General features: G+C 63.4%; 409 protein-coding genes, 3 tRNA genes, 4 pseudogenes and 2 riboswitches (2 of these 418 only partly in view). Of the genes and pseudogenes, 259 read left to right on the top strand and 157 right to left on the bottom strand.

Annotation, left to right across the window (positions count from 1 at the left end):
* From ACK8CP_RS09675 to ureG, 9 genes are all read left to right on the top strand, one after another.
* On the top strand, positions 1-203 hold the 3' portion of the coding sequence (locus ACK8CP_RS09675; protein WP_261213027.1) for a BrnT family toxin. 91 nt of this gene lie to the left of the window's left edge; the window shows 203 of its 294 coding nt (coding positions 92-294); its start codon lies beyond the left edge, outside the window; it ends in the stop codon at positions 201-203.
* Positions 169-432: a BrnA antitoxin family protein gene (locus ACK8CP_RS09670; RefSeq protein WP_261213025.1), complete on the top strand. Its 264-nt coding sequence runs from the start codon at positions 169-171 to the stop codon at positions 430-432. The genes ACK8CP_RS09675 and ACK8CP_RS09670 overlap by 35 nt, the downstream gene beginning before the upstream one ends.
* Before the next feature lie 49 nt (positions 433-481).
* Positions 482-955, top strand: a complete 474-nt coding sequence (locus ACK8CP_RS09665; protein WP_414834155.1) for a DUF29 domain-containing protein — start codon at positions 482-484, stop codon at positions 953-955.
* Positions 956-961: 6 nt separating this feature from the next.
* Positions 962-1,486 carry a GNAT family N-acetyltransferase gene (locus ACK8CP_RS09660; RefSeq protein ID WP_414834154.1) on the top strand — a complete coding sequence of 175 codons (525 nt, stop codon included), beginning with the start codon at positions 962-964 and terminating at the stop codon, positions 1,484-1,486.
* A 63-nt stretch (positions 1,487-1,549) separates the two neighbouring features.
* Entirely contained in the window at positions 1,550-2,158 is a 609-nt protein-coding gene (locus ACK8CP_RS09655; RefSeq protein ID WP_234630659.1) for a LysE family translocator, read from the top strand.
* Positions 2,155-2,679 carry an urease accessory protein UreE gene (locus ACK8CP_RS09650; RefSeq protein WP_414834153.1) on the top strand — a complete coding sequence of 175 codons (525 nt, stop codon included), beginning with the start codon at positions 2,155-2,157 and terminating at the stop codon, positions 2,677-2,679. Before ACK8CP_RS09655 ends, ACK8CP_RS09650 begins: the two co-directional genes overlap by 4 nt.
* Positions 2,680-2,701: 22 nt before the next feature.
* Positions 2,702-2,983, top strand: a complete 282-nt coding sequence (locus ACK8CP_RS09645) for a YrhK family protein (protein WP_414834152.1) — start codon at positions 2,702-2,704, stop codon at positions 2,981-2,983.
* Entirely contained in the window at positions 2,976-3,650 is a 675-nt protein-coding gene (locus ACK8CP_RS09640; protein WP_414834151.1) for an urease accessory protein UreF, read from the top strand. Before ACK8CP_RS09645 ends, ACK8CP_RS09640 begins: the two co-directional genes overlap by 8 nt.
* Positions 3,651-3,652: 2 nt before the next feature.
* Positions 3,653-4,297 (top strand): urease accessory protein UreG, encoded by a 645-nt coding sequence (gene ureG / locus ACK8CP_RS09635; protein WP_414834230.1) that lies wholly within the window; start codon positions 3,653-3,655, stop codon positions 4,295-4,297.
* Positions 4,298-4,304: 7 nt separating this feature from the next.
* Here the strand turns inward: ureG and ACK8CP_RS09630 are convergent, their stop codons facing one another.
* Positions 4,305-5,255 (bottom strand): LysR substrate-binding domain-containing protein, encoded by a 951-nt coding sequence (locus tag ACK8CP_RS09630; protein WP_414834150.1) that lies wholly within the window; start codon positions 5,253-5,255, stop codon positions 4,305-4,307.
* A gap of 114 nt (positions 5,256-5,369) precedes the next feature.
* Here ACK8CP_RS09630 and ACK8CP_RS09625 point away from each other — a divergent pair, with 114 nt between their 5' ends.
* The 16 genes from ACK8CP_RS09625 to ACK8CP_RS09550 all read left to right on the top strand — a co-directional run bounded on the left by ACK8CP_RS09625 (position 5,370) and on the right by ACK8CP_RS09550 (position 21,809).
* Positions 5,370-6,422 (top strand): class 1 fructose-bisphosphatase, encoded by a 1,053-nt coding sequence (locus tag ACK8CP_RS09625; protein ID WP_234630662.1) that lies wholly within the window; start codon positions 5,370-5,372, stop codon positions 6,420-6,422.
* 9 nt (positions 6,423-6,431) lie between these two features.
* Complete coding sequence (locus tag ACK8CP_RS09620) at positions 6,432-7,307, top strand: phosphoribulokinase (protein WP_234630663.1); 876 nt, start codon at positions 6,432-6,434, stop codon at positions 7,305-7,307.
* 15 nt (positions 7,308-7,322) lie between these two features.
* Positions 7,323-9,365, top strand: coding sequence for a transketolase (gene tkt / locus ACK8CP_RS09615; protein WP_414834149.1), 2,043 nt, complete (start codon positions 7,323-7,325; stop codon positions 9,363-9,365).
* Positions 9,365-10,447, top strand: coding sequence for a class II fructose-bisphosphate aldolase (gene fba, locus ACK8CP_RS09610; protein ID WP_128292747.1), 1,083 nt, complete (start codon positions 9,365-9,367; stop codon positions 10,445-10,447). Before tkt ends, fba begins: the two co-directional genes overlap by 1 nt.
* 35 nt (positions 10,448-10,482) lie before the next feature.
* Positions 10,483-11,940 (top strand): form I ribulose bisphosphate carboxylase large subunit, encoded by a 1,458-nt coding sequence (locus tag ACK8CP_RS09605; protein WP_128292749.1) that lies wholly within the window; start codon positions 10,483-10,485, stop codon positions 11,938-11,940.
* Positions 11,941-11,973: 33 nt separating this feature from the next.
* A complete protein-coding gene (locus ACK8CP_RS09600; protein WP_128292752.1) occupies positions 11,974-12,390 on the top strand; it encodes a ribulose bisphosphate carboxylase small subunit in 417 nt (138 codons plus the stop codon).
* Positions 12,391-12,463: 73 nt separating this feature from the next.
* On the top strand, positions 12,464-13,423 hold the full coding sequence (gene cbbX, locus ACK8CP_RS09595; RefSeq protein WP_234630664.1) for a CbbX protein: 960 nt from the start codon (positions 12,464-12,466) through the stop codon (positions 13,421-13,423).
* Between the two features lie 35 nt (positions 13,424-13,458).
* Complete coding sequence (gene rpe / locus ACK8CP_RS09590) at positions 13,459-14,142, top strand: ribulose-phosphate 3-epimerase (protein WP_414834148.1); 684 nt, start codon at positions 13,459-13,461, stop codon at positions 14,140-14,142.
* Between the two features lie 20 nt (positions 14,143-14,162).
* The gene (locus ACK8CP_RS09585) at positions 14,163-14,714 is read left to right on the top strand and encodes a thioredoxin family protein (protein ID WP_414834147.1); all 552 of its coding nucleotides are present in this window, start codon (positions 14,163-14,165) and stop codon (positions 14,712-14,714) included.
* Complete coding sequence (gph, locus tag ACK8CP_RS09580) at positions 14,714-15,397, top strand: phosphoglycolate phosphatase (RefSeq protein ID WP_414834146.1); 684 nt, start codon at positions 14,714-14,716, stop codon at positions 15,395-15,397. Before ACK8CP_RS09585 ends, gph (ACK8CP_RS09580) begins: the two co-directional genes overlap by 1 nt.
* 173 nt (positions 15,398-15,570) lie before the next feature.
* A complete protein-coding gene (locus ACK8CP_RS09575) occupies positions 15,571-15,882 on the top strand; it encodes an antibiotic biosynthesis monooxygenase family protein (protein ID WP_414834145.1) in 312 nt (103 codons plus the stop codon).
* A gap of 73 nt (positions 15,883-15,955) precedes the next feature.
* Positions 15,956-16,693: an aspartate/glutamate racemase family protein gene (locus tag ACK8CP_RS09570; RefSeq protein ID WP_414834144.1), complete on the top strand. Its 738-nt coding sequence runs from the start codon at positions 15,956-15,958 to the stop codon at positions 16,691-16,693.
* A gap of 129 nt (positions 16,694-16,822) precedes the next feature.
* Positions 16,823-18,148, top strand: a complete 1,326-nt coding sequence (locus ACK8CP_RS09565) for an isochorismate synthase (RefSeq protein ID WP_414834143.1) — start codon at positions 16,823-16,825, stop codon at positions 18,146-18,148.
* A complete protein-coding gene (gene menD, locus ACK8CP_RS09560) occupies positions 18,145-19,839 on the top strand; it encodes a 2-succinyl-5-enolpyruvyl-6-hydroxy-3-cyclohexene-1-carboxylic-acid synthase (RefSeq protein ID WP_414834142.1) in 1,695 nt (564 codons plus the stop codon). The genes ACK8CP_RS09565 and menD overlap by 4 nt, the downstream gene beginning before the upstream one ends.
* A complete protein-coding gene (gene menB / locus ACK8CP_RS09555) occupies positions 19,836-20,672 on the top strand; it encodes a 1,4-dihydroxy-2-naphthoyl-CoA synthase (RefSeq protein WP_128292776.1) in 837 nt (278 codons plus the stop codon). Before menD ends, menB begins: the two co-directional genes overlap by 4 nt.
* A gap of 45 nt (positions 20,673-20,717) precedes the next feature.
* A complete protein-coding gene (locus ACK8CP_RS09550; RefSeq protein ID WP_414834141.1) occupies positions 20,718-21,809 on the top strand; it encodes a mandelate racemase/muconate lactonizing enzyme family protein in 1,092 nt (363 codons plus the stop codon).
* Here ACK8CP_RS09550 and ACK8CP_RS09545 read toward each other — a convergent pair.
* Positions 21,738-23,114, bottom strand: a complete 1,377-nt coding sequence (locus ACK8CP_RS09545) for a class I adenylate-forming enzyme family protein (RefSeq protein ID WP_414834140.1) — start codon at positions 23,112-23,114, stop codon at positions 21,738-21,740. The two genes, ACK8CP_RS09550 and ACK8CP_RS09545, sit on opposite strands and share 72 nt — an antisense overlap.
* Positions 23,115-23,320: 206 nt before the next feature.
* On the opposite strand from ACK8CP_RS09545, the gene ACK8CP_RS09540 reads away from it, so the two are divergent.
* Positions 23,321-25,465: a hypothetical protein gene (locus ACK8CP_RS09540; protein ID WP_414834139.1), complete on the top strand. Its 2,145-nt coding sequence runs from the start codon at positions 23,321-23,323 to the stop codon at positions 25,463-25,465.
* A gap of 102 nt (positions 25,466-25,567) precedes the next feature.
* On the opposite strand, the gene ACK8CP_RS09535 is transcribed toward ACK8CP_RS09540, so the two are convergent.
* From ACK8CP_RS09535 to ACK8CP_RS09520, 4 genes are all read right to left on the bottom strand, one after another.
* Entirely contained in the window at positions 25,568-26,455 is an 888-nt protein-coding gene (locus tag ACK8CP_RS09535; protein ID WP_234630675.1) for an ABC transporter permease, read from the bottom strand.
* Positions 26,456-26,471: 16 nt separating this feature from the next.
* A complete protein-coding gene (locus ACK8CP_RS09530) occupies positions 26,472-27,422 on the bottom strand; it encodes an ABC transporter permease (RefSeq protein WP_128292789.1) in 951 nt (316 codons plus the stop codon).
* Between the two features lie 71 nt (positions 27,423-27,493).
* Positions 27,494-29,152, bottom strand: a complete 1,659-nt coding sequence (locus ACK8CP_RS09525; protein ID WP_234630677.1) for a peptide ABC transporter substrate-binding protein — start codon at positions 29,150-29,152, stop codon at positions 27,494-27,496.
* Between the two features lie 44 nt (positions 29,153-29,196).
* A complete protein-coding gene (locus tag ACK8CP_RS09520; protein ID WP_414834229.1) occupies positions 29,197-30,756 on the bottom strand; it encodes an ABC transporter ATP-binding protein in 1,560 nt (519 codons plus the stop codon).
* Between the two features lie 377 nt (positions 30,757-31,133).
* Between ACK8CP_RS09520 and ACK8CP_RS09515 the strand changes: the two genes are divergently transcribed.
* From ACK8CP_RS09515 to dusA, 5 genes are all read left to right on the top strand, one after another.
* Positions 31,134-31,739, top strand: a complete 606-nt coding sequence (locus ACK8CP_RS09515; protein ID WP_414834138.1) for a helix-turn-helix domain-containing protein — start codon at positions 31,134-31,136, stop codon at positions 31,737-31,739.
* Between the two features lie 23 nt (positions 31,740-31,762).
* Entirely contained in the window at positions 31,763-33,067 is a 1,305-nt protein-coding gene (locus ACK8CP_RS09510; RefSeq protein WP_414834137.1) for an NAD(P)/FAD-dependent oxidoreductase, read from the top strand.
* Between the two features lie 284 nt (positions 33,068-33,351).
* Positions 33,352-34,203: a GNAT family N-acetyltransferase gene (locus ACK8CP_RS09505; protein ID WP_414834136.1), complete on the top strand. Its 852-nt coding sequence runs from the start codon at positions 33,352-33,354 to the stop codon at positions 34,201-34,203.
* 124 nt (positions 34,204-34,327) lie between these two features.
* Positions 34,328-35,791: an aldehyde dehydrogenase family protein gene (locus ACK8CP_RS09500; RefSeq protein WP_414834135.1), complete on the top strand. Its 1,464-nt coding sequence runs from the start codon at positions 34,328-34,330 to the stop codon at positions 35,789-35,791.
* A 349-nt stretch (positions 35,792-36,140) separates the two neighbouring features.
* Positions 36,141-37,103, top strand: coding sequence for a tRNA dihydrouridine(20/20a) synthase DusA (dusA, locus tag ACK8CP_RS09495; RefSeq protein ID WP_414834228.1), 963 nt, complete (start codon positions 36,141-36,143; stop codon positions 37,101-37,103).
* 42 nt (positions 37,104-37,145) lie between these two features.
* Here the strand turns inward: dusA and ACK8CP_RS09490 are convergent, their stop codons facing one another.
* Both ACK8CP_RS09490 and cobS read right to left on the bottom strand, forming a co-directional pair.
* On the bottom strand, positions 37,146-37,796 hold the full coding sequence (locus ACK8CP_RS09490; RefSeq protein ID WP_128292819.1) for a TIGR02281 family clan AA aspartic protease: 651 nt from the start codon (positions 37,794-37,796) through the stop codon (positions 37,146-37,148).
* An 18-nt stretch (positions 37,797-37,814) separates the two neighbouring features.
* Positions 37,815-38,600, bottom strand: a complete 786-nt coding sequence (cobS, locus tag ACK8CP_RS09485) for an adenosylcobinamide-GDP ribazoletransferase (protein ID WP_414834134.1) — start codon at positions 38,598-38,600, stop codon at positions 37,815-37,817.
* 166 nt (positions 38,601-38,766) lie between these two features.
* Between cobS and cobT the strand changes: the two genes are divergently transcribed.
* Complete coding sequence (gene cobT, locus ACK8CP_RS09480) at positions 38,767-39,813, top strand: nicotinate-nucleotide--dimethylbenzimidazole phosphoribosyltransferase (protein WP_414834227.1); 1,047 nt, start codon at positions 38,767-38,769, stop codon at positions 39,811-39,813.
* An 88-nt stretch (positions 39,814-39,901) separates the two neighbouring features.
* On the opposite strand, the gene ACK8CP_RS09475 is transcribed toward cobT, so the two are convergent.
* The gene (locus ACK8CP_RS09475) at positions 39,902-41,461 is read right to left on the bottom strand and encodes a sensor histidine kinase (protein ID WP_414834133.1); all 1,560 of its coding nucleotides are present in this window, start codon (positions 41,459-41,461) and stop codon (positions 39,902-39,904) included.
* A gap of 125 nt (positions 41,462-41,586) precedes the next feature.
* Between ACK8CP_RS09475 and ACK8CP_RS09470 the strand changes: the two genes are divergently transcribed.
* The 3 genes from ACK8CP_RS09470 (at position 41,587) to ACK8CP_RS09460 (ending at position 43,409) form a co-directional block, all read left to right on the top strand.
* Positions 41,587-42,195 carry a glutathione S-transferase family protein gene (locus ACK8CP_RS09470; protein ID WP_414834132.1) on the top strand — a complete coding sequence of 203 codons (609 nt, stop codon included), beginning with the start codon at positions 41,587-41,589 and terminating at the stop codon, positions 42,193-42,195.
* 4 nt (positions 42,196-42,199) lie between these two features.
* Positions 42,200-42,856: a uracil-DNA glycosylase family protein gene (locus ACK8CP_RS09465; RefSeq protein WP_414834131.1), complete on the top strand. Its 657-nt coding sequence runs from the start codon at positions 42,200-42,202 to the stop codon at positions 42,854-42,856.
* 64 nt (positions 42,857-42,920) lie between these two features.
* Positions 42,921-43,409, top strand: coding sequence for an Lrp/AsnC family transcriptional regulator (locus ACK8CP_RS09460; protein ID WP_414834130.1), 489 nt, complete (start codon positions 42,921-42,923; stop codon positions 43,407-43,409).
* A gap of 27 nt (positions 43,410-43,436) precedes the next feature.
* Here ACK8CP_RS09460 and ACK8CP_RS09455 read toward each other — a convergent pair whose 3' ends face one another.
* Positions 43,437-44,309 carry an NAD(P)-dependent oxidoreductase gene (locus ACK8CP_RS09455; protein ID WP_414834129.1) on the bottom strand — a complete coding sequence of 291 codons (873 nt, stop codon included), beginning with the start codon at positions 44,307-44,309 and terminating at the stop codon, positions 43,437-43,439.
* Positions 44,310-44,488: 179 nt separating this feature from the next.
* On the opposite strand from ACK8CP_RS09455, the gene ade reads away from it, so the two are divergent.
* Positions 44,489-46,285 (top strand): adenine deaminase, encoded by a 1,797-nt coding sequence (ade, locus tag ACK8CP_RS09450; protein WP_414834128.1) that lies wholly within the window; start codon positions 44,489-44,491, stop codon positions 46,283-46,285.
* A 12-nt stretch (positions 46,286-46,297) separates the two neighbouring features.
* Here the strand turns inward: ade and ACK8CP_RS09445 are convergent, their stop codons facing one another.
* From ACK8CP_RS09445 to mobA, 5 genes are all read right to left on the bottom strand, one after another.
* The gene (locus ACK8CP_RS09445; protein WP_414834127.1) at positions 46,298-47,197 is read right to left on the bottom strand and encodes an ABC transporter permease; all 900 of its coding nucleotides are present in this window, start codon (positions 47,195-47,197) and stop codon (positions 46,298-46,300) included.
* 2 nt (positions 47,198-47,199) lie between these two features.
* Positions 47,200-47,910 (bottom strand): ABC transporter permease, encoded by a 711-nt coding sequence (locus tag ACK8CP_RS09440; protein ID WP_370642462.1) that lies wholly within the window; start codon positions 47,908-47,910, stop codon positions 47,200-47,202.
* Between the two features lie 68 nt (positions 47,911-47,978).
* Positions 47,979-48,752: an ABC transporter substrate-binding protein gene (locus ACK8CP_RS09435; protein ID WP_414834126.1), complete on the bottom strand. Its 774-nt coding sequence runs from the start codon at positions 48,750-48,752 to the stop codon at positions 47,979-47,981.
* A gap of 195 nt (positions 48,753-48,947) precedes the next feature.
* Positions 48,948-49,463 (bottom strand): molybdopterin-guanine dinucleotide biosynthesis protein B, encoded by a 516-nt coding sequence (gene mobB / locus ACK8CP_RS09430; RefSeq protein WP_414834125.1) that lies wholly within the window; start codon positions 49,461-49,463, stop codon positions 48,948-48,950.
* Positions 49,464-49,474: 11 nt separating this feature from the next.
* The gene (gene mobA / locus ACK8CP_RS09425; RefSeq protein ID WP_414834124.1) at positions 49,475-50,152 is read right to left on the bottom strand and encodes a molybdenum cofactor guanylyltransferase MobA; all 678 of its coding nucleotides are present in this window, start codon (positions 50,150-50,152) and stop codon (positions 49,475-49,477) included.
* 282 nt (positions 50,153-50,434) lie between these two features.
* On the opposite strand from mobA, the gene apbC reads away from it, so the two are divergent.
* Complete coding sequence (apbC, locus tag ACK8CP_RS09420; protein WP_414834123.1) at positions 50,435-51,643, top strand: iron-sulfur cluster carrier protein ApbC; 1,209 nt, start codon at positions 50,435-50,437, stop codon at positions 51,641-51,643.
* A 3-nt stretch (positions 51,644-51,646) separates the two neighbouring features.
* Here apbC and ACK8CP_RS09415 read toward each other — a convergent pair whose 3' ends face one another.
* The 3 genes from ACK8CP_RS09415 to moaA all read right to left on the bottom strand — a co-directional run bounded on the left by ACK8CP_RS09415 (position 51,647) and on the right by moaA (position 54,918).
* Positions 51,647-52,804, bottom strand: a complete 1,158-nt coding sequence (locus ACK8CP_RS09415) for a multidrug effflux MFS transporter (protein ID WP_234630696.1) — start codon at positions 52,802-52,804, stop codon at positions 51,647-51,649.
* A gap of 134 nt (positions 52,805-52,938) precedes the next feature.
* Positions 52,939-53,859, bottom strand: coding sequence for a DMT family transporter (locus tag ACK8CP_RS09410; protein WP_414834122.1), 921 nt, complete (start codon positions 53,857-53,859; stop codon positions 52,939-52,941).
* Positions 53,860-53,928: 69 nt separating this feature from the next.
* Positions 53,929-54,918: a GTP 3',8-cyclase MoaA gene (moaA, locus tag ACK8CP_RS09405; protein ID WP_414834226.1), complete on the bottom strand. Its 990-nt coding sequence runs from the start codon at positions 54,916-54,918 to the stop codon at positions 53,929-53,931.
* 228 nt (positions 54,919-55,146) lie between these two features.
* Here moaA and ACK8CP_RS09400 point away from each other — a divergent pair, with 228 nt between their 5' ends.
* Positions 55,147-55,503 carry a gamma-butyrobetaine hydroxylase-like domain-containing protein gene (locus ACK8CP_RS09400; RefSeq protein WP_128292861.1) on the top strand — a complete coding sequence of 119 codons (357 nt, stop codon included), beginning with the start codon at positions 55,147-55,149 and terminating at the stop codon, positions 55,501-55,503.
* Positions 55,504-55,671: 168 nt separating this feature from the next.
* On the opposite strand, the gene ACK8CP_RS09395 is transcribed toward ACK8CP_RS09400, so the two are convergent.
* A complete protein-coding gene (locus tag ACK8CP_RS09395; RefSeq protein WP_414834121.1) occupies positions 55,672-56,274 on the bottom strand; it encodes a L,D-transpeptidase in 603 nt (200 codons plus the stop codon).
* Between the two features lie 246 nt (positions 56,275-56,520).
* On the opposite strand from ACK8CP_RS09395, the gene purU reads away from it, so the two are divergent.
* A complete protein-coding gene (gene purU, locus ACK8CP_RS09390; RefSeq protein ID WP_414834120.1) occupies positions 56,521-57,378 on the top strand; it encodes a formyltetrahydrofolate deformylase in 858 nt (285 codons plus the stop codon).
* On the opposite strand, the gene ACK8CP_RS09385 is transcribed toward purU, so the two are convergent.
* The 3 genes from ACK8CP_RS09385 to gph (ACK8CP_RS09375) form a co-directional block, all read right to left on the bottom strand.
* Complete coding sequence (locus ACK8CP_RS09385) at positions 57,375-57,995, bottom strand: hypothetical protein (protein ID WP_414834119.1); 621 nt, start codon at positions 57,993-57,995, stop codon at positions 57,375-57,377. The genes purU and ACK8CP_RS09385 overlap by 4 nt on opposite strands.
* Before the next feature lie 171 nt (positions 57,996-58,166).
* Positions 58,167-58,241: transfer RNA gene (locus ACK8CP_RS09380), tRNA-Val, on the bottom strand.
* A gap of 52 nt (positions 58,242-58,293) precedes the next feature.
* Positions 58,294-58,986 (bottom strand): phosphoglycolate phosphatase, encoded by a 693-nt coding sequence (gph, locus tag ACK8CP_RS09375; protein WP_414834118.1) that lies wholly within the window; start codon positions 58,984-58,986, stop codon positions 58,294-58,296.
* A gap of 243 nt (positions 58,987-59,229) precedes the next feature.
* On the opposite strand from gph (ACK8CP_RS09375), the gene rpiA reads away from it, so the two are divergent.
* From rpiA to ACK8CP_RS09355, 4 genes are all read left to right on the top strand, one after another.
* Positions 59,230-59,922, top strand: coding sequence for a ribose-5-phosphate isomerase RpiA (rpiA, locus tag ACK8CP_RS09370; RefSeq protein ID WP_414834117.1), 693 nt, complete (start codon positions 59,230-59,232; stop codon positions 59,920-59,922).
* A gap of 73 nt (positions 59,923-59,995) precedes the next feature.
* A complete protein-coding gene (locus tag ACK8CP_RS09365) occupies positions 59,996-60,559 on the top strand; it encodes a DUF2059 domain-containing protein (protein WP_234630703.1) in 564 nt (187 codons plus the stop codon).
* A gap of 96 nt (positions 60,560-60,655) precedes the next feature.
* Positions 60,656-62,059 carry a glutathione-disulfide reductase gene (gor, locus tag ACK8CP_RS09360; RefSeq protein ID WP_414834116.1) on the top strand — a complete coding sequence of 468 codons (1,404 nt, stop codon included), beginning with the start codon at positions 60,656-60,658 and terminating at the stop codon, positions 62,057-62,059.
* Positions 62,060-62,222: 163 nt separating this feature from the next.
* On the top strand, positions 62,223-62,816 hold the full coding sequence (locus ACK8CP_RS09355) for a tyrosine-protein phosphatase (RefSeq protein ID WP_414834115.1): 594 nt from the start codon (positions 62,223-62,225) through the stop codon (positions 62,814-62,816).
* Positions 62,817-62,881: 65 nt separating this feature from the next.
* Here the strand turns inward: ACK8CP_RS09355 and ACK8CP_RS09350 are convergent, their stop codons facing one another.
* From ACK8CP_RS09350 to ACK8CP_RS09335, 4 genes are all read right to left on the bottom strand, one after another.
* On the bottom strand, positions 62,882-63,511 hold the full coding sequence (locus ACK8CP_RS09350; RefSeq protein WP_414834114.1) for a LysE family translocator: 630 nt from the start codon (positions 63,509-63,511) through the stop codon (positions 62,882-62,884).
* A 153-nt stretch (positions 63,512-63,664) separates the two neighbouring features.
* Positions 63,665-64,879: an MFS transporter gene (locus ACK8CP_RS09345; protein ID WP_414834113.1), complete on the bottom strand. Its 1,215-nt coding sequence runs from the start codon at positions 64,877-64,879 to the stop codon at positions 63,665-63,667.
* A gap of 108 nt (positions 64,880-64,987) precedes the next feature.
* On the bottom strand, positions 64,988-65,320 hold the full coding sequence (locus ACK8CP_RS09340; protein WP_414834112.1) for a type II toxin-antitoxin system HicB family antitoxin: 333 nt from the start codon (positions 65,318-65,320) through the stop codon (positions 64,988-64,990).
* Positions 65,317-65,577: a type II toxin-antitoxin system HicA family toxin gene (locus ACK8CP_RS09335; RefSeq protein ID WP_414834111.1), complete on the bottom strand. Its 261-nt coding sequence runs from the start codon at positions 65,575-65,577 to the stop codon at positions 65,317-65,319. The genes ACK8CP_RS09340 and ACK8CP_RS09335 overlap by 4 nt, the downstream gene beginning before the upstream one ends.
* Before the next feature lie 170 nt (positions 65,578-65,747).
* On the opposite strand from ACK8CP_RS09335, the gene ACK8CP_RS09330 reads away from it, so the two are divergent.
* Together ACK8CP_RS09330 and ACK8CP_RS09325 are read left to right on the top strand one after the other, a co-directional pair.
* Positions 65,748-66,362 (top strand): gamma-glutamylcyclotransferase family protein, encoded by a 615-nt coding sequence (locus ACK8CP_RS09330; RefSeq protein WP_414834110.1) that lies wholly within the window; start codon positions 65,748-65,750, stop codon positions 66,360-66,362.
* 104 nt (positions 66,363-66,466) lie between these two features.
* Positions 66,467-66,814, top strand: coding sequence for a DUF4440 domain-containing protein (locus ACK8CP_RS09325; RefSeq protein WP_234630711.1), 348 nt, complete (start codon positions 66,467-66,469; stop codon positions 66,812-66,814).
* A gap of 142 nt (positions 66,815-66,956) precedes the next feature.
* Here the strand turns inward: ACK8CP_RS09325 and ACK8CP_RS09320 are convergent, their stop codons facing one another.
* Positions 66,957-68,153, bottom strand: coding sequence for a carboxylate-amine ligase (locus ACK8CP_RS09320; RefSeq protein ID WP_414834109.1), 1,197 nt, complete (start codon positions 68,151-68,153; stop codon positions 66,957-66,959).
* Between the two features lie 192 nt (positions 68,154-68,345).
* On the opposite strand from ACK8CP_RS09320, the gene ACK8CP_RS09315 reads away from it, so the two are divergent.
* The 4 genes from ACK8CP_RS09315 to ACK8CP_RS09300 all read left to right on the top strand — a co-directional run bounded on the left by ACK8CP_RS09315 (position 68,346) and on the right by ACK8CP_RS09300 (position 72,387).
* On the top strand, positions 68,346-69,728 hold the full coding sequence (locus tag ACK8CP_RS09315) for a class II 3-deoxy-7-phosphoheptulonate synthase (RefSeq protein ID WP_234630713.1): 1,383 nt from the start codon (positions 68,346-68,348) through the stop codon (positions 69,726-69,728).
* Complete coding sequence (locus ACK8CP_RS09310) at positions 69,729-70,121, top strand: GFA family protein (protein WP_234630714.1); 393 nt, start codon at positions 69,729-69,731, stop codon at positions 70,119-70,121.
* Between the two features lie 34 nt (positions 70,122-70,155).
* Positions 70,156-70,593, top strand: a complete 438-nt coding sequence (locus ACK8CP_RS09305; RefSeq protein WP_414834108.1) for a diacylglycerol kinase — start codon at positions 70,156-70,158, stop codon at positions 70,591-70,593.
* Positions 70,594-70,722: 129 nt separating this feature from the next.
* Entirely contained in the window at positions 70,723-72,387 is a 1,665-nt protein-coding gene (locus ACK8CP_RS09300; protein WP_414834107.1) for an NAD+ synthase, read from the top strand.
* Between the two features lie 14 nt (positions 72,388-72,401).
* Here ACK8CP_RS09300 and ACK8CP_RS09295 read toward each other — a convergent pair whose 3' ends face one another.
* A complete protein-coding gene (locus ACK8CP_RS09295; RefSeq protein ID WP_414834106.1) occupies positions 72,402-72,851 on the bottom strand; it encodes a hypothetical protein in 450 nt (149 codons plus the stop codon).
* Positions 72,852-73,122: 271 nt separating this feature from the next.
* On the opposite strand from ACK8CP_RS09295, the gene ACK8CP_RS09290 reads away from it, so the two are divergent.
* Positions 73,123-73,302 (top strand): hypothetical protein, encoded by a 180-nt coding sequence (locus tag ACK8CP_RS09290; RefSeq protein ID WP_128292923.1) that lies wholly within the window; start codon positions 73,123-73,125, stop codon positions 73,300-73,302.
* Positions 73,303-73,380: 78 nt separating this feature from the next.
* Complete coding sequence (locus ACK8CP_RS09285) at positions 73,381-74,772, top strand: glutamate--tRNA ligase (RefSeq protein ID WP_414834105.1); 1,392 nt, start codon at positions 73,381-73,383, stop codon at positions 74,770-74,772.
* On the opposite strand, the gene ACK8CP_RS09280 is transcribed toward ACK8CP_RS09285, so the two are convergent.
* On the bottom strand, positions 74,672-75,901 hold the full coding sequence (locus ACK8CP_RS09280) for a DUF2865 domain-containing protein (protein WP_414834104.1): 1,230 nt from the start codon (positions 75,899-75,901) through the stop codon (positions 74,672-74,674). The genes ACK8CP_RS09285 and ACK8CP_RS09280 overlap by 101 nt on opposite strands.
* Positions 75,902-76,202: 301 nt before the next feature.
* Between ACK8CP_RS09280 and ACK8CP_RS09275 the strand changes: the two genes are divergently transcribed.
* Both ACK8CP_RS09275 and ACK8CP_RS09270 read left to right on the top strand, forming a co-directional pair.
* Positions 76,203-77,231 (top strand): fumarylacetoacetate hydrolase family protein, encoded by a 1,029-nt coding sequence (locus ACK8CP_RS09275; RefSeq protein WP_414834103.1) that lies wholly within the window; start codon positions 76,203-76,205, stop codon positions 77,229-77,231.
* Complete coding sequence (locus ACK8CP_RS09270) at positions 77,228-77,581, top strand: hypothetical protein (protein WP_128292933.1); 354 nt, start codon at positions 77,228-77,230, stop codon at positions 77,579-77,581. Before ACK8CP_RS09275 ends, ACK8CP_RS09270 begins: the two co-directional genes overlap by 4 nt.
* Positions 77,582-77,632: 51 nt before the next feature.
* On the opposite strand, the gene cimA is transcribed toward ACK8CP_RS09270, so the two are convergent.
* Genes cimA through cysS form a run of 4 tightly spaced genes read right to left on the bottom strand, consistent with a single transcriptional unit; the run spans position 77,633 to position 82,206 of the window.
* Positions 77,633-79,243 carry a citramalate synthase gene (gene cimA / locus ACK8CP_RS09265; protein WP_414834102.1) on the bottom strand — a complete coding sequence of 537 codons (1,611 nt, stop codon included), beginning with the start codon at positions 79,241-79,243 and terminating at the stop codon, positions 77,633-77,635.
* Positions 79,240-79,728, bottom strand: a complete 489-nt coding sequence (locus ACK8CP_RS09260) for a GFA family protein (RefSeq protein WP_414834101.1) — start codon at positions 79,726-79,728, stop codon at positions 79,240-79,242. The genes cimA and ACK8CP_RS09260 overlap by 4 nt, the downstream gene beginning before the upstream one ends.
* Before the next feature lie 31 nt (positions 79,729-79,759).
* Positions 79,760-80,728: a prolyl aminopeptidase gene (gene pip, locus ACK8CP_RS09255; protein ID WP_414834100.1), complete on the bottom strand. Its 969-nt coding sequence runs from the start codon at positions 80,726-80,728 to the stop codon at positions 79,760-79,762.
* Positions 80,725-82,206: a cysteine--tRNA ligase gene (cysS, locus tag ACK8CP_RS09250; protein ID WP_414834099.1), complete on the bottom strand. Its 1,482-nt coding sequence runs from the start codon at positions 82,204-82,206 to the stop codon at positions 80,725-80,727. Before cysS ends, pip begins: the two co-directional genes overlap by 4 nt.
* 246 nt (positions 82,207-82,452) lie before the next feature.
* Here cysS and ACK8CP_RS09245 point away from each other — a divergent pair, with 246 nt between their 5' ends.
* The 4 genes from ACK8CP_RS09245 to ACK8CP_RS09230 all read left to right on the top strand — a co-directional run bounded on the left by ACK8CP_RS09245 (position 82,453) and on the right by ACK8CP_RS09230 (position 84,226).
* Positions 82,453-83,136: a ceramidase domain-containing protein gene (locus tag ACK8CP_RS09245; RefSeq protein WP_414834098.1), complete on the top strand. Its 684-nt coding sequence runs from the start codon at positions 82,453-82,455 to the stop codon at positions 83,134-83,136.
* Positions 83,137-83,207: 71 nt separating this feature from the next.
* On the top strand, positions 83,208-83,345 hold the full coding sequence (locus tag ACK8CP_RS09240) for a hypothetical protein (protein WP_234630727.1): 138 nt from the start codon (positions 83,208-83,210) through the stop codon (positions 83,343-83,345).
* A gap of 71 nt (positions 83,346-83,416) precedes the next feature.
* Positions 83,417-83,722: a DUF1778 domain-containing protein gene (locus ACK8CP_RS09235; protein WP_414834097.1), complete on the top strand. Its 306-nt coding sequence runs from the start codon at positions 83,417-83,419 to the stop codon at positions 83,720-83,722.
* Between the two features lie 99 nt (positions 83,723-83,821).
* Positions 83,822-84,226, top strand: coding sequence for a GNAT family N-acetyltransferase (locus tag ACK8CP_RS09230; protein ID WP_414834096.1), 405 nt, complete (start codon positions 83,822-83,824; stop codon positions 84,224-84,226).
* Positions 84,227-84,253: 27 nt separating this feature from the next.
* Here the strand turns inward: ACK8CP_RS09230 and ACK8CP_RS09225 are convergent, their stop codons facing one another.
* Positions 84,254-84,766: a CreA family protein gene (locus tag ACK8CP_RS09225; RefSeq protein WP_414834095.1), complete on the bottom strand. Its 513-nt coding sequence runs from the start codon at positions 84,764-84,766 to the stop codon at positions 84,254-84,256.
* Between the two features lie 137 nt (positions 84,767-84,903).
* A complete protein-coding gene (locus ACK8CP_RS09220; RefSeq protein WP_234630729.1) occupies positions 84,904-85,515 on the bottom strand; it encodes a TIGR00730 family Rossman fold protein in 612 nt (203 codons plus the stop codon).
* A gap of 255 nt (positions 85,516-85,770) precedes the next feature.
* Between ACK8CP_RS09220 and ACK8CP_RS09215 the strand changes: the two genes are divergently transcribed.
* The 4 genes from ACK8CP_RS09215 (at position 85,771) to pssA (ending at position 90,902) form a co-directional block, all read left to right on the top strand.
* Positions 85,771-87,141, top strand: coding sequence for a LysM peptidoglycan-binding domain-containing protein (locus tag ACK8CP_RS09215; RefSeq protein ID WP_414834094.1), 1,371 nt, complete (start codon positions 85,771-85,773; stop codon positions 87,139-87,141).
* A gap of 159 nt (positions 87,142-87,300) precedes the next feature.
* Positions 87,301-89,214, top strand: coding sequence for an ABCB family ABC transporter ATP-binding protein/permease (locus ACK8CP_RS09210; protein ID WP_414834093.1), 1,914 nt, complete (start codon positions 87,301-87,303; stop codon positions 89,212-89,214).
* Positions 89,215-89,307: 93 nt separating this feature from the next.
* The gene (locus tag ACK8CP_RS09205; RefSeq protein WP_234630732.1) at positions 89,308-90,033 is read left to right on the top strand and encodes a phosphatidylserine decarboxylase; all 726 of its coding nucleotides are present in this window, start codon (positions 89,308-89,310) and stop codon (positions 90,031-90,033) included.
* An 80-nt stretch (positions 90,034-90,113) separates the two neighbouring features.
* On the top strand, positions 90,114-90,902 hold the full coding sequence (pssA, locus tag ACK8CP_RS09200; RefSeq protein WP_234630733.1) for a CDP-diacylglycerol--serine O-phosphatidyltransferase: 789 nt from the start codon (positions 90,114-90,116) through the stop codon (positions 90,900-90,902).
* 135 nt (positions 90,903-91,037) lie between these two features.
* On the opposite strand, the gene ACK8CP_RS09195 is transcribed toward pssA, so the two are convergent.
* The 3 genes from ACK8CP_RS09195 to ACK8CP_RS09185 are packed head-to-tail and all read right to left on the bottom strand — an operon-like array spanning position 91,038 to position 96,260.
* Positions 91,038-94,535: an efflux RND transporter permease subunit gene (locus ACK8CP_RS09195; protein ID WP_414834092.1), complete on the bottom strand. Its 3,498-nt coding sequence runs from the start codon at positions 94,533-94,535 to the stop codon at positions 91,038-91,040.
* A complete protein-coding gene (locus ACK8CP_RS09190; protein ID WP_414834091.1) occupies positions 94,532-95,671 on the bottom strand; it encodes an efflux RND transporter periplasmic adaptor subunit in 1,140 nt (379 codons plus the stop codon). Before ACK8CP_RS09190 ends, ACK8CP_RS09195 begins: the two co-directional genes overlap by 4 nt.
* A gap of 4 nt (positions 95,672-95,675) precedes the next feature.
* Positions 95,676-96,260, bottom strand: coding sequence for a PadR family transcriptional regulator (locus tag ACK8CP_RS09185; RefSeq protein ID WP_414834090.1), 585 nt, complete (start codon positions 96,258-96,260; stop codon positions 95,676-95,678).
* A gap of 529 nt (positions 96,261-96,789) precedes the next feature.
* Here ACK8CP_RS09185 and ACK8CP_RS09180 point away from each other — a divergent pair.
* The 3 genes from ACK8CP_RS09180 (at position 96,790) to ACK8CP_RS09170 (ending at position 99,734) form a co-directional block, all read left to right on the top strand.
* On the top strand, positions 96,790-97,818 hold the full coding sequence (locus ACK8CP_RS09180) for a TRAP transporter substrate-binding protein (protein ID WP_414834089.1): 1,029 nt from the start codon (positions 96,790-96,792) through the stop codon (positions 97,816-97,818).
* A gap of 285 nt (positions 97,819-98,103) precedes the next feature.
* Positions 98,104-98,502: a response regulator gene (locus tag ACK8CP_RS09175; protein WP_414834088.1), complete on the top strand. Its 399-nt coding sequence runs from the start codon at positions 98,104-98,106 to the stop codon at positions 98,500-98,502.
* A 197-nt stretch (positions 98,503-98,699) separates the two neighbouring features.
* A complete protein-coding gene (locus ACK8CP_RS09170) occupies positions 98,700-99,734 on the top strand; it encodes an aldose epimerase family protein (protein WP_414834087.1) in 1,035 nt (344 codons plus the stop codon).
* Positions 99,735-99,741: 7 nt separating this feature from the next.
* Here the strand turns inward: ACK8CP_RS09170 and ACK8CP_RS09165 are convergent, their stop codons facing one another.
* Positions 99,742-100,989: an NAD(P)/FAD-dependent oxidoreductase gene (locus ACK8CP_RS09165; protein WP_414834086.1), complete on the bottom strand. Its 1,248-nt coding sequence runs from the start codon at positions 100,987-100,989 to the stop codon at positions 99,742-99,744.
* Positions 100,990-101,132: 143 nt separating this feature from the next.
* Between ACK8CP_RS09165 and ACK8CP_RS09160 the strand changes: the two genes are divergently transcribed.
* Positions 101,133-101,447 (top strand): polyhydroxyalkanoic acid system family protein, encoded by a 315-nt coding sequence (locus ACK8CP_RS09160; RefSeq protein WP_092809856.1) that lies wholly within the window; start codon positions 101,133-101,135, stop codon positions 101,445-101,447.
* 50 nt (positions 101,448-101,497) lie between these two features.
* On the opposite strand, the gene ACK8CP_RS09155 is transcribed toward ACK8CP_RS09160, so the two are convergent.
* Positions 101,498-102,391, bottom strand: coding sequence for a LysR family transcriptional regulator (locus ACK8CP_RS09155; protein WP_414834085.1), 894 nt, complete (start codon positions 102,389-102,391; stop codon positions 101,498-101,500).
* A 106-nt stretch (positions 102,392-102,497) separates the two neighbouring features.
* Between ACK8CP_RS09155 and ACK8CP_RS09150 the strand changes: the two genes are divergently transcribed.
* The 7 genes from ACK8CP_RS09150 to ACK8CP_RS09120 all read left to right on the top strand — a co-directional run bounded on the left by ACK8CP_RS09150 (position 102,498) and on the right by ACK8CP_RS09120 (position 107,278).
* The gene (locus tag ACK8CP_RS09150; protein ID WP_414834084.1) at positions 102,498-103,238 is read left to right on the top strand and encodes an SDR family oxidoreductase; all 741 of its coding nucleotides are present in this window, start codon (positions 102,498-102,500) and stop codon (positions 103,236-103,238) included.
* 71 nt (positions 103,239-103,309) lie between these two features.
* Positions 103,310-103,525, top strand: a complete 216-nt coding sequence (locus ACK8CP_RS09145; RefSeq protein ID WP_414834083.1) for a tautomerase family protein — start codon at positions 103,310-103,312, stop codon at positions 103,523-103,525.
* Between the two features lie 138 nt (positions 103,526-103,663).
* A complete protein-coding gene (locus tag ACK8CP_RS09140; RefSeq protein ID WP_414834082.1) occupies positions 103,664-104,668 on the top strand; it encodes a 2-hydroxyacid dehydrogenase in 1,005 nt (334 codons plus the stop codon).
* A 161-nt stretch (positions 104,669-104,829) separates the two neighbouring features.
* Complete coding sequence (locus ACK8CP_RS09135) at positions 104,830-105,183, top strand: type II toxin-antitoxin system RelE/ParE family toxin (RefSeq protein WP_414834081.1); 354 nt, start codon at positions 104,830-104,832, stop codon at positions 105,181-105,183.
* Positions 105,184-105,202: 19 nt separating this feature from the next.
* Entirely contained in the window at positions 105,203-105,583 is a 381-nt protein-coding gene (locus ACK8CP_RS09130) for an XRE family transcriptional regulator (protein WP_414834080.1), read from the top strand.
* A gap of 312 nt (positions 105,584-105,895) precedes the next feature.
* The gene (locus ACK8CP_RS09125; protein ID WP_414834079.1) at positions 105,896-106,501 is read left to right on the top strand and encodes a DUF2087 domain-containing protein; all 606 of its coding nucleotides are present in this window, start codon (positions 105,896-105,898) and stop codon (positions 106,499-106,501) included.
* A gap of 105 nt (positions 106,502-106,606) precedes the next feature.
* Positions 106,607-107,278, top strand: coding sequence for an SDR family oxidoreductase (locus ACK8CP_RS09120; RefSeq protein ID WP_414834078.1), 672 nt, complete (start codon positions 106,607-106,609; stop codon positions 107,276-107,278).
* 20 nt (positions 107,279-107,298) lie between these two features.
* Here the strand turns inward: ACK8CP_RS09120 and ACK8CP_RS09115 are convergent, their stop codons facing one another.
* Together ACK8CP_RS09115 and ACK8CP_RS09110 are read right to left on the bottom strand one after the other, a co-directional pair.
* Entirely contained in the window at positions 107,299-108,444 is a 1,146-nt protein-coding gene (locus ACK8CP_RS09115) for an MFS transporter (protein ID WP_414834077.1), read from the bottom strand.
* Between the two features lie 117 nt (positions 108,445-108,561).
* Positions 108,562-108,831: an ArsR/SmtB family transcription factor gene (locus ACK8CP_RS09110; protein ID WP_234630829.1), complete on the bottom strand. Its 270-nt coding sequence runs from the start codon at positions 108,829-108,831 to the stop codon at positions 108,562-108,564.
* A gap of 225 nt (positions 108,832-109,056) precedes the next feature.
* Between ACK8CP_RS09110 and ACK8CP_RS09105 the strand changes: the two genes are divergently transcribed.
* The 11 genes from ACK8CP_RS09105 (at position 109,057) to ACK8CP_RS09055 (ending at position 122,001) form a co-directional block, all read left to right on the top strand.
* Positions 109,057-110,349, top strand: coding sequence for an NAD(P)/FAD-dependent oxidoreductase (locus tag ACK8CP_RS09105; RefSeq protein WP_414834076.1), 1,293 nt, complete (start codon positions 109,057-109,059; stop codon positions 110,347-110,349).
* Between the two features lie 29 nt (positions 110,350-110,378).
* Positions 110,379-110,582 (top strand): DUF2892 domain-containing protein, encoded by a 204-nt coding sequence (locus tag ACK8CP_RS09100; RefSeq protein WP_234630749.1) that lies wholly within the window; start codon positions 110,379-110,381, stop codon positions 110,580-110,582.
* A gap of 64 nt (positions 110,583-110,646) precedes the next feature.
* Positions 110,647-111,726: an efflux RND transporter periplasmic adaptor subunit gene (locus tag ACK8CP_RS09095; RefSeq protein WP_414834075.1), complete on the top strand. Its 1,080-nt coding sequence runs from the start codon at positions 110,647-110,649 to the stop codon at positions 111,724-111,726.
* Positions 111,723-114,959 (top strand): efflux RND transporter permease subunit, encoded by a 3,237-nt coding sequence (locus ACK8CP_RS09090; protein WP_414834074.1) that lies wholly within the window; start codon positions 111,723-111,725, stop codon positions 114,957-114,959. Before ACK8CP_RS09095 ends, ACK8CP_RS09090 begins: the two co-directional genes overlap by 4 nt.
* A gap of 277 nt (positions 114,960-115,236) precedes the next feature.
* Positions 115,237-115,725: a hypothetical protein gene (locus ACK8CP_RS09085; RefSeq protein ID WP_414834073.1), complete on the top strand. Its 489-nt coding sequence runs from the start codon at positions 115,237-115,239 to the stop codon at positions 115,723-115,725.
* Positions 115,726-115,730: 5 nt separating this feature from the next.
* Positions 115,731-116,768 (top strand): MotA/TolQ/ExbB proton channel family protein, encoded by a 1,038-nt coding sequence (locus ACK8CP_RS09080; RefSeq protein ID WP_414834072.1) that lies wholly within the window; start codon positions 115,731-115,733, stop codon positions 116,766-116,768.
* On the top strand, positions 116,758-117,153 hold the full coding sequence (locus tag ACK8CP_RS09075) for an ExbD/TolR family protein (RefSeq protein WP_414834071.1): 396 nt from the start codon (positions 116,758-116,760) through the stop codon (positions 117,151-117,153). The genes ACK8CP_RS09080 and ACK8CP_RS09075 overlap by 11 nt, the downstream gene beginning before the upstream one ends.
* Positions 117,154-117,164: 11 nt before the next feature.
* Positions 117,165-117,566, top strand: a complete 402-nt coding sequence (locus ACK8CP_RS09070; RefSeq protein WP_414834070.1) for an ExbD/TolR family protein — start codon at positions 117,165-117,167, stop codon at positions 117,564-117,566.
* Positions 117,563-118,591: a TonB family protein gene (locus tag ACK8CP_RS09065; RefSeq protein WP_414834069.1), complete on the top strand. Its 1,029-nt coding sequence runs from the start codon at positions 117,563-117,565 to the stop codon at positions 118,589-118,591. Before ACK8CP_RS09070 ends, ACK8CP_RS09065 begins: the two co-directional genes overlap by 4 nt.
* A 226-nt stretch (positions 118,592-118,817) precedes the next feature.
* Complete coding sequence (gene deoC / locus ACK8CP_RS09060; protein WP_414834225.1) at positions 118,818-119,744, top strand: deoxyribose-phosphate aldolase; 927 nt, start codon at positions 118,818-118,820, stop codon at positions 119,742-119,744.
* Positions 119,745-119,754: 10 nt separating this feature from the next.
* Positions 119,755-122,001, top strand: coding sequence for an aldehyde dehydrogenase family protein (locus ACK8CP_RS09055; protein WP_414834068.1), 2,247 nt, complete (start codon positions 119,755-119,757; stop codon positions 121,999-122,001).
* A 76-nt stretch (positions 122,002-122,077) separates the two neighbouring features.
* Here ACK8CP_RS09055 and ACK8CP_RS09050 read toward each other — a convergent pair whose 3' ends face one another.
* The 3 genes from ACK8CP_RS09050 to ACK8CP_RS09040 form a co-directional block, all read right to left on the bottom strand.
* On the bottom strand, positions 122,078-123,178 hold the full coding sequence (locus ACK8CP_RS09050; RefSeq protein ID WP_414834067.1) for a putative zinc-binding metallopeptidase: 1,101 nt from the start codon (positions 123,176-123,178) through the stop codon (positions 122,078-122,080).
* A gap of 150 nt (positions 123,179-123,328) precedes the next feature.
* Entirely contained in the window at positions 123,329-124,873 is a 1,545-nt protein-coding gene (locus ACK8CP_RS09045) for a GH3 auxin-responsive promoter family protein (RefSeq protein WP_414834066.1), read from the bottom strand.
* Between the two features lie 181 nt (positions 124,874-125,054).
* Positions 125,055-125,435 (bottom strand): PRC-barrel domain-containing protein, encoded by a 381-nt coding sequence (locus ACK8CP_RS09040; RefSeq protein ID WP_234630760.1) that lies wholly within the window; start codon positions 125,433-125,435, stop codon positions 125,055-125,057.
* Between the two features lie 279 nt (positions 125,436-125,714).
* Here ACK8CP_RS09040 and ACK8CP_RS09035 point away from each other — a divergent pair, with 279 nt between their 5' ends.
* Positions 125,715-126,887 carry an aminotransferase gene (locus ACK8CP_RS09035; protein ID WP_414834065.1) on the top strand — a complete coding sequence of 391 codons (1,173 nt, stop codon included), beginning with the start codon at positions 125,715-125,717 and terminating at the stop codon, positions 126,885-126,887.
* Between the two features lies 1 nt (position 126,888).
* On the opposite strand, the gene folP is transcribed toward ACK8CP_RS09035, so the two are convergent.
* Positions 126,889-127,788, bottom strand: coding sequence for a dihydropteroate synthase (folP, locus tag ACK8CP_RS09030; RefSeq protein ID WP_414834064.1), 900 nt, complete (start codon positions 127,786-127,788; stop codon positions 126,889-126,891).
* A gap of 114 nt (positions 127,789-127,902) precedes the next feature.
* Positions 127,903-128,991 carry a DUF2793 domain-containing protein gene (locus ACK8CP_RS09025; RefSeq protein WP_414834063.1) on the bottom strand — a complete coding sequence of 363 codons (1,089 nt, stop codon included), beginning with the start codon at positions 128,989-128,991 and terminating at the stop codon, positions 127,903-127,905.
* Positions 128,992-129,110: 119 nt separating this feature from the next.
* Here ACK8CP_RS09025 and ACK8CP_RS09020 point away from each other — a divergent pair, with 119 nt between their 5' ends.
* Positions 129,111-129,971, top strand: a complete 861-nt coding sequence (locus ACK8CP_RS09020) for an urea carboxylase-associated family protein (protein WP_414834062.1) — start codon at positions 129,111-129,113, stop codon at positions 129,969-129,971.
* A 12-nt stretch (positions 129,972-129,983) separates the two neighbouring features.
* Here ACK8CP_RS09020 and ACK8CP_RS09015 read toward each other — a convergent pair whose 3' ends face one another.
* The gene (locus tag ACK8CP_RS09015) at positions 129,984-130,880 is read right to left on the bottom strand and encodes a LysR substrate-binding domain-containing protein (RefSeq protein ID WP_414834061.1); all 897 of its coding nucleotides are present in this window, start codon (positions 130,878-130,880) and stop codon (positions 129,984-129,986) included.
* A gap of 142 nt (positions 130,881-131,022) precedes the next feature.
* Here ACK8CP_RS09015 and ACK8CP_RS09010 point away from each other — a divergent pair, with 142 nt between their 5' ends.
* The 11 genes from ACK8CP_RS09010 to ACK8CP_RS08960 all read left to right on the top strand — a co-directional run bounded on the left by ACK8CP_RS09010 (position 131,023) and on the right by ACK8CP_RS08960 (position 141,146).
* A complete protein-coding gene (locus ACK8CP_RS09010) occupies positions 131,023-131,697 on the top strand; it encodes an RraA family protein (RefSeq protein WP_414834060.1) in 675 nt (224 codons plus the stop codon).
* A gap of 26 nt (positions 131,698-131,723) precedes the next feature.
* A complete protein-coding gene (locus tag ACK8CP_RS09005) occupies positions 131,724-132,680 on the top strand; it encodes a tripartite tricarboxylate transporter substrate binding protein (protein WP_164879665.1) in 957 nt (318 codons plus the stop codon).
* A 22-nt stretch (positions 132,681-132,702) separates the two neighbouring features.
* Positions 132,703-133,164 (top strand): tripartite tricarboxylate transporter TctB family protein, encoded by a 462-nt coding sequence (locus tag ACK8CP_RS09000; protein ID WP_234630767.1) that lies wholly within the window; start codon positions 132,703-132,705, stop codon positions 133,162-133,164.
* Between the two features lie 26 nt (positions 133,165-133,190).
* Positions 133,191-134,687, top strand: a complete 1,497-nt coding sequence (locus ACK8CP_RS08995) for a tripartite tricarboxylate transporter permease (RefSeq protein ID WP_414834059.1) — start codon at positions 133,191-133,193, stop codon at positions 134,685-134,687.
* A gap of 45 nt (positions 134,688-134,732) precedes the next feature.
* Positions 134,733-135,935 (top strand): pyridoxal phosphate-dependent aminotransferase, encoded by a 1,203-nt coding sequence (locus ACK8CP_RS08990; protein WP_414834058.1) that lies wholly within the window; start codon positions 134,733-134,735, stop codon positions 135,933-135,935.
* Between the two features lie 458 nt (positions 135,936-136,393).
* Positions 136,394-137,125, top strand: a complete 732-nt coding sequence (locus tag ACK8CP_RS08985) for a M15 family metallopeptidase (protein WP_414834057.1) — start codon at positions 136,394-136,396, stop codon at positions 137,123-137,125.
* Positions 137,126-137,349: 224 nt separating this feature from the next.
* The gene (locus ACK8CP_RS08980) at positions 137,350-138,171 is read left to right on the top strand and encodes a transporter substrate-binding domain-containing protein (protein ID WP_414834056.1); all 822 of its coding nucleotides are present in this window, start codon (positions 137,350-137,352) and stop codon (positions 138,169-138,171) included.
* Positions 138,172-138,313: 142 nt separating this feature from the next.
* Positions 138,314-138,979 carry an amino acid ABC transporter permease gene (locus tag ACK8CP_RS08975; RefSeq protein ID WP_414834055.1) on the top strand — a complete coding sequence of 222 codons (666 nt, stop codon included), beginning with the start codon at positions 138,314-138,316 and terminating at the stop codon, positions 138,977-138,979.
* Positions 138,979-139,638, top strand: coding sequence for an amino acid ABC transporter permease (locus tag ACK8CP_RS08970; RefSeq protein WP_414834054.1), 660 nt, complete (start codon positions 138,979-138,981; stop codon positions 139,636-139,638). The genes ACK8CP_RS08975 and ACK8CP_RS08970 overlap by 1 nt, the downstream gene beginning before the upstream one ends.
* A 10-nt stretch (positions 139,639-139,648) precedes the next feature.
* The gene (locus ACK8CP_RS08965) at positions 139,649-140,467 is read left to right on the top strand and encodes an amino acid ABC transporter ATP-binding protein (RefSeq protein WP_414834053.1); all 819 of its coding nucleotides are present in this window, start codon (positions 139,649-139,651) and stop codon (positions 140,465-140,467) included.
* 82 nt (positions 140,468-140,549) lie between these two features.
* Complete coding sequence (locus tag ACK8CP_RS08960) at positions 140,550-141,146, top strand: hypothetical protein (RefSeq protein WP_414834052.1); 597 nt, start codon at positions 140,550-140,552, stop codon at positions 141,144-141,146.
* A 70-nt stretch (positions 141,147-141,216) separates the two neighbouring features.
* Here the strand turns inward: ACK8CP_RS08960 and ACK8CP_RS08955 are convergent, their stop codons facing one another.
* The 7 genes and pseudogenes from ACK8CP_RS08955 to ACK8CP_RS08925 all read right to left on the bottom strand — a co-directional run bounded on the left by ACK8CP_RS08955 (position 141,217) and on the right by ACK8CP_RS08925 (position 148,326).
* Positions 141,217-142,284, bottom strand: a complete 1,068-nt coding sequence (locus ACK8CP_RS08955; RefSeq protein WP_414834051.1) for a threonine aldolase family protein — start codon at positions 142,282-142,284, stop codon at positions 141,217-141,219.
* Positions 142,281-143,498: an aminotransferase class V-fold PLP-dependent enzyme gene (locus tag ACK8CP_RS08950; protein WP_414834050.1), complete on the bottom strand. Its 1,218-nt coding sequence runs from the start codon at positions 143,496-143,498 to the stop codon at positions 142,281-142,283. The genes ACK8CP_RS08955 and ACK8CP_RS08950 overlap by 4 nt, the downstream gene beginning before the upstream one ends.
* Before the next feature lie 22 nt (positions 143,499-143,520).
* Positions 143,521-144,258, bottom strand: a pseudogene (locus ACK8CP_RS08945) (amino acid ABC transporter ATP-binding protein); the annotation flags it as partial.
* Positions 144,259-144,260: 2 nt separating this feature from the next.
* Positions 144,261-145,382: an amino acid ABC transporter permease gene (locus tag ACK8CP_RS08940; RefSeq protein WP_414834049.1), complete on the bottom strand. Its 1,122-nt coding sequence runs from the start codon at positions 145,380-145,382 to the stop codon at positions 144,261-144,263.
* Between the two features lie 4 nt (positions 145,383-145,386).
* On the bottom strand, positions 145,387-146,571 hold the full coding sequence (locus tag ACK8CP_RS08935) for an amino acid ABC transporter permease (RefSeq protein WP_234630779.1): 1,185 nt from the start codon (positions 146,569-146,571) through the stop codon (positions 145,387-145,389).
* Positions 146,572-146,602: 31 nt separating this feature from the next.
* Positions 146,603-147,631, bottom strand: a complete 1,029-nt coding sequence (locus tag ACK8CP_RS08930; protein ID WP_370642456.1) for an amino acid ABC transporter substrate-binding protein — start codon at positions 147,629-147,631, stop codon at positions 146,603-146,605.
* Positions 147,628-148,326: a GntR family transcriptional regulator gene (locus tag ACK8CP_RS08925; protein WP_128293043.1), complete on the bottom strand. Its 699-nt coding sequence runs from the start codon at positions 148,324-148,326 to the stop codon at positions 147,628-147,630. Before ACK8CP_RS08925 ends, ACK8CP_RS08930 begins: the two co-directional genes overlap by 4 nt.
* A 362-nt stretch (positions 148,327-148,688) precedes the next feature.
* Here ACK8CP_RS08925 and ilvD point away from each other — a divergent pair, with 362 nt between their 5' ends.
* Entirely contained in the window at positions 148,689-150,524 is a 1,836-nt protein-coding gene (ilvD, locus tag ACK8CP_RS08920) for a dihydroxy-acid dehydratase (protein ID WP_414834048.1), read from the top strand.
* A gap of 75 nt (positions 150,525-150,599) precedes the next feature.
* Here ilvD and ACK8CP_RS08915 read toward each other — a convergent pair whose 3' ends face one another.
* Genes ACK8CP_RS08915 through ACK8CP_RS08900 form a run of 4 tightly spaced genes read right to left on the bottom strand, consistent with a single transcriptional unit; the run spans position 150,600 to position 154,190 of the window.
* Positions 150,600-151,469, bottom strand: a complete 870-nt coding sequence (locus ACK8CP_RS08915) for a metal ABC transporter permease (RefSeq protein WP_414834047.1) — start codon at positions 151,467-151,469, stop codon at positions 150,600-150,602.
* Positions 151,466-152,374, bottom strand: a complete 909-nt coding sequence (locus tag ACK8CP_RS08910; RefSeq protein WP_414834046.1) for a metal ABC transporter permease — start codon at positions 152,372-152,374, stop codon at positions 151,466-151,468. Before ACK8CP_RS08910 ends, ACK8CP_RS08915 begins: the two co-directional genes overlap by 4 nt.
* Entirely contained in the window at positions 152,371-153,276 is a 906-nt protein-coding gene (locus ACK8CP_RS08905) for a manganese/iron ABC transporter ATP-binding protein (protein ID WP_414834224.1), read from the bottom strand. The genes ACK8CP_RS08910 and ACK8CP_RS08905 overlap by 4 nt, the downstream gene beginning before the upstream one ends.
* Positions 153,276-154,190: a metal ABC transporter substrate-binding protein gene (locus tag ACK8CP_RS08900; RefSeq protein WP_414834045.1), complete on the bottom strand. Its 915-nt coding sequence runs from the start codon at positions 154,188-154,190 to the stop codon at positions 153,276-153,278. Before ACK8CP_RS08900 ends, ACK8CP_RS08905 begins: the two co-directional genes overlap by 1 nt.
* A gap of 225 nt (positions 154,191-154,415) precedes the next feature.
* Between ACK8CP_RS08900 and ACK8CP_RS08895 the strand changes: the two genes are divergently transcribed.
* Positions 154,416-154,850, top strand: coding sequence for a Fur family transcriptional regulator (locus ACK8CP_RS08895; RefSeq protein WP_234630785.1), 435 nt, complete (start codon positions 154,416-154,418; stop codon positions 154,848-154,850).
* Between the two features lie 3 nt (positions 154,851-154,853).
* On the opposite strand, the gene ACK8CP_RS08890 is transcribed toward ACK8CP_RS08895, so the two are convergent.
* The 5 genes from ACK8CP_RS08890 to ACK8CP_RS08870 form a co-directional block, all read right to left on the bottom strand.
* Positions 154,854-156,341, bottom strand: coding sequence for an HAL/PAL/TAL family ammonia-lyase (locus tag ACK8CP_RS08890; RefSeq protein ID WP_414834044.1), 1,488 nt, complete (start codon positions 156,339-156,341; stop codon positions 154,854-154,856).
* 17 nt (positions 156,342-156,358) lie between these two features.
* On the bottom strand, positions 156,359-157,138 hold the full coding sequence (locus tag ACK8CP_RS08885) for an ABC transporter ATP-binding protein (protein ID WP_414834043.1): 780 nt from the start codon (positions 157,136-157,138) through the stop codon (positions 156,359-156,361).
* Positions 157,131-157,871 (bottom strand): ABC transporter permease, encoded by a 741-nt coding sequence (locus tag ACK8CP_RS08880; RefSeq protein WP_414834042.1) that lies wholly within the window; start codon positions 157,869-157,871, stop codon positions 157,131-157,133. Before ACK8CP_RS08880 ends, ACK8CP_RS08885 begins: the two co-directional genes overlap by 8 nt.
* Before the next feature lie 4 nt (positions 157,872-157,875).
* Positions 157,876-158,598 (bottom strand): ABC transporter permease, encoded by a 723-nt coding sequence (locus ACK8CP_RS08875; RefSeq protein WP_414834041.1) that lies wholly within the window; start codon positions 158,596-158,598, stop codon positions 157,876-157,878.
* 195 nt (positions 158,599-158,793) lie between these two features.
* On the bottom strand, positions 158,794-159,636 hold the full coding sequence (locus ACK8CP_RS08870) for a transporter substrate-binding domain-containing protein (RefSeq protein ID WP_234630790.1): 843 nt from the start codon (positions 159,634-159,636) through the stop codon (positions 158,794-158,796).
* Between the two features lie 285 nt (positions 159,637-159,921).
* On the opposite strand from ACK8CP_RS08870, the gene hutC reads away from it, so the two are divergent.
* Together hutC and ACK8CP_RS08860 are read left to right on the top strand one after the other, a co-directional pair.
* Positions 159,922-160,665 (top strand): histidine utilization repressor, encoded by a 744-nt coding sequence (gene hutC / locus ACK8CP_RS08865; protein WP_234630791.1) that lies wholly within the window; start codon positions 159,922-159,924, stop codon positions 160,663-160,665.
* 86 nt (positions 160,666-160,751) lie between these two features.
* Positions 160,752-162,080 (top strand): NAD(P)/FAD-dependent oxidoreductase, encoded by a 1,329-nt coding sequence (locus tag ACK8CP_RS08860; RefSeq protein ID WP_414834040.1) that lies wholly within the window; start codon positions 160,752-160,754, stop codon positions 162,078-162,080.
* Positions 162,081-162,221: 141 nt separating this feature from the next.
* Here ACK8CP_RS08860 and ACK8CP_RS08855 read toward each other — a convergent pair whose 3' ends face one another.
* A complete protein-coding gene (locus ACK8CP_RS08855; RefSeq protein ID WP_414834039.1) occupies positions 162,222-163,844 on the bottom strand; it encodes an FAD-binding protein in 1,623 nt (540 codons plus the stop codon).
* Positions 163,845-164,094: 250 nt separating this feature from the next.
* Between ACK8CP_RS08855 and ACK8CP_RS08850 the strand changes: the two genes are divergently transcribed.
* On the top strand, positions 164,095-164,571 hold the full coding sequence (locus ACK8CP_RS08850) for a cytochrome c3 family protein (protein WP_414834038.1): 477 nt from the start codon (positions 164,095-164,097) through the stop codon (positions 164,569-164,571).
* Positions 164,572-164,636: 65 nt separating this feature from the next.
* Here the strand turns inward: ACK8CP_RS08850 and ACK8CP_RS08845 are convergent, their stop codons facing one another.
* The 7 genes from ACK8CP_RS08845 to ACK8CP_RS08815 all read right to left on the bottom strand — a co-directional run bounded on the left by ACK8CP_RS08845 (position 164,637) and on the right by ACK8CP_RS08815 (position 177,165).
* Entirely contained in the window at positions 164,637-167,663 is a 3,027-nt protein-coding gene (locus ACK8CP_RS08845) for an ATP-binding protein (protein ID WP_414834037.1), read from the bottom strand.
* Complete coding sequence (locus ACK8CP_RS08840) at positions 167,657-168,607, bottom strand: response regulator (protein WP_414834036.1); 951 nt, start codon at positions 168,605-168,607, stop codon at positions 167,657-167,659. Before ACK8CP_RS08840 ends, ACK8CP_RS08845 begins: the two co-directional genes overlap by 7 nt.
* A gap of 1 nt (position 168,608) precedes the next feature.
* Positions 168,609-169,964: an HlyD family type I secretion periplasmic adaptor subunit gene (locus ACK8CP_RS08835; protein ID WP_414834035.1), complete on the bottom strand. Its 1,356-nt coding sequence runs from the start codon at positions 169,962-169,964 to the stop codon at positions 168,609-168,611.
* On the bottom strand, positions 169,961-170,767 hold the full coding sequence (locus ACK8CP_RS08830) for an ATP-binding cassette domain-containing protein (RefSeq protein ID WP_414834034.1): 807 nt from the start codon (positions 170,765-170,767) through the stop codon (positions 169,961-169,963). Before ACK8CP_RS08830 ends, ACK8CP_RS08835 begins: the two co-directional genes overlap by 4 nt.
* 87 nt (positions 170,768-170,854) lie before the next feature.
* Positions 170,855-172,105: a hypothetical protein gene (locus ACK8CP_RS08825; RefSeq protein WP_414834033.1), complete on the bottom strand. Its 1,251-nt coding sequence runs from the start codon at positions 172,103-172,105 to the stop codon at positions 170,855-170,857.
* A 146-nt stretch (positions 172,106-172,251) separates the two neighbouring features.
* Positions 172,252-173,880 carry an ABC transporter transmembrane domain-containing protein gene (locus tag ACK8CP_RS08820; RefSeq protein WP_414834032.1) on the bottom strand — a complete coding sequence of 543 codons (1,629 nt, stop codon included), beginning with the start codon at positions 173,878-173,880 and terminating at the stop codon, positions 172,252-172,254.
* A gap of 72 nt (positions 173,881-173,952) precedes the next feature.
* Entirely contained in the window at positions 173,953-177,165 is a 3,213-nt protein-coding gene (locus ACK8CP_RS08815; protein WP_414834031.1) for a hypothetical protein, read from the bottom strand.
* A 370-nt stretch (positions 177,166-177,535) separates the two neighbouring features.
* On the opposite strand from ACK8CP_RS08815, the gene ACK8CP_RS08810 reads away from it, so the two are divergent.
* From ACK8CP_RS08810 to ACK8CP_RS08785, 6 genes are all read left to right on the top strand, one after another.
* Entirely contained in the window at positions 177,536-178,150 is a 615-nt protein-coding gene (locus ACK8CP_RS08810) for a DUF1003 domain-containing protein (protein WP_414834030.1), read from the top strand.
* Between the two features lie 282 nt (positions 178,151-178,432).
* Positions 178,433-180,985 (top strand): bifunctional lysylphosphatidylglycerol flippase/synthetase MprF, encoded by a 2,553-nt coding sequence (gene mprF, locus ACK8CP_RS08805; protein ID WP_414834029.1) that lies wholly within the window; start codon positions 178,433-178,435, stop codon positions 180,983-180,985.
* Entirely contained in the window at positions 180,982-182,337 is a 1,356-nt protein-coding gene (locus ACK8CP_RS08800) for a virulence factor family protein (protein WP_414834028.1), read from the top strand. The genes mprF and ACK8CP_RS08800 overlap by 4 nt, the downstream gene beginning before the upstream one ends.
* Before the next feature lie 456 nt (positions 182,338-182,793).
* Entirely contained in the window at positions 182,794-183,615 is an 822-nt protein-coding gene (locus ACK8CP_RS08795; RefSeq protein ID WP_414834027.1) for a hypothetical protein, read from the top strand.
* Between the two features lie 35 nt (positions 183,616-183,650).
* The gene (locus tag ACK8CP_RS08790; RefSeq protein WP_414834026.1) at positions 183,651-183,794 is read left to right on the top strand and encodes a hypothetical protein; all 144 of its coding nucleotides are present in this window, start codon (positions 183,651-183,653) and stop codon (positions 183,792-183,794) included.
* Positions 183,795-184,243: 449 nt separating this feature from the next.
* Complete coding sequence (locus ACK8CP_RS08785; protein WP_414834025.1) at positions 184,244-184,702, top strand: hypothetical protein; 459 nt, start codon at positions 184,244-184,246, stop codon at positions 184,700-184,702.
* Here the strand turns inward: ACK8CP_RS08785 and ACK8CP_RS08780 are convergent.
* The gene (locus tag ACK8CP_RS08780; protein WP_414834024.1) at positions 184,699-185,724 is read right to left on the bottom strand and encodes a DUF1963 domain-containing protein; all 1,026 of its coding nucleotides are present in this window, start codon (positions 185,722-185,724) and stop codon (positions 184,699-184,701) included. The two genes, ACK8CP_RS08785 and ACK8CP_RS08780, sit on opposite strands and share 4 nt — an antisense overlap.
* A gap of 357 nt (positions 185,725-186,081) precedes the next feature.
* Entirely contained in the window at positions 186,082-186,981 is a 900-nt protein-coding gene (locus ACK8CP_RS08775) for a LysR family transcriptional regulator (RefSeq protein WP_414834023.1), read from the bottom strand.
* A 115-nt stretch (positions 186,982-187,096) separates the two neighbouring features.
* Between ACK8CP_RS08775 and ACK8CP_RS08770 the strand changes: the two genes are divergently transcribed.
* The 6 genes from ACK8CP_RS08770 to ACK8CP_RS08745 all read left to right on the top strand — a co-directional run bounded on the left by ACK8CP_RS08770 (position 187,097) and on the right by ACK8CP_RS08745 (position 192,552).
* A complete protein-coding gene (locus ACK8CP_RS08770; protein ID WP_414834022.1) occupies positions 187,097-187,771 on the top strand; it encodes a cysteine hydrolase family protein in 675 nt (224 codons plus the stop codon).
* The gene (locus ACK8CP_RS08765; RefSeq protein ID WP_414834021.1) at positions 187,768-188,091 is read left to right on the top strand and encodes a GYD domain-containing protein; all 324 of its coding nucleotides are present in this window, start codon (positions 187,768-187,770) and stop codon (positions 188,089-188,091) included. The genes ACK8CP_RS08770 and ACK8CP_RS08765 overlap by 4 nt, the downstream gene beginning before the upstream one ends.
* Positions 188,092-188,107: 16 nt before the next feature.
* The gene (locus ACK8CP_RS08760) at positions 188,108-188,917 is read left to right on the top strand and encodes a transporter substrate-binding domain-containing protein (RefSeq protein WP_414834020.1); all 810 of its coding nucleotides are present in this window, start codon (positions 188,108-188,110) and stop codon (positions 188,915-188,917) included.
* Positions 188,918-188,938: 21 nt separating this feature from the next.
* Positions 188,939-189,610 (top strand): amino acid ABC transporter permease, encoded by a 672-nt coding sequence (locus ACK8CP_RS08755; RefSeq protein WP_414834019.1) that lies wholly within the window; start codon positions 188,939-188,941, stop codon positions 189,608-189,610.
* A gap of 43 nt (positions 189,611-189,653) precedes the next feature.
* The gene (gene speB, locus ACK8CP_RS08750; RefSeq protein ID WP_414834018.1) at positions 189,654-190,712 is read left to right on the top strand and encodes an agmatinase; all 1,059 of its coding nucleotides are present in this window, start codon (positions 189,654-189,656) and stop codon (positions 190,710-190,712) included.
* A gap of 937 nt (positions 190,713-191,649) precedes the next feature.
* A complete protein-coding gene (locus ACK8CP_RS08745; RefSeq protein ID WP_414834017.1) occupies positions 191,650-192,552 on the top strand; it encodes a polysaccharide biosynthesis/export family protein in 903 nt (300 codons plus the stop codon).
* A 9-nt stretch (positions 192,553-192,561) separates the two neighbouring features.
* On the opposite strand, the gene tagF is transcribed toward ACK8CP_RS08745, so the two are convergent.
* From tagF to tssA, 13 genes are all read right to left on the bottom strand, one after another.
* A complete protein-coding gene (tagF, locus tag ACK8CP_RS08740; RefSeq protein ID WP_414834016.1) occupies positions 192,562-194,043 on the bottom strand; it encodes a type VI secretion system-associated protein TagF in 1,482 nt (493 codons plus the stop codon).
* A gap of 70 nt (positions 194,044-194,113) precedes the next feature.
* Positions 194,114-197,635: a type VI secretion system membrane subunit TssM gene (gene tssM / locus ACK8CP_RS08735; RefSeq protein WP_414834015.1), complete on the bottom strand. Its 3,522-nt coding sequence runs from the start codon at positions 197,633-197,635 to the stop codon at positions 194,114-194,116.
* Positions 197,632-199,128, bottom strand: coding sequence for a type VI secretion system protein TssL, long form (gene tssL, locus ACK8CP_RS08730; RefSeq protein ID WP_414834223.1), 1,497 nt, complete (start codon positions 199,126-199,128; stop codon positions 197,632-197,634). Before tssL ends, tssM begins: the two co-directional genes overlap by 4 nt.
* Positions 199,129-199,196: 68 nt before the next feature.
* A complete protein-coding gene (tssK, locus tag ACK8CP_RS08725; protein WP_128293154.1) occupies positions 199,197-200,537 on the bottom strand; it encodes a type VI secretion system baseplate subunit TssK in 1,341 nt (446 codons plus the stop codon).
* Positions 200,534-202,039, bottom strand: a complete 1,506-nt coding sequence (locus ACK8CP_RS08720) for an FHA domain-containing protein (protein WP_414834014.1) — start codon at positions 202,037-202,039, stop codon at positions 200,534-200,536. Before ACK8CP_RS08720 ends, tssK begins: the two co-directional genes overlap by 4 nt.
* A complete protein-coding gene (tssG, locus tag ACK8CP_RS08715) occupies positions 202,029-203,063 on the bottom strand; it encodes a type VI secretion system baseplate subunit TssG (protein ID WP_414834013.1) in 1,035 nt (344 codons plus the stop codon). Before tssG ends, ACK8CP_RS08720 begins: the two co-directional genes overlap by 11 nt.
* Complete coding sequence (tssF, locus tag ACK8CP_RS08710) at positions 203,060-204,835, bottom strand: type VI secretion system baseplate subunit TssF (protein ID WP_414834012.1); 1,776 nt, start codon at positions 204,833-204,835, stop codon at positions 203,060-203,062. The genes tssG and tssF overlap by 4 nt, the downstream gene beginning before the upstream one ends.
* A complete protein-coding gene (gene tssE, locus ACK8CP_RS08705; RefSeq protein ID WP_414834011.1) occupies positions 204,828-205,337 on the bottom strand; it encodes a type VI secretion system baseplate subunit TssE in 510 nt (169 codons plus the stop codon). The genes tssF and tssE overlap by 8 nt, the downstream gene beginning before the upstream one ends.
* A complete protein-coding gene (locus ACK8CP_RS08700) occupies positions 205,330-206,160 on the bottom strand; it encodes a type VI secretion system accessory protein TagJ (protein ID WP_414834010.1) in 831 nt (276 codons plus the stop codon). Before ACK8CP_RS08700 ends, tssE begins: the two co-directional genes overlap by 8 nt.
* Positions 206,157-207,557, bottom strand: coding sequence for a type VI secretion system contractile sheath large subunit (tssC, locus tag ACK8CP_RS08695; protein WP_414834009.1), 1,401 nt, complete (start codon positions 207,555-207,557; stop codon positions 206,157-206,159). Before tssC (ACK8CP_RS08695) ends, ACK8CP_RS08700 begins: the two co-directional genes overlap by 4 nt.
* A gap of 56 nt (positions 207,558-207,613) precedes the next feature.
* Entirely contained in the window at positions 207,614-209,092 is a 1,479-nt protein-coding gene (tssC, locus tag ACK8CP_RS08690; protein ID WP_128293171.1) for a type VI secretion system contractile sheath large subunit, read from the bottom strand.
* Between the two features lie 17 nt (positions 209,093-209,109).
* Positions 209,110-209,637, bottom strand: coding sequence for a type VI secretion system contractile sheath small subunit (gene tssB / locus ACK8CP_RS08685; RefSeq protein WP_414834008.1), 528 nt, complete (start codon positions 209,635-209,637; stop codon positions 209,110-209,112).
* 53 nt (positions 209,638-209,690) lie between these two features.
* Positions 209,691-210,809 (bottom strand): type VI secretion system protein TssA, encoded by a 1,119-nt coding sequence (gene tssA, locus ACK8CP_RS08680; protein WP_414834222.1) that lies wholly within the window; start codon positions 210,807-210,809, stop codon positions 209,691-209,693.
* A 257-nt stretch (positions 210,810-211,066) separates the two neighbouring features.
* Between tssA and tssH the strand changes: the two genes are divergently transcribed.
* The 28 genes and pseudogenes from tssH to tssI (ACK8CP_RS08540) form a co-directional block, all read left to right on the top strand.
* Positions 211,067-213,865, top strand: coding sequence for a type VI secretion system ATPase TssH (gene tssH / locus ACK8CP_RS08675; RefSeq protein ID WP_414834007.1), 2,799 nt, complete (start codon positions 211,067-211,069; stop codon positions 213,863-213,865).
* A gap of 45 nt (positions 213,866-213,910) precedes the next feature.
* Positions 213,911-214,387 (top strand): Hcp family type VI secretion system effector, encoded by a 477-nt coding sequence (locus ACK8CP_RS08670; protein ID WP_092809956.1) that lies wholly within the window; start codon positions 213,911-213,913, stop codon positions 214,385-214,387.
* A gap of 113 nt (positions 214,388-214,500) precedes the next feature.
* Entirely contained in the window at positions 214,501-215,091 is a 591-nt protein-coding gene (locus ACK8CP_RS08665; protein WP_234630856.1) for a hypothetical protein, read from the top strand.
* Positions 215,092-215,167: 76 nt separating this feature from the next.
* Positions 215,168-217,621, top strand: coding sequence for a type VI secretion system Vgr family protein (locus ACK8CP_RS08660; RefSeq protein WP_414834006.1), 2,454 nt, complete (start codon positions 215,168-215,170; stop codon positions 217,619-217,621).
* 3 nt (positions 217,622-217,624) lie between these two features.
* Positions 217,625-218,566: a DUF4123 domain-containing protein gene (locus ACK8CP_RS08655; protein WP_414834005.1), complete on the top strand. Its 942-nt coding sequence runs from the start codon at positions 217,625-217,627 to the stop codon at positions 218,564-218,566.
* On the top strand, positions 218,563-219,294 hold the full coding sequence (locus ACK8CP_RS08650; RefSeq protein WP_414834004.1) for a hypothetical protein: 732 nt from the start codon (positions 218,563-218,565) through the stop codon (positions 219,292-219,294). Before ACK8CP_RS08655 ends, ACK8CP_RS08650 begins: the two co-directional genes overlap by 4 nt.
* The gene (locus ACK8CP_RS08645) at positions 219,291-220,085 is read left to right on the top strand and encodes a hypothetical protein (RefSeq protein WP_414834003.1); all 795 of its coding nucleotides are present in this window, start codon (positions 219,291-219,293) and stop codon (positions 220,083-220,085) included. The genes ACK8CP_RS08650 and ACK8CP_RS08645 overlap by 4 nt, the downstream gene beginning before the upstream one ends.
* Complete coding sequence (locus ACK8CP_RS08640; RefSeq protein ID WP_414834002.1) at positions 220,082-220,345, top strand: hypothetical protein; 264 nt, start codon at positions 220,082-220,084, stop codon at positions 220,343-220,345. The genes ACK8CP_RS08645 and ACK8CP_RS08640 overlap by 4 nt, the downstream gene beginning before the upstream one ends.
* Positions 220,342-221,196 (top strand): polymorphic toxin type 15 domain-containing protein, encoded by an 855-nt coding sequence (locus tag ACK8CP_RS08635; protein WP_414834001.1) that lies wholly within the window; start codon positions 220,342-220,344, stop codon positions 221,194-221,196. The genes ACK8CP_RS08640 and ACK8CP_RS08635 overlap by 4 nt, the downstream gene beginning before the upstream one ends.
* Before the next feature lie 25 nt (positions 221,197-221,221).
* Entirely contained in the window at positions 221,222-221,908 is a 687-nt protein-coding gene (locus ACK8CP_RS08630) for a GAD-like domain-containing protein (protein WP_414834000.1), read from the top strand.
* Between the two features lie 4 nt (positions 221,909-221,912).
* Positions 221,913-222,215, top strand: coding sequence for a PAAR domain-containing protein (locus ACK8CP_RS08625; protein ID WP_414833999.1), 303 nt, complete (start codon positions 221,913-221,915; stop codon positions 222,213-222,215).
* Positions 222,216-222,351: 136 nt separating this feature from the next.
* Entirely contained in the window at positions 222,352-223,293 is a 942-nt protein-coding gene (locus ACK8CP_RS08620) for a DUF4123 domain-containing protein (RefSeq protein WP_414833998.1), read from the top strand.
* Positions 223,290-223,916 carry a hypothetical protein gene (locus ACK8CP_RS08615; RefSeq protein ID WP_414833997.1) on the top strand — a complete coding sequence of 209 codons (627 nt, stop codon included), beginning with the start codon at positions 223,290-223,292 and terminating at the stop codon, positions 223,914-223,916. The genes ACK8CP_RS08620 and ACK8CP_RS08615 overlap by 4 nt, the downstream gene beginning before the upstream one ends.
* Positions 223,917-223,929: 13 nt before the next feature.
* Positions 223,930-224,304 (top strand): hypothetical protein, encoded by a 375-nt coding sequence (locus tag ACK8CP_RS08610; protein WP_414833996.1) that lies wholly within the window; start codon positions 223,930-223,932, stop codon positions 224,302-224,304.
* A 166-nt stretch (positions 224,305-224,470) separates the two neighbouring features.
* A complete protein-coding gene (locus tag ACK8CP_RS08605; RefSeq protein WP_414833995.1) occupies positions 224,471-225,265 on the top strand; it encodes a hypothetical protein in 795 nt (264 codons plus the stop codon).
* A complete protein-coding gene (locus ACK8CP_RS08600; RefSeq protein WP_414833994.1) occupies positions 225,262-225,525 on the top strand; it encodes a hypothetical protein in 264 nt (87 codons plus the stop codon). The genes ACK8CP_RS08605 and ACK8CP_RS08600 overlap by 4 nt, the downstream gene beginning before the upstream one ends.
* The gene (locus ACK8CP_RS08595) at positions 225,522-226,340 is read left to right on the top strand and encodes a polymorphic toxin type 15 domain-containing protein (RefSeq protein WP_414833993.1); all 819 of its coding nucleotides are present in this window, start codon (positions 225,522-225,524) and stop codon (positions 226,338-226,340) included. The genes ACK8CP_RS08600 and ACK8CP_RS08595 overlap by 4 nt, the downstream gene beginning before the upstream one ends.
* 44 nt (positions 226,341-226,384) lie before the next feature.
* Positions 226,385-227,059 carry a GAD-like domain-containing protein gene (locus ACK8CP_RS08590; protein ID WP_414833992.1) on the top strand — a complete coding sequence of 225 codons (675 nt, stop codon included), beginning with the start codon at positions 226,385-226,387 and terminating at the stop codon, positions 227,057-227,059.
* 41 nt (positions 227,060-227,100) lie between these two features.
* Entirely contained in the window at positions 227,101-227,370 is a 270-nt protein-coding gene (locus tag ACK8CP_RS08585) for a PAAR domain-containing protein (protein ID WP_414833991.1), read from the top strand.
* A gap of 68 nt (positions 227,371-227,438) precedes the next feature.
* A complete protein-coding gene (locus ACK8CP_RS08580) occupies positions 227,439-228,440 on the top strand; it encodes a hypothetical protein (RefSeq protein WP_414834317.1) in 1,002 nt (333 codons plus the stop codon).
* On the top strand, positions 228,437-228,889 hold the full coding sequence (locus tag ACK8CP_RS08575) for a polymorphic toxin type 37 domain-containing protein (protein WP_414833990.1): 453 nt from the start codon (positions 228,437-228,439) through the stop codon (positions 228,887-228,889). Before ACK8CP_RS08580 ends, ACK8CP_RS08575 begins: the two co-directional genes overlap by 4 nt.
* Positions 228,889-229,200: a hypothetical protein gene (locus ACK8CP_RS08570; RefSeq protein WP_414833989.1), complete on the top strand. Its 312-nt coding sequence runs from the start codon at positions 228,889-228,891 to the stop codon at positions 229,198-229,200. Before ACK8CP_RS08575 ends, ACK8CP_RS08570 begins: the two co-directional genes overlap by 1 nt.
* A gap of 196 nt (positions 229,201-229,396) precedes the next feature.
* Positions 229,397-230,518, top strand: a pseudogene (gene tssI, locus ACK8CP_RS08565) (type VI secretion system tip protein TssI/VgrG); the annotation flags it as partial.
* A gap of 158 nt (positions 230,519-230,676) precedes the next feature.
* The gene (locus ACK8CP_RS08560) at positions 230,677-230,946 is read left to right on the top strand and encodes a hypothetical protein (RefSeq protein WP_414833988.1); all 270 of its coding nucleotides are present in this window, start codon (positions 230,677-230,679) and stop codon (positions 230,944-230,946) included.
* Positions 230,947-230,954: 8 nt separating this feature from the next.
* Positions 230,955-231,659 carry a hypothetical protein gene (locus ACK8CP_RS08555; RefSeq protein WP_414833987.1) on the top strand — a complete coding sequence of 235 codons (705 nt, stop codon included), beginning with the start codon at positions 230,955-230,957 and terminating at the stop codon, positions 231,657-231,659.
* Positions 231,656-232,180 carry a hypothetical protein gene (locus ACK8CP_RS08550; RefSeq protein WP_414833986.1) on the top strand — a complete coding sequence of 175 codons (525 nt, stop codon included), beginning with the start codon at positions 231,656-231,658 and terminating at the stop codon, positions 232,178-232,180. The genes ACK8CP_RS08555 and ACK8CP_RS08550 overlap by 4 nt, the downstream gene beginning before the upstream one ends.
* Positions 232,181-233,187: 1,007 nt before the next feature.
* On the top strand, positions 233,188-233,487 hold the full coding sequence (locus ACK8CP_RS08545) for a PAAR domain-containing protein (protein ID WP_414833985.1): 300 nt from the start codon (positions 233,188-233,190) through the stop codon (positions 233,485-233,487).
* Positions 233,488-233,533: 46 nt separating this feature from the next.
* Positions 233,534-234,265: pseudogene (tssI, locus tag ACK8CP_RS08540) on the top strand (type VI secretion system tip protein TssI/VgrG); the annotation flags it as partial.
* A 49-nt stretch (positions 234,266-234,314) separates the two neighbouring features.
* Here the strand turns inward: tssI (ACK8CP_RS08540) and ACK8CP_RS08535 are convergent.
* Positions 234,315-234,388: transfer RNA gene (locus ACK8CP_RS08535), tRNA-Gln, on the bottom strand.
* A 340-nt stretch (positions 234,389-234,728) separates the two neighbouring features.
* Between ACK8CP_RS08535 and ACK8CP_RS08530 the strand changes: the two genes are divergently transcribed.
* The 7 genes from ACK8CP_RS08530 to ACK8CP_RS08500 all read left to right on the top strand — a co-directional run bounded on the left by ACK8CP_RS08530 (position 234,729) and on the right by ACK8CP_RS08500 (position 242,042).
* Positions 234,729-236,045: a Ppx/GppA phosphatase family protein gene (locus ACK8CP_RS08530; protein WP_234627438.1), complete on the top strand. Its 1,317-nt coding sequence runs from the start codon at positions 234,729-234,731 to the stop codon at positions 236,043-236,045.
* A 106-nt stretch (positions 236,046-236,151) separates the two neighbouring features.
* A complete protein-coding gene (locus ACK8CP_RS08525; RefSeq protein ID WP_234627439.1) occupies positions 236,152-236,817 on the top strand; it encodes an RlmE family RNA methyltransferase in 666 nt (221 codons plus the stop codon).
* A 54-nt stretch (positions 236,818-236,871) separates the two neighbouring features.
* Positions 236,872-237,582: a YceI family protein gene (locus tag ACK8CP_RS08520; RefSeq protein ID WP_414833984.1), complete on the top strand. Its 711-nt coding sequence runs from the start codon at positions 236,872-236,874 to the stop codon at positions 237,580-237,582.
* A gap of 348 nt (positions 237,583-237,930) precedes the next feature.
* Complete coding sequence (gene guaB, locus ACK8CP_RS08515) at positions 237,931-239,433, top strand: IMP dehydrogenase (RefSeq protein WP_414833983.1); 1,503 nt, start codon at positions 237,931-237,933, stop codon at positions 239,431-239,433.
* A gap of 107 nt (positions 239,434-239,540) precedes the next feature.
* Entirely contained in the window at positions 239,541-240,836 is a 1,296-nt protein-coding gene (locus ACK8CP_RS08510) for an RsmB/NOP family class I SAM-dependent RNA methyltransferase (protein WP_414833982.1), read from the top strand.
* Between the two features lie 98 nt (positions 240,837-240,934).
* A complete protein-coding gene (locus ACK8CP_RS08505) occupies positions 240,935-241,636 on the top strand; it encodes a glutathione binding-like protein (RefSeq protein ID WP_234627443.1) in 702 nt (233 codons plus the stop codon).
* A gap of 313 nt (positions 241,637-241,949) precedes the next feature.
* Positions 241,950-242,042: transfer RNA gene (locus tag ACK8CP_RS08500), tRNA-Ser, on the top strand.
* A 339-nt stretch (positions 242,043-242,381) separates the two neighbouring features.
* On the opposite strand, the gene ACK8CP_RS08495 is transcribed toward ACK8CP_RS08500, so the two are convergent.
* From ACK8CP_RS08495 to ACK8CP_RS08485, 3 genes are all read right to left on the bottom strand, one after another.
* Positions 242,382-243,092, bottom strand: coding sequence for an SAM-dependent methyltransferase (locus ACK8CP_RS08495; protein ID WP_234627466.1), 711 nt, complete (start codon positions 243,090-243,092; stop codon positions 242,382-242,384).
* Positions 243,093-243,287: 195 nt separating this feature from the next.
* Positions 243,288-249,245, bottom strand: a complete 5,958-nt coding sequence (locus ACK8CP_RS08490) for a DUF3320 domain-containing protein (protein WP_414833981.1) — start codon at positions 249,243-249,245, stop codon at positions 243,288-243,290.
* Positions 249,246-249,497: 252 nt separating this feature from the next.
* Positions 249,498-251,381, bottom strand: a complete 1,884-nt coding sequence (locus ACK8CP_RS08485; protein WP_414833980.1) for a DEAD/DEAH box helicase — start codon at positions 251,379-251,381, stop codon at positions 249,498-249,500.
* Positions 251,382-251,647: 266 nt separating this feature from the next.
* Here ACK8CP_RS08485 and ACK8CP_RS08480 point away from each other — a divergent pair, with 266 nt between their 5' ends.
* The 5 genes from ACK8CP_RS08480 (at position 251,648) to ACK8CP_RS08460 (ending at position 255,331) form a co-directional block, all read left to right on the top strand.
* Positions 251,648-252,127 carry a low molecular weight protein-tyrosine-phosphatase gene (locus ACK8CP_RS08480; RefSeq protein ID WP_414834221.1) on the top strand — a complete coding sequence of 160 codons (480 nt, stop codon included), beginning with the start codon at positions 251,648-251,650 and terminating at the stop codon, positions 252,125-252,127.
* On the top strand, positions 252,124-252,930 hold the full coding sequence (locus ACK8CP_RS08475) for a fructosamine kinase family protein (RefSeq protein ID WP_414833979.1): 807 nt from the start codon (positions 252,124-252,126) through the stop codon (positions 252,928-252,930). The genes ACK8CP_RS08480 and ACK8CP_RS08475 overlap by 4 nt, the downstream gene beginning before the upstream one ends.
* A 181-nt stretch (positions 252,931-253,111) precedes the next feature.
* A complete protein-coding gene (locus ACK8CP_RS08470) occupies positions 253,112-253,726 on the top strand; it encodes a CDP-alcohol phosphatidyltransferase family protein (RefSeq protein ID WP_414833978.1) in 615 nt (204 codons plus the stop codon).
* 29 nt (positions 253,727-253,755) lie between these two features.
* Entirely contained in the window at positions 253,756-254,394 is a 639-nt protein-coding gene (locus ACK8CP_RS08465; protein ID WP_414834220.1) for a lysophospholipid acyltransferase family protein, read from the top strand.
* Positions 254,387-255,331 (top strand): phosphatidate cytidylyltransferase, encoded by a 945-nt coding sequence (locus ACK8CP_RS08460; RefSeq protein WP_414833977.1) that lies wholly within the window; start codon positions 254,387-254,389, stop codon positions 255,329-255,331. The genes ACK8CP_RS08465 and ACK8CP_RS08460 overlap by 8 nt, the downstream gene beginning before the upstream one ends.
* A gap of 227 nt (positions 255,332-255,558) precedes the next feature.
* On the opposite strand, the gene ACK8CP_RS08455 is transcribed toward ACK8CP_RS08460, so the two are convergent.
* On the bottom strand, positions 255,559-256,236 hold the full coding sequence (locus ACK8CP_RS08455; protein WP_414833976.1) for a TenA family protein: 678 nt from the start codon (positions 256,234-256,236) through the stop codon (positions 255,559-255,561).
* A gap of 207 nt (positions 256,237-256,443) precedes the next feature.
* Between ACK8CP_RS08455 and ACK8CP_RS08450 the strand changes: the two genes are divergently transcribed.
* Entirely contained in the window at positions 256,444-257,460 is a 1,017-nt protein-coding gene (locus ACK8CP_RS08450) for a TAXI family TRAP transporter solute-binding subunit (protein ID WP_414833975.1), read from the top strand.
* A 99-nt stretch (positions 257,461-257,559) separates the two neighbouring features.
* Positions 257,560-259,617, top strand: a complete 2,058-nt coding sequence (locus ACK8CP_RS08445) for a TRAP transporter permease (RefSeq protein ID WP_414833974.1) — start codon at positions 257,560-257,562, stop codon at positions 259,615-259,617.
* Here the strand turns inward: ACK8CP_RS08445 and modC are convergent.
* The 4 genes from modC to ACK8CP_RS08425 all read right to left on the bottom strand — a co-directional run bounded on the left by modC (position 259,614) and on the right by ACK8CP_RS08425 (position 263,004).
* Positions 259,614-260,744, bottom strand: coding sequence for a molybdenum ABC transporter ATP-binding protein (modC, locus tag ACK8CP_RS08440; protein WP_414833973.1), 1,131 nt, complete (start codon positions 260,742-260,744; stop codon positions 259,614-259,616). The genes ACK8CP_RS08445 and modC overlap by 4 nt on opposite strands.
* A complete protein-coding gene (modB, locus tag ACK8CP_RS08435) occupies positions 260,741-261,358 on the bottom strand; it encodes a molybdate ABC transporter permease subunit (protein ID WP_414834219.1) in 618 nt (205 codons plus the stop codon). Before modB ends, modC begins: the two co-directional genes overlap by 4 nt.
* A 75-nt stretch (positions 261,359-261,433) precedes the next feature.
* Complete coding sequence (gene modA, locus ACK8CP_RS08430) at positions 261,434-262,195, bottom strand: molybdate ABC transporter substrate-binding protein (protein WP_370642279.1); 762 nt, start codon at positions 262,193-262,195, stop codon at positions 261,434-261,436.
* A gap of 17 nt (positions 262,196-262,212) precedes the next feature.
* Positions 262,213-263,004: a TOBE domain-containing protein gene (locus ACK8CP_RS08425; RefSeq protein WP_414833972.1), complete on the bottom strand. Its 792-nt coding sequence runs from the start codon at positions 263,002-263,004 to the stop codon at positions 262,213-262,215.
* 90 nt (positions 263,005-263,094) lie between these two features.
* Between ACK8CP_RS08425 and ACK8CP_RS08420 the strand changes: the two genes are divergently transcribed.
* From ACK8CP_RS08420 to ACK8CP_RS08390, 7 genes are all read left to right on the top strand, one after another.
* Positions 263,095-263,304, top strand: a complete 210-nt coding sequence (locus tag ACK8CP_RS08420) for a TOBE domain-containing protein (protein ID WP_414833971.1) — start codon at positions 263,095-263,097, stop codon at positions 263,302-263,304.
* Position 263,305: 1 nt separating this feature from the next.
* The gene (gene tsaA / locus ACK8CP_RS08415; RefSeq protein ID WP_414833970.1) at positions 263,306-263,824 is read left to right on the top strand and encodes a tRNA (N6-threonylcarbamoyladenosine(37)-N6)-methyltransferase TrmO; all 519 of its coding nucleotides are present in this window, start codon (positions 263,306-263,308) and stop codon (positions 263,822-263,824) included.
* 172 nt (positions 263,825-263,996) lie between these two features.
* The gene (gene mntR / locus ACK8CP_RS08410) at positions 263,997-264,428 is read left to right on the top strand and encodes a manganese-binding transcriptional regulator MntR (RefSeq protein WP_234627481.1); all 432 of its coding nucleotides are present in this window, start codon (positions 263,997-263,999) and stop codon (positions 264,426-264,428) included.
* Between the two features lie 259 nt (positions 264,429-264,687).
* Positions 264,688-265,908: an NAD-dependent epimerase/dehydratase family protein gene (locus ACK8CP_RS08405; RefSeq protein WP_414833969.1), complete on the top strand. Its 1,221-nt coding sequence runs from the start codon at positions 264,688-264,690 to the stop codon at positions 265,906-265,908.
* 23 nt (positions 265,909-265,931) lie between these two features.
* Positions 265,932-266,735: a glycosyltransferase gene (locus ACK8CP_RS08400; protein WP_414833968.1), complete on the top strand. Its 804-nt coding sequence runs from the start codon at positions 265,932-265,934 to the stop codon at positions 266,733-266,735.
* Positions 266,736-266,751: 16 nt separating this feature from the next.
* Entirely contained in the window at positions 266,752-267,750 is a 999-nt protein-coding gene (locus tag ACK8CP_RS08395) for an NAD-dependent epimerase/dehydratase family protein (RefSeq protein WP_414833967.1), read from the top strand.
* Entirely contained in the window at positions 267,728-269,032 is a 1,305-nt protein-coding gene (locus ACK8CP_RS08390) for a DUF3422 family protein (RefSeq protein ID WP_414833966.1), read from the top strand. Before ACK8CP_RS08395 ends, ACK8CP_RS08390 begins: the two co-directional genes overlap by 23 nt.
* Positions 269,033-269,049: 17 nt before the next feature.
* On the opposite strand, the gene ACK8CP_RS08385 is transcribed toward ACK8CP_RS08390, so the two are convergent.
* Positions 269,050-269,562, bottom strand: a complete 513-nt coding sequence (locus ACK8CP_RS08385; RefSeq protein ID WP_234627487.1) for a hypothetical protein — start codon at positions 269,560-269,562, stop codon at positions 269,050-269,052.
* Positions 269,563-269,628: 66 nt separating this feature from the next.
* Positions 269,629-270,045, bottom strand: a complete 417-nt coding sequence (locus ACK8CP_RS08380) for a DoxX family protein (protein ID WP_414833965.1) — start codon at positions 270,043-270,045, stop codon at positions 269,629-269,631.
* Positions 270,046-270,485: 440 nt separating this feature from the next.
* Between ACK8CP_RS08380 and ACK8CP_RS08375 the strand changes: the two genes are divergently transcribed.
* The 11 genes from ACK8CP_RS08375 to ACK8CP_RS08325 all read left to right on the top strand — a co-directional run bounded on the left by ACK8CP_RS08375 (position 270,486) and on the right by ACK8CP_RS08325 (position 278,927).
* Entirely contained in the window at positions 270,486-271,970 is a 1,485-nt protein-coding gene (locus ACK8CP_RS08375) for a xylulokinase (RefSeq protein ID WP_414833964.1), read from the top strand.
* Positions 271,971-272,152: 182 nt separating this feature from the next.
* Positions 272,153-272,926 carry an SDR family NAD(P)-dependent oxidoreductase gene (locus tag ACK8CP_RS08370; protein ID WP_414833963.1) on the top strand — a complete coding sequence of 258 codons (774 nt, stop codon included), beginning with the start codon at positions 272,153-272,155 and terminating at the stop codon, positions 272,924-272,926.
* Positions 272,923-273,864, top strand: a complete 942-nt coding sequence (locus tag ACK8CP_RS08365; RefSeq protein WP_414833962.1) for an ABC transporter permease — start codon at positions 272,923-272,925, stop codon at positions 273,862-273,864. The genes ACK8CP_RS08370 and ACK8CP_RS08365 overlap by 4 nt, the downstream gene beginning before the upstream one ends.
* A gap of 46 nt (positions 273,865-273,910) precedes the next feature.
* Positions 273,911-274,858 (top strand): sugar ABC transporter substrate-binding protein, encoded by a 948-nt coding sequence (locus ACK8CP_RS08360; protein ID WP_414833961.1) that lies wholly within the window; start codon positions 273,911-273,913, stop codon positions 274,856-274,858.
* A gap of 44 nt (positions 274,859-274,902) precedes the next feature.
* Positions 274,903-275,640 (top strand): ATP-binding cassette domain-containing protein, encoded by a 738-nt coding sequence (locus tag ACK8CP_RS08355; RefSeq protein ID WP_414833960.1) that lies wholly within the window; start codon positions 274,903-274,905, stop codon positions 275,638-275,640.
* A gap of 203 nt (positions 275,641-275,843) precedes the next feature.
* The gene (locus ACK8CP_RS08350) at positions 275,844-276,140 is read left to right on the top strand and encodes an ArsR/SmtB family transcription factor (RefSeq protein WP_414833959.1); all 297 of its coding nucleotides are present in this window, start codon (positions 275,844-275,846) and stop codon (positions 276,138-276,140) included.
* On the top strand, positions 276,137-277,213 hold the full coding sequence (locus tag ACK8CP_RS08345; protein ID WP_414833958.1) for a permease: 1,077 nt from the start codon (positions 276,137-276,139) through the stop codon (positions 277,211-277,213). Before ACK8CP_RS08350 ends, ACK8CP_RS08345 begins: the two co-directional genes overlap by 4 nt.
* Positions 277,214-277,232: 19 nt before the next feature.
* On the top strand, positions 277,233-277,469 hold the full coding sequence (locus tag ACK8CP_RS08340; RefSeq protein ID WP_234627496.1) for a thioredoxin family protein: 237 nt from the start codon (positions 277,233-277,235) through the stop codon (positions 277,467-277,469).
* Between the two features lie 50 nt (positions 277,470-277,519).
* Positions 277,520-277,942 carry an arsenate reductase (glutaredoxin) gene (arsC, locus tag ACK8CP_RS08335; protein WP_414833957.1) on the top strand — a complete coding sequence of 141 codons (423 nt, stop codon included), beginning with the start codon at positions 277,520-277,522 and terminating at the stop codon, positions 277,940-277,942.
* Positions 277,943-278,021: 79 nt separating this feature from the next.
* A complete protein-coding gene (locus ACK8CP_RS08330) occupies positions 278,022-278,378 on the top strand; it encodes a hypothetical protein (RefSeq protein WP_414833956.1) in 357 nt (118 codons plus the stop codon).
* Between the two features lie 78 nt (positions 278,379-278,456).
* On the top strand, positions 278,457-278,927 hold the full coding sequence (locus ACK8CP_RS08325; protein WP_414833955.1) for a DUF411 domain-containing protein: 471 nt from the start codon (positions 278,457-278,459) through the stop codon (positions 278,925-278,927).
* Between the two features lie 85 nt (positions 278,928-279,012).
* Here the strand turns inward: ACK8CP_RS08325 and ACK8CP_RS08320 are convergent, their stop codons facing one another.
* The 5 genes from ACK8CP_RS08320 to cobF all read right to left on the bottom strand — a co-directional run bounded on the left by ACK8CP_RS08320 (position 279,013) and on the right by cobF (position 287,812).
* Entirely contained in the window at positions 279,013-280,677 is a 1,665-nt protein-coding gene (locus ACK8CP_RS08320; RefSeq protein WP_414833954.1) for a hypothetical protein, read from the bottom strand.
* A complete protein-coding gene (locus tag ACK8CP_RS08315; protein WP_414833953.1) occupies positions 280,668-281,966 on the bottom strand; it encodes a glycosyl hydrolase family 8 in 1,299 nt (432 codons plus the stop codon). The genes ACK8CP_RS08320 and ACK8CP_RS08315 overlap by 10 nt, the downstream gene beginning before the upstream one ends.
* A complete protein-coding gene (locus ACK8CP_RS08310) occupies positions 281,963-284,371 on the bottom strand; it encodes a cellulose biosynthesis cyclic di-GMP-binding regulatory protein BcsB (RefSeq protein WP_414833952.1) in 2,409 nt (802 codons plus the stop codon). Before ACK8CP_RS08310 ends, ACK8CP_RS08315 begins: the two co-directional genes overlap by 4 nt.
* A complete protein-coding gene (bcsA, locus tag ACK8CP_RS08305; RefSeq protein WP_414833951.1) occupies positions 284,368-286,839 on the bottom strand; it encodes a UDP-forming cellulose synthase catalytic subunit in 2,472 nt (823 codons plus the stop codon). The genes ACK8CP_RS08310 and bcsA overlap by 4 nt, the downstream gene beginning before the upstream one ends.
* 220 nt (positions 286,840-287,059) lie before the next feature.
* On the bottom strand, positions 287,060-287,812 hold the full coding sequence (cobF, locus tag ACK8CP_RS08300) for a precorrin-6A synthase (deacetylating) (RefSeq protein WP_414833950.1): 753 nt from the start codon (positions 287,810-287,812) through the stop codon (positions 287,060-287,062).
* Positions 287,813-288,074: 262 nt separating this feature from the next.
* On the opposite strand from cobF, the gene ACK8CP_RS08295 reads away from it, so the two are divergent.
* The 4 genes from ACK8CP_RS08295 (at position 288,075) to ACK8CP_RS08280 (ending at position 291,990) form a co-directional block, all read left to right on the top strand.
* Positions 288,075-289,187: an ABC transporter substrate-binding protein gene (locus tag ACK8CP_RS08295; RefSeq protein WP_414833949.1), complete on the top strand. Its 1,113-nt coding sequence runs from the start codon at positions 288,075-288,077 to the stop codon at positions 289,185-289,187.
* Positions 289,188-289,278: 91 nt separating this feature from the next.
* Positions 289,279-290,133 (top strand): ABC transporter permease, encoded by an 855-nt coding sequence (locus ACK8CP_RS08290; protein WP_414833948.1) that lies wholly within the window; start codon positions 289,279-289,281, stop codon positions 290,131-290,133.
* A complete protein-coding gene (locus ACK8CP_RS08285) occupies positions 290,130-290,921 on the top strand; it encodes an ABC transporter permease (protein ID WP_414833947.1) in 792 nt (263 codons plus the stop codon). Before ACK8CP_RS08290 ends, ACK8CP_RS08285 begins: the two co-directional genes overlap by 4 nt.
* A 1-nt stretch (position 290,922) precedes the next feature.
* Positions 290,923-291,990, top strand: a complete 1,068-nt coding sequence (locus ACK8CP_RS08280; protein WP_414833946.1) for an ABC transporter ATP-binding protein — start codon at positions 290,923-290,925, stop codon at positions 291,988-291,990.
* Between the two features lie 44 nt (positions 291,991-292,034).
* Here ACK8CP_RS08280 and ACK8CP_RS08275 read toward each other — a convergent pair whose 3' ends face one another.
* Complete coding sequence (locus ACK8CP_RS08275; protein WP_414833945.1) at positions 292,035-293,429, bottom strand: hypothetical protein; 1,395 nt, start codon at positions 293,427-293,429, stop codon at positions 292,035-292,037.
* Positions 293,430-293,651: 222 nt separating this feature from the next.
* Here ACK8CP_RS08275 and ACK8CP_RS08270 point away from each other — a divergent pair, with 222 nt between their 5' ends.
* Entirely contained in the window at positions 293,652-294,611 is a 960-nt protein-coding gene (locus tag ACK8CP_RS08270; protein ID WP_414833944.1) for a complex I NDUFA9 subunit family protein, read from the top strand.
* A gap of 70 nt (positions 294,612-294,681) precedes the next feature.
* Here the strand turns inward: ACK8CP_RS08270 and ACK8CP_RS08265 are convergent, their stop codons facing one another.
* The 6 genes from ACK8CP_RS08265 to ACK8CP_RS08240 all read right to left on the bottom strand — a co-directional run bounded on the left by ACK8CP_RS08265 (position 294,682) and on the right by ACK8CP_RS08240 (position 300,618).
* Positions 294,682-296,127 (bottom strand): aldehyde dehydrogenase family protein, encoded by a 1,446-nt coding sequence (locus ACK8CP_RS08265; RefSeq protein WP_414833943.1) that lies wholly within the window; start codon positions 296,125-296,127, stop codon positions 294,682-294,684.
* A gap of 27 nt (positions 296,128-296,154) precedes the next feature.
* A complete protein-coding gene (locus ACK8CP_RS08260; protein ID WP_414833942.1) occupies positions 296,155-297,324 on the bottom strand; it encodes a M20 aminoacylase family protein in 1,170 nt (389 codons plus the stop codon).
* The gene (locus ACK8CP_RS08255; RefSeq protein ID WP_234629285.1) at positions 297,325-298,137 is read right to left on the bottom strand and encodes an ABC transporter permease; all 813 of its coding nucleotides are present in this window, start codon (positions 298,135-298,137) and stop codon (positions 297,325-297,327) included.
* A gap of 29 nt (positions 298,138-298,166) precedes the next feature.
* Complete coding sequence (locus ACK8CP_RS08250; RefSeq protein WP_414833941.1) at positions 298,167-298,880, bottom strand: ABC transporter permease; 714 nt, start codon at positions 298,878-298,880, stop codon at positions 298,167-298,169.
* 166 nt (positions 298,881-299,046) lie between these two features.
* Positions 299,047-299,820 (bottom strand): transporter substrate-binding domain-containing protein, encoded by a 774-nt coding sequence (locus tag ACK8CP_RS08245; RefSeq protein WP_234627514.1) that lies wholly within the window; start codon positions 299,818-299,820, stop codon positions 299,047-299,049.
* A 60-nt stretch (positions 299,821-299,880) separates the two neighbouring features.
* Positions 299,881-300,618: an ATP-binding cassette domain-containing protein gene (locus tag ACK8CP_RS08240; protein ID WP_234629286.1), complete on the bottom strand. Its 738-nt coding sequence runs from the start codon at positions 300,616-300,618 to the stop codon at positions 299,881-299,883.
* 447 nt (positions 300,619-301,065) lie between these two features.
* Between ACK8CP_RS08240 and ACK8CP_RS08235 the strand changes: the two genes are divergently transcribed.
* From ACK8CP_RS08235 to ACK8CP_RS08225, 3 genes are read left to right on the top strand one after another with little or no spacing between them, the layout of a single operon-like run.
* Complete coding sequence (locus ACK8CP_RS08235; protein ID WP_414834218.1) at positions 301,066-301,695, top strand: TetR family transcriptional regulator C-terminal domain-containing protein; 630 nt, start codon at positions 301,066-301,068, stop codon at positions 301,693-301,695.
* A gap of 44 nt (positions 301,696-301,739) precedes the next feature.
* Positions 301,740-302,939 carry a pyridoxal phosphate-dependent aminotransferase gene (locus ACK8CP_RS08230; RefSeq protein WP_414833940.1) on the top strand — a complete coding sequence of 400 codons (1,200 nt, stop codon included), beginning with the start codon at positions 301,740-301,742 and terminating at the stop codon, positions 302,937-302,939.
* Positions 302,936-304,564: a 5-guanidino-2-oxopentanoate decarboxylase gene (locus ACK8CP_RS08225; RefSeq protein WP_414833939.1), complete on the top strand. Its 1,629-nt coding sequence runs from the start codon at positions 302,936-302,938 to the stop codon at positions 304,562-304,564. The genes ACK8CP_RS08230 and ACK8CP_RS08225 overlap by 4 nt, the downstream gene beginning before the upstream one ends.
* A gap of 57 nt (positions 304,565-304,621) precedes the next feature.
* Here the strand turns inward: ACK8CP_RS08225 and ACK8CP_RS08220 are convergent, their stop codons facing one another.
* The 3 genes from ACK8CP_RS08220 to ACK8CP_RS08210 are packed head-to-tail and all read right to left on the bottom strand — an operon-like array spanning position 304,622 to position 307,744.
* Positions 304,622-305,440: an ABC transporter permease gene (locus tag ACK8CP_RS08220; RefSeq protein ID WP_414833938.1), complete on the bottom strand. Its 819-nt coding sequence runs from the start codon at positions 305,438-305,440 to the stop codon at positions 304,622-304,624.
* The gene (locus ACK8CP_RS08215; RefSeq protein WP_414833937.1) at positions 305,437-306,690 is read right to left on the bottom strand and encodes an ABC transporter permease; all 1,254 of its coding nucleotides are present in this window, start codon (positions 306,688-306,690) and stop codon (positions 305,437-305,439) included. Before ACK8CP_RS08215 ends, ACK8CP_RS08220 begins: the two co-directional genes overlap by 4 nt.
* 7 nt (positions 306,691-306,697) lie before the next feature.
* Positions 306,698-307,744, bottom strand: a complete 1,047-nt coding sequence (locus ACK8CP_RS08210; protein ID WP_414833936.1) for an ABC transporter substrate-binding protein — start codon at positions 307,742-307,744, stop codon at positions 306,698-306,700.
* Positions 307,745-308,061: 317 nt separating this feature from the next.
* Here ACK8CP_RS08210 and ACK8CP_RS08205 point away from each other — a divergent pair, with 317 nt between their 5' ends.
* Entirely contained in the window at positions 308,062-309,843 is a 1,782-nt protein-coding gene (locus tag ACK8CP_RS08205; RefSeq protein WP_414833935.1) for a M10 family metallopeptidase C-terminal domain-containing protein, read from the top strand.
* Positions 309,844-309,949: 106 nt separating this feature from the next.
* Here the strand turns inward: ACK8CP_RS08205 and ACK8CP_RS08200 are convergent, their stop codons facing one another.
* Together ACK8CP_RS08200 and ACK8CP_RS08195 are read right to left on the bottom strand one after the other, a co-directional pair.
* Complete coding sequence (locus ACK8CP_RS08200; RefSeq protein WP_414833934.1) at positions 309,950-312,685, bottom strand: calcium-binding protein; 2,736 nt, start codon at positions 312,683-312,685, stop codon at positions 309,950-309,952.
* A 473-nt stretch (positions 312,686-313,158) separates the two neighbouring features.
* Positions 313,159-315,948, bottom strand: coding sequence for a hypothetical protein (locus tag ACK8CP_RS08195; RefSeq protein ID WP_414833933.1), 2,790 nt, complete (start codon positions 315,946-315,948; stop codon positions 313,159-313,161).
* Between the two features lie 527 nt (positions 315,949-316,475).
* Between ACK8CP_RS08195 and ACK8CP_RS08190 the strand changes: the two genes are divergently transcribed.
* Positions 316,476-316,709 carry a hypothetical protein gene (locus tag ACK8CP_RS08190; protein ID WP_234627522.1) on the top strand — a complete coding sequence of 78 codons (234 nt, stop codon included), beginning with the start codon at positions 316,476-316,478 and terminating at the stop codon, positions 316,707-316,709.
* A gap of 198 nt (positions 316,710-316,907) precedes the next feature.
* On the opposite strand, the gene ald is transcribed toward ACK8CP_RS08190, so the two are convergent.
* The gene (gene ald / locus ACK8CP_RS08185) at positions 316,908-318,023 is read right to left on the bottom strand and encodes an alanine dehydrogenase (protein ID WP_414833932.1); all 1,116 of its coding nucleotides are present in this window, start codon (positions 318,021-318,023) and stop codon (positions 316,908-316,910) included.
* A gap of 131 nt (positions 318,024-318,154) precedes the next feature.
* On the opposite strand from ald, the gene ACK8CP_RS08180 reads away from it, so the two are divergent.
* On the top strand, positions 318,155-318,637 hold the full coding sequence (locus tag ACK8CP_RS08180; RefSeq protein WP_128293591.1) for an Lrp/AsnC family transcriptional regulator: 483 nt from the start codon (positions 318,155-318,157) through the stop codon (positions 318,635-318,637).
* Between the two features lie 32 nt (positions 318,638-318,669).
* Here the strand turns inward: ACK8CP_RS08180 and pncA are convergent, their stop codons facing one another.
* The 5 genes from pncA to ACK8CP_RS08155 all read right to left on the bottom strand — a co-directional run bounded on the left by pncA (position 318,670) and on the right by ACK8CP_RS08155 (position 323,884).
* Positions 318,670-319,302 carry a bifunctional nicotinamidase/pyrazinamidase gene (gene pncA / locus ACK8CP_RS08175; RefSeq protein ID WP_414833931.1) on the bottom strand — a complete coding sequence of 211 codons (633 nt, stop codon included), beginning with the start codon at positions 319,300-319,302 and terminating at the stop codon, positions 318,670-318,672.
* Positions 319,303-319,425: 123 nt separating this feature from the next.
* On the bottom strand, positions 319,426-320,271 hold the full coding sequence (locus ACK8CP_RS08170; RefSeq protein ID WP_092814194.1) for a carbohydrate ABC transporter permease: 846 nt from the start codon (positions 320,269-320,271) through the stop codon (positions 319,426-319,428).
* On the bottom strand, positions 320,268-321,161 hold the full coding sequence (locus ACK8CP_RS08165) for a carbohydrate ABC transporter permease (RefSeq protein WP_092814191.1): 894 nt from the start codon (positions 321,159-321,161) through the stop codon (positions 320,268-320,270). The genes ACK8CP_RS08170 and ACK8CP_RS08165 overlap by 4 nt, the downstream gene beginning before the upstream one ends.
* Before the next feature lie 12 nt (positions 321,162-321,173).
* Positions 321,174-322,427, bottom strand: coding sequence for an extracellular solute-binding protein (locus ACK8CP_RS08160; RefSeq protein WP_414834217.1), 1,254 nt, complete (start codon positions 322,425-322,427; stop codon positions 321,174-321,176).
* Positions 322,428-322,702: 275 nt separating this feature from the next.
* Positions 322,703-323,884: an ROK family transcriptional regulator gene (locus tag ACK8CP_RS08155; protein WP_414833930.1), complete on the bottom strand. Its 1,182-nt coding sequence runs from the start codon at positions 323,882-323,884 to the stop codon at positions 322,703-322,705.
* Between the two features lie 153 nt (positions 323,885-324,037).
* Between ACK8CP_RS08155 and ACK8CP_RS08150 the strand changes: the two genes are divergently transcribed.
* The 5 genes from ACK8CP_RS08150 to ACK8CP_RS08130 all read left to right on the top strand — a co-directional run bounded on the left by ACK8CP_RS08150 (position 324,038) and on the right by ACK8CP_RS08130 (position 330,033).
* Complete coding sequence (locus ACK8CP_RS08150; protein ID WP_414833929.1) at positions 324,038-325,081, top strand: SIS domain-containing protein; 1,044 nt, start codon at positions 324,038-324,040, stop codon at positions 325,079-325,081.
* A complete protein-coding gene (locus tag ACK8CP_RS08145; protein WP_414833928.1) occupies positions 325,078-326,052 on the top strand; it encodes an ROK family protein in 975 nt (324 codons plus the stop codon). The genes ACK8CP_RS08150 and ACK8CP_RS08145 overlap by 4 nt, the downstream gene beginning before the upstream one ends.
* A 14-nt stretch (positions 326,053-326,066) precedes the next feature.
* The gene (locus ACK8CP_RS08140; protein WP_414833927.1) at positions 326,067-327,155 is read left to right on the top strand and encodes an ABC transporter ATP-binding protein; all 1,089 of its coding nucleotides are present in this window, start codon (positions 326,067-326,069) and stop codon (positions 327,153-327,155) included.
* A gap of 433 nt (positions 327,156-327,588) precedes the next feature.
* Positions 327,589-327,801, top strand: a riboswitch (cobalamin riboswitch).
* A gap of 119 nt (positions 327,802-327,920) precedes the next feature.
* Positions 327,921-329,171: a PocR ligand-binding domain-containing protein gene (locus ACK8CP_RS08135; RefSeq protein ID WP_092814174.1), complete on the top strand. Its 1,251-nt coding sequence runs from the start codon at positions 327,921-327,923 to the stop codon at positions 329,169-329,171.
* Entirely contained in the window at positions 329,164-330,033 is an 870-nt protein-coding gene (locus tag ACK8CP_RS08130; RefSeq protein ID WP_234627532.1) for a response regulator, read from the top strand. The genes ACK8CP_RS08135 and ACK8CP_RS08130 overlap by 8 nt, the downstream gene beginning before the upstream one ends.
* A 12-nt stretch (positions 330,034-330,045) precedes the next feature.
* On the opposite strand, the gene eutJ is transcribed toward ACK8CP_RS08130, so the two are convergent.
* The 3 genes from eutJ to ACK8CP_RS08115 form a co-directional block, all read right to left on the bottom strand.
* Positions 330,046-330,894, bottom strand: a complete 849-nt coding sequence (gene eutJ, locus ACK8CP_RS08125; protein WP_414833926.1) for an ethanolamine utilization protein EutJ — start codon at positions 330,892-330,894, stop codon at positions 330,046-330,048.
* A gap of 10 nt (positions 330,895-330,904) precedes the next feature.
* The gene (locus tag ACK8CP_RS08120; RefSeq protein WP_414833925.1) at positions 330,905-332,113 is read right to left on the bottom strand and encodes an acetate/propionate family kinase; all 1,209 of its coding nucleotides are present in this window, start codon (positions 332,111-332,113) and stop codon (positions 330,905-330,907) included.
* Between the two features lie 98 nt (positions 332,114-332,211).
* Positions 332,212-333,333, bottom strand: a complete 1,122-nt coding sequence (locus ACK8CP_RS08115) for a zinc-binding dehydrogenase (protein WP_414833924.1) — start codon at positions 333,331-333,333, stop codon at positions 332,212-332,214.
* A gap of 415 nt (positions 333,334-333,748) precedes the next feature.
* Between ACK8CP_RS08115 and eutS the strand changes: the two genes are divergently transcribed.
* The 16 genes from eutS to ACK8CP_RS08035 all read left to right on the top strand — a co-directional run bounded on the left by eutS (position 333,749) and on the right by ACK8CP_RS08035 (position 347,736).
* A complete protein-coding gene (gene eutS / locus ACK8CP_RS08110) occupies positions 333,749-334,111 on the top strand; it encodes an ethanolamine utilization microcompartment protein EutS (protein ID WP_234627536.1) in 363 nt (120 codons plus the stop codon).
* 17 nt (positions 334,112-334,128) lie between these two features.
* Positions 334,129-334,620, top strand: a complete 492-nt coding sequence (locus ACK8CP_RS08105) for a EutP/PduV family microcompartment system protein (RefSeq protein ID WP_128293630.1) — start codon at positions 334,129-334,131, stop codon at positions 334,618-334,620.
* Positions 334,621-334,626: 6 nt separating this feature from the next.
* Positions 334,627-334,926 (top strand): ethanolamine utilization microcompartment protein EutM, encoded by a 300-nt coding sequence (gene eutM, locus ACK8CP_RS08100; protein ID WP_234627537.1) that lies wholly within the window; start codon positions 334,627-334,629, stop codon positions 334,924-334,926.
* 34 nt (positions 334,927-334,960) lie between these two features.
* On the top strand, positions 334,961-335,758 hold the full coding sequence (gene pduB, locus ACK8CP_RS08095; protein WP_092814152.1) for a propanediol utilization microcompartment protein PduB: 798 nt from the start codon (positions 334,961-334,963) through the stop codon (positions 335,756-335,758).
* 31 nt (positions 335,759-335,789) lie between these two features.
* A complete protein-coding gene (locus ACK8CP_RS08090; RefSeq protein ID WP_414833923.1) occupies positions 335,790-337,457 on the top strand; it encodes a propanediol/glycerol family dehydratase large subunit in 1,668 nt (555 codons plus the stop codon).
* A 24-nt stretch (positions 337,458-337,481) separates the two neighbouring features.
* A complete protein-coding gene (locus ACK8CP_RS08085) occupies positions 337,482-338,162 on the top strand; it encodes a propanediol/glycerol family dehydratase medium subunit (protein WP_414833922.1) in 681 nt (226 codons plus the stop codon).
* 19 nt (positions 338,163-338,181) lie between these two features.
* Positions 338,182-338,697 (top strand): diol dehydratase small subunit, encoded by a 516-nt coding sequence (locus ACK8CP_RS08080; protein ID WP_414833921.1) that lies wholly within the window; start codon positions 338,182-338,184, stop codon positions 338,695-338,697.
* Positions 338,698-338,826: 129 nt separating this feature from the next.
* On the top strand, positions 338,827-340,665 hold the full coding sequence (locus ACK8CP_RS08075; protein WP_234627540.1) for a diol dehydratase reactivase subunit alpha: 1,839 nt from the start codon (positions 338,827-338,829) through the stop codon (positions 340,663-340,665).
* Between the two features lie 3 nt (positions 340,666-340,668).
* The gene (locus ACK8CP_RS08070; protein ID WP_414833920.1) at positions 340,669-341,331 is read left to right on the top strand and encodes a glycerol dehydratase reactivase beta/small subunit family protein; all 663 of its coding nucleotides are present in this window, start codon (positions 340,669-340,671) and stop codon (positions 341,329-341,331) included.
* A complete protein-coding gene (locus ACK8CP_RS08065) occupies positions 341,322-342,014 on the top strand; it encodes a BMC domain-containing protein (protein WP_414833919.1) in 693 nt (230 codons plus the stop codon). The genes ACK8CP_RS08070 and ACK8CP_RS08065 overlap by 10 nt, the downstream gene beginning before the upstream one ends.
* 79 nt (positions 342,015-342,093) lie before the next feature.
* The gene (locus ACK8CP_RS08060; RefSeq protein ID WP_234627543.1) at positions 342,094-342,876 is read left to right on the top strand and encodes a PduL/EutD family phosphate acyltransferase; all 783 of its coding nucleotides are present in this window, start codon (positions 342,094-342,096) and stop codon (positions 342,874-342,876) included.
* A 21-nt stretch (positions 342,877-342,897) separates the two neighbouring features.
* Positions 342,898-343,713, top strand: a complete 816-nt coding sequence (locus ACK8CP_RS08055) for a flavoprotein (protein WP_414833918.1) — start codon at positions 342,898-342,900, stop codon at positions 343,711-343,713.
* Between the two features lie 19 nt (positions 343,714-343,732).
* The gene (locus ACK8CP_RS08050) at positions 343,733-343,981 is read left to right on the top strand and encodes a EutN/CcmL family microcompartment protein (RefSeq protein ID WP_234627545.1); all 249 of its coding nucleotides are present in this window, start codon (positions 343,733-343,735) and stop codon (positions 343,979-343,981) included.
* Positions 343,978-344,958, top strand: a complete 981-nt coding sequence (locus tag ACK8CP_RS08045) for a cob(I)yrinic acid a,c-diamide adenosyltransferase (protein ID WP_414833917.1) — start codon at positions 343,978-343,980, stop codon at positions 344,956-344,958. The genes ACK8CP_RS08050 and ACK8CP_RS08045 overlap by 4 nt, the downstream gene beginning before the upstream one ends.
* Positions 344,959-344,985: 27 nt before the next feature.
* Positions 344,986-346,410: an aldehyde dehydrogenase family protein gene (locus tag ACK8CP_RS08040; RefSeq protein WP_414833916.1), complete on the top strand. Its 1,425-nt coding sequence runs from the start codon at positions 344,986-344,988 to the stop codon at positions 346,408-346,410.
* A 492-nt stretch (positions 346,411-346,902) separates the two neighbouring features.
* Entirely contained in the window at positions 346,903-347,736 is an 834-nt protein-coding gene (locus tag ACK8CP_RS08035) for a permease (protein ID WP_304504487.1), read from the top strand.
* Positions 347,737-348,004: 268 nt separating this feature from the next.
* Here ACK8CP_RS08035 and pflA read toward each other — a convergent pair whose 3' ends face one another.
* Together pflA and pflB are read right to left on the bottom strand one after the other, a co-directional pair.
* Positions 348,005-348,823 carry a pyruvate formate-lyase-activating protein gene (pflA, locus tag ACK8CP_RS08030; protein ID WP_414833915.1) on the bottom strand — a complete coding sequence of 273 codons (819 nt, stop codon included), beginning with the start codon at positions 348,821-348,823 and terminating at the stop codon, positions 348,005-348,007.
* Positions 348,786-351,056: a formate C-acetyltransferase gene (pflB, locus tag ACK8CP_RS08025; protein WP_414834216.1), complete on the bottom strand. Its 2,271-nt coding sequence runs from the start codon at positions 351,054-351,056 to the stop codon at positions 348,786-348,788. The genes pflA and pflB overlap by 38 nt, the downstream gene beginning before the upstream one ends.
* A gap of 344 nt (positions 351,057-351,400) precedes the next feature.
* Here pflB and ACK8CP_RS08020 point away from each other — a divergent pair, with 344 nt between their 5' ends.
* On the top strand, positions 351,401-352,240 hold the full coding sequence (locus ACK8CP_RS08020; RefSeq protein ID WP_414833914.1) for a MurR/RpiR family transcriptional regulator: 840 nt from the start codon (positions 351,401-351,403) through the stop codon (positions 352,238-352,240).
* Positions 352,241-352,273: 33 nt separating this feature from the next.
* Here ACK8CP_RS08020 and ACK8CP_RS08015 read toward each other — a convergent pair whose 3' ends face one another.
* From ACK8CP_RS08015 to ptsP, 5 genes are all read right to left on the bottom strand, one after another.
* Positions 352,274-352,519 carry a hypothetical protein gene (locus ACK8CP_RS08015; protein WP_414833913.1) on the bottom strand — a complete coding sequence of 82 codons (246 nt, stop codon included), beginning with the start codon at positions 352,517-352,519 and terminating at the stop codon, positions 352,274-352,276.
* Between the two features lie 115 nt (positions 352,520-352,634).
* A complete protein-coding gene (gene adhE / locus ACK8CP_RS08010; protein WP_414833912.1) occupies positions 352,635-355,292 on the bottom strand; it encodes a bifunctional acetaldehyde-CoA/alcohol dehydrogenase in 2,658 nt (885 codons plus the stop codon).
* A 346-nt stretch (positions 355,293-355,638) separates the two neighbouring features.
* Positions 355,639-357,393, bottom strand: a complete 1,755-nt coding sequence (locus tag ACK8CP_RS08005) for a PTS fructose transporter subunit IIC (RefSeq protein WP_414833911.1) — start codon at positions 357,391-357,393, stop codon at positions 355,639-355,641.
* Positions 357,394-357,401: 8 nt separating this feature from the next.
* A complete protein-coding gene (gene pfkB, locus ACK8CP_RS08000) occupies positions 357,402-358,391 on the bottom strand; it encodes a 1-phosphofructokinase (RefSeq protein ID WP_414833910.1) in 990 nt (329 codons plus the stop codon).
* Positions 358,388-360,904 (bottom strand): phosphoenolpyruvate--protein phosphotransferase, encoded by a 2,517-nt coding sequence (gene ptsP / locus ACK8CP_RS07995; protein WP_414833909.1) that lies wholly within the window; start codon positions 360,902-360,904, stop codon positions 358,388-358,390. Before ptsP ends, pfkB begins: the two co-directional genes overlap by 4 nt.
* A 161-nt stretch (positions 360,905-361,065) precedes the next feature.
* Here ptsP and ACK8CP_RS07990 point away from each other — a divergent pair, with 161 nt between their 5' ends.
* A complete protein-coding gene (locus ACK8CP_RS07990) occupies positions 361,066-362,109 on the top strand; it encodes a LacI family DNA-binding transcriptional regulator (protein WP_414833908.1) in 1,044 nt (347 codons plus the stop codon).
* A 19-nt stretch (positions 362,110-362,128) separates the two neighbouring features.
* On the opposite strand, the gene ACK8CP_RS07985 is transcribed toward ACK8CP_RS07990, so the two are convergent.
* Together ACK8CP_RS07985 and ACK8CP_RS07980 are read right to left on the bottom strand one after the other, a co-directional pair.
* A complete protein-coding gene (locus ACK8CP_RS07985) occupies positions 362,129-362,725 on the bottom strand; it encodes an SAM-dependent methyltransferase (protein ID WP_414833907.1) in 597 nt (198 codons plus the stop codon).
* A gap of 79 nt (positions 362,726-362,804) precedes the next feature.
* The gene (locus ACK8CP_RS07980) at positions 362,805-363,599 is read right to left on the bottom strand and encodes an IclR family transcriptional regulator (protein ID WP_414833906.1); all 795 of its coding nucleotides are present in this window, start codon (positions 363,597-363,599) and stop codon (positions 362,805-362,807) included.
* Positions 363,600-363,826: 227 nt separating this feature from the next.
* Here ACK8CP_RS07980 and ACK8CP_RS07975 point away from each other — a divergent pair, with 227 nt between their 5' ends.
* From ACK8CP_RS07975 to ACK8CP_RS07935, 9 genes are all read left to right on the top strand, one after another.
* Entirely contained in the window at positions 363,827-365,395 is a 1,569-nt protein-coding gene (locus ACK8CP_RS07975; RefSeq protein WP_414834215.1) for an ABC transporter substrate-binding protein, read from the top strand.
* Between the two features lie 80 nt (positions 365,396-365,475).
* Entirely contained in the window at positions 365,476-366,327 is an 852-nt protein-coding gene (locus ACK8CP_RS07970; RefSeq protein WP_234627560.1) for an alpha/beta hydrolase, read from the top strand.
* The gene (gene ggt / locus ACK8CP_RS07965; RefSeq protein WP_414833905.1) at positions 366,327-367,937 is read left to right on the top strand and encodes a gamma-glutamyltransferase; all 1,611 of its coding nucleotides are present in this window, start codon (positions 366,327-366,329) and stop codon (positions 367,935-367,937) included. The genes ACK8CP_RS07970 and ggt overlap by 1 nt, the downstream gene beginning before the upstream one ends.
* A 17-nt stretch (positions 367,938-367,954) precedes the next feature.
* Positions 367,955-368,929 carry an ABC transporter permease gene (locus ACK8CP_RS07960; RefSeq protein ID WP_234627562.1) on the top strand — a complete coding sequence of 325 codons (975 nt, stop codon included), beginning with the start codon at positions 367,955-367,957 and terminating at the stop codon, positions 368,927-368,929.
* Between the two features lie 4 nt (positions 368,930-368,933).
* Positions 368,934-369,860, top strand: a complete 927-nt coding sequence (locus tag ACK8CP_RS07955; RefSeq protein WP_414833904.1) for an ABC transporter permease — start codon at positions 368,934-368,936, stop codon at positions 369,858-369,860.
* 1 nt (position 369,861) lies between these two features.
* Positions 369,862-370,863: an ABC transporter ATP-binding protein gene (locus ACK8CP_RS07950; RefSeq protein WP_414833903.1), complete on the top strand. Its 1,002-nt coding sequence runs from the start codon at positions 369,862-369,864 to the stop codon at positions 370,861-370,863.
* 17 nt (positions 370,864-370,880) lie between these two features.
* A complete protein-coding gene (locus tag ACK8CP_RS07945; protein WP_414834214.1) occupies positions 370,881-371,900 on the top strand; it encodes an ABC transporter ATP-binding protein in 1,020 nt (339 codons plus the stop codon).
* A gap of 72 nt (positions 371,901-371,972) precedes the next feature.
* Positions 371,973-374,801: a heavy metal translocating P-type ATPase gene (locus ACK8CP_RS07940; RefSeq protein ID WP_414834213.1), complete on the top strand. Its 2,829-nt coding sequence runs from the start codon at positions 371,973-371,975 to the stop codon at positions 374,799-374,801.
* Between the two features lie 180 nt (positions 374,802-374,981).
* The gene (locus ACK8CP_RS07935; protein WP_414833902.1) at positions 374,982-376,217 is read left to right on the top strand and encodes a GTP-binding protein; all 1,236 of its coding nucleotides are present in this window, start codon (positions 374,982-374,984) and stop codon (positions 376,215-376,217) included.
* A gap of 95 nt (positions 376,218-376,312) precedes the next feature.
* On the opposite strand, the gene folE is transcribed toward ACK8CP_RS07935, so the two are convergent.
* Positions 376,313-376,945: a GTP cyclohydrolase I FolE gene (folE, locus tag ACK8CP_RS07930; protein ID WP_414833901.1), complete on the bottom strand. Its 633-nt coding sequence runs from the start codon at positions 376,943-376,945 to the stop codon at positions 376,313-376,315.
* 363 nt (positions 376,946-377,308) lie between these two features.
* Between folE and ACK8CP_RS07925 the strand changes: the two genes are divergently transcribed.
* The 5 genes from ACK8CP_RS07925 (at position 377,309) to ACK8CP_RS07905 (ending at position 382,872) form a co-directional block, all read left to right on the top strand.
* Positions 377,309-378,643: a tlde1 domain-containing protein gene (locus tag ACK8CP_RS07925; protein ID WP_414833900.1), complete on the top strand. Its 1,335-nt coding sequence runs from the start codon at positions 377,309-377,311 to the stop codon at positions 378,641-378,643.
* Positions 378,644-378,827: 184 nt separating this feature from the next.
* Positions 378,828-379,205, top strand: a complete 378-nt coding sequence (locus ACK8CP_RS07920) for a hypothetical protein (RefSeq protein WP_414833899.1) — start codon at positions 378,828-378,830, stop codon at positions 379,203-379,205.
* 305 nt (positions 379,206-379,510) lie between these two features.
* Complete coding sequence (locus tag ACK8CP_RS07915) at positions 379,511-381,409, top strand: methanol/ethanol family PQQ-dependent dehydrogenase (protein ID WP_414833898.1); 1,899 nt, start codon at positions 379,511-379,513, stop codon at positions 381,407-381,409.
* A 78-nt stretch (positions 381,410-381,487) separates the two neighbouring features.
* Positions 381,488-382,012, top strand: a complete 525-nt coding sequence (locus ACK8CP_RS07910) for a c-type cytochrome, methanol metabolism-related (protein ID WP_414833897.1) — start codon at positions 381,488-381,490, stop codon at positions 382,010-382,012.
* Positions 382,009-382,872, top strand: coding sequence for a substrate-binding domain-containing protein (locus ACK8CP_RS07905; protein WP_414833896.1), 864 nt, complete (start codon positions 382,009-382,011; stop codon positions 382,870-382,872). Before ACK8CP_RS07910 ends, ACK8CP_RS07905 begins: the two co-directional genes overlap by 4 nt.
* 103 nt (positions 382,873-382,975) lie before the next feature.
* Here the strand turns inward: ACK8CP_RS07905 and ACK8CP_RS07900 are convergent, their stop codons facing one another.
* From ACK8CP_RS07900 to ACK8CP_RS07885, 4 genes are all read right to left on the bottom strand, one after another.
* A complete protein-coding gene (locus ACK8CP_RS07900) occupies positions 382,976-383,641 on the bottom strand; it encodes a hypothetical protein (RefSeq protein WP_414833895.1) in 666 nt (221 codons plus the stop codon).
* A 74-nt stretch (positions 383,642-383,715) separates the two neighbouring features.
* Positions 383,716-384,150: a hypothetical protein gene (locus ACK8CP_RS07895; RefSeq protein ID WP_261212503.1), complete on the bottom strand. Its 435-nt coding sequence runs from the start codon at positions 384,148-384,150 to the stop codon at positions 383,716-383,718.
* Positions 384,151-384,248: 98 nt separating this feature from the next.
* Positions 384,249-385,256: a YVTN family beta-propeller repeat protein gene (locus tag ACK8CP_RS07890; RefSeq protein ID WP_414833894.1), complete on the bottom strand. Its 1,008-nt coding sequence runs from the start codon at positions 385,254-385,256 to the stop codon at positions 384,249-384,251.
* Positions 385,253-386,470, bottom strand: a complete 1,218-nt coding sequence (locus ACK8CP_RS07885; RefSeq protein ID WP_414833893.1) for an ABC transporter substrate-binding protein — start codon at positions 386,468-386,470, stop codon at positions 385,253-385,255. The genes ACK8CP_RS07890 and ACK8CP_RS07885 overlap by 4 nt, the downstream gene beginning before the upstream one ends.
* Positions 386,471-386,737: 267 nt before the next feature.
* Between ACK8CP_RS07885 and ACK8CP_RS07880 the strand changes: the two genes are divergently transcribed.
* From ACK8CP_RS07880 to ACK8CP_RS07840, 9 genes are all read left to right on the top strand, one after another.
* Entirely contained in the window at positions 386,738-388,420 is a 1,683-nt protein-coding gene (locus ACK8CP_RS07880) for a sensor histidine kinase (RefSeq protein ID WP_414833892.1), read from the top strand.
* Between the two features lie 55 nt (positions 388,421-388,475).
* Positions 388,476-389,225: a response regulator transcription factor gene (locus ACK8CP_RS07875; protein WP_414833891.1), complete on the top strand. Its 750-nt coding sequence runs from the start codon at positions 388,476-388,478 to the stop codon at positions 389,223-389,225.
* The gene (locus ACK8CP_RS07870) at positions 389,222-389,719 is read left to right on the top strand and encodes a DUF3280 domain-containing protein (RefSeq protein WP_414833890.1); all 498 of its coding nucleotides are present in this window, start codon (positions 389,222-389,224) and stop codon (positions 389,717-389,719) included. The genes ACK8CP_RS07875 and ACK8CP_RS07870 overlap by 4 nt, the downstream gene beginning before the upstream one ends.
* A 170-nt stretch (positions 389,720-389,889) precedes the next feature.
* Entirely contained in the window at positions 389,890-390,102 is a 213-nt protein-coding gene (locus ACK8CP_RS07865; RefSeq protein WP_234627578.1) for a hypothetical protein, read from the top strand.
* Positions 390,103-390,105: 3 nt separating this feature from the next.
* Positions 390,106-390,924 (top strand): ATP-binding cassette domain-containing protein, encoded by an 819-nt coding sequence (locus ACK8CP_RS07860; RefSeq protein ID WP_414833889.1) that lies wholly within the window; start codon positions 390,106-390,108, stop codon positions 390,922-390,924.
* Positions 390,925-390,968: 44 nt separating this feature from the next.
* On the top strand, positions 390,969-391,724 hold the full coding sequence (locus tag ACK8CP_RS07855) for an ABC transporter permease (protein ID WP_234629294.1): 756 nt from the start codon (positions 390,969-390,971) through the stop codon (positions 391,722-391,724).
* A gap of 122 nt (positions 391,725-391,846) precedes the next feature.
* Positions 391,847-392,842, top strand: a complete 996-nt coding sequence (locus ACK8CP_RS07850; protein WP_414833888.1) for an ABC transporter substrate-binding protein — start codon at positions 391,847-391,849, stop codon at positions 392,840-392,842.
* On the top strand, positions 392,839-393,678 hold the full coding sequence (locus ACK8CP_RS07845; RefSeq protein WP_414833887.1) for an ABC transporter ATP-binding protein: 840 nt from the start codon (positions 392,839-392,841) through the stop codon (positions 393,676-393,678). The genes ACK8CP_RS07850 and ACK8CP_RS07845 overlap by 4 nt, the downstream gene beginning before the upstream one ends.
* Positions 393,679-393,722: 44 nt before the next feature.
* Positions 393,723-394,487 carry an ABC transporter permease gene (locus tag ACK8CP_RS07840; protein WP_414833886.1) on the top strand — a complete coding sequence of 255 codons (765 nt, stop codon included), beginning with the start codon at positions 393,723-393,725 and terminating at the stop codon, positions 394,485-394,487.
* 66 nt (positions 394,488-394,553) lie between these two features.
* Here the strand turns inward: ACK8CP_RS07840 and ACK8CP_RS07835 are convergent, their stop codons facing one another.
* Positions 394,554-395,444 (bottom strand): LysR family transcriptional regulator, encoded by an 891-nt coding sequence (locus tag ACK8CP_RS07835; RefSeq protein ID WP_234627583.1) that lies wholly within the window; start codon positions 395,442-395,444, stop codon positions 394,554-394,556.
* A gap of 129 nt (positions 395,445-395,573) precedes the next feature.
* On the opposite strand from ACK8CP_RS07835, the gene ACK8CP_RS07830 reads away from it, so the two are divergent.
* The 15 genes and pseudogenes from ACK8CP_RS07830 to ACK8CP_RS07760 all read left to right on the top strand — a co-directional run bounded on the left by ACK8CP_RS07830 (position 395,574) and on the right by ACK8CP_RS07760 (position 413,664).
* Complete coding sequence (locus ACK8CP_RS07830) at positions 395,574-395,885, top strand: (2Fe-2S)-binding protein (RefSeq protein ID WP_234627585.1); 312 nt, start codon at positions 395,574-395,576, stop codon at positions 395,883-395,885.
* Positions 395,882-397,258 carry an FAD-dependent oxidoreductase gene (locus ACK8CP_RS07825; protein ID WP_414833885.1) on the top strand — a complete coding sequence of 459 codons (1,377 nt, stop codon included), beginning with the start codon at positions 395,882-395,884 and terminating at the stop codon, positions 397,256-397,258. Before ACK8CP_RS07830 ends, ACK8CP_RS07825 begins: the two co-directional genes overlap by 4 nt.
* Entirely contained in the window at positions 397,255-398,427 is a 1,173-nt protein-coding gene (locus ACK8CP_RS07820) for an NAD(P)/FAD-dependent oxidoreductase (RefSeq protein ID WP_414833884.1), read from the top strand. The genes ACK8CP_RS07825 and ACK8CP_RS07820 overlap by 4 nt, the downstream gene beginning before the upstream one ends.
* Before the next feature lie 35 nt (positions 398,428-398,462).
* Positions 398,463-400,055: an ABC transporter substrate-binding protein gene (locus ACK8CP_RS07815; RefSeq protein ID WP_414833883.1), complete on the top strand. Its 1,593-nt coding sequence runs from the start codon at positions 398,463-398,465 to the stop codon at positions 400,053-400,055.
* A gap of 14 nt (positions 400,056-400,069) precedes the next feature.
* Complete coding sequence (locus tag ACK8CP_RS07810; protein ID WP_414833882.1) at positions 400,070-401,134, top strand: ABC transporter permease; 1,065 nt, start codon at positions 400,070-400,072, stop codon at positions 401,132-401,134.
* Between the two features lie 9 nt (positions 401,135-401,143).
* Complete coding sequence (locus ACK8CP_RS07805; RefSeq protein WP_234627590.1) at positions 401,144-402,010, top strand: ABC transporter permease; 867 nt, start codon at positions 401,144-401,146, stop codon at positions 402,008-402,010.
* A gap of 4 nt (positions 402,011-402,014) precedes the next feature.
* Positions 402,015-402,989, top strand: coding sequence for an ABC transporter ATP-binding protein (locus ACK8CP_RS07800; RefSeq protein ID WP_234627591.1), 975 nt, complete (start codon positions 402,015-402,017; stop codon positions 402,987-402,989).
* Complete coding sequence (locus ACK8CP_RS07795; RefSeq protein WP_414833881.1) at positions 402,986-404,011, top strand: ABC transporter ATP-binding protein; 1,026 nt, start codon at positions 402,986-402,988, stop codon at positions 404,009-404,011. Before ACK8CP_RS07800 ends, ACK8CP_RS07795 begins: the two co-directional genes overlap by 4 nt.
* Positions 404,008-405,378 (top strand): MmgE/PrpD family protein, encoded by a 1,371-nt coding sequence (locus tag ACK8CP_RS07790; RefSeq protein WP_414833880.1) that lies wholly within the window; start codon positions 404,008-404,010, stop codon positions 405,376-405,378. Before ACK8CP_RS07795 ends, ACK8CP_RS07790 begins: the two co-directional genes overlap by 4 nt.
* A gap of 103 nt (positions 405,379-405,481) precedes the next feature.
* Positions 405,482-407,539: a hydantoinase/oxoprolinase family protein gene (locus ACK8CP_RS07785; protein WP_414833879.1), complete on the top strand. Its 2,058-nt coding sequence runs from the start codon at positions 405,482-405,484 to the stop codon at positions 407,537-407,539.
* Positions 407,540-407,557: 18 nt separating this feature from the next.
* A complete protein-coding gene (locus ACK8CP_RS07780) occupies positions 407,558-409,552 on the top strand; it encodes a hydantoinase B/oxoprolinase family protein (RefSeq protein ID WP_414833878.1) in 1,995 nt (664 codons plus the stop codon).
* The gene (locus ACK8CP_RS07775) at positions 409,549-410,790 is read left to right on the top strand and encodes a multidrug effflux MFS transporter (RefSeq protein ID WP_414833877.1); all 1,242 of its coding nucleotides are present in this window, start codon (positions 409,549-409,551) and stop codon (positions 410,788-410,790) included. Before ACK8CP_RS07780 ends, ACK8CP_RS07775 begins: the two co-directional genes overlap by 4 nt.
* 182 nt (positions 410,791-410,972) lie before the next feature.
* A pseudogene (locus tag ACK8CP_RS07770) lies at positions 410,973-411,131 on the top strand (aldehyde dehydrogenase family protein); the annotation flags it as partial.
* Positions 411,132-411,145: 14 nt separating this feature from the next.
* Complete coding sequence (locus ACK8CP_RS07765) at positions 411,146-412,204, top strand: tartrate dehydrogenase (protein WP_414833876.1); 1,059 nt, start codon at positions 411,146-411,148, stop codon at positions 412,202-412,204.
* Positions 412,204-413,664, top strand: coding sequence for an NAD-dependent succinate-semialdehyde dehydrogenase (locus ACK8CP_RS07760; RefSeq protein ID WP_370642285.1), 1,461 nt, complete (start codon positions 412,204-412,206; stop codon positions 413,662-413,664). The genes ACK8CP_RS07765 and ACK8CP_RS07760 overlap by 1 nt, the downstream gene beginning before the upstream one ends.
* 38 nt (positions 413,665-413,702) lie before the next feature.
* On the opposite strand, the gene ACK8CP_RS07755 is transcribed toward ACK8CP_RS07760, so the two are convergent.
* Both ACK8CP_RS07755 and ACK8CP_RS07750 read right to left on the bottom strand, forming a co-directional pair.
* Positions 413,703-414,980 carry an NAD(P)/FAD-dependent oxidoreductase gene (locus ACK8CP_RS07755; RefSeq protein WP_414833875.1) on the bottom strand — a complete coding sequence of 426 codons (1,278 nt, stop codon included), beginning with the start codon at positions 414,978-414,980 and terminating at the stop codon, positions 413,703-413,705.
* Between the two features lie 23 nt (positions 414,981-415,003).
* Entirely contained in the window at positions 415,004-415,672 is a 669-nt protein-coding gene (locus ACK8CP_RS07750) for a haloacid dehalogenase type II (RefSeq protein ID WP_414833874.1), read from the bottom strand.
* Positions 415,673-415,903: 231 nt separating this feature from the next.
* On the opposite strand from ACK8CP_RS07750, the gene argE reads away from it, so the two are divergent.
* The 9 genes from argE (at position 415,904) to ACK8CP_RS07705 (ending at position 426,575) form a co-directional block, all read left to right on the top strand.
* Positions 415,904-417,052, top strand: coding sequence for an acetylornithine deacetylase (argE, locus tag ACK8CP_RS07745; protein WP_414833873.1), 1,149 nt, complete (start codon positions 415,904-415,906; stop codon positions 417,050-417,052).
* Positions 417,053-417,211: 159 nt separating this feature from the next.
* Positions 417,212-418,048, top strand: coding sequence for a GNAT family N-acetyltransferase (locus ACK8CP_RS07740; protein WP_414833872.1), 837 nt, complete (start codon positions 417,212-417,214; stop codon positions 418,046-418,048).
* A gap of 17 nt (positions 418,049-418,065) precedes the next feature.
* Positions 418,066-419,445: an aspartate aminotransferase family protein gene (locus ACK8CP_RS07735; RefSeq protein ID WP_414833871.1), complete on the top strand. Its 1,380-nt coding sequence runs from the start codon at positions 418,066-418,068 to the stop codon at positions 419,443-419,445.
* A 3-nt stretch (positions 419,446-419,448) separates the two neighbouring features.
* Positions 419,449-420,378, top strand: coding sequence for a 2-hydroxyacid dehydrogenase (locus ACK8CP_RS07730; protein ID WP_414833870.1), 930 nt, complete (start codon positions 419,449-419,451; stop codon positions 420,376-420,378).
* 264 nt (positions 420,379-420,642) lie between these two features.
* Entirely contained in the window at positions 420,643-421,350 is a 708-nt protein-coding gene (locus ACK8CP_RS07725) for an HAD-IA family hydrolase (RefSeq protein ID WP_414833869.1), read from the top strand.
* A 61-nt stretch (positions 421,351-421,411) separates the two neighbouring features.
* On the top strand, positions 421,412-423,040 hold the full coding sequence (locus ACK8CP_RS07720; RefSeq protein ID WP_414833868.1) for an ABC transporter substrate-binding protein: 1,629 nt from the start codon (positions 421,412-421,414) through the stop codon (positions 423,038-423,040).
* A gap of 78 nt (positions 423,041-423,118) precedes the next feature.
* Positions 423,119-424,072: an ABC transporter permease gene (locus tag ACK8CP_RS07715; protein WP_234627606.1), complete on the top strand. Its 954-nt coding sequence runs from the start codon at positions 423,119-423,121 to the stop codon at positions 424,070-424,072.
* A complete protein-coding gene (locus ACK8CP_RS07710) occupies positions 424,069-424,914 on the top strand; it encodes an ABC transporter permease (RefSeq protein WP_234627607.1) in 846 nt (281 codons plus the stop codon). The genes ACK8CP_RS07715 and ACK8CP_RS07710 overlap by 4 nt, the downstream gene beginning before the upstream one ends.
* The gene (locus ACK8CP_RS07705; RefSeq protein WP_414833867.1) at positions 424,914-426,575 is read left to right on the top strand and encodes an ABC transporter ATP-binding protein; all 1,662 of its coding nucleotides are present in this window, start codon (positions 424,914-424,916) and stop codon (positions 426,573-426,575) included. The genes ACK8CP_RS07710 and ACK8CP_RS07705 overlap by 1 nt, the downstream gene beginning before the upstream one ends.
* 25 nt (positions 426,576-426,600) lie before the next feature.
* On the opposite strand, the gene ACK8CP_RS07700 is transcribed toward ACK8CP_RS07705, so the two are convergent.
* Entirely contained in the window at positions 426,601-427,089 is a 489-nt protein-coding gene (locus ACK8CP_RS07700) for an Lrp/AsnC family transcriptional regulator (protein ID WP_234627609.1), read from the bottom strand.
* Between the two features lie 221 nt (positions 427,090-427,310).
* Between ACK8CP_RS07700 and ACK8CP_RS07695 the strand changes: the two genes are divergently transcribed.
* Positions 427,311-428,636: an NAD(P)/FAD-dependent oxidoreductase gene (locus ACK8CP_RS07695; protein WP_414833866.1), complete on the top strand. Its 1,326-nt coding sequence runs from the start codon at positions 427,311-427,313 to the stop codon at positions 428,634-428,636.
* An 81-nt stretch (positions 428,637-428,717) separates the two neighbouring features.
* On the opposite strand, the gene ACK8CP_RS07690 is transcribed toward ACK8CP_RS07695, so the two are convergent.
* A complete protein-coding gene (locus ACK8CP_RS07690; RefSeq protein ID WP_414833865.1) occupies positions 428,718-429,737 on the bottom strand; it encodes an AraC family transcriptional regulator ligand-binding domain-containing protein in 1,020 nt (339 codons plus the stop codon).
* Between the two features lie 113 nt (positions 429,738-429,850).
* Between ACK8CP_RS07690 and ACK8CP_RS07685 the strand changes: the two genes are divergently transcribed.
* The 3 genes from ACK8CP_RS07685 to ACK8CP_RS07675 all read left to right on the top strand — a co-directional run bounded on the left by ACK8CP_RS07685 (position 429,851) and on the right by ACK8CP_RS07675 (position 434,035).
* Positions 429,851-431,293, top strand: coding sequence for an APC family permease (locus ACK8CP_RS07685; protein WP_234627612.1), 1,443 nt, complete (start codon positions 429,851-429,853; stop codon positions 431,291-431,293).
* Positions 431,294-431,441: 148 nt separating this feature from the next.
* The gene (locus ACK8CP_RS07680) at positions 431,442-432,581 is read left to right on the top strand and encodes a tyramine oxidase subunit B (protein ID WP_414833864.1); all 1,140 of its coding nucleotides are present in this window, start codon (positions 431,442-431,444) and stop codon (positions 432,579-432,581) included.
* A 161-nt stretch (positions 432,582-432,742) separates the two neighbouring features.
* The gene (locus ACK8CP_RS07675; protein ID WP_414833863.1) at positions 432,743-434,035 is read left to right on the top strand and encodes an NAD(P)/FAD-dependent oxidoreductase; all 1,293 of its coding nucleotides are present in this window, start codon (positions 432,743-432,745) and stop codon (positions 434,033-434,035) included.
* Between the two features lie 54 nt (positions 434,036-434,089).
* On the opposite strand, the gene ACK8CP_RS07670 is transcribed toward ACK8CP_RS07675, so the two are convergent.
* The 8 genes from ACK8CP_RS07670 to ACK8CP_RS07635 form a co-directional block, all read right to left on the bottom strand.
* Positions 434,090-434,488 (bottom strand): DUF779 domain-containing protein, encoded by a 399-nt coding sequence (locus tag ACK8CP_RS07670; RefSeq protein ID WP_414833862.1) that lies wholly within the window; start codon positions 434,486-434,488, stop codon positions 434,090-434,092.
* Positions 434,489-434,511: 23 nt separating this feature from the next.
* Positions 434,512-435,543 (bottom strand): alcohol dehydrogenase AdhP, encoded by a 1,032-nt coding sequence (adhP, locus tag ACK8CP_RS07665; RefSeq protein WP_414833861.1) that lies wholly within the window; start codon positions 435,541-435,543, stop codon positions 434,512-434,514.
* A gap of 78 nt (positions 435,544-435,621) precedes the next feature.
* A complete protein-coding gene (adh, locus tag ACK8CP_RS07660) occupies positions 435,622-437,142 on the bottom strand; it encodes an aldehyde dehydrogenase (RefSeq protein ID WP_234627617.1) in 1,521 nt (506 codons plus the stop codon).
* 92 nt (positions 437,143-437,234) lie between these two features.
* Positions 437,235-438,257, bottom strand: a complete 1,023-nt coding sequence (locus tag ACK8CP_RS07655; RefSeq protein ID WP_414833860.1) for a GAF domain-containing protein — start codon at positions 438,255-438,257, stop codon at positions 437,235-437,237.
* Between the two features lie 348 nt (positions 438,258-438,605).
* Positions 438,606-439,334 (bottom strand): thiamine ABC transporter ATP-binding protein, encoded by a 729-nt coding sequence (thiQ, locus tag ACK8CP_RS07650; RefSeq protein WP_414833859.1) that lies wholly within the window; start codon positions 439,332-439,334, stop codon positions 438,606-438,608.
* Complete coding sequence (thiP, locus tag ACK8CP_RS07645; RefSeq protein WP_414833858.1) at positions 439,334-440,947, bottom strand: thiamine/thiamine pyrophosphate ABC transporter permease; 1,614 nt, start codon at positions 440,945-440,947, stop codon at positions 439,334-439,336. The genes thiQ and thiP overlap by 1 nt, the downstream gene beginning before the upstream one ends.
* Before the next feature lie 17 nt (positions 440,948-440,964).
* Positions 440,965-441,984, bottom strand: a complete 1,020-nt coding sequence (gene thiB / locus ACK8CP_RS07640) for a thiamine ABC transporter substrate binding subunit (RefSeq protein ID WP_414834212.1) — start codon at positions 441,982-441,984, stop codon at positions 440,965-440,967.
* 53 nt (positions 441,985-442,037) lie between these two features.
* A riboswitch (TPP riboswitch) is annotated at positions 442,038-442,139 on the bottom strand.
* A gap of 355 nt (positions 442,140-442,494) precedes the next feature.
* The gene (locus ACK8CP_RS07635; protein WP_414834211.1) at positions 442,495-442,848 is read right to left on the bottom strand and encodes a sensor histidine kinase; all 354 of its coding nucleotides are present in this window, start codon (positions 442,846-442,848) and stop codon (positions 442,495-442,497) included.
* Between the two features lie 73 nt (positions 442,849-442,921).
* Here ACK8CP_RS07635 and ACK8CP_RS07630 point away from each other — a divergent pair, with 73 nt between their 5' ends.
* On the top strand, positions 442,922-446,746 hold the full coding sequence (locus ACK8CP_RS07630; protein WP_414833857.1) for a PAS domain S-box protein: 3,825 nt from the start codon (positions 442,922-442,924) through the stop codon (positions 446,744-446,746).
* A 460-nt stretch (positions 446,747-447,206) separates the two neighbouring features.
* On the opposite strand, the gene ACK8CP_RS07625 is transcribed toward ACK8CP_RS07630, so the two are convergent.
* The 6 genes in view from ACK8CP_RS07625 to ACK8CP_RS07600 are tightly spaced (at most 2 nt apart) and all read right to left on the bottom strand, a layout consistent with a single transcriptional unit that may run on beyond the window.
* The gene (locus ACK8CP_RS07625; protein WP_414833856.1) at positions 447,207-448,079 is read right to left on the bottom strand and encodes an alpha/beta hydrolase; all 873 of its coding nucleotides are present in this window, start codon (positions 448,077-448,079) and stop codon (positions 447,207-447,209) included.
* Entirely contained in the window at positions 448,076-448,843 is a 768-nt protein-coding gene (locus tag ACK8CP_RS07620; protein ID WP_414833855.1) for a 2,3-dihydro-2,3-dihydroxybenzoate dehydrogenase, read from the bottom strand. The genes ACK8CP_RS07625 and ACK8CP_RS07620 overlap by 4 nt, the downstream gene beginning before the upstream one ends.
* A complete protein-coding gene (locus tag ACK8CP_RS07615) occupies positions 448,840-452,766 on the bottom strand; it encodes an amino acid adenylation domain-containing protein (protein WP_414833854.1) in 3,927 nt (1,308 codons plus the stop codon). Before ACK8CP_RS07615 ends, ACK8CP_RS07620 begins: the two co-directional genes overlap by 4 nt.
* Positions 452,763-453,020, bottom strand: a complete 258-nt coding sequence (locus tag ACK8CP_RS07610; protein WP_414833853.1) for a phosphopantetheine-binding protein — start codon at positions 453,018-453,020, stop codon at positions 452,763-452,765. The genes ACK8CP_RS07615 and ACK8CP_RS07610 overlap by 4 nt, the downstream gene beginning before the upstream one ends.
* Entirely contained in the window at positions 453,017-453,667 is a 651-nt protein-coding gene (locus ACK8CP_RS07605) for an isochorismatase family protein (protein ID WP_414833852.1), read from the bottom strand. The genes ACK8CP_RS07610 and ACK8CP_RS07605 overlap by 4 nt, the downstream gene beginning before the upstream one ends.
* A gap of 2 nt (positions 453,668-453,669) precedes the next feature.
* On the bottom strand, positions 453,670-454,173 hold the 3' portion of the coding sequence (locus ACK8CP_RS07600) for a (2,3-dihydroxybenzoyl)adenylate synthase (protein ID WP_414833851.1). The gene runs 1,131 nt beyond the window's last position; only the last 504 of its 1,635 coding nucleotides appear in the window; the start codon falls outside the window, past its right edge; its stop codon occupies positions 453,670-453,672.

The raw sequence follows: 454,173 nt of genomic DNA, 5'->3' as shown, positions 1-454,173 counted from the left end.
GTCCGGTGCTGACCTATGTCGATCAGCGGTTTGGCTCTGGCGACGTACGAGAAATTGCGATCGGCTGTATCGGAGATACCGTCATTCTGACGGTGATCCATACAGACAGAAACGGCGTAACGCGCATCATCTCAGCTCGTCCGGCATCGCGCGCCGAAAGGAGGCGCTATGAACAAGCGCTACGACAAAGAACTGACACTTGAGGAACTCGCCGCGATTCGTGACGAGGACATCGATTATTCCGACATTCCCGAACTTGGCGAGTGGTTCTGGAAGAATGCGAAAATCGTCTATCCCGACAGCCGGGCGAAGAAGCAGCTGACGCTTCGGCTCGACGCCGACATCGTCGAATTCTTCAAGGCGGAGGGTCGAGGATACCAGACCCGCATGAATGCCGTTCTGCGCAGTTATGTCGATGCCGTGCGAAAATAAGCGACGCAATGCGAATGGCGTCGAAGCCCGCTCCGGCGTAAATTGAAGCATGTCGTCCGAACCGCTCAAGAAACCGGCCGAAGCGGAACCGCTTTACGAAGCGGATTTCTTCCGCTGGACGCAGGAGCAGGCCGAAGCGCTGCGCACGCGACGCCTCGCCGATCTCGACTGGGCGAATCTTGCCGAGGAGATCGAGACCTTGGGCCGATCGGATCGCAGCGAAATCCGCAGCAGACTGACCGTCATCCTGTTGCACCTCCTGAAATGGCGGCACCAGCCAGAGCAGCGAAAGGGCGGTTGGAAAGCGAGCATTTTCGAGCAGCGTGTTCGGATCGCTGACCTTCTTGAAGACAGTCCGAGCCTGCACTCCTATCCGGCCACCGTCCTTGCCAAGGAATACCGCATCGCGCGTCTCAAGGCGGCCGACGAGACTGGTCTGCCCGAGGATCGCTTTCCTGAGACGTGCCCCTTCACCATCGAAGAAATCCTCGACGAGACCTTCCTGCCGAAGGCGGAGGAATAGACCCTGATGGCCTGGATCTGTCGCGAAGCCGATCCGGCCTTCGATCGCTGGGACGAACTTCATCGTCTTTTGATGGATTGCTTCGCCTATATGGCGGCGCGGATCGATCCGCCGTCCTCGCTTCTGCGCATGGGGCCGGCGGAGCTTGCCGAAAAGGCTGGGAGCGAAACGCTTCTTCTGGCTGAAGAGGATGGACGCATCGTCGGCTGCGCTTTTCTCAGGCTCGAGCCGGACTGCCTTTATATCGGCAAGGTCGCCGTCGATCCGGCGTTTCGCGGGGCGGGGCTGGCGCGACAGCTTTTTGCTCTCGCTGAAGAGCGGGCGCGGGCGAACGGGCGCTTGGTCCTCAAGTTGCAGACGCGCGTCGAGCTCTCCGAGAACCACGCCACCTTCGCCCGCCTCGGGTTTGCGAAGGTGGGTGAAACGGCCCATGACGGCTATGACCGTCCGACCAGCATCACCATGACGAAGCCGGTCGACCCTCCACGGCCAGATCGCGCCTTCTCGGCTGCCGTTCCCGAACAAGCCTGACTTCCTTCCGCAGCGCCGCATTTTTCTCTAGGGTTTCATCTGAAACGCCTTGAGAGCTTTGCGATGATCGCCTGGAGCCTTTTCATTCCCGCCTGCTTTGCCGTGAATTGCGCGCCCGGGCCCAACAACATGCTGGCCTTCGCCAATGCGGCGAAGGTCGGGCCGCTCTACGCTCTTCTGGGGGGCCTCGGCCGCATGCCGGCCTTTGCCATTTTGATCGGTGTCACCGTTGCGGGACTTGGCGCGATCCTATCCGCTTCCGCCGAAGCGTTCGTCGTCATCAAGCTCCTGGGCGCCGCCTATCTCATCTATGTCGGCGTCAGGATCCTGCGCCATGCGCGGCATCTCGCACGGGTCGACCCGTCCTCGGTCAACCTGAAGACACTGATGCGCCGCGACTTCACCATCGCCATCACCAATCCGAAGGCGATCGCGGTTTTTACGGCTTTCTTCCCGCAGTTCATCGATCCGGCCTTTCCGGCCTGGTCGCAGCTTGCGCGGCTCGGTGGCGCCTTTCTCGTCATGGAGGTTGTGGCGGTCGCGCTCTATGTCGCCGCCGGCGCCCTCCTCAAAGGTCTGCTGCGCTCGGAGCGCATCTTCGTCTGGCTCAACCGTTTCGTCGGCTCGGCGCTGATCGTCTCGGGTGGTTCGATGGCGGTGTCGAGCCGATGACCAGCGAGCAGATGTCCGGTGATCCGCACACCTGGCCGCGCGCCACCGCCGTCGATGAGGCAGGTCTGCCCTCGGAAGGGATGACCGAAACCGTCTGTCTCACCTCGGATGAGCGCCACCGGCGCCGTCTGGTGATGACGACGGAAACCGGGCTGACCTTTCTGCTCGACCTTCCCGAAGCGCGGCTGCTGCGGGAGGGCGACCGCCTGGTTCTGGAAGACGGACGCCGCATCGACGTGCGGGCAAAGCCTGAGCCGCTGCTGGAGGTGCGCGCGCCCGACCGAACCACGCTTTTGCGGCTCGCCTGGCATCTCGGCAACCGCCACACGCCCGCCGCCCTCCAGGAAGAGCGTCTTCTCATCCGCCGTGACCACGTGCTTGCCGAGATGATCCGCAGGCTCGGCGGAGAAATTTTCGAAGTGGAGGAGGCGTTCGATCCGGAAGGTGGCGCTTATGGCGATCCGCACCATCACGGCCATGGTCATGGCACCGAGCCGCCCCATTCTCATGGGCCAGGATGAACAGTACGGACCGCGAGGCAGAATGGCTTTCTTCGACCCGCAGAACAACACCCAGACCGCGCGTCACCGCAGGCTCTACGCGCTCTACGAAATCGCCTTCACGACCGTGGATGTGAGCGCGGCGGTGCTCTTCGTGGTCGGCTCTGCGCTCTTCTTCTATCCGGAGCTGGAATCGCCGGCGATCTGGTGCTTTCTCATCGGGTCCATCTGTTTTGCCATGAAGCCGACGATCCGCATCGTGCGGGAGCTGCATTATCTCGCGCTCGGAGATTTTGACGATGTCGACAAGGCGGCGCATGGCTGAGGGCGCGACCGAGGTCGAAAGCGGCAGCGAAAATGCGGCCGCTGCTCTGGTCACCCTGCAATATTGGTTGTCTCCTGCCTTTCCCGTTGGGGCGTTCGCCTATTCGCATGGGCTCGAGCGGGCTGTCGGCGCCGGCTGGGTGCATGACCGCGAAAGCCTCAAGGCATGGCTCGACGCTCTTCTCCTCTGCGGTTCGTTTCGCGCCGACGCTCTGCTCTTCGCAGCAGCCTTTCGCGCGCGTTCGGTCGGAGATGAACAGGCGCTCGCCGAGATAGCCGAGCTTGCCGAGGCTCTGGCGCCGTCGCAGGAGAGGCATCTCGAAACGATGGCGCAGGGGCGTGCCTTCGCCGCGGCGACGGGCGGCCCGGAAAGGCCCTGGCCGGTTGCGATCGGGACGGCCGCCGCTGATCTCGATATCGGGCTCGTCACAGCTGTTGCAAGCTTCCTGCAGGCTGCCATCGTCAATCTCTGTTCGGCGGCGCAAAGGAGCGTTCCGATCGGTCAGAAGGATGCGCTGGCGGTTGTCACGGCGCTGCGCGAGGGCGTTCTTGAAACTGCCGCCTGGGCGGCCGCCGCAGATCTCGCCGAGCTTGGCAGCGCGACGTTTTTCTCCGATATCGCTTCGATGCAGCACGAGGTGCAGGAGACGAGGTTGTTCCGCTCATGACGATGACAGCCGAGCCTGCTCCCGCGCGGCAGCGTTCGCCGCACGGCCCCCTTCGCGTCGGCATCGGCGGGCCGGTGGGCTCCGGCAAGACGACGCTTGCCGAAAAGCTCTGCAAGGCGATGCGGGAGCGCCATTCGCTCGCCGTCGTCACCAACGACATCTATACGAAGGAAGACGCGCTCATCCTCAACCGGCTGCAGGCCCTGCCGGAAGACCGCATCGTCGGGGTGGAGACGGGCGGTTGCCCGCATACGGCGATCCGCGAGGATGCATCCATCAACCTAGCCGCCATTGCCGATCTCAACGCCCGCCATCCGGATCTCGATCTCGTCTTCATCGAATCTGGCGGCGACAATCTGGCGGCGACCTTCTCGCCCGATCTCGCCGATTTGACGCTTTACGTGATCAGCGTCGCGGAAGGCGAAAAGATCCCGCGCAAGGGCGGGCCCGCCATCACGCGGTCCGATCTTCTGATCATCAACAAGACCGATCTCGCCCCCTATGTCGGCGCCGACCTCGATGTGATGGCCCGCGATGCGGAGCGGGTGCGCGAGGGAAGACCTTTCGTCTTCACCGATCTTTCCCGCAACGAAGGCGTCGATCGGATCGTCGACTTCCTGGCAAGGACCGGCGGACTGCCGGGCTGACGCCTTGTCACTCGCCGCTTGCCTCTTCGTAGAGCTTTGGAAAATGCGGCAGGAATTGCGTGCCGGAATGCACGACGAATTGCAGGAAGGCGCGTGCGCCCGGAGAGACGGATTTATCGCTGCGGCGCACGACGAACCACTGTCGGCGGATCGGTAGCCCTTCCAGATCGAGTGCCACCAGGCGGCCGGCGGCGATTTCGACAGCGACGGTATGTGCGGACAGGAAGGCGACCCCGAGCCCGGCAATGACGGCCTGCTTGATCGTCTCGTTGCTGCCGAACTCCACGAAATGGATGGATGGGTCGGCGAGAAGATCGCCGAGATAGATTTCCATCGATGTGCGCGTGCCGGAGCCTGGCTCGCGCACGAGCAGGGTCTCGCCGGAGAGCTCGTTGCGGCTGAGATCGATCTGACCGGCCAGCCGGTGGGCGGGCGAGGCGATCATGATGAGGGGATGGTCCCCGAACACCGCCGCCTCCACCGGCACGGTCTTGGGCGGACGGCCCATGATGGCGCAATCGACATCGAAGTCTGTGAGCGCCTGCACCACCTCCTGGCGATTGCCGACGGTCAGCCGCACATCGATCATGGGATGCTCATGCTTGAAGCCGACGACGAGGGCCGGCGCGTAGTATTTCGCCGTCGAGACGACACCCACATGCACGGCGCCGGTGCCGAGTCCCTTGACCTCGTTGATGGTGTCGGAGAGCCGGAAGATCGATCGTTCCACCTCGGCGGCGGTGTTGCGCACAGCCTCGCCAGCGTCAGTCAGTCGCATGCCATGCGCGGTGCGGTCGAAAAGCGGCAGACCCAGCGCGGATTCGATCTGTTTCAGCGTCAGAGTGACGGCTGGACCTGTCAGTCCCAAGGCCTTGGCGGCACTCGCGATTGTTCCGTGTCGTGCAATTTCTGTGACGGCGCGCAGCTGCCGAAGGGTGAGCCAGTCCATGTCGCTCATTAGAATTCCTAACTGTGCGCCTTACAAGAATTAAATTTACTTAGTCACCCCAGGGTGTATCTCACACCCAATCAAGACCGACAGGGAAACCTCGGTCAGGGGGGAGGGCAGCATATGGCCGGCCTGAGCACGCTCGAGGCTTTTCTCAGAGCATATAGCAGCACAGAAGATCCGCAGCGTCTTGCGGTGGTGGAAACGGTCCGGGCTCTCGCCCGCGCCTCGCGACAGATTCGTGATGTCGTATCCCAGGGTCAGCTCGGCGGCGACATTGGCGCCGCGCGCGGTTCCACCAATGCCGATGGCGATCGGCAGCGCTTTCTGGATGTGCGCGCCGACGAGATCGTGCTTGCCGAGATGCGGGAAGCCCCCGTCGCCGCCTATGCGTCGGAAGAGATCGGCTCGCCGATCCTCCTCAACCCCGAAGGCGTTCTCGCGGTCGCGACCGATCCGCTCGACGGCTCATCCAACATCGACACGAACGTCTCGATCGGGACGATCTTTTCCATCCTGCCGCATGTGCCGAATGCGGCCGATGGTGTCGGCACGGATTTCGCCCAGCCGGGGCGCAATCAGCTCGCCGCGGGTTTCTTCATTTACGGCCCGCAGCTCGCCATGGTGCTGACGGTGGGCGAGGGCACGCATGTCTTCGTCTATTCGCACCGCATCGGCGGCTATCAGCAGATCCTCGACGGGGTGCTGATTTCTCCCAACACCAATGAGTTCGCCATCAACATGTCGAACTACCGGCATTGGGACGAAGCCGTGCGCATCTATATCGACGACTGCCTGCAGGGCTCGGCGGGCCCGCGCGCCCGCGATTTCAACATGCGTTGGATCGCGTCGCTCGTCGCCGATACCTACCGGATCATCGCGCGTGGCGGCGTGTTTCTTTACCCCCGCGACAATCGCCGCGGTTATGGCGACGGCAGGCTGCGGCTCGTTTACGAGGCCAATCCGATCGCCATGCTGATCGAGCAGGCCGGCGGCCTTGCCAGCGATGGCGGCTTTCCGATTCTCGATCAGGTCCCCACGGGCCTGCACCAGCGCACGCCTTTGATCTTCGGTTCGAAGAAGGAAGTGGAGCGCATCCTTCGTTACCACGAGGCGCCGAGCCTGATCGGCGAGCGCGCACCTTTGTTTACCCACCGCGGCCTGTTTCGCGTTTGAGGCCAGGACATGTCAGCCAAGCACCCAATCATTTCAGTCACAGGTTCGTCCGGCGCAGGCACCACATCCGTGCGCCGGACCTTCGAGCAGATTTTCCGTCGTGAAGGGGTCAACGCCGTCTTCATCGAAGGCGACGCCTATCACCGCTACAACCGCGTGGAGATGCGCGAAGAGACCGAGCGTCACAAGGCGGATGGTGATTACTCCTTCAGCCATTTCAGCCCGGAAGCGAACCTCCTCTGCGAGCTGGAGGAGATGTTTGAGGAATACGGCCGCAAGGGCACCGGCAAGACCCGGCATTACGTGCACGATGACGACGAGGCCAAATGCTACGGCTGCCCGCCGGGCGAGTTTACCGACTGGGAGCCGTTCCCGGCCGAATCCGATCTTCTCTTCTATGAGGGGCTGCACGGGGCCGTCGTCACGGACGATTGCAACATCGCCCAGTATCCGGACCTGAAGATCGGTGTCGTGCCGGTCATCAATCTGGAGTGGATTCAGAAGATCCACCGCGATCGTTCCACGCGCGGCTACACGACGGAAGCGGTCACCGACACGATCCTGCGCCGTATGCCCGACTACGTGCATTACATCTGCCCGCAGTTCACCGAGACGACCATCAATTTTCAGCGCGTGCCGATCGTCGACACCTCTAACCCCTTCGTGGCACGGTGGATTCCGACAGCAGACGAATCCATGGTGGTGATCCGTTTCGCGGATCCGCGCGGCATCGATTTTTCGTATTTGCTGTCGATGATCCACGATAGCTTCATGTCGCGGGCGAACTCGATCGTGATCCCTGGAGGCAAGCTCGACATCGCCATGCAGCTGATTTTGACGCCGCTGATTTTGCAGCTCATCGAGCGAAAGCGCCGCGTCTCTTAAACGAAAGGTTTCTTGATGGCCCCTTTGCAGACGACCGTACTGGCCGCTTCGACGAACGCTGAGGCCGCTGATCTCAAGCCGATGGCAAATGCCATCCGCGCTCTCTCCATGGATGCGGTGGAGAAGGCGAAGTCGGGACATCCGGGCATGCCCATGGGCATGGCCGATGTGGCGACCGTCCTCTTCAGCAAATTCATGCGCTTCGACCCGCAGGACGCCGCCTGGCCGGACCGCGACCGCTTCGTGCTGTCGACCGGCCACGGCTCGATGCTGCTCTACTCGCTGCTTTACCTGACCGGATATCCGGAAGCGACGATCGACCAGTTGCGGAATTTCCGCCAGCTCGGCGCACGCACCGCGGGTCACCCGGAATACGGGCATCTGGCGGGTGTCGAGGTGACGACCGGCCCGCTTGGTCAGGGCCTCGGTGCCTCGGTCGGCATGGCGATCGCCGAGCGGCTGATGGCGGCGCGCTTCGGTGACGAGATCGTCGACCATTACACCTACGCGATCGCCGGTGACGGCTGCCTCATGGAAGGCGTCAGCCATGAAGCAATCGATCTCGCCGGTCATCTGAAACTGCGAAAGCTGATCGTCCTCTTCGACGACAACCAGATCTCCATCGACGGGCCGACATCGCTTGCGACCTCCGTCGATCAGCTGAAGCGCTTTGAGGCGGCCGGCTGGTCGGTGCGCCGCGTCGACGGCCACGACATGGCGGCGGTCGAGGCCGCCATCGAGGCCGAGCGCCAGACCGATCGTCCGTCGCTGATCGCCTGCCGCACGATCATCGGCTGGGGCGCCCCCAACAAGCAGGGCACCCATGGCGTGCACGGTTCGCCGCTCGGAGCCGAAGAGGTTGCGGCGGTTCGCGAGGCGCTGGGCTGGACGCACGAGCCTTTCGTCATTCCCGACGAGGTTCTGAAGGATTGGCGCGAGACCGGAAAGCGCGGAACCGCGCTGCATGACGATTGGAAGAAGCGCCTGGCGGAGGCTCCGAAAGAGCGGCGCGAGGCGTTCCATGCCGCGCTCGAGCTCGACTTCACGGGCAACGAGTTGCGCGACGCGATCGACAGCATCAAGGAGCGCTTCTCTTCAGAGAAGCCGAAGCTCGCCACGCGGCAATCTTCTCAGAAGGTGCTGGAGGAACTGGTGCCGCTGTTGCCGTCTTTGATCGGCGGTTCGGCCGATCTCACCGGTTCCAACGGCACGCGCGTCGCGGCGCAGCAGCCGGTCACGCCCGACGATTTCAGCGGCAATTACATGCATTACGGCGTGCGCGAGCACGGCATGGCGGCCGCGATGAACGGCATGTCGCTGCATGGCGGTGTCATTCCCTTCGGCGGGACGTTCCTGGTCTTCGCCGATTATTCGCGCCCGGCGATCCGTCTTGCGGCGCTGATGGGCGTGCGCGTCATCCACGTGATGACCCACGATTCCATCGGCCTCGGCGAGGATGGCCCGACGCACCAGCCGGTCGAGCATCTGGAATCTCTGCGCGCCATGCCGAACCTCAACGTCTTCCGTCCGGCCGATGCCGTGGAAGCGGCGGAAGCCTGGCAGTGCGCCATCGAAAACGCCTCGGGTCCTTCGGTTTTGTGCCTGACGCGTCAGGGCCTGCCGACGCTGCGCACCGAGCACGTCTCGGAGAACCTTTCGGCGAAGGGCGCCTACGTGCTCCGTGAACCGGAGGGCGACCGCGACGTGACCCTGATCGCCACCGGCTCGGAAGTGACGATCGCGGTCGAAGCGGCGGAGAAGCTTGCGGCCGACGGCATCGCCGCGGCCGTCGTCTCGGCGCCCTGCTTCGATATCTTCAAGACCCAGGACCGGGCCTATCAGACCAAGGTTCTGGGCACGGCGCCGCGGATCGGCGTCGAAGCTGCGGTGCGCGATGGCTGGGACCGCTGGCTCGGCCCGGACGGCATCTTCATCGGCATGCAGGGCTTCGGCGCGAGCGGGCCCTATCAAGAGCTCTACGAGCATTTCGGCATCACCCCGGACGCCATCGTCGATGCGGCCCGGACCTTCATCAACCTTGGCAAGGAAAGCGAATAATGGCCCGCATCACGCTGCGTCAGCTTTTGGATCACGCTGCCGAGAACGGCTACGGCGTTCCCGCATTCAACATCAACAACATGGAACAGGCTCTGGCGATCCTGGAGGCGGCTTCGTCCGTCGACGCGCCGGTCATCATCCAGGCGAGCCGCGGTGCCCGCGCCTATGCCAACGACATCATGCTCGCGAAGATGATGGAAGCCCTGGTCGAGATCTATCCGAACATCCCGATCTGCATCCATCAGGACCACGGCAACAACGAGGGCACCTGCCTCACGGCCATCCAGCACGGCTTTACCTCCGTGATGATGGACGGCTCGCTCGAGGCCGATGCCAAGACGCCGGCCTCCTATGAGTACAACGTCGCCATCACCAGCCGCGTGGCGCAGATGGCGCATTGGGTCGGCGCCTCGGTGGAAGGCGAACTCGGCGTGCTCGGATCGCTCGAAACGGGCGAAGGCGAGGCCGAGGACGGCCATGGCGCGGAAGGCAAGCTCTCCCAGGAGCAGCTTCTGACCAACCCGGATCAGGCGGTGGAATTCGTCAAGGCGACGAAGGTGGACGCGCTGGCGATCGCCATGGGCACGAGCCACGGCGCTTATAAATTCACCCGCAAGCCGGACGGCGAGATTCTGGCGATGCATGTGATCGAGGAGATCAATCGCCGCCTGCCGAATACACATCTCGTCATGCACGGCTCGTCGTCCGTGCCGCAGGAATTGCAGGACATCATCAACGCCTATGGCGGGGCGATGCCGCAGACCTATGGCGTGCCGGTGGAAGAGATCGAACGCGGCATCCGCCACGGCGTCCGCAAGGTCAACATCGACACGGATTGCCGCATGGCGATGACCGGGCAGTACCGCAAGATCGCGCAGGAAAACCCGGCGGAATTCGATCCGCGCAAATTCAACAAGCCGGCAATGGAGGCCATGCGCGAGCTCTGCCGCGATCGTTTCGAACGGTTCGGCACCGCCGGAAACGCCTCCAAGATCAAGGTCATCCCGCTCGAGGAGATGGCCAAGCGCTACCAGAGCGGCGCGCTTGATCCGAAGACCGACATGGCCCTGGCTGCCGAGTAATCGGCCAGCTTCAACGAGAGAAAGCGAGGAGTGGGATGGATACGGAAGCCAAGACCGTCACCGGCAAGGACCGCTACAAGTCCGGCGTCATGGAATACAAGAAGATGGGCTATTGGGAGCCCGATTACGAGCCGAAGGACACCGACATCATCTGTGTCTTCCGGGTGATCCCGCAGGACGGTGTCGATCCGATCGAAGCTTCCGCAGCCGTTGCCGGTGAGAGCTCGACTGCGACCTGGACCGTGGTGTGGACCGACCGTCTGACGGCGGCGGAAAAGTACCGCGCCAAATGCTATCGCGTCGATCCGGTGCCGGGCGCCGAAGGCCAGTATTTTGCCTACATCGCCTATGATCTCGACCTCTTCGAGGGTGGCTCGATCGCCAACCTGACGGCCTCGATCATCGGCAACGTCTTCGGCTTCAAGCCCTTGAAGGGCCTGCGTCTGGAAGACATGCGGCTGCCGGTCGCCTATGTGAAGACCTTCCAGGGTCCGGCGACGGGCATCGTCGTGGAGCGCGAGCGTCTCGACAAGTTCGGCCGTCCGCTGCTCGGTGCCACCGTGAAGCCGAAGCTCGGCCTCTCCGGCCGCAATTACGGCCGCGTCGTCTACGAGGCGCTGAAAGGCGGTCTCGACTTCACCAAGGACGACGAGAACATCAACTCGCAGCCCTTCATGCATTGGCGTGAGCGCTTCCTCTATTGCATGGAAGCGGTCAACAAGGCGCAGGCGGCGACCGGCGAAGTGAAGGGGACGTACCTCAACATCACCGCCGCCACCATGGAAGACATGTACGAGCGTGCCGAGTTCGCCAAGGATCTCGGCTCCTGCATCGTCATGATCGACCTCGTCATCGGCTATACGGCGATCCAGTCCATGGCCAAATGGGCGCGCAAGAACGACATGATCTTGCACCTCCATCGGGCCGGCCATTCGACCTATACGCGCCAGAAGACGCACGGCGTCTCCTTCCGCGTCATCGCCAAGTGGATGCGCCTTGCCGGCGTCGACCACATCCATGCCGGCACGGTCGTCGGCAAGCTCGAGGGCGATCCGGCGACGACGAAGGGCTATTACGACATCTGCCGCGAGGAGTTTAATCCGCAGGCGCTGCAGAACGGCATCTTCTTCGACCAGGATTGGGCTTCGCTCAACAAGCTGATGCCGGTTGCCTCCGGCGGCATTCATGCCGGCCAGATGCACCAGCTTCTCGACCTTCTCGGCGAGGATTGCGTGATGCAGTTCGGCGGCGGCACGATCGGCCATCCGATGGGTATCGCAGCCGGCGCGACGGCGAACCGCGTGGCGCTCGAAGCCATGGTGCTCGCCCGCAACGAAGGCCGTGACATCGTCAACGAAGGTCCAGAAATCCTGCAGACTGCGGCCAAGACCTGCCAGCCGCTGCAGCAGGCGCTCGAGACCTGGAAGGATGTCACCTTCAACTACGCCTCCACCGACACGCCGGACTTCGTGCCGACGGCGACCGCCGCCTAAAGCCCGAACCGAGACTATTTGGAGAACGCATCCATGCGCATTACCCAGGGCACCTTTTCGTTTCTGCCCGATTTGACCGACGAGCAGATCACCAAGCAGGTGCAGTACTGCATCGACAATGGCTGGGCGGTGAACATCGAGTTCACCGACGACCCGCATCCCCGCAACACCTATTGGGACATGTGGGGCCACCCGATGTTCGACATCGAGGATGCTGCGGCCGTGATGATGGAGCTCAATGACTGCCGCAAGGTCTACGGCGACCGTTACATCCGTCTGTCGGGCTTCGACGCTTCGCACGGTTGGGAATCGGTGAAGATCTCCTTCATCGTCAACCGGCCTGCCGAAGAGCCGGGCTTCCGCCTGGAGCGGCAGGAAGATGCAGGCCGTATGACGCGCTACACGACCAAGGCCTACGCGTCCGACAAGCCGGAAGGCGCGCGCTACTAAGCGATCGCATATCGAGAAATCGGCGTCGCGCCTTGGGCGCGGCGCCAACAGCGGTTTGAGAGCGGATGCTGCGATGAACGATCAGGTGAAACCCGAGAATGCCAATCCCGCTGAGGCGGAGACCGCCGCGCCGGTCACCTCGGTGGATCTGCAGCGCGAATTCGAGGAATCGGGCGTCGGCGACGTTCTGCGCGAGCTCGATGAGACCCTGGTCGGCCTCGCGCCCGTCAAAAAGCGCATTCGCGAAACGGCGGCTCTCCTCCTGGTGGAGCGCGCCCGCAAGCAGCTCGGCCTCGCTTATGAGGCACCGACCCTGCATATGAGCTTCACGGGCAATCCCGGCACCGGCAAGACGACGGTCGCGCTCAAAATGGCAAGCCTCCTTCACCGGCTCGGCTATATCCGCAAGGGCCATCTCGTCTCCGTCACGCGCGACGATCTCGTCGGCCAGTACATCGGCCACACCGCGCCGAAGACGAAGGAAGTGCTGAAAAAGGCGATGGGCGGCGTCCTCTTCATCGACGAAGCCTATTACCTCTACCGGCCCGAGAACGAGCGCGATTACGGTCAGGAATCGATCGAGATCCTCCTCCAGGTGATGGAGAATCAGCGCGAGGATCTGGTTGTCATTCTGGCCGGCTACGCCGACAAGATGGACAAGTTCTTCGAGAGCAATCCGGGCTTCCGCTCGCGCATCGCCCATCACATCGATTTTCCGGATTACAACAACGAGGAGCTCCTCAGGATCGCCGAGATGATGCTGAAGGAGCAAAACTACGAATTGTCGCCGGAGGCGCGCGAAACACTCATCCGCTACATCGACCGGCGCCGTCAGCAGCCGCATTTCGCCAATGCCCGCTCGGTTCGAAACGCGCTCGACCGCGCTCGCCTGCGCCAGGCCAACCGTCTCTTCGAGGCCGCCAATGGCCCGGTGACGGCGGAAGACCTGAAGCTGATTTCGCCCGAAGACATCAATGTCAGCCGGGTGTTTTCCATTCCAACCGATGCCGAACGCGCCGAAGAAAGGGCGTGAGCGAGACAACCCCGCACGGGACAGGGAGAGCCGCCATGAACGACATCCTGATCGCGCCGTCGATCCTTTCCGCCGATTTTGCCAGGCTCGGTGAGGAAGTGGCCGCCGTCGACCGCGCCGGTGCCGACTGGATCCATCTCGACGTGATGGACGGGCATTTCGTGCCCAACATCACCTTTGGCCCGCCCATCATCAAGGCGCTGCGCGGCTCGTCGCAGAAAGTCTTCGACTGCCATTTGATGATCGCGCCCGCCGATCCCTTCCTGCAGGCTTTTGCCGATGCAGGCTGCGATTACATCACCGTGCATCAGGAGGCCGGGCCGCATCTCGACCGCTCGCTGCAGGCGATCCGCGGGCTCGGCAAGAAGGCCGGCGTTTCGCTCAACCCCTCGACGCCGGAAACGACGCTCGAATACGTCCTCGATCGGCTCGACCTAATTCTTCTGATGAGCGTCAATCCAGGCTTCGGCGGCCAGGCCTTCATCCCGGCGATCATCGAGAAGACGCGCCGCGTCAAGGAAATGATCGGCGATCGCGACATCCGCATCGAGATCGACGGCGGCGTGTCGCCGGAGACCGCGCCTGCGCTCGCCGCAGCCGGCGCCGATGTGCTGGTTGCGGGCTCCGCGGTCTTTAAAGGCGGCAGCGAAGAAACATATCGTCAGAATATCGCTGCCATCCGTACGGCAGCGGAAGGGGCGCTGAAGGCGGCCGCCTGAGACGAGACAAGGAGAGCTTCATGGCTGCAACCGCCGCGATCTGCGATTTCGGCTGGAAGGCGAAGGATTTCACCCTCAAGGGGACCGACGGCAAGACCCATTCGCTCGCCGATTGCGCGGGCGAGAACGGGACGCTCGTCGCCTTCATCTGCAATCACTGCCCCTATGTGAAGGCCGTGATCGACCGTTTCGTGCGCGACGCCAGGGAGCTTGAGGCCTACGGCATCAAGACGGTCGCCATCTGCTCCAACGATGCCGAGGCCTATCCCGACGATTCCTTCGAGAACATGCAGGCATTCGCCGAAGAGCACGGCTTTTTCTTTCCCTATCTGCATGACGAAGACCAGTCGGTGGCGCGCGCCTGGGAGGCCGTCTGCACGCCGGATTTCTTCGGCTTCAACAAGAACCTGGAGCTGCAGTTTCGCGGCCGGCTCGACGCATCCCGGAAAGAGGCCGCGCCGGATGCGCCGCGCGAGCTTTTCGAGGCGATGAAAAAGGTGGCCCAGACCGGCGAAGGGCCGAAGGAACAGATTCCCTCGATGGGCTGCTCGATCAAATGGAAGGCCGCCTGATGGCATCGTCCTGGCCGAAGGCCATCATCTTCGATCTCGACGGCACGCTCGTCGATTCCGTTCCCGACCTCACCGATGCCTTGAACGATCTCCTCGTCGAAGAGGGGCTTCCCGCCGTCAACGAGGACAATGTCCGCAAGATGGTGGGCGACGGCGTCGAAAAGCTCGTCGAGCGCGGTTTTGAGGCGCGTGGGCGGACGCTCGACAAGATCGAGCTTGAGAGCCTGGTCGCGCGTTTCCTGGCGCTTTACGAGCCGCGGGCGACCGAGAAGACGGTGCTTTTCCCGACCGCCGTGGAAACGCTGGCGGGGCTTGAGGAAAGCGGCATCGCGCTCGCCGTCGTCACCAACAAGCCCGGCGCGGCGACGCGTCTCATTCTGGAAGGCCTCGGCGTTGCCGAACGTTTCGGCGCCGTCATCGGCGGCGACAGCGGCCTGCCGAAGAAGCCGGAGCCGGCGGTTCTCCTGGCGGCGCTGCAGCAGCTTGGGATCAGCGCCGACGACGCGCTGATGGTCGGCGACAGCCCCGCCGATGTGGGGGCTGCGCGGGCCGCGGGCCTGCCGGTCCTCGTCATGAGCTACGGATACACCAAGCTGCCGCCGGAAGAGCTCGGGGCCGATCAGGTGATCGATTCCCTCTCCGAGATCGTCGAAGCCATTCGCATGATGCGCACGGCCGCCTGAGCGCAAAGGTGTCTCGGCAAGGCTTGCCGACGGAAAGAGAATGGGGACGAAAACCGCCTTGTGATCGGCGCCGCCCCTGGCGCCACAACGGCTTTCCGCTATAAGATGAAAATCGTTCTCATCTTTTCGGTCGAGCCCGATCGGCCGGACCAATCCCATAGGAGCAGCGAAAAATGTACATCGCCATGAACCGCTTCAAGGTGAAGCCGGAAGCGGCCGAGGATTTTGCCGAGGTCTGGCGCAGCCGCGATTCGCAGCTGTCGAAGGTGCCGGGTTTCGTCGAGTTCCATCTCCTCAAGGGGCCGGAGCGGGACGATCACGTGCTTTACGCCTCGCACACGGTCTGGCGCTCTTACGAAGATTTCGAGAACTGGACGAAGTCTGAGCATTTCCGCAATGCCCATGCGGGCGCCGGCGAGCGCAAGCCCCTCTATATCGAGCATCCGCAGTTCGAAGGTTTCGAGGTCCTCGAAGACGTTCGCTGATTGCCGCATCGGGTGGGCGAGCCGCTCGGCCTCTGCTATGGCCTGACGCGACAGGCAAGACGGGGGACGCAGCGTGACGACACGACCGCTCGCTCAAAAGACGATCGGTGTTCTGGGAGGTTCCAGCAACATCGCCACCGGCCATTACTACCGCTTTCTCAATGAGATCGTGAATGCGCGTCTCGGCGGTTGGGACATCGCCGAGACGGTGATCGTCGGCATGAATTTCGGCAATATCGAAGCCTTTCTGCATGCCGACGATTGGGCCTCACTGGAGGCCTATATGGCGAAGAAGGTGGATGCGCTGATCGCTGCGGGCGCCGACGTCATCGTCGGCGTCTCCAACACCCTCCACAAGCCGATGGAGGCGATCCTCGCCTCCCGCGATGTCGATTACATCCACATCGTCGATCCGACGGGCGAGGCGATCCGCAAGGCCGGGCTAAAACGCGTCGCGCTTTTCGGCACCAGGCCGATCATGGAGATGGATTACGCCCGCCGCCGCTACGAGGAAAAATTCGGGCTGGAGATCGTCGTCCCGAATGCGGACGAGCGCGCCGAGATCGATCGCATCATCTTCGACGAACTCGTCAAGGACGTGATCCGCCCGCAATCGAAGGCCCGTTATCTGGAGATTGCCGAAAGGCTCGCGCGTGACGAGGGGGCACAGGGGCTGATCCTCGGCTGCACGGAGATCTTTCTTTTGATCGATCAGAAGGATCGCCCGGACTTTCCGATGTTCAATACGACGCGGCTGCATTGCGAGGCGGCCGTGGACTATGCGCTCACAAACGCGCTAGAGGCGGTGTGAACGGGAGAGGCTGAACAAGGGGGACGGCTGCAGGTCGATCGGCCGGGTCGGCAAGGTTCCGGCAAGGCGGTGCGTCTTTCTTTGCCTCTTCAGCACAAGAGCCCGACAGCGCCTGCGCAATCATCTCTCATGAACGCTAATCTCAATGGCATATCCGGTTTCCTGGAACGGGCGATCGCGGCCTCCGGCGAGACGCTGGCGACGCTTGCGCCGGGCGAACTCGTCAGTCTTGCGATCGCCTTGCCGGAAAGCGCCGAGGCGCGCTGTCAGGGGCTTTCGGGCGATTGTCGCTGGGTGTCTCCGCCGACGGGCAGGGCCTTCTATGCCGCCGGAAAAGCCGTTGAGGGCTCGCGTGACGAACTCGACCGCCTGTTGTCGGAAGAAGGTGTGTGGCGCCGCATCGGCGATGCCTCCGCATTGCCACTCGCTTTCTTCACGCTGCCGCCAGCGACGGCCACGCAGGACCTGTCCTTCTTCGTGCCGCGCGTTCTCTTCCGCCGTGAGGGAGCGGCCTGGAACGTGGTCTTGTCCGCTGCCCATGACGGACGCGCGTTGCAGGAGATCGCCAGCGACTGGCTCGCGCTCGCGGCCGCCATCCTTTCTCAGGCCGAGCCGGTCGGCGAGGCCCGCATCGAACGCTCACAGGCCTCGCCGGACGAGGCGACCTGGAAGACACGTGTCGCCGAAACGAGTGCTGCGATCCGCGACGGCCGCTTCGACAAGGCGGTTCTTGCCCGCCGTCTGGCGCTGAGGCTTGCCGAACCGGTCGATCCCAATCGGCTGGTCGACCGCCTCGCGGCCGCGAATGCGGGATCGAACGTCTTCTCGCTGCCGCATGGCGGCGGCCATGTCGTTGCTGCAAGCCCGGAACGCCTGGCCGTGAAGAAGGGCCGGGACATCTTGAGCGACGGGCTCGCTGGTACGGCCCGCCATGCCGGAGAGGCACCGGCCGATGATGCCGCCGAAGCGGCACTCTTTGCTTCCGCCAAGGAGCGCAGCGAGCACGCCATCGTCGTCGATGCGATTGCCGCCGACCTTGAGGATTTATGCGAGACGCTCGAGCGGCCGGCCGCTCCGGGCTTCATGCAACTGTCGCGCGTCACGCATCTTTGGACGCCCTTGTCGGGGCGGCTGAAGCCGGGCATCAGCCTTCTCGACGTCGCGGAACGGCTTCATCCGACCCCGGCGGTTTCGGGATTTCCTCGCGAAACGGCCATTGCCTGGCTGAAGGAGCTGGGCGAGGAGCGCGACGGGCTTTATTCAGGCGTTGCCGGCTGGGTCGACGCGGACGGAGACGGGGAGGCGGCCGTCGTTTTGCGCACGGCTTTCTTCGCCGGGCGCGAGGCGAGCCTGTGGGCCGGTGCCGGCATCATGGCGCAGTCGGACCCGGCGGCGGAATGGATGGAGACGGAAATGAAGCTTGCCACCATGTTGGACCTCTTCGCAGACAAATGAACGGACCCGCCGAACAGACGTTTCACTGGGCTGCGGCCCTTGCATCCGGGCTTGCTGCGGCCGGCGTGCGCCGGCTTGTCGCCTCTCCGGGCTCACGCTCGACGCCCCTGACGCTTGCGGCCTTGCGCCATCCCGAAATCGGCGTGCGCATGGTGGTCGATGAACGCTCGGCCGCCTTCTTCGCGCTCGGTCTCGCCAAGGCCTCCGGTGAGCCGGTGGCGCTTGCGGCGACATCCGGTTCGGCGATCGCCAATTGGCTGCCGGCTGTCGTCGAGGCCGATATGGCCCGCGTGCCGCTCATCCTTCTCTCCTCCGATCGCCCGCCGGAACTGCAGGATTGCGGTGCCAATCAGACGATGGAGCAGGCTGGGCTCTTCAGCACGCATGTGCGCAAGTTTTTCCAGCTGCCGCCGGCCGAGGCCGAGACCGGCTGGCTCGCCAATTTCGTTGCGCGGATGGTGGCGGCGAGCCGTGGCCCGCTCCCCGGGCCGGTCCACATCAATGTGCCGTTGCGCGAACCGCTGGTCCCGTCAGCCTCCATCGGCCTGGAGGAAACGGCCGGAGCACCGATCCCGCTGACGCTTCCGGCGCATTTGCAGCCGACGGACGAAACCCTCAAGCGTATCTCCGGCATCATCGGCAAGGGGCGCGGGGCCATCGTCTGCGGCAGCGAAGCTCTGAGCGCTGCCGCGCGCCGCTCGATCCTCGACCTGGCGCGGCGGCTCGACGCGCCGGTTTTCGCCGACGTTCTTTCCGGTCTGCGCTTCGGTACGCAGGAACCGGAAATCCTCGCCCATCCCGATCAGGTGGCGCGCTCTGCGCCGATGCCTGATTGGATCCTGCGTTTCGGCGGCACGCCCGTCTCCAAAGCCGTCTCCACCTGGATGGAGAAAGCGCACACGAAACCCCAGATCGTCGTCTCCGAGACGCCGCGGCTTGCAGATCCTGCAGGAACGGCGAGCCACGTCGTCACCGCCGATGTGGCGCTCGTCTGCGCGGGGCTCGACGCGCCCGCCGGACCGCCGGAATGGCGTGCCGACATCGTTGCACTCGACAGCGAGGCCATGCGGGCGGCAGATGCCGTGTGCGACGGCGACCGTGTCTTCGAAGGTGCGCTGATGCGCCGGCTCGTGCGCGCTGTGCCGCCGTCGACCGCGATCTTCCTCGGCAATTCGCTCGCCGTGCGGGCCGCGGACTGGCTTGCCGGCCGCAGCTCCACGAAACTGCGGGTCTACGGCAATCGCGGCGTCAGCGGCATCGACGGCAATCTGTCGACCGCTTTCGGCATTTCCGCCATCTCCGAGAATTGCGTTGCCGTCGTCGGCGATCTCGCCTTTCTGCACGATCTCGGTGCGCTCGCGCTCGGGCGCGACCTGCCACTTGCGATTCTGCTTCTCGACAATGGTGGCGGCGGTATCTTCGACCATCTTGCGCAGGCGGATCTGCCGGAATTCGAGACCGGCTGGCTGACGCCGCAATCGCTCGATCATGTGGCGGCCGCGCGCGCTTTCGGCCTTGCCGCTCAGGATGTCGATGGCCTCGACGAGGCGATGGCCGCCGTCAATGCGGCGCTCGACCGGCCCGGAACGACGGTGATCCGCGCCACCATCGTGCGTGAGAAGAGCCTCGCCCGTTTCAAGACTTTCTTCGCCGCCGCTGCGGCGCCCGTGACCCAAGGACAAACGCGATGAGTGACGCAAAGATCGCCTGGCAGACGGTGCCGGGGCAGGATTTCACCGACATCCTTTTCGACAAGGCCGACGGGATCGCCAAGATCACCATCAACCGTCCGCATGTGCGCAACGCCTTTCGGCCGGAGACGCTGGAAGAGATCATGACGGCGTTGCATCTTGCGCGTCTCGATCAGGAAGTTGGCGTCATCATCCTGTGCGGCGCCGGGCCGGACGCCTTCTGCGCCGGTGGCGACCAGAAAATCCGCGGCGACGATGGCGGCTACAAGGATCAGGCGGGTGTCCACCATCTGAACGCTCTCGACCTGCAGCGCATGATCCGCACCTTGCCGAAGCCCGTGGTTGCCATGGTGGCGGGCTATGCGATCGGCGGCGGCAATGTCCTGCAGCTCGTCTGCGACCTGACGATCGCCGCCGACAATGCCCGCTTCGGCCAGACCGGCCCGCGCGTCGGCTCATTCGATGCGGGTCTCGGCGCCGGGCTGATGGCACGCACGGTGGGGCTGAAGAAGGCCAAGGAAATCTGGTTCCTCTGCCGCCAATACGATGCGCAACAGGCGCTCGATATGGGCATGGTCAACACCGTCGTGCCGCTCGACCGGCTGGAGGAGGAGACCGTCTCCTGGTGCCGCGAAATGCTGCGCCTGTCGCCGACGGCCCTTCGCGTCCTGAAGGCCGGCTTCAACGCCGACACCGACGGGCTGTCGGGCGTGCAGGAGCTGGCCGGCAATGCGACCGCGCTCTTCTATATGACCGATGAAGGCCAGGAGGGCCGCAACGCCTTCAACGAAAAGCGCGCCCCGGACTTTTCGCGCTTTCCGCCGCGTCCCTGAGGCGGCCAGATCGCCACGCTTGAACCTCCCGCCGGACGTGTCCGAATGCGCATCGAGGAAGCCTCGTCTCGGCCTTATGCGCTGAGGCTCGCCCGGCCCTGGGTTGCGGCAAGCGCGACGATGACGACGCGGTATGGCCGCCTCGTAATCCTCGCCTCGGATGGCCTCGTCGGCTTCGGTGATTGCGCGCCGCTGCCGAGTTCGGGCGAGAAGGGCCATGCCGAGACCTTTCGCGCGCTCGACGAGGTTCTGCGGACGCTTCCGTGCCAGGATGTCGATCCGCTCGCCGGCGATCTCGTCGCGCGCATCGCTCAGCCGCAGGTGCGCTGGGCCGTCGAGACCGCCTGTCTCGATCTCTGCGCAAAGAAGCGCGGCCTGCCGCTGCACCGGCTGCTGAGCGAGACTTTTGCGGCTGACGTGCCCGTGAACGCCGCTCTCGGCCGCCTCGACGAAGGCTGCGCCGGTCGCGCGATGAGAGCTGCGGAGGCGGGTTTTGCCGTCGCCAAGATCAAGCTCGGTGTCGATCCCGTAGAGTGTGAACTTACCGCCTTGAAAGAGGTGGTCGAGGCGAGCGGCAAGGCTCTGTCCTTCCGCTTCGACGCCAACCGTGCCTGGGAGAAGGCCGATGCGCGCCGGGTCCTGAATGCGCTCGCGGCGATGGACGGCCTGCGCGTCGATGGCGTCGAGGAGCCGCTTGCACGGCCGACGCCGGAGGCGCTCGCATCCCTGCAGACGGAGCTGCCGTTTCCGCTCGCCGCCGATGAATCCGTGCCGGTGCTGGGGGTGGATGCGCTGTTTGAGGCGCGCGCCGTTCGCCGCCTCGTCGTCAAGCCGGCGCGGATCGGCGGTATCGCCGCAACGCTTGATCTCGCCCGTCGCGCGCAACGGGCCGGCGTGGAGCTCGTTCTGACCTCGGTCGTCGATTCCACCATCGGCGTCATGGCGGCAGCCCATCTCGCCGCGGCTCTGCCGGCGGGGCAGAGACTCGCGCACGGCCTCGGTACGCTCGCCTGGCTTGCCGAAGACGTCGCTGCGCCGCCGCCGATCGAGAAGGGTGTGATCCGGCTACCGGAGCGTCCGGGGCTCGGCCTTACCCCGTTCGACGACCTGCCCGGCGGCGATCCGTTTCAGGGCTGAGCGGTCGGGCTTGCCGCTCGCAAGCAGCGGCAGCGCCTCGACCCGCACGACTGCGCGCGGGCGCAGCGCCCCGTCGATATGATCGCGGCACCAGGCAAGCAGCGCCGCTTCGTCGCCCGGGCCGGCATAGATCACGGTGACGATCTCGCCCCAGACCGGGTCCGGCCGTCCGGTGACGGCCACGGTCTCAATCCCCGGAGTTTTGGCAAGCAGCACTTCCACGCTTTGTGGCATGACCTTCTTGCCGCCGGTGACGATGACGTCGTCGGCGCGCCCAAGGATGGTGATTGCACCCGTTTCGTCGATCTCGGCCAGATCGGCCGTGATGAACCAGTCGCCCGAAAGCCCGTCGCCCGGAGTGAGCGTCGGATTGGCATAGCCCGCCATGACGTTCGGCCCGCGCAGCTTCAAGCGTCCCGAAGGATCGAGCGCGACCTCGGTTTCGCCCAGCGGTTTCCCGACGAAGCCAGCCCGCCAGGGACGCGGCAAAGCGGGGAGGGTGGCAAGCTGCGAGGCCGTCTCGCTCATCCCGTAGGTCGGCTGGATCGGCCAGCCGCGGGAGGCGGCCCGTTCGGCAAGCTCCGGCGACAGTGCCGCCCCGCCGATCAGCACATGCCGCAGGCTTGTCGGTGCATTCTCTTCGTCGGCATCGAGAAGATGCGCGAGCATCGCCGGCACCAATGAGAGATGCGTGACCGGCCTTTCGCGCAAAACGCCAAGGATTGCAGCCACCTCGAATTTTTCTGCAATCAGCGCCTCCGCGTCGGCGAGTGCGGTGCGCACCAGGATGGAAAACCCACCGATATGGAAAAGCGGCAGGCAGGCGAGCCAGAGGTCGCCCTTCTGAAGCGGCGCCATGGTCGCGCCGGCGCGCGCGGCGGCTTCAAGATTGGCGCCCGACAGCATCACGGCCTTCGGCCGGCCCGTGCTGCCGGAGGTGGCGACGAGAAGCGCGATGCCGGAAGGCGCTACCCATCGGCGGGAGGGGGAGGGCGCCGCGATCTGGGAAGCGGCCGGAAAGGCATCTGTCGAAAGACATGCCGTGCCTTCGATCGGCTGTTCCCCGACGACAAGCCCGGCCCCCGATTGGGCGATGAGATCGGCGACGACAGCCTGCGGCAGCGCCGGATCGATCGGAAAGAGCGGCGCCGGCAGATGCGGCGCGGCGAAGGCAAGCCGCGCCAGGATCTCAGCCGAGGCGGTCAGCGCCACGATCGGCCTCCCCGGTTCGGCGCCGACCTCGTTCAGGAGGCGCGCATCGGCGGTTGCGCAGGCCGAAAGCTCTGAGGCGAGAAAGAAGGACATGGCAGCCTTATGACAGCAATCGCGCCGCTGGAAGAAGAGGGATCGCCGGCGCGCATGGACGCAGCGATGCGGTTGCGCCCGCAGCCGCCTCTTTCGCTCGGCCGCGGATACACAGGCAGCTCATCTTTCCGTCTTTCTTTCGTCATCTGCCCCCGCCTAAGATCAAACCGCATCGATGACGTCAGTGGGGCATGAGGATGGGGCTGGTGTGGGAGACGGGAAATGAAACTTCGGTTTCTGCTGCGCTGACATCTTCGGCAGGAGACCTGTCCAAGGGCGCCGTCGATGTCCTGGGCGACGTCGTTCTGCTCAATCGTGCGGTCTACGGAGGAGCCGACGCGCTTCCCGATGAATATCTCGCCGATTACAGCGCCAACCGAGATCCCGATGACGTCGGCTTGCGGTCGGACCTCAATGTCTATGACCGCTATGATCTTTATCTGGCGCAGTTCGGCTTCAAGACGCTGTCCTCCTCAGAACTCGGCTTCGATGCGGGTGACATCGACGCCAGCGAAACGAGCGACGGCTACGACCAGAACTACACCTATGCCGGTGACCTCTATCGCAACAATTACCGCGTGGATGAGGACGGGGATGAAAGCGTCTTCACGCAGGCAGGGGCCGTTGCGCTCGCGGCGATCAAGGAAAACGATGCCGGCAACACGCTCTATCTGACATTCCGCGGCACCGATGCGGACGGCATCTTCGCCGATGGAGAGGCCGGTACCGGCATCGGTCAGGCGCGCTACTACGAGCAGCTGCGGGCGTTCATCGATCAGGCGCTGGAATATGTCGAGGATCCGGCCAACGACGTGACCAAGGTCGTGGTCTCAGGCCACAGCCTCGGCGGCACCGTGGCGGACCTCTTCACCATCTATGACGGGGCGCGCTTTGCCGCCGTCGACGGTGTGGAGCTGGAAGTCGTGGCGCTCGCCTCAGCTGGCGTCGATCCGATTGCGCTCACCTTGATGGGCGATTACGACACGTCGATCGTCGATATCGACGGGGTTTCGGTCTCGTTCAATACGCCGGACTGGTATTCGCAGCTCGACCATTCGGAAGACATTGTGCGCAATCCGGGTGCCTATGATGCGGGTGAGCATCTGCTTCAGGATCCGACCCAGGCGCCGATCACCGCAGCGGCGGTCGCGACCCTCGGCGACCAGATCCACTTCGAGGGCAACCGCGTCCAGTTCGATGCGCCCCTGATCGACCAGTACGCGATCTCGAAATCCTTCGATACGAACTTTCTCGCCGAGCATTATGCGAGTTTCTATGAGCTCGTCGAAGGCGAGTTCGCACTGGTGGCCGGCGTGGCGCCGACGCTCGATTACGACCGCTACATCACCTTGAATGGCACCAACGAACGCCTTGACGGTGTCTCCGACGACAATCAGGTGAACGGCTGGAACGTGCCGATCGACGACGAAGGCAATTATGCCTCCGCCACCGACGATATCTTCATCATGGGACTTGATGGCAGCGACACGATCACGACCGGCAGCGGTGATGATTTTCTCACCGGCGGTGCCGGTGATGATCGCCTCAACGCAGGCTCGGGTGACGATGTCGTCATGGGCGACGTGTCGGGATCGTCCGGCCGCGATATCATCGCCTCGGGCGCCGGCGACGATACGGTCTATGGCGGCGACGCGGACGACGATGTGAACGCCGAGGACGGGCTCGATCTCGTCTTCGGCGGGGGTGGCGACGACATCGTGACGGGTGGCGCGGGCGCCGACACACTCTACGGCGGCACCGGCAGCGATCTCGTCTATGGTGGAACCGCCAATGATCAGCTCGGTGGCGGCGACGGGGACGACACCTTGTGGAGCGGCGGCGGCGACGACACCCTTTTCGGCGGCAGCGGGGCCGACGAGATCGGTGGCGGTACGGGCAGGGATCTCGCCTTCGGCGGCCTCGGCGACGACAGCGTCTATGGCGGCGATGGCGACGACGAGATCTGGGCGGGCGCGGGTTCGGACAAGGCCTATGGTGGCGCCGGCAACGATGTCATCGGTGCGGGCGGGGGCAATGACCAGCTCGACGGGGGTGACGGCAACGACACGCTTTATGCGGGAGAGGGGGCCGACACGCTCACCGGCGGTGCCGGTGCCGATATCCTTTATGGAGGTTCGGGCAGCGACGTCTTCGTTTTTGGGGAGGGTAGCGGCGCCGATATCGTCGTCGACTTCGATCAGGACGAGGGCGACGCAGTCGATCTCGAGGGACAGACGGCGACCGCCTCGGAAAACGACGATGGCGATCTCATCCTCGCCTTGTCGGGCGGCGGCAGCGTCGTCTTTGTCGGCCAGACGATGGAGACGTTCGACCTCGATCTCTACGTCTGAGGTCTCCGCCCATTCAAAAAAGTTCGGCCGCGCGTCGACAGTCCCGCGCGGCCCATGCATCCCGAATCGGGGAAGCTGTGCGGCGGCATGGCCGCCTTCCCGTCATCCCCCCTCGGCACGCACATCCAGTGCGTCGCGCAGCCCATCTCCGATGAAGTTGAAGCCGGTGACGGCCAGCGTGATCGCGATGCCGGGAACGATGGCGAGCCAGGGGGCCGTTTCCAGATATTGCTGTGCGCCGTTCAGCATGTTGCCCCAGCTCGGCAGCGGCGGCTGGATGCCATAACCGAGAAAGCTGACATAAGCCTCCGTCAGGATCGCGCGGGCCACGGTCAGGGTCGCGGCGACGATAATCGGTCCCATGGCATTCGGCAGCACCTCGCGGAACATCATGTGGCTGCCACTGAGGCCGAGCATCTTGCCCGCCAGGACGAACTCGCGTTCCCGGAGCGAGCGCACTTCGGCCTCGACGATGCGCGAGACTTCCATCCAGCTGGTGAGTGCAATGATCACCGTGATCACGGCGGGGCTGGGTTTGAGGACCGCGGCCAGGGCGAGCACGAGGAAGATCGAGGGGAAGGCCAGGAAAGCGTCGACCAGGCGCATGAGCACGGAGCCGATCCACCCACCGCGATAGCCGGCGACCACGCCGACGAGAGCGCCGACGAAGGTGGACAGAAGCATCGCGAACAGGCCCACCAGAAGGGAGATTCGCCCGGCCTCCAGCAGACGCGCCGCAAGATCGCGCCCGAGGGGGTCGGTTCCGAGATAATGATTGCCGCTGAAGGGTGGGGAAAAGCGCGCGCGGATGTCGATCTGCAGCGAATCGTACGGCAGCAGCCAAGGCCCAAGGATGCAGGCCAGCGCGAGCGCCACGATGATCACCGCGCCCACCAGCGCCAGCTTGTGCTGCATGAAGCGCCTGGCGGTCCGGCTTCGCCACCAGCGTTCGCGTCGTCGGGAATGAGGGGGGGCCGAGAGTGCGGTCATGTCGCTCTCCTTTGGGTCAGGCAAGACGGATGCGCGGGTCGACCATCGACACGACGATATCGGCGATCAGATTGCCGAGCAGCGTCAGGATGGCCGACAGCATCAGCAGTCCCATCACGACCGGATAATCGCTGTAGCTCAGGCTATCGAGGAACAGCCGTCCCATTCCGGGCCAGGTGAAGACGGTCTCCGTCACCAGTGCGCCGCTCAGAAGCTGCGGCAGCTGCATTCCGGCGAGCGTGATCATCGGCAGCAGGGCATTGCCGACGACATGCTTCATCAGCACACGTTTTTCGCGGACGCCCTTGGCGCGGGCGGTCTTGACGAAGTCCTGATGGATGACGTCGAGCGTCGCCGTCCGCATGTAGCGGCTCCATACGGCGACATGCACGAGCGACAGGACGAGGCTGGGCAGGACCAGATGATGCAGATAGCCGAGAACCGTCTCGTTGCCGATCGTGTACATGTTCCCGGCGGGAAACCAGCCGAGCTTCAAGGAGAAAATATAGATCGAGACCAGTCCGAACCAGAAGGTCGGGATCGACAGTGCCACCATGGCGCCGACCGTGGCCGTATAGTCGAAGAGGGAATATCGGTGTGTCGCCCCGCGGATCCCGATCCAGGTGCCGATGGCGATGGAAATGGCCATCGACGAACCCATCAGGATGAAGGTCGCGAAGATATGGCGCCCGATCACTTCGGTCACCGGTGCGCCGTCACGGTAGGACGTGCCCCAATCGCCGTGGAGCATCCGCCAGGCCCAGTCCAGATACTGGATCGGAAGCGGCCGGTTCAGTCCCATCTGCTCTTTGAGACGCTCCAGATCGGCAGCGGTCATGCCCGGATCAAGCGCGTACTGCGACAGCGGTCCTCCCGGGATGAGGTTGAGGATCGTGAAGCCGATGATCGACACGATGATCAGGAGAATAAGGCTTTGCCATAGGCGATTGAGCAGAAATGGGAGCATTCAGCGGTCTCGGAAATACGACGTGGGCGTCAAGCCCGTCGCCGCAAAGGCGGCGACGGGCGCCAGAAAGGTCAGCTGACCCAATACCAGCTGGCGGCGTTCCAGGATTCCGTGCGGGTGTTGCCGTTGGGCTCGAAGCCTTCGATCCCGGACTTGCGCCCGTGGATGAAGTTCTCGGCAAAGAGCGGCAGGAACGGCAGCTCGTGACGGACGATCTTTTGCACCTCGTCGTAGATCACCTTGCGCTCGGCCGGGTCGAAGATGCGCGTGCCTTTTTCCAGAAGCTCGTCGATGCGGGCGTTCTTGATCTGCACGTTGTTTGAGCCGGAGCCGCCCTGTGCCGTGATCGCGCTCGAATGGAAGCGGTTGGTGACGTCCGGGTCCGAGCCGATCAGGTAGGTCGTGCCGACGACCGCCGTGTCGAAACGCGACTGCATCCAGAAGTCGCCCCACATGACGGCAGCCGGCATGTTTTCAATCGTCATCTCGACGCCGACCTGTTGCAGCATTTGCTGGACGAATTGCTGCATCTGCTCGCGCAGATGGTTGCCGGACGTGGTGGAGTTCTTGAAGGAAAGCCGCACGCCATCCTTTTCGCGGATACCGCCCGCGCCGCGTTTCCAGCCGGCTTCGTCGAGAAGCGCATTGGCTTTGTCGGGCGAGTATTCGTGCAGCGGCAGGTCCGGATAATAGTAGTAGGAGTTGCGCGGCACATAGCTTTCGACCGGATCATGCACTCCGTAGTAGATCGCGTCGATGATCGCTTGCTTGTCGATGGCCGCGTAAAGGGCCTCGCGCACCGCGAGTTCCTTGAATTGCGGACGCTCCAGGTTGAGCGCGATCGATTCAATCGACGGAGCCGGTTGCAGCACCAGCGTGCGATCGGGGAGGGTCTTGGCTTCTTCGTAATTGTCCGGCGTGATGTACATCCGGCCCAAAAGGTCGATGTCGCCGCTGCGAAACTGCGTGAAGTGAACGGTGATGTCCGGGATATACTTGAACACAAGCCGTTCGAGGTAGGGTCCTTCGCCGTGATAATCGGCATTGGCGAGCAGTTCGACGCGGTCGCCGGCGAGACGACGGTCCCATTTGAACGCGCCGGTGCCGATCGGGCTCTGATTGAAGGGGGCGCTGTTGGGGTCCTCGACGCCTTCGAAGGCATGCTTGGGAACGATGAAGGTTTCCGTCAGGAAGGACAGGTAGGGCGAAAACGGCTCTTCCATCCGCCAGGTCAGCTCCGTCGGGGAGACCACGGTGATGTCACGCAAAAGCGAGTGCCCGGCCGTGCGCCAGGCGCGGAAATCCGGATTCACGATCAGCTCGAGCGTGAATTTCACATCTTCGGCCGTAAAAGGCTCGCCGTCGTGCCATTTCACGTCGTCGCGCAGCTTGATGCGCCACTCGGTGCCATCCTCGGAAATGCCGCCGTTGGCCTGGGTGGGTACCTCGGTTGCGAGATTGGGCACGACCTCGCCTTCAGGCGTGAAGCGGAACAAGGCGTCGAAGACCGAGAAGTGAACGCCGTCGTCGACTTCGATTTTGACCATCAACGGGTTGAAAACGGTGGGTTCCTGCACGAGGCCCACGATCACCCGGCCCTCCGGGGAGCCCTCGGTCTGCGCAAAGGCCGGCTTGCCGAGCAGATTGGGGGCCATCAGCGTGGCGCCGGCGGCGCCCATAAGTCCGAGCGCACCGCGCCGGGTCAAAGTTATATTTTTCTTCTCGGTCATCGACTCTTCCCTCTCGAAATGAACGGGTTGGTGGGTCGGCGGCTTCAGGCGGCCGCCTTTTCCCCTGGAATTGCTGCCACCAGCTCTCGCGTGTAGTCGCTCTGGGGATTGAGAAAGATCTGCGAGGGCGGTCCCATCTCGACGATGCGGCCCTTCTGCATCACGGCAATTTCGTCACTGATCTGCGAGGCGACGCGCAGGTCGTGGGTGATGAACACCATCGAGACGCCGGTCTCCCGCTGGATCCGGTCAAGCAGTTCGAGGATCTGTGCCTGGATGGACACGTCCAGTGCCGAGGCCGATTCATCTGCGACGAGGAGGCGTGGTTTGAACATCAGCGCCCGGGCGATGCCGACACGTTGGCGCTGGCCCCCGGAGAATTCGTGCGGGTAGCGATCGAAAGCTCCAGGATCGAGACCGACCTCGGTGAGCAAGGCGAGCGCCTCGGCCTTTGCATCTGAAAACGACATGCCGTGCGCGCACGGACCGACGGTCAGGATCTGGCCGATGGTCGAGCGCGGGTTGAGGGAGGCGAAGGGATCCTGAAAGATCATCTGGATCCGCGGACGAAGCGGGCGGAACTCGGCCTCGGACATCGGAGCGATATCCGTGCCCTCGAAAAAGATCTCACCGCCGTCGCTTTCGGCCAGTTTGACCAGAAGGCGCCCCATCGAGGACTTGCCCGAACCGCTTTCTCCGACGACGCCAAGCGTGCGCCCCGGCAGCAGGTCGAAGCTCGCGCCCTGCACCGCCTTGACGACGCGCTCGGTGCCGAACATCCGGCTGCCGCTGCGATAGGTCTTGACGAGGTCGCGAACTTTCAGAATGGGCGTGTCGCTGCGGGCGACATGCGGCGTGCGGTCTTGCCCGATGATGTGCGGAACCGCGGCGATCAGGCGCTTGGTATAGGGATGGGAGGGCGTCTTGAGGACCGTATCCGCATCGCCCTGCTCGACGATTTTGCCCTTTTCCATCACCACCACGTTGTCGGCGATCTCGGCCACCACGCCGAAATCGTGGGTGATGAACACGACACTCATATTCTTGCGGTGCTGGATGTCTTTGATAAGCGCCAGGATTTGCGCCTGGGTGGTGACATCGAGGGCGGTCGTCGGTTCGTCCGCGATCAGGATGCCGGGCTCGAGCGCGAGCGCCATGGCGATCATGACGCGTTGCCGCTGACCGCCGGACAGCCGGAACGGGTATTGCCGGTACATCGTCTCCGGGTCGGGCAGTCCGACCTCTTTCAGAAGCGCGACGGCGCGGGATTTGCGTTCGGCCTTGGTGCCGACCCCGTGCGCGGACATGACTTCGACAATCTGATCGCCGACGGTCATCAGAGGATTGAGCGCCGAGAGCGGATCCTGGAAGATCATGGACACCTTCCGCCCGCGCATGTCGCGAAGCGCCGCAGGATTCATGGACTGAATCTCCGTGGTGCCCACGTAGATGCTGCCTTCACCGATGCGAATGCTGAAGGGAAGGAGCCCCATGATGGCGTTCGCGGTGATCGATTTTCCTGACCCCGACTCCCCGATGATGCAGAGAATCTTGCCCGGCACGAGATCAAACGAGATCTGCGAGACCGCGTAGGAGCGCTCCATCCCCTTGGGAAGGTTCAATGTCAGGTTTCTGACCGAAAGCGCGGCGTCCTGGCCGAGCGGGCGCGGGTTAGGCTCGATTGTCACGAAACGCTCCTCCTGCCATGCTTGACGTAGGTGAGCATATATTGAAATTAGCCGCAAGAATTTTGATGGCTATCTACCGACAGATAGAGCCATTTGCGCGCAGGAAAGCTATGCAACAAATTGATTTATATAAGAAAAATGTATTTTGGCTATTTTTCGGGCGTCGGTGGAAATGAGGCATTTCCGATTGAAATTTCAAAATTTTGCGTGCACTGTTCGAGTTGCGAGAACGCCGTCAGGCATTGCTGGACCCGGCCTTCTGCTGACACACGCTTGCCGGAAGGGAGCCGTCTATGGATCAGAAGTCCAGCTTTAGCGTCGAGCATGCCGAAGAGCATGTGGGGGCCACTCTGCGCCTGTTGCGCAAGCAGAAGGGAATGTCTCTGAAGGAGCTCGCCGAGGCGTCGGGCGTTTCCGTAGGCATGATCAGCCAGGTCGAACGCGGCCTCGCCAATCCCTCGGTGCGCTTGCTCACATCTTTGCGGCGGGCGCTGAACGTCTCGTTTCAGGAGCTCTTCGCCAAGCCTGCATCCGAGACGGAGCATGCGGGAGATCCCGACTTTGTCAGGCGCGCAGACAATCGCCCGATCATAGACCTCGGGGATTTGCAGAAGGAATTGCTGACGCCGACGGATAAGCCGCACCTGCAGCTGATGATCATTCACATCGATGCCGGCGCGGAATCGGGCGGGTGGGCGCTCAGTTATCCTGCCGAAAAGGGCGGTCTCGTCCTCGACGGGGAAGTTATCCTGACTGTCGACGGCAAGAACGTCGCTCTTTCACATGGCGATAGTTTCGCCTTCGACGGGATGCTTCCTCACAGCTTGAGCAATGTGAGCTCCGAGCCGGCTGCAGTGCTCTGGATCATCGGCGCCGTTCAGTTCGATCGCCATTTGTAAAACCATCCTTCAGAGATAGGCCAATGTCGAAAACTGCTCAAATTCAGAACAGCCCTTATTGGTGGATCGCCGCTCCCGTGCGGCCGCTGCCTGTGCAGCCCCTGCCGCAAAAGACCGACGTGCTGATCGTCGGGGCCGGCTTTGCGGGGCTGACCGCCGCGGTGATCCTGGCCCGTGCAGGACGATCTGTCGTCGTCGTGGACAAGATGATGCCGGGCGAAGGCGCCTCGTCGCGCAACGGGGGCATTACGAGCGGCAACATTCGGCCGAGCTTCGACGAACTTTCTCGCCGCTTTGGCGGAGAGCGCGCACTTGCCATCGAGGCCGAAGGCAAGACGGCGCGGGAATTTCTCTACGACTTCATTCGCACCGAAAAGCTCGATTGCGATTTTCAGCCGGTGGGCAAGTTTGGTGGCGCCATCGGGAGGGAGCAATACGAAGCCGGTGCGCGCACTGCAGAGACGCTGCACAAGCGGCTGGGGATAGAAACCTTCGCCGTGCCGCAGGCCGAGCAATCCCGCTATATCGGCAGTGATTTCTATCGCGGTGGCCATGTGCGCATGGACATCGGCGGGGTGCACCCGGCGAAACTCGCCGCAGAGATTCTGCGCCTCGCGCTGGAGGCCGGCGCCGCCGTGCATTCCGGGACCGAGGTGAAGGGCGTTCGTCGCGACGGCGCCGAATTCTCCGTCGAAACCTCGGCGGGCACCGTCTCGGCCCGCCAGGTTCTCGTCTGCACCAATGGCTACACCGATGGCTCCGATCCCTGGTTGCGGCGTCGTCTGATCCCGGTTCGTAGCCGGATCATCGTGACAGACCCGTTGCCCACCGAGGTGATGGACCGATTGATGCCGAGCCGGATGATGTACAGCGAAGGGCTGATCCTGGGGCACTATTTCCGGCCGACGCCGGACGGTACGCGCATTCTTCTGGGCGGGCGCGATGCCTCTACGGGCACAGACGAATCCAGACCAACCGAGAATATCCGCCAGGGTTTGGTTCGGATCTTCCCCGAGCTGAAGAGCGTGGGCCTCAGTCACAGCTGGTATGGCCATGTCGCCATGAACTGGGACATGGTTCCGCGCCTTTTCGAGCGCGAAGGCGTGACCTATGCCACCGGTTTCTGTGGCTCTGGTGTCGTTTGGGCGCCCTGGCTTGGGACCCGCGCGGCGCACAAGCTGCTCGGAGACGATCAGGCCCGCACCGCCTTCGAGTTCCGTCCCCCGGCGGCCATACCCTTCTACAACGGCAAGCCTTATTTCCTTCCCGCTCTCATCCAGGGCTATCGTCTGCGTGATCGGCTGGCTCTGGCGCGCGCGACGCGCTGAAACGAGACGGATTTTCCTTCTCGCTCTGTCGAGGTGACGAATTGCGGAACGACTGCCGTCACAAACCTCCGTTCTGGAGGCCGCCGGCAGTCTTTCTGAATTGAAACGATCTCAGCCGATCGCGTGCGAACAACCGCCGAAGCTGTCGAGAGGCATTCGCTCGCACTTCGCAACGGCGCAGATCGCCGGAGGGTGAAGGAGCCGCGCTTCTCATCCTGCGGACTGACCGACGGCCGCGCCGCTCTTGTCGCGCGTGAGGCGTGGTCCGCAACAAGGAGATCCCAATGAATGCCACGGCTGGGGCCAGTGTCGAACTGATCGACCTGACGCCCGAACATATCCCCCACGCACACCGCCTTTCGGTGCAGGAAAACTGGCTGCATCGACCCGAAGACTGGGGGCACCTCCTGGAACTCGGCAAGGGCCGGGGCGCCGTGTTGAACGGGCAATTGGTCGGGACCGCCAACTTCGTTCCCTACGGGGAGGCGGCTGGTACCTGCAACATGATCATCGTCGATCCTTCGGTCCGCGGAATCGGGCTCGGCCGGCGGTTGATGCAGGCGGCGCTCGATGCGGCGGGGCACAGAGAATGTCGTCTGACCGCGACCGAGGCCGGCCGCCCGCTCTATGAAAAGCTGGGCTTCGCCGCGACCGGCATGATCACCCAGTACGGCGGTACGGCCGTGAGGGTGGAGGCGCCCGACAGGGTCGAGAAGGCGGGTTCGGACGATCTGGACGTGCTGGCGGCCTTGGATCTGGAGGCGATCGGAATGAACCGTCGCGCGCTGCTGGCGCTGTTGCTGCGCGATGGGGACATATGGGTGCAGCGTGACGGGAGCGTGCTTCAGGGATATGTGGCGCTCCGCAAGTTTGGGCGCGGCATGCTGATCGGCCCGCTGGTGGCGTGCGACGATGCGACGGCTGAGGGGCTTCTTCGGGCCGGAATCACGCGCACAGCTGGGACTTTTCTGCGTTTCGACCTGACTGCCGCGGGAGACCGTCTGGCTGCGATTGCGGCAGAAGCCGGCCTTGAGCGGGTCTCGACCGGGCTCGCCATGACGCGGCCGGGAGCCGCCCCGACCCGGCAGACCGGTCCTGCCAAGGTCTACGCCCTCGCAAGTCAGGCGCTCTGCTGAGGCTTGATGGCATGCCCGAGCGCACAGTCGACGCCAGAGGCGTGCCGGCGCGGCTCTCGGCCCTGCGCTGCCGCACACCTGATCAACGCCGCCGACCTTCTCTCAGTGAAACAGGAACGACCTCATGACACTCAGCTTCGATCCCGACACCCTCGAGCTGCCCCGGGGCCACTTCATCGACGGCGCCTATCTTCAGGGCCCGGACGCGATCGAGGTTTTTGCCCCCTCTGACGGGCGCAAGCTGGCCTCCGTCCCGCTCGCGGACGCGCAGACCGTGGACCGGGCCGTCGCCTCGGCGAAGGCGGCGCTGGAGCGCTCGGGATGGGCGGGCTGCGCACCGCGTGACCGGGTCCGTATTCTGCATGCCTGGGCGGACTTGATCGAGGCTGAGGCGACGACCCTGGCCCGGCTGGAAGCGGTCGCCTCATCGCGACCGATTGCCGAGGCGACGACGGGCGACGTTGTGGTGGCGGCCGAACAGATCCGCTTCTTCGCCGAATTCGCCGACAAGGAATGCGACGCGCTGGTGCCGACATCGGACGGGCAGATGGGCTTTATCGCATCTGAACCTTATGGCGTCGTCGGCGCCATCACGGCCTGGAATGTGCCGATCGCGCTCGCTGGATGGAAGCTCGGGCCGGCATTGGCGGCGGGCAATGCCGTGGTGCTCAAACCGTCTGAAATGACGCCGTTTTCGACGCTCTATCTGGCAGAGCTGGCGGTTCGGGCCGGGCTTCCGGCCGGGCTCTTCAATGTGGTGGTCGGCGATGGCGCAACCACCGGCGAGGCGCTGGTGGCGCATCCGGACATCGGCAAGGTCTCGTTCACGGGATCGACACGCGCAGGCGTCGCCGTGATGGAAAATGCGGCCCGCAACGGCATCAAGCCGGTGACGCTGGAGCTCGGCGGGAAATCGCCCCAGGTTGTCTTCGCCGATGCCGACATCGAGCTCGCGGCGCAGTGCATCACCCGTACAATCCTGAGCAATGCCGGTCAGGGCTGTGTCGCCGGCTCGCGCGTTCTGGCAGAGGCCTCGGTGGCTCAGGAACTTGGCGAACGCATCGTCTCACTGATGAGCGCCGTTCGCCCCGGCCCGACATGGGACGAGACGACGACCTTCCCGCCGATCATCTCCGAAGGTCAGCTCTCGAGGATCAGCTGGATTCTGGACACCTCTCGCAAAGCCGGCGCGGAGATCGTCTGCGGCGGGGCGCGGTTCGATCGCGCGGGCAGCTTCTTTCAGCCGACCCTGGTGACGGATGCGCCAGAAGAGTCCCCCGTGATGCGCGAGGAGGTGTTCGGGCCGGTCTTGTCGCTGCAGTCTTTCGGCAGCGAAGACGAAGCAGCCGCGATGGCGCGTCACCCGACCTATGGTCTGAGTTCCGGACTTTTCACCCGCGATCTGTCGCGGGCCCTGCGGATGACCCGGCGTCTCGAAGCCGGCACGGTCTGGGTCAACCGCTATGGCCGCTCCCGCGATCACATCCTGTCGACGGGCGGATGGAAGGCCTCCGGCCTCGGCAAGGACCTGGGACGCGAGGCATTCCTCGCCAACCGGCGCACGAAATCGGTCCTGATCGATCTCTGAGCTCCGCGCGCGTCCTTGAGCGTCCCCGTTTCGCGGCGGGGATGCCCGTTCGCACGGAGATGCTCATTCAGCGGCCGCGACGGCGTCCACTCGATCGATGCGCAGCGAACGATCTTTGCCACGACGCAGTCAGATCGGCTGCCGCCTCCCTTGCTGAATCACGCCTTGGCATTGAAGAGAGCCAGAAAATCGTTTCATTGTGCTCTGCGGATGCGCGATCACCCCAGGCGAGGTGATGGTCTCCCAAATCCTTGGATGGCGGCGTTCAGCGCCTGTCCGTCCAATCGCGGCGGGACTCTGTGTTGGAAATTAAGTGACTGAATATCTGCATAAATTCTCCGTTGCGCCGATGATCGACTGGACCGATCGGCACTGCCGCTATTTCCATCGTGGGCTGACGCGGCGGGCGCTCCTCTATACGGAGATGCTGACGGCCGATGCCCTCATTCACGGCGATCGCGACCGGCTGCTCGGTTTCGATGCCGAGGAACATCCCGTCGCCCTGCAGCTCGGCGGCAGCGATGCGGCGAAGCTCGCCGAGGCGGCCCGCATCGGCGCCGATTTCGGCTATGACGAAATCAATCTCAATGTCGGCTGTCCCTCCGACCGCGTGCAATCGGGCACGTTCGGCGCCTGTCTGATGCGCGAGCCGGAGGTCGTGGGGCGCGGCGTCGCGGCGATGAAGGCGGCCGTCGATCTGCCGGTCACCGTGAAATGCCGTCTCGGCGTCGACGATCAGGATATCGAGACGGCGCTCGATGCGCTCGCCGATCTGGCCTTTGCGGCGGGAGCCGACGCGCTCTGGGTGCATGCGCGCAAGGCCTGGCTTCAGGGGCTGTCGCCGAAGGAAAATCGCGACGTGCCGCCGCTCGATTACGACCGCGTCTATCGGTTGAAAACGCGCTGGCCGGATCGTTTCATCGGCATCAACGGCGGCATCACGGACCTTGCGGCGGCAAAGGCGCATCTTGAGACGGTCGACGGCGTCATGCTCGGTCGTGCCGCCTATCAGGATCCGGGCCTTCTTGGCGGCGTCGACCGCGAGATTTATGGGGAGGAGGCGTCAGCGCCCGATCTCATCGCCGTAGCGCGGCGGATGTGCGTCTATGCGGAGGCGCATTGCGCTGCGGGCGGGCGCATGGCGGCGGTGACGAAGCCGATGATCGGTCTCTTTCACGGGCGTCCGGGCGCGCGCATCTGGCGGCGCATCCTGACCGTCGAAGGCGTGAAGGCGGGCGCCGGGCCGGAGGTCATCGAAAAGGCGCTCGCAGGTCTTGCGGAAGCTGGCGGGCTGGAAAGCCTCGCCGCCTGAGCGACGAGCCCGGGCGGAGCCCGATCAGCTCTGAGGCGTGATTCAGCTCTGCGGCGTGATGATGAGTTCGCCGTTCTCCACCCGCCATGAGGCAAAACGGTTGAGCACGTTCATGCCGAGAAGGTTGGAGAAGAGCTGGCCTTCCTGCGCCACCCCGGCCGGAACGTTGTTCAAGGTGAGGGGGCCGATCTTGAGCGTATGGATTTCGGCGCGTGCCTGCAGCGTGATGCCGTTCGCCGTCTCCACCATCCGGTCGAAACGCAGGGCCGTCACGTCGATGCCGGCCCGAGCAGCGTCCTCATAGGTCAGGACGAGGCTCGAAGCGCCTGTATCGACCAGGAAGTCGAGCTCATGACCGTCGACATCCGCGGTGAGCTTGAAATGCCCGTTGGAGCTGCGGCCGACGTTGAGCACCTGTCGCCCGCTGTCGTCGACGCTCACCGTCATGCGCCCGGGCGCCAAAACATCGATCACCGGTCCGGCAAAGCGGGTCAAAGGCTCGCGATAGGCATAGACCACGACCAGCCCGACGACGAGGGCGACCCAGATGAGAGCGTGTTTCGCGGCCGTGCCGAGGCGTCCGCGATAGGCGGCGAGGCCGCCGACGACGAGGATCAGGACGCCAATGAGGTAGACGACGCGGGGCCATTCCGCGTCGCCGGAACCGAGGATGATGAACGATTGGTCGAGCATGGGCCCCAGATGGGGATCTCAGGCCCCGAGTGCCAGAGTTGCAAACAGGATTGTGGCCGCAATCTGTTCCGAGGCGCCGATCGTGTCGCCGGTATGCCCGCCGATCAGCCGCCGCGCCATGGCACTGAAGGCAAGAACGCCGAGTGTCGCGAGAAGGATGGCCAAGAGGCCGGTGAGCGGGAACATAAAGATCAGAATGAGGATCGCGGGTACGCTCAAGAGAACGGCGAAGCCGAGATCGGCGGTCTTGGGCCAGCCGGCCCAGCTGGCGACACCGTCCGTGCGGGCAGGCGGGAGGCTCGTCCAGTGCACATAGGCGAGTGTCCGCGAAAGGGCCGCGACGCAGATGATGGAAAAGGCGCCGACACCGACGCTTTGCGAAATCTCGCCGAGCGCGACAACCTTGATGATGACCGTAAAGACAAGGGCGAGGAGCGCATAAGTGCCGATGCGGCTGTCATGCATGATCTCAAGCCGCTGTTCGCGCGTCTTGCCGCCGCCGAAGCCGTCGGCTGTGTCGCCGAGGCCGTCTTCGTGCAGCCCGCCGGTTATCAGCGCCATCGCGCCGAGTGCGACAGCAGCTGCAAGCACCGTCGAACCGCCGAAGGAGATGACGAGCGACAAGATGACGGCCGGGGTGAGCGCGATGAGCATTCCCGCCAGCGGCAGGCACGCGCAGGAGACGGAAAGCGGCCGTTCTTCGCTCGGCTCTGGCTTTGCCCGGATCGGCAGCCGGGACAGAAAGGCGAGGCAGGCTCGAAGGTCCTGCGGCAGACGAGTGAAATGCTGGGCGAGCGAGCTCATGCGAGCCTCCTGCGCAATGAAACAGCGCTACCATTAGGCTGTCGGCTGCAAGGTTTAAACGGGGCGGGCTGACGCATTGCGCTCCGCCAATCCTCCCTTTAAGCGGCTGTTGTGTGGGAGCTTTTCCCCCCTGTGGCCCCCAAGAGAAGTGAGAATCCCATTGTCCATAAGTGATGCCGGCACGCGCGCCGCGCCGTTCGATGATTTTCGTGACCTCGTGAAGAGCCTTCCGGCTCCGGATGCCGAGGCTCTTGCCGCGGCCCGCGCCCGCCAGGGGCGTCTGACGAAGCCTCCTGGAAGCCTTGGCCGTCTGGAGCAGATCGCGATCTGGCTCGCCGGCTGGCAGGGGCAGGAAAGGCCCCTCATCGAGCGCCCGATGGTTGCCGTTTTCGCCGGCAATCACGGGGTCGCGGCACGCGGCGTCGCGCCGTATCCGGCTGATGTCACGCAGCAGATGGTGGCGAATTTCCGCGCCGGCGGCGCCTCGATCAACCAGCTCTGCACCTCCTTCAATGTCGGCCTCAAGGTCTTCGAGCTCGCGCTGGAACTGCCGACGGGCGATATCGCGGAGAAGGATGCGCTGAGCGAGCGCGACTGCGCGGCAACCATCGCCTACGGCATGGAGGCGATCGAGGGCATCGATCTTCTCTGCCTCGGAGAGATGGGCGTCGGCAACACCACGGTCGCTTCCGCGCTGTTCTGCGCGCTCTTCGGCGGCGAACCCGCGGAATGGGTGGGCTACGGTTCCGGCTCCACGGGCGCGGTTCTGGAAGCGAAGATCGAGGCGGTTCGGCTCGCGTGCGAAAGGGTGAAGGGCGAGACGGATCCGCTCGTTATCCTGAAGCGCGTCGGCGGGCGCGAACTCGCCGCCATGGTGGGCGCCGTCCTGGCGGCGCGCATGCAGCGTATCCCGGTGGTGGTCGACGGCTTCGTCACCAGTGCCGCGGTCGCGGTTGTCCACAAAATGGCGCCGGGCGCCACGGATCACTGCATCTTCGCACATTGCTCGGCGGAGAAGGCGCATCGCCAGGCCGTGGAAGCGATGGGTGGCGCACCAGTATTGGATCTCGGTATGCGCCTCGGCGAGGGGACAGGTGCGGCGATTGCTGCTGCCATCGTCCGTGCTGCCGCCTTTACCCATTCCAACATGGCGACCTTCGACGAGGCCGGCGTGGCGGGTGAGGGTGTCAACGTCGATCGCGTCGGCGGCTGAGCGTCGTCCGTCTGAGATTTGGGAGAATGCATCGCCGCCTTGCGCCGGGAGCGCCCCGTCTGCCGACGGCGATGCATGCGCGCGCCGTTCAGCTCGCCTTGCGCAGCTGAGCTGGTTTGCGCGCCCGCATCAAGGCCCAGGTGCGGTTGTCGTCGGTGAAGGCCGAGACGACCCGCTTGGCCGGCAGGATGGCGATCGCTTCGGTGCCGACGCCCAGCTTGCTGCGCAGGATGAACTGGCCCCCGTGGAGATGAATGAGCGCCTGCACGATCGGGATGCCGAGGCCGGTCCCCTGTTCGGCGTTCTTGATGGAGATCGAGCTCTGGCCGAAGGCTGAGAGCACGATCGGCAGTTCGTCTGCGGGAATGCCCGGACCGTTGTCGCGCACCGAGATATACTGGCCGCCGCCCTCGGTGCGGCCGACCTTGAGGGCCACCTCGCCGCCGGCCGGGGTGAATTTGAGCGCATTGGCAAGAAGGTTGAGCGTCACTTGCCGGATCGCCTGCTCGTCGACGACGATCTTTGGCATATGCTCCTCGAACGCTTCCGCCACCTTGATGTTCTTCTGCCGCGCCTTGAGGTCGAGCAGCCCCTTGGCATCCTGTGCGATGCTGACGAGAGAAAGGAGCTCTTCGCGCAATTCCCGCTTGCCCGCCTCGATGCGGGAGAGGTCTAGGATCTCGTTGATCAGCTTCAAGAGATGCTGGCCGGAATTGTAGATGTCGTTGAGATAGTCCTTGTAGGCATCGTTCTCGATCGGGCCGAGCATCTCGTTGCGCATCACTTCGGAGAAGCCGAGGATGGCGTTGAGCGGCGTCCTGAGCTCATGGCTCATCGTCGCAAGAAACTGCGATTTTGCCATATTGGCCGCTTCGGCCCGCCGCCTGGCCTCGTCGGAGACGGCCTTGCCCTGTTCGAGCTCGGCGAGGACGGCGTCTTTTTCCGCGCGCAGCACCAGGCTCTGCGCGTACTGCTCGTTGAGCTGGCCGGTGAGGTAGAGAAGCATCGCCTCCGCACCGAGCGCGCAGAAGGCCACCATCATGTCGATGAGGCTCGGCGACACCATATGCGCCGCACCGAGGCCGATGGCGATCGGCAGCGTGCTGGCGACGGCGGCGGCGGGCAGGGGCGCCGCGACCAACGCGCTCAAAGACATGAAGACGATGACGGTCGCAAAGCGCACCACGTCGATGCCGATCAAGGTATCGGCAGTGCCCGTCATCGGAAACAGGAAAGGAAATGCCGCCCAGGCGAGGCCGTAGAGCCCCTCAACCACCACGAAACGGTTCTTCCAGTCGACCAGCGAGCGCTGATTGGGCGCTAGCGCTGCATAGCGGCGGCAGACGACGGTCGCTGCGAGATGCAGGACGAGCACGCCCGCGCCCCATGTGGCAGCCCACAACGGATCGCCGATGAAACCCATCATAACGGCAAGGACGAGGATGAGCGCAAGCACGATCGGCGCGAATGAGATGCGGTTCCTGGCGTACTGATCCGCCATCTCCTGTTCGAAGTGGAAAAGCGCCTCGCTCGGTCCGCTGTCGGTCGCAACGTTGCGCACCAGCGCACGGGTGATCATATTGCGGCGTGCGGCACGGGACTCGTCGGGCGAAGTCTGCAATATCGTCGCCTGTGCCACATCCACCATGGGTTCATCCCCAACTCTCTGACCCGCTTTTTTCGTAGTGGAGCGCGGTTAAGATCGGGCGAGCGAAGATGGTTAAGAGGCCGTAAGGCCGGGGTCCGGGCAAACGGGCCGAAGCGGAGGTGAGAGTGAAGTTACTCGATGGCGGACGTGCTCCAAACCCACGCCGGGTGCGGATTTTCCTTGCTGAGAAGGGCGTCGAGGTACCACTCGAACCCGTCGATATTGGCAAGAAGGAGCATTATTCGCTCGATTTTCTTCGCCTCAACCCGATGCGTCGCCTGCCGGTTCTTGTCCTCGACGATGGCACCGCACTTTCGGAAACGATGGCGATCTGCCGCTATTTCGAGGCGCTGCATCCCGAGCCGGCTCTTTTCGGAAAGAGCGCTTTGCAGCAGGCTCAGGTGGAAATGTGGAACCGCCGCATCGAGCTCGATCTCTATGCGCTCGTGGCCGCGATCTTCCGCCATTCGCATCCCGCGATGGCGGAACTCGAGAGCCAGGTGCCAGAATGGGCGGCGGCCTGCCGCGAGCGGCTGCCGGAGCTTTTCACTTTCCTCGACCGCGAGATGCAGACGCGCGAGTTTATCGCGGGTGACAGCTTTTCCGTTGCCGATATCACTGCGCTTGTCACTTTCGACTTCATGAAGCCTGCGAAGGTGGACATTCCGGAAGATTTTGCCGCTGTGCGCGATTGGCATGCGCGTCTCAAGGCCCGCCCGAGCGCTTCTACCTGATCGCGTGGCTGAAACGTCTTCCGAAGAGGTGCCTGAAACGGCGGAGGCGCTCGCCGCGCGCATCCGCTTCTGCCGCATCTGTGTGGAGCGGCCGTTTGCGTCGCCCTTGCCGCACGAGCCGAATCCGATTTTGAGGATTTCCTCCACGGCGCGCTTGTGCATTGCGAGCCAGGCGGCGGGCACGCTCGCGCATGCCACGACGACGCCGTTCAACGATCCCTCCGGCGAGCGCCTGCGCGACTGGCTCGGCGTCACGCGCGACGAATTCTACGACGTCTCGAAGATCGCCATCGTGCCGATGGGCTTCTGCTTTCCGGGTCAGGACGAAAAGGGCGGCGACCTGCCGCCGCGGCGCGAATGTGCGCCCTCCTGGCGCGAAGAAGTCTTCGCTTCGATGCCGCAGCTGGAACTCGTGCTCGCGATCGGCCAGTACGCCATTGCCTGGCATCTCGGCCCGCTCCGCCGCCGCACGCTGACGGAGACCGTCACTGACTGGCGGGAGGTTGTCGCGCAGTCGGGTCCGCCGCCCGTCCTGCCGCTGCCGCACCCCTCCTGGCGCAACAACGCCTGGCTGAAGCGGCATCCGTTCTTTCAAAGAGAGGTTTTGCCGTTTTTGCGGGCGCGTGTGCGCGAGCTTCTTCTGCCGCCGACGGGAGGTTGACGCAGCGCTTGCCTCGTATGCGCCAACAATGGTCTAACCACGCAAAAATCTGCCCGAGGCCTGAATGGACCGCATTGACCGCATGATCCTGACTGTCCTGCAGGAGGATGTGACGCTTCCCGTCGCCGAGATCGCTCGGCGTGTCGGCCTGTCGACGACGCCGGCCTGGCGGCGCATCCAGAAGATGGAAGAAGACGGCGTCATCAGGAAGCGGGTGGCGGTCCTCGACCCGAAATCAGTCAATGCGCATGTCACCGTCTTCGTCTTCGTGACCACCAATCAGCACAACGAGGACTGGCTCCTCCGCTTTGCCAAGATCATCTCGGACATGCCGGAAGTGGTGGAATTTTACCGCATGAGCGGGCAGGTCGATTATCTCATCAAGGTGGTCGTGCCCGACATTGCCGCCTATGACGCCTTCTACAAGCGCCTCGTCTCCAAGATCGACATCACCGACGTCTCCTCCGCCTTTGCGATGGAGAGGATCAAGGACACGACGGCCCTGCCGCTCAACTTCATGCAGCTCGACCCGCCGCAGAAGACGAAGGGGTAGGGGGCGTCGTATCGCCCCCACTGGTGATCAATCGAATTTCTGCAGCCTTTTCATCAGGCTCGACGTATCCCAGCGCTTGCCGCCCATCGCCTGCACCTCGCCGTAAAACTGATCGACGAGCGCCGTCACCGGCAGAAGCGCGCCGTTGGTTTTCGCCTCATCGAGGCAGATGGCGAGGTCTTTGCGCATCCAATCCACCGCGAAACCGTGATCGTAATGATCCTCGGTCATCGTCTTCCAGCGGTTCTCCATCTGCCAGCTCTGTGCCGCGCCCTTGGAGATGACGTCGATCACCTTCTCCACGTCGAGGCCCGCCTTCTGCGCGAAATTGATGCCTTCGGAGAGCCCCTGGACGAGGCCGGCGATGCAGATCTGGTTGACCATCTTGGTGAGCTGACCCGAGCCGACCGGCCCCATCAGTCCGACCATCTTGGCGTAGCATTCGATGACCGGCCGAGCCTTCTCGAAGACTTTGGGCTCGCCGCCGACCATCACTGTCAGCTGACCTTTTTCGGCGCCGGCCTGGCCGCCGGAAACCGGAGCGTCCAGGAAGCAGAAGCGGTGTGCATGCGCTTCATGCGCCAGCTCTCGGGCGATTTCCGCACTCGCCGTCGTGTTGTCGATGAAGATCGCCCCGGGCGCAATTCCCTTGAAAGCGCCGCCGCGGCCGAGCGTAACGGATCTGAGATCCTCGTCGTTGCCGACACAGCAGAAAACGAATTCCGCGCCCTCGGCGGCATGCTCGGGCGTCGGAGCATGCCGGCCACCGTGCTCGGCGACCCACTTCTCCGCTTTGTCCTGCGTGCGGTTGTAGACGGTAACCTTATGGCCTCGATGGGCGAGATGCCCGGCCATCGGGTATCCCATCACGCCGAGGCCGATGAATGCAACTTTCGCCATGTTCCGTTCCCTTTTGCTTTGCGCGGCGATTGCTCATGGTTCTAGACAATCAAAAAGGCCTTGTCAGGGGCAGAGCTTTTCCAACATGCCCTGGTGAGCGGCGTATCCCAAGTCTTTGACCGGGTGTTTGGTCGGGCTTTCGCCGGCTGTCGGCGCCATGCGGCCGTTTGGAGGTGACAATGACTGATCCTTTCCCGTCCTGGCCGAAGGTGGCGCCGCGCCTCGTCGATGTGGCCGCCGGGCGCACGCCGGCCGATCTCGTCATCCGCGGTGGCCGCTGGGTGAACGTGCATTCCGGCGAGATCGTCGAAAACACCGATCTCGCCATCACTGCGGGGCGCTTCGCCTATTGCGGGCCGGATGCCTCCCACACGATCGGCGAGGAGACCGAAGTGGTGGAGGCCAGGGGGCGCTATCTCGTGCCGGGCCTGTGCGATGCTCACATGCATGTCGAAAGCGGCATGGTGACGGTGACGGAATTCGTACGTGCTGTCGTTCCCCACGGCACGACGTCGATGTTCGTCGATCCCCATGAGATCGCCAACGTGCTCGGTCTCGACGGGGTTCGTCTCATGCATGACGAAGCTCTGACGGCGCCGATCAACGTTTTTGTCGAAGTGCCGAGCTGCGTGCCTTCTGCGCCCGGCCTTGAGACGGCAGGCGCCGAGCTCGGGCCGGAGGAGGTCGCCGAGGCGATGTCCTGGCCGGGCATCATCGGCCTTGGCGAGGTGATGAACTTTCCCGGCGTCGCTGCGGGTAACGAGCGGATGCTGGGCGAGATCATTGCGTCGGTGTCGGCCGGCAAGACCGTCGGCGGCCATTATGCGTCCCCCGATCTCGGAGTGGATTTTCATGCCTATGCGGCCGGCGGCCCCGCCGACGACCATGAAGGCACCCGCATGGAGGATGCGATTGCGCGCGTGCGCCAGGGCATGCGCGCCATGCTGCGCCTCGGCTCCGCCTGGTACGATGTCGCGGCTCAGATCAAGGCGGTCACCGAAAAGGGACTTGATCCGCGCTTCTTCGTTCTGTGCACGGATGACTGCCATTCCGGAACGCTCGTGCATGATGGGCATATGAACCGCGTCGTGCGGCACGCCATCGCCCAGGGGCTGAAGCCGGTCACGGCAATCCAGATGGCGACGCTCAACACGGCAGAGCATTTCGGCCTGGAACGCGAGCTCGGCTCCATCGCGCCGGGGCGCCGCGCCGATCTCCTTCTCGTGTCGGACCTGCCATCGCTCAAAATCGATGCCGTCTATGGCCGCGGCCGGCTGCTCGCCGAGAAGGGGGCGCTCGTCGCCGACATCCCGCTCTACGGGTATCCGGAAGAGGCGAAGAACACCGTCCGCCTGGGCCGCGAGCTGACGGCGGACGATTTCGCCGTGCCCGCGCCAAAGGGAAAGGACCGTGTCGGTGTTCGCGTCGTCGGCGTCATCGAGAACCAGGCGCCGACGAAGGCTCTTCAGCGTGAGCTGAGCGTCGTCGATGGGTTGGTGGAAGCCGATATGACCAACGATGTCGCCCACCTTGCCCTGGTGGAGCGCCATCGCGGCACCGGGGCCGTCCAGAACGCTTTCGTCTCGGGCTTTGGCTACAACCGGCGCTGCGCCATCGCCTCCACCGTCGCCCATGACAGCCACCAGATGATCGTCGTCGGCACCGACCGGGCCGATATGGCGATGGCGGCGAACCGCCTGGGCGAAGTCGGCGGCGGCGTCGTGGTGATCTCCGAAGGCGAGGAACTGGCGCTGGTCGAGCTGAGGATCGCGGGTCTGCTTTCGGAGGAGCGCGCGGAAGCTGTTGCCGCCAAGGCCGCACGGATGGGCGCCGCCATGCAAAGCTGCGGCTGCCGTCTCAACAACGCCTTCATGCAGCATTCGCTGCTCGCACTCGTCGTCATCCCGGAACTCAGGATCTCCGACAAGGGCCTGATCGATGTGACGAAGTTCGAAAAGACCGAGCTTTTCGTCTGAGGCTTTGGCGGCTTACGCGCCGATCTGTTCTGCCACCACCTGCTGCCCGGAGCTGTCCTGTGCCGGCTTGAGATGCCGCGTCAGCCGTCGTTCGGCCGCATCCCAGACGCGCCGGAGCGCTTCCACGACGACCAAATAGAGCCCCGCGGCCCAGAGATAGACCTGGAAATCGAAGGAGCGGGAAAAGGCAAGCCGCGTCTCGCCCAGGAGATCATAGACGGTGATGACGGAAGCGATCGCGGAGCCCTTGATCATGAAGATGATCTCGTTGCCGAGTGGCCGCAGAGCCGTGATCAGCGCCTGCGGGGCGACCACCTTGAAGAAGATGACGACAGGCGAGAGCCCGAGCGCGCGGGCTCCTTCCCATTGTCCAAGCGAGACGCCGCGAATGGCGCCAGCATAGATCTCGGCCTGGTAGGCAGCCGTGTTGAGCGTGAAGGTGAGGGCGGCGCAATTGAACGCGTCGCGAAAGAACCACCACATCCCGGCGGCGTCGAAAACCTCCCGGAATTGCCCGGCGCCATAATAGACGAGGAAGGTCTGGGCCAGGAGCGGCGTGCCCCGAAAGAAATACACATAGGCAAAGGCGAGACCGCGCGTCCACCGGTTCTTCGAGAGCCGGCCCGCCGCGACGATGCCGGCCAGAACCGCACCGATCGCGACCGACAGAACGACGAGTTCCACCGTGACGAGGAGGCCGTCGAGGAGCTTTGGCCCGTAGCGCATCAGGAGTGCCGGATTCCAGGCGCTGATGAAGAAGACGATCAGCGCGAGGGCGATCGCGGCCCAAACCGTCATCAGAACAATGCCGGCGATACGTGCCTTGCTCCAATGCCGGACGGAAGCGGGCGGAGGCTCCGCCGGAAGAATCCGGTCGGAGACATAGACCTGATCGGCGCTCGTCTCGCTCATCGTCATTTCGTTGCCTCGCCGCGCCGTGCCCAGCGGTCGATGCCGTTGATGCCGAAAGACGAAATGATGGAAAGCACCAGATAGATCATGCAGGCGACGAAATAGAAGAAGAACGGTTGTTTGGTCACGCCAACGGCGACGTTGGTGTTGCGCAGAAGATCGTTGAGGGCGATGACGGAGACGAGGCTCGTATCCTTCAACAAGATCAGCCAGAGGTTCGAAAGCCCCGGCAAAGCGAGCCGGATGAGCTGTGGCAGGATGACGAGACGCATCGTCGTCGTCGGCCTCAGGCCGAGCGCATACGCCCCCTCATACTGACCCTTCTGAATGCCGCGAAAGGCGGAGAGAAAGACCTCGCTCGCGAAGGATGCGAAGACGAGCGACAGGGCGATCACGCCCGCCGTGAAAGACGAAAACTCGACATAGGTGTCGAAGAGAAGCCGGAAGAGCTTCTGCAGTGCGATCTGTCCGCCGTAATAGATGATGAACAGCGTCAGAAGCTCCGGCAGCCCGCGGAAGATCGTCGTGAAAATCGTCGCCGCCCGGATGAGACCGGGATCGTCGCTGTCCTTGGCGAGCGCCAGCAGAAATCCGAGCACGAGCCCGATCGGCAGCGTCGTCAGCGCCAACGCGACCGTGACCGCAAGCCCGGCCGCAAGATCATCGCCCCAGCCGCCGCCTCCAAACGACAGGAGGTCCAAAAACTCCATCAGCCCGTCATCCCTGGCGCGGCAGAAGGATGGGGCTCAAAAGCCCCATCCGATGCATCATACACCCCGACTTATCCGCCATAGACGTCGAAGTCGAAGTACTTGTCGTTGATTTTCTTGTAGGTGCCGTTCTCGCGGATCGCCTTGATGGCGGCGTTGAGCTTCTCGCGCAGGTCGTCTTCGCCCTTGCGCACCGCGATGCCGATGCCCGGCCCGTAGATCTTCGGATCGCCCGGCAGCGTCGTCAGGATCTTGCAGCAGGAGCCGTCTTCGCTGTCGACCCACTCCGACAGAACGATCACATCGTCGAGGGCTGCATCGAGACGTCCGCTCGACAGATCGAGCTTGTATTCGTCGGCCGAGGGATAGAGGCGGATGTCGGAATCCGGGAAGATCTGTTCCGCATATTGCGCGTGCGTCGTGGAGCTCTGGGCACCGACGCTTCTGTCCGCCATCGATTCGGCGGTCGCTTCCGTGATGTCGGAATCCTTCGGCACGACGATCGCCTGCGGCGTGTCGTAATATTTGTCGGTGAAGTCGACCTTCTCCTTGCGCTCCTCCGTGATCGACATGGAGGCGACGATGGCGTCGTACTTGCCGGCGAGAAGGGCGGGAATGATGCCGTCCCAATCCTGCGCGATGAACTCGCACTTCACCTTCATCTCGTCGCAGAGCGCATTGGCGATGTCGATATCGAAGCCGACGAGCTTACCGTCAGCCGTGATTTCGCTGAACGGGGGGTAGGCGCCCTCCGTGCCGATGCGCAAGGTTTCCTGGGCCTGCGCCGCGCCGGTGGCGAAGACCGCGAGGACCGTTGCAGCCGCCAGTTTTTTGAACAAGCTCATGCTGTCTCCCGAATTTCTTGTTGGATGCGGCCGGGGAAGGCCGCTGGACCTATAATCGGCCCAAACTTTGAGCCTGTGCAACTCTTTAGCAAGCGCCGTGCCTGCGGCAAGGAGACTTGATCACAGGCAATGCAGGTTTGGCCGATTCTGCGCCTCCTGGCATAGCCGGCAGAGGCGCGAAAGGCGCAGACTGCCTCATTTGGCGGCATCGAGCGACAGATGCCCGGCGATGAAATCGGCAATTTTTGCAATTTCGTCGAGATCGAAGACCGGAAGCTCCGCGTTCGCCACCGGGTAATCGGCGGCGATTGCGAGGATCGAGGGATCGCTGTCGCTGAGCGCCTGGCCGGGCCGTCCGTCGCGGCGGCGCACTTCGAGCTTCGGGTGAGACGCCTTCTTGTAGCCTTCGATGAGGATGAGATCGCAGGGCGACAGGCGCGACAGCATCTCCTCGACGGGGGGCTCCGCCTCTTCGCCGAGCTCATGCATCAGCGCCCAACGGTGATCGGACACGAGGAGCACCTCGCGTGCGCCCGCCTCGCGATGTCGGAACGAATCGGTTCCGGGATGATCGATGTCGAAGGCGTGGTGGGCGTGCTTGACCGTGGAGACGATCAGGCCGCGCTCCGAGAACTCGCTGACGAGGCGGGCGACGAGCGTCGTCTTGCCGGAATTCTTCCAGCCGGTGATGCCGAAGACCGGGGGCGCCATCCGCGGGCGGGCTATTCGGCGGCCTGAGTTCGATTGAGCGCTTCGAGCATCGCCCGTGCCTCGGCCGCGTCTTCCGGCGTGTTGACGTTGAAGAACGGATCGATCTGGCGGCCGTCGGCTTCCAGATGGTCGAAGGGCACGTTGAGACGCACGTAATGGTCCGCGAAGTCGAGAACCTTGCTCGATTTCGCCTTCTTCAGCCATTCCTCGAGATCGTCGGCAAGGGCGATCGGCCACAATCCGAAGACGGGATGCACGCCGTTGAACGAGGCTGCGACGGCGATCGTCGTTTCGTCGTGGCCGCAGCCTTCGGACAGCCGCGTGACGAGATCACCGGGAAAGAAGGGCGTGTCGACGGCTGCGCTCGCCATGAAACGCGCCTGCGGACAGAAGACCTGGCTCCAGCGCATCCCGGCGAGAATACCGGCGAGAGGCCCCGGATTGCCGTCGATGCCGTCGGGAACGACAGGGAGAAGAAATTCACTGAAGCGCGACGCGTCGCCATTGGCGTTGATGACGAGTGCGTCGACCTGCGGGCGCAGACCATTCACCACGTAAGAGAGCAGCGGTCGGCCGGCAATCTCCACGAGCGGCTTGTCGTTGCCCATCCGGCGGGACAGGCCGCCAGCAAGAATAACCCCCGTGATGGGGCGCGGGGCAGGACGATCCTGGTCTGTCGTCTCGCTCACGAAACCCCGCAGAAACGCTTCGGCTGCGGACTTTTCCGCGCCGGTATCCCGGTGATGAAGGAGCGTCGTCTCGGCAACGGGCTTTCGGCCATCGGTTCGTTTCCTCTCAACCTATATACCTGTCGTGGCCCGGCAGGTGAAGCCGCCATCCGGCGTCTTCCTCAGCCGATCGCAGCGTGTGGCATTTGAACTTCGGGCGAGGGGGCAATATGTCAACGGCATGCCCGCCGGACGAAACCGCCGGCTCAAAAGCACCACCGCTGACGCGGTTGAAGGATGGCAATGCCCGAGACCACTCCCACGATTACGAAAGATGTCGTCTTCGATGCGCTCCGCCGTGTCAAAGGCCCCGACCTCGAAAGTGATATCGTCACTCAGAAACTCGTTTCCGATCCCGTCATCTCGAACGGCAAGGTGATCGTGTCGATCACGGTGCCGGCGGAGGCCGCATCGCATCTGGAACCTCTGCGGCAGGCGGCCGAAAAGGTGCTCTCGGATCTCCCGGGGGTAGAGCGTGCCATGGTGGCCCTGACCGCCGAGAGACGGCCTGGGCAGGGCATGTCCCAGAATGCGATGCCGCAGAATACGGCCCCCCGCAGCGCTCCGCCACGGCCGCAACCCGCCCCGCAACCATCCGCCCCGCAGCGCGCGCCGGGCCAGGCGCCGCAGCAGCCTCAAAAAGCGGGGGTTCCTGGCGTCAAGGCGATCATCGCTGTCGCGTCCGGCAAGGGTGGCGTCGGCAAATCCACGACCGCCGTCAATCTCGCCCTCGGGCTCAAGGCGAACGGGCTCGAAGTCGGCATCCTCGACGCCGACATCTACGGGCCGTCGTTGCCGCGTTTGATGGGCATCAAGGGACGGCCGGAATCGGTGTCGGAGCGCGTCCTGAAGCCGATGGAAGGCTACGGGCTCAAGGTCATGTCGATGGGCTTCCTCGTGGAGGAAGAGACCCCGATGATCTGGCGCGGACCGATGGTCATGTCCGCCTTGACCCAGATGCTGCGCGAGGTTGCCTGGGGCGAGCTCGACGTGCTCGTCGTCGATATGCCTCCCGGAACCGGCGACGCGCAGCTCACCATGGCTCAGCAGGTGCCGCTCGCCGGTGCCGTCATCGTCTCGACGCCGCAGGATCTCGCCCTCATCGATGCCCGCAAGGGCCTCAACATGTTCAACAAGGTGAACGTGCCGGTCCTCGGCATCGTGGAGAACATGAGCTATTTCCTGTGCCCGCATTGCGGCGAGCGCTCCGACATTTTCGGGCATGGCGGAGCGGAACACGAGGCGGAACGCATCGGCGTTCCCTTCCTCGGCGCTGTGCCGCTCCACATGGATATCCGCGAAACCTCCGATTCAGGCCGGCCGATCGTTGCCTCCGAACCGCAATCGGAGCATGCGCGCATCTATCGCCACATTGCCGATGCCGTCGTGAAGCGTCTCAACGTGGAAAAAGCCGCGGGAGTCCGCCAGGCGCCGAGGGTGGTGGTGGAATAGAGGCTAGCGGACGATCCGAAACAGGATCACGGAGAAGGCGAATGCCGCGACGGCCCCTGTCAGCATGACGGCTGAGAGGGGCAGGGCCGACATGCCGCCGGCGAGCACTGCTCCTGCGATCGCCGAAGAGATCGCGCCCGAGCCGATCTGCGTTGCGCCCTGAAGCCCGGCTGCCGTGCCGGCGATTTCCGGGCGCACGCTGATGGCGCCGGCGATCGTGCTCGGCAGAACGAGGCCGTTGGAAATGCCACCCACGCACATCGGCAGGAAGAGGGCCGGCGCACTCAGATGGCCGCTCGCGATGAGAGCGAGAAGCACGAGCTGGGCGATGAGGAGAAGGCTGGACCCGGCGAGCGTCATCCGCCGGACGCCGACCTTTTCGGCGAAGCGGCCGGAGAGAAAATTGCCGAAAGCATAGCCGATCGACAGGACCGCAAACCAACTGCCATAGGCGATCGGAGACAGCCCGAGGATCGTGCCGGCCACATAGGCGCCGCCGCCCAGAAAGGCGAAGAAGACCGAGGTCGCAAGGCTCGATACGGCGGTGTAGACGAGGAAGGCCGGTTCCTTGAGAAGGTAGCCGAAATCCCGAAACAAGGTGGCAAAGGCGATCCGCTCGGTGCGCGCGTGATGCGTCTCGCTGACGTCGCGCCAGGCAAGGGCCAGGACCAAGGCTCCGAACACCGTCAGCATGACGAACTGCGCCCGCCAGCCGAAATTCTGTTGCAGAAGACCACCGAAGAGCGGTGCCACCATCGGCGCCATGGCGAGCCCCATCGTGACATAGCCGATGACGCTTGCGGCTTTGCGCCGATCGTAGAGGTCGCGCACGATGGCGCGCGCCAGAACGATGCCGGTGCAGCCGCCGGCCGCCTGCAGGACGCGCAGTGCAAGCAGGCTTTCAATGTCGTTCGCAAAACTCGCCAGGGCGCTGGTGGCGGTGAAGATGCTGAGCCCGCAGAGAAGAACGGGCCGGCGCCCGAAACGGTCCGACAGCGGCCCGATCACGATCTGCGAAATCGCAACGGAGGCAAGAAACAGGGACAGGACGAGCTGCACGGTGGCAAAGCTCGCGTGGAAGTCCTTCTCCAGCGCCGGCATCGACGGCACGATGACGTTGATCGCGAACGGGCTGAGCGTCGAAATGACGACGAGGCTCAAGAGACTTGGCCGCCGCCCCTCAGGTGACAGGGCGGGGGCATCGGATATTGAAGACGGCATTGGATCTCGGCGGAGGCGAGGGGAGGGGTGGATGACCCGATAGCATCCAACCGCGCCCGGCAGAAGGGGCGCGATCAGCGTGCCGGCGGTGCCGTCAGCGCTTTGCGGGCCTCCGAGGCTCCCACCTGGCGTTCCCGGTAGAAGGTGTAGATGCCGGTCGCAATCAAGATGCCGGTGCCGATGAAAAGGAGCGGCCCCGGCCACTCGCCGAAGACGAGCACCTGCGCAAGCACGGCCCAGATCATGAAGGAATAGCGAAATGGCGCGACGACGGAGATGTCTCCCGTGCGCATCGCGGCGATGATCAGGGTGTAGCCCGCGACCGTGCACAGTCCGGACGCGAAGATGGTGGCGAGCACGGCCGCATCGGGCATCACGGGCTCTTCGAAGAGCATGAGAAAGCCACCGAAGAGACCGACGGAGATTGCGGCGGCCGTCGTGACGGCGAGCGTCGGCAGGCCTTTCGGCAATTGCTTGGAGGCGAGATCGCGCAGAACGACCGCGAAGACGCTGAGGAGCGCGACGAGCGACCAGATGTTGAAGCCGTCGAGACCTGGCTGGATGACGAGGAGCGCCCCGCTGAAGCCGACCGTGATCGCGGTCCAGCGCCTCCGTCCGACGGTCTCGCCGAGAAAGAGTGCAGCACCCGCCGTGGTGGCGAGCGGCACGACCTGCAGGATCGCCGAAGCGTTGGCGAGCGGCAGGCGGAACAGGGCAGAGAGGTAGAGCCCCGCTGCCACCACCTCGCCCAGGGTGCGCCAGATGAGCGTCTTATGGAAAAGCAGACTGCGATTGGCGAAGGCGCCGCGGCGCACCGCGAGCACGATGACGATCGGCGACACGATCAGACCGCGCAGAAAGATGATCTCGCCGGTCGGCAGATCGGCGCTCGCAACCTTCACCAGCGTATCGTTGACGATGAACGTCACCATCGCTGCGAGCATCAGGAGAATGCCGCGCTGGTTTTCGCTCGGCAGGGCAGGCACAGGCGGCATGGGGAAACGGGCTTCTGGCGGGTTGATCGAAGCTTATGCTTAGGCGGCTTCTTAAGCCGCGACCAGGGCTCAGCCGCCCGTCATGCTCATATGCCGTGCAACCGCCGGACGTCGGTGATGGCGATCGATGACGAAATCGTGCCCCTTCGGCTTGCGGGTGATCGCCTCGTCGATGGCCTGCGCGAGGAGCGCATTGCCTTCAGAGGCGCGCAATGGGGCCCGCAGATCGGCCGCATCTTCCTGCCCGAGACACATGAAGAGCGTGCCCGTGCACGTCACCCGCACGCGATTGCAGCTTTCGCAGAAATTATGCGTGAGTGGGGTGATGAAGCCGAGCCTGCCGCCGGTCTCTTCGACCTCGACGTACCGCGCCGGACCGCCGGTCTTGTAGGGGATATCCGTCATCGTGAAGCGCTCTGAAAGTCGCGCGCGAACGGTGGAAAGCGGCAGATATTGCTCGGTGCGGTCGCCTTCGATCTCGCCGAGCGGCATCGTCTCGATCAGCGTCAGATCCATGCCCTGACCATGGGCAAAGCGGATCATCTCCGGGATTTCGTGTTCGTTCACGTCTTTCAACGCGACGACGTTGAGCTTCACCTGAAGTCCTGCGTCCTGCGCCGCCTTGAGGCCCGCCATCACGCGGCCGAGATCGCCCCAGCGTGTGATGGCCTTGAACTTGTCGTGATCGAGCGTGTCGAGGGAGACGTTGATCCGGCGCACGCCGAGTGCTGCGAGATCGTGCGCGTAACGTTCGAGCTGTGAACCGTTCGTCGTCAGGGTCAGCTCCTCGAGCCGCCCGGTCGTGAGATGGCGCCCGAGCGCCTCGATCAGCCACATGATGTTGCGGCGCACGAGAGGCTCCCCGCCGGTGAGGCGCAGCTTGCGCACGCCTTTGTCGATAAAGGCGGTGCACAGGCGCACCAATTCCTCGAGCGACAGAAGATCCCGCTTGGGCAGGAAGGTCATGTCCTCGGCCATGCAATAGACGCAGCGGAAATCGCAGCGGTCGGTCACTGAGACGCGCAGATAGGAGATCGACCGCCCGAACGGGTCGATCATCGGCGCTGTCTCCGACGCCGTGTCGATCGGCGTGACGGCCGCGATGTCGGATTTCTGCACGATGGAATTCACTGACGCCTCATTGTTCCGTTTGCCTGCCTCCCCTTCGCCTGTGATCGGCAAATGGTGCTGGCAAGCCGTTTCCCGCCCTTATAGGAGAAGAATGTAATGGCGCCGCCGTCCGCGTCAAATGGCAGCGCGGCGCCGCAGCCCCTTGAAGGAGACATGATGGCGGAACCCTGGCCGACCGAAATCCGTCTGAAGAAGGACCGGCACATGCTGGCCGTCAGTTTTGAGAGCGGCGAGACCTTCGAGCTGCCGGCGGAGTATCTGCGGGTCTTTTCACCCTCCGCCGAGGTGCAGGGGCATTCGCCGTCCGAGCGCAAGCTCGTCTCGGGAAAGGCCGATGTGATGGTGATCGAAGTCGAACCGATCGGCAATTACGCCGTCCGTCTGCATTTCGACGATCTGCACAACAGCGGGATCTTCACCTGGTCCTATCTCTACCGGCTCGGACAGGACTTCGGCTCCCTGTGGGCGGGCTATCTGGAAGAGCTGGCCGAAAACGGTCTCTCCCGCCGCTGAAAGGGCAGGTGGGATTTCTCTCAGAGCTTGAAACGACAATGGCCGGCGCAGGCGCCGGCCCATGGAGCTTGAAACGACAACGGCCGGCGCAGGCGCCGGCCCATGGAGCTTGAACGAAAACGGCCGGCGCAAGCGCCGGCCGTCGATAAATCGTGTCGTCGAATCGCTTTAGCGGCGCACGACCACCTTCGTGCCGACATTGACCCGTTCGTAGAGGTCTGTGACGTCGTCGTTGGTCATGCGAATGCAGCCCGAGGAGACCGCCGTGCCGATCGTCCACGGCTCGTTCGAACCGTGGATGCGGTAGTAGGTGTTGCCGATATAGAGCGCGCGGGCACCGAGCGGATTGTTGGGGCCGCCCTCCATATGCGCCGGCAGGCCCGGCTGACGCTTGCGCATCGCCGGCGGCGGCGTCCAGCCCGGCCACTCCGCCTTGCGCGTTACGCGGTGCGTGCCAGCCCACTGGAAACCCTCGCGGCCGACGCCAACGCCGTATTTCAGCGCCTTGCCGTCTTCCATGACGTAGTAGAGGCGGCGCTCGCCGGTATCCACGATGATCGTGTTCGGGCCGTAGGGGCCGGCGTAATCCACGACCTCACGCTGCACCGGCGACTTGCCATGGAGTCGGGAGCCCGGGCCGAAGCTCAGCCATTGCTTGGAAACGGGATCAAAAAATCTTGCCGTCGGCTGCGCCGAGGCGTTGGGAGCAAAAGAAACGGCGCTAACAAGCGCCACAGCGACCGCAGTCGCAAGTAATCCAAACTTTCTCATTACCGTCCCCGGAAAGGCTGGCGAGTTGATGTGTCACTTTAACCTCTGTGTCGAATCGCTCTCAAAAGGCAAGCACCGGGCGGCCCGCGGTGCGGCGCCGTGACGCTTTTGCAACCGTATGTGGCTCGCCTGCCACGCCCGGCCCCGGGCGTCGTCGGCAAGTCCTCCCATCGTGCCGCCGACAGCGCGTCTTGCGCTGCCGCATTTGATTGCTAAAGCAACCTCAGCTGAGCCAACGGACAGGTCATGGCCGATTTCATTCTCACCTTCTCCTGCCCCAATCGTCCGGGCATCGTCGCAGCCGTCGCCACCTCGCTCGTCTCCAGTGGCTACAACATCCTGGAGGCGCAGCAATTCGATGACGCTGAAACCGGTCACTTCTTCATGCGGGTTCTCTTCAATCCGGTGCTGGAAGGGGCCGACATTGAAGTTTTTCGCGAGAAGCTCGCGGAGATCGGCGAGCGCTTCGAAATGGAGCTGACGCTGCGCGACCGCAGCGTGAAGCCGAAGGTCATGCTCCTCGTCTCGAAATTCGATCATTGCCTCGCCGATCTTCTCTACCGCTGGCGGATCGGCGAATTGCCGATGCAGATCACCGCCATCGTCTCCAACCATCCGCGCGAGGCGTTGCAGCTGCCGGAGCTCGATGAGGTGCCGTTTCATCATCTGCCGGTGACGGCCGCGACGAAGCCCGAACAGGAGGCGAAGCTCTGGGATCTCATCGAAGAGACGGAGACGGAGTTCGTCGTTCTCGCCCGCTACATGCAGGTGCTGTCAGACGAGCTGTCGACGAAGCTCGCCGGGCGCTGCATCAACATCCATCATTCGTTCCTGCCGGGCTTCAAGGGTGCTAAACCTTATCATCAGGCGCATGAGCGCGGTGTGAAGCTGATCGGGGCGACGGCGCATTTCGTCACGCCCGACCTCGACGAGGGGCCGATCATCGAGCAGGACGTGGAGCGCATCTCGCATCGCCACACGCCGGCCGATCTCATTGCCAAAGGCCGCGACATCGAACGTCGGGTGCTCGCGCGCGCGCTGCACTATGTGCTCGACGACCGCGTCATCATCTCCGGACGAAAGACGGTGGTCTTCTACGATTAAAGGGAATCTTGCAGCAGTTTTCCGATCTTGCGCCGCTCCCGGCGCGAGCGGATCTGCTCGGAATCGCTGGTCGTCGGGCAGATCTGGATATCTCCGTCCTTGTGCCGGATCTCGAAGGTTCGGCGTGCCCCTGCGAGGAGATCGTCGGCACCGTAGACGATCACGGCGGTCAGCTCGAGAGATTGGACGGACGCGAGCCAGTCCTCGTTCGACCCGTGGCCCTCATTGTCGCCGATCGTCAAGATCAGGTCGTGGAACGTGCCGATATCGAGATATTCGCCGGCTTTCAGCGGCCCCTGCTTCATGCGCGAGCGCGGATCGGCGTCGAGCCCGTCGCCGAGATCGCGGAGATCCGTCAGCTCCTGCCGGTAGGTCCCGTCGTCGGTGGTGACGAAAGCGATGAGGCTCGTCAGGTAGATCGCCTCCGAGCTCATATTGCTGATCAGGCACCGCGCTTCCGTGCCAAGGCCCCCGCCGCGATTGATGAGGATGGTCGAGCGCCAGCGGCGCCTGTAGGCGACGAGCAGGAGCTGCAGGTAAACGAACCAGACGAGCAGCATGAGCAGGCTCGTAATGGCTGAGAAAGCGCCGGAATAGTGCTGGATCCAAGACCACATGCGCGCCGAAACTAGGCGGCACTTGCGACGCGTCTAGAGAGAGACGTCGGTTCTTCGTTTAGGCGCCATACTTTCCGCAGGAATGGGACCTCGGTGAGATCGTGCCCGAGGAGCCTGGGAAAGAAGAGCCTGGGAAAGAAGATCCTGGGAAAAGGTCATGAGCCGGAAAGATGGTGGGCGCGACAGGGATTGAACCTGTGACCCCTGCCGTGTGAAGGCAGTGCTCTCCCGCTGAGCTACGCGCCCGACTCGCAGCAGCGATTTGGCACGGAGCCGCGCCGCGGTCAAGCCGGCGCGCTCATTCCACGGCTGCCGATCCACCGCGCGTTTCAAGAAGCCTTGCGGCGAGCGCGGGTGTGAGCTGCGAATAGCTGTCGATGATGACGTCGGGACGAAGCTCGGCCATCGGTTTCGTCGTGTAGCCGAAAGGCACACCGATGACCGGGACGAAAGCCGCACGTGCCGCGGCGATATCGGCAGCCGAATCGCCGACCATCAAGGCAGCGTCGGGCTCTCCGCCCGCAGCTTCGATGGTTTCAAGAAGATGTGCCGGATCGGGTTTGCGCTTGGCGACCGAATCGGCGCCGAGCACGGCCTGAAATCGATTCAGAAGCCCGAGCTGATCGAGAAGCAGCTTCGACATGCCGACGCGCTTGTTGGTGCAGACGGCGAAACTCCAGCCTTGCGCATCGAGCGTATCGAGCGCGCTCACAAGTCCCGGAAAGGGCCGGCTTTCGACGCAGATATGTTCCTCGTAATGGGCGAGAAAAACCTCCAGCAATCGGTCGAGCTCTTTCGGCGCCACCTTGCGCCCGGAGAGCTTCAGACCCTCTTCGATCATGGCGCGCGCGCCGCGGGAAATGCACGGCATGATGCGCTCGCGCGGCGCCGGCGGCAGCCCGCGATCGCCGAGCACATGGTCGAGCGTGGCGAGAAGATCGGGCGCGGTGTCGACGAGCGTGCCGTCGAGATCGAAGACGATGAGGGACATGGCGCCGGGCTAGCCGAGGCGCGAGGCGGGCGCAAGCCGGAGGTTTGCGCGCCCCGTGCCTTGATTGTGTCGTGGGGGCGTCGAGGCTTGCGCTGCTGTGACGTCCTCGATCCCGGAGCGGATCTATTGATGCGTCGGGTTGTCATCCGTCCCGCTCTGTCGCAAACGGGTTGCACGAAAGCGTATGATGATAGTGCGCGCAACCGGATGTGTTTCGCGGGATCAAGGCAGGCGGGGGCAAGGATGACGGATGATCTGAAACGCCAGGCGGCCGAGGCGGCTCTGGAGTTTGTCGAGGACGGCATGAAGCTCGGCCTCGGCACCGGGTCGACGGCGAGCTGGTTCGTGAAGCTTCTGGGCGAGAAGGTTCGCGCCGGCATGAATGTCGTCGGCGTCCCGACATCGGAGGCGACAGCCAGACTGGCGCAGGACGAGGGGATCGCGCTCACCTCTCTCGACGAGATCGACCGGCTCGATCTCACCGTCGACGGCGCCGACGAGATCGGCCCGGAGCTTGCCCTGATCAAGGGCGGCGGCGGGGCGCTGTTGCGCGAGAAGATCGTGGCGGCGGCTTCTGCGCGCATGCTCGTCATCGCCGATGCCGGCAAGCACGTCGAACATCTCGGGGCTTTTCCTCTGCCGATCGAGGTCGTGCGCTTCGGCAAGAAGGCGAGCGAACGGGCCATCGAAGAGCTGATTTCGAGGCTTGGCCTCAATGCGGAACTCGCCTGGCGCACACGCGGCGGAGAGCTTTTTGCAACCGACGAAGGCCATGTCATCATCGATGCATCTTTTGGCCTCATTCCTGATCCAGAGGCGCTCGCGCGCGGCCTGTCGGAGATCCCCGGCGTCGTGGAGCACGGGCTCTTTCTCAACCTGGCCGAGACGGCGCTGATTGCCACGCCCGAGGGTGTGAAGAGGCTCACCCGCGCTTGATGCGGGCGTGACGTCGCCCGGCTTTTCCGTTATCGACGGCATCCAACGCGCCGTCACACATCAGGAGTTCTTCATGTTTCGGCTTTCCGCGCTTTGCCTGCTGCTGCTCGGGGCGGTGGTCCCGGTTTATCCCGCTGCAGCCCAGGACGCGAACCCGGCCCCGGCGACCGGCGCGCCGGCCGAACCTTCGGATGCGCAGATGGAGCTCGCCCGCAAGGTCCTGTCGGCCTCCGATCTGTCGCGCAGCTTCGATGAGATCCTTCCGGAAGTCGCAGACCAGGCGAAGATGACGCTCATCCGGTCCAATCCGCAGATGCAGCTCGGCATCATCGAGATCGTCGACCAGGTGGCCCTCGACATGGTCGACCGCCGCGCGGAGCTTGAAAAGCGGCTGGCGCGGATCTGGGCGATCAATTTCAGCGAAGGCGAACTCAACGATCTTCTCACCTTCTTTGAGACGGATACGGGTCAGAAATTCACCGGGACGCTCGTCGGCCTTTTGAGCGCGCAGGTTTCGGTGAGTCAGGCCTGGGCCAAGGAGATCGGCGACGAGATGCTGCGCCGTTCGACGCAGAAACTGCAGGAAATCTCCAAGAACGAAGCGAAGAGCCTGCAGGGCGAGACGAATCCGCAGTGAGCGGAGACGCATGAACCGACACGCGTGCGCTGGCACGCGTGAGCGGATGCGGCGGGGGCGCTCGCCGAGCGACCAGGACGACAAACGGGATCTGCGATGACTGAGCGGCGCTACGACTACGACCTTTTCGTGATCGGGGCCGGTTCAGGCGGGGTCCGTGCGGCCCGCCGGGCGTCCGAAGCTGGCGCCCGGGTCGCTGTTGCCGAGGAAAGCCGTGTCGGCGGCACCTGTGTCATCCGGGGCTGCATCCCGAAAAAGTTCCTGGTCTACGCCTCGCAATTCGGCGAGGCCTTCGAAGACGCCGTCGGTTACGGCTGGTCTTACGAGAATGCGCGCTTCGACTGGCCGACGCTGATCGCCAACAAGGACCGCGAAATCGCTCGTCTTGAAGGCGTCTATCGCAGCAATCTCGAGAAATCGGGCGTCGAACTCATCAACGACCGCGCGGTTCTCGCCGGCGGTCATGAGATCGCGCTGAAACGCACCGGCACCACCGTCTCGGCTGAACGGATCTTGATCGCAACGGGCGGCAGGCCCAATCCGCACCGCGCGCTGCACGGGCATGAGCTCTGCATCACCTCCGACGAGGCCTTTGAGCTTGAAAAGCTGCCGGAGAAGGTGGTGATCGCCGGCGGCGGCTACATCGCGGTGGAGTTTGCCGGGATATTTGCCGCCATGGGCGTGGAGACGACGATCCTCTATCGCGGCAAGGAGATCCTGCAGCGTTTCGACATGGATCTCCGGCGCCTCCTGCACGCCGAATACGAGAACAAGGGCATCCATATCCGCTGCCAGGACGTGCTCGGCCGCATCGAGAAAAAGAGCGATGGCTGGCTGCGCGGGACTTTTTTGGGGGGCGATTGTTATGACGCCGAGCAGATCATGCTCGCCGTCGGCCGCCTGCCCAATACCGAAGGGCTCGGACTTGAAAAGCTCGGTATCCGCCAGGACAAGCGCGGCTCGATCTGCGTCGACGAGTATTCGAAGACCAATGTCGATCATGTCTGGGCGATCGGTGATGTGACCGACCGCATGCAATTGACGCCGGTCGCGATCCACGAGGCGATGTGTTTCGTCGATACGGTCTTCTGCGGGCGCCCGACCAAACCCGATTACGGCAGCGTGGCAACGGCCGTCTTCTCGCAGCCGGAGCTCGGCACCGTTGGCATGACGGAAGACCAGGCGCGCTGCGATATCGACAATCTGGCGATTTACAAGTCGGTCTTCAGGCCCCTGAAGAACACGCTGTCGTGCCGCTCCGAACGCATGCTGATGAAGCTCGTCGTCGATGCCGACACCGACAAGGTCCTGGGCGCGCATGTGCTCGGCCCGGATGCCGGCGAGATGGCGCAGCTTCTGGGTGTTTCCGTCAAGATGGGCGTGACGAAATCCGATTTCGACCGCACCATGGCCGTGCATCCGACCGCGGCGGAAGAACTCGTGACGATGTACAAGCCCTCCTACACGGTGCGCAAAGGCGAAGTGGTCGAGGCGGCGTGAGGGCAGGCCGATCCGTCCTATCGCCTCGTTCGCCGTAAGCTCCGCTTCAGGCAAGTGACATAAGACCGCCGTCGACATCGATGGACGGCAGCATGAAGCGGAAGATTGCGAACGGAACTGCTTGCATTGCGGTTGCCAGGGGGACGAAGGCGGGATGATGAGATTGCCGAAACTTCGCCTGAGGGGCGTCTGGGGGCGGCGCCTGGGGGTTTTCTGCCTTGGGCTTTCGGTTCTCCTTTTGGGAGGCGCAGGCAGTTACGCGGGCTACACCTATCTCAACGACAATTTCCACGTGGTGAAGGCCGGAAGCCTTTATCGCTCGGCGCAGCCCACACCGGAGCTGCTGGCCGACTGGAAGCAGCGCTATGGGCTGACGACCGTCGTGAACCTGCGCGGCGCCAATCCCGGCGCGCCGTGGTACGAGGCGGAAAAGGCGGCTGCAGCGCGCCTCGGGCTTCGCCTCATCGATTACAAGCTCTCGGCGAAGCGCGTCCTGTCGGGTGAAGAGACCTCGGGGCTCGTGTCGCTCCTCGCCGGGCTGGACGGACCGACGCTCGTCCATTGCATGAGCGGCGCCGACCGCAGCGGCATCGCCTCCGCCTATTATCTCGCAAGCGTCGCCAAGGCGGGCGAAGAGGAGGCGGAAGGCCAGCTGTCGCTCTGGTACGGCCATGTGCCGCTTTGGCTTTCGCCCTTCTACGCCATGGATATTTCCTTCGAGGCGGCGGAGCCGGGCTTCGGCTATCTCGATTCGTGAAGCTGGCGTCGGCGTATCGAAGAGGGCGCAAACCCAAGCAACTTCTTACTTTGTCAGTCTGCGACCTAGCTGTTCCTGGAGAGGGCGAGGCCAACGCCACTCGCCACAAACAGGCCGCCGGTCGTCTTGCGAATGCGGCTCATCACCTTCCTGGAGAGTTCGAGGCCCCGCACCCATGCTCCAACGCAGCCGTAAAACAGTGCAACGGAAAACGCGATGAACGCAACAACCGCGACCATTCCGCCAAGCTGCGCGAAGCTGTTCCCCTCAAGCGAAAGAAACTGAGGAAACAAGGCTGTGAAGAAGGCGATCGCCTTGGGATTGCTGATGGCCACGGTAAAGCCGCTCATGAAGAGTTTCCGACGTGCCGTTTTGCACCGATCAACGTCGGCGTGAACCTGAAGCCGGCGGGATGCGGTGCGCCAGATCTGAACGCCGACATAGATGAGATAGGCCGCTCCCGCGTATTTGAGAGCGAGGAGGAGGCTGCCCGAGCTCGTAATCAGAAGTCCGAGCCCGACGGAGGCGGCGGTCGCTTGAAGCGTCGACGCCAGGGCGTTGCCGAAAGCCGTCGATATGGAGCGTAGCCACCCATGCGCCGCCCCGTGGGCAAACGCGATAAGTGTGCTCGGCCCGGGAACCAGGGAGACGCCCAGGACCGTAGCGGCGAAGATGATCCAGTAGTGCAAATCCATGGGAACCCCACCGCTCAGGGCTGTCGTCGCGGTCGATCATGCAGCGGGGCTCAATTTCCTTCAACTGGCGCGAAATGTCCTGGGCGCTCGACGAGCATTGAATGCAATCGTTGACGAGGGGAGACATGGCGAGTTGGCCCGCCGGTGATGTCTTCAGCCGCGCAGCCTGAGCCGCACCGCGCTCCATGTGGCCAGGAGGCCTCCGAGGCCGAGAAGCGAGAAGGTGAGGCCCCAGGAGGTCGGCAGGGAGAGCGCCTGGCTGCGCGCCAGATCGAGCACGCTGCCGGCGGCCATCGGCGCAACGGCGCCCGCGCCGAAGCCGAGGAGCGAGCGAACGGCCAGCACCTTTCCGAGAACGCCGGGCGTCGTCGTCTCCGTCAGCGCGACGGTCAGCACCGGGGAATCGGCGATGGACGTCACCGCCTGCATCATGGCGAGCGTGATCAGGATTGCGAGCGGCGCGGCGACGAGCCAGCCGATGGAAAAGGAGAGCGCGGTCGACAGGGCAGCGATGCCGACGAGCACGCTCTTGCGGCCGAGACGGTCCGACAGCCCGCCCATGGAAAAGGTGGCGCCGGAGGCGAGGAGATGCATCGCCGCGATCAGGATGGCGCTCTGTCCGCTGGCGAGCCCGATGCCGTGGCCGGAGAGTGCGAAGGCGGCGGCGAGAAGGGCCGGCATCCACGCCCAGCCGCCGAGAAGCTCCCAGCAATGGAAGACGTAGCCGGCGGTCAAGAGCCTGGTGTCGCGCGCCCGCCAGATGGCGTCGAAGAGGCCTTCACCCTTCGGCCGTTTGTGGATGGTGTTCGACGTTTCTCGGAGAAGCAGGAGAATGAGGACGGCGCCGATCGCCGGCGTCGCGCCGCAGACGATGAAGGCGACCTGCCAGCCGCCGAGCGACAGCGCAGCCCCCGTCAGAGCGAGTGAGAAGGCATAACCGACGGATGTCGACCCGATGAGCCAGCCCATCGCGGTGCCGCGGCGGCGGTCCGTCGCCATCTCCGAAAACACCATGACGAGCGGCGTGTAGATGCCGCCCTGGGCGAGCCCGGTGAGGCCGTAGAGGACGATCGCGCTCGACCAGTCGCGGGCAAAGAGGCCGAAGGCGAGCGAGGTGATGCCGGTCGCGATCGCTGAGACCTGCACCATGCGCTTGGCGCCGAAATAATCGGACGCCCAGGCGAAGAGGAAGAGCGAGACGGAATAGGAGAGCGTGAAAGCGGAGACGACGGCACCGGCGCGGGTCGCGGAGATTCCCCATGCGCTCTGCAGCACAGGGATCGAGGCGGCGCCGGTCATGAAGCTCGCATAGAGGAAGACGCGCGACAGGCAGACGAGGATCGTCCACCGTCCGACGGATTGAGCCATGAGGTGTCCTTCAGCGCCCGAGCGGCGCAGGCGAGCTATCGCTCAAAGACCGTGGGAGGTGGTGGCGTCAAGGGCGACAGGTGAGGTCAAGGTGAAAGCCGCGCTGGTTCACTCCGTGACGGCGCGTTCGAGGACGCTGGTGACGAGCTTGTTGAGGCTGACACCAGCACGCCTTGCCGCCGAAACGAGCTCGCGATGCAGGCGCGGCTCGGCGCGGACGACGAACTGCCCGGAATAGGGGCGTTCAGGCTCTTCCCCGCGCTCCCGGCAGAAGGTGAGGTAATCCTCCACAGACTCTTCGAGCGCCGTCTTGAGTTCATCGACGGAATTGCCCTGGAATGTGATCACGTCGCGCAGATTGACGACCTCGCCATGGAAGGTTTCGGCGTCTTCATCGAAGTTCACGACGGCCTCGTAGCCTTTGTAATGCATCATGTTCATGGCCGAACTCCCGCCTCGCTCAAAAAACGCCGAACCGAACGCAAGGCTCCCTTGTCAGTCTCCTTCTGCGGATGTGGTCTGTGAAAGACCGCACGAACGCCGTTGAGTGCGACCCGCACGCGCGAGCCTTGACCCTCGGTGATCTCCGCTCCGAGGGCGCGCAGGGCTGCTTCGATGTCGCGCCACGCGAGCCCCGCTTGAAGAGGCTCCGAGAAGATTGCCTTGATCGTCACCCGGTGTCTTCGGCTAAGTTTCATATGATATCACATATCGGTATCGTTCAAGATGTTTCAGCGTTGCGGGGTTTTTTGGAATTGGTTGAGGCGGGCGCCAGTCACGCTTTAAAGTTGAGGATTTCCACGCGAAAAGCCAGACGGCAGACGGGATCGGCCCTGCGTCTTTATGCTCCAGCGAGGGCTGGCGGCCCATGCGAGATCACCACCTGGAGGAGAGAACTGTGTTCACCTGTTTCGGCTACGGCTCGCTCGTCAATGCCGCGACGCTGATCCCGGATGTCGTCGCCGTGCCCGGCAAGCTCCGCGGCTGGCGACGGGCCTGGCGCCATTCCGGCGCCTCGAGCTATGGCGGCCGCTGCACGCTGACGGTGGTGCCAGATGCGGGCTGCGAGATCTGGGGTGCGATCGTGGCCTTGCCGCACGAGGAACGCCCGGCGCTCGACCGGCGCGAGGCGCAATATGACGTGGTGGCCCCCTCCGAAGAGGCCGTGACCTGGCTTGCAGGGCGTCCGGAAGGCTGGCCCGACCCGCATCTCTATGTCGGCCATGAAGAGTACGGGCGGCCGGGTGACGCCGACAATCCGATCATGCTGTCTTATCTCGACGTGGTGCTGTCGGGCTTTCACGCTGTCTATGGCGAGGCGGGGATTGCGCATTTTCTGGAGACGACGGCGGATTGGCATGTGCCGATCCTCGATGACCGCGCTGCCCCGCGCTATCCGCGCGCACTCTCTTTGGACGAGCGTCAACACGCGCGCGTCGACGAAGCCATTGCCGCCGCCGGTGCAACGAAGATCTCGCTTTAGTGTTATACACATAGAAGAACTTCTATGTTTGAAGGCTCTTCTGTATAAAAGACGATGCGGAGAGCTGGCCATAAGAGCCGGCCGAAACCTGGGAGGCATAGCCAATGATGGACGATGTGAAAGTATGGTCTGGCGAGAAACGTTTCTGGCTGGAAGGATCTGAGGCTTTCGACGCTCTTATGGACGACGAATGCCTGATGGTGTTTCCGGGTATGGGCGTGATGCCGGCGATGGAAACACGCGATGCGCTGCGCCACGCGCCGCGCTGGTCATCGGTCGACTTTGCTGATTGCAAGATCGCCCGCCCCGACGCCGACACGCTGGTGCTCGCCTACAAGGCGGAGGGCCATCGTGACGGTGACACGCCGTACCGGGCCTATTGCAGCTCCACCTATCGCTGCCACGATCACAGGTGGAAGCTCGTGCAGCATCAGCAGACGCCATTGCGGTGACGGGCTGACACGCGTCGTGAAGGAGAGATCGCTTCCGATGCGAAACCCTCTTGAGGAGGGAAAATCGGAGGCGGTCTGATCAGAGGCCCGGAAGGCAAGAAAATCGGCCAGAGACGGTTGGAAACCGCCTATGCGGGGCCGGTCAGAGATGCGGTCGCGGCATGACCGACATTTCCGCTGTCTTGTCGCCCGGCCGCGCCGGGCGGCAGCCGATGAGTGTTTCGGCAACGAGATGGTCGACGACGGCTTTGAGTGCCTCGTCTTCGCTCGCACCATCTTTCAGAGCTTTTTCGTAGGTGGCGATCTGCTTGTCGGCGCTGGTGCCGCCCGAGGCGATGGCGCGGATGCGCTCCACCTCAGACGTACAGCCGAAATGGTCGGCGTCTTCCGCGATGAGATCGATCAGTTCGCCGACGAGGTCGACGAACGGGACGACGGCGCCGCGGCCGAAATCGATGAGGTTCCCGGCCGCGCCGTGGCGCTGCGCGATCCAGCGGTTTTCCGCAATGAGTGTCATCGGATAATGCCGCCAGCGCTGGTTCTTGCGCCTGAGGCGCCAGAGCATGCGGGCGAGACAGCGGAAAGTGGCGGCGATCGCGATCGCATCGTCGAGACGGGTGCACACATCGGTGATCCGCATCTCGATCGTCGGAAAGCGCACCGAGGGGCGGAGGTCCCACCAGATCTTGGTCGCATCCTCGATGACGCCGGCGCCCGTCAGAACGGAGACGAAGCGCTCGAACTCGCCGAAGGACGAGAAACGCTCCGGCGGGCCGGAACGCGGCAAAGCATCGAAAACGGTAAGACGGAAGGATTTGAGCCCCGCCTTGCGCCCCTGCCAGAACGGCGAGGAGGTGGAGAGACAAAGAAGATGCGGCAGGAAATACGCGAGCTGATTGTGCAGATCCATCCGCAGCTCGTCGTCCTCGACGCCCACATGCACATGCATGCCGCAGATGATGAGCCGCCGGCCGACCACCTGCAGGCTTTCGGCGATTTCCCGATAGCGCGGCTTGTCGGTGGCGCGCTGGTCCCGCCATTTGGCGAAGGGGTGCGTGGAGGCCGCCATCGGGGCGAGGCCGTATTTGTCGGCCTCTTCGGCGATCGTGCCACGAAGCTCGGCGAGGGCGGCTCGTGCAGCCGGAAAATCGGCGCAGACGGGCGTGCCGACTTCGATCTGGCAGCGCAGAAATTCCGGCGCCACCGAATTGCCGTGAGTTTCCTGGCAGGCGGCAAGAAGTTCGGCCGGCGGGTCGACGCACAAATCGCGACTCGTCTTGTCGACGAGGAGGTATTCCTCCTCGATACCGATGGTGAAGCGTGGTTCGTCGCGATCCATCCTTGGATTGTGCGGGCTCGCCGGCCTCGGCGCAAGCACAACCAAACCGTTATACCGCGTATCGGCGTCGCGGGTCGCGATCGCTTGGGTTGACGCTCAAGGCCTAAGGGGCGATAGCGTTGCGGCGAACTGCCGCCGGTCACGAGGACCGGGGTTCCGGCCATATGGGCCGTCTTTTTGAAAGTTGGTGCGATGGAAACGAAGTGGACGCCGTCGAGCTGGAGATCCCGGCCGATCGAGCAGGTGCCGGATTATCCAGATCCTGAGCTTCTCGCCAGTGTCGAGGGCCGCCTTGCCGCCTATCCGCCGCTCGTTTTTGCAGGCGAAGCCCGCAAGCTGAAGCGGCATCTCGGCGAAGTGGCCGAGGGGCGCGCTTTTCTCTTGCAGGGCGGCGATTGCGCCGAGAGCTTTGCCGAGCATGGCGCCGACAACATTCGCGATTTCTTCCGTGTCTTCCTGCAGATGGCCGTGGTTCTGACTTTTGCAGGCCGTTCGCCGGTGGTGAAGGTCGGCCGCATCGCCGGCCAGTTCGCCAAGCCGCGCTCCGCGCCGACGGAAAAGCAGGGCGATCTCGAGCTGCCGACCTATCGCGGCGACATCATCAACGGCATCGAGTTCGAAGATGCCGTGCGCCAGCCGGACCCGATGCGCCTTGAAATGGCGTACCGGCAGTCGGCCGCGACGCTCAATCTTCTGCGCGCCTTCGCCCAGGGTGGCTTCGCCAATCTGGAGCATGTGCACCAATGGATGCTGGGCTTCATCCAGGACAGCCCGCAGGCCTCCCGCTACCAGGCGCTCGCCGATCAGATCAGCGAGACGCTCGGCTTCATGCATGCGATCGGGCTCGACGCGGAATCGACGCCTTCACTGCGCCAGACGGATTTCTTCACCAGCCACGAGGCGCTGCTCTTGGGTTACGAGCAGGCGCTGACGCGCGTCGATTCCACCTCCGGCGACTGGTACGCGACGTCGGGTCATATGCTGTGGATCGGCGATCGCACGCGCCAGCCGGATCATGCGCATATCGAATTTTGCCGGGGCGTGAAGAACCCGATCGGTTTGAAATGCGGTCCCTCGCTCGATGCCGACGGGCTGTTGCGGCTCATCGATATCCTGAACCCGACGAACGAGGCGGGCCGGCTCACCCTCATCACCCGCTTCGGTTCGGAAGAGATCGGCAAGTACCTGCCGAAGCTCATCCGCAAGGTGGAGCGCGAGGGCCGCAAAGTCGTGTGGTCGTGCGACCCGATGCACGGCAACACGGTGAAGGCGGCGAACGGCTACAAGACGCGCCCCTTCAGCTCGATCCTCGGCGAGGTGGAGAGCTTCTTCGCCATCCACGCGGCGGAAGGAAGCCATGCCGGCGGCGTGCATATCGAGATGACCGGCAAGAACGTGACGGAATGCCTGGGTGGCGCGCGTCCGGTGGAGGTGGAGCATCTCTCCGACCGCTACCACACGCATTGCGATCCGCGCCTCAACGCCGATCAGGCGCTGGAGCTGGCTTTCCTGATTGCCGAATTGCTGCGTAAGGACCGGATGAGCCGCGAAGCGCGTCAGCGCGCTTCGGCCTGAATGACCGAACTTTCCGGCAGCTGCCTGTGCGGCGCGGTGCGCTTCTCCGTTTCCGGAGAAGTGCGCCAGGTCGTTTCCTGCCACTGCACCCAGTGCCGCAAGCAATCGGGGCATTTCTGGGCGACGAGTGCGGCCAGGAAGGCCGACATGGAGATCGTCGGCACGGAATATGTGCGCTGGTATCAGGCCACGGCGGAGGCCCGCCGTGGCTTCTGCGAATTGTGCGGATCGCTTCTCTTCTTTGAAGGAAAGGGCCGTGAAGACGTGGCTTTTTCCGCCGGAGCACTCGACGGCGAGACGGGTCTTAAGACCGAAGCGCATGTTTTTGTGGCGGAGAAGGGCGACTATTACCAGATAGCTGCCGGGGAACCGCAGTTCGACGGTCGCGATTAAGCCGAGTAGTCGACATAGCCGAGGTGAGATGCCCGTGAACGAGACGCCGAGACAGGGCCGCGATTCCGTCGCTGGAAACGGCAAACGCCAGGCCGCCCTTCCCGGACAGGGCGGGCTGAAGCGGATCATGTCGGCGTCCTCGAATTCCATGCGCGGCTTGAAGAATGCGATCGGAACCGAAGCGGCCGTGCAGCAGGAGATGGCCGTGCTCGCGATCGGCGTGCCGCTCTCCTTCTTCATTGCCAGCAATCCGTGGATCTGGCTTGCCATGGTCGGCTCGCTCTTCTTCATCCTGACGGTCGAGCTCCTCAACACGGCGATCGAGCGCCTGTGCAACCACGTGACGCCCGAGCATCACGAGGCGATCCGTGTGACCAAGGACATCGCATCCGCTGCCGTGTTTTTTGCACTGTCCCTTGGCGGGCTCATCTGGGCGGTTGCCGTCATCGAGCGCTTTGGCTGGCTGCACTGATCCTGCCGACCTCGGTCACGCTCCCGACCGGCCCCTCGTCTCGCGGGCTCCTGACCGTTCGACCGTTTCAGCCATTGCTGCTGAAGCGCCGCGGGATTAACTGACAGGGGTCAGAGGGAGAGGGGCTTCATGACCACCGACACTCTGCGCATCGCCCTTGCGCAGCTCAACCCGATCGTGGGTGACGTTTCCGGCAACCTGAAGAAGGCGCTGAAGGCGCACGGCGAGGCCGCGAAAGCGGGTGCCGATCTCATCGTCTACAGCGAGCTCTTCCTCTCCGGCTATCCGCCGGAGGATCTGGTGCTTCGCCGGGCCTTCCAGGATGCCTGCCTGGAGGCACTCGATGAACTTGTGGCGGCCACGGCGGATGGTGCCCCCGGAATTCTCATCGGGCTTCCCTATCGCGACAACGGCAACCTTCATAATTCCGTGGCGCTTGCCGATGGCGGCGAATTGATCGGTCTGCGCCATAAGGTCGACCTGCCCAATTACGCCGTCTTCGACGAAAAGCGGGTCTTCGATGCGGGCCCGCTGCCCGGCCCCATCGGCTTTCGCGGCGTGCGCCTTGGCATACCGATCTGCGAGGACATCTGGACCGACGAGGTGACGGAATGTCTGGCCGAGACGGGGGCTGAGCTTCTGATCGTGCCGAACGGGTCGCCCTACGAGCGCATCAAGCCGGACGTGCGCATGCAGGTGGCCCTGGAGCGCGTCGTCGAAACCGGCCTGCCGATGATCTATCTGAACCAGGTCGGCGGTCAGGACGAACTCGTCTTCGATGGTGGTTCGTTCGGCTTCGAGCTCGATCGTCGGCTCGCTTTTCAGATGCCGCAGTTCGAGGAATCCGTGGCGCTCACCCTCTGGGAGCGCAGCGACGCGGGCTGGACATGCCGTGAAGGCCCGATGGCGCGGCTGTCGGACCAGATGACGGCCGACTGGCGCGCCTCCGTTCTGGGCCTCAAGGATTACGTCAGCAAGAACCGCTTTCCGGGCGTGGTGCTGGGGCTTTCCGGCGGCATCGATTCAGCGATCTGTGCCGCGATTGCCGTCGATGCGCTGGGGCCGGAGCGCGTGCATTGCGTGATGATGCCCTACCGCTATACCTCGTCGGAGAGCCTCAAGGACGCCAAGGAATGCGCCGAGGCGCTCGGCGTGCGCTATGACATCGTGCCGATCGCCGAGGCGGTCGAGGGCTTCGACCGGATGCTGGAGGAGCTTTTCGCCGGCCATCCCTCGGACGTGACGGAAGAGAATATCCAGTCACGCGTCCGCGGGACGCTCTTGATGGCGATCTCCAACAAGTTCGGCTCCATGGTCGTGACGACGGGCAATAAGTCGGAAATGTCCGTCGGCTACGCGACCCTCTATGGCGACATGAACGGCGGCTTCAACCCGATCAAGGATCTCTACAAGACTGAGGTCTACCGCCTGTCGCGCTGGCGCAATGACAACCGCCCCGAGGGGCTTCTCGGGCCCGAGGGCGTCGTCATTCCGGAGAACATCATCGACAAGGCTCCGACGGCGGAGTTGCGCGAGGGGCAGAAGGATCAGGATTCGCTTCCCCCTTACGAGATCCTCGACGGCATCCTTCAGGGCCTGGTGGAGCGCGAGGAAAGCGCCGCCGAACTCATCGAAAAGGGCTACGAGGCCGATACGGTGAAGCGGGTGCAGAAGCTTCTTTATATCGCCGAATACAAACGGCGGCAGGCAGCACCCGGCGTGAAAATCTCGTCCAAGAACTTCGGCCGCGACCGGCGCTATCCGATCGTCAACGGCTGGCGCGATGCGGTGTGAGGGCTCGCCTCGGGTCAGCCCGGCGGGTTGATCGTCTTGACGAGAATTTTTCCGTCGCTCTTGTCGAACCAGACTTCGCCATTGCCGATCATCGCGCCCTGATCGCGGATGAAGAGCGCGCCGTAGCTCGCATCTTCGATCGCCGAACGCACGCCGGGCGTGAAGATGTCGTCGAAGGCGGCGAGAAACGCGTCGCGATCGGCATAGGTCTGGGCACCGTCCGGCCCGTAGACATTCAGCGGGTAGCGCATCATGGCGGCGAGCGCGTCATGATCGTCTGAGCGCGTCGCCTCCTGCAAATGGCTCACGAAGTCGCGCGCCTCGGCGGGGTTGTCGATGCCGGCCATGTCGAGACGCTCGTCGACCGGGCAGGGGGCATTCGGGTCGGTGCACGCATCGGCGAAAGCGGACGAAGCGGTCGCGGCGAGGAGGCCTGCGGCAAGATATAGGCTACGGCTCCACATCGTCTGATCTCCTCTCGCTCTCAAATGTCGTCGCGATAATGCTCGCGCACGGAATACAACTCGCGCTATCTTGAATTGTTCAAAATCAAAATGGGGCGTGGATAAAGCAAGATCGCTGTGGTTCCTCAGCGGTTGCTGCAAGCCTCGCGCAAGCTTCCCCGATTAGAGTGCAACGGCAGGATCAGATCTATCTTTTGCCTGCATCGTTTGCTTCGTCATCGCCCTTCCGCCCCAAGCTCGAGGGTCGGGGCGGCGTGACCGGGAGACGGAAATGTCGGGCGACATGAAGGTGACGGCCTCCAGGATCGACCGGGTCGAGCGGATCCGTGCGATGCTGGAGATCCGCGAACGTATGAAAGAGGCGCGCCGCCGCTCGAAGCATGACGACGAGACGGATGAAGACCGCCTCGCGATCGAAGGGCCGAAGCGTTCCTACGAGGACGCGGAATAGTCTTTCACGCCCTTTGCAGGTCAGAACAGCTTTCGTCGCGATTGCGCCTTGGCGGGCGAAAAGCTAAGTCCCCTCGCCATGGCTTCTCCGATCGTTCGTTTCGCGCCGTCGCCGACCGGCCGCATTCATGCCGGCAACGCCCGCACTGCGCTCTACAATTGGTTCTTCGCCCAGAAAGAGGGCGGAAAGTTCATCCTGCGCTTCGACGACACCGACGAGGCGCGCTCGACGCGCGAATTCGCCGATGCGATCGAGGAGGATCTCGCCTGGCTCGGGATTTCGCCGGACCGCATCGAGCGTCAGTCACTCAGGCTGGCATCGTATGAAGAGGCGGCCGAGGCGCTGAAGGCCGCCGGGCTGCTTTATCCCTGTTATGAGACGCCGGAAGAGCTGGAGCGGCAAAGGAAGCGCCGGCTCGGCCGCGGCCTGCCGCCGGTCTACGACCGCCGGGCGCTGAAGCTGACGGACGAAGAGCGGACAGCATTCGAGGCGGAGGGAAGACAGCCGCATTGGCGGTTTCTTTTGCCGAATTTCTCCGACGACCCGTTCGCGACCGTGCGCACCGAGCGGAGCTGGGAAGACGTCTTCCGTGGCCCGCAATCCGTCGATCTTGCGTCTCTGTCCGATCCCGTGCTCGTGCGCGGCGACGGCACGTTTCTCTATACGCTGCCTTCCGTGGTCGATGATCGCGATATGGGCGTCACCCATGTCCTGCGCGGCGACGACCATGTGACCAACACCGGCGTGCAGCTTGCGCTTTTCGAGGCGCTTCAGGCGACGCCGCCGGCCTTCGGTCACCACAACCTGTTGCAGACGGAGGCGGGCGAGGGCTTTTCCAAGCGTTACGAATCTCTGTCTCTGGCGGCGCTCCGTCGCGATGGCATCGAAGCGGTGGCGCTTGCCGCCTATGCGAGCCTCATTGGCACAGGCCAGTCGGTGCAGCCGGTGAACGACCTTGCCGAGCTCGTGGCGCTTTTCGATCCGACGAAGGTGAACCGCGCGCCGGCGCGCTTCTCCGTCGGCGAGTTGAAGAACCTCAACTCACGGATCCTTGCGCATCTGCCCTATGAGGCCGTGTCGGAACGGCTGGAGGAGGCGGGCGTCAAGGGCGGCGAAACCTTCTGGCATGCCGTCCAGGGCAATATTGAAAAGCTCGCCGACGCCGCCTTCTGGTGGCGGGTCGTGCGCGATCCCATCGAGCCGGCGATCGAGCCGGAGGATGCGGACTTCCTGCGGCAAGCGGCTGAACTGCTGCCCGAGGAACCCTTCGACGAGACCTCCTGGGGAACCTGGACGCAGGCCGTGAAAGAGAAGACCGGCCGGCGCGGCAAGGGGCTTTTCCTGCCGCTTCGCCGCGCGCTGACGGGCGCTACTTCTGGACCGGAGCTACGAGAACTCCTTCCTTTTTTGGGCCGCCCCAATACACTGGCCCGACTATGCGCACCTTGCTCCGGGACTGAGACCCCGTAGCCTCGTCGCTCTTGCCGGTTGCGGCCTTGCCGGAGCCTGAGCTGGAGAGGTCTTCGTCCGGTGTGGAAGTGGTCTTCGCAGCCGTCTCCTTCGTATCGCCGTTTTCAGGCTCCGAGCCGCCGCTTCCCGTACCTTCTTCGTTTTCGGATGGCGTCTGCGCCGCCGTATCCGGTCCTGCGGGCGCGGTGTCTTCCGTTGCCGTTGTGGGCGTGTCGTTGCCGTCCTCGGATGGCTCTTCCGCGTTGGGGTTGGACGGGCCGCGCAAGGTCGCGATATCGGGGGCGTCCGGACGTGCCTGTGGCAGGCTCTCGGGCCGCGACATCTGCGGCTGCGCGCCAGGCGCCGCGTCGGGGCGCGGCGTCGCGATGATGGAGAAATTGCTGTCGCCGTTCCGGCACGAACAGGCGGCACTCACTTCCTTGCGATACTCGAACGCATTGGGCAGGGCCGCGTAAGGCTCGCCCGACAAGGACATCATATTGGCCGGATTGTCGTCGCCGCTTGGCTGATAATAGAGCTCCGCATCGCCGCCCGGACACATGGACTGGCAGGCGGCCTCGTCCTGCGCGAAACGCTCGGCCGTCGTGGCGAAGCTGATCGGGAAATAATAGCCGTCGCAGCGGCGCACACACAATGTGCGGTAGCTGCCCCCGAAAGACGGGGCGAAGGTCGGCTCGGGGATGCCCGGCGCGGGCTCTGGATAGACAGGCTCCCGCGCCATGAAGGGTTCAATGCCGCAACCGCGCCGGACGAGAAGCTCGCGCACGCGGTCGGCCCTGCGCAGATCCTGCGGGCGGTCATAGCGCATGGAAAGCGCCTCGAGCCTGTCGAGATTGGCGCGCATCCGTTGCATCTGCCCGATCATGTCGGCGCACTGGCGCGATGCCGGGCCTTCCGCGAAGGGAAATCCGCCACCAAGGCAGCCGGCTGCCGCCGCCCGGTCTTCGGCCTGTTGCAGAACGGCCGCCTGCTCCTGCCAGGCCTCTCGGTATTCCTGCGCACGCGGATCGGGTGTCGCCGCCTGGCTTTCCAGCCGCGCAAGCTCCGCTTCGAGGCCCTCGCAGGTGAGCGCATCGGCAGGTTGCGTCGCTGCGACGAGAACCGCGGCGGCAAAAGACGCCGTGATCAAACTGGCTGCTTTTCGCAATGCCTGTCTCCGACCTACCTGGGTACTTTATAATTCTCAAAGATTGGCCAAACTTAGCAGACGTCACCTGAACTGCGCGTGAATGGCCTAGGTGAGATGCGGGGAAAGGCCTGTTCGCGCCGACATCGGAAGGAAAAGACGGCGAGAACGGGTGGTCGGCATGCCGAGTGAGATCGCGGGGTGAGGACCACCATGTGGCCAAAACGGTTGCGGCGCGAGCATTGACCTTGCGCGGCGATGACCTCGGTATCCGACTTGGCGCAGAGACGGGGGATAGCGCGCGATGAGGCTCGCCACGCTCAACGACGGCAGCCGGGATGGAAGCCTTGTCGTGGTCTCCGCCGACAACCGCCGCTACACGCCTGCTGGTGGCATCGCCGGGACGATGCAGGAAGCTTTCGATCGCTGGCAGGAGGCGGAGCCGCAATTGCGGGCGCTCGCCGTCAGGCTCGATATCGGTCAGAGCGAGGGCCGGCCTCTCGTGGAGGCGAACTGCCTTGCGCCGCTGCCGCGCGCCTATCAATGGGCCGAGGCCTCCGTCTATACGCGCCACCTCGAACTCATGCATGGGGGCCGCGGCGAGGACATGCCGGCAAGCTTCTGGGTCGATCCCTTGATCTCGGAGGGCGCGTCCAGCCGTTTTCTGGCGCCGCGCGAACCGATTATGCTGCCGGAAGAGGCGCTGGAACTCGACGGCGGCTTCGGCCTCGATTTCGAGGCGAGCCTTGCCGTCATCACCGACGATGTGCCGATGGGGGTGAGCGCCTCGGAAGCTCTCCGCCACATCAAGCTGATCGCCCTCGTCAATTGCATCACCCTGCGCCATCTCGTGCCCAGCGAGATTGCCAAAGGCTTTGGCTTCTTCAAATCGAAGCCGGCAGCAAGCTTTGCGCCGATCGCTGTCACCCCCGATGAATTTGGCCGCCAATGGCAGGGGGGCAAGCTGGCCGGCAGGCTTCTCGTCACCATCAACACGCGCCGGTTCGGCGACCTCAATCCGGCTCTCGATATGGCTTTCGACTATGGACAGATCATCGCCCACGCAGCCTGCACGCGGCGCCTTCCGGCCGGCTCCTTGATCAGTGCGGGCGCGGTGTCGAACGGCGATCCCGCGCGGGGACCAGGACGGCCGATTTCCTGGGGCGGCAACGGCTATGCCTGCATCGCCGAGATGCGCATGATGGAAACCGTCGATTATGGCCATCCCGATACGCGGTTTCTGACGGACGGAGATGTGGTCCATATCGAAATGGTGGATCCGCGCGGCCAGTCGTGCTTCGGGGCAATCGAACAGGAGGTGAAGCGGATATGAGTGAAACGGGCGAGCGACCGCCACTGTTTGCGAATGCCGCCCAGTTGTGGCGCGGCTTTCTGATCCTCAATCTTCTGATCGTACCCGCGCTTGCGATCCTCGCGGGTCTCTATGGCGATTTCGCCGGCCCGGGGCTGCAGCTCTTCTTCGCCTATCTCGTCACGCTCGTCGGCGTGATCGGCAATTTCACCATCTGGCTGTCGGCGCGCCGGATGAAGCTCAAGCAGCACTGGCTGATCCTCGTCTGGATCCTGTTGTGCCTGGCGACGGCGATCGTCATGGGAGCGGCCTCGCCCATCACCATGATGCTGCATCTGGTGCTGCCAGGTCCGGCTCCAGCAACGCCTTGATCATAGGGGAGAATGCGTGGCGCGGCGGCATGCCCGCCGCGCCGGCGCTTGTTATTCCGCTGCTGCCTGCATTTCCGGCATGGTCTTCACGAGCTTGAAGACCACGGCGTCGAGAAGCGCTTCGAAAGAGGCGTCGATGATGTTGGGCGAAACGCCGACGGTGAACCAGCGATTGCCTTCCCCGTCTCGGCTTTCGATGAGAACTCGGGTCACGGCCTCCGTGCCGCCATTGAGGATACGCACCTTGAAGTCGACGAGTTCGAGATCCTCGATGGCCGAGGAAAGATCGCCGAGATCCTTGCGAAGCGCCCGGTCGAGCGCGTTCACGGGACCGTTGCCTTCCTCCACCGACATGCGCCGCTCGCCGTTGACCTTCACCTTGACGACGGCTTCCGACACGGTGACGAGATCGCCGACGGCATTGTAGCGGCGCTCCACATCGACCCGAAAACCTTCCACTTCAAAGAAGGCCGGCACATGGCCGAGACGCCGGCGGGCGAGAAGCTCCAGCGAGGCATCGGCCGCCTCATAGGCGTAACCCGCTGCCTCGCGCGCCTTGATGTCGGCGAGGAGACCGTCGAGGCGCGGATCTTTGCGGTCGACCTCGAGGCCGAACCGGGCGAGTTCGGCAAGAAGATTCGAGCGACCGGCCTGATCGGAGACCAGCATGCGGCGGCGATTGCCGATCTCCTCGGGCTTCACATGCTCGTAGGTCTCCGGCTCCTTGACGATCGCCGAGGCATGGATGCCCGCCTTGGTGGCGAAGGCCGACGCGCCGACATAAGGCGCCTGTCGGTCGGGCGTGCGGTTCAGGATTTCATCGAAGGCGTGCGATACGTCGGTCAGCGTGGCGAGCGCCTCGCGCGTCACCCCGATCTCGAAGCGCTCGTGATAGGCGGGCTTCAGCATCAAGGTCGGGATCAAGGTGGTGAGGCTCGCATTGCCGCAGCGCTCGCCGACACCGTTCAGCGTGCCCTGGATCTGGCGAACGCCGGCATCGACGGCCGCAAGCGAATTCGCTACCGCATTGCCGGTGTCGTTGTGGGCATGGATGCCGAGTTTATCGCCCGGCACCACCGAGGTGACGTCCCGGACGATCTCCGAGATTTCGTCAGGCAGCGTGCCGCCGTTGGTGTCGCACAGCACGATCCAGCGCGCGCCGGCATCGAGCGCCGTTTTGGCGCAGGCGAGGGCGTAGTCGCGGTTCGCCTTGAAGCCGTCGAAGAAATGCTCGCAATCGAGCATCGCCTCGCGTCCGGCGGCTTTCGCCGCAGCGATGCTCTCGCGGATGCCTTGCAGGTTTTCCTCGTTGGTCGCGCCGAGCGCGACGCGCACGTGATAGTCCCAGCTCTTGGCGACGAAGCAGATCGCCGCCGAATCCGCCTGCAGGAGAGCCTGTATGCCGGGATCGTTGTCGACCGACCGGCCGGCGCGCTTGGTCATGCCGAAGGCGGTGAAGACCGCACGATGCGTCCGCCGGCGCTGGAAAAACTCCGTATCGGCCGGATTGGCGCCCGGGTAGCCGCCCTCGACATAATCGACGCCGAGCCGATCGAGCATGGCCGCGACGGCCGCCTTTTCCTCAAGGGAAAAATCAATGCCCGGCGTCTGCTGGCCGTCTCGAAGTGTCGTGTCGAAAAGGTAGAGCCGTTCTCTGGTCATTGGTGCGCGCCTCCTTCCGGGGGCCAGCTGTTCGTGTCGTGATCGGGGTGTTGATAGGAAACGATGTCGGCGAGAAAGGCCGGAGCTTCGGGATCGTTTTCGGTGCGATGGCCGGGAAGTTCTGCAAGGTGATCGACGAAAGGAACCTTCGCCTCGAGCCCGAACTGCACTTTGGGCGGAATCTTCGCAGGTTCGTCGAAAGCGCCGATGGCGAGCGCGATACCGTCCGGCGCCTCGTAGGTGAGGGGCGTCCCGCAATCCTTGCAGAACCCGCGCCGCACATGGTTGGAGCTCTGGAAATAGGCCGGCGTGCCGCGCGTCCATTCAAGCGTGTCGGGCTTTACCGCCACCAGCGGAGCATAAAAGGCGCCAAAAGCCTTCTGGCACATGCGGCAATGGCAGATGGAGCCGGCCCCGAGCGGTCCCGTCACGCGAAAACGCACCCTGCCGCACTGGCAGCCGCCGCTCATCGTTTCTCCGGGCATCTCTCTGCCTCCCTTATGGCGAAGTTGCTCATCACCTGAGCTTTCCTGCAAAGCGATCGTTTGCTTCGACGAGATGGTGAAGGATGCCAGGCTCCGAAAAAGCGTGGCCGGCTCCTTCGACGATCTTCAAATCCGCTTCCGGCCAGGCACGATGCAGTTCCCAGGCGGTCTGCACGGGACAGGCCATGTCGTAGCGGCCCTGCACGATGACGCCCGGAATATCCTTGAGCTTGTGCGCATCCCGGATCAGCTGGCCTTCCTCGAACCAGCCGAGATGGCTGAAATAATGGTTCTCGATGCGTGAAAAGGCGAGCGCGTAATCGGCCTGGTCGTGGCGCGAAATGCCGGCTTCGTCCGGCAGGAGCGTGATCGTGGAGCCTTCCCAAACACTCCAGGCCCGCGCCGCTTCGACCCGCACGGCACGATCTTCATGCGTCAGCCGGCGACGATAGGCGGCGACGAAGTCGTCGCGCTCGTCTTCCGGAATGGGCGCAACGAATTTCTCCCAGCGATCGGGAAAGATCAGCGACGCGCCCTTCTGGTAGTACCAGTCGATCTCGCCCTTGCGCATGGTGAAGATGCCGCGCAGCACGAGTTCGGTGACGCGTTCGGGATGCGTCTCCGCATAGGCGAGCGCGAGCGTCGACCCCCAGGAGCCGCCGAAGACAAGCCACTCTTCCACGTCCATCACGGCGCGCAAGCGCTCGATATCCTCCACGAGATGCCAGGTCGTGTTGGCTTCAAGCTCGGCATGGGGACGCGAGCGGCCGCAGCCGCGCTGATCGAAGAGGAGAACGCGGTAACGCTCCGGATCGAAGAGGCGCCGATGCGCCGGCGAGCAGCCTCCGCCCGGTCCGCCATGCAGAAACACGGCCGGCTTGCCTTCGGGATTGCCGGAGATCTCCCAGTAGACGGAATGCCCGTCGCCGACATCGAGCGTGCCCGACGCGTAAGGCGTGATCGGCGGATAGAGTGTTCTGAGCCCGCGCGGATCGTTCATCGCTTGATCTCCCAGCTGGTCACGAGTTCGCCGCTTGCAGGATCGCGCTGATCCTTGAGCTGGATGCCTTTGGCTGCGAGGTCGTCACGGATTTCGTCGGCTTTCGCCCAGTTCTTGTTGGCTCTCGCGGCCGCGCGTGCGGCGATCCGCTCTTCGATCTCGTCCTCGCCGAGCGCCATCGCCTTCGGCCGCCAGCTTTTCCATTCTGTTTCGCTGAGCTGACCGAGCCCGAGAAGATTGAGCGCTGCCTTGAAGCGCGCCTTCTCCTCGCCCTCGTGATCGTCGGCGACACCCTCGCCGATGCGGTGGAGGAGAGCGATCGCCTCCGGCGTGTTGAGGTCGTCTTTGAGAGCGGCGCCGACGGAGCCCTCGCCATCGAGAAGCGTATTGGCGCCGCCGGCATAGGCCTCGATGTCGCCGAGATACCCGTACCAGCGGTCGAGCGTGCGCTTTGCCGCGGAGAGCTTGTCGTGGGTGAAATCGAGCGGCGCGCGGTAATGCGTCGTCAGCATCGCGAGCCGGATCGCTTCGCCCGGCCATTCGCTGACGGCGTCGCGGATGGTGATGAAATTGCCGAGCGATTTCGACATCTTCTCGCCTTCCACCTGCAGATAGCCGTTGTGCATCCAGTAGCGCGCCATCGCCGCGCTGCCATGGGCGCAGCGCGATTGCGCGATCTCGTTCTCATGATGCGGGAAGATGAGGTCGAGACCGCCGCCATGGATGTCGAAGGTCGTGCCGAGATAGCGTGCCGACATGGCCGAGCACTCGATGTGCCAGCCGGGGCGCCCGGGCCGCTCGACACCGCCGGGGGAGGGCCAGGCGGGCTCGCCTTCGTCCGACGGCTTCCACAGAACGAAATCCATCGGGTCGCGCTTATAGGCTTCCACCTCGACGCGGGCACCAGCCCGCATTTCGTCGAGGCGCCGGTTCGACAAGGCGCCGTAATCCGGCATCGAGGAAACGTCGAAGAGGACATGATCCTCGGCCACATAAGCGTGGCCTTTGGCGATGAGCTCGTCGATCATCGTCTTCATCTCTTCGATGTTTTCCGTCGCCCGCGGCTCGTGCGTCGGCGGCAGGGCGCCAAGGGCGGCCGCGTCTTCGTGATACTGGCGCTCGGTGACTTCCGTCACCTTGCGGATCGCCTCGTTCAAGGGAAGCTCGCCATATTCGGCCGCAGCGCGCGCGATGATCTTGTCGTCGACATCGGTGATGTTGCGCACATAGGTGACGTGGTCGGCGCCATAGAGTTGGCGCAGAAGCCGGAACAAGACGTCGAAGACGAGAAGTGGCCGTGCATTGCCGATATGGGCGAAGTCGTAGACCGTCGGTCCGCAGACATAGAGGCGCACATTGTCGGGATCGAGAGGATAGAAATCCTCTTTCCTGCGCGTCAGCGTATTGTGCAGCTTGAGGCCGCGGAAGGCGCTGTCTTGGTTGAGCGTGTCGCCGTCAGCCATGTCGTGTTCAGCCATGAGTATCCCGTCCGGCTGGCCGGGCGTTACTCGTGGCGGAATTTTCAGACGAGAACGGCCTGACCAGCGATTGTCGCTAGTCGATAATAATCCCGCAGATGCAGATGGCGCTGAAGAGCGCGCGGTCGCCGTTCATGGCTGCGCTTATCGCGGAGGCGTGCGTTTTGGTCAAGAGTGGAGGTGTGGAAGGCTTAAGGTGATGCCAAACCCGTTTCGCGTCCGGCGCGGACCGACTAGCTTCGCGCCATGAACTGGACCGAGCCGATCGACATCTATTGCGAGCGCACCGACCCGAGTTTTTGGGCGGAGCCGCTCAATGCGATCTCCAACATCGCGTTTTTGATCGCGGCCCTCTGGGCCTTCCGTCGCTGGCAGCGCGCGGGCGGCGAGGACGGCCCGGCCCTCTCGCTGATTGTGCTCGTCGCGACCATCGGCATTGGCTCTTTTCTCTTCCACACCTTCGCCAATCGCTGGTCGGTGATGGCCGATGTCGTCCCGATCTCGGTCTTCATCTATGTCTATTTCGGTCTCGCTCTCCGCCGCTTTTTCGGGCTCTCCTGGCTGCGGACGATCGTGGCGCTTCTCGCCTTTGTCGCGTTCTCTTTCGCGGTCGAGCCGCTTCTGCGGCCCTTGTTCGGTGGCTCAGCCGGCTATGCGCCGGCGCTTCTGGCCATGCTCGGCGTTGGCCTCCTTCTCTGGCGTGAGGGACACCCGGCTGCGCGCCTGATCCTCGCCGCGGCCGGCGTCTTCGCCCTGTCGCTGTGCCTGCGCATGACCGATCAACCGATCTGCGCGACACTGCCGATCGGCACGCACTATTTCTGGCACGTCTTCAACGCAGTGACGCTCGCCATCCTGGTGGCGGCGGCGATCCGCGTGGGACCGCGACAAGAGCGGGTGCGGTCAGAAACGCTTCATCGATCTGAATAGTGGCTGAACGGCCGGAACAGGCCGGGTTCAAAGCCGCCCTGATACCTCTGGCTTCAACGCTGGAGGCAACGATGACGCGCATTCTTTTCTCACTCGCCTGTGTCGGCCTGATCTCGGCATCCGTGGTGACAGCACAGAGCATGCCTTCGAAGCCCGACCGCTTCGGCGGTGCCGTCGGCATCGTTCTGATCAGCTCGCTGCAGCGCTAGATCTGTGTTGACATTGTCATTACATGGGTGCCAGGTGAGATGATGTTGGGACACGGTTGCGAGTGCGATCCATGGCAGGTTCACAGACAAAAGACGCACAACCCCGCAGGGGCCCCGCCAGCGCGACGATCAATCTGCGCCTGCCGGCGTCTGACAAGAGCTTGATCGACCGCGCCGCAGAGGCAAGCGGCAAGACCCGCACGGAATTCGTTCTCGAAACCGCGCGGGCGCGCGCGATTGACGTCATTCTGGACAAGACCGTTTTTTCGCTCGACGAGAATGCCGTCGAAGCCTTTCGCGCCGTCCTCGACAATCCGCCGCCGCCGAACGCCAAGCTGAAGGCGCTGATGGCGCGCCGTGCCCCCTGGGATGAGTGAGCGGCCTTGGTCGAGGAAAGGCCGTGTGCGCCTAGGCCGATCACGGCAGAGGATGACGCCCAGGAATTCGACTGTCGCCGCCCCGAACTCGATGCTTGGTTGAAGAATGTCGCCCGCCGCGCCGACGGGCGCACCGCCCGGACCTATGTCGTCTGCCTCGAACGCCGGGTCATTGCCTATTATTGCCTTGCGACCGGCGCCGTGACGCGGCCAGATCTGCCCTCCAGGCTCCGGCGCGATGCCCCGAGCTCGATGCCGATGATGGTGCTGGGGCGGCTCGCTGTCGACCGCCGCTTTGCCGGCCGCCAGATCGGCAGCAGCCTCCTGCGTGATGCCATGCGGCGCACGCTGCAGGCCTCCACTATCGTCGGCTGCCGCGGCCTCGTCGTCCATGCAATCGAAGCTTCGGCCGCGGGCTTCTACGCACAATATGGTTTCGTGGAATTTCCGCCTGCGTCGCTTGCGCTTTATCTGCCGACGGAAACGATCCAGGCCGCGCTATAGACAAGCGGATTTGGCGTCAAAGCCGTCTCAATCTTCCAGCCAGTCGCCGCATTTCGGTGCCGGGGAATTGCCCCAGGGCATGATCGGCACGGTGGAGGTGGAGTTCTTCGGGGAACCTTCGACGATCTTGTCGGAATAGACGAGATAGACGAGCACATTGCGCTTGGCGTCGCAGCCGCGGACGATGCGCATCTTTTTGAAGATCAGCGAGCGGCGCTGGCGAAACACTTCATCGCCCTGCTCGAATTTCTCCTTGAACGTGATCGGCCCGACCTGCCGGCAGGCGAGCGACACGTCGGAGAGTTCTTCCACGACATTGAAGAGGCCGCCGATGCCGCCCTTTTCCGGCACGGTGTAATGGCAGGCCACACCCTCCACGACGGGGTCGTCGATGCCGTAGGTCGCAAGCGTATGATCGGGCGTCAAAAGCTTGAAGACGGTCGACTTCCTGAAAATGAGGTCCGGCTCTTCGGCGTTGGCGGCACGGAAGGTCGGGGCCGTCAGAGAGAGGGCGAAAAGGAAGACGAAAAGGGCGCGCATCAAAACCTCCGAAAAGTGGCGGCGATTACATAGGAGCGGCACTTCGTATTTACGAGGCGGTTTTCCCTGCGCCATCTCCCGTTCGGAGCGACGAAGGGACACGCTCGGAGCCCGAGGCGCGTAAGCCCTTGGCGCGGTCACATCCGGCGCACGGTCTCCGCATGGGCGGCCTGCCGGTCGCCGTTTTCCGCTTCGCCGGCGAGCGCCGTGCGCAGGCTTGGCAGAATGTCCTCGACGCTTTCTGCCTCCAGGAAGCGGATGTCGGAGGTTTCCCGAATAAAGCCTTCGTCGCGCATATGGTCCAGAAGGTTGATGAGGGGCTGCCAGAAGCCGCCGAGATTGGCCACGAGGACGGGCTTGTGATGCTGGCCAAGCTGCGCCCAGGTCATCATCTCGACGACCTCTTCGAGCGTCCCGATCCCGCCCGGCAGGGCGACGAAGGCGTCGGCGCGCTCGAACATGGTGCGCTTGCGCTCGTGCATGTCCGTCGTGAGGATGAGCTCGGTGACGTCGGCAAAAAGCTGTTCCCGTTCCTCCAAGAACTGCGGAATGATGCCCGTGACGGCGCCTCCGCAATCGAGGACCGAGCGGGCGAGCGTGCCCATCAGCCCGACCGAACCGCCCCCGTAGACGAGGCGGATGTTCTCTTCCGCCAGGATGCGCCCGAAGGCACGAGCGGCTTCCGCATGGGAAGGTTCGCGGCCGGGGGCCGAGCCGCAGTAAACGCAGACATTTTCGAGTTTGCTCATATGTCCCGCTTTGCACCGGCGGAGGAAACCGTCAAGCGCATCGCGCCGTGGCTTGCGTTTCTGGCAAGACCGTTAGCTTGCAATTGGCGTCAGGGATGTCCGTGATCACGCATCAGAGACGCGCGTGATCGTCGTCGTCCCGGACAAGAAGCCGGCAACGTCTTGTTGACCATAGCTTTCCTCCGTAAGGATAAGCTTCGCCGAAGTGCGCCGCGGGGGGCGGCTGTGCTTTTGTGCGAAGCCGGGAACGCCGCCATGCCGTCACCGCATATCGTCCTTGCTGCCGTGCTCGCCGGCCTCATCGCGCTCGGCGCTGGGGCCTTGTTCGTGCATCAATCGCTTGAAGGCGCGCTCCCAGGCGAGGCGGGGCGGGCGACAGACGTGGCTAGGCAGGACACCAGCGAAGGCGCAGGGCTCCAAAATCCTCCGGGTGACAAGGCGGACAAGGAAAGCGCCGTCGCATCGACCGGCGAAGGGGAGGCCACGTCTCCCTCAGCGGCTTCGCCGCTCGGTTTGACCGGAACCCTCTCGGGCAAAGCCTCCGAGACGCAAGACGGCATTGGCTTCGATGTGGTGCGTGTCGAGCCGACGGGTGAGGCGGTGATCGCCGGCCGTGCGCATCCGAATGCACGTGTCGAAGTTCTTTCCAACGGCAAGGTCGTCGCCTCCGCGAAAGCCAATGCCGCAGGCTCCTTCGTTGCCGTTCCGGAACGGCCGCTTGCACCCGGCAGCCACGATCTCAGCCTCCGCGTGACACAGGAAGAGGGCGGATCCACCGAAGAGGCGGAAGAGCGCGTTGCGATCGTGGTGCCCGAAACGCCGGAGGGCGATGTTCTGGTCGTCGCCGAGGCGCCCGGCCGGGCAAGCGAGGTTCTGGTGGCGCCCCGCCCGACGGCCGGTGGCGAAGCAACAGATGAAGACGAGCAAATCGCGTCCGCCTCTTTGGACGATGCCGACAATCCTGTTGCGCGCGGCTCTTCCGAGACCGGAGATGCGGGCGCCCCAAAAGAGCACGGGCGCGACGAGCAGGGCGCACCCGCCGGGGCGAGGCCTATCGCGCAAGAGGGCGGCGCGGCTGCCGCCACCGGTCAGCAGGAGCTTGCGGTCGAGGCGGTCGAAACCGACTCCGGTACGATGTATGTGGCCGGCGCCGGCGAGCCCGGCACCACGGTGCGTGTCTATGTCGACAATGCGCCGCTCGCTGAGACGCAGGTCAATGAAGGCGGCCGCTGGGTGGTGCAGTCGCCGAAAGAACTGACTGAAGGCGAGGTCGCCGTGCGCGCCGATCAGCTGGCCCCCTCCGGCGCTGATGTGACGGCGCGCTCCGAAGTGGCGTTCACGCGGACCCTCGAAGATGGGGCTTTGGTTCCGGCGGCTGGAACCGCGAGCGGCGGGTCGGTTGCCGTGGACGGCGAACTTGCCGCGCCGCGCTCCATCATCATCCGCCGCGGCGACAATCTATGGACGCTGTCGCGCCGCAATTACGGGCAGGGCATTCGCTACACGACGATCTATGCGGCGAACAAGGACCAGATCCGCAATCCCGATCTCATCTATCCAGGTCAGGTTTTCACTCTCCCGACGCGCGATAAGAGCTGGGACGGAGCGGCAGACGGCGCCGGCTAGTCTCTGGGAAGGACGAGGTCGGCGCACTGCGCGCGCGTAGCTGAGCAATCGCTGCCAAAGACGCGCCCCTGGTTGGACCTCTGCATGATCCGGCCTATATGAGCCGTCCTCAGAACGAACGCCGCCCGCCAATCGGTGGTGGCCCAACCCGATCACACGATGTCCGACGCCAATACGCCTGCCGGCCAGCCGCGCATTTCGGCTGCGCGCGGCCATACCTTTCACACCCTGCGCAATCTCTGGCCCTATATGTGGCCGGCCGACCGCCCCGATCTGAAGAAGCGGGTGCTGTGGGCCGTGCTGGCGCTGCTCGCGGCCAAGGTCATCACCGTCCTCGTGCCCTACGCCTTCAAATGGGTGACGGATGCGTTGGCCGGCGAAGGCGGTGGGCCCGCCTATCTGCCGGCCTTTCTGGTGGCGCCGGTGATGCTCGTCGTCGCCTACAATTTCGGTCGTATCCTGACGGTCGCCTTCAACCAGATGCGCGATGCCTTGTTTGCGCGTGTCGGCCAGCATGCCGTCCGTCAGCTCGCCTGGAAGACCTTCCGGCATCTGCATCAGCTCTCGCTGCGCTTCCATCTGGCGCGTCGCACCGGCGGCCTGTCTCGGGTGATCGAACGCGGCACCAAGGGCATCGAGACGATCGTGCGCTTCACGATCCTGAATTCCGTGCCGACGGTGATCGAGTTCGCGCTGACGGCCGCGGTGATCTGGTACAATTTCTCCTGGGTCTATGTGGTGATCATCGCCGTGACGCTGTGGGCCTATGTGGTCTTCACGGTGCGGGCGAGCGACTGGCGCATCTCCATTCGCCGCGAGATGAACGATTCCGACACGGACGCCAATTCCAAGGCGATCGATTCGCTTCTCAACTTCGAGACCGTCAAATATTTCGGCAATGAAGCCATGGAGACGGAGCGTTTCGACGGCGCCATGAGCCGTTACGAAACGGCCGCGACCAAGACCTGGACGTCGCTCGCCTGGCTCAATTTCGGTCAGACGGTGATCTTTTCGATCGGCATGGCGGTTTCCATGATCCTGTCGGCGCGCGCCGTCATGGCGGGCACGCAGACGGTCGGCGACTTCGTCATGATCAACGCGCTGTTGATGCAGCTTTCCGTGCCGCTCAACTTCATCGGTTTCGTCTACCGCGAGATCAAGCAGGGTCTCGTCGACATCGAAGCGATGTTCCAGCTGCTCGACGTCGATCCGGAGATCCGTGACAAGAAGGACGCGCCGGCTCTTCGTGTGGAGGAGGGCGCGATCGCCTTCGAACACGTCTCCTTCGCCTACGACCCGGAACGCCCGATCCTGAAGAATGTCAGCTTCGAAGTCCCGGCGGGCGGCACGCTCGCGATCGTCGGGCCATCGGGCGCCGGCAAATCGACGATCTCGCGGCTTCTCTTTCGTTTCTACGATGTCACCGGCGGCCGCATCACGATCGACGGGCAGGATCTGCGCGACGTCGAGCAGGACAGCGTGCGCGCCGCGATCGGCATGGTTCCGCAGGACACGGTCCTCTTCAACGACACGATCGGCTACAACATCCGCTGCGGGCGTTACGACGCCACCCGCGACGAGGTGAAGGACGCTGCGCGTATGGCGCAGATTGCCGGCTTCATCGAGAGCCTGCCCGAAGGATACGACACGCCGGTCGGCGAGCGCGGGCTGAAGCTTTCGGGCGGTGAAAAACAGCGTGTGGCGATTGCCCGCACCATCCTGAAAGGACCGCCGATCCTCATTCTCGACGAGGCGACCTCGGCACTCGACACGGCAACCGAGCAGGATATCCAGACGGCGCTCGACCGCGTTTCGCAGAACCGCACGACTTTGGTCATCGCGCACCGCCTGTCGACCGTCGTCTCGGCCGATCAGATTTTGGTGCTGCAGGCGGGCGAAGTGGTGGAGCGCGGCACCCATATCGAGCTCATGGAGCGCGGCGGCGTCTATGCCGATATGTGGGCGCGCCAGCGCGAGGCCGACGAGGCGGCGGAGCGCCTGCGCGAGAGCGGTGTCTCGGAAGAGGACTATCTTCCCAGCCTGCGTACCGATCCAGAGGCCGAGAGCCTGTGAGGTGTGGACAATCGGCCACCGCTACACACGACCGCATGGACAGCTTGCAATGCGGGCTTAACCATCCGGCCCGAATGACGTAAGGGGGTGGCCATGGAAATTTGGCGGACTATCAAGAAGTCGATCCCGGCCGTGAATTCGGCGGGCTATCCGTTTATTGGCAGCGCGCTTGTCATCGCGATCGTTGCCGGCCTGATCTCGAGCTTCCTGTTCTGGGCCTTTCTCGGCCTGACGATCTGGCTGGTGATCTTCTTCCGCGATCCCGAGCGCGTGCCGCCCGACGGGGAGGGCCTCGTCCTGTCCCCCGCCGATGGCCGTATCGAGCCGGTCACGCAGGCCGTCCCGCCGGCCGAGCTCGAAATGGGCACGGTTCCGATGACGCGGGTATCGGTGTTCCTGTCGATCTTCGATTGCCATGTGAACCGCACGCCGGTTTCCGGCAAGATCACGCGCATCGCCTACAAGCCCGGAAAATTCGTCAACGCCGACCTCAACAAGTCGAGCGAAGAGAACGAGCGCAACTCGCTTCTCGTCGATGCCGGTGGCCAGGATGTCGGTGTGGTGCAGATCGCGGGCCTTATCGCCCGGCGCATCGTCTGCTGGACGAACGAAGGCGTGGTGCTCAAGGCGGGTGACCGCATTGGCATGATCCGTTTCGGCTCGCGCCTCGATGTGTACCTGCCGGCCGGTGCAGAGGTTGTCTGCAAGCCGGGTCAGCGGGCCATCGCCGGTGAAACGGTGATTGCGCGCCTCGGCACAGCGATTGCCCGCGCCCCGGTCGAACCGGGTGTCGGCACAACGACGCCGCCGGCGGTATGAGGTTATTCCTGCCGGTCGACCCCGCCCGTCGTAGAAGGCGAAGGCGCCGGCTGAGGGCGCGCCCGGTCCCGTTCCGGGTCATGTTGCCCAGCATTGTCACGCTCCTCGCGCTTTGCGCGGGGTTGACGGCGATCAGGATGGGCGTCGAAGGCCGCTTTGAGCTGGCCATCGGCGCCATCATCCTGGCCGCCATTCTCGATGGGGTGGACGGCCGCGTGGCGCGGCTTTTGCGTTCGCAATCCGATTTCGGCTCGCAGCTCGATTCGCTCGCCGATTTCGTCAATTTCGGCGTCGCCCCGGCCATCATTCTCTATTCCTGGCGTATGGACGAGCTCGGCTCGCTCGGTTGGATCGCCGCACTCATCTTCGCCATCTGCGGAGCGCTGCGTCTGGCGCGCTTCAACGCGGCGCTCGTTGGAGAGCAGCCGCCCGCCTGGCATTCCGAGTTTTTTGTGGGCGTTCCGGCGCCAGCCGGTGCCGTCACGGTGCTCCTGCCTCTCACCTTGTGGAAGATTGGGCTGCCGGTTCCGGACGGCGCCGCCATTCTGGTGGCCATCTACACGGTGGCGATCGGGCTTTTGATGGTGAGCCGCCTGCCGACGCTGTCCGGCAAAAAGATCGGCACGGCGATCCCGCGCGAATCCGTCCTCCCGGTTCTCGTCGTCAGCGTCTTCGTGATCGCCCTCCTGGTGAGCTACACGTGGTCCGTTCTGGCGATCGGCGCGATCCTCTATCTCGCGCATCTGCCCTTCGCCTGGAAACGCTTCGAGCAGCGCCGCCGCGCCTTCAGCGGCCATCACGGCGAGAACGGGTCTGTCGGGGGTGCTGAACGGCCGGCAGCGGGCGAGGGACAAAGCCCGAAAGACTAAAGAAGTCGCCCGTGAGATCGACGGCGAGCGATCTCCTACGAGGCGGTCTGTTCCAGCCCGCCTCTTCAGCGTTTTTGCGGACCGTCGCCCGGGTCCCTCGCAAAATCCTTGCCGTCTCTATCCGTTGTTCATCTCTCACTCTGCCGCATCGGGGAGAGAATAGCTGCCCGTGTCTCCGGGCTTGCGCTTGCGCCTTGGCCGTGCCGGGGCGAGGGGAAGCTCTTCCTGCGCCGCGGGTGATCTCGTCGCCTCCGCCTCATTCCTTTTGAACAAGCGGGCGAGATTGATCGGCAGCGCAAGCAGCACCGGCACCAGGATCAAGGTGAGGACGGTGGAGAAGGCGAGGCCGGAGATGACGGCCGTGGACAATTGCACCCACCAAACCGAGGTGATCGAGCCAACCGCGACGATGCGGTTGAAGAAGTCGAAATTCACCTGCGTCGCCATCGGGATGAGGCCGGCGATGGTGGTGATCGTGGTGAGCAGGATCGGCCTGAGGCGCTGCGCCGCGGTCTTCAGGATGGCCTCCTGTGGCTCGACCCCTTCTGAGCGCATGCGGTTGTAGGTGTCGATCAGGACGATGGCGTTGTTCACCACGATGCCGGCGAGCGCCATGATGCCCGTTCCCGTCATGATGACGGAGAGCTTCTGCCCGGTGATGACCATGCCGATAAGGGCGCCCGCTGCTGCGAGGATGATGGTCAGAAGCGTGATCCCCGTCTGCCAGAACGAATTGAACTGGGTGATCAGGATGAGCGCCATCAGAAACAGCGAAGCGGCAAACGCCTTGCCGAGAAAGGCCTCGGCCTCCGCCTGATCCTCGTCGGCGCCGCGGAAGCGGAAATGCACCCCGTCCGGCCAGGATTGCTTGTCGAGCCAGGCCTGAATCTCTCCGACCTTGCCGTCGACCGTGGCGCCGTCCGTCTTGTCGACCGCGGCCTTCACGCTCATGGCGTAAAGCCCGTCCTTGCGGGTGATGGAGGAGACTTTCGGCTTTGCTTCCCGGGTGACGAAATTGGCGATCGGCACCTGGCCGTTCGTTGTTCTGAGGCGCAGCTGGTCGAGCCGGTCGAGTGAGCGCTGGTCCTCCGGCAGGCGTACGCGGATATCGAGCTCGTCGTCGGCGTCGTCGGGACGGTACTTGCCGATGAGAACGCCGTTGGTGACGAGCTGGATCATCGATCCGACGGAGGCGATGCCGGCGTTGAAACGGCCGGCCTCTTCACGGTCGATCGTCAATTCCCATTCGATGCCGGGAAGCGGCGTGTCGTCCTCCACGTCGAGGAGACCCGGAAACTGGTCGAATTCGGCGCGCACCTGCCGCGTTGTGGCGAGCACCTGGTCGTAATTCGGAGCGGTGATTTGGAGATTGATGTCCTTGCCGGTCGGCGGGCCGCCTTCAATGCGCCGCGGTTCGACCTTGATGCCAGGGATCGACGCTGTGCGCCGGCGCAGCTCCGCCTCCATTTCCTGCCAGGGGCGGCGCTCTGAGAAATCGAGAAGTTCAAGATTGAGCTCCCCGATGAGATCCTCCGGCTTGTCGCTCACCCCGTCGAGGCTCTCGCCGCCGCCGCCACCGTTCGGATAGGCGTTGGTGACGACGCTTTCCACGCCCGGCAGATCGAGCACGACGGCCTCGACCTGCGAGACGAGTGCGAGCGCCTCGTTGGCGGAAAGATTGCCGCGCCCGGAGACGAGAACGGTCGTGACGTCCGGCTCCTCGTCGACAAAGAACTCCACGCCCTGGTTGTGGCGCGCAAAGCCGACGAAGATCGAAACGATCAGCCCGGCCATGACGAGGATGACGGCGACATTGCCGACGAGCGAGCCCGTGAGCCCGTGCAGGAAGCGCACATAGGCGCCCGTGAAACCCGGGACTTTCTCCGGATCGAGATCGGCTTCGGCGGACAGGTGGGCGGCAGTGCTCGGATGGGAATGCGCGCGGCGAAAACGCACGATGCGGCGGGCAAGGCCGCGCGAAGCCCAGAAGACGACACCACCGAGGACGAGCGCGAACAGAAGACCGAGCGCCGTTACGGCCATCTGTGGCATGCCGGAGAGAGCGGCTGCGAGCGGCTGCGATACGAGGAGAAGGGTGATGACGGCGGCGGCGAGGCCCGCGGTGATGGCGAGCAGGCCCGCGGCGCGTGGTGCCATCCAATCGGCGACGCCTGCCACGAAGCCGCCGGTCGCCGGCATGAAAATCATCGCCGTCACCAGCGAGGCGGACAGCACGATGATCACCATGATCGGCAGATAGCTCATGAATTCGCCGGAGACGCCGGGCCACAGAAGCATCGGCAGGAAGGCTGCGAGCGTCGTCGCGGTCGACGAGACGATCGGCCAGAACATGAGCTTGGCGGCCCGGATATAGGCCTCCTGCTTGTCCATGCCCTCTTCGATCTTCCGGTCGGCGTATTCGACGATGATGATCGCCCCGTCGACGAGCATGCCGACGGTGAGGACGAGGCCGAACATCACCATCATGTTCACCGTCATGCCGACGAGGCCGACGATCAGAAAACCGATCATGAAGGAGGTCGGGATGGCGAGGCCGACGAGGAGAGCGGAGCGGAGGCCGAGGGTTGCGAGCACCACGATCATGACGAGAAGGATCGCCGTCATAATGGACGATTGTAGAGAGCCCAGCACCTCGTAGATGAAGCTCGACTGGTCGAGCAGGTAGTGGATCTGGACGCTCTTGGGCCAGTCTTTGGTCGCCGCGGCGACGACCTCGCGGACGCTGTCGTTGTTCTCGATGACGTTGGTGCCGAGACGTTTGACGACGTTGATCGCGATGGCCGGCTCGCCGTCGACGCGGGTGAAATTGGTGGCGTCCTTGAAAGTGCGCTTGATCGTGGCGACGTCGCCCAGCGTGACGACGCCTTCGTCCTTCTGCTTGATCGGAAGCGAATAGACGTCGGCCGCCGATTCGATCAGTCCCGGCACTTTGACGGAGAAGCGGCCACGGCCCGTATCGAGGAAGCCCGCCGGGATCAGCTGGTTGTTGGCGCTGAGCGCGTTGAGAAGCTCTTCCTGCGTGATGTCGTAGGATTGCAGCTTCGCCATGTCGATGACGACCTCGAGCACTTCCTCGCGGTTGCCGTTGATGTCGGCGCGCAGAACCGTCGAGATGCTCTCGATCTCGTCTTGCAGCTTTTCGGCGAGCTTGACGAGCGTTCGCTCCGGCACGTTGCCGGAGATCGCCACGGTGATCGTGGGAACGAGCGCGAAATTGGTCTCGACGATGAGAGGCTCTTCGGCCTCGGAGGGCAGATCCGCCTGCGCCTGATCGACCTTGGCGCGAATATCGGCGAGCGCCCTGTCCTTGTCGAAATCGACGTTGAATTCGAGAACGACGGCGGCATGGCCTTCCGAGGCGATGGCCGTCAGCTCTTTGAGGCCGTCGAGGCCCCGCAATTGCTTTTCGAGCGGGCGCACCAGAAGCCGTTCGGCATCCTCCGGCGAGACGCCCTGCTGCACGACGGACACATAGAAGACCGGGATGTCGATGTCGGGATTGGCATCCTTCGGCACCGCCTGATAGGCGGCGATGCCGGCAAGAAGCGACACGAGCATCAAGGTGATGACCGTGCGCGGCCGCCTCAGGATGCCCTCGAGAAGAGAGATCATCGAAGGGCCCCCGCGGCACTCGCCGTGTCGGATGTCGAGGGTTTCATGGCCGCACTCTTCGGCCCCATCGCCTCCACCTTCTGCCCGCCGACGACATATTCCTGGCCGACCGTGATGATGTCGACCTCGTCGGGAAGGCCGCTCACCCATACGCCTTCATCCGCCGGTGCGATGATTTCCACCGGCAGAAAATGCACGACATTGTCGGCATCGACGGTGCGGACGCCGACTTCGCCGGCATCGTTCAAGGTGAGATAAGACGGCGACAGGAGCTGTGCCCGACCTTCTCCGAGCGGGATCGAGGCACGCGCCGTCAGACCGTCGCGGACCGAGCGATCGGCATTGGCCATCGTTATCTCGATGCGGAAGGTGCGCGTCTCCTCGTCGGCTGACGGTGCAATGTAGCTGACCTTGCCCTCGCGGGTTTCGCCGGAGATGAGCGTGATGTCGGCCCTCTGCCCGACCTTCACATGGCCGATCTCCTGCTCGGCGACCTGGCCGATGACCTTCATCGGATCGGCATCTATGATGGTGGCGCAGGTGCCGCCGAGGGCTACGACATCGCCGACATTGGCGATCGGGTCCTGGATGACACCGCCGATCGGGGCGCGCACTTCCGTGCGTTGCAGCTCCAGTTCGGCCTCTTCGACGCGCGCCTGGGCGGCATCGACGGAGGCCTTGAGGGCCGGAATCTGGTTTTTCGCCGTATAGCCTTTGCCGGCCAGAGCCTGCTGCGCTTCGAGATCGACCTTCGCCTGTTCAAGTTGCGCGCGCGCCTGGGCGAGCTGGGCACGTCTGGCCCCTCGCTCGATGACGCAGAGAAGGTCGCCCGGCTTGACGCTCTTGCCCTTTTCGATGGGGCGCTCTTCGACGATGCCGCCGGTCTGGGCTTTCACCTCGACGAGGTGATCGGCGGATGTGCGCCCGCGAATTTCAAGGCGCGACGTGCGCTCCTGGGCGACGTGCCGTTCCACCTGGACTTTGACGAGTTCGGAAGCGCCCGCCTTTTCCCTCTCGGCGATGCTGTCGGGCGGATCTTTGGGTTCGCCGCCGACGATGATCGTGCCGCTCAGCATGTAGACCGAGATGCCGACGGCGAGCGCGGTGGCGAGGACGTAGGAGAAGCGGATGCGCATTTATCTACTCCGCCGCGATGCGCGCGGCATGCCGCGAGGTGCCGGGCTGCGAGGGATCGGACGCCGTGCCGAGATCGGAACAGTTTTCAAGCTCGTCGCGATGGGCATGCAGATAGGCGAGGGCGTGTTCCATGCAGTCGAGGCCGTAATCGATCGCCCATTGCGGGCCGCCGCTGTGAGTGCCTTGCGCGATCTGCCGCAATTTCGAGATGTCGGCCTCGATCTGCTCGATGCGATTGTCGATTGCGCGGCGCATGACAGGCTTTGGGAGAATGTCGGCGTGCATGACGACGAGGAGAAACTCCGAACGAAAGACGTCGGGCGCAGGAAGGTCGAAGAGGCTGTCGACGAAATGGGCCCGCCCCGCATCCGTAATGGCATAGACCTTTCGTGACGGTTTCCCCGGCTCGTCCTCTTTGCGGCAGGTGACGAAACCTTCGCGCTCCAGCCGGTCGAGAGCAGGGTAGATCGAGCCGAAGCTCGCATCGACGAAATAGGCGTATTCGCCCTCGGTGGAGAGCTTCTTGATTTCGTAGCCTGTGGCTTCCCCGGCGAAGAGAATTGCCAGGCACAAAGTTCTGACGTTCACGCGCGACCTATTCTCGTTCGATACATGCTCGGGCGCGATATAATCGAACGGACGGCTGATACAAGCGCGATTTCGGGGCGGCCGAGATTGGCAAACCGGCGGCGCGGGTCGGGCGACACTCCACCAGGCGTTGCCTTCTGCGCAAAGAGCTTCGGATGTCTGAGCGATGGTGTGGGGAGGCTGGATTGTCCGAAATCTGCTTTCCGGCTGCAGCCAGACATCGGCCAAAAAAATGCCGCCAGGGGGGATCTGGCGGCAAGGGGCTCGGAACAGATCGACGGGAGGAGGGATCGAATAGATCGACGCTACCAACCAAAGATCGATTCTCTTATGCCAAAAAACGGCCAGAATTTCAACAAGGAGTTGTGGCGCGCTTTATCCCGCCCCAATTGGCGGACCTCGTTTTAATTGTGTTTTTCGGCGTTACCCTGTTTTCAGCGGCCAAATCCGGTTGCCATTCAGGGCGCGATGCGATCCTTTCGGCCCCGTCCGGCGTCGCTGGAAGGAAAGAAGAAAACGGGAGGACGACATGCTTCGCGCTGTGTGTTTGGGGCTTGCTGTGGCGCTGGGGTTTTCGGCATCCGCCGCGGCGCAGGAGGTCACCCTCAAGATCCATCAGTTCTTGCCGGCGCAGGCCTCGATCCCGGCCGATTTCATCAAGCCGTGGGCGGACAAGGTGACGAAGGAGTCGGATGGCAGGATCGCCTTTGAGCTTTATCCGTCGATGCAGCTCGGCGGCAAACCTCCCGCCTTGATCGACCAGGCGCGCGACGGTGTCGTCGACATCATCTGGACGCTCTCGGGCTACACGCCCGGCCGCTTTCCGAAGACGGAGGCCTTCGAGCTTCCCTTCCTTCCGGTCGATGGTGAGACGACCTCCCGAGCCTTCTACGATTTCTACGAGAAGCACCTTCAGGACGAGTACAAGGACTTCAAGGTCATCACCGTGCACGTGCACAGCCCGGGCCTCCTGCATCTCAAGGGGAAGGGCGTGCACAAGCTGGAGGACATGCAGGGGCTGAAGCTGCGCGGGTCGACACGCATGGTCACCAAGCTTTTGGAAACGCTGGGTTCCGTTCCGGTCGGCATGCCGGTTCCGGTGGTGCCGGAGGCACTTTCTCGTGGCGTTTTGGACGGCGCGGCGCTCCCCTGGGAGGTCACGGGACCCCTCAAAATCGCCGAGCTCGTCGACAGCCATACGACCTTTGCGGGCGACCGCGCACTCTATACCGCGACCTGCGTCTTCCTCATGAACAAGGCGGCCTATGAGGCCCTGCCGGACGATCTGAAGAAGGTGATCGACGACAATTCCGGACGCGAGGTGGCCGCCTGGGCCGGGCGCGTCATGGACGCTGCCGACGCTCCGGGCCGCAAGGCGGCGGAAGAGGCCGGCAACGAAATCGTCGTCCTCGACGAGGCCGAGACCGAACGCTGGAAGACCAAGGCGAAGGACGTGGAGACGTCGTGGATCGCGGACATGACGCAGAGAGGTTTCGACGGCAAGGCGCTCGTGGAAGACGCGAAGGCGCTCGTCGAAAAATACGCCAGCAAACAATGACGGCCGGTCTTTAGACCGTTCTAGAGCGAGGTCCGGCCACCGAGTCTTGGCGAGTTTTATCGAGTTTTGCCGCAGCGAAGTGAGCTCTGCCTTTGCGTTTTCCGACCTCTGGCAGGACTTCACTTTGGTGTGATTATAAATTCGCGGCCGGTGAAAGCGGCGTTTGCTGCATTTCCCCGGGATCCCGAAAATATTGTCGCGGGCGGCGTTGTTCGAGTACCATGCCTCTCAAGCACCGGTTGTCTCATCGGAGGATGGCCGGATAATCGATAAGGGAGGCCCAGGATGCTGGGCGTGCAGGCAGGCGCGCGGAAACTGCGCGTTCTCGTGCTCGACGATGAGGCGATGATCGCCGGTACGATGAAGCTCTTGTTGGAAGATGCGGGCCACGAAGTCGTCGGTCCCGCCGCCTCGCTCGACGACGCCATGCGCCTCGCCGACACCGAGGCGATCGATGTCGCCATCCTCGACGCGAATGTGGAGCACAGGCTGAGCACCTCGGTCGCAGCCCGGCTGAGCGCCCGCCGCATCCCCTATTGCATCTGCTCCGGTGACGAATTGGACGACGTGCGCAGCGATTTCGGCGAGGTCGATCATCTGTCCAAGCCGTTTGGCGAGAACGATCTTCTGACGATCGTCGAGCATCTGACGTCGACGACACGCCGGTCCGCCATTCCCGCCTGAGCGGACGGACGCCGCAGCATCGTCTCTGTCGGCGGCAACCGGATGCACCCGAGCCCCGCTAGGCGGCGCGTTCGTTCCTCGAGCCTTTAGGACGTGATTGGATCGGGAAAGGGATGCTTCCTCCCGGCACCTTGAACCGATGCTTTCGGACTGTCATAGCCGGCGAGGGAGAAACGCCAGCAGAAAGAAGACGCGCCATGGAAGCCGCCGGGACGAGACGGGTTTTCGGAACGACGCCAGAGGGGCAGACCATCGAGGCGGTGACGATCGCCGCGGGCGAATTGTCGGCCGACATCATCACCTATGGCGCGATCTTGCGCGATCTCAGATTGCTGCACATGCCGCATCCGCTTGTGCTCGGCTTCTGCGACCTCGACGGGTATCTGAACACGAACGCCTTTCTGGGTGCGACGGCGGGGCGCGTCGGCAACCGCATTGCCGGCGGACGTTTCACCCTCGACGGGCGCGAGATCGAGCTCGACGTCAATGATCCGCCCAATCACCTGCATGGCGGCAAGGCGAGTTTTGGACGTCGTCCCTGGCGCATCATGAGCCATGACGAGACGAGCGTCATTCTCGGTCTCGTCTCGCGCGCCGGGGAATCCGGCTATCCGGGGACGGTCGAGGTCACCTGCCGCTTCGAGCTTTTGCCGCCGGCGACGCTGCGCATCACTTATCTCGGCCGCACCGACGAGCCGACGCTTCTGAACCTTCTGCACCATTCTTATTTCAACCTCTCCGGCGCAGACGACATTTTGAATCACGCTCTGATGATCCCGGCCCAAGCCTATCTGCCGGCGAACGAAAACGAGATCCCGACGGGCGAGGTGCGTGGTGTCGAGGGGACGCCCTACGATTTCAGAAAGCGGGCGAAGATCGCCGAGCGGCGCGGTTCGGAGAAGACGGTTTATGATGCCAATTTCTGTCTGGCCGAGCACCGCCACGAGGATCCGCGCCATGCCGCCAGCGTCTGGAACGACAACGGCGAACTGGAGATGCAGGTGTGGACGACAGAGCCGGGCATCCAGCTCTATGACGGCTACAAGCTCGATCTGCCGGTGAAGGGCCTCGAAGGTCGTCCTTACGGCGCGCATGCCGGGCTTTGTCTGGAGCCGCAGCTTTGGCCGGACGCGCCGAACCACGAGGGCTTTCCGAGCGCTGTTTTGCGGCCGGGTGAGACCTATCGCCAGGTCACGGAATTCCACTTCCGCCACGACCCCGTCGCCGAGTGAGCGCGCCTCAGGGCCGGTCGGGCCGGTAAGGCGTGAGGTCGATATTGGGTGCGTGGCCGGTGATGAGATCGGCGATGAGACGCCCGGTCTTCGCCGAGCCCGTCAGGCCGAGATGGTGGTGGCCGAAGGCGGCATAGACGCCGCGCGCGGCCGGAAACTCGCCGATCAAGGGAATGGAATCGGCCGGTGCCGGGCGGTGGCCCATCCACTGCCCGCTCTCGCGCCAGGGGAGATCCGGCAAAGCCACCTTTCCGACCCGGCGGATGAAATCGAAGATCTTTTCGTCCGGCGGTGCCTCGAGCCCGCCGAATTCGACGACGCCCGCAAGCCGGATGCGCCCCGTCATCGGTGTCGCGACGAACTGGCCGGCGGCGATCATCACCGGGCCTTTGAGCGTCTCGTCTGGCGCTTCGATCTCGATGTGGTAGCCGCGCTCGCTCTCCATCGGCACACGCATGCCGAGCGATCTGCCAAGCGGCCCGGACCAGATGCCGGCCGCCAGCACGCAAGCATCGCAGGCGAACATGTCGCCACCGGCGCGCACGCCCGCGACGCGACCGTTTTCGCGCACGATGTCGGTGACGTCCGCCGTGACGATGCGCCCGCCGGAGGCCACAAAATGGGCTGCGAGCGCCTCCACGTAACGGCCGGGATCGCGGATATAGCCGTGGTTCGGAAAGGCGACGCCGAAGGTGATGTCAGGCGCGAGCAGCGTTTCGCGGCGGTGGAGTTCGGCGTTGTCGAGCTCACGCCAGGTGAAACCATGCCTGCGGCGGAGCTCGAAGCCGAAGGCGGAGGCTTCGAAATCACTGCGGCTCTTATAGGCGTAGAGATATTCGCACGGCACGACGAAACCCTCCGCGCCGGTTCCCTCGGCGAGCGCCTGATGCTGCTCCAGGCTGTCGGAAATGATCCCGGCCAGGGCTGCTGCAATCTCTTCGGTCTTCTGCTGCGTGCACATCCGAAGCGTGCGGAGGAAGAAGGGCATGGCCTTCGGCAGATGCGGCCAGCGCAGGAAGACGGGCTTGTCCGGGTTCAAGATCATGCCCGGCATTTTGAGGGGCAGGCCAGGCTCCGTGACGGGCACGACGGCCGACGAGGCGAGGAGACCCGCATTGCCGAAGGAGGCGCCGGCCGCGGGGCCTTCGCGGTCGATGAGGAGGACGTCGAGGCCGCGGCGTTGCAGCCAGATCGCGGCGGCGATGCCCACAACGCCCGCGCCGATGACGATGGCGGTCTTCTTCTCAGACTGCATGCTTCCGTCCTCTATCCCCGCATCCTCTTCCAGGCTCGCCCGAGAGGGGCGGGCTGTGACGATTTCGGCGGTTGCTCGCACGCCAAGTTGTCTTCCAGTCCACGAGCCACCACATCCAGGCGAAATTCCTTCGAGGAGAGAAGATGTCCACGCCCGTCACCGTCAATATTCCGCATAAGCTCGGCCGCGAAGAGGCCAAACGTCGCTTGGAAAAGGGCTTTGATCGTGTGCGCGACGATATGGGGATCGGCCGCGTCTTGCAGTTCGAGGAACGCTGGGAGGGCGAGAGGCTCTATTTCGATGCGGCGACGATGGGTCAGAAGATTTCCGGCCGCGTCGATGTCTTCGAAGAGGTGGTGCGCATCGAGGTCGATCTGCCCTGGTTCCTGGCGGCGATCGCCGACAAGGTGCAGGGCCGGCTGAAGAAGACGGGCACGCTTCTCCTGGAAAAGAAATAGGCCGGTTGTAACCGTCCGCTCGGCGGTCGGCCGCAGGATCCGTGCTCGCTTCAGACGTGGATCTTTGCGAAGGCCTCGCTCACCCAATCGAGAAAGACGCGCAGGCGCGGTGCCATTTGCCGGTTGTGTGGATAGAGCGCGGAGATCGGCGTCGCCGATGGGGGTGTCTCCGCCAGCACCTCCACGAGCCGGCCTGCGGCGAGATCCTCGGCGAAGCGATAGCGTGGCGCTTGAATCAGACCGAGGCCGAGGCGTGCGAGTTCCGCCATCGTATCGGAATTGTTGCAGGTCACGCGGGCCGGCAACGTCTTGTGAACGAGCCGGCCTTCGACCGTGAATTCGAGCGGCAGAATTTCGCGGGTGCGCGACGAGACGAAGCCGATCATGAGATGGCCATCGAGCTGAGCGGGGGAAGTTGGCACGCCATGCCGCTCGAGATATCCGGGACTTGCGACGGTGATCTCGTCGAGCGTGGCGAGACGCCGCGCGATCAGGCCGCTGTCCGGCAATTCGCCTGCTCGGATGGCGCAATCCACCCCCTCACGCACAAGGTCGACCAGTCGGTCGCTTTGTCCAAGATGAATGTCGATCAGCGGATAGCGCGCGAGGAACTCCGGAAGTCCAGGCAGGATGAAGGTCCGCGTGAGCCTTGGATGGGCGTCGATGCGGAGCGTTCCGCGTGGCCTCGTATCGCGCAGGAGCCCCTCGGCTTCCTCGATATCGGCGAGAATGGCGACACAGCGGCGGTAATAATCCTCTCCGTCGAGCGTCGGCGCAACGTGGCGCGTGCTGCGCTCGAGAAGGCGTGCTCCGAGCGCGGCCTCGAGCTGCTTGATGGCTGACGTCGCGGTCGAGCGCGGAATTTCGAGATCCGCCGCTGCGGCGGTGAAGCTCCCACGCTCCACCACGCGGACGAAGAGGCGCATACTGTCGAAGCGGTCCATGCCTATTGTTCGCCATAAATGAATTCTGATGGCAAGATAGAGGCGATTATTCCCGCCGACAGAAAGCTTATCTCCGTCGCTACAATGAAATGCGAAGGAGACAGCAATGACCGACCACAAGCCGCGTGTGGCCATCGTGACCGGTGCCTCGAAAGGAATCGGCGCGGCGATCGCGCAAAGGCTCGCCTCGGACGGCGCAGCCGTGATCGTGAACTACGCCCATAGCCGCGCGTCGGCGGAGCGTCTTGTCGGTGACATCGAGGGGGCCGGAGGCAAGGCCCTTGCCGTGCAGGCGGATGTCGCCTCGGCGGAGGGGCTTCAAAGCCTCTTCGACGCCGCCGAACAGGCATTTGGACAGGCCGATATTCTCGTGAACAACGCCGGCATCATGGAGCTGGCACCGATCGCCGACGTCAGCGATGAAGCCTTCGAACGTCAGATTGCGATCAATCTCGGTGGTGTCGTCAGAGGCATGCGGGAGGGCGCCCGGCGGCTGCGCGATGGCGGCCGGATCATCAGCTTCTCGTCGAGCGTCGTCGGCCTCTATCAGCCGAGCTACGGCATCTACGCGGCGACCAAGGCTGCGACGGAAGCGCTGACCCATATTCTCGCCAAGGAGCTCGGACAGCGGGCCATTACCGTCAATGCGGTGGCGCCGGGCCCCGTCGAGACGGCGCTTTTTACCAGGGGCAAGAGCGACGACCAGATCGCGGCGATCGCGCGGATGAACCCCCTCGGCCGGCTCGGGCGACCTGAGGATATTGCGGACGTTGTTTCCTTCCTCGCAGGGACCGACAGCGGCTGGGTGAACGGCCAGGTGATCCGCGCCAATGGCGGCGTGATCTAGGGCCCGATTTGCCGACGGCGACACCGCTGCCCGCTCCCTCCCACGCAGTCCCGAACACGACGGAGAAAATCATGCCTTTTGCCAATTACAAACTCCCTCAAGCGGCGCTTACCCGCGCGCAGAAGGAAGAGCTTATCCACCGCACGACGGACCTCTTGGCCGAGTATTTCGGCGAAGCCGCTCGTCCCCATACGATGGTGTTGATCGAGGAGGTGCCGGACGGCGGCTACGGCCGTGCCGATGTCGTCTTCATGGTCCCGGAGAAATATCGGGCCAGCACCGACTGACAGCGGAGCCGGGCCGCTATGTCGCAGGCGTGCTCGGCTCCTCATTCGTGCAGAGCAGCCATCGCTTGGAATTGCCCCCGATCCTTCCCAATTGCAGCCTGACACCGACAGGACGAATCCCAAGGAGGTGAAGGGCCCATGAAAGTCGCCGTCTTCAGCACGAAGAACTATGATCGCAGCTTCATCGAGAAGGCCGGCGAGGGCTCCGGCCACGAATTCCACTTCTTCGAACCGCATCTGACGCGCGAGACGGCGCCGCTGGCACGCGGCGCCGATGCCGTCTGCATCTTCGTCAACGACAGCGCCGATGCGGAGACGCTGGCGTCGGTGAAGGAGGAGGGCGTTCGCTTCGTCGCCCTGCGCTGTGCGGGTTTCAACAATGTCGATCTTGCCGCCGCCCACCGGCTCGGCATGTCGGTGGCGCGCGTGCCAGCCTATTCACCACATGCGGTCGCCGAATATACGATCGGGCTCATCCTGGCGCTCAACCGCAAGCTCTGCCGCGCCCATAACCGCGTGCGCGAGGGCAACTTCTCGCTCGAAGGCCTGCTCGGCTTCGACCTGAAGGGCAAGACGGCGGGTGTCGTCGGCACGGGTGCCATCGGCGCCGTGGTCGTGAAGATCCTCCGCGGCTTCGGAATGAACGTCCTCACCTATGATTTGCGCGAGAACCCCGACTGCCTGGCCGACGGAGCGCGTTACGTCTCGCTCGACGAACTCTTTGCCGAAAGCGATGTCATCACGCTGCACTGCCCGTTGACGCCCGGCACGCGCCATCTCGTCGACGCAGACCGCATCGCGTCCTTGAAGCCGGGCTGCATGCTGATCAACACGAGCCGCGGTGCGCTCGTCGATGCGCCTGCTTTGATCGAGGGTCTGAAGAGCGGGCAGATCGGCTCGCTCGGCCTCGACGTCTATGAAGAAGAGGCGGATCTGTTTTTCGAGGATCTCTCAAACTACATGTTGCAGGACGACGTCTTCGCCAGGCTTCTCACCTTCCCGAACGTCCTCATCACCGGCCACCAGGCCTTCTTCACCGAGGAGGCGTTGAGCGCGATCGCCGAAACGACGATCGCCAACCTGACCGGTTTCGAGAAGCAGGGTCGACCCGAATACGAAGTCTCCGTCGAAGCGATCGGGTGAGGGTATAAGCTGTCATCAAACGGTTGGCCTCTAAAAGAACGCTCACGCAGATATGTGCGGGGATCGGGCGTGGCAAAAGGAGGTATTGCCGGATTGCCTTTCCTCCCCGTTGGTGGCGCAAGCTCTGCCGATTTGACGGCGCATAGCCTCGGAGCTATATTTTGGCGTGGACTGTCATCTTCGCGGATGAGTTCGAAAGGGATCTCGAAGACTTTTCGGAAGCCGTCCAGATTGAGGTGTTTGCGGGTGCGAAGCTGATTGCGAACTATGGTCCGCAGCTGGGCCGGCCGCATGTCGACACTTTGAACGGATCGGCCTTCCCGAACATGAAGGAGTTCCGCTTCAGAGCAGAACACGGCGTCTGGCGATTGGCGTTTGCCTTCGATCCTGTGCGCTCAGCGGTGTTGCTGATTGCGGGGAATAAGACAGGTGTTAGCGAAAGACGGTTCTACAAAACGCTGATCGACAAAGCCGACGAACGTTATCGTACGCATCTCAGAAAATTGGGGCTGTAGGGAAAAACGAGGCGAGGTGATGGGCCGTACTCTTGATGAGATCATCGCGACTCTTCCGCGGGAACGCCGCAAGCGGGTCGACGACCGTTTTGCCGAACTGGTGGATGAGGTCGAGAGTCTTGCAAGTTTGCGCCGTGCCGTAGGCAAAGCTCAGGCTGAGATCGCCACTGCGATGAAGATCAAGCAACCCTCGGTCTCGAAGATCGAGAAACAAACCGACATGTATCTGTCCACGCTGAGGAATTATGTCGAAGCGCTCGGCGGCGAGCTAGATCTGGTAGTTCGTTTCCCCTCGCGCGTGCCGGTTCGCGTCGGCGCCCTGAGCGATTTGGCCTCGGCGGATGCAATAGCCTTGGGCGAATCCCCGCGGCAGCAGAAGCAGTGGAAGCGCCCCGGCTAAGGTCGCGGTATAGCGCCGTCGATCGGCAATAATGTCGTGCGCGCCAATGTCGTGCGCGCCGCGCAAGCAGGAATAAGCTCGAGAGCCACGCTGAAGGCCGGTGATACCCCGGCAAGCAGATCCTGGATGCCTCTTGCAAAGCGCGGGTGGCTGGAGCATAGGGTGGCGAGGGTCCGCAGTTCACCCAGGCGTCACCGTCCCGCGAGGGAAGCTAAACCTGCCAGAGAATAAAGCTCGACACCAAGCCTCGTGCCGCGTCGCAAGCCGGTGACCCTCGACCCCATTCTGGAACGGCACGCTTGAGGGTTGGTCATGTCCAGGACTCCCATTCCACTCGCCACGCGCGACATGTCGACGTTTGCGAAGTCGCTCCGCCGACAGCTCGCCGATCATGAGGCTCCACCGAGCCATCTCGAGTTGCTCAATATGCTTGCCCGCTCGGCCGGGCACCGCAACTTTCAACAGTTGCGGGCGAACATGTTGGGCGAGGAGCTGTCCGGCGAGCAGGTCGCGTCTGGCGATCCGTCGGCGGATCATCTTGAAATCGATCGTGCGGCGGACAATCCGCCTGCCGACGAGCGGCGATTGAAGCGGGTGCTGCGCCAGTTCGACCAAAATGCCGTGCTCCTGCGCTGGCCGAAGCGGCAAAGCGACCGCAATCTCTGCCTCTGGCTCATCTGGTCGCTCTTTCCGGCTGGTGAAAGCTTCACCGAAGCGGAGGTGAACGCCTTCCTTGTGGCGCGGCACGCCTTTGGCGACCCTGCGCTCTTGCGCCGTGCGCTTGTCGATCTCGGCCTTGTCTGGCGCACGCGCAGCGGCAGCGAATATCGCCGGGTGGAGCTTGAACCTCCGGCGGAGGCGCTCGACTTGATCCGTCGGCTCCGCGTGCGGCCCGAACCGGCGAGATCGGCGCGGTGAACCTTTGGGTCCGGCTATCGCCCCCGGCGATTGCCGCCTTAGGTTGGGGTGAAGCGCTCCTTGGAGCGCGCCCCTTCCTGACGTCAAATGCTCCGGGAGCAATTCATGAAGACCTTTCTCATCACCGGCGCCTCGACCGGTATCGGCGCGGCGACGGCGCGCGCGGCCGTTGAGGCCGGCTACAACGTGGTGCTCGCCGCGCGCTCCAAGGACAAGCTCGAAGGCCTCGTCGCCGAACTCGGCAAGGAGCGGGCGATTGCGATCTCCTGCGACGTGACGAGCCTGGAGGACCAGCAGGCGATGGTCGACAAGACGCTTGAAGCTTTTGGGCGCATCGACGTCGTCTTCGCCAATGCCGGCGTCGGCTCCAAGGGCTCCGGGACGGAGGGCGGCGACCCGGACAATTTCCGCGAGATGATTTTGACCAACGTTCTGGGCGTGGTGCTCACCGCCAAGGTGACGCTGGCGGAGATCAAGAAGAACCGCGGCCACATCCTCATCACGAGCTCACGCGCCGGGCGCATGACCATGCGCGGATCGGTTTACGGCGCCACCAAATGGGCGGTGACCGGCTACGGCCAGAATCTGCGCGAGGAGCTTGAAGGCACCGGCGCGCGCGTGACTCTGATCGAGCCCGGCATGGTCGACACGCCGTTCTTCGACGAGCGGAAGCCCGATGCCTTGAAGGCGGAGGATGTCGTGGCGGCGGTGATGTACGCGGTCTCGCAGCCGGAACACGTCAATGTCGGCGAGATCCTTGTGACCCCCGTGCGATAGGGCCGCTCCAAGCGCTTTCTTTAATCCGGTTGCGTCGCCCGTCGTGAGCAGGCGGCCACCACCGTGACCATTGCGGCCAGCATTCCGAAGGCGATGGAGAGCCCGAAGGCCTTGCCGACGAAGCCGACGAGGGCGGGGCCGAGAAGCACGCCCGCATAGCCGAACATCGACATGGCGGCGATGGCGAGCCCCGCGGGCATCACCTTCTGGCGGCCGGCCTGGGTGAAAAGCAGCGGCACGATGTTGGCCGCCCCGAGGCCGACGAAGAGGAAGCCGATCAAAGACAAAGGCGCCGGCATCAAAATGATCTTGAGGAGCCCGATCGTGGCGAGCGCAGCGCCGATAAGCAGCATGTTGCGCGCGCCGACGAGCCGCGTGAAGCGGTCGCCGGTGAAGCGGCCGATCGTCATCGCGCCGGCGAAAAGGGCATAACCGATCCCCGCCTGCGAAGCCGGAAAATCCTTGTTCTCGGTGAGGAAGACGGCGCCCCAGTCGAGCATCGCCCCTTCCGTCAGAAACATGACGAAGGCGAGAAGGCCGATCAGAAGCACGATGCCGCGCGGGCGCACGAACAAGGGCGTATGATCCTCGGCCCGCGTGCGCAGCAGCCGAGGCGAGGCAACGACGATCGCAAGGGCCAGAATGACGGCGGCGGCGAGAGACGCGACGGAGGGAGCAAGCCCGGCCGAAAGGGCGCCCGTCATGCCGGCCGCTCCGATCAGGCCGCCGACGCTGTAAAGCCCGTGGAAGTTCGACATGAGGGGTATGCCGGCCGCCTCCTGCACCTCGACGGCATGGACATTGGCGCCGACATCGACAGCGCCGATGGAGGCGCCGAAGGCGAAGAGCACGATGGCGATCGCCGTGCTCGTCGGTGCGACGGCGAGTAGCGGCAGGGTGACGGCAAGTCCGAGTGACCCGGCGAGAACGACGGCGCGCGCCCCGATCCGGCCGGACAGGGCGCCGGCCGCCGGCATGGTCAACACCGAACCGACGCCGAGGCACAAGAGCAGCAGGCCAAGCCCGGCCTCGTCGACGCCGAGGCGGGTTTTCACATAAGGCACGAGCGGGGCCCAGCAGGCCGTGCCGAAGCCGGCAATGAAGAAGGCGAGCCGCGTCGCAAGGCGGGTGCCGGGCGTGTCGCCGGACGGAATGGATATGGTCATCGGGGAACGCTGCCGCAGGGGTGGGGAGCCTCGGCCGTCCTAACTTTCGCCCGACAGGCGGTCAATCGCGCATCGGGCTTTCACGCCATCAACACAAAACGGTGAAGACGGGGCGACCTAGTCCTCCGCCGCCACGGGCGGGGTGCAATAGGCGCCATGCAAGGTCTCGATGACGACGAGAACTTCAGGGCGGGCAATGCGGTAAAAGACGTTCGTGCCCTTGCGCCTGGAGAGCACGAGGCCATCCGCCCTCAGCCGCATAAGGTGTTGTGACATAGGCACTTGGTCGATGCCACCGAGCTCTTTGCGCAGCTGGCTGACCGATTTTTCTTCCCGCCCCAACGCGCACAAAACGAGCAGCCTCTGCGGATGCGAGAGGCTGCGCATGAGGTCGGCTGCGCGCTCCGATGCGGGGATCATGTCCGTTACATTCATCATCTTGAAATTAGAATGTTTGAATGTTAAACGCAAGACAGATGGGGCGGATGACACCGAAAAATCGGGAGCCGTCTCACCTCGCGCCGGACCGCTTTGCGGCCGGTGGCGGTGGCCGCGCCGGCTTTGCCGCTTGCGAGGCAGCACAGGCCGCAGGGGCCGGAGAGGGAGGGTTTAATGGCGAAGATTGTGGTGATGGGAGCCGGGCTCGGCGGCATCGTGATGGCCTACGAGATGAAGGCGAAGCTCAGTCGGGAAGACGAACTGACCGTCGTGCATCTCGGCGGCACATATTCCTTCGTGCCGTCCAATCCGTGGGTGGCGGTGGGCTGGCGTCAGCCATCCGAGATCACGGTCGAAGTGGGGCCGGTTCTGGCGCGCAAGGGGATCGGCTTCCGGCCGGAAGGTGCGCGCCGCGTGCACCCTGAGGAAAACCGCGTCGAGCTCAACGACGGGACGTTCCTCGATTACGATTACCTCATCATCGCGACAGGCCCGGACCTCGCCTTCGACGAAATCGAAGGAATGGGGCCCGAGGCGGGGACGCAATCGATCTGCCAGATCGAGCACGCCGTGCAGGCGAAGGCGGCCTTCGACGAATTGGTGAAGAAGCCGGGGCCGGTCGTCGTCGGTGCCGTCCAGGGTGCCTCCTGCTTCGGTCCGGCCTATGAATTCGCTTTCGTGCTCGATACCGCGCTCCGCCGTGCCAAGAAGCGCGACCAGGTGCCGATGACCTTCGTCACACCGGAACCCTATATCGGCCATCTCGGCCTCGATGGCGTCGGCGACACCAAGGGTCTTCTGGAGAGCGCGCTGCGCGAACACCACATCAAGTGGATTACCAATGCGCGCACGGTGAAGGCGGAAGGTGGCACGATGGTCGTGGAGGAGCTCCACGACGATGGTGCGCTGAAGGCGACGCACGAGCTGCCTTTCACCTTTTCCATGATGCTGCCGGCCTTCCGCGGCGTGCCCGCGGTCTATGGCATCGAAGGCCTGACCAATCCGCGCGGCTTCGTCACCATCGACCGCCACCAGCGCAATGAGACCTATCCAAATGTCTTTGCGATCGGTGTGTGCGTGGCGATCCCGCCGGTCAGCAAGACGGCTTTGCCGGTAGGCGTCCCCAAGACCGGCTTCATGATCGAATCCATGGTGACGGCAACGGCGGAGAACATTTCCGCCCTCCTGAAAGGCCAGGAGCCGCATGCCGTCGCCTCCTGGAATGCCGTCTGTCTCGCCGATTTCGGCGATGACGGCATCGCCTTCATCGCTCAACCCCAGATCCCGCCGCGCAACGTCAATTGGTCTTCGCAGGGGCGGTGGGTGCACGCCGCGAAGATCGGCTTCGAGCGCTACTTCCTGCGCAAGATCCGCCAGGGGCAGAGCGCGAGTTTCCTCGAAAACGTCGTGCTCGATGCTCTCGGCATCAAGAAGCTCAAGGAAATCCACATGGAGGCCGCTGAATAGATCGGCGGCCCAACGAAGGAGAAAGTGAAATGACAGTCGACCGTGCCGTTCTCGCCTTTGCTGGCTGCATGATCCTTTTGTCCCTGCTTTTGGGCTATGCGACCTCGCCGTACTGGTACCTTCTGACGGCGTTCGTTGGCCTCAACCTGCTGCAGGCATCGTTTACGGGCTTCTGCCCGGCGGCCTTCATCTTCAAGAAGATGGGCATGCAGCCCGGCGTCGCTTTCTCGTAAGCCTTCATTCAGTCGAGCCGCCGGCTCGAGCCGGCGGCTTTAACCCTCCCTCTTTGAGACCGTCATGCTGAAAGTTGCCCGGCAGAGTTCTGCCGCTGCGAAAGTCTTTGCCACGATCCTCGTCGCTCTGGTCGCCATGCCTCTGGCGGCGTTGCCCGCGGCCTCTGCCGAGATGACCGTGACGCCGCGCGTCGTGCCGGAGACCAAGGCCGTGTTCGGCCAGGTCAAAAGCCGCGATGTCGTCGCGGCGCGGGCACGCATCGGCGGAACGATCGAAAAGATTTCCGTCGATGAGGGAAGCGAGGTCGAGAAGGGTGAGGTGATTGCCGTCATCATCGACGACAAGATCCCGATCCAGAAACGGGCGGCCGACGCGAAGATCGAAGTCCTGCGCTCGCAGCTCGCCAATGCCAATACGGATCTGGAGCGCGCCCAACAGCTGCGCACCACCGGCGCCGTTTCGCAATCGCGTCTCGATGAGGCTTCGACCCAGGTCCAGGTCTATACCAATCAGCTTGCGGCTGCCGAAGCCGAACGCGCCGTGATCGAACAGAATGCCCGCGAGGGCGAAGTGCTGGCTCCCGCCTCGGGGCGCGTGCTCGACGTGCCGGTGACACCGGGCTCCGTCGTCATGGCCGGCGATCAGATCGCGACCGTCGCCGGCGGCGGTTATTTCCTGAGATTGTCGCTACCGGAGCGCCATGCGGCGGAGATCGTCGAGGGTGACATGGTGAAGGTCGGCGACCGGGTGTTGAGCGCTGACGGTTCGGCCCGGAACGTCGAGCCGCGCACCGGCCGCCTCGTCAAGGTCTATCCGGAGATCGAGGACGGCAAGGTGAAGGCCGATGTCGAGGTCGAAGGCCTCGGCGATTATTTTGTCGGCGAGCGCACGCTGGTCTGGATTCCGGTTGCGACGCGGGAGGTTCTCGCCGTGCCGCGCCAGGCGGTGACGACCCGCCACGGGATCGATTACGTCACGCTTCAGACGCAAGAGGGGCCCGTCGAAGTCGCCGTGGTTCTCGGCCGGACTTTTGAGCCGCAGGCGAAAGATGAGACCGCCGATCCGAGTGCCTCAGACGCGGACGCCGAAACGGTCGAAATCCTGAGCGGCCTCGATGCGGGCGACCGGGTGATCCTGCCATGAAGCTCGGCCTTGCCGGCGGCCTGACGAAATCCTTCATTTCATCGCCGCTCACACCGCTTCTGCTGCTCGCTTCCTTCGCGCTCGGCCTTGTGGCCCTCGTCACCCTGCCGCGCGAAGAGGAACCGCAGATTTCTGTGCCGATGGTCGACATCCATGTGCGGGCCGACGGGCTGAAGGCGGAAGATGCCGTCAAACTCGTGACGGAACCCTTGGAGACGATCGTCAAAAGCATCGACGGTGTCGAACACGTCTATTCCCAGACCGGCGACGACGCTGCCATGGTGACGGCGCGTTTTGAAGTCGGCACGTCTTCGGATGCGGCCATCCTGCGCGTTCACGAAAAAATCCGGGCCAATATGGACGAGATCCCGACCGGGATCCCCGAACCTTTGATCGTCGGCCGCGGCATCGACGATGTGGCGATCGTCGTCGTCACGCTCTCGCCCGAGCCCGATGCGGCCGGGCGGTGGTCGGAGAACGACCTGACCCGCATCGCGCGCGAATTGCAGGTGGAGATCGCCAAGCTTCCCGATATCGGCCTGACCTATATCGTCGGCGAACAGCCGGAAGAGATCCGCATCGAGCCGGATCCCGAAAAACTCTCGCTTTACGGCATCACGCTGGAACAGCTTTCCGGCAAGCTTCAAGGTGCCAACCGTTCCTTCGAGGCCGGAACGGTACGTGCCGATGGCGGGCAGCGCGTTGTCGTCGGCGGCCAGACGCTGCAGACATTGCCGGAGATCGGCAATCTTCTTCTGACGGCGCGCGACGGCCGCCCCGTCTATGTGCGCGACGTCGCCGACATCACGCTCGCGACCGATCCGAACGAGACGCGTGTCGCCAACGTCGCCAAGACCGATGCCGGTCTGACGCGGGTGCCGGCCGTGTCGCTCGCGATTGCCAAGCGCCACGGCACGAATGCCGTCGTCATCGCCGATGAGATCGTCCATCGCCTGCATCAGGTGAAGGGCGAAATCTTCCCCGAAGATATCGCCATGACGATCACCCGCAATTACGGGGAGACGGCGAACGAGAAGGCGAACGAGCTTCTCTTCCATCTGGGCCTGGCGACGATTTCGATCGTCGTTCTGGTGGCGATCGCGATCGGCTGGCGCGAGGCCATGGTGGTCGCGGTCGTCATCCCGACGACCATCCTTTTGACGCTCTTCGCCTCTCGCCTGATGGGTTACACGCTCAACCGCGTCAGTCTCTTTGCGCTGATCTTTTCCATCGGCATTCTGGTCGACGACGCGATCGTCGTCATCGAGAACATCGCGCGCCACTGGGCGATGCGCGACGGCCGGTCGAAACGTCAGGCCGCGATCGAAGCGGTGGCGGAGGTCGGCAATCCGACGATCGTGGCGACCTTGACGGTGGTGGCAGCCCTTCTGCCGATGCTCTTCGTGTCCGGCATGATGGGACCCTATATGAGCCCGATCCCGGCGAATGCGTCGGGTGCCATGCTCTTCTCGTTCTTCGTCGCGGTGACGCTGACACCCTGGCTGATGATGAAGCTCGGGCGCCGCGACGAGGGCGCGGCCAGCGCACATGCCGGCCACCAGATCGGCCTTCTCGGCCGCTTCTATATCGCCGTGGCGCGGCCGATCCTGGTGACCCGCGCGGGCGCTTGGGTCTTCCTGATCGTCGTCGGCATCGCCACGCTCGCCTCACTTTCGCTCTTCTATACGAAGCATGTGACGGTGAAGCTCCTGCCGTTCGACAACAAGACCGAGCTTCAGGTCGTCGTCGATCTGCCGGAAGGATCGTCCGTCGAGGCGACCGATCGGGCGCTGCAGAAGATCGTCACGAGGCTTGCCGATATTCCGGAGGTGGTTTCCTTCCAGACCTATGCGGGAACGGCGGCACCCTTCAATTTCAATGGGCTGGTGCGCCATTATTATATCCGCGCCAATCCCGAGCAGGGCGACGTGGAGGTCAATCTCCTCGGCAAGGATGAGCGTGACCGCTCGAGCCACGACATCGCGCTTGCCATGCGCGAGGCCCTTGTCGGTCTCGATCTGCCGCAAGGCACTGCGCTCAAAGTCGTCGAGCCGCCACCCGGGCCTCCGGTCCTGTCCACGCTTCTCGCCGAAATCTACGGGCCGGACGGCGAGACCCGTCGTGCGGTGGCACGAAAAGTCCGCCAGATTTTCGAAGACGTGCCCTTCATCGTCGATGTCGATGACAGCTTCGGCAATCCGGCCGAGCGCAGCCGCATCGCCATCGATCAGGATAATCTGGAATATTACCGGGTGGAGCAGGGCGACGTGTACGACACGATCAGCGCGCTCTATTCGGGCTCCACGCTCGGCTATTCGCATCGCGGCGGCGGGCGGCATCCGATCCCGATCGTCATGCGCCTGTCGAAGGGCGACAAGGTGCTCGATGAACGCGCCCTGTCGACGCCGGTGGCCGCCGATGCGCTCCCTGGCAACCGCTCGATCGTGGAACTCGGCGATGTGGTCAACGTCACCGAGGAGCAGGCCTCCTATCCAATCTTCCGCCACAATGGCCGCGCGGCGGTGATGGTGCAGGCGGAGCTCGCCGGCGAATATGAAGCCCCGATCTACGGCATGCTCGCCGTCGACAAGAAGATTGACGAGACCGATTGGGGTGATCTGCCGAAGCCGACGGTCAAGCTGCATGGTCAGCCGCAGGACGAAGCCCATCCGACGCTTCTATGGGACGGCGAATGGGAGGTGACCTGGGTGACCTTCCGCGACATGGGCGCAGCTTTCGGCGTCGCCATTCTGGGCATCTACATCCTGGTCGTGGCGCAGTTCGGATCCTTCAAGCTGCCGCTCGTCATCCTGACGCCGATCCCCTTGACCTTCATCGGCATCATGCTCGGCCACTGGCTCTTTCATGCGCCCTTCACGGCGACCTCGATGATCGGCTTCATTGCACTCGCCGGCATCATCGTCAGAAACTCGATCCTGCTCGCGGACTTCATCCGACACGCGCAGGCGGCAGACCCCGAACGGCCGCTTCTCGACGTGCTCCTGGAGGCCGGCGCGATCCGTTTCAAGCCGATCCTTCTGACGGCGCTCGCCGCCATGATCGGGGCCGCCGTGATCCTCGCCGATCCGATCTTCCAGGGGCTGGCGATCTCGCTTCTCTTCGGCCTCGCCTCCTCGACGGCGCTCACCGTTCTCGTCATTCCGGCGATCTATGTGGCACTCAAAGGCCACAAGCGTCGGCCGAGACGGGAGATTGCTTCACAGGACGCTTGAAGGATCTGAATCGACGTGTGAAGCCCATGAATCGAATCCTGAGCCGCGGCTTTTAAGTCTCGGCAGGGATTCGGCTTTGGGCGCGCGGGCGAAAGGGACCGGGCGTTGCGAAGCACGCGACTGCCTTTTTACGAGCATCTTTGGATGAGCGATCCCTGCCGGGCCGAAAGGTCCTGCCTCAAATTGTTGACCTTTACAGTCAACTTATGTAGCGCCTGAGGTCAGCGGTCGGGGCCGAGCCTCGATCGGCCTGCGAGACGTTCTTGGAGAATTGCCGGTGTCGAAAACCACATGGTCGGGAACGAGGGTTGTGCTTGGTGCGGCTCTCATCTCTTTCGGGCTCGCCGGTTCGGCTTCCGCCGCCGACGGCAAGATCGGGGTCGAGCTCAACCGGTTGCAGCAGATGGACGCGACCTGCCGCCTGTCGCTCGTCTTCACCAACCGCCTCGACGTGACGATCGAGCAGCTCGAACTGGAAACTGTGCTCTTCGATCCGGACGGGGGCGCCATGCGCTTTCTTGTCCTGAAATCGCAGCCGCTCATCCCCGGCAAGATCCGCGTCTCGCAATATGATCTCGCCGATACGCAATGCAGCGATGTCGGTTCGGTGCTGATCAACGACGTGGTCGGCTGCAAGGGGGAGGGGCTCGGACCGGCCACCTGCCTTGCCGAGCTCGCACCGTCGAGCCGCGCCGATGCCGCATTGATCCTGACTGTTTCCGATCAAGGCAAGACCGCCACGGATGGGGCGGAGGCAACACAGTGAATGCGATGACGAATCCCGCAGATTTCGAAGCGCCGATGCGCCTCGCTCAGGCGACCCCGGACGCTGCCTCGCCCGGTGCAACGGCGCCGTCCGATGCGACGCCCTCGATGGATGGGGCCGTCCCTCCCGCTGGCGCCCAGGGCGCCGACGGCGCGGTGTCCGGGCCTGAAGCCGCCTCTCCGGATATGTCTGCGCCATATGCGGCCGCGCCGTCCGGAACCCCGGATGGCACGGGCCCCGATGCGTTCGGCGCCGATCCTGGGACAGCGACGGCGCCGATGGGCACAGCTGATAACGCGCTGCCGCCGGATATGACGGGTGCCGGCGGCAATCATTTCTTAGGGCTCGACTTCGACCGCGCGCTCGGGCTCCTCGATCTCGGCGGGCCGGTGGTGGCGATCCTGATCGTCCTGTCGATCGTGGCGCTCGCCATCATCATTCGTAAGCTGTTCGACATTCTGCCGTTGGCCGGCGGCCGGCGCGGTCGTGTCGCCGGTGCGGTGCGCGACTGGCGGCAGGGCGAGCGGCGCGAGGCGCTCGCCAAGGTGCGGGACCTCAAAGGACCGACGGCGACGGTGGTCGCAACAGCGATGGCGCTCTCCATGAAGCGGGTTGCGCCCTCCGTCCTCCGCGAAGAGGTGGAGCGGGTGGCGAACGAGGAGCTTTACCGTCTGCGCCGGCATCTGCGCGGGCTTGAGGCGATCGCGCAGGTGGCGCCGCTTCTCGGTCTCTTCGGCACCATTCTCGGTATGATCGAGGCCTTTCAGACGCTGCAGGGGGCGGGTTCCAATGTCGATCCGGCGATGCTCGCCGGCGGCATTTGGGTGGCGCTTCTGACGACGGCGGTCGGCCTTGCCGTCGCCATTCCGTGCAACCTCGCCCTCCATTGGTTCGAAGGACGCATCGACCAGGAACGGCAGGCGATCGAGAACCTCGCCACCTCCGTTCTGACGACGGCCGAGGCGCGTCTTCATCTGGGCGAACGGGCGGGTGAGGAAGAGGCACTCTCTGCGCATCTGACGGAGCCCGCTCATGCGCATTAGCGCCAGGGCGCCCCGCCACCGTGCCATGAGCATGACGCCGTTGATCGACGTCGTCTTTCTGCTGCTCCTGTTTTTCATGCTGGCCTCGACCTTTGCGCGCTTCGGCTCGGTCGATGTCACCCTGGCGCGCGAGACGGGCGCCTCGTCGCGCCAGGCGGCGCCGATGCGCAATGTTCTAATCTCGGTCCGCGAAGACGGTTTTTATGCCGTCGATGGGGCGCCGGTGGAGCTTGCGGCACTCGGTGAACGGCTGAAGGACAAGGGCGGTGACGACGAAGCCCGGGTGATCGTGCGTGCCTCTTCCGGAGCCGTCGCGCAGGACATCGTTTCGGCCGTCGATGCGGCGCGCCGGGCGGCGATCGGCCCGGTTCTTCTGGTGCACTGAGCGGGGCGGCGATGCGGCTCACTCAACCACGCAAATCTACGCCGGGCGATGACCTCGTCCCGCTCATCAATGTCGTCTTTCTGCTTCTGATCTTCTTCCTGCTCGCCGGGACGCTGATGCCGGCTCCCTCCGCTCCGGTGGACTACGTGAGGGCGGGTGCCGAGCCGGCGCCATCGATCCCCGCCAATGCCGTCTATGTCGATGCGGAGGGTCTCACCTATTTCGACGGCGAGCAGCTGAGGGGCGAAGCCCTGCGCCGGCGTCTTGCGGTCGCTGAGCCCGATGCCGGCAAAATTCCGCTCGTGCTCGATCGCGGCGTGACCATGGAGCGATTGAAGCCTGTCTTCGATGACCTGACCGCCGCGGGACTTGCGAAGGTCGAACTGATGACGGTGCGAGGGAGCGCCCGGTGACGAAGGACCGGGTGGCCTGGATCGTCGCGGCTGTTGTCGCCGTCGCACTGCATGCGGCGGTTCTGGTCACGTTTATGGCTTCGCCAGAATCGGCGCTCGATGGCGGCGCCGGTCAGCCCGAAGCGGTCGCCGGCATCGCCGAGGCGGATTTTTTCCAGATGATGAGCGATGTGAGCGCCAACGACGCGGAAAGCCCGAGCGACGTTGTCGAAACGGGCGAGCCGCTCGATCCGGTGGAGGAGACGCAGGTCGTCGAAGCCATTGCGCCGGAAACGCTGGAGGAGGTCGTGCCGGAAGAGGTGCCGCCGTCTCAAGACGAGGAAACGGCTGAGCCGCCCACGCCGGATACCGTGGAGCAGGTGCCTCCAGAACAGGTTTTGCCGAGCGAGCCCGACGAGGTCGCAGAGGCGCGCCCGGCGGAGGAAGTGGAGCCGGTCGAAGAGGTGCTGCAGCCGGTTGAAGAGGTCACTGAGATGACTGCGCTCTCGCCGGAGCCCGAGGTGGCGATGCCGCAGGCGCGGCCCGACGCCGTGCCACAGGAGGTGCTGGAAGCCTACCGCGCCGAAAAGCAGGCCGAGAGAGAAGCCGCCGAACGGCGCCAGCGCGAGCGTGCCGAAGCGGCAGCCCGCCGTCGTGCCGAAAGCCAGGAGGCCGCGCGCCGGGACGTCGCCCGCAGCCGTCCGGCGCCGAGCGCCGGAGCACGTGCCGGTGGCGGCGGCAGTCAGGCGCAGGGGCCGAGCCGACGCGCGATGGCGACCTACAACAGCCGCATCTATGCCCATCTGGCGCGCTACAAACGTTATCCTTCCGGCGGGCGCGGCGATGGAACGGTGACCGTGCGCTTCACGATCTCCGCCTCGGGTGCGGCCGGCGGTGTGCGCCTCACGGGCTCTTCTGGCGATGCCGCGCTCGACCGGGCGGCCGTCGCCATGGTCAATCGGGCCTCACCCTTTCCGCGCATCCCGCCCGAGTTCGGGCGCAGCTCCATGACCTTTACCGTTCCCGTCAGCTATACGCGCCGCTAAGGTCGTCCGAGAATGATCAAGGCTGGCGAGGGCCGATGGAGGCTCGGCGCAGCTCCGATCCGCCTTATGTGGGCACGCAAAGCGGCCGCGTTTGCGAAACCGGGAGCGAGAAATGTCTGAAGAGCGCGTCTTTCCGTTCGGCGCCCCTTTCGCCATTGGGCGCGTACCCGCAGCGGGCGGCTCCGAAGGGATCGCGCCGACGTGGGATCATGCGCGCAATCCGGGCATGCCGCTCAAGAAAGACTGGTTCGAGGAGATGCGCATCAATGCCTCGGCCGTGGAGCGGCGAGCCGGTACGCTGGCGGGGCGTCGGGGGCTGAAAAAGGAATGGCGGGCGGCCTGGCTTTTGAAGGCGCTGATGGCGATCGATCTCACCACTTTGGCGGGGGACGACACGCCGGCGCGGGTGCGCCGTCTCTGCGCCAAGGCACGGCGACCGTTGCGGACCGATCTCGTCGAAGCGCTCGGGCTTGCCGACATGCCGACCGTCGCTGCGGTCTGTGTTTATCCGACCATGGTCGGCCCGGCCGTGAAGGCGTTGGACGGCTCCGGCATTCCCGTCGCTTCCGTCGCCACGGGCTTTCCTGCCGGGCTGATGCCGCTGCCGCTCAGGCTTGAGGAAATCCGCTATGCCGTTTCACAGGGGGCGAGCGAGATCGATATCGTGATCACCCGCGCTCATGTCTTCGCGCAGGATTGGCAGGCGCTCTACGACGAGATGGCGGCGATGCGCGAGGCCTCCGGCGCTGCCCATATGAAGGCGATCCTGGCGACTGGCGATCTGAAGACGTTTCAGAATGTCTACAGCGCGTCCATGGTGGCGATGATGGCCGGGGCCGATTTCATCAAAACCTCGACCGGCAAGGAGGACGTGAACGCCACCCTGCCGGTCTCGCTCGTCATGGTGCGTGCGATCCGCGATTACCTGGAGCGCACGGGGGTGAAGATCGGCTTCAAGCCGGCGGGTGGCCTGAAGACGGCGAAGGATGCGCTCGCCTGGCAGATCCTGATGAAGGAAGAACTCGGCCGGGACTGGTTGGAGCGTGATCTCTTCCGCATCGGCGCAAGTTCGCTGCTTGGCGACATCGAACGCCAGATCGAACAATTCGTCACCGGGCGCCCTTCGTCTGCGATGCGCCATGCGGTGGGATGAGGAGACGAGGATGGCAGCGGTGACCGACATCCTGGCGACGATGGATTACGGCCCGGCACGCGAGAACGACGCGGCCGTGCGCGACTGGCTCGCGCGCCACGAAGGTGTGCTTGGGTCGTTTATCGATGGCGGCTTTTCCGCATCCGCGGATCGCGAGTGCCTGGTCGTGAGCAATCCTGCGACGGGCGAGGTTCTGGCGCGGGTCGAGGCCGGAGGAGCGACGGAGATCGCAGCGGCGGTCGGCGCGGCCAAAACCGCCTTCGAGGCCTGGTCGGGGCTGTCTGGCCATCGGCGCGCCCGCCATCTCCATGCGCTGGCGCGTTGTCTTGAGAAGCGGGCGGGCTTCTTCGCCGTGCTCATCTCGCTCGAGACGGGACGTCCGCTCCGCGACGGCCGCGATATCGATCTGCCGCTCGCGATCCAGCATTTCGATTATGCGGCGGGATGGGCGGAGCTCGTCGATAGCGAGTTTGCCGGTGACCGTCCTCTCGGCGTGTGTGCCGAGATCAGCAGCCGTGCCGGCGGGCTCGCGAGGCTTGCGGGGAAAATCGCGTCGGCACTCGCCGCCGGCAACAGTGTTGTCGTCGTGCCGTCAGAGCGCACGCCCCTGTCCGTGCTCGCCTTCGCCGAGGTCGTGGCAGAAGCCGGACTTCCGAGTGGTGTCGTCAACATCGTCACGGGTGAGGCGGCCGGCGCGGCATTGGTTGCCCACGAGAATATCGCGCGGATCGGTTTCACCGGGCCGGTGGCGCGCGGCCGCGAGATCCGCAAGGCGCTGGCCGGCACCGGCAAGGAACTCGCCCTGGACCTTGGTACGACGACACCCTTCCTCGTCTTCGCGGACGCCGATCTCGACGCCGCCGTGGAAAGCCTCGTCGACGGGATTTTTCTGAGCGAGGGGCAAAGCTGTTGTGCCGGCATGCGGCTCCTCGTCCAGGAAGGTGTGGCCGGGCGGCTTCATGCGAAGCTGAAGCGGCGCATGGCGAAGCTGCACATGGGTGACCCGCTGGAGATCTCGACCGATTGCGGACCGCTCGCCGACGATGCCCATCTCACCCGTTTCACGGCGCTGCTGGAGACAGCGCGCACCGAGGGGGCGGAGGTCTGGCAGGCGGACGCCGACATCCCGGGAGAAGGCCGCTTTTTCCCACCGACGCTTGTGAGCGATGTGGCACCGGCCATGGGCGTGGCGGAGGCGGAGATCGCAGGCCCGATCATCCGATCCACCACCTTCCGCACGCCGGACGAGGCGCTGAAGCTCGCCAACCATTCCCGCTATGGCCGCGCTGCGGCGGTCTTCTCCGAGAATGCCGGCCTGGCGCTTGAGATGGCGACGAAGCTTCAGGCGGGCGTCGTCTGGGTGAATGGAACGAACTTTTTCGATGCGGCCGTCGGCGTCGGTGGCGTCAAGGAAAGCGGCTTCGGTCGTGATGGCGGTCGCGAAGGGTTTTCGGGCTATTTGAAACCGGCATGGCCGAGGGGGAGCATCCCCGCCGACTTGCCCAAGACCGATTTGTCCGCCGTTTCCAAAACCAAGGATATCAACGGCGCTGTCGATGCCGCGGCCAAAGCCGCTGGCTGGGCGGCGATGAGCGGCCATCAGCGGGGGCAGCGGCTCTATCGCCTTGCCGAAACGCTGGAAGCGCGTGCGAGCGAGCTTGCGGCACGGCCGGGCGCCGCGAACGGCGGAAGCGCCGAGGCCGCTGCCGAGGAGGTGGCGCTTTCGGCCGCGCGCATCGCCTATTACGCGGCGTGGGCCGATAGATTTGATGGTGCGGTGCATTCCACGCGGGCGCGTCATCTGGCAATCGCTATCCAAGAGCCGCTCGGGGTGATGGGTATTTTGTGCCCGCCGCAGGCGCCGCTCTTGGGGCTCGTCTCGCTGGTGGCACCGGCGATCGCGATTGGCAATCGCGTCGTCGTCGTTCCCTCGGTGGCGGCACCGCTCGCAGCGCTGGATTTTTCGCAAGCGCTTGCGGCGAGCGGCGTGCCGGCAGGCGTCGTCAACGTCGTCACGGGCGATCCTCTTGAGATTTCGGCAACACTTGGCGGGCATGATGATGTTGCCGCATGCTGGCACTTTGCAGGCCCCGACGGACTTGCCGATTTCGAGCGCGAGGCCGCGGGCAATCTCAAGGTGATCTGGTCTGTCGATGGCCGCCGGATCGACTGGCGCGATGCCGGGGAGGGCCAGGGACGCGACTATCTCGTCCATGCGACGCAGGTGAAAAATATCTGGATGCCTTACGGGGCCTAGCGTCGGCTCTTGAATCAGTTTGTTAAGAAAGCGCGGCGCGCCTCACGATCTTGACTCAAGATCTGCAAATCTCCCGTTAACCTTCTGATAACCATGAGGTTTGTCGGGCGACCTCTCCAACCCGCGCATGCACGAGATCGTGGATGAAGCCGAGCTTGCCGACGACCGTGGGCGACAGCACGAACGGGTAGAGATCCTGCAGGCCCATCGCCCGATTGAAGGCGTTGAGCGCCGCGGTAACGGCATGGCCGGCCTCCATGATCGCGCCGATGCCGACATCATCGGCGAAGACGTCGAGATCGACCTTGACCGTCAGATGCCCGTCGGCGTCGACTGAGGGCGCCGTCGAGATCCCCCAATTTTGGGCGGTCTCGACCGTGTCGACCAGATGGAAATAATGCGCCCAGGTCTCGGCGAAATCCTCCCAGGGATGGGCGGCCGCATAGGCTGAAACGAACTCGTCCTGCCACCCCGGATGCGGCCCGCCCGCGTAATGTGCCTTGAGCGCGTCGCCGTAGTCGGCACGGTCATCGCCGAAGATCGCGCGACAGGCCTCGAGCGCCTGGCCGTCGCGCACCAGCCGATCCCAGTACCAGTGCCCGACCTCATGGCGGAAATGGCCGAGAAGCGTGCGATAGGGCTCGCCCATGGTGATGCGCCGGCGTTCGCGTTCGGCATCGTCGGCCTCGGCGAGCGCGATGGTGATCTCGCCATTGTCGTGGCCGGTCATCACCGGAGCACCGGCCTGCGGCGCATCGGCGAGGAAGGCGAAGCCGAGGCCTTCGGGATGCTCGCTGCGCGTCAGAAGCGGCAGGCGAAGGCGCATTGCCGTATAGATCATGCGGTGCTTGGCGGCCTCCATGCGCCGCCACAGTGCGCGATTTTCCGGTGCCGAAAGATCGGGGACGGTGAGGTTGTGGCGGCAGGCGGCGCAAAATGTCTCGCCGCTGTCGGCGGGGATGAGCCAGTTGCAGACGTCGAAAGCGGCGTTGGCGCAGTAAGTCCAGCGTCCCTTCGGCGCGCTGTCCCCGATCGCCTCGAAATGCCCGCCGCGGTCTTCGAGCGCCAGCATGGCGTTGGAATGAGGTTCGTAGCCGAGGATGGAACGGCAGCGCTCGCAGATGGTGTTTTCGAAGAAGAGGATCTGCGAACAGACGGGGCAGGAAAAGAGCTTCATCGTCAATGACCTGAGTTGCGGGCACGCGCGACCACCGCGGGTCGCAACGGGCGCCCGGCGCGCTTTGGAGACTGGTTCGCAATGGATGCCCGGCTCGCCATGAATGGACGAGCGCCGCTGTGGTTCCCGTTCGGCGGATCTGCGAGCCGCTCAGCGCCGGTGGGCGACCTTGCTCTCGCGGGCGAGCCCGACGAGGCTCGTCAGGATCTCCGGGTCGTTGATGATGCGCGGCACTTTGTTCTGGCCGCCGAGCCTGCCGCGGCGGCGCATCCATTCCGCGAAGGTGCCAGGGGCGACCGCGATCACCTCCGGCGCGTCCATGCCGAACCCGCCCTGGCGGTGTGAATCGTAATCGTCGTTGTTCAGAATGAGCGTGTAATCGAACTCGGCCGCAAAGCTCTCAAGCTCGGTCTCGGACGGCTGGCGGCCACGGAATTCGATCACGTAGACGTGGCGGCCGCGCGAGGCCTTGCCCCGCGAGGGGAAAACCGGACCGACGGAATAATCGCTGATCTGCAATCCGGCATTGGCGGCGGCGCCGAGGAGGGCCTTGGCGATTTCTTCGGGCGTCAGATGCTCGCCGAAGGCCGACAGATATTCCGAAATGCGTCCCGTGACCTTGATGCGCGGCGGATCGAGCGAGACGAGGCGAACCGTATCGCCGAGGATATAGGCCCAAAGCCCCGCATTGTTGGAAAGAACGAGCGCATAATTACGCCCGATCTCGGCGTTCCCGATCCAGTGCCGTGTGGGATCGGGTCGCCCAAGCTCCTCCACCGGCACGAACTCGAAGAAGAGACCGTTGTCGAGGAAGAGGCGCAGACCATCCTCCGGTGCTTCGTCGGAAAGCGCGATAAAACCTTCGCTTGCCGGATAGACCTCGCGCAACTCCGCGTGGCTGCCCTCCATCCATTCGGCAAAGGCCTCCCGGTAAGGGCCAAAATCCACGCCGCCATGGCTGACGAGCTCGAGGTCGGGATAGATCTCGACGAGCCGCCTCTTGCCGGTGATCTTGGCGAGTTCCTCAAAGAAGAGAAGCATCCAGCTCGGGATGCTGGCGATGCTGCGGATCGGCTCCGACAGCGAAGCGCGCGCCATCGCCTCGGCCTTGTGCGCCCAGTCGGTTTCGCGCGCCAGTTCCGGATCGGGAAAGACGAAGCTTGCCAGAAGCGGTGGCACTTCGAGGCGGGCTATGCCGGAGAGATCGCCGCTCACGACACCACTGCCATGGTCTTCGAGGGCCGTCGTGCCGCCAAGCACGAAATTCTTGCCGGCCATGACGCGGCTCTGCGGCCGGTCGGCGACGTGATGGACGAGAAGATCGACGGCGGCGCGATTGTTGGAGCGCGCCATCTGATGGCTGATCGGGATATATTTGACGCGCCCCGTCGACGTTCCGGACGTCACGGCGAGGTTTGCGATCTGGTCGGGCCAGGTCAGGCCTTTGAGAACGGGGAAGGCGGCCTGCCAGTATTCGGCCCAAAAGTCCTCGTAGCGGCGGAGCGGCACGCGGGCTTGAAAATCTTCAACCGACCGGATCTCGTCAAAGCTGTGGGCCTGACCGAAACGCGTCTCGCGGGCATGGCGTGTGAGCGCGAGCAATTGCCGGCTCTGGACCTCGTGCGGGTGTTGCCGCGAAAGCTGAGAAAGACGGTGGCGCGCATAGATGCGCAAAAGGGGAGTGGCGTCGAGCATTGCTGCGCGCTGCTTACAGCCGGCCGCCGCCAGAGTGTACCCGAAATTTGCCTGGGCGCGGCCTTCGCCGAGACATATGCCCGCTTTCTCGTCCGCTCACGCGTCGATTGGGAGCGGCGGGCCTGCTGCTCCGCGGCGGACCCATCGCCGCCGCGGAGCCAGAGCATGGCCTATTGCAGGCTTATTTGGACCATTCGTCGAGGGACTCGATCTGGTCCTTCGTCATGTTGATGATGATCTTGTCGTTGTGGATGCGGGCATCGGTGAGCGGGATGACGACATTGCGCTCGCCGATTCCCAGGAAGCCGCCGACATCGGTGACGACTGCCATGGAGGATCCGTCGCCGGAGGCGAGAATCTCATCCACGTCGCCGATCTCCTCGCCGTCCTGGCCCACGATCTCCATGTCGTCGAGATCGCCGACCGTGTAGGTCGGGGGATCGACCGGGATGTTGACGGCCATATCTTCGTCGTCGACCTCGACCCAGGCGCCTTGCGCGAAAGCGATGCCCGTCGCCAGCAAGACGGCGGCAGAGGACATGGCGGCGAGTTTGATTCTCATGAATGGTTCTCCACGGGTGTCGGGCTTTGCCCTTCGAATGATACTAGGACGAACGGTCGGGACGCGCTTTTGTTCAATGCCAGGAGCGCGGATCTCTGCGGCTGAGGGGCGCATCTCGGTTATGGAACGGCTCAGCCTCTGATCGAGCGGCCCGCATCCCCTCGCGCCAAAAGTGCGGCGCGGGCGCTCTTTCTTGATCAGCCTCAGGCAATTAGAAGGAGCGATGCGCTGCCGGCGGGGATCCCGTCGTCTTCTCCTTTGCAGCCAGGCGGACAATCAATGGCAAATTCCATCTTCGGTGCGCTCGACACCACCATCTTCGAAACCATGTCGCGCATGGCGGCCGAGGCCGGCGCGATCAATCTCGGTCAGGGATTCCCGGAAGGGCTTGAGCCGGAGGAGGTGGTCGAGGCTGCAATCGCCGCCCTGCGCTCAGGTCCGCACCAATATCCACCGATGGCCGGTCTGCCGGCTCTGCGCCAGGCTGTCGCGGAAAATGCCAGGCGTTTTCTCGGCCTCAGCGTCGATTGGGAAAAGGAGGTTCTCGTCACCTCCGGTGCGACGGAAGCGCTGGCCGACGCCTTCTTCGGGCTTCTGGAGCCGGGCGACGAGGTGATCGTCTTCGAGCCCGCCTATGACAGCTATCAGCCGATCATCCGCCGGGCCGGTGCGGTGCCCGTGCCGGTGCGCATCGCCCCGCCCGATTGGGGCCTGCCGTTTGAACGCCTCGAAGCGGCGATCACGCCGAAGACGCGCGCCTTCATTCTCAACACGCCGTGGAATCCGATCGGCCGGATCCTGGGTGAGGAGGAGTTGCGCTTCCTCGCCGATCTCATGCTGAAGCACGATCTCGTGGCGATCTGCGACGAGGTCTACGAGCATCTTATCTTCGACGGCCGGCAGCATCGCACGCTCTTTGCCCTGCCGGAGGTGCGTGACCGCGTGGTGCGCATCGGCTCCGCCGGCAAAACGTTTTCGGTCACGGGCTGGAAAGTCGGCTACATCACCGCGTGCGAAACGCTGTTGAAGCCGATCATGCGGGCGCATCAATTCATGACGTTTACGACGCCGCCGGCGCTGCAGGCTGCCGTCGCCTTCGGGCTCAATCTGCCGGATGAATATTTCGACGGGTTGCGTACCGAACTTCAGGGGCGCCGCGATCTTCTGGTCGGTGGTTTGCGCGCCGCCGGTTTCGAGGTCGAGAATGTCGAGGCGACCTATTTCGCCATTGCGGCGACCGGCGAGGCGGAGCCCGACGACGTCGCCTTCTGTCGGGCGATGACCTTCGAGGCGGGCGTGACGGCGGTGCCGCTCTCCGCCTTCTACGGCAAGGGCGACATGCGCTCGCATATCCGTTTCTGCTTCGCCAAGCGCGAGGAAACCTTGCGCGCGGCCGTCGAACGGATCGTCGCCTGGCGGGAGAAGCGGGAAAGGCTGGCCGCCGTCGGCTAGGTCATTTGCTGGTGTCGGCTCCGCGAATGGCGGCGGCGATGCGCATCGCCGCCACATGCTCCGCCACATCGTGAACGCGCACGATCGCAGCACCCGCCAGCGCCGCCACGACATTTGTGGCAAGCGTTCCGGCGAGGCGGTCGGTCTCGTCGGCACCCGCGACTTTGGCGATGAAGGATTTGCGCGACGTTCCGGCAAGCAGCGGCAGACCCAGCGTCTGCAATTCGCCGAAGCGTGCGAGAAGCTGAAGGTTCTGCTCTGGCGATTTGCCGAAGCCGAATCCCGGATCGAGAACGATTCTGTCTTCGGCGACGCCGGCCTCGTGAGCCACGTCCAGGGCACGCCGGAAGAAGGCGATACAGCCCGCGACCGGATCGATCTCCATCGGCTTGGCCGAGCCGAACAGTCCCTGATTGTGCATGGCAATGACGCCGGCGCCGGTGCGTGCGGCGACTGCAGCCATCTCCGGATCGCCGAGAAGGCCGCGCACATCGTTGAGGATTTGCGCGCCGGCCGAGACTGCGGCTTTGGCGACTTCGGCCTTCATGGTGTCGACGGAAACGAGAATGCCGTTTGCAGTCAGGGCCTCGAGGACGGGGAGGATGCGTCGGATCTCCTCGTCGGCTGCGACCGGCTCGGCATTGGCGCGGGTCGATTCCCCGCCGACGTCGAGAATCGCCGCGCCTTCGTCATGAAGTCGGAGCCCGTGTTCGATCGCGGCTTCGGTGCGAAAGAACTGCCCGCCGTCGGAGAAGGAATCGGGCGTCACATTCACGATTCCCATGACGATCGGCACACGCGCATCCCCCGCCTTGCGCCAGGATCTGAGGAGGCTCGCAAAGCCGGCCCCGACACCATCGGTGAAGGGCTGGGCGCGCGCGGGCGAGGCAGAGTGTGTCATTTGTGTGATGGTACACTCAGCCGGCGTGCAGGCAAGACATCGTGTCGCGGGTCTTGGCGATTTCCCCGCGCCAGCGAGCTTCCTCGGGGGTGGTTCTCCCCGCTGCGTGGCGGTTCAGGGGAGCCGCGTCCCCCAGAAGAAATTCTCGTTGGCGAGAATACGTCCGGCCGCACCCGTGGGGAAAATCTTCGGGCTGACCGTATCGCCGACGGCAAGCTTGAGGAGGGCGGTCACCTGCACCTGGGTTTCGCCGGAGACGAAGGCGGCATCGCCCGTCGTGCCGATCGTGTCGGCGGCCGGTGACGTGCCGTTGACGGAGAGCCCGACCTGCAGCTTCGAGGGGGTGCCGGCACCCGCCTCAAAAGTGCCTGCGAGCCCGAAAAGATAAATCCCGTCGCTCGGAGCCGTGAAGGTCAGGACGTTGTTCGCGATGATGGCGGCGAGCTGATCGTTGTGGCGGAAATTGCTGAAGAGCATGTCCCGCCAGGCGCCCGCCGCATAATTCTGGCCGTAGTTCAAGTACGCGCTGAAACGGGCATTCGCCGGCATGGTGACGGCGCCGCTTTCGCGATCGAGGACGAGGCCGGTGTGATAGGTCGACCCGTCAGGTGAGACTTTGAGGGTGAAATCGTCTGAGCCCAAAAGACCGAAGAGGGCCCGGGCCGAATAGTCGCTCTGGAAGGTGAAGCCGCCATCGCCCCCTGCAGTCGCCTTGTTGAGGGCAACGCGCATGTCGCCGCTGCCCGGGGTCACATCGTCGTGGCTGAAGAGAACGGCATCGGATTTGACGGCGAGGCGGTTGCTCGTCTCCGAACCCGTATTGATGCCGAGACAGGGCAGGGTCTCCGGCGGTTCGGCAGTAAGCGCCACCCAGGCAACGCCGTCGAAGACGAGCGGCAGCATCTCGTCGATCGACAGCGCGAGGAAGCCGGGCTTCGGCGTGTAGAATGTCCACGCGCCATCCTGGAACGCGGCGATGTCGTTGTCGTGGCCGGACCAGTCGCCACCTGCCGATCCGGCTCCCGGCGCCGCAACGATATAGCGGGCGCCGGGAGCCGGATCGGCCGGCGGGGCGGTGAGGTCGCGGCGCGTGATGGCGAGCTGCACCAGCGTATCGAGCATCCGGAGCGCTTCGTTGTGCGTGACATGCTTCTGCGCCTGTGCGGAAACGATCGTCGGAAGGGAGAGATTTTCTGTGTCCATCGTCGCCATCCCTGGGTTGGCCTGAAACCGAAGGACGTCCAAGCTAATCGCGGTGGATGCGCCGGGGATAAGTCGACAAACTCGGAGCGCGGCATGAGCCCTCTGAGGATGAGGATGCAATGAAGCTGAACGAGCCAGAACATGACGCGCCGGCCGATGCCGTGGCGCGCCGGGATGTCGAACCGGTCGTCTGCTATCCGACGGCGACGTTGCCGCCTGTCGATCTCAAGGCCTATCGCGCCGCGCGGGGCGGGTGGACAAAAATCGCAGAAACGCTGGTGCCGCCGCGCGATGCCCGCACATTCACCGTCCCGGCGGGGCATTTCTTCCGCATCGTTTCGGTGGAAGGCCCGCAGGTCGGCGATCTCAACCTCTGGCACGAGGCGGATCTCACCGAGCGCTTCTATTCCGGCAAGACGCGCGCGCTCCACGGCACGCATCTGTCGACCGGAGATCGGCTGTGGTCATGCCTGCCGTTTCTGCGGCCGATGGCGACGATCACCGATGATACGCTCGACTGGTACGGTTTCGACCGCTTCGGCGGGTCCGTCCATGATGTCATCGGCACGCGCTGTGATCCTTATACGAACCGGCTTTTGTCCGGCGGCGACTATCATTTCTGCTGCCATTCCAATCTCATCCGTGCGCTCGCGCAAGCGGCAGGGATCGATCTCGACGAGGCGGAGCGGCATGTGCACGACGTCCTCAACGTCTTCATGTGCACGGGTTTTGCGCGCGACACCGGGCAGTATTTCATGAAGGCGACGCCGGCTCGGCCGGGCGATTATCTGGAGTTTTTCGCCGAGATCGACCTGCTGGGTGCGCTTTCTGCCTGTCCGGGCGGCGATTGTTCGAGTGAGCATTCGAGCGATGCCGCGACCTGCCATCCGCTTCTTGTCGAAGTCTACGAACCCGCGAACGAGCCGCAGGGGTGGCGGCCGGCCGAGCCGAACGCCTACAGCCGACGTCACGGCATGTGAGGCGCTGCCGCCTCACAAGCTCCCGGGAGCATGCGTCTGGAGCGAACGGCGCAGCGTCTGCACGAATTCGATGGCGAGCTTCGAGCGGATGCGGTGCCTCGGCCATAGCGTCCAGACATTGAGATAGACCGGCGGCGTGAGCGGCCGTGCCACGACTGCATCGCCAAAAGCGAGCGGGGTGAACGGATCGACGATGGTGGTGCCGAGCCCGTTGGCGACGAAGGCGCAGGCGCTGTCGGAATGGCGCGTTTCGATCTGATCGTGACGCCCGACGCCGAGGTCTGAAAACATCTTTTCGATGGCGAGGCGCTCCGGATCGAAAGCGTCGAGTGAGATGAAGGGTTCGTTGCGCAGATCGTAGAGACGGATGCGCTCCGCCGAGGCGAGGCGATGACCGGCCGGAACCACGCAGACCCGTTCGAGGCGGTGGAGATGTTCCGTTTCGATCGCGGCATCGTCGGATTGCAGGATCGAGATGCCGACATCGATTTGCTGCGCCGCCGCGGCGAGAATCACCTGGCGCGACGCGGTTCCCTGCAGCGAGAGTTTCACGCCCCCGCGATCATGCAGAAAGCTCGACAGAACGCGCGGCAGATAGCGGGAGGCGAGCGCCGGAAAGGAGGCGATCGCCAGATGGCCCGCCACCCGATCGCGGATATTCGATGAGGCGCGCTTGATCTCGTCGATGCCGACGAAGACGCGCTCGGTGGTCTGATGCAGCTGACGGGCTTCTGGTGTCGGCGTGATACGCCCGGCGCTGCGGGTGAAAAGGGGATAGCCGCAGGAAGCTTCCAGGGCGGCGATCGTCTTCGTGACGCCAGGTTGTGAGATGTTGAGCGCCGCCGCAGCCCCGGTCATCGAACCGGCCTCGATCACCGCACGGAAGACCTCGATCTGCCGAAAGTTCATGAATGCATCCAATAACTACAGGTTATCGGAGCATGGGAAGACGATATTTGCAAGCTGCCCGAACACTATTTCAGGATGGAATTACGCTAATAATGAGGAGCAAAGACGCTCCCATGACGATGTGAGAGGCGATAACCGGAAAATGACGGAAAGCAGCTGGACCGAAGTGGAAATCCTGGAGCGCCTGCGCAGTGTCGAGTCGGGCGCGGTAACCGATGCCCTCGTGCGTCTCGGCCTGAGCGGCTGGATGGACGGCGTCCTCCCGCTCGGCGAGGCGAACCGGCTGGTCGGGCGGGCCCGCACCGTCAAATACGCTCCGAAGACCGGCGCGACCAAAGCCAAGACCAACATCTATTCCGCCATCCGCAGCACGCCTGAGGGACGTATCCTCGTGCTCGATACAGGTTGCGCAGACACCTGGATCCTGGGCGAGAACGTGGCTCATGCAGCCTTCTTCCAGGGGCTCGGAGGCATCGTTTCCGATTCTCTGGCGCGTGATGCGGCCCTCATCCGTGAAATGGATTTCCCGGTCTTCACGCGTGGTATCTCGGCCCGCCCCCCGGCCATCGTTCTCGTCGATGTCGACGTTCCGGTGGAATGTGCCGGCGCGCGCGTCTGCCCCGGTGATTATCTCGTCGCCGATGCCGACGGCGTCGTCGTCATTCCGCAGGATTTCATCGACGCCGTCCTCGTCGAGATCGCGGATATCGAGCAGCTCGAGCGCGACCAGGAAGCTGCGCTCGCATCCCAGGCCCCGCTGGAAGTGATCGAAGATCTCCTCCGGCGCAAAAAGATCCGCAAAAGCGGTCGTCCATGAGCATATTCAAGAGGAAAGGAACTCTTATGCACCTCAAGTCCAGTCTGGCGGCTTTGGCCCTCGCGGCCTCCTCGCTCGCCATTTTCGCCTCTCCGTCCTATGCGGAATATCCTGAGAAGCCGGTCGAGATGATCGTGCCTTACGGCGCGGGCGGCAGCACCGACGTTCTCGCGCGTCTCATCGCCGAGTATGGCGAAAAATATCTCGGCCAGCCGATGGTGGTAGTGAACCGGCCGGGCGCCGGCGGCCAGATCGGCTTTGCCGCGATCGCCAGCGCTAAGCCCGACGGCTACACGATCGGCTGGATCAATTCCGGCATTCTGACGAGCCCGATCGTGCGTCCTGATGTGACCTTCAACATCGACACCTTCGATTACGTCGCCAATATCGTGACCGATCCGGGGGTGCTTGCGGTGGCCGGCACCTCCGATTACGCCTCCCTCGAGGACTTCCTTGCGGCGGCGAAGGAAAAGACGCTCACCGTCAGCCACGAAGGCGTCGGCGGCGGTGATCATCTGGCGGTTCTGCAGCTGGAAAGTGAAGCCGACGTCGAATTCAATCTGGTTGCCTTCAACGGCGATGCCGAAGCCAAAGCCGCGCTTATGGGCGGCCATATCGATGCCATCGAAGGCAACGTCTCCGAGCAGGTGGAACTCGTCGAGGACGGTCAGCTGAAGCCGCTCGTCGTGTGGGATTCCAAGCGCAATGCGGATCTGCCGGATACCCCGACCGGCAAGGAACTCGGCTACAACATCGTCGCCTCTTCCTCGCGTGGTCTCGGCGCACCGAAGGGCATGGACGAGGATGCGCTCACCAAGCTGCGGGATGCGATGGTGAAGGTGACCGAAGATCCTGATTTTCAGGCCGACCTGAAGAAGCTCAACATGCCTCTCGACGTCCTGGTGGGTGACGATTATCGCGCCTTCATGCAGGAGCAGGACGAGGGCTATAAGAAGCTCTGGGCCGAAAGCCCGTGGCAGTAAGCTCCTGGCGATTTCAGGCGCAATGAAACGCGATACATGGATAGCGATCGCCGTCATGGCGATCGCAGCCTTCGCCGCCTGGGACGTCTACGGCCTCAAGCGGGGCGCGGCGCTCTTTCCCCTGTTGATGAGCGCTGCGCTCTTTCTGGGCGGTGCCGTTCTCTTCGTCTCGAGCCTGCGTCCGCGCAAGGTGACGGGCGAGGTTACAGAGGAAGGCTCTGAAACCGACGAAGCGCCGAAGCGCGTCTGGTTGCCGCTCGTGGAAGTGGTGGTCCTGACGGGAGTGTTCGCCGTCGCGATGCCGTGGATCGGCTTTTATCCGGCGACCTTTGTCTATCTCGCCGTCTTCTTCGCGCTTCGCTCGGAGTTGAGCCGACCGGTGGGACTAGCCGTGGCCGTTGCCATGACCGGGCTGATCTACGTCATCTTCTCGCTGCTTCTCGCGGTTCCGACGCCGGTCGGTCCGCTCGCCGCTTATTTTTAATCCCTGATCCCGACGGAACTGAGCGTATGGAAGCGATCCTCGCGGCAGCCGCCAATATTTTCGACCCTTCGACCCTGCTGGTCCTGGCGATCGGCACCGTGGTCGGGCTGTTCGTAGGCGCGTTGCCGGGCCTGTCTTCCACGATGGGCGTCGCGCTCTGCATTCCCATCACCTTCGGCATGGACCCGGCGAACGCGCTCGTGCTCCTTGGAGCGATCTATACGAGCTCGGTCTTCGGCGGTTCGATTACCGCCATTTTGTTGCGCACGCCCGGCACCGACGCCTCCATTGCCACGACCTTCGACGGTTATCCGATGGCCCAGCGCGGGGAGGGGGCACAGGCGATCGGTATGGCGCTGGTGGCCTCCCTCATCGGCGGCGTATTCTCCGTCTGCGTCCTCCTCTTCGTGGCACCGCCGCTGTCGCGTCTGGCGCTCCTCTTCGGGCCGCAGGAATACGTCTATCTGACGATCTTCGGGATGATCTCCATCCTCGGCGTCTCGGGGGGCAATCCCACGAAAGCCTTCATCAGCGCCGCTTTGGGGCTGTTGCTGGCGACGGTCGGCTTCGATCTTTTCACCGGATATCCGCGGCTCACTTTCGGCCAGGACGAACTCTTCGAAGGCGTGCCGCTGCTTCCGGCCCTCATTGGCATCTTCTCCGTCTCGCAGGCGATCTCGCTGTGCACGGGCGAGGCCGATATCGGCGCCGGCAATATGATCAAGACGAAGGGCCGGACGCTGCCTGCCTGGTCGGTCATCCGGCGCTGCGGACGCACGCTCTTCAAATCCTCCCTCATCGGCTCCGCGATCGGCATTCTCCCGGGAGCTGGCACCAGCGTCGCCGCCTTCATCAGCTACGACGAGGCGCGCCGGCGCTCCAAGACGCCGGAAGCCTTCGGCAAGGGTGAAATCGAGGGCGTCGCGGCGCCCGAGGCAGCCAACAACGCCGTGACTGGCGGCTCGCTCGTGCCGGCGCTCACGCTCGGTATCCCGGGCAACGCCGTCACCGCGGTCTTCATCGGCGGATTGACCATCCATGGTCTCGTGCCGGGGCCGCGGCTTTTCACCGATCACGCAGAGATCGTCTACACGCTGATCTTGTCGCTCTTCCTGGCGAACCTCGCCTTCGCGGCCTTGGGTTTGTTCGCGGCGCCCTGGGTGGCGCGCGTCGTCAAGGTGCCGAGCGCCGTGCTCGGACCGACCATCATCGTCTTCAGCGTCATCGGCTCCTATGCGCTGCGCAACAGTCTCTTCGATGTCTGGCTGGTGCTCGGCTTCGGCGTCCTCGGCTATTTCATGGAGCGCTGGCGTATTCCCGGCGCGCCGCTCGTCATCGCGCTCGTGCTCGGTCCGATCCTGGAGACCAACCTTCGTCGTTCGCTGCAGATCTCCGGCGGCGACTGGATGATCTTTTTCACGAGCCCACTCTCCTACGCGATCATGGCGCTGATCGTCTTGACGCTCGCCTATCCGATCTTCGCACGCCGACAGCAGAGAAAGCGCGAGCAAGACGCAAGCTAGCGCTCTCCCCGTCGCCTTTCTTTTCCAAGCATCCAGAGAGAATCCATGAACAAGATTTCTTCTCGTATGGCAGCTGTTCTGCCTTCGGCGAGCAGCGCCGCCTCCGCCCGTGCGCGTGAGCTCAAGGCGGCTGGCCGCGACATCATCAATCTTTCGGTGGGCGAGCCGGATTTCGATACGCCCGAGCATATCGTCCGCGCGGCGAGCGCGGCGATGGCCTCCGGCAAAACGCGTTACACGAATGTCGATGGCACGCCTGAGCTGAAGGCCGCCGTCATCCGCAAGTTCAAGGACGAGAACGGGCTCGATTTCGCGGCCAATCAGATCGTTGTCGGGACCGGCGCCAAGCAGGTGATCTTCAACGTGCTTCTGGCGACGCTCGATGCCGGCGACGAGGTCATCATCCCGGCGCCGCATTGGGTCTCCTATCCCGACATGGTCCGGATCGCAGAAGGCACGCCCGTCGTCGTCGAATGTCGGGCGGAAGACGGCTTCAAGCTGTCCGCCGAAACGCTAAAAGCCGCGATCACCGAAAAGACCCGCTGGCTCGTTCTCAACTCGCCCTGCAACCCGACCGGCGCGGTCTATGGCGAGGCCGATCTGCGAGCGCTCGCCGATGTGCTTTTGGACCATCCCCAGGTCGGCGTTTTGAGCGACGACATCTACGAGCACATCGTTTTCGGCGAGACGTCGTTCCGTTCGATCGCGGCGGTGGAGCCGCGGCTTCTGGAGCGCACGGTCGCCGTCAATGGCGTTTCCAAGGCCTATTGCATGACCGGCTGGCGGCTCGGCTATGGCGGGGGCCCGGCCGAGGTGATGCGCGAAGTGCGCAAGCTGCAGTCGCAAAGCACCTCCTGCGCCTCTTCGATCAGCCAGGCTGGAGCGCTCGCGGCGCTCGAAGGCCCGCAAGATCATCTCGAGAGCCACCGCGCCGTCTATCGCCGGCGCCGCGACCTCGTTCTGCCGAAACTGGTCGAAGCCGGCCTCACCTGCGAGGCGCCCGACGGTGCGTTTTATATTCTCGCCGGGTGCCAGAAATTCCTCGGCATGACCTCTGCGGCTGGCACGAAGATCGAGACCGATGCCGACTTCACCCGCGTCATCCTGGAAGAGGGTGAGGTGGCGATGGTTCCGGGCTCGGCCTTTGGAGCGCCTGGTTATGTGCGGCTGAGCTTTGCCGTTGACGACGACAGGCTGATGGAAGCAGCGAGCCGTATTGCCCGCACCTGCGCAGCGCTTCGCGTCTGAAGGCAAGGTCCTGCGAAGATGTCGGAGGGGCCTCTTTTCGTCCTCTCCGGTGTGCTCGAAGAGGTTGGCGCGGGTTGGTTCGTCGAGACGAGCGGTGTTGCCCCCACAGACGCCCTGTCCCGACATGGCCCGCGCCGACGCCGGCATTTAGGTGGAGGGCTGGCTGCCTGCCTGCTTTCGCTTCCGCCGCGCCCTATTGCTGTCGACGAGCTGCCCACATCGAGGCGCCTTGGACACGAGCTCGCCAGGCCCGCTGGGCGGCACGCATTTACGTCACCTACCTCCAGTGACTGGACAGGATCAGCGCGGGCTGATTAGTCTATACAAAAGAGCGCCGGTCGATCGGCGCTGTGTCTCGGCACCGACTGCTCTTGGGATGGCCGCCTGGATCGTCTTCGGCCGTTGCAGGCCTGTGCGGGAGACGGTCCGTGCCATGCACCTGACGGAGTGATTGTGAGATGTCCGAGAATACTGCCTTTTATGCTGCGCTTGAGAACCAGTTTCTGACGTATGAAGAGCTCGCCGCCGTGCCCGTCGAGGACAATGGTGAGGCGATGGTCGCCATCGGAGATGGCTTTTCCGGGAAGGTCTTCATTACCGACAGGCGCATGACGGCCTATACCGGCGAAAACATCTACGTGCGGTCAGGCCTCGTGCCGATGTTGGAGCGGGCGCAGCAGGAGCTGAAGAGCATTCTGCCCGGCTGTTCTCTGGAGGTGGTTTACGGCTATCGCCATCTCGACATCCAGAATGCCAAATTCGAAGCGCATAAGGAACGTCTGCTCAAAGAGGATCCGACGCTCTCCGGAACCGCATTGAAGGAGGCGGTTCACCGCTTTTCTGCGGTACCCGAGGTGGCTGGCCATCCGACGGGCGGTGCGGTCGACGTCCGGATCAAGGATTCGAGCGACGAAAAGCTGCCGATGGGTACCGAAGTCGCCGAATACGCGATGGACACCTATACGTTTTCGCCCTTCATCGCCAAGGAGGCTTGGCGCAACCGTCAGCTTCTCAGGTGTTGCATGCTGCGCGCCGGCTTCGCCCCGTTCGATGGTGAATGGTGGCATTTTTCGTTCGGCGATCGCGAATGGGCGAAATATTACAATCAGCCCAAGGCAATTTACTCGCAGCTTCGTTTCACATCGGAAGATGCGACGGGTGAGGCTCTTACGGGCGCTGCGGCGGCCTGACACGGAGCTGAATTTCCCCGGAATGGCCGCTCTCTGGGCGGCCATTGGCTTGTCTGAAAGAGATGCCCGCCTGATTTGGCTCTGACGGGGTGGACGGGACGTCGCATGGTGAACGAGTCGCCTGTTTTTTGGGCGTAGGTTTGCACACCATTCGCGCTTGACCGACCAACGTCATCTAAATTGTATAGACAATATAAAAGCCAATTCAGCCTTGGGGAAGATTGATGTTCCGCTCGTTAGCCTCGGCAGGCATTTCTGCTCTGCTCTTCGCCTTCACGGCCGTGGGTGCGGCCAATGCTCAAGATGCTCTGGAGAGAGCCAAGGCAGCCGGTGTGTTGCAAGTGGCGACGGAAGAGCAGTTTCCGCCCTATGACTTCATCAAAGGCGGCGAGCATGTCGGCTACAACGTCGATATCTTTGCCGAGCTTGGCAAGGAACTCGGCCTTGAGATCGCTTATACCGACCTGCCTTGGTCGAGCGTGCTGCCGGGGCTCGAAGCGGGCAAATACGACGTCGTCGCCGGTCCCGCCGCCATCACGGCCGAGCGGCAGAAGCGCTTTCGCTTTCTCATCCCGATCGATCAGAGCCAGACCTCGATCATGAAGCGGAAGGGCACGGAAAAAATCATGAAGTCCGCCGATATCGCAGGCCTGACGATCGGTGCCCAGCGCGCGGCCAATCCGATGACCGACCTCAAGGCTTATGCCGAAACGCTCGATCCGGCGCCGACCATTAAAGAATATGTCGACTACAGCCAGGCCTACGCCGATCTCGCGGCCGGGCGTCTCGACGGTGTCGCCAACGGCTCTACGAACGTCCTTTATACCGCCGCGCAGCGTCCGGGCGTCTTCGAAGTCGTGCTGCCGGGCTTTGGCGAACTTCACTACTCAAGTTTCCTCGGACGCAAGGATGAGGATTCCAAGACACTTCTCGACGCGCTCGATGAGGCGCTGCTGACGATCGAGAAGGACGGCCGCATGGCGAAAATCCAGACGAAATGGTTTGGTCAGCCGGTCGAGCTCCCGACGGAAGTCCCGACCCCGTAATGGCGCTGGAGGGACGCTTCGGTGCGAACTGCCGCGGCTCGCTGGCAAATGGCCGTGGGCCGCAGGCGCGCTGGAGCGAGGGAGGTTGCAGTGACTTCAGGCTTTTCCCTCGTCCGACCTTTCAGCCGACCCGGATCCGCTCATGCCTGATTTCGTGCCGCCGATCGTGGTTGAGGCGTTACCGGTGCTTATCCGGGGCGCCGAAGCGACGATTTTCTACGCCGCCGGGTCTGTCGCGATCGGCTTCGTCATTGCCGTCGGCGTGTGCGCGATGCGGCTATCGAAGTCGCCGCTTCTGTTTGCTGCCGGCACCTTTTATGTCAGCCTCCTGCGCGGCATCCCGCTTCTCGTTCAGCTCCTCATCTCCTATTACTGCCTGCCGCTTGTCGGAGTGAACATTTCGCCGATGCTGTCGGCGCTTCTGACACTTGCGGTGTGCACCGCCGCCTATATGGCGGAGATCCTGCGCGGCGGCTTTCTCGGCATTTCACCGGGCCAGGTGGAGGCCGCCCAGATGGCAGGCCTCAGGGGCTGGCAGATCCTTCTCTATATCGAAGTGCCGCAGGCCGTGCGCCTGACTCTGCCCTCGCTCCTCAATGAAGTCGTCAACATGGTGAAAGCGTCGTCGCTCATCTCCGTCGTTGGCGTGCTCGATCTGACTCGCGCGGCGCAGAACGTCGCCTCCAGTACCTACCAACCGTTGCCCGTCTATCTGATGGCCGGTGCCATTTATTTCGTCATCACCTTTTCGGTGGCGCGGCTCGGCGGTGTGTTGGAGCGTCGGCTGAGCCTGCAGGGGCGACGCTGATGTTCGACTTTTCCGTCCTCACTGATCATGCAGTCGAAATACGCAACGGCATTGTTCTGACGCTCGAACTGTGGGTTGCCGGCTCGGTGATGGGCTTCGTGCTCGGTCTCACTCTCGCGGTCCTTCAGGTCTATGCCGGCCGCCCTGCCTATCGGCTCGTCGCCGCCTATGTCGCCATCTTCCGCGGCACGCCGTTCCTCATACAGCTCTTCCTGCTCTATTACGGCGGCCCGTCGATCGGCCTCATGCTGACCCCGATCCAGGCCGGGGCGATCGGGCTCACGCTTTACGGCAGTGCCCAGTTCGTCGAGATCTTTCGGGCGGGCTTCCAGTCCGTGCCGCATGGCCAGATCGAGGCTGCGCGCATGTCGGGGCTCTCGCATCTCCAGATCGTCCAGCACATTCAATTGCCGCAGATGATGCTGATCATCCTGCCCTCGATCGTGAACCTCCTCGTCATCCTGACCAAGGAGACGGCGCTTCTCTCAGTCATCTCGATCCCGGACGTGACGGCGGTTCTGCAAGGCATCGGCTCATCGACCTACGCCTTCAGCGAGACATTGTTCGCGCTCGCTGCCTTCTACTGGATCCTCCTGGAATGCGTGACCACGCTCGGACGTTGGGCGGAACGCCGGGCGGGGCGCTATCTGGCGCGATGAAAGGAACCTCATGACACGCGACACGGCCCCATCCGCCGGCACACCGATCATCAAGGTCTCGGGTCTCACGAAGAAGTTTGGTGAGCTTGAGGTGTTGAAGGGCGTGTCCCTGGCGCTCCGGCGTTCCGAGGTGACCTGCATCATCGGCCCCTCCGGATCGGGAAAGAGCACGCTGTTGCGCTGCATGGCTTTCCTTGAAAGCTACGATTGCGGCCGGGTGGAAATCGAAGGGCGCCTTCTCGGCTATGTCGAAAAGGGGGAGAAACGCCTTCCGGCGAACAATCGCCAGATCGCCGAGGTGCGCAGGAATGTCGGCTTCGTGTTCCAGCACTTCAATCTGTGGCCGCATATGACGGCGCTGCAGAATGTGGCGAAGCCTTTGACGCTTGCAGCCGGGCTCGGCCGCAAGGAGGCGCGCGAGCGCGCGGTGGCGGCGCTGGAAAAGGTCGGGCTCGGCGCGAAGCTCGACGAATATCCCGCCCAGCTCTCCGGCGGCCAGCAACAGCGCGTCGGCATCGCCCGCACGCTTGCCAAGGAGCCGCACATCATCCTCTTCGACGAGCCGACCTCGGCGCTCGACCCGGAGATTGTCGGCGAGGTTCTGCAGGTGATGCGCGATCTCGCAGACGAAGGCATGACCATGGCCGTGGTCACGCACGAAATGGGCTTTGCCGCGCAGGTTGCCGACCGCATTGCTTTCATAGACGAGGGTGTGATCGCGGCCGAAGGCCCGCCGCGTGAGGTTCTGCTGAGCCAGGACAATCCGCGCCTCATGCGCTTCTTGAAGAACTTCTTCGACCGCAACGTCTTCTGGGACCAGCCTGCGTAGATCCTCCCTTCCATGGCGACGCTACGACCGAGTGAGGCCGCGACACGCGCGTGCTATGCCTGCCGTCAGAGATGGAGGTTTGATGCACATGCACGATCTTGCGAAAAGGCCGAGCCTGCGTCTGGCAGGCCGGTTCGCGCTGGCGGCTCTGGCGCTCGCCGGACTGATCGGCACCGCGCAGGCGCAATCGGCGGAGGCGACGGTGGAGTTCCTGCTGGCCGGCGTGCGGCCGGGCGGCGAGTCGAAGCGTGTCGTCGATGAGGATGAGGCGGTGCGCACCGTCACGCCGACGGCCAAGGAAGGCGTCTGGCGCTTCCAATACGCACGCTCCTTTGGGCCCGACAAGACCTATGAAATGTCGCTCGATTACGAGCTCAAACAGGTCACGGCCTGCCGCTACGACCTCAAGATTCGCGGCAACGGCACGGTCGTGACGATGAAATACGATTTTTCCGGCGCGCACGATCTTGAGGTCCGCCATGACGAGAACCCGACACCGCCGGGAATGATCTCGATCGATGTCGTTGGCGCGGATGTGGAGCGCTGCGAGCCGCAAAAGGGCCATGCCTGCGAACATTTCGACGGCAACCGCTTCGGCTATGTCGCGGCGAGCGAAGACGAAATCCGCCAGGCATTCGCCCATTTCCAGGAGAATTACTGCCCGAAAAGCCCGTTCTAGGAACCGCCCGCGCCTCGTGCTGCAACAGCAGCGCGAGCGGGTTTTTGAACGAGCTGCCTCCGCATGCGGTTCAGGCAGCCATGCCTTGAACGATCTCGACGAAAGCCTCTGCGGCCCGCTTCACGCCGTCGCGTGTCACGTCGAGATGCGTGACGACACGCATGCGGTGCGGGCCTTCGACGCCGATGCGCATGCCTTTCTCCTGCAGTTTTGCGCCGATCGTGCCGGCATCGAGCCTCTCATCGAGCTCCAGAAACAGGATATTGGTGACGACATTCTCCGGGGAGAGGGTCACGCCATCGAGGCCGCGCACGATGTCGGCGAAGAGCCTTGCATTGGCATGATCTTCGGCGAGGCGATCGACATTGTGATCGAGGGCGTAGAGCCCAGCCGCGGCGAGGATTCCGGACTGGCGCATGGCACCGCCCAGCCGGTGCTTCCAATGCCAGGCTTCGGCGATGAAGTCTTTCGAGCCGGCGAGGACGCCGCCCACCGGACAACCGAGGCCTTTGGACAGATCGATCCAGGCGCTGTCGAAGCCGGCGGTGAAAGCCTTCGCAGGCGTGTTGGCGGCGACGACGGCGTTGAAGAGGCGCGCGCCATCCATATGCACGGCAAGCGAATGCTCGCGGGCGAGCGCGACGATGGCGGCAAGCTCGTCGACGGACCAGACCGCACCGCCGCCACGGTTTGTCGTCTGTTCGACCGCGACAACCCGGCTGCGCGGACGGCGCATCCGCGGCGCGCGAATATGCGCCGCCACGGCGGCTGCGTCGAAGATGCCGTTCGGCGTGGCGATGGTGTGGAATTGCGCGCCAGCAAGCGCGGAAGCGCCGGCCCCTTCAGAGCCAAAGACATGGGCGTTTTCTGCCGCGATGATCTCGTCGCCCGGCCGGCAATGGACGAGGAAGGCGATCTGGTTGCACATCGTCCCCGATGGCAGAAAGAGCGCGTCGTCCATGCCGAGAAGGTCGGCGATCCGTTCGCAAAGCTGAAGGACCGTCGGGTCCTCGCCGCGCTGCTCGTCTCCCGTTTCAGCCGCCATCATCCGGGCAAGCATGTCGCGGCTCGGGCGGGTGGATGTGTCGGAGACGAGGTCGATGGCGATCGCGGATGTCGCGGAGGTCGCAGAAGTCATTGTCTGGCTTTGCTCAAATGGTGCTGGAGGCGGTCGAACAGGCGCGCGACGTCCTCCTCGTTGTTGTAGAAATGCGCAGCGGCGCGCAGATGCCCGTCTTTTGCGGCAACGCGGATACCTTCCGCGGCAAGTTCCGTCTCCATCGCGTCGGCGGAAACGCCTCCGAGATCGAGGCTGACGATCCCGGCGCGTTCATGCCAGGGCCGGGGCGTGCGCACTTTGACGCCGATGCGGTCGGCCCCCTCAATGACGAGGTCGGTGAGCGTGTGCACCCGCTCTTCGATCGCGTGGAGGCCGATGGCGGCGATGAATTCCGCGGAACGGCGCTGAATGGCGAGCCCGAGAAAGTTCGGATTGCCATATTCGAAACGGTGCGCATCCGGCGCGTAGGCCGGATCGGCGACCGTGCGGTCGAGTGTGTCGAAAGAGTATTTTGCGGCAAAGGGGGGCTGGAAACGGTTGAGCGCCCGCGGCGCCACATACATGAGCCCGGCACCGGTGACGCTCATCTGTGCCTTGTGACCGCCGGCGGCGACGACATCGGCGCCGAAATCGTCGAGCCGTCGATCGAGGACGCCGAGCCCCTGGATCGCATCGACGACGAAGAGGATGTCCTGCGCCCGGCAGAATGCCGACAAGGCGTCGAGGTCGGCGCGCTGGCCGAGACCGTAGGCCACCCACGCGACCGAAAGGATGCGGGTGCGTGCATCGACGGCGGCCGTGAGGGCTTCCGTCGTGACCATGCCGGAGGGGTCGGCCGGGACGACGCGCACCTCGATGCCGCGATGGGCAAGCGGGCGCCAGGGAAAGGTGTTGTTCTCGTGTTCCGCCTCGGAGATGACGAGATTGTCGCCGTCGCGCCAGTCGAAGCCCTGCGCCACGATATTGATCGCTTCGGAGGTGTTTTTGACGAGCGCGATCGTCTCGGGGGCGGCCCCGAAGGTCGCTGCGACCTGGCGACGGGTCGCCTCCACACCGTCCATGGAAAAGGAATGGCGGCCGGCCTCGGAGGAGGCGATGTCGGCGAACCATTCATACGCAGCCTCTTCGGCCAAGGCCGGCAGCAGCGCTTTGCGAGCGATATCGAGGTAGGCAATCTTCTCGGTCGCCGGGAAGAGCCCGCGGATTTTCCGCCAGTTCGGCGTGCCGTCGGCAAGAAGAAGGGGCGAGGGGTGCTCGCCGACGAGGCCGGCTTCGGCTTTCGGATCGTTCATGAAGGTCGTAGGTCGCGTGGGATATCTGGCCGAGGAAGCCGCGAGCGCGGTCGGTGGCGGGGGCAGAGAAAAAGGTCTCTGGCGGGGCAGCTTCGACGATTTCGCCTTGATCCATGAAGACGACCAGATCGGAGACGCGACGGGCAAAACCCATCTCGTGCGTGACGACGATCATCGACTGGCCGGATTGGGCGAGCTCCTCCATGACGTCGAGGACCTCGTGCACCATTTCAGGGTCGAGTGCTGATGTCGGCTCGTCGAAGAGCATCACTTCCGGCTCCAGCATGAGAGCACGGGCGATCGCCACGCGCTGACGCTGGCCGCCGGAAAGCTGGCCAGGATATTTCCACGTCTGCGAGGTCAGCTGGACGCGCTCAAGCAGCCCCTTGGCTCGCTCCGTCGCTGCATCTTCCGGCTCGCCGCGCGCATAGATCGCGCCGAGCGTGAGATTGTCCATGATGGAGAGGTGGGGAAAGAGATTGAAGTTCTGGAACACCATGCCGGTGTGCCGGCGCGCCTCTGCGAGCCGTTCCGGTGTGCCGTCGAGCGTTGAACCGCAAACGGTGAGCGTGCCTTCCTGAAAACTCTCAAGCCCGTTGATGCAGCGGATCAGCGTCGATTTGCCGGAGCCCGACGGTCCGCACAGGACGATGCGCTCGCCGCTCGCGAGCCCAATCGAGACATCGCGCAGCACGTGGTGCTTACCGAACCATTTGTTGACCGCCTGCATGGTGACGACCAGGTTTTTTTGAGCCGTCATCGTCAGCGTTCCACCTTGCGGCCGCGCCGGGCGTTGGCCTGTTCCAGGGACCGGCCGTAAAGCGACATGCCGGAGCAGATGAGGAAGTAGAGCAGGAAGACGAAGAGATAGCCTTCGAGCCCGTAGCGTACCCAGTTCGGATCTTGCAGGGCGGCCTTGGTCGCGCCGAGCACGTCGAAGAGGCCGAGGATGGAGAAGAAGGTCGTGTTCTTGAACGCACGGATGATGTCGTTGAAGAGTGCAGGAATGGAGATCGCGAGCGCCTGCGGCAGCACGATCTTGCGCATGCGCTGCCAGTAGCGGAGGCCGAGCGCCTTGGCGGCTTCCTCCTGTCCGTCCGGCAGGGCCTGCAGGCCGCCGCGGACCACCTCTGCGGCATAGGCCGCGAAGAAGATGATCATGCCAATCTCTGCCCGCACGAGCTTATCGACATTGAGCTGGTCGGGCAGAAAAAGTGGCAGGATGAGCGCGGCGAAGAACAGGACGACGAGAAGCGGGATGCCACGCACGCATTCGATGGTGGCGACCGACAGGAAGCGGATCGCGGGCAACTGCGAGCGGCGTCCGAGTGCGAGCAGGATGGCAAGCGGCAGTCCGCCGGCGACGGTGCCGCCGAAGATCAGGAAGGTGAGGGGAAGCCCGCCCCAGAGATCCGTTCCGACATGCGGCATGCCGAAGATGCCGCCCTGCAGGAGCGCGATCGTGGCTATGAAGACGATGAGCCAGCCGAGAAGGCGCAGCGACACGGCGAAGAGGTTGGTGGCCGTCAAGACGCCCCAGACGAGCCAAAGGGCGATGATGACGCCGCCCCGCCATTGCTCCGCGTACGGGAAGGCGCCGAAGAGCATGACACGGTATTTTTCGGCAATCACCGCCCAGCAGGCCCCGGCCGCATCGCGGCAGGCGGCGCCCTCCGGCGCGTACCAGACGGCGTCCCAGATGGCCCAGCGGAAGAGGCCGGTGAGCGCCCAGACAGTGATCGCGGCAAGCACGACCGTCACGACGCTCATCAAGGGCGATGCGAAATAGCGCTTGTGCAGGCGGGCGAGAAAACCCGTGCTGCCCAGGGGCGGCAGACGCGCCGGCGCGCCGCCGATCTTTGCGTAGGAGGCTGGTGCTTCCATAATCTCAGCGCTCCGGGATCTGCACGAAGCCGTTGACGAAGTTCGCGACCGCGCCGATCGCCAGCGACAAGGCGAGATAGACGGCCGCCATGATGCACAGGACCTCGATGGTGCGGCCGGAATAGGTGAGCATGGTGTTGGAGACGGAGAAGAGATCCGGATAGCCGACGGCCACGCCGAGCGAGGAGTTCTTCAAGAGGCTCACATATTGTGCCGCGAGCGGCGGGATGATGACGCGCAGCGCCTGTGGCGCGACCACGCGGCGATAGAGGTCGATGCGGGTGAGGCCGATGGCGTTGGCCGCCTCGATCTGTCCGGAATCGACGCTGAGGAGACCGCCGCGGACGATCTCGGCGATGAACGCTGCGATATAGAAGGAGAGGCCGAAATAGATGGCGAGGAATTCCGGCGACAGCGTTATGCCGCCGGCGAAATTGAAGCCCTTCAGTTCCGGGATCGACCAGGCGAGCGGCATGCCGAAGGCGAGCCAGACGAGGAGCGCAGGCACGAAGATGGTGGCGAGAAGGACCGGCTTTGCGGACTTCCATTTCTGCCCGGTGCGCCGGCGGCGACGGTCGGCGAGATGCGCCACCCGCCAGGCGAGAGCGCAGCCGGCGAGGAAGGCGGCCGCGACCGCGGTAAATGCCGTCATGTTCTCCGGCGCTGGGATGGTGAGCCCCCGGTTGGAGGCAAAGACGAAGTCGAAGAAGGACCAGGAAAGGCGTGCGGCCGGAAACAGCGTGAAGAAGGTGTACCAGAAGACGATCTGGACGAGCTGCGGCGTGTTGCGGAAGGCGTAGACATAGGCGCGCGCAAGGCTGCTTGCGAGCGCGTTGGGCGAGAGCCGGGCGAAGCCGACGATCGCGCCGATGACGCTGGCCGTGAGGATGCTGACGGCCGACAGCAGCACCGTGTTGCCGAGGCCGACGGCGAAGGCCTTCAGATAGGTGTCGCCCGAAGTGAAGCTGAAGAAGGCTTCGCCGAGGGCGAACTGCGTCTCGTCGAAGAGAAAGCCGAGACCAGAGGTCATGCCACGGTCGATCAGCGCCTGGCGCGCGTTGAGCACAAGCCAGATGCCGAGGGCGGCAAGCGCCGCGAGAAGCAGCGCCTGCCAGGCGATGGCGCGAGAGCGCGGCTGGCGCCAGAAAGGCACCGCGCTCTCTCCAGTTGTCGAGGGAATGTGGGTCATGACCTCGGTCGCATCGATCTCACACGTGAGCTCACAGGGGCGGCGAGTAGATGAGGCCGCCGTCGGTGTAGAGGGCGTTGAGGCCGCGATCGAGCTTCAAGGGAGAGCCCTTGCCGACGTTGCGGTCAAAGACTTCGCCGTAATTGCCGACCTGCTTGATGACGTTGTAGGCCCAGTCCGGCTCAAGGCCGAGCCCGTCGCCTCCGGCCTTGTCGACGCCCAACAGCCTGCGCACGGCCGCGTCGTCGCTGCTTTCCTTCATCTCATCGACGTTTTCGGAGGTGACGCCACTCTCTTCGGCCTGGAAGAGCGTGAAGACGGTCCACTGCACGATGTCTCGCCATTGCGGATCGTCCTGCCGCACGACCGGTCCCATCGGGTCCTTGCCGAAGAGCTCGGGCAGGATGACGTAATCGTCCGGATTGGGGGCGACGGCAGCACGCGTTGAGGAGAGGCCGGAGGAGGACTGCACGGCAACGTCGCAGCGTCCGCCGAAGAAGGCCGTGTTGATCTCCTTCTGATCCTCGATCACCACGAGCTGCAGGGAGATGCCGTACTTCTTCTGGATGTCGGAGACGACGCGCTCGGAGGTGGAGCCAGGCCGCACGCACACGCTCGCTCCGTCGAGTTCGGGAACGCTGGTGACGCCGAGCTCTTTCGGCACCATCAGGCCCTGGCCGTCATAGAAAGTCGGCGAGACGAAATCGAGGCCGAGATCGGTGTCACGGCCGCGCGTCCAGGTGGTGTTGGCGACGGTGACGTCGACTTCGCCGGTCTGCAGGGCGGTGAGACGCGTCTGATTGTTGGTCTTGAGCAGCTTCACCTTGCTCGCATCGCCGAGGGTGGCGGCGGCGATGGCGCGGCAGGTGTCGACGTCGAGACCCTGCCAGGCGCCCTGGCTGTCGACGGAGGAAAAGCCCGGCCGGCTGCCGTTGACGGCGCACGTGACGACGCCGTTGGCCTTTACGTCGTCGAGGGTGCCGGCGATGGCCGGCGTCTGAAGGCCGGCGGCGGAGATGGCGCCGACGAGAAGCCCGCCGGCAAATAGGTGCTTCATCATATGTTCTCTGTGCCTCTTGTCTTGTCTTTGGTTGTGTCTGTTCCGGGTGCCCGATCGAGCTCCAGGCGGATCTCGAGGCCACGCTTCAGATGTCTGCGCATCAGTTCGGCGGCTTCCTCGGGCTGGCGGTTCACGATCGCTTCGAAGATCGTGATGTGCTCGACCAGGATTTCCTGGACGAGAGCGTGTGCGAAGTACCGCGGCAGGTGGAATGCCAGGCGGAATCGCATGCGCATCAGGCGCACCATCTCGGCAAGAGGGGCGCTGGCCGAAGACTGGATGAGCGCGTCGTGGAAGTCGGTGCCGACGTCGTCGATCTCGCGCGAGGTGAAGGCGGAGGGATCGCGCGCCATGATGCGCATCTTTTCTCCGCATGCGGTCAAAGCGAGGCTCGGCCCGCGCTCGGCCGCCCGGCGTGTGGCGAGACATTCGAGCGCCTCGCGCAGCTCGTAGATGTCGCTGATGTCGGCCGCCGAGAGTTTGCGGATGAAGGTTCCGCGCGCCGGCTTCACCTCCACGACGCCTTCCTGCTCGAGCTGGCGCAACGCGTCGCGCACCGGCATACGGCCGATCCCGAGCTGCTGGGCGAGCTTGCGCTCCGATAAAGGGTGATCCGCCTCGAAGCTGCCCCCGAAGATCAAATCGACGAGGCGGCTATAGGCGCGATCACGCTCGAACTCGAAGGAAACTGCCATGAGCCTCAGACTGGCTGACTGGTATACCAGTTGCAAGCCTAAAAATTCGGCGCGGTGCAATTCTGGTCTGAATGCGTGCGAGCTTGTGGAATTCGCTGCGCGGCGAGGTGCACGAAGATGACGGGCAGGGGCGCCTGGTCGTGCGAATGCGGCGCGAGCGACCGGGTGGGGCCGCAAGCCTCTATGCTGCCCCGAGTTTGTCCTTTTGCGCTCAGGGCGTTGCCGAGCCGGGCGGGGACGCTTATTAGCTGGGCTGGTCCGCCTTTCGCGGATCCGTGCCGTGGCGCGACGGGCCGATCCGGCCTTGCCCCATTGTTGTCGTGCCACCGGCCTCACAAGGCCAGAAGGAATACCAAATACCAATGCCCTCTTATCGCTCACGCACAACCACCCATGGACGAAACATGGCCGGCGCGCGCGGCCTCTGGCGCGCCACCGGCATGAAGGACAACGACTTCGGCAAGCCGATTATTGCCGTCGTGAATTCCTTCACGCAGTTCGTACCGGGCCATGTGCACCTCAAAGATCTCGGCCAGCTCGTGGCCCGCGAGATCGAGGCGGCGGGGGGCGTTGCCAAGGAATTCAACACCATTGCCGTCGATGACGGCATCGCCATGGGCCATGACGGCATGCTCTATTCGCTGCCGTCGCGCGAGCTTATCGCCGATGCCGTGGAATATATGGTCAATGCGCATTGCGCCGATGCGATGGTGTGCATCTCCAATTGCGACAAGATCACCCCCGGCATGCTGATGGCGTCGATGCGCCTCAACGTTCCGACCGTCTTCGTCTCCGGCGGCCCGATGGAAGCCGGCAAGGTGGTGCTCGACGGCAAGTCGCAATCGCTCGATCTGATCGACGCGATGGTGGCGGCGGCCGACGACCGCGTCAGCGAAGAGGATGTGCAGGTCATCGAGCGCTCCGCTTGCCCGACCTGCGGGTCGTGCTCGGGTATGTTCACGGCCAACTCCATGAACTGCCTGACGGAAGCCCTGGGCCTGTCCCTGCCGGGCAACGGCACGACGCTTGCGACGCATGCCGATCGCCGCCGGCTCTTCGTCGAGGCGGGGCATCTGATCGTCGACCTCGCGCAGCGCTGCTACGAGCAGGACGACGAGAGCGTCCTGCCGCGCAGCATCGCCACCAAGGCGTCGTTCGAGAACGCCATGGCGCTCGACATCGCCATGGGCGGTTCCACCAACACGGTCCTGCACATCCTGGCGGCCGCCCAGGAAGGCGAGGTCGACTTCACCATGGACGACATCGACCGCCTGTCGCGGCATGTCCCGGTCCTGTGCAAGGTGGCGCCCGCCAAGAACGACGTGCATGTCGAAGACGTCCACCGCGCTGGCGGCATCATGGCGATCCTCAGCGAGCTTGATCGGGCCGGGCTGATCAACCGCGACGTGGCGACTGTTCATGCGGAGACGCTCGGCGATGCGATCGAACGCTGGGACGTGCGGCGTGCTGCTTCGGAAACCGTCACGGAATTCTACCGTGCCGCGCCGGGCGGTGTGCCGAGCCAGGAAGCCTTCAGTCAGGACAATCGCTGGAAGGAGCTCGACCTCGATCGCGAGGCGGGCGTCATTCGCGATTCCGAGCATCCGTTCTCAAAGGATGGCGGCCTTGCCGTTCTGAAGGGCAACATCGCGCTCAACGGCTGCATCGTGAAGACGGCGGGTGTCGACGAATCGATCCTGAAATTCTCAGGCCCGGCGCGGGTCTTCGAAAGCCAGGACGAGAGCGTGCATGCGATCCTGTCGAACAAGGTTGCCGCCGGCGATGTCGTGGTGATCCGCTACGAGGGACCGCGCGGCGGACCCGGCATGCAGGAGATGCTCTATCCGACGAGCTATCTGAAGTCGAAAGGCCTCGGCAAAGCCTGCGCGCTGGTCACCGACGGGCGTTTCTCCGGCGGTACGTCGGGCCTGTCGATCGGCCATGCCTCGCCGGAAGCGGCGGAAGGCGGCGCGATCGGCCTCGTGCGCGACGGTGATACGATCGAGATCGACATTCCGAACCGCACCATCAATCTGATCGTGGACGATGCGGAGCTCGCAAGCCGGCGCGCCGAGCAGGACAAGGCGGGCTGGAAGCCGGCAAAGCCGCGCAAGCGCCAGGTGACGACGGCGCTCAAGGCCTATGCAGCGTTGACGACGAGCGCCGACAAGGGCGCCGTGCGCCGCATTCCTGAATGAGCTAACATTTTCGGGCGGCCCTTGCGCTTCGCTACGGGGCGCTGGCGCCGCCCGAATTCGTTCGGGTCCTGCCGATCAGGCGGGATTGTGCGGCTCGGTGCGGGTGCTGGCGCTCGCGCTGTGCAATCGCGACGACAACGTCGTCGCTAGAAAAACCACGACGAAACAGGCGGCGAGCAGGAGCACGATCGTCGGCGCCGGGGCGCTGTCGATGAAGAAGCTCGCATAGACGCCAAGGAACGCGGAGACGACCGACAGCGACACAGCCACCAGCATCATCGGCCCGAAACGGCGCGTGACGAGGAAGGCGATGGCGCCCGGCGCGATCAAAAGCGCGATCGTCAGAATGATGCCTGTTGCCTTGAGCGCGCCGACGATCGTCAAGGAGAGGATGGCGAGAAGCCCGTAATGCATGAACTGCACGGGGAGCCCGATGGCACGCGCATGCTGCGGATCGAAGGCGTGCAGGAGAAGGTCGCGCCATTTGGCGGCGATGATGGCGACGGTGAGAAGCGCGATCGCCGCGCTCTGCCACAGATCGAAGGGCAGTACGCCCAAAATGTTGCCGAACAGAATATGGTCGAGATGCGCCTCGCTCTGGATCTTGGTGTAGAGGACGAGGCCGAAGCCGAACATGCCGGAAAACACGATGCCCATGATCGTGTCCTGCTTGATGCGGGAATTCTGGCTGAGATAGCCGGTGACGATGGCGCAGGTCATGCCGGCGGCGAAGGCGCCGACGACGAGCGGCAGGCCGGCGAGATAGGCAAGCACGACCCCCGGAAAAATGGCATGCGAGATGGCGTCGCCCATCAGCGACCAGCCCTTGAGCACCAGAAAACACGACAACAGCGCCGAGGGGACCGCGACGAGAACCGCAATCAGCATCGCCTCGCGCATGAAGGGCAGGGCGAAGGGCAGGACGGCGAGATCGAGCGCGTTCATGCCGGGTCTCCCGGCTGCAGTTCCGCCAGAGCATGCGGCTCATGCGTCTCGGCATCTTCCCGGAGCGCCTCGCGAGCCCGGCGCTTTGCCGCGAGAAGCCCGTGCTTCGGCGCGACGACGAAGGCGATGAGGAAGATCAGCGTCTGCAGAACGATGATGATGCCGCCGGTGGCGCCGTTCAGAAAATAGCTCGCATAGGCGCCGACGAAGCTCGTCGTCGCCCCGATCGCGACGCTGAGAGCGATGAGGCGGGGGAAGCGGTCGGTCAGAAGATAGGCCGTGGCGCCCGGCGTCACCACCATGGCGATGACCAGGAACGCGCCGACCGTCTGCAGCGCGGCGACGGTGGAAGCGCTCAGCAGCGTGAAGAAGACGAGCCGCATCAGTCCCGGATTGATGCCGATCGAGCGGGCATGGTTCTCGTCGAAGAACACCACCATCAGATCCTTCCATTTGGCGAGAAGGATGGTGAGCGAGACGGCGGCGATGATGACGAGTTGCATCGTGTCGGCGGGAGTGATCGCCAGAATGTTGCCGAGCACGATCGTCTGGATGTCGACGGAAGCCGGCGACAGCGACACCATGAAGAGGCCGAGCCCGAAGAAGGACGTGAAGATGAGGCCGATGATGGCGTCTTCGCGCAGCTTGGTGCGGTGATTGAGGAAGAGCATGGCGCCGGCCGCGAGCCCGCCGGAGAGAAAGGCGCCGAAGGAGAAGGGCAGGCCCAGCATATAGGCGCCGGCGACGCCCGGAACGATGGAATGGGAGAGCGCGTCGCCGATGAGCGACCAGCCCTTCAACATGAGATAGGCGGAGAGGAAGGCGCAGGTGGCGCCGACGAGCGCACTCACCCACATGGCATTGACCATGTACTGATAGGCGAAGGGTTCCAGAAGCTGGCTCATGGCCGCTCCGCATCCTTCGTCGGCGGCGAGGCCTCGTCGCGCTCGCCATAGACGAGGAAGGGTTTCTCGTCGTCGGAGATCATCCCGATCGGTCGACCCCGATCGGTCGCGGCGAGATCGAAATGGCGCAAGACGCCGCCGAAGGTGCGTTCCAGATTGGTGCGCGTGAAGATCTCGCTCGTCGGCCCGGAGGCGAGCACTGTGCCTTTGACGAGGACGGCCCGATCGCAGAATTCCGGCACCGAACCGAGATCATGGGTGGAGACGAGCATCACCCGTCCCTCCGCGCGCAGGTCGCGCAGGAGCGTGATGATGGCGTCCTCCGTCTTGACGTCGACGCCCGTAAACGGCTCGTCGAGGAGGATGACGCGCCCGTCCTGGGCGAGCGCGCGGGCGAGGAAGACCCGCTTCTTCTGGCCGCCGGAGAGTTCGCCGATCTGGCGCTTGCGGAAATCGCTCATGCCGACGCGCGCAAGCGCGGACGCAACCGCGTCGTGATCGGCGCGCTTCGGCCGGCGCAGAAAATTCATGCGTCCGTAGCGGCCCATCATGACGACGTCTTCGACGAGAACGGGAAAATTCCAGTCCACCTCTTCGCTCTGCGGCACATAGGCGACGAGGTTCTTTTTCAGTGCCGCCTCGACGCTGCCGCCAAGCACGGAAATCGAGCCGCCGGCGACCGGCACGAAGCCCATGATCGCCTTGAAGAGGGTGGATTTTCCGCTGCCATTGACGCCGACGAGGGCGGTGATCGTCCCGGTCGGGATCTCGAAGCTCGCATCGCGCAACGCCGTGTGGCCGTTGCGATAGGTGACTGTGGCATGGCGGACAGCGATGCCCGAAGGACCGTCCGGCGCCGGCGCGGGCTCTGGGCGCGGATTGAGCGGGTCGGACGACATCATCATGGCACGAGGCACTTTGCGATCGTGTCGGAGGTGACGCGCAGAAGGTCGAGATAGGTCGGCACCGGCCCGTTCTCGTCGCTCAAGGAATCGACGTAGAGTACGCCGCCATAGGTGGCACCGGTCTCGCGCGCGACCTGCTCGGCCGGCTTGGCGGAGACGGTGCTTTCGCTGAAGATGCAGGCGATGTCGTGCTCATTGATGGCGTCGATGACGGCGCGCACCTGCTGCGGCGTGCCCTGCTGGTCGGCGTTGATCGGCCAGAGATAGAGTTCTTTGAGGCCGAAATCGCGAGCGAGATAGCTGAACGCACCCTCGCTGGTGACGAGCCACCGTTTGTCCTCCGGGATTTTTTCAAGCTCCGCCTGGATGGGCGCGATCACCGCCTGGATCTTCTCTTTGTAGGCCGCGGCATTCGCTTCGTAGGTCGCGGCATTGTCCGGATCTGCGGCGATGAAGGCGTCGCGGATATTGTCGACATAGACGAGGGCGCTCGTCGGCGACATCCAGGCATGCGGGTTTGGCTTGCCGTTATAGGGCCCCTGCGAAATGCTCATCGGCTCCACGCCATCGGAGACGACGACGTTGGTCACATCGCCTAGATTGGCGAGGAAGCGTTCAAACCAGAGTTCCAGATTGAGCCCGTTGCGCAGAACGAGGTCGGCATCGCGCCCGCGCAGAAGATCGCGCGGTGTCGGCTGATAATTGTGGATCTCCGCGCCGGGCTTGGTGATCGATTGAACCTCCGCTGCATCGCCAGCGACGTTCTGCGCCATGTCGGCGATGATCGTGAAGGTGGTGACGGCCTTCAGCTCTGCCGCTGCGGGGACTGCAGGAAGCGCCCCGGCCAGGAAGATGGCGAGGGCGCCTGGCACGGCAAGCAATCGAAATCCCTTCACGAGGGCGTCCTCCATCAATAGGCGCTCTGGCCGCCGAAGCGGCTCTGCCGCCGGATAGCTCTTGTCCCATGGCCGCTCTGATTTGTAAATGAAATTGCAAATCATTTGCAAATATATGTGCTTTGGGTGAAGGTTCGGTCCTGCGCCGCGACGGGCGCGACCGGATCCAGATTGCCGGCGCACGACTTTGCCGGCCGCCTCGGCCTTTGCAGCCGCCCTGTCAGGCGCTAGAGGGGGACAATGGGTGAAGCCAAGAACCGCCGCGATTACGAGAAAGAGCTGCGCGATGCGGGAATCCGGATCACGCGCGCACGCAAGACGATCCTGAAGATCCTGGAAGAGGGCGAAAAGCACCCGGACGCGTTGGAAATCTTCCGGCGCGCCTCAGAGATTGACGCGAGTGTCTCGCTGTCCACCGTCTACCGGACGATGAAGATCCTGGAAGATCGCGGTGCCATTCAGCGTCATGTCTTCGAGGGCGGGCCGTCGCGGTTCGAGCCGGCTGGCGGCACCCATCACGACCACCTGATCGATACGGATACGGGCGAGGTGGTGGAGTTCCGATCCGATAAGATCGAGGCTCTGCAGGAAGAGATCGCCCGCTCGCTCGGCTACGAGATCGTCTCGCACCGGCTGGAGCTTTATGTGCGCAAGATCGGCCGGCGCCGCGGCTGAGGCTTAGCGCGTAGCGGGTTGTTCCGACGAGAGAAACTGGAATGCCGTCTCCATATCCTGCGAGAGCGGCCGGTCGTCGGCATAGAAGGCAATCAAGCCACGCAGTTGGGCGAAAAGCCGATCGGTCGCGGGCGCACGTGCCTCGGTCTGAAAGGCGTAGGCCTGGCCGGCGGCGAGCCATTCGATCGCCAGGAGGCGGGTGGCGTTCTCCACGATCGCAAGCGCTTTCAGTGCGGCCGGCGTCGGATGCGAAAGGTGATCTTCCTGCAACGCCGAAGTGATGCCGCCGTCGAGACTTGCCGGCGCGGCGAGGCGGCGGTTTTCGTTGACGAGCGAGACGGCCGCATATTGCGCGATCATGAAGCCGGAGGCTGCGCCGCCTTCGGCCGCGAGAAAGGCCGGAAGGCCGCTCACCATCGGATTGAGAAGCCGGTCGAGGCGCCGCTCCGACATCGCCGCCACTTCGGCGATGGCCGTTGCCAGGCTGTCGAGGGCAAGCGCAAGTCCCGCGCCGACGGCATGGGCCTGCGAATGCACCTCCGGTGCCTCGGGGGTGCCGGTGACGAGTGGATTGTCGGTGACGGAGGCGAGCTCGCGGTCGACCACGGCGGCTGCGTCCGTAAGCAAATCGCAGGCAGCCCCATGCACATGCGGCACGGCGCGCAGCGACAAGGCATCCTGCGTGCGTTTGCCGATGGCGGCGGCAACGATGCCGCTTCCCTCAAGGTACGCCCGCAGTCGGGCTCCGACCTCTTGCAGGCCGTCGGGGCGGCGCAGCGCCAGCGCCTCGGGGGCGAAAGCGGCCGGGTTGGTGCCAAGGTTTTCCATCGTCATGGCGGCGATCGCATCCGCCCAGAAGAGAAGGCGGTTCGCACGCGCGAGCGCGAGACAGGCAAGACCCGTGGCGCAGGGCGTGCCGTTGACGAGCGACAGCCCTTCCTTGGCGTGAAGTTGGAGCGGTTCAAGGCCCGCCTCGGCCAGTGCCTCGGCCGCGGAGAGGATGCGGTCGCCGTCCCGCACCGAGCCGGTTCCGACGAGCACGAGCGCGATATGCGCCATATGGCTCAAATAGCCGACGGAGCCGCGCGCCGGCACGAGGGGTGTGAGCCCGGCATTCAAGAGGGCGACAAGAGCTTGCGGGATCTCGCGGCGGACGCCGGAATGGCCGTGTGCGTAATTGTTGATCGCCGCAGCCATGATGGCGCGCGTCTCGACGACCGGCAGCGGTGCGCCGATGCCGGTCGCGTGACTCATCAGGATGTTGTGCGAGAGCTGCTGTTGCAGCGGCCGCTCCACCACGACATCGCAGAGCGCCCCGACGCCCGTGTTGACGCCATAGGCGCGGATGCCGCGCTCGACGATCGCTTGCACGATGGCGGCGGCATCATCGATGCGCGAGAGCGCGGCTTGTGTGAGATCGAGAGGCGCCCCCTCTGCGACCTCGGCAACCTCCTGCCAGGTGAGGGAGCGATCGAGCGACACGCGGGGCATTCTGGCTCTCCGGGGCTTCAACCTCTGAAGCCGGTGATGAACTGATTGAAGCGTTCCGAGGAGGATTCGGTGAAGATCTCTTCCGGCGGTCCTTCGGCCTCGACCTGACCCTGATGCAGGAAGATCACCTTGTCGGACACATTGCGCGCGAACGACATTTCGTGGGTGACGACGAGCATGGTGCGGCCCTCGTCGGCGAGGCTGCGCATCACCTTCAGGACTTCGCCCACGAGCTCAGGGTCGAGCGCCGAGGTCGGTTCGTCGAAGAGCAAAGCCTTCGGTCGCATGGCGAGTGCACGGGCGATCGCGGCGCGCTGCTGCTGGCCGCCGGAAAGATGCGCGGGATAGTAATCGCGGCGTTCCGCGAGGCCGACTTTTTCAAGCAGCGCTTCCGCCTCCGCGATCGCCTCCGCTTTCGGCCGCTTCTGCACATGCACCGGACCCTCGATCAGGTTCTGCAAAACCGTCATGTGGGACCAGAGATTGAAGCTCTGAAACACCATGGCGAGCTCGGCGCGAATTCGGTCGACCTGGCGCCGATCCTTCGGCATCAGCCGGCCCTGGCGGTCGCGACGCATGTTGATCGTCTCGCCGGCGACCGTGATCTCACCTTCATCCGGTGTTTCGAGAAGGTTGATGCATCTGAGAAAAGTGCTCTTGCCCGACCCCGAGGCGCCGAGGATCGAAATGACGTCGCCGTCCTGCGCCTCGAGCGAAATCCCTTTCAAAACTTCGATGCTCGCAAAGGATTTGTGGATGTTCTTGACCGAGATGGCCGGGACCGAGGCTTCAGTCATGGGAGGTCTCCAGCGATGTCACCGTGCGGCCCTCGCCGGAGATGCGTGGCCGTTCGCGGAGATGCGGCGACAGCCGGTGCTCCAAAAGCCCGATCAGCCGGACGATGACGAAATTGATGACGAGATAGATGAGCGTCGCGACCAGGAAGACTTCCATGGTGCGATAGGTCTGCGAAATGAGGCGCTGTGCCGTGCCGGTGACTTCCCAGACGGTGACGAGCGAGGCGAGTGCCGTCGACTTCACCATCAGGATGATTTCCGTCGAATAGGCGGGGAGCATGGCGCGCAAGGTGATCGGGGCGATGATCCGGCGCACGAGGAGGAAACCCGACATGCCGACCGAGCGCGCCGCCTCGATCTCGCGCGGCGGCACCGCCTGCAGCCCGCCCCGGATGATTTCCGCCTGATAGCCGGCCGTGCAGAAGGCAAGCGCCAGAACCGCGCACCAATAGGGCTCGCGCAGCACCGGCCAGGCAAAACTGTCGCGAATGACCGCGAACTGACCGAGCCCGTAATAGATGAGGAACATCTGGATGAGCAGCGGCGAGCCGCGGAAGATGAAGACATAGACGCGGGAGAAAGCCGACAGGATCGGACCGCCCACCGTGCGCATGACGACGAGGACGATTGCAAGCAAGGCGCCGAGGACGACGGAGGCGCCGAAGAGCGCCAAAGTCGTCGGCACCGCCTTGACCAGCGTCACGAAGGTGGAGGCGAGGAACTCGAGATCCATCGGCTCAGCTCCGCCCGAGGCCGTGCGAGAAGCTGACGGCGACGCGTCGCTCGGCGGCTGCGAAGAGCTGGCCGGAGATCGTGGTGAGCACCAGATAGAGGATGCCGCCGACGATGAAGAAGAGGAAATACTGGCGCGTGGAGCCCGCGGCGAGCTGCGAGGTGCGCATCAGTTCGGCGAGGCCGGTGACGGAAATCAGCGCCGAATCCTTGAGACTCAGCTGCCAGACATTGCCGAGGCCCGGCAGCGAGAAGCGCAGGATCTGCGGGATGATGATCCGGCGAAAGCGCAGCGCCCGGCCCATGCCGATGGATCGTGCGGCCTCGATCTCGCCCTTGGCGATGGCGTGAAAGGCTCCGCGATAGACCTCCGCCTGATAGGCGCCGGAGATCATGCCGACGGCGAGCGCGCCGGCAAGGAACGAGGGCAGGCCGAGGAAGCCCTCATATTGGAAGAGACGGCCGATGGCGCTGACCGCCTGCGAGCCGCCGAAATAGACGAGATAGATGACGAGGAGTTCCGGCGCGCCGCGAAGGATCGTCGTGTAGGCGTCGCCGATGACGCGCGCGGGCCGTGATGAGGAGAGCTTGGCGGCCGCCACGCCCGCCCCGAAGACGGCGCCGATGACGAGCGAGGCGGCCGTCACCGACAACGTCATCAAAGTCGCCCATAAAAGCAGGCCGCCGCGGCCGTTGGGTCCGAATCCGATCAGGTCGATCCAGGACATCGCGTCTCTCTTGTTGCTGCTGCGGCGGTGCGCATCGCCGGTCGGCGCGAGGCGCCGCCGGGTGGGATGGCGGGCGGGCGAGCTTGTGGCCGTCCGCCTGCCGCGAACCGCATGCCGGCCAGGGAGGGCGTGCCCGGGCGAGGAGGCCTTTGCGGCATCCTCACCTGCGGGCGCGCCGGGCCGGCGCCGATTGGATTAAGGCGTGACGTCGACCTTCAGCCACTTTTCGCTGAGCGTCTTGACCGTGCCGTCGGCGACAGCCGCCTTGATGGCATCGTCGAACTTCGCCTTGAGATCGGTGTCGGACTTGCGCAGGCCGAGGCCTTCGCCTTCGCCCCAGATCTGGCCGCCGATCTCCGGACCGGTGAACGCGAGATTGTTGTTCTCGGAAGCTTCGAAGGTGCCGAGCAGATAGGTGGCGTCTTCAAAGCCGGCATCGATGCGACCGACCGACAGGTCGAGGTCGCGCTCGGCCGCGGTCTTGTATTCCTTGATCGTCGCCACGTCGCCGAAATTCTCATAGACGAAATTGGCATAGACGGTGGAGCTCTGAATGCCGATCGTCTTGCCCTTCATCGCCTCGCGCAAGGGGGCGATCGCGTCGGCCTGGTCGTGCACGTCTTCGAGCTTGATGACCGTGCCGGTCCCAGGAAGGTCGGCGAGTTCGCTGTCCTTCGGAGCTGCGAAGACGGCGGGCGTCGCCGCATAGGGAACGGTGAAGTCGATCACCTTCTGACGCTCCGGCGTGATCGACAAAGCGTCCATGATGACGTCGAACTTGCCGGCATTGAGGGCGGTGATCATGCCGTCCCAATCCTGCGAGATCATCGTGCATTCAAGGTCTGCATGCTCGCACAGCACCTTGAGGAGGTCGGGCTCGAAGCCGACGATCTGGCCGCTCGCATCGGTGAGGTTCCACGGCGCATAGCCGCCCTCGAGCGCCACGGTGACCTTCTTCCAGTCCTTCGCCGAAGCGGCGGCAGGCGCCAGAATGACCGCTGCAAGTGCACCGGCCAGCGCAATTGTCTTGAAACTCATCCCGTTCTCCTCTGTGCGGAGCGTAGCCGCCCCTCCCTTTGCTGACGCACACCCTGGAGAGCTGCATGGGCGGCGGCGCGACGCCGCGAAGATGGGGTCTTCGCGGGCCAGGCGAGGGACGGAAAAGGCTGCGAAATCGCCCTATTCGTCCTTGCCGCGCTTTTCGTTTGCCATCGCGGCCAGCAGCGCTCTAGCTTGTACATACAAGTGACTGTATCCAAAATCGCAACGCTCGCAAGCCGAAATCCGACATCAAATTGTGCACACGCGAAAAGGGCCTAAGAAATGGGCATCGAGGCCGGCAAGACCGGTGCTGGCGCTGAGACGCCCCGTTATGCCGCGGTAAAGCGCATGATTGTCGAGCGGATCGCCGCGGGCGACTGGCCGCCGCGTCACCGCGTACCGTCGGAAAACGAGCTCTCCGCCAAGCTTGGCCTGAGCCGCATGACCGTGAACCGGGCGTTGCGCGAACTCGCGGGCGAGGGGGTGCTGACGCGGGTGAAAGGGCTCGGCACCTTCGTCTCGGAGGGCAAGGGACAGACCTCCGTCTTCGCCGTGCGCAACATCGCCGACGAGATTGCCGAACGCGGCCACAGCTATGCCGCCCAGGTCGTTCTGCTCGAGACGCTGGAGGCGAGCCGGGAGATTGCCGAGGATCTCGCAGTCGAGCCTGGCATCTCGGTGTTCCACAGCCTGGTCGTCCATCGCGAGGATGGAATCCCGGTCCAGCTCGAAGACCGGCTGGTCAATCCGAGGCTGGCGCCGGACTATCTCATGCAGGATTTCACCGCCCGCACGCCCAACGACTATCTGAACGCTGTCATTGCGTGGACGGAGGCGGAGCATACCGTCGAGGCCGTCCTGCCGGCGGCGTGGGAGGCGCGACTTCTGGCGATCGGGCGTGCCGATCCGTGCCTGTCGATCCGCCGACGCACATTTGCGGGGGAGAAGGTCGTCACCGCAGTCAGGCTCGTGGTTCCGGGCGGCCGCTACAAGATCAAAAGCCGGCATCAGGCCAATGCTGTTTGAGTTTTCCTTCCGTCTGAGGCATGGCCTCGCCCTCTATCCGGGGCAGGGCGGTGCCGTCTGGCGCCATCCCTAAAGAGGAGAGTTTTATGGGACCGCAGGTCGATCCGGTCGTCTCCGATCGGGCATTTCCTGAAAAGGCCGATGTCGTCGTCATCGGCGGCGGCATCATCGGGGTCAGTTCGGCCCTGTTCATGGCCGAGCGCGGCATGGATGTCGTGGTGGTCGAAAAGGGCCACATCGCCGGCGAACAATCGAGCCGCAACTGGGGCTGGGTGCGCCAGCTCTATCGCGATCCGCGCGAATTCGATCTGATCCGAGAGGCGCTCGGCCTGTGGCGGGGGCTCGATCAGCGCATCGGCGGCGAGACCGGCTTCACCCAATGCGGCATTCTCTATGGCGCGCGCAACGACAAGGACGTGGAAGCCTATCGCGCCTGGGCTGAAAAGGCGGCCGCTTCCGGCATCGCGACGGAGCTTCTTTCCGGCAGCGAGATGGAGAAACACCTGCCGGGCGACCGCGACCTGCCGAAGGCCATCCTTCTGTGTCCGGGGGACGGGCGTGCGGAGCCCCAGAAGGCGGCGCCCGCAATTGCACTCGGTGCCCGGGCCCGCGGCGCCCGCATCTTCACCGATTGCGCCGCGCGCGGGATCGAGACGGCGGGAGGTGAGGTCGCCGGCGTCGTCACGGAGCGCGGCCGCGTCGCGACAAAGAACGTCGTCGTCGCGGGCGGCGCCTGGAGCCGGCGCATCCTGAGTGATCTCGACATCGTCCTGCCGCAGCTCAAGGTGCGGGCGAGCGTTGCCCGCACCTCGCCGGTCGAGGGTGGGCCGGAGGTCTCCATCTGGGACGACGTTCTGGGTCTCAGGAAGCGCGCCGATGGCGGCTACACACTGGCGAACGGGCTTTCCAACGCGGCGCCGCTGACGCCCGACAGTTTCCGCTTCTTCTTCGATTTCCTGCCGGTTCTGGCAATGGACTGGCGCCATGTCGGCCTGCGTCTCGACGAGCGTTTCTTCAGCGAATGGCGCGAGCGCAAGCCGGTGCCCTACGATCAGCCGTCGCCTTATGAGGCTTGCCGCGTCCTCGATCCGAAGCCGGACCTTGGCTATGTGCGCAAGTGCTTTGAGGAAGCGAAACGGCGTTTCCCGGTCTTCAACGATGCGCGCCTCGTGCAGACCTGGGCGGGCTTCATCGATACGACGCCGGACGTCGTGCCGGTGATCTCGCCGGTCGAAAGCTGCTCGGGCCTCATCGTCGCCACGGGATTTTCGGGCCACGGTTTCGGCATCGGTCCGGGGGCGGGGCATCTCGTCGCCGATCTCGTGACCGGCGAAAAGCCGATCGCCGATCCGCATGCCTTCCGCCTGTCGCGCTTCAGCGACGGCAGCCGCCCGCGGCCGATGACCAGTCTGTAGCTGGCCTGCGTCGGCCGCTGACGGCCGGGCGTCGGCCCTGGAATCTTCTCATGCAGCGCCCTTAGGACTGCATGCAGCCTGTCTGGTCCGATGGTGCGGCGGCCTTCATCGAAGGCCGCCGTCGTCTGAGTTTTGGAGGGTTCAGACGTCTTCGCCCGCGGCATTGCGGCCGGCGATGCGTCCGAAGGCGAGGATCTCGGCGATGTTGCCGCCACCTGCCGGATAGCGTTCGCCGTACATCGAGCCGAGTTCGCCCGCTTTGTAGAGCCTTGGGATCGGCTTGCCGAAGGCGTCGATCACCCGGCCTTTCGGGTCATAGCGCGGGCCGCCTTGCGTGTTGGGGCCGACCGGCCAGATCTCGGTCGCATAGAAAGGCGGCGTTGCGAGTGGCTCCATCTTCTTCGCCGGTCGCGAAAACTCCTTGTCTTCACCGGCTTCGGCGTAGCCGTTGTAGGTTGCCACCGTCGCTGCCAGCACGGCCGGGTCCATTTTGATGGTGCTTTCGTAATCGACGAAATCGTTCGGTCCCTGACGCGCGCGGATCGCCTCGGCGAGCTCCTCGATCGTGTCGGCCTTCATGATCCAGCCCTTGTCGATCTCCGCGCTCTGGTCGTCGCTCCAGAAATAGCCGTGTTTGGCCGTCTTGGCGGAGACGAGGCCGCCCGTCAGCTTGTTGGCGGACAGCGGCGAGCCCATGGTGCGAACGCTCTCGTCGAAGATGAGATAGGACGGGATGCGCGGATAGACGCCTGCCAGAGGATCGAAATAGATGAGGTAGGCGTATGACGAATGGCCGTTGTAGCTGTCGTCGAAGAAGCGGCGGCCCGTCTGGTCCACGACCAGGAAGCTGTGCTTGGAAAACGAAAAATCCCAGACATTGAACGCGACCGGGAAGTCTTTGTAGTGGAAACCCCAATGCTGGGAGGTCCAGTTCATGTGCCACAGGCCGGCCCCGGCCGCGAGCGCCATCGCCACGCCGTCGCCGGTGTTGGATTCAGGTCCATAGAAGAAGCGCGGATTGCCGTAGAAGGCGTTGAGCTTCATCTCTTCGTTGTATTCGAAGCCGCCTGAGGAAAGCACGGTGGCTCGCCGGCCTTTGACGGCAATCTCCTTGCCCTCGCGCTCGGCGATCACGCCGAGAATCGCGCCGTCGTCACCCTTGATGAGCTTCTTGCCCGGAGAGGCATAGGCGATGCGGATGTTCTTTCGCGCATGTACGCATTTGTCGAGAATTTCGAAGATCTTGGCCCCTGGGCCGGACATCAGGCTCCACATCTCGACGGCCTCGGCGCCGGGCAGATCCGGGAACTCGGCTCCGCCGAAGCGGATCATTTTTGAAGGTTCGCCGACACTGTCGGCAAGGCGCGCAAGATAATCCTTGTTGTCGCCCGTCGCCTGCGCCCAGGCGCGGCACATCTCATCGTCGACCGTGTCGCCGACGCAGGCCTTGATGTACTGAAATGCCTTCTCCTCGTCCTTGGTGCTGATGAACAGGCCGCCGGAGACGTTGGTGTTGTTGAAATGCGCATCCGACGGGTTCTTCTCGAGGACGAGGACCTCTGCGCCCTGATCTGCCGCCTCGATGGCGGCAACGGCCCCGCCGCCGCCATAGCCCACGATGACGACATCGGCCTCTTCGTCCCATTTCTCAGGCGGTGCAGCGAGTGCCTTGTCTGCAGCGAAGCCGGACAGCGAAATCGCTGCAGCACCTCCCGTGGCGGCCTTCAAGAAATCACGGCGATTGGCAACGGATGTGCCGGACATATCTGAGCCCTCCTTGCGCATGGGACGCACGGCCCTCGTCCGTCGCGCCCGGCAAATCCGGGCGGGGAGGACCGCACCTTTCTTCCCCCTGCACACTTTGATGTGGGGGGCGGAAGGCGCGCTTACGCTGCGGCAAAGGGCAACATCTCTTTAGATGGGCGAGAAGTTCGGGCCCTCCCCACATAAAGCGGGCAGGGGGAAGACCGCGAAGCGGGCGGTCGGCTCATGCCCCCTGCAAGCGGGGGAAATCATGCGGACAAGAACCGCGGTCTGGCTTTGCGCGCTCGCCTTCCTCGCGACGTGCTTGTCTCTCTTGGGTGGCTTGATGCCCGGAGAGGTGATTTTCGCGGGCTCTCTTATGGCGTCGTCGCAGACGCCGCAGGAGCGCCTCGCGATCCTCGTTCCTCCGCGTTCGGACGTGCGCCGCCTGGCGCTCGTCGAGGTCGCCTTCTTGGATGCCTTGCATCAGCAAAAGGGTGTCACCTGCGAAAACTGCCATGGCACGCAGGCGCCCACCTCGCCGGCGACGGATGTCGCCTGCCGCGCCTGCCACGGGAGTTACGCGGACCTTGCCGCCCGAACGAGTGTCAGCCCCAACCCGCACGCCTCACATTTGGGCGAGATCGACTGCACGGAGTGCCACAAGGCGCATTCGCCCTCGACGCTCTTTTGCAGCGTTTGCCATCAATTCCCGACCCTCGTCATGCCGTCGGCAAACACCGATTGATGCCTCGCCTTCCGGGCGTGCGCAGCCCATCCCGGAGATTTTGGTGCAGGTCGGCGGGTGCCGGCTTATGCGGCCTTTGATTTGTCGTCGTTCTCCATGAGCGCCTTGATGCGCTCGATGGTGAGCAGGAAGATGCGCTCCATATGCACGCGCAAGGCGATCAACTGCCTCTCCTGATCGGCGCCGCCGGTGCGGGCGCGTTTCTCGAAATCCTCGGCGAGATGCGCAAGGCCCATCGCACCGATCACGCGGCTGGAGCTCTTGATGGTGTGCGCCGGCAGGACCGTGTCTTCGATCCGCCCCATCGTGAGCGCTTCGCGGATATTGCGCAGATATTCGGCCGTATCGGTCGAATAGAACGAAATGAGCGTATTGAACTTGCTGATCGAGGCGCGTGTCTGCCTGAAGGCGACGACGTCGATCAGCGGGATTTTGGGCCGCTCCCCGGACACGGGAAGAGCCTGCGGCGCATTCTGCGGCGTGGCTGGGGCCTGCGCCGGCGCCGCCGCTTGAGCGGGCGATGCGTTGCCGGCGGGGGCGGGTGAGGGTGCGCTGTTTTCGGAAGAATGGGTCATGGTCTTCTTTCCGTTTCGGGTTTCGTCGAGACGTGTCGGTGGCGACGCTTTGACGGCCTGCGCTCGGTTGTCCGAAAGGCCCTCCAAAGTTCCAAGGAGCGCTTCGAGATCGCTCATATTGATCGGCTTTGAGACGAAGGCGTCCATGCCTGCCTGGAGGCAGCGTTCGCGGTCGCCTTTGAGAGCATTTGCCGTGACGGCGACGATCGGGATCCGGCGGATGGATCCTTCGTCCATCATTTTGCGCAGGAGGCCTGTCGCCTCGTAGCCGTCCATCACCGGCATCTGGCAGTCCATGAAGATGACGTCGAAATCGTCGGAATGGGCGGCAGCGACGGCTTTGGAGCCGTCGGTCGCCGTTTCGACGTCGAAGCCGAAGCCGCTCAAAACCTCGGCGCCGAAGAGGAGATTGACGTTGTTGTCGTCGGCGAGCAGGGCGCGATATCCATGGAAGCGAGGCGCGGCGTCGGCGTCTGCTCCCGTCGCGGCCACAGTCTCGTCGGTCCGGGTCTCGGAGCTGAGAAGATGCTGGACGTTACGGGCGAGGAGGCACGCGTCGATCGGCTTGATCGAGGCTCTGTCGAAGGTCTGATACTTCGGATGGGCCATCTGTGTGCCGAGGACGAGGCAGCGCAGGCCTTGCAGTGCCGGCTGCATCATGACGATGCGCCGCAACTCGATGGCTTCGTCGATATGCTTGCCCTGGTCGATGATCAGGACATCGAAACTCTCCCCCTCATAGGAAGCGCGCGCGATCTCTTCGCCGATCTTGCTCGAGGGAACGAAGCTCTGACAGTGAATGCCGTAGGCTTCGAGGCCTCGGGAGAGAATGCGGATTTGCGATGCAGAGGAGGAGACGAGCGCCGCCTTGAAGCCCGTGTCGACCGGACGGGTGCTTCCTTCCAGCACTTCGAGCGTGAGCGAGAACGTGAAGACGGAGCCTTTCCCGGGCCTGCTCTCGGCGCGGATCGTGCCGCCCATGAGCTCGCAAATCTCCTTGCAGATCGAGAGGCCAAGACCGGTGCCGCCATAAAGGCGGGTCGTGCTGTCTTCCGCCTGGCTGAAGCGGGAGAAGAGCTTCGGCATCTTGTCGGCAGCGATGCCGATTCCGGTGTCGCGGACCGAGAACTCGATCGTACAGACCTCTTGCTTTCCGTCGAAGTTCACGGCTTTCGCGGAGACGATGACTTCGCCGACATTGGTGAATTTGAGGGCGTTCGAGACGAGGTTGCTGAGAATTTGCCGCAGCCGCATCGGGTCGACCTCGACCTGCTGCGGCAGGTCGGGATCGATGTCGAGCAGGAGTTCGACACGTTTGTGCAGGGCCGTTCCCGCGTAGAAAGACACCGTATCGCGAAGGAGTGGGCGAAGCCGCGTGCGCACGGGGTCGATGGCGAGCTGACCGCTCTCGATCTTGGAAATATCGAGGATGTCATTGAGGATCGCCAGGAGAACGCTGCCGGAGGATTTGATCTGGTCCGCATAGCGCCGCTGGTCCCCGGTCAGTTCGGTGCGCGACAGAAGCTCCGCCATGCCGAGCACGCCGTTCAAAGGGGTGCGGATCTCATGGCTCATATTGGCGAGGAAGGTCGATTTTGCCTCGCTCGCGTGTTTCGTGTCGGCAAGAGCCTGCAGGAGCCGGCTCTGCGATTTCCGCTGGCTGCGAATGAAGACGAGCGCCAGGCTGCAGGCAATCGCTCCAATGAGAAACAATCCCCCCACCATGATCGCTAGAGAGTACAGGCCAGCGGGAGATTGCTGAATTTCGGCGGTAAGCTGAGACGTGCCCGTGATCGACGTGTCCGTTCTGGTCGTGTCGGAAAAGAAACGTGAAAGGAAATTCTTCTTTGGAGGTGGGAATGCATACGAAATAGATCCTCCGCTGACATCAAATTTCGCATAAGTGATTTTTCCGTGTGTCAGTGAATTGGACACATCGTTTATCATCGGTTTAATATCGACGACTGAATAGACGATAATGCTGTCGGAGCTATCTCGATTTTTCTGCAAGGCTTGTGCAAATACAAGTGAGCTCGCTTTTCGCGAAGGGAAGAGATCAGGGAATTCGACCGGCGAAACGGCGTATACGAGTCCTTCTTTCTCCAAGAGAGTTTCGGCCAGGCGCCTGACTTGCTCAGGCTTGCCCTGCAGCAAGGGCTGACCGAAGAAGGATCGGACATTGGTCGGATTTGCCGTCGAGAGATAACCGAGATCCGACATGTAGGCAGACTTTCGCGAGGCGACCTTCAGCTTGGCCTCGACCTTTTCAACGGCGTCGGCTGCGACGAAGGCTGCCGCATCCTTGACGCGCACGATGATGGCATCGGCCTCGACGCGGATGAATTTCTGAACGAGCTGCGTCTCCTGCTGGAAGAGAGCATTCTGCTCCGCGTAGTAGAGCTTCGAGTACCATGCGATCAGGCCCGCGATCAGGAATACGAGGACCGCGATGACGAGATGCGGAAGGTTTGTTCGCACCCGTTGGATGAAGGTCGGAGTGGTGGATGCGTCTACCATTTCACTCTCGGCTTATTGGCTGTGAAGGCGACGGCCTGGTTGCCGCTCTTGTCGTAGGTCAGTCGATCGAAAGCGAAGTTGGCCGCACGTGAAATGCCGCGACCGCACGGTGCTGCCGATCGGCTCGGGTCGGTTGTGAGAAAGCTGCGCCAGTTGAAGCCCGGGCCGTTGTCCTTGACGCTGACATAGACGCCGTCGTCACGGCGCATCGCCGTCGCCTCGACCCAGCCGTTCTGGTAGAGAGGCTCGTGGGCACGCTCTGCCAGCGTTTCTTCCCAGCGTCCTTCCTTCAGAAGCGCCGCCTTGGCCTCGAAGCCGAACCTCAGAACCCCGTGTTCCACGGCATTCTGGACGAGTTCGAAAATGCCCTGAATGGTTCGGTCGGGCGCGTCCTGCATGCTGGCGAGCATGCTGACGACCGGCTCCACCTCTTCCGGCAGGCGCAGTCTGAATTTCACCGCCTGCATGGTCTTGAAAGCGGCCTGGTGGCCCATCAGGTCGTTGCGGAGCTTCCGCTGACGGTGAACCTCCTGGAAGGCGGAGTGCAGCACCGAGGCAACGAGCTTCTGCGTCGTCGGTTTGGTCAGATAGTAGAAGGCCCCGGCCTCGATCCCGAGACTGACGTCTTCGACCTCGGATGCGCCGGTCAGCAGGATGGCCGGAATGTCCTTGGTTTCCCGCTCCCGTTTCAGCCGACGGATGAAGCCGAGCCCGTCGAGGATGGGCATCATCCTGTCCGTCATGACGATATCGGCGCAGGAGGGATCCTCCCGCAACATCGTGAAGGCTTCGGCGCCGTTGCTGGCGGTGAGCACTGCATAGCCGAGACTCTCGATCTGCTCGCCAGTCGTCAGAAGGGCGCTGCGATCGTCGTCGACGAGGAGGATCGTGGCCTTCGTCGTGGTCTCGGCGGGGGCGGATGGGAGGCTGAGAACGTCGGTCATTTCATCGCTCGGCGAAGGCGGTGTTCAGCGCCTTGCGGATGGGGCTGAGGAAATAGGCGAGAAGCGTCTTGTCGCCGGTGATGATGTCGGCGGAGACGGCCATGCCGGGCGTCAATCGGGCGTCCGGCGCAAACGGCAGATACTCCGTGTCCAGCTCGATGCGGACTTTGTAGTAGGGGGCGGTCCCGTCTTGCGTGAAAGAGGCGGGGGAGATGTCTGCGACGCGGCCCTCAATCCACCCGAAGCGCGTGAAATCGAAGGCGGAAACCTTGACGCGGGCCGGCAGTCCGATGCGGACATAGCCGATCTCGCTCACGGGGAGGCGTGTCTCGGCGTGAAGCTTCTCTCCATCCGGCACGATGGTGGCGAGTGACTGGCCCGATGCCACGATGCCCCCGATCGTGGTGATGTCGAGAGACTTCACGGTGCCGCGCACCGGGGAGGTGACCGTCAGCCGATCTTGACGGCGGCCTTCCTTGCTGATGTCTCCCTCGAGCGTCGTAAGAGCTTCTCGGAGATCTTGGATTTCTCTGGCGATTTCCGACTGGATTGCTGTCTCGAAGGCGGCGAGGTTGTTCTGCGCCTCCACCAGTCGTTCGGTGGCCTCATCCTTGCGTTGCTGCGTAATCTGCGTCCGGTTGACCACATCCTGGCGCGCTTTGCGCCGATCGGCGAGCTGCGTGCGCGTGGAATAGCCTTTGTTCGCAAGCCCTTCGACGCGGGCGTAATTGTCTTCGGCGAAGGCGAGGTCGTCGTCGAGTGCCGCAAGCTGCGCATCGTAGGTGGAGACGAGGAGACGCGCCTGCTCGATCTGGCTTTTCAGGAGACTGCGCTGATCCCTCTGCGCTTCGCGTCGCGCTGCAAAAGCCGAGGCCGACGCGAGCACCGTCTCGTCGCTGCCGAACTGAAGAAAATCGGGCTCACGGTTGTCTGCCAGGGCCTTGAGGCCCTCGATCTGGGCGAGAAGATTTTGCTTGCGCCGACCCGCAACATCGACGTTTTCCGCAGTCGTCGCATCGTTGAGGAGGAAGAGCGGCGCGCCCGCGTTGACCTGGTCGCCTGGTCTAACCAGGATCTCGTCGATTACGCCGCCTTCGTAATGCTGGACCACGCGTTCGTAGCCCGCGGGAACGATCAGCCCTTGAGCCTGGGAAACCTCGTGAATGCTGGTGAAGCCCGACCAGATGATGAAGGCGAGGATGCCGATGGCGATCAGGACGCAGGCATGCCGGATGAAGCGTTGCGGCGCCGTCTCCTCGATGATGAGAGGATGCGACATGACGAGACGGGGAGGTGAGGCGCTGAGCCCGCCCTCCATGCGCTCCGGCAGACGAGAATCGATGCGAACGAGACTCATGCGACCCTCGCAAACAGCGCGTCGGGCGACGAAACCAACGGCACCTTGCCGTAGCGCAGGGCAACCACGCGATCGGCGAGAAGAAGGAAGTCCGAGCGGTGCGACACGAGGAAGAGTGTCCCGCGACGGCGGTAGGACAGTGCAAGGCTGCGAATGAGCTCACCAATCTCTCCATCGAGGAGCATGTTCGGGATCTCGTCGATGAGCAGGATCGCACTCTCGGTGAGAATGGCCTGAGCGATCGCGAACTTGAAAAGGAATTCCGAGGAGAAGTCGGCACCCTCGGAATCTTTCACGCGAAATTGGATCCCCCCGTCCAGCTGAGCGAGGTGGGAGGAGAGCCCCACCTTTTGAAGCACGGCACGGACCTTTTCTTCGCTTGCGAATGGATTGGCGAAAAGCAGGTTGTCGCGCAGCGTGCCTGGAAAGAGCTTGGGGTTCTGAGGCACGTAGGCGATGCGACGGCGCAGCTCTTCCTGTGGCAATTGCCGCAGATCGACACCGTCGATGCGGATCGCTCCGATCGAAAGATCGGCCATGCCCTGGATGAGCTTCAGAATCGTGGTCTTGCCGGTCCCGTTCGCGCCGGTGATGGCGATGATGGAGCCGGGATTGACCTCCAGATCGAGGCCCACGAAGACCGGTCTCGTATCGCCGGCGCGGAACCCGGTGTTGAGGAAGCTCACAGCTCCTTCGATCGGGCGCATGCGCGCATATTCGCGTGTTTCGTCGCGCTCGGGCTGGATCTCCATCAGCCCGTTGAGCTGGTTGATGCTGTTGCGCAGCTGTTCGAAGCGCTGCACGGAGAGGCAGAGGACATGTGAGGGGGCGAGCGCCCTGAGGCCGAGGATGGTTGCCGCCAGAAGGCCGCCGGTGCCAAGCGTGCCTGCTCAGACGGCTTCGACGCCCGAGGCGAGAAGCAGAATGGTGGCGACGGTGAGAATGAACGTCGAGAAGGCCTCGCCCATGGCGCCGACGAGGCGCAGGGACATCTGAGCGGTCTGCTGCCTGCGTGCGCCGCGAACGAGGCGTTGCGACCAGAGATGTTGCAGGCCCGCCTGGCAGATCGCATCGCGCTTCTCCAGCATTTCGATGGTGATGCGCTGCATCTCCGTCGATTCCTCCGCCGCGATGCTCGTCATCACACGCGCCCTGCGCCGGAGCAGGAGAAACAATCCGAGATGCATGCAGATGCCGATGAACGGGATGAGCGCGAGCCAGCCGGCAAGCAGCGCAATGATGGCGAGAGACGCAAAGCTCGCCAGGACTTCGAGCAGCGAGGTTGCTGCCGGCCCGGTAATGAATTCCCGAACGTTTTCGAGCGTGCGCAGGCGGGCTGCCTGATCCGTCACCGCCGCACGTTCCGATATCGTGGGGCGAATTTTGAGAAGACGTTCGAACGACGCCGTGCTGACGAGAAACTCCAGCCGGTTCGCGATCCAGGCGAGAATGCGCGTGCGCTGGGCCAGAAGAAGCGCCTCGAGCACGATGGCGAGCATCATGCCGAGCACGAAATACGGCAGCGGCGTGAGCGAGCCGAGGCTGATCACATGAACGTAAATCTGAATGGTGAAGAGCGGCAGCAGGACGCTCGTTCCAGCCACGGCGAGGCTCGTGATCAGGAGCCCGAGACCGATCCTGTCGAACTTGCTGGTGAGGGCCCGGAACCAGCTGTGCCCAGTATGACCGCGCCGTATTTTCGACAGCGGATCCGTCTCATCTTCCCGAGAGAATCGCCAGAATGTGCCGCCTTTGAACGGACGCCAGCTGTCGACGTCTTCGATCTCTCCATCACCCGAGATCTTCTTCAATCGGCCCGAATCCGGGCAGGAGAAGATCAGGACGGCTTCTCCGTTAGGCGCGACGAAAAGGGTCGGGCCGGCGCCCACCGGAAGCGAAGCATGCCCTCGTTGCCGGGAGGCGTGGAAGCCGAGGTGCCCAAGGGCGCTCAGCAGGCCGTCCGCATCGAGAGCGGTTTCGTGCGCGGGCAGAGCCGCCAGGATCTGGCGCAGCGGAAAATCGGCGGCCGACAGAACGCAGACGGTGCAGAAGAGGCGCTCCAGCCCTGCCTCGCCCGCAACTCCACTGCGGCTGCGTCTGACGAGCGCTTCCAGACGCTCGATCGCGGCGCGCAGGCGCACAAGCCAGATTCCGTCAAAGTCGTGTGCATCCGCATCCGAGTGTTTTGGTGGCATCAAGAGCGCGGGCGTGCGGGGCTGAGGCAAGCCGGGCCCTCCCTCTCCAGACGTAAGGGCTGCGATGTCGCCCACATGTTTGAAGTGAGCGCTCATATCTTGAGGTCCCGATAAGACTTGCGCTCGGTGACCTGAAATCCCTCGAGCGGCCGGATGCCGTCGCGTTCGAGGACGAGCCGCTTGCTCGCATAGCTCAAGAGATTGGCATCGTCGGAGACGATGATGAAGGACGCCTGACCGTGGATCTTGCCGATGAACCGGTTGAGCTTGGCGTAGCCGTCGCGATCCAAGCCTCGATCTGCGTTATCGAGAAGGATAAGGCGTGGCCGCGTCGCCAGCGCGCGCAGGATGGCGAGTTGCTGCCGCAGTCCCGGTGGTATCGTGTCGCTCGCCGAGCCGAGGACTTCGGTATCGAGGCCGTTGGGCAGAGCATTGATGAGGCTGTCGATTTCAAGAACGTGCGCGACATCCATCGCCTCGTCGACGCTGACTTCGCCGAAACGGGTGATGTTGTCGCGAATGGTCCCGCGAAAGAGCACGCCCGCCGACGAGACGTAGCCGACGCAGCGGTTGAGGAGCGCGCGTGGGTATTTCGTCGGAGCGACGCCGTTCAGAAGCACTTCCCCGGTAGCCGGATTGTGGATTCCTGCGATGATCTGCAGGAATGCCGATTTCGCCTGCTCCGAGGTGCCGGAGAGGGCGGCGGTGACCCCTGGCTGCAATGCAAAATGCACGTTTTCGAACAGGGGAGACCCGGTCACCGGCCAGCACGCGAGATTATCGGCTGAAACGCGACCCTCGTTGGCCACCTTTAAATCGTCGGTCGGCGTGGAAATCGCCGGCTGCGCGAAGAGCGCCTCGACCTTCGTTTCGGCTTCATCGATGTCGCGCATCTGGACGAGGATGAAGATTGCGCGCTGCAAGGGGCCCATCACACGGCTGCTCAAAAGCACGAGCGCGGAGACACCGCCCATCGTCAGATGACCCTGTCCGACGGCGATCGCGCCGAAGGTCAACATGGCGGCGATCAGAACCTGGCTGGCGATCGGGGTGCTGTTGAGAAGCCGGCCTGTGACGATGGCGAGTTCGTGATTGTTGGCGGCAATCTTTTCCTGTGCGGCTTCATAGCGGCGCAGGATATTGTCCTCGATCCCCATCGCCTTGATGCCGTGCATCGCGCTCAGCATGGCGAAGAGAAAGTCGTAGCGCTCTTCGCTGTCGACGATGTTGCGCGCCACGATGGCCTTCATGCGCCGTGCTTCGCGGATGTTGCGCAGCGCGAAGATGGCAACGCAGACGATGACGCAGGCACCGGCCGTCCAAGAGATGAACAGAATGACCGAAATGATGATGGGCAGGAAGAAAAGCTCGCCAATGCTGACGACGAGCTGGCCGTTGTACTTTTCTTTGAGCTTCTGAACCGCGCTCAGATATTCGACGCTGCGCGAGGAGGCGAGACGGCGATCGGCCGGCTCGCTGATGAGAATGTGGGAGAGGAGACGCTGAGTGACGACGCCGGCGAAATTTGCCCCCGCCCGTGCCACGACCATGGCCCGACCGAAGCGCAGGAGTGCTTCGAGTGCGGCGAGGATGCACACCCCGATGACGAGAATGGGCAGCGTCGCGCTCGATGGGTTGGGGACGATCCGCCCGAAGATCTGGGCCGCAGCGACGGGAATCGTCAGGCCCAGAATGTTGAGCGCGAACGTCAGCGTCAGCAACACCAGTATCGGTTGCCTAAAGCCCTGATCGCCGATCAGATTTGTAGCTGCACGTATCCCCATGCAGTCAAACTACAGGTAGAAGCTTGTCCCAAGCTTAAAACTTAAACCTGTTCCGAGCTGAACGCTGAGGCTTCCGGAGCTGTCGCTGTCCGTGGAGGTTTCCGTGAGCGAGACCTCGCTGCCACTCAAGAGACCGTCGTCGGACAGCACGGGATCGCTCACCACGCCGACGAGGTCGTTCAACGACATGTCCGCGTCGATGTCAGACGGCTCGGTGAAGAGATCGACAAGCGTGCCGTCTTCGCCATCCGTCCCCGTGGTGGCGTCGCTCTCGAGGCTTGCCGCGATGTCGGCATCGAGCTCATCGAAGAGCGCGATCGCTGCCTCGGCATCGGCCTCGAGATCGATCGGCTCGGAAGCCGGCTCACTCTGGAGAAGCGATCCGTCGGTCTGAATGTCGACGTCGATGTCGCCCACCAGCGCTTCGACAGGATCGAGAGTAACGTCGAGATCGGCCGTCGTCTCGTCCACCAGCGGCAGGCCGAGATCGGCGTCGAGGGTGAGATCGGTGTCGCCACTCGTGTCAGGCGCTGGCTCTTCGGTCTCGTTGCCGCCGAGAAGACCTCCAGTGAGGCCGCCGAGAAGACCGTCGACGGCATCCGTTCCACTCTCCAGAGTGGCGTCGACCGTCTCGACGACATCGCCGGTGGTGTCGACAGCACCATCAACGACCCCGCCCGTTGCATCGGTCAGCTCTGTGGTGGTTTCGCCTGTCGTCTCCAGAACCTCTCCGACCGCCTCGACGGTGCCATCAGTCGTCCCGGTGAGGTCAAGGTCAGCGACGACATCGACGTCGATGTCACCGACGAGTTCTTCGACGGGGTCGAGGGTGACGTCGAGATCGGCCGTCGTCTCGTCCACCAGCGGCAGGCCGAGATCGGCGTCGAGCGTGAGATCGGTGTCGCCACTCGTATCAGGCGCCGGCTCTTCGGTCTCATTGCCACCGAGAAGGGCACCCGTGATGTCTCCGGTCAGCCCGTCGACGGCATCCGTTCCACTCTCCACAGTGGTGTCGACCCTCTCGACGACATCGTCGGTGGTGTCGACAGCACCATCAACGAGCCCGCCTGTCGTGTCGGTCAGCTCTGGGATGGTTTCGCTCGTGGTCTCAAGAACCTCTCCGACCGCCTCGGCGGTGCCATCGGTCGTCCCGGTGAGGTCCGCGTCAGCGACCAGATCAATATCGATGTCGCCCACCAGCGCTTCGACGGGATCGAGGGTGACGTCGAGATCGGCTGTCGTTTCGTCCACCAGCGGCAGCCCGAGATCGGCGTCGAGGGTGAGGTCGGTGTCGCCACTCGTGTCAGGCGCCGGATCTTCGGTCTCATTGCCACCGAGAAGACCTCCGGTGAGGCCGCCGAGAAGACCGTCGACGGCATCCGTTCCACTCTCCAGAGTGGTGTCGACCGTCTCGACGACATCGCCGGTCGTGTCGACCGCATCATCAACGAGCCCGCCCGTTGCGTCGGTCACCTCTGTGGTGGTCTCTCCGACTGCCTCGGCGGTGCCGTCGGTTGTTCCGGTGAGGTCCGCGTCAGCGACCAGATCGACGTCGATGTCGCCGACGAGTTCTTCGACGGGATCGAGGGTGACATCGAGATCGGCCGTCGTCTCGTCCACCAGCGGCAGCCCGAGATCGGCGTCGAGGGTGAGATCGGTGTCGCCACTCGTGTCAGGCGCCGGCTCTTCGGTCTCGTTGCCCCCAAGAAGACCTCCGGTGAGGCCGCCGAGAAGACCGTCGACGGCGTCGTCCGTACCCCCGGTGACATCCGTCAGAGTGTCGGTCAGGCCGCCAGTGACGTCGTCGGTGATGTCGCCGACCGTTTCCAAAACCTCTCCGGCCGCATCCGTGATCTCTCCGGTGACATCGCCCAGATCCGCATCGGCGACGATGTCGATGTCGATATCGCCCAGAACTTCCTCGACGGGATCGAGAGTGACATCGAGGTCGGCGGTTAGATCGTCCACCAGCGGCAGGCCGAGATCAGCGTCGAGCGTGAGATCGGTGTCGCCATCCTGAGTCGGACCGTCGGTTCCGCCACCGAGAAGACCTCCGGTGAGGCCGCCCACAAGATCGCCGACAGCGTCACCCGTGCCCCCTGTGACATCCGTCAGAGTGTCGGTCAGGCCGCCAGTGACGTCCTCGGCGATGTCGCCGACCGTTTCCAAAACCTCTCCGGCCGCATCTGTGATCTCTCCGGTGACATCGCCCAGATCCGCATCGGTGACGATGTCGATATCGATATCGCCCAAAATCTCCTCGACGGGATCGAGGGTGACGTCGAGATCGCCGGTGATATCTCCGACGAGCGGCAGGCCGAGATCAGCATCAAGGGTCAGATCGGTGTCGCCGTCCTGAGCCGGACCGTCGGGTCCGCCGCCGAGAAGATCGTCGATCGTGTCTGTGACGGTATCCGTCACATCATCGAGAAGATCGGTGGTCGTATCGAGCGTGTCGTCGACCAGATCCACGACGTCGTCGACCGTGCCCGGAATATCAACAGGTGTCTCAAGATCGACGTCGGGCAGATCGGGATCCGGAAGAGGGGCATCCGGTGTCACGTCCGTCGGCGGGTCGGTGGGATCCGTCCCGTCTGAAGGGTCGTCTCCGTCGCCATCGGTCACCACCGTATCTGGGGTCTCATCATCGCCGTCGTCAGGCGAGAGGTCAGATGTGGGGAGGTCCGGATCGACGCCTGGAGCCGGAGCATCCGGCTCGTCCGCCGTATCCGGAAGTTCGCCGGGAATGTCGAGAAGATCGGGACCGGCATCGCCGTCAACGGGAACACCGGGCGGCTGCAACGCGCCGAGTGTCGGCGCCGTGGCGCCGCCCGTCGCGGTATTGGCCGCGCCCGAAGCGCCGGTCTCTCCGATTTCGGGGAAGTCGGATGCAAGTTCCCTGACATCGGCGTTGGGGCGAGCCGGCGAGGACGCCTCTGTGCCTGACGTCGCGGCTTCGGGGACGGCCGCCAGGGGCTCGAGCGCATTATCCCCCATGAGGCCGGAGGTTCCGTCCGATGCGAGGTTGGTGACGGCGTTGGTCGTGCTGTCGGGACGGGCGAGATTGGTGGCAGTGTTGAGTGGCGCTGCGGCGAAAGTCTCGGCCAAGGAGGTACTGTTGACGTCGACGCCGTTCACCACATTGGTGGAGTCGAAGAGATCCATAGCTTCGTAAAGTTTGGATTCCAGACCCGAACCCTGACTCACCGATGTATCCGCCATAACAGCACTCCTGTGGGGTGGTAACTCTAGGTGAGCACAGCTTTTGGTTTAACTAAGCGATTTGGACGCATTCTAAATACGTAGCTTGCGCCAGGGTTGCAATATAGCTGCATCATCAACCGCTGAGGGTACACGTCTTTTTGATCGCGATCGGTCCGCCCGTAAATCGGACGGCCATGTCGCCTCGCACGAGGATGTCCTTCAGCGCTGGTCAGCCTGCGGCGGGGGAGTTAAATTCCGGCCTCCGGATCTGGTCGTGTGATGCCCGATGGAACGCGCAGACGCCCCTCCTCAAAGCGGCCCGAAAAACCCCACATGCGTCGTCTGCGGCAAGAGCTTGCGGCAGGAGAGGGCCGTTCCTTGGGCGGCGGTGCGCCCGGCCATCTCGGCCCTGATCGGTCGAGATCATCCGCAATGGTCGGAGGGGTCCTGGATCTGCCCCGAGGACCTCGAGACCTATCGAAGGCGCTCTCTGAGGGAGCTCCTCAGCGACGCCAATGGCGATCTCGGCCCTTTGGAGCAGGAGGTTCTCGACAGCCTCAGAACCGGCGACATCGTCACCGCCGCGCCGGACATCACCTTCGACGAGAAGGCCACCTTCGGCGACCGGATGGCCGACCGTGTGGCGGCCTTCGGCGGCTCTTGGACTTTCATCCTTTCGTTTTCGCTCGTTTGCGGCCTGTGGATGATGCTCAATGTCACCGGCTGGCTTTTCAAGCCGTTCGATGCCTATCCGTTCATTCTTCTCAATCTGGTGCTGTCGACACTCGCCGCGATCCAGGCGCCGATCATCATGATGAGCCAGCGCCGCCAGGAGGCGCGCGACCGGATGCGGGCGCAGAACGATTATCGGGTCAACTTGAAAGCCGAGCTGGAGGTGCGACAGCTCCATGAGAAGATCGATCACCAGCTCTCGCAACAATCTTCGCGGCTGGAGAGGCTTGAACGCCTGCAGGAGAAGCTCATCGATCGCATGACCTCGTGATGTCCGAGGCTGGCATTCCCCGTGCCTTTCCTCCGCGCGAAGCTTCGGCCGCTATGCCGCGCGGATCGGCAAGGCGGGTGTTTCTTCCGAATATGAGCCCTCCCTCCGGTTCCGGTAGACGCGGCAGAGGCAAATGAGAGATATAGCGAACGCCACCATCTTGGATCGCGGGCAACGTCCCGCTGGCACGTCCTGTGGGGTCGGAGGCTGATGGGGATGGAGGCTGCGGGATCTCGCCGGTTTGCGGCGCCTGACGGTGGGGACAGCTCTGACCCGAATGGCTTGGAAGGACAGAGAGAACCGCGTCGGCGCTGGCGTCGCTTTCTGGCACCCATCCTGCTTGTGGTGCTGCTCGCCTTCATGGCTCTCGCCGTCAGCCGTCTCGCCCAGGATGTTACGTATTCTGCAGTCGTCGAGGCTCTCTCCGAGGTGTCCTGGTGGCGGCTCGGTGCGGCGGGCGCCCTGACGGCGCTGAGCTTTCTGGCATTGAGCTTCTATGATGTCTCGGGACTGGATTATGCCGGCAAAAGCCTGCCTTATCCACGCGTGGCCCTTGCGTCCTTCTGCGCCTATGCCGTCGGCAATACGGCGGGTTTCGGGCCGCTCTCCGGCGGCGCGGTGCGCTTCCGCTTCTACACCCCGCTCGGCCTGAAGCCGGAGGAGATCGCGCGCGTCGTGGCGTTCATCACGGCGGGCTTCGGTCTTGGTCTCGTGGCAACGGCCGGTCTCGGCCTCATCTTCGCGGGCGACCCCGTTGCTGCGGCTCTCCGGGTGCCGGTTTCACTCCTTCATCTTGCGGGAGGCGGATTGCTGCTTCTCGCATTCTCGCCCGTCATCGTTTCCCTGCGGCGAGCGCGGACATTGCAGTTTCGCTCGCTGCGCGTGGTGCTGCCCCGGGCCGGCTTGATCCTGCGCCAGCTCGCCATCACGCTCCTCGATATCAGCGCATCCGCCGCCGTTCTGTGGGTACTGCTTCCGCAAGATTCGATCGGCTTTGCAGGCTTCGTCCCGGTCTACGCCATCGCCGTCGCGCTCGGCGTGCTCAGTCACGTGCCGGCCGGCATTGGCGTTTTCGAGACGGTGATGATCGCCGCTCTCTCGGCCACCTTGCCCGTCGACCGGGTGCTCGCCGCCCTGGTTCTCTACCGCCTGATCTATTACGCGCTGCCTCTTGCCGCTGCGGCTCTTACGATCATCGGCCTGGAGGCGCGGCGGGCCGTCGCGGGCGCGACTTTGGCGGGCGCTGCCCAACTCATCCCACCCGTTCTCGGCGCTCTCAGCTTTCTGTCGGGTGGCATGCTCGTTCTGTCCGGCCTGACGCCTGCCGCTCCGCAACGTCTCGGCCTTCTGAACGCCTTCGTTCCGCTCCCCATCATCGAAGGCGCGCATTTCCTCTCGAGCATTCTCGGCACGCTCTTGCTGATCACCGCTCGGGGGCTGGTTTTCCGGCTCGACGGTGCCTGGTGGGTAAGCGTGGTCGCGACTCTTCTCGCTTTGGCATTCGCACCGCTGAAGGCTCTTGCCGTTGGCGAGACCGTCGTTCTGTCTCTGCTCCTCGTCGCTCTCCTCACGGCCCGAGCCGAGTTTTCGCGTCCGTCCTCGCTGATGCATGAGACCTTCAGTCTGCGCTGGCTGGTGGCCGTGGCAACGATCCTCGTTTCCTCCTTCGCCGTGATGATGTTCGCCTACAAGGAAGTGGCCTACACGCACGAGCTCTGGTGGCAGTTCGAAGTGACGGCCGATGCGCCGCGCAGCCTTCGCGCGCTCGTCGGCATCGTGCTCGCACTCGCGACACTTGCCGTATGGTCTCTCGTCAGGCCATGGCCCGGCATTCGCGAAAAGGCGACCGCCGAGCAGCTGGAACACGCCATTGCGATCGCCGTGCAACAGGATCGACCGGATGCCAATCTGGTGCGCATGGGCGACAAGAGCCTGATGTTTTCCGAAGACGGAGACGCCTTCATCATGTTCGCGCGCCAGGGCCGGTCGTGGGTCGCGCTTTTCGACCCCGTCGGTGCGAGAGCGTCCTGGCCTGGCCTCGTCTGGAAGTTCGTCGAGACCGCGCGGCAGCATGGCGGCCGTGCCGTGTTCTACGAAGTCGGTCCGCGCGATCTGAGCCTCTACGCGGATGCGGGTCTTGCAGCTTTCAAGCTCGGCGAGAGTGCAAAGGTGAAGCTGGCCGATTTCGATCTTCAAGGAGGGCGACGCTCGAACTTTCGCAATGCGTTGCGCAAGGGGGAGCGTGCGGGCTTTGAGTTCGACGTCTATCCGCCTGAGCGCGTTCCGGAAATCCTCGGCGAACTCAAGGCGGTTTCAGACGTCTGGCTGTCGTATCACAACGTCCGTGAAAAGGCGTTTTCGCTCGGGGCTTTCGATGAGGCCTATGTCGCGGCGCAACCGGTGGCATGCCTCAGGCATCAGGGGCGGATCATCGCGTTTGCGACGCTTCTCACCACGCAGGTGCGGTTTGAGGCATCGATCGATCTCATGCGCGTCGCACCGGATGCGCCCAACGGGACGATGGATTTCCTGTTCTTGAAGCTCATCCTTCTCTTCAAGGAAGAGGGATATGAATGGTTCGATCTCGGCATGGCACCGCTCTCCGGGTTTCGCTCAGGAAGCGCTGCGACGCTCTGGAACCGGGTCGGACGGGCGGTCTTCGAGCACGGCGAGCGGTTCTATCATTTCAAGGGGCTGCACGGCTTCAAGGACAAGTTCGACCCGCACTGGGAGCCGAGATACATGGCCGTGTCCGGCGGCATCAATCCTCTGATCGCACTGACCGACGTCACGGTTCTCATCGGCGGCGGTTTACGCGGGGTGGTTTCCAAATGAAGCATCTGTTTTGCGCGGTTCTGGCCGTGCTCTGCGGGTCGGCGAGTTTCGACGCGTCGGCTGCCATCCTCGATTCCGGGCAGCCGGCAATCGCCCGGATCCTCAATCGCGGGGCGCCCGTGAGCGGAATCGTCTTCCTCATCTCCGATCGCGACGGCTGGAGCGAGGCCGACGATGCGAGGGCTCTCTCTCTCGCCGATCATCGCGCGATCGTCGTCGGCGTTGATCTGCCGCGTTATCTCGCGGCTCTCGAGGCGGAAGACGGCGACTGCGCCTATCTCGTTTCCGATATCGAGGCTTTGAGCCACACGCTGCAGAGACAGGCAGGCACATCGGACTATCACGCGCCGATCATCGCCGGAGAGGGCGCCGGCGGCGGCCTGGCGGTCGCGATCGCGGCCCAGACGCCTGAGGCGACGGTGGGTCATACGCTCGCGCTCGATCCGACGCCCGGAATCTCCTTGAAGAAGCCGCTCTGCTCCGGCGCGCCGCGCGAGACCGTGGCCGGCGAGACCGTCTATGGCCTGTCTCCGGGGCCTCTGCCCGATCCGGTCGATGTCTATTTCTCCTCATCCGCAACGCAGGAGGCGAGAGCCCATATCGCGAACCTCATCTCTGCGCATTTCGCGGTTTCGGTCACCGATGGAGAGGGGGCGGAGGCTGCGTTCGGAGAGAAACTGGACGAGCTTCTCGACCGCGCGTCGCAGCCGCAGGAGGGTGATCCAGACATGCCGATCGTCGAGCTTCCGGCCGCCCCCACCGTCGATGCGATGGCCATCGTCTATTCCGGCGATGGTGGCTGGCGGGATCTCGACAAAACGATAGCCGGCATCTTCCAGACGAAAGGGTTGCCAACGGTCGGGGTCGATTCCTTGCGCTATTTCTGGTCGGAGAAAACGCCCGAGGAGGTCGCGCATGACCTTGCGGGCCTGATCGATGTCTACACCGCGAAATGGGGTGTCGGCCACGTCGCGCTCGTCGGCTATTCCTTCGGGGCCGATATGATGCCGGAGGTCTACAACGCTCTCGATGCGTCGCACCAGGCCAAGGTCGCGCAGATATCGCTTCTCGGCGCCGCGCCGTCCGCAGATTTCGAAATCTCGGTTTCGGGATGGCTCGGCGTGGCCTCCGCCTCCGCGCATCCGACTTTGCCTCAGATCGAGCGGATCGACCCCGCAAAGCTTCAATGTGTCTATGGCGCCGATGACAGCCGCGCCACCGTCTGCCCGGCACTTGCGGATTCACACATCGAAATCATCGAGACGACGGGCGGACACCATTTCGACGGCGACTACGATGCGCTCGCCGCGACAATTCTTTCTGGACTGAAGTCGCGGCTCACAGCCGAATAGCCGACGCGCCCCAGGCCCCACGCCCGGCCCAAGCCGTTTTCTCCTCAGGGTCTCCAAAGAGAATGGAAGCTTTCAAACTTTCGTGGATGCCATTGCCGATGGGAATATTTGCTCAATTAGGTTAAAGTTTATTATTTATATAATTATATTAAATTGTTTTATATCAAATATAGTATTTAATATAAATATGTATTTTATGAACTTTCTCGCGGAGATATCACCGGATGCTGAGAGGGGGCATGTGTGGCTCGAATACCGGCGAGCCTCCGGTTTAAATGGGTAGGAGGCGCTCGGTATAGACCACGGTTCACCGAAGCGCGCTCTGGCCATGCGTGTGCTGAGGACATTGCCTTGCCGATCTCCGCACTTGTAATCGGTCCGGCCGGTGGTCGCGCGCTCGGAGATGTCGCGTTCAGCCGAGTCCCTCAGGAGGGCATAGATGAAGGGGAGAGTTGCATGAATGCGAAGACCTCCGTGATTCCAGTATTCATGTTGATCGCAGGGGTGGGCATTGCGAATGCTGCGCCAAAGCAGGATCTTGTCGATTTCTTTGTTGAGCAGGGCTGCGCGATCGGACCTTTAACGAGGGCCGTCGCCCGAAGTGCTGGCTTTTCCGACACGGATATCGACGCTCTGGTCGCGGAAGCCGATGATAATGCCGAAACCATCCGGACCGGAGATTGGGTCGTTCTTCCGACAAGCCTTTGCCGCATTTCGCCGCCCGATGTCAGAAGCGAAATCCGCCTCGATGATCCTGAGGTGCAGGCCGTGACGACATTAATCGACGCCTATGCTGAATTCGACGAGATCGGCTGTTTTATCGACGGACCGGCGATCATGGAGCGCGTGCAAGAAACGCGAGGCTGGAGCCGTGAGAAAGCCAATACCGAGTATCTGCGGTTCCTTGCGGAGAACCTTCGCAGCCACGACATTACCTTTTATAGCGATGATATGCTCAAAACGCCTCCCGGATTCCAGGTCCTGACGGGCGATTGCGCCGATGTGCCGAATATCGAAGACATTCGGCGATCGCAGGTGCTGCGTGACCGGGAGTTCGACACGCTTGTGCGCACCGATTCCCGCGAAGTCGTATGCCTTCGCGACGACGCCCCCAGTTACCGCTTCATGGAGCTTGCGCACAAACTTACGGGTGGCGAGATCACCAATGCCTGGATGTCCTTCGAGGTGAAGCTGATGGCCCTCGGCGGCGGCTGGTTCGTGGGAACCAGCGCCACACAAAAAGGCACGCCCCGGCCTCCGCTTTGCCGGTTCGAGTAAGCCATACCAAGAGAGGGGAACAAGGACCGACGCCGTTGGCTTTTTCAGCTCTAAGTCTGCTGATAAACGGCGACGACTTCATCGAGGCGGCGCTGTTCAAGATCGCTTCGGCGGATCAGGAAGTCGACCGTTCCATTGGTGAAACGCGCCTGCATTGTCGTCGGCGACACCTTATTTGAAGAATATGAATTCATTACGTCATTATAATCGGTATTATTATGATATATGTAAAATATATAATATCAATTATTTTTACTATAACCGTATGTTATATGATGATACATGATCCGATGTATGGGTGGATGGTTCTCGCTTTTGGGTTGTTGTTATCGGTGATTTTTTGAAATTTTGTGTCAATAAACAAAGAGAAATCGGATGATGATGGGGTCGTGAGTGATTATATTTACGACCTATCACGGCCGGATCGCGGCGACATCCAGCATAAGGGTGATGGAGACCGAACGGCGATCCTGGCAAACCACGTAGATCTGAGGCGAAATGAAGTGTTTCTGGGAGATTGATGTTGCAGATGGCGGGTGGATCAATGTATAAAATAATTATAGAGTTATAATTTTATTCTTATGGAGTTATGTTTTTATATGTATGCAGCGCGCCGGAAATGATATAAATGTATATTATAAGGGGAATTACGAGAATATTATTATATATTGTATTTTTTATTTTGTTTGATTGGATTTATAGGGAGGGGGCTGAGGGTGATTTCCCTAATTATCTGGTTGTGGTCGGAGTGTTCGTGGGGCTGTTGGTAATTATAATTTTAGGTTTTGGGGTTGCGTGTGCTTTAGGCAGGCGCGAGGGCAAGAACTGGCAGTCGAGCGTGGCTCGCCTTGGAGAAGACGGAGCGGCGCGACGTTCGCGTCTGGCCGGCGAGTGGGTCGTTGCCATCTCTATGTTTGGCGCACTGCCGTTTGCTTACGTCCTCGGTAGCGCATTTCCGGACAGCATTATGGGTCCGTTTCTCGTCACGATGGCCTCCTATCTGCTGATGATGCTCTTCGTATTTGTTCCCTTTGTCCGTGCCATGAAACGCAAGCGAAATCGGCTAGGGGCTAACGAGACGCTCTAAGTCTGCTGATAAACGGCGACGACTTCATCGAAGCGGCGCTGTTCAAGATCGCTTCGTCGGATCAGGAAATAGACCGTTCCCTCGGTGAACCGCGCCTGCATCCAGTCGGAGATGTCGAGCTGCAGCAGGAGTGTCCAGGTCTCGGCTTCCGCCTTGATGCGGGGAAAATTCTCGCGCCAGAGCTCGTGCGGCAGGTGCTGGACCCCGAACTTGGAGACCACGACCGCATCGAGGCGAGGGTCGTCCTGTTCGGGTTCGGAGCTGCCGAGCAATTGCTGACGCCGCCAATGCTCTTCCGTGTACATGTCGTGGTATTCCACCAAGGCCGCTTCATAATCCTCCCGGAAGCGTTCGCTCTCGTCCCCCGAGGCGTCCCACCGCAATTCGGGAAGCCTTTCGGCGTCGAGTGACGCTGGATGCGGGAGGCGCCAGGTTGCGGCCAACTTCATCTCGCGTTGCGGCGCGCCGTAGACCGTGCCTTCCTCATCGTCGTGCCTTATGTCCGCAAGCGCTTCCAGCTCCGCTTGTGCCGCCTCGGCGAGATCGGAAAGCATGCGGGCCTGAGAGAGGCCTGCAGCGGGCGAGGTGTCCCAGATGACGCGGGCCGCTCGCGTGCCGGTGTCCCAAGGACCCGTCATATGATCGTAGAAGAAGAGAAGCCGACCTTCTGATGGAAGGATCTCCGCCACCTCGCCAAGCGTGCTCGCTTCCTGGAGGTCGACTTGTGCGATGAAGGCGTAGGGCAGGTCGCGCTCCATATGGGCGCGCAGCTCGCGGCCCATCTCGGCATTTGCGCGCCCGGCTATCTCCCGCGGATCGCTCGGTATCGGCGGTCGGGGCCAGACGAACTCGTCTGACACGTCGGGCACGCCGCCGATATGGGTGTCGCCGAGGCGCCTTGTCTCGGGCGCTGCAGGCTTGAAGATGATGGCAGGCACCAACGCCTCCACCACCTGCTCCAGCCGGGGCGGGTCGAACCAGTTCGCAAGTGCCGCCGTCGCTTCGGCCAGTCCGTCGAACAAAGCTTGCCTCCTCATGGTGGCCGGTATCAGCCGCCGTTTCTTGCCGTTATCTCGCGCCGCTTTCGGTTGGCAAAGGCCGCGCCTCTTTCACGTCGCACACTCGCTCTCAGCATGGTGAGATTGAAAGATGGGTTAGCCGATAAATTGGGCCAAGCGGTCCATTTGTCAGTCGTTGCAAACATCGCCAGCCTTCGAACCCCGAAGACCGCAACCACGGCCGTGTGCGCGCCCTAACAGGTCATTTCACTTATGCGCACGAAAGAGCGAACCTCCGCCTTGGATGCCGAATAGGGCGCGAAGCCGGGGATGGGCGCCTCCAGCGCGAACGGCTGTCTGGAACTGCCGGGCGAGAAGAGCCTAGCTCCTGGCCAGCCTGACGTAGTCGAGGATACGCTCGATGAGGTTCTGGACGAGTGGCTCCTCCGCCCGGTCCGTGTCGCAGAGGATGTAATAGGCGCGGGCCGCGTTGATGGAGGTGAGGAACGGCTGGATCAGCCGGCCCTCCGCCAGGTAGTTGCGGGTGAGCACGTCGGAGACGAGCGCGATGCCGCGGCCCTGGACGGCTGAGGCGATCGCCTGCGCCACCGTGCTGACGCGCACCTTGCCGCTTCCCTGCAGGCTGACCCGCGCCGCCACCGCCCATTTCGCCCATTCCTCGCCCTCGTCCTCGTGCAGGAGGGTGATGCCGTTGAGCTTGCGGTCTCGGTGCTGCAGGTCGAGGCGGGGAAATAGGATCGGCGCGCAGACCGTCCGAAGCCGCACCTCGCTAAGGAGCCGCCAGCTCAGGCCGGGGAAGGGCGGGTTGTCGTAGACGATGGCGAGATCGACCACGTCCCAGTCCACATCGGCGGCCGTGACCGCCTCGGCGATCGTCAGGTTCGGGATGTTGCGGCTCTCGGCGAACTCCACCACCGCCGAGCTCAGCCAGGCGACGCCGAGCGCGGTCGGCAGCGATACCGAGAGGGCGGCCGGCCGCGCGCTGGCGTCGAGGTTGCCTGCCCGTCGCATCGCCGTCTCGATCTGGCCGAGCGACAGGGCGACAGCCTCGGCGAAATCGGCGCCCGCCTGCGTCAGGACGAGGCCGCGGCCGACCTTGTCGAAGAGCTCGATGCCCGTCGCCTCGCCGAGCTTCTTGATCTGCAGCGAAACCGCACTCGGGCTGAGGTTCAATTCCTCGGCGGCACCGCGGATGCTGTTCAGCCTGGCAACGGCGCGGAAGGCGGGCAGGTAGTGGAGGAAGCTCAGCGAGCGGGCCATGCGTCACCGGCGGTTCGATCGTTGAGTTATATAGAACGGTTTGCGTCGAGATTTGTCGCTTTTCTTCTTCGCCGTTTTGCGCTGCCTTGAGGCCGACGAAAGGGGGCGACGCCGCATGATCCGGGCAAGGCCATTCGATTTTCCCTATGACGGAAACCTCGATCCGGGCGCGACAGCCCTGATCGTCATCGATCTGCAGCATGATTTCCTCTCGCCGCACGGTTACTTCGCCAGGCAGGGTTACGATCCCGCGCCCCTGCGCGCCATCCTGCCGGCCGTCGGTCAGCTCATCGCCGCCTGTCGCGCCGCCGGCATTCGGGTCGTGCACACCCGACAGGGTTATCGCGCCGACCTCGCCGACATGACCGCCTATGAGAAGTGGCGCCGCAGCCTTTCCGGCCTCGAAGGCACCGACGTCCTGCTGCGTTCCAGCCCGGGCTTTGAGATCGTGCCGGAGATCGACGTCCGGGCCGATGACATCGTCGTCGACAAGACCTGCAACGGCGCCTTCACCTACACCGATCTGGAGCATGTGCTGCGGGCGCAGGGGATCACGCATCTCATGTTCTCCGGCTGCACCACGGATGTCTGCGTGCACTCCACCCTGCGCGAGGCTTGCGACCGCAATTTCCAGTGCCTGACGATCGCCGATGCCTGCGCCAGCGGCGACCGCTACGCCCACGAGGCGGCGCTCCACATGGTGACGGTGGAGAACGGCGTCTTCGGAGCGATCACGGAAACGGCGGCCGTCCTGGAAGGCCTAGCGGGGCTTGGGGAGGGCAACCGATGAGCGCCAGCCCGGCCGAGACTGCCTTCCCGCAGCGCTACGTCTCGCTGATGCGCCTGACCGAGAAGGGTCTTGCCGAGCTCTCCGACAGCGTCCGGCGCAGGAAGGTGAGCGAAGAGCGGGTCGCCGCACTCGGCGGCAGGTCCATCGCCTTCTACGCGGTGATGGGGCCCTACGATTTCGTCCAGGTGTTCGAGATGCCGAGCAACGCGGCCATGATGCAGTACGTGCTCACGGCCCGCCGCGACGGCCATGTCGACCCTCTGATCCTTCCCGCCTTCGACACCGAGAGCTGGGGCGGCATCGTCGAACACATCAAGTAGAAGAAGGGGAACGAGCATGATGAAAGCGTTTTGGGCCGCGGCGGCGCTCGCCGTTCTGGCAAGCCAGGCCGCACAGGCGGGCGAGCCGAGCTTCGTCTCCGATGGCAAGGTCGCCGTCTGCACCTCGGCGAACTTCCCGCCGCTGACCTTCAAGAAGGATGTCGGCGACACGGTGCCGGTTGGCATCGACATAGAGGTCGCCGACGCGCTTGCCGGCACCTGGAACGCCACGACCACCTACACCACCACCGAATTCGCCGGGCTCCTGCCGACGCTCGGCTCCGGACGCTGCGGCCTCATCGTCAGCGGCATCTATATCAACGACGAGCGCCGCCAGACCTATGACGGCGCGCGCTACATGAAGTCGGCTACGGTCATCGTGAAGAAGGCCGGGAACGACGCGGTGGGAGGGCCGGAGACGCTGAGCGGCAAGTCGGTGGCGCTGGAATCCGGCACCTACTACCAGGAAGAGCGCGTCGACCCGCTCAACAAGGAGTTTGCGGCCGCCGGCAAGCCCGAGATCACCGTCGACACCTATCCGACACAGCAGGCCGCCTATCAGCAGGTGCTCGTCGGCCGGGCCGACGCCACGCTGACGGAGGAGGCGGAGGGCGCCTACCGCGTCGCCGCGGCGCCAGATCAGCTCGCGATTTCTTACACCTGGCAGTCAGAATTCACCTACGGCATCTACATGCGCCGTAACCCGGACGATCTTGCTGCCGTGCGCGCCGGACTGAAGAAGCTCCGCGAAGACGGCTTCTTCGACGCGCTGGCAAAAAAGTATGGTCTCGATCCGTCGGTGTTCGACGTCGACTACGATTCGTGACGGCAGGGGCGAAACGGCGATATGTCCTTCGACGTCGGACTGTTTGCATCGGCGCTGCTTTCGCCCGCGATGCTGCGGGGCGCTGCGGTCGCCCTCATCCTGTCGCTCATGGTCTTCGCCGTTTCGTTCTTCCTCTGTCTGCCGGTGGCGCTCGCGCTGAATTCCAAGCGAAAAGCGCAGAAACTTCCCGCCCAGCTCTACGTGTGGGTCTTCCGGGCCGCGCCCGTGATCCTCATTCTGCTGGTCGTCTGGAACGGTGCGCCGCAGGTCGTCCCGGCGCTCCTGAAGGCGAACTGGTTCATCCCCTTCGTCGCGGCGGCCGTCTCCTTCGTGCTGGTCAGCGTCGCCTACATGGCGGAGATCATGAAGGCCGCGCTTCTCGCCATCGGGCCGGGGCAGGGGGAAGCAGCGAAGGCGCTCGGCCTCGGCCGCCTGCAGGCGTTTCGGCTGGTGATCATGCCTCAGGCGTTGCGGGTTGCGCTGCCACCGCTCGTCAACGAATTCATCAACCTCCTGAAGGCGACGTCGCTCGCCTACGTGATTTCGCTGCGGGAGATCATGGCGGTGGTCAACGATGCCATCGCCGCTTCCTTCCGCTTCGTCGAATGGTATTGCGCCGCGCTCGTCTACTATCTCGTCATCGTCTCCGTCTTCATGCTCTTCCAGTCCTGGCTGGCGAAGCGATTGAAATAGGCCGGGCGACACATCGAGGCGACACATCGAAAGGAATCTGGCCGTGCAACACGAAGAACGCCTGCGCCGCCTGCGCGAGAAATACGATGCCGGCCACGGCGGATCGGTCCACGATCCGAAATTCCGCGCCGTCGCCGACCGGATTTTTCAGGCGAGCGGCACCCGGGCCGCGCCCTATAGCGGCATCCCGACCCTGCTCGACGCGCCGTTCCGCGAGGTCGACTGGTCCGATCCGGACATCGGCGATCTCGACGTCGCCCTCGTGGGCGTGCCGATGGATCTCGGGGTCACCAACCGCCCGGGCTCTCGCTTCGGGCCACGGGCCGTTCGCAGCATCGAGCGTGTCGGCCCGTACAACCACGTGCTCGAGACCGCTCCCACCTTCGAGATGAAGGTCGCCGATATCGGCGACGTACCGTTTCGCAGCCGCTACCGCCTGGAGATGAGCCACGAGGACATCGAGGCGGCTTTCGAAAGGATCGTCGCCGCCGGCGTCGTTCCGCTCGCCGTCGGAGGCGACCATTCGGTCACCCATCCGATCCTCAAGGCGGTGGGGCGGAAGGCGCCGGTCGGGCTCGTCCATATTGACGCGCATTGCGATACCGGCGGCGCCTACGACCTGACGAAATTTCACCACGGCGGCCCGTTCCGCAACGCGGTTCTCGACGGTGTGCTCGATCCGGCCCGCACCATCCAGATCGGCATCCGCGGCCCCGCCGAATATCTCTGGGAATTCTCCTACGATTCCGGGATGACGGTGATTCACGCCGAGGAGGTTTCGGCGATCGGAATCGCGGCGATCGTCGAAAGAGCTCGCCAGGTCGTCGGCGACGGGCCGACCTATCTGAGCTTCGACGTCGACAGCCTCGATCCGAGCATCGCACCGGGTACCGGCACGCCGGAAATCGGCGGCCTGACGAGCCGCGAGGCGCTGGAGATCCTGCGCGGTCTCAAGGGCCTCGATTTCGTCGGCGGCGACGTGGTGGAGGTCGCGCCGCAATACGATCCCTCGACCAACACCGCCCATGTCGGCGCCCAGATGCTCTTCGAGATCCTGAGCCTCGTCCGTTTCGCCCCCGGAAGGCGCGGCTCGGCGGGCTGACCGGAGTGCCGATCGTTGCCGTCGCTATGTTTGGCGCACTGCCGTTTGCTTAGGTTCTCGGGAGCGCGTTTCCGAACAGCATTACGGAGCCGTTTCCCTTCACGACGACATCCTATCTCCTGATGATGCTCGTCGTAGCTGTTCCCTTTGTCCGTGCCATGGACCGCAAGCGAAATCGGCGGGGCTGACGAGACACGCTAAGTCTGCTGATCAACGTCCACGACTTCATCGAAGCGGCGCTGTTGAAGATCGCGTCGGCGGATCAGGAAATAGACCGTTCCCTCGGTGAACCGCGCCTGCATCCAGCCGTCGCTTCGGCCAGTCCGTCGAACAAAGCTTGGCTCCGCATGGTTGATGGCATTGGCGGCCGTTTGTGGCCGCCATGACGCGCGGCTTTTGGCCGGCGAATGCTGTGCCTCTTTTAGAGCGCTCCCTCGATCTCACCGTGTTGATCGTGCAACATGCATCGACTGTCATAGTCGCGATAGATTATCTCAATTCAGCGAAATATATTAAGTCACTCATTATTCTGAGGAATTTGAGTGTGTGTTTATGTTTCTATTGCATATTGGGTAATTTCCTAGATGCAAGAATAGCATTGTCTTCATAGAAGCGCCTCGCTATGCCTCCATTAGATTTGCTGGGGGGCGATTGAATGTACCGAGGTGCAGCCACTTTGGTGGTTTTGCTGTCGTTGGCGGGATGCGCGTCTTCGTATTTGCCGTCGGGCGGACCGAAGACCGGAGCAATTCGAAACACGACGCTTTCGCCGTCCGGTCAGCCTGTTCCTGTCGTCGATCTTTCCGTCGCCGCGTACTATATGGAGCCTCTGCACTCTGGACTGGATGAGAGGGCAGGCCTCCGGGCTGCCCCTCGGGGTGACCTCTCGCGCCTCGGCCGGGTCGGTTACAATGCGACGCGACTGCGTCCGGGGGACGTGATCGAGGTCACCATTTTCGACACCGGTGAAGAGGGGTTGTTTGCGTCGACGTCGAGCCGGTCGTTGGCACTTGGTCGGTTCACGGTCGATTCCTCCGGCTTCGTAACTCTGCCCTTCGTCGGACGGCAACGAGTGGTCGAGTCCACGCCCGCCGCTCTGCAGAACCAGATCGTCAATGGTCTGCGCGGCTCGGCGGTCAATCCTCAGGCCGTGGTCAACGTCATCGAAAAGCCGGGAGCGGTTGTCACGGTCGATGGCGCGGTGCGTTCGCCCGGACGCTTCCCCATTTCGGGAGGCGTATCGGTTCTGGACGCGATCGCTCTGGCCGGTGGAGCGCAATCCAAGCCACAGGAAACCACGGTCACGGTCGAGCGAGGGGGACACCGCGCGTCGGCCACGTTGGAGCGAGTGCTCGCCTCGCCCTCTCAGAACATCCCGCTTGCCCCGGGAGATCGCATTTTCCTCGGTGAGGACGAGGCGGCAGGGAAGACCTCTTATACGACCTACGGCGCGTTCAAGAGCGCGGGCGAATTTCCCTTCGAGCCCGGAACGTTGACGCTCGACAAGGCGATCGGTCGGGCAGGTGGATTGCGTGACGATCAGGCCGATCCGCTGAACGTCTATCTCTTCCGGACACAGAAGGTTCCTGCCGTCACGGCAGCCGTAAGTGCCGGGAAGAGCCCGGGAGCACCAGCGCCGACAGTGCTGCGGCCGATCATTGTCAGGGTGAACATGAAGGACCCGGCGAGTTTCATCCAGATGCAGAGTTTCCAGATGCTCGACGGAGACATCCTCTATGCCACCAACGCGAAGTCGGTCGACTGGGCGAAGTATCTGAATTTCCTCAAATCGTCGCCGCCGCCGTTGCCTGCTGCGCCTGCGCCGAGTGCGTCTTCTTAGGGCAAGCGCCTACGCCGGTTCGGCGTCGATCACGATCGCCGTCACATTGTCGGAGACCTGGGCAAGGAGCGCGTCCTGTACGAGGAGATCGACGGCGCGAGGTCTTTCCTCACGAAGCAGGATCTCGGCGATCGCCCGCTCCGGCAGGGCACGCACCAGAGGAGCGGAACATAGGAGAAAGCGGTCATGCGGCTGCAGGCCGTCACTGAACGTATCCAAAAGAACCGAGGTTTCGGGGCCTCCGATGGATCTCGCGAGGCGCCGCCGGATGCCGACCTCGACGTGATCCCGCGTCAAGCCACGCATCATGCCGTCCCTTAATAGGTAGCAGCGGACATCGCCCGCCCACAAAACAGAGAAGCGCCCCGCAAACTGGGCGAGCAAAGCCACGCTGGCGCCGCCGGACGTGCGCTCAGAAGCTGCGGCGCTTCCGTTCATGTCCCGCGCTTGCCCTGCCCGGAGCAGCGTGTGCACCCGTCCGAGCTTGCCTTTGATATCTGCGACGAGCTGGTCCAAGGTCTCGTGCGGCGGGATGTCGTTGATTGCCCGAGCGACTGTCTGTGCGGCCCGCAGCGCTGCACCGTCTTTGCCGATGCCGTCCACGACGGCCATGATCGATGGATGGTCGCGCTGTATGGCAACATCCGCGTGAAGAGACGAGCGCAGCCCTGGATGCTCGCCGAGAGTTGCTGCCAACCGCAGCGGCGGACCGACTGCCTCGATCGGGTTATGTTGGCTGCGGGTCTTTTCAGAGTCGGCCATCCGTCGATGCTCGAAAGCTTCGGCAGATTCGTCTGCGGCGGAAAGGGGGTCGCGGCCGACGGATGTGTGCAAGCTCCTCGGCAGGTGGGAATGCTCGTGCAGGGCCGATCTGTTTGCGGCAGGCGTCGAAGAAAGCATGGTGAGGAACGCCGCCGGTGTCGGGAGGCCTTCGGCGGTAAAGCCGGTCGGCCAATCGTGCGGTCCACGTTCGGTCCACCATTCTGAGATTGAGGCCGACGGGCGTGAGCTGTGACCGAAGACGGTCGGTGGGCGCAGGCGCCTTAGCTTGTCGCGGAAGACAATAAGATCGAAATCCGGCTGCAGGGCCGTTTCGGCCATGGCTTCGAGTGCGGTGAACCAGGTTCTGTCGTCTGCCACACGTTGCGGGTCCGTGGCCGCGTCGAGACGGGCCGCAGCAATGAGAGGAAAGCAGCGCCCGATACGGTCGCGGCTCGGCAGCAAGACGCCAGCCATGCCGTGCGGGCCACAAAGTCCCGCCGCCAGGGTGAAACGCCAGGGCGGCGCCGCGAGAAAGCTCTCCCGCCAGGCGTCGCCAAGCGCCTGACGGCCGGCGACCAAACCTTGCTGCAACCAAGCGCTGAATGCCTCGAGAAAGCGGGGGTCGAGATCGGCCGAAACGAAGTCTCCATGCGTCGGCACTTTGCCGAAGAATCCAGGATGAGCTGCTTCGACATGCTTTTCGGTCCGACGCCCTCTCCGGCCGATCATCCTCCGCCTCCAAAGGTCGGCCCAAGAGTGAGAGCATGCGCACTTTTTATGCGGGCGCTGCCGATGGGTACTAAAATTGCGATGGGCATTGGAATTCGCTCAGAGCCGGCAGCTGGAAAGGATTGAGGACGGACCCGAACTGGACGTCGAAGACCGCCTGGCGTGGGCCGTCATCGAAGCGCACGCGCATCAGGTCATTGCGATGAGAAACGATCGTCGCTTCATCGAAGATGCGGAATGGCGACCAATCTCCACTGTGCGTCATCGCTTGGCTGATGTCCCCGGGCTGGAAAGCGATGCGCGACTGATTGCCGGTCTCGCTTGAGGGCCAACGGATCGTCTTTCCGATTTTGGGGCCGTGATAATAGACGACGCGCTCGTTCTCGATCTCCAGCAGGACCGCGTTGGCGTTTTGCGAGAGCGAGACAGGCTCCACGTTGATCGCCACAGACGGCTCGTCGCTGTTGGGCGGAAAGAACGCGCGGCGGATCTCGTGAGCGCGCTCAAATTGGGCGATCGCCTGCGCTTCCAGACCATCGGCGCCGAAGGTGCCGCGCCACGTCCAGGGGCTCGCGGTGGTATCGACGAAGGGCGCAAGCCGCTCCTCGAAGAACGTTGCAAAAAGCCCCTGCGGCCCGAACAGTCGGGTGAAGTCGGCAAGGGAGACATCATCCGGCGAATCGCGGGTAAACGGATAGCGGTTGGTGACGGCGGCCGCGCACAGGTTCGCTCCGCTGCTTGCCCAGGCTTCGCGGGCGCTCGTGCGGGCCGTCTTCACCGCAAGTGCGCTGATGTCTGCGGAAAGGCCCGCCATCCACGTGGCGACCGGCTCGGGCAAGCGGCGGGCGGTCTGCAGCAAATCCTGGTTCGCCTTGGTGAGCTCGCCCTCCGCATTGAAAACCTCGGCCACTGCCGCTGTGGACGTCGAGGCGCGGGAGAGCTGCTGATAGATCGTGTCGATCAGGGGTTGGAGCGCGGCTATCTGTGACGGCTTCTCGCCCCCATCGGCAGAGGTCGCGTCACTGTTTCGTCCCTCGGCTTGTTCCGGCACTTCCAAGGCGGCGCGCAATGGTCCGTATGGGTCTGGCGCATTGGCGAGCGCAAGCGGGGACGCAGAGCTCGAGGCCGCAGCCGCGCCAGCGGATTCGGCGATTTCGGTCGCCTTGCCTTCTGTCATGACGGGCCGAAGGTCGGTCGCTTCGGCGACCGCTTGAGCCAGGGACTCGATCGGGCTCGGATCGGTCGCGAGCAACCGCGCGGTTTCGGTCTCTTCCGCCAGTGTCTGACCGGGACGCACCCTGATGTCGCCGAGAAGTTCGGACCAGCGGCGCCGAAATGTGTCGAAATAGATGTCGAGTGCCGCGTTCGACACGGCGTCGATGGTTGTCGGCTGCAACGTCGACGAAGAACCGCGCACCCAGGTTTCGCTCAACGCTTCGCTCGCTGCGTTGCCGAGGAGCGGCAGCACGGCCATACGGTAGCCGTTCCCTGTATAAAGACCGTCGATACCTGCGCGCAGACTGTCGCCCGAAGCGCGTTCGAAAGCGCGTTCGCCGATGGGACCCAAGCCATCAGCCGGCACGAAGGAAGGGAGCGCGCGCGCTATGGGCTTCGATGCGAGGATGTCAAAGGCGCGCTGAGCATAGCTGCGGTCGGCGATCTTGTCTCGCGTCTCGGCAATCAGTCGGTTGTCCAGGGTGAGCGGTGGCAATGTCCCCGCCGCCATGGCGCCTGCATGCGCGACCAGAGCCTCGCGGACGCCGGCGCGTCCCTCTTCGGGATAGAGTTCGGAAAAAAGCTGCTTCGACTGCGAGACGACGTAGTCGGGATCGAGACTGCCGAGACCGCCCAGCATCCCATAGAGCTTAAGCGCCTCGAAAAGCGCGGCAGGATCGTCGCTTTCGCGCATCGTTGTCTGAAGCTGCACCAACAGGCGCGGCAAAAGAAGGGCGTTGAGAGCTCGCTGATAAGCCGCGCGTCGACGGCTTTCGATCTTGGGCTGTTGATCGAGCCCAAAGCTGGCGGGCCATACGCCGGGATGCTCGAAACTGTCGGCGATCGCGGAAAGGCTGTTGAGAGCGGGCAGGATGCGCAGGAAGTCCGCATCGTCGACATCGCGAACGGGAATGCCTTTGACCGCGTCCTGATAGGCGTCAATCCGCTCTTCAGCCTGGGCGAGCGCTGCCGTGTTCCGAAAATAGGTAAGCGTCCAGCTCGTCAGCACGAAAGCGAGAACGAAGGCGGCTGCGCCGTAAGCTATCCGGCGCACCATCCGCTGACGCGACGACAGGCGCCGATCGCGATTGACGAGTGAGGCCTCGCCGAAAATGACGTCTTTGAACAGGCGGGTAAGAAAATAGCTGCGCCGCATGCGAGGAATCGGCTGAGCGGACAATCCCCGTTCGCCTTCCGTCATCTGAGTTCCGGATGCGAGATAGACGCCGCGCACCAATGGCGCTTCTACCAGCTTCGAACCCGAGCAGAGTTCGACCAGAATCTCGTGAACCGTATCCTTGAGAGCCGACAATTCGGCTGGGAAACGAAAGATGCGGCCGCGCACCGCGACATCCGGCTCCTGCTGAAGGCGCTCGATCAGCATTGATCCGATGCGCTCCTGCAAAAGCGAGAATTCTTCGAGAAAGCGCTCGGGGAGGTCCTTGGCTTTGTCGCTGTCCGCGAGATCGAAGGTCATGCCCCAGACCTGTTCCCGGTCGCTCCGGTTGAAGCCGTCGAAGAACTCGATGAAGCCGGTCAGAAGGTCGGCTTTCGTCAAGACCAGATAGGCCGGTATGCGAGCCTTGAGCACCTCGTCCATTTCATTGAGGCGCTTGCGGATGGCGCGCACTTCCTCCAGTCGTGCGTCGGGCGGACGATCGACGAGGTCGGCGATCGACAAGGTGATCAACACACCGTTCACTGGCTGTGAGCGGCGATATTTCCGAATGAGATTGAGGAACCCGTCCCACCCTGCCTTCGCCGCGCCGGACAGATCGTCTTGGGTCGTGTAGCGTCCGGCAGTGTCGACGAGGATCGCCTCCTCACAGAACCACCAATTGCAGCTTCGCGTCCCGGCTATGCCGCGAGTGCCTTCCCCTTCGGCCATGCCGACCGGGAAAGTCAGACCGGAATGGGTGATGGCCGTGGTCTTGCCGGAGCCCGGCGCACCGAAAAGCACGTACCAGGGCAACTCGTAGATATAGCCGAAGCGCTTGCGCGATACGCGTCGCAAGAGGGCCAGGGCCTGCCTGAGCTGGTTGCGGATGTCATCCACCTCTGCGGTCCGCTCGCCCTCGGCGAGCGCCTCGGCATCCTGCTCGATGCCTTCGACCAGCTCATTGTCGCGCCTCCGCGAGCGGAGAAAAGAGATGCCGAGATAGAGAAGCCAGGCGGCAAGGACCACTCCGATGGCGATGAGGCGGTTGCCGGCACTCGCCAAGGGTTGGAAATCGCCGAACTTGAGGAGATAGCCGTAAAACCAGATGACGAAACCGATCGCGACGACCCAGATGACCGAAAGGAATCGGCGGCCGATGAAGCCGGAATAGGCGTCGACGTAAGAGCGGATCGTGTAGAAGTAGCTCAGCGGGTTCATTGGGTCTTGTCTCCGCCTTCAAGAGCGGCCGGAGTCTGTGCTTTGTGTGGGTCGGAGGGGGTCTCCTGCGGCGCACCTTCTGGCGCTTCCTGCGCAGGCGTGCCGGAAGACGTCTGGTTGAGCCGGGCCGCCGCGTCGGTGAGGACGAGGATCTCGGTGCGCCGATTCATTTCGCGCCCCTCAGGTGTGTCGTTGCTGGCGAGCGGGTCGCTGTCGGCACGTCCTTCCGTGGTGATCGCGCCCGGCCCCGTGTAGAGAGCGAGGATGTCGCCGACAGCTTTCGCGCGTGCCTCAGACAGATCCCAATTTGAGGGGAACTGGACCGTGCGGATCGGCACGTTATCGGTGTAACCGACCACGACGGCTTTGAATCCCTCCGACGACAGCGCGCCGCCGATACGTTGGATCAGGCCGCGAAAATCCGGGTTCACGTCGGCACTGCCCGTCTCGAACAAGCCGGAATTGGCGATGCGCACCCTCAGCCGGCCGTTCGCGTCCGATAGTGTCACGAGGCCCGCGTCGACTTCGGGCTGCAGAAAGGCGAGGAGATTGTCGAGACGGCTAGGCTCTTTGGGAGCCTCCGGCTGCTCGACCACGGCCGTTCGTGTAACCGGTTCCTCCTTCGTTGGCGGCGTCTCATCCACCTCCGGAGGCACCTCGGGCTCGCTCGGATAAGCTATGGCGGCGAGGCTCGGCGCTTCGCTCGGCGGCAGATCCGCCAGCCGACGGGCCGTCACGTCGGAGTCCTGGTTCAGCCAGAGAGTGAACAGAAGATAGCTGAGCCCGAGCGCCAGAACGAGACATGCCAGGAGCGTCCAAAGTACCGTGGCGGTGCGCAACGGCTTGTGACGAGCCACCACTCCGCGCCAATGGGGCGAGAGCTCCCGCTCGAAGACACCGTACTGGCCGAGGAGCGTCCGGTAGAGGCTCTCGCGGATGCGCTCCAGCTCCAGCGTGCCCCGCGGCGAAACCCGCGTGCGTCCCTCGAACGCGAGCGACAGACAGAGATAGATAAGGAGAAGCAGATCCTTGTTGGCGCCGGGACTTTGATGGAAATGGTCGAGCAGATCGAAGACACGGTCGCCACCGGTGACGTCCATGTGAAAGGTCGAGACGAGGCCGGACCGGGCCCAGCCCATCCGCTCGCTCCACGGCTTCGACAGGATCACGTCGTCGATCGTGGCACAGACGACGTAATGGGCGGCGCGGGCCCGTTCGGGGCTGATGCGGGCGCTGGCAAGATCGCGTTCGTAGCGTCGCACGGCATCGATCACCGCCCCGCGCATCTCGTCCATGTTCGGGGCTTTGGTGCGCTGGCGCAGCTCGTGCGCGAGATTGAGAAGCGGAGCGGCCGACGCGACGAGGACTGGCACCTCTTCGCCGCCGAACCGGAAATCGCGCATGATGGCGGCCGCCGACCAGCCCGTTGCCGGGCGCGGCTCGTCCGGTGCTTCCGCTTCGTTGCCAGACGCCAGGATGTCGTCGAACGCCATGCTGTCTTGCGCGGCGGCGGGGTCCGGTTTGGCGTCACCGTTTGGATCGCCGTGAGAGGGAAGGTCGCTCATTCTCGTAGCGCCCACAGTTCCATTTCAAGGTTGGGGAAGTCGCCTGCCAGATGCAGCGCGATGGCAGCCGACGTGTCGAGCTGGCGCCAAAGCGGCGATCCAGTGTCGAGTTCGAAATAGACCCGGCCAGAGCGGTAGGGCAGCTGACGTGGCAGCACCGGCAGCGGGCGCACCGGAATGCCGGGCAGGGCCACGTTGACGAGTTCGACGATGCGCTCCACCGGGCCGACCTTGATCTGCGCGGGCAGCTTGCGACGGATCTCCTCGCCCGGCATGTCTGCGCCGACCACCAGGACAAAGCCCGCACTGGCCAGAAGCGACCGGTCGGGAATTGTGCCCACTCGGACGCCGTGCCGACGTTCGACCAGATCGATGGCGACGGCGGTCTGCTCCAGTACTGCGGAGAGCGACGTGCGCAGATCGTCGAAGACGGCCGCAAATGTCGCCTTGAGGTCGTCATGGCGATAGGGCGGAAACTCGGCGGCGCGCTTGTCCTCGGTGGTGAAGGTGGCGAGTTCGCCGGCCAGTCCGATGCAGAATTCGTAGAGTACGAGAGGATGGAGCCGGGTCGCATTCGCGGCGATGTGCGCAAGCAAGGGATCGGCGCGATTGAGAATCTGCAGGAGAAAGAAGTCGCCGACTTCGGCTGTGCCGCGGATCGTCGGATCACCGATGCGATCTGCGATCGCTTCGGCGCGGTGGCGCACGATGCCCAGAAGTTCTCGGATCAACTCAGCGAGGCGCGGTTCGGCCGCGCAGTTGAGGGACGGGGCGAGATATTCGGGATCGAGGATGACGGCCCGGTCGGAACGAACCTCGACGACACGGGCCAACCCGATGAGATCGTAACCGGCCAATTCGTCGCCGGTCTTCAGGAAACGCAGGTTCAGTCGGGAGATATCGATCGGTGCAATGAAGTCCGTATCGAGATTTGCGTCGGGCGCGTCGAAGTTCGAAGCGGCGAGCCTGACGCCGGCACGCGCATCGCCGCCGTCTACGACCGAATAGGCACGGCCGGGGCGCCGTCCGGGCAGCGCCAGATAGATGACCTGCTGCTTTGCGGTTTCTTCAAGCGCGACCGGCGGGGGCAAATCTGTATCGCCGGGTGCCTCGAACGGAGTGCCGTCGGGTAGGATGCCCCTGACGCTGGACAGGGCGAATTGGCCGACAGCGAGCGCGCCGTGATCGATCTCGATCTCGGAGATACCCCAGGGATAGGCCACGGTTTCCTGACTGGAGGTGCGTACGAGGCGCTCCGTCCAGCGGTCCGCCTGCTGGAAGTGTTGTACGCGAAGGAACATGCCCTCGCTCCACGCGACACGGTTTTCGTCCTTCATCTGCTTCGCTTCAACCTGTCTTCGACGCTACTGGCGGTATCGATGTCTTCATCGCCGGCGATGAGAGACTTTAGAAATTCCTGAACTGAGAGGTCGCGGCCGTCCTGTCGGAACTGTGCGCGGTAGGCGCGCCAGTAGTCGCGGCGTGGCCACGGCAAGACCGTGCCCGCACTGGCGTCTACACGGGCTTCGAGCGCGCGGGGCTCCAGCCTCGGTCCGAGCTCGCGCAACAATTGCTCCATCGTCTCGCGGAGGATGGTCTGGCGCTGCGTCAGGGCCGCGATCCGGGTACCGATGTCCGACTGCCCGGGAAACGGCCCGGCACCGGAATAACTGATCTCAAGGCCGAACAGACGGCAGATTTCATCGAGAGAATCTTCGCAGTCGCGCAGCATCGACAGCAGGTGAGAAGTGGTCTCTCCACGGCCGAAATCGCCGTCTGAAGATGGCGACCCGGCGGTTTGCGCCTTTTGCTCAATCTGGGCCGGTGGATCGGTGCGTTCCGCCGGGACTGATCCAGACCTTCGGGATGGTCCCAGAATATCGGCAATCGCCTGTTCGGTGGTGTCTTCCGGAGCTGCCTGCCCCTCCGCAACCAGGGGCGGGGCATCCGGCGTCCCGTCGGGATCAGGTCCGGCGGGGCCGCTTTCGCTCAACGGCGCGTGTGGGTCCGTTGCGTGATCCGGCTCGGAGGTCGAAGGCGTCGGGTGCTCCTCGGGTGTCGAACCGGCAGTTGTCTCCCCCGGCTCCGGTCTAGGTGGCGCCAGCGCATCGAAGGCGTCGTCGGGAATATCAGCAGCTGGGTCGGGCCTGCGGCGGCGCCGTCGCGCACCCATGCGGGGAACCGCGGTGCTTAGCGCGGGCCGGTGCTCGATGTTGCTGGCATAATCGCCGCCGGCGTCGGCATTCCAGTCGTTGGGCAGGAGCGGTTGCGTCGCGTCTGTTTCGGGTGGTCCGCTCCAGCCGATCTCAACCTCGCGGGAGGAGGGGACCGTAAACGTGTCCCGCCGGGCGGCCGCATTGTTGCGTTCACGGTTTGAGGGTTCGCCGTCATCCCAAGCTGCGGCGCCGCTGAGGCCACTTCCCCGCTGACGTCCCGGCGCCACGTCGGCCAGGATCGACGAAATGGTCGGCGCCTCGTCGCTGAGACGTAAGTCGGCGTCAGGGTCATCCAGATCAGGCTCGGATTCTCCGTAAAGTGCCACCTCGAAGACGAGTGCGTCGAACGCGATGACAGAACCGGACGCGAGCCGCGCTGTCTCGCCCTGGCGCAACAGATTGCTGTCGACACGGATCCCGTGGGCGCTGCGGTCCTCGAGGACGAAGGATGAGCGGTCACGGCTGATGATGCAGTGAAAATCGGACAGCGTCCCGTCCTGATCCTCGACGACCCAATCGCAGTCCGGACTGCCGCCGAGGCTGCGACGACCGCGTTCGAACGTCCATGGCCGACGCGATCCCCGAACCGGTTGCCCTGCGGTCTGTCGTAACTCAAGCCGCATGTGAGGCTCCTTTCTCCCCGGCCTCCGCCGTGTAGAAAGCCTCGTCGCTGTCTCGCGCAGCCGGGGCAACGCGTGCCCAGCTGTTCCAGCCGAGCCGCGGTTGGGCGGCGCCCGCGCCACCCAATTGGCAAAATGGGACCTGCTCTTTCTTGAGGACCACCTGGACGTCGAAGGTCAGCCCGATGCCGACGAAAAGGCGCGTCAAAGCCACGAGCTCTCTGGCTGCTGCGCTTCCAGGCGCAAACGCGCAATAATCGCGATAGTCCAGCGGCCCGAGCACGATCCGAAACCCACTGGAGCGGTCTCTCACGGCCGTGCCGGCCATCGTGTTGACGCCAAGGCGAGCGGTCGGGCCAAGAGCCGTACGGTCGTGCTCGGCAACGGTGAGCCAGCGTGGCCGGAATTGCTGGATCTTCACCGGGAGGCCGGTGAAGTCGGCGAGCATGGCTCTCAAGTTGGAAGCGTTGCGGGTGCGCTGCGCGAAGAAACCGGTGAAACGGAGGATCACGTCGGTATCGACGCCACTCGTCTCCTTGAGGCCGCGCGTTCCGAAGCCGGTCAGCGAGAATAGCGCCGTCAGGAAAGCGTTACCGGCGCCACGCCCGCCCCAGCGCAGCCGCCTGGCGAGGCGATACTTCTCCGCCGCCGCGAAAAAGAGCGCTGCCAGGCGGGCACCGAAAACGTCAAAAAAGGCAAGCAAGGCGTGCGAGCGGTTGCGCTCTTCGCGCATCACCGCCTCGTCATAGGACGGCGGCAATACGCCGAGCGGGCCGATCAGGCCCGATACAGGCGTGGCGGCAATCGCGCCGTTGCGGCCTTGGTCCAGCACGACCGGCACCGATGCCGGAGCCACGCCAAAGGGTGACGTGATGTGAACGTCCGCGTCTTCGGCAGCCAGACGAAACGCCGTTGAGGGCTCGAACAGCCCAGGCTCCTGGATCAGTCGCTGGCGCAGGCGTGAGATGTCGCCCCCTGGTTCGGTCGCCGCGGGCGCTACGCTGTTGGGTTTGCGGAGGGCGCTCATATGAGCGGCCTTTCCGCGGCGCGGGCAGGGAAGCGGGCCACCGGGCGCGATTGGCCCCTGAGGTGAACGGTGAGGCGGCTGTAGCTGTTGATTGCGGTATAAAGGCCGAAGAAACGATCGAGCACGGCGGAGAACAAATACGCCGAGGGCCTGTCGATCATTGCAGGATCGAACGTCAGATCGATTTCCGTACCCGGAACCATGCCGCCGCCGGCGATCCGGGCCGTCGCGCTCCGCACCTCGATCCCGGAGATCGAGTCGATAATCTGACGTGTTTCCGGAGTGTCGCGGAAAGCATAGAGCTTCAAGACATCCTTAAGCGCGCCGCCACCGCGATCGGCCAGAGACAGATGGTTCAGAAGAAGGTGCGAGGCGAGGCGCCAGTTGCGGCCATCGCTGTCGGTGAGGCGAAGCGAGGGTGTCGGAGGAAACAGCGCCTCCACGGCACCGACACCGTCGGTGCTATCCACCAATTCGAGGCGAGGATGTCCGCCGCCGAATGGCAAATGCTCGGGCAGGTCTCGGTTGAGGCACAGAGCTTCTACACTCGCGACCGCGTCGAGCGGGCCGGTCACTCTCCGCGCTTCGTCGACAAAGGCAATGTCGATGTCGCTGGTGTGGTCCTCTTCGTCGAAGCGGCGAGTGATTTGCCAGAAGACCGGCGGCCCGGAGGTGCGCGTGCGCCCGAAGAATGGCTGGCTTCGGTGGCTGGCGCCGCTCCGCTCGTTGATGCTCACGCTGTCGATCGACTGGATCTCGCGCGTCTTCTGGCGGCGTGAATCCGGCAAGAGACGATACTCGGTGCGGGTGCCATCGAGGGTGATCGGCTCGCAGCTCTGGCGAAACAGATTGACCACCGGGGAGGCATTGAGAACGAAGTCTCGGGCCGAGACAGACTGTTCGAGTGCGCTATCCGTCTGATCGAGATAGATGAAGATCTCGACGGCATCGCCGGCCCACGCGTCGATTCCACGAATATCAAGGAACAGGAACTTCTGCGGCAGGGCGAAGAATTCGGTGAGCAGCCGGTATCCGACAAAACTTGAGGCCGGATAGGGCAGCATTCCTTCGCCCTCGCCAAAGCCGATGGGGCTGAGGTTCGACGCCGGCAAACGTATCGGCTCTGTATCTCCCGAATGTCGGGCGAGCGCTATTCCCAGCGTGTGGTTCATCAGAAGTTCGGCGAGGGCGCTTGCTTGACGCCAAGGGGCTGCCAGGAACAGGCGGAGCCGGTCCAGGCCGAGGCCGGCAATGCCGCCCTGGCCGCTGCGAGCGCGCAGCGACAGTCGAAGACAGGAGGCGGCCCCGTGATGGGGAGCCGGCGCATCCAGCGGCTGGCCGGCGAGGCTCGCGGCAGTGAGTGTGATCGGCGCGACGGCAACATCCTGCGTGGTGCGGAAGCGGCAGCTTTCTCCGCCCATGGGTTCCGCGCGGATCTCCGAATGGCGTGGAATCAGACGCACATTCGCCAGATTGGCATCCGGCTCGAAACGCACCACGGACATGGAGGGAATCGGTGCGAGGTAGTGCGGATAGAGAGTTTCGAGCAGCCCGTCAGTCAGCTCGGGAAACTCGTCGTCGAGCTTCTGGCGCACGCGTGCTGCCGAATAGGCGAAACTCTGAACCAGTCGCTCCACATGAGGATCGTCGGCGACCTCTCCGGTCAGTCGCAGGCGCCCGGCGACTTTCGGAAACGCCGCGGCAAAGCGGGAGGCACGCTGGCGCAGTGCATCGAGTTCCTCGTTATAACGTGCGAAGAAACCGTCAGTCACCGGGCGCCTCGAGCTCGATGCGGTTGGTAGAAGGGTCGACCATCGATTCCAGGCGGATCGGCGGCATTGCCTCGTTCACTCGGAAGTGGGCTTGAATGCGCATCCGCAACGCGCGGTCGCCGTCGCCGCGGCCCTTGAGAACGGTGACCTGGACGTTGGACAGCCGCGTCTCGAAGAGTTCGATGCGCCGTTCGATGGCCCGTGCGAAACGCGCCTTGGCGGCGGGCGAGCCGAGGCTGGCCCCGACGAAGCCTTCGATGCCGAAGGAGGTGAGCGCACTGTCCAGATGCGGCTGACCGGGAGGCGGCGAAACCGGGGGCTGGCGTGTATTGAGCAATGCCTCCAGATCACGACGTATCGCCTCGCGCAGGCGGCGAACTTCATCCACCGGACGTAATGGTTGGTCTTCGATGCGATCGGGCTCGGCATCGAGCAGGCGGTCGAGCAGGGGCTGCGAGATGCTGCCGCGGCCAGGCACAAAACGGTCGAGAGGGTCAGCCATAGCTTGCCTCCGCCGCGGCGGCCTCGCCAGCCGCCTGACCGAGGCTTTCGACCTCGCGCGCGGCCATGAGCGCATCGCCTGAAAGGAAACAGCGCTGGCCGCGACCGACGGTGATCCCGCTCGGGCATTCGTCCCACACGGTCTCCCAGCCGAGTTGCAGCGCGGGCTCGTCACCTGCGCCATGGTAGATCATCGGCAAAAGGACCGGTCCGACGCTGCCGTCGGTGAGACCGAGTTCTGCCGGGCGGAAGGCGAGATCCCGCGGCCGCGTCATCGGCGCCACTGAAAGTGCCTGGATGCGCTCGAAATCGATCCACAGATAGGCACCGCCGGAGGTCAGGACCTCCAGGGCATGCGGGATACGATCGTCACAATCGCGGAAATCCTGGACAGCTGTTCCGTTGACCGTCATCGCTCGGGCGCCGCGAGCCGTCTCCAGTGCCTCCAGTGTGGCCAAAGCCGTGTCCCGATCGGCATCTCGATGGGCGACCGAGAGCTTCAACGCGAGCTGGTCGCACGGACTTGGCGCGCCCGGAAAGTCGGGAACGGCGCCGGTTTCGAAAAAAGCATCGCGCGCCGCCATGGCGCGTAACTCGGCCCTGAGCCGGGCCAGGCCCACCGCGTCTTCCGGATCGAGGGAGGTGGCCAAAGCGCATTGCTTGTCGGCGCGTTCATAGGCCCCGGCGAGAATGAGAAGGTCGATGAAGAGTCCGCGTGTCTTTCGGTCTTGCGGAGCTTCGCGGACCGCTGCACCCGCATGCTCTATCGCCTCTTCGAGAGCATTTTTGTCGAGATAGTCTGCGACTGCGTCGGCAATCGTCATGCGAAGACCCTTTCCTCGGGAGCTGCCTCCCCGCTTTGAGGTCGCGCGGTCTCGGCCTCGGTTTCGGCGACGAGGTGGAAGCTCGTGGTGACGTCGTCGAGTTGGAAATGAGGCTGCAGGCGCACGGTGCAGATGTAGCTGCCCGGTTTCCCCGGAAGGTTGCCGACCTCGATCCCGGCCGAGCGTAGCGGAAAGCGCGTGCGCAGCTCGCTGCTGGCGTCGTCATTGCCGAGCGTATAGCCGGCCAACCAGTCCGCGAGCCGTCGTTGGATCGTCGCCGCATCGGACAGGCGGCCGATCTCGTCGCGAAGGATCACTTTCAAATAATGCGAGAAGCGCGAGGCGCAGAGCACATACTGCAGCATTGCCGCCAGCCGCGCATTCTGTCGGGCGCTCTCGCTGGAATGGTGCGGCGGAGCATGCAGCGATTGGTTGGAGTTGAAGACGATATTGGATGACAGATAGGTGGTCTCGATTGGCACGATGCCGAGATCGGACAATTGCTGTGCTTGACGCACGGTGATGCGCGCCTCGACTGGCGATTGCGCGGAGAGGCCGCCGCTCTCTGTGCCGAAGTCATAAGGCGGAAGCTCGGTTGCCCCGAGCATGCCGCCGTCGATTCGGTCCTGGCTGACGCCCCGAAGATCCGCGAACCAGCCGGTCTCGATAAACGCGCGGATCACGACGACCGCAAAGGCGAAGGCGCCATTGCCCCAGAGAAGGGTCGAGGCATCGGCGGCAATTGTCTCTCGGAATGGAAAGCCGTCGTCGCGGCGTCGATCGTAGGCCCGGTGCGGCTGACGCAGGAGGACGCGCGGCGCCACCAGTCCGAGAAAGCGCGCGTCGTCGTGCGCTCTCAGCGTGTTCCAGCGGATCTCTGCGGGATCGTTCTGAGCTTGCGCCAGATTCTGAACGCGATTGAGGTCGCGGAAATGGCCGAGCCCGGTCGCCTCGGGCGACGCTCCGGCGATAACCGGGCAGAACGCCGCGGCGGCGACGCTTGCAAGGGCGGTCAGCATCCCTACGGGGTCGCCGTCTTCGCTTTTGTCCTCGGGTGAGATCATGTAGTCGGCGATCAGAAGGCCGAACGGCTCACCCCCCGGCATGCCAAACTCCCGGCTGTAGACGAGCTCGAAGAGATGGCTCTGGTCGAAATCGCCGGCCCGCTCCAGACTGCGTGCCAATTCTCGGCGGCTTGCCGAGATGACGCGCACCTTGACCTCCTCGCTGCGCGCTGCCGTGCGCACGATAAGAGCGAGGCCGCGCCAGCGTGCCTCCATCTCCATGACCTGCGGATGATGGAGAATGGCGTTCACTTGGCGTTCGAGAGCAATGTCGATGCGCGCGATCAGCCGGCTGACATCGCTGCGCCATTCCAAATTGCCGGTCGTATCCATGTCGCCCCCCGCGACTGGTTGGACCGGCGCCAAGGCTGCCGGTCCAAATTGAGCCGCTAACCTTTCGATGGAATACGCGCGACCATGCGCAAAGACGTCGTCAGCTCTTCGAGCTGGAGCCAGGGTCGAAGATGAGCGATCGCATTGTAGGAGCCAGGCCGCCCCGGCACCTCGCGAACCTCGACCCTCGCCTCGCGCAGGGGATAGCTCGCGCGCGATTCTTCGCCGGCTTCCTCGTTGGCGTTCACATAATTCGAGATCCAACGGTTGAGCCAGTTTTCGACGTCGTCGGCCTCCATGAAAGAACCGATTTTGTCCCGACCCATCACCTTCAGGTAATGGGCAAAGCGCGACGTCGCCATCATGTAGGGAAGGCGTGCCGAAATCGCTGCATTGGCCGTGGCACTGGGCAGGTCGTAGATCTTCGGCTTATGGGCCGTCTGTGCGCCGAAAAAGACCGCATAGTCCGTGTTCTTGTAGTGCGACAGCGGCAGGAAACCGAGCTTGCCGAGTTCGGCTTCGCGGCGGTCGGTGATCCCGACCTCTGTCGGGCACTTCAAATCCATGTCGCCGTCGTCGCTGGCGAAGACGTGGGTCGGCAAGTTTTCTACCTTGCCGCCGTTCTCCGCGCCGCGGATCGCTGTGCACCAGCCGCTTCTTGCAAAGGCGTCCGTGAGCCGCGTGCCCATGACATAAGCGGCGTTCATCCAACAATAATGGTCGTGTGGAAGTTCTGCGCCCTTCGCGCCATCCGTCTCGTCGAACGCGAATTCGTCGATGCGCACGGTCTCAGGACTGTAAGGCATTCGGGCGAGAACCCGAGGCATGGCGAGTGCCACAAAGCGAGAATCGTCACTTTCGCGGAAGGAGCGCCATTTCGTGTATTCCACGGTCTCGAAGATCTTTTCGAGGTCTCGCGGACGAGCCAGCTCCCGGAAATCGTTGAAGCCCATCATTTTTGGGCTGGCGCCTCCGATGAAAGGCGCGAACGAGGCGGCCGAGATTGCCGAGATGCCCTGTAGGAGCTGTACGTCCTCGAATGAATTGTCGAACTCGTAGTCGCCGACGAGTGCACCCATGGGCTCGCCGCCGGGCGTGCCGAACTCGTCTTCGTAGATCGACTTGAAAAGCAGCGACTGATCGAATTCCACGGCCTTGTCGAGATCGCGCGTCAGATCCCGTTTGGTCGCGTTGAGGACGCGGATTTTGAGATTGGCGCTGGTCTCGGAATTCTTGACCAAATAGTGGAGGCCACGCCACGTCCCCTCGAGCTTGCTGAACTCCGGCGTGTGCATGATGGCGGCGAGCTGACGCGAAATGACGCGGTCGATCTCGGCGATCGCCTTGTTCAGGGTGACGGTGAGGTTGCGATCGTAGACGACCGTTCCCTTGAGCGCCTGATCTGTCAGGGTGCGCAAGAGGTTTTCCGCACGGTCGGGCGTCGTCTGCCGGGTGGCGGAGACGACTTTGGCAAGAAGATTTTCCTCCTCGACCGCGACCTCAGCCTTCGGCTCCAGTTGCGTTTCCTGGCTCATGTCAGGTCTCCCTCGACTTATTCTGGCTCACTGCTGCTCGCCTCGGCCCGTCGACTATTGGACAATTCGCCGACAAGCTTGTCGAGGTCGCCCTTGTTCTGCAGAACGTCTTCCAGAAGACGCTCCAGGTCTTCGGAGCGATCGGCTTTGCTCATCAGGTCGCGCAATTCATTGCGGGCATCGAGCAGAGCCTTCAGTGCAGGCACTTGATTGACGACTGCGCCTGGCTCGAAGTCGGAAAGACTATCGAAGCGCAGCGACACCTGCATGTCGGTGCCGTCGTCCGCCAACGTGTTCTCGACGGAGAGGTTGAGGCCGGGCGTCATGCGCCGCATCACCTCGTCGAAATTGTCGCGATCGATCTGCACGAACTTGCGCTCGCCGAACGGCTTCAGAGGTTCGGTCGGATCGCCGGAAAAGTCCCCGAGGACACCCACGACGAAAGGCAGCTCCTTGACCACCATCGCGCCTTCGGTTTCCACCTCGTATTTGATGTGGACTCTCGGCTTGCGGACCCTTTCCAGTTTCTGGTGAACGCTTTCCATTGGTTCGCTCCTTCAAGAGATTGATGGACGTCGCGACGACGTGCTGGCCATGGTCACGATGCGGCCTCGCCGTTTTCAGCCCCTGCTTTGGGCGGCTGGATGCCGGCAGCCGTAAGCACCTGCTTGCGAGTTGCTGGATCGGGCAGAAGCTCGCCGAGCAGATCGACGAAATCCATCCGCCCACGGCGCACCAGCGTTTCGATCGACGCCGCAATGGGCGAGTGGGGTTCGCTCCTGCGGAAATACCGGGCGATCAGCCCCAACGCCTCAAACGCCTCATCGCGTGATCCAATGACCAGAGATCCAATCCTGGGCGCCGACAGCTCGACAGCGCCATCGGTTTGATCCGCACCATTGCCGGACGTGCTCGGCGAGATTTCTTCGTTTGCCTTTGAAAAGGGGCGCGCGCCGGTTTCATCGGACGCGGCTGCGGGATCGTCTTGGAGGTTGGCGAGGACACGAATGGCAGCGGCTGCCTCGGCGAGGACAGTGCGCGTGTTGGAACTGGGCGGAGCACCGGCGCCGCACCGCTCATCGACGACCGCCACCAATTGGTTGAATGCGGCAAGGCATTCCGTCGCTTCTCGATGGCGGGTGGCCATCGCGCCGGTTCCGGCTTCGCTGACCGCTTCGTCCAGCGCTTCCTTCCGGTCGGCGCTGTCGTCGCGTTGCGACAGCTGGTAATCCCATAGGCTGTGCTCGCCGAAATGTGCTCCTGGAACGAGAGGGGTGAGGCGGACAGGCTGAATCAGGGTGCCCTCGCCACCGATGCCGTTCAAGCCGGCCAGTGGAGCCACCTTGTCCTCCAATTCGCCATCACCGACCGAGTGCAGATCATCCCAATGGTCTGTGACGAGCGCTGTCATCGCCGTGAAGACGTCGCGCAGCCCCGCGAAGCCTTCCAGACGCAGTTGAGCTTCGGCGAGCCAGGCGAGGATTTCGAGATCCTTCGCGCGGTTGATCAGGATGTCGTTGGCGAGGTCATGAACCTCGCGCCATTTTTGAGATAGCCGGATGGGCTCGCTGGGCGCGATCGAGCGTTCTTCGCTGCGAGCGGCGTTCCGGCTGTCCTTGATCCGGTAATAGAGCTCTCGCGTGTCCGGCGATCTGCGTGGATTCCCACCGCATGGCGTTCGCGAATCGAACGTGGCCGTGATGGCAGGAATGTCCAAACGCACGATGCAACCTCGGATTACAGCGCAACCTAATCGAGGAGGCCGTCAAAGAGCGACCCTTCCGACACATGGGCTCCCAAGCGGCGAAAACGTCGCTGCACAGAAGCTCAGGAAAGATTGTTTTATCGCCAATATCTCGTCAGTAAAGACGGACTTCACAAAAAAAATATCTTGGAGTTTTTTAATTCTGCCATATTCTTGAAATGGGCTGCCCGCGATGATAGCGGCCTGACTGGTGGGCGAGTGATTTATCCATGTCGCGGATCAGCATAGATAAAATTATAGAGAAGTTAGATTCGGGTTGCCGGGCATCTCTGGAGAGAGCTGCTGTAATCGCGGCCGGATCATCTAACGTGACCGTGGACATCCCTCACTGGCTTTCCGCCCTGCTCGATGAGCGGGAAGTGCAGGAACTGCTTGATCGTAATCGCGTTTCAGTTGAATCGGCGCGCCGCGAACTGACGTCCGCCCTCGACGATTTGCCACGAGGCGACGGACAATCGCTGACGCTTTCGCCGAACCTCATCCTTTGGGCGCGGGAAGCTTTTACGCTCGCCAATTTGCAATATGGTCGATCGCGTATCGCGTCGGGTGATTTGCTCGCGGCACTCCTGGATGAGCCGACGTTGCGGGCGATTCTGCGAGGAGCCGCGCCGTCCTTGAGGGCGCTGTCGAGCGAGGCGCTGGACGCTGAACTTCTGGCGGCAAGAGGCGATCAGGAGGAAGCGCGCGCCCTGCCATTGGCGGCGAGAGCCGGGACGGGCGACGATTTTCTGGCTCTGTACACTCAGGATCTGACGGGGGCGGCCCGCGAAGGGCGGATCGACCCGGTGATCGGCCGCGAGCGCGAGCTGCGGCAGGTGGTCGACGTCTTGATGCGGCGGCGTCAGAACAACCCGATTCTTGTCGGCGAGGCGGGTGTCGGCAAGACGGCGATCGCGGAAGCGCTGGCGCTCGAGATCGTCTCCGGTGCGCTACCCGAACAGCTGGCCGACGTCCGTCTCTTGTCTCTCGATCTCGGCCTCCTGCAGGCCGGTGCCGGGATCAAAGGTGAGTTCGAGCGGCGGCTGCGCGGTGTGATCGATGCCGTGAAGGCGAGCCCCGAGCCGATCATTCTGTTCATCGACGAAGCGCATATGCTGATGGGGGCGGGCGCCCAGGCTGGCCAAGGCGATGCGGCCAACCTGTTGAAACCTGCGCTGGCGCGCGGCGAGTTGCGCACGCTCGCAGCGACCACCTTCTCCGAATACAAGCGCTATATCGAAAAGGATGCGGCTCTGACCCGCCGCTTTCAGGCCGTCAAGGTGGATGAGCCAGACGAAGGCCGCGCCGTCGCTATGCTCCGCGGCATCGCCGATCGTTTCGAAGCGCACCATGGGGTGGTCATCCGCCATAGCGCACTGGCCGCCGCCGTCTCGTTGTCTGCGCGCTACATCCCCGACCGGCAATTGCCGGACAAGGCGATCAGCCTCATCGACACGGCGGCCGCGAGCGTTGCGCTCGGACGTCATGGTCCGCCGGATCCGATCCGCACCGCAGAAGCTGAGAAACAGCGTCTCGAGGCCGAACATCGGTGGCTTTCGCGCGAGCCGGCGAACACCGAAGCGAGCGAGCGGCTTGCCGCCATTCTGGCGCGGCAGAGCGAGCTTGAAGAGACCATTGCCGAGGTTGAGCGACGCTATGAGACCCAACGTCGACTCGCTGACGATGCCGACCGGATCGAGGCGTTGCTCGTGCGTTCCGAGCCGGGCAGGGAGAGCGGTTCGGAGGACGACGCCCCACCTCGGCTTGCAGCGCGGAACGACGACGCAGTCGTGGCCTTGCCTTTAGACGGCGAGCAGGATCGCGATGCGCTCCAGGCTGCGCTCGCCGATGCCGAGCGGCGGATCAAGGAAGAGGCCGGGGCCGATCCGTTGGTGCCGCGTGTCGTCGACGGCGAGACCGTCGCCGCCGTCGTCGCGCGCTGGACGGGTATTCCTGTCGGCAAGCTTTTGGCCGATGAAATCGCCACGGTCAGGTCGCTGGACGAGCGGCTGAAGGAACGCATCATCGGCCAGGATCCGGCTCTCGACCGGATCGCAGCCTCAATGCGCTCTGCCCGTGCCGGATTGTCGGATCCGCGCCGCCCGCCTGCAGTGTTCCTCCTCGTCGGTCTGTCCGGCACCGGCAAGACCGAGACGGCGCTGGCTCTGGCCGATCTTCTCTACGGCGGCCCGCAGCACATGACCACCATCAACATGTCGGAGTTCAAGGAGGAGCATAAGGTCTCGATGCTGCTCGGCTCGCCTCCCGGCTATGTCGGATATGGCGAAGGCGGCGTGTTGACCGAGGCGGTGCGGCGGCGGCCTTACGGAGTTCTTCTCCTCGACGAGATCGACAAGGCCCATCCGGGCGTTCAGGACATCTTTTTCCAGGTCTTCGACAAGGGCGTGCTTCGCGACGGCGAAGGCCGGGATGTCGACTTCAAGCACACGACCATCCTGATGACCGCAAACAGCGGTGCGGAGCTTCTCGCTCAATTGGCTGACGATCCGGACACCATGCCGACCGGGGACGCGCTCGAGGCCCTCATTGCCGGGGAATTGAAGAAGCACTTCAAGCCGGCATTTCTCGGGCGCACCACCATTCTTCCCTACCTCCCGCTGGATGAGGCGGCACTTGCCAAGATCGTGGCGCTGCAGCTGGAAAAAATCCGCGTGCGCGTGGAGGAGCGCTACGGCGCCGATCTCATCCTGAGCGATGCGGCCCGCAAGCGGCTGGTTTCGGCCGCACGCGTTTCCGAGATGGGCGCGCGCGTGATCGAGGCAATGATCGGCCGGGATCTTCTGCCGCAGATTTCGAGCCTCTTTCTGCAGTCGATGCTGGAAGGCCGCCGCATTCGTCGCGTGAGCGTCAGCCATAACGACGCCGCGGGCTTCGGCCTCGATCCCGTTTATGTCGAGCCAGAAGAAGAATTCGCCGGTTCGAGAGACGAGCCGTCGAAGCGCGCGATGCCGGACGCCGAGTTGGGCGCGCCGGACGTCGCAAAACGCCGTCAGGCATCCGCGTCCTGACAGTTTCTTTTCGTGTCAAAGAGGACCACAGGAGAGTACGACGTCATGCCCATCTATCTCCAAATCGACGGTATCCAGGGCGATGCGACCCACGAACAGCATCGCAAGTGGATGGATATCGAGGCGATCCACTGGAACGTGTCGCGCAACATGAACACGTCGGCCGGCTCGGCTGCGAACCGCGAGGCCTCCGAGCCGACCGTTTCGGAAGTCGTTCTGACCAAGGTGAGCGATTCCTCGGCGACCAAGTTGTTCCAGGAGGCCTGCTCCGGGTCCACCGGCAAGCGGGCGACGATCCACATGGTGACGACGGGTAATCCCGGAAACACCTATCTCGAATACACGCTGACCAACACGCTGATCGCGAATTATTCGATCGATTCCTCGGGCGATCGCCCGGTGGAGACGATCAAGCTGAACTTCACCAAGATGGAAGTGAAGTACACGCCGTACGACGAGAACCAGACGCCGCAATCGCCGATGATCGCATCCTACGATCTGGCGACGACGAAGGCGGCGTAACGTCTGCCTCAACCGATCTCCGGTCGCCGGCATGAGGCTGGCGGCCGGCTACCTGCCCCGCGGCCGCACAGCGCGTGGGCAATGTCCCGTTGATCGAAGGGAGGCCATTCGCGATGGCGCTTGATGATATCCAGAAGGTGTCGCCGACCGCGCAGCACCTCATCGTCGAATACACGTCGACGGAAAGCGTGGCCAATATGGCCGGTCCCAGCCTCAAGACGCGCGGCATCACCGTCGCCAGGACGCTGCATCTGCAGATCATGCGCTACGTCTATACGATGGTCGAAGCCGAGGACGTCTATTTCGAAGGACGCCGGCTCGATCACATGCCGGGCATCCGTGAATTCGTCACCGAATGGCTGAAGCCCGGCGAGCAGATCACCAGTCGTCCGAACGGCAACTATTCGGTGCTGAGCGCCTATACGGGCAAGAAGAACGTCGTCGTGGCCATCGCCATGCAGAAGAAGCTCGTCGACTTCGCCACCCCCTTCATTGATCTCGTCGGCGACGATCCGGCGCCCGAGAAGGTGCTTTACGGCAACCCGATGGTGCCGTTCGTCCAACGCGGCGACCTGCCGCCGCTCGCGGCCGCCTATTACAACACGCGCACGCGCCGCTTTGAGGTGATCGAGAGCCCGGAGCGGGCGCGCCTGTTGCCGGAGTTCCTGCGTCGCTTCGGCAATCGCGAGGCCTTGCTCGGCTGATGGCTGGCTCGCGCAGCGAGCAACGGCCTGCGCCAACTGGCCCACGTCGACTGGCCCGCGCCAATTGGAGAAAGTGATGGACGACCTGACGGATACGATCGAGACGGGCTCGGCTTCGGATTTCATTCAGGCGGGGCGTGTTCTGAAGGTGGTCTCGCCCTTGGGTGAGGACGTGCTTCTGCCGGAGCGCGCGACGATCGTCGAAGGGGTGAACGAGCTCTTCTCCATCGAGCTGGTGGTCAGGGCCAAGCGCGAGGCGGTGGAGCCGGGCGAGCTGATCGGCCGGCGGATCGATGTGCTGGTGGAGATCCAGCAGGGCGCCGGTGAGGAGGGCGGCGGCTTCGGCGGCGGGGGCGGCGAGGATTCCAAGATCCGCCGGCCGTTCAACGCGCTCGTCACCGATCTTGACGAGGGCCCGATGGTCACCCGCGGCGTGCGCTCCTACACGCTGACGCTGCGCCCCGAAATGTGGCTTCTGTCGCGGCGCTCCGACTGTCGCATTTTTCTCGACAAGACGGCGATGGAGGTGGCCGAGCTCCTGTTTGCCGAGCATGGGCTGACGGCGCCGGATTTTTCCGGCGTGATCCTCAATCCGCCTGCGCAGCATTATTCGGTGCAATGGAACGAGACGGACCTCGCCTATGTGCTGCGCCGCTTCGAAGAAGACGGCCTGTTCTACTGGTTCGAGCACGAGGAGGGCCGGCACAAGCTGATGGTGGGCGACCACCAGAGCGCCTGGTCGAAGCCGTCGGCCGCGGCTCAAGGCGAGGCGGCGATGCGCATCGCGCAAGGGTCCTCCGACCGCAACCACATCGACGCATGGCGGCGGCGCTATTCCTATGTCTCGGGCAAACGCTCCGGCGCCGACTGGAATTTCGAGACGCCGAACACGGTGCCCTCGGCGGAGACGCCCTCGCTCGTCGAGCTGCCGGAGAATGCCAGACGCGAGCTTTATGAATATCCGGCCCGCGCCATGGATGTGGCCGCGCATGAGCGCATGGAAAAGCTCCGCATGCAGGCGTCGGAGGCCGATCACGACCGGGTCAAGGCGGCCTCCAACATCCGCGTGGTGGAGCCCGGGCGGCGGTTTGCGCCCTATGAAGTGGCCCATCCGGAAAAGCGCTACGAGGAGCATGTGGTGATCCGCGCGGTGCACCAGGTGGTGGACCGCTCCTACGAGACGGCGGAGGACGAGCCGGAATACCGCAACGAATTCGAAGCGATGCCCTCGCGCATTCCGCTGACGCCGCACCGCGCGACGAAGCGCCCGCGCATCGAGGGGGCGCAGGTGGGCATCGTCGCGGGCCCGGAAGGCGAGGAGATCCACTGCGACCAGTACGGCCGGGTCAAACTGTGGTTCCCCTGGGACCGGCGGGCGAAGAAGGACGGCTCCGACACCTGCTGGGTGCGCGTCTCACAAAGCTGGGCCGGCGGTACCTGGGGCGGCCAGATCATCCCACGCATCGGCATGGAGGCGATGGTCTCCTACATCGACGGCGACCCCGACCGCCCGCTGATTACGGGATTGGTGCCGAACCCGCAGCAGGCCGTGCCTTACGATCTGCCGGCGAACAAGACGCGCTCGATCATCCGCTCGAACTCGCACAAATCGGAAGGCTTCAACGAGCTGACATTCGAGGATGCGACGGGTGCGGAGAACATGTTTCTGCATGCCCAGAAGGATCAGACGACACGGGTTCTGAACAACCGCACCAAGCGGGTGGACGCGCATGAGGTGGCCTCGATCGGCGGCAACCGGGCGCTGGAAGTGGCGCGGAACCAGAAGACCGAGGTCGGCGGTTCGATGAACCTGACGGTCGGCGGGACGGGGGCAATGGCGGCCGGGCTGATGACGCAGGTGGCCGGGCTTGCCGGCCACACGGCAGGGCTGCTGTCTCAGGCGGGCGCGATCGCCGGTGGCGGCGGCGCGGCGCTGACAGGCTTTGCCGGCACGCTCGCCTCTTCGGCGCTGGGCTTTCTCGGCATGGGCGGCCTCGGCGCGCGCGACGGCGTCGTCTCGGGCCCGAACCCGCGCGCCGATGCGGGCACGGCGCTCGCCGGGTCTGGTGCCGGCATGGGCGAGGACGCGTCGAACCTCTTCCCCTTCGGCGGCATCATGAACACCGTCGTCGGCGCCTTCAAATCCGACACCGTCGGCGTCGCCCGCGCCGAGCAGATCGGCGTGAGCAAGGTCACAAATGTCGGCGCGACGCAGATGACGTATGTCGGCAAGGAGCAGCGCACGAACGTCGGCGAGACCATCCGCGTCGATGTCGGCAAGCTCTACAACCTGGTGTCGGGCGAGAAGGTCCATGGCGAGACCAAGATCTGGGAGATCTACTGCGACGACGTCATCCATCTCTCGACACCCGGCGGCTATATCGAGCTGAACAAGAAGGGCATCAAACTCTACGCCTTGAAGATCGACATCGAAGGCAACGCCATCAATTTCAAGAAGGGTGGGCCAGGCCAAGGGTCGTCCTGCCTGCGCAAGATGGCGAGTTCGTCGACGCCGTTCGTGAGGATGTGACCGATGGAGGAGACGCCAAACCTCGATCTGCCGAGAAGCAGCGACGCGGCTCGGACGATCCGAGCCCTCCTCGGTGCGGCGGGATCCCCGATATTCGCGGTTCTGGACGGCGGGCAGTTCGATGACCTTCCTGGCCTGCTGGGCGAGGAGGATATCGAATGCCGTTCGCTGTTTCGGGAGGGAGGCGACGCTGACCACCGTCTCGCCGGCCCCTGGCTGGTGCCTGCATCGGACGTTCTCACCCAGTCCTACGTGGAGCGCCTCGACGCCAAGGCGCCCTGCGCGGTCTATTGGCTCTGCCCTGCGGGCGAGGACCGTCTTTGGCGGCATTTGCGGACACTGAATGAGGTTCTGATCCCGCGCGAGGAAAGTGCGCATCAAGGCAAGGCAACGGCCGGTGCCGGCTATGAGCGAGTGCTGTTTCGCCATTGGGACCCGAATGTCCTCGCGCCCGTCCTGCCCATCCTGACGCGCCCCCAGTTTTCCCGCTTCCTGGGGCCGGCTCGGCGCGTGGTTTTTAACGCGCCGGATTATGGCGGGGTCAAACGCGTTGGCGCCGCCGACGACCTGCCGCCCGCACCGCCGGGACCGTTGCGCTTCGAGCCGGAACAGATGGATCGCCTCAAGGCGGCGATGCTGCATGCCTCGCGCCTGCGCATTGCGCGCTTTTTGAAAGGTCATGTGCCGCCGCACTTCTCCGGGGTGAACGACGACTTCGTCTGGGGCGCGACGCTGGCGAGCGAGAAAAGTGCCGACGAGCTCGGCATCCGCACGGAGCGCGGGCGGGCGCGCTGGGCCACTGTGATGGTGGTCTCGGATGGCAAGGCCGCGGAGATGCCGGAGGTGCGCGACTATGTGCGCGGCGGCAATCCCGACGAGCGGGTGAAATCGCTGATCGGCCATGCGGTGGATGCGCTGCGCTCCGGCGCCGCGGCGGCCTCATGACGACGACGGGGACGATCGCCGGCGTTGGCGGCCGGGTCGCGGGCGGCGTTCTCGGCGGGGCGATCGGCAGCGTGTTCGGACCTGTCGGTCTATGGATTGGCCGGGCGGTTGGCTCGCGCGTCGGTGGCATGGCGGCCAAAGCGGCGGCCGAAGCCCTCGCGAGCTATATGGAAGAGGCCAACGACGATGCCGAGACGCAGACCAAGGACGACGCCCAGGAGCAGCCCTGCAAGGATTGCGAGCAGGAGTGCCGCGATCTCGAAAAGCAGATGAACGACGAAATGTACGCCAACAAGCGCGGCCCCGGCGGCCGGGGCAAGCATGGTTTGGCGCTGCGCCGCGCCGAGCAGATTTGCGGTCCCTACGGCCCGGGTGAGACGAAGATGGACTCTGTCGTGAAAGGCGGGCGGCACATTCTCAAGGAGAGCAAACCGTGGGAGACACACGCCACGGAAATCAGAAACCAACAAGCGAAGCTAAGAGAACTGAGGGACAAGTACAACAAACTAGGATGCCCGAAACTTTCCGATTCAAAGTCGAACATGAGCTCGGTGAATAGAATGCTCGACCCTAAATTCAACCCGACGCCCGATGAATGGCTTGGCCCCGATCATCCTTCGTGCCAGGGTTTGAAAGATCTCATCAGAAATAACGCCACGCCGGAACTTCCGGAGTTCCGGTTTCCGGGGAGCGGCCGTCAAGGCGGAGGCGGGGTGCCCGTGTCATGAGGCAGCTGAGCGATGACAAACTGGACAGCGCCGCGATCCGCCCGTTCTTCGTGATGTCGTCGACGGACCTGTTCTTCGCGCACCGCGAACTGCTGGGCTGCAGCTTCTTCACCAAGGATCTGCAGACCGGCTTGCGGGAATGGCTCGATCGCGAGACCTATTGGTGCATCAAGATGACGTTCGAGAATTGGCAGGAGGGGTTCGCTCGTTTCATCTCCGACAATCGCCATCTCGGCAGGTCGCTGGAGCTTTATGTCCGCTGGCTAGACAGGATTTCGGACGGGCGCAAACCACAATTTATTAGTTCCTTGGGAGAGTGGAAGAGCGCGTTCTACCTTTTGCGCAACCGCCCTTCTATTGCATTCAGCCCTGAAAACGCCGCGATGCACCGGCTCTGCATGGAGAAATACATCCAGCTTTTTGATCGCCGCGCGGCGCCAGTCGATGAGTTCATCCGCTCCATCATGCCGGAGTGGGATTGCTACCCAGGCAGCGAGGAGCGGAAACGGCACAACCTCGAAGCAAAGAGCGAGTGGGACGCCGGCATCTATGAATGGGTGGTGCTGGACGACGAGGTCTATGTCGACGTTGCGCTTGGTGTGAGTACGGACAGAGCGTTCTTTCGCGATTTCATCGATTTTTATACTTTGACGTTCAGCGAAGAAGAAAAGGCGAACTATTACCTTGAGTTCGCCTCGATCGCCCTCGCGAACGACCTTTGCGCCGACTACGGCATGGCGCTGCCGCTGGAAGCCCTCTACGAGCCCGACCCGGACGGGCCGGAAAAGTGACCTCGCGCTTCTCCGGGGTTAATGACGATTTTGTCCGGGGCGCGACGCTGGCGAGCGAGAAAAGTGCCGACGAGCTCGGCATCCGCACGGAGCGCGGGCGGGCGCGCTGGGCCACTGTGATGGTGGTCTCGGATGGCAAGGCCGCGGAGATGCCGGAGGTGCGCGACTATGTGCGCGACGGCAATCCGGATGAGCGGGTGAAATCGCTGATCGGCCATGCGGTGAATGCGCTGCGCTCCGGCGCCGCGGCGGCCTCATGACGACGGCGGGGACGATCGCCGGTGTCGGCGGCCGGGTGGCGGGCGGCGTTCTCGGCGGGGCGATCGGCAGCGTGTTCGGACCTGTCGGTCTATGGATTGGCCGGGCGGTCGGCTCGCGCGTCGGTGGCATGGCGGCCAAAGCCGCGGCCGAAGCCCTCGCGAGCTATATGGAAGAGGCCAACGACGATGCCGAGACGCAGACCAAGGACGACGAAGCTGCCGTTCCCTGCGAGGACTGCGGTGACATAGGCTGCTTCAAACCGAAGAAGGGGGCGACGGCAGAAGACAACGCGGAAATGGAACGCCAGTTGAAGGAACAGCAGGACGCGATCAACGATATCCCGCCGGATCAACTCGTCAACAACATGGAGAGCTACGAAGCTGCAGGACGTGGTGCGTCGGACGCTGCAAGCCGAGCGGCTGCACGAAATGACTGGATTTCAGAGACCGCAGCAGAGTTGATGGAAAGCGGCATGTCGGAGCCCGACGCGGTTTCGGAAGCGAAAAGCAGGGCAAGAACGATGGACGTGATCCACACGCCTGATCTGTCAGCGGGAGGCACCGGCGATCTTTCGAGCTACAACCGCGGACTTGCGTCTAAAGGCGTAAATCGATCCATCGGCTCACAATGGTCAAAGAAGGCGCCGGGAGCAGACGAAACACGGCTCGAGCAGCTGAAAAAGCATGCCGAGCAGGCGCACAAGCGCGGGGAAAAAATGAACGTCAAGCTGAAAATGTGCGATGATAAGTCGGAAGAAGATCCGGATGATACGCCCGAACCTGAAGGTGGGGACGGTGGAGCAAGTGGGCAGGGAAACGTTCAATCCGACGATATAGGGCTGACCTCATAAGTAGAAGTGGAAGGATGCGATACACATGTCAGTCTGCCGGAAACGGCTCGAAGAGCTCATCGAAAAATTTTCTGCTGCAAATTATGCCGCAGCTGAAGAACCAATCAGCGACATCAAGAATGTTTACAGAGGCCATTTGCCGGAAGCGATGCTGGAAATCTGGGACCGAGTGGGCCTAGGGGTATTCTTCGACGGTTTCTTTCAGCTCTGCGATCCTAGACGCTACGATTCGGTTATCGAGATGATCTTCGACGGCGACCCGGATTTCGACTGCGAAGCGACGCATGTCCTAGGGTTCAGCGCCTTTGGTCGGTTGCTGGCCTGGAACGAAACCCATCGGATTGTGAATGTCGATCTGGTGAATGGACAGGTCTCGAGCCGGTCATTTTTTCGCCCGAAGCCGGAAATTGAGCCGAGCATGACACTGATAAGTGGATTGGCAGTCGCCGATCAGCCAGCTTCTGATATCATGGACAAAAACGGCAAGGGCATGTTCGCCCGCGCTCGGAAGAGGCTCGGGCCTCTGCCCTACGGCTCTATCTACGGCTTTCGGCCAATCCTGGCCCTCGGCGGTCCGCGCGATCCCGGCCGGTTGAGCATCTACGAGGCGACGACGCATATGACAATTCTGGCGCAGGCGGCCCCAATGAGGCTGGTGGACCATGCGACGCTGCAACCGCGGATCTTGCGGATGATCGGCGAGCAAGGCTGACGTCATGCCCGGTAAACCGGTCACTCTCAAAGGCCACGCCCATGTCTGCCCGGCGGTCGATCCGGGGCCGAAGCCGCATGTCGGCGGGCCGGTGGTGTCGACGCAGCAGACATTCGTGACCGTGGACGGCGTGCCGATCGCCACGATCGGCGACAAAGCGCTGTGCTCCGGCGTGCCGACGACGGCGGCGATCACCGGCGGTTCGTCGGTGGCGACGATCGAAGGCAAGCGCGTCGCCCGCCTCGGCGATGCTTGTGAACACGGTGGCCAACTCACCCAGGGCGTGCCCTGGTTGACCTTCGAATGAGGTGAGCACCGCCTGAGGCTAAGCGAGCACGAGGAAGGCCGGCACAAGCTGATGGTGGGCGACCATCCGAGGCCAAGGGTCGTCCTGCCTGCGCAAGATGGCGAGTTCGTCGACGCCGTTCGTGAGGATGTGACCGATGGAGGAGACGCCAAACCTCGATCTGCCGAGAAGCAGCGACGCGGCTCGGACGATCCGAGCCCTCCTCGGTGCGGCGGGATCCCCGATATTTGCGGTTCTGGACGGCGGGCAGTTCGATGACCTTCCTGGCCTGCTGGGCGAGGAGGATATCGAATGCCGTTCGCTGTTTCGGGAGGGAGGCGACGCTGACCACCGTCTCGCCGGCCCCTGGCTGGTGCCTGCATCGGACGTTCTCACCCAGTCCTACGTGGAGCGCCTCGACGCCAAGGCGCCCTGCGCGGTCTATTGGCTCTGCCCTGCGGGCGAGGACCGTCTTTGGCGGCATTTGCGGACACTGAATGAGGTTCTGATCCCGCGCGAGGAAAGTGCGCATCAAGGCAAGGCAACGGCCGGTGCCGGCTATGAGCGAGTGCTGTTTCGCCATTGGGACCCGAATGTCCTCGCGCCTGTCCTGCCCATCCTGACGCGCCCCCAGTTTTCCCGCTTCTTGGGGCCGGCTCGGCGCGTGGTCTTCAACGCGCCGGATTATGGCGGGGTCAAACGCGTAGGCGCCGCCGACGACCTGCCGCCCGCACCGCCGGGACCGTTGCGCTTCGAGCCGGAACAGATGGATCGCCTCAAGGTGGCGATGCTGCATGCCTCGCGCCTGCGCATCGCGCGCTTTTTGAAAGGTCATGTGCCGCCGCACTTCTCCGGGGTGAACGACGACTTCGTCTGGGGCGCGACGCTGGCGAGCGAGAAAAGTGCCGACGAGCTCGGCATCCGCACGGAGCGCGGGCGGGCGCGCTGGGCCACTGTGATGGTGGTCTCGGATGGCAAGGCCGCGGAGATGCCGGAGGTGCGCGACTATGTGCGCGGCGGCAATCCCGACGAGCGGGTGAAATCGCTGATCGGCCATGCGGTGGATGCGCTGCGCTCCGGCGCCGCGGCGGCCTCATGACGACGGCGGGGACGATCGCCGGTGTCGGCGGCCGGGTGGCGGGCGGCGTTCTCGGCGGGGCGATCGGCAGCGTGTTCGGACCTGTCGGTCTATGGATTGGCCGGGCGGTTGGCTCGCGCGTCGGTGGCATGGCGGCCAAAGCGGCGGCCGAAGCCCTCGCGAGCTATATGGAAGAGGCCAACGACGATGCCGAGACGCAGACCAAGGACGACGAAGCCGCGGATGCCTGTGTCGATTGCCAACCGCCGCAACGCCGGCATGACCCATGCCGCACCAAAGGTAACGACCCGACGAAAGAAAACAACACCGTCTGGGACCCCGAGATAGCGGACCAAGTGCGCGCCGATATTCAGATGATCCGAGAAGGCAGGGTTCCGAAGATGTCTGGAACCTGGACCGTCAATGGAAGGACCTACGGACTTCATGGAAACTCGCTGCATCCTCAATCGGGGATTGGACTTACGAACCTCAGCCGAAGTCAACACAAATTTTTAAAAATGTTAAATCAAAAAGGATGCAAAGGAGGAATGGAATTTGCAGAATATCTTAAAAAGAACGGAAAGATATCTCAGGAGGAGATAGATAGTGTTCTAGATCTATGGAAAAAATGTTCAACATCATAAATAGGTGAATAACATGGGAAAGCTTCATGGAGTTGATTTATTTGTCGAGAGAGGCCCAGAGGTTGGTGTTATAATAGATAATATATCATCAATAATTAACGTTGATAAAGAGCACTTTTGTAGCGGGGATAGCGAAGATGTATTGCGCATTCTAAAAGACGCGTCACCGAAAATATGGGTAGAGTATTTTAAAACAGAAAGCAAGACATTTCCATTAAAGTTTGATGTTAACGCATTTGATAAAATAAATATTGAAAAGTTTGTTAAAGAATTGGCAAAAAAACTGAATGTTAGGGTTATGATACCTGATGAAGAAAGCAAGGACATTAATAGAATGATTGTTTATCATCCTGATGGAGTTCGATCAATTGGGCGTTACTGGGGTTGAGTCCGCCATTATGACTTGACAACCGTGACTTCGACGCGTGGCTCGGCCCCGACCATCCTTCGTGTCAAGGGTTGAAAGATCTGATTAGAAACAATGCCACGCCGGAACTTCCGGAGTTCCGGTTTCCGGGGAGCGGCCGACAAAGCGGAGATGGAGGGCTCGTGTCATGAGGCGGATCGACTTCGATCGGAAAAGCCGCATAGGCATAAAAATGTTCTTCGTGATGTCGTCGACGGACCTGTTCTTCGAGCACCGCGATCTGCTGGGCTGCAGCTTCTTCACCAAGGATCTGCAGACCGGGCTCCGGCAGTGGCTCGACCGCGAGACATATTGGTGCATCAAGATGACGTCCGAGGATTGGCAGGCGGGGTTCGCACGCTTCATCTCCGACAATCGCCATATCGGTAGGCCGCTGGAGCTCTATGTCCGCTGGCTTGATAGGATCGCTGGGGTCAAAGGTCGTGATCGGTCGAACTCGCTCAATGGCTGGAGCGAGGCTTTCCACCTTCTAGCGCGCCGCCCTTCCATCGCATTCAGCGCGGAAAATGCGGCGATGCACCGGCTCTGCATGGAAAAATATATCGAGCTTGTCTATTGCCGCGCCAAGCCGGTCGACGAGTTGATGAGCTCCATCATGAAGGAGTGGGATTGCTACCCGGACAGCGAGGAACGCAAACGGCACAATCTCCAGGCGAAAAGTGAGTGGGACGCTGGCATCTATGAATGGGTGGTGCTGGACGATGAGGTGTATGTGGACGTCGCGCTCGGTGTCAGTACGGACAGAGCGTTCTTTCGTGATTTCATCGATTTTTATACGCTGACGTTCAGCGATGAAGAAAAGGCGAGCTACTATCTTGAGTTTGCCTCGATCGCCCTCGCGAACGACCTTTGCGCCGACTACGGCATGGCGCTGCCGCTGGAAGCCCTCTACGAGCCCGACCCGGACGGGCCGGAAAAGTGACCTCGCGCTTCTCCGGGGTTAATGACGATTTTGTCCGGGGAGTGACGCTGGCGCGCGAGAACAGTGCCGACGAGCTCGGCATCCGCACGGAGCGCGGGCGGGCGCGCTGGGCCACTGTGATGGTGGTCTCGGATGGCAAGGCCGCGGAGATGCCGGAGGTGCGCGACTATGTGCGCGGCGGCAATCCCGACGAGCGGGTGAAATCGCTGATCGGCCACGCGGTGGATGCGCTGCGCTTCGGCGCCGCGGCGGCCTCATGACGACGACGGGGACGATCGCCGGCGTCGGCGGCCGGGTTGCGGGCGGCGTTCTCGGCGGGGCGATCGGCAGCGTGTTCGGACCTGTCGGTCTATGGATTGGCCGGGCGGTTGGCTCGCGCGTCGGTGGCATGGCGGCCAAAGCGGCGGCCGAAGCCCTCGCGAGCTATATGGAAGAGGCCAACGACGATGCCGAGACGCAGACCAAGGATAAGGAAACGACTGAGGCCTGCGTCGATTGTGGAGATATCGATTGCTTCAATCCGCCTGAGGGTGCCGATCCGGAGGAATTCCGGCGACAACTCGAAGAGCAGCAGGATACGATCAACAATATGAATCCTGATGAGCTCATCCGAAACATGGACCGCTACAAGAAATATGGCCGACCCGCTAGCGAGTCGGCGAATAGAAAGTTGGTAAGGGAAAAGTATCGGCGTAATAGAACTAAAAAATTGGAGCGGCAATATGAGCTCCGAGGGGAGGTCAATGCAGAAGAGCTCGCCGCCGCAGATGTCGCCCGGGAAATGGCCAGCCTGGCGGCAACGCACGCTCTTGATCTGTTCGCTGGTGGTGACGGATCGATCTCGGGTTTGGGAGACAAGTCGATCAACAGTTCGTTGGGCCCTCAATGGAAAGGTAAACGAGCCGCGCAACTGAGGAGGCACGCGGAAAATGCGAAAAAGCAGGGCAGGAGAATGAATGTAAACCTCGAGGAATGTCCACCGGATGACGATGTATCGAAATCTGGCGCTGACGAGAATGGTGGGACGATCGGAGCAGGGCAAGGGTCTGGACAAGCCGACATTCCCATAGGCTGAGAGCTATAGTTTCGTTTTTGTGTTTGATTGAATGGAGGCCACTCTTGAGCGAGCTAACGAAGAGCTTCGAGAAATCATTGGAGAGGTTTGGCGTGCCGCAAGGCGGTGAACGTCTGTCGGCCGAGGAATTAGCCTCGTACCGCGGGAAATTACCAAATAGCTTGCTCGAGTTCTGGGAGGCTCATGGACTCGGCATATGGCTCGATGGGTTTTTTCAATTCTGTAATCCTGATAAATATCAATCCATATTAAAATTTATTTTCGCAAAAGATAATGAATTTAAATCGAATAGAAGCTACGTAATCGGAATGTCGGCCTTTGGGGAATTATTGGTATGGAATAGAGATTATAGAATAATAAACATTGATGTTTTATATCATAGTGTTATATGTGATGAATTGTTCGATCCTGCTCCGGAGGGGGCAGATATAGATGATATAAATGTAGGTATTGCAATAAAAAATATAAGCGACGCCTCTTATGATCTGCCCGACCGAGACGGCAAGCCGATGTTCAAACGAGCGCTGAAAGCACTTGGTTCGCTCGATTATGGCGAGATCTATGCCTTGAAGCTTCATCCGGCGCTCGGCGGGCCGGTCGTGGTTGAAAATCTGGGGCGCAAAAAGGCGCTCGAAGCCTTGGCGATTGCCGCGCAGGCCGGACCGTTCCGCCTCATCGACGCCTCCACACCTCAGATGAGGGTCGTTCGTGAGATTTGAGGGCGGCGGAACGTTTCTGAATCCATGGAGGTCGGAAGGCGATGTCTGGAATACCGGTAATCCTTAAATGCCGCACCCATGTCCGCCCGGCGATCGATCCGGGGCCGAAGCCGCATGTTGGCGGGCCGGTTGTGTCGACGCAACAGACGTTTGTGACTGTGGGCGGCGTGCCGATCGCCACGATTGGCGACAAGACGCTTTGCTCCGGTGTGCCGAGGACAGCTGCGATCACCGGCGGTTCGTCGGTGGCGACGATCGAAGGCAAGCGCGTCGCCGCCTCGGCGATGCCTGCGAGCATGGCGGCCAGCTGACCCAGGGCGTGCCCTGGCTGACGTTCGAGTGAGAGGTCGTCGCAGCTTTTTTGTGAGGGGGTGGCGAAGTGGCAGACAATACCCAGCTGCGTCCAGCGCTGCTGGAAACGGGCGCAGGCCTGTTCGCCGTTCTCGACGGCGCGCAATTCGATGACCTTCCGGCCGCGCTGTTCGAGGGCGATTTCGTCTATCGTTCGCTTTATCTCGATCGAGGAGATGGCACGGTCGATCGGCTTCGTACCGCGCCGCAACTGGTCTGGCTCGACCGGGATAGAAACAGCAAAGAGCGTGACAACGCGAGCCATCCCAGTTCTGTCGATCCGGAGATTCTTGACCGACTTCTGGATCTCCTCGCCGAACGTCCCGCCGTCGTTTTCTGGCAGTGCGACATAGGGGATCGCCTCTATCGGCATCTGAGAGGTATCAACAAGATCCTATTTCCCAGATCAGCCCATACGGATCGCGGCAAGAGCGACGAGCCTCACCCGTTGTCGACAGCGGCGGGGCGGGAGCGACCTGCATCGCCCCACGAATTGCTCGTCTTTCGGCATGCCGACGCCAATGTCATGGCGCAGGTGTTGCCTAGCCTCTCGTCGGCCAATGTGGCGCGGATACTCGGTCCCGCCGACCAGGTTCTCTTTGCGGCCGATGCGGACTGGGCGGAACGCCCGATGCGCCTGAAACGGTCGGACGAGTTGCTGCCGGCTCCGAGCGGACCGCTTAAGTTGAGCCCGCGCGAGGTTGAGGCCATCGGCTTTCGTCGCGCGGCGGCGTTGCGCTCAAAGCGTATTCGGCTGCTGCGCCGAACCTCTCCGTCTCTGTTCGATGATGTCCCGGATGACGAGGTGATGAGCTGGGCGGAACAGCATGAACGCTCGGGGAGGGAGATCGGGCTCATGACGGAACGCGGTCTCTTGCAGTGGACCTACCTGATGGGGGGATCCAAGGGTAGGTTCGCCGACGATCCGCATATTCGCGCTCATCTCACGAGCGGGCCTGGACTGCCGGACCGTAAGCTCGATGCGGTGATGAGCCTGATGGTTCGGGCATCGCGGGAGAGCCGGCGATGAGCGGCATAGCAATCGGCGAGGGCGCTGCGTTTATCGGCAAACGGCTGGCCGGACGTGCCATCCTCGCTCCGCTCGGCCCGCTTGGGTGGGCCATCGGCGGCGCTCTCCTCGCCTACGATGCCTACGAACTCTACGAGCTTTATAATGAAAGCCATTCGGAGACGGACGACAAAAAGCCCGAAGAGTGCGATGGGGAGTGTCCTCCGGCCGCCGATGCGCCCGGCAAGCCAACCGAGGAAGACGGCTTCAAGCCACCCAAAAACTGGAACGGCCAAAAGGTTAAAAGCCCGAACGGGAGAGGTTACGGTTGGCCGGATAAATCCGGTAACGTCTGGGTCCCAACAGGTCCCGGCCCTGCAGCGCATGGCGGTCCGCACTGGGATGTGCAAAGACCGGGTGGCGGCTACATTAATGTTTATCCGGGAGGGCGGACACGAGGAGGTGTTTGATGTTTAACGTACTTATCGTTGATGGCGCTTTGAATTGCGCCTACGACGTATTCAGTTTTACTGAGGATGAGTTCCATAAAATTTTTCCTGGTGATGGGCAGGACATCGCCTTTCTTGAAGATCTGCAAGATTCAGGAATGAATCTCGATTTTCTGCAGGCTGTTTGGGGGCGTCCTGTTGCAAAAAAGGATGTGAAGGGTATTCACGGTATCCTATTCATTCAGTTGTACGAAAAAAAGGAGTTCTATCCGAACCTGAAGGATAGCGATCTCGACGGGACGGGTCGTGCTTTCTCGACGATATCTCGTTGATCTGCGTAAGTCATAATTTGTGAGCCCGGGGGCGTGAATCGGGAATTCGATAAAATTAATCCGGACGACTTACGTGACTGCGGCAATTCGGTACGAGCATCGGCTCGCTCGCTGACGGTCGCAAAGTTACTGCGTCGCGGCTCAGTCTCTCAGGCATCTTCTTGATCACTTTTGAAGATCGTGAGTCGCCATCCTGCTGATGGTGGGCGACCACCAGAGCGCCTGGTCGAAGCCGTCGGCCGCGGCTCAAGGCGAGGCGGCGATGCGCATCGCGCAAGGGTCCTCCGACCGCAACCACATCGACGCATGGCGGCGGCGCTATTCCTATGTCTCGGGCAAACGCTCCGGCGCCGACTGGAATTTCGAGACGCCGAACACGGTGCCCTCGGCGGAGACGCCCTCGCTCGTCGAGCTGCCGGAGAATGCCAGACGCGAGCTTTATGAATATCCGGCCCGCGCCATGGATGTGGCCGCGCATGAGCGCATGGAAAAGCTCCGCATGCAGGCGTCGGAGGCCGATCACGACCGGGTCAAGGCGGCCTCCAACATCCGCGTGGTGGAGCCCGGGCGGCGGTTTGCGCCCTATGAAGTGGCCCATCCGGAAAAGCGCTACGAGGAGCATGTGGTGATCCGCGCGGTGCACCAGGTGGTGGACCGCTCCTACGAGACGGCGGAGGACGAGCCGGAATACCGCAACGAATTCGAAGCGATGCCCTCGCGCATTCCGCTGACGCCGCACCGCGCGACGAAGCGCCCGCGCATCGAGGGGGCGCAGGTCGGCATCGTCGCGGGCCCGGAAGGCGAGGAGATCCATTGCGACCAGTACGGCCGGGTGAAACTGTGGTTCCCCTGGGACCGGCGTGCGAAGAAGGATGGCTCCGACACCTGCTGGGTGCGTGTCTCGCAGTCTTGGGCGGGCGGCACCTGGGGTGGCCAGATCATCCCGCGCATCGGCATGGAGGCGATGGTCTCCTACATCGACGGCGACCCCGACCGCCCCCTGATTACGGGGTTGGTGCCGAACCCGAGGCAGAAGGTGCCGTACGAATTGCCGACGAATAAGACGCGAAGCGTGTTTAAGTCTAATACTCACAAGGGCGCCGGATTCAACGAACTGTCGTTTGAAGACGAGAACAACCTCGAGGAAGTCTTCGTCCACGCCCAACGGGACATGAACGTACGCGTCCTGCGCAACCGATCCGACCTGGTTCATCGCAACCAGTCCGCCCGTATCCTTGGCGAGAAGTTCGAGCGAGTGGACGAGAGCAGCCGGATGGAGGTGCGCGGCAATCTCGACATTTCCGTCGGAGACGAGGGCAACTTCATGGGGGCTTCGACCTTTCTTCAGGCTGGCAACACCTTCCGCCTGCATCTGGAAACTTACGAGGCGTCTCGCAAGGACTGGGCGAGGCGAGCGGGGCGGTTCGCGTTCAAGCGCAGGGTGACCTGACTCTGGTTTCCGGAAATTATTTGGGCATGAATGCGACCGAAATCGCCGACATCACCTCGACCGGTCACGTTAGCGTCACCGCCGGCAAGCGGTTGTCGATGGAATCCCAGCGCTTGATGTCCATCCAGTCGGGAAGCGCCATGCGTATTCGAGCCATGGATAGCATCCGACTGGTCAACGCAGCGGGCGGTATTATCATCGACAAGGACGGCAACATCACTCTCTACGGCAAGAGCCTGAAGGTTGAAACGTCTGGTCCCATCGCCATGACTGGCGTGCGAATCGACCTGAACTAGGAGTCCCGATGGCAATCCCCGTTACCTCCGTTGATCCCAAAACCCGCGTCGAGGAGATCGTTGACGCCATGGATTGGCGCGCGATGTGGGACTCCCCGCCTTTTGAGGGGTCGAACTACGTCCATGCCCTGGTCGTGTTCGAGAGTTTTCTGCGCTGGTGCATCAAAGGGCACCTGAACTCGGGGCCGCAGCAGACCACAAAGACGCAGATCGAACGCGCCGCCGCCGAGACATGGGCAGCAAGCCCGACGGCCTCGACCATGTTCATCGGCAAGGTGGCGATGGCCCAGTGGGCGCCCGCTTGGGCCAAGGTCCCCTACACCCTATGGACGGTGGCTGAACTGCTGCCGGAGTTGGAACGGCTGCGCAAGCTGGTGGCGCTGTTGTCGATCATCCGGGCCTATATCGGTGTCGGCGGAACCCCCAACACACTAGGCGGGAAGGCGCTGAAGGGCGGCCTGGAATCGCAGGCCACCAAACGCGCCGTCAGCGCCGCCACGCTTGCCCGGTTGGGCGTCGTCGTCAAAGGCAGCGGCCATATCGGGCTGGGCATCACCATTCTATCGGGCGTCGGTCTGACGCTCTACATCCACATGCTGAACAATGCGATCCAGGAGATTGAGGAGGATATCGAGACCAATCGTATTCCTGCCGGCGAGATCACACAGGCGGAATGGGACGCCTTCGATCTGCGGGTCAGGAGAAATCAGTGATCGAGCGATGGCTGCCGCTCTTCCGTATCATGGCGACCGCGCTCGCTGTGGTCTTCACGCTGGTGTGGTATCTCGAAAAGCGACGCGGTGCGGACTTCGAGCCAGTGGTGGTGGCACAATGCACCACAGAAGCGTGCGTTGACGCATCCGCCGATACGGCCAATGTTTTCCGCTCGGCGGGGCGGCGAGGTTTTAACCCGTGGCCGGAGGTCGACTACTGTGCCCGCTCCCTGGAGATTTTGTCACAGACGCCACCGGGAGCTGCGGCGCGTTTCGTGCCCGAAGCGATGGCGGCGGAAGGCCTTTTGCAGTTAAAGCCGTCCCAGGGCGGCGTTTTCGTCGCGCCCGGCCCGGCGATCCAAGGTGCTTTCGCTCCGTTTCGAATGATGATCGAACGCGGCGGCGCTCCGAGCTGTTACCGGAGTAGCTTTGAGCCTTGGCTGTATCTGGTGCTGCTCCTGGCGGCGCTATTGTGGTGGGCTCCCTGGCCGCGAGGCCGCACCTCAAGACCTGACCTTTGAAGTCATTGATCGACGCGGGCGTTGGGACCCACTGCCGTGCGCTTGGCGATAACAGTTATGTCGATTATTACGGTGTCCGGTCGAACTTGCGTTACGGTTATATTGCTGCGGCGGCCGGGCTTCCATAGCATCGCGCAATCGAATATGTATTATCATGATATATATAAAATACATAATATCGATAGTTTATGCAGTAATTGTATGTTATCTAATGGTTAAAAGTCCGTTATATGGCTGGATGTTGCTTGCTTTTGGAATATTCTTTTCTGTAATTTATCGATATAATGCACCAATAGACAAAGATAAGGCTGATAGCGGAGAGGGCGATGAATGATTATAGTTGAGATCTATCACAGCTGGATTACTTTGACCTTCAACTTAAGCGTGAAGGAGCTTGAAGGGCGGTTCTGGTAAGGCGCATGGAGCAGATCCGGAGCGAAATTATGCGTCGCCATGAGAATGGCGTAGCAACCGATGAAGAGCTTGCCGAAGTGCAAAACAAAAGGCTTGAGGAGCTGGCTTTTGACGCACTAGCAGCTTATTGGCGGTAGATTCAATGCTTATTATAAAAATTATAACTAGAATATAAAACTACGGGAAATTTTTTTGCTCTGTTTGATTGGGTGTATAGGAAACGTGCTGAGCAGGGTATTTCTGGGTTACGTTTTTTGATGGGAGCGCTCGTTGGGCTGTTGATGACTGTAATGTCAGTTGTTCTTGTTGCTTTCGCAGCGGGGGGCGAGAGGGTAGGAACTGGCAGTCGAACGTGGCTGGCCTTGGAGAAGACGGAGCGGCTCGACGGTCGCGTCTGACCGGGGAGTGGATCGTTGCCGTCGCTATGTTTTGCGCACTGCCGTTTGGTTACGTCCTCGGTGGCGCGTTTCCGAACAGCATCGTGGGTCCGTTTCTTTTCACGATGACCTCTTATCTTCTGATGATGCTCGTCGTATTTGTTCCTTTCGTCGGTGCCATGAACCGTCAGCGAAATAAGCCGGGGAGTAATGGAGATGCCACAAGCCCATCGCAAGGGTGATATCGGCTCCGGCCACGCCTGTCACTTTCCCCCAACATCCGCCACAGGCGGCAGTCCCGATGTCTTCGTCAACGGCAAGCCGTTGATGCGGGTCGGCGACAGCTATGAGCCACATGCCTGTTCGCCCTGTCCCAAACCCTCGCACGGCCGCAAACTGGCGGAAGGATCGGCGACGGTGTTCGTCAACGGCAGGCCCGCCGGGCGCATCGGCGATGCCATCGATTGTGGCGGCGCTGCCGAGACAGGCTCGCCTGATGTCGAGATTGGTGGCTGACAAACCGAGCAAACCTCGTCCTTCTTGACTGGAGAATGCCCAGGAGAGCCCTAACAAGGGCCGGCACAAGCTGATAGTGGGCGACCACCAGAGCGCCTGGTCGAAGCCGTCGACGGCGGCTCAGGGCGAGGCGGCGATGCGCATCGCGCAAGGCTCATCCGACCGCAACCACATCGACGCATGGCGGCGGCGCTATTCCTATGTCTCGGGAAAACGCTCCGGCGCCGACTGGAATTTCGAGACGCCGAACACGGTGCCCTCGGCGGAGACGCCCTCGCTCGTCGAGCTGCCGGAGAATGCCAGACGCGAGCTTTATGAATATCCGGCCCGCGCCATGGACGTGGCCGCGCATGAGCGCATGGAAAAGCTCCGCATGCAGGCGTCCGAGGCGGACCATGACCGGGTCAAGGCGGGCTCCAACATCCGCGTGGTGGAGCCGGGTCGGCGGTTTGCGCCCTATGAAGTGGCCCATCCGGAAAAGCGCTACGAGGAGTACGTGGTCATCCGCGCGGTGCACCAGGTGGTGGACCGCTCTTACGAGACGGCGCAGGACGAGCCGGAATACCGCAACGAATTCGAAGCGATGCCGTCGCGCATTCCGCTGACGCCGCACCGCGCGACGAAGCGCCCGCGCATCGAGGGGGCGCAGGTGGGCATCGTCGCGGGCCCGGAAGGCGAGGAGATCCACTGCGATCCGTACGGCCGGGTGAAACTGTGGTTCCCCTGGGACCGGCGGGCGAAGAAGGACGGCTCCGACACCTGCTGGGTGCGTGTCTCGGCCTTGCGGCCCGCGAAGCGCGCAAGAATATCGATCACTGAGGGGTGATTGGCTGGGGAACCTGGATTCGAACCAGGACCGACGGAGTCAGAGTCCGCTGTTCTACCGTTAAACTATTCCCCAACGGGCCGAACGGCGTCTACCTAAATTCCGCTTTCGCGCTTGGCAAGGCCATTGCAGCGATTTTCTGCTGGCGCGACAAGCCATGCACAGGCTTCAGGGTAGCCAGAATGTCGTGCCGCCCCTGGCGGATGTCGTTCGGCCGGCTCCAAACCTGGAGGGCGCCGCCCGGCCGCAAGATCCGGCGAACCGGAGAAAGCGCCCGCGAAGAGCCATCGAAGGTCAAAGATCTTCGCCGGCCCGCACGCTGTGCGGCCTTGACCGTTTCCCTTTGCCGGCGACGCTGTTACTCTCTCCTCAACGAAAGCGTGGTCTCAACCAGGAGACCGCGCGAGGAGAGCATATGACCAAGGGCACGAATGCGGTGCGACCCGCATTCCTGCCCGGTCCGACGGAGCCGCTGGCGCGCGCAGCATCCTTGCGCGAGGCGGCGGTTGACGCTGCAGGCGCTGCGCAGCCCTCCCATCGGCGGATGGAGCGCGAAGGTGCCGAACACAAGAGCGGCTCCCGTCGATCGGGCACGAGATGGCGTGGTCGCCATGGCAGTTTCGAGCGGGGGCCTTACTATGCCGCGCTCGATCTCGGGACGAACAATTGCCGACTTTTGATTGCCGAGCCGCGGGGCGAGCATTTTCGCGTCGTCGATTCGTTTTCGCGCATCGTCCGGCTCGGGGAGGGGGTCGGCCAGAACGGCTGCCTTTCCGAGGAGGCGCAATCGCGCGCCGTGGAGGCGCTGAAGGTCTGCCGGCAGAAGCTCGAGACACGGCCGATCGCACGAACCCGCCTCATCGCCACCGAAGCCTGCCGTCAGGCGACGAACGGCCGTGATTTTCTGGAAAGGGTGCAAAGCGAGGTCGGTCTCCGGCTCGAGATGATCGACCGGCGCACGGAAGCCCATCTCGCGGCGGCCGGCTGTGCCCCGCTTTTGGATCCCGCGACAGAGGGGGCCGTCCTTTTCGATATCGGTGGCGGCTCTTCCGAAATCGTCTGGCTCGACCGACGGCGCGGGCGCCGCCGCGGTCTCGTGCGCGCCTGGGCGTCTCTACCCGTTGGCGTGGTGACGCTCGCCGAGCGCTATGGTGGCGTCGACGTAACGCCTGCCGTCTTCCAGGCGATGGTGGACGATGTGCGCAAGGAATTTTTCCGCTTCCGCGCCCGGTCCGCCCTGCAGAGCGCCTTGCGTGAGCGCCGCTTTCACCTCCTCGGCACATCCGGAACGGTGACGACGCTGGCCGGCGTCTATCTCGATCTGCCGCGCTATGACCGGCGCTCCGTCGATGGTCTGTGGATGGAAGCGGCCGACATCGAAGCGATGATGACGCGGCTGCGTGCCATGGATTACGCGGCCCGCATCGCCAATCCCTGCATCGGTCGCGAGCGTGCGGATCTGGTGCTGGCCGGTTGCGCCATCTTCGAGGCGATCCGCTCCGAATGGTCGTGCGAGCGCCTGCGCGTCGCCGATCGCGGTCTGCGCGAAGGGATCCTCATTCAATTGATGCGCGCCGACGGACATCTGAAGCCGCGTCCGGATCAGCCACGCCACGACCAACACCGCCGCGGTGACATGAAAGGTGGTGAAGGGAGAGGTGGCGAGGCGAGGGCTTGCGAGGCGAAGGGAAAAAGGCGCGGCCGGCCCGACATCTCCGGAGACGATGCATGACACCGCCAGCGCTTTTGCACATAGGCCGCCCGCGCAGGCGGCTCGGGCGCGGCGTGCTGCACACGCGTGCTGCGAGCCTTATGGAAGACGGTAAGGAGACGCCCGAATGGCGCGGCTGACAAGCCACAAGAAGCGCAAACCCTCGTCGCGCCGCTGGCTGGAGCGCCAGATCAACGATCCTTATGTCACCCGCTCGAAAGCGGAAGGCATGCGCTCGCGCGCGGCCTACAAGCTTCTGGAGATCGACGAGAAATACGGGCTCCTGAAGCCGGGGCTGCGGGTCGTCGATCTCGGTGCGGCACCGGGTGGCTGGTCGCAGGTGGCGGCAAAGCGGGTGCAGTCGTCAGACGAGGCGCCCCGCGTCGTGGCGATCGATTATCTGGAGATGGACGCGCTTGCGGGCGTCGCCTTCCTGCAGAAGGATTTCCTCGACGATGACGCGCCGGATGCGCTCAAGGCGGCGCTGGGCGGGCATAAGGCCGATCTCGTCCTGTCCGATATGGCCGCGCCGACGACGGGCCACAAGCCGACCGATCATCTGAGGATCGTGGCGCTTGTGGAGACGGCTGCCGCTTTTGCCGACGAGGTTCTGGCGCCGGGCGGCGCGTTCCTGGCGAAAGTCTTTCGCGGCGGCACCGAACATACGCTTCTGGCCGAGCTCAAGAAAAGCTATGCCAAGGTCGTCCATGTGAAGCCGCCGGCGAGCCGCTCCGACAGCCCCGAAACCTATCTTCTGGCGACGGGATTTCGCGGGCAGCCGGACGAGGCATAGCGCGGGGACCCTCAGCGCCGGTGCGCAGTTGCCGTGACTTTGGCTGGCGGGGAGGTGGGTGCAGACCTTTCCGGTGGATGGCTCGCATGCCATATTCGCAGCGGGCCTGAGGCCTCCCCCCGTCAACTTCGAAAAAGGTATTTCATGCGCATCATTCTTGCTGCCGCGTTCGCTCTCGCTGCTGGCACTGCTTTCGCACAGACGATTCCCACGACCGCCGAGCAACCCGGACAGGCGGAACCCGCCCGTATCGAAGCCGGCACATATCAGGTCGATCCGGCCCATACGCAGGTCTCCTGGGCCGTAAACCATCTCGGCGTCACGATGCTGGACGGCCTGTTCGGCGCATCGGAGGGATCGCTCACCATCGATCCGGACAAACTCTCCGCTGCGAAGGTCGATGTGACCTTCCCGATCGACGATGTCCGCGTGACCTTCGCCGATTTCGCCGGGCATCTTCAGTCGGAGAGCTTCTTCAACGCGGCTGAATATCCCACCGCTCACTTCGTTTCGACATCCGTCACGCCCGCCGACGGGAATACGGCGACGATCGTCGGCGATTTGACGATCAAGGATCAGACGAAGCCGGTGACGATTTACGCAAAGTTCGTTGGCGCGGGCACCAATCCGATGGATGACAAGCTGAATGTCGGATTCTACGGCACCGCGACGATCAAGCGAAGCGACTTCGGCCTCGACGCATACGTGCCCGCCGTATCGGACGAGGTGCATCTCGAAATCAACGCGGCCTTCATGGCGCCCTGAGCTTGCGTCGGAAGAGCGGTGCGTTTTTCGGACCGCTCTTCCGCCCGGCGCCAAGGCCGCCCCAGCGTGAAGGCTGTGGCGGTCAAGGGGATCTGGGACCGATCGCCTGTGCGCTCGCACAAAATCTTCCGCAAAGATCAAGCCGGGCGGGGATCCCATCCCACGTGCTGACCTCCGTGCCGAGTGAGCGGGAGGGAACCTCGCCGGCTCCTTTTCTCTCTGCAGGGCAGCCGTGCAAAAGGGGAAAGGGCTCTTGAGGGCATTTGCAAGCCGTCACCTGCGTGTTAATGACCCGCGCCAACCTCACTTACGCCCAGTCGCACCGTTGCGATCCCTCTCGGAGGTGGCATGCCACAAATCATTGATGTCTCGACCGGTCGCGAAGCTCTTACCTTCGACGACGTGCTTCTGCGTCCCGCCCACAGCCAGGTGCTGCCGGGCGAGACCGACCTTTCAACCCGTCTGACGCGCACGATTTCCCTGAAACTGCCGATCATTTCCTCGGCCATGGATACCGTGACGGAGGCAAAGCTTGCCATCGCCATGGCGCAGGCCGGTGGCCTCGGCGTCATCCACCGCAATCTCGATCCGGAAATCCAGGCCGAGCAGGTGCGGCAGGTCAAGAAATTCGAATCGGGCATGGTTGTGAACCCCGTCGTCATCGGCCCGGACGCGACGCTTGCCGACGCGCAGGCCCTGATGAAGGCGAACGATATCTCCGGCATTCCGGTGGTGCAGAATGCCGGCACCGGAGGCACGGTGACCGGCCGCCTCGTCGGCATCCTCACGCATCGCGACGTGCGCTTTGCCTCCGATCCGAACCAGCGCGTCTATGAGCTGATGACGCGGGAAGATCTCGTCACGGTGCGCGACAATGTCAGCCAGGAAGAGGCCAAGCGGCTTCTGCACCAGCACCGCATCGAAAAGCTGCTCGTCGTCGACGAGGCGCACAATTGCATCGGTCTCATCACGGTCAAGGACATCGAGAAGGCGCGTCTGCATCCAGATTCCGCCAAGGATGCGCAGGGCCGTCTGCGGGCCGCCGCCGCCACCAATGTCGGCGATGCCGGGCTTGAGCGCTCCGAGCGTCTCATCGATGCCGGCTGCGACGTCATCGTGGTCGACACCGCCCACGGCCATTCCTCACGCGTTCTCGAAAGCGTGACGAAGATCAAAAAGCTCTCCAACGAAACGCAGATCGTCGCTGGCAATGTGGCGACGGCCGAAGGCGCCAAGGCGCTCATCGATGCCGGTGCCGATTGCATCAAGGTCGGCATCGGGCCGGGCTCGATCTGCACGACACGGGTCGTGGCCGGCGTCGGCGTGCCGCAGCTCACCGCGATCCTGGAGACCGTCGAGGAGGCGAACAAGCACGATACGCCGGTGATCGCCGATGGCGGCATCAAGTTTTCCGGCGATCTGGCGAAAGCGCTTGCCGCCGGTGCGTCGGTCGCCATGGTGGGCTCGCTTCTCGCCGGCACGGATGAAAGCCCGGGCGACGTCTATCTCTACCAGGGCCGCTCCTACAAAGCCTATCGGGGCATGGGCTCCGTTGGCGCCATGGCTCGGGGATCCGCCGACCGCTATTTCCAGGCGGAGGTGCGCGATTCTCTGAAGCTCGTCCCGGAAGGCGTCGAAGGCCAGGTGCCCTATAAGGGGCCGGTCGGTGGCGTTCTCCACCAGCTCGCCGGCGGACTTCGCGCCGCCATGGGCTATGTGGGCGCACAGAACCTGGAAGAATTCCGCAACAAGGCGCAGTTCCTGCGGATTTCCGGCGCGGGCTTGCAGGAAAGCCATGTGCACGACGTGCAGCTGACCCGCGAGAGCCCGAACTATCCGGGCCGCTCGTAGGCTGCCTCGACGTCGTTTCAAAGGCGCTGCCAGCCGACGGTAGCGCACCACGTATCGTGCCGGGCGGCTCCCACCGTCCGGCCGATTTTTTCAAAGAGGCAGAAGCCATGCGCCTTCCCGGGCGGATCGATGCGGCCATCGCGGTTTTGACGGATGTGGAGGAGCGCCATCGGCCCGTGGCGGAGGCGCTCAAGGATTGGGGCCTGTCGCATCGTTTTGCGGGGTCCGGCGATCGCGCGGCGATCGGCGATCTCGTCTATGACGCGCTGCGCCGACGCGCCTCCATCGCCTGGCGGATGGGGGAGGAGACGCCGCGCGCTTTGGCGCTCGGAGCGGTGGTGTTCCACTGGGGCGAGTCTGCGGACGGTCTGAATCAACTTTTCAGCGAGGATCGCCATGCCCCTGAGAAACTGACGGAATCGGAGCTTGAAAGACTTCAAGCAACCTCTGAGGAAGGCATGCCGGAGGCCGCCCGCGCGGATGTTCCGGACTTTGCCGCAGAAGAGCTTGAAAGGGTCTTCGGGTCTGCCTGGGTCGAGGAGGGCGCCGCGCTCGGCGAACGGCCGCCGCTCGATCTGCGGGTCAACACGTTGAAGGCGGAGCGGGACAAGGTGGAGGGGCAGCTTGCGCGTTTCGGCGTGGAGAAGACGCGCCTGTCGCCCGTCGGTCTGCGTGTGCCGCCGCGCGAAGGCGCACGCCGACATCCGAACGTTCAGGCCGACGAGGCCTATCAGCGCGGCCGCATCGAGATCCAGGACGAGGCGAGCCAGCTTGCGGCGCTCCTCGCCGCCTCAGGCCTCGATGAGGGTGGTGGACAGATCCTCGATTTCTGTGCCGGCGGCGGCGGCAAGACGCTCGCTCTGTCGGCGGCGCTCGCCAATCGCGGGCAAATCTACGCTCATGATGCGGACCGCCACCGCCTGGCGCCGATTTTTGAGCGGTTGAAGCGCGCGGGTGCACGCAATGTGCAGGTGCGTCAGCCGGGCGAGGGCGCGCTCGACGATCTTGCAGGACGGATGGATGTCGTCCTCGTCGATGCGCCGTGTTCCGGCTCCGGGACCTGGCGGCGCAGGCCCGACGCCAAATGGCGCATGAAAGAAGACGCGCTGCAGGCGCGCGCCGAAGAGCAGGAAAAGATTCTTCACGAGGCGTCTCGTTTCGTGCGGCCCGGTGGCGTCCTCGTCTACGTCACCTGTTCGCTGTTTCCTGCCGAAAACGGCGAGCGCATCACCGCCTTCACCGGGGCACAGCCGGAGTTTCAGACGCTCGACCTCGCCCCGGCCTGGGACAGGGTGACGGCGGGGCCACTGCCGCGCTGGGCGACGCCCGCAGGCCTCGTTCTCACCCCGGCCTCGACGGCAACCGACGGTTTCTTTGTCGCGGCGATGGCGCGGCAATCTTAGGCTGAGGCTTTGCGCGGCGGCCCTTTGCGGTCGTCATGCAGCGCTTGTCGAGGGGCCGGGCGCGACTAGCTATGGGCACGAATGCAAAGGAGTGTTTCATGGCAGAGCCCGCGCTTCAGCTCTATTTCTGGCCGACGCCCAACGGCTTCAAGGTAACCCTGTTCTTGGAGGAAGTCGGCGTCCCCTATGGCGTCAACTTTGTCGATATCGGCAAGGGCGAGCAGTTTCAGCCGGACTTTTTGAAGATTTCTCCCAACAACCGAATGCCGGCGCTGATCGACCATGACGGGCCGGGCGGCGAGCCGATCTCGATGTTCGAATCGGGCGCGATCCTCATGTATCTCGGCCGGAAATTCGGCCGCTTCTATCCGACAGACGAGAGACAACGCGTGGAGGTGGAAAGCTGGCTGATGTGGCAGATGGCGGGCTTCGGCCCGATGCTCGGCCAGAACCACCATTTCCGCAATTATGCGCCGGAGAAGATCCCTTACGCCATCAAGCGCTACGAGGATGAAACCGATCGGCTTTACGGCGTTCTCGACCGCCGGCTGGAGGAGCGCAGCTTCGTCACCGGCGAAGAGCTGACGATCGCCGATATGGCGATCCTGCCCTGGGCGCGTTCTCCCGAAAAGCAGGGTGTTGATCTGGCGGATTTCCCCAATGTCGCGCGTTGGCGCCAGATGCTGCTCGCCCGTCCCGCCTTTGAGAAGGCCTTCGCGGTCGGCCTCGACAAGCAAATGGATCTGTCCAGCGACAAGGACGCGCAGGCGGTGCTCTTCGGTCAGCGCACGCGGCGATAGGCCTACAAGCGACTCTTTTGCAGTGGGAGGCCATCTGAACCTCTTGCTCACCATCCGCCATTAACCCCCGGAAGCCGCCGCGCCACGATCTCGTGGCGGCGTCTATGGCCCGCAAGCGGCCCGACCTCATCTGCACTTTCAGGGATTGGGAAGCCCGTGCCTGTGCCGGCTCCGGAATGGGCGTCTCGCGAGCGGCCGGCCGGTCTTGTCGACGGCAGCGTGGGCGCGAGCATGCAGGTGCAAACAGAGCCAAAAGCCGTTCCGGCAAGAGACCCGGTTGACGCGGGCCGCGAAACCGGCCATTTCGGGAGGTGGAGAGGTGGCCGAGTGGTCGAAGGCGCTCCCCTGCTAAGGGAGTAGACGGCTTAAACCCGTCTCGAGGGTTCGAATCCCTTCCTCTCCGCCATCCCTAAGTCATTCATAAAATTTCAGAATTGCACGGTTTAGGGTGTCGGCGTCTGCCAAAGTGGCCGGAGCGAACGAGGCATGGCGTCTGGTGTCAGGCCGTGAGGGGCACGGACTGGCGGTCCGAGATTCGCGTGCCGCGTGGCCTGGAGCTGCTTCTATGCGCCCATCCGAATTCCGACCGGCCCTGCGACAACACGCGAGGGCTATGTCGTGAACTCGGCTGGCAATGGGGTCGCCCCATCCGCTTGGACCGGGAAATCGGTCCGACATGTTGCCTCGCAGATCTTGGCGGGGCAATCCACCCGATCGTAAGCCGCCGTCTCCGGCCGCTTATCGGTCAATGACCTTCGAGGCGCGTATGCCACGCGGTCCAGAAGAGGCTGGCGAAAAACCTCTTAGGGATCGAAAATCCGGCCTCGCCGAGAAGCGCGGCGACGGCCTCCTCGGATTCGGGGGGCACGGCCCCCGCTTTGATGCGCGCCAGCTTGACCTCGACGTCCTCCTCGGAGGCACCGTGAAGGCGCCAGCGGTTTGCCCAGGCGGCCTGAAGCAGCGGTTCACTGTCATAGGCCCTGCAGTTTCCGGCAAGGACGAGCGACCCGCCAGCAACGAGCCTGCCGGCAATGTCAGCCAACAGCCGTGCCTTGTCTCCGCTTTCAGGGATATGGTGCAACACGCCGATCATGAGCGCGGCATCGTATTGAGGTTCGCGCGGGAGGGCGGAAACCTCCTCGCGAACGAAAGCGACGCGATCTCCGATTCCCGCAGCGTCGACCTGCGATTGCGCCAGTGCGAGCATCGGCTCCGACGGATCGACCGCAACAAAACGCCAGTCCGGTTCAAGCCGGGCGGCGGTGATGATCTCACCGGCCGTGCCGCCTGCTCCCACAACGAGCACGCGTCGCTCCTTACGCCCGCTCAAGGCGGCCGACAGGATGCAGGCGCAGAGCTCGTGGCAGGCGTCGTAGCCGGCAAGCGCGATCCGCGCCTGTTCCCCATATTCGCGAGCCCGATCCGGATCGAACTTGGCGTGGGATGAGGATGTCATCGGTCGAGCCTCTTCATTTCGGGTGAGCGTCTGTGTCGCGCGCTCCGGGATAGGCGTCGACCGGGAAAAGGTGAAGACAAAATTCAGGATCGACAGCCCTCGGGACACCGGCTGTCTGCGTAAGCGCGTGCATGCGGAGACTGCGACGGCAAAGCTCCGCTGCACGTACGCGGCTGGCGCCGAGGGGCTCGTGCGTCAGGGGTCGACTTGCGACCCACCTGTGCCGAGGCGTTGCGCATGTTGCAACGCCTTATCGAGCCGCGTCCGCGATGAGGCGGAGAGCCTGTCGACGCCGATGGTGCGTGCGAGGGCGAGCGCCGGATCGACTTCTGCGAACACCGCAGGATCCGCGAGGATGAGATCGGCGAGCTCTGCGAGAGAGATCTCCGGAACTGCGCGGCGGTGTTCCGGCCCGGCGGGGGCTCGGTAGGGCACACGTTGCGAAATCTCTGTCTTCCACAGGAAGGGCACGTCGTCCTCTTCGGTCCTCATCTGGGTCTTCAGATGCTTCGTGATCTGCTCCCGGATCCGTCTTCCGGTCCGCAGCCAGCCATGCGCGCGCGCAATGCGCTGCATCAGAATGTCCTCGCGCACCGGAGCTTCGGCTTCCAGAACCGCGTCGACCATCGCCTGAAGCTCACCGCGGTAGTCGAAATCGAAGAATCTGTTCGGATCGGCATCGAAGACTGAGAGATCTGCGACGTGGAAAAGGGGCTCACCCGTCTCTCGCGCCGCGTCAGGCCCCGCAAAGAGGCTCTCTTGTGGCGTAGCCGCGCCGGCAAAGCGGTCGGCATCGTCGCTGGCGACGTCGGAGAGGTCAGCGGGCCGCTCTTCCGTCATCACCGATATGGCACTCGCCACAAGCGGCTCGCGCATCGCGCCCTCCGTCTCGGCCATCTCCCAATGCGCCGTCTCTGAAGGTTCCGGGATGGGGGCGGGTTGCCGCGCGAGGAGCTCTTCCAGGGCGTCATGCAGTCTGGAGGCCGCTTCGGTGCGATCGAACCACCAGTCGGTCGACCAGACACGAATGATCTCCCAGCCGAGTCCACGCAAAACCTGTTCGCGCACCTTGTCGCGGTCGCGGGCCGTGGCGGAGCGGTGATAGGTGGCGCCATCGCATTCGATGCCGGCGAGATAGGCGCCGGGGCGCTCCGGATGCTTCACCGCGATGTCGACCCGGAAACCGGAGACGCCGACCTGAGGCACGACGTGCCAGCCGCGGTTGCGCAGCTCCTCGGCAACCTCCTGTTCGAAGGGCGATTCGAGTTCGCCCTGAGACCCGGTCTCCACCGCGGGCAAAGCCACGGCGCCTCTTTGCGCATAATCCAGGAACGCCTTGAGGTGGTGGACGCCCGCGGCCTTGGTGCGGCTGAGATCGATCTGGTCGGCGGTGATCCCGGCGAAAACGAGGAGCTCCTGGCGTGCCCGTGTGACGGCGACGTTCAGCCGCCGCTCGCCGCCCTCGCGGTTGATGGCGCCGAAATCGACGCTGAGCTTGCCCGCGGCGTCCTTGCAGAAGGTGATGGAGAACAAGATCACGTCGCGCTCGTCGCCCTGGACGTTTTCCAGGTTCTTCACGAACACCGGTTCGACGCGGTCGTCTGCGAAGAACCATTCGATTTCGTCGTCTGCGCGCCGCTCGTCGTCGAGAAAATCCAGGATGAGTGCCTGCTGCTGGCTGTTGAAGGTGATCACGCCAATGGTCGGCCGCTCGCTCTCCGGCAGTCTCAGCCAGTCTTTGAGACGTGCGGCGACCTCTCTCGCGATCGCCCGGGCTTCCTTCTCGTTCGTGCGGCTCTTGCCGCGGTCGTAGACGGCGTCGGGCACGTGCCGGAACGACACGGCCCTGTCCTCGGTGACGGGAGACGGGAAGGTGATGAGACGGTTCTGGTAATAATTCCAGTTGGAGAAGGCGATCAGGGATTCGTGCCGGCTGCGATAATGCCAGCGCAGATCGTGAATGGGCAGACCGCAGGCTCTCGCTTCGTCGAGGATGCTCTCCAGATCTTTTTCATACTCTTCGAGGTCCGCATCATCGGCCTCGTTGCGCCCGAAAAAGTTGGTCGGAGGAAGCTGTTTCGGATCGCCGACGATGATCGTCTGGCGTCCTCTCGCGACCGCGCCGACGGCATCCCAGGTCGTGATCTGCGAGGCCTCGTCGAAAATGACGACATCGAAGAGGGCCTGGTCCGGCGGCAGATATTGCGCGATCGACAAGGGGGACATGAGGACACACGGGGCGAGCCTTCCGAAGCTCTCGGGCATTTTGCCGATCATTTCGCGAATGGAGCGGCTTGGGCGCTTCAGCTCCAATTGATGCCGAAGATGTCCGAGCTCGGATTTCCGCGGGACCGTGTGCGCCGCTGGCAGATCGTGCTCGACGGCTTTGACGACGCGCGTGGAGGCGGCCTTGCGCACGAGATCGTCCAGCTCGCGGAAATCGTCGATCGCATGCTCGTGCTGGAAGCGCCGGAAACTGCGCAGCGTGGCATCGTCGTCGATGGCGAGCGGCAACCACCACCTCGCATAGGCGAGGCGGAAGATGCCCCGCATGTCATGGGGCTCGATCAGGCCTTTTCCGAGATCCGCGACGAATGGCTGAAGGCCGTGGGCGATGGCCCGGTTCCGCACGCTGCACCACGAGGACCAGTTGCGCAGGAGGGGACGGCTCTCCTCGATCTCGCGGATCGCCTTCGAGATGGAAGCGAGGCTTGGCGTTGCTTCGAGGTCAGTCGGTCTCTGGCCTGCCGCTGCCGCAAATTCCGCTTCCGCCGAGAGAAAGGCCGCGTGTCGTTCCAGAAAGCGCGCTGCGGCTCTGATCAGCGTGTCGCCTTCGCGCCGCCCGTAGATGATAGGCGCGACGCTCTCGACGACGGTTTTCATCTCGCCCACAGTTCTGAGAAGTCCGAGGAAGGCGCGGCGCAGCTGCCGGGCTGCCTCGAGATGCGCTCGCAGCTTTGACGTGTCCGTGTCGAGCCCGGCGAAATGGCTTCGTTCGACGACAAGTGGGCTTTGAGCAATCGCTGCAGCGGAGTGTTGCATCCGCCGGATCAGCGGCAGATCGTTCTCCGGGTCCACTTTGCCGGAGCGTGCGTAAGTCTGCAGGAGCTTGCGGCACTTGCGCCGCCGCAGCCATGAGAGCGGCCAGTTCGAAGCCTTGGCCTGCCGCCAGTCCTGTTCGATCGTATCGACCGGAATCCGGCCAAGTTCCTCGCGCTCGAAAATCGCTGAGAGCGCACCCGCATCGGAGACATAACTCTGCAGAGCGCGCTCCAACTCGTCCATCGCGGCTTGGATCCGCTCGAATTCGCGGTCGAGAGCGATGGCGTAATCGCCCTCGGCGCTTTTGCCGATGTGGCGCGCAAACTCCGCATAACTCTCCAGCGATGTCCGATCCGCATCCTCGACGGCATCGAGGCCGAGCTCGTGCCGGAGCCGACCGAGAGCTTCCAGAAGATCGTCCGTCGCATCCCGGCAGATGCGAGAGGCCGCCAGCATTTTGTCTTCCCATGCGGACGACCATTCCTCGATGTCGAGGAAGGCGAGCGAAGGCCGGTATTCCACTTCCGCGAATGTGCGGCCGAGTTCCGCCGCCAGATCTTCGAGCTCGAGCAGGCTCTCGCGATCATGCGCATCCTTCGAGGGCCAATGGAGAGCCGGCGCGTAGCGCGTTTTGCCGCGCAGTGTGCGACCCATCGCGAGGTAGGGCGTGAGCCCGTTCGCCGCCTGACGGTGGAGCGCGTCGACATAGGCATTGAGCTCATCGCGGCGGATCCGGAGACGATCGTTGAGCTCGATCCATTTTGAGGCAGCCCCGGCCTTGCCGCTTTCCCAGGCGTCGCGCAATTGGCTGAGAAAGTGCCGCCGGTCGGCATTGCTGGAGTGCAGCTCCAGACACCGATGCGCGAGCCCGTGCTCGCGCAGGCGCCGGTAGACCACGTCGAGAGCCGCGGTCTTCTCCGCCACGAAGAGCACGGTCTTCTTCTTTGCCAGGCAGTTCGCGATCATGTTGGCGATGGTCTGGCTCTTGCCGGTTCCCGGCGGCCCGACGAGGACGAAATCCTTGCCTTCGGCCGCGGCGATGCTTGCCACCAACTGAGAGGAATCGGCGGGAAGCGGGGTCACGATGTCGGCCGGGGCGAAGACGCGATCGACGTCGCGTTCCGGATGGAAGGCCGTGCCGTCGCCGGAGAACGGCTGCTCCGGCGTATCGATGAGATGCCGGACGACCCGATTTTGGCGAAGCGAATCGGTCCGTTCCACGAGGTCCTTCCACATCAGGAACTTGGCGAAGGAGAAGGTGGCCAGCGCCGTCTCGTCGACGACCTCGAAGCCCGGCACGTCGCGCACGGCCCTGCGCATGAGCTCCAGAACGAAGGGCACGTCGATACCGCTCTCGTCGGTCGGAAGCTCGCCCTGGAGCGACGGAATTTTGAGATCGAAATCCCGCTCCAGAAACTGCAGGAGCGTGGCGTTGAACCGGACATCGTCCTCATGGTGGAGCAGGCGGAACTGCGAGGAGGCGCTGCGCCGTTCGAGCTTGATCGGAATAAGGAGGAGGGGGGCGCGATAGGTCCGCTCGTCCTCGGGTTTTTTCTTCCAGCGAAGGAAGCCGACGGCCATATAGAGCGTATTCGCGCCGCCTTCCGCGAGGTCGCTTTTGGCCTGCCGGTAAAGCGTTGTCAGCCGTGCTTCCAAAGACTGGGGTTCGAGCGGAGACGCGATTTCGTCGCGGTTCAGGGCGTCGAGAGCGAACTCGCGTTGGATGTCTTTGCCACGGACCTCGCGGTAGAGCTCGGCATCCCGCTCGCCGAGCGGGTTCTGTTCGGGCAGCGAGATGATGCGGATCGCCTTTCCGTCGGCGAGCCGATCTTCCAGGAAGGCTGGGTCTGGGCAGAGAAACGCGACGGTCGATTTCGATCCGACGAAATTCAGAAGCCGGTTGCGCAGCGAAAGGTCGAGGAGTTTGCGCTGCCAGCGGTCGATGCGGCCGGCCGGCGTGGCGGGCGTCTCTTCCACTTTATCGGGCATGGCATCGAAGTCGGGCACCGGGGGCAGCGGGACCTCGCCGGCCGGCTCCTCTGTCGCGGCGTCTTTCGCGGTCAACCGCTCATGCGAAGCGAGCGGTGTGACACCGCTGCTGCGGGAGCGGGCAACGTCGACGGCCGCGACGAACGACAGCTCGTGTTCTTCGCCGAGACGCTCTCCAGCCGACAGACACGCCTGATTGAACATCATCGGTGGGCGATGCGTGACGCCCGTCGTCTCGAAGACCAGGAGCTCGCGTGCTGCGATCGCCTTTCTGATCTCGCTGGCGTCGTTTTCGACCGTGTGCGGCAGCGTTCGTGGCCGCAGCCAGACGCCCGTCGTCGCATGGTCGGCAAAGAGCACGATGATCGGATGAAGGCCCGCCGCCTCGAGGGCCGCCGCGAAGAGGAGGCTCGTGTCGAGACAGGTGGCGAGACCTTCGGCGAGCACGGTGCTCGGACGACGGACCTTTTGGCCCCGCCGTTCGAAACTCGCCGGCGGCAGGGCGTAATGGAGGCCAAGGCCGGTCACCGCCGAATAGATGGCGGCGGCCAGCATATAGGCCCGCTTCGGATCGCCGCTCTGGTAGCCGTCCATGCCGGAAACGTGGCCGTGACGCGCAAGGCTCTCCGCTGCCGCGCGCAGCACCTTCGAAATCGCGCCGTCGTTCGGCATGACGAAAGCCGGAAGGATCTGGGCCATGTCTGCGACGCCGCCCCATTCGTCGCGGGCGAGCAGCCGCACGGGAAAAATACGCTCCGCGAGCGTCTCGTCGCCTCGTGTCAGCCGGAGGGTGATGTCGCCGCGCTCGGCTTCGTTCAACCCGGCAAGATAATCGGCATCGAGGTCCACCCGACGTTCAAGAATGGCGAGTTCGTCTTGTCCGGCGATCCGGTCGATCTTCCAGGTCTTTCGCCGAACGAAGGGCGGCGAGGCCGACAGCGACAATTCGGCGTTTTCGATCGGCTCTGGCGCGCGGTTCGCCAGTCGCAGAGATCGGAGAACCGGGACCGAGTTTTGATAAGAGGCGTATGTGAAGCTTGGCGAGATGTCGGCCGAGACGACGATTTCCGTGCTCCCCGTATCGCTCAGGGGAGCACCTTCAACAGCGGACGTCCGCTCCATTCTCTCACTCCGCCGCCTAGATCTTTATTCTAAGAAATACTTCAGAGAGCAATAGATCAGATAATCTGCCGGTGCGAAAGAAGCCGCCGGGACGCACGTTGCACACGGGCAAACATCGTCCTTCGAAGGAATGCAGACACATTCTTCGCCGGAACCGTCAGGCGGCCTGCGCCTGCTGTGCCTCTTCCTCGTCGTTCTCCGCGTCTAAGCCTTCCTCCCGCTCTTCGCCCCGATAGACGGCCTGGCGGCCGATCAGCTTTTGGTTTTCTTCGCTTTCGGGCGCTTGGTCGGTTTGCCGTGGGATGGGCCGCCGGATTCTTTGAAGCCTTTGCGCTTGGGCTTGAAAGCCTTGCGGTCGTCGTTGGGACCGTTTCGGCCCATCGGCTTGCCACGGCCTCCCGGCCCGCCGCGGCTGCCAGGCGCATCGGATTGCGAGATGGTGATGTCGTCGCCCTCGCTGTGGGCCGCGGTCTCTAGAAAACGCCCGGCGACGCTCTCGGCGATCTCGAACTTGGTCTCCCGGTCGAAGATCTTGATGGCCCCGATCTCCTGCCGTGTGATCTGTCCGCGCCGGCACAAAAGGGGCAGCAGCCATTTCGGGTCGGCATTGTTGCGCCGTCCGACGTCCATGCGGAACCACAGATAGGGGCCTCCGCGTGCGTGTTTGGACGAACCCCTGTCGTCGCGGTCGCGACCGGGCCTTCCCGCGGCCGGGTCGCGACCGAAATTCGGGTCGAAGACGTCTTCCGGCGCGGGCAGCTCCGAGCGCCACTGGCGCACCAGCATTGCAGCGAGCACCTCCGGTGAGTACGCGGCGAGCAGCCGGGCGGCGGTTGCTGCATCCTCCTCGCTCGGCTCTTCCTTGAACGCCGGATCGGCGAGCAGGCGCTCTTCGTCGGCCGCGCGGATTTCATCTGCCGAGGGAGCAGCGCACCATGCCGCATCGATGCGCGCTTCGGCCAGAAGTCGTTCTGCCTTGCGGCGTCGCGAGATCGGCACCAGTAAGACCGAGACACCTTTGCGGCCAGCTCGGCCGGTACGTCCCGAACGGTGCTGCAGGGTTTCGGCGTCGCTCGGCAAATCCGCATGGATGACGAAATCGAGGCTCGGCAAGTCGAGACCGCGCGCCGCGACATCGGTTGCGACGCAGACGCGCGCCCGGCCGTCGCGCAGTGCCTGCATGGCCTGGTTGCGCTCGGCCTGACTGAGTTCTCCGGACAAAGTGACGGCCGCGAAGCCGCGTTCGATCAGGCCGGAGGAAAGGTGGCGCACACTTTCGCGGGTGTTGCAGAAGACGATGGCGTTTGGCGCTTCGGCGCGGCGCAGAATGTTGACGATCGCATGCTCGGTCTCGTTCGGCGCGATCCGGACGGCGCGATACTCGATGTCGGCATGTCCCGTCTCGCCGCGCGCCACCTCGATGCGGAGCGCGTCCTTCTGGTAGCGCTTCGTCAGCTGCATGATGGTCTGCGGCAGGGTTGCCGAGAACAGGAGCGTGCGGCGGGACGCCGGCGTGGCCTGCAGCAGGAATTCCAGATCCTCGCGGAAGCCGAGATTGAGCATCTCGTCGGCCTCGTCGATGACGAGGGCTTTCAGATTGCCGATCTGCAGCGCGCCGCGCGTGAGGTGATCGCGCAGCCGTCCCGGGGTTCCGACGACGATGTGGACGCCCTGATCGAGCCGGCGGCGCTCGGCGCGCGGATCCATGCCCCCGACCAGTGTTACGAGGCGGGCGCCGGTTTCCGCAAAGAGCCAGGTGAGTTCGTTCGTCACCTGCATGGCGAGTTCGCGTGTCGGCGCCACGATCAGAGCCATCGGCTCGCCTGCTTCGGGCAGTCTTTCTTCTTCGCCGAGGAGTGTGGGGGCGAGAGCGAGACCATAGGCGACGGTCTTGCCGGATCCGGTCTGTGCGGAAACGAGCAGGTCGCGCTCGTCGGCTTCAGGTTGGAGGACGGCCGTTTGAACGTCGGTAAGGTCGGTATAGCCACGGCTTGCAAGCGCGGCGGCGAGCGGCGCGCTCGTCGTGATCAAGGGCATTGGGTATCCTAATTGGGCGGAATGCGGGCCGCGCGGATATGCGCGGCGGCTCCGAAAAGCGGCGACATGGTGCCGTGGCTGTTGCGGGCTCCATACCAAGGATTTGCCGGCAAGCCAATGACGTGTGGTGCGGCTGCGTCACTCGCCCGGCTGTTCACGCTCTTCGGCCCGGGCAATTCCTTCCAGCACGGAGCACGTCTGCAAACATACTCTTGGCTAAAAAGCTCATATCTCTGGTGCCGGACGCGCAATTCTACTTATGTTGTTCGTGGGGGCGGATCACACGCGTAAGCGAGTTGTGCGATGCAGAGTGCGAAAAGCGCCGATGGGACGCGACCAAATTGAACCTCAGATCTCATGTGCAAATGCCGGGGGCCGATCGCCCGTCGGTTCTTTTCGTCTGTCTCGGCAATATCTGTCGGTCGCCTTTGGCCGAGGCCGCCTTTCGCGAAGAAGCGGACGCGCAGGGGATCGACGTGGACGTCGATTCGGCCGGCATGGGCGACTGGCATGTCGGCGAGGCGCCCGATCCGCGGGCGCAGGCGGTGGCGCGCCGCCACGGTGTCGATGTCACAGCCTGCCGCGCGCGCACCGTCACCCGCCAGGATTTCTACCGCTTCACCCATATCGTGGCACTCGACCGCGAAAATCTGACCGCGCTTGAACGGCTTGCGCCGCCCGACGCGACGGCGAGGCTGAGCCTGCTCCTCGACCATGTGAAAGGCCGTGAGGGCGAGCCGGTGGCCGATCCTTATTTCGGAGGAGACGAGGGCTTCGAGACCACGTGGTCCGATGTGCGCGTCGGGGCTCGCGGTTTGGCGCAGCATCTCAAGGTGCGGGTATGAGCCTCCTCGGGAAGGCCGGGGCGGAGCTTCTTGGCGGCGTTCTCGTTTCGGAGACGGTGCTGCATGGCGGCGACATCTCGCAACTCGCGCACATCAAGCTCGAGGATGGGCGCGAGGCCGTCGTCAAGAACGGTCCTTCTCCCCGCACAGAAGCGGCGATGCTCGCCGCGATTTCCGAAAGCGGCGCTCCGGCGCCGGCGGTTCTGGCGGCTGACGAGCACGTTCTCGTCATGGAGGTTCTGCCCGACAGCGGCAGTCTCAGAAATGCGTGGGCCGATCTCGGCATCGCGCTTGCGACATTGCACGCGCGCCGCGCCGGCCAATATGGCTGGAGCGAGGATTATGCCTTCGGTCCCGTCGCGATCGTCAATGATCGTGCCGAGGATTGGATCGGCTTCTGGGGCGACAAGCGCCTCCTCGTGAACGTGCCGCATGTCGACGGCAGGCTTGCTCGCCGCATCGAGCGTCTTGTCGCCGATCTTCCAAACCGAATTCCCGCGCAACCTGCCGCGGCGCTCCTGCACGGAGATATGTGGGGCGGCAACATCGTCGTCTCCGACGACCGGGTCTCGGGGCTCATCGACCCAGCCTGCTATTTCGGCCATTCCGAGGTCGATCTCGCGATGCTGAACCTCTTCGGCCGGCCCGGCGATGCGTTTTACGATGCCTATGGAGCGCTTGAGCCGGGCTATGAGGAAAGGCTCACCGTCTATCAGCTCTGGCCGGCGCTCGTTCATCTGCGTCTCTTCGGCGGCGGGTACCGGCCGATGGTCGAAGGACTCCTCCAACAGATCGGTGTCTAGGAACAGGCCCGGGCCGAGATCTCGGGTGGGGGCTCGCGACAAGGTTGCAGTGGCGTGGCGCAAGTCTCGCGGTTCGTGTCCCGTCGGCCGATCGCGACGATGGATGAAGCCCTGAGCCGGCTTGCAAACTGTGCCGGGGCAGGCATTGTGACCGAGTTCTACTTCGATTCCCGGCCCGCCCATGACCCTCTACGATCTCAAGCCGGCCTTCCAGGCTCGCCTGCGCCCATATGTTGATCGCCTCGCCGAAAAAGGCGTGACGGCCAATCAGGTGACGCTTGCCGCCGCCGCCATCTCCGTTCTCGTCGGTCTTCTGGTCATGGCGGCCGAAGTGCGCCCTCTCTTCCTCCTCATCCCCCTGTGGCTCGGGCTGAGGATGGCCTTCAATGCCGCCGACGGCATGCTGGCGCGCGAGCATGGGCAGAAGAGCAGGCTCGGCGCCTTTTTCAACGAGCTCGGTGACGTCGTCTCCGACGCGTTCCTTTATGCGCCTTTCGCGATCCTGCCGGCCTTTGGCCCGGGACTCGTCGCCTTCGTCGTGCTTCTCGCCATTCTGACCGAGTTTGCCGGCGTCCTGGCGCAGGCACTGGGTGCCAGCCGCCGCTATGACGGTCCGCTCGGCAAGAGCGACCGGGCGCTCGTCTTCGGCGTTATCGGAACATGGGTCGGCTTCGGAGGGCCGTTGCCGGATTGGAGCGCGCTCGTTTTGTGGGCCGTGGCGATCCTCCTCTGCGTGACCATCGTCAAGCGGGTGCGCGCGGCGCTTGCGGAAATGCCGGCGAGGGCAGGCGAATGAGCGATTTTCCGCCCGCCGCGTCGGGCTTCATGGTCGATGCCACCACGACGGCGCTGATCCTTGCGGCGCGAGTGGCAACCGGTGTGCGCGCAGAATGGCGCGGCTGCGACCCCACCACCCATCGCCGCATCTACTACGCCAACCATGTGAGCCATGGCGACTTCGTGCTGTTGTGGTCGGTGCTGCCGCCGGCGCTCCGGCGCGTGACACGCCCGGTTGCGGCCGCCGATTACTGGCGTGCGACGCGGATGCGCCGCTATATCTCTGAAGAGGTGTTTCGCGCCGTCCTGATCGAGCGCACCCGCACGGAAGAGACCCCCGATCCGATCGCCCTGATGGCGGATGCGTTGTCCGGCGGCGCCTCCCTGATCCTGTTTCCGGAAGGGACGCGCAACACCGGCGACGAGCGTCTCCTGCCGTTCAAGAGCGGCATCTACCGGCTCGCCGAGAAGCGTCCCGAGATCGAGTGCGTCCCGGTCTGGATCGACAATTTGAACCGTGTCTTGCCGAAAGGCGAGATCGTGCCAGTGCCGCTCTTGTGCACCGTGACCTTCGGCGCTCCGGTCAAGCTGGGTGAGAGAGAGGAGAAAGAGGCGTTTCTGGATCGCGCCCGCGCGGCGCTATTGGCGACCGCTCCGGCCAACGGAGAGACCCACAAAGATGGCTGAGCCCAATCTCCTCACTCTGGCGGCCGGCGTCTTTGCCATTCTGGCCGTCGCCTCGCTTATCGGATTCATCCTGAAGCGGACGATCAGCTGGCAAAAGCCGCACGGGGTGATCGACAATCTCAACGCACGCATCAAGGCCTGGTGGGTGCTCGTCGCGCTGATGCTCATCGCCTTCCTGTTCGGCAAGGCGGGTGTCGTCCTTCTTTTCGCCTTCGCCTCCTTTACGGCATTGCGCGAATTCATGACGCTGACGCCGACCAGACGCGGCGATCATTATGCGCTCGCGGCGAGTTTTTTCATCTTTCTGCCGGCGCAATACGCCCTCGTCCTCGCCGACCAGTATGGCATCTACTCGGTTCTGATCCCGGTCTATGCCTTTCTGGCTCTCCCGATCATCGCGGCCTTCCGCGCCGAGACCGCGCGATACATGGAACGTGTCGCGCAGGTGCAATGGGCGCTGATGATCTGCGTCTTCTGCCTGTCGCATGTGCCGGCGATCTTGAACCTCGACATCCCGGGTTTCGAGGGCGGAAATCTTCTTCTGATCGCCTTCCTGATCATCGTCGTGCAGGCGAGTGACGTTCTCCAGTATGTGTGCGGCAAGCTGTTCGGACGCCGCAAGGTCGCGCCGAATTTGTCACCGTCTAAGACCTGGGAGGGGCTGATCGGCGGCGTCGGGCTTGCGACGCTTCTGGGCGCCGGGCTGTGGTGGCTGACGCCGTTTACGCCGCTTGTTGCGCTCGCCATGGCGGCGTTGATCGCCATCATGGGCTTCTTTGGCGGCCTCGTCATGTCGGCGATCAAGCGCGACCGTGGCGTCAAGGATTGGGGACAGATGATCGAAGGTCATGGCGGCGTGCTCGATCGTATCGACTCGCTCGTCTTCGCCGCGCCGATCTTCTTCCACTTGACGCGGTTCTTTTTCTCCGTGAGCTGACCGGAGCAGTTTTTCGGCTCAGTATTGGCTGGGACGAAAGGTGCTCGGAAGGCTCGTCGCATGAGCAGCCTCGAATTCATGCTGCTTCAGCGTAACGTCTCTAGGTGCGCTCGCGATCGCCGTGTTCTTCTATTTCGTATCACGTCACCAGGGCCGACCCCGCGATCGCAAGCCTCCGGGCTGAGCGCCCGCGGCTCTCACGCCGCGGGTCATGTTCAGGCCGCTTCCTATTCCCCTGAGCGCACTGGCCATGTTTCCAGCCGATAGGCGGAATCCCAGAACATCCATTCAAGCTGCACCGCCCGGTCGAAGGCGTCATGCGTCTTGGCCTGAACGGCTGGCGCCGCCTCGGCGACGGCCGCATCGGTGGTGGCGATCATCGTCTTGACGGCCTCCTGGAAATCCTCGCCCGCATAGGTGTCGATCCACGCCGCATAAGGGTTGGGGGAGGCGGCGCGGGCGAGGATGTCGTTGCCGACCTCGGCATAGATCCAGAAGCAGGGCAGGAGTGCGGCCAGCAGCACCTCATAGGGCTCGCTCCAGGCGGTCGCCGTGATGAAGGACACGTAATGGTGGCAGGCGGGCGACAGCGGGCTCGCTTCGAAGACCTCGGGTGCGATGCCGTAATCGGCGAAGAAAGTGCCGTGCAGCGCCCGTTCCACCACGATCGCCCCTTGCGCGGAATTGGCGAGCTGCACCATGCGCTTGGGATCGGGTGCCTTGGCCGCGGCAATGGCGAGGCCCTTGCCGAAGCCGATCAGGTAATGCGCATCCTGGGTGACGTAATGCTTGAAGCGCTCTTCAGAGAGCGTCCCGGCGGCAAGCTCGGTGTTGAACGGCATGTTGCGGATAGTCTCGTAGAGCCCGGCATTGCGCGCCCAGGCTGCTGCGGAAAACGTGCTCATCGCGATCTCCTTCCCATTCCCCGGCAAGTAGCCAGAACAGAGGGAAGCGTCTACCTGTCGAAGGGCTCTTTCGACTTAAGCTTTACGGGGATGTGCCGCTATTTCCGTCACAATCTGGTTTCCTTCGGCCTGTTCCGACAGCTATGGTGCCGCCCATGCGGGAGGCTTCGGGCCTCCCGTGCCAGTTCACGAACATGGGAACAGAAGATGACATTCATGCCATCCAGAAAGCTGATCGGGGCGGCGATCGCAGTTGCCGGCCTGGCGCTTGCCGGGACCTCCTTTGCGCAGGACGTAAAATTCTTCCGCATCGCCACCGGCGGCACGTCCGGGACGTATTTCCCGATCGGTGGTCTCATCGCCAATGCCATCTCCAACCCTCCGGGCTCGCGTCCTTGCGACGAAGGCGGCAGCTGCGGCGTGCCGGGCCTGGTGGCGACGGCGATCGCTTCCAATGGCTCCGTTGCGAACGTCAATGCAATTAATTCCGGCGGTGTCGAATCCGGCTTTTCGCAGTCGGACGTCGCCTATTGGGCGCAGACCGGCACCGGCGTCTTTGAGGGCAAGGGCAAGGTCGAGAAGCTCCGTGCGATCGCCAACCTCTATCCCGAGAGCATCCATCTCATCGCCAGCAAATCCTCCGGCATCAAGTCGGTCGCCGATCTGAAGGGCAAGCGCGTCTCTCTGGACGAGCCGGGCTCCGGCACGATCGTCGATGCGCGTCTCATCCTCGGCGCCTGGGGCTTGAGCGAGGGCGACATCGAGGCGGATTATCTGAAGCCGAACCAGGCCGCTGACCGTATGCGCGACGGCGCCATGGACGCCTTCTTCTTCGTCGGTGGTTTCCCGGCCGGTGCCATCGTGGAACTGGCCTCCAACACCGACATCACCGTCGTGCCGATCGCCGGCGACGAGGCCGACAGCGTCGTCTCCGATTACGAGTTCTTCGCCGCCAACACGATCCCGGCGGGCACCTATGAGGGGCAGGACGAGGACGTTGAGACACTCTCTGTGGGTGCCCAATTGGTGACGAGCGCCGATCAGCCGGAAGAGCTGATCTACGAGATCACCAAGGCTTTGTGGAACGACAACACCCGCAAGCTCCTCGACAGCGGTCATGCCAAGGGCAAGGTGATCACGCTCGACACGGCTCTCGACGGTGTGGGCATTCCGCTGCATCCGGGTGCCAAGAAGTTCTACGACGAAGCCGGCGTCTCCAAGTAAGCCGGATTTCAGCAATGCAGGCGGCGGTTTTCCGCCGCCTCTCTGATTTTGGACGTTTGAGTGTGGAAGGCCGGAAGGCCCAAAAGACGACAGGTTAGGATGCAGGAAGAAAAAGAGATTGATCCCGCCGCGGTCAAAGAGCTCGAAGAGCGGTTTGATCCGGAAGTGCGTTTTCGGCCGCTCGGGCGCTACGCGGGATATGTCGCCGCGACGCTCCTCTTCTGCCTGTCGCTCTTTCACTATTACACGGCGGGCTTTGGCCTTCTGCGGGAGGTCAACCATCGCGGCGTGCATCTCGCCTTCGTCCTGTCCTTGATCTTCATCGTTTTCGCCGCGACCAAGAAGGGCCAGGATACCCTTTATCCCTCGAGCCTGTGGCGGCCGCTCGGCCTGCCGGTCTACGATTGGCTTTTCGCCCTCGCGGCGGCCGTAGCCTCGCTCTACGTCCCGTGGATCTTCAACGATCTCGCCTTCCGCGTCGGCAATCCTCTGCCGATCGACGTCGTCATGGGGACGGTCATGATCGTCGTCCTCCTGGAGGCGACGCGGCGATCGATGGGCTGGCCCTTGCCGGTGATTGCCATCATCGTCATGGCCTATGCGATATTCGGGCAAAGCGCGCCGGGCGTCCTCGTCCATCCCGGCAGCGATTGGAAGACGCTCGTCAACCACCTCTATCTGACGAGCCAGGGCATTTACGGCCTGCCGGTCGGTGTCGTGGCGACGTATGTCTTCCACTTCGTGCTCTTCGGTGTCCTGGCGACGCGGATCGGCCTCGGGCGTCTCTTCATCGATTTCGCTTCGGCCTTTGCCGGCCGCTTCTCCGGCGGCCCGGCCAAGGTCTCCGTCTTCTCATCCGCTCTTCTGGGCTCGATCTCAGGATCCTCCATCGCCAACACGGTGACGACCGGTGCGCTGACGATCCCGGCGATGATCCGCATCGGCTATCAGCGCCATTTCGCGGCGGCCGTGGAAGCGGCATCTTCGACAGGCGGGCAGATCACGCCGCCGGTCATGGGCGCCGCCGCCTTCCTGATGATCGAGTTTCTTGGCGTCTCCTATACGACCATCATCACCGCGGCGATCGTGCCGGCGGCGATGCATTTCTTCGGCGTGCTCTGCCAGGTGCATTTCGAGGCGAAGCGTCTCGGCCTGCGTGGCCTGACGAGAGAAGAGTTGCCGAAGGTCGGCGTGATCCTGAAGCGCGACTGGCCGACGCTGATCCCGCTCTTCCTCTTGATCGGCATCCTCCTTCAGGGCTTCACGCCCTATCTCGCCGCCTTCTGGGGCATCACCGCCTGCATCGTCATCGGCCTCGTCAATCCGCTCAACCGCATCAAGGTGAAGGACGTCGTCGATGCTTTCGTGCTCGGCGCGAAATATGCGCTTGCCGTCGGCGCGGCGGCCGCGACCGTCGGCATCATCATCGGTGTCGTCACGCTCACCGGCGTCTCCTTCAAGATCGCCTATATGGTGACCTCGACTGCGGGGCAGTGGGCGGAAATGATCGGCCCTTACATCCCCTTCGGCGTGATGGAAGTCTCGACGCTGACGCTTCTCATCACCCTCATCCTGACGGCGATCGTCTGCATCGTCATGGGCTGCGGCATCCCGACGACGGCGACCTATCTGATCATGGTGTCGGTCGCAGCGCCGGTTCTGGGGCTGCTCGGGATCGCGCCGATCGTGGCGCATTTCTTCGTCTTCTATTACGGCGTTCTGGCCGACATCACGCCACCTGTGGCGCTTGCCGCCTATGCCGGGGCGGGGATCGCCAATGCCAATCCCTTCAAGGCCGGCAACACCGCCTTCCGGCTCGGTATGGGCAAGGCGCTGGTGCCGTTCGTGTTCGTCTTCTCGCCGTCGCTGCTTCTGGTGACCGATGGCTTCACCTGGCAGGCTTTCGCGCTCGCTTTCACCGGGACGGTGGTCGGCATCACGGCGCTGTCGGCGGCGTTTGCGGGCTGGCTGTGGGGACCGCTCTATCTCCTCGAACGGTGGGTTCTGGCCGTCGCAGCCATTCTTCTGGTGGCGCCAGAGTTCACCTCGACGGCGATCGGCCTCGGCATTCTCGCCCTCGTCCTCCTGCGGCAGATCTTCTTCGGCTTTGAGCACGTACCGCCGCGGCGGACCGCAGAGAGCGAGGCGTCGACCTAGCTGGCAGCGCTCGCCGGCGTCAGCGCCACGCCTTTGACCTGCGCATAGAGCTTCTGGCCGACCTCGAGTTCGAGGTGGTGCCAGGAGCGTTGCGTAACGCGCGACAGAAGCTTCGCGCCTTCGCCATTCTTGCCAAGGCGGAGGACGAGAAGGGTTTCATGCGCGCCAACGGGCGTTTCTGAGACGATCGTCACCGGCAGGATGTTGATGATGGTCGTGTCCTCAGGCGGACGGCGGGTGAGGCTCACATCGCCCGCGGCGATGCGAATCCGGCGGCGTGTTCCGGGCGCCCCGGCGGCGGCCGGGATCTCGAAATGCCCACCGGCGACGGCAAGCCGGGCAAGCCCGAAAGTGGGATCATAGCTTTCTACGATCGCATCGAGGCTGACGACGGCCTCGCGGGAGGCGGCAAGCGGCAGGTTCGGGTCGGCCTGCAATTCCGCGAGCGGCCCGGCGGCGAGAACCTTGCCCGCCTGCATCAGGACGAGATGGTCGGCAAGGCGCTCCACTTCGGCGATGTCGTGGCTCACATAAAGGACGGGCATGGCGAGGCGATCGTGCAGACGCTCCAGAAACGGCAGAATGCCGTCCTTGGTCTGCCGGTCGAGCGCCGAAAGCGGTTCGTCCATCAACAGGAGCTTCGGCTGCGAGAGAAGCGCCCGGCCGATGGCGACGCGCTGGCGTTCGCCACCGGAGAGATTGCGGGTCGAACGCCCCAGGAGATCGCCGATGCCCAAAAGCTCGATGACTTCCTCAAAACCCGTGCCGCTGGCGGAGGAGGGCGGCCGTCTGCCCGGCGCGCCGTAGAGAAGATTCTGACGAACGCTGAGATGCGGGAAGAGGCTCGCTTCCTGAAAGACGTAGCCGATCGGGCGGCGATGCGTCGGGCGGAAGGTTTTGTCGTCCTGCCAGATCTCGCCGTCGATCGAGAACGTGCCCACTAACCTGTTGAGGCCGGCGGCGCAGCGCAACACCGAGGTCTTGCCGCAGCCCGACGGGCCGAACAGGCCGGTGACGCCTTTTGCCGGGACAGAGAAGGAAGCGTCGAGCGCAAAGTGACCGAGGCGACCTGAAAAGGTGGCCTCGATCGTGTTTCCTGCCATCGGTGGAGGTGTCTGAACCGTCATTTCCCGGGACGCGCCACGCGCTTTTCGATGAGTGTCATGGTCAAGATGACGACGAAGGCGAAGACGACCATGCCGGCCGCCAGCACCGTCGCCTCGGCCCAGCGCAGTGTCTCCACATAGTCGTAGATGGCCACCGACAGGACCTTGGTCTCGCCCGGAATGTTGCCGCCGATCATGAGGACCACGCCGAATTCGCCGACGGTATGGGCAAAGCCGAGGACGGCACCCGTCAGAAAGCCGGGCCGTGCGAGCGGCAGGGCGACGCTCCAGAATGTGCGCAAAGGGGAGGCGCGGAGCGTTGCGGCGACCTCCAGAGGTCGTTCGCCCATCGCCTCGAAGGCGTTGCGGATCGGCTGCACGACGAAGGGCATGGAATAGATGACGGAGCCGATGACGAGGCCTTCGAAGGTGAAGGCGAGCGTGCGCCCGCCCCACAGCGCCGCGAGCTGCCCGCCCGGCCCGGAAGGGCCGAGCGCAACGAGAAGATAAAAGCCCAGAACCGTCGGCGGTAGGACGAGGGGCAGCGCGACCACGGTCGCGACTGCCTCCTTCCACCAGGCGCGCGAGCGCGCGAGCCACCAGGCGATCGGCGTGCCGACGAGGAGCAGGATCATCGTGGTGATCGTTGCGAGCTCGATCGTGAGGCGGATCGCCGAGACGGTTTCAGACGAAAGCTCCGGCACGAACGATCAGCTTCCAGCAGCGGTGCCGTAACCGTACTTCTCGATGATGGCGCCGGCTTCCGGTCCCTTCAGGAAATCGAGAAAGGCCTTTGCCGCCTCGCTCTCCTCGCCCTTCTTCAGAAGGACGGCGTCCTGCTTGATGGGCGTGTAGAGATCGGCCGGAACCTCCCAGCGCGAGCCTTCGTCGCTGGCCGCGATCTGCGACAGGGCCACGAAGCCGAGCTCGGCATTGCCGGTTTGCACGAATTGGAATGCCTGGGCGATGTTGTTGCCTTGGACGATTTTCGGCTCGAGATCGTCGTAGACGCCGAGCGCCTTCATGGCCTCCACAGCCGCGGCGCCATAAGGGGCGGTCGTCGGATTGGCGATCGAGATCTTGTCGAAATCACCCGATGTCAGGGTGTCCTCGCCGGTGACGAGGTCGGCGTCGGTGCTCCACAAGACGATCTTGCCGATCGCATAGGTAAAATCGCTGCCTTCGACCGCATAGCCTTCGGTGATGGCTTTGGCCGGCCGCTCGTCGTCGGCGGCAAGAAACACCTCGAACGGCGCATCCTGGCTGATCTGCGTGTAGAGCTGGCCGGTCGAGCCGAACGACAGAGCCGCTTCGTCGCCGGTCTTTTCCTTGAAGGCGGCGGCGATTTCTTTCGCCGCTTCGGTGAAGTTCGCGGCGACGGCGACATTCGTTTCGGCCGCCGCAGCCATCGAGGCCGGCAGAGACACCGCGGCCACCAGAAGCCCGGCCGCAAAAGAGCGCAATGACATCATTTCAGTTCCCCCAATGATCAGTCGATCGCAAGAATGACATGCGCCGCGTCGAAGAGAGCGCATGCCGGCTTTCCGGGTTCCAGGCCCAGAGATCTGGCACTTTCGGCCGTGATGGTTGCGGCGAGGCTTTTCTCGCCGCCGATGTCGAGGACGACTTCTGTCGTGACTTCGGAGGGCGTCAGCCGGCGGACCGTGCCGGCGACGCAGTTGCGCACCGACAGGGGCGGAGCGCTTTCGCCCGGCGCAATGATGACGAAAGGTGCCTTGATGAGGGCGACCGCCTCGCGACCGACGCACAGGCCGAGCATTTTGAGGCTTTCCTGCGTGACGACAGCGTAAATCGTGGTGGCCTCGTTGACCTTGACCGCCACTTCGCTTGCGACCGCATCGGAGACGATCTGGGTGATCGTGCCTCTCAACGCATTGCGGGCCGAGGTCTTCATGAGCACTCCCGAGACGAGGTTGAGCGGAGAAATGCCGGTGCCGGAGAGATGCGGCTCGAGGGAGCGCACGACACGTGCCATCTCCGTCTCCAGCTTGTGATAGGCCTCGATGACCTTGATCCCCGTCGGCGTCAGCGTCGCCCCGCCACCGGCACGTCCGCCGGTGCGCTTTTCCAGAAGCGGCTGACCGAACAGATTGGCCATGGCATCGAGCGCATCCCAGGCGGCCTTGTAGGTGATGCCGGCCGCCTTCGCTCCGGCCGTGATCGAGCCCTCCCGCGCCACGGCTTCGAGCAGTCGGATCCTGTCGCGACCGACGGCCGGCGATTCCGAGCTGCGCAAAGACACAAGGGCTTCGATTTCCATGGCTGAGGGACACTCTCCTAACGTCGTATAGTCAAACTACATAACGTGTCGTTAGTCTCAGAGATAGTTCGACGTTTGGGGGACAGGGATATGGAGCTCAGTGCACGCAATCAGCTCAAGGGCACGGTCGTTGAAGTGTTGAAGGGGGCGACCACTTCGCATGTTCGCATCGATATTGGCGGAACGGTCATCACCTCATCGATTACCAACGAGGCTGTCGATGAGCTGGGCCTTAAGGTTGGTCAGGAGGCTTACGCGGTCGTGAAGGCTTCCGACGTCATGGTCGGCGTCAGCGACTGATATGAGCGGGCGAGACGCCGCCGATGCAAGGGAGCGCGCCGTTGCGGCGCCTCCGCCCGTCGATGCGGGCCTCGTCTTTATCGGCCGTGCCCGCACGCCTTGGAGATCGCGGATGGATTGTCCGCGCATGGGGCGGCCGGACGGGCCGCTGTGCCGATTGGAAATCTTCGAGCCGTGGACCGAGGCGCTGCAGACCATCGCGCTCTACGAGCGGCTCGAAGTGCTCTACTGGCTGCACCGTTCCCGCCGCGATCTCGTCCTGCAGAGCCCCAGAGGCGGCGGCGAGGCGCGCGGCACGTTTGCGCTTCGCTCGCCGGTGCGGCCAAATCCGATCGGCTCCTCGATCGTCAGGCTGGTTGCCGTGGAGGAGGGGGCGCTCCTGGTGCGCGGCATGGATTGTCTCGACGAGACGCCGCTCATCGACATCAAGCCCGATCGTTGTCTCTATAAGCCCGCTGGACCTCCGCATCCGGGCGATTTGCAGGTGGAGAGCGACGTGGCCGGGCGTCCAGCCCCTTAAGCCGCAGGATACGGCGAGGTCGACCGAGCTTCTCGGGATTCCCGTCATGTCATGACGTTCGGCCGAAGCCGTCGAGGCGCGCGGCAGGCGTTCCGCTTAGGCAGTGCTAAGCATTGTTTACGGGTGAAAATTTGTTACAGAAGTGGCATTGCTCCTGCCCACGGACCGGACAGTGCCAAAGGACAAGCTTCTCAACCCGGCGCGCCAGCGCGCGGCCTTCGAGCGGGTGCGCAAGGCGCACCAGTCGGAAGTGGCGGAGGATTACGTCGAGCTGATCGACGACTTGATCGCCGTCCGTGGAGAGGCGCGGGGAACCGACCTCGTGGAGCGCTTCGGGGTGACGCACGCCACCGTCAACCGGACCATTCAGCGGTTGATCCGCGACGGACTCGTGCGCTCCGAACCCTATCGCTCGATCTTCCTGACCGATGCCGGCAAGGCCCTTGCTGAACGCGCACGCGAACGTCATGCGCTGGTACGTGATTTCCTCCTGGCGATCGGCACGAGCCGCGAAATCGCCGAACAGGATGCCGAAGGCGTGGAGCACCATGTCAGCGACGAAACGCTGGCGGCATTCCGCAATTTTCTCAAACGCCAGAATTGAGCGCGCGGCGCTGAACGGGGTACCAGGGGCCCGGACCACCCTTTTTTATGAGCCGGGCAAGGTCTCGACAGCTCGCCTTGACGGCCGCGCCGCGGCGTCCGAACTCCAAGTGGCGTGGGCACCTTCGGCCCCGTCCGGATGGTTCACCCTTTGGCGCCGACGCGCAACGTCGCATCCCTGGCTTGCAGCATGGGATTGTCATCCGGCGCCGATATTGTGACAAGATCGACGCAAAGCGCACTCAGGAGATGGGATTGTCATGAAGATCGCGGTTTTAGGAGGCGACGGTTTCGTCGGCTGGCCAACCGTCTTGCATTTGTCGAAGCGTGGGCACGAGGTCCATATCATCGACAATCTGAGCCGCCGCTGGATCGACACCGAGCTTGGCGTTCAGTCGCTCACCCCGATGGATTCCATCCAGGAACGCTGCCGGGTCTGGCGTGAGCTGACGGGAGTGGCCCTGCGCTTCCATCTGATCGACGTCGCCAAGGAGTACGAGCGGTTCAAGAACTGGCTGGATGAGAATCGTCCCGCGGCGATCATCCACTTCGCCGAACAGCGGGCTGCGCCTTATTCGATGAAGTCGGATCGTCATAAGACCTACACCGTCGACAACAACGTCAACGCCACCCACAACATCCTGAACGCCATGGTTGCGGTCGACCTCGACGCGCATCTCGTGCATCTCGGCACCATGGGCGTTTATGGCTACGGCACGGTCAAGGCGCAGATCCCGGAAGGTTATCTGCCGGTCAAAATCCAGAGCCAGACGGGTGAGTGGGAGGATCGCGACATCCTCTATCCGGCCAATCCGGGCAGCGTCTACCACATGACGAAATGCCTCGATCAGCTGCTTTTCCAGTTCTACGCCAAGAACGACGGCGTGCGCGTCACCGACCTGCATCAGGGCGTGGTATGGGGCACCAACACCGCCGAAACGAAGATGGACGAACAGCTCATCAACCGTTTCGATTATGATGGCGATTACGGCACGGTTCTGAACCGCTTCCTGATTCAGGCGGCCGTCGGCTATCCGCTCACCGTGCACGGCACGGGCGGCCAGACGCGGGCTTTCATCCATATTCAGGATTCCGTGCGCTGCATCGAGATCGCCCTCAAGAATCCGCCGGCATCGGGCGAGCCGGTCAAGATCTTCAACCAGGCGACGGAAACCCATCGCGTGCGCGATCTCGCCGAGCTCGTCGCGAAGATGACGGGTGCCAAGATTGCCAACCTGCCCAATCCGCGCAAGGAGGCGGACGAGAACGAACTCTCCGTCTGCAACGAAAAATTCCTGGCTCTCGGTCTCGATCCGATCCGGCTCGAGGAAGGTCTCCTCTCCGAAGTGATCGATGTGGCCCGCAAATATGCTTACCGCATCGATAAGACGCGCATTCCATGCGTGTCTGGGTGGACGAAGGAGCGGAACAAGGCGATTAATACCCATCCGGGCTCGCCGAAACTGACAGCGATCTCCTAGAATTCATAGAAAGTCTCGGCCGTATGGCGAAAGTTGCCTATGCTACCCTTGCCGCTAATCCTGACTACTTGATCGGAGCGACGGCGCTTGCGCGCTCGTTCCGCATGACGGAATCGGAGGCGCCGCTGCTTGTCCTGGCCCCGGAGGATCTTCCGGGGCTCGATCAGATGGAGGCGGAAGGGGTGAGCGTGGTTCCGACGCGTCCACCGGAGGTGTCGGAGGCATTTCGCGAACGCCACAGCCGGGCTGCGCAGCACCGCGAAGCGCCCTTTACGAGGGGAGAGAAGCCGAGCTTCCACGACCCGCTTCTCAATTTCGCCAAGCTGCGGCTATGGGAACTCGATGAATATGAGCGCATCGTCTTCGTCGATGCCGATGCGCTCTTTCTGCGCAATTGCGACAAGCTCTTCGGCTATCCGGGGTTTTCCGCCGCGCCGAATGTCTATGACGCGCTCGACGGCTTCCATCGGCTGAATTCCGGCGTCTTCGTAACCAAGCCGGACAAGGCGACCTACGAGACGATGATGCTCGTCCTCGACGCGCCCGACGCGTTCTGGCCCCGCACCGATCAGAGCTTTTTGCAGGATTACTTCGCCGACTGGCACGGCCTGCCGTACATCTACAACGTCCTGCAATACGTCTATTTCCGGCTGCCGCAACTGTGGAACTGGGACGCTACCAAGATCCTGCACTACCAATACGAAAAGCCCTGGCAGGAGGATCATCCGAAGCGCGCCGAGCTCGGGCCGCTGATCGACCTGTGGTGGAACGTCATGGAAGGGCGCGGACTGCCGGAATCGCTCGATCCCATCGCGCCGGCAACCTGAGAGCCTCTCTCCGCGCATGAGCGAAAAGCCACCTCTCGTTCTCGTCACCGGGGGGACCGGTTATGTCGGCCAGTTGATTGCGCGCCATCTGGCCGGCCATGGTTTTCGGATCAGGCTCGCCTCGCGGCAGCGGCCTCCCGAGGGGCGCTTCTCCTTTCCTTTCGAATGGGTGCCCTTCGAGCTCGATCCGCAGGCCGATTTTGGTGCGGCCATCGCGGACGTCGATCATGTCGTCCATGCCGCTTTCCAGCATGTGGCAGGCCGCTACCGCGGCGGCGAGGGCGATGATGTCGAAGGTTTTTACCGCGCCAACCGCGACGCCTCTTTGCGCGTCCTGAGAGAGGCCAAAGCCGCTGGCGTGAAGCGGGCAGTCTTCTTGTCGAGCCGTGGCGTCTATGGTTCTCTGGAGGGCCCGCTCGATGAGACGATGGTGCCCGAGCCGGACACCCATTATGGCCATGTCAAGCTCGCCGTGGAGAGGGGGTTGCGCAGGCTCTGCCTTGACCCGCCGGAGACTTTGGCGCCGCTCGCCGTACCAGCCGTCACGCCCGCCATGCCGTCCGTGGGCTTCGCCGGAGCCTCGCTCAGAGTGACAGGGGTTTATGGTCTCGTCGAACCGCTGGAGCGGACGAAATGGATGAGCATCGCGCGCCAGATTCTTGACGGGACTCTCGAGATTGCGCCTCGCGTCGCGACGGAGGTTCATGGCGAGGATGTCGGGCAGGCTGTCGCTCTCCTTCTCGATGCGCCTGCGGAAATGGCCATGGGGCAGATCTACAACTGCTCCGATCTTCTTCTCAGCAACCGCGAGATCGTGGCGGCGTTGCGCGAGGCACTGGCCCGGCCAGGATCGCTGCCGGAAAGGGGCGACGAAAGAAGTGTCGCCATCATGTGTTGTGATCGCTTAAGGAGACTTGGCTGGCAGCCGGGCGGGCGGGCGCATTTTGCCGGCACGATCGATGCGCTTGCCGGCGTTTGTGGAGCCGAAGCGAATGAACCCACAACTTTTCCGTGAGCATCCGCAGCGGGAATACCTGATCCGCGAGCTGCATGCGCGGCCGTCGGAGCCGATGCGCGCGCCATTGCGGATCTCGCAATTCGCCGCCCTGTCGGGCGAAAAGAGCCTGGAGGCCGACCGGGAGCATCTGGCGCGCCTTTGCGCCCGTCTCGGCGGTGCCGCGCCCTCGAGCGAGGCGAAGCACCATACGGCCGAGTTCGGCGGTCTCACCGTGAAATGGGAGCGCCATACGGAATTCTGCTCCTACACCTTCTTCCGGCGGGCGCATTTCACCCACCCCTTCGAAGACACGATCATCGAGGAGCTGCCGCGCGACTGGCTGGCGGAAGTGCCGGGAGAGGTCCTGTCGGCGGTGCATTTGGCAATCATCCCGAAAGAGGTGGAGATGCCGAGCCCGGAGGAGATTTCGCTCCGGCATTTCAATGGCAATCCCTTGATCGGCAATGCCGTGGCTGGCGGCAAGGCTCTGGTCTGGGCCGATTTCCGCCTGCATTCCGACCATTTCACCCGCATCCTCATTCAGGACAAGGGGCTCGAGGAGCGCCATGCCGGCCGCACGGTGCAGCGGCTCGTCGAGCTCAACACCTATCGCGCGCTCGCGCTTCTCGCTTTGCCGATTGCCCAGGAGGCGACGCCGCGGCTGCGGTCGGTCGACGAGGCGCTCGCAGATATCAGTGCACGCATGGCCGACCGGGCCGATCAGACGAGCGACGCCGATCTCCTTCGGCACCTGTCACAGCTTTCGGCCGAGATCGAAAGCGTGGCGGCACGCACCAGCTATCGCTTCGGCGCCTCGCGCGCCTACTACCAGCTCGTCAAGCAGCGACTGCGCGATCTGCGCCTGGAACGCATGGACGAGGTGCTGACCATCGATGGCTTTCTGGACCGGCGCATGGGACCGGCGATGGCCACCTGCGAATCGGCCGAGGAGCGCCAGGAGGCGCTGGCGCAGCGCGCCGCGCGTGTCGGCAGCCTTTTGCGGGCACGTGTCGAGGTTGAGCTCGAAGAGCAGAACCGAGACCTTTTGAAGAACATGGACGAGCGCGCGCGCGTTCAGCTCAAGCTGCAGGAGACGGTCGAAGGCCTGTCGGTGGTGGCGATCAGCTATTACGCCATCGGTCTCGTCGGCTATCTCTTCAAGGCAGCGGAAAGCGCCGGCACGCCGATCAATGTTGGTCTGGCGACGGGTCTTGCGGTGCCGTTCGTGGCAGGTCTCGTGTGGTACGGGGTCCGCCGGGCACGGCGTGCAGCTGCCAAAAAGACTCCCGACGAGGATTAAACTGTGCTCTGCCGGCGTTACTCGCTCGCCTGCGCCTGTTCGGCAAGGCGCGAGGCGATCTCCGCGCCGTTGGTGCCGTTGCGGGCGCCGATCGTGCTGAGCGTGTCGCCGAGCGAGGCCTTGATCCCGGCCTGGTGCAGCATGTCCAGTGCGGTCTCCGGTTCCAGCCCGAAGGCGGGGGCGGCCTTCTCCAGAGGCGCGTTCGACAAGACCTGAAGCACGGTTGTCGGGCTCACATGCTGAGCGTTTCCTGTCATCCCGGTGAGCGCCACCGATGCCATGAGGGCGATGCCGAAAGCGCCCCGGCCTGCACTCCGTTTGAAGGACCGGGCAACGGCCCGCCAGTTGCTGAGGAAAAGCCAGAGCGCGGCGACGATGAAAAGAACGCTCAGCCATTCATGCGCAAAGCGAACAAGATCGCTGTAGCGATGCGTGAGCATCATGATCCCGGTCACGCCCGAGACGACCAGGAGCGCGACCATGGCCGGCTTCACGATCGTGCCGGTCGGGTCGCTGCCGAGCGAGGCCATGTTCGCGTTCCTTGAGCGCAGACGGTGGAGAGGGAAGGGCGGCGCGTCCCGCCCTTCCGGGAGAAATCAGTCGCGCGGCGGCAAGAAGGTCTTGTTCGCGCGCCAGGCATCGGCGCTCCACGGGCCGGGACCGGCGAAGACGAGATAGAAGAACAAGAAACAGAAGAGGATCGCCGCATCGCCGCCATTCAGCACGGGATAGAAGGCACGCGGGAAATGCGCGAGGAAATAGGCAAAGGCCATGAGGCCAGAGAGAACGAAGGCGACCGGCCGGGTGAACAGACCGATGACGAGGAGCGCGCCCCCGCACATTTCGAGAATGCCGGCGTACCAGCCGAGGCTGAAGGCCGCCGTCACGTGATCGGCCGGTGGGAAGCCCAAGAGCTTCTGCGTGCCGTGCTCCATGAACAGGAGTGCGGCGACGATGCGCACGACACTGAGGACGCGTGGTGCCCAGATTGTCTCAAGATCCTTGGTGGTCATGGGAAATTTCCTTCTTGACGATCGCCTGGATCCGCGAGCCTCGCCCGCAAACCGCCCCGACCGCTTCGTTCGCCCGCACGCGGAGAAAAAACCGCTTCCCACGGGCAGTGACGAGCGGTCAGCTTGCCGGAGAAAGCCACAGCATGCCTTCTCCCGCAAATTAACAGCTGGTAAGTCAGAGGCTTAAGAATGGACTCAGATGAGTCGCATGAGGAGACCGTGGAGCTAAGTTATAGGTCCCGCAGGGTTTTCTTTGGTCCTGCACACGCTCTTCAATCTGCCGTGACCCTCTCGCACAAGGTTTCGCGCGTGATCTCTGCCTCTACGGGTGCCGGAGCTTTCCTGTCTCATGCACGAGGTTTGTCGGTGTCGTCCGGGCAGGCGGCGAGGGCGTGTTCGCCTGAATCGCGGCCACAAGAAGGATGCAGGAGACGTTTCCCATGACGCGCGTCCTGGCGATCGATCTCGGGGGCTCGGCTCTCAAGGCATGTCTGTTCCAGGCGGACGGGTCTGTCTTGGCAAGCGCGAATGTCGAGACGGGTTTCGAGGAACGGGCGCCAGGGCATTCCGAGCAGGAGCCGGCGCTGTGGTGGGAGGCTCTGAAGAGCGCCTGCGAACGGATCTCAAGCGAGAGCGCGGGTGGGCTCGGCGGCATTGCGGCGGTGGCGCTGTGCGGTTTCACGCGCACGCAGGTCTTTCTCGATCAAGCGGGGAAGAGTGTGCGCCCGGCGCTCGGCTTCCGCGATTCGCGCGCTGAAAGCGCGCTGGCGACGGCACGGAGGAACGAGGCTCTCGACGCCGACGGAGTGCTCGCAGGCCTCAATGCCTTCCATCCGACCGCACGTCTTCTCTGGTTGAAGGAGAACGAGGCGGAGAATTGGGAAAGAACGCACCTTGTTCTGGAGCCTAAGGATTATCTCAATCTGCAACTGACGGGCATCGCCCGTTCCGACCAGGTCTCGCAGCATTGGCTGGCGCAATCTTTGGCCGGCGGTGATGCCTCTGTCGCCGCCCGCCTCGGCCTTGAACGCGCTCTTCTGCCGCCGCTCGGGCAGCCGGAAGATATCGTCGGCCAGGTGCGCGAAGGGCTGCCGGGCGCGCTGAGCGCCCTTGCCGGAGCCAAAGTCCTGTGCGGTTCCAACGACAGCTGGACCGCGGTCGCCGGTCTCGGGGGGCTCAAGAGCGGGAGCGCCTATTGTATTTCCGGCTCTTCGGAGGTCTTCGGCCTGCTGTCGCATCGGCGCGGCGAGGCCGAAGGGTTGATCACCATCCCCTGGGGGGAGGAACTCTGGCATCTGGGTGGACCAGGCCAGAACGGCGCCAACCTTCTCAGTTGGATCGTCGATGGGCTCGATGCGACGCGTCGACCGTTTCAGGAACGGCTGGCGGCGCTTCTGGGCGAGCCTGAAAATCCGCGCCCGCTTCTGTTTCACCCGTATCTGCACGGAGAGCGCACACCGTTCTGGGACGGAGACCTTGCGGCCTCCTTTCTCGGCATGACGTCCGGCCATGGACGGGGCGACCTCGTGCGTGCCGTCATGCAAGGCGTCGGCTTCCTCAACCGCACCGTGCTGGAGCGGGCGGAGACGGCGACAGGCCTTGCCGCGGAAGCCGTTCGCATGGCCGGAGGCGGCACGAAAAGCCCGCTCTGGAATCAAATGCGCGCCGATATTCTCGGCCGTCCAGTCCTTGTCTCTCGCCACGCCGAGATGGGGCTTGCCGGGTGCTTTGCCCTTTGTCGGGTGGCCCTTGGGTTGGCCGAGAACATCGGCGCAGCCGCACCCGAGGAGGACTTCACCTCCTACCTGCCGAACGCGGCGCAGCATGCGCATTACGATGCGCTCTATGCCCTCTTCACCGAGATGCATGAGCCGGTGGCACATGCGGCCCGGTCTCTCGAGAAGCTTCGCCGGAGGCCGAGTTGAACGCATCGTCCGGGAGCGACATGCGGCTTTAAGAGCAAAGTGCCGATCCGGCCCTTGACCTTACGCCGCATTCTGCGCCACGCGAACGTTCACGCATAATGTACTGAAATGACTCTTGGATGCAGTATGGGGCAAAGGATGAGGCATGGCACGCCGCTGCGAGCGCATCGGGGCGCATCGAGATGAGCGGAAAACCGGTCGTACTCATCACCGGGGCCAGCGGTGGCATCGGCCGCGCGACCTTGTCCGCCATGCAACGCGATGGTTGGCGGATTTTTGCCACCGATCTCGATGACGGCGACAGACTTGCCGATCTGTTGGGAGAAGACGACGGCTACGCGTCGGCCGATCTTCTCGACCGGTCGGCGCCGGAGGCTCTGGTCGACGCCTGTCTCGCCCGCTTTGGCCGCATCGACGGGCTCGTGCATTGTGCCGGGACATCGCATGTCGCGGCCTTTCCCGATCAGGACGACGAGGGCTGGGAGAGGGTGATCGACGTCAATCTCTCGAGCGCCCATCGTGTCGGCCGGGCGGTGGGGCGCGCCATGCGTGCTGCCGGAAACGGCGGCGCTATGGTCTTCGTCTCATCGATCGCCTGGCTTTCGGGAGGCGCCAATCCGGCCTATGGCGCGGCCAAGGGAGGCGTCAACACGATGACCTTCAACATCGCCCAGTCCTTGGGGCCGGACGGCGTGCGCGCCAATGCGGTGGCGCCGGGGATCATCGCCACCGAGATGGTGCGCGGGGCTTTCCCGGGCGATGCCTTCGGAAAACTCGAGCGGGCAGCCTCGGCGCGGACGCCTCTGCGCCGTCTCGGTCGGCCTGAGGACGTTGCGGAGGTCGTCGCCTTCCTCATGTCGCCGCGCGCCGCCTTCGTGACGGGCGCCGTCATTCCCGTCACCGGGGGGCTGGAATTGATCCCGCCGATCGGCAAGCTCGCGGACCAGGCCGGGTGAGAGATTTCATCGCCAAATACGGGACGGCGCTCGCGGGGCTCCTCGTCTTCGTCTTCCTGCTCGTCTTCGCGCGCAATTTCGCCTCCAGCGCCAATCTGCTGAATGTTCTGAAGCAGACGAGCTTTCTGGCGATCCTTGCCACCGGCTTCACTTTCGCGCTGTTGACCTCCGAGCTCGATCTCTCGTTCGCCAATCTTGCGAGCCTTGCCGCCGTCGTCACCGGCGGCCTCATCGCCGGAGGCACGTTTTGGGGGCTTGCCGTTGTCGCGGGTCTTGCCGTTGCCACCGTGGGCGGCTTGGTGAACGGGTTCCTCGTCACCGGCGTGAAGGTGCCCTCTCTCATTGCCACGATCGGCACGGCCGCGATCGCCAATGGTCTGACGTTCATGATTACCGGCGGCGTGGCCTTTGTCGGGCGCTGGGATCCGATGTTTCTCGCCCTCGCGCGCGGCGAGATCTTCGGCATTCCGGTCCTCGTCGTGGTCATGGCGGCCGTCGTTCTGAGCGCCTGGTTCGTGACGCGCAAGACGCGGCTCGGCACGCATATGCTGGCAACCGGAGAAGCGCAGGAGGCGGCCCATCGTGCCGGCATCGCGACGCGGCGCATGAAGCTGATCGGCCTTACGCTCTCGGGGTTTGCGGCCGGTATTGCGGCCGTTCTCCTCGTCGCCAATCTGAGCTCCGCCTCGCCGCAGATGGCGGGCGATTATCTCTTGAACGGTATCGCCGCGGTGCTTCTCGGCATGACCATGTTCGAGCCCGGACGCCCGAACATCGCCGGAACTTTCGTCGGCGCCCTGATCATTTCGGTGCTCGCCAACGGCCTCGTGCTTCTCGGCGCGCCCTATTACCTGCAAGATATCATGCTGGGCGTCATCGTCATCGCCTCGGTGAGCGTCTCCGCCAGCGTTCTGAAGAAGGCCGCATTTTCCGTATGAAGCGCGCCGAAAAAGCCGCGCTCTGCCAACGACAAGAGGGATGAACATGAAATTCAGATTGCTGCTTTCGCTTGGCGTCGTCGCCTTCGCGGTGACGCGCGCGGTGTCCGCGCAGGCCTTCGAGCTCGGCGTCGTCGCCTTTCAGATGTCGTCGGAGACGCATGCGCGCGTCGCCAATGCCGTCGAGGCCGCCGCGAGAAAAAAGGGCTGGGACGTCGTCATGTTGAATTCCAACGGCACGCTCCAGACGCATGCGGAGCAGATCGAGAACCTCGTCCAAAGCGGCGTCGACGGCATCGTGCTCGCCATGTCGAAGCCCGTCGAGTTCGATGCGCAGATGCAAGAGGTGAAGGATGCCGGCATCCCGCTGATCACGGTCATGAGCGGGGCCAGCCCGAATGCGCTTTTCGATATTCAGGTCAATGAGTACGCCGTCGGCTCTGAATCGGCGCTCTATCTTCTGGGGCAGCTCGGCTATGAGGGCTCGATCCTGACGGACCGCTTCGAATCCAATGTCGGCACGCGCATCCGCGGCAAGGTGCTTGACGTCGTCTTGAGCGAAAACCAGGCGGTGACGGAAGTGGGCAGCCATTCGATGGCCCGCACCAAGAGCTGGCAGGAGGATGTGCGCAACGGCATGAATGCTCTCATCATGCAAAATGCCGGCAGCTTCGACGGCATCTGGGCATCCTTCGATGGGCAGGCCTTCATCATCGACGATCTCCTGAAGCAGCAGGGCATGCAGAAGGGCGATGTGGTTCTCGTCTCGACCGATGGCGGGCCGGAAACGTTCCGGCGCATCAAGTCGCCCGATTCCATGCTGATGGCGACGGTGGCGATCCCGTTCGAGGCGATGGGCGAGGCGGCTGTCGACGCCATGCAGAAGATCGCCGTCGAAGGTGCGGAGAAGGAAACGATCACCTCCGGCCCCTATCTCTACATGAAAGCCGATCTCGTCGATCAGTCGAACGTCGACAATTTCATCAAGGAGTAGGCGAGGGGTTCGGCGGGCGAGCCGCCGGCCACTTTGGAAAAAAGATGAGCGACATCCTCACCGTCCGCAACGCCCGGAAATCCTACGGTGCCGTCAAGGCGCTGCGCGGCGCCGATCTCAGCGTCGCGGCCGGCGAGGTGCACGCACTCTGCGGCGACAATGGCGCCGGAAAATCGACTCTGATCAAACTCGTCTCCGGCGTCGAACGCCCCGATGTGGGCGACATTCACGTCCGCGGCGAAAAGGTGCGGCTTGCAAACCCGCATGACGCGCTCGCGGCCGGCATTGCGACCATCCATCAGGATCTCGGTCTCGCGCCGCGCATGATGATCTATCAGAACATTTTCATGGGCTCCGAGCTCGAGAGGCGGGTCCTCGGCATCAAGGTGCTCGACCGCGCCGCCATGATCGCCCGCTCGCAGGATTTTCTGATCTCGCTGAATTCGGTGATGCGCGACATGACCGCCAAGGTGGAGAACCTGTCCGGCGGGCAACGTCAGGCCGTGGCGATTTGCCGGGCGCTTCGCTGGAAGGCGGAAATCATCATCATGGATGAGCCGACCGCCGCGCTCGGCGTGCGCGAAACGGAAGAGGTGATGAAGCTCATCCGCCGGCTGAAGGAAAACGGCGTCACCGTCATCCTGATCAGCCACAACATGCACGACGTCGTCGCCGTCGCCGACCGGGTGACCATCCTGCGCGGTGGCCGGTCCGAAGCATCGCTTTCGACCGACGGCCTGACATCGCAGGCTCTGTCGGAGCGGATCATGGGCGGCGACTGAGCGAACAAGAAAGGCGGAGAGCGGCCGCCATCCGTGCGGGGTGAGGCCGGTTCGCGCCGAACGCAAAGCCCACCGCAGATCCGACGGACGCTGAGAGCGAATATCGTCCGCGTCCTTCATGCCTGCCGAGCAACGCACTTGACTTCGTCGCGTAGTGAGAGTTTATGCGCTTAAACGCATATGCGCAAAATCGTGAGTTTGTGATGGATGTGTCTCTTGTTCTCTCCGCCTTGGCTGAGCCGACGCGGCTTGCCGCCATCCAGATCGTCTGGGACGGCGGGGAGCATTGCGTCTGTGAGCTGATGCAGCGCTTGGAGGCAACGCAATCGCGCATGTCGCGGCATATGGGGGTGCTGAAGGCGGCCGGCCTCGTCGTCGACCGCCGCGATGCGCAATGGGTTCGCTACCGGCGCAATCCGGACCTGCCGCAAGAGCTTGCGGCGATCGTCGATGCGGCCATGGTCGCGCTCGAGGGCGGGTCGAGGAGGGCGGCTGCATGAGCGCCTCCGGCTTTGCAGACAGCACTGCGCCGGGATCAGGTCGGCGCTCCTCGCCACTCCTGTGGTATCTTGGCACCGTCGCAGCGTTCGCGCTGTGGGTCGGCGTTTATATGGGCCTCGAGCCGGCCGCCGAAGCACTTACCGGCTTGCTTCCAGTCGCACGGGAGAGCCGGCTCGGCGAGGCGCTCGCCTTCTTTCTCTACGACACGCCGAAAGTGCTGATGCTGTTGGCGCTCGTGGTTTTCGTGATGGGGGTGGTGCAATCTTTCTTCTCGCCCGAGAAGACGCGGGCCTTTCTGTCGGGTCGGCGCGAGGGGGTCGGCAACGTCATGGCGGCTGGGCTCGGCATCCTGACGCCCTTTTGCTCCTGTTCCGCCATTCCGCTCTTCATCGGTTTCGTTCAGGCCGGCATCCCGCTCGGCGTTACCTTCTCCTTCCTGATCGCCGCGCCGATGGTGAACGAGGTGGCGCTTGGCCTTCTCTTCGGCCTGGTCGGCTGGCAGGTGGCACTCCTCTATCTCGCCTTCGGACTTGGCGTCGCAATCGTGTCGGGTTGGGTCATCGGCCGCCTGCACATCGAGTCCTGGCTGCAGGACTGGGTGCGCGAGTTGAATGCGGCGGGCGGCTGCTGCCGCGTGCCAGAGGACGAGATCACCGGCGTTGAGCGTCTTCGCGAGGGCCTTGCCTCCATGAGGGAGATCGTCGGCCGAGTGTGGCTGTGGATTCTCGCCGGTATCGCTGTCGGCGCCGGCATTCACGGCTATGTGCCGGCGGAGCTGATGGCGCGCATCATGGGTGCGGAGGCCTGGTGGTCGGTGCCGGCTGCAATTGGCCTCGGCATCCCGATGTATTCCAATGCTGCCGGTATCATCCCCGTGGTGGAAGCGCTTCTCGATAAGGGCGCGGCCCTCGGCACGACACTCGCCTTCATGATGGCGGTCCTGGCGCTCTCGCTGCCGGAGATCGTCATTCTGAGAAAGGTGCTGAAGGGAAAGCTCATCGCCGTCTTCGTCGCCATCGTCGGGACGGGCATCTTCAGCGTCGGCTTCCTGTTCAATTTCCTGTTCGGATAAATCGGAGGTGTTTTCTGAGATGAAGGATGTGAAAGTGCTCGGTCCCGGCTGCAAGCGCTGTGAGACGACAGAGGCCATGGTGCGAAATGCTGCCGGGAGGCTCGGCATTGAGGCAAAGGTGCAAAAGGTAACGGACTACGCCGAGATCGCTCGATATGGCGTTGCCTCCACTCCGGGCATCGTCATCGACGGCAAGCTTGTCCATGCCGGAGGCCTGCCGCGGGAAGACAAGCTGGAGGAATGGCTGACGGCGTGAGCTCGCCCTTCGCCCTCGTATCCGATCGCAGAGAAAGAGTTTCGCCGACCATGAACGTCGTCATTCATCACAATCCCGACTGCGGCACTTCGCGCAATGTTCTGTCGATCATCGAGAAGGCTGGCTATCAGCCGACCGTCATCGAGTATCTCAAGGAAGGATGGACCCGCCCGCAGCTTCTGGCGCTCTTCGCCGCGGCCGGACTGACCCCGCGCGAGGCACTCAGGACGACGAAATCGCCGGCGGAGGAGCTCGGCCTGCTCGATCCCGAGGTCAGTGACGAGAAGCTCCTGGAGGCGATGATTGCGCATCCTGTTCTGGTCAACCGGCCGATCGTCTGCACGACAAAGGGTGTGCGGCTGTGCCGGCCGAGCGAGATGGTGCTCGACCTTCTCGATCGCCTGCCGCCCGGGCCGCTCGCCAAGGAGGATGGCGAGCTGATCATCGATGCGAACGGGCGCAGGGTCGCGTAACGGGCGTGCTCGCTTACATTTCTGTAACCCGTTGATTTGCCTCAAGCGCGGTATCGCCGGATCTGCTAGATTGCAGAGGATGCTCGCAACTCGGTTTCCACGTCTGGCATCGCTGCTTCTCGCGCTTCTCCTCGCACTCGTCGGCGGGCAGGCGAGCTACGTCTCGGCGCATGGCCCGAAGACGGTTTCGGCTGACATTCCGGCGATGCGCCTCATGGCCGAGCCATCGCATGATTGCTGCCAGGAGGCGCCGGTGGAAAAGGCCGGCTGTACCGCAATCTGCGCCGCAACCCTGCAAGCTTTCGCCACCACTCACATGCCGGCTGTGCCCGCGCCACGAACCGATGTCGCGGCCGAGTTGCGGCCGGATGCGAGGGTGCTGGTTGCCATAGATTCGGAAGCGCTGTCGCCTCCGCCACGAAGCATCCTTTCCTGAAAGAAGCGGGCAAAGCCCGCAACAGACTGAATCTCCGGGCGAAACCCGGCCCATCTGCACTTTGGAAAGATGCTTCCGATGAAAACTCGTTTTCTTCTCGCCGGCGCTGCGTTTGCCGGCATGTTCGCCGTTTCTTCCGTTCATGCGGAAGGACTTCCGGCGATGACCGTCTACAAGGACCCCTCCTGCGGCTGCTGCACGGCCTGGGCGGACAAGATGCGTAGCGAGGGCTTTGCCGTCGAAGTCGTCCCGACCGACGATATCGGCGCCGTCAAGCAGCAGTTCGGCGTGCCCGATGAGCTCGCCTCATGCCATACGGCCGTTGTCGGCGGCTACGTCCTGGAAGGTCACGTGCCTTCGGCGATGGTTGCGCGGCTCCTCGATGAGAAGCCCATGACGGCCGGTCTCGCCGTGCCGGGCATGCCGGTCGGCTCGGAAGGCATGGCCATGCCCGGCATGGAGCCGGACACCTATCCGGTCGTTTCTTTCGGAGCTTCCGGTCAGTCGACCTATGCCCGCTATCGCGGGGAGGAACGACTGTCGGATTAAGACGCCTGATGAAGAAGAAAGGGCGCTCACCCTTTGCGGGGTGAACGCCCTTTCGACTGGCTGGAGGTGCCAGGCTTTCTCTTGTCTATCGGTGACGGGCGGGCAGCTGGGCGTTCATGATCCACGCCAGCGCTTCCCGGGTCTCTTTGGTGGAGCTCTTTGCGTCGAGCTTGCGAAAAATCTCCCGCGCCTCGGCGATCTGATGCACGTGGTAGAGGGCCCAGCCTCTGAGCATCATCATGCCGCGTGACTTGCCGTCGAACTCGTCGAGAAGCGCCAAGGCCTCGCGATAACGCTTCGCTCCGAAGAGATCGTTCACCCGCTGCGCAACCCGCGCCGCCCGCACCTGTTGCGTGCGATCGACGGTCGAGGCGGTCCGCGTCGGGCGCTTGAGCTCCGGTGCGATCGCAGCGACGCTCGGATAGTCCGGCGAGAAACTCTTCAAAAGATCGGCGAGTTCGGACCATTGTTTGAGATGGAAAGTCGCAAGAACGAGGCCGAGTGCCGTCGTGTCCTGCGGCTGCCAGGCCATCGCCTGTCGGAACCAGCTCTGCGCATCATCAAACGACTTGGTGTTGTAATGGTACCAGGCGAGTGCCTGCGCGCCGTCGCCGGACTGCGTTTCTTCGATGGCGTTGGCGAGTTTGGCGACGTAGTCGCGTGTGAGATCGGGCGGGGGATCCATGCTGAGCCGCGCCGCACCGAGGCCGAGAAAGAGGCTGCGCACCTCGGCCGATTCCGCTTCCCATTTGGCGGCGATCGCTTCCGCCTCGTCGGGCTTCTCAAGCGCGCTCAGCGAAAGCACGGCGCCTTCGGCCGATTTCACGTCACCACCGCGATCGAGCGACGTCTTGAACCAGCGCGCCGCATCCTGCCAGTCGTTCTGGCCATAATAGAACCAGCCGAGAAGCGCCGCATCGGACATCGCGCTCTTGTCGGCTTCTACGCCGTCTTCGAAGCGCACGAGTTCGCTCCGAGAGACCGTTCCCACGTCTTCGCCGGCGGCGATGGCGCCGATGCGGGCGCGCAACAGATCGTCTTCGACGATCTCGAATTCGTTGCTGCCGTCCGGATTGGTGCGGCCGAGGGAGATCAGCGTCTCGACCTCGCGCACAGGCAGGAGCCCGAGCGCCTTCTGTATGGTCCCAAGCCGCTCGCCCGAATTTGAGGAATCTTGCAGAATTTTTTCGTAGAGAGCGAGCGCTTCCTGCTCTGCGTGGTTGTGTGCGTCGGCTTCCGCCACCCGCCACATGACGTCGACGTCTGTCGTGCTCAGGACGATGTCGCCGCCTCCGGCGATATCGAGAACCTTGCCCCATTGCTTGATATCCGAGGCGTTGACGAGGCGCTGGCGAGCGCGCTTGTAGGCGACCTTGCTCCTGAGGTCCTCGGACGGCTGCCAGCCCGGTTCGGAATGTCGTCGCGCCTCGATGGCGGCTTCGAGATCATCGAGCCGGTCGGCTGCGAAAAGCTCCCAGAATTCCGTTTCGTCGCTACCGCCGGTCACCTGGGTGAAGAGATCGTCGGGCGGTGTCCAACCCGGATGCAATTGCTGCAGCCGGTGGATTTCGGCCTCGACACGGTCGAGCTCCTGGTTGCGCGCATAGTAGCGCAAGGCGCTCTCATCGACTTTTGTAACGGCGGCGCCCGACATGTGGGCGGGCGCCTTGATGGTGATGGTCTGGGCCTGCGCGGGTGCGATCCAGGCCGCTCCTGCGAGGAGGAGAAACGGGAGCGTTTTCAGCGACATCCGGAATATGCCTCCTGTGCTGCAACGACAGAAAGGGCCTGTAGGGCACTCGGATAGTAGAGGTCGGGAAGGCTGTTGCGCGCCGAGGCAGGGAAGGGGGTGCCTTGGCGTGCGCAGGCGACGAGCCCCGCGACCGCCGCATAGCCAGGGCCGCCCAGAGGCTGGACTGCCCGCCCCGACATGACATCGACGGTGCTCGGCTGCGCTTGCTCCCACAGCGCCTGATAGGGGGCGAGGTCGGAACGATCTCCGGCCTCAGCCCAGGCGGCATAGAGGGGGACGCGGATTGCATTGTAGGCAAAGGTCGGGGGAAAGCCGTTGGCCGGTCTCGGCTTCTCGCCCGAAAGCGAGATCCAGTCGCTCGGCAGATTGCTTTTGCCGAAACGGGAGGCCCGCATCAACGCCACGCCGCTGTCTCGCAGGGCATCCCAATCGTATTGCGGAGCGGCCTTTGCGAGAGCCGGGAAGGCCGGAAACACCCAATAGGAGAGGTTGATGACGGGCCCGTCGCGACGATCATCGGCGCGGAACCCGTGGACGCCCGGCAGGATGATGCGGCCGTACGCGCTCTCTTCCGTCGTTTTCTCGTAGATCGCTGCTGCGATCTCGGCGGCGGCCTTGCGATATTCCGGTTCGTTGAAGCGGGCTGCACCTTCCATCAGTGCCCAGGCGATCAGGATGTCGCCGTCGGTGGCATTGTTGGGGTCCGTGATGTGCGGATCGGCATCGGGCTCCCAGCGCCAGGCGGCAAGGCCGTCGTCGCGGATCAGGAGCTCGGTGACGGTCCAGTTCCACACGCGGCGAAAGGTGACGGGATCATCGGCGAAGGCCGCGAGCAGCAGGCCGTATCCCTGGCCTTCGCTGTGGCTGATTTTGCCATTGCCGTCGTCGATCACGCGTCCGTCGTCGCCGATGAAATTGTCACGGAAATTCGCCCAGAGAGGCGCAGGCAAATCTGCCTTCGTCGCACCGGCGCTCGAGCCGGCTGCGCTGCCGGCAGCCGCGATTTCAATCGGCGTCGAAACGGGTGTGCCTGTGGCCGCGGCCGCGGGCTCCGAATCGAAGGTTGTTTCTGCGACATGCGACGCGTTTTCCCCCGATGCCATCGGCAGGCGGAGGGCGATGTTTTGAGGAACGGCGCTCGCCATTGTGGCGGCCCTCTCGCCCGGTTCGCAGGGCAGCGCGGCCTTCTCCGAGGGGCTGTCGTTCAAGAGCGCTGCGCCCGCTGAAATCGCCAGAAGAGCGGAGAAGGACGCCACGATGGCGGTGACGGAAACGCGCGCGCTCATGACGAATGCCCCACGCGCCGCAGAAGCGCAGTCGTTGCGAGGCCGAGGCATGCGCAGGCCGCGATGAGGCCGAGGACGTAATAGACGATGTTGAGCGACATCCATCCCGCCGCGACGAGGCGGATATTCTGGAAGGACAGCGGCTGCGTCGTCACATAATAGAAGCTGCCGTTCGTGGCCCTGGTGATGTCGCCGTCGTTGCGGCCGAACGCGAGCGCCCGCCCGTCCAGCCGGTAGAGCAGCGACGCCGTGTTGATCTGCGCGACGGAGGCTGCGAGCTCTTCGCTCGTTGGCGCCGTCACCACTGTCCAGGTGCGCCCCTCGTTGGCGGGTGCTTCCGCTTGGGCAAGGACGAGCGTGCTGCCCGGCTTGACCCGCAGCGGATCCGGTCCTTCGCCGAGGCCGATATTCCCGGTGGCGCTCCCGACCTGATCCTTGAGCCAGGAGATCGCCCGCTCGAACGGTCCGCCGAAGCCACCATTCTCGCGCATCTGCTCGGTCCAGTCGTCGAGCGAGACAGAGGGTTGCATGAAAAGCCGTTGCGAGACGCGTTGCGGCGCCGGATCGTCGCGGCCGGTCGAGCCCGTGTAGAGCGGTGCTTCTCCAAGTCCGGCTCTGCCGACACGGCTGTTGAGCATCTGCGAACGCCAGGCTTGGCGCATGCCGGCGGCGTCGAGACCGACAGCGTCGGCGACAGAGCCGGGCAGGGCCTGTGCCACCGCCACGACGATCGAGGTGCCGGCGTCAGCCGGGGGTGCGGAGAAGGCGACCTTGAGATTGAGCTGCGCCCCGCTGACCGCAGCCAGATTGGCTGCGAGCGTCCCGGCGGCGGAAAGCGTGTCGGCGTCGGGATCGGGGATGTAGGCGGCTGTCGTTTCGCCTTTGGCGTAAGGGAACCCGCCGCTGAGGGTCGAAGCGAGATTGGGCATGCGTGCGATGCGCGCGACCGGCGGGAGATAGAACTCGCTCGTATCCATGATGAGGAAGCGGCTCGGGCTGGAGAGCCCGGCAAGCGTGTCGCAACTGCGATCGCTTTGAGAGCGGAGCTGCGCCTCGATCTGCACGCGGTTGATGCCGGGATGCAGCACTTTCAGCGGGATCGGGATTTTGCGTCCCCGCATCAAGGCACCGTCGTCGTCCAAGAGTGGCAGGACGGACGCCGTCTGATCGTTCACGCGCACGAGAAGTTGGCTCTTGGGATCGAGCCGTGGCGCAAAGCCGGCCGTCAGCCGAATGACCGCCTGGCTGTAATCCGCCGACAGAAAGTCATAGGGCATGCGAATGTTGAAGGAGGTGCGGTAGAGGCGACCGTTGAACTCCTCGGAGACGACGCCGAGGTCGCGCAGGCTCACAGAGCTTCCCGGCGGCACGAGGTGGCCAAGGGCGTTTTCAGCGGCGCGCAGCCCGGACGGCGTTCCTTCCGAAGGCTCCGTTTTGCTCCCGGCTTCGAGACTTGCGAGCGCTGCGTCGATGGCCGCGTCGCTGCCTCCCACGATCCAGATGGATACGCGGCCATGGATCAGATCCATTTCGTCGGGAAGGATGACGGAGACGCCGGGCTGCGCCGTCTCGCCGGGCTTCAACACGCCGAGCCGACGCAGTTCCTCCGGCGTTCCGATCGCAATTTCGACGCCGGGTCCCGAGGCAGGTCCGGTGTCGAAGCGGACTTCGCTGCGGGGTGCCTTGGTCATGATTGCGGCGATCTCGGCCACGCGCAAAAATCGCTCGGTCGCCTTCGGCGTGGGCGTCTCAGGGGCCCGCACGCTGATGCTGACGGCGCCGTCGAGACCCGGATTGACGGCTGCGAGATCGCTCAAGCGCTCGAAACCGGCGCCGGCCCCCGCAAAGGCAAATCCCGTGACCCCAGGATAGATCTGGGTCCACAATTCGTAGGTGCCCTCGAGAGAGCAATCGACGCGGTGCCGCTGCTGCACCGAGATGCGCACGGAATTGTAGCCAGGCTGGAGGAGGCCCGGGGGAACGGAGAGGCGCGTGCGGGCGAGCTCGTCGGGCGATGCGATCGGGAGTTCACCGATGCTGACTTCGTTGACCGTCACGGTCAGTGTCGAGCCCTCCGACATCACCGACACGCTGTTGATGTAGCCGAGCTGCATCTCCGCCCGTGAGGCCGCCTGCGTCCTCGTCAGATAGACGGGCCATTCATGACCGGCGGTTTCGCCGTTGAAATGCAAATCGCTCAAGGCTGCGGGAAGGCGACGAAGATCCGGATCGACCTCGGCCACGAGCGGCACGCCGGTGTCGGAGAGGGCCATCTGGCTGGTCGTGGGCTGCGCCCTGACCGGCGCTGCCGACCGAACCTGATCGAGAGACAGGACGACCTTGCCCGCCTGGGCCTGCGGTGCGAGCAGGAGGAGTGCAAGGCCCGCGGTTGCGAGATTTCTCATACCGCATACTCCCAGACGTCATGACCGAGCGAAGCGGTGGCAGCCGTCGATGTTGAGATGGAGCGCCGGCGTTGCGCCTCGCTCGGCTCTGCTTGCTCGACCTGGGGCGTGGCGACGCCGACCGCCGCCGTGCTTTGGGCGGCAGGAGCCGCCGCAGGGGCGGGAACAGATGTCGTTCCGGCTTCGACCGGCATGGCCGGTGCGACATGCAGATGGGACTGAACCCGCGGCAAGGCAGGCTCCGATCGTCCGATTTCGACGCCGAAACCCGTTTCGGCGCTCGCAAACCCTTCCATGTCCGTTGCGGCAGGCTGATTGCGCCTGAGACCGATCCGGAAGGCCCGTAGCGTGTAATAGAAGCTCCAGGAGAGGAAACCGACCGTGGCGCCGATGACGCTCCGCGATTTCCGCCGCCGGCTGCGAAATGCCTCGAAGACATTGGCGCTGCGGTAGAGGAGATCGGCGATGAGCTTGTACTGCGGCGCGGTGAGCTGGATGAATTCCATGCCGAGGAAGCGGCCGCGGTCGTCATTGCCGGCGCGGCGCAGCACGACGGCGATCGCCTCCTTGGTGACGGTGCCGTCGTCGTTGACGAGACGCAGCATGGCGATTGTGGCACCGGCCTTCATCGGGGGCAGTGCGTCCTCCAGCGGGCGCACCCGCACGCCTGAGGTGGAGACATCCTCCACCGAGACGGCGATTTCGCCGACACCGACGATCTCGAGCACCGCGCGCCGCACGACGGCGAGACGTTGCGCCCGGCGCCGCTCCGGCATCTCCGATACGACGCCGAGCGCGACACCGGCAATGACGAGATTGATCGCGTTCCACACGCCGCAGATCATCAACAGGTCGTTGCCGGCAGGCTCCGTAAAGTAGCGCCAGGCGGCATAGGCGCCGGTGACGGCAAGGACGCCGAAGATCGCGAAATAGGGGCCGGCAAGGGCCGAGAGCTGCTCTTTATCGCTCGTCTGGCCTTTCGCCGTGACGTTGAACGTCGGCGCACGCGGATTGACGACGACGCTCAGGATCGCTCGGCCCAGATAGACCGACTGCACGTATTCGTAGAGTTCCGACACCCAGGGCCAGCGGAGCCTGCCGTAAAGATAGCTCTGCAGCATGATGTTCACCGCCATATAGGCGACGGTGTAGCCGACGAATTCACGGAAGCTCGCTTCGTAAATCTGCAGCGAGAAGATAATGTAGAGCAGTGGCGCCAGCATGAAGGTGAGGCGCGTCAGCGGAAACAGCCAGAAAAGTGACGAGGAGAGGTAGGCGATACGCTGTTCGAACCGAAGGCCCCGCTTGAAGAGCGGGTTCTTCAGCATCAGGATTTGCACCATGCCACGGCACCAGCGCGAGCGCTGGCCGATGAAGGAGACGAAGTTTTCCGGCTGCAGACCGGCGATCAGCGGAATGTCGACATAACGGCTGTTCCATCCGCGCGAATGCAGTTCAAGCGCCGTCTCGCAGTCCTCGGTGATGGAAACGCCGGAAAAACCGCCCGTCTCCTCGAGCGCTGCGCGCCGAAGCACCGCCGCCGAGCCGCAGAAGAAGGCCGCGTTCCACTTGTCCAGACCCTTCTGGATCACGGAGTAGAACATCTCGTTCTCCGACGGCATCCGCTCGAAGGTCGAGAGGTTCCGTTCCAGCGGATCCGGATTTAGGAAGAAGTGCGGCGTCTGCACCAGGAAGAGACGCGGATCGTCGGCGAAATGACCGACGGTCTCGCGCAGGAAGGAGCGGACCGGGCCATGATCGGCATCGAAGACAACGATGAGATCGGCGGTGGAGCAGTCGAGACCGTTGTTGAGGTTGCCGGCCTTCGCGTGTTCGTTGCGCTCGCGGGTGAGGTAGTGGGCGCCGAGCTGCGCGCACAGGCGCTGCAGTTCCGCCCGCCGGCGCTTGGCGGGGACTGAGACGTTCGGGTCGGGATTGTTGACCTTCTGCTCGGTGCCGCCGTCGTCGAGCAGCCAAACCTGTCTTTTCTCATGCGGATAATCCATCGCGAGCGCTGCCGCGATGGTTGTGGCGAGAAGGCTTTTGTCTTCGTTGTAGGTCGGAATGAAGATGTCGACGGTCGGAAGCTCAGCATCGCGCAGCTGGCGCGCCCGCTTCCGTTCCAAAGGGTCGGCCGTAATGAACAGGCTGATGAAAAGCATCAGCACTGAAAACATTTCCATGAGGTAGACGAGAAAGCCCGGAACGAAGTTGATCGGTTCCGAAATCGGCGGCAGCGTCGAGGTGGTGCGCCAGTAGACGTAGCGCAGCACCACGGCCGTCGCGAGCGCCAGAAAGACCTGGCGCCAAACGCCTTCCTTGCTGAACATCCACACGGCCGCCATCCCGCCGACGGCCGCCACGCCCATGACGAATTGCGCCTCGATGCTGATGGGCTGCATGATCAGCAGCAGCGTGGCGGTGGTGGCCAGAAGCCACAACACCGCCAGCGGCATCGTTTTCGACATGACGCCTCTCCTACCCCTTGTTGCGGGGATATTGAGCCGACGCCCGTGTTTAAAAGCTTAATTAAATTGCGAACACGCCACAGTTTGGGCGGCATGGTTTCACAAAAATTAATCAGATCACAGAAGGGCTTGGAATAGGTCCTTCATTTAAGCTGAAAAGGTTGCGTGCGATGCAACTACAAGGGGTTACGTCACGGCAGGGTGGAATGGCTCTCACCCTTCACGGCCGTCGCAAAAGGTAGGCATCCATGATCCAACCGTGACGCAGGCGCGATGTCTCGATCGTTTCGGCGATTTCGTCCGCCTTCTCCTTCAGCGGTCCGGCGATGAGGATTTCTTCGTCCATGCCGAGATAAGCGCCCCAGTAGATATAGAGATCGCTCTCTTTGAGGCGCAGGAAGGTGGCGCGCCCATCGAGCATCACGAGGGTGTTGGAGATCGTCGCGGGCTCGGTCTCGGCCAAGAGCCGTGCGGTGGTGACGGTGATTTCTTCGCCGATGCGGTTCAACGGAATGCGGTGACGGGCGGCAAGGGTCTGCAGGCTCGTGATGCCGGTGACCACCTCGAAGTCGATCTCAAATCCCTCGGCGGCGAGCTCATGCAGGATCTGCGTGGTGCCGTCATAAAGCCCCGGATCGCCGATGATCAGAAAGCCGCCGGTCTCCTCAGGGCCAAGCTCCGACAGCATCTCGCGAAAGATCCGCCGCCGCTCGCCGCGCCACCAGTCGATACCCTTTTCGTAGTCGCGGCCGTCTTTCGGTCGTTCGGGGCTGGTGGCATGGATGCTTCGGTAGGAGACCTCGGGAACGGCCCGTGCGAGCACCTGCTGACGGAAGGCGATCAAATTCTCTTTGCCGGCCCCGTCCTTGTCCATGAAGAAGAAGACGTCGACGGCCCGCATCGCCTCAATCGCCCGCAGCGTGAGGTCAGACGGATCGCCGGCCCCGATCCCGATGACGTAGACTTTCTTCATCGCCGATATCCCATTCTTCTTCTGCGTGCAGATGTCTTGCAGCTTGCGATCGGGCCTTCTTAGGACGAAGGTTACGGCGACCCAAGACACGACCGACGCGAAGCGGGGATGCGCCACAGACAAATTGTCTTTCGTTGCGTGGCGTGAACAAAGCCGCCGTGCCAACGCAGCGTCACGGATCTGTCATGGGCCGGTTCTAGTGGACGTTCGGCTTGGCGACTCTCTTTCGAATGGGGGCCGAGCCACAGCACGGAGTCGCATAATGAAAACCAAAACTCTATTCGCTGCCTCGGTATCCGTCGTCGCTTTGCTCGCCACGACGATGACGGCGAGCGCCGAGACGGACCTTGATGCGCTGTACAAAGCGGCCAAGGAAGAGGGGCAGCTCACCACGATTGCGCTGCCGCATTCCTGGTGCGGCTATGGCGATGTGATCGACGGGTTCAAGGAGAAGTATCCTGGCATCCAGGTGAACGAACTCAACCCGGATGCGGGTTCAGCCGATGAGCTGGAGGCCGTCCGCGCCAACAAGAACAACACCGGCCCGCAGGCGCCCGACGTTCTCGATGTCGGCCTCGCTTTTGGCCCGCAGGCGAAAGAAGAAGGTTTGATCGAGCCTTACAAGGTCTCCACCTGGGACGAGATTCCGGACGACGCGAAGGACGCCGACGGCTACTGGTACGGCGATTATTACGGCGTTCTGTCGTTCCTCGTGAACACGGATATCGTCGGTGAAGCGCCGTCGAGCTGGGCCGACCTCCTCGACGAAAAATACGCCAACGGCGTTGCTCTGTCAGGTGATCCCCGCGCCTCCAACCAGGCGATCCAGGGTGTCGTCGGAGCCGGGCTCGCCGAAAACGGCGGTGATCTCGATCAGGCCGCAGAAGCCGGGCTGCAGTATTTCAAGCAGCTCAACGAGCGGGGCAATTTCGTTCCGGTGATCGGCAAAGCGGCCTCGGTTGCACAGGGTACGACGCCGATCGTGGTCGCCTGGGACTACAATTCGCTCGCCTGGCGCGACGGTTTTGAGGGCAACCCCGCCGCCGACGTCGTCGTCCCGTCCGACAGTGTCGTCGCCGGCGTCTACGTCCAGGCGATCAGCGCTTACGCGCCGCATCCGAACGCCGCGAAGCTGTGGATGGAGTATCTTTATTCCGACGAGGGCCAGCTTGGCTGGCTGGCCGGCTACTGCCACCCGATCCGCTTCAATGCGCTCGCTGAGCAGAAGAAGATCCCGCAGGAGCTTCTCGATGCGTTGCCGCCGGCGGAATCCTACGCCAAGGCCGTGTTCCCGACCATCGAGCAGCAAAATGCCGCCAAGGCCGTGATCACGGAGAAGTGGGATTCCGTGGTCGGCGCCAATGTCGCCGAATAACGGCAAGCCGCTCGCGCTTCCGACTGAAACGACTGGCCCGGATCATTCCGGGTCAGTTGCCTTGCCTACGCGGAAGCGCCGATTTTCGCAGATGTTCGCCGAGTTGAGGCTCGGGGAAGCGATCGCCATCCTGCCGTTTCTGGCATTTGCGATCATGTTCCTCATCCTGCCGACTCTGGGCCTGTTCGCGACGGCTTTTTCCGACGGGCAGGGCGGCGTGACGTTCGACAATATCGGTGCACTCTTCACGCCGCAGATCCTGCGTTCCTTCTCGATTTCGATCCGGGTCTCCTTCGCTTCCGCCGCGCTCGGCTGCCTGATCGGGCTCGCGATCGCCCTTGCCGTCATTCGCGGGCGCCTGCCGCCGGTGATCCGTTCCACGCTTCTGACCTTTTCCGGCGTCGCCTCCAACTTCGCCGGCATCCCGCTGGCGTTCGCCTTTCTCGCCACGCTCGGGCGCGTCGGCCTCGTGACCATCATTTTGCGGGAGGTCTTCGGTCTCGACCTCTACCGCGCCGGCTTCAACATCCTCTCCTTCTGGGGCCTGACGCTCACCTATCTCTATTTCCAGATCCCCTTGATGATCCTCATCATCACGCCGGCGATCGATGGGTTGAAGCGGGAGTGGAGCGAAGCGGCAGAGACGCTCGGCGCCTCCACCTGGCAGTTCTGGCGTTATGTCGGGCTGCCGGTCCTGTGGCCGAACCTTCTCGGCACGCTTTCTTTGTTGTTCGCCAACGCGTTCGGGGCGATTGCGACCGCCTATGCGCTCACCGGCTCGTCGCTCAACATCGTACCGATCCTGCTTTATGCGCAGATCCGCGGCGATGTGCTGCAGAACCAGCAGCTCGGGGCGGCTCTCGCCGTCGGCATGATCGCGATCACCGCTCTTGCCAATGTCGTCTATCTGATCGTGCGCACCCGCGCTGAGAGGTGGCTCAAATGAGAGGCAACCGCTTCTGGTCGTGGGTCGTCTTCGGTCTCGGCGCGGCCTATTTCCTGCTGCCGCTGCTCGCGACGCTCGAGTTCTCGCTGAGCATCCGCCGCGACGGGTATACGCTCGACGCCTATCGCAATGTCTTCGCCGATCCGGGCTTCCAGCAGACCTTCACCTATTCGCTGGTGATCGGCCTTTGCACGATCGTCGTCGGCATCGTCATCATCATGCCGGCCGCCTACTTCGTTCGCCTCAGGATGCCGCAGATCAGGCCGATCGTGGAATTCCTCACGCTGATGCCCCTGATCATACCGCCGATCATCCTCGTTTTCGGCTATATCCGGCTCTACAACTCGTCGTCTTTTCTGCCGCTCACCGGTTCGGTGATGGGCACCAATATCCTGCTGACGCTCGGCTATGTGGCGCTCGCCATGCCCTATATGTACCGGGCGATCGACACGGGTCTCAGGACCATCGACGTGCAGACCTTGACGGAGGCGGCGACCATTCTTGGCGCCAGCCGCCTCAGGATCCTGACACGGATCATCTTTCCGAATGTCATCACGGCCGTGTTGTCGGGTGCCTTCCTGACGCTCGCCATCGTCATGGGCGAGTTCGTCCTGGCGAGCCTGCTCAACCGTCCGGGCTTTGGCCCGTACATGCAGAATATCGGCGCCAACCGGGCCTACGAGCCCTCGGCGCTCGCAATCATTTCCTTCGTCTTCACCTGGAGCGCGATGGTCGCGATCCAGCTCCTCGCGCGCTTCGCTCCGAAGAGCAGCGCCAGAAAAGATTAATATGGCCGAAGAATTTCTCAATCTCGAAGCGATCACCAAGACCTTTGGCACCAATACGGTGATCAAGGACCTGGATCTCTCGTTCAACAGCGGCGAGTTTGTCTCGCTGCTCGGTCCGTCCGGATGCGGCAAGACAACGGTGCTGCGCATGATCGCGGGTTTCGAAAAACCCACGAAGGGCCGCATCTTTGCCGACGGGCGGGAGATCACCCACCTGAAGCCCTCGCAGCGAAATGTGGGAATGGTTTTCCAGTCTTACGCGCTTTTTCCGAATCTGAATGTGAGGGACAATATCGGCTTCGGGCTGAAGGTCGCCGGCGTGACGCGGGCGAAGGCGCGCGAGCGTGTGGCCGAGATGCTGGAGCTCATCGGTCTGCCGGATCTCGGCCGGCGCTATGCGTTCGAGCTGTCCGGCGGCCAGCAGCAGCGCGTGGCGCTTGCCCGCGCACTCGCGCCGAGCCCACGGATGTTGCTTCTCGACGAACCGCTCTCCGCACTCGATGCGAAAATCCGCGTGTCGCTGCGTGAGCAGATCCGCAACATTCAACGCGAGCTCGGCATCACCACGATCTTCGTGACGCACGATCAGGAGGAGGCGCTGTCGATCTCCGACCGGATCGTGGTCATGAATTCCGGGCGCATCGAACAGGCTGGCGCGCCGTTCGAGGTCTACAACCGGCCGGCAACGCCTTTCGTCGCCAACTTCGTCGGCACGCTCAACCGTGTCGAGGCGAGGGTGAAAAACGCTGCTGCGCAGGAAGTGGCGATCGGTGAGCAATCCGTGGTCCTGAGAAAGCTCCCGGCGACCGCCCGTGACGGGGAGCCGATCGTGCTGGCGCTCCGCCCCGAGGCGCTCAACCTCGTCAACGGAGCCGATGACGGCATCTGCCTCAATGCCCGTGTCGAAGCGGTGAGCTTCCTCGGCTCGGTGATCCGCATCGGGGTCGCCGTCGGCGATACGCGTCTCCATGTTGATCTCTTCAACGACCGTCGCTCCGCTCCGCCGCAGCCGGGGGAGACGCTGCGGGTCGGTTTCAAGGACGAGGACGTCATTTCCGTCACCGCGTGAGGTGCACCGATCGCCCGCACGGACCGTGCGCGCCAGGCGCTTGCTCACCAGAATGCGAGAAAGGCGACCCAGGCCGAGAGCGCGAGCCCCGTCACGACGACATAAAGGCCGTTCCAGACCAGCCCGACATAACGGGCGGTGACACTGCCGAAACCGCCCACGACGAGGGTGCTTGCGGTAAAGGGCGAACTTGCGGCCGCAAGGGCCCAGCCGGCGGTCATCGCCACGGCGATATCGCTTGGGTCGATCCCGACCTCTCTGGCTTCAGGAAGGAGGGGCGCGATCAGCGAGACGGCCAGGATCGGGTTCATGCCGAGCTGGCCGGCGGCCGGAATGATCCAGAGAAGCCCGATGAGAAGCAGCCAGCCCGGAAGCGAAGACAGATCGAAGCCGGCGCCGAGGACGAACGGGCTCAGAAGATGTCCCCCAAGGCCGCCGATGAAGCCGGCCATGGTGAGGAGGACGAGCTCGTTGCGGTAGCCGAGGAGCTGGCGTGTCACGAAGAGGCCGGTGCGCTCGCGCACGTGGCGCATCGGGGCATCATCCCTGTTCTGAAAGGCGATCCAGGCGAGCGAGATGATCGGCACAACCAGAATGACGGCGGCGGTCGCCCGCACGCCCGTGGCGAGATGAATGCCGCCGACGCTCACCCCGAGCACCACGAGAAGGACGGGAAGCGGCCAGATGCTGGTCCAGCTCAACTCCGTCACCACGGGCGTCGACGGTGAGGCCGAGACTTTGGGCTTGATGAGAGTGTCGAGAAGCCAGCCACCTACGGCCAGGATGAGGGAGCTGACGAGGCTCGGCCCCAGAATCTCCTTCCACGTCGTATCCGGCACGAACGAGATCGAGATCGCCGTGGCGAAGGCGAGCGGCGACCAGGTGAGGGCGGAGGCGAAGCCACGCTGAATGGCAAGCAGCATGCGGCGCAGGCGAATTGCGCGGATGTGCGGGTTGTCTTCCCGCCGCGAGCTCTCTTCCGCGAGCGCCCCGAGAAGCGCGATCGAGCCGTAATTGAGGACGAGTGTGAAGAGATGTCCGCCGGTTGTTAGCGCACCGTAACGCCGGCCCGGAGGCTGCTCGGCGAGAAGGCGGCCGCATTCGATGACCGCAGGGGAACTCGTGGCGGCGTAACGGAGCGCGGTCGTCGCGGTGAAAAAGGCGGCGATGAAGGCCGTCGTTTTCAAGGCCGATGCGGTGAGCGTCAGCCAGTCGGCCCGGGTTGCAAGCGTCACGGCGAAGAGGATGCATCCGACCGAAAGGAAGACGGTCTGCATACGACCCGTGCGGCGTGCCAAAAGAAGCACGGCAGGAATGACGGTGACGATCTCCGCGCCGACCAGGATGCTTTCGCCCGACCACTGCGCCAGGAAGACGAAAAAGCATGTGGCGATCAGCAGCCAGCCGGCGAGACGGTCGGGAAGGGGGGAGGTGTTCATCGACAAAATTCTGCGGGCGATGAACCCACTTTAAGCTCCGACGGGGCGATGAACAGCCCACTTTGCCGATCGATCAGCATCATCCGTCCAGACGAGCCTGGAAACCACCTATGTGGCCATTTGCTTGGACGCCGTCATCGGATGTGGCAATTGCGCAGGGAGCAAAGTCCGTCATCGGCAGTTGTGCTCCCCAAGACGAAGTTCGTGGCGGGGAGGATCGGCATGCCCGAAGATGGCACCTTTGCAGGCAAAGAAGCACCCGTCGTCGTTTTTGGCGGCGGCGGTTTTCTCGGGCACCGGATCTGCCGGCGCCTGCTGGAAAAGGGCAGGAGCGTGCGGGCGGTCTCCCGCCATCCGAACAAAATCACCGATCTCCTCGGAAGGCCGGCCGGGCTCAACGTCGTGGAAGGCGACATCGAGCGGCCGGAGGATGTGGCAAGGCTTGTCGAGGGCGCAGGTGCCGTCGTCAACGCCGTCAGTCTTTATGTGGAGCGTGGTGGCAAGACCTTCCGCGACATCCATGTGGAGGCGGCGGGACAGCTTGCTGCTCTGGCGCATCGACACGGCGTACCGCTTCTCGTCCAGCTCTCTGGCGTTGGCGCTGATCCGGACTCTCCTTCCCGGTACATCGCGGCGCGGGGTGCAGGAGAGATCGCGGTTCGTCGCGCCTTCGGAAACGCGGTCATCGTGCGGCCGGCTGTCATGTTCGGTCCGCAGGACGGCTTCATCTGCACGTTCTCCGATCTTCTGCGGAAATACCCGGTCTTTCCTCTTTTCGGGCGTGGAGAGACGCGGCTGCAGCCGAGCTTCGTCGGAGATGTGGCCGAGACGATCGCGCGCATCGTGGTTGCGGGGCCGGATCCCGAGCCACGCACTTACGAGTTGGGCGGACCGCGCACGTACACCTACCGCGAACTCGTCGGGATCGTGGCCGACGAGGTCGGTGTCCGGCGCTTGCTCGTCCCATTGCCGATCGGCATTTGGAAAGGTTTGGCGGCGGCCGCGGAGCGGCTGCCGAAACCACCGGTGACCTCCACTGAAGTGGAATTAATGGAGGCGCCCAATGTCGCGACCCAGGAGCCAGGCTTCGCAGCCTGGGACGTGACGCCAACCTCCGTCGAAGAATTTCTGCGGGAGCGGGAGGACAGAAAGGCGGCGCAGGCCCGGCATTCGGTCGGATAGCCGGCGGCAAACGCCACGCGGCCGCAGTCGCAAAAGGGCTGCGGCCGGAGACCGATTCAATACAGTGGCCTCAAGGCAGCATGTCGCCGAATGCGACCGTCTTGATCTCAAGAAAATCGTCCAGACCGAAAATGCCGCCCTCGCGGCCATTGCCGGATTGCTTGTAGCCTCCGAAGGGGCTCCCCTGGGCGAAGGGCGCGCGGTTGATACGCACCATGCCAGCCCGCAGCTGCAGCGCGACGTGGCGGGCGCGCTCCGTGTCCTGGGTGCTGAGATAGGCGGCGAGGCCGTAGGGCGTGTCGTTGGCAAGGCGGATCGCCTCCGCCTCGTCCTTGAACGGCGTAATCGCAAGCACCGGTCCGAAGATTTCCTCGCGCCAGATGCGCATCTCGGGCGTGACATCGGCAAAGACGGTCGGTCGGGCATAATAGCCGCGATTGAAGCCGGCCGGCCGGCCCGTTCCGCCAGTGACGAGACGCGCCCCTTCCGCAATGCCGGCCCCGATCAGATCCTGCACCTTGTCGAACTGGGTCTGCGAGACGAGCGGGCCGATGTGATCGCCATCCTCGGCGGGGTTTCCGACCGTCACCTTTTCCGCCGTCTCCCTGGCGATCGAAATCGCGTCCTCGTAGACGGAGGCTTCGACCAGCATGCGCGTCGGCGCGTTGCAGGACTGGCCGGTGTTTTCCATGCAGAAGCGGACGCCGCCCTCGACTTGTGATTTGAGATCGCAATCGGCGAAGAGGATGTTCGGCGTCTTGCCGCCGAGTTCCAGCGTCACGCGCTTGACCGTGTCGGCGGCGGCTTTGGTGACGGCGGTGCCGGCGCGCGTGGAGCCGGTGAACGACATCATGTCGACATCGGGATGGGCGGACAGCGCCGCGCCGACGCCCGGCCCGTCGCCGTTGACGAGATTGAAGACACCGGCCGGTAGGCCCGCCTCGTCGATCATCTCGGCAAAGAGCAGCGAGGACAGCGGCGCGATTTCCGATGGCTTCAGCACGACCGTGCAGCCGGTGAGGAGCGCCGGCACGACCTTGAGCGTCACCTGGTTCATCGGCCAGTTCCACGGCGTGATGAGCCCGCACACGCCGATCGGCTCCTTGATGATGAGTTCGCTCGGCGCCTCCGGACGCAGCGGCCGCTCCCATTCGACCTCATGGATGGCTTTCAGAAAGCCCTCGATGTGCCAGTCGCCGGCGCCGACCTGTTCGTCGCGTGAGAACGACATCGGCGCGCCCATTTCGATGCTGATCGCCTTGGCCATCTCCTCGGCGCGCGCCCGGTAGATCGTCAGAAGCCGTTCGATCACGGCGATGCGCTCGGTGACGTCTGTCGCGCTCCAGGTCGGAAAGGCGGCCCGTGCCGCCGCCACGGCCTTGTCGATATCGGCGGAACTCCCGAGCGAGATCTCGGCAATCTCACTTTCGGTCGCCGGGTCGATGACGGGAAACGGGTTCGGCTCGGCCGGGGCCACCCAGCTGCCGTTGATGTAGAAATCGGTCTTTTTCGGCATTGAGATCTCGTCGGTGTGCGCTCGTGCTCAGGCCCGGCTCAGAAAGGCTTCGGCGAATTCCGTCCAGAAGGCGACGCCGGTCGCCAGAATATCGTCGTTGAAGTCGAAGGCCGGATGATGCAGCGGCGGATCCTCCGGCCCGCGCCCGGTCCCCAGAAAGAAATAGCTGCCCGGACAAGCCTTCAACATATAGGCAAAATCCTCCGAGCCCATAAACGGACGGGCAAGGTCGGTGACATTCTCGGCACCCGCGAAACGGATCGCCTGGGCGCGGAGGAAGTCCGTTTCCGCCGGATCGTTGATGGTGGCGTCGTAGCTTCGGAGATAGTCGACGTCTGCGCGCGCGCCAAAACTCTCCGCCTGGCGCGTCGCGATCAGGCGGATCTTCTCTTCCAGAAGGTCGCGCGTCGCATCGTCGAAAGAGCGGACGCCGATGACGAGTTCCACGGTCTCAGGGATGATGTTGCTCGCCGAGCCGCCATGGATGGAGCCGACCGTGACGACGGCGGGATCGATCGGATGCGTGTTGCGGGCGACGATCGTCTGCAGGGCCATGACGATGGAAGAGGCGGCAACGATCGGATCGATCGTGCCCTCGGGATGCGCCCCATGGCCCCCGCGGCCTGTGACGACGATCCGAGCCTCGTCGACGGCCGCCATGATCGGCCCGTCTCTGAGTGCGAACTGCCCGAACGGAAGCTGCGGCTCGTTATGAAGTGCAAAGACGGCGTCGCAAGGAAAGAGCTCGAAGAGACCTTCGTCGACCATCATCTTGGCGCCGCCGAAATTCTCCTCCGCCGGCTGAAAAATGAGATGCACGGTGCCGTCGAAGTTTTTTCGCTCCGCGAGCCGCTTCGCCGCGCCGAGAAGCATGGCGGTGTGGCCGTCATGGCCGCAGGCGTGCATGCGATCGGCAATCTCGCTCTGGTAGGGAAGGCCGGTCTTTTCCTGGATCGGTAAGGCGTCGAAATCGGCGCGAAGGCCGACCGCGCGCTTGCCTGTGCCGTTCTTCAGCGTTGCGACGACGCCCGTCTTCGCAAGCCCGCGATGCACCTCGTAGCCGAGGGCCTGGAGTTTCTCGGCCACGTAGGCGGACGTCCATTCCTCTTCGAGGCCGAGCTCAGGGTGACGATGCAGCTCATGCCGCATGGCGACAATGTCGGGCAGATCGTTGCTGAGCTCAGGGGCGATACCCATTCACACTCCTCGGGTGGGGATTCGGTTTTCGAGATGGCGGAAGCCCGCGACGAGGAGGCCGGTCAGGCAGAGATAGATGAAAGCCAGAAAGAGAAGCGGCTCGTAGATGATGTAGGTGTCCTGGCGCACGTCGCTGATGACCGCATAAAGGTCGATGACGGTGATCGTCGCCACAAGCGGCGTCGCTTTCAATTGCAGCACGATCTCGCCGTTCAAGGTCGGCAAAGCGCGCTGGATCGCGCGCGGCAGCCAGATGCGGCGTAGCACGGTGAAGCGGCTCATACCGTAAGCGCGGGCGGCTTCGAGCTCACCTTTCGGCACGCCGGCAAGCGCCCCGCGCATCACCTCGCCCTCATAACCCGCAAAGGAAATGGTGAGCGAGGCGAGCGCGTAGGGCCACGCCTCGCGCAGATAAGGCCAGATGAAGGAGCCGCGGATCCACGGGATCTGGGGAAACAGCGAGCCGAGCCCATAATAGAGAAGCCAGAGCTGCAAGAGCAGAGGCGTGCCGCGGATCACGGTGCAGAAACCACGGGCCGCCCAAGCCAAGGGTGCGGGCCCCGAGACTTGTGCAAGGCCGAGAGGCACCGCCATCGCGAAGCCGAGGATGCTGCTGCCGACGAGAAGGGCGAGCGTGACCCCCAATCCACCCAGCATTTCCGGCCAATAGAGCGGCAGCCAGTCCCAGCGCATATTGAACGCCATGAGGGCGACCATGAGTGCTGCCAGAAGCAGCAGCACGATGCGGTGCGGCTTCAGCCAGTTTTCGCTTTTCGCCTCTCTGTCCTTCTGCGGGTCGATGAGGTCGGCCATGGCATGCACGGCTTCGGCATTGTCTTCCCTCATGAGGAGAAACCCGGCATGCCGCGCCTTGCCCGACGCTCGATGAGGGCGATGACGACATTCGAGACGAGGCTCACCATCAGATAGAGGAGCCCCGCGGCGCAGAAGAAGAGCATGTATTCCCGCGTTGCCCCGCCGGCCTGCCGCGTCGCGAGCGTGAGTTCCGTGAAGCCGACGACGGCGAGAAGGGCCGTGTCCTTGGTGGCGATCAGCCAGAGATTGGCAAGTCCCGGAATGGCGTGCGGAAGCATGGCGGGCAGAGTGATGCGGCGCATGAGGAGAAACGGCGGCATGCCGTAAGCGCGCGCGGTCTCGATCTGGCCGGCCGGTACGGCCTTGATGGCACCACGGAGCACCTCCGTCGAGTAGGCGCCCTGGACGAGGCCGATGACGGCGATGCCGGCCGCCATGCCCGAGATGTCGAGGCGCGCATAGCCAAGCGCTGCCATCAGACGGTTCAAGAGGTCGGTGCCGGCGTAATAGACGAGGACGATGAGGACGAGCTCGGGAACGGCGCGGATAATCGTCGTGTAGGCTTCGAGGAGATCGCGCAGGATCGGCCCGCCGTAGAGCTTTCCGAAAGCGCCACCGACGCCGATCAGAAGCCCCACCAGATAGCCGCCGGCAGCAACTTCGAGCGAGGTCAGGAGAGCGCGCAAGAGGACTCCGCCCCAGCCGGGCGGAGAAAAAGCAAGAAGTTCTAAAGGACCCATTACATTACGGTTGGACGTGGCGCATTGATGCTGGCGCGGCCGCGTGACCGCACCTGGCTTCTAGCAAGCGGCGTGCCTTTTCAGGCGCCGAGCGACCTGCGTGGACAGAAGCCGGGCGGAAAAGGGGAGGGGCGGTTGCCCGCTCCCCAAGCTGCGAGCGAGCCGCTCACTTTCCGTAGATGTCGAAGTCGAAGTATTTCTCGGAGATCTTCTCGTAGGTGCCGTTCTCACGGATCGCGGCAATCGCCTTGTTGAGCTTCTCCTTGAGCTCGGTGTCACCCTTGCGGAGTCCGACGCCAACACCCGGTCCGAGAATTTCCTCGTCGGGCTCGACCTCGCCCTTCATGTCGCAGCACGCCTTGCCGGAATCGGATTCCAGGAAGGTTGCGAGCGCGAGGGAATCTGCCTGCACAGCATCGAGGCGGCCGGCCACGAGATCCTGGTTGGCCTCGTCCTGTGTCTGATAGGTTTTCACCTCGGCATCGGGAAAATGCTTGTGGACGTAGTTCTCATGGATCGTCGAGCGCTGCACGCCGAGAAGTTTGCCAGACAGGCTTTCATTTGTCGGCTCGATCTCGACATCCTTGAGGCCGATGATGGCCGTCGGTGTGTTGTAGTACTTGTCGCTGAAATCGATCACCTTGAGACGTTCTTCGGTGATCGACATGGAGCCGATGATCATGTCGATCTTGCCCGAGGTGAGGGCCGGAATGATGCCGTCCCACGCTGTCGGCACGATGGTGCAATCGAGTTTTGCCTCCTCGCACAGCGCATCCATGATTTCGATCTCCCATCCGGACCAATTGCCGGCGGCATCCGGAACCGTGAATGGCGGATAGGGTTCGGCCGCGATGCCGACCTTGGTCTCGGCGCTGGCCGCGCCCGCTCCGAGGACGACGACGGCCGCGGCTGCGGCGAGGCGTGTGAGAATACGGTGCATGAGGAGTTCCCTTCTTGCTTGATGCGATGACGGCCGGCGTGAGGCGCCGGCTCGTGGCCGCTATTGAATTGATCCGATGAACTTTTGCAGACGCTCAGATTTTGGATTGTCGAAGATGGCTTCCGGCGGGCCTTCTTCTTCGATCTCGCCGTCGGCAAGAAAGATGATGTGATTGGCCACCTCACGCGCGAAGCTCATCTCGTGAGTGACGAGGACCATCGTGCGGCGCTCATGAGCGAGGTCGCGAATGACGGACAGGACTTCGCCGACGAGCTCCGGATCGAGCGCTGAGGTGGGTTCGTCGAAAAGCATCACCTCCGGCTGAATGGCGAGCGCGCGCGCGATCGCGGCACGCTGCTGCTGACCACCGGAGAGAAAGGCCGGATAGACGTCTTCCTTGTCGCTCAGACCGACGCGATCGAGGAGAGTGCGGGCGCGCTCCACGGCTTCGCCTCTGGGGACGCCGAGAACGTGGACGGGCACTTCGATGACGTTGCCGAGAAGCGTCATGTGCTGCCAGAGATTGAAGCTCTGGAAGACCATGGCGAGACGCGTACGGATGCGCTGCACCTGGCGCCGGTCGGCGGGCATGAGGCCGCCGTCGCCGTTGCTCTTCATGGCGATGGTTTCGCCGTGCACGCTGACGCTGCCTGCGGTCGGGTGCTCCAGCATGTTGATGCAGCGAAGAAGCGTCGATTTTCCCGATCCCGAGCCGCCGATGATGGCGATCACGTCGCCTTCGTGGGCCGTGAACGAAATCCCCTTCAGAACTTCGAGGCTGCCGAAGGATTTGTGCAGGTTTTCGACCCGAACGACCTCGGAGCGCTCCGCGGACGGCGGCGCAGTCGTGGCCGCTGCTGGCTCTTGTTCCTGGATCACTGGCCTGTTCCCCAAGCCGCATTCGAGGCGGGGGTCAGATCTTCAAACCGGGGCGGCGTCAAATGCCGAAACCGCCGCGAGGCCCATATGAGCGCGTTCGAGAAGCCAGTGATTGGTCCATTCCTTTCGTGAGAGATCGGAGTGTGTCGCGACCGAAGCCGAGGGCCGAATTGATACACTTGCACGATAGTTATGCAAGTGCATAAATGTACTCATGGCCAAACGGGCGGCGGTGGATTCGCCGAAATCGACATGTACCGGACGGATAAAATTGCGCTCTTCACCCAGGATGGGGCGGCTCGTGACGGCGATAGCGCGCCCGCCGGTGGCGAGGTCTCGGAGCCTTCCGGCAAGCGGTCGGGCCCCATGACCCGGCGAAGCTTCAGGCGTGGGACGCAGGACGAGCGGCGCCATGCCTTGATCCAGGCGACGCTCGATCTCATCGCCGAGAAGGGCCTCAAGGGGATCACCGTGCGCGAGGTCGCGGCCCGCGCCGGCGTCACCAATGGCCTCATCCGGCATTATTTCTCCGGCAAGACTCAGCTGATCGAAGCGGCCTATCAATCCGTCATGGAGGGGATGACGGAAGCCGCGAAAGCCGCAGTCGCCGACACCGAGGGCGACGCGAAAGGCCGGCTGCGCCACTTCATTGCCGCCAATTTGACGCCCCCGGTCGCCGATCCGCGCGCCTTGTCGCTCTGGGCGACGTTCATCAGTCTCATCCATGTCGATCCCGCCATGGCGGCAATTCACCGGGCCGGCTATCTGCAGTTTCGCCGCGAGCTGGAGGACCTCATTGCCTCCTTGTTCGCCGAAATCGGACGCGAAGCGGAGACCGCGGAGCGTGTGCGCCTCGCGATCCAGATCAATGCCGTCATCGATGGGCTTTGGGTCGAGCGCTGCCTGGCGGAAGACATGTTCGCCGATGACGAATTGGTCGCTGCCGGTGTCGAAGCCGTCGAGGCTCTCCTGGGCCTCAGCCTCGCTCAGTCATGACACCAACAAGTCAGCCTTAACTTCAACCAGAAGGTAGAAACGACATGCGCTACGCCTCCATCACGGAGCGGCTCGCCGATCTCGGCTCGGGCAAATGGGCCGTCCACTTCCGCGCCCGGGCCATGGCGGCAGAAGGTGCCGAGGTTTTGGAGTTGACGATCGGAGAGCCTGATATCCCGCCGGAGAAGGAGCTCTTGGACGAATGCAGCCGCGCCATGCATGCCGGCCGCACGCGCTATTCGGCCGGGCGTGGCGATCCGGCGCTCCTCGACGTCCTGGCAGAGAAATACACAAGAAGGTCCGGACGTACGGTCACGCCGGAAAACGTTCTGTGCTTTCCGGGTACCCAGACGGCGCTCTTCGCGGTGATGACCGGGCTCGTCGAAACGGGCGACGAGGTCCTTGTCGCCGATCCGCTCTACGCGACCTACGAAGGGGTTATCCGGGCAAATGGAGCTGAGCTGCGCTCCGTGCCGCTTTATGCACGCAACCGCTTTCATCTTGACCCGGCGGATCTCGAAAAGGCGATCACGCCGCGCTGCCGTGTCCTCCTTCTCAACTCGCCGCACAATCCGACGGGTGCCGTTCTGAGCCGCGACGAGCTGAAAGCGATCGGCGAGGTCTGCCGCCGCCACGATCTCTGGATCGTCTCTGACGAGGTCTATGAGGAGCTCGTCTTCGAAGGCGCATTTGCCTCGCCTTTCGACATTCCCGAACTCGCGGAGTGCACCATCGCAGTCGCCTCGATTTCCAAATCGCATGCCGCCCCGGGTTTCCGCAGCGGCTGGGCGGTGGGGCCGCAGGAGTTCTGCGAGCGGCTTCTGCCGGTTTCCGAGACGATGCTTTTCGGCGGCCAGCCCTTTATCGCCGATATGACGGCCTATGCTTTGTCACGCCCGTCGCCCGCGGCAGCACGGATGCGCGAGGCGTATCACCGCCGGGCGCAATTCGTGACGACCTTCCTCGGGAATACGGCCGGTGCGCGCCCGATCATGCCGGAGGGTGGCATGTTCATTCTGCTCGACGTGCGCGACAGCGGCCTGACCGGCGAGGATTTTGCCTGGGGGCTCCTGGAGAGCGAAGGTGTGGCGGTCATGCCGGGGGCCTCGTTCGGCGAGGAAGCGCGCGGCTTCGTGCGTGTGAGCCTGACCGTGCCCGACGAGCGGATGGAAGAGGCCTGTGCGCGCATTGCCCGCTTCGCCGCGAATGCGGTGGCACCGAAAAGGGCAGGCGGTTGGGCATGAACGCTGGGATGACGCAAGACGCGATGGAAGCAAGCACGGGCGAGGCGCTGATCGCGCTTCTCGAAAAGTACGACGTTGACGTCGTCTTCGGCATTCCCGGTGTCCATACGGCCGAGCTCTACCGCGGACTTGCCGGCTCGAAGGTCCGACACGTGACGCCGCGCCACGAGCAGGGCGCAGGCTTCATGGCGGACGGCTATGCCAGGGTCAGCGGCAAGCCCGGCGTCTGCCTCGTCATCACCGGGCCGGGCCTGACAAATACCATCACGGCGATGGCGCAGGCCCGAGCCGATTCCGTCCCGATGCTCGTGATTTCCGGCGTCGGCCGCCGTGGGTCGCTTGGCCATGGCCGCGGCGCATTGCACGAATTGCCGGATCAGCGCGCGATGATGGCAAGCTTCGCGCTCTTCTCCCACACGCTTCTGTCGGCCTCCGATCTTCCGGGCGTCATGGCGCGCGCTTTCGCGATCCTCAATTCCGGCCGGCCGGGACCGGTCCATATCGAGATTCCCGTCGATGTCATGCAGGAGAGGGTTGCGGCGCTTCCGGCTCGCGTGCCGGCCCTGCCGTCACATCCGCATCCCGGGCGGGGCGAGCTTGAAGCGGCTGCGCGTCTGTTGTCCGAGGCGCGGCGGCCGGCGATCATCGTGGGTGGAGGGGCAAGACGCGCCAACGACGACGTGACAGCGCTGGCGGAACGCCTCGACGCGCCCGTGGTGACGACGGCGAATGCGCGCGGGCTTCTCGCCGGCCACCCCTTGCGCGTGCCGGCAAGCCCGAGCCTCAAAGCCGTGCGCGCCTTCCTGGCCGAATGCGATGCGGTCCTGGCGCTCGGTACCGAGATGGGACCGACGGATTTCGACGTCTATGAGGACGGCGGCTTTCCCGCTCTCGAAGGGCTCGTGCGTGTCGATATCGATGCGGGTCAGCTCGCTCGCGGGCCGCATGCCGAGATGGCGATTCTCGGAGATGCGCGCGCCACCGCGGTCGAGCTTTGCGGTGCTCTCGGCGCGGCAAAGATCGGCGGCGAGCGAAGCGGTCGTGACATGGCGTGCAGGCTCCGAGCGGCAGCCTTCGAAGAAATCGGAGACGCCTATCGGGGAGAGGTCGCGATCCTCGATGTGATCCGCGAGACGTTGCCGGGCGCCCTTTTCGTCGGCGACAGCACGCAGCCCGTCTATGCCGGCAATCTTTATTGCGACATCGATACGCCCGCAGGCTGGTTCAATTCCGCAACCGGCTTCGGCGCTCTCGGCTTTGGCGTACCCGCCGCGATCGGCGCCGCGATTGCGGATCCCGAGCGGCCGGTCGTGGCGCTTCTGGGCGACGGTGGTCTGCAATTCTCGCTCGCCGAGCTCGGCTCCGCCATCGATGCCGGAACGCCCGTCATCTTCATCGTCTGGAACAATTTCGGCTTCCGCGAGATCGAGACGTTCATGATCGAGCGCGGCATCGCGCCGGAAGGGGTGAAGCCGACTCCGCCCGATTTTGACTCTGTCGCAAAGGCTTATGGCCTCGTCTTCGAACGCCCGTCGAAGCTTTCAGACCTGCCGGCATCGCTGCGGCGTGCCCGCGACAGCGGCCGTGCGGCCCTTATCGAGCTGCGCATGCCTTTCGACATGTGAGGGGCGGTGCCCGAGCGATCCGCTCGCTCGGGCACGCTCGTTCCTGTTGATCGCGACTCAGCCTTTCGCCTGCAGCCGCGAGGAGCGCCGGCGCAAAAACTCCGCGGTGAGGAGGAGAAGCACGGCGAGCACGATCATGATGGTGGCGGCCGCCGCGATCGTCGGCGAGATGTTTTCGCGGATGCCGGAGAACATCTCGCGCGGCAGGGTCCGCTGGTTGGGCCCGCCGATGAAGAGCACGGTGATGACCTCTTCGAGCGACACGGAGAAGGCGAAGAGCCCGCCGAAGATGACGCCGGGCGCAATCAGCGGAAAGACGACGCTTCGGGCCACGCGGACCGGCGACGCCCCGAGGCTGAGGCCCGCGCGGATGAGCGTGCGGTCGAAGCCGGAAAGCGTCGCGGTGACCGTGATGACGACGAAAGGCGTGCCGAGAACGGCATGAGCCAGGATGAGGCCGGTGAAGGTCGCCGTCAGATCGAAGGGCGCGAAATAGAAGTAGAGCCCGACCGCATAGATCACCATCGGCACGATCATCGGAGCGAGCAGGAAGGCGCTGATGAAGCGCTTGCCCGGGAAATCCGCAAGCCAGAGCCCGGCGGCCGCAAGCGTGCCGAGAAAGGTGGCGATCGTGGCGGCGACGACGCCGATGATCAGGCTGTTGCGGATCGACGACATCCACGTGCCGGAGAAGAAGAAGTCCTCATACCACCGCAGGGAGACGCCGCGCAGCGGGTAGGTGAGGAACTGGCCGTCGTTGAAGGAGAGGGGCACGATGGCGAGGATCGGCGCGACGAGAAAGAAGAAGCCGCCGATCGCCACCACATAAAGGACGACACGCCACGCCTTTTCCGTGCCGGTGACAGCGCCGCTCACATCACCCCCCGAACGCCGCCGACGAGACGGCTGTAGATCGCATAAAGGATGAGCGTCGCGGCGAAGAGGCCGGTGCCGAGCGCCGCGGCGAGCCCCCAGTTCACCGTGTCGGTGGTGTAGAAAGCGATGTAGTAGGAGATCATCTGGTCGGCAGCCCCGCCCACGAGCGCCGGTGTGATGTAATAGCCGAGCGCGATGATGAAGACGAGGATCGAGCCGGCGGCGATCCCGGGCATCACCTGCGGAATGTAGACGCGGCGGAAGGCCGTGAAGGGCGGCGCGCCAAGCGAGCGGGCGGCACGCATGTAATCTTTCGGCACCGTGCGCATCACCGCGTAGAGCGGCAGGATCATGAACGGCAGGAGCACATGGGTCATGGAGATGATGACGCCGGAGCGGTTGTAGACGAGGCGGATCGGCCCGTTCGTCAGATGCAGGAATTGCAGCATCTGGTTGACGAGGCCATGTTCCTGCAGGACCACGACCCATGCCGCGGTGCGCACGAGAAGCGGCGTCCAGAACGGCAAAAGGACCAGGATCATCAGAAGGTTGGCGAGGTTCTCACGCAGCCCTGCCAGGAGGAAGGCGATCGGAAAGCCGATCATGAGGCAGAGAAGCGTGACGGTGAGCGCGATGGCGAAGGTGCGCGCATAGATCTGCAGATAGACGGCGCGCTCCGTCGGCACCGGCACGATCGAGCCGTCGATGTCGCGCTGGCGGTCGACCGTCTGCAGGAGGAAGAAATCGGTGAGGGGCCCTGCCGCACGGCGCACGGCAGCCCAGGTTTCGGCGCGGCCCCAACCCGGCTCTGTCTCGATGAGCGTGTCGCGCCAAGAGGCGGGTGGCTGATCGAGCCGCGCGATCTGTCTCGCCGTTCCCATGACCAGGGAACGCCCGCCCGAAATATCGTAATTGAGACGCCGGGCAACGGCCGCTGCGGTGCGGTCGTCGTAGGAGCGGATGAGGTCCTGCGCGAGCGCCGAAAAGACCGCCTCGTCGGGCACGGCGTCTTTCTCCCAATCATAGCCCCGCACGGCCTCGGCCGTCTTCGGCCAGGTCTCCATGAGGTCTGTGTCGACGACGCTCCGCTCCAGCATGCCGGCGATCGGCGCGACGAAGAAGATGAGGACGAAGACGATGAGAGGCAGGACGAGCAGGAAGGCGTTGCGCTTGCGCTTGCGTTCGGCGCGCGCCAGATCCCGCTTCAGGGACCGCGTTTGACGCGGCCCCGCGAGCATTGTCTCGGCCATTGGACCGCTAATTCGTAGAGGCCCAGCGGCTCCAGCGCTCGGTCAACCGATCGATGTTGTCGAGCCAGAAGGTATCCGAGATCTTGAGCGCATTCTTCATGTTCTCGTCCGCGGTCGGCAGCTCCTTGAGGCGCTCCGGCGCGATCATGCCGCTCGCATCGGGATTGGTGACGCCGTATGCGATCTTCATCGGCAGCTTGGCCTGATTTTCCGCCTCTCCGACGAAGTCGAGATATTTGTAGGCGGCGTCGAGGTTCTTGGAGCCGGCGAGGATGACCCAGGAATCGAGCGTATAGAGGCTCTCGTTCCAGACGATGCCGAAATTGCGCCCGTCCGCCTTGTTGGCGGCGTCGACGCGGCCGTTGTAGATCGAGGTGAGGGCGACTTCGCCGGAGGCGAGAAGCTGCGGCGGCTGCGCACCCGCCTCCCAGAAGACGAGATCCGATTTGATCGTGTCGAGCTTCTTGAAGGCGCGCTCCACGCCCTCGTCGGTAGCAAGCACGTCATAGACTTCCGCAGGCGGCACGCCGTCCGCCATCAGCGCGATTTCGAGATTGGTCTTCGGCCCGTTGCGCAGCGCGCGCTTGCCGGGATATTTGTCGAGATCGAAGAAATCTTCCCACCCCGTCGGCGCCTCGGAGATCTCGTCCTTGTCGTAGCCGAGGACGAAATTGTAGACGATCGCGCCGACGCCGCAGGGGCTGACGGCGGCCTCGATATAGCGGTCCTTGCCGCCGATCTTGTCCCAGTCGAGCTCTTCGAAGAGGCCTTCGTCGCAGCCGAGCTGCAGCTCTTCCGATTCCACCTGCACCACGTCCCAGGTGGCGTTGCCGCCCTCTACCTGCGCGCGGAGCACGCCGATGCCGCCATCCCAGCTCTCTTCCACGAGATCGATGCCGGTCTGCTCTTCGAATGGCGTGAAATACACTTCGCGCTGCGCGTCCTGATAGGCGCCGCCCCATGAGGTGACGGTGACCTGCTCCGCGGCCGCCATGCTGGTGCCGGCCATAAAGACGACGCTCAAAGCCGCGATGACTTTGCTTCTGGACCTCATATTCCCCTCCTGTGCCTTGTCCTGGCTCAAAGCGTTTACCGCTTCGTAGCAATGGTTGCCGAGGCGAAGGCCCTTTCGCAATGGTCTTGAAGTCGTAGAACGGCAAGTTCTTCTAATTTCTTTGAATTGCAATGCGTTGCAGGCCTCTGAGACGCCAAGGCAGGCAGTCGGTGGGGGGCTTGCGCAACCGTGATGCACTCGCGTGCCGTGCGGCCTTTGCTTCGCACTTTATCGTTGTTTGAATTCAAATTTTCCATTCCAGCTCCGCTCAAGCCCCGGTCGGTAGTCACGCCCCCGCAAATGGCGAGGGAGCCGCGATGTTCTTTTCAAGCGACGAGATGGGTTTCGCCGCGACGGCAGAAACGGCAGGCAACGGGACGGGCGGAGGCGTCGCATCAGCGACCAGCACTGCCACCATTATCGACCAGCTCCAGACCTCCTGGACGCACGAAGCCTCGCCGAGCCCGATCTCCTGGCTGGGCGACACCATCACCTACACCATCCTCTCTTCGGCATCCGGGGGCCGCGAGGCCGAAGGCTTCCAGCCTCTCTCCGCCTACAAGGCGGCAATGGCCGACCAGGCCTTTGCGCTCTGGGACGATGTCATCGCCCCCGATATCGTGCGCACCGCGTCGGGGGGCGGCATCTCGATCGGCGAGAGTTCGACCACCGCGGGCAACGGCACCTACACGTCCTACAGCTTTCGCTACGACGGCCTCGGCTCCGGCCACGATTCCTTTATCAGCGCCGATGTCTGGCTGAACAGCTATTGGGGCAGCCTCAACGACGACAGCGACATCACCTACGGCAAATACGGCTTCCTCACCTATCTCCACGAGATCGGCCATTCGCTGGGGTTGAGCCATCCCGGAACCTATGATGCCGCTCGTGGAGCAGTCACCTATGCCGGTGCCGCCGAATTCGCCGAAGACACGCGCCGCTTCACCATCATGTCCTATTTCGACGCCGATGAGGACGGCAGCGGCACCAACCATGTCGGCGCCGACGGGCTCCTGCATTACGCCCAGACGCCGATGCTCTATGACATCCTCGCCATCCAGGACCTCTACGGCGCCGATTATTCGACGCGCGTCGGCGATACGACCTATGGTTTCGGCGCGTCGGGCCTTGGCACCTATGATAGCGTCTTCGACTTCACCCTCAATCCCGAGCCGATCGTGACGATCTGGGATGGTGGCGGCATCGATACGTTGAATGTCTCGGGTTTTGCCGACAACACCGTCATCGATCTGCGCGAAGGCGCCTGGTCGTCGATCGGTGGCATGAGCAACAATCTTGCCGTCGCCTACGGCGCGGAAATCGAGAATGCCGCCGGCGGGGCCGGAAACGAGGTGATCAACGGCAACGATCTCGACAACACGCTCTTCGGGGGCGGGGGATCGGATCTTCTCTCCGGCTTTGCCGGTGATGATCTGATCTTCGGCGGTCGCGGCGCCGGCAATGACACGCTTTATGGCGGCGACGGCGACGACAGGCTGTTCTCCGGTGATGGTGACGACCGGGTCGACGGAGGCGCCGGCAACGATTTCATCGGCTCCGGCATCGGCAGCGACATTGTCAACGGCAATGCCGGCAACGACACGATTTTTGGCGGCGCCGTGCCGGGCAGTGACCGCATCGACGGCGGCGATGGCGACGACGTGATCTGGGGCGGGGGCGGCAACGACAGCCTCTATGGCCAGACCGGCAATGACGAGATCGGCGCCGGCGGCGGCAATGATATCATTGACGGCGGCGCGGGCGACGACACGCTTTTCGGCGGGGCGGGCAACGACACCGTGACGACCGGCGCCGGGCGCGACCTCGTCTATGGCTCGGGCGGTGACGACGTCTTCATCTTCGGCGCCGATGGCGACCGCGATGTCTATGCCGCTGTCTCCGGTAACGGCCACGATGTCATCGATGGGTTTGAGGTCGGTACCGATGTCCTCGACGTGTCTGCTTATGCCGGGGGTTTCGCCGAGCTCACTTTCGCCGATACGGCGGCGGGGCTCGTGATCACGCTTGCGCCCGATGCGAGCCTGACGCTCGAGGATGTGACGCGCGACATGCTGAGCGAGGAGAATTTCGTCTTCTGATCGCCAGCGAAAATAGCAGGCGCCGACGCAAAAGGCCGGCCGCTTTGGAGCGACCGGCCGGGGGATTGGGGCGGCGCGCGGCCGCCCCCAACGATCTTAAAAAGCCTCAGAAGAGGAAGTCGGAGGCATCGAGCTCGGAGGCTCCGACGCCGTTGAGCGTCAGGATATTGCCGCCGCCGAGATCGATCGTGGCATTGCCGTCGGCATCCTCGCCGATCGTCAGCTCGGCAAACGAGGTGAAGCCGTTCGCCGTAACGTCGAGATGGTCGGTGCCGTTCTCGAAGCCGAAGACCACATCGTTGCCGTTGTCGGCCACGGAGGCATAGATGTCCGCCGCACCGTCATTGTCACCGAAATAGATCTGGTCGTTGCCGCTGCCGCCATAGATCGTGTCGGCGTCGTTGCCGCCATAGAGCATGTCGTCGCCGGCGCCTCCATAGAGGAGGTCGTTGCCGTCGCCGCCGCCGACCGTATCGTTGCCGGAGCCGCCACCGACCGTGTCGTTGCCCGAGCCGCCGGTCGCGATATCGTCGCCGTCGCCCGCAAAGCCCTGATCGTTACCGTCGCCGGCGTAGAAGGCGTCATTTGCATCGGTGCCGAGGCCGGGCCTGCCACCGAAGAGGACGTCGTCGCCGCTTCCGCCGACGATCGTGTCGTTGCCCTCGCCGCCGCCGAGGAAATCGTCGCCGTCGCCGCCGTCGATATTGTCGTTGCCGCTGCCGCCATAGGCCTGATCGTTGCCGGCCCCGCCGGTGACGACGTCGTCACCGGCGCCGCCGAAGACCATATCGTCGCCGTCGCCGCCATCGACCGTGTCGTTGCCTTCACCGGAGAACAGCGTGTCGTTGCCGCCACCGCCTTCGATCTCGTCGTTTCCGCCGCCGCCGGACATGGTGTCGGCGCCGTCGGTGCCCGTGAGCGTGTCGTCTTCCTCGCCGCCCGTGGTGCCGCCGCCGGTGTCGTCGCCATCTCCGCCGCCGCCAGTGCCACCCCCGGTCGTCGGCACAGTCATCGTGACATCATCGACTTTGATTCCGCCGTCGACAGAAATATCGGTGAACCAGAGATAGCGATTGCCGCCGACCTCAGTGTCGATCGAGTCCGCCGTTGAGCTGCGAACTTCGGAGAAGACGAAATCGCCGGCTTCATCGTAGACGTTCATCGCGACTTCGAGGTTGCCGGCCTCGTTCTCGTAGAAGTTCCAGTCGAACGTGTACCAGCCCTCTGTGCCGATCGCGGCGTGGTTTTGCAGCTCAAGGTTGTCTTTCGGTTTGAAGCTCGAGTTGTTGTCCGCGCCGACGAGTAGCGTACCTGTGTCCTCATCCTTTGTGACGTGGAAGATGAAATCGCGCTGGTGGGCACCGTCCTGACCGTTGGCCGCGACCGACACGTCAAACCCGTTGCCTGTGCCCCAATCTGGGTCGAGGTAGATCTTGGCGGAGACCGTGTAGCCGTCTCCGAAGTCGCTGCTGTAACCGCCGAGTCTGGTGAAGGCGGTGGAACCATCCGCCGCCTCGGCGAAGAGCCCATAGGAATCGCCGTCGCTGTAAGCAACAGAAATAACCCCTGTAGAGGTGTCGCCGTTCACAAGAAACGAATCCGTTGCCTTGCTGTCTTGAAAGTCTTCCTGGAAGATAACTTTGCTGTTGGCATAGTTAGGGCTATTGGCGTCTAGCTCATAAATGATCTTGTCATTGCCGAACTGGATGCCTTCAATGCCCGTCAGCGTGTCGGCCCCGTCGTTGCCGTCACCATCGTTTGTATCGGTGACCGTGTAGCTGCCGTTTTTGTTTTGCGTGATCGTGTAATCGTCGCGGTCCCCGCTGAAGAGGGCCACGTCGTCGCCTGAACCGCCTACGAGTTTGTCGTCGCCCGCACCGCCGGAGAGTGTGTCGGAAAGGTCAGATCCTGTCAGTTTGTTGGCCTCATCGCCGGCCTCCCAGTAGACCGTTGCTCCGTCGCCGCTGATCGCAGAAATATTTTGGATCTCGCCGTTGCCGACGATTTGGACGGCCGATTCCGACACGCCGGTGAAGGTGTTGCCGTCACCGAAAGTCACCTTGCTCGTGTCGTTGTCGAGGTAACCGACGGCGACGCCGAGGCTGAACCCCTCGAAGCTATTTCCGGTAATCGTGGCTTCAGAGCCGTCGCCGAAATAGGTTGTGACAAGAATGGCTGCCGATCCGGATTGGTCGGTCGAGGCCACCCCGGTGATCTTCGTGAAACTGTTATCCGTGATCGAGGCGTTCGCGCCGCTTTCCACTTCGACGCCGTAGTCGAGACCGTCGACGTCACCCTTGCCGGTATAGGTATTGCCTTCAAAGCTGCCGGTCGCCTCTTCGCCGTAATAAGCGCCGATGCGGCCGATATTGGTGAAGGTGGAATCGCTGACATCGAGGACGGCATCCGCACCACGCGCCGCAACGGCGGTGCCGAGGTAAGTCGAATAGTGGATGTCCTCGAAGGCACTGTCGGTGACGTCGAGATCGCCGTGCGTGCGGATCGCCTCGTAGACCTGGTGTCCTTCGCCATAGACGGTGACGTCGCTGATATCGACCGCGGCACCCTCTTTGACGAGGATCATCGCCCGAGCGTCGCCGCTTGATCCCGTATTCGCCGTGGGCACGATCACTGTCTTGCCGACACCCGCCCCCGTGATGGTGATGTCGACGTCGATTGTGAGCTGGCCGTTCGCGTTACCGCTGTCCTCGGTCGACACCGTGCCTTCGCTGAGCTCGATGCGATAGCCGTCGCTGCACTCATTCACCGCCGCTTCGAGGCTGGTGTAGGTCTCACCGACGACCTGATTGTTGTCGTCGTAGACCGTGATGGTCGCTGCCATTTTGGTAATCCCCCATACTCAACGCCCCAGGAATTCGCCCGACCGCGCGTCAGGAAAATCCCTAACGAAGGGTTAATGGTAAGCATGGGGTTTGAATTAATGGCAATGAGAGTTTGAGCCGCAAAGTTAACGAAAGCAGTGGGGTGGCCGCGATGCTCTGGAGTGAGTCCGCAGAAACCCGCGATTGTTGCGGTGCGAGAGCGCGGAAAGAAAAATCCTCTTGCGACGTTCTGCTGCAGGGTAACGCGGTGTTCTTCGTTAACAAAAATGTGCCGGATGGAGGTGGGGCCGGACGAGGAAGCCTGCATCCTGGTGAGGGGTCGAAAGATGTGTCGCCCCGCTGCCTGGCCGCGACTTGAAAAGCCAAGAGGAAAGCCGGTCCATCCTGCCCTGACCCGAAAAGGCCGGCCGCTTCGGGCGACCGGCCGGGGGATTGGGGCGGCGCGCGGCCGCCCCGGCGTTGTCGCAAATCCTCAGAAGAGGAAGTCGGAGGCGTCGAGCTCGGAGGCTGCGACGCCGTTGAGCGTCAGGATATTGCCGCCGCCGAGATCGATCGTGGCATTGCCGTCGGCATCCTCGCCGATCGTCAGCTCGGCAAACGAGGTGAAGCCGTTCGCCGTGACGTCGAGATGGTCGGTGCCGTTCTCGAAGCCGAAGACCACATCGTTGCCGTTGTCGGCGACGGAGGCATAGATGTCCGCCGCACCGTCATTGTCGCCGAAATAGATCTGGTCGTTGCCGCTGCCGCCATAGATCGTGTCGGCGTCGTTGCCGCCATAGAGAACGTCGTCGCCGGCGCCCCCATAGAGGAGGTCTTTGCCGTCGCCGCCGCCGACCGTGTCGTTGCCGGAACCGCCGCCGACCGTGTCATCGCCCGAGCCGCCGGTCGCAAGGTCATCGCCGTCGCCGGCATAGCCCTGATCGTTACCGTCGCCGGCATAGAACGTGTCGTCGGCATTTTCTCCGAGGCCAGGCCTGCCGCCGAAGAGGACGTCGTTGCCAGTTCCACCGATGATCGTGTCATTGCCTTCACCACCGCCGAGGAAATCATCGCCGTCGCCGCCGTCGATATTGTCGTTGCCGCTGCCGCCATAGGCCTGATCGTTGCCGGCCCCGCCGGTGACGACGTCGTCGCCCGCGCCGCCGAAGACCATATCGTCGCCGTCGCCGCCATCGACTGTGTCGTTGCCTTCACCAGCGAACAGCGTGTCGTTGCCGCCGCCGCCCTTGATGTCGTCATTGCCGCCGCCGCCCGACATGGTGTCGGCGCCATCGGTGCCCGTGAGCGTGTCGTCTTCCTCGCCGCCCGTGCTGCCGCCGCCGGTGTCGCCATCATCGCCACCGCCGCTACCGCCGCCGGAATCCGGCACCGTGAGCGTCACGTCATCGACCTTCAGGCCGCCGTCGACCGAGATATCGGTGAACCAGAGATAGCGATTGCCGCCGACCTCAGTGTCGATTGAATCCGCTGTTGAGCTGCGAACTTCGGAGAAGACGAAATCGCCGGCTTCATCGTAGACGTTCATCGCGACTTCGAGGTTGCCGTCCTCGTTCTCGTAGAAGTTCCAGTCGAACGTATACCAGCCCGACGTGCCGATTGTGGCGTGGTTTTGCAGTTCCAGGTTCTCATCCTGGCCAAAGCGCGCATTGTTGTTCGCGCCAACGAGAAGCGCGCCCGTGCTCGTGTCCTGCGTGACGTGGAAGACGAAATCGCGCTGGTGCGCGCCGTCCTGCCCGTTGGCCGCGACCGAGACTTCGAACCCGTCGCCGGCCTCCCAGGTCGTGTCGAGGTAGATCTTGCTCGAGACCGTGTAGCCGTCGCCGAAGTCGCTGCTGTAGCCCCCGAGCTTGGTGTAGGCGGAGGAACCGTCCGATGCCTCTTGGAAGACGCCATATGTGTCGCGTCCGTCGTAAGCCACGGAAATAACGCCGTTAGACGTGTCTCCGTTCACAAGGAACGTGTCGGTCGCCTTGCTGTCTTGGAAGTCTTCTTTGAAGAGGGCCTTGCTGTGCGCATAATCCGGGCTGTTGGCATCGAGCTCGTAAGTGATCGTGTCGCTGCCGAACCGAAGTCCTTCGACCCCCGTCAGCGTGTCGGTCCCATCGTTGCCATCGGCGTCATTTGTGTCGGTGACCGTGTAGCTGCCGTTCTTGTTCTGGGTGATCGTATAATCGTCGCGGTTTCCGCCGAAGAGGGCCACGTCGTCGCCAGAGCCGCCGAGGAGTTTGTCATCGCCTCCGCCTCCGATGAGCGTATCGTCACCGCCGAGGCCGTTCAGCGTGTCGTCACCGCCATAATCCGTGTAGGTGGGCGCGTCTTCGTCCGGCGCATTGAGCACATCGTCACCCGTCGTGCCGGTCAGTGAATCGTTTGATTCCGTACCCCGCACCAGGGCGTCGAACGCATCTGAGTTCTGGTTGTTGATCGTAACGCCCGAGAGATCGAGGCCGATGTCATCGGGGCCTTTCGTATAATCGCCGGTGCCGCCCGAGCCCGCGTCACCCATCGGATCGACGAACAGCAATTCTCCCCAGTTGGAGGAGCCATTGAGCGTGACGTCCGACATGGAGAGGCCGGACACGTCATTGTAGCCCTGGATCATGATTTGGGATTTCTCGAACGCGCCCGTCACGCTGACATTGTCGAGGGTGACGTGGCCGATCGGAGAGGAGACGTCATGATTGCCGCTGTCGTCGAAGCCGGCGATCTGCAGGGCGTTTCGGCCTCCCGTGGTGGCCCCATCGGTTGCGCTGATGTCGACATCTGTGAGGTTCGCGTCGCCCGTGAACTCGAACAGAACGATATCGCCGTGCCCGCCGTTGGTCGTTCCATTGTCGGAGAAGTTCGAACCTGAGATTTCGACGTTCAGGTTCTCGCCCCCGCCGTTGACCAAAATCCCCTGTGCCTTGAAGCCGGAAATGTCGACGTTGCTGATCTGAAGATCGAGATCGCTGTCGCCATCTAGGTCGTCCTTAAAGAGGATGCCGCGAGCCGCAGTCCCCTGACCTTCGATCTTGAACCCGTCAATCGCGACCGTCTGGGACACGTCGTCCGCGATTGTAATCACATTTCCGGATTGTGCTGTAAGTATTGTTGGTCCGTCACCTGCGGATTCTAGTGTAATATCCTTATCGATGTTGAGGTTAACATCATAAGTCCCGCTATGTACGGTGATCGTGTCGCCGCTAGCGGCGCTATTTATTGCGGCTTGAATGCTCTCGTAGCCGTGGTCGCCGATAAAGACCGTGTAGTCGTCAGCCATCTTCGTAATCCCCCATACTCAACGCTCTGGGGATTCGCCTGACCGGCGTCAGGAAAATCCCTAACGAAGGATTAATGGTAAGCATAAGAGTTCAATTAAGAGCAATGCCAATTTGCGGCGAAAAAAGCGATGCACGCGGAGGTCGTTGCGGCCCGGGTGGTGAGGACCTTGCGGAACCGCAAAAGCGGTTCGGCGAGCGCGACCCGATTTTTTTTTTGCCTTCGACGACGGGTTGCAGGAGAGCGTCGTGAGACGGGTTTTGAGCCGAGGCTGCTCCGACCGGCGTGCTCGATGTCCCGTCGAGGACCGTCATTCCTGTCTGTGGTCGACCCTTCGAGGGGGAGAGGGAAGGCCGCCCCTGGCGATTTTTCCCGCCACCGCTTTCTCGCCATTGTCGCCTGGATATTCGGCGTCCGCGGCCTCGCACTAACCTGCTTTAGTGCCGTCCCGGGGACGATCGCGGAATTCTTCGCCGTCTGCCGGGGCTGTCGGGGCCGCCTGCAGGAATATGAAAAGGTTCAGGAAAGATGCTGGATGACGCCTACAATCCGGCCCGAAGCGCCGTGTTCGAGGAAATCCGCCGGGTGGTCGCCGAAGCGATCGAGAGCGGCATTTGCGTCGATACCGGTAGTCAGGCCGAACGGATCGACCGCATCTGGCCGCACAGCGGCTTGAGCGCCGATGATATCGCCAGTGCACTTTCGGAAGCTGCGGTGAGCGCGCGCATCGCCGTCAAAATGAGCCGGCCGCGTCCGCATTGATCGCCATACGGATCGAAAGATCGATCCCGAACGGAGGATTGTTTCCCAAAAGGCTGGCCGAAGCCGGTCGCCGCGCCTGAAAACGGCGACCAGACAAAAAAGGGCGCGAGAAGGCTCTCGCGCCCGATCTAAAGGTTTTTCGCCGAGAGGTTTTAAGAACGCGGGAAGCCACCCAAAACCGGCTGGCGGCGGAGAGCCTCAGGCATTCAGAGCTTCAACCGCATCCACGAACGGCTTGCCGAGTGCTTCCGCAACGGCCCGATTGGTGACCTTGCCGTGGTGCACGTTGAGGCCGGCGAGAAGGTGCGGATCGGCGGTCAATGCCGCAAGGCCGCGGTCGGCAAGCGCCAGGCCGAAGGGCAGGGTGGCGTTGTTCAAGGCATTGGTCGAGGTGATCGGAACGGCGCCCGGCATGTTGGCGACGCAGTAATGCACGATCCCTTCCACCTCGAAGGTCGGCTCCGCATGGGTGGTGGCGTGCGAGGTCTCGAAACAGCCGCCCTGGTCGATGGCGACGTCGACGAGCACCGCTCCCTTCTTCATGCCCGACAGCATCTCGCGTGTGACGAGTTTCGGCGTCGTCGCGCCCGGAATGAGGACGGCACCGATGACGAGATCGGCTGCGAAAACGGCCTCTTCGACGGCCGTCGGTGTGGAGAAGGCGGTCTTCACCCGCCCCTCGAACAGGTCGTCAAGCTCGCGCAGCCGCGGAATGGAGCGGTCGAGAATGGTGACGTCGGCCCCGAGGCCGAGTGCCATCTTCGCGGCCTGCTTGCCGACGACGCCACCGCCGATGATCGCGACCCGCCCGGATGCGACGCCCGCGACGCCGCCGAGAAGCACGCCGCGCCCGCCGCAGGCTTTCTCGAGCGCGCGAGCGCCGGCCTGGACGGAGAGGCGGCCGGCGACTTCCGACATCGGCGCAAGCAGCGGCAACCCGCCATGGGCGTCGGTCACCGTCTCGTAGGCGACGCCGGTGACGCCGGAGGCGATGAGCCCTTCGGTCTGCTTCGGATCCGGAGCAAGGTGCAGGTAGGTGTAGAGGATCTGACCTTCCTTGAGCTGCGCCCACTCGCTGGGCTGTGGCTCCTTCACCTTCACGATCATCTCGGCTGCTGAGAAAACCTCTTCGGCCGTTGCTGCAATCGACGCTCCGACCGCCGCATAATCTTCATCGGATGCATCGATGCCGGCGCCGGCGCCGCTTTCGATCATCACCTGATGGCCATGCGCCACGTATTCGCGCGCCGCCGCCGGTGTCAGGCCGACGCGATATTCGTGGTTCTTGATTTCCTTGGGACATCCAACACGCATTGTTCTCTCCTCTTGGTGGGAAGGAAAAGAAAGCGCAGCAGATGCGCAATGTCTTTGCAGAAAGGGGCAGGCCATCCACCCACGACGCAAATATCTTGCAGACGAGGCTCAATCCGCGCAATCATCCACACATGTACGAGGTTGATCATTTTGATCTTGCCATCATGCGGGCGCTGGAGCGAGAGGGGCGGCTCTCCAACACGGCGCTGGCGGAGCGCGTCGGGCTGTCGCCCTCCGCATGCTCGCGGCGCCTCGATCGTCTGGAGAAAGAGGGCGCCATCAGGGGCTACCATGCCCGCCTGTCGCACCGCCATCTCGGGCGGCCCGTGACGGTTCTCGTCAACATCGCGCTTTCCGGCCAGAGCGAACGGCATCTGTCGGAGTTCGAAGCAGCGGCGCGGCGCTGCCCGAACGTGCTGTTCTGTTTTCTGATGTCGGGGGAGTACGATTATCTTCTGCGTGTCGCGGCGCGCGATCTCCAGGATTTCGAGCGCCTTCACAAGACGGTGCTGTCGGCCTTCCCGCATGTCGCGCGGCTGAACTCGTCCTTCGCGTTGCGGGAGGTGGTCGACCGGCCGGTGCGTTTCTCCGATTTCCTGGACGGCGACGACTGAACGGCGACAACAGGCCTGCCGCCGCGTTGGGGCTAGATTGCCTCCGAGGTGACGAAGCTCACACCGGCCGCCGCCATTTCGGCGCGCGCCTTGTCCAGTGAACCATCGAGATCGATCGCCCGGCACGCATCTTCCACGAGCACGGCCGTAAAGCCCTCCCGGCGGGCATCGAGCGCCGACCAGGCGACGCAGAAATCGGTGGCGAGACCTGTGAGAAACAGACGGGCGAAGCCGCGCTCGCGCAGATAGCCCGCAAGGCCGGTCTCCGTCGTCCTGTCGTTCTCGTAGAAGGCGGAATAGGAATCGATGCCGGGGCGAAAGCCTTTGCGCAGGATGAGCTCGGCCGGCACCGTATCGAGCTTGGGGTGGAACGCCGCGCCGGCGCTTCCTTGTACGCAATGCTCAGGCCACAGAACCTGTTCGCCATATTCGGCAGCAAAAGTCTGGAACGGGTCGCGGCCGGGATGCGCGCTGGCAAAAGACTGGTGCCCCGTCGGATGCCAGTCCTGGGTCAGCACCACATGCTGAAAACGCGGCATCAGCGCGTTGATGACCGGCACGACCGCGTCGCCGTTGGGTACGGCAAGTGCGCCCCCCGGGCAGAAATCGTTCTGGACGTCGATGACGAGGAGCAGGTCCTGTGCCCCGATGCTGAAATCGCCCATGTTGCTGTCTCCGTTCCTGCCTTCACTGTGGCGCGCCGCCGGGCGAACGCAAGGCCTGAGTGTCAGGCGCGTGGGAGAGACGGGGGACGCAAAGGAGAAATGCGTCCCCTGAAGTTCGTCGCCTCAGCCCTTCACGCCGCCCTGTGCCAGGCCGGAGACGAGCGCGCGCTGCAGGAGAATGCCGATGATGAGCGGCGGCAGCGCCGTCAGAATGCCGGCGGTTGCGAGCAGGCCGTAATCGGAGACGCGGCCGCTGGCGAGATTGGCGATCGCCACGGTGAGCGTCTGGCTGCGGTCGTCGTTTGTCAGGATGAAGGCGTAGAAGAATTCGTCCCAGACGAGGAGGATGGAGAAGAGCACGACGGTCGCGAGCGCCGGCTTTGCCATCGGCAGCGTGACGCTGCGCAGGACTGTCAGCATGCTGGCCCCGTCGACGAAGGCGGCTTCTTCGATCTCATGCGAGATGTTGTCGAAATTGCTCTTCAGAAGCCAGGTGGTGAAGGGCAGGACGATGGAACAATCGACCAGCATCAGCCCGGTCTTGGTGTTCAAGAGGCCGAGCCCGTTCAAAAAGGCGAAGAGCGGAACGATGAGGGCGACCGGCGGCAGCATGTAGGTCGCGACGACGACATAGAGAAGGTTGCTCTGCCCGCCCTTGGAGCGGGAGAAGGACCAGGCCGCAGGGACCGCCGCGCAAAGCGCGATCGCTGTCGCGCCGAAGGCGACGAGGGCCGTATTGCGCATGGCGTAGAGGAACATCTCGCCGCGGCTGTTGGGCTCGAGCGTCGTGAGCTTGGCGTAATTGTCGAAATTCAGCTTCTCGGGAATCCACTCGAAGGGGAGGGTCGTCAGATGCGTCGTCGTGCTGACGCTGACGAGGAGCAGCCAGAGGATCGGCGCCAGGATGATGACGGCGACGAGGATCGCCAGAGCGTGCAGGACGACGCGGAGGGCAAGAGGTTGTTTCATTGTGCCCCCTGGCGGCGCAGGAGCGCCACGTAGACGTTGATGAGGATGAGGCTGACGAGCACGATCAACAGGCCTTGCGAGGCGCCGGATCCGGCCCGGAAATTCGAGAAGGCTTCCTGGTAGACCTGAATGCTCATGGTCTTGGTGCTGTTGGCGGGGCCACCCCGCGTCATCACCCAGACGATATCGAAGACCTTGACGCCCTCGATGGTTCGAAGGACGGCCGCGACCATCAACGGTCCGACGATCGCTGGCATGGTGACGGTCTTGAAGCGCGACCATGGCGAGGCGCCATCGATATGCGCGGCTTCCAGCTGTTCGCGCGGTACGCCTTGCAGGGCGGCGAGCGTGATCATCGCCACGAGCGGCACCGTCTTCCAGATGTCGGCGACGGCGATCGCGTAGATCGCGGTCGCGGGCGAGCCGAGCCAGCTCTGATAGGAATCGAGGAGGCCGATCTGCGTCAGAACCGCGTTGAGACCGCCGAAATCGGGATTGTAGATCAGCCGCCACGACATGGCGTTCACCACTGTCGGCAGCGCCCAGGGGAGGATCAGGAGCGCGCGAAAGAAGCGCCTGCCGTAAAGCGGCTGATCAAGCAGCAAAGCCACCAAGACGCCGAGAACGAGTTCCAGCGAAACGGTGAGGGCGACGAAGAAGATTGTCGTCGCAAGCGCGCCGCGAACCTGCGGCGAGCGGAAGGCACGGATGTAATTGTCGAGGCCGACCCAGTCGCCTGTGTACTGGGTCAGCTGTGCCGAGGTGAAACTCATCCATATCGTGTCGAGGAACGGCCATCCGACGATGATCAGAACACCGACCGCGAGAGGCGCGATCATGAGCCAGGCAGTCAGACGCTGCCTGGAATGATACGATAGGGATGAGCGCATCGAAGGAAGGCCTTACTGATCGGTCAGGGATTTAAGCTGATCGGCGGCCGAGCCGAGGGCGTCTTCCGGGGAGGAGGCTCCGAGAAGGGCTTCCTGGATCGACACCTGCAGGATGTTCGACGCTTCCTGGTAGTTCGGCAGGGTCGGACGGGCGATCATCGCGGTGAAGGCGTTGCTTGCAGCCTTCATGAGATCCTCGCGGCCAGAGATGACCTCGGAATTCTCGAAAGAAGCCTTCCAGATCGGCAGGCTGCGCTCTGCGTGGCTGTTCTGCATCTCCGGCGAGGACATGTGCTGGACATACTTCCAGGCGATGTCGGCGTTGTCGGTGTTGGCGGTGACGCCGAGACCCATGGAGCCGTTCACGCCGGACGCTTCGGTGCGGTCTTTGACACCGAGCGGTGCCATGACGCCGACCTTGCCGCTGATGTCGGATTCCTTCGGATCGTTGGCGAGGTTGTACATATAAGGCCAGTTGAGGGCGAACGCGGCCTGGCCGCTCGAGAACACCCGGCGCACATCCTCTTCGAGGTATTCCGTCGAGTTCGGATTGGTGATGCCGTCGTCGAGCGTGGAGACCATGAACTTCAACGCTTCGAGGCCCCCATCCTCCTGGAAGACCGGAGCGCCGTCCTTGTCGAGGAACTTGCCGTCGAAGGCGTCGAGAAGCACGGTGTAGTCGCAGATCACGGCTTCCGCCTGCGCCCAGCTCCACACGATCGGGTATTCGACGATACCCTGCTCCTTCATCGCCTTGGCCTGCTCGACGAGCTCGCTCCAGGTCTGCGGAGCGTGATCGAAGCCGGCCTTCTCGACCATTTCCTTGTTGTAGAAGAAGAGCTTGGAGCTGTTCGTCCACGGCATGCCGTAATAGTGGCCGTTATATTCTACGGTCGTCCAGGCCCCGGGGAAAATCTCGTCTTTGACCTCGGCGGAGATGTTGTCCGTCTCATCGGCGAGGATGCCGCGCTTGGCATATTCCGCGGTCCAGATCACGTCGAAGAGGACGACGTCGTAACCCTGGCTGGAACTGCTGGCGAGGAGGGTCTTGTCGCGCAGGCCTTCGTAGGGGACGAACTCGAGATTGACTTTGACGTCGGGGTTCGCCTTCTCAAAGGCCTCTGTCATGCTGCGGACATCGGCCTCGTTGTAGGAAGCCTGCGACATGTAGAGAGCATTGATGGTCGTCTCCGCCGAGGCGGGGCCGGCCATGCCCAGGCCGAGCGATGATGCGACCAAGGCGGTGGCCGCACTGAGGCGTAAGATGTTCATGCACTTGGACTCCATTTCAGTTGCGGACAGTTCCAGCGACATCGAAACCGCAAGGATTAATAATTCAAATTGTTTTGCTAAATAGATCAAGGGCAAAATTGTCTGTCAACGGGCGCTAGCCTGGCCGGTCGCCCTTATTGCACTGCAAAAACCTGCCGATACGGCTTGAGTGGGCGCGCCTTGTGGGCGAGGGAGCGCGCCCTTTCGAGAGAGGTGCGAGCGCCTGTTCCGAGCTGCGGAAAGATCGGCACAGCGCCCCACTTCGGCGCTCAAAGCGCTCCGAAAAGGCCGGCTCCTGCGGCATTCTCCAGCTCTGGCCCGTCTTCCTTCGCAAGCGGATGCAGAAGGCGCGACATCGGCAGAGCTGCAGCTCCTGCCGCCGGCGTATCGAAGCGGACTTCGCCCTTGATGAGCCGCGCGCCTCGGGTCCCTGGATCCGCCGCGGAGCTCGGCAACAGTGGAAAAGTCTTCTCGACGAGGGCGGTCAGGATCGGGTCGGGAAGCAAGCCACCCACGACGATACCGCTCGGGTCGAAGAGATTCTCAAGCCCGTTGACAGCGATGCGCAGATAGTAGGCGGCGTCGTCGAGCCACTTTGCGAGCGCGTTATTGCCCGTCTGAAAGGCTTTCAGGAGCAGGTCGGGGCTTGCGCCCTGCCATTCGTTCTCTGTTTGAAGGATCGCCTCGTAGGCGCTGTGCAGCGAGACGTAGCGCTCCAGACAGCCCCGATTGCCGCAGGCGCAGGGCTTGCCGCCGGGATTGACGATGAGATGGCCGAGTTCCGCCGCTCTTTGCCGCACGCCGGTAAAGGGGCGTCCATCGATGACGATGCCGCCACCGAGGCCGAGGCCGAAATAGATGTAAATGAAGGTCGGATGGGTCTGGCCGAAGCCGTAGAGGCTTTCGCCGATCGCCGCGGCTGTCGCGTCGTTGTCCACAAAAACCGGCAGGTTGAGACGTTCGGAAAGCTCCTGGGCGAGCGGAAAATCGAGCCAACCTTCCATCGTGAGGGGGCCGCGCGATGCGAAGGTGCCGCTCTCGAAAAAGCCCGGCATCACCGCGCCGAGCCCGAGAAGGCGCCGCCGGATTTCGTCGTTTCCGTTGACCAGGCCATCGACGGCCCGCTCCACGAGAGGCAAGACCTCGCCCGGATTTTGGCGGGCGATCGGAAGCGCGGTGCGTGCAACGATGTGGCCCAGAACGTCGACGAGCAGGCCGACCAGTTGGTTCTGATCGAGGTGGATGCCGATCGTGTAGGCGCCTTCCTCGTCGACCACATATTCGGTGGCGGGCTGGCCCTTGCGGCCGAGGCGACGCCCGGTCTCCTTGATGAGGCCGAGTGCGATCAATTCCCCGGCGATGTTGGACGCGGTCTGCGAGGTGAGGCCCGTCATCCGGGCGATTTCTGAGCGCGACAGCGGGCCGTGTTTCAAAACCGCTTCAAACGCCACGCGGCGATTGCGTCTTCTCGCATGTTCGAGGTTTGTGCCCTGAAGCGACATCGCACTCCGTCTCTGTAAATGGTTGAGTTTTCCAAAACGTTTTGATTAATAGGGACCCATCACGTCAATCAACTTCCTCGATACGGACCCTCAGGCTGCGTTATGACCATGAAAATCAGTGACTTTATCGCCCAACAACCGGCGATGGTCGAGAAAGTCCTGTCCGACTTGCCGTCACAGATCGAAGCGGCGCTCCCGGAATCGGAGCCTGAACGCGTCATTTTGGTCGGCACCGGCAGTTCGATGAATGCGCTCCTTGCCGCCTCCGACAGCTTTTCCGGCCTCCCTGCCGAGCTTGCGTTGCGCAGCCCGCTGACCTTCCTGGCCGAGACTGGCGAGCGCCGGGTCGCCAAGAGCCTTGCCATCGTCTTGTCCCAGTCGGGCAACAGCAGCGATACGATCGCAGCGACGAAACAGGCCCGCAAAGAGGGCATGGATGTCATCGTGGTGACGGCCGGACGAGAGGCGCCGCTTGCCGCCTGTGATGTGAAGCTCGTCTGGCTTCCGGTCGAGGACGAGACCGTCGGGCCGAAGACCAAAGGCTACACGGCGAGCGTTCTGGCGCTTCGCTTGATCGGCATGGCGCTGAGCGGCAAGACGATGCCGACAGCGGCGCGTGGTTTCGTCGAGGGTTATGCACAGCTGATCGAGACGGCGCGCATCTGGTCGACCAACATGGCGCCGAAGCTCGCCGGTGCCGATGTGATCGCAGTGCTGGGGCAGGGACGGCATTACGGTTCTGCACTGGAGGGATCGTTGAAAGTGGCGGAAATGGCCGGCATTCCCTCCTTTGGCCTCGAAACCGAGGAGGCGAGCCACGGCCGTCTGCACGGCCTCACCAAGAAGAGCGTGACGATTGCGCTTGCTTCGAATGCGCACGAACTCGATCTGGCACGCCGTGTCGTGGCAGCGATGGCGCATTACGGCCTGACCGGCTTCATCTTCGATCTCACCGGCAAGGAGCCGGAGGGGATCGTCTGGCCGGCGTCGGAAGAGCCGACGCAAGGTCTCGATACCTTGAGCGCCGTCGTGCCGTTTCAGTGGCTCGCAGTCGATCTTGCCGCGGAACGCGGTCTCGTGCCGGAGGATATGCCTTATCCGGGCATGACGAAGCGGCTCGGCATCAAGGTCGGAGAGGCCGTTTGACGCCCGAATTCCTTTTTGCGGTCGATGTCGGCGGATCCTCGGTGAAGCTTGGCATCGTCGACGGCAACGGCGTCGTCGTCGCCAAGAGCGCACTTCCCTTTCGTTCGCTGGCAAGCTTCGAAGCCCTCGTGGAGGGGGCGGCCGAAAGCCTCGATGCCTTGGCGCGTACGGTCTCAGCTGCGCCCGAAGCGATCGGGATCGCAGCGCCGGGCTATGCCGATCCCGCCACCGGCCTGCCGCTCGACGGCACCGGAAATGTTCCGCTTCTTAAGGGCGGCTCGCTTGCGGCTGAGCTCGCCAGACGTCTGAACGTGCCCGCGGCAACGGACAACGACGCGATCTCTGCCACGCTCGGCGAATTGGAGTTCGGTGTCGGCAGGCGCGTTTCGAGCTTTGCCCTCATCACGGTGGGCACCGGTATTGGCGGCGCCCTCGTCATCGATCGGCGTATCGTGCGCGGCCGTGATGGCAAGCCGCCGGAATTCGGTGCCATGGTTTTGGAGCCGGGTCATCCGTATCAACGCTATGGTCTTCACGGTACGTTTGAGGATCTCGCCGGTGGCAAGGCCGTCATCGCCGCCTATGCCGCGGAGACCGGAGAAGCGGCCGAAGATCTCAACATGAGCCTTTTACGCGAACGCGCTCTGGCCGGTGATGCACGAGCCGACGCGGCGTTCGAGACGATGGGGCGCTACATCGCCCAGGCATTCGGGACGATGATCAATCTCACCGCCATCGAGCTTTGCGTCGTCGGCGGGGGCATTTCGCTCGCCGGAGGCTTTCTGCTGGACCGTATCCGTCGCCACCTTCGGGCAAACACCTGGCCGTATCTGTTTGATGATGCCCGGATCTTGGCGACCGAGCATGGTAACGATTCCGGCCTCATCGGAGCTGCGGCCATGGTGCGCCGCCGTCTCAATCCTGTGGCGGGCGAGAACGTCCCCGTCATCAAACCATCGGCATTCGGTTGAACGAGGTGACCGCCATGGCCCGAGAGCTGCAAGTTGAACTTCGAGGCGTGCGTAAGAAGTTCGGGGCCGCGGAGGTGATCCGCGGTGTCGACCTTGGTGTCGAGCCCGGAGAATTCGTCGTCTTCGTCGGACCGTCTGGATGCGGGAAGTCGACGCTCCTGCGCTTGATTGCGGGGCTGGAGGAGATCACCTCCGGCGACCTTTTGATCGAGGGACGTTCGGTGAAGGATTTGTCGCCTGCCAAGCGTGGCATCTCGATGGTGTTCCAGTCCTACGCGCTCTATCCGCATCTGACCGTGGAAGAGAATATGGGCTTCGGCCTGAAGCAGGCGAAGGTCGAGAAGTCGGAGATCAAGCGGCAGGTCGCGGAAGCGGCGGAAATGTTGCGCCTGTCGGAGCTTCTCCAGCGCAAGCCGCGGCAATTGTCCGGCGGACAACGCCAGCGCGTCGCCATCGGTCGTGCGATCGTGCGCGATCCGAAGGTCTTCCTGTTCGACGAGCCTTTGTCCAACCTCGACGCAGCTCTGCGCGCCCAGATGCGCATCGAGATCGCGCGCCTGCATCGCGACATGGACGCCACGATGATCTACGTCACGCACGATCAGACCGAGGCGATGACGCTGGCCGACCGCATCGTGGTGTTGAACGAGGGGCTCATCGAGCAGGTGGGCACGCCGCTCGAACTCTATGGCAAGCCGAAGACCCGTTTCGTGGCGAGCTTCATCGGCAGCCCGCAGATGAACTTCCTGCCGGTGCGCGTCGCCGGAGCGTCGGAGGGAGGCCCTTGCCTCAAGCTCCCGAACGGGGTCGAAATGGCTTTTCCGGAAGCGCCGGCGGCGGCGATCGATCGGGAGGATGTCGTGCTCGGCATCCGCCCGCATGAGATCAAGTTCAGCCGCGAGAAAACCGAAGGTATTGCGGCCGAGATCGTCGTCGTCGAGACTTTCGGCAACCACACGCTTCTCTATGCCAATATCGGCGAGGATGATCTCGTGACCGTCGAGACGGCTGGGATCAGCGATGTGACGACGGGCGAGCGCGTTTGGCTGAGTTTCGATCCCGCCCATTGCCATTTCTTCGACGGGGATGGTCAGGCTCTATAGTTCGGGCCGAGGCTTTGACGGCATCGGCCACCCCCGTGCTCGAAGGGGTGGCCCGGAGGAGGCGACCCCGAGGAGGTTGCTGGACGGCACACGGGCAGTCCGCCTCTGTTGCAGAAATCCTGTACTGAAAGGCGCTATCCGTCTCGCGGGGTGGTGCCGCTGAGGCCAGGCGAAGAGGGTGTCGAGGCCCGGCAACGTGCGGCATTATGGCCGGATCGGGGCGCGAGCGCCTGTAGAAATCGTCATACATCGAAGTATTATTCTCCAATTCCGATGTAAATATTACGAATATTGGAGCTTCGAATGGCCGTTTTATGGCAGATAGCAACCTGCGCGCGCTAAAAATAAACCGAAGATAGAATTTTCTCCTATTGCCGGTGGGTAACGAAAGCGTTAGCGGCCCTGCCGACTTGACATAAGCCGCCGTTGGCGCCAGTAAAAGCCTGTTACCGGTTTCCGAGCGTGAGAGCGCGAGGATGAAAAGGGAATACGGTGAGGCGTACCCAAAAGGGGCCGAAACCGTAGCTGCCCCCGCAACTGTGAGCGGAGAGCAGGGCTGGGAGTGCCACTGGCGCGTGAGCGCTGGGAAGGTAGCCCTTGCTTGGTGCCGCGAGCCAGGAGACCTGCCGGTGATGTGCGTCGGGCTGTGTGGGCTGTCGGCGTACAACGAGGGATGTCGGGGTCTGCATCCAGCGACGAAAATCACGGCGGGCAGCGCTTGCGCTTGCTTGTCATCTTTCGGCGTTGGGCAGGTCGGTCATCCTGATGGAAGAGCATTTCCCAACTCATAAGTGGCGGATCCAGGACTTCGTCGACGTTCCGACGTTGCAGCGGATCCAGGACACTTTTGCCAAGGCCATGGATATGGCCGCGGTGACGGTTGATCGCGACGGGGTGCCCGTCACCAAAGCGAGCAATTTCCAGCCTGTGTGTCGTTTGATGCGCTCCACCCCCGAAGGGTTGCGGCGTTGTCATGCATGCGATGCCTGCGGGGGGCTCGCCGCCTACCGCTCAGGCCGGCCGGCGACTTATGTCTGCCATGCCGGGCTCGTCGACGTCGCCGCGCCGATCATCATCGAGGATGAATATCTCGGCTGCCTCTTGTGCGGCCAGGTGATGCTCGAAGACGAGCGCGAGCGCACGATCAGCAACGTGCTCGACCGAAACCATTCTCTCGGCATTGCTCCGGCAGAGCTTGAGGAAGCCGTCTATGCCATGCCGGCGGCCGATCGAGATCGCCTCGATTCCGCCGTCGAGATGCTGATGCTGGCGGCGAGCCACATCATCGAGATTGGCAAGACGAACCTGATCCAGGCGCGCCTCCTCAAAGAGGTGAAAGCCAAAGCCGCCACGGAAAAGGCGCTGCAGGATGCCCAGTTGCGGGCGTTGCAGGCGCGCGTCAATCCGCATTTCCTGTTCAATTCGTTGACGCTCATTGGCTACACGGCCTTCGAGGAGAAGGCGGTGAAGACCGAGGAAGTCGCTTACATGCTGAGCGACATCCTCCGCTACAGCCTGCGCAATCTCGCCACTTCGGTGCCGCTCAGCGAAGAATTCGACATGATCGAACGCTGCTTGCGCCTCCACCAGCTTCGCTTCGGCGACCACCTGAGCATCGAAGTCGATCTCGACGAAAGCCTGCGCAATTGGCCGGTCCCGTGCATGGTTCTGCAGCCGCTTGCCGAGAATGCCATCGTGCACGGGGTGGAAGCGCTCTCGCGGCCGGTTCGCGTGCGCGTCTCGGCGCGGAGGGTGGACGATCGCGGCTTGATCGAGGTCTATGACAACGGCGCGGGGATGAGCGAGGCTCAGGTCGCCGCGCTCAACAACGATCGTTGTGTCCTGCAGCAGGCGGAGCGCAGCCGCGCGGCTCTCGGACTGCAAAGTGTCATCACCCGGCTCGACAGCGAGTACGGCAACGACTTCGATCTCAAAGTAACAAGCAGATTGAATGAGGGAACCCGAATTGAGCTTTCCTGGCCACTCGGCGACTATGCGCAGCTTGAAAATGCTTGAGCTCGCACGCACTGAGCGTTTTGCGTCCATGTTTCAAGGCGCTTTTCAGCAGGAGTCCTCGGTTCGGCCCGGCCTCCTGGTGGCCGACGACACGCCCATCATTCGCTCGACGGTCAGCCGCGTCGTGGCGGCTGAGGCGCTCGACTTCGCCAATGTCTGGGAGGCCAAGAACGGCTCCGAGGCGGTGGAGCTGGCGCGGCGCGAGCGGCCAGAACTCATTCTGATCGACATCAAGATGCCCGGCGTGGACGGGTTGGAAGCGGCCGCGATCATCAAGGCCGAGCTGCCGCGCACCCGGCTCATCTTCCTCACGGCTTATGATGAATTTGCCTATGTGCAACGCGCTCTCAAGATCGGTGCGCTCGACTATCTTTTGAAGCCGATCCGTCCGGCGAAGCTTGGCGAATTGTTGCGGAAGCTCCACGGTGAGATTTGCACGGAACTGAGTGCATCCTCGTCCGCCGCCGATGCGGAGATCGCGCGGGACGTGACGTCGGCTGCCACGCCCTGTGCGCCGGAGAGAGATCCGGTCAAGCGTGCGATCGCCTTCATTTCCGAAAACTATGCCGATGAAAACATGTCGCTCTCGGCTGTCGCCAACGTCGCGCATCTCAGCCCGTCGCACCTTGCGCACCGTTTTCGCGAATGTGTCGGCATCAGCTACAAGCAGTTTCTCACCGAGAAGCGCATCGAGGCGGCCAAAGATCTGCTCTTGACGACCGACACGACCAACGAAGCGGTCGCCGAGCAGGTCGGCTATGCCAACGTCACCAATTTCTATCGCCTGTTCCAGCGCGAGACGGGGATGACGCCGGCGCAGTTCCGCCGAAGCGAGAAGGAGCCGGCGTCCGACGCGCAGTGATCGCGGGGCCGCCTATTTTTGAAGCGGCGCGCTTTTTTTGTCTTCGCGATCATGCATGGCGATGCCAATCGGCGTCACGAACATCGGGTGAGACGGCAGCTTCGTCGGGATTCCGGTCATCTCGGCCACGATGTCGGCCATGCCGGGCATCCCGCTCGTGCCGCCCACCAGATGGATGGTCTTGACGTCGTAAGGGGCGATGTGGCGGGCAACGATGCTGCCGACCTTCTGCATCACCGGTCTGACCAGCGGATAGAGTGAACGGGCCCTTTTCGGGTCTTTCTTGATGTCCTCCGCTTCCTCGAAGGAAACGCCGAGAGCGCCTGAGATCACCAGCGTGAACTGGGTCCCGCCGGTCGCCTCGTCGGCGGTGTAGACGACTTCGCCATCCTTGAAGATCGCAACGCCCGTCGTGCCGCCGCCGACGTCGACCACCGCCCCGTCCTTGATCTGCAGGAGGGCATTGGCCGCTGTCGGCTCATCGACGAAATGCTCGCATTCGAGCCCCGCACCGATGACGACATTCTGCGTTGCCTTCACCTCCGCCGGCGCAACGCCGGGAGGGTAGGAGGTCGCCGCACTCTCGAGCGCGAAGCCGAGATCCGCCTCCACCTCAGCCTTCATGCGTGAAAGGATCTGCATGGCGCCGATGAAATCCACCACGAGGCCGTCCCGCACGATCTGCGCGAACTGATACCGCCCGGCGAGAGGCTGTCCGTCCTCGTCGAGGACGACGAGAACGGTGTAGGCCGTGCCGAGATCGACCCCGACATGGACGCGGCCCTTGTACCCCTGTCGGGCCGGCGTCTTGTTGAAGACGCTGACCGCACGGGCGAGGATGTCATCGGCGTGGCTGTTCATCGTTTCTGCCTCACGCGGCTTCCGCTCGGGTCTTTTCGGTCAGGCGGAGTGTGTCGATGGCGATCATCTTTTCCTCGTCGGTCGGGACGACCATTGCCGCCGTCCTGGAATCGCGGGTGCTGATCCGCCCGTCGTCGCCCGGCGCCTCGTTGGCGTCGCTATCGATGGCAATGCCGAGAAAGCCGAGCTTCTCGCAGATTCGCGCCCGCATCGAGGGGCTGTTCTCGCCGATGCCTGCGGTGAAGACCAGCGCATCGAGCCCGCCCAAGGCGGCCGCATAGGATCCGATATATTTCCGCGTCATGTAGGCGAACATCTCGAGCGCGAGCTCGCAACGGTCGCAGCCACCCTCGGCGCGTTCCTCCACTTCCCGCATATCGTTGCTGATGCCCGAGACGCCGAGGAGGCCGCTCCTTTTGTAGAGCATGGCCTCGATATCGCCGAGGCTCATGCCGAGTTGCTTGTTGAGATAGAAAATCAGCCCCGGATCGACGTCGCCGGAGCGTGTGCCCATCATCACGCCGGAAAACGTGGCGAAACCGATGCTCGTATCGATCGAGCGTCCGTTCTCGATCGCGTCGATCGTGACGCCGTTGCCGAGATGGCAGATGACCATTTTGAGCTCATCCACCGGTTTGCCGAGCATGTCCGCCGCCTTCTGATTGACGAAGCGGCACGACGTTCCGTGGAAGCCGTAGCGACGAATCCGGTGCTCGCTATAGAGCTCGTAGGGCAGGGCGTAGACATGCGCATATTCGGGCATGGTCTGGTGGAAGGCGGTGTCGAAGACGACGACCTGCGGTACGTCCGGCAGCAACTTGCGCGCCTCCACGATGCCGACGAGATTCGGCGGGTTGTGAAGCGGGGCGAGTGGGACACACTCTTCCAGCTTGGCGATGACTTCGTCATTGATCACCGACGATTTGACGAAGGTGTCGGCGCCGTGAACCGCGCGGTGGCCGACCGCCGTGACCTCGCTGATGTCGTCGATGACCCCGACCTCAGGATCGAGCAGGAGGTCGATCATGGCCGTGAAGGCCGTGTGATGGTCGGGCACGGGCATCACGCGGACATGTTTCGATCCGTGAGCGGTATATTCGATCCGTGAGCCCTCTTCGCCGATCCTGCTGACGAGACCTTTGGCGGTGACGACCGCAAGATCGGTCGTGTAGAGCTGGTATTTCAGCGTCGAGCTGCCGCAATTGATAACCAAAATCACCGGTGAACACTCCGCAAGCATGGCCGCACTGCCTCTGCGAGGCGTGGGGCGCCGGTTTTCGTTGAGCCGTGCCGCATCGCGGCCGTTGGCGAGGGATGTCAGAGGCTGGCCAGGACGCGCCCCACGATCTGGCGAATGAATTCGTTGTCGTTGGAAACGTCGCTGCCAGCTTTCTTGGCCGCATCGGTGGAGAGGACGACCTTGATTGCCTGCTCCTCGGCCGCGTTCTTGAAGATCTCGTAGGCGTCGAGGATCTCGTTGATGTGGAAGTGGTGAGAGACGAGGCTCGTCGGGTCGAGCCTCCCCGCCTGGACCATCTTCAAAAGGACCGGCACCGTGCTGTTGTCGACGACGCCCATGCGCAGCGTGATGTTGCGCGTCCAAAGCGTTTCGGCGTGCAGTTCGGTGCTCTTGTGGAAGATGCCGATATTGGCCATGCGGCCGCCTGCGGCGAGGATCTCCTGCGCCAGCTGGAAGGTCGTCGGATTGCCGATCACCTCGATGACCGCGTCCGCGCCGCGCCCTTCGGTGAGCGCCATAACCTTCTCGCGCGCCTTGCCGTCCTTGTTGTTGATGATGTCCGTGGCGCCGATTTCGAGAGCCTTGGCCAGGCGATTGTCGTCCAGGTCGATGGCGATGATCCGGGCCGGCGAGTAGAATTCCGCGGCGAGGATGGTCGCCAGTCCGACGGGGCCCGCACCGATGACGACGAGCGCGTCGCCGAGGCCCACCTCCGCGCGTTTGACACCGACTTCGAGGCCGGTCGGCAGAATGTCGGCCAGCATCAAAGCGGCTTCTTCGTCGACCCCGTCCGGAATGCGAAAGAGGCTCGAATCGGCAAGCGGGATGCGCGCGTATTCGGCCTGCACACCGTCGATCGTGTTGCCGAGCAGCCAGCCGCCGCGTTCGCAGCTCGAGTGAAGCCCCCTGCGGCAAGGCTCGCAACGCCCGCAGGACGTGTTGCAGGGAATGATGACGTGATCGCCGACCTTGAGGTCCTGAACAGCGGCCCCGACCTCGGTGATGTAGCCGGTGGCCTCATGGCCAATCGTGCGGCCAGGCTGAACGGTGGGCACGCCGCCGCGCAGAATCGCAAGGTCGGTGCCGCAAAGCGTCGTCTTGCTGATCCGGACAACGACGTCCGCCGGGTGCTCGATCTTCGGGAGGGGTTTGTCTTCCCAGGAGATCTTTCCAGAGCCGTAATAGACTAAAGCTTTCACAGTAGACGCTCCAGATGGGCCCATTTGTTCGCGGCTCGGCGCAGGTTCCACGGATCGCGCCGCGCATTGTCCGGCCTATAACAAAACCGGCAGCTATCTCTGGTTGTATTGCTGGGGCAGAAAATATCATCGGCCATTGCTGGCGTAATCGGCACCCTCACGCACAACACAACTGGCGGCCGCAAACCCTTATGAATGCGACAGAACCGGCTTTCTTAGCTGGTACTTTCTTATGGGGCGGGAGAGGGCGCGGCAATGCAATTAGTCGCTATGGTTGTGCACTTTTCGGCTGAGTTCGTACACGATCGAACGGAACAAAAGCCGATTTGTGGAGTGCATCCGCCGGTCCGTGCATTGAAGGCGTGACCCCCGCCGTCTAAAACCGCGACTGTCTTAAAAGGAAGAACAACTAAGCATGTCGCGGACGCAGTTCGACCAGGAAGAAGTATCGACACGTATTATTCAAGAATACGTGCCTGGCCGACAGGTAACGATTGCTCATATTATCGCAAATCCGGACGCCGCTTTGTGTCAAAGGGTCGGCCTGGAGGATGCGGAAGCGGTCGGAATCCTAACCGTGACGCCGGGCGAGGGCACGATCATAGCGGGCGATCTGGCGATGAAGGCGGCTGATATCAGCATCGGTTTCCTGGACCGCTTCAGTGGCACGCTGGTGGTGTGCGGCAGTCTGGACAGCGTCGAGGTCGCCGTCGAGGCGGCCAATCGTGGGCTCCAAAGTGTCCTCGGCTTCTTCCCGGCCAAGGTCACACGGACATGAGGCGGGGCGGAGTAGCAATGGCTGCAGCGGAAACTCCCTCCGAGCGTCGCTTCATGGTGCTCGGCTCCGTCGGTTTCGGCAAGACGACCCTGCTGCGCGCTCTTGAGGGTGCGGGCGAGGCTGCGCGCAAGACCCAGATGGTCGACTACGCCGGCTGGGGCATCGACACCCCCGGGGAATATTCCGAGATGGGGATGTTCCGGAACCATCTGATCACGACGGCGAACGACGCGGCCGTGCTCCTGGTGATCCAGGATGCGACGCGGGCGCGCTCCAGCTTTCCGCCTGGGTTCTTCCTGATGTTTTCCCAGACCGTCATCGGCCTGGTCACAAAGATTGATCGTCCCGACGCCGACATCGCTCATGCCTCACGGCTGCTTCGCGATGCCGGGGTGCGTGGGGACATCTACCCCGTCTCTGCGGTTGAAGGCACCGGCATTGAGGAATTGCGCCAACGTCTTCTTGCCCTGGGACTGGTTCACCACAGCGCTTCTAACACAGAGGAGTGAAGCAACATGGCAAATACACCGGGTGAAGCCCTTGGCCTGCTGGAGACGAAGGGTCTTGTCGCGATGGTCGAGGCGGCCGACGCGATGGTCAAAGCGGCCAACGTCACGCTGATTGGCACGGAGAAGATCGGCTCTGGTCTCGTGACCGTCATGGTCCGTGGCGATGTCGGCGCCGTGAAGGCCGCCACCGATGCCGGTGCCGCTGCGGCCCAGCGCGTCGGTGAGGTGGTTTCGGTCCACGTCATTCCGCGGCCGCACATGGATACGGAAAAGCTGCTGCCGAAGCTTCCGGGCGCCGCCAGCTGATCTGTACGCACTAGTCATTAAAGGATGACACGCCATGGACGATAAACTCCTCGACCAGATGGTGCAGCAGGTGATGCAGAAGATCGGCGGCAACGCCGGTGCTGCTCCGGCTGCTCCGGCTGCGTCGCAGCCCGCCACCAAGCATCCCGGCCTGACGGAATTCGTCGGGACTGCGGTGGGCGATTCGATCGGCATCGTGATCGCCAATCTCGATCCGAAGCTGCACGAAATGCTGGGCTACGATCCGAAGTACCGCTCGATCGGCATCCTGAGCTCACGCACGGGCGCCGGCCCCCACATCCTCGCCGTCGACGAGGCCGTGAAGGCCACCAACACCGAAGTCATCTCGATCGAGCTTGCTCGCGACACGAAGGGTGGGGCGGGCCACGGCTCCCTGATCATCCTCGGCGCCGAAGAGGTGTCTGATGCCCGTCGTGGCATCGAGGTTGCCCTTAAGGATCTGCAGCGCACGTTCGGCGACGTCTATGCGAATGACGCCGGCCACATCGAGCTGCAGTACACGGCACGTGCCAGCTACGCCTGCAATAAGGCCTTCGGTGCCCCGATCGGGCGCGCGTTCGGTCTTTGCGTCGGTGCTCCCGCCGGTATCGGTGTCGAGATGGTCGATGCCGCTGTGAAGTCGGCAGACGTCGATCTTCTGGGCATTTCTTCGCCGGCCAAGGGCACGTCTTTCTCGAACGAGGTCATCGGCTTCTTCAGCGGTGATGCCGGCGCGGTCCGCCAGGCGGTCGTCACGGCGCGCGAGATCGGCGTGAAGCTCCTCGGAACGCTTGGCTCGGAGCCGAAGACGGACGGAACTCCGTACATCTGATCGAGAGCCAGCCTTAGCGAGGAATAAAAGTATGGCCAAAAGGCATAAAAGATTTGAGGCTCTGGAGAAGCGGCCCGTCAACCAAGACGGGTATGTGACGGAATGGCCCGAAGTCGGCATGATTGCCATGGGCAGCCCGAACGATCCGAAGCCGAGCATCAAAATCAAGGACGGTGTGATCGTCGAGATGGACGGTCGCACGCGTGACGAGTTCGACTTCAACGAGCTCTTCATCGCCAAATATGGCATCAACACCAAGGTCGCCGAAGAGATGATGGCGATGTCGGCTGTTGATATCGCCAGGATGATCGTCGACATCAACGTGCCGCGCGAGAAGGTCGTTCGCGTCTTCTCGGGTCTCACGCCTGCCAAGATCGCAGCGGTGATCGACGAGCTCAACGTCGTCGAGATGATGATGGGTGTGCAGAAAATGCGTGCCCGCCGCACCCCGGCGAACCAGGCTCACGTGACCAACACCCAGGACAATCCCGTCCTGATGGCGGCCGACGCGGCCGAGGCGACCTGCTACGGCTTCGCCGAGATCGAGACGACCGTTGCGGTGTTCAACTATGGCCCGTTCAACGCGCTTGCGCTTCTGATCGGTGGCCAGGTCGGCCGTCCGGGCGTCCTCTGGCAGGACTCTCTGGAGGAATCGATCGAGCTCGAGCTCGGCATGCGCGGTCTGACCGCCTATGCGGAAACGGTCTCGGTCTACGGCACGGAGCGGGTGTTCATCGACGGCGACGACACGCCGTGGTCGAAGGGCTTCCTGGCCTCTGCCTACGCCTCACGCGGCATCAAGATGCGCTTCACCTCCGGTACCGGTTCGGAAGTGCAGATGGGTTACGCCGAAGGCAAGTCGATGCTGTACTTGGAGATCAAGTGCATCATGCTGACCAAGGCGGCCGGCGTGCAGGGCCTGCAGAACGGCTCCATCTCGTGCATCGGCGTTCCGGCCGGCGTCCCGGGTGGTATCCGTGCTGTCCTCGGTGAGAACCTCGTCACGGCGTGCCTCGACCTCGAGAACGCGTCGGGCAACGACCAGACCTTCTCGCATTCCGACATGCGTCGGACGGCCCGCCTGCTGATGCAGTTCCTTCCGGGAACCGACTTCATCACCTCTGGCTATTCGGCCACGCCGAACAAGGACAACATGTTCGCCGGTTCCAATGTCGACATCGACGACATTGACGATTGGCTGATCATTCAGCGCGACCTCAAGGTCGATGCTGGTCTCGTCCCGAGTTCGGAAGAGAAGATCGTGGAAGTCCGCAACAAGGCCGCCCGCGCCATGCAGGCTGTCTTCACGGAACTCGGTCTGCCGGCGATCACCGACGAGGAAGTCGAAGCCGCGACCTACGCCCATTCGAGCGACGACATGCCGCCGCGCGATAAGGTGCGGGACACCAAGGCTGCGCAGGACATCCTGAAGCGGGGCATCACCGGTCTCGATGTGATCAAGGCTCTTGCCAAGCAAGGCTTTGCGGATGTGGCGAACTCCGTTCTGTCCATCCAGAAGCAGCGCGTGGCGGGCGACTACCTGCACACTTCGACGATCTTCGACACCGACTTCAACCCGATCGCTGCCGTCAATGACCTGAACGATTACCAGGGCCCTGGCACTGGATATCGGGCCGAAGGCGAGCGCTGGAAACAGTTGCAGACGATCCGTCAGGCCATTCGGCCTGAAGATCTCTAAGCCGCGGTCAGGAGATAGACAGAAATGGCACAGATCACAGAAGCAGCTGTCCGTGACGCGGTTCGGGAAGTCCTGGCCCAGATGCAGCTGGCGGAAGACAAGAGTGCGAAAAGCACTCCGGTTTCCGCCTTTGCACCGGTCGACAACTCCGCCGCCAAGATGACACTGCGTGAGGTCGGCTCTGCCAAGCAGGGTACGGAGCCGAACGAAGTCGTCGTGGCTCTTGCCCCGGCCTTCGGCGACAAGCTGAAGGAACAGACGATCACTGGCATCCCCCACGCCAAGGTGTTGCGCGAAATTCTCGCCGGCATCGAGGAAGAGGGCTGCAAGGGACGCGTCATCCGGGTCAAGCACACCTCCGACGTCGCTTTCGCCGGCAATGTCGGTGCGAAGCTCGCCGGTTCGGGCATCGCCATCGGCATCCAGTCGCGGGGCACTTCGGTCATCCACCAGCGAGACCTGTTCCCGCTCCAGAACCTGGAGCTGTTCCCGCAGGCGCCGGTGCTCGACCTTGAAACCTACCGCTCAATCGGCCGCAACGCTGCGCGCTACGCGAAGGGCGAGACGCCCGATCCCGTGCGCCAGAAGAACGACCAGATGGCCCGGCCGAAATACCAGGCCATCGCAGCGGTCCTCCACATCCGTGAAACCAGCTTCGTCGATCGCAATGCGAAGCCGGTCGATCTGGAAGTGAAGTTCAGCTGAGCGGACAGGGAGAAAAACAATGTCACAGCAAGACCTGATCAACTCCATTGTTCGCGAAGTGCTCGCGGAGCTGGGCAACGGCGGTTCCGCCGCTGCCCCCAGCAAAGCATCGGCAAGCGGAAAGCTCGACCACACGAAGGACTATCCGCTCGCCAAGCATCGCCCCGAGCTGGTCAAGACGCCAGGCGGCAAGTCGCTCGAGGACATCACTCTTGAGGATGTGCTCAACGGCAAGATCGGCCCGAACGACATCCGCATCACGGCTGATACTCTGGAATACCAGGCTCAGATTGGTGAGAGCGTCGGTCGCCCGCAGTTTGCGGCGAACCTTCGGCGCGCTGCCGAGATGACCCGGGTTCCCGACGACCGGATCCTGCAGATGTACAACGCTCTGCGTCCGAACCGTTCGACGAAAGCCGAACTGCTGGCGATCGCGGACGAGTTGGAAAGCAAGTTCAACGCAAACATTTGCGCGGACTTCGTTCGTGAGGCGGCCGACGTTTACGAGCGTCGCGACGTCCTCCGTAAGGACTGACGAAAACGGACCGACCAAACTCCTGCACGTTGCTCCCCCTTGGAGTTTGGTTCTCTGCGAAACGGCGGGTGTACCCCCAATTGGCCCGCCGTTTCGCACCTTCCTCAAAGCAAACCTATTGGAAGAAAAATGAAGGTCGCGGGCGTCGATATCGGAAACTCGACCACGGAAGTTGCCCTCGCCGAATTGGGCGCACCAGGTGGAGTGCCGAATTTCCTGGCCTCCAGCCGCATGCCGACGACGGGCATCAAAGGCACCCTGGCGAACGTGCCGGGTGTGGTGCGGGCGCTCGAGACGGCTGTGCAGCAGGCTGGGCTCGCTCTGGGCGACATCGACCTCGTTCTTCTGAATGAAGCGACCCCGGTGATCGGCGATATCGCCATGGAAACGATCACCGAGACGATCATCACCGAATCCTCGATGATCGGTCACAATCCGAATTCTCCCGGCGGGCTCGGCATCGGTGTCGGCGTCACGCACGACATCAGTGAGCTTGAGACAGCCCCGAAAGACGAGGCGATCATCGCCGTCGTCCCGAAGACCTACGATTTCACCCGCGCCGCACAGATGCTGGCGGCGGCCCTCGAGCGCGGCGTCGACGTGACGGCTGCGATCGTGCAGGGCGACGACGGCGTTCTGATCGCCAACCGCCTTCCGAAGAAGTTGCCGATCGTCGATGAGGTGAAGCTCATCGATCAGGTGCCGCTCGGCATGCTCGCGGCTGTCGAAGTGGCCGATCATGGCCAGGCGATCCAGCAGCTCAGCAATCCGTACGGCATTGCGACGCTCTTCAAGCTGACGCCGCAAGAAACGACGATGATCATTCCGATCGCCAAGGCCCTCATCGGCCTGCGCTCGGCCGTGGTCATCCGCACCCCCGCCGGCGACGTTCAGACGCGGCACATCCCGGCCGGCTCTCTGAAGCTGATCGGCGAGCGGCGCACGGTCGACGCGCCGATGGATTCCGGCGCTGACGCGATCATGGATGCGCTCGCCCAGGCCTTTCCGCTCAAGGATGTGGAAGGCGAATCCGGCACCAATGTCGGCGGCATGGTGGCGCGTGTGCGCCAGACCATGAGCAACATGACGAAGAAGCCGGCGTCGGAGGTGCATATCCGCGACGTGCTGGCGGTCGATTGCCTCGTGCCGCAGCGGGTTTCGGGTGGCCTCGCCCAGGAATTCTCGATGGAGAATGCCGTTGGGCTTGCGGCCATGGTCAACACTGACAAGCTTCTGATGGAGCAGCTTGCCGAAGGTCTGCACAAAGAGCTCGGCATCCAGGTGCAGCTCGGTGGTGTCGAGGCGAATATGGCGATCCTCGGCACGCTCACCACGCCGGGTCTCGACACGCCTTTGGCGATCCTCGACCTCGGTGCCGGCTCGACCGACGCCGCCATCCTCGAAAAGGATCGTGACGTGCGCTCGGTCCATCTTGCCGGCGCCGGCGATATGGTGACGCTCCTCATCCAGCGTGAGCTCGATCTGCCGGGAGGCAACGAGACGGATGTCGCCGAGCAGATCAAGCGCTTCCCGCTGGTGCGTGTGGAAAGTCTGTTCCACGTCCGCCACGAGGACAACACCGTGCGCTTCTTCGAGGAGCCGCTCGATCCGAAGCTCTTCGGCCGTGTCGCCCTGATCACCCCGGACGGGCTCTCGCCGATCCCGACGCACCACACGCTGGACCGCATCCGCGAGGTGCGCCGCGAGGCCAAACGCCGCGTCTTCGTGCGCAATGCCATGCGGGCACTCTCCGCGGTCGCGCCGGCCGGCAACATCCGTGAGATCCAGTTCGTCGCCGTCGTTGGCGGTTCGGGGCTCGACTTCGAAGTCGCTCGGATGCTGACCGATCAGCTCGCCCATTACGGCACGGTGATCGGCACCGCCAATATCCGCGGCGCTCTCGGCCCGGTGAATGCCGTGGCGACCGGCCTCGTCCTCAGCCATGCGCGGCGTCAGGGAGCGGTCTGAGCTATGGCCGAGAAGTCCGAACGTCCCACCATCAACGTCGCGGTCGTCCGCGGAGCAACGCCGTCGCTTTACGAATGGGTGTTGATCGGCGCTGAGGAAGAAGGCGTCCCGACCAAGCTGGCCGAGGCGGCTGCCGGTGATGTCGTGGATGCGGCGTATGCGGCCGCGATCAGTTCGCGGATCGATATCGGTGTCGCGATCGGCACTGACGCGATCGTTCTGCACGAACGGCACATGCCTCCGCAAAAGCCGGTGCTGACGATCCCGTATGAAGGCAAAGCCGAAGCCGTGTGTCGCCGGGCCGGCGCCAATGCCGCCCGCATGGTGGCGCGCCTTCCGCTGCTTTTCGAAGACGCGGTCGAGGATGTCGACGAGCGCGTTCGGCCGGCCTCCGAACGACGCGCCGCAGCACAATCGGCTGCATCCGTTCCGGCTAAGACTGCCGCCGCCCTTCGGGACGGCAACGGCGGGGGCGTCCCGACACAAAGCCAGGCGCGCGCCGAAGGCGGTGCCGGGCGCAACTGCACAAATCAACAAGCGGCTGAGACAGCAAGACGGCCGGCCGGCGAGGCCTCCCCCGAGCTTGCTCTGAGCGAGGCCGACATACGCAAGATCGTCAAGATCGTCGTGGCGATCATCAAAGAACGAGGAACACAATGGCGCTGAAGGCTCTGGGATTGATCGAGGCCATTGGCCTGCCGACTGCGATCGCAGCGGCGGACGCGGCGGTGAAATCCGCCAATGTCGTGCTGCTCGGCTCCGAGACCGCGAAAGGCGGTGGACGTATCACCATCAAGCTCGCTGGAGACGTCGGTGCGATCCGCGCCGCGGTGGCGGCGGGAACGGCCGCTGGTGCCAAGGTCGGGCGGATCGATGGTCAGCTGATCATTCCGCGCCCGCACGACACGCTCGAAAGCCTGATCCTGCAGGCCGGCGGCAAGCCGAAGTCGGAGGCGCCAAGCGAGGCTGCTTCTGCGACGCCGGCGGCAGAGCCCGCGGCCTCTGAAGCTGCGCCGGAAGAGGCGAGCTCCGAAGCCGCCGGTTCCGAGGACAGCGCCGATGGCGAAAGCGACGCCGAAGACGACCAACCCAAGGCTTCGGAGGTGACCGCGCCGGTTGCTGAAGAAGCCCCCGAGGTCGAGACGTCCGCCGCAGCCGATGCAGCCCCGCAAGAGGAAGCCCCGTCCGAGGCAGCGGCCGATAGCAACGATGAAGCGTCCGACGAAGCAGGTGATGAAGACGCTGATGACACCTCGGATGGCGAGACGGGCGAGACGAATGCGACCGGTGAGCACGCGGCCTCAAATGGCCGGCCCCGCAAGGGACGGCGCTCCAGAAGAAAATACTGACGGTCGGTGAAGACCGGGTCGCCGACGATTGGAACGGACGAAGAAGACCGCGCCGAAGGCGCGACTGAGGAGTAACTCGATGGAAATCACCGCCGAAACGATCGAAGGGGTCACCAAAGAAGTGGTCCGGCGTCTTTCGCAAGCGGGAGCGGGCGCGGCTAAGACGACGGCGAGTGCACCACCGGCTGCGGCCAAGACCGAGGTGGCGCCGCCCAAGCCTGAGGCTGCCCAGAGCGAAGTGCCGACGAAGCCGGTCATTCGCAACGGCAATCTGGAACTGCCGGTCTACACCGGCGTCTCCGTCCGCCACATCCATCTCTGCGACGAACACGTGAAGGTGCTCTTCGGTGAAGGCTACGACCTGCAGGTCTACAACGAGCTTTATCAGAAGGGCTATTTCGCCGCGAAAGAGCAGCTGATCGTCGTCGGTCCGAAGCGGGCGATCGAAAAGGTTCGCGTTCTCGGCCCGACCCGGGCGTTCTCGCAGGTCGAACTGGCGCAGACGGATGCCACCAACATCGGCCTGAAGCTGCCGGTGCGCACCGAAGGCAGCGAAGAGGGCACGCAGCCCGTCACCCTCGTCGGGCCGCGGGGCACCGTGCGCTTGCCGGGCGGCAAGGGCGGCGGTGCCTTCCAGGCGCGGCGCCACATTCACCTCAGCGATGATGTTGCCCGCGAACTTCGCGTCAAGGCCGGTGACCTTCTCGATCTGCGGGTCGACGGTCCGAAGCCCACGACGCTGCACGGCATCTTTGTGCGCGTGAAGGCGGGCTGGCGCACCGAACTGCACGTCGACACGGACGAGGCGAATGCGGCCGGCATCCGGACCGGCCAGATGTGCACGCTCATCATTCCGCGCTGAGGAGGCTGAAGGGAGAGGGCGATGGACGAGGCAATCGTCGACATGGTCGTCGCCAGGGTGATGGCGCAGCTCGAGGGCGAGACGCTCGACACCTCGCCGCGGCGCGTCGTCATGCTGCTGAGCGGGGCTGCGAGTGGCTTTTACGCCGCGCGCGAAGGCATCCGCCGCCTGAGCGCCTCCAAGCACGAGCTCAAAGTGCTGATGACGCCGGGTGCGCAGCATGTCCTGACCGAAGATCTGGTTCGCCAGGAGGGCGCAAAGACGATCCTCCCGTACGATCCCTGGCTCGACGTGCCGGAGCTCATCAAGGAGTGCGACCTGCTCCTCGTGCCGTGCCTGACGATGAACCTTGCCGGTCGTCTTGCCCTCGGACTCATGGATTCCCCGGCAACGACGCTCTTTCTGGGGGGCCTGCTTGCGGGCAAGCCGGTCATTGCCATTCGCAACGGTGCCGATCCTGCCGACAAGCGCGGCGAGGTCATGGGGTCAAAGCCGGACGGTTCGCCCGTTCTCTGGTCGCTTCTGCAGGAATACCTCGCGCGGCTCGCCGCCTTCGGCGCGGAGATGGTCGACAAGCAAGATTTCTTGATGCGGATGGAGCGCCACCTCGTGACGTCGCGCCACGTGACGGAGGCGCCTGCCGTTGTTCCGCAGCATTCGGCCACGATCGCCGCTGGGGTATCGAACGCGGTGACGCCAACCTCGAAATTTGTGACCGCCAATGAGCTTCTGGGCCTTGCGCCTGGTTCTTCAATCAGCCTCGCGCCGGGGCAGGCTTTGACGGCCCAGGCCCGCGATGCTGTCGAGCGCCTGCATCTCAAGCTCGTTGCCGCGTGACAGTGAAAGGACGACTGAAATGCAACTTGCAACCGTAATCGGAACTGTCGTCGCCACGCGCAAGGACGATGCGCTCGTTGGCTACAAGCTCCTCGTCCTGGAACTCTCGGACGGCTCCCGGATCGTCGCGATCGATCTCGTCGGCGCTGGCGGCAGCGACACGGTTCTCTACGTCACTGGCGGCGCTGCGCGCGTCAAGCTGGATAAACCAAGCCCCGTCGACGCGGCCGTCGTCGGCATCGTCGACACGGTGGATGTGCGGTCATGAGCGTCTACACAAAAGGCGGAGACAAGGGCGAAACCTCGCTTCTCGGCGGCCTGCGTGTCTCCAAGGACAGCCTGCGGGTGGAAGTCTACGGGACCCTCGATGAGGCCACCTCGGCGATGGGCCTCGGGCGCGCCGCCTGTGAAGATGACGAGCTGCGCAGCGACCTCCATTGCCTGCAGCGCGAGCTGATCGACGTGATGGCAGAGGTCGCCTCCGGCTTTGACCCCGACAAGCCGCGCAAAGGCAAAGTGTACCGCGTCGAGCCGCACCAGGTGGAACATCTGGAGAAACTGATCGACGCCTACCAGGAAGAGCGTGTCCCCCAGAAGGGCTTCGTGACGCCTGGCGGCACACAGGCGGCGGCAGCCCTCGACATGGCCCGCACCTTCGTGCGCCGCGGCGAGCGCCGTCTCATCGCCCTCGGCCGGGAAGAAGAGATCAATCCGGTTCTCTTCAAATATTTCAATCGCTTATCTGACTATCTTTATATGGCGGCGCGCATCGACGAGCAGCGTGCGGTCGTTCGCGAAGTCACCAAGCAGATGAAGAAAGCCAAGGCCGAACCTGAGGAGGGGACGATGACGGAACTCTGCCTGTCAGATTGCGATCGCCTGGTGGAAGCCGGCATTGCCCGCGCGGACGCCATTTCCGTGCCGATGGTGCTGGTCGTCGTCGACGCGGCCGGCGATCTGATCGAGCTGCGCCGCATGAAGGGCTCGCTGGGCGTGAGCCTGAAGCTTGCGCCGCACAAAGCCTATACGGCCGCTGCCGTGCGCTCGCCGACCCATGAGATCGCGAAACTATCGCAACCCGGCGGTCCGCTGTTCGGCATCGACAGCAACATTCCGAACTTCACGCTGGTTGGCGGAGGGCTGCCTCTCGAGCGTGGCGGCCGCGTCGTCGGTGCGGTGGGCGTGAGTGGTGGATCCGTCGAGGAAGATATCGATGTGGCCCGCGCGATGGTCGCGGCGCTGTGAGAATTCTGTGAAAGGAAAAGACACGCTATGGCTGTAGAAGACAACACAATCAGCGAGATCGTTCGCCGGGTTCTCGGTGAGATGGGTGGACGGCCGGATGCTGACAGCTCCGCTTTCCGGCCGCAGCCGGTCACGACCGGGCAACGTGGCGTCTTTGCGAATGCGGACGATGCCATCCTTGCCGTCGAGCGTGCCAATGCGGAATACCGTCGCGTCAGCCTTGCCAAGCGCAAGGCGATCGTCGACGCGTTGCGGGAAGTGACGATCGAACATGCGCAGGAACTGGCTCAGATGGCCGTTTCCGAAAGCCGCATGGGCCGCGTCGAAGACAAGGTGAAGAAGCACCTGGCGGTGGCTGAAAAGACCCCGGGTGTGGAAGGTCTGCCGACCAACGCCATGGTCGGTGATTTCGGCCTGTCGACGGAGGAGCCGGCACCCTTCGGCACGATCCTCGCCGTCACGCCGACGACCAACCCGACGGCGACGCTGCTCAACAATGCCATCAGCATGCTTGGCGCCGGCAATACGGTGTATTTTGCGCCGCATCCGCGTGCCCTGAAGACCTCGCTGCACTGCATCGACCTCATCAACGAGGCCGTGGAGAAGGCGGGCGGCCCAGCCAACACCTGCGTGACGACGAGCGCCGTCGATCTCAAGGTGGTTCAGGGCCTGATGCGTCATCCGAAGATTGCGATCTTGTGCATCACGGGTGGCACCGGCGTCGTGAGTGAAGCGATGACGAGCGGCAAGCGCGTGATCGGCGCCGCTGCGGGCAACCCTCCGGTCGTGGTCGACAACAGCGCCGATCCGGCGAAGGCCGCCCGCGAAATCATCGCCGGTCATTCCTTCGACAACAACCTGCCGTGCATCGCCGAGAAGGAAGTCATCGCGACCTCCGGCATTGCCGATAACCTCATGGCAGCCTTCGGCCGTTGCGACAACGCCGTCGTTCTCGGTGCAGACCGTCTGCCGGAGCTCGAGCGCATCGTGCTCAATGAAAAGCGGACGGGTGGTGCGCCGAAGATGATCGGCCAGAACGCCAACGTCATCCTCCGCGAGCTCGGCATTGATGCGGGTGACGACATCCGCGCCATCATCGTGGAGACCGACCGGAAGCATCCGTTCGTGGTCCACGAGCTGATGATCCCGGTTCTCGGCGTCGTGCGCGTCGGCAACTTCAAGGAAGCGGTGGATGTCGCCGTGGAGCTCGAGGGCGGCAACCGTCACTCGGCCATCATCCATTCCTCCGACGTCTATCACATGAGCGAGTTCGGCAGGGCGATCAACACGACGATCTACGTCAAGAACGCTCCCTCCTATGCCGGTATCGGTATCGGCGGCGAGGGTCATACGGGCTTCACCATCGCTGGGCGGACCGGCGAGGGCATTGCGACCGTGCGCACCTTCACGCGTGTTCGCCGCTGTGCGCTCGTTGGGGCGTTCTCGCTCTAGACAAGACTGCGAAAATGCATGCGAGAACGGCATCGTATTCGCCCGCTGAAGGGCTTCGCGACCGGGGCTGGGGCACAAAGGCGCCCGGTCGCTGAACCGTCTTGCAACCGTTGCCAGCCCTCAACGCGAGGGCTGGCCGCGGGTGGCCGCCGCGACGCCATCGGCGTAAGCGGATGGTGTGTGGAGGCTTCCGCCTCAAAGCTCGGAAGCGAAATCGGAATCTGAAACAACGAAATCTGCCGGAAACGGCGGAGCGGGAAAGGTTTTCCCAAAAACTGCAGGCCGGCGGGGGATTGAGAAGCAAAGTACATCTTATGGAGCTCGGTATGGCAAGTGGCGGCAGCTTCATTCGTGCTTCGACTTTTGGCCAAGGCTTGGATCTTGTGAAACAGTGACGACCTCTTGGAGGGCAAAATGACGGTCCTAGGAATAATTGCCGCATTTGGCGGGGGGATATTTGGAGCTGCCATCGGCGCCTTGCCGGCGTTCGAGATGGTTGGCTTCCTCGTGATGATTGGTGTGGCGGTGCAGCTCGGTGTTGCGCCGGAGGCGACCGACTTCTTCGGTCTGCCGTTTGGCGTCTTCGGACCCCATGTCGGCGGCTTTGCCTCAGGTGTTGCTGCAGCGGCCTATGCCGCGCGCCGCGGCAAGTTCGACTCGGGCAAGAACATCCTTGCCGGGATGATGGGTCTTAAGGCGCCGGATGTGCTTCTCGTCGGCGGCGCATTCGGTATCTTCGGTTACATCGTCCAGTATTATCTCGCTCTGGTGCCGGCTTTCGGCGAAGGGCTGGCCTGGACGGATACGGTCGCTCTGACGGTCGTCATCAGCGCCATCGTTACCCGCCTCATGTTCGGCAAGGCTGGCCTGTTCGGAACGCCCAAAGAGGGCACGACGCGCTGGAACCCGGGAGAAGCCGATCGCTGGCTGCCCTTCCAGAGCACGCTCGGCCAGCTCGTCGTGATCGGCCTGGGTGTCGGCATCTTCGGCGGATACCTCGGAGACCTCTACGGTGGCGCTGGATGCTTCCTCGCCTTCGGTATCTCCGCGGCCTCGTTGATCTTCCTCCAGTTCGGCGTTTCCGTTCCGGTCACCCACCACATCGCTCTGCCGGCTGCTTTGGCGGCTGCGGGGTCGGGTAGCCTGCTGTGGGCGGCAGTCGTTGGCGTGATCGGGGCGCTGCTCGGCGAGTTCTTCGCCCGGCTTTTCCACGATCATGGCGATACCCACTTTGATCCGCCGGCCACGACGATTGCCACCATGACCCTCACGGTGAACTATCTGTTGTCGATCGGCTTCTTCAGCCTGGTGCCGCTGCCCTACTAAGGTCAGCAACGCAAGCACCCGAATGACTTTGCCCTCCCGCCGGAGATCGGCGGGAGGGCTTTTTTGTGGTCGATGAGATTGTGTACCCGGTTCGAGCTTGAGCCGGGTGAATGCACACGCGAAATCGTCGGGGGCGAGGTCGGGGAATGCCCGAGCACGAGCCTCACGCGAAGATGAGCAGAATGATTGTCAGATCTCGGGCGGCTTGGCGGTGATCGCCGCCGTCAAAGCGAGACGCCTGGCAAACAATGCGCCGCTCTCAGCCCCTCTATGTCGCGAGAAGACCCCGAGCCCGGAAAATGTTGCGCACCCGCTCCGTCTCTTCGAGCTTCGGTGGCTGTGTGCCTGCCAGACGATAGGCCTTGTCCAGGCGGGGCCATTTGTAGGCGCCGAGGTCGTGATAGGGCAGGACGTCGACCCGCTCGACATTCTTGAGATCGGCCACATAGCGGGCGAGGGCTTCGATCTCTGCCGTATTGTCGGTGAAGTCCGGCACGAGGACGTAGCGAAGCCACACGGGCTTCTTCATGGCGGAGAGCCGTTCGGCGAAATCGAGCGTCGGGCGTAGCCGCACGCCGGTCACATTGCGATAGGTGGCTTCCGAGAACGCCTTGATGTCGAGGAGAACGAGGTCGACATCCTCCAGGAACGCGTCATCGGCGCGCGCACCGAGAAAGCCGGATGTGTCGAGCGCCGTGTGCAGGCCGAGCTCTTTCGATGCCCGCAGGATCGCCCGGCAGAATTCAGGCTGCACAAGCGGTTCGCCACCCGTCAAGGTGACGCCGCCACGCCCGCGCTTCAGGAAGGGCGCGAAGGAGGCAATCTCCGCCGCGATGTCGTCTGAACTCTGCAGCTTCCCCTTGCGCATGTGCCACGTGTCGGGGTTGTGGCAGTAGCAGCAGCGCAAAGGGCAGCCGGAAAGAAACAGCACGTAACGCAGGCCCGGCCCGTCGAGCGTGCCGCCCGTTTCGAGCGAATGCACCCAACCCTTGACGCAAGGCGTCGTTGCGGCCTCGGGTGCTTCGCTCTGCGTCACCTCCTGAACGAGATCAGTGGCGCTGGTGGAACGTGCGGCTGATGACGTCAAGCTGCTGCTCCCTGGTCAGCTTGATGAAGTTCACGGCATAGCCCGACACGCGGATGGTGAGCTGCGGATAGAGCTCCGGATGATCCATCGCGTGCAGAAGCGTCTCCTTGTCGAAGACGTTGACGTTCATGTGGTGACCGCCGGCCGCCACGTAGCCGTCGAGCATCCCGACCAGATTTTCCGTCCGCTCGTCCTCGGTCGGTCCGAGTGCGGATGGGACGATCGTGAAGGTATAGGAAATGCCGTCCTGGGCATGTTCGTACGGCAGCTTCGCGACGCTCGCCATGGAGGCGAGGGCGCCCTTGCTGTCGCGGCCGTGCATCGGATTGGCGCCCGGTGCGAAAGGCTCGCCAGCCTTGCGGCCGTCGGGCGTCGACCCCGTCTTTTTGCCGTAGACCACATTGGAGGTGATGGTTAGAACCGACTGCGTCGGCGTCGCTCCGCGATAGGCCTTCTGCTGGCGCAGAATGTCCATGAAGGTTTTGACGACCCAGGAGGCGATGTCGTCGACGCGTGCATCGTTGTTGCCGAACATCGGATATTCGCCGTCGATTTCGAAGTCGGTGGCAAGCCCGCGCTCGTCGCGGATGACCTTCACCTTGGCGTGCTTGATGGCCGACAGACTGTCCGCCACCACGGAAAGACCGGCAATGCCGCAGGCCATGGTGCGAAGTACGTCGCGGTCGTGCAGCGCCATCTCGAGGCGTTCATACATGTACTTGTCGTGCATGTAGTGGATGGCGTTGAGCGCGTTGACATAGACCCGCGCCAGCCATTCGATCATGGGCAGAAACTTCTCCACGACCGTGTCGTAGTCGAGCACGTCGGCCGTGACGGGCGCGAAAGCCGGCACGACCTGCACGCCGGACTTCTCGTCGCGGCCACCATTGATGGCGTAGAGCAGGGCCTTTGCGAGGTTCGCGCGGGCGCCGAAGAACTGCATCTGCTTGCCGATCTGCATGGCCGAGACACAGCATGCAATGCCGTAATCATCGCCGTAATACGGCCGCATCAGATCGTCGTTCTCGTATTGCAGCGAGCACGTCTTGATGGACGTCTCGGCGCAGAATTCCTTGAAGCCCTTGGGCAGCTTCTCCGACCAGAGGACCGTGAGATTGGGCTCTGGCGCGGGCCCGAGGTTGTGCAGCGTCTGCAGCATGCGGAAGCTCGTGCGCGTGACGAGCGTCGAACCGTCGAGAGCCATGCCGCCGAGAACTTCCGTGACCCAGGTCGGGTCGCCGGAAAAGAGGGCGTCATATTCCGGAGTGCGCAGGAAGCGGACGAGACGCAGCTTGATGACGAACTGGTCGATGAGTTCCTGTGCCTCGGCTTCCGTGAGGGTGCCTTCGGCGAGGTCGCGCTGGATATAGATATCGAGGAAGCTCGATACTCGGCCAAGCGACATGGCCGCGCCATTGGCTTCTTTCACGACCGCCAGATAGGCAAAATACGTCCACTGCACCGCTTCGCGCGCATTGGTTGCCGGCTGTGAAAGATCGAAGCCGTAGACCGCCCCCATCTCCTTGAGTTCGTTGAGGGCCTTGATCTGCTCGGCGATCTCCTCGCGCAGCTGGAGAATTTCGGCGTCGAGCGGGCTCACCTCCAGCGAGGTCATCTGCTCCTGCTTGTCGGCGATGAGGCGGTCGACACCGTAAAGGGCGACGCGCCTGTAGTCGCCGATGATGCGGCCGCGCCCGTAGGCGTCGGGGAGACCGGTGATGAGACCGGACTTGCGGCAGCGCAGGATTTCATCGGTGTAAACGTCGAAAACGCCGTCATTGTGCGTCTTGCGGAGGCTCGGAAACACCTCTTTGAGCTTGGGCGAAGGCGTAAAGCCATAGGCTTCCAGGCCCTTTACGACCATGCGCCAGCCGCCGAACGGCATGATCCCGCGTTTCAGCGGCTTGTCGGTCTGCAGTCCGAAAACGACTTCCAGATCGCGGTCGATGTAGCCCGCGCCATGCGAGGTGATGGAGGAGACCACCTCGGTGTCGGCGTCGAGAACGCCGCCCTTGGAGGCGCGTTCCGCTTTCAGGAGTTCGGCAACCTTGTCCCAGAGGGCCTTCGTCCGTTTGGTCGAGCCGCTGAGGAAGGAGGCATCGCCCTCGTAAGGCGTGATATTGTCGAGGATGAAGTCGCGGAGGTTGACTTCGTGCTGCCACGCGCCGGGCTTGAAGCCACGCCACGGGTCGTTCGTCGTCGGGAAGTCGTTGAGATCGACGCGAGAGGACATCACTATGGCGTTCATTGTCACTCCTTGTGAAAAGGGCGCTGTGGCGTGAACCTATCATATTTCTGATGGTTCCGCCGGTTGGATTGGATCCGTTTCACGAACCGTTGACTTTCTGTAGTTTTACTACACAAATGGGTATGGTTGAAGGGAAAATGAGCGAGAATCGTATCTCGCTCGAATTTTCCCCAAGGGTAAAAATACAAATTCGTCAGAACGTTAGTCTTAGTCCGGGTCGGATTTGCGGTGTGTAGCATGCTGTCATGCGTACCACGCAGGGCTTGTCTGTGTTGGCCCCCGTCACGGATGATCGCTTTCGCCGCCTGACGCAACAAAAGAGGGCGGAAATGTTGGGAAGAATCACCTCGGTCAAGGATCAGATCCGACCGTCTGAGCGCAAGCTTGCGGACTTCGTGCTCTCGCATCCTGGCGAGGTCATCAATCTGTCGATGGCCGAAGTGGCGCGCCGCTCGGAGGTGAGCGAGCCGACGGTGGCACGCTTCTGTTCCGCGCTCGGCTGCAAGGGATTTCGCGAGTTCAAGATCAAACTGGCGCAGGATATCGCCGGCGGGATGCCGTTTCTCGATCAGGATGTGCTGCCCGACGACGGCGCCAGCGGCATCGCCGGAAAAGTCTTCGATCGCACCATCAACACGCTGATCGGCGTGCGCAACAATCTCTCTGCCTCGATGCTCGACAAGGCCGCGGACATCCTGGCGTCTGCGCGGCGCATCGAATTCTATGGCTCGGGCAATTCCGGCACCATCGCGGAGGACGTTCAGCGCCGCTTCTTTCGGCTCGGAATGCCGACCGTTGCCTACAGCGATCCGCACGTTTACTTCATTTCGTCGCTCGCGCTCGGCCCGGGTGATGCGGTCGTGGCCGTGTCGAATTCCGGGCGCACGCGCGATATCCTGGACAGCGTGCAGAATGCGCTGACGGTCGGCGCCGATGTCGTGGCGCTGACCCGCTCCGATTCTCCGCTGGCCCGCCTCGCGACGGTGAGCCTTCTGACCGACGTCGCGGAGGAATACGACGTCTATTCGCCGCTCACCTCCCGCATCAGTCACCTCGTTTTGGGAGATGCACTCTCCATCTGCGTGGCGCTGCGCAAGGGACGGACCCTGCATGAGCGCGTGGAGCGCAGCAAAGCGCTCTTGAAGGAAAACGGCGGGCTGCGGGACTGACGACAGGATATGCAAAGCCGTCGGCACGTGGTGTCAGAAGTCGCCGAGCGCGCGTGCGACATCGTGCATGAGCCGGTCTGCGACCTGCACCGACAGCGCCTGGTCGTCCGGATCCATGCCGAAAACGGGCTCGCTGCTCGCCAGAAAGGTCTCGCTGCGGCAGGTCCAGGCGGACTGGCCTGAGACGGTCATCTCATAGCTGCGGGCGTCTTCGTTGAAGAGGCACTGAACCGTGAGGCCTCGCGCGTCTTTGGCGGTCCACATCAAGCTCTTGCTCATCGTCTCGTTCCTTCTGTCTCCGGCGACAAATCTTGGAATTGGTTGGCGCCGGAGTTGATCTGGCGGGTCCGCTCTCTTCGGGAGGAGGGGTGAGAGCGGACCCGCCAATGCGCCGTCATTCGGCGGCAAGAGAGGCTGGGGAGGAAGCCTGCGTCTGGTCTTCGGCTTCGAGCGACGGCTCGACCCAGGCCCGGCCGTAGTAGCTGTCGAGAAGGAGCTGCTTCAGCTCGCTGACGAGCGGAAAGCGCGGATTTGCGGTCGTGCACTGGTCGTCGAAGGCCGCCTCTGCGAGGCTGTCCACCTTGTCGAGGAAATCCGCTTCCTTGACGCCGAAAGCCTGGATGCTCTCCGGGATTTCCAGCGCTTCTTTCAGCTCGTCCACCCAGGCGATAAGGCTCTGCACCCGCTCGTGGTCGCGCTCGCCGGAAAGGCCGAGATGGCGGGCGATCTGCGCATAGCGTGCGACGCCTTTCGGACGGTCGTACTGGCTGAAGGCCGTCTGCTTGGTCGGAATGTCGGCCGAGTTGTAGCGGATGACATTCGAGATCAGGAGCGCATTGGCGATGCCGTGCGGAATATGGAATTCCGCGCCGATCTTGTGCGCCATGGAATGGCAGACGCCGAGGAAGGCATTGGCGAAGGCGATGCCGGCGATCGTTGCTGCATTGTGCACCTGCTCGCGCGCCTTCGGATCTTCGTGACCTTTGCGGTAGGCCGACGGCAGGTAGTCTTTCAGGAGCTTGAGGGCCTGCAGCCCCTGGCCGTCGCTATATTCGTTCGCCAGCACCGAGACGTAGGATTCGAGCGCATGCGTCACCGCATCGATGCCGCCGGCCGCCGTCAGCGATTTCGGCATGGTCATGACGAGGTTGGGGTCGACGATCGCCATGTTCGGCGTGAGCTCGTAATCGGCGATCGGGTATTTGATGCCGGTTTTCTCGTCGGTGACGACGGCAAACGGGGTGACTTCAGAGCCCGTGCCCGAGGTGGTCGGCACCGCGACGAACTGCGCTTTCAGGCCCATTTTCGGGAATTTGTAGATGCGCTTGCGGATATCCATGAAGCGCAGCGCGAGTTCTTCAAAGGCGACGTCGGGGTGCTCGTACATCACCCACATGATTTTCGCCGCATCCATCGGCGAACCGCCGCCCTGCGCCAGGATCACGTCCGGCTTGAAGGCATTGGCGAGAGAGGTGGCCTTGCGCACCGTCTCGAGCGTCGGATCGGCGTTGACCTCGTAGAAGACCTCGACCTCGAGACCGAGATTCTTGAGGAGGCTGATGGTTTCGCTGACGGCGCCGCTTTCGAACAGGAACTTGTCCGTGACGATCAGGCAGCGCTTGTGTCCCCGCAACTCTTCGAGCGCGAAAGGCAGGCTGCCACGGCGGAAGTAGATGGATTTCGGAAGTTTGTGCCAGAGCATGTTTTCCGCTCGCTTCGCCACGGTTTTCTTGTTCATGAGGTGCTGGGGGCCGACATTTTCGGAGATCGAATTGCCGCCCCAGGAGCCGCAGCCGAGTGTCAGCGACGGAGCCAGCCGGAAATTGTAGAGGTCGCCGATCCCGCCCTGCGAAGACGGTGAGTTGATCAGGATGCGCGCCGTTTTCATGCGGTCGCCGAATTGGCGGATGCGCTCTTCCTGCTGATCCTGCTCGGTGTAGAGGACCGAGGTATGGCCGATGCCGCCGAGCGCGACGAGCTCCGCCGCGATATCGCAGGCATGGCCGAAATCCTTCGCTCGGTAGAGCGCGAGCGTCGGTGACAGCTTTTCGTGAGCGAAGACCTCTGTCTCGCTCACTTCGCTCACTTCGCCGATCAGAACCTTGGTGAAGGGCGGCACCGAAAACCCGGCCATCTCCGCGATGGCGGCGGCCGACTGGCCGACGACACGGGCATTCAGCGTGCCGTTCGGCATGATGACATGGCGGACCGCGTCCGTCTCGTCGGGGGAGAGGATGTAGCCGCCGTGCTTGGAAAATCGTGCGCGCACCGCGTCATAGACCTGATCGACGACAATCGCCGATTGCTCCGAGGCGCAGATGACGCCGTTGTCGAAAGTCTTCGACATGAGAATGGAGGCGACGGCGCGCTTGATGTCGGCGAATTCGTCGATGACGGCCGGCGTGTTGCCGGCGCCGACGCCGATTGCCGGCTTGCCGGAAGAATAGGCCGCCTTGACCATGCCCGGCCCACCGGTTGCAAGAATGAGGTTGATGTCCTTGTGGCGCATGAGCGCGTTCGAGAGTTCGACCGTCGGTTCCTCGAGCCAGCCGATGATGTTCTCAGGCGCTCCGGCGGCGACCGCCGCTTCGAGCACGATGCGGGCGGCCTCGCAGGTCGCGTGGCGCGCGCGCGGATGCGGCGAGAAGATGATGCCGTTCCGCGTCTTCAGGCTGATGAGCGCCTTGAAGATGGCGGTCGACGTCGGGTTGGTCGTCGGGACGATGCCGCAGATGAGGCCGATCGGCTCGGCGATCGTCAGCGTGCCGTACTCCGGCTCCTCGGAGAGGATGCCGCAGGTCTTCTCGTCCTTGTACTTGTTGTAGATGTACTCCGACGCGAAGTGGTTCTTGACCACCTTGTCTTCCATCACGCCCATGCCGGTCTCTTCGACGGCGAGCTTGGCAAGCTTGATGCGGGCGTTGTTGGCCGCAAGTGCGGCGGCTCGAAAGATCCGGTCGACCTTCTCCTGGGAGTAACCCGCATAGACCCGTTGGGCCTCCTTCACGGGAGCGATGAGAGCGTCGAGGCTGGGGAGCGTATCGGATGTCATGGCTCTGGCCCTTCCAGGAATGCCGGTTTTCTGCGCGCTGCCCCAAGGGCGGAACCCGAGAGAGCAGGGATGGCTGTGCCGTTCGCTGAGGGACACCGGGATAGTCTGGGTTCTCCGGCCGAGCGATCGGCTTATGTAGTAAAACTACAATATCTACTACAAGCGACTTTAGCAAGCGAAATCGAGCTTTTCGTGACGAAGTTTCGTGTGGCCAATGCGGTCGTTCTGGTGCCGCGCGAAGCCCCGTCCATGCTCGCCAAAACGTGCCTTTCAACGCGATGAGGCCGGCGTTTTTAGCGCCGGCCTCTGCCTGGGTTCTTGCGGGGGGAGGGCAAGCTCCGCAGGCTTATTCAGCGGGTGCCAGAGCCGGCGCAGTAGCCGCTATCGGCTTCTTGAGAAGTCGCAGGAGCACCGCGCTCACCACCGTGCCGACCAGGAGCGCCACGATGTAGCCGCCGAGATGGGTGACGGCGTTCGGGATCGGCAGGACGAAGATGCCGCCATGCGGAACCTTGAGCTCCGCACCGATCGCCATCGAGATGGCGCCTGTCGTGGCAGCACCCACCATCATGGCGGGGATCACCCGTAGAGGATCGCGAGCCGCGAACGGGATGGCGCCCTCCGTGATGAAGGCGATGCCGAGCACGGCTGCGGCATTGCCGGCTTCCCGCTCGTCCGCGGTGAAGCGGTCGGCGAAGATCTTCGTCGCAAGCGCCACGGCGAGCGGCGGCACCATGCCCGCGGCCATTGCGGCCGCCATCGGCGTGTACACCTGGCTGGCGATCAGACCGGTGGAGAAGGTGTAGGCCGCCTTGTTGACGGGGCCGCCGAGGTCGAAGCCCATCATCGCTCCGATGATGAGGCCGAGCATGATGGCGCTCGAGCCCTGCATCGACTTCAGCCAGTTGGTCAGGAAGGTCATGGTTTCGGCGACGGGCGTGCCGATCACGTACATCATCAACAGGCCGGTCAGGAGCGTGCCGAGGAGCGGCAGAATGAGAACCGGCTTCAAGCCTTCCAGATTCTTGTGCAACTTGATGTGGCGATTCATGAAATCGGTGCCGTAGCCGGCGATGAAACCGGCGACGATGCCGCCCAGGAAGCCGGCGCCGACATTGGCGGCCAGAAGGCCGCCGATCATGCCGGGCGTGATGCCGGGCCGGTCGGCGATCGAATAGGCGATATAGCCGGCAAGGGCCGGGACCATCAGTGCGAAGCCGCCCTTGGCGCCGATCTGGAAGAGATTGTAGGCGAGCGTGCCTTCGTTCTCGTAGGCGTAGATGCCGCCGATCGCGAAGGCGACCGCGATCAGCAAGCCGCCCGCCACGACGAAGGGCAGCATGTATGAGACGCCGGTCATCAGGTGCTTGTAGGGGCCCGTGCGGGAGGCCGCACGTTCCGCCTTGCCGGCGGCGACGCGATCGGCGAGACCCTGGCTGCCGCCCTGGATCTCGGCTTCCTTGAAAGCCCGTTCAACCAGCGCCTTGCCGTTGTTGATGGCGGGTTTCGTGCCTGAGAGGAAAACGGGCTTGCCGGCGAAGCGGCTCAAATCCACCTGCGTGTCGGCAGCGATGATGACGAGGTCGGCCTTTGCGATTTCCTCGTCGGTCAGCTTGTTCTGCGAGCCGACCGAGCCTTGCGTCTCCACGCGCGCCGAATAGCCGAGCGCTTCGGCGCCCTTCTGCACGCCTTCGGCCGCCATGAAGGTATGGGCGATGCCGGTCGGGCAGGAGGTGATGGCGACGATGTGCTTCTGTCCACCGGATGACGCGGCCGGCGCCGCATCCGTGGCGGCACCAGCGTCTTGAACGGCCTGAGCGAGGACGCCGTCTGCATCCTCCAGGACCGCCTCGATGGTCGCGGTGCTTTGCTGCAGCGCGCCGAAACGGCTTTCCTCATGCTCACCGGGGCCGACCAGGAGAAGGGCGGCGGCGTCACTTGCAGCCTTACTCGAAATCGAATTGCGGATGCCGAGGTCGGAGCGCACCTCGATGTCGATGCGATGGCCCAGATTGTCGGCCGCCTTGCGCAGGGCCTCGGCCGCCAACGCGGCCTGGGTCGTGAGGTCGCCTGCCGATATGACGGCAAGAACGTGTGTCATGGGTCCTCCTATGCTTGTTGCTCGAGGTCCCGGCCAGCCGGGAGCTCCGTCACGACGACCGCCCGCGCAAGACGCTGGACCTCATCTGCATCGGGCAGGTGCGGCCCGATGCGGCCGAGCTTCGCGGCGGCAAAGGCGATGGAAAGGCGCGCCACGTCTTCAAGCGGTGCGTCCTCTCGAAAGGCGGCGACGAGGCCCGCCACCATGGCGTCTCCGGCCCCGACCGTGCTCAAGGTCTCGACGGGCTCGCTTCGACCCGTGAGAACCTGGTCTTTGGTAACGAACAGAGCTCCCTCGGCGCCGAGGGAAACCACCACGATTGCGATGCCGCTCGCCTGAAGGGCTTGGGCGGCGGCGAGAAGATCCTCGCGGCCTGCCAAGGACTTGCCCGCCCATTCTTCGAGTTCGTGCTGGTTGGGTTTGACGCAAAAGGGGAGATCCTGGGCTGGTGCCGAGAGGGCGGCCCTGAGCGGTGCCCCGCTGGTATCGACAACGACGCGTGCACCTCGTTTGCGCAATGCCGCCGCGAGGCGGGCAAGCGTGTCGTCGGGAAGCCCGGCCGGCAGACTGCCGGCGAGCACGACGAGGCTGTCGGGCGCGACCGTTTCGTTGAGAACGGCTTTCACCCGCTCGAGCGCAGCTTCGTCGGCCACCGGTCCGGGGAGGTTGATGTCGGTGGTCTCGTTGCGGGTGGGATCTGCGATTTTGATGTTCGTGCGCGTTTCACCAGGAACGCGCACGAAGAGATCGCGAATGTTCTTGGCGCTGAAAAGCGCCTCGAAGGGGCCGGGATTGCCGCCGCCCAGGATGCCCGTCGCAATCACGGGCACCGACCGGTCGGCGAGGCAGCTCGCGACATTGACGCCCTTGCCGCCTGCATTGCTCTGCACGGACGAGGCGCGGTGCACTTCGCCGAGCGTCATCCCTTCCACGACGACCGTCTGGTCGATCGCCGGGTTCAGGGTGACGGTGACGACGGGGAGGGGCGAGGTTTTCACAATTCCTCCCGATCCAAGGCATGCACCTCGGCTGCCGTCTCGCAGGCCAGAGCTTTGTCGGCGAGGGCTTTGAGCGCGCTCAGGGACGTTCCGCGCAGGGCCGCTTTGACGGCGGGGATGTCACGCGGCGTCATCGACAATTCGTTGACCCCGAGGCCGGTCAAGAGAGAGGCCGCGAACGGTTCGCCGGCGATGCCGCCGCACACGCCGACCCAGCGGCCATGCTTCGCGGCGCCCTCGACGGTCATGCGGATCAGGCGCAGGACGCAGGGATGCAGGGCATCCGCCTCCGCGGCAAGTTCCGGATGCTGCCGGTCGATGGCGAGCCCGTATTGCGTGAGGTCGTTGGTTCCGATCGAGAAGAAATCGACATAGCGGGCGAGGATGTCCGCTCCGATCGCGGCGGCCGGCACCTCGACCATGGCGCCGAGCGGCACTTTTGGCGCATCGAGTTCATCGCGAATGCTGTCGGCGACGGCCCTGAGCCGCTGCATTTCGCCGACGGAGGTAATCATCGGGAACATGATCGAAAGACCGCTGCTCTCGCCGTCGCGGGCGGCGCGATAAAGCGCACGCAGCTGCGTGGCGAGAAGGTCGAGGCGGCGCAGGAGAAGCCGCGAACCGCGCACGCCGAGGAAGGGGTTGGCCTCGCGCGGGAGGTTGAGATGCGGCACCTGCTTGTCGCCGCCGATATCGAGTGCCCGCACGATGAGCGGACGGTCTTCGAGACCATCGAGCATGGCACGATAGGTCTCGTACTGCTCGTCTTCCGTCGGTGCGGAGCTGCGCTCCAGGAACAGAAACTCCGTGCGCATCAGGCCGACGCCTTCGCCGCCTTGCGACAGTGCGAGCTCGATCTGGTCTGGCCGGTTGATGTTTGCCGCGATCTCCACCTGATGGCCGTCGGTGGTGCGCGCAGGCAGGCTGCGCTCGGCGATCTCGCGCTTGTGCTGCTCTTCCTGCGCGGCGAGCCAGTCGCGCGCCGAAGCGATGGCCGAGGCGGACGGCTTCGGATAGAGGCGGCCGGCCTGTCCATCGAGAATGACTTCCGTGCCGTCTTCGAGATCGAGCAGGGCCTCGCTGCCGCCGACCATCGCCGGCAGGCCGAGCGTGCGCGCCAGAATGGCAGTGTGTGAAGTCGGTCCGCCCTGAACGGTGGCGAGCCCGAGCACCCGCTCCACGTCGAGGCCCGCCGTATCGGACGGCGAGAGGTCGCCGGCGAGGAGGATGCAAGGTTCGGCCGGCAGGGGATCGCCGTCTCGGTTTTCGAGCGAGGGGTCGATCCGCGCCAGGACGCGGCGCCCGACGTCGCGCAGATCGGCGGCACGTGCGGCCAGCACCTCGTTGTCGTTGGATTCGAGATCCCGGGCCGTGCGTTCGATCGCCTCGTTCCACGACCAGGCGAGACCATGCCCTTCGACCATCAGCTGACAGGCGAGGGTGATGAGATCGGTGTCGTGGAGGAGTTCGGCCTGGGCGCGGAAGATGTTCGCTTCCGCTTCGCCGAGACGGCGCAGCGTGTCGTCGGCGAGGACGCGCAGCTGCGTCTGCGTCACCGTCAAAGCCTCATGCAGCCTGTTGCCGCCTTCGTTGAGTGGCGTTGGCGTATCCGCAATCGCGATGTCGGCGGGCGCATAGACGTGGATCGGCCCGATCGACAGGCCGGGGCTCGCGCCGATGCCTGAAATGACGGGCATGTCGTCCGGCGGCGTCCAGCCCTTGACGGTCGGCTCCGGTCCCTTCGCCGCCTGGGCGTCGGCTTTTTCCTGGGCGCTGAGCCCGGTGACGGTTGCCTGCATCCGGTCGATTGCGGAGCCCGCATCGGGGCCGTCGGCGGAAATGACGATCGTGTCGCCCTGGCGCAGACCGAGCCGCAGAAGCGACACGAGCGCCTTGGCGTCGGCCACCGCGGCGCCTTTGCGCACCTGGACGGAGCCGCTCGCCTTGCGAGCCGCAGCGACCCATGCCGAAGCCGGGCGGGCGTGAAGGCCCGAAGGATAATCGACCACCCATTCGAAGCGTTCGTCGAGGTCTTCCACCGGAGCCCCGTCCGTCTCGGGCTCGGCGTCGGCCTCGCTCAAAGCATTGATGATGTCGGAGGTGTCTTTCGTCTTGAAGAGCGTCTGAAGCTGCTCCTCGTCTTGCAGGAGGTTGGTGAGACGCCTCAGCGTGTCGATATGCGCGTCCGATTCCGCGGCGATGGCGACGACGAGATGCACCGTCTGGCCCGCGTTCCATTCGACGCCCTCGGGCACCTGCAGGATGGCGAGGCCGTTGCGGCGGACCATGCCCCGATCTTCGACCTTGCCGTGGGGGATGGCGACGCCGTGTCCGAGATAGGTTTCGGCCACGTCCTCGCGCCGCATCATGCTGTCGGCATATTGGGGATCGATGCATCCGGCCGCGATCAACAGCTGCGCGGCTTCGCGAATGGCAGCCTCTTTGTCGGCGGGGGCGGCGCCGAGGCGAACCAGATTGGACGGTGGCAGGATGTCGGGCTGGGCGTTTGTCATTGGTCCATTTCCTCCGTACCAGTTGATTTACTGAAAACGATTACATTCTAGATGTCAATCGTGACGATGCCAAAAATCCATGTTTTGCAGCGCACAATGGTTGCCTGTACGCACGCAACGTGGCATCGTTCGGGTGTAATGTCTGAAAACGATTTCTGAAAATGTCCATCAGCATCAAGGACGTCGCCGAGAAGGCAGGCGTATCGGTCGCCACAGTGTCGCGGGTCCTCAGCGAGGGGCCCGTGCGCGCGGACACCAAAGAGCGCGTTCACGCTGCGATCAAGGCGCTCGGCTACCGCCCGAACCTCTCGGCCCGGCGCCTGCGCACGCAGCACGCACAGACGATCGGTCTCATCGTCTCAGATATCCGCAATCCGTTTTTTACGGCCGTAGGTCGCGGCGTCGAGGATGCCGCTTATCGGGCCGGCATGCGGGTGCTCCTGTGCAACACCGATGAGAACGTCGAGCGCGAACGCATGTATCTGCGCCTGATGCAGGAAGAGCGTGTGACCGGCCTCATCCTCGCGCCGACGCTCGCCATGCTCGATCAGCTGCAAAAGAGCCCGCTGCAGTTTCCAGCCGTCCTCATCGACCGGGCCGGCGCGGGCGGCCTTTACGATTCCGTCGTTCTCGACAACCGCGAGGCCGCGAACACGCTCGTGGAGCATCTTTTCGACGAGGGCTATCGCCGCATCGGCGGCGTGTTCGGCCAGACGAGTGCCACGGGTTTGGAGCGTCGCGACGGCTATTGTGCCAGCATGAAGGCGAGGGGCCTCACCCCGGATCCGCGCCTCCTCCCGCCGACCGTCGATGCAGGCGAGAAGGTGATGAGCGAATGGCTGGCGGGGTCCGATGCACCGGAAGCGATCATCGCCAGCAACGGCCTGCTGCTCATGGGCGTCGTCAAAGCGGCGCAGCGGCTGGGGCGCGCCATCCCGAGCGATCTTGCCGTTGCTGGCTTCGACAATGAGGACTGGACGGAAGTGGTCGGGCCGGGGCTGACCGTGATCGAGCAGCCGGTGCACGACATCGGCCGCAACGCCATGTCGCTCCTCTTCGACCGCTTGCAAAATCCGGGTTTGGCGCCCCGCAAGGTGGTCCTGTCCGGTCGCTGTATCGTGCGCGGTTCGACCTTGGCGTCAAAACCGGCGGCTCTTGCGGAAAACAGATCCGCACCATTGGCTGCGGATGCGATGAACCCCTGAGCATCGGTCGGGCCCGGGCTCAGGCGGGTTTGCGTGCCACGAGGTCGATCAAGGCCGAGAGGCCCGAATGTCCCTTGCCCTCGTGGATCTCGCTGTCGTGCTCCGCAAGGTGAATGATTTCGAAATCGGAGAACGCCGCTTCGAGCAGGGAGCGCGTATAGAGGTGGTCGGGATCGGGCGGTCCGCCTGTGCCGTAGCCGATCTGCTCGGGCCTGTAGCCTTGCAAGAGCAGAATGCCGCCCGGCAGGAGGGTTCGTTTCATCGCCTCGAAGAGCTCGGCGCGAAGCGTCGGATTGGCGAACTGGACGAAGATCGCCACCACGCCGTCAAAGGCGGAGGAAGGCCATTCCCATGTGGCGATGTCCGCGTGCACGTGGGCGAGGGACACGCCGCGTTCGGCTGCGAGGCGTTTCGATTTTTCGATCGCCACCGCTGAGGCGTCGATCGCTGTCACCTCAAGCCCCCGTTCGGCCATCCAGACGCCGTTGCGCCCTTCGCCGTCGGCCACTGAAAGAACCCGCATTCCCGGGCTCATAAGGTCCGCATGGGCGGCGAGGAAGGCGTTCGGCTCAGTGCCGAAGAAATAGCCGGGTTGGCCATATCTCTCGTCCCACATCACTCCAGCGCTCCTCGTCGCTCACATTGCCGCTCGTTTCTATCTATCGCGGCGTGGCGGGGCTGCGAGGTGTCCGGCTTCACAGCGCCATGCGTCCGCCGAGCGAAGCGTCGCCCTTCCAGCCGAGCCCTTCGGAAATCCGCCCCGCCGCCTCGGAAACCAGACGAATGAAGCGCTCGATGTCGGTGTCGTCGGTTCGGAAGGCCGGTGCGGCGATATTGATCGAGGCAAAGACAGAGCCGTCCGCGGAAAACACCGGCGCCGACACGGCCACGAGCTGGTCGCTCACTTCCCCGCGGCTGATGCAGATTCGCGTCTGACGGATCCGGTCGAGTTCGGCAAACAGGCGAGAACGGTCGGTGATCGTGTTGCCGGTAAAGGCTTTGAGCTCGTGCGGCAGAACCGATTCGCGTTCGTCTTCGGGGAGATAGGCCATGATCGCCTTGCTCGATCCGGCATAGAGCGGGCGGCGTCGGCCCACCACCGCATGCACGCGAAGATCCCGCGAAGGCTCGTATTTGGCGATGCACAGAGCTTCGCTCTTGTCGCGCAGGCGCAGCTGAACCGTCTCGTTCGTTTTGAGCCCCAGATCCTCCAGAATCGGATTGGCGAGTTTGACGAGATCGATCTGCGAGGAGGCCGAGGTGCCGAGCACCAGGATGGCGTTGCCGAGCCGCCATCGCCCGTCCGGCTCCTGCGACACCAGTTCTCCCCGTTCCAGTGTTCGCAACAATCGGAAGGTTTTGGCCTTTGTCACTCCGGCTGCGCGGGCGATCTCCGACACCCCGGCTTCGGGATGTTCCGCAACGGTCATCAGAATGTTGATCGCATCATCAACAGACTGAACAACATAGCTTTTTTCTTGTTCTGCCATGGCCTGATCCCCCTCCGTTCAACAGGTTTGCGGCAATCTGCCTCAAATTCCGGTTGTGGCACTCGCCTGTCTCATACAGTGAAACATAGTTTCATTCTTATTGACAGCCCTCCGTTGCGCATGCGTTCCTGGTCAGCGTTCAAGCGTGGTCAAGGCATGGGCATCGCCGCCTGGCGTGGCACCGGCCTTGTCGAACAAGAGGGGATTAATTCTTGGGTATCTCGACAATGGGATGGATCGGCCGGGGTGCTGCTGCCTTGGCTTTATGCGCGGTCGCTGCCGGAACGGCATCGGCTCAGGACAAGGAGCTGACGGTCGGCATGGCGTCGACGTTCGCGACCGTCGATCCGCATGAGGAATCGAACTCGCCGCACAACGCGATGAGCCGGCATATCTTTGACAGCCTCATCTATCGCGGCGGCGCTGCCGAGAACGAACCGCAGCTTGCGACCTCCTGGGAGGTCGTCGACAACACCCATTGGCGGTTCCATCTGCGCGAAGGGGTGAAATTCCACGACGGCACCGATTTCGACGCCGAAGACGTGATCGCCTCGGTGCTGCGGGCGCGCGACAAGCCGAGCCAGGCTTTCGCGTCCTACACGCGCAACATCACGGACGTGACGGCCGAAGATCCCCACACGGTGGTGGTGGAGACGAGCGTCCCGGATCCGATGATCCTCAATTCGCTGAGCCGCATTCGCATCATCAGCTCCGAGCACGCCGACGACGATGTCGCCGCGTTCGACAACGGCACTGCGGCGGTCGGCACCGGCCCGTTCAAGTTCGTCTCGTACACGCCTGGCGACCGGATCGTCATGGAGCGGAACGACGACTATTTTGGCGGTGCCTCCGAATGGAGCAAGGTGACTTTGCGCATGCTGCCCGACAACGGCGCGCGGCTCGCAAGCCTGCTCTCCGGTGACGCAGACCTCATCGAGACCCTTCCTGCGGAAGGCGTCGAGCGGGTGAAGAATTCCGACAATCTCAAGGTCATTCGCGGCCAGTCGACCCGCATCGTCTATCTCGGCACGGATGTCGCCCGCGATCAGACGCCTTTCATCACGGCAAAGGACGGCTCCAAGCTCGACAAGAACCCGCTCAAGGACGAGCGGGTGCGTAAGGCGCTCCTGATGTCGATCAACCGGCAGGCGATCGTCCAGCGCGTCATGCAGGACAACGGCACGGTCGCCCATCAGTTCGTCGCCGAGGGCTATTTCGGCCATTCGGACGATGTCGAAGAAGTCTCCTACGATCCGGAAGGTGCCAAGAAGCTTCTGGAGGAGGCGGGTTATCCCGACGGCTTCCGCCTGACCCTGCACGGACCGCAGGGACGCTACGTCAACGACAGCGACGTGCTGCAGGCGGTCGGCCAGATGTTCGCCCGCATCGGCATCGATACGAAGGTCGAGGTGATGCCGTGGTCGATGTATGCCGACAAATACTCCAACGGCGAATACTCCGTCTTCCTCGGTTCCTGGGGTGTGAACACCGGTGAAGTGTCGAATCCGGCGATCGCCATCGTGGCAGGGCGCGACGAGGCAAAGGGCACCGGCCGTTACAACGGCGGTGGCATCGACGATCCGGAGATCAACAAGCTCCTGGATGAGGCGACCTCGACGCTCGACGAGGACAAGCGTGAGCCGATCCTTCAAAAGGTCTCCGAGCTCACCTTCAACCACCACTATCTGCTGCCGCTGCACTACGAGAACGTCGTGCTCGGGGCCAGCAAGAACGTCGACTACAAGCCGCGTGGCGACAAGTATCTCCTCGCCTACGAGGTGAAGTCGGCCGAGTGAGCCCCGAGGCTCGCCTTTAAGTCACCGGGCGGGGCGCCTCTGCGCCACGCCCGCCATTTCTCCCCTTTCAGGACATAGGAATGCAGGAACTCGGCACCAGCGCTGCCGCTGCCCGCGCGCGCGCCATCTACGACTACGGCCATACGGCAATCTTTGCCTCCACGGCCGACCCGCGTTTTCACATGCTCTTATACGTGCCGCCGGCGGCGGCCGACGGTCGCCCGGTCGATCTCCTGGTCGCTGTGCACGGAACCGGCCGCACCTCCGCAATGGAATTCCGCGACGGTTTCGCCGAGTTCGGTCTCTACAACGACTGCGCCGTCCTGTGCCCGATCTTCCCGATGAATGTGCGCGGAGACGGCGCGCGCTCGGGGTACAAATATCTGATCGAGGGCGATATCCGCTACGATCTCCTGCTCATCTCCATGGTCGAGGAGATGGCGGCGAAATACGCGCAGGACTGGTCGCGTTTTGCGATGTTCGGGTATTCCGGCGGTGGACATTTCACCCATCGCTTCGCGCTCGTTCATCCGGAACGTCTCTGGGCCGCATGTGTCGGTGCGCCGGGATCGGTCACGCTGATCGATCCGGAGCGTGACTGGTGGGTCGGCACCCGCGATCTCGCGGAAAAGTTCGGCAAGCCGTTCAATCTCGAAGAACTGGCGAAGCTTCCGGTGCAGATGGTCGTGGGCAAGCTCGATCTCGAAACCTGGGAAATCACGCACAAGCCCGGCTCGGCCTACTGGATGGAAGGGGCGAACGATGCCGGCGAGACGCGTCCGGAACGCCTGCGTTCGCTCGCGCGCTCCTTCGAGGCCGTCGGCGTGAACGTCACCTTCGACGAAGTCCCCGGCATTTCACACGACCGTATGAAGGTGCTTGGCCATGTCAAAGCCTTCCTGACACGCACGCTGGCAGAGAGGCGCAGCTGATGAACAACGCAACCATCGTCGCCCCGCAGCCGGAGGCTGTGGAGGCGGGAGCCAATGTCCTGGCGCGCGGCGGCAATGCCGTCGATGCGGCGCTCGCCTGCGCGTTCATGCAGGGTGTCGTCGATCCGCAGATGGCGGGTGTCGGCGGTTTCGGCTCGATGCAGGTCTATATGCCGGGCCGAGGCGTGCACGAAATGCTGGAATTCTACGCGCTCGCGCCGGCCGCGGCCACGCCGGAGATGTGGCTCGACAAGCTGCTCGGCCAAAGCCGCGACGGCTTCGGCTTCATTCTCGAAGGCAACATCTCTGAGATCGGCTATCTCGCCTGCTGCACGCCGGGCTCTCTCAAGGGCTATGAGACGGCCCTTCGCGATTACGGCACGTTCGATTGGGCCGATCTGATCACACCTGCGGCCGAAGTCGCGCGTACCGGCTTCATGATCCGCCCGCACATGCACTGGTACTGGTCGAAGGACCAGTCGGGAGACGGGCAGGCGAACACGATCGACAAGCTGCGCTTCTCCAAGACCGGGCGGAGCGTCTACTTCCACGAGGACGGAAGCCTTCGTGCCGTGGGCGAGCTCCTGCGCAATCCCGACCTTGCCAACACTCTGGAGCGGATCGCGCGAAGCGGCGGCTCGGATATCTACTATCACGGCGAAATCGCCGAAGAGATTGCCGCCGACTTCAAGGCGGGCGGAGGCCTGATCGGTCTGGAGGATCTCGCGAAATACGAGGTGACCAGATCGAAGCCGGTCTGGGGGCATTATCGCGGCCACAAGATTTCCACGAGTGCGCCTCCGGCATCCGGTTTCCCAATGCTGGAGATCCTGCACATCATGGAGCATTTCGATGTCGGGGCCATGCAGCATGCAAGCACCGAGCATGTGCGTCTTCTCTTCGAGGCGATGAAGCGCATGACGATCGACAAGGACGCCCATATGGGCGATCCGGCCTATGTCGAGGTGCCGGTCGAGCGACTTCTCTCTGACGAGAATGTCCGGGCCCATGCCGAAAGCATCCGCCGCGGCGAACGCGCGAATGTGGAACGCCTCGACCTCTCGCAGCGCGACACCACCCATATTTCGGTGATCGATCGTGAGGGGAACGCGGTTGCCATGACCCACACGCTTGGCAGCCCCTCCGGTGCCATCACCGACGGCCTCGGCTTCATGTACAACGGCACGATGAGCCGCTTCGATCCGCGTCCTGGACGTCCCGGCTCGATCGCGCCGCGCAAGCGTCGGGCGAGCTCGGCCGCACCGACCATCGTGTTTCGCGATGACAAGCCGTTTATCGTCATCGGCGCGCCCGGTGGCAGCTATATCGCCCCGACGGTCGCTCAGGGCATCATGAACATGATCGATTTCGACATGTCGATTCAGGAGGCGGTGACGGCACCGCGCATCGTCGGCGTGTCGAACACGATCGACATCTGCAACCGCATTCGCCGTTCGGTGGAGGCGGATCTGCGCGCGGATGGCTACGAGGTCGAGCGCTCGCCGCAGACCTATGCCTTTGCGGCTCTGCACGGCATCCGGATCGACGACGGCGTGTCGAAGGGAGCCGCAGATCCGCAGCGGGATGGTATGGCCATCTCGATCAGCTAGGCAGGCGGAGAGGCTGAATGGTCACTTCCATTATTCGGCGATTCATCCAGGCATTGTTCGTCATCGTGGCGATGACGGTGATCGTCTTTGTCGCCGTCAACGTCATCGGCAATCCGGTCGACATTCTGATCAACCCGGATGCGAACCAGGCCGAGCGCGCACGCGTGATCGCGGAATATGGCCTCGATCAGCCTCTCTGGCGCCAGTACATCGACTTCCTGGCGGGGCTGTTGCGCGGCGATTTCGGCAACAGCTTCGTCTACGGTCGCTCCGCTCTCCAGGTGATTTTGGAGCGTTTCCCGGCGACGCTGGAACTCGCCCTCTCGGCGCTGGTGATCGCGCTCATCGTCGGTCTGCCGCTCGGCCTTTACGCCGGACTGCGGCCGCGGAGCATCGCCTCGCGCATCATCATGTCGGGCTCGATCCTCGGCTTTTCACTGCCGACATTCTGGGTCGGCCTCATGTTCATCCTCTTGTTTTCCGTGCAGCTCGGATGGCTGCCGTCGAACGGGCGCGGCGAGACCGTGGAAATCCTCGGCATGCGCTGGTCGTTCCTGACGGAGGACGGGTTGCGGCATCTCTTTCTGCCGGCCCTCAACCTGGCGCTCTTCAAGACCTCGCTCGTTCTGCGCCTGACCCGTGCCGGCGTGCAGGAGGTGCTGCCGCAGGATTACATCAAGTTTGCCCGAGCCAAGGGACTGAGCGAGCGTCGGATCATTTCCGTGCACGTCCTCAAGAACCTGATGATCCCGGTCGTGACCATCGTCGGCCTGGAGTTCGGCTCGCTCATCGCCTTCTCCGTGGTGACGGAGAGCATCTTCGCCTGGCCCGGCATGGGCAAGCTCATCATCGACAGCATCAACCTTCTCGATCGGCCTGTGATCGTCGCTTACCTGATGATGATGGTCCTGATTTTCGTCGGCCTGAATTTCATCGTCGATCTTTGTTACACGCTGCTGGATCCCCGCGTCCGGCTCGATGCCAAACGGTGACGCCATGGACCCTCAGCTTGTAGATCACATTGAAAATGCGGTGTCGGAGACGGAGACGCTCACCTCCGAGCGCGGCCGCAATAAGCTTCGGGAGTTCTTTCGCTCTCCCGGTGCGGTTCTGGGGTTGCTCACGCTTTTCGTGATCATCATTGTGGCGGTCCTTGCGCCGCATATCGCCCCGCAGAATCCTTACGACCTTTCGCAGCTCGACATCCTCGACAGCAGGTTGCCGCCGGGCTCGGAATCCTTCGCTGGCGTGCCCTACGTTCTCGGTACCGATGCGCAGGGACGCGACATCTTTTCCGGCATTCTCTACGGGCTGCGCGCCTCGCTGATGGTGGGCGTGCTCTCGGCCTTCGCCGCCGCAATCATCGGCACCTCGGCGGGCCTCACGGCTGCTTACATCGGCGGACGGGTTGAGAGCCTCATGATGCGGATCGTCGATCTGCAGCTGTCCTTTCCCACGATCCTGATGGCATTGATGATGCTCGCGGTGCTCGGCAAAGGCCTGGTGAACGTCATCCTGGCGCTGATCATCGCCGAATGGGCCGTCTATGCCCGCACCGTGCGCGCGACGGCGCTCGTTGAACGTGAAAAAGAATATATCGAGGCGGCGCGCTGCCTGCGGCTGCCAGGCTGGCGCATCCTCTTCCGCCACCTTCTGCCGAACTGCCTCGCGCCCGTGATCGTCATCTCCACGATGCAGGTCGCCCGCGCCATCAGCCTCGAGGCGACCTTGTCCTTTCTCGGTCTCGGCGCATCCGTGACGGAGCCCTCGCTCGGCATGCTCATTTCCAACGGCTACCAGTACCTGCTCTCCGGCCTCTACTGGATCAGCTTCTATCCGGGCATTGCCTTGCTCGTGACGATCGTCGCGATCAATCTCGTCGGTGACAGGCTGCGTGATGTCCTCAATCCGAGGAACGTGTGAGATGGCCGCTTTGCTGGAAGTGAAGAACCTCGTCACCGAGTTTCCCCGTCATGGTGCCGCGCCGGTCAAGGCGGTCAACGACGTTTCCTTTTCGCTCGAGAAGGGCAGGGTGCTCGGACTTGTCGGCGAGAGCGGCTCGGGAAAATCCGTGACCGGCTTTTCGATCATGGGCCTCGTCGATGCGCCCGGGCGTGTCGCTTCGGGTGACATCTTCTTCAACGGTGAGAACCTCGCCGATCTCAATGCGGAAGAGATGCGGCGCCTGCGCGGACGCCACATCGCGATGGTCTTTCAGGATCCGATGATGACGCTCAATCCGGTCCTGCGGATCGAGACGCAGATGACCGAAACGCTCCTCGCGCATGAGAAGATGGATCGTGCCGAAGCGCGGGCGCGGGCGCGCGACGCGCTGGGCATGGTCGGAATCCCAAGCCCCGAAGAGCGGCTCTCCGCCTATCCGCACGAGTTTTCGGGTGGCATGCGCCAGCGCGTCGCCATCGCGATTGCGCTTCTGCACAGCCCCGAGCTGATCATCGCGGACGAACCCACGACGGCGCTCGATGTGACCATCCAGGCGCAAATCATTTCCGAGTTCCAACGCCTGGCCGAGGAGAGGGACACGGCCGTGATCTGGATCACCCACGACCTTGCCATCGTCTCGCGGCTCGCCGACGACATTGCCGTCATGTATGCGGGCCGCCTCGTGGAGACCGGCCCGGTCGCCGAGGTGCTGACCGATCCACGCCATCATTATACGCGCGGACTGATGGATTCCGTGCCGAGCCAGAACACCCGCGGCGCGCTTCTGAAGCAGATCCCCGGTATGACGCCGAGCCCGGCCAATCTTCCTTCCGGATGTAGTTTCCGCACCCGCTGCGGAGGCGCTGACGCGCTCTGCACGAAGCTCCCGCCCGAGATCAGGGAAGGGGAGAGGAGCTATCGTTGCGTACATCCTTTGGGCGCGCGTTCCTTGGACACGATCGCGGGGGAGGCCGTATCGTGAGCGGGACGAACGAGGTCATGCAGAACGCTCCAAAGATGCCACTCGTCGAAGCGCGCGACGTGACGCGCCGCTTCGGCGCGACGCCCGATCTTGCCGCCCGCATTGCCATCAGTGCAGGCGCGGCGGAACCGCCGGCCGTCGTCTATGCGCTCGACGACATCAATCTCTCGGTTGCCCGCGGCGAAGTCCTGGGGGTGGTCGGCGAGAGCGGCTGCGGGAAGTCGACGCTCGGCCGCATCGTGGCGGGCATTCTGCCGCCGACCGAGGGAGAAATCCGCTGGAAGGGCGAGGCGCATCACAAGCTGAAAGGTCGAGCGCGCAAGGCGGCCGATCTCGCCGCGCAGATGATTTTCCAGAATCCGATGGCGGCGCTCAATCCGCGTATGCGCATCGAGAGCATCGTGGCCGAGGCGCCGCGCGCTCACGGTCTCATCGAGGGAAGCGTCTCCGATTATGTCGATGAGCATCTGCGCATGGCCGGCTTCGATCCGGCGATGAAGAAGCGCCTGCCGCACGAATTCTCCGGCGGCCAGCGTCAGCGCGTGAACATCGCTCGGGCGCTCGCCGTGAAGCCGGAATTTCTGGTTTGCGACGAAAGCGTCGCCGCTCTCGACGTCTCCATTCAAGCCCAGATCATCAATCTCTTCGTGAAGCTGCGGGAAGAGCTCGATCTCACCTATATGTTCATCAGCCACGATCTCGGCGTGGTCGAGCATATCTCCGACCGCGTCGTCATCATGTATCTCGGTCGGATCGTGGAAGAGGCGCCGGTGGAAGAGATCTTTGCCCGCCCGAACCACCCTTATACGCAGGCGCTGCTCGCCGAAATTCCGCGCATCGAGCCGCGCAAGCGCCGCTTCGAGGCGATCAAGGGCGAGATTCCGAGCCCGTTATTTCCGCCGAAGGGCTGTCACTTTCATCCTCGGTGCCCGTTCGCCCATGAACGCTGCCGGGTGGAGGTGCCGAAGCTCAAGCCGGTTGCCGGCGGCCATCTCTCCGCCTGCCATCTGAATGACGAGGCTGCCGCTGGGGCGTGACGATCGACTGACTTGACCTTCCAGTGGCTGGAAGCCCCATTTAGGGTGCGATCAGCCACGAGGATTGGTCTCATGAACGAGATTGCACCCGCCGCGAGCCGCCGCGAAGGCTCGTCTTCGCGCCGATATCGGGTCGAGGGCATGACCTGCGCCTCTTGCGTGCGCCGGGTCGAGCAGGCGATCGCGGCGCTGCCCTCTGTCGACAAAGCCAATGTCAATCTGGCGACGGAGACGGCGGAGGTCATCTTCGCTGGTACGCCTGAGGATCGCGCCGTCATCGCCGCGATCGAGAAGGCCGGCTACGACGTGCCGCGCGAGAATTTTGAGATCGCCATCGAGGGCATGACTTGCGCCTCCTGCGTCGGCCGGGCCGAACGCGCGATCAGGGCTGTGCCCGGCGTCGACGAGGTGTCGGTCAATCTGGCGACCGAACGCGCTTCGATTTCGGCCCGGGGCGGGCTTGATCGCGGGGTGGTCGCGGCGGCGATCCGCGAGGCGGGCTATACGCCGCGCCTGATCGAGAATGACGGTGCTGGAGCGGACCGGCGCGCCGAGGTCAAGGCGCGCGATTATGCGGCCCTGAAGCGCGATCTCACCATTGCTGCAATCCTGACGCTTCCGGTTTTTCTGGTCGAGATGGGCTCGCATGTCTCGCCGGTGATCCATGATCTCGTGCAGCGGATGATCGGTTCGGGCACCAATCATCTCGTGCAGTTCGTCCTGACGACACTCGTTCTCTTCGGTCCGGGATTGCGATTCTTCCGCAAGGGCTTGCCGGCGCTCCTTCACGCCGCGCCTGACATGAATTCCCTGGTCGTCGTCGGCGCCAGTGCCGCCTGGGGCTATTCGACGGTCGCGACCTTCGTGCCGCAGGTGCTGCCGGCCGGAACCGCGAATGTCTATTTTGAGGCGGCGGCCGGGATCGTGACGCTCATTCTCGTCGGTCGCCTTCTCGAAGCACGCGCCAAGGGCCGCACGGGCGAGGCGATCAAACGCCTGATCGGCCTGCAGCCGAAGACCGCCCGGGTCGAGCGGGAGGGTCGTTTCGTCGAAGTGCCGCTTGAAGATGTCGTCGTCGGCGATGTCCTACAGGTGCGGCCCGGCGACAAGATCGCTGTCGACGGAGCTGTGCTGACCGGCACGTCCTATGTCGACGAATCGATGATCACCGGCGAGCCGATCCCGGTCGAAAAGGCGGTTGGCGCCGAGGTCGTCGGCGGCACCATCAACAAGACCGGCAGTTTCACCTATCGCGCCGAGAAGGTCGGCAGCGATACGATGCTCGCCAATATCATCCGCATGGTCGAGGCGGCGCAGGGCGGCAAGCTGCCGATCCAGGCGATGGTGGACAAGGTGACGCAATGGTTCGTCCCGGCGGTGATGACCGCAGCGCTGCTGACCTTCGCGGTCTGGCTCGTCTTCGGTCCGGAGCCGGCGCTGGGCTTCGCGCTCGTCAATGCCGTCGCCGTCCTCATCATTGCCTGCCCCTGCGCCATGGGGCTCGCAACGCCGACCTCGATCATGGTCGGCACGGGCCGGGCGGCCGAGTTCGGCGTGCTGTTCCGGCGTGGTGAAGCGCTGCAGACGCTGCGCGAGGCGGGCGTGATCGCGCTCGACAAGACCGGCACTTTGACGGAAGGCCAGCCCGAGCTCACCGATCTCAGCGTCTCTGAAGGGTTCGACGAGGCCGAGGTTTTGGCGCTGGTGGCGGCCGTCGAGGCGGGCTCCGAGCACCCGATCGCCGCCGCAATCGTGGCGGCGGCCGAGCGCCGGGGGCTGGGGCTGGCGAAGCCCGAGGCTTTCGAGGCGATCCCCGGTTTCGGCATCACGGCGCGCGTTGCCGGCCATGATGTCATGGTCGGGGCCGACCGATTGATGGCGGAGCACAAAATCGCTCTCGATGGCTTTGCCGAGGACGCAGAGCGTCTCGGCGCGGAGGGGAAGTCGCCACTTTATGCCGCGATCGACGGAAAGCTTGCCGCGATGCTTGCGGTCGCCGATCCGGTCAAGGCGTCGACGCCGGCCGCGATCAAGGCCCTGCACGATCTCGGGCTGAAGGTGGCGATGATCACCGGCGACAACCGCCGCACGGCAGACGCCGTTGCCCGCCGTCTCGGCATCGATGAGGTGGTCGCCGAAGTGCTGCCACAGGGCAAGATCGACGCGATCAAAGCCTTGCGCTCTGGTGGTCGCAAGGTCGCCTTCGTCGGAGACGGCATCAACGACGCACCGGCGCTGGCGGAGGCCGATGTCGGTCTGGCGATCGGCACCGGCACCGACGTGGCGATCGAAAGCGCCGATGTGGTCTTGATGTCGGGTGATCTCGGGGGTGTCGCCAATGCGATCGCGCTCTCCAAAGCGACGCTTGCCAACATCCGTCAGAACCTGTTCTGGGCCTTCGCCTACAACGTCGTTCTGATCCCTGTGGCGGCCGGCGCGCTTTATCCGTCGACCGGCGTGCTTCTGTCGCCGGTTTTTGCGGCCGGAGCGATGGCGCTCTCAAGTGTCTTCGTCGTCACCAATGCGCTGCGTCTGAGGCGGTTTTCGCCGCCGCTCGAGGTGACCGGAACACACACGAGGCCCGTCGCCAAGGCCACGAAGAGTGCCGATCCGGAAACACCATCAGAACCAGCGCAATCTGTGTCCCAAACCCCGGCCATGCCGGCCAATGTCATGTCAGAAAAGGAGATTTCGATGCTGAAGCTCAAGGTTGAAGAGATGTCGTGCAAGCATTGCGTGGCAAACGTGGAGAAGGCGGTGAAGGGCGTCGATCCCGAGGCCAAGGTCAATGTCGACCTCGATGCCGGCACGGCCGCAATCGAGAGCTCGGCCGACGAGGCGGCGATCGAAGCCGCGATCCGCGAGGCGGGTTATCCGAACGAGAAGCTCGCCGCCGCCTGAGCGAGCTTTTTTCATCTTCCGGCCGGGCGGAAGCGCGAGACCCGACCTGGCCGGAACCCATACCTGCCTTGGTGCCGCCTGCCATCTGGCCGTCTGGTGGCCGACGAACGCGACTTGACATGCGAAAGGCGATCTCGGTATCGATGCGATATGTTATAAAATTACATACCGCGAGGCGAGATGCAGCAATCCAAGTCCAATGACGGGCGCCTGCCTGTGACCGTGCTGTCGGGTTTTCTGGGCGCGGGCAAGACGACACTCCTGAACCATGCGCTCAACAATCGCGAGGGCCGGCGCGTCGCCGTCATCGTCAATGACATGAGCGAGGTGAACATCGATGCCGACCTCGTGCGCGAAGAAACGGCGCTGAACCGTTCCGAAGAGAAGCTCGTCGAGATGACCAACGGCTGCATCTGCTGCACGTTGCGCGACGATCTCCTCACGGAGGTGCGCCGTCTGGCCGAAGAGGGGCGCTTCGATGGCCTGCTGATCGAAAGTACGGGCGTTTCTGAGCCTTTGCCTGTCGCTGCCACGTTTGAGTATCGCGACGAGAACGGACGTAGTCTGTCCGACATCGCGCGCCTGGATGCGATGGTCACCGTCATCGACGCCATGCATCTCCTGCAGAATTACGGATCGTCCGATTTTCTGGCCGATCGCGGTGAGACGTTGGGGGAGGGGGATGAACGCACGCTGGTCAACCTGCTGGTCGATCAGATCGAATTTGCCGACATCATCATTCTCAACAAGGTATCGGATGCGGAGCCTGCCCATCTCGAGGCGGCCCGTGCGATCGTGCATGGCCTCAACCCGGACGCAAAATTGATCGAGACCGATTATGGCCAAGTCGCTGCCGACGATCTCTTCGACACCGGATTGTTCGATTTTGACCGCGCCCACCAGCATCCCATGTGGTTCAAAGAGCTCTACGGCTTTGCCGGCCATGTGCCGGAAGATGCCGAATACGGTGTGACGAGCTTTGTCTGGCGCGAACGGCGCCCGCTCATTCCCGAGCGCTTCAACGAATTCCTGCAGACACCGCTGCCCGGCGTCATCCGCGCCAAAGGGCATTTCTGGCTGGCCACCCGAGCTCAGATCGTGGGCGAATTCAGCCTCGCCGGCGCGGCGGCGACCGTGAGACCGCTCGGCTTCTGGTGGACGTCGGTGCCGCAGTCGCGATGGCCGGATGATCCGGAATTCCGCAAGCGTATCCTGAGCTTTTTCGACCCCGTTTACGGGGATCGGCGCCAGGAGATCGTCTTCATCGGCATGCTGGGCGAGATGAACCGCGAGCGCATTACGGCGATGCTCGAGCGCTGCCTTGCAGAGCCGACCGAGAATGGTCGTTTCGATCCGAATGCCTATCGCGGTCGTCCGGATCCTTTCGAGGCTTGGGGATCGTCGCAGGTCGCCTGACGGTGGCCGATTCAAGTGACACCGCTTCCTGAAGCGGTGTCACTTGATGTCGAGAGCCCGCCGTTTCTCGGGCGGTGAAGCGCCCGTTGTCGCGCTCAGCCGAAACGCTCACTCGGGGCCGCGATTTGAGCGAGAAAGTCCCGCCGCAAATCGGAATTGTCCTTGAACGCGCCGACAAAGCGGCGGGTCACCATGCTGACGCCGGGCTTCCTGATGCCGCGTGTGGTCATGCACATATGAGCGGCCTCGACGACGACAGCGACCCCGCGTGGCCGGAGAACCTCCTCGATTGTGTAGGCAATCTGCGAAGTCAGCGTTTCCTGGATCTGCAGCCGTTTCGCATAGGCTTCCACGAGCCGTGCAAGTTTGCTGATGCCGACGACACGCCGGTTCGGCAGGTAGGCGATATGCGCCTTGCCGATGATCGGCACGATGTGGTGCTCGCAATGCGATTCCAGTCGCATGTTCCGAAGCACGATCATGTCGTCGTAATCGTCGGTCTCTTCAAATGTCCGGGCGAGAAGCTCGGTTGGATCGGTGTTGTAACCTTCGAAGAACTCCTCGTAGGCGCGCACGACGCGCGCGGGCGTGTCGATCAGGCCTTCACGATCCGGATCGTCGCCGGCCCATTCGATGATGAGCCGGACTGCGGCTTCGACGGCGGCGCGATCGGGACGCGGCCGCCCGAGTGTCTTTTCTTGCGGCATGGCCGCGGGGGATGATGTCATGTCTCTGAGGATAGCCTTGGTGATCAGGGCAATTATTTGAAACGTTATAACATCAAAATCAAGAATGATCCCTCGATGACGCCCGCCTTGCGAAGGTCCTCAGGTGAGGCGGATCGAACCGCCCTCGGTGGGGAGGTTGCCCTGGCGCGAGCGAGCAGGCATTCTCCGCGCGATTTTTACGTGTCCTTTGGCGGTTGCGGCATGGGCATCCCGCCGAGAGCGGAGGCGTCGGTTATCGTAAACGAAAGCATAACGAGCCTCGGCGTATAGAGGAGCGAACCACAGTCCGGAGCGCGCATGTGCCGACGTCCGGTCTGAGTGGGAGTTGCGGTTCGCTCGCAGGGGCAGGGGAGAAGCTTGTTGATGAAGCCGAGCTTTGATGCGCGTCTGTTGACGGCGCGGAGACGCCTGAAGGGCTCCAAGCCTCTGCTCTTTTTGAGCGCCGTTGCCGGCATGGCCGCGTTGGTAGGGACGACTCCGCTCGTCGCCGAGGGGGTCGTACAAGCCTCTGCTCATCTCATCGCGGCCGGAGAGGTTTTTTCGGCGCCGATGATCGGGGAAGACGCGCGGCTCAAACCCGCCTCGCGCGGAGACCGCCTGTCCTCGGTCGCTCTGAAGCAGGGTCCCTCGAACCGTCTCGGACAGCGCAGCCCAACGGTCGAGCGCAACCTTTTTGAAGACCCCGATGTGAAAGGCCCGGTGACGGGCCTTTTCGACTCGCAGCGTTTCGCCTGGCAGCCGAGGATGGTGCACCTGCCGGAAGTCGTTGCGAGCTATCCGGGGGTCCTGGTGCCGGCGAGCGAAAGCGGCGCCGTACGATCGGCGACGGCCTTGACGATGGCCTCCCAGACAAGCGCCCAAGTGTTTGCGAACCGCTGGATGTCTGAAACTTTTGAGCCCACGGCCGGAGCGTATCTCGCCGCTCTCGTCGGGAGTGAGCAAGTTCCATCGCCTGACCAGATGGTCCCAGATGCGGTGGCGGGCCTCGACTTCGTTCCGGCGCCGAGGCCAGATATCGGCGAAACGGAGATCGCCAGCCTGGAGCCCAATGCCCGCCCGGCATCGACGGTGGGTTTTGACGAGGCTCTCGATGCGCAGGCCGTTTTGAAAAAGGTGGCCGTGCCGGCATCCCGGCCCACGCCGGGCGTCGTTGCGAAAGGCGGGCGTTCGCCCGCAAGCCTTGCTTATGCGGCGGTCGAAGAGCCGACTGCAACCGATTCATCTGACGGCTTTTTCAATAAGCTCTTTGCGCCTGCCAGCAGGGCTGCGCTTCCGGGACGGGACAGCGGCATTGCCGTCTACGAGATTCAATCGGCGACGGTCTATCTGCCCAATGGCGAACGTCTCGAGGCGCATTCCGGCCTTGCCAGGATGCAGGACGATCCCCGCTATGTGCGGGAAAAGAACCGCGGCCCGACGCCGCCGAACGTCTACGATCTCGTCATGCGCGAAAGCCGCTTTCACGGCGCGGAGGCCATTCGCCTGCTGCCCTCCGACGGTCGCAAGAAATACAATCGCGACGGGCTCCTGGCGCATCCTTACATGTATGTCGGCGGCGGCTCGCGCTCTCAGTCCAACGGCTGTGTGGTCTTCGCCAATTACGAGCGCTTCCTGAAGGCCTTCAAGAAGGGGCACATCACCCGCATGATCGTCGTGCCGCGGTTGAAGGACCTCAACACCTATATGGCCGCGCTTTAGGCCTGCGTGGGCCCGTTGGCTGAGCCACCAGGCTGGTGGGTGAGGGTGCCGGCGCAGTGGATATCGCGATGGCAGGCTGGCGCGCAGCCGCGGCCAGCTGCGTTTCCGGCTCGGTTGGCAGGTGACTTCCGCGCCAGCCCGGCTGCGGCTAAACTTCTATAAAATCCGACAGCCTGTCGGCGCGATGGGAGGGCGAACGATCCGTCACACAATCTTTGGCCCCGTCCTTGCCGCCATTCTTTGCACGAGCCCGGCATTGGCGATCGCCGCCTCGGCCGGCAACGACTATCCGAGCGAGGCGATCGCCGAATATGTCTATGCCTGCATGAAGGCGAATGGCGAGACGCGGCCGGTCCTCTCCGCCTGCGCCTGTTCGATCGATGTTGTCGCTTCGCTCCTGACCTACGAGCGTTATCTGACCGCCAGCACCTTCTTGAGCATGCACCAGCTGCACGGCGAAGGTGCCGATATCTTTCGCAACAGCCCGCGTTCGAACGCGTCGATCCAGGATCTGCGCCGCGCCCAGGCCGAGGCGGATGTGCGCTGTTTCAAGGGCAACTAAACGCCCGAAATCACGGCTTTCTCTGGTCTTTTTGGCCTTCGGTGCATCTAAGTGCGACAAGGAGTCATAAGTATCCTTGCCGAGAGCTCAGGATGCCTTTACAGTACTCATTAGGTTTTCGACTAAAAAAGACTCCAACCTGGGAATTGGATGCTGTCGAAGGTTAGTTCGAGCGCGCCAATGCAAGCGTAGCTCGATGTCGTGGCGTATTGTCGAAAACCCATTTCAATAAGCGTTCGTGCGTGTGCCAGAGGCTTTACGTAACGAAACCATAGACGACGCTAATGTCGCAATGGGAGGGTCTAATGGGTCGCATCTTGACGGCGCTGTGCGCCGTGTTTGGGCTCGTCATATTGATGGGGCCTGCTTTCGCAAACGAAAAACTCATCGAAATGGAGAAGAACGCGAAAGAGTGGGTCATGCCCACCGGAAACTACGCCAATCACCGCTTCTCCGAGCTCAATCAAATCAACAAGGACAATGTCGGCGATCTCCAGGTCGCCTGGACGTTTTCTACCGGCGTGCTGCGCGGTCACGAAGGCGGACCGCTCGTCATCGGTGACACGATGTATGTGCACACGCCTTTTCCGAACATCGTCTACGCGCTCGACCTCAACAACGATGGCGCGATCAAATGGAAGTATGAGCCGGTTCAGGATTCGGGCGTGATCCCGATCATGTGCTGCGACACGGTCAATCGCGGCCCGGCCTATGCGCCGGAAGGTGAGGGCCATCCGGCGATGTTGATTCTCAGTCAGGCTGATACGACGGTCGTGGCTCTGAACGCCGACACCGGCGAAGAGGTCTGGAAGGTCAAGAACGGCGACCCCGGCAAGGCCGAGAGTGCGACCGCAGCGCCCCTGGTCTACAAGGACAAGGTGCTGATTGGCGTCTCCGGTGCCGAGTTCGGTGTGCGTGGTCGGGTCACCGTCTACAATCTCGCCGACGGTTCGGTCGCCTGGAAGGCGTTTTCCACCGGTCCGGATGAAGACATGCTCGTCGATCCGGAAAAGACGATGGCGCTCGGCAAACCGATCGGCAAGGATTCCAGTCTGCAAAGCTGGGAAGGCGATCAGTGGAAGACCGGTGGTGGCACCACCTGGGGCTGGTATGCCTACGATCCGGAGCTCAATCTCATCTATTACGGCACCGGCAATCCATCGACCTGGAACCCGAACCAGAGGCCGGGCGATAACAAATATTCGATGACGATCTTCGCACGCGACGCCGATACGGGCATGGCGAAGTGGCTCTATCAAATGACGCCGCACGACGAGTGGGATTACGACGGCGTCAACGAGATGATCCTCGTCGATCTCGAAATGAACGGCGAGATGGTGAAAGCGCTCGTGCATTTCGACCGCAACGGGATCGCCTACACCATGAACCGCGAGACGGGCGAACTCCTGCTCGCCAAGAAGTATGACCCGGCCGTCAACTGGACGAGCGGCGTCGACATGGACAAGAACAGCGAAACCTACGGTCGGCCCACGGTGGTCAGCGACTATTCCACCGATGCGCAGGGTGAGGACACCAACGTGGAGGGCATCTGCCCGGCGGCTCTCGGCACCAAGGACCAGCAGCCGGCCGCTTATTCCCCGAAAACCAAGATGTTCTATGTCCCGACCAACCATGTCTGCATGGATTACGAGCCGTTCCGGGTCAGCTACACCGCCGGCCAGCCCTATGTGGGCGCGACCGTGTCGATGTATCCGGCACCGGACAGCCATGGCGGCATGGGCAACTTCATCGCCTGGGACGCCACGACTGGCGAGATCGTCTGGACGATCCCCGAACAGTTCTCCGCCTGGGCCGGCGCGCTCGCCACGGCCGGCGACGTCGTCTTCTACGGCACGCTCGAAGGCTATCTGAAGGCGGTCGATATCGAGACTGGTAAAGAGCTCTACAGGTTCAAGACGCCCTCCGGCATCATCGGCAACGTCAACACCTATGAGCACAACGGCAAGCAGTACATTGCCGTGCTTTCGGGTGTCGGTGGCTGGGCCGGCATCGGTCTTGCCGCGGGTCTCCTGTCGCCTGAATCGGCTGCCGGTTGGCACGAGGCTGTCGACCAGGGGCGCGAGCAGGGGGACACGGAAGCTCAGGTGGGTACGGCCGGCCTCGGCGCCGTCGGCGGCTATTCGGGCCTTGCCAACTTCACCAATCTCGGTGGCGTGCTGACGGTCTTCGCACTTCCCGATTGAGACTGACGAGCCGAAGCGGGAGCCCGGCCTTTGGCCGGGCTCTCCACCGATGCCCTCATCAATCAGTCAGGAGTTACGATGCTCGCTCGCAGCATGTTTGCGCTCGTCTTTGCTGTCGTCGCCGGATTGCCAGCTTCTGTCGCCGTCGCGCAGAACAATACTCCGGGAGATCCCACAATCGCGGAGGAGCGGGACGGAAAGTATTTCGACGCCGACGGGACCCCCACCTTCAAGTTCGAGAATGGGCGAGTCGACTGGTACACGTTCTCCGGTTATCGCCGCTATCACGCCGCCTGCCATGTGTGCCATGGCCCCGACGGTCTCGGCTCGAGCTATGCGCCGGCGCTCGCCCACTCGCTCGAACATCTCGATTACGCGAATTTCCTCGCCGTCGTCGCGGGCGGACGCGAGAACGTGTCGAGCTCGCAGAAGAACGTCATGCCGTCCTTCGGCACCAATCCGAACGTCATGTGCTACATCGACGACATCTACATTTATCTGAGGGCGCGTGCGCAGGGAGATCTGCCGCGCGGCCGGCCGCCCAAGAAGGAAAAGAAGCCGGATTCCTTCATGAAGGCGGAAAACGATTGTCTCGGCACATGATGCCGCCTCTTACCCGCATCCGCTGGGCGATCGCGATCTCGACCGCGATCCTCGGGGTCTTCGCGACGCCCTGGCCGAGCCTGGCTCAGACGACCGGCCTCGGCGAGGCCATCGAGCTCGTCGATCCGAACGTCTTCCGCGTCTGCGCCGATCCGAGCAACATGCCTTTCTCCAATCAGGAGGAGGAGGGCTACGAGCAGAAGCTGGCCGAGCTCTTCGCTGAAAAGCTCGGGAAGACGGTCGCCTATACCTACTTTCCTGAAGTGATGGGCTTCGTCCGCCATACGCTCGGCGCGTATGAATGCGACGTCATCATGAGCTACGCGCAGGGCGATGAATTGGTGCAAAACACCAACGCCTATTATCAGACCGCCTATGCGCTGGTGACCATGCCGGGCTCCGACGTCGGAGACGTTGCGACGCTCGCCGATCCTCGCCTCAAGGACAAGCGCATCGGTGTCGTCGCGCGCACACCGCCGGCGGCCAACATGGCCATTTACGGGCTGCTCAAGAAGGCGAAGCCCTATCAGCTGATGGTCGACACGCGGCGGGGGACGAGCGCCGAGGCGATGATCGCCGACCTGAAGAAGGGCGAGATCGACGTGGCGGCGCTCTGGGGACCGCTCGCCGGCTGGTTTGCGAGCCAGTCCGATCCGCCTCTCAAGGTGACCCCGCTTTTGAACGAGGAGGGCGGCTCGCGCATGGTCTACCGCATCACCATGGGCGTCAGGCCGACCGATCAAGAGTTCAAACGCACGCTCAATCGGCTCATCAGAGAGAACCAGGACGCGATCGACGCAATCCTGCTCGACTATGGCGTGCCCATTCTCGATGCGCACGAAAACCCGATCACGCATTGATCCGATGCGCTCCGGCTGCTGCTTTCAGCCGGAGCACCTTCCCTCGATGTGGGGGGCTTCGGATGGGGAGGGCGCCGGGGCATGGCGTGCGTCCCGCTCAATCCTACAGCTCGGCCTGTATCACCCTTGCGAGCGCGAAGAGCCGTTGTTCGATCAGTGACGGCACTTCGCAGACATAGGTGAGGGAATGTCGCCGGTCGTCGAAGATGCGGACCTGCACGAGAAGGTCGGTTTTGAGCTCCTGAGCTTGCGGAGAATTGGGCGAGGCCTGACGGAGGTCGCTCAGGCGCGATTGCTGCATGCGGATTTCCTCCGCCATTGCCTTCTGCCGCCGCGCATAATGCTTGATGCCGTTCATCACCTCGCTGCGCTCTGCGTTCAGGGTCGTGAAAATCCCGGCGAAGAGTTGGGTCAGACGCTCCTCTTTCCGGGATGGATCGAGCCGAGCTGAAAAGTCCCGGACTGCATCCTCCGCGTCCTCGATTGGCATGCGGCGGGCGGAGAGCCGCCGAGCCAGCCCTGCGATTTCCTCGTCGTCGCGCCACGCCGTCATCGCCTCATCGACCGAGGGGCCGGTCCATACCTGCACGACCGAGAGCGTCGGCACTTCCGGCTGAATGCACGGCCAGTCGGGATCTTTGCGCGGCTGGGCGATCGCAGGCGCGCCCGTCAGAGCGAGTCCCGTCAGAGCGAGCCCCGTCGGAGCGAGCCCCGTCGGAGCGAGCATTGCAGCGACGACGATCAGGAGGCGGCATCCGGAGACGACCATGCAACCAGAATGCGCGTCGATGGGGCCGGCCGCAAGCCCATCAGGGCGATGCCGCCGGCCCCCGCCCCCACCCCTCATTTGACCAGGATCTGTGCGCCCTGGGTCTCCCCGGTGGTGTTGGGAATCCGCAATTCGAACCGGCCGGGCCGGATCGGCACGAAGGTCATTTCCACTTCGCCCGCAGCGTCGAACTCGATCGAATCGACGCCAAGCGGGCGGATTTCGATGTCGTTGATGACGATTTCGTTCACCCAGACATTGCGGAAGAAATCGGCGCCATGCACGGCGAGTTCGGCCGTTCCGTCGGCCTCGATCGTCAGCTTGTACTGCTTGCCGGATTCAAGCTCGATCGGCGCCTCGACCAGCGGCTTGCCCGAGGACAGCGTGATCGGCCCAACGGCGATCGGCCGGGTCAAGAGCCCAGACTGGGCATAGGCGCCCACGGGCGTCAGCGCGCAAGCTGCGGCCGCCGCCAGAATGGCAAGTCCTGCGCTCCTCTTCATCTGCATGGTTCTTCCTCCCCTCGTTTTCGCCCTGGCGCTTTTCGACCGTGTCGTTCCGTTCCGTTTGTGTCGCTGTGTCTTGGCGTTTCCCAGCCGGCGACCGCCTATTCCGGCGTCGTCACCACCCCCCAGGGCAGCCGCCCGACCTGAACGCTCTTGATCACCTTGCGATCGGCCACATCGATGACGGAAATGTCGTTGGAGATTCCATTCGTCGAGAAGAGAAGGCTTTCATCCGGCGAGAAGGCGAGCTGCCAGACCCGCTGCCCGACGAGAAGGTACTCCTCGACCTCATAGGTTTCGGCATTGACGATGGCGACGCGGTTCGCCGGGCCGAGAGCGACGAAGGCGGTCTTGTCGTCGCTGGTGATGCGCACCCCGACAGGCTGGATTGCTTCGGGCCGCAGGCCTGGGATTTCGAAGGTGATCTTGTGGGTCACTTCATGGGCAGCCGTGTCGATCACGTTGACCGTCCCGCCGATCTCGGCGGAGACCCAGACCTCCGAGCCGTCGTGTTTGAACTCAGCGAAGCGAGGCCGGGAATCGACGAGCACGTTGTCGGTGATGTCGTGCGTTTTGGCGTCGATGAAATGCGCCATGCTCGTCGTTTCCGACGTGTTGACGATCACCGATCCGTCCGGTGACACGCCCATGCCTTCCGGCTCCACGCCGACCGGGATCTCGCTGACGAGCGAGCGGTCTTCGACGTCGACGACGGTCACGAGGTTGTCGTCCTCGTTGGCGATGTAGAGAAGGCGCCCCTCCGGATCGAGGGCAAAAAGCTCGGGATCCGGGCCGGAGGGAAGCGTGGCAACGACCTCATAGGTCTCGGAATCGATCATTTGAACGGTGTCGTCGTCACTCGCGCAGAGAAGCACGTATTTGCCGTCGTTGGTGATGGTGATGCCGCGCGGACGCTGGCCGACCGGCACGGTCTCGATCACCTCCATGGAGGCGCTGTCGAGCACCGTCATGGTGTTGTCGCCCTCGTTGGAGACGAAAATCTTGTAGGCGAAGGCGGGCGCCGGCAGCGACAGCGCCGTTGCAGCGAGCATCACCCCAACGAGACGGAAGAGCGTCTTGCGCTCTCTTTTCCGAATGTCCTGCGTCATAGTCGGCACTCGCTCTCGGGTCGGTCGTAGCCGAGTGTGTCGAGTGTCGAGGTCTGGTGCAGGAAACCGTCCTGTGGCGAGACGGAGACGACCATGCGCCCGTCGGCGAGCAGGATCGGTTGCCGGAGCTGCCAGTTCCAGTCGCGCAACGTCAGCTTCTGTCCCTTGAAGGCTGCCACCTCGAACTTCGGTCCCTTGATGAAATCGGCCATCGTCGCGGCATCGCTACTGGATGCGCGCGTCGCCGCCTCGCCGATCATCCGGACGGCCGTCCAGGCGTCCATATCCTTTGCTGTCATTTGTCGGTCGTAGGCAGCGACGAAGCGGTTCTGGATCTGGATTCCAGCCCATTGGTCGTGAGCCGGCGACCAGCTCGTCGGCCTCAGCCCGGAGGTCCCGGCGACCGGCCTTGGATCCCAGGTGTGGTAGGGGACATAGGGCCCAAATATCTCGCTCTCGTCGGCGACGACGACCACGTCGTGATCAGGTGCCGACTGGGTGAAGACGGCCATCTGCGCGTCGACCTGAACGAGGCCGGAATCGGTGGTGCGGGCGCCGCCGGTGTCGGTGAAGACGCGCTTTTCCACGATTCTGGCGCCGAAGCGTTTCGCGGCCCGTTCCACCGCGGCGGCATAATCCTGATCGGCTGAATGCGAGCCGACGAGGAGGAACAGCCGCGTCCATTTCTTGGTGACGAGATATTGCACGAGCGCGTCGGCGAGCATCGCCCGGCTCGGCGTCACATGAATGAGATTGGCCCGGCAATCGGATTCGCGCAGCCGGTCGTCGGCGGCGCCGATATTGAAGACGAGCGTATCCCGCTTCGCGGCCTCATCGGTGACGGCAAGAAGCGTGTCGGCAGGAAGGTCCGCCACGACAAAACGGACGCCCCCAGCGCTCATCTCGCTGAGGGCGTCCAGTGCCTGCTGCTGGTCGCTCGCAGTGGCATCCTCAAGTTCGTATTCCTGGCCGGTGAAGCGGCCGGTCGTGTTGTTGTCCGTAATCGCGAGGCGTGCGCCGGCGATGCCGTCATCCTCGCGCGGCCGCTCGCTCAAAGAAATGGGAAGCCAGTCCGGCAAGGGGCTACGCAGGTAGCCGATCATGACCTTGCCCTTACCATCCTGTGCCACGCCGGGGCTGGCGCTGCCGACGACGAGCGCGAACGCAACGGAAAAAACGATCGCGAGGAGATTGCGCGCAATGTCGATCCGCATGAAACGCCCGTTTGCCATGTCTCTACCTCACGTCATCTCGCGTTAGAGAGGAATTAAGCGAAGGTTAGAATACGGTGAGAACTCCACGCATCCTCTTTTTGGCGTCCTGCCCGCATGCCGAGACTGAGAAAGATATGTTTGTGCACTTGCCGGGAAGAATTGAACGGGTAACATTCATCCGGCGCGACGAAGGCTCGTGAAAAAGAGCAAATAAAAAGCGCGAAAGGGAGGAGGCGACACTTTCGTGCCTCCGGACAGAGGGCCGGCATGCGGATATTTCCGCCGATGACGATCCGCACGCGCATCCTGGCGTTTCAGATGATCGTCGGGGCCTGTGTCGTCGTCCTCATCGTCGGGGCGTTTCTGGCGATTCAGGCTTTTCACTTCTACCTTACACGCGGGGCGCTCGCCCACCGTCAGCTTGCTGCCGTCACCGCTCTGGCGCGCGACGTCGATCATTACTCCAAGGCGCTCGCCGCGTTGCTGATGACTGGAAAACCGGGGCTCGGCGAAGTGGTGCGCCTTCAAACCAGCATCGGCGCCGCCTTCGAAATCTTGTCGGAAGCGACGCGCGAGGAGACGGCCTTCCTCGACAGACGTGGAGACGCCAGTGGCCAGACGGAGGAGGCGACGCGGATCGCGCGCCTGAAAAGCCTCTATGACGACATGAACCGTCGCGGCGAAGCGCTTCTCGCGATGCAGAAGTTGGGGCAGGGGGAGGCCGCGGCGCAGGTTTTCTTCCGTGCGATCGATCGCCGGGACGATGAGGAATTCTCCGCCCTCATCGATGTGGCGATGGCGGACGAGATCGCCGAGATCGAGACGGCCGACCGCGAGGCTCGTGCGCTTCTCGTCCGGCTCGGCTGGGGGATCGCGCTTGTCTCTGCGGTGCTTCTGGCGGGGGCGTTGATCGCCGGCTACGTGCTGCATCGATCGCTGGTGCGGCCGATCGGGCGGCTGAGTGCGGGGGCCGAAGAGATCGGACGCGGCGAGCTCTCGTTCCGGCTCGGGCCGCTCGGCGATGATGAGATCGGCGTTTTCGCCCGCCGTTTCGATGCGATGGCGGCCCGTATCGAGAAGCAGCGGGCAGAGCTTCTGAGGGCGCGGACGGGTCTCGAGGCGGAGGTTGCATCGCGCACGCGAGAGCTCGAAGAGGCGAATGCCGCCCTCTGCGAACGCGACCGGTCGCGGGTTCGCTTCCTTGCCGATGTGAGCCACGAATTGAGGGCCCCTCTGACCGTTCTGCGCGGGGAGGCCGAGGTGACCTTGCGGACAAAATCTCTGCGGCTCGCCGATTGCCGGGAGACGCTTCAGCGCGTCGTCGAAGAGGCAGAGGCGATGGGGCGGCTCGTCGAGGACCTGATGGTGCTTGCGCGCTCTGAAACAGACGAACTGGCTCTCGCCTCTGACCAGGTCGACATGAAGGATGTCGTTGAAGCCGTCGTGCGGGAGGCGGTGAGCCTTGCGCGGCCGCGGGCCATTCGGATCGCTTCGGAGATGACGGCCGCGCCGATCGTCATCGGCGACCGGCAGCGGTTGAAGCAGGTGTTGATGATCCTGCTCGACAATGCCGTGAAGTACTCAAAGCAGGGAGAAACGGTCCACCTCAGCCTTGGCTGCAGCGACGGCGCGCTCGAACTCGCCGTCGTCAATCGCAGCGGTCCGATCGCCGAGGAGGAGCTGCCGCGGCTCTTCGACCGCTTCTATCGCGGGCGCGATGCGGCGATGGCCGGTTCCGCCGGCAGCGGTCTCGGCCTCGCGATCGCAAGGTGGCTGGTGGAGAAGCACGGCGGCACGATCTCTCTCGATCGATACGGCTCAGACAGAATCAAGGCCGTGCTGCGCCTGCCGGCAGCCGCGATCGAACGCGACGGCACGGCTTCCTCGCGCCTGATTGAGGCCCGGGAGACGGGCGAGTGGGAGCCGGCCTATCTGCCGGCGGCAGAATGATCGACATGCGTGAGGGATACGGGCCGATGAACGGATGGAACGGGGAGCGGAGATCATGACGAGGCTTCTCCTGGTGGAAGACGATCCGCGCATCTCGGGTTTCGTGCGCCGGGGGCTGAAAGCGGAAGGCTATGTCGTCGATCTCGCCGAAAACGGCCGGGAAGCCTTGGCGCTCGCCGCCGAGGCGGTCTATCCGCTCATCATCCTCGACCGCATGCTGCCGGGTGTCGATGGCATCGAAGTCTGCCGAGAGCTCCGAAAACTCGGCCTGCGCAGCATGATCCTGATGCTGACGGCGAAGGACAGCTTGAAGGATAAGGTCGACGGATTTTCGAGTGGCGCCGATGATTATCTCACCAAGCCCTTTGCCTTCGACGAACTTGTTGTGCGTCTGCAGGCTCTCTTGCGCCGCGGGCCGCATCTCGACGAGGAGGGGCCGCTCGTCGTCGGCGACCTGACACTCGACCCATCCGGCCATTCTGTGCGTCGCGGGGGGCGAGACATCGCGCTGACGGCGCGCGAATTCGCGCTCCTCCACTATCTCATGCGGCATGCCGGCAAGGTGGTGAGCCGCACACGTCTTCTCGCCAATGTGTGGGGCTACAGCTTCGAACCGGGGACGAAGACGGTCGACGTCTATATCCGCTACCTGCGGCGCAAGATCGACGAGGGAGAGGCGGAACCGCTGATCCAGACGGTGCGCGGCTTCGGTTACAAGCTGTCCGCGGGCGGCACAGGTGCCGCCCGGACGGTGCCGCGCGAACCATCGCCACCTTCCGCCAGAAATGCCGGGTGTCTCCCATGAGGCTGTCCCACCTGGCTCTCTGTATCGTCTTCGCTCTTGCCGGTCTCTCGGCAGAGGCCGCGCCGCTGAAGATCGCAGTCTTCGATTTCGAGCTGATCAACACCACGACCAGCGCCCCCCCGAACGCAGCCGAAAAGCAAAGGCTCGTGATGCTTTCCGATCGGCTGCGCGCGGCGCTCGACGCCGACCAGACATTCAAGATCGTCGATATCGCACCGGTTCGCGAAAGGGTTGCTGAGACGCGGCTGCAGGCCTGCGGAAACTGTGATCGCAGTTTTGCGGAGAGCCTCGGCGCCGATCTCTCCATGGTTCCCGTCATTCACAAAATGTCGGAGCTGATCCTGAACATCTCGATTGCCGTGCGCGACGTGAAGACGGGCAGGATCATCGCCGGTTTCAACGCCGATATCCGATCCAACACCGACCGTTCCTGGCAGAAGGGGCTCGACTGGCTCCTGGCGAACCGCATCCTTCCGAAGGACCTGCCAGAATGACGGCGATCATCGGGACAGGATCGGTGCACGCTGGTCTTACCGCGGACCCATCCCGCCATATTTACAACCGCGCGTCGCATCAGCGGCGTTTATCTGCATGGGCCGAAGTGACCGTCGCAGGACGGATCCGAGGACCTTTCCCGGGGGGCACCGGTACGAGAGGAGATGACATGGATGTCGTCGATCTGGTCCTCGCCGTGTGTCTGGTGAACAGCCCCAATAGCTGCCACGAAGAGCACCTCTACTACCAATCGAGCGGGCCGCTGAAGGCCTGCCTCTGGGAGGCGATGCCGACCATGGCGCAATGGGCGGGCGAGCATCCGAAATGGCGCATTGCCGGTTTCCATTGCGCCTGGGTGAACGACAGGGAAGAGAAGATCTAAGCGATGGTGGTCCTGCGGGCGGTCTCGGCTCAAAGCGACCTTCTCGGCGAGGTGCCCGTAAAGGCCGAGCGGCAGGCCCTTCTTCTGGAGCATCTCTCCTTCTCCTACCGCGACAAGCCGGTGCTCGATGATGTCGGCTTCGCCGTGGAAAAGGGACGATTTACGGCGCTCCTCGGTCCCAACGGTGCCGGCAAGACGACGCTTTTCTCGCTGATCACAAGGCTGCTTGCGACGTCGCAGGGGCGCATCCTGATCGCTGGCCGTGACACGCGAGAGACGGGCGCGGCAGCGCTTGCGCCGCTTGGCATCGTCTTTCAGCAGCCGACGCTCGATCTCGATCTCACGGTGCGTCAGAATCTTGCTTATTTCGCGCGGCTCCGGGGCCTTTCCGGGAAAGAGGCGGGCCGGCGGATCGACCGCGAACTCGCCCGCTTTGACATGGCCGAGCGGGCCCGAGAGACGGTGCGCTCGCTCAACGGGGGGCATCGGCGCCGTGTGGAGATCGCCCGCGCGCTCCTGCATGATCCGGAGCTTCTTCTGCTCGACGAACCGACGGTCGGGCTCGATGCGCCTTCGCGGAAGGCGATCGTGCGCCATGTGCATGCGCTGGCGGGCGAGCGTGACGTCGGCATTTTGTGGGCGACGCATCTGATCGACGAGATCCAGGATGAGGATGCGCTCGTCATTCTCCACGCGGGCAGGGTGGTGGCGCGCGGCACGGCGGCCGATATCATCGCGCGGTCCGGCGCCGGCTCTCTCGATGCTGCCTTCACCATGCTGACGATGCCGGCGTGGGAAAGCTCGGTGGGAGGCAGGGCGTGAGCCTCTATGCGCGCGCCTTCACGGCGATCGTCTGGCGCGAGATCATGCGCTTTCTCTATCAGCGCGAACGCTTCCTCGCGGCGCTGGTGCGGCCGCTCGTCTGGCTGATCGTCTTCGCCGCCGGCTTCCGCGCCGTCCTCGGCATCTCGATCATCCCGCCCTACGAGACCTACATCACCTACGAGGTCTACATCGTGCCGGGGCTCATTGGCATGATCCAGCTCTTCAACGGCATGCAATCATCGCTGTCGATGGTCTACGACCGGGAGATGGGTTCGATGCGCGTGCTCCTGACGACGCCGCTGCCGCGCTGGTTTCTTCTGGTGGCGAAACTGACGGCCGGGACCGCCGTCTCGCTCCTTCAGGTCTATACGTTCCTTGTGATCGCCTGGCTCTTTGGCATCGAATTCGCTCCTCTCGGCTACGTTTTCATCCTGCCGGCGCTTGTCGTGAGCGGGCTGATGCTGGGCGCTGTCGGCATGTTCATCTCCTCCACCGTCAAGCAGCTGGAGAATTTCGCCGGCGTGATGAACTTCGTCATCTTCCCGGCCTTCTTCCTGTCTTCGGCTCTCTACCCGCTCTGGCATATGCGCGAGGCGAGCGTCGCGCTCTACAGGATCTCCATGGCGAACCCCTTCACGCATGCGGTCGAACTCGTGCGGTTCGCGCTCTACGGCAAGCTCGCACCTGTCTCGCTGATGGTCGTTCTCGGCTGCCTTGCGGTTTTTCTCGTTCTTGCGATCTGGGGCTACAAGCCGGCGCAAGGGATGGAGATGCGGGCTCGGCCTGCGGAGGCATAAAGATGCCGATCACTTCGGCCGGGCGCGACAACAGCTTGGCAGCGGCAAAGATACTGCTAAATTCATAGAAAAATCCGCTCCCGCATGTCTGCGGCGGGAAAAACGGCTGCGATTGGGAGGAAATGATGCGCCATCTAGTCTTGGCGCTCTCGGTGTCGTCCGTCTTATGTCTTGCCATCCCCCAAACGGGGGAGGCAGGCGCGGAAGAAATCGTGCGCGTTGGCGTCTTGAAGTTTGGGACCGTCAACTGGGAAATCGACACCATTACGAACAATGGCTTCGACGAGAAGCATGGGTTCAGGCTGGAACCGGTGGTGCTTGCCGGCAGCGATGCCGGCCGCATCGGCATCAATGCCGGCGAGATCGATGTCATCGTCAGCGACTGGCTCTTCGTCTCCCGCCAGCGGGCGGAGGGCATCCCGCTGACCTTCGTGCCTTATTCGACTTCGGTCGGCGCCATCATGGTCCCGGATGACAGCATTGCGAAGACACTGGCAGACTTGAGGGGAAGTCGTGTCGGCGTCGCCGGAGGCCCGCTCGATAAGAACTGGCTCATGTACCGCGCCGTCGCGGAGGACAGATACGGTTTCGATCTCGCCGAGGAGACAGAGCCTGCGTACGCTGCGCCGCCGTTCCTCGCGGAGAAGCTGAAGGATGGCGAACTCGCTGCCGCGTCGAATTTCTGGCATTACAACGCGCGCTTGGAGACGGAAGGCTACCGTGAGCTCCTGAGCGGTCAGGACGCTGCGACAGCCCTCGGTGCGACGGGACCGATCTCGGCGATCGGCTATGTCTTCAATGAGGAGTGGGCGGCCGAGCACAAGGACACGATGCTCGGCTTTGTGGCCGCCTCGCGCGAGGCGAAGGAGCTTCTCGCCTCCTCGGATGCTGCCTGGGACAAGCTCCGCCCGAGCATGAATGCGGAAAACGACGCCGTCTTCCACAATCTCGTCCGGCGCTACCGCGAGGGCATTCCGAGCCGGCCGATTGCCGAGGAAGAGGCCGATACCAAGAAAATCTATCTGAGGCTCGCAGCGATCGGCGGCGAGAAGCTGGTCGGGCCGGCGACGACCTTGTCGCCCGGCACCTTCTGGTCGGCTCTGAAGGATGCCCAGTGACCGCTGACGGGCCAATCCCCCCGCAAGATGCGCGTGTCGGCGCAACGGTGCTGCCCTTCCATGCCGCCTTGCATGCGCCGTTCAATCCGCTGCTTGCGGCCAACGCGCAACGTGACGCCTTTTCCGTTCACATCGCGGCCAAGCGCTTCAAACGTGCGAACGGTGGAGAGGTGGAGGTCATCCGCGACCTGTCCTTCGCGCTGGAGCCGCAGACCTTCACCTGCCTTCTCGGCCCGTCGGGATGCGGTAAGACGACGACGCTGAAGATCATGCTCGGCCTCGATGGCGACTTCTCCGGTGCGGTTTCTTCAGCGCTCATGCGCGCGCGGTCCGCCGCCGTCTTCCAGGAGCCGCGGCTTCTGCCCTGGCGCAGCGTGGAGGAAAATATCCGTCTCGCTCTGCCGCCGGAGATGGCGGAGAAGGATCTGATGCCGGTGCTCGACGCCGTCGAGCTCACGCATGTTCGCAATGCTTTTCCCTCCGAGCTGTCGCTCGGCATGGCGCGCCGCGTGGCGCTGGCGCGCGCTTTCTCCGTGGAGCCGGAGGTTCTGCTCCTCGACGAGCCTTTCGTATCCCTCGACGAGATGACGGCGAACCGGCTTCGCCACCTGCTTCTGCAGCTTTGGCAATCCCGGCCTGTCACGGTGCTCATGGTCACCCACAACATTCGCGAGGCGGCGAGGCTCGCCGACCGGCTGATCGTCCTCTCGCCGTCGCCCGCACATGTCGCCGGAACGGCCGAGATCTCAATCCCCCGCGCCGATCGCATCGGCGCAGCGCTCGGAAGCCTTCTCGTCGATCTTGCCCGACGCTTTCCGAGCCTTGCGCTGGAGTGAACGAGCCGGCTTAATCGCTCGACCCACAATGACAGGAGCGGCGCATGAGGTCCTTCCTCGCAGGGCCGGTCGGGCTGCGGGCGATCTCGATCGCAGCCTTTTTCGCCGTCTGGACCACCGCCTCCTACGTTTTTGGTCCGCGCCTTTGTCCGGGACCTGCCGGCGTCTTCGCTTTTGCGGCGGAGGAGATCGTCTCGGGCGAATTGCCCTATCATCTCGCGATCACGCTTCTCAGGGTGATCGCGGCCTTCGCAATCGCCATGTCGATCGGTCTGGCGACCGGCCTCATGATGGGACGCAGCCGGATCGCCAACGATCTCGGCGAGCCATGGCTCATTCTTTTCCTCAACGCGCCGGCGCTGATCGTCATCGTGCTTGCCTATATCTGGATCGGCCTCAACGAGAGTGCGGCGATCCTGGCGGTCGCGCTCAACAAGATCCCGAACGCCACCGTCACCATTCGCGAAGGGGCGAGGGCGCTCGACACGCAGCTCCTGGAAATGGCGCGCGTCTACGGTTTTGGGCGCATGAAGACGCTGCGCCATGTCATCCTGCCGCAACTGCAGCCCTATGTCGCCGCGGCGAGCCGCTCCGGTCTGGCGTTGATCTGGAAAATCGTCCTCGTCGTCGAGCTTCTCGGCCGCTCCAATGGCATCGGCTTCCAGATCCACCTGTACTTCCAGGTCTTCGACGTGCGCGCCATCCTCGCTTACACGCTCGTTTTCGTCTGCGTCATGCTCCTGATCGAACTCGCCGTGGTGCAGCCACTCGAGCGGCACGCCAACCGCTGGAGACCCAAACCGGCGTGAGGCTCGCAGGGGATGCGGCAGTCTCTGGAGATGGCTTCGCCCGGGCCAGATGGGCCGGGCCGGTCGTCAGCCTTCCAGATACTCTTCCACCGCCTTCTGCAGATGCTCGATCATGCTGTTGCGGAAGCGCGACCACGGAAGCGTTTCTGACAGAAGCAGATTGATGGGCAGAGAGAGGAGGGGCCGGAACGGTCGCCAGTCGACGTTTTCCGGTGCCATCAGCATGGCGAAGCGGTCGACGATGGCGACCCCCGACCCCTGGGCCACCTGAACGGCCGCAACGATCGACATCGTCGCCTGGATGTCGACACGTCGGGTCTCGTCGTACTGCAGGAAGGCTTCGTCGAGGAGCGCGCCGAAATGGTTCAACGAGTTGAAAGAAATGAACGTCTCGTCGGTGAGGTCCGGCGGCGTGACGTGGCTGAGGGCCGAGAGCCGGTGTCCACGCGGGAAGATGCAGATCATCTCCACCTGACCGAGGCTCCGCATGGTGAGCGTGTGAAGATCCTGCGGTGACAGGCAGAGGCCGAGATCGACCTGATGTGAACGCACCATCTCCGCGGTCTCGGCTCCCGGCAGGAGATGCGAGACGATCTTGACCCGCGGATTTGCCGCACGAAACGATGCGATCGCGCGCGGCACGATCGCGGCGGCGAGCGAGGAGGAGGCGGCGATGCGCAGCACGCCGCCCGAGCCGGCGCGCAACTCCTCCGCAAGAAGCCGCAACGCTCCGAGATCTCGAAAAACGCGGTCGGCGTCCGGGAAGAGCATCTCCGCCTGCGGTGTTGGATGAAGGCGGCCGCGGATTCGCCGAAAGAGCCGGAGACCGAGTTGATCCTCCATATGATGGAGGATCTTGCTCACGGTCGGCTGCGACACGTTGAGAAGCTTGGCCGCGTCGGTGACGCTGCCTGTCTGCATGATCGTGCGAAAAATCTCGAGCTGGCGCGCGTTCATGGGTCTCCGGCCCGGCTTTGTTCTGCCAGCCTATAGCCGCAGGCTATTGTTTGTCGACACATCGGAATTTGATCTCGTCTGTATCTCGCTCTTCAATCGCGACAACGAGACGCAGCGGTTTTGCATGTCATGGACGAACAGTCGCTCTTTCTTCGTGTCGCCGAACAGAAACGTGAGATCGTGCCCTTCTTTGTGAACGGACACCCAGCGACGGCGCTGTCTGGGGACACCGTACTGACGGCTCTCCTGACCCATGATCACGAAGTGCGTCGCAGCGAGATCCTGCAACAACCGCGAGCGGGCTTCTGCCTGATGGGGGCCTGTCAGGATTGCTGGATTTGGACTGAAGACGGCAAAAGAGTCCGTGCCTGCTCCACGATGATCGAGCCGGATATGCGGTTGCGGACGCGTTCGCCTTTCAACGGAGCGCGTCCGGAATGAGCTCGTCTCGGGTCGTCGTCATTGGTGCGGGGCCGGCCGGAACGCGGGCGGCGGAAACGCTGGTCGCCGCCGGATTGCGACCGGTGGTCGTTGATGAAGCACCGAGGAGCGGCGGCCAGATCTATCGCCGCCAGCCGCCAGGTTTCAGCCGCCCCTTGAAGAAGCTCTACGGGTTCGAGGCCGACAAAGCCGCCCGTCTGCACGAAACCTTCGACCGTCTTCAAGACAAGGTCGACTATCGTCCGGGGACGATGGTCTGGGGCACGGAGGGCCGCAATCTGCACCTTGCCGACCGCGATGGCCGCCAAGACGTCGTCGGTTTCGACGCCCTCATCCTCGCCACCGGCGCCGTCGACCGCATCGTTCCCTTCGAGGGTTGGACGATGCCCGGTGTCTATACCTTAGGCGGCGCCCAGATCGCTCTCAAATACCAGGCCTGCCTGATCGGCCGGAACGTGGCGCTCGTCGGGTCCGGACCGCTCCTTTATCTCGTCGCCTACCAGTATCGCCGTGCCGGCGGCAAACTCGCCGGCATCTTCGATACGACGCCGCTCTCGCGTGAGCTTGCGAGTCTGCCGAGAATGGCGGCAAACCCCGCCAACACGGCGAAGGGGCTCTACTATTTCGCCTGGCTGGCGGCACACGGCGTTCCCATGCTGCATGGCGCGGCGCCGGTGCGCGCAGAAGGCGAGGGGCGTGTCGCGCGCCTTGTTTTGCGCGACCGCACGGGCCGCGAGCGGACCTTTGCCTGCGATGCGGTCGCGACCGGCTATCATGTCCAGTCGGAGACGCAGCTTGCCGATCTTCTCGGCTGCGATTTCGCTTTCGATGCCCGCGCCGGGCAATGGCTTCCGCGCCAGGACGAGATGGGGCGTTCCTCGGTGGCTGGCGTCTATCTCGCTGGAGATGGCGCCTCGGTGCGCGGCGCCGATACGGCCGAGGCGACCGGCACGCTTGCCGCGCTCGCCTGCCTCGAGGATCAGGGCCTGCCATGTGATGCCGCCGTGCGCGATCAGGCGCTCCAGGCCATGCGGCGAGGTTCGGCCTTCGCGTCGGCGCTGCGTGATGCTTTCCCGTTTCCCGAGCATCTCTACGAGAACCTGGCCGATGAGACGATCCTGTGCCGATGCGAGGAGGTCTCGGTCGGCGCGTTCCGCGCCACCTTGCGGGACAAGGGCGCTGACGAGGTCAATCGTGCAAAGGCGTTCTGCCGTGTCGGCATGGGGCGCTGCCAGGGGCGCATGTGCGGTGCTTCGGCCGCGCGTGTCGCCGCGCAAACGCTCGGTGTCGAACTCGCTTCCGTCGGCCGCCTGCGCGGACAGGCGCCGGTGAAGCCGCTGCCCGCCGCCGTTCAGACGGAGGCCGGCGAATGACGGACGCGACGAAATACGACGTGGTCATCGTCGGTGGCGGGCTGATGGGCGCGTCCGCAGCCTTCTTTCTGGCGACACGCTACAAAGCCTCCGTGGCGCTTGTGGAGCGTGGTCGCGTCGGCGCTCAGGCGAGCGGCGTCAATTTCGGCAATGTGCGGCGCCAGGGGCGTCCCTTCATCCAACTGCCGCTCGCGCACCATGCCCGTGACATCTGGGGCAGGCTGCCGGCCTTGATCGGCGAGGATTGCGAATTCCTGCCGACGGGTCATCTCAAGATCGCCTTCGACGAGGAATCGCTTGCAGCCCTCGAGACCTATAACGCGGAGGCGCGAAACTGGGGCCTGTCGCTGACGCTCGTCGGTGTGAATCGGCTGCGTGCGGACTATCCGTTTCTCGGGCCCGGTGCCGTCGGCGCCTCGTTCTCGCCAGAGGACGGACACGCCAATCCACGGCTCGCTGCACCCGCATTCGGGCGGGCGGCACGGCGGGCGGGCGCGCATGTCCTCGAGCAATGCGAAGTGATCGGCGCCACGCGTCAAAGTGACGGTTTCATTATCGAGACGGCGGATGGACGCATTCTGCGCGCCCCGATCCTCATCAACAGCGCCGGGGCATGGAGCAATCGCTTCGCGGCCGGCTTTGGCGAATCCGTCCCGATGGAAGCCCGTGGCCCGCAGATGGGCGTGACGGAATCGCTTCCCTACTTCGTCTCGCCCGTGCTCGGGACGGGCGATTCCAGTTTCTACATGCGCCAGGTGAAGCGCGGCAGCGTCGTCTTCGGAGGCGGTGCTCATGTTGCGGTCGATCTCGCCGATCCGAGGCCACGGCCGCGTCCCGCACATCTCCTCGCACAGCTGCGTTCGCTTACGAGATTTCTCCCCTCCATGGCCGGCGTTCAGGTGGTGCGCACTTGGAGCGGCGTCGAAGGCTACCTCCCGGACAAGCTGCCGGCGCTCGGCTGGAGCGCAAAAGTTCCAGGCCTTCTGCACGCTTTCGGCTTCAGCGGTCACGGTTTTCAGCTCGGTCCAGGCGTCGGATCGGTCCTCGCCGATCTCGCCGCGACCGGCGACACGAACGTTCCGATCGAGCCTTTCTCGATCCAAAGGTTCGCGGGCAACGGTCCCGCGAAAACCTCGCCCGCAGCGCCCTCTTCGGGCGGCGCCCGGTGAGATCTCCTCACGAGCAAGAAAAAGGGGAACGATCGATGAAATGGATGAGGATGCTGGCCCTCGCGGCCGGTGCATTCTGCGCAGCTTTCGTGGCGGCGACGCCGCCGGCGGCTGCACAACAGCGCGGCGGCACCATGGTGATCGCCTTGAGCGGCGAGCCGAGCGCACTCGTCGGCTTTCTGCACACCGATACCGGCGGGCACAGCATCGCCGCCAACATCTTCAGCGGCCTCGTCGGGCTCAATGAAGATTTTGAGCCGGTTCCCGAGCTCGCCCGTTCCTGGGAGATCTCCGAAGACGGCCTCACTTACACCTTCCATCTCGATCCGAATGCGCGCTTTCACGATGGCGTGCCGGTGACGGCCGAGGATGTCGCCTTCACCTTCAACGACGTCGTCGCGAAGTACCATCCAAGCCGCGGTTCCTGGTGGCCAAACGTGGAATCGGCCACCGCGGAAGACGAGCACACCTTCGTCATGAAGCTGAAGAAGCCATTTCCACCGCTTCTCACCCTTCTTGCCTACCAGCTGCGGAGCGGCGCGGAGATCCTCCCGAAGCATATCTACGAGGGCTCCGATCCGATGACCAATCCGGCGAACGAGCGCCCGATCGGCAGCGGCGCCTTCAAGTTCGTGGAATGGTCGAAGGGAAGCCATGTCGTTCTCGAGCGTAACGACGATTACTTCATGGAAGGAAAGCCTTATCTTGATCGGCTGATCTTCCAGTTTATCCCGGATCCGAACACTCGCATCCTCGCTTTCGAGCGCGGCGAGGTCGATTTCATCGATTATACGGCGGTGCCGCACAACGAGGTGGCGCGGCTTGCCAAGGATCCGCGCTTCAAGCTTCTGACCGGCGCGGATGCGATTGCCGTGCAGGGCATGTGGCTTCTCAACGTCCGCAAAGGGCCTCTTGCCAAAAAGGAAGTGCGGCAGGCGCTCTCCTATGCGATCGATGTCAATGAGATCTCCGAAAAGGCGCTCTTCGGAGCCGGCCGGCCAGCCCACAGCTTCCTCAACAGCAATCTGAAGTGGGCCTTCAACGGCAGCTATGACGTCTACGACCGCGATGTCGAAAAGGCGAACCAGCTCCTTGATGAAGCGGGTTATCCGCGCGGTGAAAACGGCACCCGCTTCACGATCAACATCCTCTGGGCCGCGGGTCGTCCCTATGACGGCAAGTCGGCGGAGATCATCCGCGATCAGCTTCGCGACGTCGGCGTCACTGCGGATGTGAAGACCTACGATCGGCCGACCTTCATCGAGAAGGTCTTCGATCAGTGGGATTTCGATACGGCGATGCAGCTTTACAGCACCGGTCCCGATCCCGCGATCAGCGTGGTGACCCGCTATCACACCAAGCAGATCAACCATTCCCCCTTCACCAACGCCATGGGCTACTCGAACCCGGAGCTCGACAGGATCTTCGACGAGGACGCTTCCGAGGTGAGCGACGAGAAGCGCAAGGAGAATTGGGACGAGGCGCAGAAGATCCTGATGCAGGATCTGCCGGCGATCCCCGTCTTCGAGTTCCCCGACGGGCATCTCGCCAACGCCCGGCTGATGGACGCGGTGACCGGCCCCTACGGTTACTTCCAGAGCCGGCATAACGCCTGGTTCAAGGATTGAGGCGCGGGCGGATCATGGTCGAGGCCACCTCCACAGCAAATGGCGGCGAAGCCGTCGCGACAGACGTCGCGGCGGCAGGGAAGGCGAGAGCCAAACGCGGCATTCGCTTTCGCTATGCTCGCTATGTCGTGCGGCGCCTTCTGCAGGCGGTGCCGATCATCGTTGTCATCGTGCTCATCAACTTCACGCTGATCCAGGCAGCTCCCGGCGATCCCGTCTATGCCCTGATCGGTCAAATGGAGACGACGCCCGAATACATCGCTCAGGTGCGCGAGGAATTCGGTCTCGACGAGCCGCTGCCGCAGCAATTTCTCTCTTATATCGCCAAGATCGCCACCTTCGATCTCGGCTATTCCTTCCGTTTCCGTCAGGACGTCTCCGGTCTCATCTTCGAGCGGGTGCCGGCGACGTTCCTCCTGATGGGCACGGCCCTCGTCATCAGCAGCCTGCTCGGGATCGGTCTCGGCGTCATCGCGGGTCGCCGTCCGTTCGGCTGGACCGACAATGCGGCGACGATTTTCGCGCTCGCCGGCTTCTCCATGCCGGTCTTCTGGCTCGGCCAGCTCGTGCTTCTCGTCTTCGCACTCAAACTACCCTGGTTCCCGGTTCAGGGCATGGTGTCGCTTCGCGCGCCGAGCCACGGCTGGGGCTATATCGCCTCGGTGCTCCACCATCTGGTGCTGCCGGCAACGGTCTACGGCATCTACCATCTGACGCTCATCTTTCGCATGACGCGCATCAAGATGATGGACGTGCTGGTGCAGGACTTCATCACCACGGCGCGGTCCAAAGGCGCGGGTGAAAGGCGGGTTCTTTTCGTGCACGCCCTGCCCAATGCCATCCTGCCGGTCATCACCGTCATCGGCTACAATTTCGGCTTCATGCTCGCCGGCTCCGTGCTCGTGGAGACGGTCTTCGGCTGGCCGGGCCTCGGGCGCCTCATGTACGAGGCGATCAACGCCCGCGACTACCCACTGCTTCTCGGCCTCTTCGTGGTGATCTCGCTCTTCGTGATCATCGCGAACGTTCTCACCGATATCATCTATGCGCTCATTGATCCGCGCATTCTGTACCGCTGAGAGGTGGCGATGACGATCGAGACATCCAGCTTCAACGTTGCCTCCCAGCCGAGCGGTCTGCGCATCTTCTTCCGCAACCGCGCCTCGGCGGTGGGCACGGCCGTCCTCATTCTCCTCGTGCTCCTGGCCGTGCTCGGCCCGGTTCTGTCGCCCTACGATCCCTTGAGCATCGGCGTCGGTGAGACGATGGCACCGCCGTCACTCACCCACCTTTTCGGAACCGACGAACTCGGCCGCGATATCTTCAGCCGGGCGAGTCTCGGTGTCGGCGTATCCCTCTTCGTCGGGTTCGTTGCGGCCGCCATGTCGAGCACGATCGCCATTCTGATCGGCTGCATCTCGGGCTATTTCGGCGCTTTCGTCGACGACGTCCTGATGCGCATGACGGAGATCTTCCAGGTCATCCCGCGCTTTTTCCTGGCGATCCTCCTCGTCGCCTTCTTCGGGGCGAGCATCGTCAACATCGTCATCGCCATCGGCCTCTTGAGCTGGCCGGAGAGCGCGCGTGTCATTCGTGCCGAGGTGATGAGCCTGAAGAACCGGCAATACGTCTCCTCCGCCCGCATCGCGGGCGCGAGCACCGCGAGCATCATCTTCGGCGAGATTCTTCCGAATGCGCTCGGTCCTGTCATCGTCAACGCCACCCTTCAGGTCGGTCAGGCGATGCTCCTGGAAGCCGGGCTCAGCTATCTCGGTCTCGGTGATCCGAACCGCATCAGCCTCGGTCTGATGTTGCATCAGTCGCAGGAGATCATGCGCACGGCCTGGTGGGCCACGGCGCTGCCGGGAAGTCTGATCTTCTTCGCCGTCCTCGCCGCCAATCTCGTCGGCGATGGCCTCAACGATCTTTTCAATCCCCGTGCGCGAGCGAGGTGAAGCCGTGACCGACGTCCTTCGCATCGATGATTTGAGCATGCACCTGGAGACCGAACTCGGCACGGTCCGTGCCGTGGAAAACCTCTCGCTCCGCGTGGACGAGGGAGAGGCGGTCGCTCTCGTAGGTGAATCGGGCTGCGGCAAGTCGATGACCGCGCTTTCCATCATGCGCCTTCTGCCGCCTTATGCACGCTTCCGGTCCGGCTCCATCCGAGTGGCGGGCAAAGACCTGGTGACGGCGCCCGAACGCGCCATGCGCCAGATCCGCGGCGGCACGATCGGCATGATCTTTCAGGATCCGCTGACCTTCCTCAATCCGTTGCGGCAGGTGGGCGAGCAGATCGCGGAAGCGGTCAGGCTCCATACTGGGGCAGGCCGGGCAGAGGCGGATGCGCAAGCGCTCGAGGCCTTGCGGCGCGTGCGCATCGCCGACGCCGAGAACGTCGTGCACAATTACCCCCATCAGCTCTCCGGCGGCATGCGCCAGCGCGTTTTGATCGCAATCGCCGTCGCGTGCCGGCCGTCGCTCCTCATCTGCGATGAGCCGACGACGGCGCTCGACGTGACCATCCAGGCGCAGATCATGGAGCTGATCGACAATCTTCGCCATGAACTCGGCACGGCGGTCCTGCTCATCACCCACGACCTCGGCCTCGTCGCGCAATATTGCAGCCGGGTCTATGTCATGTATGCCGGGCAGGTCGTGGAAGATGCCAAAGTGCGGGAGATTTTCCAGCACCCGCGCCATCCCTACACGCAGGCGCTCCTGCAATCGTCTCTGCGGCCGGATCGGGTGAGCGAGGATTTCGCCGTCATCGAGGGCCAGCCGCCGCAGCTTCTGGCGCCCCCGCCTGGCTGTCGCTTCCATCCGCGCTGTCCCCGCGCGTTCGATCCCTGCCCATCGGCGATGCCCGGGCTCGATCGGGCAGGAGAGGGCCGCGCCAAGGTGCGCTGCCACCTGCAGGAGGCACATCAATGACCAACGCTCTCCTGACGATCCACGAGCTCAAGGTTCATTACGAAACGAGCGGTGGACTTTTCAGCGCCGGCAGCCTGCCCGTGCGGGCCGTCGATGGCGTGAGCCTCGAATTGAAACGGGGCGAGCTTCTCGCTCTCGTGGGGGAATCCGGCTGCGGCAAGTCGACGATCGCGCGCACGCTCGTCGGCCTCACCGAACCGACCGCTGGCGACATCATCTATTCGGGGCGCAACGTCGGCAATTTCAATGCGCAGGAACGCCAGAATTTCCGCCGTTCCGTGCAGATGGTCTTCCAGGATCCCTTCGATTCTCTGAACCCGCGCAAAACGGTCTTCTCGACGATCGCGCAGCCCCTGCGCATCCACAAGATCGTCCCGCGCGCTGAGCTCAAAGCCGAAGTCATCCGTCTTCTCAACGCCGTCGGGCTGTCGCCTGCCGAAGCCTATCTCGGGCGCTATCCGCATCAATTCAGCGGCGGTCAGAGGCAACGCATCTGCATCGCCCGGGCCATCGCCTCGCGGCCGAAGGTCATCATCGCCGACGAGGCGGTGTCCGCGCTCGACGTGTCCATCCGGGCGCAGATCCTGACGCTGTTCCGCAAGCTGACGCGAGAGCTCGATCTCGCCTCGATCTTCATCACCCACGATCTCAGCGTCGTCCGTTCGCTCTGCGAATCCGTTGCCGTGATGTATCTCGGGCAGGTGGTCGAGCGCGGGCCGACGGAGAGGGTTTTCACCCGTCCGCAGCATCCCTACACGCGCGCCCTTTTGCAGGCGAGCCCGATCGCCGACCCGGATGTGGCGCGGTCCAGACGGGGTTTCCTGCTCGAAGGCGACGTGCCATCGCCGGCCAATCCGCCTGCCGGTTGCCGTTTCCATACGCGCTGCCCGATCGCGCAGCCGAAATGCGCCTCCGAGCCGCCGGCATTGCGGTCGGTCGAGGGTGTGGAGGCGGCGTGCCATTTCCCGGAAGGCTGGCGGCAGACCGAAAAGGTCTCGCGGGCGGAGGAGGCGGTCTCGTGAGGACGACGGCGCGCTTCGGTGAATGGGCTGCGGAGACCTCGCGAGACTGGCCGGCTGCCTGCCTGAAGGAGGCGCGGTTCTGCCTGATCGATACGATCGGCTGCATGCTTGCCGGATGTGTCGAACCGGCGAGCGAGAAGGTCGTGACGACGGTTGCCGCCTGGGGAACGGGCGAAGCGACCGTCCTCGGAGAAACGAGGCGCTTGCCGCCTCCCTTTGCCGCCTTTGCCAACGGAACGGCCGCGCATGCGCTCGATTACGATGACGTTCTCGATCCGGCGATGGCGCATCCGAGCGCGCCGCTGACGGCGGCACTCCTCGCGCTCGCCGAGGAGGAAGATCTTTCTTGGGCGGAATGTCTCGATGCTTTCATCGTCGGCTTCGAGGTGATGGCGCGTCTTGGCGAGGCGATGAACCTCGCGCATTACAACAAGGGCTGGCACAGCACGCTCTCCCTCGGAGCCCCGGCGACGGCTGCTGCCGCTGCCCGGCTGATCCGGCTCGATGCGGCCCAGACGGCCTCGGCGATCAGCCTTGCAACCAGCATGGCGGGAGGCTCCAAACAGCAGTTCGGCACGATGGCAAAGCCCATTCATGCGGGGCTTGCCGCAAAAAACGGTCTTATCGCTGCACGACTGGCGCAAAGCGGCGTGACCGCGGCGGAGGAAGCCATCGACGGGCCGTGGGGGATCGTCGCCATGACGGCGGGCGAGGCGGCGCCGGGCACCAGAGTGATTGACGAAAAACTCGGCGGCGAGCCTGCGATTTCGGAGTATGGCGCCTGGCGCAAGCTCTACCCGTGCTGCGGTAGCACCCACCGCCCGATCGACGCTCTTCTTGCCATACGCGCGGAGGAGGCGCTGAAGGCCGGGGATGTCGCCGAAGTCGAGGCCTTCGTCTCGCTCGCAGCGGCCACCAATCTTCGCTACCGGCTGCCACAGAATGTGGCCGAGGCGCGCTTCAGCCTGCCGTACTGCGCGGCGGCGGCCCTGATCGACGGGCGGGTCGATACCGAGACGTTCACGCCCGCGGCGATCCGACGAAGCGATGTCCTGGCCCTTGCCGAACGGGTGAAGGTGACGCGCGACGAAGAGCTGTCGGAGATGGGTGCCGTCTCCGAAACGCCCGAGCGGGCGCGCGTGCGGGTGACGCATAAAGGCGGCCGTGTGAGTGAGCGCGTCGTCTCGGTTCCGAGCGGCCATCCGCAGCGACCTCTGAGCGAAGACGCGCTCAAGACGAAATTCCTCGCCTGCGCGGCGCGCTCGGCGATCGCCGTGGATGCCGAGGCGATCTGGCGCGCCGTGCACGGTCCGCCGGGCGAGGGACGCGTCGCGGAGATGATGAGGCACGTCCAAGTGCATCACTGACACCGCGCCAGCCCAGAAATTCGAGATGGATGCCGACCAGAGCGCCGGTCTGCCGAAGGGCGGGCGGCGAAGGGAGCGGCTTTGACGACAAGGAGACGTAACGATGAGCTATCGAGTCGGTGTCGATATCGGCGGGACCTTCATCGATTTCTGCTTTTTCAACGAGCAGACGGACGACATTTTCACCCTCAAAGTCCTCACCACGCCTTCAAAGCCGGGCTCGGAGGTGATGGAGGGGCTGAAGATCGCGCAAAGCCGCCACGGCATCGAGCCCTCCGAGATCACGAGCTTCGTCCACGGCACGACCGTCGGCGTGAATACTCTGATCCAGGGTGTCGGCGCGCGGCTCGCGCTCTTCGCCACCGAGAATTTCGAAGACGTTCTCGAGCTGGCGCGCCTGCGCATGCCGGAGACCTACAATCTCCAATCCTCACGCCCGGACCCCCTTGTGGCGAAAGACCTCGTCTTCTCCATTCGCGAGCGCATGCGCAGCGACGGAAAAGTCTTGCGGTCGCTCGACCGCGACAGCGTCATCGCAGCCATTGAACGCGCCCGAGAGAAAGGGGCGGAGGGCATCATCGTCGCCCTCATCAACGCGTACCGCAACGCCGATCATGAACGCGAAGTGGTGCGCATCGTGCGCGAAGTGGCGCCGGAGCTCTTCGTCTTCGCTTCCACCGACATCTGGCCGGTGATCCGCGAATATGAGCGCACCACGACGGCCGTCATCAATGGCTACGTCCATCCGCGCGTCGCCCATTACATCTCCTCGCTGCAAGAAGCTCTGCGTGAGCATGCAGTGGAGCCGGAACCGCTGGTGACGAAGTCGAACGGCGGCATCATGAACGCCGAGCTCGGCAAGGAGAACTGCGTCAGCATGCTCCTCTCCGGCACGGCCTCGGGCGTCATGGGCGGTGCCTTCGTCGCCAGCCGGGCCGGCTGCATGGACGCGCTCACCATCGATATCGGCGGCACCAGTGCCGACGTCGCGGTGATCATCGACGGCAAGCCGCAATTCGCTGCCGGCGAGAAGGTGGGGCCACATTCCCTCTACGTCCCGGCAGTGGCGGTGTCCTCGATCGGTGAGGGCGGCGGCTCCGTCGCCTGGGTCGATGATTTCGGCGTTCTCAAGGTTGGACCCGAAAGCGCCGGTTCCGATCCGGGACCTGCCTGCTACGGGCGCGGCGGCACGAAGCCGACGATCACGGACGCCTTCGCCGTCTGCGGCCTCATCGGTCATGAAAGCCTTGCCTATGGCAGCATCTCCATCGACGTGGACAAGGCACGTGCGGCTGTCGGCACGATCGCGGACAGGCTCGGCTGGAGCCTGGAAGCGACGGCGCAGGCGATCATCAACGTCGCGATCTCCGGCATGTATCTGGAGATCAACAAGCTGATCGCCCGTCACGGCATCGACGTTCGAAGCTTCACGCTCGTCGCTTTCGGCGGTGCGGGCCCGATGCTGGCGCCCATGCTGGCACTCGAACTTGGCATCCGCCAGGTGCTCGTGCCGACGACGCCCGGTGTCGTCAGCGCGCTCGGCGGCCTTGTCTCCGACATCCGCAACGATTTCATCGCAAGCCATTATCTGACCGTGGCGCCCGATAATATGGAAGCGATCCGTGCAGGATTTGCCGAGCTGAAGAGCGAGGCCCTCGCATGGCTGCGCGACGAGCAGAAATTCAAAGGTGAGCCGACGTTCCTGCTCTCCGCCGACATGAATTACGCCGGCCAATCCTTCGAAATCGAAGTCGACCTCGAGGCGAACTGGCTCGAGGGAGAGGACGTGACGGTGATCATCGACGCCTTCCACGCACGCCATGTGCAGCTCTACGACTTCCATGACGCCGATGCCGAAGTGAACATCGTCAATCTGCGTCTCGTCGTGACGGCCGCCGGCCCGCGTCCCGAGCTGAAGAGCGTGCCGGTTTCTCCGGCGCCTGCGGAGCCCGCCCGCTACGTCCCAGCGACCTTCGCCGACAAGAAGGTGCAGGCGGGCCTCTACCTCCGTAGCGACCTCGTTCCGGGACATTCTTTCGAAGGTCCCGCGATCGTCATCCAGTCCGACACCACGACCTGTGTTCCTGAAGGCTTTTCAGCCTCCGTCGATGGCTTCGGCAACATCATGCTGCAGGCGACTGCGGAAAAGACCCTCATCTGATCGGCCCGGGAGAGAAACATGACCGACAAGGCTACCCTGCAGATCCTCGCCAACCATTTCCGGGCCGCCTCGGAGAGCATGGCCTACACGCTCTACCGCACGGCTCAATCCGCCTTCGTCAAGGAGACGGAGGATTTCACCATCGCGCTCGTCACGCCGGAAGGAACGACTTTTTCGGTGCCCCTCGATTACGGTGCGACCTGGTATCCGGGGCTCGATTACGGGCCCGGGATCGAGCGGATAGCCGAATACAACGAGGGCGACGTCTGCCTCACGAACGATCCCTACAGCGGCTTTCTCGCCACCCACACGCCCGACATCCATATGTGGAAGCCGATCATCGTGGACGGAAAGCTCGTCTGCTTCGCTGTCGGCCACATCCACAACACCGATATGGGCGGCGCCGTCCCGGCCAGCCTGTCGCGGACGCTGACCGAGATCCACCAGGAAGGCATCCGCTTCCCGCCCTGCAAGCTCTACGACAAGGGAGTCCTCAACCAGGAGCTCCTCGACATCATGATGACCAATGTTCGCCAGCCCGAGCAGAACTGGGGGGACCTCAAGGCCTTCGTCGGTGCGCTCAACACGGGCGAACGGAAGGTGCGCGAGATCGTCGCCAAGTTCGGCGTGGAGGCGGTGACGCAGGGCATGCACGACATGCTCGACTACGGCGAAAGCCAGGCGCGCGAGATCCTGCGTTCGATGCCGGACGGGGTCTATGAATTCTCCGATTATTGCGACGAGGATTCGCTCAACGGCTATCCCTGCCGGCTGGCCTTGAAGCTGACGATTTCAGATGGCGAAGCGGAACTCGATTTCACCGGCACCGACACCCAGCTCACCTCGTCGTTGAACGTGCCGACGGGCGGCAATCCGCGCCATACGCTGATGCTCGTCGGCGTCTATTACATCCTCTACAGCCTCAATCAGAACCTGATGCTGAACGCCGGTCTGACCCGGCCTTTCACCTGCATCTTGCCCGAGGGCAGCGTCGTCAATCCGGTCTTCCCGGCAGCGGTCGGCATGCGCAGTCTGACCTGCGGGCGGCTCCGCAGTCTGATCTTTGGAGCGTTCGCACAGGCGATTCCGGAGCGGATGCCGGCGGCGCCTGCCGGATCGAGTTCGATCGTCAACGTCATGACGACGGAGCCGAAGACCGGGAGGCGCATCATCGCCGCGATCGATCCGATCGTCGGCGGCTCGGGCGGCATGCCGACGCGCGATGGAACGGACGGCTCCGGTGCGGACGGCGCCTATCTCAAGAACACGCCGGTGGAGATCAACGAAGCGGAAGTTCCGATCGAGATCATCCGCTACCGGCTTGCGCCCAATTCCGGTGGCGCCGGGCGCTGGCGCGGTGGGCTCGGCACGATGCTCGAGTTCAAGGTTTTCTCGCCCCACACCCGCATCACCATCCGCAACCGCGACCGCAGCCGTTTCCGTCCCTGGGGGATCCTCGGCGGCAAGGCCGGCAAGCCTTCGGATTCGATCCTCAATCCCGACACCCCCAACGAAACCTTCCTCGGCAACCAGGATTTCGTCATCGCCGAACCGGGTGATGTGTTCCGTATCTTCTCGCCCGGCGGGGGAGGGCGCGGCTCGCCTCTCGAGCGGGAGCCCGCCCGCGTCCTGCGCGATGTCGAACGCGGCTTCCTGTCGGAGAAACTCGCTCTTGAGGAATACGGGGTCGTCATCGTTGCCGGTGCCGTCGACGAGGCCGCGACCGAGACACGCCGCAGTGAAATGCGCGCGGAAACGGACGGGAGCGCCTTTTTCGACTTCGGCCCTGAGCGTGAGGAATATGAGAAGGTGTGGACCCGCGAAGCCTACGACGCGCTGACGGAGATCATGTTCTCCCTGCCGGTCGAATGGCGCTTCTTCATCAAGCATCGCATCTTCCGAGCGCTTGAAGAGGCCGCAGACACCGAGCATGGCAGTGCCGAACTGGTGCGGCGCGCTTATCAGGGGCTCCTCGAGGAGCTTCCTCAGATCCGGGAGGCGGTGCCTGCTTGAGCGGGCGAGGTTTGCAGGAGGCGGAGAGGCGGGGCAAGACAAGCGAGGCGCCGCCCCCCGTCTGGCTCCTGGTTCTCGTCACGGCGACGGGGCCGCTTGCGCTCCATATCCTCGTTGGCGCAGTGCCGGGCCTGCAACGTTCCTTCGGCGGTGATTACGGGCGGCTGCAGCTCACGCTGACCGTCTTTCTCGCCGGAATCGGTGTCGCCCAGCTCGGCTACGGGCTCTTGTCAGAGCGCTTCGGACGGCGGCCCGTGCTGCTGGCGGGACTCGGCCTTTACACCGTCGCGAGCGCCGCCTGCGCGTTCGCACCGTCGATCGAGATTCTTCTCGTCTGCCGGACGCTTCAGGCGGTCGGCGGCTGTGCCGGCATGGTCATGTCGCGGGCGATCGTGCGCGACCTGTTCGGACGGAGCCGATCGGCAAGCCTTTATGGCTATATCACCATGGCGATGGCGCTTGCGCCGGCCGTCTCGCCCACCATCGGCAGCTATTTCGACCTCTGGCTCTCCTGGCGCTGGTCGTTCGTGTTTTTGAGCCTTTTCGGGGTGGCGGCGACCGTCGGGGCGGCCTGTCTCCTGCCGGAGACACGGCGAGCCACTTCGGAGCTCGATCTTTCCGGCTGGTTCCGGGCCTATGGCCGTCTCGCCATCCGCCCGGCCTTCCTCGCATATTCGCTCAACACGGCCTTCACGATGGCCGCCTGGTACACCTTCATCGCCGGCATGCCGTTTATCCTCGTGGAAGTGGAGGGCCTGCCGCAATCGACCTACGGGCTCCTCGTCATGCTCGTGCTGTCCGCCTATGCGACCGGCAATTTCCTGTCCGGGCGATTTTCGGCGCGTCTCGGCAGCGATCGCATGATTTTCGGTGGTGGGATCGTGTCCCTTGTCGGCGCCTGTCTCTTCACCGCCGTCGCTGAGAGCGGGGCGGGCGGGCCGCTTGTCTGGTTCCTGGTCATGTCGGTCAATGTCCTGGGCAACGGGATAACGCAGCCCAACGGCATCGCCAGTGCCCTCAGCATCGATCCGCCACGCGCAGGCGCGGCAGCGGGGTTTCTCGGGCTCCTTCAGATGGCGGTGGCCGGGCTCGCGACCGTTTTCGTCCTGCAGCTTGGCACGCCGAGCGTCCTGCGGCTCGCGGTTTCCATTCTCGTCCTGATCCTCGCGTCGCACGTGGCCTTTGCGGTCGCCCTGTGGACGGGACGAGGCACTCCCGACCTCCCTCATGCCGAATGAGGCAGGTTCTCCACTTTTCGATGGCATGCGCGTCATTATCCGCTTCGCGCAGCCCTCCTTGCAGAGGATTCTGCCAAGCATGCCGTCACTTCGTCATGTCCTGTCGGCATGGCTCGGCTAGCTTCGCGCAGCCCCCTGCCGTCTCCGCGAGGCCTCCCATGTCCCTGAGTTTTGATCCGGCACGTCTCCACGCAGGAACCGTGTGGATCCACCGCTATGACCGCTCGCAGGATCACATCCTGCCGGCCGGCGGCTCAAAGGGCTCCGGCCTCGGCAAGGATCTCGGCCGCGAAGCCTTTCTCTCCAACCGACGGACGACGTCGGTGTTGATCGATCTTTGAAGGACGGAAATGACATGAGCGCAGCTAAGACCTACGACATCGCTCTGGTGCCGGGAGATGGTATCGGGCCCGACGTGACGAAAGCCGCCTGGGCAGTTGCCGAGGCTGCAGCCGCGAGTGACGGATTCGCACTCGCTGGCACGACCTATCCCTGGTCCTGCAATTATTACCTGGAGACCGGGCGGATGATGCCGGAGGACGGCATCGAGACGCTGCGTGGCCACGACGCCATCCTGCTCGGCGCTGTCGGCTGGCCCGCGACCGTCCCCGATTCGGTGTCGCTGCATGGGCTTCTCCTGCCGATCCGGAAGGCTTTCGATCAGTACGCCAACATTCGTCCGCATCGGCTTTTGCCGGGCGTGGAAGGACCTCTCAAATCGAAGACCTTCGACATTCTGTGCATCCGTGAAAACACCGAAGGCGAATATTCGGGCGCCGGCGGCCGCGTGCATCAGGGCACGTCCGACGAAGTGGCGGTGGAGACGGCAATTTTCACCCGCACCGGCGTGGAGCGCATCCTGCGCTTTGCGTTCGAGGCGGCAAAGGGGCGGCGCGGGCGTGTCGCGTCGGTGACGAAGTCGAACGCGCAGAAGCACTCGATGGTGTTCTGGGATGAGATCACGCGTCTCGTCGCGGCCGATTATCCGGATGTGGAGGTGACCTCCTACCATATCGATGCGATGGCGGCGCGCATGGTGATGGCGCCTGAGACGCTCGATGTCGTCGTCGCCTCCAATCTCTTCGGAGACATTCTCACGGATCTGGGTGCGGCGATCCAGGGCGGTCTCGGCTTCGCCGCCTCGGCGAACGTCAATCCGACGCGCTCCGCCCCCTCCATGTTCGAGCCTGTCCACGGTTCGGCCCCGGACATTGCCGGGAAGGGTCTTGCCAATCCTCTCGCGGCGATCTGGTCGGCCGCGATGATGCTGGATCACCTCGGCGAAGGGCAGGCATCGGCGCGCATTTTGAAGGCGATGGAGGCCGCGACCGCTCGCGGCTTCGGCATTCGGCCGGGCGCCCAAACGACTGATGCAATCACGGACGCCGTTTTGACGGCAATCAACGAGGAATGATGATGGACGGCAATATCTCTCCGAGCCTTTTGCGGCAGGCGGGGCTCATCGACGGAGCTTGGGTCGAAGCCGATCAGGGCGCCACGATCGAGGTGATCGATCCGGCGACGGGCGCGGTCATCGGCACGGTCCCGGATATGGGGGCGGCCGAGACGCGGCGGGCGATCGAGGCGGCGGAGAAGGCCTTCGCTTCCTGGCGGCGTACGACGCATGCGGAGCGTGCCGACAAGCTCCTTGCCTGGTACGGGCTGATGCTTGCGCATGAGACGGAACTCGCCACGCTGCTGACCCGCGAACAGGGCAAGCCGCTTGCCGAAGCGCGGGGCGAGATCCGCTACGGAGCTTCCTTCGTGCGCTGGTTCGCGGAAGAAGCGCGCCGGATCGGTGGCGAGACGATTCCGTCACCGACGCCGGATCGGCGCATCCTGGCGCTGAAGGAACCGGTGGGGGTGGCCGCGATCATCACGCCTTGGAACTTTCCGAATGCCATGATCACCCGTAAGGTGGCGCCGGCGCTCGCAGCGGGCTGCACCGTGGTGGTGAAGCCGTCCGAGTTCACGCCATTTTCGGCACTGGCACTCGGCGTTCTGGCCGAGGAAGCGGGTATCCCGGCGGGTGTCATCAACATCGTCACCGGCATGCCGAAGGACATCGGCGGCGAGCTCACCGGCAGCGAGATCGTGCGCAAATTGAGCTTCACCGGTTCGACGCGCATCGGGTCGCTCCTGATGGCGCAGTCGGCCCCGACCGTGAAGCGGCTGAGCCTCGAACTCGGCGGCAATGCCCCGTTCCTCGTCTTCGACGACGCTGATCTCGATCTCGCGGTCGAGGGGGCTGTCGCCTCCAAGTTCAGGAACGGCGGCCAGACCTGCGTCTGTTCGAACCGCATCCTCGTTCAGGCGGGGGTCCATGACGCCTTCGTCGAAAAGCTCTCCCGGCGGGTTGCGGCGATGCGTGTGGGGTCGGGCCTTCAGGAGGGCACCGATATCGGTCCGATGATCAATCGCGCCGCCCTGGAGAAAATCGAACGCCACGTGGAGGACGCGCTCGCGCGGGGTGCGAAGCGTGCGCACGATCCTGTCGAGCTGCCGGACGGCCCGCAATACGTCGCGCCTCTCGTCCTGACGGAGGCGAATACGGACATGCTGCTCGCCTCGGAGGAGACGTTTGGGCCGATTGCGCCAATTTTCCGCTTCGAGCGCGAGGAGGAAGCGGTCGCGACCGCCAACGCAACGCCGTTCGGGCTTGCCGCCTATTTCTACACGCGCGATCTCGCCCGCACATTCCGCGTTGGCGAGGCGCTCGATTTCGGCATCGTCGGGCTCAACACCGGCCTTATTTCAACGGAAGTCGCGCCTTTCGGCGGCGTCAAGCAGTCGGGCCTCGGGCGTGAAGGTGCAAAGGTCGGCATCGAGGAATATCTCGAGACCAAGGCCTTTCACATCGGCGGCCTCGGCTGAAAAACTCTGAGAAGCGGGAGCCTCGCATGAGGCTCCCGTCACTGGATCCGGTCGAGAGCCCTGTAGTAGAGCCCGACGAGCGGCAGGAACCAGGGCTTGCCGAAATGGCCGGGCACGGCCTGCCAGTCGACGCCCTTCATCGGATTGCGGTCGTCACGACCGAGAATCACATCGGCCATGATGGCGCCGAGATGGGTGGAGAGCTGGGCGCCATGGCCGGAATAGCCCATCGCATAATAGACGCCGTCGGCTTCGCCGGCGCGGGGGAAGCGGTCCTTCGTCATCCCGACGAGGCCGCCCCAGCAATAATCGATGTCGATATCGGCGAAGTCGGGGAAAACCTCCGCCAGGTTCTCGCGCAGGATGCGACCGGACTTTTCGTCTGACGTGGCATCCGAGACGGCGGAAAAACGGGCGCGACCGCCGAAGATCAGGCGATTGTCGGGCGACAGGCGGAAGTAATTGCCGATGTTGCGTGAGGTGACGCAAGTCCGGTTGCCGGGCATGACCGCCTCTGCCTCGCCCGGGCTGAGCGGACGCGTCGCGATGACGAAGCTGCCGACCGGGATGACCCGGCGGCGGAAATAGCCGAAGGGCCCGGTCGTATAGGCACCGGTCGCAAGGAAAACACGATCGGCCGCGAGCGTCCCGCGTGGCGTGGTCAGCAGGTGACCGGAGGCGGTCTTTGTATGGTCGCGGACCGGTGCCTCTTCGAAGATCACCGCGCCATGGCGGTGTGCGGCGTCTGCGAGGCCATGGACGAAGCGGCCCATATGCATCATGGCGCTCTTCTTGAAGAGCATGGCGCCATGGAAGGCGTCGGAGCCGATCTCGCCGCGAAGGTCGTCTTTCGACAGGAGGGCGGTTTCCGGATCGACTTCGTTGTGCACCGCCTCGAAGTTCTTCGCGATCGCCGAGAGATGTTCCGGCTTGGAGGCGAGCTTCAGCTTGCCGGCACGGCGGAAGCTGCAATCGATCTTTTCCTCCGCGACGATCCGCTCGATCGTATCGATCGCATCGTCGAACGCGCGGTAGAGGGCTTTGGCCCGGTCCGCACCGAGCTCATCCTTTGCCGCCGGATAGGAATGGGCAAGGCCATTGTTGAGATGGCCGCCGTTGCGACCCGAGCCGCCATAGCCGACGTGCCGCTCTTCGAGGACGGCCACGGAAAGCCCGGCCTTCGCAAGGCTTCGGGCGGCCGACAGACCGGTAAAACCTCCCCCGATGACGGCGACGTCGTAACGGCCTTCGACAGGGCCTCGCGCGCCGCCGGAGAAGCGGGGCGCGGTTTCGTGCCAATAGGATTTGAGCTGCATCGTCGCTGGTCCCGGGACGCGGCTCAGAGGCCGACCACAGCCGGCAGACCGGAAATGTCGGCGATCTCGGTGTAGCCGTAATAGGGATTCGCTGGTTCGTGGCCGCGGTTCACCCAGACTTTGTGCTCGATGCCGAGATCGTGCGCCGACATGAGGTCGTAGCGGAAAGACGATGAGCAATGCAGGATCTCATCGGGCCCGCAGCCGAGCTGATCGAACATGTATTCGAAGGCGCGGAAGCGCGGCTTGTAAGCATTGGCCTGCTCGGCCGTGAAGACATGGGCGAAAGGCGCACCGAGCTTCTCCACATTCGACATGATCTGAGAATTCATGGCGTTCGACAGAACGACCAGAGGATACTCCTTGGCCACCTTCGCAAGGCCTGCCGGCACGTCCGGATGCGGACCCCAGGTCGGCACGGCTTCGTAGAATGAGCGGGCCTCTGCCAGATCGAAAGCGACGTCGTTGCGTTTGCAGGTGCGCTCGTAGGCGCTGACGAGCACCTCTTCATAGGGCTTCCAGTCGCCCATGATCTCGTCGAGCCGGTAGGCGGAAAAATTGCGGATGAAAGTGGCGAGCTTCTCCGGCGACAGCCTTTCTCCGAGGATTTCTTTGGCTCTCTCGGCCATCTGAAAATGGGTGAGCGTGCCATAGCAGTCGAAGGTGATGTATTTCGGGCGGAACACGGGCATGGCCTTTCTTCACTGCGACGAAAACGGCGCGTTGGGGGCTATCCTGATGTGAGCGTAGCGGCGATTTTGCGCGCGTTTTCGTGGTCCGCCCCGCAAGCAAAGCAGATTCTTCCGAATGCCGGTGTCCACACGGCAAGGGCTGCCGGTCCTTTTCTGACAGTCTTGATTACGACGCGCGATCGTTTCCAAAGGATGGCGTCCTATTGCGCTCCTGCCGGGGAAGGCCCACCGATGTCCGCCGAACGTATGCTCTCTGCCCTTGTCGCTTTCCCCTCCGTCGTGGGAACGCGCAATGGGGCACTCATCGACTATATCCGCGACTATCTCGCCAGCTACGACATCGCCTCTGCGGTGATCTCCGGGCCGGAAGGCGACCGCTTCAACCTCTTCGCGACGATCGGCCCGAAAAACGTCCCGGGCTACATTCTCTCCGGCCATATCGATGTCGTTCCGGCGAATGAGACGGGATGGGCATCCGACCCGTTTCGCCTGCGCAATGTGGAGGACAGACTCATCGGTCGAGGTGCCGTCGACATGAAAGGTTTCGTGGCGGCCGTGCTTTCCTCTGTGCCGGAGCTGGCGGCGTTGGAGCTGCAGCAGCCGATTCATATCGCACTGTCGTACGATGAGGAGGCGGGCTGCCGCGGTGTGCCGCATCTCATCGAAAAGCTGCCGACTTTGTGCGCTCCACCTCTCGGCTGCATCGTCGGCGAGCCTTCGGGCCTGGAGCCCGTGCTGCGCCACAAGGGCAAGGCCGCGATCCGCATCCGGGCGGAAGGCGTCGCTGGCCACAGTTCCCGCCCAGATCTCGGTCAGAACGCCATCCACGCCTTGTTGCCGGCACTGAAGGCTGTCGCCGACGAAGCGGCGATCCAGGAAGAGCGCGGCCCGAGAGATCCGCATTTCGCACCGCCCTACAGCACCTTGCAGATCGGCGTGGTGTCGGGAGGCGAGGCGCTCAATATCATCCCGAGCCATGCGGAGGCGGATATCGAGGCGCGGGCGGTGCCGGGGCTCGATCCGTTGGGGTTGCTGCAGGGCGCGCTTGCGGAGGTCGAAGCGAGCGAGGCTCTCGCGGCTGAGGTCATCGCGAGCTATCCCGCGCTGTCGTTGGACGAGGACCATCCACTCGCCGCGCTCGCCTCGGAGCTTTCCGGGCATGCTCTGGTCGAAGCCGTCAGCTACGGGACGGAGGCCGGTCTGTTTCAGGCCGCCGGAGTTCCCTCCATCGTTTGCGGGCCGGGCGACATCTCCCGGGCGCACAAGCCGGAAGAATATATCACCGTCGATGAGCTCAACGGGGCCCGCGCGATGGTGCTCCGGCTCGGACGCAGGCTTGCGGCGGGGGGCATATCCGAGGACATGGCGCGCGCCCTTTGAAACGTCTCAGGAAGATCAGCGGTTGCGGCCCGCTCGGTAGAAGCTGCGGCAGCGGATCGGCGGGACGGCCGGATGTGTCGCCGGTGGCGGGCGCGCCGGGCACATCGTTCTCTCCTGTCCTGCTACCAATTGGGAGAACCGAGGATTCTGTTGCGAGAGATGACCGACATTCTGCTTGAGCCGTTTTCCGATGCGCATCTTGAGGCGGCCGTCCGCCTGTCGCAGGCCGAGAATTGGCCGCACCGAACCGAAGACTGGGCGATGGTCGCCGCAGTCTCGCAAGGCTTCGTCGCAACGAAGGATGGGCGCGTCGTCGGCACGGCTTTCAGCACACCCTTCGGACCGGATCTTGCAACGATCGACATGATCATCGTCGACAACTCTTTGCGCGGTCAGGGGCTGGGGCGCCGGCTCGTGGAAGCCGCGATCGAGACGTCCGGCTCGCGCAATCTGCGCCTTGTGGCGACGGAGGACGGTCTTCCGCTCTACAAAAAGCTTGGCTTCGGTGAGCGTGGCGGGATCGTCCAACACCAGGGCAAGGTTGCTTCCGCGACGCCTTCAGCGGACGTCGAGGTGGTACGCGACACGGATCACGACGCGATCATCGACCTCGATCGCGCAGCCTATGGGGGCGATCGCCGCGCGCTTCTCGGGCAGCTCTTTGCCGCCGGCGGCGAGGCGGTCGTTTTGCGCGACAAGGGATCTCTCTCGGGTTTCGGGATTTGTCGCCCATTCGGCCGCGGCCGGGTCATCGGTCCCGTCGTTGCCGCGAATATCGAGGCGGCCAGGAACCTGATCCTCGCCCTCATTGAGCGGCACGCCGGAGAGTTCCTGCGTATCGATACGCGCCGCGACACCGGTCTCTCGTCCTGGCTCACGGATCTCGGGCTCCCCGAGACCGGATCCGGTGTGGCGATGGCGCGGGGCGAGGAGCCCCGCGCGATCCGCCACGGAGAACCAAAAACTTTCGCCCTTGTCTCTCAGGCCTTTGGCTGACGTTTCCGGAGAACGACATGCTTTCAAATTCATTGCTCGAGGCTGATCGCGAGCACCTGGTGCATCCTTTGAGCTCCTTTCGCGGACATGAACGGGAGGGCGTACGTGTCATGGCCTCAGCAAAGGGGGCGTGGCTGACGGACCGAGAGGGACATCGGCTTCTCGACGGCTTTGCCGGTCTGTGGTGCGTGAATGCGGGCTACGGACACGAGAGCATCGTTGAGGCCGCCGCCGAACAGATGCGCCGCCTGCCATACGCGACCGGCTATTTCGATCTGGGCTCCGAGCCGGCGATCAAGCTTGCCGAAGCGCTCGCCGAGAGGGCGCCGGGTGATCTCGACCATGTGTATTTCACGCTCGGGGGATCGGACGCTGTCGACAGCACGATCCGTTTCATCCGCTACTACAACCACGCGCGCGGCACGCCGGAGCGGGATCAGTTCATCTCGCTGGAGCAGGGTTTTCACGGTTCTTCGACCGCAGGCGCAGGCCTCACGGCGCTCAAGGGCTTCCACACGGGCTTCGGCGTGCCTTTCGAGTGGCAGCACAAGATCCCGTCCCATTACCTCTACCGCAATCCGGTCGGAAGCGACCCCGAGACGGTGATCGCCACCTCGGTCGCGGCGCTGGCGGCCAAGGTCGACGAGATCGGCAAAGACCGCGTCGCCGCCTTTTACGCCGAGCCGATCCAGGGCTCGGGTGGCGTCCTGGTGCCGCCGCCGGGCTGGGTGAAGGCGATGGCGGATACCTGCCGCGAACTCGGCATTCTCTTCGTCGCCGACGAAGTGATCACCGGCTTCGGTCGTACGGGCCCGCTCTTTGCCTGCCTGGAAGAAGGCGTGGTGCCGGACTTCATGACGGTCGCGAAGGGGCTCACCTCCGGCTATGTGCCGCTCGGTGCCGTCTTCATGGCCGATCATGTCTATCAGACGATCGCCGATGGGGCAGGGGAGGCCGCGATCGGCCACGGCTATACCTATTCCGGCCATCCGGTGAGTGCGGCTGTCGGCCTGGAAGTCCTGAAGCTCTACGAAGGGGGGCTTCTGGACAATGGCCGGCGGGCCGGGAAGCGGTTGATGGCGGGCCTTGAAAGCCTCGCCGAACACCCACTTGTCGGCGATGTGCGTGGCCGGGGAATGCTGGCTGCGATCGAACTCGTCACCGACAAGTCGGCAAAGACGCCGCTGCCTGCTGCGGCGGAAGCCGGAAAGCGCATCTTCGATCGTGCCTACAAGAACGGGCTGATCGTGCGTGCCTTCGCTCAGGGCGTCATCGGCTTTGCGCCGCCGCTTTGCTGCAGCGACGAGGAGATCGACGAAATCGTGGAGCGCACTCGCCGCGTTCTCGACGAAACCCTGGCCGACGCGGATGTGCGCACGGCCATGAAGGGCGTCTGAGCGATGGCGCTGCTTTACCTTTCGCACAAAGAGCGTGCCGAGGTCTGGAAGCCGATCTTCGCGCGGGAATTGCCGGAACTGGAATTCTACGACGGCTTTGATGCGGTCCAAGATCCCTCAAAGGTCCGTTTCATCGCGACCTGGAACGCTCCGGCCGACCCGGTGAAGACCTATCCGAACCTTAAGATGATCCTCTCGGTCGGTGCCGGTGTCGACCAGTTCGATTTTCGCGCTCTGCCGGAGCATGTGAAGGTCGCGCGCATGGTCACGCCGAGCATCGCCGAAATGATGCGCGACTATGTCGTTCTCGGCGTTCTGGCGATGCACCGGCAATTGCCCCGTTACATTGCCCAGCAGCGCGACAGAACCTGGAGCGCGGGCCGTGTCGATCTTGCGCGGAGGAAGACCGTCGGCGTGATGGGGCTGGGTCAGCTCGGAACGGCCGTGCTCGAGGCGCTTCGTCCCTTTGGTTTCAAACTCGCCGGCTGGGGGCGCTCGCCCCGCGCGCTCGACGGGGTGCAGACCTTCGTTGGGCGGAGCGAGCTTCCAGCGTTCCTGGCTGGGACCGATATTCTCATTTGTCTTCTGCCGCTGACGAAGGAGACGGAGACCATTCTCGACGCGCAGCTCTTTGCGGCTCTGCCGAAAGGCGCCACGCTTGTACATGCCGGGAGAGGCCGGCAGCTCGACCACGATGCTCTTCTAGATGCACTTGATACCGGCCATCTCGAAGGTGCTTTCCTCGATGTGACCGAGCCTGAGCCTTTGCCGGCCGAGCACCCATTCTGGAGCCATCCGCGCCTCGTTCTGACGCCTCATGTCGCCACCATGACGGATTTCGAAGAGGGGGCCTTGGCCGCAGTCGAATGCCTGCGGGCGCATGAGGCAGGGCGACCGATCCCCGGGCTCGTCGACAAAGCGCGCGGCTATTGAGAAGCGCATGAGCAAAATTCCGACTTGCCTCAAAAATCGACAGATTATGCTGTGATGTCGGTCGCATTCGGAACCTCATAGAGGGTTGAGCTGCGAGACTGCATTCCTGGAAAGAAAGCACATTACAGTCAACGGAGTACAAAACCGGGCTGATTTCTGACCAAAGCAATCGCCCGGCGACGTTGAGTGCATCGGTGCCCCATCGCGGAAGATGATGCTGCCAGGTGGCGGCGTCTCTCGTGGGCGTTCAAGGCGGAGGAATGCGTGACCCGCAAGCTGGCGACTTTCAAAGTTCTGACTTTCGACGTCGTGGGCACGCTCATCGACTTTGAGACGGGCATCAAAAACGGGCTCGCCAGCCTTGCGGCAGAAGGAGGGGCGACACTGGATGGCGAGGAGGCTCTGGCCATCTACCGTGAGAGTCGTCGGGATCCAGATGCCGGTCGATTCCCCGACGACGTCGCTCGCTGCTACGACAAGATTGCCGCGAAGATGGACCTCCCGCGGGGCGACGAATATGGTGCCCGGATCGTCGCAGCCGTCGCCTCTGCACCGGCCTTTTCCGACAGCCGCGCAGCTCTTGCGAAATTGCGCCGTCGCTTCCGGCTCGTTGCTATGACGAATGCGCAGCGCTGGGCCTTCGAGCGCTTCTCGGACGAACTTGGGAAGCCGTTTCACAAGTCTTTCACGGTCGAAGACACAGGGACCGAAAAACCGGACCCGGCCTTCTTCGAGGCGGTGCTCGCCGATTTGAAGGGCGAGGGGATCGAGAAGGCCGACATCCTGCATGTCGCCCAGAGCCAGTATCACGATATCGGCGTCTCCCGGCAGCTCGGCCTCACCAATTGTTGGATCGAGCGCCGTCACGGCCGGAAAGGCTACGGGGGCACGATCGCCCCTGAGCGGTTCACCGAGCCGGACTATCACTTCACTTCCCTGGCTGCATTGGCGGAGGCCGTCGACCAGCCCTGAACCTGTTTCAAACCGCGCCAAGACGGGATGCCACCTCTTTGTCACCGGAAAGGACCGACGCATGAGCCAGAATGACCGGACGAACTGGGACGTCACGAATTGGACGAGGCGCGACGATGCGATGGTCGAAGAGGCCATCCGACGAGGCGCGTCACGCCGTGATCTCTTGCGTCTGCTTGCGGCGAGCGGCGTGGCAATGGCGGCCGGAAGCGCCATCATGACGCGTGCGACGACCGCCTTCGCCGCAACCCCGAAACAGGGCGGTTCGATCACCGCGGCCGGCTGGTCGTCCTCGACCGCCGATACGCTCGATCCGGCGAAAGCCTCGCTTTCCACCGATTATGTGCGCGGCTGCTCGTTCTACAACCGCCTGACCTTTCTCGAGGAAGGCGGCAAGGTGCAGATGGAGCTCGCCGAGAGCATCGAATCCGATGACGCGAAGACGTGGAAGATCACCCTTCGCCCGGACATCACCTTCCATGACGGCAAGACGCTGACGACCGACGACGTCATCTATTCGCTCCAGCGCCATAAGGATGAATCCGTCGGCTCCAAGGCGAACGCCATGGCGCAGCAGATGGAGACCTTCAAGAAGGTCGACGACCGGGTTCTGGAGCTGGTGCTGAGTTCGCCGAACGCCGACCTGCCGATCATCCTCTCTCTGCACCACTTCATGATCATCGCCGATGGCACGACCGACTTCACGACGGCGAACGGGACCGGCGCTTTCAAGTGTGAGACCTTCGAGCCCGGCGTCAAATCGGTCGGCGTCCGCAACGAGAGCTACTGGAAAGAGAACCTTCCCTATCTCGATTCCCTCGAGTTCATCGCGATTCCGGATGAGACGGCGCGTGTGAATGCGCTTCTGTCCGGCGACATCGCGCTTGCCGCCAACATCAATCCGCGTTCGATCAGGCGCCTCGATACGATCGATACGGTGACTTTGTCGAAGACGACGTCAGGAAACTATACCGACCTCAACGTCCGCCTCGACATGGCGCCAGGCGACAAGAAGGATTTCGTCGACGGTCTCAAATCCCTCGTCAATCGCGAGGTCATCGCGCGCTCCGTCATGCGCGATCTGGCTGTCATCGCCAACGATCAGCCGGTTTCGCCGAATGACCGCTATTACAATGCAGAGCTGAAGCCGAAGGATTACGACCCGGAAAAGGCGAAGAAGCTCTTCGAGAAGGCCGGCGTTCTCGGGCAGTCGATCCCGATCGTCGCTTCGACGGCTGCGACCTCGTCGGTCGACATGGCGATGGTGGTGCAGCAGGCGGGGTCGGAAATCGGCATGCCTTTCGATGTGCAGCGCGTTCCCTCCGACGGCTACTGGTCGAACTATTGGCTGAAGGCGCCCGTGCACTTCGGCAACATCAATCCGCGGCCGACACCGGATATCCTCTTCTCTCTGCTCTACACCTCCGACGCGCCGTGGAACGAGAGCCGCTACCAGTCTGAAAAATTCGACAAGATGCTGGTGGAGGCACGCGGTACCCTCGATGAGGCCAAGCGCAAGGAGATCTACGACGACATGCAGGTGATGGTGGCAGAAGACGCCGGCACCATCATTCCGGTCTGGATCTCCAATGTCGATGCCGTGTCTTCGAAGCTGAAGGGCCTGCAGCCCAATCCTTTGGGCGGCATGATGGGTTACGCCTTCGCCGAATATGTCTGGCTCGACGCCTGAGAGAGCTGAAGGCCGAGCATTCCGGCATGCCGGGATGCTCGGCCTATCGCGCCCCCAGAACGAAGGAGAGAGAGCCGCATGAATTCCACGATTGCCGGTCTTATCATCCGCCGCGTTGGGATTATGCTCGTCTCCCTCGTCATTGTTGCCTTTGCAGTCTTCGCGGCCACGGAACTTTTGCCGGGCGACGTCGCACAGATCCTTCTCGGGCAGTCGGCAACGCCGGAAGCCGTGGCCGGGCTCCGCAAGGCGATGCATCTCGACCAGCCCGCGGTCCTGCGCTTCCTGCACTGGCTTGCTGGTCTTGTGACGGGCGATTTCGGACGATCCTACGCCAACAACCGAGACGTGGCAGACCTGATTGCCGGGCGTCTCGTGAACTCCCTGAAGCTCGGAGCCGTCACCACGCTCTTTTCGGTGCCGCTGTCGCTGTTTCTCGGTGTCACGGCGGCCATGTTCCGCGGTTCGTTCTATGACCGCCTCGTGTCGGTCTTCACGGTGACCGTGATCTCCGTTCCGGAGTTCATGGTTGCGACCCTCGCCGTTCTGATTTTCGCTGTCTATCTCGGCTGGCTGCCGGCGCTCTCCTTCGCCAATGAAGTGCACGGCCTGGGTGAGCTTCTGCGTGTCTATGCCATGCCGGTGATCACGTTGAGCTTCGTCGTCTCGGCGCAGATGATCCGCATGACCCGTGCTGCCGTGATCGATACGATCAACACGCCCTATGTCGAGATGGCGCTCCTCAAGGGCGCGACCCGGCGGCGAATGGTCATGAGACATGCGCTGCCGAACGCGCTCGGTCCGATTGCGAACGCCATGGCTCTGTCGCTCTCCTATCTCCTCGGAGGCGTCATCATCGTGGAGACGATCTTCAACTATCCGGGCGTCGCCAAGCTGATGGTGGATGCCGTTGCGACCCGCGATCTTCCTCTCATCCAGACCTGTGCGATGCTGTTCTGCCTGAGCTATCTTCTTTTGATCCTCATTGCGGACGTGATTGCCATCGCCTCCAACCCGAGGCTGCGCCAGTGAAAGCTCTCGTCGCCTCCGCCCGCCGCCGCACAGGCTTCCACATCAATGCCGTCGGAACGATCGGCGCGATCGTGGTCCTGTTTTGGATCGTGATTGCAATCTGCGCGCCGCTTCTCGTGCCTTATCCAGTCGGCAAGATCGTCGATTTCGATTTCTTCGGACCGATGTCGCAGAAATTCTGGCTCGGCACCGACTATCTCGGCCGGGACATCCTCTCGCGCATCTTGATGGGCGCGCGCTATACGGTCGGCATCGCCTTCGCCGCGGTGTCGCTCGCCTGTTTCGTCGGTGTGGCGCTTGGCATGATCGCCGCCGTCGTGGGCGGCTTCTTCGACACGGCGCTGTCGCGTTTTCTCGACGCGCTTAACGCCATCCCGTCGCTCATGTTCGGGCTTGTGGTCGTTGCCGGCGTCGGCAGCTCCATCCCTGTGCTGATCATGACGCTGGCGCTCATCTATGCGCCCGGCAGCTATCGCTTCGCCCGCTCGCTTGCCGCCAATACCAACACGATGGATTTCGTGACGGTCGCGCGGGCGCGGGGAGAGGGCACCGTCTACATCATTCGGGAGGAAATTCTGCCCAACATCATCGGCCCGGTGCTGGCCGATTTCGGCCTGCGCTTCGTCTTCATCGTGCTGCTTCTGTCAGGCCTGTCTTTCCTAGGCCTCGGCGTGCAGCCGCCGAATGCCGATTGGGGCGGCCTGGTGCGTGAGAACCTCGCCGGCCTGCCGTACGGCGCGCCTGCCGTGATCTTTCCGTCGATCGCCATTGCGAGCCTGACCATCTCGGTCAACATGCTGATCGACAACCTGCCGACCCGCATCCGCGATCGGAGCGCCTGATGGGCAATATCGTCGAAATTCGTGACCTTGCCGTCGCCGCGAAGACCGATTCCGGGCGTGTCGTGGATATCATCAAGGGCGTCGATATCGAGGTGGCCGAGGGCGAGGTGGTTGCTTTGATCGGCGAAAGCGGCTCCGGCAAAACCACGATTGCATTGACGCTTCTGGGGTACACGCGCCCGGGTTGTCGGGTCACCCGTGGCGAGGTCGTGGTCGCCGGCCGCGATATGGTGACGATGAGCGAGGCCGAACGCCGGCATGTGCGCGGGCAGCAGGTCGCCTATGTGCCGCAATCGGCAGCGGCGGCCTTCGATCCCTCCCAGACCATCATGGAACAGGTGGTGGAGGTTTCCCGCATTCATCAACTGATGCCGCCGGAGGATGCGCGGCGTAAGGCCGTCGACCTCTTCCGGGCGTTGTCGCTGCCCAATCCGGAGACGATCGGTGCGCGCTATCCGCATCAAGTCTCGGGCGGACAATTGCAGAGGCTGGCAGCGGCGATGGCCCTGATGGGCGATCCCGAGGTGATGGTGTTCGACGAGCCGACGACGGCTCTCGACGTGACGACACAGATCGAAGTTCTGCGCGCCTTCAAGTCCGTCATCGCCGAGCGGAATATGGCCGGGATCTATGTCTCGCACGATCTTGCCGTCGTCGCGCAGATCGCCGACCGCATCGTCGTCCTGAAGGGCGGCGAAGTGCAGGAAGTGGCCGAGACGGAGAAAATCGTCTACGCGCCGCAGCACGCCTATACGAAGGAGCTCATCGCAGCCTTTCATCCCGTCGAGCGCGCGCCGGCGGATATGTGCAAGATCGCCCAGAGAAACGCCGTTCTGGAGGTGAAGAACCTCAGTGCCGGTTACGGACCGATCGGCTCCGACGGGCAGCCCGGCTTTCTCGCACTCAAAGACGTCACCTTCCGTCTGGCGGCAGGGGAGAGCCTTGGGATCATCGGCGAATCCGGCAGCGGGAAGTCGACCCTGGCGCGCGTCATTTCGGGCCTTCTGCCGCAATCGTCAGGCAGCGTGACGTTCGAGGGCCGGGAACTTGCGAAAAGTGTGAGCGGGCGCAGCCGTGAAGAGCTGCGCAAGATGCAGATCGTCTTTCAGCTCGCCGATACCGCTCTCAACCCCAATCGGCCGGTGCGGGCAATTCTGGGCCGCCCGCTCACCTTCTATCACGGTGTGAGAGGGCGTCAGCGCGAGGCGGAGGTCGACCGGCTGCTCGATATGGTGCGCCTGCCAGCTGCCTTGAAACATCGTCTGCCGAGCGAATTGTCGGGCGGCCAGAAGCAACGCGTCAACCTGGCGCGCGCCTTGGCGGCGAAACCTGAGCTGATCCTCTGCGATGAGATCACCTCGGCGCTGGATACGGTGGTGGCGGCCGCCATCCTGAAGCTCCTCGATGAATTGCAGCGAGAGCTCGGCCTTTCCTACATGTTCATCAGCCACGATCTGTCGACGGTCGAAGCGATCTGCGACGAGGTCGTGGTGATGTATCAGGGAGAGAAGGTGGAGGAGATGCCGACGAACCGCATGAAGTCGGGTGCCGAGCATCCCTATTCCCGTCTCTTGATATCCTCGGTGCCTCAGCTCGAAACCAACTGGCTCGACCGCCTCGAGCAGGACAACGAGCTGATGAAGGCCGTCGCCGGACGCTGAGCAAAGCTGCGGCCAGCGGCTTCCCTCAGGCGTGAAGCTTGTCGCGGAACAGCGATGTCAGCGGCAGATGCGGCTTGATGAAAGGCGACTTGATCACCACGAAGCTGAAGTACTTGTCGATCCCGATGTCGTCGTCGATGAGCTTTTCCATGATCGTCTGGTAATGCACGATGCCGGCTGTCACGAATTTGGCCAGATAGTCGTAACCGCCCGAGACGAGGTGGCATTCCACGCAGGAATCGATCTTCTCAATTGTCGCCTGAAAGCGCGAAAAGTCCGTATGTCGATGGTTTTTCAGGGTGAACTCGGTAAAGACGGTCAGCGTCTCTCCGATCTTGCTCACATCGATCTGCGCTGAATAGCCGGTGATGTAGCCGGCGGCCTGAAGCTTCTTCATCCGAGTCAGGCAGGGGCTCGGCGAGAGATTGACGAGCTCGGCCAGCTCGACATTGGTGATACGTCCGTTCTTCTGCAACTCGCAGAGGATTTTCACGTCGATCATATCGAGTTTCATGCGCGAATTGGTGGGCAGGGGGGCCTCCTCCGGCGTACACGGCATAAGATGCCGGCAGATTGCGCCGAGTTGAGCCTTCTGACAACCAGCCTGCACGTGCATGCTTGAAACACAAGCTGCCGCCGTCCGCATCTTTCGAAGCATCTTCTGCTGCTGAAGCTGGCGATTGCTACCGATCCGAACCGGTCTCGATGCTAGATTCGGAGCGATTGGAGAGATTCATGCCTGTTCCTTTGCTGAGCGTTCCCTCATCCCCGAAATTGCCGGCGGCCGCCGATGTCGTCGTGATCGGAGGCGGGATCATCGGGGCGACGGCGGCATATTTTCTGGCAAAGCGGGGCGTTAAGGTCGCTCTCCTGGAGAAGGGGATGATCGGCGCGGAGCAGTCGAGCCGGAATTGGGGCTGGTGCCGACAGCAAAACCGTGATGCACGCGAACTGCCGCTGGCGACCAGGAGTCTGGAGCTGTGGGACGAGCTTGTTGCGGAGTTCGGACCCGATCTCGGGTTCCGGCGCTCCGGCCTTCTTTATCTCTCAAACGACGAGAAGGAGATCGAAGGCTGGGCGGAATGGTGCCGCTTTGCCGCGACGATGGGCGTAACGAGCCATCCTCTCAGCCGAGAGGAGGCCACGTCGCGGGGCGCCATCACTGGAAAATCCTGGAAGGGCGGCGTCTTTTCTCCGTCTGACGGGATTGCTGACCCCGCGCGCGCGGCACCGATGATCGCCGAAGGCATCATGCGGTTCGGAGGCACGGTTCATCAATCCTGTGCCGCCCGAGGCATCGAAACAGAAGGCGGGCGCGTCTCCGCGGTTGTGACGGAAAAAGGTGTTATCCGGACGCGACAGGTGGTGATGGCAGGCGGGGCCTGGGCATCCTCGTTTTGCCGGCAGCTCGGCGTGGTGTTTCCGCAGGCGTCGATTCGCTGCTCCGTCCTTTCCGTGGAGCCGGGAGTGGAAGGGCTTCTCGACGCACTGCACACGGCGGAGGTGACCGTGACGCGGCGCGGAGATGGCGGCCACACGCTCGCGGTGTCGGGCATGGCGAAGACGGATCCGACTCTGCAGCAGCTTCGCTTCGCCCGGTACTTTCTGCCGATGTTTGCCAAGCGTTGGCGCAGCCTTTCCCCGGGTGATCTCACGGCGTTGCGCGCCGGACATGAGACGATCGCGCGCTGGTCAATCGATCGGCCGACGCCCATGGAGCGGATGCGTATTCTCGATCCCGCACCCTCCATGCGGGCGACGGACAAAATCCTGTCGCGGGCACGTAAGCTGCTGCCGGCTCTGAAACAGGTGCCCGTGCAGGCACGCTGGGCCGGCTACGTCGACAGCACACCTGATGGTGTGCCGGTGATCGACCCGAATGTGGGACCGGAAGGGTTTCTGCTGGCCGCCGGTTTTTCCGGACATGGTTTCGGGATCGGACCGGGGGCGGGGCAGCTCATCGCCGACCTCGTCACCGGAGCGGAACCGAGCGTCGATTACAGGCAATATGCGCTGTCGCGCTTCGGACGCAGCGCCCGGGGGAAAGTCGCCGAATTCTGAAACAGGTTTGTGGTTGCCGCGCGACGAGCTGGCCCCGCCCGTCAGTCCTCAGCCGAGCCTGCAGATCCCCCGAGGATGCGCCTACTCGCCGTCCTCCCACCGCTTTTCGGCGCGCCACAGCGCCGTGCTGTCAGCATAGCCGAGCGCCTGCGCGAGCCGTGACCGGTTTCCGCCAGGGGCCGCGTTGTGCCGGCGCAAAAGGGACTTCCTGTAGTCCTGCACCAATTTGCGGATGGACGTGCCTTCGTCCGCGAGGCGGCGCTGAAGTGTCCTCGGTGGAATTCCGAGCTCTCTGGAGATTGTGGCGAGCGTGATGTTGGTGAAACCGAGATGGATGGCGATGAGCGCCAGGACGCGTTCGGAATAGGTGGTGGGAGCCACGGTTTCGACGAAGAGGTCGTTGATATGCCGCTCCAGGACGCTGGCGAGAGCGGGATCCTCTTTGCGATAGACGCGGCGGGCGCCGGCAAGGTCCATCACCAGCCTGTTGGTCGACTGCCCGAACAGGACAGGTGCCTGGAAGATGCGCTCCAGCGGTTTCGGGTCGCGCGGTGCGCCGTGCTCGAAGTGCACCTCGAGGGGCCGCCAGCTGCTTGAAAAGCACTGCCTGACGAGATGGCAGGTCGTCGCCAGGGTGAACTCGCTGTCCTGCCTGCGCGGGGAGAGCGACGTGTCGGTGATTCCGTAGGACCATATCAGTGTCTCGTCTTCGCAAGAGACGGACGAATGACTGGCGCCCTGCAGCGCGGCCATCGAGCGGCACAGGCGCTTGAAGGCGGCTTCGATGGTTGAGGTCATCGAGAAAAGCATGCCCATCGGCCCGAGATCCGCGGGCTTGATCGACACCCCGAGCTCAGCACCGAGAAAAGGATCGCGAACCACGACGGCAGCCTCTTCGAAGGCAGCGAGATAGCGGGCGATCGGGACGACAGCATAGGGATCGTTGAGCTGAGCCCGCAATATACCGTGGCCCGCCAGTAAAACGTCGGTCTTGGCTGTGCGCTTGTCGAGTTCTTGAATGATCGGCGCCAGTGCCGAGGCACGAATTGATGCAATCACTGGCATGCGACTGTCTAAGTGTAGGGCATTTGCCGTTGACATAATCGTCAAACCCCCTCTCGGCGCGAATTATCGATTCATTGGCGTAACATGCAATATCGGTACCAAATTCCCCCTCGTAGCTTTGGCGAATAGCAGTTCCAATGAGGGGTGATATGACGTTGGAAATCGCCAATCCTGTCGCCAGTCCAAGACTGGCAAGGAATTCGGTGGGGCTTGCCCATATCGTATTCTTCGTCGTCGCAGCCGCCGCTCCTTTGACCGCCGTCGTCGGAGCTTCACCGGTCGCTTTCGCTTTCGGCAACGGTGCGGGCGTTCCCGGCGCCTACCTTCTGGCGGGGCTGTTGTACCTGGTCTTCTCTGTTGGGTTCACGGCAATGAGCCGCCATGTGGAGGGAGCCGGTGCTTTCTATGCGTATATCTCTCAAGGCATCGGCCGGCCGACGGGCGTCGGCGCGGCCCTGATGGCGCTGATCACCTACAGTGCCGTGCAGATCGCCATCTATGCGCTCTTCGGCGTCTTCGTTGCGGCGGGGCTCGCGCCCTACGGCATCGAGATGCCCTGGTGGGTCTGGTCATTCGCCGCCTTGGCGGTGGTCCATCTCTGCGGGCAGCGCAACATCGCATTCTCGGGCAAGATCCTCGGTGTCTGCATGGTGGCGGAGATCGTCATTCTCCTGCTGCTCGATGTCGGGATCCTCCTGCAAGGCGGCGGGCCGGAAGGCATCGGCTTGACCTCGTTCGCACCCGCTACCGTCTTGTCGCCGGGGCTGGGGGCGGCACTCGTCTTCGTCATCGGCTCGTTCATCGGCTTTGAGGCGACGGCCATCTTCGGCGAAGAGGCGGAGAACCCGGAGACGACGATTCCGAAGGCGACCTATGTCGCCGTCCTTCTCATCACCTTGTTTTACGCGTTTTCGACCTGGGCGATCGTGCAGCATTACGGCGCCTCGCAGGTGCAGGCGGTCGCCGAAGCCGGGCTCGACAATTTCTTCTTCGCAGCCATGGATGCGGTGCTCGGGCGCTGGGCCAGCGAGACCATGAACATCCTGCTGATCACGAGCCTGTTTGCCTGCGTGCTCTCGTTTCACAACACGCTCAACCGCTACTTCTTCGCGCTCGGCCGGGAAGGTCTGGCCATGCGGGCCCTCGGTCGGGTGCATGAAAAGCACCTGTCGCCGCATATCGCGGGCGTCTTCCAGAGCGTGAGCGCGGCCGCCATCCTTCTCGTCTTCGTCGTCTCCGGAGCCGACCCCTATGCCGTGGTCTTCTCCTGGATGTCGGCCCTTGCGGTGATCGGCATCTTGTCGGTGCAGGCTTTGGTTTCGGTGGCGATCATCCTGTATTTCCATCGCCATCCTGATCAGCATGGCCGCTGGACCACGCTCGTGGCGCCGAGCGTCGCCTTCGTCGGTCTGCTCGGGGCTCTTGCCCTGGTGATCAACAATCTTTCGCTGCTGTCAGGCAGCGAAAGTCCGGTGGTCGCTTCGTTCCCCTATGCGATCGCCCTGGTTTGCCTGGCCGGCATTCTCTTCGGCTATCGCATCAAGGCGAAGCGCCCCGATCTCTATGCCGGGCTCGGGCGCATGCTCGACTAGCCCTTCCGGAAGGCCGGCGGGCGTTCCGTGATTGGAGCGCAGCGTCTGCCGGCCTTCGCCTCTTCCTCTCTCCCTTCAATCCACCGTTTCAAGTCGCACGGTGCGCAGGCGCCTGCGTGACGCGAGCCCGAACACAAGGACCAAACCGATGACGGGTCTGCCGAAAATCGACTTTCTCTACCTCTCCGAACAAGACATGATCAGGGCCGGCGTGACCGACATGCCCGCCTGTGTCGACTGCATGGAAGAGATGTTTGCCCTGCTTCATCAGGGCGATTACCGAATGGCCGGTCCCAACAGCGACAGCCATGGGGCCATGGTCGTGTTCCCCGAAAACTCGCCCTTCCCAAAGATGCCGAAGCCTACGGCGGATCGTCGCTTCATGGCGATGCCGGCCTATCTCGGCGGCAATTTCTGCACCGCCGGTGTCAAATGGTATGGCTCCAACATCGCAAACCGCGACAAGGATCTGCCCCGCTCGATCCTGATGTTTACGCTCAACGACGCCGACACGGGCGCACCGCTCGCTTATATGTCGGCCAATCTTCTTTCCGCTTACCGCACCGGCGCAGTGCCGGGCGTCGGGGCGCGGCACCTTGCGCGCAAGGATTCAAAAATCGTCGGCATCCTCGGGCCTGGTGTGATGGCGCGCACCGCGCTCGCAGCCTTCATCGCCGCCTGTCCGAAGATCGATACCGTCCGGGTGAAGGCGCGCGGGCAGAAGAGCCTCGATGTCTTCATCGCCTGGGTGAAGGAGCATTACCCGCAGATCACCAAGATCGAGATCGTGAACGAGCTCGAGGCGGTCGTCCGCGATTGCGATATCGTCACCTATTGCGCCTCCGGTGAAGTCGGCGATCCGGAGACCTATCCGATCGTCAAGCGCGAATGGGTGAAGCCGGGCGCGTTCCTGGCGATGCCGGCCCTTTGCGAGATCGACGAAGGGATGAAAGCGCCAGAAGTGCGCAAGGTTCTGGACAACACCGGTCTCTACGAGGCCTGGTACGAAGAGGTTCCGAAGCCCGCGCATCGCACCATCCCGGTGATCGGCGTGAAGTTCATGGATATGCTCGCCGAGGGCAGCATGAAGCCCGAGGAGCTGGAGGATCTCGGCGCGATCGTCGCAGGCGATGCGCCAGGCCGAACCAACGATGACGAGATCATCCTGATGTCGGTCGGAGGCATGCCGGTCGAAGATGTGGCATGGGGCACAGTGATTTACCGCAATGCGGTGGAGAAGGGCATCGGCCAGAAGCTCAACCTATGGGACGAGCCGGCGCTGCGCTAAGGCGCCCCCAACATATCCGCCCGCCATCGAATAAAGCTCTGCACAAGATCGAGGGACGCCGGCTGGCGGCGTCCTTCCGTCCGATAGCGAGACGGCTCATTGCGTTCGGCCGCTGCACGGGGACGAGCCCCGGCAACGGTCCTGTCAGAAGGATCTCCCCCATGGCCCCCACGATCACGCCGGTTGAAACGGCGCAGGATTTTCCGCCTCGCACCTCTGTCGTCATCATCGGAGGCGGTATCGTTGGCCTGACGGCTGCTCTGACGCTTGCCGAAAAGAACATCCCCGTCGTCGTTTTGGAGAAAGGACGGCTCGCTGGCGAGCAATCGTCGCGAAATCTCGGCTGGGTCCGCAAGACGATCCGAGCTGCGCCAGATGTGCCCCTGGCAATGGCCGCTGATCGGCTGTGGGCCGAGATGGCAATGCGGGTCGGGGCCAATGTCGGCTATGAGCGCACCGGCATCATGTATCTCGACCGCACCGAAGCGGATGTGGCCGGGCATGAGGATTGGCTGAAATCGGTGAGCCATCTGGGGCTCGATTCGTGCCTCGTCACGCCGTCACAGATCGATGAATTGGTGCCGGGCGGTGAGGGCAAATGGGCGGGCGGTCTTTATACACCGTCCGACGGCCATGCCGATCCGACCCTGGCGGCGAGCGCGATCGCGAAAGCCGCGATTTCGAAAGGCGCCGTCGTCGTGGAAAACTGCGCCGTGCGCACCTTGTCTTTGGAAGCGGGCAGGGTCGCCGGTGTGGTGACCGAGCGCGGAGAGATCCGCTGCGATCAGGTTCTCCTCGCCGGGGGGCTATGGTCGCGCCGCTTCCTGGGCAATCTCGGTATCGGATTGCCGACCTTGCCACTCGTCTGCTCGGCATTTCGTTCCCCACCGATGCAGGGGCCCTGCAAAATCGGTGTGGCCGGACCGGATTTCTCTTTCTGTCAGCATCACGACGGCAGCTTCATCATGACCCAGCGTGCCGCTCTGATGGCACCTTTGACGCTCGATCACGTGCTGATCGGCATGCGGTATTTGTCTCAGCTGCGTGGAAATCGCGGCATCGTGCGGATGAAGGTCGGGCGCGAAACGATCGATGATCTGAAGCTTCCGCGCCGTTGGGGACCTGCGGACGAAAGCCCCTTCGAAAAGCTTCGTGTGATGGATCCGCCGACGATCTCTACCTTCAACCGAGAGGCTGTCGCCAATCTCAGTGCGGCCTGGCCGCTCTTCAAAGGTGTCGAGATAAAATCTGCCTGGGCCGGCACGATGGACATCACGCCGGACACTCATCCGGTGATCGGGCCTGTCGCCAGCATTCCGGGGCTGACCTTGGCGACCGGCTTTTCCGGCCACGGTTTCGGCACGTCGCCTGCCGCAGGTCAGCTCGCGGCCGAACTGGTGACGGGAGAGACGCCGATCGTGGATCCCGCTCCTTATCGCTTCGAGCGGTTCTGATGCCGGTGGCGCGCGAAACGGAGAGGAAGACTCGAAGGATGACGGCTCGGAGGCCTACCGGTCCGCAGTGTCTGGCGCCTCGCAGAGCATCGAGCGGATGAGGAAGCGGCGCTCGCGGCCATTGTCCAGGGAGAACATGCCGCCACGCCCGGCAACGACGTCCAAGACGAGATCTGTGTGCTTCCAGCGCTCGTGTTGCGCCCCGCCGATATAGAAGGGCATGCCGTCGATGTCGCCGAGCTTCACATCCTGCTCGCTGATTAGAAATCCGTCTTCCGGGTAACACATCGGCGAGGAGCCGTCGCAGCAGCCGCCGGATTGATGGAAGAGGACAGGGCCATGGTCGGCAATGATCTCCCGCAGGAGCTCGCGTGCGGCTGGCGTTGCGGAGACTGAGCCCATCGCTTTCACCTTGCGGACTTCAAAGGGCGTGGCGGGAAGGTGGGGCAGCATTGCCGCCCCACCGAGCTGGTATCTCAGGCGGCGATCTCGATGACCGCCCGGCCGTCGATCTGGCCCTTGTGCATCTTCTCGAAGACGCTGTTGACGTCTTCCAGCTTCACCGGATTGACGATCGACTTGACCTTGCCGTGCCCGGCAAAATCGAGCGCCTCCTGAAGGTCGAGACGGGTCCCCACGATCGAGCCGCGCACGGTAATGCCGGCCAGAACCATGTCGAAGACCGAAATCGGGAAAGAGCCCGGCGGCAGACCGTTCATTGCGATCGTGCCGCCGCGGCGGACCATGTTCTCGGCCTGCTCGAAGGCCTTCAGATTGACGGCCGTGACGAGAACACCGTGTGCACCCCCGTCCGTCTCCTTCTTGATCTTTGCGGCAGCGTCTTCCTTGGCGGCATTCGCCGTCAGTGTGGCGCCGAGATTTCGTGCGAGATCGAGCTTGTGATCGTCGATATCGACCGCGGCGACGTTGAAGCCCATCGCTTTGGCATATTGCACGGCGAGGTGCCCGAGACCTCCGATGCCCGAGATGACCACCCAGTTGCCGGCGCGGGCATCGGTCATCTTCAGGCCCTTGTAGACCGTCACGCCGGCACACAGGATCGGGGCGATTTCGGTGAACCCGATATTGTCCGGCAGATGGCCGACATAATTGGGATCGGCCACGACGTATTCGGCAAAACCGCCATTCACCGAATAGCCGGTATTCTGCTGGGATTCACACAAGGTCTCCCAGCCGCCCACGCAATGCTCGCAATGCCCGCAGGCCGTGTAGAGCCACGGGATGCCGACCCGGTCGCCTTCCTTGACGCGGGTGACGCCCGCTCCGACACCGGAGACATAGCCGACGCCTTCATGACCCGGAATGAAAGGCGGGTTCGGTTTGATTGGCCAGTCCCCCTCGGCCGCATGAAGATCGGTGTGGCAGACGCCTGATGCCTGGATCGCGACCTGGATCTGTCCTGGCCCCGGTTCGGGAACCGGCACCTCATCCACGCTCAGTGGTTTGCCGAATTCGCGCACGACTGCGGCCTTCATGGTCTTCGCCATTGTGTTCCTCCCTTGGACTTTGTCTTGGAAAAGAAGCCCGGCGGCCCCCGAGTCGCCGGGCCCTCGTCGGTGGCTCGTTCAGAAAAAGCCGAGCTTCTTGGGATTGTAGCTGACGAGCAGATTCTTCGTCTGCTGGTAGTGGTCGAGCATCATCGAATGGGTCTCGCGGCCGATCCCCGATTGCTTGTAGCCGCCGAAAGCCGCATGGGCCGGATAGGCGTGGTAGCAATTGGTCCAGACGCGCCCGGCCTGGATGTTGCGGCCGAAATGGTAGCAGCGGTTCATATCGCGGCTCCACACGCCGGATCCGAGGCCGTAGAGCGTGTCGTTGGCGATATGCAGCGCTTCTTCCTCGTCCTTGAAGGTCGTCACCGACACGACGGGACCGAAGATCTCCTCCTGGAAGATGCGCATCTTGTTGTTGCCGTGAAAGACGGTCGGCTGGACGAAATAGCCGCCTTCCAGCTCGCCGCCGAGATGGTTGCGCTCGCCCCCGACCAGAATGTCGGCCCCTTCCTGTTTGCCGATGTCGATGTAGGAGAGGATCTTTTCGAGCTGTTCGCTCGACGCCTGCGCTCCGATCATCGTCTCCGGGTCGAGCGGATTGCCCTGCTTGATGGCTTTCACGCGCTCCAATGCCCGCTCCATGAAGCGGTCGTAGATGGAGTGCTGGATCAGCGCCCGCGACGGGCAGGTGCAGACTTCGCCCTGGTTGAGGGCGAACATCACGAACCCTTCGATGGCCTTGTCGAAGAAATCGTCGTCTTCCGCGCACACGTCGTCGAAGAAGATGTTCGGAGATTTCCCGCCAAGCTCCAGCGTCACCGGGATGAGGTTCTGACTGGCGTATTGCATGATCAGCCGGCCGGTCGTCGTCTCGCCGGTGAACGCGATCTTCGCGATGCGGTTGGATGAGGCGAGGGGCTTGCCGGCTTCGAGCCCGAAGCCATTGACCACGTTGAGGACACCCTCAGGCAGAAGGTCGCCGATGACGTCCATCAACACCATGATCGAGGCGGGCGTCTGTTCGGCCGGCTTCAAGACCACGCAATTGCCTGCGGCGAGCGCCGGAGCGAGCTTCCACACGGCCATGAGGAGAGGAAAATTCCACGGGATGATCTGGCCGACGACACCCAAGGGCTCGTGGAAATGGTAGGCGATCGTTTCGTGATCGATTTCGGAGAGCGTGCCTTCCTGCGCCCGCACACAGCCGGCGAAATAGCGGAAGTGGTCGATCGCAAGCGGCAGGTCTGCGGCCTTCGTTTCCCGGATCGGCTTGCCGTTGTCCCAGGTCTCTGCGGTGGCGAGGAGATCGAGATTCTCCTCCATCCGGTCGGCGATGCGATTGAGGATGAAAGCCCTCTGGGCGACGTTGGTCTTGCCCCAGGCGTCTTTCGCCGCGTGCGCGGCGTCCAGCGCCGCCTCGATGTCTGCCGCATCCGAGCGCGCCACTTCGCACAGCGATTGGCCAGTGATCGGCGTGACGTTGTCGAAATACCGACCCGACTTCGGCGCCACCCATTTGCCGCCGATGTAATTGTCGTAGCGTGTGGCGAAAGGCAGCCGCGTTTCGCCGAACGGCCGTTCCAGTTGATCCATTGCTGTTCTCCCTAAGCGGGCGCTCTTGGCGAGAGAAAAGCGTTTCCTCTCGGGCGCCCTGGACAACAGGATCGATGTCGCCTGGAGGTCTGTCAGCCCCCCTCCAGCGGGAGAGAGGCCGCATCTGTCGCAGGAATGCGACAGGAAGCCGCGGGATCTTGTGTCGCCGCCTCCAGCCGTTTTGCGCCGAGTTTGCGATGGAAGGTCGCGCGCGAAATGCCGAGGATGCGCGCCGCCGCCGAGACATTGCCGCCGGTGCGGGCAAGAGCGCGGGCAAGAACGGCCCGCTCCGCGTCCTCCAGACTTTCCGCGCCCGGGATGCTCAGGAGATCGGAGGCCGGCACGGGCGCTTTGGCGAGGTTGCCTTTGATCCCCAAGGCCACGCGGGCGCTGTGCGATGCGCCGACGGCGAGGTCGTCGGCATTCACCGCGACGAGCGCCGCCGGATTGTGCTCCAGCCCCGAGACGGCGAGGATCCGCGCATGCGCAAACGTGCGCCGGAACGCTTCCGCTTCGATCCGCCTTGCCGCTTCGCGCACGCTGAGCGCGATGAGCCCGGCGAAGGTCTCGGTGAGGTCTGGGCGGCAGGAGGAGACGTCGAGAACGCCGGCGAGTTCGCCGTTGTGGTCATGGATGGGGGCCGCCATGCAGCCGAGCGCCCCGTTGCGCGCAAAGAAGTGCTGGTCGCGGTGCACAGTGACAGGGCGGCGCTCGATGACGCAGGTGCCGATGCCGTTGGTGCCTTCCGTTGCCTCGCTCCACAGCGCACCCGGCCATAGTCCCCACTCGTCGAAGACGGCATCGTCGCCGGTCTCGCCGCGACGCTCGACCGGCACGCCGTCGCTATCGGCAAGGAGCACGCAACACCCTGCGGCGCCGACGGCGCTGAAGAGCTGATCAAGACTGGCTTCGGCGGCGCGAATCCATGGCTCCATCCGCTCGCGCACCAGGGCGAATTCGCTCGCCGTCAGCCGGTGAGGCGGGTGCCTGTTGGCTGGGTCGAGCCCATAGAGACGCGCCGAGCGGCTCCAGGACGCGACCATCGGCGATTGCGCGGCGGCCCCGGCCGCGATCGCAGAGTGAACCACATCGACGTGCGGACAAGTCTCGGACATCCCAAGTTTCCTCCCATGGGGTTTCGATGCACCTGCGCCGTTCTTTGTATTCGGCTTGTTTAAGCGCATCGTCCGATTCGAGTTTCTTGTATTCTCCTTGTGTATTTAGAGATGCGACTAGAGCAGTCGCCTGATTACGCCCGATATGATTGGTATGGCGTCTCGGGTTTTGCGGGGCGCAAGTATTCGACGAATGTGGCGGCAAACGCAAGAGAGGGCAAAATGCGTATAGGCAGCGTTCGTTGCCATCCAAAGACAACGCACCGAGTTCTCTTCGTTTTGCCGCATCTCGTTTGCGGCCCCGACACACGTTTGTCTGGCCCGACGCCGTATCGCCGGATACCGCGTTTAAGAGAGGGCGCGCGTTCCGAGATAGCTCTCTACCGCGGCAATGCCCGAGGCTGAGAGGGTTTCCTCGGTCGGCCCAACGGTGACGAAACGTCCCTTGTCGAGGAAGGCGACGTTGTCGGCGAAGCCCAGGGCATCCTCCGGATGATGCGTCACCATCAGCACCGTCATCGTTCCGGCCCGACGCCGTAGATCGCGCAACAACGCCAGCATTTCGCGGCGCAGGGCGGGACCGAGCGCGGCAAACGGCTCGTCCAGCAGGAGCAGAGGGCGCTGGCGGACAAAGGCGCGCGCCAGCGCGACGCGCTGACGTTCGCCGCCGGACATCTCCCCCGGCCTGCGGTCGTCGAAGCCCACAAGGCCGACGGCCTCCAGCGCTTCAGCCGCGCGCTGCCGCTCGGCCGGGCCCATCCGTAATCTCGGGGAAATTCCGAGCCCCACATTTTGGATGGCGCTCAGGTGGGCAAAGAGATTGTTCTCCTGAAACACGAAACTGAGCGGGCGTTGCGAGGGGGGCACGCCCGTCATGTCGGCGCCGGAGATCGTCACCCGGCCGCGCTCGGGCATCAGAAAGCCGGCGATGATGTCGAGGAGGGTCGATTTTCCGGCACCGCTTGGGCCGATGATCGTCAGCCATTCGCCAGGCGCGACCGTGAGGTCGAAGCGCATCGGGGCGCTTTCATAGGTGTATTCTAGGCCGTCCAAGACGAGGGCGGGCAGGTCGCTCATCAGCCTTCCTCTCGGCGAAACCCGCGCTCCGCGAGTGCCATCAGGGTGAGACACAAGACCCCGAGCAGCAGCGCCAGCCCGGCTGCGTCGGCGGTGCGATAGCTGCCCATGCGCTGCAGGAGCAGATAGGGCAGGGTGATGAAATCCTGGCTGCCAAAAAGCGCCACCGCACCAAGATCTCCGAGGGATAGGGCGAGCGCAAAGGCAAAGGAGAGGGCCAACGGAGCTTTCAGCGCGGGCCATTCGACGTGGCGCAGCCGCGCCAGCCCGAAGAGGCCGAGGCTCTCGGCAAGGCGATCGTGTCGCTGTGCCGAGGCGGCAAGCGCCGGTGCGAGAATACGCACGATAAACGGCATCGCCATCACGGCATTGGTGGCGACAATGACGAAGGGTGCCGCTGCGAAAACGTCTGTCACCTGTCGCAGCAGAAGAAACCAGCCGGCGCCGATGACGATCGGCGGCACCACGAGCACGAGACTGCCCGACAGCTCGAAGAGCCCGCGCCAGGCTGCGCGACCCCTCGAAGAGGGAGATCTTTCCAATGCCTGTCGCGCCAAGAGGAGAGGCGCGGCGAGCAAGAGCGCCAGTGTCGCCGCCGCGAACGCCACGACGCCGCTTGTCATCGCGGCCCGCTGGACGTTTGGATCGGCCAGCAGTGCGATCAGATCGGAGCGCAGACCGGCAACGATCGTGGCGATGAACGGCGAGAGGACGAAGGCGATCCCCACGGTCAGAACCGCGAGATCGAGCGCGCGAACGAAGCCCTGGTGAGGGTCGTAGCGCCGTGCCCGCCGCCCGAGTGTAAAGCCGCCGGGCGTTGTCTGGCCGAGCCGCAGCGTGACGGCGACCGCAAGGCCGGTCAGCACAATCTGTATCAACGCCAGGAAAACCGCGAGGCCCGGATTAAAATCGTAGCGCAGGGCCTGATAGATCGCGACTTCCAGGGTGGTGGCGCCCGGCCCGCCACCCAATGTCAGGACCAGCGTGAAACTGGTGACGCAGAGCATGAAGATGAGGCTCGTCGCGCCGGGTAGCGCGGTGCGGATTGCCGGCCATTCGAGGACGCGGAAGGTGGTGAGGGGCGTGAGAGAAAGATGCCCGGCGAGCTTCCAGCTTTCTGCCGGCACGCCGTCGAGAGCAGCGAGCATCAGCCGGGCGGCGAGCGGCAGGTTGAAGAAGGTGTGGGCGATCAGGATGCCGGACAGCCCATAGACGTTGAGGCGATCGAATCCGAGGGTGGCGGCCAGATCCGAGACGACGCCGTTGCGGCCCCACACCGCGATGATCGCCAAGGCGCCGACCAGCACCGGCAGGGCTTGCGGCAGGAGGAACAGACGCAGGACGAGGCCGCGGCCGGGAAACCGAGCCCTGTGGAGGGCCACTGCAAGCGGCAGGGCACCGGCCACGGCAAGGAGGGTGGAAAGGGCCGCCTGTTCCAGCGTGAACAGCACCACCCCCCGCAAATAGCGGTCCGATGCCAAGGCAAGCACGTCCGGCGCCGCATCGGCTTGGGTAAGCAAGGCGAAACATGCGCCGCCCAAAAACCCGGCGAGCGCGGCAACGGCGGCAAGTCCTGCCGCGACACGCCAACGTCGATCTGTCGAACCTGTCATCGGACGCGCGGAGAGCCTCAGCGACCGAGCGCCTGCAGCCATTCCTGCGTCCAGGCGCGTCGGCTGTCGGCTACCGTTTGGGGATCGAAAGACAGGGTCTTGTCCGGGGTCACCAGCTGCTCAAAGGCGGCGGGCAGCGGCGAGGCGGTCGCTGCGGCCGGCAGCATCCAGTTGGTGGTCGGCAACGCGTCCTGTGCCGCGGGCGAGATCAGATAAGCGAGGAAGTCGCGGGCGAGATCCGGGTGCTCGGAGCTTGCGATGCGGCCGGCGACCTCGATTTGGATGTAATGGCCCTCATCGAAGGCTGCCGCGCGGTAGCGGTCGCTCTCCTCCTCGATCAGGTGATAGGCAGGCGAGGTGGTATAGCTCAGCACCATCGGGACTTCGCCGCTCGTCAAGAGCCCATAGGCTTCGCTCCAGCCCGGCGTCACGGTCAGGACACGCTCGGAGAACTCTCGCCATTTCGCTTCGGCGCCGTCGCCGTAGACTTTCTTCATCCAAAGAAGCAGCCCGAGACCCGGTGTCGAGCTGCGAGGATCTTGGATGGCGATCTTCTCCTCCGGATCGCCGCTGACCAGCTCCTCCAGGCTTTGCGGAGGGGCATCGATCGCCTCACTGTCGTAGACGACGGCGAACCAGCCATAATCATAGGGCACGAAAACCGGATCGGAAAAACCGCCGGGAACGTCGACCGCAGATGTGTCGGTGCCATGCGGTGCGAAGAGCCCGGTCGCCCTGGCCTCAGCGATCAGGTTGGTGTCGAGCCCGACCACCACCTCCGCCGATGTCGAAGCACCTTCGAGCTTCAAACGGTTGAGGATCGCAACGCCGTCCTCCAGCCCGACCCATTTCACCGTGCAGCCACAAACCGCCTCAAAACCGGCCTTGATCCGCGGCCCCGGCCCATAATCGGCAACGAAGCTCTCATAGGTGTAGACCGTCAGCGAGGGCTTCTCCTCCTGCGCCGCGGCGGGTGTGATTGCGCCGAAGAACAATGCGGCGACGGCTGATGCTATGAAGATGGAAGGGGATTGCAGCGAGCCCAAGGGCGCCTCCTTGTCGTTTGAAAGCGGGAAGGGGCGCATTCGCGGCAACGAAAGCTCTCCATCCCTCCGCCGGTGCGAGCCGGATCAGGTTCAGCGGGTTGGCGGATAAGCCTCTCAGCCCGTATGGGCACCCCGTGTGAGCGTCTTCAGACCTAGTGGAAATGCGCCGGCCCGACAAGCATCGAGCGATGATCTGGGCCTTGGCGACCTCGATCTAAACGGCCAAGGTCCCACCAATGACGAGCACCCGATCCATAACCTCCCCGATGTGCTGGCGCCGATGACCCATGTGACGTCGGCGAAGCGGGAAGGAGTGGATGGATATCGAGGAATTTGCCAACGGCGTGCGGGAGTTGGGGCTCGGCACCTTCCCTTTCGCCTCAGATTCGGTTCGGGGGAGCGGCGGACCTGCAAACCGATTTGGTGGCGTGATTAGAGCGTCTCAGCGGAGACGTTTTCGCCATGCGGCTTGTCTATCAATTGGTGGCGGGAAGACGATATTCAGGCGCTTGCGAGCTTGCGGCTGTCGCGTTCTGCAGCAAGCTGGTGCATCGCAGGAAAACTCGGCAGGTCAACGAAGAAAATCGTCCCGCCGCCCTCTGTGCTGCGGAAATCGATCTCGCCGTTGAGGTGCTCGATGATCGCCTTGGTGATTGAAAGGCCGAGACCGGTGCCACCAACCTTCTGGTTGTCGGAGAAGTTGGCCCGTTCGAACTTTGTGAAGATGCGGGTGTGGAATTCCTGCGGGATGCCCGGCCCCTCGTCGCTCACGTAGATGCGGGCTCGGCCTGCTCGCTGTGCAATGCGTATGCGAACGGTGCTTCCTGACGGGGAGAATTTTACCGCATTGGAGATCAGATTGACGAAGGCTTGGCTGAGACGATCCTGATCGGCCAGACAGACGAGACCTGGAGCGGTCTCTTCGATCTTGATCGAGACTTCAAGCTCCGCTTATGCGCTTTTCGGTTGGCTCGGCCTGCGTTTGGCCGTGCCCCCAGGCTATGCGACGTTGATCTGGCCGGCATCGGGAATCGCGGTTTCTGCGCTTCTGTTTTATGGTCACCGGCTATGGCCCGGCGTGTTTCTGGGGGCATTCGCGGTTAATGCCGTCATTGGGAACGCTTTCGGTGCGCAGGGGCCCGATTGGTCGGCGCTGGGCGTTGCTGTTTGCATCGCCACCGGGTCGACGGTGCAATCGCTCCTCGCTGTTCACCTTCTTCGGCGGCGCTTCGGGATGCCCTTCGCCTTGGAGGGGATGCGAGACTTCATTCCGTTTACCCTGCGCGCGGCCCTTTTGCCGTGTCTCATTGGTGCGAGCGTCGGCGTAGCAAGCCTTATGGGGGCCGGTATCACCGGCGGATCGGCTGCCCTTTCCAATTGGATCACATGGTGGATCGGGGACGTTGCCGGAATCCTGCTCGTCCTACCCCTGGCCATGATCAGCCCTTTGCGCCCGTGGAGTGCCCGATACCGCGGACGCCCGCTCGCCCGGGTCAGCAGGCTGGGCCTTGTGGCGCTGCTGGTTCCCCTCGGATTAACGTTCTACGCATGGAAGTTCACCAACGAAGCGGCGTTCGAACAGGGGCTGACCTCGTTCAAGGCTCTGGCGGGAGACAGCGAACAGGCACTGCTGCACCGGCTGGACGCCTACAAGCAGGCGCTGGACGCCGGAGCGGGTCTTTTCAGCGGCTCCAGCTACGTTTCGAAGACGGAATGGAGGGCTTTCGTCAGCGAGTTCGGTCTCGAGGCCAATCTGCCCGGGATCAACGGCGTTGGGTTCATCGAGCCGGTCATGCCTGACGAGCTGCAGGCGTTTTTGATCGAGCACACGACACCCGGCGAAACCAATCTGACGATCAAGCCCGAGCCTTCCACGGATCGCGAGATGTTCGTGATCACCTTTATCGAGCCTCTTGCGACGAACGCGAAGGCGTTCGGGCTCGATATCGCGTTTGAGCAGAACCGTCGTACCGCGGCCGTCCACGCGCGCGATACCGGGCGTGCGACGATCACGGGTCGAATCTTCCTCGTGCAAGACGAAACGAAAAGCGCCGGCTTCTTGTTGCTTCGGCCGCTTTATGAGGCCTCCGCTCCTCTTGAGACCATGGAGCAGCGGCGGGATGCGTTCCTTGGCTGGGTTTACGCGCCTTTCATCGCGCCGCGCTTTATGGATCGCCTGACGGCAAGCCAGGGCACGCGGTTGAACCTCAGTGTCTATGATGGCGGCACCGCCGATCCTGACCAGTTGATCTATACAAGCTCTGAAGGCAACGCACACAATCCCGCGTTCCAGGTCAGCAAAGTGCTGTCCGTGATGGAGAAGACATGGACCGTCGTCTGGGAGAGCACGCCCGCCTTTGAAGCGACGGCGGCATCGAAAGAGCCGACGATCGTTCTGGCCGCGGGACTTGCCCTGTCCCTCCTCTTCGGCGTGCTCTTGATGTCTTATGCGCGCCGCGAGGAGGCGATCCAGGAGACGGTCGAATTGAAGACGCGGGAGATTGCCGCGCGCGAGCAGCAGAACCGTTCGATCGTCGATACGGCTCTTGCCGGCGTGATCGTGCTGGACGAGGACGGCATCATTCGTTCCGTCAATCCGGCAACGGAGCTGATCTTCGGCTATCGGGCGGACGAATTGGACGGGCAGACGATCGCGACCCTGTTTCCTGGGTCGAAAGAGGGCGCGGCAAGTGCGCAGAAGCAAGGAGAAGTCAGCCGGCTGGTCGAAACGCGGAACCGCAACGGCGACGAGCTTTTCCTGACGCTGCAAAAGAACGAGTGGCGCACAGAGGCAGGCGACCTGCGCCATACGCTCATCATCAGCGATGTGACCTTGCAGCAAAAGGTGGCGCGCGAACTGGCGATCAGTGAGCAGCGCCTGCAACAGGCGATCGAGGCGGCGGCCATCGGTGTCTTCGATATCGATCTCAAAACCGGTCGCTCCGTGGTCTCGGGTCGGTGGCGGGCGATGCTTGGCTTCGGCGAGCACGAAGATATCGACCCGCAGGAGGAATGGAGACAGCGAGTACATCCCGACGATCGCGCCGCGGTGGAAGAGGCCGACGCGGCATGTATCGAGGGCCGGGCTGCCCGCTCGCTGACGGAGTACCGTATTCGTCACAGAGACGGCCATTGGATCTGGTTGCGCTCGGAAGCGGTCGGCATCGAACGCGACAAGACCGGTCGAGCGATGCGCATGATCGGCACGCAAACGGACATTACGCACCTCAAAGAGACGGAGCTCGCGCTGCGCGAGAGTGAGGAACGGTTCCGCCTGGCTCTCGAGAATGCACCTGTCGGCATGGCGCTGATCAGCGACGACGGGCAATGGATGCAGGTCAACGAGACGCTGTGCGCGCTTCTAGGGTACAAGCCGGAGGAATTCGAGGAGCTCGATTTCGCCAGCGTGATCCATCCCGACGACAGGTCAGAGCCTGGAAAGCTTCGTGACATGCTCGATGGCGTTGCGGCCACCCAGCAGGTGGAAAGGCGCTTCGTCGCCAAGAGCGGACGCTCGATCTGGTGTCTTTTTGGCTTGTCGCGTGTCGAGGACCACCAGACCCGGAGTGGCTACTTCGTCGCTCAGTTCCAGGATATCGACGCGCGTAAGGAGGCGGAGCGGGCGAAGAGCGAATTCCCCGCGACCGTCAGTCACGAACTTTGCACGCCTCTGACCTCCATTCGCGGCTCTTTGGGGCTGGTGCTGGGCTCGTCGGAGGTGCAGCTCGGGCCAAAGATCTCACATCTTCTCGCCATCGCGCTGAAGAACTGCGAGCGTCTCGTCGAACTCGTCAACGACATCCTCGATCTGGAGAAGATCACTTCGGGTGCGATGCAGTTCGATCGGCGCGTGGAAGATTTGAACGACCTCGTCAAGCAATCCGTCGAAGCGAACCAGGCGTATTTTGAGAAATTTGACGTAGCGCCTGTCATGCAATCGGATGGCGCTTATGCCGTCGAGGTCGATGCGAGGAGGTTGCAGCAGGTTTTCTCTAATCTCCTGTCGAATGCCGCAAAGTTCTCCCCGTCCGGGGGAACCGTGGAGGTTTCCATCGCCAAGAGCGGCGAGACGGTGCGCATCTCCGTCACCGATGAAGGCGCGGGCGTGCCTCCGGAATTTGAGAGCAAGATCTTCAACCGTTTCAGCCAGGCGGATTCCTCCGCCACCAGGCAGCAGGGGGGGACCGGCCTTGGCCTGCATATCTCGCGGCAGATCATCGAGCAGATGAACGGCTCGATCTCCTATCGCAACAGGCCGGATACCGGTGCGGAATTCACGGTCGCTCTGCCATTGTCGACGAGCGCGCCGGAAAAGGTGAAGGGTCAGACGCCTGCCGGATCGGACGACGCGGCAAAAATCGACGCAACGCAAGGGTCTCCACACCTTCCGCGTGCCCTGCATGTCGAGGATGACGCCGACTTTTTCGCGATCCTTTCCGCTCTTTTGAAGGAGAGCCTGGAGCTCTCGCGTGCGCCCACCGTCGCCGAGGCGCGCCGGCAACTGGCGGCGCAGCACTTCGACCTCCTCATTGTCGAGGAGACCCTGCCGGATGGATCTGGGTTGGACTTGCTCGATGAGATCGCGAGCCAGCGTCCCGATCTGCCGGTTGTGGTGGTCAGTTCTCGCGACATGCCGGAGATGGACGAACGCTCTGTCCGCGTCGTCGTCAAATCGCGGCTCAAGGAAGAGGAACTGGCACAGATCGTCCGTGAAGCCGCAAATGGCCATGGAAAAGGACCTGCTGCTCCTTAGTGAGCATGTGCCGGGCGAACCTGACTAGGAGCCGCCGAGGGGCGGCGATGGTCTGTTCTTCCCAGAAACGAGAGCGCGTCATCTCGAGATCCTTACCGATCGGCCAGCGCAAACTTCAACTTGGATCAAGCCGCGGGAGCGACGGCTCCGCGTAGTCTTCCCAGGCTGCCTTGGGCGACGGAGCGCTCGCGCACCAAGGCGATCCCGATACGCATTGTGGTGGGTCGGGAGAGCGAGGAGATCCACTACGGAAAGCTGCTTTGCCGAGCGGCCGACCTGCACATGCCGGGAGAGCACGGGCAGCATCTGCGCGTCGGCGGACGGCGAAATCCACAGCCATGTCCCCGTCTACGCCCAGCCGCATATCCATCGGATCTGACGTCTGCTAGCTGGTCCCGGACCGCAATCGCCGTGGCTTGAGCTTTTTTGTCCAGCCTCTTCATCGTGCTTTTAAGGTTGGTCAGTCTCGCTGCTTTGTGAAAATGAAACGCAGCGCTCGGGCGAGGCTCGCTGCCAGGACGCTTGCATGGTCCTCGTCGGGATAGGTCTCGAAGAGGGCTGAAAAGGTCGCGGCTGATTTCGTTAGGCGATCGCCGAGTTCGCGAAAATTGCTCACCATGCGTCGCTCGTGACGGATCGAGGTATAATGCGGCGATGCGAGCGTCGTGCGCTGCCACGGGGCGAGTTCCTCTTCCCATTCTCCAATCGCAGCGTAAAGGGAGCCCGCCGCTCCGATCGCGGGAAGTGCCTCCATCAGATGTGCGCGGTTCCACCAGATCGATGGGCTGATGGCGATGGAGCCGAAATAGCGTCCGGGGGCGCGGGCCAATCTGTCGAGCACGAAGAAGCCGGCAAGAGAATGCCCGAAAAGCACCGATTTCGCAGGATCGACCGGAACCTCGCCGGCGACATAGGAGGCGACGGTCGTTTGAAGGAATGCCGCAAAGAGAGATGCCCCACCAAATTTCGCCTCGCGCAGGCGTAGGAAGGGATCATTGGCTGGAGGGCCCTCGGTGAGATCGAAGTAGCGGTAGAGATCACGCTCCCCCTCGGGAAAGCCGATCCCAGCCACGACAAGAGGCGGAACGCCGGTGGCCGCTGGCCGGCGCGAAAGCCGCCGAACCGTCTCGGTCACGAGCAGGAAGTCCGTATCGGCGTCAAGCAGGAAGATGACTGGATAACCGGTCGGTGGCGCCGGTGCGTTGGGCCGATAGAGAAAGATATTGTAGGCCCGGCCTTCCTCGGAGATGAGGCGGCCACCGGTGCAACCGTCTGCCCGAACCACGGTGGGGGGAACTTGCGGCGGAGCCCAGGCGTGTTGTTCCCGTTTCATGTCGTCAGCGTTGCTCCGCCGTCGACATAGAGATTGGCAAGCGCGATATGGCCTGCCTCTTCGGAAAGAAGGAAGAGGACCGCATGTGCAATGTCCTCAGGCGTCGCGAGCTTCTGCAGGGGGATGCCTGTCCGATAGCTATCGAGTGCGCCGGCGATGACTCTCTCCTCGCTGTTGCCATCGGCCCAAAGGCTTGTTTGCATGGGGGTTCGCGTAGAGCCCGGCGCGACGACGTTGCAGCGGATGCCGAAGGGCGCGAGTTCCAGCCCGAGGCATCGTGTGAACATGGTCGCCGCTGCTTTCGATGCGGCATACGCCGCCATGTTCTGGCGCGGTATGCCGGCGGCGTTGGAGCTTACGGTCACGATCGTGCCAGACCTTTGCGGCTTCATGATCCGTGCGAGCGCGCGGCCGAGGTGGAAGACGCCGGACGTGTTGACAGCAAAGATGCGCGCCCATTCCTGGTCGCTCGTTTCGGCGACTGGCGCGAAGCCCAGAACACCCGCGACGCTCACGCCGAAATCGATCCCGTCACAGGTCTCTGCGACCTCGTTCACCAGAGCGTCGACGGCATCGCTCTGCGTGACATCAAGCTGTCTGGCACAAAGGCCTTCGGATGCGTTTTCAACAAGCAGGGCGACGTCGACATCGGTGGCGATGACATGCGCGCCGCTCGCAATCAGCAGGCGAGTGATTGCAAGGCCGATCCCTCCGGCAGCACCGGTGACAAGGGCGGTCCGCCCGGCGATCCCGTTCAGGTTCATGGTCGGTTTTCCTTTGCCGGCGCGAAGATATCGAGCCATTGGCTCATGACGGGCACGATCTCGGTGAGCGCCTCTGCTCCCGTCATGTGCGCATGGATAGCCGCTACGTCGTGGACGGTGACGTTCAGGGCGTAGGGCCGCCATGTCTGGGGATCTAGCGAGCGCTGGCCCGGCGTTTGCGTGGCGTGGAAATGCAGGATCGGTCCGCGGAAGAGCTTGTGGCGGTGTTCACGCACCAAGCGGTTATTGAGACCGACCACCCGCACCATGCCGTCGAGGGCCTCGGCGGGAAGCTGCCCGAGCGGGCTACCGCTTTCCGTGAGAAAGGCCGTCACCGCCTCGCGCGTCAGCGGCAGATCGGGAAGCGCATCCGGGTCATGGCCCCCGATGGCGAGAAGCGCCTTCAGCTCCGCACCCGGCCCGGGGTCGGGTTCGTCGCGCCAGCAATCGGCGGGATAGGAATCGAGCATGACGACGAAATCGACAGACATGCCCATTGCCTGGAGGCGAACCGCCACCGTTTGCGCGAGGATGCCTCCGACCGACCAGCCGCCGAGTGCGACCGGACACCCGCCCGTCAGAAAAGCGATGTGTTCGGCGTAACGCTGCGCCATAGCCTCGAGCGAACGCGGTGCGGGCATGTCGGGGGAGAGCGCCTCCGCCTGGATCCCCCAGACCTGATGGCACGGTGCAAGCGCGCGGGCGAGACTGCCATAACACCATGAGATTCCGCCGGCCGGGTGGATGAGAAAGACGAACGGACAGTCTTCCGCTGCGTCGGACAGCTTTAAAAGCGGCTGGAGGCCGCCATGATCCTCGTCGCCTGCGTCGAGAGCGGCGGCAAGACGTGCCGCTGTTGGATGCTCGAAGAGTGTTCCGAGACCGGGCTCGCGGCCAGCTGTCTCACGGAGATGCAGCATGAGCTCGACCGCGAGGAGCGAATGGCCGCCAAGGTCAAAGAAATTGTCGTGTGCGGATACTTCACTCTCAAGGCTGAGAACACGCCTGAAAAGCATGGCAACGAGCCGTTCCGTTTCCGTCTCTGGCGGGCGCCCGCGCCCGCCTTTACGTGACGGGGCCGGGAGCGCCTTGCGATCGAGCTTGCCGGCCGTGGAAAGAGGCAACTCCTTTACGATGAGGATCGCGGAAGGCAGCATATAATCGGGCACCTGCTCCCGGAGAAAATCGGACAGCTGCTCAGGCTCCACCTCGTCGCGGAGGGTGGCATAAGCGACGATGCGCGGATCGTTCAATTCGTCCTCGCGCAGAACGACGACAGCGTGCAGAACGGCCGGATGGGCAGCAAGAGCCGTCTCGATCTCACCGAGCTCGATGCGCAGGCCGCGCAGCTTCACCTGATGGTCGCTCCGGCCGAGATAGACGATCGCACCGTCTTCGCGAAGTCGCGCCAAGTCGCCGGTCACATACATGCGCTCGCCCGGATGGAATGGATCGGGAATGAAGCGTTCGTTCGTCAAATCCGGTCGACCGAGATATTCCCGGGCAAGCTGACGTCCGGCGATGTGGAGATGTCCTTCAACGCCCGGCGGGAGTGGGCGAAGATGGCGATCGAGCACATAGAGGCGCGTGTTCCAGACGGGCCTGCCGATGGGGACCGGGGCGGAACTGTCGTTTGCGACTGCCGGCCAATAACTGACGTCGACGGCGGCTTCTGTCGGTCCGTACAGGTTGTGGAGTTCCGCAACGATGTGCTGGTGAAAGCAGTCGCGGAGATCGGCGGTGAGTTCCTCACCGCTGACGAAGACGCGGCGCAGTTTGAGGCCGGAAGATCTCGGCTCGGCAAGGAACGACATGAGCATCGACGGCACAAAGTGCATGGTGGTCACGCCGTTGGATCGCACGAGGTCGATAAGTGCGACTGGATCCTTGTGGGTTTCCGGCGGAGCAACGGCCAACGTCCCTCCGTTGAGGATGGACAGGAAGAACTCCCAGACTGAGACATCGAAGGTCATGGGTGTCTTCTGAAGAACGACGTCGTCTGCTGCCATGCCGTAAGCGTCGGCCATCCATTCGAGGCGGTTGATGATCGCCGCGTGCTCCACGACGACGCCTTTCGGTTCTCCGGTCGAGCCGGAGGTGTAGATGACATACGCCATGTCGCTGGGCGCGACTTCGGGCAGTGGGCGGCCGGCTCGCCGTCTCGGCCAGGAGGAGGGCGTCAGGGTCGTCACATGCTCGAGATCGTTTCTCCCATCTGCCAAGAGGGCGACCGGGTGGGAGGATGCCATGATCTTTTCAAGTCGCGCACGGGGTTGTGTGACGTCGAGCGGGAGATAGGCAGCGCCTGCGCGCAGGATCGCGAAAAGAGCGATGACGAGCTCGATCGACCGTGGCAAGGCGACCGCGACGAGGCGATCGCGTCCGGCCCCGGCGTCGATCAGCCGTTCTGCTAGAGCTCCGCTTCTCTCGTCCAGTTCCCGATAGGTGAGAGAGGTCGCGCCGAAGCGCAGCGCCTCCTTGTCGGCAAAGCGGGTAAAAGCCGTCTCGATCGCTTCCGTCAGTGTTCCCGTCGCGACTGGGTGAGCGGTATCGTTGAGAGTCGAGACGAGCCATTCGTGCTCCGACGGCAGGACAGTCGCCACGTCCTTCAATCTCTGGCCGAGGCGCGACGCGCGGAGGCCTTCGCGGATGAAGCCGGCAAGGCGTGCCGCGTGCGTCTCGCATTCGCCGGGTCCATAAAGGTTCGGGTTTGTGTCGATCTGGAGTGCGAGACGGCTTCTCGGATCGCTGCGGAACGAAATGGTGATGTCGTCCACCGGCCCTGTTCCAAGTGGGGTGAGCTCAGTCTTTACTCCCTGAAGCCGCGGGGCGGCGTCGAAGGGCAGAATGTTGACGAGAGGACCGTAGAGCCGATGCTGTGCTCCTGAGAGGCCGAGATCGCGTCGGATCCATTCCTGGCGGTAGCGGCCATGCCGTCGTGCCTGCACCATGCGGATGGTTGCGTCCTGGAGCCATTCGACGAGAGGGACGTCCTCTTGGACAGGCAGGCGGAGAGGCAGGATATTCATGAGCATCGTCGGCACGCGAGCGGCGGGTGAACCGAAGCGCCCCATAAAAGCGAGACCAAGGAGGGCTTCGTCGCCGTTCGTATGGCGCGCATAATATGCGCCCGAAAATGCCGTCAGAACGTCCGGCCAGGACAGACGATGCGTCTGCTCGATCGCGGTGAGATCTGCGCAGACAGCCTCGTCCAGAAGGATCTCGGCGTGGTCGTAGCGTCTCGCCGTTCGTGCTGCGCCGGATTTCATACCCGTGACGCTGTCCAGCTCCGCAAGCGTTTCTTTCCAGAAGCTGCTGTCGGCGTCACGTTGGGGTGAACCGCGATAAACACGTTCCGCATCAAGAGCGCGGCCGAGAGAGGAGAGCGGCCGGCCCTCGGGAATGCCGGAGACGGCGCTGTTGTAGAGCTCCGCGACGCGCGCTGTCGCAAGCTGGGTGGCAAAGCCGTCGGTGACGATGTGGTGCAGGCGCTGGTACCAAAGGAAGCGCTTGGTACCGAGCTTGTACAGACGTTGGCAGACCGGCGCGTCACGCGCGAGATCGAGCGGGCGATCCATGTCTGCGGCGATGCCGGTATGCGCGGCACGGCGCGGCTCAGCATCGTTCGAACAGTCGACGATCTCAAGATAGAGATCGTTCCCCTTCAGGCCTTGGCGCTCGTGGTCGAGAACGCGCACTCTGAGTGCATCGGCTTCCTCGCCGAGGCCGGTGATGGCTCGATCGAAGGCGGCCAGGTCCAATGGCCCGTCTATCTCCACGATCTGGCCGGTATTGAAGATCGGGTTTTCAGGATCGAGCGCTTGAGCGAACCAGAGCGCGCTGGCGGCCTCCGTCAAAGACACGATCTGGGAGGAGCCGAGGATCTCCTCTGGATCCTCGGAACGGGCGATCGACCGATTCATGCCGCGGCCTCCCTTCGTGGATGAAGATGGCGTTCGGCGATTGCCCACCATCCCGAAAGCGTCACCTTTTCGGCGAGTTCGGAGAAATCGAGCATCAGGCCGCGCTCCTGCCAGAGGAGGACGAGGTGCATCGCGCGCATGGAATCGAGCCCGAGATCCATGAGGTTGTCGTCGTCGCCCACTTCGTTGGGCTGCGTATGAATGGCGGCTGCGATGTCGGCGCGCATCGTCTCGCGGGTTAAACAACCGCTCATGCTGCCACCCTTTGCGTGAGTGTGCCTTCGAGGCTCTGCACCGTTGCGATCATCCCGCAGGTGCTGGCGATATAGTCGAGTGCCTGCATGTGATGGGGGCGGGAGAAATCGGCGACGCCGTCGGCCACGAAGAACGGCTGGATGTCGCGCTGGAAGGCCTCGGCGGCCGTCAGCAGGCAGCCGATATGGGCATAGACGCCGCAGATGATGAGTTGGTCACGCCCGCGGGCCCTCATTAGAGCTTCCAGCGTCGAGCGTTGGAAGGCGCTGTAGCGGTGCTTGTGAAGCACGATTTCGCTCGGACCCGGGGCGATTGCATCGAGAATCGCTTCGTGTTCGGAGCTCCGATCCATCCCAGGCCCCCAGAGGTCCGCCTGCAGACCGCGGTCGCGGCGATCCTGGTCTCCCTGCTGGGCCGTATAGAAGACGGGAAGGCCAGCATGACGACAGATCGTGCGAAGGCGCGCGATGTTGTCTATGAACGGTTTGAACGGCGCCGCGCGATAGTCGAAGGGACGTAAGAAGTACGCCTGCATGTCGTGGATGAGAAGGGCGGCGCGTCTCGCGTCGACGTTCCAGCCAAGCCTTGAGCCTGGCAGCTCGTCTCGTCCTGGCAGCTCGTAGGGTGCGATTGTCGGCAATCCCATCGTCATGATCCCTCTTGCGATGTTTGCAGGTACTGATCGCGGAGCCGTCGTCTCAGCTCCGCGCGGCTCACCTTGCCGACCGCCGTGGTGTGGAAATCGTCCAACAGCACGATCTGGTCCGGGACCTTGAAATCGGCGAGACCTCGCTGGCGCACGAAGGTCTTGAGCTCGATCATGCGCGGCGGCTCACCTTCGGGAATGACGAAGGCACAGCTGCGCTCGCCGAGATACGGATCGGGCAAGGAGACGACGGCGGCGTCGAAGACCTGGGGATGGGCGAGAAGGTGATCCTCGATCTCCTCAGCGGAGACCTTTTCGCCTGCCCGGTTGATGTGGTCGACGGCGCGGCCTTCGACGATGAGATAGCCATCGGAGGTTTGTCGGACGACGTCTCCAGTGCGATAGAAACCGTCCGCTGTGAAAGAGATGCGGTTTGCCTCCGGTTCGTTGTGGTAGCTGCGGATCGTATAAGGTCCCCGCGTCAGAAGGTGGCCCGCGCTGCCTTC

The sequence above is a fragment of the Afifella sp. YEN Y35 genome, assembly GCF_047553465.1.
In the GTDB taxonomy this organism is placed as follows: domain Bacteria; phylum Pseudomonadota; class Alphaproteobacteria; order Rhizobiales; family Afifellaceae; genus Afifella; species Afifella aestuarii.
Note: the sequence above shows the minus strand (reverse complement) of the source record. Positions and strands in the feature narration are given on the sequence as shown.

Excerpts from the sequence above, each read along its gene's own strand:
- ACK8CP_RS09670 (WP_261213025.1), top strand. The coding sequence starts at position 169 with ATGAACAAGCGCTACGACAAAGAACTGACACTTGAGGAACTCGCCGCG.
- ACK8CP_RS09665 (WP_414834155.1), top strand. The coding sequence starts at position 482 with ATGTCGTCCGAACCGCTCAAGAAACCGGCCGAAGCGGAACCGCTTTAC.
- ACK8CP_RS09660 (WP_414834154.1), top strand. The coding sequence starts at position 962 with ATGGCCTGGATCTGTCGCGAAGCCGATCCGGCCTTCGATCGCTGGGAC.
- ACK8CP_RS09655 (WP_234630659.1), top strand. The coding sequence starts at position 1,550 with ATGATCGCCTGGAGCCTTTTCATTCCCGCCTGCTTTGCCGTGAATTGC.
- ACK8CP_RS09650 (WP_414834153.1), top strand. The coding sequence starts at position 2,155 with ATGACCAGCGAGCAGATGTCCGGTGATCCGCACACCTGGCCGCGCGCC.
- ACK8CP_RS09645 (WP_414834152.1), top strand. The coding sequence starts at position 2,702 with ATGGCTTTCTTCGACCCGCAGAACAACACCCAGACCGCGCGTCACCGC.
- ACK8CP_RS09640 (WP_414834151.1), top strand. The coding sequence starts at position 2,976 with ATGGCTGAGGGCGCGACCGAGGTCGAAAGCGGCAGCGAAAATGCGGCC.
- ureG (WP_414834230.1), top strand. The coding sequence starts at position 3,653 with ATGACAGCCGAGCCTGCTCCCGCGCGGCAGCGTTCGCCGCACGGCCCC.
- ACK8CP_RS09630 (WP_414834150.1), bottom strand. The coding sequence starts at position 5,255 with ATGAGCGACATGGACTGGCTCACCCTTCGGCAGCTGCGCGCCGTCACA.
- ACK8CP_RS09625 (WP_234630662.1), top strand. The coding sequence starts at position 5,370 with ATGGCCGGCCTGAGCACGCTCGAGGCTTTTCTCAGAGCATATAGCAGC.
- ACK8CP_RS09620 (WP_234630663.1), top strand. The coding sequence starts at position 6,432 with ATGTCAGCCAAGCACCCAATCATTTCAGTCACAGGTTCGTCCGGCGCA.
- tkt (WP_414834149.1), top strand. The coding sequence starts at position 7,323 with ATGGCCCCTTTGCAGACGACCGTACTGGCCGCTTCGACGAACGCTGAG.
- fba (WP_128292747.1), top strand. The coding sequence starts at position 9,365 with ATGGCCCGCATCACGCTGCGTCAGCTTTTGGATCACGCTGCCGAGAAC.
- ACK8CP_RS09605 (WP_128292749.1), top strand. The coding sequence starts at position 10,483 with ATGGATACGGAAGCCAAGACCGTCACCGGCAAGGACCGCTACAAGTCC.
- ACK8CP_RS09600 (WP_128292752.1), top strand. The coding sequence starts at position 11,974 with ATGCGCATTACCCAGGGCACCTTTTCGTTTCTGCCCGATTTGACCGAC.
- cbbX (WP_234630664.1), top strand. The coding sequence starts at position 12,464 with ATGAACGATCAGGTGAAACCCGAGAATGCCAATCCCGCTGAGGCGGAG.
- rpe (WP_414834148.1), top strand. The coding sequence starts at position 13,459 with ATGAACGACATCCTGATCGCGCCGTCGATCCTTTCCGCCGATTTTGCC.
- ACK8CP_RS09585 (WP_414834147.1), top strand. The coding sequence starts at position 14,163 with ATGGCTGCAACCGCCGCGATCTGCGATTTCGGCTGGAAGGCGAAGGAT.
- gph (WP_414834146.1), top strand. The coding sequence starts at position 14,714 with ATGGCATCGTCCTGGCCGAAGGCCATCATCTTCGATCTCGACGGCACG.
- ACK8CP_RS09575 (WP_414834145.1), top strand. The coding sequence starts at position 15,571 with ATGTACATCGCCATGAACCGCTTCAAGGTGAAGCCGGAAGCGGCCGAG.
- ACK8CP_RS09565 (WP_414834143.1), top strand. The coding sequence starts at position 16,823 with ATGAACGCTAATCTCAATGGCATATCCGGTTTCCTGGAACGGGCGATC.
- menD (WP_414834142.1), top strand. The coding sequence starts at position 18,145 with ATGAACGGACCCGCCGAACAGACGTTTCACTGGGCTGCGGCCCTTGCA.
- menB (WP_128292776.1), top strand. The coding sequence starts at position 19,836 with ATGAGTGACGCAAAGATCGCCTGGCAGACGGTGCCGGGGCAGGATTTC.
- ACK8CP_RS09550 (WP_414834141.1), top strand. The coding sequence starts at position 20,718 with ATGCGCATCGAGGAAGCCTCGTCTCGGCCTTATGCGCTGAGGCTCGCC.
- ACK8CP_RS09545 (WP_414834140.1), bottom strand. The coding sequence starts at position 23,114 with ATGTCCTTCTTTCTCGCCTCAGAGCTTTCGGCCTGCGCAACCGCCGAT.
- ACK8CP_RS09535 (WP_234630675.1), bottom strand. The coding sequence starts at position 26,455 with ATGACCGCACTCTCGGCCCCCCCTCATTCCCGACGACGCGAACGCTGG.
- ACK8CP_RS09530 (WP_128292789.1), bottom strand. The coding sequence starts at position 27,422 with ATGCTCCCATTTCTGCTCAATCGCCTATGGCAAAGCCTTATTCTCCTG.
- ACK8CP_RS09525 (WP_234630677.1), bottom strand. The coding sequence starts at position 29,152 with ATGACCGAGAAGAAAAATATAACTTTGACCCGGCGCGGTGCGCTCGGA.
- ACK8CP_RS09520 (WP_414834229.1), bottom strand. The coding sequence starts at position 30,756 with ATGGAGCGCTCCTACGCGGTCTCGCAGATCTCGTTTGATCTCGTGCCG.
- ACK8CP_RS09515 (WP_414834138.1), top strand. The coding sequence starts at position 31,134 with ATGGATCAGAAGTCCAGCTTTAGCGTCGAGCATGCCGAAGAGCATGTG.
- ACK8CP_RS09510 (WP_414834137.1), top strand. The coding sequence starts at position 31,763 with ATGTCGAAAACTGCTCAAATTCAGAACAGCCCTTATTGGTGGATCGCC.
- ACK8CP_RS09505 (WP_414834136.1), top strand. The coding sequence starts at position 33,352 with ATGAATGCCACGGCTGGGGCCAGTGTCGAACTGATCGACCTGACGCCC.
- ACK8CP_RS09500 (WP_414834135.1), top strand. The coding sequence starts at position 34,328 with ATGACACTCAGCTTCGATCCCGACACCCTCGAGCTGCCCCGGGGCCAC.
- dusA (WP_414834228.1), top strand. The coding sequence starts at position 36,141 with ATGATCGACTGGACCGATCGGCACTGCCGCTATTTCCATCGTGGGCTG.
- ACK8CP_RS09490 (WP_128292819.1), bottom strand. The coding sequence starts at position 37,796 with ATGCTCGACCAATCGTTCATCATCCTCGGTTCCGGCGACGCGGAATGG.
- cobS (WP_414834134.1), bottom strand. The coding sequence starts at position 38,600 with ATGAGCTCGCTCGCCCAGCATTTCACTCGTCTGCCGCAGGACCTTCGA.
- ACK8CP_RS09475 (WP_414834133.1), bottom strand. The coding sequence starts at position 41,461 with ATGGTGGATGTGGCACAGGCGACGATATTGCAGACTTCGCCCGACGAG.
- ACK8CP_RS09460 (WP_414834130.1), top strand. The coding sequence starts at position 42,921 with ATGGACCGCATTGACCGCATGATCCTGACTGTCCTGCAGGAGGATGTG.
- ACK8CP_RS09455 (WP_414834129.1), bottom strand. The coding sequence starts at position 44,309 with ATGGCGAAAGTTGCATTCATCGGCCTCGGCGTGATGGGATACCCGATG.
- ade (WP_414834128.1), top strand. The coding sequence starts at position 44,489 with ATGACTGATCCTTTCCCGTCCTGGCCGAAGGTGGCGCCGCGCCTCGTC.
- ACK8CP_RS09445 (WP_414834127.1), bottom strand. The coding sequence starts at position 47,197 with ATGAGCGAGACGAGCGCCGATCAGGTCTATGTCTCCGACCGGATTCTT.
- ACK8CP_RS09435 (WP_414834126.1), bottom strand. The coding sequence starts at position 48,752 with ATGAGCTTGTTCAAAAAACTGGCGGCTGCAACGGTCCTCGCGGTCTTC.
- mobB (WP_414834125.1), bottom strand. The coding sequence starts at position 49,463 with ATGGCGCCCCCGGTCTTCGGCATCACCGGCTGGAAGAATTCCGGCAAG.
- apbC (WP_414834123.1), top strand. The coding sequence starts at position 50,435 with ATGCCCGAGACCACTCCCACGATTACGAAAGATGTCGTCTTCGATGCG.
- ACK8CP_RS09410 (WP_414834122.1), bottom strand. The coding sequence starts at position 53,859 with ATGCCGCCTGTGCCTGCCCTGCCGAGCGAAAACCAGCGCGGCATTCTC.
- moaA (WP_414834226.1), bottom strand. The coding sequence starts at position 54,918 with ATGATCGACCCGTTCGGGCGGTCGATCTCCTATCTGCGCGTCTCAGTG.
- ACK8CP_RS09400 (WP_128292861.1), top strand. The coding sequence starts at position 55,147 with ATGGCGGAACCCTGGCCGACCGAAATCCGTCTGAAGAAGGACCGGCAC.
- ACK8CP_RS09395 (WP_414834121.1), bottom strand. The coding sequence starts at position 56,274 with ATGAGAAAGTTTGGATTACTTGCGACTGCGGTCGCTGTGGCGCTTGTT.
- purU (WP_414834120.1), top strand. The coding sequence starts at position 56,521 with ATGGCCGATTTCATTCTCACCTTCTCCTGCCCCAATCGTCCGGGCATC.
- ACK8CP_RS09385 (WP_414834119.1), bottom strand. The coding sequence starts at position 57,995 with ATGTGGTCTTGGATCCAGCACTATTCCGGCGCTTTCTCAGCCATTACG.
- gph (WP_414834118.1), bottom strand. The coding sequence starts at position 58,986 with ATGTCCCTCATCGTCTTCGATCTCGACGGCACGCTCGTCGACACCGCG.
- rpiA (WP_414834117.1), top strand. The coding sequence starts at position 59,230 with ATGACGGATGATCTGAAACGCCAGGCGGCCGAGGCGGCTCTGGAGTTT.
- ACK8CP_RS09365 (WP_234630703.1), top strand. The coding sequence starts at position 59,996 with ATGTTTCGGCTTTCCGCGCTTTGCCTGCTGCTGCTCGGGGCGGTGGTC.
- gor (WP_414834116.1), top strand. The coding sequence starts at position 60,656 with ATGACTGAGCGGCGCTACGACTACGACCTTTTCGTGATCGGGGCCGGT.
- ACK8CP_RS09350 (WP_414834114.1), bottom strand. The coding sequence starts at position 63,511 with ATGGATTTGCACTACTGGATCATCTTCGCCGCTACGGTCCTGGGCGTC.
- ACK8CP_RS09345 (WP_414834113.1), bottom strand. The coding sequence starts at position 64,879 with ATGGCTCAATCCGTCGGACGGTGGACGATCCTCGTCTGCCTGTCGCGC.
- ACK8CP_RS09340 (WP_414834112.1), bottom strand. The coding sequence starts at position 65,320 with ATGAACATGATGCATTACAAAGGCTACGAGGCCGTCGTGAACTTCGAT.
- ACK8CP_RS09335 (WP_414834111.1), bottom strand. The coding sequence starts at position 65,577 with ATGAAACTTAGCCGAAGACACCGGGTGACGATCAAGGCAATCTTCTCG.
- ACK8CP_RS09330 (WP_414834110.1), top strand. The coding sequence starts at position 65,748 with ATGCGAGATCACCACCTGGAGGAGAGAACTGTGTTCACCTGTTTCGGC.
- ACK8CP_RS09325 (WP_234630711.1), top strand. The coding sequence starts at position 66,467 with ATGATGGACGATGTGAAAGTATGGTCTGGCGAGAAACGTTTCTGGCTG.
- ACK8CP_RS09320 (WP_414834109.1), bottom strand. The coding sequence starts at position 68,153 with ATGGATCGCGACGAACCACGCTTCACCATCGGTATCGAGGAGGAATAC.
- ACK8CP_RS09315 (WP_234630713.1), top strand. The coding sequence starts at position 68,346 with ATGGAAACGAAGTGGACGCCGTCGAGCTGGAGATCCCGGCCGATCGAG.
- ACK8CP_RS09310 (WP_234630714.1), top strand. The coding sequence starts at position 69,729 with ATGACCGAACTTTCCGGCAGCTGCCTGTGCGGCGCGGTGCGCTTCTCC.
- ACK8CP_RS09300 (WP_414834107.1), top strand. The coding sequence starts at position 70,723 with ATGACCACCGACACTCTGCGCATCGCCCTTGCGCAGCTCAACCCGATC.
- ACK8CP_RS09295 (WP_414834106.1), bottom strand. The coding sequence starts at position 72,851 with ATGTGGAGCCGTAGCCTATATCTTGCCGCAGGCCTCCTCGCCGCGACC.
- ACK8CP_RS09290 (WP_128292923.1), top strand. The coding sequence starts at position 73,123 with ATGTCGGGCGACATGAAGGTGACGGCCTCCAGGATCGACCGGGTCGAG.
- ACK8CP_RS09285 (WP_414834105.1), top strand. The coding sequence starts at position 73,381 with ATGGCTTCTCCGATCGTTCGTTTCGCGCCGTCGCCGACCGGCCGCATT.
- ACK8CP_RS09275 (WP_414834103.1), top strand. The coding sequence starts at position 76,203 with ATGAGGCTCGCCACGCTCAACGACGGCAGCCGGGATGGAAGCCTTGTC.
- ACK8CP_RS09270 (WP_128292933.1), top strand. The coding sequence starts at position 77,228 with ATGAGTGAAACGGGCGAGCGACCGCCACTGTTTGCGAATGCCGCCCAG.
- cimA (WP_414834102.1), bottom strand. The coding sequence starts at position 79,243 with ATGACCAGAGAACGGCTCTACCTTTTCGACACGACACTTCGAGACGGC.
- ACK8CP_RS09260 (WP_414834101.1), bottom strand. The coding sequence starts at position 79,728 with ATGCCCGGAGAAACGATGAGCGGCGGCTGCCAGTGCGGCAGGGTGCGT.
- pip (WP_414834100.1), bottom strand. The coding sequence starts at position 80,728 with ATGAACGATCCGCGCGGGCTCAGAACACTCTATCCGCCGATCACGCCT.
- cysS (WP_414834099.1), bottom strand. The coding sequence starts at position 82,206 with ATGGCTGAACACGACATGGCTGACGGCGACACGCTCAACCAAGACAGC.
- ACK8CP_RS09245 (WP_414834098.1), top strand. The coding sequence starts at position 82,453 with ATGAACTGGACCGAGCCGATCGACATCTATTGCGAGCGCACCGACCCG.
- ACK8CP_RS09240 (WP_234630727.1), top strand. The coding sequence starts at position 83,208 with ATGACGCGCATTCTTTTCTCACTCGCCTGTGTCGGCCTGATCTCGGCA.
- ACK8CP_RS09235 (WP_414834097.1), top strand. The coding sequence starts at position 83,417 with ATGGCAGGTTCACAGACAAAAGACGCACAACCCCGCAGGGGCCCCGCC.
- ACK8CP_RS09225 (WP_414834095.1), bottom strand. The coding sequence starts at position 84,766 with ATGCGCGCCCTTTTCGTCTTCCTTTTCGCCCTCTCTCTGACGGCCCCG.
- ACK8CP_RS09220 (WP_234630729.1), bottom strand. The coding sequence starts at position 85,515 with ATGAGCAAACTCGAAAATGTCTGCGTTTACTGCGGCTCGGCCCCCGGC.
- ACK8CP_RS09215 (WP_414834094.1), top strand. The coding sequence starts at position 85,771 with ATGCCGTCACCGCATATCGTCCTTGCTGCCGTGCTCGCCGGCCTCATC.
- ACK8CP_RS09210 (WP_414834093.1), top strand. The coding sequence starts at position 87,301 with ATGTCCGACGCCAATACGCCTGCCGGCCAGCCGCGCATTTCGGCTGCG.
- ACK8CP_RS09205 (WP_234630732.1), top strand. The coding sequence starts at position 89,308 with ATGGAAATTTGGCGGACTATCAAGAAGTCGATCCCGGCCGTGAATTCG.
- pssA (WP_234630733.1), top strand. The coding sequence starts at position 90,114 with ATGTTGCCCAGCATTGTCACGCTCCTCGCGCTTTGCGCGGGGTTGACG.
- ACK8CP_RS09195 (WP_414834092.1), bottom strand. The coding sequence starts at position 94,535 with ATGATCTCTCTTCTCGAGGGCATCCTGAGGCGGCCGCGCACGGTCATC.
- ACK8CP_RS09190 (WP_414834091.1), bottom strand. The coding sequence starts at position 95,671 with ATGCGCATCCGCTTCTCCTACGTCCTCGCCACCGCGCTCGCCGTCGGC.
- ACK8CP_RS09180 (WP_414834089.1), top strand. The coding sequence starts at position 96,790 with ATGCTTCGCGCTGTGTGTTTGGGGCTTGCTGTGGCGCTGGGGTTTTCG.
- ACK8CP_RS09175 (WP_414834088.1), top strand. The coding sequence starts at position 98,104 with ATGCTGGGCGTGCAGGCAGGCGCGCGGAAACTGCGCGTTCTCGTGCTC.
- ACK8CP_RS09170 (WP_414834087.1), top strand. The coding sequence starts at position 98,700 with ATGGAAGCCGCCGGGACGAGACGGGTTTTCGGAACGACGCCAGAGGGG.
- ACK8CP_RS09165 (WP_414834086.1), bottom strand. The coding sequence starts at position 100,989 with ATGCAGTCTGAGAAGAAGACCGCCATCGTCATCGGCGCGGGCGTTGTG.
- ACK8CP_RS09160 (WP_092809856.1), top strand. The coding sequence starts at position 101,133 with ATGTCCACGCCCGTCACCGTCAATATTCCGCATAAGCTCGGCCGCGAA.
- ACK8CP_RS09155 (WP_414834085.1), bottom strand. The coding sequence starts at position 102,391 with ATGGACCGCTTCGACAGTATGCGCCTCTTCGTCCGCGTGGTGGAGCGT.
- ACK8CP_RS09150 (WP_414834084.1), top strand. The coding sequence starts at position 102,498 with ATGACCGACCACAAGCCGCGTGTGGCCATCGTGACCGGTGCCTCGAAA.
- ACK8CP_RS09145 (WP_414834083.1), top strand. The coding sequence starts at position 103,310 with ATGCCTTTTGCCAATTACAAACTCCCTCAAGCGGCGCTTACCCGCGCG.
- ACK8CP_RS09140 (WP_414834082.1), top strand. The coding sequence starts at position 103,664 with ATGAAAGTCGCCGTCTTCAGCACGAAGAACTATGATCGCAGCTTCATC.
- ACK8CP_RS09130 (WP_414834080.1), top strand. The coding sequence starts at position 105,203 with ATGGGCCGTACTCTTGATGAGATCATCGCGACTCTTCCGCGGGAACGC.
- ACK8CP_RS09125 (WP_414834079.1), top strand. The coding sequence starts at position 105,896 with ATGTCCAGGACTCCCATTCCACTCGCCACGCGCGACATGTCGACGTTT.
- ACK8CP_RS09120 (WP_414834078.1), top strand. The coding sequence starts at position 106,607 with ATGAAGACCTTTCTCATCACCGGCGCCTCGACCGGTATCGGCGCGGCG.
- ACK8CP_RS09115 (WP_414834077.1), bottom strand. The coding sequence starts at position 108,444 with ATGACCATATCCATTCCGTCCGGCGACACGCCCGGCACCCGCCTTGCG.
- ACK8CP_RS09110 (WP_234630829.1), bottom strand. The coding sequence starts at position 108,831 with ATGCGCAGCCTCTCGCATCCGCAGAGGCTGCTCGTTTTGTGCGCGTTG.
- ACK8CP_RS09105 (WP_414834076.1), top strand. The coding sequence starts at position 109,057 with ATGGCGAAGATTGTGGTGATGGGAGCCGGGCTCGGCGGCATCGTGATG.
- ACK8CP_RS09100 (WP_234630749.1), top strand. The coding sequence starts at position 110,379 with ATGACAGTCGACCGTGCCGTTCTCGCCTTTGCTGGCTGCATGATCCTT.
- ACK8CP_RS09095 (WP_414834075.1), top strand. The coding sequence starts at position 110,647 with ATGCTGAAAGTTGCCCGGCAGAGTTCTGCCGCTGCGAAAGTCTTTGCC.
- ACK8CP_RS09090 (WP_414834074.1), top strand. The coding sequence starts at position 111,723 with ATGAAGCTCGGCCTTGCCGGCGGCCTGACGAAATCCTTCATTTCATCG.
- ACK8CP_RS09080 (WP_414834072.1), top strand. The coding sequence starts at position 115,731 with ATGACGAATCCCGCAGATTTCGAAGCGCCGATGCGCCTCGCTCAGGCG.
- ACK8CP_RS09075 (WP_414834071.1), top strand. The coding sequence starts at position 116,758 with ATGCGCATTAGCGCCAGGGCGCCCCGCCACCGTGCCATGAGCATGACG.
- ACK8CP_RS09070 (WP_414834070.1), top strand. The coding sequence starts at position 117,165 with ATGCGGCTCACTCAACCACGCAAATCTACGCCGGGCGATGACCTCGTC.
- deoC (WP_414834225.1), top strand. The coding sequence starts at position 118,818 with ATGCCGCTCAAGAAAGACTGGTTCGAGGAGATGCGCATCAATGCCTCG.
- ACK8CP_RS09055 (WP_414834068.1), top strand. The coding sequence starts at position 119,755 with ATGGCAGCGGTGACCGACATCCTGGCGACGATGGATTACGGCCCGGCA.
- ACK8CP_RS09050 (WP_414834067.1), bottom strand. The coding sequence starts at position 123,178 with ATGAAGCTCTTTTCCTGCCCCGTCTGTTCGCAGATCCTCTTCTTCGAA.
- ACK8CP_RS09045 (WP_414834066.1), bottom strand. The coding sequence starts at position 124,873 with ATGCTCGACGCCACTCCCCTTTTGCGCATCTATGCGCGCCACCGTCTT.
- ACK8CP_RS09040 (WP_234630760.1), bottom strand. The coding sequence starts at position 125,435 with ATGAGAATCAAACTCGCCGCCATGTCCTCTGCCGCCGTCTTGCTGGCG.
- ACK8CP_RS09035 (WP_414834065.1), top strand. The coding sequence starts at position 125,715 with ATGGCAAATTCCATCTTCGGTGCGCTCGACACCACCATCTTCGAAACC.
- folP (WP_414834064.1), bottom strand. The coding sequence starts at position 127,788 with ATGACACACTCTGCCTCGCCCGCGCGCGCCCAGCCCTTCACCGATGGT.
- ACK8CP_RS09025 (WP_414834063.1), bottom strand. The coding sequence starts at position 128,991 with ATGGACACAGAAAATCTCTCCCTTCCGACGATCGTTTCCGCACAGGCG.
- ACK8CP_RS09020 (WP_414834062.1), top strand. The coding sequence starts at position 129,111 with ATGAAGCTGAACGAGCCAGAACATGACGCGCCGGCCGATGCCGTGGCG.
- ACK8CP_RS09015 (WP_414834061.1), bottom strand. The coding sequence starts at position 130,880 with ATGAACTTTCGGCAGATCGAGGTCTTCCGTGCGGTGATCGAGGCCGGT.
- ACK8CP_RS09010 (WP_414834060.1), top strand. The coding sequence starts at position 131,023 with ATGACGGAAAGCAGCTGGACCGAAGTGGAAATCCTGGAGCGCCTGCGC.
- ACK8CP_RS09005 (WP_164879665.1), top strand. The coding sequence starts at position 131,724 with ATGCACCTCAAGTCCAGTCTGGCGGCTTTGGCCCTCGCGGCCTCCTCG.
- ACK8CP_RS09000 (WP_234630767.1), top strand. The coding sequence starts at position 132,703 with ATGAAACGCGATACATGGATAGCGATCGCCGTCATGGCGATCGCAGCC.
- ACK8CP_RS08995 (WP_414834059.1), top strand. The coding sequence starts at position 133,191 with ATGGAAGCGATCCTCGCGGCAGCCGCCAATATTTTCGACCCTTCGACC.
- ACK8CP_RS08990 (WP_414834058.1), top strand. The coding sequence starts at position 134,733 with ATGAACAAGATTTCTTCTCGTATGGCAGCTGTTCTGCCTTCGGCGAGC.
- ACK8CP_RS08985 (WP_414834057.1), top strand. The coding sequence starts at position 136,394 with ATGTCCGAGAATACTGCCTTTTATGCTGCGCTTGAGAACCAGTTTCTG.
- ACK8CP_RS08980 (WP_414834056.1), top strand. The coding sequence starts at position 137,350 with ATGTTCCGCTCGTTAGCCTCGGCAGGCATTTCTGCTCTGCTCTTCGCC.
- ACK8CP_RS08975 (WP_414834055.1), top strand. The coding sequence starts at position 138,314 with ATGCCTGATTTCGTGCCGCCGATCGTGGTTGAGGCGTTACCGGTGCTT.
- ACK8CP_RS08970 (WP_414834054.1), top strand. The coding sequence starts at position 138,979 with ATGTTCGACTTTTCCGTCCTCACTGATCATGCAGTCGAAATACGCAAC.
- ACK8CP_RS08965 (WP_414834053.1), top strand. The coding sequence starts at position 139,649 with ATGACACGCGACACGGCCCCATCCGCCGGCACACCGATCATCAAGGTC.
- ACK8CP_RS08960 (WP_414834052.1), top strand. The coding sequence starts at position 140,550 with ATGCACATGCACGATCTTGCGAAAAGGCCGAGCCTGCGTCTGGCAGGC.
- ACK8CP_RS08955 (WP_414834051.1), bottom strand. The coding sequence starts at position 142,284 with ATGACTTCTGCGACCTCCGCGACATCCGCGATCGCCATCGACCTCGTC.
- ACK8CP_RS08950 (WP_414834050.1), bottom strand. The coding sequence starts at position 143,498 with ATGAACGATCCGAAAGCCGAAGCCGGCCTCGTCGGCGAGCACCCCTCG.
- ACK8CP_RS08940 (WP_414834049.1), bottom strand. The coding sequence starts at position 145,382 with ATGGAAGCACCAGCCTCCTACGCAAAGATCGGCGGCGCGCCGGCGCGT.
- ACK8CP_RS08935 (WP_234630779.1), bottom strand. The coding sequence starts at position 146,571 with ATGACCCACATTCCCTCGACAACTGGAGAGAGCGCGGTGCCTTTCTGG.
- ACK8CP_RS08930 (WP_370642456.1), bottom strand. The coding sequence starts at position 147,631 with ATGATGAAGCACCTATTTGCCGGCGGGCTTCTCGTCGGCGCCATCTCC.
- ACK8CP_RS08925 (WP_128293043.1), bottom strand. The coding sequence starts at position 148,326 with ATGGCAGTTTCCTTCGAGTTCGAGCGTGATCGCGCCTATAGCCGCCTC.
- ilvD (WP_414834048.1), top strand. The coding sequence starts at position 148,689 with ATGCCCTCTTATCGCTCACGCACAACCACCCATGGACGAAACATGGCC.
- ACK8CP_RS08915 (WP_414834047.1), bottom strand. The coding sequence starts at position 151,469 with ATGAACGCGCTCGATCTCGCCGTCCTGCCCTTCGCCCTGCCCTTCATG.
- ACK8CP_RS08910 (WP_414834046.1), bottom strand. The coding sequence starts at position 152,374 with ATGAGCCAGCTTCTGGAACCCTTCGCCTATCAGTACATGGTCAATGCC.
- ACK8CP_RS08905 (WP_414834224.1), bottom strand. The coding sequence starts at position 153,276 with ATGATGTCGTCCGACCCGCTCAATCCGCGCCCAGAGCCCGCGCCGGCG.
- ACK8CP_RS08900 (WP_414834045.1), bottom strand. The coding sequence starts at position 154,190 with ATGGAGGACGCCCTCGTGAAGGGATTTCGATTGCTTGCCGTGCCAGGC.
- ACK8CP_RS08895 (WP_234630785.1), top strand. The coding sequence starts at position 154,416 with ATGGGTGAAGCCAAGAACCGCCGCGATTACGAGAAAGAGCTGCGCGAT.
- ACK8CP_RS08890 (WP_414834044.1), bottom strand. The coding sequence starts at position 156,341 with ATGCCCCGCGTGTCGCTCGATCGCTCCCTCACCTGGCAGGAGGTTGCC.
- ACK8CP_RS08885 (WP_414834043.1), bottom strand. The coding sequence starts at position 157,138 with ATGACTGAAGCCTCGGTCCCGGCCATCTCGGTCAAGAACATCCACAAA.
- ACK8CP_RS08880 (WP_414834042.1), bottom strand. The coding sequence starts at position 157,871 with ATGGATCTCGAGTTCCTCGCCTCCACCTTCGTGACGCTGGTCAAGGCG.
- ACK8CP_RS08875 (WP_414834041.1), bottom strand. The coding sequence starts at position 158,598 with ATGTCCTGGATCGACCTGATCGGATTCGGACCCAACGGCCGCGGCGGC.
- ACK8CP_RS08870 (WP_234630790.1), bottom strand. The coding sequence starts at position 159,636 with ATGAGTTTCAAGACAATTGCGCTGGCCGGTGCACTTGCAGCGGTCATT.
- hutC (WP_234630791.1), top strand. The coding sequence starts at position 159,922 with ATGGGCATCGAGGCCGGCAAGACCGGTGCTGGCGCTGAGACGCCCCGT.
- ACK8CP_RS08860 (WP_414834040.1), top strand. The coding sequence starts at position 160,752 with ATGGGACCGCAGGTCGATCCGGTCGTCTCCGATCGGGCATTTCCTGAA.
- ACK8CP_RS08855 (WP_414834039.1), bottom strand. The coding sequence starts at position 163,844 with ATGTCCGGCACATCCGTTGCCAATCGCCGTGATTTCTTGAAGGCCGCC.
- ACK8CP_RS08850 (WP_414834038.1), top strand. The coding sequence starts at position 164,095 with ATGCGGACAAGAACCGCGGTCTGGCTTTGCGCGCTCGCCTTCCTCGCG.
- ACK8CP_RS08845 (WP_414834037.1), bottom strand. The coding sequence starts at position 167,663 with ATGGTAGACGCATCCACCACTCCGACCTTCATCCAACGGGTGCGAACA.
- ACK8CP_RS08840 (WP_414834036.1), bottom strand. The coding sequence starts at position 168,607 with ATGACCGACGTTCTCAGCCTCCCATCCGCCCCCGCCGAGACCACGACG.
- ACK8CP_RS08835 (WP_414834035.1), bottom strand. The coding sequence starts at position 169,964 with ATGAGTCTCGTTCGCATCGATTCTCGTCTGCCGGAGCGCATGGAGGGC.
- ACK8CP_RS08815 (WP_414834031.1), bottom strand. The coding sequence starts at position 177,165 with ATGGCGGATACATCGGTGAGTCAGGGTTCGGGTCTGGAATCCAAACTT.
- ACK8CP_RS08800 (WP_414834028.1), top strand. The coding sequence starts at position 180,982 with ATGAAGCATCTGTTTTGCGCGGTTCTGGCCGTGCTCTGCGGGTCGGCG.
- ACK8CP_RS08795 (WP_414834027.1), top strand. The coding sequence starts at position 182,794 with ATGAATGCGAAGACCTCCGTGATTCCAGTATTCATGTTGATCGCAGGG.
- ACK8CP_RS08785 (WP_414834025.1), top strand. The coding sequence starts at position 184,244 with ATGTATATTATAAGGGGAATTACGAGAATATTATTATATATTGTATTT.
- ACK8CP_RS08775 (WP_414834023.1), bottom strand. The coding sequence starts at position 186,981 with ATGGCCCGCTCGCTGAGCTTCCTCCACTACCTGCCCGCCTTCCGCGCC.
- ACK8CP_RS08770 (WP_414834022.1), top strand. The coding sequence starts at position 187,097 with ATGATCCGGGCAAGGCCATTCGATTTTCCCTATGACGGAAACCTCGAT.
- ACK8CP_RS08765 (WP_414834021.1), top strand. The coding sequence starts at position 187,768 with ATGAGCGCCAGCCCGGCCGAGACTGCCTTCCCGCAGCGCTACGTCTCG.
- ACK8CP_RS08760 (WP_414834020.1), top strand. The coding sequence starts at position 188,108 with ATGATGAAAGCGTTTTGGGCCGCGGCGGCGCTCGCCGTTCTGGCAAGC.
- ACK8CP_RS08755 (WP_414834019.1), top strand. The coding sequence starts at position 188,939 with ATGTCCTTCGACGTCGGACTGTTTGCATCGGCGCTGCTTTCGCCCGCG.
- tagF (WP_414834016.1), bottom strand. The coding sequence starts at position 194,043 with ATGATCGGCCGGAGAGGGCGTCGGACCGAAAAGCATGTCGAAGCAGCT.
- tssM (WP_414834015.1), bottom strand. The coding sequence starts at position 197,635 with ATGAACCCGCTGAGCTACTTCTACACGATCCGCTCTTACGTCGACGCC.
- tssL (WP_414834223.1), bottom strand. The coding sequence starts at position 199,128 with ATGGCGTTCGACGACATCCTGGCGTCTGGCAACGAAGCGGAAGCACCG.
- tssK (WP_128293154.1), bottom strand. The coding sequence starts at position 200,537 with ATGAAGGACGAAAACCGTGTCGCGTGGAGCGAGGGCATGTTCCTTCGC.
- ACK8CP_RS08720 (WP_414834014.1), bottom strand. The coding sequence starts at position 202,039 with ATGCGGCTTGAGTTACGACAGACCGCAGGGCAACCGGTTCGGGGATCG.
- tssG (WP_414834013.1), bottom strand. The coding sequence starts at position 203,063 with ATGAGCGCCCTCCGCAAACCCAACAGCGTAGCGCCCGCGGCGACCGAA.
- tssE (WP_414834011.1), bottom strand. The coding sequence starts at position 205,337 with ATGGCTGACCCTCTCGACCGTTTTGTGCCTGGCCGCGGCAGCATCTCG.
- ACK8CP_RS08700 (WP_414834010.1), bottom strand. The coding sequence starts at position 206,160 with ATGACGATTGCCGACGCAGTCGCAGACTATCTCGACAAAAATGCTCTC.
- tssC (WP_414834009.1), bottom strand. The coding sequence starts at position 207,557 with ATGGATACGACCGGCAATTTGGAATGGCGCAGCGATGTCAGCCGGCTG.
- tssC (WP_128293171.1), bottom strand. The coding sequence starts at position 209,092 with ATGAGCCAGGAAACGCAACTGGAGCCGAAGGCTGAGGTCGCGGTCGAG.
- tssB (WP_414834008.1), bottom strand. The coding sequence starts at position 209,637 with ATGGAAAGCGTTCACCAGAAACTGGAAAGGGTCCGCAAGCCGAGAGTC.
- tssH (WP_414834007.1), top strand. The coding sequence starts at position 211,067 with ATGTCGCGGATCAGCATAGATAAAATTATAGAGAAGTTAGATTCGGGT.
- ACK8CP_RS08670 (WP_092809956.1), top strand. The coding sequence starts at position 213,911 with ATGCCCATCTATCTCCAAATCGACGGTATCCAGGGCGATGCGACCCAC.
- ACK8CP_RS08665 (WP_234630856.1), top strand. The coding sequence starts at position 214,501 with ATGGCGCTTGATGATATCCAGAAGGTGTCGCCGACCGCGCAGCACCTC.
- ACK8CP_RS08660 (WP_414834006.1), top strand. The coding sequence starts at position 215,168 with ATGGACGACCTGACGGATACGATCGAGACGGGCTCGGCTTCGGATTTC.
- ACK8CP_RS08655 (WP_414834005.1), top strand. The coding sequence starts at position 217,625 with ATGGAGGAGACGCCAAACCTCGATCTGCCGAGAAGCAGCGACGCGGCT.
- ACK8CP_RS08650 (WP_414834004.1), top strand. The coding sequence starts at position 218,563 with ATGACGACGACGGGGACGATCGCCGGCGTTGGCGGCCGGGTCGCGGGC.
- ACK8CP_RS08645 (WP_414834003.1), top strand. The coding sequence starts at position 219,291 with ATGAGGCAGCTGAGCGATGACAAACTGGACAGCGCCGCGATCCGCCCG.
- ACK8CP_RS08635 (WP_414834001.1), top strand. The coding sequence starts at position 220,342 with ATGACGACGGCGGGGACGATCGCCGGTGTCGGCGGCCGGGTGGCGGGC.
- ACK8CP_RS08630 (WP_414834000.1), top strand. The coding sequence starts at position 221,222 with ATGTCAGTCTGCCGGAAACGGCTCGAAGAGCTCATCGAAAAATTTTCT.
- ACK8CP_RS08625 (WP_414833999.1), top strand. The coding sequence starts at position 221,913 with ATGCCCGGTAAACCGGTCACTCTCAAAGGCCACGCCCATGTCTGCCCG.
- ACK8CP_RS08620 (WP_414833998.1), top strand. The coding sequence starts at position 222,352 with ATGGAGGAGACGCCAAACCTCGATCTGCCGAGAAGCAGCGACGCGGCT.
- ACK8CP_RS08615 (WP_414833997.1), top strand. The coding sequence starts at position 223,290 with ATGACGACGGCGGGGACGATCGCCGGTGTCGGCGGCCGGGTGGCGGGC.
- ACK8CP_RS08610 (WP_414833996.1), top strand. The coding sequence starts at position 223,930 with ATGGGAAAGCTTCATGGAGTTGATTTATTTGTCGAGAGAGGCCCAGAG.
- ACK8CP_RS08605 (WP_414833995.1), top strand. The coding sequence starts at position 224,471 with ATGAGGCGGATCGACTTCGATCGGAAAAGCCGCATAGGCATAAAAATG.
- ACK8CP_RS08595 (WP_414833993.1), top strand. The coding sequence starts at position 225,522 with ATGACGACGACGGGGACGATCGCCGGCGTCGGCGGCCGGGTTGCGGGC.
- ACK8CP_RS08585 (WP_414833991.1), top strand. The coding sequence starts at position 227,101 with ATGTCTGGAATACCGGTAATCCTTAAATGCCGCACCCATGTCCGCCCG.
- ACK8CP_RS08575 (WP_414833990.1), top strand. The coding sequence starts at position 228,437 with ATGAGCGGCATAGCAATCGGCGAGGGCGCTGCGTTTATCGGCAAACGG.
- ACK8CP_RS08570 (WP_414833989.1), top strand. The coding sequence starts at position 228,889 with ATGTTTAACGTACTTATCGTTGATGGCGCTTTGAATTGCGCCTACGAC.
- ACK8CP_RS08560 (WP_414833988.1), top strand. The coding sequence starts at position 230,677 with ATGAATGCGACCGAAATCGCCGACATCACCTCGACCGGTCACGTTAGC.
- ACK8CP_RS08555 (WP_414833987.1), top strand. The coding sequence starts at position 230,955 with ATGGCAATCCCCGTTACCTCCGTTGATCCCAAAACCCGCGTCGAGGAG.
- ACK8CP_RS08545 (WP_414833985.1), top strand. The coding sequence starts at position 233,188 with ATGCCACAAGCCCATCGCAAGGGTGATATCGGCTCCGGCCACGCCTGT.
- ACK8CP_RS08530 (WP_234627438.1), top strand. The coding sequence starts at position 234,729 with ATGACCAAGGGCACGAATGCGGTGCGACCCGCATTCCTGCCCGGTCCG.
- ACK8CP_RS08525 (WP_234627439.1), top strand. The coding sequence starts at position 236,152 with ATGGCGCGGCTGACAAGCCACAAGAAGCGCAAACCCTCGTCGCGCCGC.
- guaB (WP_414833983.1), top strand. The coding sequence starts at position 237,931 with ATGCCACAAATCATTGATGTCTCGACCGGTCGCGAAGCTCTTACCTTC.
- ACK8CP_RS08510 (WP_414833982.1), top strand. The coding sequence starts at position 239,541 with ATGCGCCTTCCCGGGCGGATCGATGCGGCCATCGCGGTTTTGACGGAT.
- ACK8CP_RS08505 (WP_234627443.1), top strand. The coding sequence starts at position 240,935 with ATGGCAGAGCCCGCGCTTCAGCTCTATTTCTGGCCGACGCCCAACGGC.
- ACK8CP_RS08495 (WP_234627466.1), bottom strand. The coding sequence starts at position 243,092 with ATGACATCCTCATCCCACGCCAAGTTCGATCCGGATCGGGCTCGCGAA.
- ACK8CP_RS08490 (WP_414833981.1), bottom strand. The coding sequence starts at position 249,245 with ATGGAGCGGACGTCCGCTGTTGAAGGTGCTCCCCTGAGCGATACGGGG.
- ACK8CP_RS08480 (WP_414834221.1), top strand. The coding sequence starts at position 251,648 with ATGCCGGGGGCCGATCGCCCGTCGGTTCTTTTCGTCTGTCTCGGCAAT.
- ACK8CP_RS08475 (WP_414833979.1), top strand. The coding sequence starts at position 252,124 with ATGAGCCTCCTCGGGAAGGCCGGGGCGGAGCTTCTTGGCGGCGTTCTC.
- ACK8CP_RS08470 (WP_414833978.1), top strand. The coding sequence starts at position 253,112 with ATGACCCTCTACGATCTCAAGCCGGCCTTCCAGGCTCGCCTGCGCCCA.
- ACK8CP_RS08465 (WP_414834220.1), top strand. The coding sequence starts at position 253,756 with ATGGTCGATGCCACCACGACGGCGCTGATCCTTGCGGCGCGAGTGGCA.
- ACK8CP_RS08460 (WP_414833977.1), top strand. The coding sequence starts at position 254,387 with ATGGCTGAGCCCAATCTCCTCACTCTGGCGGCCGGCGTCTTTGCCATT.
- ACK8CP_RS08455 (WP_414833976.1), bottom strand. The coding sequence starts at position 256,236 with ATGAGCACGTTTTCCGCAGCAGCCTGGGCGCGCAATGCCGGGCTCTAC.
- ACK8CP_RS08450 (WP_414833975.1), top strand. The coding sequence starts at position 256,444 with ATGACATTCATGCCATCCAGAAAGCTGATCGGGGCGGCGATCGCAGTT.
- ACK8CP_RS08445 (WP_414833974.1), top strand. The coding sequence starts at position 257,560 with ATGCAGGAAGAAAAAGAGATTGATCCCGCCGCGGTCAAAGAGCTCGAA.
- modC (WP_414833973.1), bottom strand. The coding sequence starts at position 260,744 with ATGACGGTTCAGACACCTCCACCGATGGCAGGAAACACGATCGAGGCC.
- modB (WP_414834219.1), bottom strand. The coding sequence starts at position 261,358 with ATGATCCTGCTCCTCGTCGGCACGCCGATCGCCTGGTGGCTCGCGCGC.
- modA (WP_370642279.1), bottom strand. The coding sequence starts at position 262,195 with ATGATGTCATTGCGCTCTTTTGCGGCCGGGCTTCTGGTGGCCGCGGTG.
- ACK8CP_RS08425 (WP_414833972.1), bottom strand. The coding sequence starts at position 263,004 with ATGGAAATCGAAGCCCTTGTGTCTTTGCGCAGCTCGGAATCGCCGGCC.
- ACK8CP_RS08420 (WP_414833971.1), top strand. The coding sequence starts at position 263,095 with ATGGAGCTCAGTGCACGCAATCAGCTCAAGGGCACGGTCGTTGAAGTG.
- tsaA (WP_414833970.1), top strand. The coding sequence starts at position 263,306 with ATGAGCGGGCGAGACGCCGCCGATGCAAGGGAGCGCGCCGTTGCGGCG.
- ACK8CP_RS08405 (WP_414833969.1), top strand. The coding sequence starts at position 264,688 with ATGAAGATCGCGGTTTTAGGAGGCGACGGTTTCGTCGGCTGGCCAACC.
- ACK8CP_RS08400 (WP_414833968.1), top strand. The coding sequence starts at position 265,932 with ATGGCGAAAGTTGCCTATGCTACCCTTGCCGCTAATCCTGACTACTTG.
- ACK8CP_RS08395 (WP_414833967.1), top strand. The coding sequence starts at position 266,752 with ATGAGCGAAAAGCCACCTCTCGTTCTCGTCACCGGGGGGACCGGTTAT.
- ACK8CP_RS08390 (WP_414833966.1), top strand. The coding sequence starts at position 267,728 with ATGAACCCACAACTTTTCCGTGAGCATCCGCAGCGGGAATACCTGATC.
- ACK8CP_RS08385 (WP_234627487.1), bottom strand. The coding sequence starts at position 269,562 with ATGGCCTCGCTCGGCAGCGACCCGACCGGCACGATCGTGAAGCCGGCC.
- ACK8CP_RS08380 (WP_414833965.1), bottom strand. The coding sequence starts at position 270,045 with ATGACCACCAAGGATCTTGAGACAATCTGGGCACCACGCGTCCTCAGT.
- ACK8CP_RS08375 (WP_414833964.1), top strand. The coding sequence starts at position 270,486 with ATGACGCGCGTCCTGGCGATCGATCTCGGGGGCTCGGCTCTCAAGGCA.
- ACK8CP_RS08370 (WP_414833963.1), top strand. The coding sequence starts at position 272,153 with ATGAGCGGAAAACCGGTCGTACTCATCACCGGGGCCAGCGGTGGCATC.
- ACK8CP_RS08360 (WP_414833961.1), top strand. The coding sequence starts at position 273,911 with ATGAAATTCAGATTGCTGCTTTCGCTTGGCGTCGTCGCCTTCGCGGTG.
- ACK8CP_RS08355 (WP_414833960.1), top strand. The coding sequence starts at position 274,903 with ATGAGCGACATCCTCACCGTCCGCAACGCCCGGAAATCCTACGGTGCC.
- ACK8CP_RS08350 (WP_414833959.1), top strand. The coding sequence starts at position 275,844 with ATGGATGTGTCTCTTGTTCTCTCCGCCTTGGCTGAGCCGACGCGGCTT.
- ACK8CP_RS08345 (WP_414833958.1), top strand. The coding sequence starts at position 276,137 with ATGAGCGCCTCCGGCTTTGCAGACAGCACTGCGCCGGGATCAGGTCGG.
- ACK8CP_RS08340 (WP_234627496.1), top strand. The coding sequence starts at position 277,233 with ATGAAGGATGTGAAAGTGCTCGGTCCCGGCTGCAAGCGCTGTGAGACG.
- arsC (WP_414833957.1), top strand. The coding sequence starts at position 277,520 with ATGAACGTCGTCATTCATCACAATCCCGACTGCGGCACTTCGCGCAAT.
- ACK8CP_RS08330 (WP_414833956.1), top strand. The coding sequence starts at position 278,022 with ATGCTCGCAACTCGGTTTCCACGTCTGGCATCGCTGCTTCTCGCGCTT.
- ACK8CP_RS08325 (WP_414833955.1), top strand. The coding sequence starts at position 278,457 with ATGAAAACTCGTTTTCTTCTCGCCGGCGCTGCGTTTGCCGGCATGTTC.
- ACK8CP_RS08320 (WP_414833954.1), bottom strand. The coding sequence starts at position 280,677 with ATGTCGCTGAAAACGCTCCCGTTTCTCCTCCTCGCAGGAGCGGCCTGG.
- ACK8CP_RS08315 (WP_414833953.1), bottom strand. The coding sequence starts at position 281,966 with ATGAGCGCGCGCGTTTCCGTCACCGCCATCGTGGCGTCCTTCTCCGCT.
- ACK8CP_RS08310 (WP_414833952.1), bottom strand. The coding sequence starts at position 284,371 with ATGAGAAATCTCGCAACCGCGGGCCTTGCACTCCTCCTGCTCGCACCG.
- bcsA (WP_414833951.1), bottom strand. The coding sequence starts at position 286,839 with ATGTCGAAAACGATGCCGCTGGCGGTGTTGTGGCTTCTGGCCACCACC.
- cobF (WP_414833950.1), bottom strand. The coding sequence starts at position 287,812 with ATGAAGAAAGTCTACGTCATCGGGATCGGGGCCGGCGATCCGTCTGAC.
- ACK8CP_RS08295 (WP_414833949.1), top strand. The coding sequence starts at position 288,075 with ATGAAAACCAAAACTCTATTCGCTGCCTCGGTATCCGTCGTCGCTTTG.
- ACK8CP_RS08290 (WP_414833948.1), top strand. The coding sequence starts at position 289,279 with ATGTTCGCCGAGTTGAGGCTCGGGGAAGCGATCGCCATCCTGCCGTTT.
- ACK8CP_RS08285 (WP_414833947.1), top strand. The coding sequence starts at position 290,130 with ATGAGAGGCAACCGCTTCTGGTCGTGGGTCGTCTTCGGTCTCGGCGCG.
- ACK8CP_RS08280 (WP_414833946.1), top strand. The coding sequence starts at position 290,923 with ATGGCCGAAGAATTTCTCAATCTCGAAGCGATCACCAAGACCTTTGGC.
- ACK8CP_RS08275 (WP_414833945.1), bottom strand. The coding sequence starts at position 293,429 with ATGAACACCTCCCCCCTTCCCGACCGTCTCGCCGGCTGGCTGCTGATC.
- ACK8CP_RS08270 (WP_414833944.1), top strand. The coding sequence starts at position 293,652 with ATGCCCGAAGATGGCACCTTTGCAGGCAAAGAAGCACCCGTCGTCGTT.
- ACK8CP_RS08265 (WP_414833943.1), bottom strand. The coding sequence starts at position 296,127 with ATGCCGAAAAAGACCGATTTCTACATCAACGGCAGCTGGGTGGCCCCG.
- ACK8CP_RS08260 (WP_414833942.1), bottom strand. The coding sequence starts at position 297,324 with ATGGGTATCGCCCCTGAGCTCAGCAACGATCTGCCCGACATTGTCGCC.
- ACK8CP_RS08255 (WP_234629285.1), bottom strand. The coding sequence starts at position 298,137 with ATGGCCGACCTCATCGACCCGCAGAAGGACAGAGAGGCGAAAAGCGAA.
- ACK8CP_RS08250 (WP_414833941.1), bottom strand. The coding sequence starts at position 298,880 with ATGGGTCCTTTAGAACTTCTTGCTTTTTCTCCGCCCGGCTGGGGCGGA.
- ACK8CP_RS08245 (WP_234627514.1), bottom strand. The coding sequence starts at position 299,820 with ATGCACCGTATTCTCACACGCCTCGCCGCAGCCGCGGCCGTCGTCGTC.
- ACK8CP_RS08235 (WP_414834218.1), top strand. The coding sequence starts at position 301,066 with ATGACCCGGCGAAGCTTCAGGCGTGGGACGCAGGACGAGCGGCGCCAT.
- ACK8CP_RS08230 (WP_414833940.1), top strand. The coding sequence starts at position 301,740 with ATGCGCTACGCCTCCATCACGGAGCGGCTCGCCGATCTCGGCTCGGGC.
- ACK8CP_RS08225 (WP_414833939.1), top strand. The coding sequence starts at position 302,936 with ATGAACGCTGGGATGACGCAAGACGCGATGGAAGCAAGCACGGGCGAG.
- ACK8CP_RS08215 (WP_414833937.1), bottom strand. The coding sequence starts at position 306,690 with ATGGCCGAGACAATGCTCGCGGGGCCGCGTCAAACGCGGTCCCTGAAG.
- ACK8CP_RS08210 (WP_414833936.1), bottom strand. The coding sequence starts at position 307,744 with ATGAGGTCCAGAAGCAAAGTCATCGCGGCTTTGAGCGTCGTCTTTATG.
- ACK8CP_RS08205 (WP_414833935.1), top strand. The coding sequence starts at position 308,062 with ATGTTCTTTTCAAGCGACGAGATGGGTTTCGCCGCGACGGCAGAAACG.
- ACK8CP_RS08200 (WP_414833934.1), bottom strand. The coding sequence starts at position 312,685 with ATGGCAGCGACCATCACGGTCTACGACGACAACAATCAGGTCGTCGGT.
- ACK8CP_RS08195 (WP_414833933.1), bottom strand. The coding sequence starts at position 315,948 with ATGGCTGACGACTACACGGTCTTTATCGGCGACCACGGCTACGAGAGC.
- ACK8CP_RS08190 (WP_234627522.1), top strand. The coding sequence starts at position 316,476 with ATGCTGGATGACGCCTACAATCCGGCCCGAAGCGCCGTGTTCGAGGAA.
- ald (WP_414833932.1), bottom strand. The coding sequence starts at position 318,023 with ATGCGTGTTGGATGTCCCAAGGAAATCAAGAACCACGAATATCGCGTC.
- ACK8CP_RS08180 (WP_128293591.1), top strand. The coding sequence starts at position 318,155 with ATGTACGAGGTTGATCATTTTGATCTTGCCATCATGCGGGCGCTGGAG.
- pncA (WP_414833931.1), bottom strand. The coding sequence starts at position 319,302 with ATGGGCGATTTCAGCATCGGGGCACAGGACCTGCTCCTCGTCATCGAC.
- ACK8CP_RS08170 (WP_092814194.1), bottom strand. The coding sequence starts at position 320,271 with ATGAAACAACCTCTTGCCCTCCGCGTCGTCCTGCACGCTCTGGCGATC.
- ACK8CP_RS08165 (WP_092814191.1), bottom strand. The coding sequence starts at position 321,161 with ATGCGCTCATCCCTATCGTATCATTCCAGGCAGCGTCTGACTGCCTGG.
- ACK8CP_RS08150 (WP_414833929.1), top strand. The coding sequence starts at position 324,038 with ATGACCATGAAAATCAGTGACTTTATCGCCCAACAACCGGCGATGGTC.
- ACK8CP_RS08140 (WP_414833927.1), top strand. The coding sequence starts at position 326,067 with ATGGCCCGAGAGCTGCAAGTTGAACTTCGAGGCGTGCGTAAGAAGTTC.
- ACK8CP_RS08135 (WP_092814174.1), top strand. The coding sequence starts at position 327,921 with ATGGAAGAGCATTTCCCAACTCATAAGTGGCGGATCCAGGACTTCGTC.
- ACK8CP_RS08130 (WP_234627532.1), top strand. The coding sequence starts at position 329,164 with ATGCTTGAGCTCGCACGCACTGAGCGTTTTGCGTCCATGTTTCAAGGC.
- eutJ (WP_414833926.1), bottom strand. The coding sequence starts at position 330,894 with ATGAACAGCCACGCCGATGACATCCTCGCCCGTGCGGTCAGCGTCTTC.
- eutS (WP_234627536.1), top strand. The coding sequence starts at position 333,749 with ATGTCGCGGACGCAGTTCGACCAGGAAGAAGTATCGACACGTATTATT.
- ACK8CP_RS08105 (WP_128293630.1), top strand. The coding sequence starts at position 334,129 with ATGGCTGCAGCGGAAACTCCCTCCGAGCGTCGCTTCATGGTGCTCGGC.
- eutM (WP_234627537.1), top strand. The coding sequence starts at position 334,627 with ATGGCAAATACACCGGGTGAAGCCCTTGGCCTGCTGGAGACGAAGGGT.
- pduB (WP_092814152.1), top strand. The coding sequence starts at position 334,961 with ATGGACGATAAACTCCTCGACCAGATGGTGCAGCAGGTGATGCAGAAG.
- ACK8CP_RS08090 (WP_414833923.1), top strand. The coding sequence starts at position 335,790 with ATGGCCAAAAGGCATAAAAGATTTGAGGCTCTGGAGAAGCGGCCCGTC.
- ACK8CP_RS08085 (WP_414833922.1), top strand. The coding sequence starts at position 337,482 with ATGGCACAGATCACAGAAGCAGCTGTCCGTGACGCGGTTCGGGAAGTC.
- ACK8CP_RS08080 (WP_414833921.1), top strand. The coding sequence starts at position 338,182 with ATGTCACAGCAAGACCTGATCAACTCCATTGTTCGCGAAGTGCTCGCG.
- ACK8CP_RS08075 (WP_234627540.1), top strand. The coding sequence starts at position 338,827 with ATGAAGGTCGCGGGCGTCGATATCGGAAACTCGACCACGGAAGTTGCC.
- ACK8CP_RS08070 (WP_414833920.1), top strand. The coding sequence starts at position 340,669 with ATGGCCGAGAAGTCCGAACGTCCCACCATCAACGTCGCGGTCGTCCGC.
- ACK8CP_RS08065 (WP_414833919.1), top strand. The coding sequence starts at position 341,322 with ATGGCGCTGAAGGCTCTGGGATTGATCGAGGCCATTGGCCTGCCGACT.
- ACK8CP_RS08060 (WP_234627543.1), top strand. The coding sequence starts at position 342,094 with ATGGAAATCACCGCCGAAACGATCGAAGGGGTCACCAAAGAAGTGGTC.
- ACK8CP_RS08055 (WP_414833918.1), top strand. The coding sequence starts at position 342,898 with ATGGACGAGGCAATCGTCGACATGGTCGTCGCCAGGGTGATGGCGCAG.
- ACK8CP_RS08050 (WP_234627545.1), top strand. The coding sequence starts at position 343,733 with ATGCAACTTGCAACCGTAATCGGAACTGTCGTCGCCACGCGCAAGGAC.
- ACK8CP_RS08045 (WP_414833917.1), top strand. The coding sequence starts at position 343,978 with ATGAGCGTCTACACAAAAGGCGGAGACAAGGGCGAAACCTCGCTTCTC.
- ACK8CP_RS08040 (WP_414833916.1), top strand. The coding sequence starts at position 344,986 with ATGGCTGTAGAAGACAACACAATCAGCGAGATCGTTCGCCGGGTTCTC.
- ACK8CP_RS08035 (WP_304504487.1), top strand. The coding sequence starts at position 346,903 with ATGGTTGGCTTCCTCGTGATGATTGGTGTGGCGGTGCAGCTCGGTGTT.
- pflB (WP_414834216.1), bottom strand. The coding sequence starts at position 351,056 with ATGTCCTCTCGCGTCGATCTCAACGACTTCCCGACGACGAACGACCCG.
- ACK8CP_RS08020 (WP_414833914.1), top strand. The coding sequence starts at position 351,401 with ATGTTGGGAAGAATCACCTCGGTCAAGGATCAGATCCGACCGTCTGAG.
- ACK8CP_RS08015 (WP_414833913.1), bottom strand. The coding sequence starts at position 352,519 with ATGAGCAAGAGCTTGATGTGGACCGCCAAAGACGCGCGAGGCCTCACG.
- adhE (WP_414833912.1), bottom strand. The coding sequence starts at position 355,292 with ATGACATCCGATACGCTCCCCAGCCTCGACGCTCTCATCGCTCCCGTG.
- ACK8CP_RS08005 (WP_414833911.1), bottom strand. The coding sequence starts at position 357,393 with ATGACACACGTTCTTGCCGTCATATCGGCAGGCGACCTCACGACCCAG.
- ptsP (WP_414833909.1), bottom strand. The coding sequence starts at position 360,904 with ATGACAAACGCCCAGCCCGACATCCTGCCACCGTCCAATCTGGTTCGC.
- ACK8CP_RS07990 (WP_414833908.1), top strand. The coding sequence starts at position 361,066 with ATGTCCATCAGCATCAAGGACGTCGCCGAGAAGGCAGGCGTATCGGTC.
- ACK8CP_RS07985 (WP_414833907.1), bottom strand. The coding sequence starts at position 362,725 with ATGTGGGACGAGAGATATGGCCAACCCGGCTATTTCTTCGGCACTGAG.
- ACK8CP_RS07980 (WP_414833906.1), bottom strand. The coding sequence starts at position 363,599 with ATGGCAGAACAAGAAAAAAGCTATGTTGTTCAGTCTGTTGATGATGCG.
- ACK8CP_RS07975 (WP_414834215.1), top strand. The coding sequence starts at position 363,827 with ATGGGATGGATCGGCCGGGGTGCTGCTGCCTTGGCTTTATGCGCGGTC.
- ACK8CP_RS07970 (WP_234627560.1), top strand. The coding sequence starts at position 365,476 with ATGCAGGAACTCGGCACCAGCGCTGCCGCTGCCCGCGCGCGCGCCATC.
- ggt (WP_414833905.1), top strand. The coding sequence starts at position 366,327 with ATGAACAACGCAACCATCGTCGCCCCGCAGCCGGAGGCTGTGGAGGCG.
- ACK8CP_RS07960 (WP_234627562.1), top strand. The coding sequence starts at position 367,955 with ATGGTCACTTCCATTATTCGGCGATTCATCCAGGCATTGTTCGTCATC.
- ACK8CP_RS07955 (WP_414833904.1), top strand. The coding sequence starts at position 368,934 with ATGGACCCTCAGCTTGTAGATCACATTGAAAATGCGGTGTCGGAGACG.
- ACK8CP_RS07950 (WP_414833903.1), top strand. The coding sequence starts at position 369,862 with ATGGCCGCTTTGCTGGAAGTGAAGAACCTCGTCACCGAGTTTCCCCGT.
- ACK8CP_RS07945 (WP_414834214.1), top strand. The coding sequence starts at position 370,881 with ATGCAGAACGCTCCAAAGATGCCACTCGTCGAAGCGCGCGACGTGACG.
- ACK8CP_RS07940 (WP_414834213.1), top strand. The coding sequence starts at position 371,973 with ATGAACGAGATTGCACCCGCCGCGAGCCGCCGCGAAGGCTCGTCTTCG.
- ACK8CP_RS07935 (WP_414833902.1), top strand. The coding sequence starts at position 374,982 with ATGCAGCAATCCAAGTCCAATGACGGGCGCCTGCCTGTGACCGTGCTG.
- folE (WP_414833901.1), bottom strand. The coding sequence starts at position 376,945 with ATGACATCATCCCCCGCGGCCATGCCGCAAGAAAAGACACTCGGGCGG.
- ACK8CP_RS07925 (WP_414833900.1), top strand. The coding sequence starts at position 377,309 with ATGAAGCCGAGCTTTGATGCGCGTCTGTTGACGGCGCGGAGACGCCTG.
- ACK8CP_RS07920 (WP_414833899.1), top strand. The coding sequence starts at position 378,828 with ATGGGAGGGCGAACGATCCGTCACACAATCTTTGGCCCCGTCCTTGCC.
- ACK8CP_RS07915 (WP_414833898.1), top strand. The coding sequence starts at position 379,511 with ATGGGTCGCATCTTGACGGCGCTGTGCGCCGTGTTTGGGCTCGTCATA.
- ACK8CP_RS07910 (WP_414833897.1), top strand. The coding sequence starts at position 381,488 with ATGCTCGCTCGCAGCATGTTTGCGCTCGTCTTTGCTGTCGTCGCCGGA.
- ACK8CP_RS07905 (WP_414833896.1), top strand. The coding sequence starts at position 382,009 with ATGATGCCGCCTCTTACCCGCATCCGCTGGGCGATCGCGATCTCGACC.
- ACK8CP_RS07900 (WP_414833895.1), bottom strand. The coding sequence starts at position 383,641 with ATGGTCGTCTCCGGATGCCGCCTCCTGATCGTCGTCGCTGCAATGCTC.
- ACK8CP_RS07895 (WP_261212503.1), bottom strand. The coding sequence starts at position 384,150 with ATGCAGATGAAGAGGAGCGCAGGACTTGCCATTCTGGCGGCGGCCGCA.
- ACK8CP_RS07890 (WP_414833894.1), bottom strand. The coding sequence starts at position 385,256 with ATGACGCAGGACATTCGGAAAAGAGAGCGCAAGACGCTCTTCCGTCTC.
- ACK8CP_RS07885 (WP_414833893.1), bottom strand. The coding sequence starts at position 386,470 with ATGCGGATCGACATTGCGCGCAATCTCCTCGCGATCGTTTTTTCCGTT.
- ACK8CP_RS07880 (WP_414833892.1), top strand. The coding sequence starts at position 386,738 with ATGCGGATATTTCCGCCGATGACGATCCGCACGCGCATCCTGGCGTTT.
- ACK8CP_RS07875 (WP_414833891.1), top strand. The coding sequence starts at position 388,476 with ATGACGAGGCTTCTCCTGGTGGAAGACGATCCGCGCATCTCGGGTTTC.
- ACK8CP_RS07870 (WP_414833890.1), top strand. The coding sequence starts at position 389,222 with ATGAGGCTGTCCCACCTGGCTCTCTGTATCGTCTTCGCTCTTGCCGGT.
- ACK8CP_RS07865 (WP_234627578.1), top strand. The coding sequence starts at position 389,890 with ATGGATGTCGTCGATCTGGTCCTCGCCGTGTGTCTGGTGAACAGCCCC.
- ACK8CP_RS07860 (WP_414833889.1), top strand. The coding sequence starts at position 390,106 with ATGGTGGTCCTGCGGGCGGTCTCGGCTCAAAGCGACCTTCTCGGCGAG.
- ACK8CP_RS07855 (WP_234629294.1), top strand. The coding sequence starts at position 390,969 with ATGCGCTTTCTCTATCAGCGCGAACGCTTCCTCGCGGCGCTGGTGCGG.
- ACK8CP_RS07850 (WP_414833888.1), top strand. The coding sequence starts at position 391,847 with ATGATGCGCCATCTAGTCTTGGCGCTCTCGGTGTCGTCCGTCTTATGT.
- ACK8CP_RS07840 (WP_414833886.1), top strand. The coding sequence starts at position 393,723 with ATGAGGTCCTTCCTCGCAGGGCCGGTCGGGCTGCGGGCGATCTCGATC.
- ACK8CP_RS07835 (WP_234627583.1), bottom strand. The coding sequence starts at position 395,444 with ATGAACGCGCGCCAGCTCGAGATTTTTCGCACGATCATGCAGACAGGC.
- ACK8CP_RS07830 (WP_234627585.1), top strand. The coding sequence starts at position 395,574 with ATGGACGAACAGTCGCTCTTTCTTCGTGTCGCCGAACAGAAACGTGAG.
- ACK8CP_RS07825 (WP_414833885.1), top strand. The coding sequence starts at position 395,882 with ATGAGCTCGTCTCGGGTCGTCGTCATTGGTGCGGGGCCGGCCGGAACG.
- ACK8CP_RS07820 (WP_414833884.1), top strand. The coding sequence starts at position 397,255 with ATGACGGACGCGACGAAATACGACGTGGTCATCGTCGGTGGCGGGCTG.
- ACK8CP_RS07815 (WP_414833883.1), top strand. The coding sequence starts at position 398,463 with ATGAAATGGATGAGGATGCTGGCCCTCGCGGCCGGTGCATTCTGCGCA.
- ACK8CP_RS07810 (WP_414833882.1), top strand. The coding sequence starts at position 400,070 with ATGGTCGAGGCCACCTCCACAGCAAATGGCGGCGAAGCCGTCGCGACA.
- ACK8CP_RS07805 (WP_234627590.1), top strand. The coding sequence starts at position 401,144 with ATGACGATCGAGACATCCAGCTTCAACGTTGCCTCCCAGCCGAGCGGT.
- ACK8CP_RS07795 (WP_414833881.1), top strand. The coding sequence starts at position 402,986 with ATGACCAACGCTCTCCTGACGATCCACGAGCTCAAGGTTCATTACGAA.
- ACK8CP_RS07785 (WP_414833879.1), top strand. The coding sequence starts at position 405,482 with ATGAGCTATCGAGTCGGTGTCGATATCGGCGGGACCTTCATCGATTTC.
- ACK8CP_RS07780 (WP_414833878.1), top strand. The coding sequence starts at position 407,558 with ATGACCGACAAGGCTACCCTGCAGATCCTCGCCAACCATTTCCGGGCC.
- ACK8CP_RS07765 (WP_414833876.1), top strand. The coding sequence starts at position 411,146 with ATGAGCGCAGCTAAGACCTACGACATCGCTCTGGTGCCGGGAGATGGT.
- ACK8CP_RS07760 (WP_370642285.1), top strand. The coding sequence starts at position 412,204 with ATGATGGACGGCAATATCTCTCCGAGCCTTTTGCGGCAGGCGGGGCTC.
- ACK8CP_RS07755 (WP_414833875.1), bottom strand. The coding sequence starts at position 414,980 with ATGCAGCTCAAATCCTATTGGCACGAAACCGCGCCCCGCTTCTCCGGC.
- ACK8CP_RS07750 (WP_414833874.1), bottom strand. The coding sequence starts at position 415,672 with ATGCCCGTGTTCCGCCCGAAATACATCACCTTCGACTGCTATGGCACG.
- argE (WP_414833873.1), top strand. The coding sequence starts at position 415,904 with ATGTCCGCCGAACGTATGCTCTCTGCCCTTGTCGCTTTCCCCTCCGTC.
- ACK8CP_RS07740 (WP_414833872.1), top strand. The coding sequence starts at position 417,212 with ATGACCGACATTCTGCTTGAGCCGTTTTCCGATGCGCATCTTGAGGCG.
- ACK8CP_RS07735 (WP_414833871.1), top strand. The coding sequence starts at position 418,066 with ATGCTTTCAAATTCATTGCTCGAGGCTGATCGCGAGCACCTGGTGCAT.
- ACK8CP_RS07730 (WP_414833870.1), top strand. The coding sequence starts at position 419,449 with ATGGCGCTGCTTTACCTTTCGCACAAAGAGCGTGCCGAGGTCTGGAAG.
- ACK8CP_RS07720 (WP_414833868.1), top strand. The coding sequence starts at position 421,412 with ATGAGCCAGAATGACCGGACGAACTGGGACGTCACGAATTGGACGAGG.
- ACK8CP_RS07715 (WP_234627606.1), top strand. The coding sequence starts at position 423,119 with ATGAATTCCACGATTGCCGGTCTTATCATCCGCCGCGTTGGGATTATG.
- ACK8CP_RS07705 (WP_414833867.1), top strand. The coding sequence starts at position 424,914 with ATGGGCAATATCGTCGAAATTCGTGACCTTGCCGTCGCCGCGAAGACC.
- ACK8CP_RS07700 (WP_234627609.1), bottom strand. The coding sequence starts at position 427,089 with ATGAAACTCGATATGATCGACGTGAAAATCCTCTGCGAGTTGCAGAAG.
- ACK8CP_RS07695 (WP_414833866.1), top strand. The coding sequence starts at position 427,311 with ATGCCTGTTCCTTTGCTGAGCGTTCCCTCATCCCCGAAATTGCCGGCG.
- ACK8CP_RS07690 (WP_414833865.1), bottom strand. The coding sequence starts at position 429,737 with ATGTCAACGGCAAATGCCCTACACTTAGACAGTCGCATGCCAGTGATT.
- ACK8CP_RS07685 (WP_234627612.1), top strand. The coding sequence starts at position 429,851 with ATGACGTTGGAAATCGCCAATCCTGTCGCCAGTCCAAGACTGGCAAGG.
- ACK8CP_RS07680 (WP_414833864.1), top strand. The coding sequence starts at position 431,442 with ATGACGGGTCTGCCGAAAATCGACTTTCTCTACCTCTCCGAACAAGAC.
- ACK8CP_RS07675 (WP_414833863.1), top strand. The coding sequence starts at position 432,743 with ATGGCCCCCACGATCACGCCGGTTGAAACGGCGCAGGATTTTCCGCCT.
- ACK8CP_RS07670 (WP_414833862.1), bottom strand. The coding sequence starts at position 434,488 with ATGCTGCCCCACCTTCCCGCCACGCCCTTTGAAGTCCGCAAGGTGAAA.
- adhP (WP_414833861.1), bottom strand. The coding sequence starts at position 435,543 with ATGGCGAAGACCATGAAGGCCGCAGTCGTGCGCGAATTCGGCAAACCA.
- adh (WP_234627617.1), bottom strand. The coding sequence starts at position 437,142 with ATGGATCAACTGGAACGGCCGTTCGGCGAAACGCGGCTGCCTTTCGCC.
- ACK8CP_RS07655 (WP_414833860.1), bottom strand. The coding sequence starts at position 438,257 with ATGTCCGAGACTTGTCCGCACGTCGATGTGGTTCACTCTGCGATCGCG.
- thiQ (WP_414833859.1), bottom strand. The coding sequence starts at position 439,334 with ATGAGCGACCTGCCCGCCCTCGTCTTGGACGGCCTAGAATACACCTAT.
- thiP (WP_414833858.1), bottom strand. The coding sequence starts at position 440,947 with ATGACAGGTTCGACAGATCGACGTTGGCGTGTCGCGGCAGGACTTGCC.
- ACK8CP_RS07625 (WP_414833856.1), bottom strand. The coding sequence starts at position 448,079 with ATGAAACGGGAACAACACGCCTGGGCTCCGCCGCAAGTTCCCCCCACC.
- ACK8CP_RS07620 (WP_414833855.1), bottom strand. The coding sequence starts at position 448,843 with ATGAACCTGAACGGGATCGCCGGGCGGACCGCCCTTGTCACCGGTGCT.
- ACK8CP_RS07615 (WP_414833854.1), bottom strand. The coding sequence starts at position 452,766 with ATGAATCGGTCGATCGCCCGTTCCGAGGATCCAGAGGAGATCCTCGGC.
- ACK8CP_RS07610 (WP_414833853.1), bottom strand. The coding sequence starts at position 453,020 with ATGAGCGGTTGTTTAACCCGCGAGACGATGCGCGCCGACATCGCAGCC.
- ACK8CP_RS07605 (WP_414833852.1), bottom strand. The coding sequence starts at position 453,667 with ATGGGATTGCCGACAATCGCACCCTACGAGCTGCCAGGACGAGACGAG.